357 protein-coding genes and 4 pseudogenes are annotated in these 378,315 nt (G+C 69.6%); 175 read left to right on the forward strand and 186 right to left on the reverse strand.

From position 1 onward, the window contains the following. Nucleotides 1-892: 892 nt before the first annotated feature. Nucleotides 893-2,395, reverse strand: coding sequence for an MFS transporter (locus tag EBN03_RS17370; RefSeq protein ID WP_122189111.1), 1,503 nt, complete (start codon nt 2,393-2,395; stop codon nt 893-895). Between the two features lie 90 nt (nt 2,396-2,485). Here EBN03_RS17370 and EBN03_RS17375 point away from each other — a divergent pair, with 90 nt between their 5' ends. From EBN03_RS17375 to EBN03_RS17390, 4 genes are all read left to right on the forward strand, one after another. After that, nucleotides 2,486-3,136, forward strand: a complete 651-nt coding sequence (locus EBN03_RS17375; RefSeq protein WP_122189112.1) for a TetR/AcrR family transcriptional regulator — start codon at nt 2,486-2,488, stop codon at nt 3,134-3,136. A 203-nt stretch (nt 3,137-3,339) separates the two neighbouring features. Next, nucleotides 3,340-3,774 carry a nuclear transport factor 2 family protein gene (locus EBN03_RS17380; RefSeq protein ID WP_122189113.1) on the forward strand — a complete coding sequence of 145 codons (435 nt, stop codon included), beginning with the start codon at nt 3,340-3,342 and terminating at the stop codon, nt 3,772-3,774. 122 nt (nt 3,775-3,896) lie between these two features. Beyond that, entirely contained in the window at nt 3,897-4,262 is a 366-nt protein-coding gene (locus tag EBN03_RS17385) for a hypothetical protein (protein WP_122189114.1), read from the forward strand. Continuing rightward, a complete protein-coding gene (locus tag EBN03_RS17390) occupies nt 4,259-4,750 on the forward strand; it encodes an SRPBCC family protein (RefSeq protein ID WP_122189115.1) in 492 nt (163 codons plus the stop codon). Before EBN03_RS17385 ends, EBN03_RS17390 begins: the two co-directional genes overlap by 4 nt. A 50-nt stretch (nt 4,751-4,800) precedes the next feature. Here the strand turns inward: EBN03_RS17390 and EBN03_RS17395 are convergent, their stop codons facing one another. Beyond that, on the reverse strand, nt 4,801-8,046 hold the full coding sequence (locus tag EBN03_RS17395) for a BTAD domain-containing putative transcriptional regulator (protein WP_122189116.1): 3,246 nt from the start codon (nt 8,044-8,046) through the stop codon (nt 4,801-4,803). Nucleotides 8,047-8,253: 207 nt separating this feature from the next. Beyond that, nucleotides 8,254-9,129, reverse strand: a complete 876-nt coding sequence (locus EBN03_RS17400; protein ID WP_122189117.1) for an NAD-dependent epimerase/dehydratase family protein — start codon at nt 9,127-9,129, stop codon at nt 8,254-8,256. A gap of 528 nt (nt 9,130-9,657) precedes the next feature. Between EBN03_RS17400 and EBN03_RS17405 the strand changes: the two genes are divergently transcribed. Continuing rightward, a complete protein-coding gene (locus EBN03_RS17405) occupies nt 9,658-10,890 on the forward strand; it encodes a thiolase family protein (RefSeq protein WP_122189118.1) in 1,233 nt (410 codons plus the stop codon). Between the two features lie 110 nt (nt 10,891-11,000). Here the strand turns inward: EBN03_RS17405 and EBN03_RS17410 are convergent, their stop codons facing one another. From EBN03_RS17410 to EBN03_RS17540, 27 genes are all read right to left on the reverse strand, one after another. Continuing rightward, nucleotides 11,001-11,729, reverse strand: a complete 729-nt coding sequence (locus EBN03_RS17410; RefSeq protein WP_122189119.1) for a hypothetical protein — start codon at nt 11,727-11,729, stop codon at nt 11,001-11,003. A 288-nt stretch (nt 11,730-12,017) separates the two neighbouring features. Then, nucleotides 12,018-13,763, reverse strand: a complete 1,746-nt coding sequence (locus EBN03_RS17415) for a dipeptide ABC transporter ATP-binding protein (protein WP_122189120.1) — start codon at nt 13,761-13,763, stop codon at nt 12,018-12,020. Beyond that, nucleotides 13,760-14,566, reverse strand: coding sequence for an ABC transporter permease (locus tag EBN03_RS17420; protein ID WP_122189121.1), 807 nt, complete (start codon nt 14,564-14,566; stop codon nt 13,760-13,762). Before EBN03_RS17420 ends, EBN03_RS17415 begins: the two co-directional genes overlap by 4 nt. Next, nucleotides 14,566-15,522 (reverse strand): ABC transporter permease, encoded by a 957-nt coding sequence (locus EBN03_RS17425; protein ID WP_122189122.1) that lies wholly within the window; start codon nt 15,520-15,522, stop codon nt 14,566-14,568. The genes EBN03_RS17420 and EBN03_RS17425 overlap by 1 nt, the downstream gene beginning before the upstream one ends. Beyond that, on the reverse strand, nt 15,507-17,195 hold the full coding sequence (locus tag EBN03_RS17430; protein ID WP_158675658.1) for an ABC transporter substrate-binding protein: 1,689 nt from the start codon (nt 17,193-17,195) through the stop codon (nt 15,507-15,509). The genes EBN03_RS17425 and EBN03_RS17430 overlap by 16 nt, the downstream gene beginning before the upstream one ends. Before the next feature lie 79 nt (nt 17,196-17,274). Continuing rightward, nucleotides 17,275-18,120 (reverse strand): SDR family oxidoreductase, encoded by an 846-nt coding sequence (locus EBN03_RS17435; RefSeq protein ID WP_122189124.1) that lies wholly within the window; start codon nt 18,118-18,120, stop codon nt 17,275-17,277. 14 nt (nt 18,121-18,134) lie between these two features. Beyond that, entirely contained in the window at nt 18,135-19,016 is an 882-nt protein-coding gene (gene fabD / locus EBN03_RS17440; RefSeq protein WP_199742852.1) for an ACP S-malonyltransferase, read from the reverse strand. Then, nucleotides 19,013-19,684 carry an antibiotic biosynthesis monooxygenase gene (locus tag EBN03_RS34575; RefSeq protein ID WP_199742853.1) on the reverse strand — a complete coding sequence of 224 codons (672 nt, stop codon included), beginning with the start codon at nt 19,682-19,684 and terminating at the stop codon, nt 19,013-19,015. The genes fabD and EBN03_RS34575 overlap by 4 nt, the downstream gene beginning before the upstream one ends. After that, entirely contained in the window at nt 19,681-20,352 is a 672-nt protein-coding gene (locus tag EBN03_RS17445) for an antibiotic biosynthesis monooxygenase (RefSeq protein WP_199742854.1), read from the reverse strand. Before EBN03_RS17445 ends, EBN03_RS34575 begins: the two co-directional genes overlap by 4 nt. A 15-nt stretch (nt 20,353-20,367) precedes the next feature. Continuing rightward, entirely contained in the window at nt 20,368-20,988 is a 621-nt protein-coding gene (locus EBN03_RS17450; RefSeq protein ID WP_233608444.1) for an NADPH-dependent FMN reductase, read from the reverse strand. Beyond that, entirely contained in the window at nt 20,985-22,214 is a 1,230-nt protein-coding gene (locus EBN03_RS17455; protein WP_199742855.1) for an MFS transporter, read from the reverse strand. Before EBN03_RS17455 ends, EBN03_RS17450 begins: the two co-directional genes overlap by 4 nt. Next, nucleotides 22,207-23,205, reverse strand: coding sequence for an LLM class flavin-dependent oxidoreductase (locus EBN03_RS17460; protein WP_122189417.1), 999 nt, complete (start codon nt 23,203-23,205; stop codon nt 22,207-22,209). The genes EBN03_RS17455 and EBN03_RS17460 overlap by 8 nt, the downstream gene beginning before the upstream one ends. A 14-nt stretch (nt 23,206-23,219) precedes the next feature. Further along, nucleotides 23,220-23,432, reverse strand: a complete 213-nt coding sequence (locus EBN03_RS17465) for an acyl-CoA carboxylase subunit epsilon (RefSeq protein ID WP_122189126.1) — start codon at nt 23,430-23,432, stop codon at nt 23,220-23,222. Next, nucleotides 23,429-25,000: an acyl-CoA carboxylase subunit beta gene (locus EBN03_RS17470; RefSeq protein WP_122189127.1), complete on the reverse strand. Its 1,572-nt coding sequence runs from the start codon at nt 24,998-25,000 to the stop codon at nt 23,429-23,431. The genes EBN03_RS17465 and EBN03_RS17470 overlap by 4 nt, the downstream gene beginning before the upstream one ends. A gap of 29 nt (nt 25,001-25,029) precedes the next feature. Continuing rightward, a complete protein-coding gene (locus EBN03_RS35105) occupies nt 25,030-26,994 on the reverse strand; it encodes an SDR family oxidoreductase (RefSeq protein WP_122189129.1) in 1,965 nt (654 codons plus the stop codon). 3 nt (nt 26,995-26,997) lie between these two features. Next, a complete protein-coding gene (locus tag EBN03_RS17485) occupies nt 26,998-27,942 on the reverse strand; it encodes an aromatase/cyclase (RefSeq protein ID WP_122189130.1) in 945 nt (314 codons plus the stop codon). Nucleotides 27,943-27,991: 49 nt separating this feature from the next. Continuing rightward, nucleotides 27,992-28,774 carry a 3-oxoacyl-ACP reductase FabG gene (fabG, locus tag EBN03_RS17490; protein WP_122189131.1) on the reverse strand — a complete coding sequence of 261 codons (783 nt, stop codon included), beginning with the start codon at nt 28,772-28,774 and terminating at the stop codon, nt 27,992-27,994. 32 nt (nt 28,775-28,806) lie between these two features. Next, a complete protein-coding gene (locus EBN03_RS17495; RefSeq protein ID WP_122189132.1) occupies nt 28,807-29,070 on the reverse strand; it encodes an acyl carrier protein in 264 nt (87 codons plus the stop codon). A 20-nt stretch (nt 29,071-29,090) separates the two neighbouring features. Further along, nucleotides 29,091-30,299: a ketosynthase chain-length factor gene (locus tag EBN03_RS17500; protein WP_122189133.1), complete on the reverse strand. Its 1,209-nt coding sequence runs from the start codon at nt 30,297-30,299 to the stop codon at nt 29,091-29,093. Then, nucleotides 30,296-31,576, reverse strand: coding sequence for a beta-ketoacyl-[acyl-carrier-protein] synthase family protein (locus tag EBN03_RS17505; protein WP_199742856.1), 1,281 nt, complete (start codon nt 31,574-31,576; stop codon nt 30,296-30,298). Before EBN03_RS17505 ends, EBN03_RS17500 begins: the two co-directional genes overlap by 4 nt. Then, nucleotides 31,573-31,899 (reverse strand): TcmI family type II polyketide cyclase, encoded by a 327-nt coding sequence (locus tag EBN03_RS17510; RefSeq protein WP_122189135.1) that lies wholly within the window; start codon nt 31,897-31,899, stop codon nt 31,573-31,575. The genes EBN03_RS17505 and EBN03_RS17510 overlap by 4 nt, the downstream gene beginning before the upstream one ends. A 17-nt stretch (nt 31,900-31,916) precedes the next feature. Next, the gene (locus EBN03_RS17515; RefSeq protein WP_122189418.1) at nt 31,917-33,377 is read right to left on the reverse strand and encodes an FAD-dependent monooxygenase; all 1,461 of its coding nucleotides are present in this window, start codon (nt 33,375-33,377) and stop codon (nt 31,917-31,919) included. Nucleotides 33,378-33,397: 20 nt separating this feature from the next. Further along, a complete protein-coding gene (locus EBN03_RS17520) occupies nt 33,398-35,149 on the reverse strand; it encodes an acetyl/propionyl/methylcrotonyl-CoA carboxylase subunit alpha (RefSeq protein ID WP_122189136.1) in 1,752 nt (583 codons plus the stop codon). 27 nt (nt 35,150-35,176) lie between these two features. Further along, the gene (locus tag EBN03_RS17525; RefSeq protein ID WP_122189137.1) at nt 35,177-36,355 is read right to left on the reverse strand and encodes an acyl-CoA dehydrogenase family protein; all 1,179 of its coding nucleotides are present in this window, start codon (nt 36,353-36,355) and stop codon (nt 35,177-35,179) included. Nucleotides 36,356-36,797: 442 nt separating this feature from the next. After that, nucleotides 36,798-37,832 (reverse strand): helix-turn-helix transcriptional regulator, encoded by a 1,035-nt coding sequence (locus EBN03_RS17530; RefSeq protein ID WP_158675659.1) that lies wholly within the window; start codon nt 37,830-37,832, stop codon nt 36,798-36,800. 626 nt (nt 37,833-38,458) lie between these two features. Beyond that, on the reverse strand, nt 38,459-39,271 hold the full coding sequence (locus EBN03_RS17535) for an SDR family NAD(P)-dependent oxidoreductase (RefSeq protein ID WP_122189139.1): 813 nt from the start codon (nt 39,269-39,271) through the stop codon (nt 38,459-38,461). Continuing rightward, on the reverse strand, nt 39,271-40,719 hold the full coding sequence (locus EBN03_RS17540) for a DHA2 family efflux MFS transporter permease subunit (RefSeq protein ID WP_122189140.1): 1,449 nt from the start codon (nt 40,717-40,719) through the stop codon (nt 39,271-39,273). Before EBN03_RS17540 ends, EBN03_RS17535 begins: the two co-directional genes overlap by 1 nt. 137 nt (nt 40,720-40,856) lie before the next feature. Between EBN03_RS17540 and EBN03_RS17545 the strand changes: the two genes are divergently transcribed. Beyond that, nucleotides 40,857-41,510: a TetR/AcrR family transcriptional regulator gene (locus tag EBN03_RS17545; protein WP_122189141.1), complete on the forward strand. Its 654-nt coding sequence runs from the start codon at nt 40,857-40,859 to the stop codon at nt 41,508-41,510. A 52-nt stretch (nt 41,511-41,562) separates the two neighbouring features. On the opposite strand, the gene EBN03_RS17550 is transcribed toward EBN03_RS17545, so the two are convergent. Beyond that, complete coding sequence (locus EBN03_RS17550) at nt 41,563-42,579, reverse strand: RNA polymerase subunit sigma-70 (RefSeq protein WP_158675660.1); 1,017 nt, start codon at nt 42,577-42,579, stop codon at nt 41,563-41,565. Between the two features lie 231 nt (nt 42,580-42,810). Between EBN03_RS17550 and EBN03_RS17555 the strand changes: the two genes are divergently transcribed. After that, complete coding sequence (locus tag EBN03_RS17555; protein WP_122189143.1) at nt 42,811-43,392, forward strand: dihydrofolate reductase family protein; 582 nt, start codon at nt 42,811-42,813, stop codon at nt 43,390-43,392. A 107-nt stretch (nt 43,393-43,499) separates the two neighbouring features. Here the strand turns inward: EBN03_RS17555 and EBN03_RS17560 are convergent, their stop codons facing one another. The 3 genes from EBN03_RS17560 to EBN03_RS17570 form a co-directional block, all read right to left on the reverse strand. Continuing rightward, complete coding sequence (locus EBN03_RS17560) at nt 43,500-43,964, reverse strand: hypothetical protein (protein WP_122189144.1); 465 nt, start codon at nt 43,962-43,964, stop codon at nt 43,500-43,502. A 191-nt stretch (nt 43,965-44,155) separates the two neighbouring features. Then, on the reverse strand, nt 44,156-44,899 hold the full coding sequence (locus tag EBN03_RS17565) for an ABC transporter permease (RefSeq protein WP_122189145.1): 744 nt from the start codon (nt 44,897-44,899) through the stop codon (nt 44,156-44,158). Between the two features lie 2 nt (nt 44,900-44,901). Then, nucleotides 44,902-45,843, reverse strand: a complete 942-nt coding sequence (locus EBN03_RS17570) for an ABC transporter ATP-binding protein (RefSeq protein ID WP_122189146.1) — start codon at nt 45,841-45,843, stop codon at nt 44,902-44,904. 109 nt (nt 45,844-45,952) lie between these two features. Here EBN03_RS17570 and EBN03_RS17575 point away from each other — a divergent pair, with 109 nt between their 5' ends. Continuing rightward, complete coding sequence (locus EBN03_RS17575) at nt 45,953-47,122, forward strand: sensor histidine kinase (RefSeq protein ID WP_122189147.1); 1,170 nt, start codon at nt 45,953-45,955, stop codon at nt 47,120-47,122. Then, nucleotides 47,119-47,766 (forward strand): response regulator, encoded by a 648-nt coding sequence (locus EBN03_RS17580; RefSeq protein WP_122189148.1) that lies wholly within the window; start codon nt 47,119-47,121, stop codon nt 47,764-47,766. The genes EBN03_RS17575 and EBN03_RS17580 overlap by 4 nt, the downstream gene beginning before the upstream one ends. A 114-nt stretch (nt 47,767-47,880) precedes the next feature. Here the strand turns inward: EBN03_RS17580 and EBN03_RS17585 are convergent, their stop codons facing one another. After that, entirely contained in the window at nt 47,881-48,249 is a 369-nt protein-coding gene (locus EBN03_RS17585) for a winged helix-turn-helix transcriptional regulator (RefSeq protein WP_122189149.1), read from the reverse strand. 56 nt (nt 48,250-48,305) lie between these two features. Between EBN03_RS17585 and EBN03_RS17590 the strand changes: the two genes are divergently transcribed. Further along, nucleotides 48,306-49,034 (forward strand): NAD(P)-dependent oxidoreductase, encoded by a 729-nt coding sequence (locus EBN03_RS17590; RefSeq protein WP_122189150.1) that lies wholly within the window; start codon nt 48,306-48,308, stop codon nt 49,032-49,034. A 399-nt stretch (nt 49,035-49,433) separates the two neighbouring features. Then, entirely contained in the window at nt 49,434-50,741 is a 1,308-nt protein-coding gene (locus EBN03_RS17595; RefSeq protein ID WP_122189151.1) for an FAD-binding oxidoreductase, read from the forward strand. A 144-nt stretch (nt 50,742-50,885) separates the two neighbouring features. On the opposite strand, the gene EBN03_RS17600 is transcribed toward EBN03_RS17595, so the two are convergent. Further along, nucleotides 50,886-51,452: a PadR family transcriptional regulator gene (locus EBN03_RS17600; RefSeq protein ID WP_122189419.1), complete on the reverse strand. Its 567-nt coding sequence runs from the start codon at nt 51,450-51,452 to the stop codon at nt 50,886-50,888. Nucleotides 51,453-51,575: 123 nt separating this feature from the next. On the opposite strand from EBN03_RS17600, the gene EBN03_RS17605 reads away from it, so the two are divergent. The 4 genes from EBN03_RS17605 to gabT all read left to right on the forward strand — a co-directional run bounded on the left by EBN03_RS17605 (nt 51,576) and on the right by gabT (nt 54,996). Then, on the forward strand, nt 51,576-51,992 hold the full coding sequence (locus EBN03_RS17605; protein WP_122189152.1) for a nuclear transport factor 2 family protein: 417 nt from the start codon (nt 51,576-51,578) through the stop codon (nt 51,990-51,992). Then, the gene (locus EBN03_RS17610; RefSeq protein ID WP_122189153.1) at nt 51,989-52,786 is read left to right on the forward strand and encodes an SGNH/GDSL hydrolase family protein; all 798 of its coding nucleotides are present in this window, start codon (nt 51,989-51,991) and stop codon (nt 52,784-52,786) included. Before EBN03_RS17605 ends, EBN03_RS17610 begins: the two co-directional genes overlap by 4 nt. 180 nt (nt 52,787-52,966) lie before the next feature. Further along, nucleotides 52,967-53,341 (forward strand): PLD nuclease N-terminal domain-containing protein, encoded by a 375-nt coding sequence (locus EBN03_RS17615; protein WP_122189154.1) that lies wholly within the window; start codon nt 52,967-52,969, stop codon nt 53,339-53,341. 311 nt (nt 53,342-53,652) lie between these two features. Then, nucleotides 53,653-54,996, forward strand: coding sequence for a 4-aminobutyrate--2-oxoglutarate transaminase (gene gabT, locus EBN03_RS17620; protein ID WP_122189155.1), 1,344 nt, complete (start codon nt 53,653-53,655; stop codon nt 54,994-54,996). A gap of 27 nt (nt 54,997-55,023) precedes the next feature. On the opposite strand, the gene EBN03_RS17625 is transcribed toward gabT, so the two are convergent. Further along, complete coding sequence (locus EBN03_RS17625) at nt 55,024-55,863, reverse strand: SigB/SigF/SigG family RNA polymerase sigma factor (RefSeq protein ID WP_122189156.1); 840 nt, start codon at nt 55,861-55,863, stop codon at nt 55,024-55,026. A 353-nt stretch (nt 55,864-56,216) separates the two neighbouring features. Here EBN03_RS17625 and EBN03_RS34590 point away from each other — a divergent pair, with 353 nt between their 5' ends. Beyond that, nucleotides 56,217-56,372 carry a hypothetical protein gene (locus EBN03_RS34590; protein WP_199742857.1) on the forward strand — a complete coding sequence of 52 codons (156 nt, stop codon included), beginning with the start codon at nt 56,217-56,219 and terminating at the stop codon, nt 56,370-56,372. Nucleotides 56,373-56,411: 39 nt separating this feature from the next. After that, a complete protein-coding gene (locus EBN03_RS17630) occupies nt 56,412-57,125 on the forward strand; it encodes a DoxX family membrane protein (RefSeq protein ID WP_158675661.1) in 714 nt (237 codons plus the stop codon). 220 nt (nt 57,126-57,345) lie between these two features. Here EBN03_RS17630 and EBN03_RS17635 read toward each other — a convergent pair whose 3' ends face one another. Both EBN03_RS17635 and EBN03_RS17640 read right to left on the reverse strand, forming a co-directional pair. After that, the gene (locus tag EBN03_RS17635; RefSeq protein WP_158675662.1) at nt 57,346-58,278 is read right to left on the reverse strand and encodes a nitroreductase/quinone reductase family protein; all 933 of its coding nucleotides are present in this window, start codon (nt 58,276-58,278) and stop codon (nt 57,346-57,348) included. Nucleotides 58,279-58,379: 101 nt separating this feature from the next. Next, nucleotides 58,380-58,622 (reverse strand): nuclear transport factor 2 family protein, encoded by a 243-nt coding sequence (locus EBN03_RS17640; protein ID WP_456093817.1) that lies wholly within the window; start codon nt 58,620-58,622, stop codon nt 58,380-58,382. A 19-nt stretch (nt 58,623-58,641) separates the two neighbouring features. On the opposite strand from EBN03_RS17640, the pseudogene EBN03_RS17645 reads away from it, so the two are divergent. The 3 genes and pseudogenes from EBN03_RS17645 to EBN03_RS17655 form a co-directional block, all read left to right on the forward strand. Beyond that, nucleotides 58,642-59,115: pseudogene (locus EBN03_RS17645) on the forward strand (phosphoketolase family protein); the annotation flags it as partial. Nucleotides 59,116-59,466: 351 nt separating this feature from the next. Beyond that, nucleotides 59,467-60,678, forward strand: coding sequence for a serine hydrolase domain-containing protein (locus EBN03_RS17650; protein WP_122189160.1), 1,212 nt, complete (start codon nt 59,467-59,469; stop codon nt 60,676-60,678). Between the two features lie 47 nt (nt 60,679-60,725). Next, the gene (locus EBN03_RS17655) at nt 60,726-61,895 is read left to right on the forward strand and encodes a serine hydrolase domain-containing protein (protein WP_158675663.1); all 1,170 of its coding nucleotides are present in this window, start codon (nt 60,726-60,728) and stop codon (nt 61,893-61,895) included. Between the two features lie 21 nt (nt 61,896-61,916). Here EBN03_RS17655 and EBN03_RS17660 read toward each other — a convergent pair whose 3' ends face one another. Together EBN03_RS17660 and EBN03_RS17665 are read right to left on the reverse strand one after the other, a co-directional pair. After that, a complete protein-coding gene (locus tag EBN03_RS17660; RefSeq protein ID WP_158675664.1) occupies nt 61,917-62,549 on the reverse strand; it encodes a TetR/AcrR family transcriptional regulator in 633 nt (210 codons plus the stop codon). A 151-nt stretch (nt 62,550-62,700) separates the two neighbouring features. After that, nucleotides 62,701-63,405: a hypothetical protein gene (locus EBN03_RS17665; RefSeq protein WP_147471621.1), complete on the reverse strand. Its 705-nt coding sequence runs from the start codon at nt 63,403-63,405 to the stop codon at nt 62,701-62,703. 93 nt (nt 63,406-63,498) lie between these two features. On the opposite strand from EBN03_RS17665, the gene EBN03_RS34210 reads away from it, so the two are divergent. From EBN03_RS34210 to EBN03_RS17690, 6 genes and pseudogenes are all read left to right on the forward strand, one after another. Beyond that, on the forward strand, nt 63,499-63,666 hold the full coding sequence (locus EBN03_RS34210; protein WP_158675665.1) for a hypothetical protein: 168 nt from the start codon (nt 63,499-63,501) through the stop codon (nt 63,664-63,666). 142 nt (nt 63,667-63,808) lie between these two features. Beyond that, the gene (locus EBN03_RS17670; protein ID WP_122189164.1) at nt 63,809-65,137 is read left to right on the forward strand and encodes a magnesium transporter MgtE N-terminal domain-containing protein; all 1,329 of its coding nucleotides are present in this window, start codon (nt 63,809-63,811) and stop codon (nt 65,135-65,137) included. Between the two features lie 203 nt (nt 65,138-65,340). Next, nucleotides 65,341-66,936, forward strand: coding sequence for an NRAMP family divalent metal transporter (locus EBN03_RS17675; protein WP_199742875.1), 1,596 nt, complete (start codon nt 65,341-65,343; stop codon nt 66,934-66,936). Nucleotides 66,937-66,966: 30 nt separating this feature from the next. Continuing rightward, complete coding sequence (locus tag EBN03_RS17680; protein WP_122189165.1) at nt 66,967-67,680, forward strand: MgtC/SapB family protein; 714 nt, start codon at nt 66,967-66,969, stop codon at nt 67,678-67,680. Nucleotides 67,681-67,894: 214 nt separating this feature from the next. Then, nucleotides 67,895-68,014, forward strand: a pseudogene (locus tag EBN03_RS17685) (sulfurtransferase); the annotation flags it as partial. 73 nt (nt 68,015-68,087) lie between these two features. Then, complete coding sequence (locus EBN03_RS17690; RefSeq protein ID WP_122189166.1) at nt 68,088-68,570, forward strand: cupin domain-containing protein; 483 nt, start codon at nt 68,088-68,090, stop codon at nt 68,568-68,570. 60 nt (nt 68,571-68,630) lie between these two features. Here the strand turns inward: EBN03_RS17690 and EBN03_RS17695 are convergent, their stop codons facing one another. Genes EBN03_RS17695 through EBN03_RS17710 form a run of 4 tightly spaced genes read right to left on the reverse strand, consistent with a single transcriptional unit; the run spans nt 68,631 to nt 73,534 of the window. Next, nucleotides 68,631-69,473 carry an ABC transporter permease gene (locus EBN03_RS17695; RefSeq protein WP_122189167.1) on the reverse strand — a complete coding sequence of 281 codons (843 nt, stop codon included), beginning with the start codon at nt 69,471-69,473 and terminating at the stop codon, nt 68,631-68,633. After that, a complete protein-coding gene (locus EBN03_RS17700) occupies nt 69,463-70,218 on the reverse strand; it encodes an ABC transporter ATP-binding protein (protein ID WP_122189168.1) in 756 nt (251 codons plus the stop codon). The genes EBN03_RS17695 and EBN03_RS17700 overlap by 11 nt, the downstream gene beginning before the upstream one ends. Next, nucleotides 70,215-72,512 carry a hypothetical protein gene (locus tag EBN03_RS17705; protein WP_233608446.1) on the reverse strand — a complete coding sequence of 766 codons (2,298 nt, stop codon included), beginning with the start codon at nt 72,510-72,512 and terminating at the stop codon, nt 70,215-70,217. The genes EBN03_RS17700 and EBN03_RS17705 overlap by 4 nt, the downstream gene beginning before the upstream one ends. After that, nucleotides 72,509-73,534, reverse strand: a complete 1,026-nt coding sequence (locus EBN03_RS17710; RefSeq protein ID WP_158675666.1) for an ABC transporter substrate-binding protein — start codon at nt 73,532-73,534, stop codon at nt 72,509-72,511. Before EBN03_RS17710 ends, EBN03_RS17705 begins: the two co-directional genes overlap by 4 nt. 135 nt (nt 73,535-73,669) lie before the next feature. On the opposite strand from EBN03_RS17710, the gene EBN03_RS17715 reads away from it, so the two are divergent. Next, complete coding sequence (locus EBN03_RS17715) at nt 73,670-74,587, forward strand: LysR family transcriptional regulator (protein WP_122189170.1); 918 nt, start codon at nt 73,670-73,672, stop codon at nt 74,585-74,587. 17 nt (nt 74,588-74,604) lie between these two features. Here EBN03_RS17715 and EBN03_RS17720 read toward each other — a convergent pair whose 3' ends face one another. Next, on the reverse strand, nt 74,605-75,057 hold the full coding sequence (locus tag EBN03_RS17720; protein WP_122189171.1) for a nuclear transport factor 2 family protein: 453 nt from the start codon (nt 75,055-75,057) through the stop codon (nt 74,605-74,607). A 68-nt stretch (nt 75,058-75,125) separates the two neighbouring features. Between EBN03_RS17720 and EBN03_RS17725 the strand changes: the two genes are divergently transcribed. Beyond that, a complete protein-coding gene (locus EBN03_RS17725) occupies nt 75,126-75,509 on the forward strand; it encodes a winged helix-turn-helix transcriptional regulator (RefSeq protein WP_122189172.1) in 384 nt (127 codons plus the stop codon). A 142-nt stretch (nt 75,510-75,651) separates the two neighbouring features. Here EBN03_RS17725 and EBN03_RS17730 read toward each other — a convergent pair whose 3' ends face one another. After that, nucleotides 75,652-76,164: a beta/alpha barrel domain-containing protein gene (locus tag EBN03_RS17730; RefSeq protein WP_233608447.1), complete on the reverse strand. Its 513-nt coding sequence runs from the start codon at nt 76,162-76,164 to the stop codon at nt 75,652-75,654. Nucleotides 76,165-76,237: 73 nt separating this feature from the next. Between EBN03_RS17730 and EBN03_RS35850 the strand changes: the two are divergent. Beyond that, a pseudogene (locus EBN03_RS35850) lies at nt 76,238-76,339 on the forward strand (oxidoreductase); the annotation flags it as partial. Here the strand turns inward: EBN03_RS35850 and EBN03_RS17740 are convergent. Further along, nucleotides 76,298-76,963: an oxidoreductase gene (locus EBN03_RS17740; RefSeq protein WP_407671175.1), complete on the reverse strand. Its 666-nt coding sequence runs from the start codon at nt 76,961-76,963 to the stop codon at nt 76,298-76,300. The pseudogene EBN03_RS35850 and the gene EBN03_RS17740 sit on opposite strands and share 42 nt — an antisense overlap. A 237-nt stretch (nt 76,964-77,200) precedes the next feature. Between EBN03_RS17740 and EBN03_RS17745 the strand changes: the two genes are divergently transcribed. The 6 genes from EBN03_RS17745 to EBN03_RS17775 all read left to right on the forward strand — a co-directional run bounded on the left by EBN03_RS17745 (nt 77,201) and on the right by EBN03_RS17775 (nt 84,185). Then, a complete protein-coding gene (locus tag EBN03_RS17745) occupies nt 77,201-78,163 on the forward strand; it encodes an acetoacetate decarboxylase family protein (protein WP_122189174.1) in 963 nt (320 codons plus the stop codon). Further along, nucleotides 78,160-79,752, forward strand: a complete 1,593-nt coding sequence (locus EBN03_RS17750) for a succinic semialdehyde dehydrogenase (protein WP_122189175.1) — start codon at nt 78,160-78,162, stop codon at nt 79,750-79,752. Before EBN03_RS17745 ends, EBN03_RS17750 begins: the two co-directional genes overlap by 4 nt. Before the next feature lie 69 nt (nt 79,753-79,821). Next, nucleotides 79,822-80,505, forward strand: a complete 684-nt coding sequence (locus EBN03_RS17755) for a type 1 glutamine amidotransferase domain-containing protein (protein WP_122189176.1) — start codon at nt 79,822-79,824, stop codon at nt 80,503-80,505. A gap of 124 nt (nt 80,506-80,629) precedes the next feature. After that, nucleotides 80,630-81,244 carry a TetR/AcrR family transcriptional regulator gene (locus EBN03_RS17760; protein WP_122189177.1) on the forward strand — a complete coding sequence of 205 codons (615 nt, stop codon included), beginning with the start codon at nt 80,630-80,632 and terminating at the stop codon, nt 81,242-81,244. 288 nt (nt 81,245-81,532) lie between these two features. Then, on the forward strand, nt 81,533-82,486 hold the full coding sequence (locus tag EBN03_RS17765) for an alpha/beta hydrolase (RefSeq protein WP_122189178.1): 954 nt from the start codon (nt 81,533-81,535) through the stop codon (nt 82,484-82,486). Nucleotides 82,487-83,033: 547 nt separating this feature from the next. Then, a complete protein-coding gene (locus EBN03_RS17775; protein ID WP_122189179.1) occupies nt 83,034-84,185 on the forward strand; it encodes a cytochrome P450 in 1,152 nt (383 codons plus the stop codon). A 54-nt stretch (nt 84,186-84,239) separates the two neighbouring features. Here the strand turns inward: EBN03_RS17775 and EBN03_RS17780 are convergent, their stop codons facing one another. Both EBN03_RS17780 and EBN03_RS17785 read right to left on the reverse strand, forming a co-directional pair. After that, entirely contained in the window at nt 84,240-84,800 is a 561-nt protein-coding gene (locus tag EBN03_RS17780; RefSeq protein WP_122189180.1) for a DUF6630 family protein, read from the reverse strand. A 39-nt stretch (nt 84,801-84,839) separates the two neighbouring features. Beyond that, nucleotides 84,840-86,081, reverse strand: coding sequence for an FAD-dependent monooxygenase (locus EBN03_RS17785; protein ID WP_233608448.1), 1,242 nt, complete (start codon nt 86,079-86,081; stop codon nt 84,840-84,842). 149 nt (nt 86,082-86,230) lie between these two features. Here EBN03_RS17785 and EBN03_RS17790 point away from each other — a divergent pair, with 149 nt between their 5' ends. Further along, nucleotides 86,231-86,488 (forward strand): hypothetical protein, encoded by a 258-nt coding sequence (locus EBN03_RS17790; protein ID WP_122189181.1) that lies wholly within the window; start codon nt 86,231-86,233, stop codon nt 86,486-86,488. A 167-nt stretch (nt 86,489-86,655) separates the two neighbouring features. Here the strand turns inward: EBN03_RS17790 and EBN03_RS17795 are convergent, their stop codons facing one another. The 3 genes from EBN03_RS17795 to EBN03_RS17805 all read right to left on the reverse strand — a co-directional run bounded on the left by EBN03_RS17795 (nt 86,656) and on the right by EBN03_RS17805 (nt 88,696). After that, a complete protein-coding gene (locus EBN03_RS17795; protein WP_233608449.1) occupies nt 86,656-87,276 on the reverse strand; it encodes a PAS and ANTAR domain-containing protein in 621 nt (206 codons plus the stop codon). 384 nt (nt 87,277-87,660) lie between these two features. Then, on the reverse strand, nt 87,661-88,098 hold the full coding sequence (locus tag EBN03_RS17800; RefSeq protein WP_122189183.1) for an STAS domain-containing protein: 438 nt from the start codon (nt 88,096-88,098) through the stop codon (nt 87,661-87,663). 142 nt (nt 88,099-88,240) lie between these two features. Continuing rightward, nucleotides 88,241-88,696, reverse strand: a complete 456-nt coding sequence (locus EBN03_RS17805) for a MerR family transcriptional regulator (protein WP_122189184.1) — start codon at nt 88,694-88,696, stop codon at nt 88,241-88,243. A 146-nt stretch (nt 88,697-88,842) separates the two neighbouring features. Here EBN03_RS17805 and EBN03_RS17810 point away from each other — a divergent pair, with 146 nt between their 5' ends. Continuing rightward, nucleotides 88,843-89,262 (forward strand): Hsp20/alpha crystallin family protein, encoded by a 420-nt coding sequence (locus EBN03_RS17810; RefSeq protein WP_122189424.1) that lies wholly within the window; start codon nt 88,843-88,845, stop codon nt 89,260-89,262. A gap of 373 nt (nt 89,263-89,635) precedes the next feature. Continuing rightward, nucleotides 89,636-89,875 carry a hypothetical protein gene (locus tag EBN03_RS17820; protein ID WP_122189185.1) on the forward strand — a complete coding sequence of 80 codons (240 nt, stop codon included), beginning with the start codon at nt 89,636-89,638 and terminating at the stop codon, nt 89,873-89,875. A gap of 61 nt (nt 89,876-89,936) precedes the next feature. Here EBN03_RS17820 and EBN03_RS33775 read toward each other — a convergent pair whose 3' ends face one another. Together EBN03_RS33775 and EBN03_RS17830 are read right to left on the reverse strand one after the other, a co-directional pair. Then, nucleotides 89,937-90,554 (reverse strand): glycosyltransferase, encoded by a 618-nt coding sequence (locus EBN03_RS33775; protein ID WP_147471623.1) that lies wholly within the window; start codon nt 90,552-90,554, stop codon nt 89,937-89,939. A gap of 166 nt (nt 90,555-90,720) precedes the next feature. Beyond that, nucleotides 90,721-91,449, reverse strand: a complete 729-nt coding sequence (locus EBN03_RS17830; RefSeq protein WP_122189187.1) for an MBL fold metallo-hydrolase — start codon at nt 91,447-91,449, stop codon at nt 90,721-90,723. Between the two features lie 92 nt (nt 91,450-91,541). Here EBN03_RS17830 and EBN03_RS17835 point away from each other — a divergent pair, with 92 nt between their 5' ends. The 3 genes from EBN03_RS17835 (at nt 91,542) to EBN03_RS17845 (ending at nt 94,044) form a co-directional block, all read left to right on the forward strand. Beyond that, on the forward strand, nt 91,542-92,528 hold the full coding sequence (locus EBN03_RS17835) for an AraC family transcriptional regulator (RefSeq protein WP_158675667.1): 987 nt from the start codon (nt 91,542-91,544) through the stop codon (nt 92,526-92,528). A gap of 124 nt (nt 92,529-92,652) precedes the next feature. After that, nucleotides 92,653-93,516 (forward strand): SDR family NAD(P)-dependent oxidoreductase, encoded by an 864-nt coding sequence (locus EBN03_RS17840; protein WP_122189189.1) that lies wholly within the window; start codon nt 92,653-92,655, stop codon nt 93,514-93,516. Nucleotides 93,517-93,543: 27 nt separating this feature from the next. Beyond that, nucleotides 93,544-94,044, forward strand: coding sequence for a nuclear transport factor 2 family protein (locus tag EBN03_RS17845; protein WP_122189190.1), 501 nt, complete (start codon nt 93,544-93,546; stop codon nt 94,042-94,044). A gap of 6 nt (nt 94,045-94,050) precedes the next feature. Here EBN03_RS17845 and EBN03_RS17850 read toward each other — a convergent pair whose 3' ends face one another. The 4 genes from EBN03_RS17850 to EBN03_RS17865 are packed head-to-tail and all read right to left on the reverse strand — an operon-like array spanning nt 94,051 to nt 98,559. Next, entirely contained in the window at nt 94,051-95,538 is a 1,488-nt protein-coding gene (locus tag EBN03_RS17850; protein ID WP_122189191.1) for a long-chain-fatty-acid--CoA ligase, read from the reverse strand. Next, entirely contained in the window at nt 95,535-96,260 is a 726-nt protein-coding gene (locus EBN03_RS17855) for an SDR family oxidoreductase (protein ID WP_122189192.1), read from the reverse strand. The genes EBN03_RS17850 and EBN03_RS17855 overlap by 4 nt, the downstream gene beginning before the upstream one ends. Beyond that, nucleotides 96,257-97,417 (reverse strand): thiolase family protein, encoded by a 1,161-nt coding sequence (locus tag EBN03_RS17860; protein WP_122189193.1) that lies wholly within the window; start codon nt 97,415-97,417, stop codon nt 96,257-96,259. The genes EBN03_RS17855 and EBN03_RS17860 overlap by 4 nt, the downstream gene beginning before the upstream one ends. Further along, nucleotides 97,417-98,559 carry an acyl-CoA dehydrogenase family protein gene (locus EBN03_RS17865; RefSeq protein WP_122189194.1) on the reverse strand — a complete coding sequence of 381 codons (1,143 nt, stop codon included), beginning with the start codon at nt 98,557-98,559 and terminating at the stop codon, nt 97,417-97,419. The genes EBN03_RS17860 and EBN03_RS17865 overlap by 1 nt, the downstream gene beginning before the upstream one ends. Before the next feature lie 93 nt (nt 98,560-98,652). On the opposite strand from EBN03_RS17865, the gene EBN03_RS17870 reads away from it, so the two are divergent. After that, on the forward strand, nt 98,653-99,300 hold the full coding sequence (locus EBN03_RS17870) for a TetR/AcrR family transcriptional regulator (RefSeq protein WP_122189195.1): 648 nt from the start codon (nt 98,653-98,655) through the stop codon (nt 99,298-99,300). Nucleotides 99,301-99,426: 126 nt separating this feature from the next. After that, a complete protein-coding gene (locus EBN03_RS17875; protein ID WP_122189196.1) occupies nt 99,427-100,179 on the forward strand; it encodes a class I SAM-dependent methyltransferase in 753 nt (250 codons plus the stop codon). Nucleotides 100,180-100,245: 66 nt separating this feature from the next. Here the strand turns inward: EBN03_RS17875 and EBN03_RS17880 are convergent, their stop codons facing one another. Continuing rightward, nucleotides 100,246-100,512 (reverse strand): hypothetical protein, encoded by a 267-nt coding sequence (locus tag EBN03_RS17880; protein WP_122189197.1) that lies wholly within the window; start codon nt 100,510-100,512, stop codon nt 100,246-100,248. A 164-nt stretch (nt 100,513-100,676) separates the two neighbouring features. On the opposite strand from EBN03_RS17880, the gene EBN03_RS17885 reads away from it, so the two are divergent. The 5 genes from EBN03_RS17885 to EBN03_RS17905 all read left to right on the forward strand — a co-directional run bounded on the left by EBN03_RS17885 (nt 100,677) and on the right by EBN03_RS17905 (nt 105,184). Further along, complete coding sequence (locus EBN03_RS17885) at nt 100,677-101,339, forward strand: NADPH-dependent F420 reductase (protein WP_147471624.1); 663 nt, start codon at nt 100,677-100,679, stop codon at nt 101,337-101,339. Between the two features lie 76 nt (nt 101,340-101,415). Continuing rightward, nucleotides 101,416-102,342, forward strand: a complete 927-nt coding sequence (locus EBN03_RS17890) for a LysR family transcriptional regulator (RefSeq protein ID WP_147471625.1) — start codon at nt 101,416-101,418, stop codon at nt 102,340-102,342. A gap of 143 nt (nt 102,343-102,485) precedes the next feature. Continuing rightward, the gene (locus EBN03_RS17895; protein WP_122189199.1) at nt 102,486-103,472 is read left to right on the forward strand and encodes an AraC family transcriptional regulator ligand-binding domain-containing protein; all 987 of its coding nucleotides are present in this window, start codon (nt 102,486-102,488) and stop codon (nt 103,470-103,472) included. Between the two features lie 325 nt (nt 103,473-103,797). Further along, complete coding sequence (locus EBN03_RS17900) at nt 103,798-104,694, forward strand: SPOR domain-containing protein (protein WP_158675668.1); 897 nt, start codon at nt 103,798-103,800, stop codon at nt 104,692-104,694. 73 nt (nt 104,695-104,767) lie between these two features. Then, the gene (locus EBN03_RS17905; protein WP_122189201.1) at nt 104,768-105,184 is read left to right on the forward strand and encodes a PaaI family thioesterase; all 417 of its coding nucleotides are present in this window, start codon (nt 104,768-104,770) and stop codon (nt 105,182-105,184) included. A gap of 135 nt (nt 105,185-105,319) precedes the next feature. Here EBN03_RS17905 and EBN03_RS17910 read toward each other — a convergent pair whose 3' ends face one another. Genes EBN03_RS17910 through EBN03_RS17920 form a run of 3 tightly spaced genes read right to left on the reverse strand, consistent with a single transcriptional unit; the run spans nt 105,320 to nt 108,610 of the window. After that, on the reverse strand, nt 105,320-106,963 hold the full coding sequence (locus EBN03_RS17910) for an AMP-binding protein (protein ID WP_122189202.1): 1,644 nt from the start codon (nt 106,961-106,963) through the stop codon (nt 105,320-105,322). Further along, nucleotides 106,950-107,930 (reverse strand): SDR family NAD(P)-dependent oxidoreductase, encoded by a 981-nt coding sequence (locus EBN03_RS17915; protein ID WP_122189203.1) that lies wholly within the window; start codon nt 107,928-107,930, stop codon nt 106,950-106,952. Before EBN03_RS17915 ends, EBN03_RS17910 begins: the two co-directional genes overlap by 14 nt. Next, nucleotides 107,930-108,610 carry a TetR/AcrR family transcriptional regulator gene (locus EBN03_RS17920; RefSeq protein ID WP_122189204.1) on the reverse strand — a complete coding sequence of 227 codons (681 nt, stop codon included), beginning with the start codon at nt 108,608-108,610 and terminating at the stop codon, nt 107,930-107,932. Before EBN03_RS17920 ends, EBN03_RS17915 begins: the two co-directional genes overlap by 1 nt. A gap of 145 nt (nt 108,611-108,755) precedes the next feature. Here EBN03_RS17920 and EBN03_RS17925 point away from each other — a divergent pair, with 145 nt between their 5' ends. The 4 genes from EBN03_RS17925 (at nt 108,756) to EBN03_RS17940 (ending at nt 114,685) form a co-directional block, all read left to right on the forward strand. After that, nucleotides 108,756-111,986, forward strand: coding sequence for an AfsR/SARP family transcriptional regulator (locus tag EBN03_RS17925; RefSeq protein WP_122189205.1), 3,231 nt, complete (start codon nt 108,756-108,758; stop codon nt 111,984-111,986). A 199-nt stretch (nt 111,987-112,185) separates the two neighbouring features. Continuing rightward, entirely contained in the window at nt 112,186-112,638 is a 453-nt protein-coding gene (locus EBN03_RS17930; protein WP_122189206.1) for a DUF2871 domain-containing protein, read from the forward strand. Then, complete coding sequence (locus EBN03_RS17935) at nt 112,635-114,080, forward strand: amidase (RefSeq protein WP_158675669.1); 1,446 nt, start codon at nt 112,635-112,637, stop codon at nt 114,078-114,080. The genes EBN03_RS17930 and EBN03_RS17935 overlap by 4 nt, the downstream gene beginning before the upstream one ends. A gap of 131 nt (nt 114,081-114,211) precedes the next feature. Then, complete coding sequence (locus tag EBN03_RS17940; RefSeq protein WP_199742858.1) at nt 114,212-114,685, forward strand: nitroreductase/quinone reductase family protein; 474 nt, start codon at nt 114,212-114,214, stop codon at nt 114,683-114,685. A gap of 27 nt (nt 114,686-114,712) precedes the next feature. Here the strand turns inward: EBN03_RS17940 and EBN03_RS17945 are convergent, their stop codons facing one another. Continuing rightward, nucleotides 114,713-115,552, reverse strand: a complete 840-nt coding sequence (locus EBN03_RS17945; RefSeq protein ID WP_122189208.1) for a glucose 1-dehydrogenase — start codon at nt 115,550-115,552, stop codon at nt 114,713-114,715. 648 nt (nt 115,553-116,200) lie between these two features. Here EBN03_RS17945 and EBN03_RS34215 point away from each other — a divergent pair. Together EBN03_RS34215 and EBN03_RS17950 are read left to right on the forward strand one after the other, a co-directional pair. Beyond that, nucleotides 116,201-116,371 (forward strand): hypothetical protein, encoded by a 171-nt coding sequence (locus tag EBN03_RS34215; protein ID WP_158675670.1) that lies wholly within the window; start codon nt 116,201-116,203, stop codon nt 116,369-116,371. Between the two features lie 66 nt (nt 116,372-116,437). Further along, entirely contained in the window at nt 116,438-117,412 is a 975-nt protein-coding gene (locus EBN03_RS17950) for a SigB/SigF/SigG family RNA polymerase sigma factor (protein WP_233608450.1), read from the forward strand. A gap of 30 nt (nt 117,413-117,442) precedes the next feature. On the opposite strand, the gene EBN03_RS17955 is transcribed toward EBN03_RS17950, so the two are convergent. Together EBN03_RS17955 and EBN03_RS17960 are read right to left on the reverse strand one after the other, a co-directional pair. Next, nucleotides 117,443-118,897, reverse strand: a complete 1,455-nt coding sequence (locus EBN03_RS17955) for an aminotransferase class I/II-fold pyridoxal phosphate-dependent enzyme (RefSeq protein WP_122189209.1) — start codon at nt 118,895-118,897, stop codon at nt 117,443-117,445. 49 nt (nt 118,898-118,946) lie between these two features. After that, the gene (locus tag EBN03_RS17960) at nt 118,947-119,558 is read right to left on the reverse strand and encodes a UdgX family uracil-DNA binding protein (RefSeq protein WP_122189210.1); all 612 of its coding nucleotides are present in this window, start codon (nt 119,556-119,558) and stop codon (nt 118,947-118,949) included. Nucleotides 119,559-119,780: 222 nt separating this feature from the next. Between EBN03_RS17960 and mbp1 the strand changes: the two genes are divergently transcribed. After that, the gene (gene mbp1, locus EBN03_RS17965) at nt 119,781-120,026 is read left to right on the forward strand and encodes a microaggregate-binding protein 1 (RefSeq protein ID WP_122189211.1); all 246 of its coding nucleotides are present in this window, start codon (nt 119,781-119,783) and stop codon (nt 120,024-120,026) included. A gap of 82 nt (nt 120,027-120,108) precedes the next feature. Continuing rightward, entirely contained in the window at nt 120,109-122,436 is a 2,328-nt protein-coding gene (locus EBN03_RS17970; protein WP_122189212.1) for a molybdopterin oxidoreductase family protein, read from the forward strand. Between the two features lie 18 nt (nt 122,437-122,454). On the opposite strand, the gene EBN03_RS17975 is transcribed toward EBN03_RS17970, so the two are convergent. After that, complete coding sequence (locus EBN03_RS17975) at nt 122,455-124,017, reverse strand: hypothetical protein (RefSeq protein ID WP_122189213.1); 1,563 nt, start codon at nt 124,015-124,017, stop codon at nt 122,455-122,457. Nucleotides 124,018-124,286: 269 nt separating this feature from the next. Between EBN03_RS17975 and EBN03_RS17980 the strand changes: the two genes are divergently transcribed. From EBN03_RS17980 to EBN03_RS17995, 4 genes are all read left to right on the forward strand, one after another. Next, nucleotides 124,287-124,853: a type 1 glutamine amidotransferase domain-containing protein gene (locus tag EBN03_RS17980; protein WP_122189214.1), complete on the forward strand. Its 567-nt coding sequence runs from the start codon at nt 124,287-124,289 to the stop codon at nt 124,851-124,853. Between the two features lie 203 nt (nt 124,854-125,056). Then, the gene (locus EBN03_RS17985; RefSeq protein WP_199742859.1) at nt 125,057-125,908 is read left to right on the forward strand and encodes an alkaline phosphatase family protein; all 852 of its coding nucleotides are present in this window, start codon (nt 125,057-125,059) and stop codon (nt 125,906-125,908) included. A 406-nt stretch (nt 125,909-126,314) separates the two neighbouring features. Next, nucleotides 126,315-127,424, forward strand: coding sequence for an MFS transporter (locus tag EBN03_RS17990; protein ID WP_233608451.1), 1,110 nt, complete (start codon nt 126,315-126,317; stop codon nt 127,422-127,424). Nucleotides 127,425-127,739: 315 nt separating this feature from the next. Continuing rightward, nucleotides 127,740-128,111: a TolB family protein gene (locus tag EBN03_RS17995; RefSeq protein WP_122189216.1), complete on the forward strand. Its 372-nt coding sequence runs from the start codon at nt 127,740-127,742 to the stop codon at nt 128,109-128,111. A 108-nt stretch (nt 128,112-128,219) separates the two neighbouring features. Here the strand turns inward: EBN03_RS17995 and EBN03_RS34220 are convergent, their stop codons facing one another. Next, entirely contained in the window at nt 128,220-128,492 is a 273-nt protein-coding gene (locus tag EBN03_RS34220; RefSeq protein WP_158675671.1) for a lipase family protein, read from the reverse strand. 183 nt (nt 128,493-128,675) lie between these two features. On the opposite strand from EBN03_RS34220, the gene EBN03_RS34225 reads away from it, so the two are divergent. Continuing rightward, nucleotides 128,676-128,945 carry a hypothetical protein gene (locus tag EBN03_RS34225; protein ID WP_158675672.1) on the forward strand — a complete coding sequence of 90 codons (270 nt, stop codon included), beginning with the start codon at nt 128,676-128,678 and terminating at the stop codon, nt 128,943-128,945. An 18-nt stretch (nt 128,946-128,963) separates the two neighbouring features. On the opposite strand, the gene EBN03_RS18005 is transcribed toward EBN03_RS34225, so the two are convergent. After that, on the reverse strand, nt 128,964-129,695 hold the full coding sequence (locus tag EBN03_RS18005) for a dienelactone hydrolase family protein (RefSeq protein WP_122189218.1): 732 nt from the start codon (nt 129,693-129,695) through the stop codon (nt 128,964-128,966). 86 nt (nt 129,696-129,781) lie between these two features. Continuing rightward, a pseudogene (locus tag EBN03_RS18010) lies at nt 129,782-131,404 on the reverse strand (AMP-binding protein); the annotation flags it as partial. Between the two features lie 234 nt (nt 131,405-131,638). Between EBN03_RS18010 and EBN03_RS18015 the strand changes: the two are divergent. Beyond that, nucleotides 131,639-132,274 carry a hypothetical protein gene (locus tag EBN03_RS18015; RefSeq protein WP_147471626.1) on the forward strand — a complete coding sequence of 212 codons (636 nt, stop codon included), beginning with the start codon at nt 131,639-131,641 and terminating at the stop codon, nt 132,272-132,274. 16 nt (nt 132,275-132,290) lie between these two features. Here EBN03_RS18015 and EBN03_RS18020 read toward each other — a convergent pair whose 3' ends face one another. From EBN03_RS18020 to EBN03_RS18040, 5 genes are all read right to left on the reverse strand, one after another. Further along, nucleotides 132,291-132,722: a hypothetical protein gene (locus tag EBN03_RS18020; protein ID WP_122189220.1), complete on the reverse strand. Its 432-nt coding sequence runs from the start codon at nt 132,720-132,722 to the stop codon at nt 132,291-132,293. 163 nt (nt 132,723-132,885) lie between these two features. Continuing rightward, on the reverse strand, nt 132,886-133,431 hold the full coding sequence (locus EBN03_RS18025) for a DUF4142 domain-containing protein (protein ID WP_147471627.1): 546 nt from the start codon (nt 133,429-133,431) through the stop codon (nt 132,886-132,888). 156 nt (nt 133,432-133,587) lie between these two features. Then, entirely contained in the window at nt 133,588-135,846 is a 2,259-nt protein-coding gene (locus EBN03_RS18030; protein WP_122189222.1) for a heavy metal translocating P-type ATPase, read from the reverse strand. Between the two features lie 39 nt (nt 135,847-135,885). Further along, a complete protein-coding gene (locus EBN03_RS18035) occupies nt 135,886-136,839 on the reverse strand; it encodes a heavy-metal-associated domain-containing protein (RefSeq protein WP_122189429.1) in 954 nt (317 codons plus the stop codon). A gap of 202 nt (nt 136,840-137,041) precedes the next feature. Beyond that, nucleotides 137,042-137,659: a TetR/AcrR family transcriptional regulator gene (locus EBN03_RS18040; RefSeq protein ID WP_122189223.1), complete on the reverse strand. Its 618-nt coding sequence runs from the start codon at nt 137,657-137,659 to the stop codon at nt 137,042-137,044. A gap of 110 nt (nt 137,660-137,769) precedes the next feature. On the opposite strand from EBN03_RS18040, the gene EBN03_RS18045 reads away from it, so the two are divergent. The 4 genes from EBN03_RS18045 to EBN03_RS18060 all read left to right on the forward strand — a co-directional run bounded on the left by EBN03_RS18045 (nt 137,770) and on the right by EBN03_RS18060 (nt 140,879). Then, nucleotides 137,770-138,177 (forward strand): VOC family protein, encoded by a 408-nt coding sequence (locus tag EBN03_RS18045; RefSeq protein WP_122189224.1) that lies wholly within the window; start codon nt 137,770-137,772, stop codon nt 138,175-138,177. A gap of 56 nt (nt 138,178-138,233) precedes the next feature. Next, nucleotides 138,234-138,950, forward strand: coding sequence for an MBL fold metallo-hydrolase (locus EBN03_RS18050; protein ID WP_122189225.1), 717 nt, complete (start codon nt 138,234-138,236; stop codon nt 138,948-138,950). Between the two features lie 103 nt (nt 138,951-139,053). Next, nucleotides 139,054-140,043, forward strand: coding sequence for an ATP-binding cassette domain-containing protein (locus tag EBN03_RS18055; protein ID WP_122189226.1), 990 nt, complete (start codon nt 139,054-139,056; stop codon nt 140,041-140,043). Next, nucleotides 140,040-140,879 (forward strand): ABC transporter permease, encoded by an 840-nt coding sequence (locus EBN03_RS18060; RefSeq protein WP_122189227.1) that lies wholly within the window; start codon nt 140,040-140,042, stop codon nt 140,877-140,879. Before EBN03_RS18055 ends, EBN03_RS18060 begins: the two co-directional genes overlap by 4 nt. A 20-nt stretch (nt 140,880-140,899) precedes the next feature. On the opposite strand, the gene EBN03_RS18065 is transcribed toward EBN03_RS18060, so the two are convergent. Beyond that, on the reverse strand, nt 140,900-141,346 hold the full coding sequence (locus tag EBN03_RS18065) for a YybH family protein (RefSeq protein WP_122189228.1): 447 nt from the start codon (nt 141,344-141,346) through the stop codon (nt 140,900-140,902). Between the two features lie 165 nt (nt 141,347-141,511). On the opposite strand from EBN03_RS18065, the gene sigJ (EBN03_RS18070) reads away from it, so the two are divergent. From sigJ (EBN03_RS18070) to EBN03_RS18080, 3 genes are all read left to right on the forward strand, one after another. Further along, nucleotides 141,512-142,396: an RNA polymerase sigma factor SigJ gene (sigJ, locus tag EBN03_RS18070; RefSeq protein ID WP_122189229.1), complete on the forward strand. Its 885-nt coding sequence runs from the start codon at nt 141,512-141,514 to the stop codon at nt 142,394-142,396. Between the two features lie 161 nt (nt 142,397-142,557). Next, nucleotides 142,558-142,989 carry a YciI family protein gene (locus EBN03_RS18075; protein ID WP_122189230.1) on the forward strand — a complete coding sequence of 144 codons (432 nt, stop codon included), beginning with the start codon at nt 142,558-142,560 and terminating at the stop codon, nt 142,987-142,989. Between the two features lie 41 nt (nt 142,990-143,030). Continuing rightward, complete coding sequence (locus EBN03_RS18080; RefSeq protein ID WP_122189231.1) at nt 143,031-144,266, forward strand: RNA polymerase sigma factor; 1,236 nt, start codon at nt 143,031-143,033, stop codon at nt 144,264-144,266. A 176-nt stretch (nt 144,267-144,442) separates the two neighbouring features. Here the strand turns inward: EBN03_RS18080 and EBN03_RS18085 are convergent, their stop codons facing one another. After that, nucleotides 144,443-145,186 carry an SIR2 family NAD-dependent protein deacylase gene (locus EBN03_RS18085; protein ID WP_199742861.1) on the reverse strand — a complete coding sequence of 248 codons (744 nt, stop codon included), beginning with the start codon at nt 145,184-145,186 and terminating at the stop codon, nt 144,443-144,445. 152 nt (nt 145,187-145,338) lie between these two features. Here EBN03_RS18085 and EBN03_RS18090 point away from each other — a divergent pair, with 152 nt between their 5' ends. Both EBN03_RS18090 and EBN03_RS18095 read left to right on the forward strand, forming a co-directional pair. Next, nucleotides 145,339-146,691: a cytochrome P450 gene (locus EBN03_RS18090; RefSeq protein ID WP_122189232.1), complete on the forward strand. Its 1,353-nt coding sequence runs from the start codon at nt 145,339-145,341 to the stop codon at nt 146,689-146,691. Between the two features lie 9 nt (nt 146,692-146,700). Beyond that, a complete protein-coding gene (locus EBN03_RS18095) occupies nt 146,701-147,315 on the forward strand; it encodes a TetR/AcrR family transcriptional regulator (protein ID WP_233608452.1) in 615 nt (204 codons plus the stop codon). Nucleotides 147,316-147,333: 18 nt separating this feature from the next. Here EBN03_RS18095 and EBN03_RS18100 read toward each other — a convergent pair whose 3' ends face one another. Continuing rightward, nucleotides 147,334-148,179, reverse strand: a complete 846-nt coding sequence (locus EBN03_RS18100) for a glycoside hydrolase family 25 protein (RefSeq protein ID WP_122189233.1) — start codon at nt 148,177-148,179, stop codon at nt 147,334-147,336. 272 nt (nt 148,180-148,451) lie between these two features. Between EBN03_RS18100 and EBN03_RS18105 the strand changes: the two genes are divergently transcribed. The 3 genes from EBN03_RS18105 (at nt 148,452) to EBN03_RS18115 (ending at nt 150,972) form a co-directional block, all read left to right on the forward strand. Further along, nucleotides 148,452-148,994 carry a Clp protease N-terminal domain-containing protein gene (locus EBN03_RS18105; protein WP_158675673.1) on the forward strand — a complete coding sequence of 181 codons (543 nt, stop codon included), beginning with the start codon at nt 148,452-148,454 and terminating at the stop codon, nt 148,992-148,994. 137 nt (nt 148,995-149,131) lie between these two features. Then, nucleotides 149,132-150,451: a magnesium transporter MgtE N-terminal domain-containing protein gene (locus tag EBN03_RS18110; RefSeq protein WP_122189235.1), complete on the forward strand. Its 1,320-nt coding sequence runs from the start codon at nt 149,132-149,134 to the stop codon at nt 150,449-150,451. Beyond that, nucleotides 150,448-150,972 (forward strand): DUF1003 domain-containing protein, encoded by a 525-nt coding sequence (locus tag EBN03_RS18115; protein WP_122189236.1) that lies wholly within the window; start codon nt 150,448-150,450, stop codon nt 150,970-150,972. Before EBN03_RS18110 ends, EBN03_RS18115 begins: the two co-directional genes overlap by 4 nt. 33 nt (nt 150,973-151,005) lie before the next feature. Here the strand turns inward: EBN03_RS18115 and EBN03_RS18120 are convergent, their stop codons facing one another. After that, nucleotides 151,006-151,773 carry an AraC family transcriptional regulator gene (locus tag EBN03_RS18120; RefSeq protein ID WP_199742862.1) on the reverse strand — a complete coding sequence of 256 codons (768 nt, stop codon included), beginning with the start codon at nt 151,771-151,773 and terminating at the stop codon, nt 151,006-151,008. Nucleotides 151,774-151,827: 54 nt separating this feature from the next. On the opposite strand from EBN03_RS18120, the gene EBN03_RS18125 reads away from it, so the two are divergent. Then, nucleotides 151,828-152,403, forward strand: a complete 576-nt coding sequence (locus EBN03_RS18125) for a class I SAM-dependent methyltransferase (RefSeq protein WP_122189237.1) — start codon at nt 151,828-151,830, stop codon at nt 152,401-152,403. A gap of 239 nt (nt 152,404-152,642) precedes the next feature. Continuing rightward, the gene (locus tag EBN03_RS18130; RefSeq protein ID WP_147471628.1) at nt 152,643-153,200 is read left to right on the forward strand and encodes a hypothetical protein; all 558 of its coding nucleotides are present in this window, start codon (nt 152,643-152,645) and stop codon (nt 153,198-153,200) included. On the opposite strand, the gene EBN03_RS18135 is transcribed toward EBN03_RS18130, so the two are convergent. Together EBN03_RS18135 and EBN03_RS18140 are read right to left on the reverse strand one after the other, a co-directional pair. Further along, nucleotides 153,197-153,910, reverse strand: coding sequence for a lysoplasmalogenase (locus tag EBN03_RS18135; RefSeq protein WP_158675674.1), 714 nt, complete (start codon nt 153,908-153,910; stop codon nt 153,197-153,199). The two genes, EBN03_RS18130 and EBN03_RS18135, sit on opposite strands and share 4 nt — an antisense overlap. A gap of 52 nt (nt 153,911-153,962) precedes the next feature. Beyond that, entirely contained in the window at nt 153,963-156,899 is a 2,937-nt protein-coding gene (locus EBN03_RS18140; protein ID WP_122189433.1) for a crotonase/enoyl-CoA hydratase family protein, read from the reverse strand. A gap of 187 nt (nt 156,900-157,086) precedes the next feature. Here EBN03_RS18140 and EBN03_RS18145 point away from each other — a divergent pair, with 187 nt between their 5' ends. Continuing rightward, the gene (locus tag EBN03_RS18145) at nt 157,087-157,743 is read left to right on the forward strand and encodes a TetR/AcrR family transcriptional regulator (RefSeq protein WP_122189240.1); all 657 of its coding nucleotides are present in this window, start codon (nt 157,087-157,089) and stop codon (nt 157,741-157,743) included. 7 nt (nt 157,744-157,750) lie between these two features. Here EBN03_RS18145 and EBN03_RS18150 read toward each other — a convergent pair whose 3' ends face one another. Further along, the gene (locus tag EBN03_RS18150) at nt 157,751-158,299 is read right to left on the reverse strand and encodes a hypothetical protein (RefSeq protein ID WP_122189241.1); all 549 of its coding nucleotides are present in this window, start codon (nt 158,297-158,299) and stop codon (nt 157,751-157,753) included. A gap of 293 nt (nt 158,300-158,592) precedes the next feature. On the opposite strand from EBN03_RS18150, the gene EBN03_RS18155 reads away from it, so the two are divergent. Continuing rightward, nucleotides 158,593-159,768 (forward strand): hypothetical protein, encoded by a 1,176-nt coding sequence (locus EBN03_RS18155; protein ID WP_122189242.1) that lies wholly within the window; start codon nt 158,593-158,595, stop codon nt 159,766-159,768. Then, nucleotides 159,759-161,057 (forward strand): M23 family metallopeptidase, encoded by a 1,299-nt coding sequence (locus tag EBN03_RS35120; RefSeq protein ID WP_233608453.1) that lies wholly within the window; start codon nt 159,759-159,761, stop codon nt 161,055-161,057. Before EBN03_RS18155 ends, EBN03_RS35120 begins: the two co-directional genes overlap by 10 nt. 27 nt (nt 161,058-161,084) lie before the next feature. Here EBN03_RS35120 and EBN03_RS34230 read toward each other — a convergent pair whose 3' ends face one another. Continuing rightward, nucleotides 161,085-161,234: a hypothetical protein gene (locus EBN03_RS34230; RefSeq protein ID WP_158675675.1), complete on the reverse strand. Its 150-nt coding sequence runs from the start codon at nt 161,232-161,234 to the stop codon at nt 161,085-161,087. Between the two features lie 234 nt (nt 161,235-161,468). Between EBN03_RS34230 and EBN03_RS18170 the strand changes: the two genes are divergently transcribed. Next, nucleotides 161,469-162,974: a bifunctional aminoglycoside phosphotransferase/ATP-binding protein gene (locus EBN03_RS18170; RefSeq protein ID WP_233608454.1), complete on the forward strand. Its 1,506-nt coding sequence runs from the start codon at nt 161,469-161,471 to the stop codon at nt 162,972-162,974. A gap of 10 nt (nt 162,975-162,984) precedes the next feature. Here the strand turns inward: EBN03_RS18170 and EBN03_RS18175 are convergent, their stop codons facing one another. The 5 genes from EBN03_RS18175 to EBN03_RS18195 form a co-directional block, all read right to left on the reverse strand. After that, on the reverse strand, nt 162,985-165,225 hold the full coding sequence (locus EBN03_RS18175) for an APC family permease (protein ID WP_122189244.1): 2,241 nt from the start codon (nt 165,223-165,225) through the stop codon (nt 162,985-162,987). A 25-nt stretch (nt 165,226-165,250) separates the two neighbouring features. Continuing rightward, a complete protein-coding gene (locus EBN03_RS18180) occupies nt 165,251-166,048 on the reverse strand; it encodes a slipin family protein (RefSeq protein ID WP_122189245.1) in 798 nt (265 codons plus the stop codon). Between the two features lie 535 nt (nt 166,049-166,583). Beyond that, the gene (locus tag EBN03_RS18185; RefSeq protein WP_122189246.1) at nt 166,584-167,975 is read right to left on the reverse strand and encodes a dihydrolipoyl dehydrogenase family protein; all 1,392 of its coding nucleotides are present in this window, start codon (nt 167,973-167,975) and stop codon (nt 166,584-166,586) included. A gap of 88 nt (nt 167,976-168,063) precedes the next feature. Continuing rightward, nucleotides 168,064-169,878: a thiamine pyrophosphate-requiring protein gene (locus EBN03_RS18190; RefSeq protein WP_122189247.1), complete on the reverse strand. Its 1,815-nt coding sequence runs from the start codon at nt 169,876-169,878 to the stop codon at nt 168,064-168,066. A gap of 110 nt (nt 169,879-169,988) precedes the next feature. Further along, nucleotides 169,989-171,734, reverse strand: a complete 1,746-nt coding sequence (locus EBN03_RS18195; protein ID WP_233608455.1) for a glycoside hydrolase family 15 protein — start codon at nt 171,732-171,734, stop codon at nt 169,989-169,991. 194 nt (nt 171,735-171,928) lie between these two features. On the opposite strand from EBN03_RS18195, the gene EBN03_RS18200 reads away from it, so the two are divergent. Next, complete coding sequence (locus EBN03_RS18200) at nt 171,929-172,432, forward strand: flavin reductase family protein (protein ID WP_122189249.1); 504 nt, start codon at nt 171,929-171,931, stop codon at nt 172,430-172,432. A gap of 36 nt (nt 172,433-172,468) precedes the next feature. Then, nucleotides 172,469-173,080, forward strand: coding sequence for an Rv1733c family protein (locus tag EBN03_RS18205; protein ID WP_456093816.1), 612 nt, complete (start codon nt 172,469-172,471; stop codon nt 173,078-173,080). Here EBN03_RS18205 and EBN03_RS18210 read toward each other — a convergent pair. Then, nucleotides 173,077-173,316 (reverse strand): hypothetical protein, encoded by a 240-nt coding sequence (locus EBN03_RS18210; RefSeq protein ID WP_122189251.1) that lies wholly within the window; start codon nt 173,314-173,316, stop codon nt 173,077-173,079. The two genes, EBN03_RS18205 and EBN03_RS18210, sit on opposite strands and share 4 nt — an antisense overlap. A gap of 422 nt (nt 173,317-173,738) precedes the next feature. Here EBN03_RS18210 and EBN03_RS18215 point away from each other — a divergent pair, with 422 nt between their 5' ends. The 3 genes from EBN03_RS18215 (at nt 173,739) to EBN03_RS18225 (ending at nt 176,237) form a co-directional block, all read left to right on the forward strand. Further along, on the forward strand, nt 173,739-174,587 hold the full coding sequence (locus EBN03_RS18215) for a SigB/SigF/SigG family RNA polymerase sigma factor (protein ID WP_122189435.1): 849 nt from the start codon (nt 173,739-173,741) through the stop codon (nt 174,585-174,587). 70 nt (nt 174,588-174,657) lie between these two features. After that, nucleotides 174,658-175,479: a BON domain-containing protein gene (locus tag EBN03_RS18220; RefSeq protein ID WP_122189252.1), complete on the forward strand. Its 822-nt coding sequence runs from the start codon at nt 174,658-174,660 to the stop codon at nt 175,477-175,479. Beyond that, entirely contained in the window at nt 175,476-176,237 is a 762-nt protein-coding gene (locus tag EBN03_RS18225) for a metallophosphoesterase family protein (RefSeq protein ID WP_122189253.1), read from the forward strand. The genes EBN03_RS18220 and EBN03_RS18225 overlap by 4 nt, the downstream gene beginning before the upstream one ends. On the opposite strand, the gene tal is transcribed toward EBN03_RS18225, so the two are convergent. Together tal and EBN03_RS18235 are read right to left on the reverse strand one after the other, a co-directional pair. Next, on the reverse strand, nt 176,227-177,339 hold the full coding sequence (tal, locus tag EBN03_RS18230; protein WP_122189254.1) for a transaldolase: 1,113 nt from the start codon (nt 177,337-177,339) through the stop codon (nt 176,227-176,229). The genes EBN03_RS18225 and tal overlap by 11 nt on opposite strands. Nucleotides 177,340-177,403: 64 nt before the next feature. Next, nucleotides 177,404-178,108 (reverse strand): EthD domain-containing protein, encoded by a 705-nt coding sequence (locus tag EBN03_RS18235; protein WP_122189255.1) that lies wholly within the window; start codon nt 178,106-178,108, stop codon nt 177,404-177,406. A 93-nt stretch (nt 178,109-178,201) separates the two neighbouring features. On the opposite strand from EBN03_RS18235, the gene EBN03_RS18240 reads away from it, so the two are divergent. Further along, nucleotides 178,202-178,693, forward strand: coding sequence for a MarR family winged helix-turn-helix transcriptional regulator (locus EBN03_RS18240; RefSeq protein ID WP_122189256.1), 492 nt, complete (start codon nt 178,202-178,204; stop codon nt 178,691-178,693). A gap of 29 nt (nt 178,694-178,722) precedes the next feature. Here EBN03_RS18240 and EBN03_RS18245 read toward each other — a convergent pair whose 3' ends face one another. The 3 genes from EBN03_RS18245 to EBN03_RS18255 form a co-directional block, all read right to left on the reverse strand. After that, nucleotides 178,723-179,175 carry a hypothetical protein gene (locus tag EBN03_RS18245; RefSeq protein WP_147471629.1) on the reverse strand — a complete coding sequence of 151 codons (453 nt, stop codon included), beginning with the start codon at nt 179,173-179,175 and terminating at the stop codon, nt 178,723-178,725. 148 nt (nt 179,176-179,323) lie between these two features. Then, nucleotides 179,324-180,046 (reverse strand): hypothetical protein, encoded by a 723-nt coding sequence (locus tag EBN03_RS18250; RefSeq protein ID WP_122189258.1) that lies wholly within the window; start codon nt 180,044-180,046, stop codon nt 179,324-179,326. 14 nt (nt 180,047-180,060) lie between these two features. After that, entirely contained in the window at nt 180,061-180,936 is an 876-nt protein-coding gene (locus EBN03_RS18255) for an ABC transporter ATP-binding protein (protein ID WP_122189259.1), read from the reverse strand. A 141-nt stretch (nt 180,937-181,077) separates the two neighbouring features. Between EBN03_RS18255 and EBN03_RS18260 the strand changes: the two genes are divergently transcribed. Both EBN03_RS18260 and EBN03_RS18265 read left to right on the forward strand, forming a co-directional pair. Further along, on the forward strand, nt 181,078-182,247 hold the full coding sequence (locus EBN03_RS18260; RefSeq protein ID WP_122189260.1) for a sensor histidine kinase: 1,170 nt from the start codon (nt 181,078-181,080) through the stop codon (nt 182,245-182,247). Nucleotides 182,248-182,258: 11 nt separating this feature from the next. Next, nucleotides 182,259-182,903, forward strand: coding sequence for a response regulator transcription factor (locus EBN03_RS18265; RefSeq protein ID WP_325052089.1), 645 nt, complete (start codon nt 182,259-182,261; stop codon nt 182,901-182,903). A gap of 20 nt (nt 182,904-182,923) precedes the next feature. Here the strand turns inward: EBN03_RS18265 and EBN03_RS18270 are convergent, their stop codons facing one another. Further along, nucleotides 182,924-183,457: a VOC family protein gene (locus EBN03_RS18270; protein ID WP_122189262.1), complete on the reverse strand. Its 534-nt coding sequence runs from the start codon at nt 183,455-183,457 to the stop codon at nt 182,924-182,926. Between the two features lie 319 nt (nt 183,458-183,776). Between EBN03_RS18270 and EBN03_RS18275 the strand changes: the two genes are divergently transcribed. The 4 genes from EBN03_RS18275 to EBN03_RS18290 all read left to right on the forward strand — a co-directional run bounded on the left by EBN03_RS18275 (nt 183,777) and on the right by EBN03_RS18290 (nt 186,149). Next, the gene (locus tag EBN03_RS18275; protein WP_122189263.1) at nt 183,777-184,073 is read left to right on the forward strand and encodes a hypothetical protein; all 297 of its coding nucleotides are present in this window, start codon (nt 183,777-183,779) and stop codon (nt 184,071-184,073) included. Between the two features lie 219 nt (nt 184,074-184,292). After that, nucleotides 184,293-184,733, forward strand: a complete 441-nt coding sequence (locus tag EBN03_RS18280) for a hypothetical protein (protein WP_147471630.1) — start codon at nt 184,293-184,295, stop codon at nt 184,731-184,733. A 182-nt stretch (nt 184,734-184,915) separates the two neighbouring features. After that, complete coding sequence (locus tag EBN03_RS18285; protein WP_122189265.1) at nt 184,916-185,233, forward strand: LppU/SCO3897 family protein; 318 nt, start codon at nt 184,916-184,918, stop codon at nt 185,231-185,233. A 40-nt stretch (nt 185,234-185,273) separates the two neighbouring features. Further along, nucleotides 185,274-186,149 carry an oxidoreductase gene (locus EBN03_RS18290; RefSeq protein ID WP_122189266.1) on the forward strand — a complete coding sequence of 292 codons (876 nt, stop codon included), beginning with the start codon at nt 185,274-185,276 and terminating at the stop codon, nt 186,147-186,149. Nucleotides 186,150-186,193: 44 nt separating this feature from the next. On the opposite strand, the gene EBN03_RS18295 is transcribed toward EBN03_RS18290, so the two are convergent. Further along, nucleotides 186,194-187,411 (reverse strand): cytochrome P450, encoded by a 1,218-nt coding sequence (locus EBN03_RS18295; RefSeq protein ID WP_122189267.1) that lies wholly within the window; start codon nt 187,409-187,411, stop codon nt 186,194-186,196. A gap of 86 nt (nt 187,412-187,497) precedes the next feature. On the opposite strand from EBN03_RS18295, the gene EBN03_RS18300 reads away from it, so the two are divergent. The 12 genes from EBN03_RS18300 (at nt 187,498) to EBN03_RS18355 (ending at nt 202,166) form a co-directional block, all read left to right on the forward strand. Continuing rightward, complete coding sequence (locus EBN03_RS18300) at nt 187,498-188,085, forward strand: TetR/AcrR family transcriptional regulator (protein WP_122189268.1); 588 nt, start codon at nt 187,498-187,500, stop codon at nt 188,083-188,085. Between the two features lie 469 nt (nt 188,086-188,554). Then, complete coding sequence (locus tag EBN03_RS18305; RefSeq protein ID WP_158675676.1) at nt 188,555-189,766, forward strand: LCP family protein; 1,212 nt, start codon at nt 188,555-188,557, stop codon at nt 189,764-189,766. A 91-nt stretch (nt 189,767-189,857) separates the two neighbouring features. Next, entirely contained in the window at nt 189,858-191,408 is a 1,551-nt protein-coding gene (locus EBN03_RS18310) for a mucoidy inhibitor MuiA family protein (protein ID WP_199742865.1), read from the forward strand. A gap of 244 nt (nt 191,409-191,652) precedes the next feature. Next, complete coding sequence (locus EBN03_RS18315; protein ID WP_122189270.1) at nt 191,653-192,729, forward strand: LLM class flavin-dependent oxidoreductase; 1,077 nt, start codon at nt 191,653-191,655, stop codon at nt 192,727-192,729. Beyond that, complete coding sequence (locus tag EBN03_RS18320) at nt 192,726-194,327, forward strand: ABC transporter substrate-binding protein (RefSeq protein WP_122189271.1); 1,602 nt, start codon at nt 192,726-192,728, stop codon at nt 194,325-194,327. Before EBN03_RS18315 ends, EBN03_RS18320 begins: the two co-directional genes overlap by 4 nt. A gap of 11 nt (nt 194,328-194,338) precedes the next feature. Then, nucleotides 194,339-195,346, forward strand: coding sequence for an ABC transporter permease (locus EBN03_RS18325; protein ID WP_122189272.1), 1,008 nt, complete (start codon nt 194,339-194,341; stop codon nt 195,344-195,346). After that, nucleotides 195,343-196,152, forward strand: a complete 810-nt coding sequence (locus EBN03_RS18330; RefSeq protein ID WP_122189273.1) for an ABC transporter permease — start codon at nt 195,343-195,345, stop codon at nt 196,150-196,152. Before EBN03_RS18325 ends, EBN03_RS18330 begins: the two co-directional genes overlap by 4 nt. Further along, complete coding sequence (locus tag EBN03_RS18335) at nt 196,149-197,768, forward strand: dipeptide ABC transporter ATP-binding protein (protein ID WP_122189274.1); 1,620 nt, start codon at nt 196,149-196,151, stop codon at nt 197,766-197,768. Before EBN03_RS18330 ends, EBN03_RS18335 begins: the two co-directional genes overlap by 4 nt. Beyond that, nucleotides 197,769-198,848, forward strand: coding sequence for an LLM class flavin-dependent oxidoreductase (locus tag EBN03_RS18340; RefSeq protein ID WP_122189275.1), 1,080 nt, complete (start codon nt 197,769-197,771; stop codon nt 198,846-198,848). A gap of 8 nt (nt 198,849-198,856) precedes the next feature. Then, nucleotides 198,857-200,218: an NtaA/DmoA family FMN-dependent monooxygenase gene (locus tag EBN03_RS18345; protein ID WP_122189276.1), complete on the forward strand. Its 1,362-nt coding sequence runs from the start codon at nt 198,857-198,859 to the stop codon at nt 200,216-200,218. Then, nucleotides 200,215-201,036, forward strand: a complete 822-nt coding sequence (locus EBN03_RS18350) for a DUF1684 domain-containing protein (protein WP_122189277.1) — start codon at nt 200,215-200,217, stop codon at nt 201,034-201,036. The genes EBN03_RS18345 and EBN03_RS18350 overlap by 4 nt, the downstream gene beginning before the upstream one ends. Further along, nucleotides 201,033-202,166, forward strand: a complete 1,134-nt coding sequence (locus tag EBN03_RS18355; RefSeq protein WP_122189278.1) for an LLM class flavin-dependent oxidoreductase — start codon at nt 201,033-201,035, stop codon at nt 202,164-202,166. Before EBN03_RS18350 ends, EBN03_RS18355 begins: the two co-directional genes overlap by 4 nt. A 324-nt stretch (nt 202,167-202,490) precedes the next feature. Here EBN03_RS18355 and EBN03_RS18365 read toward each other — a convergent pair whose 3' ends face one another. After that, on the reverse strand, nt 202,491-203,834 hold the full coding sequence (locus EBN03_RS18365) for an LLM class flavin-dependent oxidoreductase (protein ID WP_267899296.1): 1,344 nt from the start codon (nt 203,832-203,834) through the stop codon (nt 202,491-202,493). Between the two features lie 219 nt (nt 203,835-204,053). On the opposite strand from EBN03_RS18365, the gene EBN03_RS18370 reads away from it, so the two are divergent. From EBN03_RS18370 to EBN03_RS34600, 6 genes are all read left to right on the forward strand, one after another. Beyond that, nucleotides 204,054-205,049: a TauD/TfdA dioxygenase family protein gene (locus EBN03_RS18370; RefSeq protein WP_122189280.1), complete on the forward strand. Its 996-nt coding sequence runs from the start codon at nt 204,054-204,056 to the stop codon at nt 205,047-205,049. Between the two features lie 84 nt (nt 205,050-205,133). Further along, nucleotides 205,134-206,186 (forward strand): ABC transporter substrate-binding protein, encoded by a 1,053-nt coding sequence (locus EBN03_RS18375; RefSeq protein WP_122189438.1) that lies wholly within the window; start codon nt 205,134-205,136, stop codon nt 206,184-206,186. A 2-nt stretch (nt 206,187-206,188) separates the two neighbouring features. Next, entirely contained in the window at nt 206,189-207,043 is an 855-nt protein-coding gene (locus EBN03_RS18380; RefSeq protein ID WP_122189281.1) for an ABC transporter permease, read from the forward strand. Continuing rightward, complete coding sequence (locus EBN03_RS18385; RefSeq protein WP_122189282.1) at nt 207,019-207,774, forward strand: ABC transporter ATP-binding protein; 756 nt, start codon at nt 207,019-207,021, stop codon at nt 207,772-207,774. The genes EBN03_RS18380 and EBN03_RS18385 overlap by 25 nt, the downstream gene beginning before the upstream one ends. A gap of 158 nt (nt 207,775-207,932) precedes the next feature. After that, nucleotides 207,933-208,427, forward strand: coding sequence for a DUF2231 domain-containing protein (locus EBN03_RS18390; RefSeq protein WP_122189283.1), 495 nt, complete (start codon nt 207,933-207,935; stop codon nt 208,425-208,427). Between the two features lie 9 nt (nt 208,428-208,436). Further along, complete coding sequence (locus tag EBN03_RS34600) at nt 208,437-208,601, forward strand: hypothetical protein (protein WP_199742866.1); 165 nt, start codon at nt 208,437-208,439, stop codon at nt 208,599-208,601. A gap of 3 nt (nt 208,602-208,604) precedes the next feature. Here the strand turns inward: EBN03_RS34600 and EBN03_RS18395 are convergent, their stop codons facing one another. Then, the gene (locus tag EBN03_RS18395) at nt 208,605-209,300 is read right to left on the reverse strand and encodes a helix-turn-helix transcriptional regulator (protein ID WP_122189284.1); all 696 of its coding nucleotides are present in this window, start codon (nt 209,298-209,300) and stop codon (nt 208,605-208,607) included. Nucleotides 209,301-209,396: 96 nt separating this feature from the next. Here EBN03_RS18395 and EBN03_RS18400 point away from each other — a divergent pair, with 96 nt between their 5' ends. Next, nucleotides 209,397-209,912, forward strand: a complete 516-nt coding sequence (locus EBN03_RS18400; protein WP_233608456.1) for a DUF2231 domain-containing protein — start codon at nt 209,397-209,399, stop codon at nt 209,910-209,912. A 35-nt stretch (nt 209,913-209,947) separates the two neighbouring features. Then, entirely contained in the window at nt 209,948-210,379 is a 432-nt protein-coding gene (locus EBN03_RS18405) for a hypothetical protein (protein ID WP_122189285.1), read from the forward strand. A gap of 58 nt (nt 210,380-210,437) precedes the next feature. Here EBN03_RS18405 and EBN03_RS18410 read toward each other — a convergent pair whose 3' ends face one another. The 3 genes from EBN03_RS18410 to EBN03_RS18420 are packed head-to-tail and all read right to left on the reverse strand — an operon-like array spanning nt 210,438 to nt 213,232. Beyond that, nucleotides 210,438-211,616, reverse strand: a complete 1,179-nt coding sequence (locus EBN03_RS18410) for a thiolase family protein (RefSeq protein ID WP_122189286.1) — start codon at nt 211,614-211,616, stop codon at nt 210,438-210,440. 58 nt (nt 211,617-211,674) lie between these two features. Next, a complete protein-coding gene (locus tag EBN03_RS18415) occupies nt 211,675-212,445 on the reverse strand; it encodes an enoyl-CoA hydratase-related protein (protein ID WP_122189287.1) in 771 nt (256 codons plus the stop codon). A 28-nt stretch (nt 212,446-212,473) separates the two neighbouring features. After that, the gene (locus tag EBN03_RS18420; protein WP_122189288.1) at nt 212,474-213,232 is read right to left on the reverse strand and encodes a 3-hydroxyacyl-CoA dehydrogenase; all 759 of its coding nucleotides are present in this window, start codon (nt 213,230-213,232) and stop codon (nt 212,474-212,476) included. 99 nt (nt 213,233-213,331) lie between these two features. Here EBN03_RS18420 and EBN03_RS18425 point away from each other — a divergent pair, with 99 nt between their 5' ends. From EBN03_RS18425 to EBN03_RS18435, 3 genes are all read left to right on the forward strand, one after another. Then, nucleotides 213,332-213,961 carry a TetR/AcrR family transcriptional regulator gene (locus tag EBN03_RS18425; RefSeq protein WP_122189289.1) on the forward strand — a complete coding sequence of 210 codons (630 nt, stop codon included), beginning with the start codon at nt 213,332-213,334 and terminating at the stop codon, nt 213,959-213,961. A gap of 311 nt (nt 213,962-214,272) precedes the next feature. Next, the gene (locus tag EBN03_RS18430; RefSeq protein ID WP_122189440.1) at nt 214,273-215,271 is read left to right on the forward strand and encodes a phosphotransferase family protein; all 999 of its coding nucleotides are present in this window, start codon (nt 214,273-214,275) and stop codon (nt 215,269-215,271) included. Continuing rightward, entirely contained in the window at nt 215,268-216,449 is a 1,182-nt protein-coding gene (locus tag EBN03_RS18435; protein WP_122189290.1) for an acyl-CoA dehydrogenase family protein, read from the forward strand. The genes EBN03_RS18430 and EBN03_RS18435 overlap by 4 nt, the downstream gene beginning before the upstream one ends. 10 nt (nt 216,450-216,459) lie before the next feature. Here the strand turns inward: EBN03_RS18435 and pgi are convergent, their stop codons facing one another. Next, nucleotides 216,460-218,031, reverse strand: a complete 1,572-nt coding sequence (pgi, locus tag EBN03_RS18440) for a glucose-6-phosphate isomerase (RefSeq protein WP_122189441.1) — start codon at nt 218,029-218,031, stop codon at nt 216,460-216,462. Between the two features lie 187 nt (nt 218,032-218,218). Here pgi and EBN03_RS18445 point away from each other — a divergent pair, with 187 nt between their 5' ends. Further along, nucleotides 218,219-218,977, forward strand: a complete 759-nt coding sequence (locus EBN03_RS18445) for a DeoR/GlpR family DNA-binding transcription regulator (RefSeq protein WP_122189291.1) — start codon at nt 218,219-218,221, stop codon at nt 218,975-218,977. Nucleotides 218,978-218,986: 9 nt separating this feature from the next. Here EBN03_RS18445 and EBN03_RS18450 read toward each other — a convergent pair whose 3' ends face one another. The 4 genes from EBN03_RS18450 to EBN03_RS18465 are packed head-to-tail and all read right to left on the reverse strand — an operon-like array spanning nt 218,987 to nt 222,357. Beyond that, nucleotides 218,987-219,424: a VOC family protein gene (locus EBN03_RS18450; protein WP_122189292.1), complete on the reverse strand. Its 438-nt coding sequence runs from the start codon at nt 219,422-219,424 to the stop codon at nt 218,987-218,989. 10 nt (nt 219,425-219,434) lie between these two features. Further along, nucleotides 219,435-220,052, reverse strand: a complete 618-nt coding sequence (locus EBN03_RS18455; RefSeq protein WP_122189293.1) for a TetR family transcriptional regulator — start codon at nt 220,050-220,052, stop codon at nt 219,435-219,437. Nucleotides 220,053-220,059: 7 nt separating this feature from the next. Continuing rightward, a complete protein-coding gene (locus EBN03_RS18460; RefSeq protein WP_122189294.1) occupies nt 220,060-221,283 on the reverse strand; it encodes an acyl-CoA dehydrogenase family protein in 1,224 nt (407 codons plus the stop codon). Nucleotides 221,284-221,292: 9 nt separating this feature from the next. Then, entirely contained in the window at nt 221,293-222,357 is a 1,065-nt protein-coding gene (locus tag EBN03_RS18465) for a phosphotransferase family protein (protein WP_122189295.1), read from the reverse strand. A gap of 196 nt (nt 222,358-222,553) precedes the next feature. Between EBN03_RS18465 and EBN03_RS18470 the strand changes: the two genes are divergently transcribed. Beyond that, complete coding sequence (locus EBN03_RS18470; RefSeq protein WP_147471631.1) at nt 222,554-223,018, forward strand: thioesterase family protein; 465 nt, start codon at nt 222,554-222,556, stop codon at nt 223,016-223,018. A 64-nt stretch (nt 223,019-223,082) separates the two neighbouring features. On the opposite strand, the gene EBN03_RS18475 is transcribed toward EBN03_RS18470, so the two are convergent. Together EBN03_RS18475 and EBN03_RS18480 are read right to left on the reverse strand one after the other, a co-directional pair. Beyond that, nucleotides 223,083-223,928, reverse strand: a complete 846-nt coding sequence (locus EBN03_RS18475; protein WP_122189297.1) for an SDR family NAD(P)-dependent oxidoreductase — start codon at nt 223,926-223,928, stop codon at nt 223,083-223,085. Between the two features lie 52 nt (nt 223,929-223,980). Continuing rightward, a complete protein-coding gene (locus tag EBN03_RS18480) occupies nt 223,981-225,522 on the reverse strand; it encodes a flavin-containing monooxygenase (protein WP_122189298.1) in 1,542 nt (513 codons plus the stop codon). Between the two features lie 116 nt (nt 225,523-225,638). Between EBN03_RS18480 and EBN03_RS18485 the strand changes: the two genes are divergently transcribed. The 3 genes from EBN03_RS18485 to EBN03_RS18495 all read left to right on the forward strand — a co-directional run bounded on the left by EBN03_RS18485 (nt 225,639) and on the right by EBN03_RS18495 (nt 228,810). After that, on the forward strand, nt 225,639-226,874 hold the full coding sequence (locus tag EBN03_RS18485) for a PucR family transcriptional regulator (protein ID WP_122189299.1): 1,236 nt from the start codon (nt 225,639-225,641) through the stop codon (nt 226,872-226,874). A 107-nt stretch (nt 226,875-226,981) separates the two neighbouring features. Beyond that, nucleotides 226,982-227,416 (forward strand): RrF2 family transcriptional regulator, encoded by a 435-nt coding sequence (locus EBN03_RS18490; RefSeq protein WP_122189300.1) that lies wholly within the window; start codon nt 226,982-226,984, stop codon nt 227,414-227,416. Nucleotides 227,417-227,574: 158 nt separating this feature from the next. Further along, nucleotides 227,575-228,810 (forward strand): globin domain-containing protein, encoded by a 1,236-nt coding sequence (locus tag EBN03_RS18495; RefSeq protein ID WP_122189301.1) that lies wholly within the window; start codon nt 227,575-227,577, stop codon nt 228,808-228,810. 216 nt (nt 228,811-229,026) lie between these two features. Here EBN03_RS18495 and EBN03_RS18500 read toward each other — a convergent pair whose 3' ends face one another. The 9 genes from EBN03_RS18500 to EBN03_RS18540 form a co-directional block, all read right to left on the reverse strand. Next, complete coding sequence (locus tag EBN03_RS18500; RefSeq protein WP_122189302.1) at nt 229,027-229,929, reverse strand: SGNH/GDSL hydrolase family protein; 903 nt, start codon at nt 229,927-229,929, stop codon at nt 229,027-229,029. Nucleotides 229,930-230,099: 170 nt separating this feature from the next. Further along, on the reverse strand, nt 230,100-231,314 hold the full coding sequence (locus tag EBN03_RS18505) for an oxygenase MpaB family protein (protein WP_122189303.1): 1,215 nt from the start codon (nt 231,312-231,314) through the stop codon (nt 230,100-230,102). 33 nt (nt 231,315-231,347) lie between these two features. After that, nucleotides 231,348-233,498 (reverse strand): 3-hydroxyacyl-CoA dehydrogenase NAD-binding domain-containing protein, encoded by a 2,151-nt coding sequence (locus EBN03_RS18510; RefSeq protein ID WP_122189304.1) that lies wholly within the window; start codon nt 233,496-233,498, stop codon nt 231,348-231,350. A 15-nt stretch (nt 233,499-233,513) separates the two neighbouring features. After that, entirely contained in the window at nt 233,514-234,728 is a 1,215-nt protein-coding gene (locus EBN03_RS18515) for an acetyl-CoA C-acetyltransferase (RefSeq protein ID WP_122189305.1), read from the reverse strand. A 34-nt stretch (nt 234,729-234,762) separates the two neighbouring features. Beyond that, nucleotides 234,763-235,899, reverse strand: coding sequence for an acyl-CoA dehydrogenase family protein (locus EBN03_RS18520; RefSeq protein WP_122189306.1), 1,137 nt, complete (start codon nt 235,897-235,899; stop codon nt 234,763-234,765). Nucleotides 235,900-236,068: 169 nt separating this feature from the next. Next, nucleotides 236,069-236,884 (reverse strand): alpha/beta fold hydrolase, encoded by an 816-nt coding sequence (locus tag EBN03_RS18525; protein ID WP_199742867.1) that lies wholly within the window; start codon nt 236,882-236,884, stop codon nt 236,069-236,071. After that, nucleotides 236,881-238,542: an acyl-CoA synthetase gene (locus EBN03_RS18530; protein ID WP_122189307.1), complete on the reverse strand. Its 1,662-nt coding sequence runs from the start codon at nt 238,540-238,542 to the stop codon at nt 236,881-236,883. Before EBN03_RS18530 ends, EBN03_RS18525 begins: the two co-directional genes overlap by 4 nt. Continuing rightward, on the reverse strand, nt 238,539-240,251 hold the full coding sequence (locus EBN03_RS18535) for a GMC oxidoreductase (protein WP_122189308.1): 1,713 nt from the start codon (nt 240,249-240,251) through the stop codon (nt 238,539-238,541). The genes EBN03_RS18530 and EBN03_RS18535 overlap by 4 nt, the downstream gene beginning before the upstream one ends. 10 nt (nt 240,252-240,261) lie before the next feature. Then, nucleotides 240,262-241,725: a flavin-containing monooxygenase gene (locus EBN03_RS18540; protein ID WP_122189309.1), complete on the reverse strand. Its 1,464-nt coding sequence runs from the start codon at nt 241,723-241,725 to the stop codon at nt 240,262-240,264. 106 nt (nt 241,726-241,831) lie between these two features. Between EBN03_RS18540 and EBN03_RS18545 the strand changes: the two genes are divergently transcribed. Next, nucleotides 241,832-242,887: an AraC family transcriptional regulator gene (locus EBN03_RS18545; RefSeq protein WP_233608458.1), complete on the forward strand. Its 1,056-nt coding sequence runs from the start codon at nt 241,832-241,834 to the stop codon at nt 242,885-242,887. Here the strand turns inward: EBN03_RS18545 and EBN03_RS18550 are convergent. Further along, nucleotides 242,863-244,377 carry an aldehyde dehydrogenase family protein gene (locus EBN03_RS18550; RefSeq protein ID WP_233608459.1) on the reverse strand — a complete coding sequence of 505 codons (1,515 nt, stop codon included), beginning with the start codon at nt 244,375-244,377 and terminating at the stop codon, nt 242,863-242,865. The two genes, EBN03_RS18545 and EBN03_RS18550, sit on opposite strands and share 25 nt — an antisense overlap. Nucleotides 244,378-244,742: 365 nt before the next feature. Between EBN03_RS18550 and EBN03_RS18555 the strand changes: the two genes are divergently transcribed. Further along, the gene (locus EBN03_RS18555) at nt 244,743-245,753 is read left to right on the forward strand and encodes an Rpn family recombination-promoting nuclease/putative transposase (protein ID WP_122189312.1); all 1,011 of its coding nucleotides are present in this window, start codon (nt 244,743-244,745) and stop codon (nt 245,751-245,753) included. Continuing rightward, nucleotides 245,750-245,971, forward strand: a complete 222-nt coding sequence (locus tag EBN03_RS18560; protein WP_147471632.1) for a hypothetical protein — start codon at nt 245,750-245,752, stop codon at nt 245,969-245,971. Before EBN03_RS18555 ends, EBN03_RS18560 begins: the two co-directional genes overlap by 4 nt. 407 nt (nt 245,972-246,378) lie before the next feature. Here EBN03_RS18560 and EBN03_RS18565 read toward each other — a convergent pair whose 3' ends face one another. After that, nucleotides 246,379-247,242 carry a helix-turn-helix transcriptional regulator gene (locus EBN03_RS18565; protein WP_122189314.1) on the reverse strand — a complete coding sequence of 288 codons (864 nt, stop codon included), beginning with the start codon at nt 247,240-247,242 and terminating at the stop codon, nt 246,379-246,381. A 56-nt stretch (nt 247,243-247,298) separates the two neighbouring features. On the opposite strand from EBN03_RS18565, the gene EBN03_RS18570 reads away from it, so the two are divergent. Both EBN03_RS18570 and EBN03_RS18575 read left to right on the forward strand, forming a co-directional pair. Continuing rightward, nucleotides 247,299-248,957 (forward strand): AMP-binding protein, encoded by a 1,659-nt coding sequence (locus EBN03_RS18570; protein ID WP_407671171.1) that lies wholly within the window; start codon nt 247,299-247,301, stop codon nt 248,955-248,957. A gap of 108 nt (nt 248,958-249,065) precedes the next feature. Then, nucleotides 249,066-250,592 (forward strand): aldehyde dehydrogenase family protein, encoded by a 1,527-nt coding sequence (locus EBN03_RS18575; protein WP_122189315.1) that lies wholly within the window; start codon nt 249,066-249,068, stop codon nt 250,590-250,592. A 1-nt stretch (nt 250,593) separates the two neighbouring features. Here the strand turns inward: EBN03_RS18575 and EBN03_RS18580 are convergent, their stop codons facing one another. The 3 genes from EBN03_RS18580 to EBN03_RS18590 all read right to left on the reverse strand — a co-directional run bounded on the left by EBN03_RS18580 (nt 250,594) and on the right by EBN03_RS18590 (nt 253,764). Further along, nucleotides 250,594-251,232: a TetR/AcrR family transcriptional regulator gene (locus EBN03_RS18580; RefSeq protein WP_122189316.1), complete on the reverse strand. Its 639-nt coding sequence runs from the start codon at nt 251,230-251,232 to the stop codon at nt 250,594-250,596. Between the two features lie 77 nt (nt 251,233-251,309). Beyond that, nucleotides 251,310-252,866, reverse strand: a complete 1,557-nt coding sequence (fadD5, locus tag EBN03_RS18585) for a fatty-acid--CoA ligase FadD5 (RefSeq protein ID WP_122189444.1) — start codon at nt 252,864-252,866, stop codon at nt 251,310-251,312. A gap of 31 nt (nt 252,867-252,897) precedes the next feature. Further along, complete coding sequence (locus tag EBN03_RS18590; protein ID WP_122189317.1) at nt 252,898-253,764, reverse strand: oxygenase MpaB family protein; 867 nt, start codon at nt 253,762-253,764, stop codon at nt 252,898-252,900. Nucleotides 253,765-253,964: 200 nt separating this feature from the next. Between EBN03_RS18590 and EBN03_RS18595 the strand changes: the two genes are divergently transcribed. The 3 genes from EBN03_RS18595 to EBN03_RS18605 are packed head-to-tail and all read left to right on the forward strand — an operon-like array spanning nt 253,965 to nt 258,330. Further along, the gene (locus EBN03_RS18595; protein ID WP_122189318.1) at nt 253,965-255,119 is read left to right on the forward strand and encodes an acyl-CoA dehydrogenase family protein; all 1,155 of its coding nucleotides are present in this window, start codon (nt 253,965-253,967) and stop codon (nt 255,117-255,119) included. A 38-nt stretch (nt 255,120-255,157) separates the two neighbouring features. Further along, on the forward strand, nt 255,158-256,618 hold the full coding sequence (locus EBN03_RS18600; RefSeq protein ID WP_122189319.1) for a flavin-containing monooxygenase: 1,461 nt from the start codon (nt 255,158-255,160) through the stop codon (nt 256,616-256,618). Next, entirely contained in the window at nt 256,615-258,330 is a 1,716-nt protein-coding gene (locus tag EBN03_RS18605) for a GMC family oxidoreductase N-terminal domain-containing protein (RefSeq protein ID WP_122189320.1), read from the forward strand. Before EBN03_RS18600 ends, EBN03_RS18605 begins: the two co-directional genes overlap by 4 nt. A 64-nt stretch (nt 258,331-258,394) precedes the next feature. Here the strand turns inward: EBN03_RS18605 and EBN03_RS18610 are convergent, their stop codons facing one another. Then, nucleotides 258,395-258,796: a nuclear transport factor 2 family protein gene (locus EBN03_RS18610; protein WP_122189321.1), complete on the reverse strand. Its 402-nt coding sequence runs from the start codon at nt 258,794-258,796 to the stop codon at nt 258,395-258,397. 86 nt (nt 258,797-258,882) lie between these two features. Here EBN03_RS18610 and EBN03_RS18615 point away from each other — a divergent pair, with 86 nt between their 5' ends. From EBN03_RS18615 to EBN03_RS18625, 3 genes are all read left to right on the forward strand, one after another. After that, a complete protein-coding gene (locus EBN03_RS18615) occupies nt 258,883-259,449 on the forward strand; it encodes a TetR/AcrR family transcriptional regulator (protein ID WP_122189322.1) in 567 nt (188 codons plus the stop codon). Nucleotides 259,450-259,624: 175 nt separating this feature from the next. Beyond that, complete coding sequence (locus EBN03_RS18620) at nt 259,625-260,218, forward strand: TetR/AcrR family transcriptional regulator (protein WP_122189323.1); 594 nt, start codon at nt 259,625-259,627, stop codon at nt 260,216-260,218. After that, on the forward strand, nt 260,215-261,060 hold the full coding sequence (locus EBN03_RS18625) for an alpha/beta fold hydrolase (RefSeq protein WP_122189324.1): 846 nt from the start codon (nt 260,215-260,217) through the stop codon (nt 261,058-261,060). Before EBN03_RS18620 ends, EBN03_RS18625 begins: the two co-directional genes overlap by 4 nt. Before the next feature lies 1 nt (nt 261,061). Here EBN03_RS18625 and EBN03_RS18630 read toward each other — a convergent pair whose 3' ends face one another. Both EBN03_RS18630 and EBN03_RS18635 read right to left on the reverse strand, forming a co-directional pair. Continuing rightward, entirely contained in the window at nt 261,062-261,436 is a 375-nt protein-coding gene (locus EBN03_RS18630) for a hypothetical protein (RefSeq protein WP_122189325.1), read from the reverse strand. Between the two features lie 134 nt (nt 261,437-261,570). Further along, nucleotides 261,571-262,473, reverse strand: coding sequence for a LysR family transcriptional regulator (locus EBN03_RS18635; protein WP_122189326.1), 903 nt, complete (start codon nt 262,471-262,473; stop codon nt 261,571-261,573). Nucleotides 262,474-262,552: 79 nt separating this feature from the next. Here EBN03_RS18635 and EBN03_RS18640 point away from each other — a divergent pair, with 79 nt between their 5' ends. After that, complete coding sequence (locus tag EBN03_RS18640) at nt 262,553-263,209, forward strand: SDR family oxidoreductase (protein WP_122189327.1); 657 nt, start codon at nt 262,553-262,555, stop codon at nt 263,207-263,209. 83 nt (nt 263,210-263,292) lie between these two features. Here EBN03_RS18640 and EBN03_RS18645 read toward each other — a convergent pair whose 3' ends face one another. Then, nucleotides 263,293-263,871: a TetR/AcrR family transcriptional regulator gene (locus EBN03_RS18645; RefSeq protein WP_122189328.1), complete on the reverse strand. Its 579-nt coding sequence runs from the start codon at nt 263,869-263,871 to the stop codon at nt 263,293-263,295. A gap of 87 nt (nt 263,872-263,958) precedes the next feature. On the opposite strand from EBN03_RS18645, the gene EBN03_RS18650 reads away from it, so the two are divergent. Beyond that, nucleotides 263,959-264,360 (forward strand): nitroreductase family deazaflavin-dependent oxidoreductase, encoded by a 402-nt coding sequence (locus EBN03_RS18650; RefSeq protein ID WP_122189329.1) that lies wholly within the window; start codon nt 263,959-263,961, stop codon nt 264,358-264,360. A 107-nt stretch (nt 264,361-264,467) separates the two neighbouring features. Beyond that, the gene (locus EBN03_RS18655) at nt 264,468-264,908 is read left to right on the forward strand and encodes a hypothetical protein (protein ID WP_122189330.1); all 441 of its coding nucleotides are present in this window, start codon (nt 264,468-264,470) and stop codon (nt 264,906-264,908) included. A gap of 176 nt (nt 264,909-265,084) precedes the next feature. On the opposite strand, the gene EBN03_RS18660 is transcribed toward EBN03_RS18655, so the two are convergent. Together EBN03_RS18660 and EBN03_RS18665 are read right to left on the reverse strand one after the other, a co-directional pair. Continuing rightward, a complete protein-coding gene (locus EBN03_RS18660) occupies nt 265,085-265,549 on the reverse strand; it encodes a YiiD C-terminal domain-containing protein (protein WP_122189331.1) in 465 nt (154 codons plus the stop codon). A 27-nt stretch (nt 265,550-265,576) separates the two neighbouring features. After that, nucleotides 265,577-266,440, reverse strand: a complete 864-nt coding sequence (locus EBN03_RS18665; RefSeq protein WP_122189332.1) for an SDR family NAD(P)-dependent oxidoreductase — start codon at nt 266,438-266,440, stop codon at nt 265,577-265,579. Between the two features lie 123 nt (nt 266,441-266,563). Here EBN03_RS18665 and EBN03_RS18670 point away from each other — a divergent pair, with 123 nt between their 5' ends. Then, nucleotides 266,564-267,589: an AraC family transcriptional regulator gene (locus EBN03_RS18670; protein WP_158675677.1), complete on the forward strand. Its 1,026-nt coding sequence runs from the start codon at nt 266,564-266,566 to the stop codon at nt 267,587-267,589. 12 nt (nt 267,590-267,601) lie between these two features. On the opposite strand, the gene EBN03_RS18675 is transcribed toward EBN03_RS18670, so the two are convergent. The 6 genes from EBN03_RS18675 to EBN03_RS18700 are packed head-to-tail and all read right to left on the reverse strand — an operon-like array spanning nt 267,602 to nt 275,144. Continuing rightward, nucleotides 267,602-269,146, reverse strand: a complete 1,545-nt coding sequence (locus tag EBN03_RS18675; protein ID WP_122189334.1) for a long-chain-fatty-acid--CoA ligase — start codon at nt 269,144-269,146, stop codon at nt 267,602-267,604. A 40-nt stretch (nt 269,147-269,186) separates the two neighbouring features. Further along, complete coding sequence (locus tag EBN03_RS18680; RefSeq protein ID WP_122189335.1) at nt 269,187-270,071, reverse strand: short-chain dehydrogenase/reductase; 885 nt, start codon at nt 270,069-270,071, stop codon at nt 269,187-269,189. A 15-nt stretch (nt 270,072-270,086) separates the two neighbouring features. After that, on the reverse strand, nt 270,087-271,142 hold the full coding sequence (locus EBN03_RS18685) for a PDR/VanB family oxidoreductase (RefSeq protein WP_122189336.1): 1,056 nt from the start codon (nt 271,140-271,142) through the stop codon (nt 270,087-270,089). Continuing rightward, complete coding sequence (locus EBN03_RS18690; protein WP_122189337.1) at nt 271,139-272,065, reverse strand: metal-dependent hydrolase; 927 nt, start codon at nt 272,063-272,065, stop codon at nt 271,139-271,141. The genes EBN03_RS18685 and EBN03_RS18690 overlap by 4 nt, the downstream gene beginning before the upstream one ends. Beyond that, entirely contained in the window at nt 272,062-273,600 is a 1,539-nt protein-coding gene (locus tag EBN03_RS18695) for a flavin-containing monooxygenase (protein WP_122189338.1), read from the reverse strand. Before EBN03_RS18695 ends, EBN03_RS18690 begins: the two co-directional genes overlap by 4 nt. A gap of 26 nt (nt 273,601-273,626) precedes the next feature. Then, entirely contained in the window at nt 273,627-275,144 is a 1,518-nt protein-coding gene (locus EBN03_RS18700) for an aldehyde dehydrogenase family protein (RefSeq protein ID WP_122189339.1), read from the reverse strand. A gap of 203 nt (nt 275,145-275,347) precedes the next feature. Between EBN03_RS18700 and EBN03_RS18705 the strand changes: the two genes are divergently transcribed. Beyond that, complete coding sequence (locus EBN03_RS18705; protein ID WP_233608460.1) at nt 275,348-275,962, forward strand: TetR/AcrR family transcriptional regulator; 615 nt, start codon at nt 275,348-275,350, stop codon at nt 275,960-275,962. 112 nt (nt 275,963-276,074) lie between these two features. Here EBN03_RS18705 and EBN03_RS18710 read toward each other — a convergent pair whose 3' ends face one another. The 3 genes from EBN03_RS18710 to EBN03_RS18720 all read right to left on the reverse strand — a co-directional run bounded on the left by EBN03_RS18710 (nt 276,075) and on the right by EBN03_RS18720 (nt 277,799). Beyond that, complete coding sequence (locus tag EBN03_RS18710) at nt 276,075-276,374, reverse strand: transcriptional regulator (RefSeq protein WP_122189341.1); 300 nt, start codon at nt 276,372-276,374, stop codon at nt 276,075-276,077. Beyond that, on the reverse strand, nt 276,371-276,835 hold the full coding sequence (locus EBN03_RS18715) for a hypothetical protein (RefSeq protein ID WP_122189342.1): 465 nt from the start codon (nt 276,833-276,835) through the stop codon (nt 276,371-276,373). Before EBN03_RS18715 ends, EBN03_RS18710 begins: the two co-directional genes overlap by 4 nt. Before the next feature lie 64 nt (nt 276,836-276,899). Then, nucleotides 276,900-277,799 carry an RNA polymerase sigma-70 factor gene (locus EBN03_RS18720; protein ID WP_122189343.1) on the reverse strand — a complete coding sequence of 300 codons (900 nt, stop codon included), beginning with the start codon at nt 277,797-277,799 and terminating at the stop codon, nt 276,900-276,902. A gap of 160 nt (nt 277,800-277,959) precedes the next feature. On the opposite strand from EBN03_RS18720, the gene EBN03_RS18725 reads away from it, so the two are divergent. Then, nucleotides 277,960-278,445: a carboxymuconolactone decarboxylase family protein gene (locus EBN03_RS18725; RefSeq protein ID WP_122189344.1), complete on the forward strand. Its 486-nt coding sequence runs from the start codon at nt 277,960-277,962 to the stop codon at nt 278,443-278,445. Between the two features lie 329 nt (nt 278,446-278,774). Here the strand turns inward: EBN03_RS18725 and EBN03_RS18730 are convergent, their stop codons facing one another. Further along, nucleotides 278,775-279,767, reverse strand: a complete 993-nt coding sequence (locus EBN03_RS18730) for an NAD(P)/FAD-dependent oxidoreductase (RefSeq protein ID WP_122189345.1) — start codon at nt 279,765-279,767, stop codon at nt 278,775-278,777. An 89-nt stretch (nt 279,768-279,856) separates the two neighbouring features. On the opposite strand from EBN03_RS18730, the gene EBN03_RS18735 reads away from it, so the two are divergent. Next, nucleotides 279,857-280,423, forward strand: a complete 567-nt coding sequence (locus EBN03_RS18735) for a helix-turn-helix transcriptional regulator (RefSeq protein WP_122189445.1) — start codon at nt 279,857-279,859, stop codon at nt 280,421-280,423. A 32-nt stretch (nt 280,424-280,455) separates the two neighbouring features. On the opposite strand, the gene EBN03_RS18740 is transcribed toward EBN03_RS18735, so the two are convergent. Next, the gene (locus EBN03_RS18740) at nt 280,456-281,085 is read right to left on the reverse strand and encodes a TetR/AcrR family transcriptional regulator (protein ID WP_122189346.1); all 630 of its coding nucleotides are present in this window, start codon (nt 281,083-281,085) and stop codon (nt 280,456-280,458) included. Between the two features lie 322 nt (nt 281,086-281,407). On the opposite strand from EBN03_RS18740, the gene EBN03_RS18745 reads away from it, so the two are divergent. The 3 genes from EBN03_RS18745 to mmsB are packed head-to-tail and all read left to right on the forward strand — an operon-like array spanning nt 281,408 to nt 284,947. After that, entirely contained in the window at nt 281,408-282,907 is a 1,500-nt protein-coding gene (locus tag EBN03_RS18745; RefSeq protein WP_122189347.1) for a CoA-acylating methylmalonate-semialdehyde dehydrogenase, read from the forward strand. A gap of 4 nt (nt 282,908-282,911) precedes the next feature. Continuing rightward, a complete protein-coding gene (locus EBN03_RS18750) occupies nt 282,912-284,057 on the forward strand; it encodes an acyl-CoA dehydrogenase family protein (protein WP_122189348.1) in 1,146 nt (381 codons plus the stop codon). Continuing rightward, nucleotides 284,054-284,947 (forward strand): 3-hydroxyisobutyrate dehydrogenase, encoded by an 894-nt coding sequence (gene mmsB, locus EBN03_RS18755; protein WP_122189349.1) that lies wholly within the window; start codon nt 284,054-284,056, stop codon nt 284,945-284,947. The genes EBN03_RS18750 and mmsB overlap by 4 nt, the downstream gene beginning before the upstream one ends. A 125-nt stretch (nt 284,948-285,072) precedes the next feature. On the opposite strand, the gene EBN03_RS18760 is transcribed toward mmsB, so the two are convergent. After that, nucleotides 285,073-285,708 carry a TetR/AcrR family transcriptional regulator gene (locus EBN03_RS18760; RefSeq protein WP_122189350.1) on the reverse strand — a complete coding sequence of 212 codons (636 nt, stop codon included), beginning with the start codon at nt 285,706-285,708 and terminating at the stop codon, nt 285,073-285,075. A gap of 149 nt (nt 285,709-285,857) precedes the next feature. Between EBN03_RS18760 and EBN03_RS18765 the strand changes: the two genes are divergently transcribed. From EBN03_RS18765 to EBN03_RS18785, 5 genes are all read left to right on the forward strand, one after another. Further along, entirely contained in the window at nt 285,858-287,219 is a 1,362-nt protein-coding gene (locus tag EBN03_RS18765; RefSeq protein ID WP_122189351.1) for an NAD(P)/FAD-dependent oxidoreductase, read from the forward strand. A gap of 69 nt (nt 287,220-287,288) precedes the next feature. Next, the gene (locus EBN03_RS18770; RefSeq protein ID WP_233608461.1) at nt 287,289-289,058 is read left to right on the forward strand and encodes a hydroxysqualene dehydroxylase; all 1,770 of its coding nucleotides are present in this window, start codon (nt 287,289-287,291) and stop codon (nt 289,056-289,058) included. 27 nt (nt 289,059-289,085) lie between these two features. Continuing rightward, the gene (locus EBN03_RS18775) at nt 289,086-289,883 is read left to right on the forward strand and encodes a DUF4184 family protein (RefSeq protein ID WP_122189352.1); all 798 of its coding nucleotides are present in this window, start codon (nt 289,086-289,088) and stop codon (nt 289,881-289,883) included. A 9-nt stretch (nt 289,884-289,892) separates the two neighbouring features. Further along, the gene (locus EBN03_RS18780; RefSeq protein WP_122189353.1) at nt 289,893-292,064 is read left to right on the forward strand and encodes a molybdopterin-dependent oxidoreductase; all 2,172 of its coding nucleotides are present in this window, start codon (nt 289,893-289,895) and stop codon (nt 292,062-292,064) included. 9 nt (nt 292,065-292,073) lie between these two features. After that, on the forward strand, nt 292,074-292,886 hold the full coding sequence (locus EBN03_RS18785; RefSeq protein WP_122189354.1) for an ABC transporter ATP-binding protein: 813 nt from the start codon (nt 292,074-292,076) through the stop codon (nt 292,884-292,886). 299 nt (nt 292,887-293,185) lie between these two features. On the opposite strand, the gene EBN03_RS18790 is transcribed toward EBN03_RS18785, so the two are convergent. The 7 genes from EBN03_RS18790 to EBN03_RS18820 form a co-directional block, all read right to left on the reverse strand. Continuing rightward, entirely contained in the window at nt 293,186-293,824 is a 639-nt protein-coding gene (locus EBN03_RS18790; protein WP_122189355.1) for an alpha/beta hydrolase, read from the reverse strand. Nucleotides 293,825-293,852: 28 nt separating this feature from the next. After that, nucleotides 293,853-294,476, reverse strand: a complete 624-nt coding sequence (locus EBN03_RS18795) for a class I SAM-dependent methyltransferase (protein WP_233608462.1) — start codon at nt 294,474-294,476, stop codon at nt 293,853-293,855. Between the two features lie 29 nt (nt 294,477-294,505). Next, the gene (locus tag EBN03_RS18800; RefSeq protein ID WP_122189356.1) at nt 294,506-295,687 is read right to left on the reverse strand and encodes a cytochrome P450; all 1,182 of its coding nucleotides are present in this window, start codon (nt 295,685-295,687) and stop codon (nt 294,506-294,508) included. Nucleotides 295,688-295,751: 64 nt separating this feature from the next. Beyond that, on the reverse strand, nt 295,752-296,609 hold the full coding sequence (locus tag EBN03_RS18805) for an acyl-CoA thioesterase domain-containing protein (RefSeq protein ID WP_122189448.1): 858 nt from the start codon (nt 296,607-296,609) through the stop codon (nt 295,752-295,754). Between the two features lie 56 nt (nt 296,610-296,665). Then, nucleotides 296,666-297,121: a nuclear transport factor 2 family protein gene (locus EBN03_RS18810; protein WP_122189357.1), complete on the reverse strand. Its 456-nt coding sequence runs from the start codon at nt 297,119-297,121 to the stop codon at nt 296,666-296,668. 95 nt (nt 297,122-297,216) lie between these two features. After that, the gene (locus tag EBN03_RS18815) at nt 297,217-298,470 is read right to left on the reverse strand and encodes a serine hydrolase domain-containing protein (RefSeq protein WP_122189358.1); all 1,254 of its coding nucleotides are present in this window, start codon (nt 298,468-298,470) and stop codon (nt 297,217-297,219) included. An 87-nt stretch (nt 298,471-298,557) separates the two neighbouring features. Continuing rightward, nucleotides 298,558-299,175: a TetR/AcrR family transcriptional regulator gene (locus EBN03_RS18820; RefSeq protein WP_199742868.1), complete on the reverse strand. Its 618-nt coding sequence runs from the start codon at nt 299,173-299,175 to the stop codon at nt 298,558-298,560. A gap of 104 nt (nt 299,176-299,279) precedes the next feature. On the opposite strand from EBN03_RS18820, the gene EBN03_RS18825 reads away from it, so the two are divergent. Beyond that, nucleotides 299,280-300,317 (forward strand): hypothetical protein, encoded by a 1,038-nt coding sequence (locus EBN03_RS18825; RefSeq protein ID WP_122189359.1) that lies wholly within the window; start codon nt 299,280-299,282, stop codon nt 300,315-300,317. Between the two features lie 11 nt (nt 300,318-300,328). Here EBN03_RS18825 and EBN03_RS18830 read toward each other — a convergent pair whose 3' ends face one another. The 3 genes from EBN03_RS18830 to EBN03_RS18840 form a co-directional block, all read right to left on the reverse strand. Further along, a complete protein-coding gene (locus EBN03_RS18830) occupies nt 300,329-301,528 on the reverse strand; it encodes an ABC transporter permease (protein WP_122189360.1) in 1,200 nt (399 codons plus the stop codon). After that, on the reverse strand, nt 301,528-302,376 hold the full coding sequence (locus EBN03_RS18835; RefSeq protein WP_122189450.1) for an ABC transporter ATP-binding protein: 849 nt from the start codon (nt 302,374-302,376) through the stop codon (nt 301,528-301,530). Before EBN03_RS18835 ends, EBN03_RS18830 begins: the two co-directional genes overlap by 1 nt. Before the next feature lie 127 nt (nt 302,377-302,503). Then, nucleotides 302,504-302,914 (reverse strand): VOC family protein, encoded by a 411-nt coding sequence (locus EBN03_RS18840; RefSeq protein ID WP_122189361.1) that lies wholly within the window; start codon nt 302,912-302,914, stop codon nt 302,504-302,506. 139 nt (nt 302,915-303,053) lie between these two features. On the opposite strand from EBN03_RS18840, the gene EBN03_RS18845 reads away from it, so the two are divergent. Further along, on the forward strand, nt 303,054-304,031 hold the full coding sequence (locus tag EBN03_RS18845; protein ID WP_122189362.1) for a glycosyltransferase family 9 protein: 978 nt from the start codon (nt 303,054-303,056) through the stop codon (nt 304,029-304,031). A 53-nt stretch (nt 304,032-304,084) separates the two neighbouring features. Here EBN03_RS18845 and EBN03_RS18850 read toward each other — a convergent pair whose 3' ends face one another. Continuing rightward, nucleotides 304,085-304,408, reverse strand: a complete 324-nt coding sequence (locus tag EBN03_RS18850) for a hypothetical protein (RefSeq protein WP_122189363.1) — start codon at nt 304,406-304,408, stop codon at nt 304,085-304,087. 171 nt (nt 304,409-304,579) lie between these two features. Here EBN03_RS18850 and EBN03_RS18855 point away from each other — a divergent pair, with 171 nt between their 5' ends. Next, nucleotides 304,580-304,918: an RNA polymerase-binding protein RbpA gene (locus tag EBN03_RS18855; RefSeq protein WP_122189364.1), complete on the forward strand. Its 339-nt coding sequence runs from the start codon at nt 304,580-304,582 to the stop codon at nt 304,916-304,918. Nucleotides 304,919-304,987: 69 nt separating this feature from the next. Here EBN03_RS18855 and EBN03_RS18860 read toward each other — a convergent pair whose 3' ends face one another. The 5 genes from EBN03_RS18860 to EBN03_RS18880 all read right to left on the reverse strand — a co-directional run bounded on the left by EBN03_RS18860 (nt 304,988) and on the right by EBN03_RS18880 (nt 324,395). Next, nucleotides 304,988-305,797 (reverse strand): ABC transporter permease, encoded by an 810-nt coding sequence (locus tag EBN03_RS18860; RefSeq protein WP_407671176.1) that lies wholly within the window; start codon nt 305,795-305,797, stop codon nt 304,988-304,990. A gap of 77 nt (nt 305,798-305,874) precedes the next feature. Next, on the reverse strand, nt 305,875-306,864 hold the full coding sequence (locus EBN03_RS18865; protein WP_122189365.1) for an ATP-binding cassette domain-containing protein: 990 nt from the start codon (nt 306,862-306,864) through the stop codon (nt 305,875-305,877). Then, nucleotides 306,861-320,468, reverse strand: coding sequence for an amino acid adenylation domain-containing protein (locus EBN03_RS18870; protein WP_122189366.1), 13,608 nt, complete (start codon nt 320,466-320,468; stop codon nt 306,861-306,863). Before EBN03_RS18870 ends, EBN03_RS18865 begins: the two co-directional genes overlap by 4 nt. A 418-nt stretch (nt 320,469-320,886) precedes the next feature. Then, nucleotides 320,887-322,569 (reverse strand): apolipoprotein N-acyltransferase, encoded by a 1,683-nt coding sequence (gene lnt / locus EBN03_RS18875; protein WP_122189367.1) that lies wholly within the window; start codon nt 322,567-322,569, stop codon nt 320,887-320,889. 230 nt (nt 322,570-322,799) lie between these two features. Beyond that, nucleotides 322,800-324,395, reverse strand: a complete 1,596-nt coding sequence (locus EBN03_RS18880; protein WP_233608463.1) for an amidohydrolase — start codon at nt 324,393-324,395, stop codon at nt 322,800-322,802. A gap of 105 nt (nt 324,396-324,500) precedes the next feature. On the opposite strand from EBN03_RS18880, the gene EBN03_RS18885 reads away from it, so the two are divergent. Then, a complete protein-coding gene (locus EBN03_RS18885) occupies nt 324,501-324,980 on the forward strand; it encodes an FxsA family protein (RefSeq protein WP_122189368.1) in 480 nt (159 codons plus the stop codon). Nucleotides 324,981-324,982: 2 nt separating this feature from the next. Here the strand turns inward: EBN03_RS18885 and EBN03_RS18890 are convergent, their stop codons facing one another. From EBN03_RS18890 to EBN03_RS18900, 3 genes are read right to left on the reverse strand one after another with little or no spacing between them, the layout of a single operon-like run. Then, the gene (locus EBN03_RS18890) at nt 324,983-325,642 is read right to left on the reverse strand and encodes a response regulator (RefSeq protein WP_122189369.1); all 660 of its coding nucleotides are present in this window, start codon (nt 325,640-325,642) and stop codon (nt 324,983-324,985) included. A gap of 44 nt (nt 325,643-325,686) precedes the next feature. After that, entirely contained in the window at nt 325,687-326,856 is a 1,170-nt protein-coding gene (locus EBN03_RS18895; protein ID WP_233608464.1) for a sensor histidine kinase, read from the reverse strand. Between the two features lie 41 nt (nt 326,857-326,897). Further along, nucleotides 326,898-327,551 carry a TetR/AcrR family transcriptional regulator gene (locus tag EBN03_RS18900; RefSeq protein WP_233608465.1) on the reverse strand — a complete coding sequence of 218 codons (654 nt, stop codon included), beginning with the start codon at nt 327,549-327,551 and terminating at the stop codon, nt 326,898-326,900. A 242-nt stretch (nt 327,552-327,793) separates the two neighbouring features. On the opposite strand from EBN03_RS18900, the gene EBN03_RS18905 reads away from it, so the two are divergent. Then, the gene (locus EBN03_RS18905; protein WP_122189370.1) at nt 327,794-329,317 is read left to right on the forward strand and encodes a TldD/PmbA family protein; all 1,524 of its coding nucleotides are present in this window, start codon (nt 327,794-327,796) and stop codon (nt 329,315-329,317) included. An 8-nt stretch (nt 329,318-329,325) separates the two neighbouring features. Beyond that, a complete protein-coding gene (locus EBN03_RS18910) occupies nt 329,326-330,702 on the forward strand; it encodes a metallopeptidase TldD-related protein (RefSeq protein ID WP_122189455.1) in 1,377 nt (458 codons plus the stop codon). A 95-nt stretch (nt 330,703-330,797) separates the two neighbouring features. Here the strand turns inward: EBN03_RS18910 and EBN03_RS18915 are convergent, their stop codons facing one another. Continuing rightward, nucleotides 330,798-331,175 (reverse strand): hypothetical protein, encoded by a 378-nt coding sequence (locus EBN03_RS18915; RefSeq protein WP_122189371.1) that lies wholly within the window; start codon nt 331,173-331,175, stop codon nt 330,798-330,800. A 344-nt stretch (nt 331,176-331,519) separates the two neighbouring features. Here EBN03_RS18915 and EBN03_RS18920 point away from each other — a divergent pair, with 344 nt between their 5' ends. Then, complete coding sequence (locus tag EBN03_RS18920) at nt 331,520-332,995, forward strand: SDR family oxidoreductase (RefSeq protein ID WP_122189372.1); 1,476 nt, start codon at nt 331,520-331,522, stop codon at nt 332,993-332,995. Nucleotides 332,996-333,063: 68 nt separating this feature from the next. Here EBN03_RS18920 and EBN03_RS18925 read toward each other — a convergent pair whose 3' ends face one another. The 5 genes from EBN03_RS18925 to EBN03_RS18945 all read right to left on the reverse strand — a co-directional run bounded on the left by EBN03_RS18925 (nt 333,064) and on the right by EBN03_RS18945 (nt 337,656). Beyond that, nucleotides 333,064-334,062: an alkaline phosphatase family protein gene (locus EBN03_RS18925; protein ID WP_122189373.1), complete on the reverse strand. Its 999-nt coding sequence runs from the start codon at nt 334,060-334,062 to the stop codon at nt 333,064-333,066. A gap of 182 nt (nt 334,063-334,244) precedes the next feature. After that, nucleotides 334,245-334,991: a pirin family protein gene (locus EBN03_RS18930; RefSeq protein ID WP_199742869.1), complete on the reverse strand. Its 747-nt coding sequence runs from the start codon at nt 334,989-334,991 to the stop codon at nt 334,245-334,247. 88 nt (nt 334,992-335,079) lie between these two features. Continuing rightward, a complete protein-coding gene (locus tag EBN03_RS18935; RefSeq protein WP_122189375.1) occupies nt 335,080-335,427 on the reverse strand; it encodes a GNAT family N-acetyltransferase in 348 nt (115 codons plus the stop codon). Nucleotides 335,428-335,599: 172 nt separating this feature from the next. After that, the gene (locus EBN03_RS18940; protein WP_122189376.1) at nt 335,600-336,805 is read right to left on the reverse strand and encodes an FAD-dependent monooxygenase; all 1,206 of its coding nucleotides are present in this window, start codon (nt 336,803-336,805) and stop codon (nt 335,600-335,602) included. Nucleotides 336,806-337,008: 203 nt separating this feature from the next. Further along, on the reverse strand, nt 337,009-337,656 hold the full coding sequence (locus EBN03_RS18945) for a PadR family transcriptional regulator (protein WP_122189377.1): 648 nt from the start codon (nt 337,654-337,656) through the stop codon (nt 337,009-337,011). A gap of 87 nt (nt 337,657-337,743) precedes the next feature. Between EBN03_RS18945 and EBN03_RS18950 the strand changes: the two genes are divergently transcribed. The 3 genes from EBN03_RS18950 to EBN03_RS18960 all read left to right on the forward strand — a co-directional run bounded on the left by EBN03_RS18950 (nt 337,744) and on the right by EBN03_RS18960 (nt 340,817). After that, nucleotides 337,744-338,124 carry a PPOX class F420-dependent oxidoreductase gene (locus tag EBN03_RS18950; protein WP_122189378.1) on the forward strand — a complete coding sequence of 127 codons (381 nt, stop codon included), beginning with the start codon at nt 337,744-337,746 and terminating at the stop codon, nt 338,122-338,124. Nucleotides 338,125-338,246: 122 nt separating this feature from the next. Further along, on the forward strand, nt 338,247-339,473 hold the full coding sequence (locus EBN03_RS18955; RefSeq protein ID WP_122189379.1) for a lipase family protein: 1,227 nt from the start codon (nt 338,247-338,249) through the stop codon (nt 339,471-339,473). A gap of 129 nt (nt 339,474-339,602) precedes the next feature. Next, nucleotides 339,603-340,817, forward strand: a complete 1,215-nt coding sequence (locus EBN03_RS18960; protein ID WP_122189380.1) for a lipase family protein — start codon at nt 339,603-339,605, stop codon at nt 340,815-340,817. 64 nt (nt 340,818-340,881) lie between these two features. Here EBN03_RS18960 and cobN read toward each other — a convergent pair whose 3' ends face one another. Then, a complete protein-coding gene (cobN, locus tag EBN03_RS18965) occupies nt 340,882-344,496 on the reverse strand; it encodes a cobaltochelatase subunit CobN (protein WP_122189456.1) in 3,615 nt (1,204 codons plus the stop codon). A gap of 504 nt (nt 344,497-345,000) precedes the next feature. Between cobN and EBN03_RS35555 the strand changes: the two genes are divergently transcribed. Further along, a complete protein-coding gene (locus EBN03_RS35555; RefSeq protein WP_267899297.1) occupies nt 345,001-345,123 on the forward strand; it encodes a hypothetical protein in 123 nt (40 codons plus the stop codon). Nucleotides 345,124-345,763: 640 nt separating this feature from the next. Here EBN03_RS35555 and EBN03_RS18975 read toward each other — a convergent pair. Next, nucleotides 345,764-346,306 (reverse strand): hypothetical protein, encoded by a 543-nt coding sequence (locus tag EBN03_RS18975; protein ID WP_122189381.1) that lies wholly within the window; start codon nt 346,304-346,306, stop codon nt 345,764-345,766. A 55-nt stretch (nt 346,307-346,361) separates the two neighbouring features. On the opposite strand from EBN03_RS18975, the gene EBN03_RS18980 reads away from it, so the two are divergent. Next, complete coding sequence (locus EBN03_RS18980; protein ID WP_122189382.1) at nt 346,362-346,871, forward strand: DUF6508 domain-containing protein; 510 nt, start codon at nt 346,362-346,364, stop codon at nt 346,869-346,871. A gap of 413 nt (nt 346,872-347,284) precedes the next feature. After that, the gene (locus EBN03_RS33780; protein WP_147471634.1) at nt 347,285-347,545 is read left to right on the forward strand and encodes a hypothetical protein; all 261 of its coding nucleotides are present in this window, start codon (nt 347,285-347,287) and stop codon (nt 347,543-347,545) included. A gap of 507 nt (nt 347,546-348,052) precedes the next feature. Here the strand turns inward: EBN03_RS33780 and EBN03_RS18995 are convergent. The 7 genes from EBN03_RS18995 to EBN03_RS19025 form a co-directional block, all read right to left on the reverse strand. Continuing rightward, nucleotides 348,053-348,859, reverse strand: a complete 807-nt coding sequence (locus EBN03_RS18995; RefSeq protein WP_233608466.1) for an alpha/beta fold hydrolase — start codon at nt 348,857-348,859, stop codon at nt 348,053-348,055. Further along, complete coding sequence (locus EBN03_RS19000; protein ID WP_122189385.1) at nt 348,859-349,404, reverse strand: dihydrofolate reductase family protein; 546 nt, start codon at nt 349,402-349,404, stop codon at nt 348,859-348,861. Before EBN03_RS19000 ends, EBN03_RS18995 begins: the two co-directional genes overlap by 1 nt. Before the next feature lie 91 nt (nt 349,405-349,495). After that, a complete protein-coding gene (locus tag EBN03_RS19005) occupies nt 349,496-350,221 on the reverse strand; it encodes a DUF998 domain-containing protein (protein WP_122189386.1) in 726 nt (241 codons plus the stop codon). A 129-nt stretch (nt 350,222-350,350) separates the two neighbouring features. Next, a complete protein-coding gene (locus EBN03_RS19010; protein ID WP_199742870.1) occupies nt 350,351-350,971 on the reverse strand; it encodes a PadR family transcriptional regulator in 621 nt (206 codons plus the stop codon). A 525-nt stretch (nt 350,972-351,496) separates the two neighbouring features. Then, complete coding sequence (gene sigJ / locus EBN03_RS19015) at nt 351,497-352,393, reverse strand: RNA polymerase sigma factor SigJ (RefSeq protein WP_122189387.1); 897 nt, start codon at nt 352,391-352,393, stop codon at nt 351,497-351,499. Further along, a complete protein-coding gene (locus tag EBN03_RS19020; protein ID WP_122189388.1) occupies nt 352,390-353,574 on the reverse strand; it encodes an NAD(P)/FAD-dependent oxidoreductase in 1,185 nt (394 codons plus the stop codon). Before EBN03_RS19020 ends, sigJ (EBN03_RS19015) begins: the two co-directional genes overlap by 4 nt. 83 nt (nt 353,575-353,657) lie before the next feature. Further along, entirely contained in the window at nt 353,658-354,080 is a 423-nt protein-coding gene (locus EBN03_RS19025) for a Tn3 family transposase (protein WP_199742883.1), read from the reverse strand. Here EBN03_RS19025 and EBN03_RS19030 point away from each other — a divergent pair. Then, nucleotides 354,070-354,303, forward strand: coding sequence for a hypothetical protein (locus tag EBN03_RS19030; protein ID WP_147471635.1), 234 nt, complete (start codon nt 354,070-354,072; stop codon nt 354,301-354,303). The two genes, EBN03_RS19025 and EBN03_RS19030, sit on opposite strands and share 11 nt — an antisense overlap. A gap of 52 nt (nt 354,304-354,355) precedes the next feature. Beyond that, complete coding sequence (locus tag EBN03_RS19035; protein WP_407671173.1) at nt 354,356-354,565, forward strand: transposase; 210 nt, start codon at nt 354,356-354,358, stop codon at nt 354,563-354,565. 161 nt (nt 354,566-354,726) lie between these two features. Here EBN03_RS19035 and EBN03_RS19040 read toward each other — a convergent pair whose 3' ends face one another. Beyond that, nucleotides 354,727-355,209, reverse strand: a complete 483-nt coding sequence (locus EBN03_RS19040; RefSeq protein ID WP_122189390.1) for a MarR family winged helix-turn-helix transcriptional regulator — start codon at nt 355,207-355,209, stop codon at nt 354,727-354,729. A gap of 91 nt (nt 355,210-355,300) precedes the next feature. Here EBN03_RS19040 and EBN03_RS19045 point away from each other — a divergent pair, with 91 nt between their 5' ends. The 3 genes from EBN03_RS19045 (at nt 355,301) to EBN03_RS33785 (ending at nt 357,635) form a co-directional block, all read left to right on the forward strand. Beyond that, nucleotides 355,301-356,146, forward strand: coding sequence for an NAD(P)H-binding protein (locus tag EBN03_RS19045; RefSeq protein WP_122189391.1), 846 nt, complete (start codon nt 355,301-355,303; stop codon nt 356,144-356,146). A 10-nt stretch (nt 356,147-356,156) separates the two neighbouring features. Beyond that, nucleotides 356,157-356,762: a hemerythrin domain-containing protein gene (locus EBN03_RS19050; RefSeq protein ID WP_122189392.1), complete on the forward strand. Its 606-nt coding sequence runs from the start codon at nt 356,157-356,159 to the stop codon at nt 356,760-356,762. Between the two features lie 570 nt (nt 356,763-357,332). Then, nucleotides 357,333-357,635, forward strand: coding sequence for a hypothetical protein (locus EBN03_RS33785; RefSeq protein ID WP_147471636.1), 303 nt, complete (start codon nt 357,333-357,335; stop codon nt 357,633-357,635). A 26-nt stretch (nt 357,636-357,661) separates the two neighbouring features. Here EBN03_RS33785 and EBN03_RS19060 read toward each other — a convergent pair whose 3' ends face one another. Continuing rightward, nucleotides 357,662-358,708, reverse strand: a complete 1,047-nt coding sequence (locus tag EBN03_RS19060) for a sigma-70 family RNA polymerase sigma factor (protein WP_122189394.1) — start codon at nt 358,706-358,708, stop codon at nt 357,662-357,664. 75 nt (nt 358,709-358,783) lie between these two features. Here EBN03_RS19060 and EBN03_RS19065 point away from each other — a divergent pair, with 75 nt between their 5' ends. The 5 genes from EBN03_RS19065 to EBN03_RS19090 all read left to right on the forward strand — a co-directional run bounded on the left by EBN03_RS19065 (nt 358,784) and on the right by EBN03_RS19090 (nt 364,004). Then, the gene (locus EBN03_RS19065) at nt 358,784-359,146 is read left to right on the forward strand and encodes a VOC family protein (RefSeq protein WP_122189395.1); all 363 of its coding nucleotides are present in this window, start codon (nt 358,784-358,786) and stop codon (nt 359,144-359,146) included. Further along, the gene (locus EBN03_RS19070; RefSeq protein WP_199742871.1) at nt 359,143-360,648 is read left to right on the forward strand and encodes an MFS transporter; all 1,506 of its coding nucleotides are present in this window, start codon (nt 359,143-359,145) and stop codon (nt 360,646-360,648) included. The genes EBN03_RS19065 and EBN03_RS19070 overlap by 4 nt, the downstream gene beginning before the upstream one ends. Before the next feature lie 99 nt (nt 360,649-360,747). Then, nucleotides 360,748-360,969, forward strand: a complete 222-nt coding sequence (locus EBN03_RS19075) for a TetR/AcrR family transcriptional regulator (RefSeq protein WP_122189396.1) — start codon at nt 360,748-360,750, stop codon at nt 360,967-360,969. A 193-nt stretch (nt 360,970-361,162) separates the two neighbouring features. Beyond that, nucleotides 361,163-362,758 carry an ABC-F family ATP-binding cassette domain-containing protein gene (locus tag EBN03_RS19080; protein WP_199742872.1) on the forward strand — a complete coding sequence of 532 codons (1,596 nt, stop codon included), beginning with the start codon at nt 361,163-361,165 and terminating at the stop codon, nt 362,756-362,758. 478 nt (nt 362,759-363,236) lie between these two features. Beyond that, on the forward strand, nt 363,237-364,004 hold the full coding sequence (locus EBN03_RS19090; protein WP_158675678.1) for a sigma 54 modulation/S30EA ribosomal C-terminal domain-containing protein: 768 nt from the start codon (nt 363,237-363,239) through the stop codon (nt 364,002-364,004). Nucleotides 364,005-364,134: 130 nt separating this feature from the next. Here EBN03_RS19090 and EBN03_RS19095 read toward each other — a convergent pair whose 3' ends face one another. After that, entirely contained in the window at nt 364,135-364,242 is a 108-nt protein-coding gene (locus EBN03_RS19095) for an Lsr2 family DNA-binding protein (RefSeq protein ID WP_122189400.1), read from the reverse strand. A gap of 114 nt (nt 364,243-364,356) precedes the next feature. On the opposite strand from EBN03_RS19095, the gene EBN03_RS19100 reads away from it, so the two are divergent. Next, a complete protein-coding gene (locus tag EBN03_RS19100; protein WP_122189401.1) occupies nt 364,357-365,244 on the forward strand; it encodes a tetratricopeptide repeat protein in 888 nt (295 codons plus the stop codon). A 374-nt stretch (nt 365,245-365,618) separates the two neighbouring features. On the opposite strand, the gene EBN03_RS19105 is transcribed toward EBN03_RS19100, so the two are convergent. Beyond that, nucleotides 365,619-366,758, reverse strand: coding sequence for an alpha/beta hydrolase (locus EBN03_RS19105; RefSeq protein WP_122189402.1), 1,140 nt, complete (start codon nt 366,756-366,758; stop codon nt 365,619-365,621). 119 nt (nt 366,759-366,877) lie between these two features. Between EBN03_RS19105 and EBN03_RS19110 the strand changes: the two genes are divergently transcribed. From EBN03_RS19110 to EBN03_RS19125, 4 genes are all read left to right on the forward strand, one after another. Beyond that, nucleotides 366,878-367,516, forward strand: a complete 639-nt coding sequence (locus tag EBN03_RS19110; protein ID WP_122189403.1) for a TetR family transcriptional regulator — start codon at nt 366,878-366,880, stop codon at nt 367,514-367,516. 502 nt (nt 367,517-368,018) lie between these two features. Further along, nucleotides 368,019-368,240 (forward strand): hypothetical protein, encoded by a 222-nt coding sequence (locus EBN03_RS19115; RefSeq protein ID WP_122189404.1) that lies wholly within the window; start codon nt 368,019-368,021, stop codon nt 368,238-368,240. Beyond that, complete coding sequence (locus EBN03_RS19120) at nt 368,237-368,614, forward strand: NAD(P)-binding domain-containing protein (protein WP_122189405.1); 378 nt, start codon at nt 368,237-368,239, stop codon at nt 368,612-368,614. The genes EBN03_RS19115 and EBN03_RS19120 overlap by 4 nt, the downstream gene beginning before the upstream one ends. A gap of 928 nt (nt 368,615-369,542) precedes the next feature. Beyond that, entirely contained in the window at nt 369,543-370,793 is a 1,251-nt protein-coding gene (locus EBN03_RS19125; protein WP_122189406.1) for a glycosyltransferase, read from the forward strand. Nucleotides 370,794-371,172: 379 nt separating this feature from the next. Here the strand turns inward: EBN03_RS19125 and EBN03_RS19130 are convergent, their stop codons facing one another. Both EBN03_RS19130 and EBN03_RS19135 read right to left on the reverse strand, forming a co-directional pair. Then, nucleotides 371,173-372,381 (reverse strand): site-2 protease family protein, encoded by a 1,209-nt coding sequence (locus EBN03_RS19130; protein WP_122189407.1) that lies wholly within the window; start codon nt 372,379-372,381, stop codon nt 371,173-371,175. Between the two features lie 390 nt (nt 372,382-372,771). Further along, on the reverse strand, nt 372,772-373,110 hold the full coding sequence (locus EBN03_RS19135) for a hypothetical protein (protein WP_122189408.1): 339 nt from the start codon (nt 373,108-373,110) through the stop codon (nt 372,772-372,774). Between the two features lie 481 nt (nt 373,111-373,591). Here EBN03_RS19135 and EBN03_RS33790 point away from each other — a divergent pair, with 481 nt between their 5' ends. Further along, entirely contained in the window at nt 373,592-373,870 is a 279-nt protein-coding gene (locus tag EBN03_RS33790; RefSeq protein WP_147471637.1) for a hypothetical protein, read from the forward strand. Nucleotides 373,871-374,604: 734 nt separating this feature from the next. Here the strand turns inward: EBN03_RS33790 and EBN03_RS19145 are convergent. From EBN03_RS19145 to EBN03_RS19170, 6 genes are all read right to left on the reverse strand, one after another. Further along, nucleotides 374,605-376,326, reverse strand: coding sequence for a hypothetical protein (locus tag EBN03_RS19145; protein ID WP_122189409.1), 1,722 nt, complete (start codon nt 376,324-376,326; stop codon nt 374,605-374,607). Continuing rightward, nucleotides 376,323-376,634, reverse strand: coding sequence for a hypothetical protein (locus EBN03_RS19150; protein ID WP_122189410.1), 312 nt, complete (start codon nt 376,632-376,634; stop codon nt 376,323-376,325). Before EBN03_RS19150 ends, EBN03_RS19145 begins: the two co-directional genes overlap by 4 nt. Before the next feature lie 159 nt (nt 376,635-376,793). Further along, nucleotides 376,794-377,252, reverse strand: a complete 459-nt coding sequence (gvpO, locus tag EBN03_RS19155) for a gas vesicle protein GvpO (protein ID WP_122189411.1) — start codon at nt 377,250-377,252, stop codon at nt 376,794-376,796. An 18-nt stretch (nt 377,253-377,270) separates the two neighbouring features. After that, on the reverse strand, nt 377,271-377,510 hold the full coding sequence (locus EBN03_RS19160; protein WP_122189412.1) for a gas vesicle protein GvpG: 240 nt from the start codon (nt 377,508-377,510) through the stop codon (nt 377,271-377,273). Between the two features lie 3 nt (nt 377,511-377,513). Then, nucleotides 377,514-378,047 carry a GvpL/GvpF family gas vesicle protein gene (locus EBN03_RS19165; RefSeq protein ID WP_122189413.1) on the reverse strand — a complete coding sequence of 178 codons (534 nt, stop codon included), beginning with the start codon at nt 378,045-378,047 and terminating at the stop codon, nt 377,514-377,516. 136 nt (nt 378,048-378,183) lie between these two features. Further along, nucleotides 378,184-378,315 (reverse strand): integrase core domain-containing protein (locus EBN03_RS19170; RefSeq protein WP_147471638.1); only part of this gene is annotated, 132 nt, incomplete at its 5' end.

Consider the following 378,315-nt stretch of genomic DNA (forward strand, 5'->3'; position numbering starts at 1 on the left):
CAACTCCCACTGACTGTCGGTCAACACCTGATATCGATCACCCACAACGACCACGGCGACCACCATGACCCAGTCAGACAGTCGCCGCAGCGAGATCACCAACAGCTATTGGGAGACATGACCTAGGCCCGTTCCGTGAAAATACCTGCACACGTGAGGATTCCGCCATGCTCCACATCGCTTCCTGACACATTCTCTACGGCGGAGGTACCGCGTAATTCATCGATATCGGTTGCTGCGCAATACCTTCCATCTACTTTCGTATCACGCAGGAGTGTCGTTCCGTCGTCTGCGCGGATCGGCTCGGTTCCGGCGCCGGAGTTCCCCCGGTCGGGCAAGACGCCGGAGCCGTATCGACGAGAACTTTTCAGACGGCCCGTGGCCGGCGTAGTCGCGGTCCTGTCCGCGAATCGGTCCATCAAGGAAATGGAGAACGTCGCCGCACGACAGTATAGGAACCGTAATGGCGGGCATTCGGCGTGAACTTCGATGCATGATCGACGGCGTGGATATGGATCAGCAGAAAAGGCAATGATCAGTGACGAGTGGTCATCCCTCGCAGCGATGGACCAGCTGCTCGACCTGATCGAACAGTGCGAGCCGCAGGAGCGTCCAGCGGATCGGCCGGCAGCCTGAGGTACGGCAGCGAGCTGGGACATTCGGGCCTGGACGCCTCTCCGCGAAGGGATTTCGTCTACGTCGCGAAGTTGACCCGTCGGCGTAGACGGGGGACCACAGCTGGTCGGCGCAACAAAAACAGGTCAGGCCCGGTACCAAACCGGGCCTGACCTGCATCATTGGGTGACCAGATGCGGTTGGAAGCCGAAATTCCCGGCTACCTGATGTCCGCACCGAAGCAGGCGCCGCAGTTCGCCCGCTCATCCAGGGCCTGTCAGAGACCGGTGGACGCGGTTGCGAATTCGCCGGCGCTCGCCAAGACGATGTCCTCCTCGACCTCGTGCTGGGTCAGGCGACGGCCGGTGCGGCCCAGGCCGAAGGCGGCCAGCAGAGCCGCGACCGCGAAGAAGGCAGCGCCCGTCAGGAAGGCGATCTCGTAGGCGCCCTCAGCGGGCAGGGCCGCGACCGCACCGTTGCGGAGCTTGTGCTCCACGGTGTCACTGGTGAGGATCGTGACCACCAGCGCACTGCCGATCGCGCCGCCGACGGTACGCATGATCGAGTTGATCGAATTGGCGATGCCGGTCTCGTGCGGAGCCACGTTGGCGACGAGAAGCGCAGGCATGGCGGCGTAGGCGATGGCGATCGCGGCATTCGCGACGACCAGCGCGACAACGACTTCCGTGCTGGTCGAGTGCAGCAGTGCCAGCGCGGTCAGCGCGCACAGGCCGATCACACTGGCGATCAGCAGCACGAAGCGGGCGCCGATCCGGCCGACCAGGCGACCGGCGATCGGGCCCATCAGCACCGAGACCACGGCACCCGGCAGCATGAAGGCCACGCTGGTGCGCAGCACCGAAGCGCCGAACCCGAAGCCCGCCAGCGCCGGCGGCGTCGCCACGAAGTAGGTCGCGCCCAGGAACACGCTGAACATAGCGAAACCGACGCAGAAGCTGGCCAGGTTGGTCACCGCGACCGGACGATGTGCCAGCAACGAGGTCGCCACCAGCGGCGAACGCAGCTTCGACTGCAGTACCAGGAATCCGGCCGACACCACGGCCGCGGCGATGAACAGACCGATCACTTTCGCACTGCCCCAACCCCATTCGTGGCCCTGCGAGATCGGCAGCAGCAGGCAGACCAAACCGGTACCGAGCACCGCGGCACCCACGTAATCGACGCGCCCGCCCTGACCTTCGCGGCGCGGCAGGACGAAGAACGCCAGCGCCAGTACCACTACGGTCAGCGCGACACACAGCCAGAAGATGCGACGGTAGTCCGCACCCCCCTGGGTCAGTAGCCCCGTAGCGACCAGCGCCACCCCGCTGCCCACGCCCAGCGTCGACGCGGTGACGGCCAGCGCCCCGGTCAGTCGCTCGGTCGGCAGTTCATGGCGCAGCACGCTGATCGCCAGCGGGAACAAACCGAAACTGGCGCCTTGCAAGGCCCTTCCGAGGATGAGCAGGTCGATGCTGTGCGCCGAGGCCGCGATCAGGCTGCCCACCAGCGTCACCGCCAGCGTCGCCAGGATGACGGGCTTGTGCCCGTAGACGTCGCCGAGGCGGCCGAGCAGCGGCGTGAACGCCGAGGCCGCCAGCATGGTCGCGGTCGTCACCCAGCCGACGGTGGTCGCCGAGACGCCGAGTTGCAGGCCGATCTGGGGAAGCGCGGGCACGGGCAGCGTCTGCGCCATGGCCAGGAGAAACACGGTGCCGGCCATGGTCAGCACGATCGCGGTCGACGACGCGGTACGCCGACGCTCGAACGAAGAGGTCATGGCAGGCACGCTACGCTGGAATCGACACAGTGTCGATTATGATAGACGACACGTCGATAGCAGAATCGAGAATCACTCTAGGGTGAGGTCATGGCGCAGAAGGTCGGACGCGAAGTGAACCGAGACATCACCGAAGATGTCCGCCGGCGCGGCGCGATGTCCAAAGGCGACCAGCGCGAGGCGCAGATCCTCGACGCCACTCGCCGCCTGCTCACCGAGAAGCCGATGGCGAAGCTGACCGTCGACGACATCACCAACGCGACCGGCATCTCGCGCACGAGCTTCTACTTCTACTTCCCTTCCAAACAAGCGGTCCTCGCCCGCCTGATGGAGGACGTCAGCGACCGCTACGCACAAACCCACGTCTGGCTCCCGTCGACCGGCCCGCAGCGTGAACTCCTGCACGCCCAGCTCTCCGGTGCGGCCGAGGTCTGGCATGACAACAGCGCGATCCTGATCTGCTCCCTCGAGGGCTACGACAACAGCTACCCACCCCTGGCGGAATTCATCACCGCTGTCCGAACCCGCTTCGCCAGCGGCCTGGCGGCCAAGATCGACCGCGACCGCGCGGCGGGCCTGGCTCCCGAAGGCATCGACTCCGCCACCCTCGCCACCCTGGTAGCCCTGATGCGCGACGGCCGCCTCTCTCAACTGTCGGCCGCACCCGGGTCGGACGTGGCGCACGGCATCGACGACCTCACCGAGGCGATCCTGCGCCTCATCTACGGCCGCCTGGACTGATCAGGCCGCATCAGACCGCTGCCGAACCGGAGCATCGACACGTCCGAGGCCCGCTCGCGGCGCTGCACCACAGCTGATTCCGGACGACAGGCCCGGATCACCGAGGGTCACTTCAGCGTGTCCGGTGCTGGCAATCGCTGACAGAGTTCTGCCAGCGACCGGTCGCAGGCTGCTGACTGTCCCTCTCCGAAAGGAATCACGTGATGACACAGCAGGACCCGAAGATCGAGGCGATCAGCGACTTCTTCGAGGCGTATGGCCGCTACGACTTGGACGGCATGCGGGCGGTACTGGCAGACGACATCGCATGGACCATTCCCGGGCACCATGCGCTCTCGGGAACCAAACACGGACTCGACGAGGTCCTGGCCTTCTTCGCCCAGCTGGCCAAGGCGGGCATGAAGGCCGAAACGTTCTTCCTCGAAGCCAACGAGGAATACGTCGTCGATATCCACCGCGGCTACTCGACCGCAGGCGAAGGCCAGGTCGACACCCTATGGGCGCTGGTGTGGCACTTCAACTCCGACGGCAAAGTGGACCGCGTCGACAACCTGACCCTGGACCAGCACCAGATGGACACCTACATCTGGAAGAACTTCTCCCTCGCTCCCCTGCCCACCCGCCTCGCCACCGCCTGAGACGCGGTGGAGGCCACGACCGCCGCTGCCCTCGACGCGTACGACCGCTTCACCGAATGGACGCGTGGTCGCGCTGTCACCGCACAGTCGGAGTTATGAAAACGATGTGAGACGAGAAGCAAATGTCGATCGTGATTGCCGTCCTCAACGCACTGGTGGTTGTGGTGTCGGGGGTTTCCTGCCTGGTCGGGCTGCTCCGACCGCATCTGGCCCTGCCCGCGGGCGAGTCCGTCACCCCCGGTGTCACTCTCTTCCTCGGTGGGTATGCCGCCCGTGCCATCCCCCTGAGTGTGGTTGCCCTCGCCGTCCTGGCGACCGGGAACCGCGCCGCCATCATCCCGATCCTCGTGGTCGCAGGGCTGGCCCAGATCGGCGATGCCGCGCTGGGTGCCCGTCTGCACAACTACCCGATGGCCGCTACCTGCGTGGGACTCGGTGCAGTTCACCTGGGTACAGCCATCTGGCTGACGAACGGAGCAAGAATATGACGACATTCGACAAGGCCCAGCAGTATCTGCGGGGCGGCGGGGTGGATCCGAACGCTGCGGTGCACGCCATCGCGCACCGCACCGTGCACGCGACGGCGGATACCCTGTACGACGTGCTGTCCGACCTGGCGAGCTGGCCCGCGCAGGTGCGACCCACCATCAGCGCCATGGCGGTGTCCGGGCCGATCGCCGCCGGGACCCGGTTCGACTGGACCCAGCCGGGCGGGACCGCCCACTCCACCCTCGCGGTGGTCGATCCCGGCCGGGAGGTGTCCTGGCACGGACGGGCTATGTGGTTCACCGTGGTGCACCGCAATGTGATCACGCCCGGACCGGACAGCACCTGCACCATGACCAGCGAGGAGTCCATGGACGGCGTCGGTATCCGGTTGCTCTACCCGCCGGCCAAGCTGGAACGCGAATTACAGGCCTGGCTGGCCGATTTCGCGACCGCCGCCGAGCGTCGCTCCGGTCGCCGCGCCGACTGACCCGGCCGCCGGGATCGGCCGCCGTGCCGGCTGATCCCGGCGGTCCGCGGTCAATCGACCGTGGCCGGCTGCAACAGCCGATCCGGCCGGGCGGTGCCGACTCCGGCGACGTCGATACCGCGCAGCAGATTGGCCACCTGCTCTGCCGTCAGCTGTTCGCCGGCACGGTATGCCCGGTCGAAACGCTTCTGTCCCAACACTTCCCGCGCTCGCCTCGCGGCACGAGGCCGGTCGGGGCAACCGTGAGCCAGACCGGCTCGCAGGCGCAGCGCATCCGCCCCGCCGAGTAGCCGGGCCGCGTGCTCGGCCGCACCGGATGCCAGCGCGATCAGCGCCCCGGCGACGGCCACCTCCGCCACCAGCAGCCCAGAGGTCGCAATCGCGATATCCCGTGCGGTCGCCAGCTCCCGGGCGGCTTGCTCCGGAAACCCCGCACGCAGCAGGGCGACCGCATATCGGCTGCGTTGCTGCACGTCCTGGGCGAACCGGACGAAATCGAATCGCCCGGCCTCCGGGGCGGGGTAGTCGGTCGGCTCCGAGAACACGCGGGCGTACAACTGCACCGCGCGATCGAACCGCTCCTGCCGGAAGGCGAGGTGCCCGCGGACCGAGATCAGGAAACGCCGCAGCCGGTCCGGCAGTTCCGTGGTGCCCGCCAGCTCGCGCGCCCGGTCGAGGAGTGCCTCGGCACCCTCCGCATCCCCACCCAGCGCCAGCTGGTCAGCGGCGATACCCAGCACACCGAGCTGCTCGGTGGGTCCCAGATCCGTCCCGAGCAGGTCCAGGGCCCGGGTGATGACCGGCCGGGCCGCGGCGAGACCGGCACTGTAGATACGTACCTGCGAGAGCATGAACAGCGCCTGCATCAGCGCGCACGGCTCTCCGGAGGTGCTCAGGCACACCACCGCGGCCTCGAGATCCGCGACGGCCCGCGCGGGAGTATCCCCGCCGAGCTCGAACAGGCCGCGGCACATCAGCGCGACGCCACGAATTCCGTCCTCCGCGACGGCGGCACAGTGATCGAGCAACCGGTCGTCACCGTACCGGTGGTCCCGCAGTGCCAGAATGACCACGAATTTCGGATGCGGCGGCTCGGGCTCGGCCATCGCGGCCCGCACCAGCGCATCGAATTCGGCCACATCGCGCTGAATCGAGCCCCACCAGATGGTGGTCTGGTTGGACGGAACCTGTTCGGCGTACCGACACGCGAGGTAGGCGGCAGTACAGCCCTCGGGCGGCCGGTCACCGACCAGGTCCAGCACCCGCCGGCGCCAGTCCGATATGGCCTCGAACCGGCCACACAGCCGCCAGTACCACACGAGCCCGCCGTAGAGCCGCAGCGCGCGCGGCCCGTCCGCGACCCGCACCGCCCAGGCCAGCGCGGATTCGCAGTTGCCGTATTCGGCCGCCAGCCGGCGCAACCACTCGTGCTGGGCCGGTCCGAGCAATCCGGTGGCGGCGGTGGTGACGAACTCGGCACACCAGTCCGCGTGAGCCCGCGACACATGCTCGGTCTCGTCGGCCCGCGCCGATTCCGCTGCGGCATAGGCGCGAATGGTCTCCACCATGCGGTAGCGCTCGCCGTCGAATTCCACCAGTGACTTCGCCACCAGCGCGGTGAGGGTGTCGACCTCGGCGTCGGCGACCGTCTGCAGGACCGCCGAAATCGTCGCACCGCCCGCGAACACCGCGAACCGGCGGGCCAGCCGGACCTCGGCCGGGCTCAACAGTTCCCAGCTCCAGGACACCGCGGCGTGCAGCGTGCGATGCCGGGGAACCGCGTGCCGGGAGCCGTTGGTCAGCAACCGGAACCGATCGGTCAGCCGATCGGCCACCTCGCGAACCGGGAGCACCGCGAGCCGAGCCGCCGCCAGTTCGATGGCCAGCGGATTGCCGTCCAGACCGCGCACGATCGTGCATACGTCCGCGCAATTGTCTTCCGTGAGTGTGAAATCGGGCCGCACCGCGGTAGCCCGGTCCAGGAACAGCTGCACCGCCGGGAATTCGGCGGCCCGGGCGACATCGAGACCGACCGCCGGGGTGACGAGCGCGCCCACCGGGTACAGCCGTTCCCCGTCCAACCCCAGCGGCTCCCGGCTGGTTGCCAGCACGGTCACCGTCGGCAGCCTGCGCAGTAGTGCGTCGACCATCCAGGCGGCCGCCTCGACGATATGTTCGCAATTGTCCAGGATCAGCAGTACCCGCCGCCCGGCCAGCGCGTGGCACGCCACCTCGACCGAGTCGCTGCCCGAACCCTCGCCCAGCCCCAGTGCCGCCAGCAGCGCGCCCCCGAGCGCCGACCAGCCGTCCTGCCCGGCCGCCGGACGCTCCACCGCCGCCAGTTCGATGAACAAGCACCCGTCCGGCCAGGAATCGGCGAACCCGCACGCCGATTCCGTGGCCAGCCGGGTCTTTCCGACCCCGCCCATGCCGATCAAAGTGACCAGCCGGGATTGCCGCAGATTCCGGGCGATCGCGGCGGCGGAGTCGGCCCGGCCCACGAAACTCGTGAAACGCCGGGGCAGCACCGAAGCCGGCAGTGCGGCGGGCCGGGCCGGCTCGGCTGCCGCGATCTCCCTGATCTGCGCGAAGGCCGACTGCAATTCGGCCGACGGGGTCGTGCCCAGCTCGGCGTCCAGCACCATCGCGGCCCGCCGATATACCTCGACCGCCTCGGCCGCGCGACCGGCCGCCGCCAAAGCGATCACCACCCGGGCGATCAGCGATTCGCGCAGCGGCTGCGCGGCCGCCTCGGCGCGCAACTCACGCAGGAGCTCACCGCCGCGCCCGAGCTCGCGGTAGACGTCGGCGCGCAGTTCGATGGCCGCCAACCGCTGCTCACTCAGTCCCGTCGCGGCGGCAGCCAGCCCGGCCGACTCACAGGTGCCGCCCAGCGGTTCACCGGACCACTGGTCCAGCGCCTCGTCCAGGCTGGCCGCCGCCGCGGCCGGCTGCCCGGCCGTGGACTGGGCTCGTCCCCGGGCCAGCGCGTCGGTGAACCGGTGCAGGTCGACCGCCGCCGCATCCAGCGTCAGCCGGTAGCCCGCGCCCACGCGAATCACCGCCTGTGGCGGCAAGGCGGTACGCAGCCGCTTGACCAGAGTGTGCAGCGCATTGCCCGTTTCTACCGGTGGATCCTCGTCCCAGATACCGTCGATCAGCCGGGTGTCCGACACCACGCGACCGATGTCGAGCGCCAGCAAGGCCAGCAAGGTGCGTACCCGAGGTCCGCCGATCCGGACATCCGACCCGTCGGCCGACATCACGGCCACCGTCCCGAGTAGCACTACCCGCATGAATCGCCTGTCATCACAACCGATCTTGCGCCGGGACCTCGACAGCGGTCAAACCACACACCGGCATCCGGCCGAATCCGGCCCGGCGGGTTGCCATCTCAGGCGTTCTCGTGTCGCCGCCGCACCGGTGGGCCGGGCCGATGAGCAGAATTCGCATGGGGTTCTATACCCTTCGAGAAGACTCCGTGATCGCCGGGCCGGGACCCGCTAACGGTAGGAGCCGTCCAGCATTTCGACGACCGGGTTCGGGCCCTCGGGCCGCCAGCCCAATCGGTCCCGCGCCGCCGTACCGCTCACCGACTGGTCCAGCGCCAGCGCCTCGGCGAACGGCGTCCCCAGTTCGGCCGCCGCCTCGTCGACCGGCCACACCACGGGCTCGGTGGTGACACCGGCGACCGCGCCCGCGGCCGCGGCCAGATCCGAGACGGCGACGGCCGGATGCGCGACACCGTGCCAGAGGGTACCGGCCGGCGCCTCGGTGACTACCCGGACGAACAGGTCGGCCAGGTCCTCGATGTAGACCATCGGCCAGCGCACCCCACGGTCGCCGATGATCCGGGGCGCGCCGAATTTGCGGGCCAGATCGACCAGCAGCGCGGGAATGCCGCCACCGTGGCCGTAGATGAGACCCGGGCGAATCACGGTGGCCCGCACCGCCTCGTCGGCCAGAGCCAGCACCTGGCGCTCGATCTCCGGCCGGTAGCCGACGATCGGTATAGCGTTCACCGGCGACTGTTCGTCAGCGGTCCGGTCCGCGGTGGCGCCCAATACCCAGACGCCGCTGGTGTAGACGAATCCGCGACCGGTGTCGACCAGCGGCGCGGTCAACGCGGCGATGGCCGCCGCGTCGGCGGCCCGGTCACCCAGCGGCGTGGCCACATCGATGACCGCATCGATGTCGGGGGTCACGGCGGCGGTCAGCGTCGGCGGGTCGGCCAGATCACCGACGCGGCACTCGCACGCGCCGACCACCTCAGCCGCCTCGGGCCGGATCAAGGCGACCACCTCGTGGCCCAGGCGCAGCAGCCGCTCCGACACGGCCGTGCCCAGATAGCCGCCTGCGCCGATGAGCAGAATTCGCATTGTCGAATCACCTTTCGTCAGAGCCGAATCGATCGGCCGGAAGGACGCCACCGCGAGGTGACGCTCGGGCCGGGCAGGCCGAACAGGGTCACCGGCAGCGTTCGCGAGCACCCGGGTGCCCTGGAAGGCAGCCGTGCGGACAGCGCGGTCCACGACCACGTCCGCACCCCCACCGCTGCGATTTCGCTGTCGATGCTCATGCCCTGAAGCTTCGCGGTCGCCCATGGCAGAACGCTGGCACCGGCTACCAGCGGCCATCACGCCGTAAGGCGCCCGTCTTTCTCTCCGCGCATCGTCGCTGCCACGTCCGTCGAGGTCGTGACTGCCGTCCGACGACACCGGCGCCGCACCGGCAGCCAATGCCAGCCAAGTGCCAGAGCGTCCTTGCAGGATGTAGCACCGTCGGAACTGCAGCGTCGCATTCGGCCGGACGAGCGGCAGCGGTTTTCGGCGCCGGGTCACCGGCTACCGGCCGGTGCGCCTCCGGCCTGCAGCGACTCATCCACAGACAGCACCAGGAGGAAGACGATGTCGGACGCACTGATCATCGGCGGCTGCCGAACTCCCGTCGGCCGTTACGCGGGCGCGCTCTCGGGTATTCGGCCGGACGACCTGCTCGGCAATACAATGAAGGCAGCCTGCGCAAAGGTCGGAGTTCCACTCGAGGCGATCGAGGACATCCACGCGGGTTGTGTGAACGTGGCCCATGAGGGTATGGGCGATATCGCCCGATGGGGAGCGCTGGCCGCCGGTTTCCCCGACTCCGTTCCCGCGATCACGGTCAATCGGTACTGCGCCTCTTCCCTGTCCGCCACGATCTCGATCTCGCACGCGATCCGCAGTGGCGAGCTGTCTGTGGGTATCGCCGCAGGTGTCGAGTCGATGTCCCGATCGGGTTGGGCGTTGATGAAGGGCGACGCTCCGTTCATGCCTCGCGGCCCGCAGTTCATTCTCGACACCATGTGGTCCGGTGCCGGCGGCCCTCCCAACCCGAACCTGCTCGCGCGCAACGCCTACATCGACATGATGATGACGGCGCAGAACGTGGCAGATCTGTACGGACTCACGCGCGCGGACGTCGACGCGTTCGCCTTGCGGTCGCACACCAGGGCCCTGGCTTCCCGCGACTCCGGCCGGTTCGCTCTGGAGATCCATCCCGTCGAGATTCCTGGGACTCGCAAGTCCCCAGCGGTTCTCGTCGAACACGACGAGAGCATCCGCGAGACCTCGGCGGAGAAGCTCGCGGCACTGCCGACCCTTCCCGACACCACGGTGATGACCGCCGGGAACTCCTCGCCGTTGAACGACGGTGCGAGCGCACTCGTTCTCGCGAGCGAGAAGGGCGCCGAGGAACTCGGCGTACAGCCCATGGCGCGCGTTGTCGCGTCCGCGGTGTACGCGCTCGACCCCAAGGTGATGGGAATCGCGCCGGCGTGGGCGATTCCGAAGGCACTGCACCGCGCGGGCCTGCGGCCTGCGGACATCGATATCTGGGAAATCCACGAGGCCTTCTCGGCGCAGGCCCTCGGCGTGTTGCGCGAGCTCCCGAGGCAGCTGGACGGATTCGAAGTGCCGGACGAGAAGCTCAACCTCAACGGTGGCGCCGTGGCGATCGGCCACCCGTTCGGTTCCTCGGGCGGCCGCTACGTACTCACCCTGGCCACCGAACTCCAGCAGCGCGGTGCGCGATATGGAGTAGCTGGAGTATGCGTGGGATCCGGTCAAGGTGTCGCCATCGTGATCGAGAACTTGATGCGCTGACCGGCTGCCCCGATCAGGCTGAGCGGAAGGAATATTCGCGTCGAGCGCACGATCTCCGCACCGCCTCGTGCGGTGGATCCGACGGTCCACCGCACGAGGCGGCGACACGATCACGGCTTGGGGGCCGGGGTGAACGGTGCGTCGATGGTGGTGAAGTACTGGATCGCGGCGGCGACCAGGATCGGTGCGGTGACCAGGACCGCGCCGACCAGGGCACCGAGTGCCCCGGTGGTGGTGGCGCCGACGATGCACGCGGGCAGACCGGTGACGAGGCTCGCGGCGGTGGTGCCGACCGGGCCGACCAGGGTGCCGATGGCGCCGGCCGGGATCCCGGCCACGCCGGCGGCCGCGACGCAGCCGAACAGCGCGCCCACGATGGTCCCGAAGGTGCCGCCGGCCACGGCCGCGACGCCGACGGTGGACGCCAGCCGGTTCCAGGCCGAGACCTCGCGGTCGTAGGGTGTCTGCCACGGCGCCTGCTGCTGGAACGGCAGGTCGATGTCGTGCAGGGTCGCGTGGTCCTGGTCGATCTCCGGGGTCAGGGTGGCGGTGTCGCCGTCGATGGCGACGGCGATCGGGAACGAGAGCTGGTCGACGGCGACGGTCAGCGGTGTACCGGAGACGACGACGCCGTCCGCGTTCTCGATCTCGAGTTTGTTGTCGTCCGCGAGGAAGCTGCCGTTGTGGATCCGGACGGTCAGCGTGCCGTCGGCCACGCCGGCCTGGTACGTGACCGCATCCGGTGCCGCGGCGACCGGATCGGCGTGGACGGTGCCGGCCGCGATTCCTACCGCGACAACGGCGAGTGCCGCAGACACGGCGAGTTTGTTCTTACGCATTACGCTATTCCTTGCTCGATTCGAACGGACCGATAGCGCGGTCGATTCCGCGCTCATCCGGATCGGTTGACGACCGGCGGTTCCGATAATGAGAATCGTTGAATACAGAAATTGCGGTAATGGTTGAAATCAGCTTGCGCCGATCTCCATAGAAGTGAAGTCGTAAATTCATATCGACACCACGAATCATCATGTGTGGCAGTGGTATCCACGAACAAATGGCGCACGTCATCGCGAACAGTGGGGTGAATGAATGCGCATTTCCGGGAAGCGAATTCCCGAGCGGGATCACAGGCGGTGTGATGCGGCGAGCAGAGCTCGCGTGTAATCGTTTCGCGGTTCGTCGAATATTTCGGCCGCCGGCCCGTATTCCACGACCCGCCCCTCGTGCAGGACCGCGAGATGCGTGCACAGTCGGCGCGCCACGGCCAGATCGTGGGTGATGAAGATCAGGGCGGTGCCGGTCTCGATCCGGATCTGTTCGAACAGATCCAGGATCTGCGCTCCGATGGTGACATCGAGCGCCGACACCGGCTCGTCGGCGACGATCAGTTCGGGTTCGACGGCCAGCGCGCGGGCGATCGCGACCCGCTGCCGCTGTCCCCCGGACAGTTCCGCCGGGCGGCGGCTCCGAACCGCCGGTTCGAGCCCTACGGCGGTGAGCAGACCGTCGATCCGGCCCGCGCGCGTCCGCCGCACGGGCAGGGCCTCACCGATGATGTCGGCGACGGCCCAGCGAGGATCGAAGGCGCTGAGCGGGTCCTGATCGATGAGCTGGATCCGGCGCCGTAACGGCCGGCGTTGCCGCTCCCGCAGCGCGCTCCACGGGCCGCCCGCGTAGCCGACGGTCCCGGCATCCGGGATGAGATGGGCGAGTGCGAGGGCCGCGAGTGTGCTCTTCCCGGAACCGGATTCGCCGATGATGCCCAGCGCCTCACCCGGATACACCTGTAGCGAGACCTCGTCGACGGCGGTGCGCGACCGTCCGTTCGGCGCGCGGTATCGGTATGTCACCGAACTGAATTCCAGCAGCGGAGTCTCGCCGTGGGCCGGGGCGAGCGGCACCGGGACCGCGGCCGTGACCGGCTCTCGATGCTCCGCGGGGTGCAGGCAGCGCACGGTTCGCCCGTCCTCGAGTTCGATCGGTGCCGGAAGCGCTTCCCGGCACCGATCCTCGGTGAGCGGGCAGCGGCCGGCGAACGGGCAACCGGTGCTCGCCGGCGCGGACCACGGCCGGGTCCCGGCCCGATGGCGCAGGCCGTCGACCCGGGGCGCGGCGGACAGCAGCTCCGCCGTGTACGGGTGCGCTGGGGCGGCGAGAACCGCTGCCGCGGAACCGTGTTCGACCACCACGCCGGCGTACATGACCGCGACCGTGTCCGCCAGCGTCGCCACCACGGCCAGGTCGTGGCTGATCAGCAGAATCGCGGTGCCCGCGTCCCGGTGGTCGCGCAGCAGATCGAGGATCTGCGCCTGCACGCCGACATCCAACGCGGTGGTCGGTTCATCTGCGATCAGCAGGTCGGGCCGCCCCGCGATGGCCGAGGCGATCAGGGCGCGCTGCCGCAGCCCACCCGACAGCTCGTGCGGGAACTGCAACAGTCGCTCCTCCGGATCCGGAATGCCGACGCGGTCGAGCAGATCCAGCACCGCGTCGTCGAGTTCCTCGGGCCGGACCAGGCGGTGCACCTCCAGCGGCTCGGCGACCTCGTGTCCCACCCGCCGCAGCGGGTCCAGCGACGTCAGCGCGTCCTGGAGTACCAGTGCGATCCGCCGTCCGCGCAGGGCACGCCACTGCCGCCGGGACAGGGTGAGCAGCGCGGTGCCGTCGAGCTCGAGCCGTTGCGCACGCACGGTCGCGCGCGGACCGGCGAGTCCGAGCAGGGCCCGTGCGGTGACGCTCTTGCCGGACCCGGACTCGCCGACCAGGGCCAGGCAGTGGCCGCGGTCGAGCTCGAGGTGCAGGTCCCGGACCGCCGGCGTTCCGGCGAAGTCAACGGCGAGTCCACGGACCCGCAGTAGTGGTTCGGTCATCGAGATCTCCCATCGTCCACGCGGGTGCCCAGCGCCCGCCCGGCCACGCTGATCGATAGCACCGTCGCGGTCACGGCGAGCGCCGGGAACACGGCCGGCGCCCAAGCCACCGACAGGTAGTCGCGCGACTGCGCCAGCATCGAACCCCATTCGGGGGTAGCGGAATCAGGTCCCAGGCCCAGGAAGCTCAGCGAGGCGCCGACGATAATCGCGACGCCGATGTTGGGCACCACGACCCCCATCAGCGGCAGCAGCACGTTCGGCACGATATGCACGAGCGCGACCTGCCAGGTCGGGCGGCCCAGATCGGTGGCCGCCCGCACGTAGGCGAACCGCCGGACCAGGTGCGCGCGGATGCGCACCAGCCGGGCGAAACCCGGCGCGAGGGCGACCGTGACCGCGATCGTCATGTTCCAGCGGCCCGGCCCCAGCGCGGCCACCATCAGCAGCGCCAGCAGCAATGTCGGGAACGACAACAGCACATCGGCTGTCCGCATGGCGAGCTGGTCGGTCACCCGCCCGCCCAGCGCCGCCACCAGCCCCCAGCCCGTCCCCACCAGGGTCGCCAGCACGGTTCCCCCGACGCCCACCAGCAGCGACGCCCGCGTGCCGTACACCACCCGGGCGTAGACGTCGCGCCCGAGCCAGTCGGTGCCGAAAACGTGTACGGCACTGGGACCGTGCAAGGCGGCACCGGGATCGATGCGGTCCGGGGAACCCGCCAGCACACTGGGCGCTACCGCCGCCAGCACCGCGACCACCAGCACCGCGAGCGCCACCGCGGCCGCGGCCCGCGCGGTCATCAGGCCACCTCCCGGATCCGCGGGTCGATGACCCGGTACGTGACGTCGAGCGCGATGCCGATCAGAGAGAACACGGCCGCGGTGAGGACGACGACCCCGGTCACGACCGGATAGTCCCGGGCGCGGACCGCATCGACGAGCAGCTGCCCGAGGCCGGGGCGCGCGAACACGTTCTCCACCACCACGACTCCGCCGAGCAGATTGCCGAGCATCCAGCCGGACAGCGTGAGCACCGGAGCGGCGGTGTGCCGCAACGCGTGCCGGATCCGGACCCGGAGCTCACCGGCGCCGCGGGCGCGGGCGGTGAGGGTGAACGGCTGCGCCAGCGCCTGTTCGATCCCGTCGCGGGCGACCTGCGAGAGCATGGCCGCCGTGGCGAGCGCCAGCGTCACCCACGGCAGGACGAGACCGCGAATTCCGTTGTCCCCGATCACCGGGAACAGGTGCCAGTGGAACGAGAAGAGCGCGAGCAACCCGATCCCGAGCGCGAAGGTCGGGACGGACATCAGCAGGAACTCGGTGGTGCGGGCGACCGCCCGCGGTCGCCGTCGGCCCGAGGTGAGCAAGGCGGTCGTGAGGGCCAGCGCCAGACCGGACGCCAGCCCGCCGATCGCGACTTCCACAGTCGGCCAGAGCCGCTCGGCCACGGCGCTCAGGACGGGCCGGTGCTGCTGGTAGGAGGTGCCGAGGTCGCCGCCGGCCAGTCGCTTCAGGAACCCGGTGTACTGCACCAGGATCGGTCGGTCGAAACCGTACTCGGCGCGGATCTCGGCCAGCACCTGCGGTGAGGTCCGCGCGGCCACCCCGCCCGCGATGGCGCGTGCGGGATCGCCCGGTATCAGATGTAATCCGATGAAGGCCGCCGTGGCGACGCCCCATACGACGACGACGGCTTGCAGGATCCGGCCGGCCAGCCAGCGGAGGCTGCCCGGTCCCTGGGTCAGTTCGCGAGCCATGTGTCGTAGAACCTCGGATAGGTCTGCGCGTCCCAGGTCACACCGCGGATCGAGGTCGAGACACCGTAGGACGCCACCGCGCTGTAGATCGGGACGACGAACGTCTGCTTCAGCACCTCGTGCTGGACGGAGGCGTAGTCCGCGGCGGCCCGGCCGGCGTCGGTGGTCACGTCCGCGTCCGTCAGCCAGCCGTCGATCTGCGGTGAATTCACCAGGGCCATATTCGATCCCGAATGGGCGAAGGTATTCGTCGAGAAGAACGCGAACCGCAGGACGTCCGGGGTGGGGCTGACGGAATTACCGTCGACGATGTCGTAGTCGCCACCGGACAGATAGCGTTCGATATAGGTGCCGGTCTCGGCATCCGGCCGCTGGATCTCGATGCCGACGTCCTTGGCCTGGGCGCGGATACCGTCGGCGACGACCGTGCGCTGGTCGCGTTGACCGTCGATCCAGTTCGGCCACACCAGCGACAGCCGGGCGCCGTTCTTCACCCGGTAGCCGTCGGAGTCCACCTGGTTCCAGCCCGCTTGATCGAGTAGGTGTTTCGCCGCGGCGGGATCGTAGGTGGGCAGTTCGCTGCCGGCGGTCGGGTCGTAGTCGGCGGTGGCACGGCTGATCGGGCTGTCGGCCACCGGGTAGCGGCCGAAATAGATGCTGCCCACCAGTTTCCGGACGTCGATGGCCGCGGCGAGCGCGCGCCGGACGGCGGGATCGCGTAATGGTCCGTGGGTCTGGTTGAGGTAGAGGCTGTAGGTCAGCCCGGGCGACTCGACGTCGTGCAGGGCCAGGCCGGACCGGCCCTGCAGCGAGTTCGCGGAGACGGGCGGCACGCCGTTGATCCCGTGCAGCTCACCGCTGGTGAGCGCGCCGACGCGGGTCGAGTCCTCCCCGATGAAGTCGAATTGGAGTCGGTCGAGGTAGGCCGGGCCGGTGTGCGCGGCGCCGGTGGGTGGCGAGTCGTAGCCGTCGTACCGAACCAGGATCTCGCTGTGCCCCGGATCGTTTCGGTCGAACCGGAACGGACCGGTGCCGACCGGCCGGTAGTCGGCCTCGCCGGCGGCCAGGGCCTTCGGGCTCTGGATGCCCAGGCCGGTGGTGGACAGCGCCGAGAGGAACGGGCGGAACGGCTGTTTCAGCACGACGTCGACGGTGTGGGTGTCCACGATCCGGGTCTCCTGGTAGGCGGCGAGCAGGGACGACGACGAGGTGGACTTCGTCTTGGGGTCGAGGATGTGGTCGAAGGTGGCGACGACGGCGGTGGCGTCGAAGGGGGTGCCGTCGTGGAAGGTGACTCCCTCGCGCAGGGTGAACCGGTAGGTGCGGCCGTCCGGGGACACCGTCCAGCCGGTGGCCAGCCAGGGGCTGAAGGTATCGGGACCGGTCTGCGCGACCAGCGAGTCGAAGATGTTGCGGTCGATGAGATGGGTGACATCGGTGGACGAGCCGGCCGGGTCCAGCGATACCTGGGTGCCGGCGACACCGAAATGGAGGGTGCCGTGGTGGACCGGCGTGGCGGCGGTTCCGCCGGACCGGCCGGTCGATATCGCGGCGTATACCCCGGCCGCCACCGCGATTACGACCACTGCGATGGCGATCCAGCGGCGGCGGGGGCCACGCAACCGGCTTTTCCGGCGACGAGGTTCGGGACCGTTCTCTTGTACATCCGTCATGTTCCAATTCCAGTGCAGCCGAGCTCGTAAATCACCAATTGCGTTCTGCCCGAACATATTTCGTCAATCGAGCGGCCGTTCACGGCGCGAATGCGGGCGCGGACGAACGGGCCCATTCCGCGAATGTCCGTGGCGCACGACCCAGGACCCGCTCCACATCCGGACTCGGTCGCAGTTCTTCGGCCGTGGGATTTCCGAGCAGTTCCAGCACGCCCCGGGCCACCGGCTCGGGCATGGTCTCGGCCATTCCGAACAAGGCTTGCTCATAGGACAATTCGACGAAATCCACCGGTTGCCCGATCGCCGCGCCGATCGCCGCCGCCTGCCGCCGGGGAGAGACCAGTTCCGGGCCGAGCAACAGGTAGGTCTGTCCCAGATGCTCCGAATCGACCAAAGCCCGCGCGGCGACCTCCGCGATATCGGCCGGGTGAATCGTCCGCAGGCCGGTATCCGCGAACGGCGCCGCGACCGTGCGGGTCGCGCGGACCTGGGGTGCCCACGCCAGCGCGTTGGAGTGGAAACCACCAGGCCGCAGGATCGTCCAGTCCAGGTCCGCGTCCCGGACCGCGGCCTCGAAGTCGCGCAACCGCTGATGCGAGATCAGCTCCGGACGGGTGGCGGCCGCCTGGGACGACAGCAGCACGACCCGGCGCACCCCGGCGGTCTTGGCGACGTCGAGCACCTCCTGCGGGTCGACGCCGCCGAAATGCTGGGCGCCCGCGATCATCAGGAACAGCGCGTCGGCGCCGTCGAGAATCTCGCGCAGGGCCGAGCTGTCGGAGAGTTCCGCGGTGCGGTGCGGCACTGCGGGCGGTTCGGCCGGGGTGATCCCCCGGGACACGGCGACCACCTGCTCCCCCGTGGCGACGAGGGCGGGGACCAGGACGCGGCCGACATTGCCGGTGGCTCCGGTGACAACGATCATGATGGTGCTCCTTTTCAGGGTGCGGACACCGCCGCCGAGGCGACATCCGGTGCGATGCGACGGGAGAATCCGGTCAGGACCTGGCCGGGGCCGAGTTCGAGCAGTTCGTCGTAACCGTCCGCGACGGCCCGGCGGACGGTGTCCACCCAGCGCACCGGCGCCAGCAACTGCCCGCGCAGCAGGTCGCGGATCTCGGCGGGGTCGGTGACGTAGTCGGCGGTCACCGCGCTGAGCACGGGAATCGCGGGCGGCCGGAACTCGTAGCGGTCCAGCTCGGCACCGAAGTCGGCGGCGATGTCGGCCATGAGCCGGCTGTGGAACGGTCCGCCGACCTTCAAGCGGACGGTCTTGACCGCGCCGGCGGCCTTGGCGAGCTGTTCCAGCTCACCGACGGCGACCTCGTGCCCGGACACCACGACCTGGGTGGGCTGGTTGTGGTTGGCCACCTCCACGCTGCCGGAATCAACTGTGGCGCAGAGCTTTTCGATGCTCTCCACGTCGAGGCCGAGCACGGCGCTCATCGCGCCGGCGCTGCGCGCGGAAGCCTCGGCCATCAGTTCGCCGCGGCGGCGCACCAGCCGCAGCACCGATTCCTCGTCGAGCACGCCCGCCGCGGCCAGCGCGGTGAACTCGCCGAGACTGTGCCCGGCGACCGCGTCGGGCCGTTGCGTACGTGCCGCCAGCAGGGCCAGACTGGTCGCCACCACCGCCGGCTGGGTGACCTCGGTGGCCCGCAACTCCTCGGCTGTGCCGTCCACGCAGAGCGTGCTCAGCGGCAGCCCGAGAATCTCGTCGGCCCGCCGGAAGACCGCCGCCGCCGCCGGGTGGTCGACGATCCAGGCGGCCATCCCCGGACGTTGCGAACCCTGCCCGGGGAACAGGCCGAGGGTGTTCATCGCGCGTCCACCGTGGCCGTGGCGTAGTGCCGGAAGCGGTCGCCGGTGGCGGGCTTGCCCTGCTCGAGCGCCCGGTGACCGCCCTGGGCCAGCAGTTCCTCCCAGATCTCCTCGATGTGGGCGGTGTGCAACTCCACCGAAACCCATTCCGACAGTACGAAGATGCTCGTGTCGTCGGCACTGACATGCATGTGGGCGGCGATGCCGCCCGGATAGTCGCGGCGCGTGCCGGCCTTGGCCTCCTCCGCCGCCAGCATGGCGTCGATCTTCCCGCGTCCCGATTCCCCCGGTTCCACGGCGAAGAAGGCGACCGGGAAGCAGTACGCGGGCGGCGGCGGCGAGGGCACACCACCGCCGGGAACCGTGCGATACAGGTGGTAGGCGGTCGGCGCCTCGGCCGCGAAGCCCGCGGGCACGAGGACCCCACCGGCGTCGAGCGCCGGCTCCTGGGCCCACTGCGAATAGACGAGCACCGAGCGGCCGTCGATATTGCCGAAGCAGCTGACCGCCGCCAAGGTGTCCGGCCAGTCCAGCCGGTTCCAGTGCGCCACGACGGCGTCGGCGATACGGTCCTGGTCCTCGACGCCGGTGGCCGGGATCTCGATCGAGAGCGCGGCGGCCACGCCGGGCCGGGCGATCAGTGGGCGGGCGTCGAATGCGACGGTCATGGTCGACTCCTTGGTGCCGAAACCGGTTCGGCGGTGAGGGTGCGGAACAGGTGATAGCGGCGGAACCCGATCGGCCGTACCCCGGGCAGCCCGGTCGAGGTGCGCAGGGTGGCCTGCCGGGTCGAGCCGGCCAGGAATTCGATATGGGCCTCGTCGGAGACCCATTCGGCGTAGTTGAGCACACGGGTGCCGTCGAGGCTGGCGTGGAAATTGGCCGACAGCATGCCGGGTGGCGTGGCACCGGCCTCGAGGGTCGCGATGAGCGAATCGATGATGGCCCGCTGCCGGTCCGGCCCGTCCACGTCGAACATCGCGACGATCATGCAGCCGGGATCGCCGGTCTCGGTGGTCACGAGGCTGCGCTGTACCCGATACTCCACGGCCTCCGACCGGGCGGCGCCGGTCAGGCTGTGGACGAACGCGCGATAGTCCGCGGCCGCGGTCGCTCGGGCATAGGTGAGTACCGTGTCCTCTTCGACGCTCAGATAGCCACTGAACGAACGGAATTCGGGCGGCCACGGCGTCCGCTGCCACTGCTCGGTGACTTCGGCGAGCAGGGCGTGACCGTGGGTCACGTCGGGCACGTGGCGATGGCCGACGAACACCGCGGGGGCGTCGGCCCGGCGGATCCGCGGCATGACCTGCGACGGCGTGACGGTGTGGGGCATGGGAATCTCTCCGTCTCAGCGCTCGTAGGGCCGGTCGAGGCGGGCCGCGCGCAGGGTTCGTCCCCACCAGACCAGGCGGTCCAACATGCCCTTGGCAGCCGCGGCACTCCCCTCCCGATCCCGGGGCAGGTCGCCGTCGAACGCCTCCCACACCTGGTGGAAGCTCAGCGATTCGCGGACCGTCACCCCGTGCAGTTCGGCCACGATGTGGCGCAGGTGCTCGACCGCGCGCAGCCCGCCGCTCATGCCGCCGTAGGACACGAACCCGACCGGTTTGGCGGCCCACTCGGCGTACACCCAGTCCACGGTGTTCTTCAGCGCGGCCGGCAGGGTGTGGTTGTACTCGGGGGTCACGATGACGTAGGCGTCGGCGGCGGCGATCCGCGCGGCGAGGGCTTCGTGAATGCGGGTGGTCTCCGGGTCGGCGAACTGCCCGGGCGCCGGAATCACCAGGGGCAGTGGGTAATCGAGCAGATCGATCACGTCCACGTGGAAGCCGCCGTGGGTCCGGGCCTCGTCGGCGAACCAGCGCGCGACGGTCGGGCCGACCCGGCCGTCGCGGACGCTGCCCACGATCACGGCGAGTTCGAGCGGTGCGGACTGCTGTTCGGCCGCAAGGGTTTCGGTGCTGGTCACGGTTGCCTCCAGGATTCGGCGTGGCGCGGGACGAGGCTCGGGGCGAGACCTCCGGACGGATCGGATGTGCGACGGGCGACCAGTTCCGCGGCGGCGACTACCACCCCGGCGACACCGACGACGGCGATGACCGTCGCCGCGGCGCGGTGGGATCCGCTCAGCGCGACGGTGATCGGCAGCAGCAGCGCGGCGCCGAGCTGGACACCGGCCTGATAGAACGGGATCGCGGCAGGCCGCCGCTCGACCGCGAGGGTCGCGGTCGCCTGCATGTTCAGCGCCGCGAACGACAGCACGAAGCCGGCTTCCACCAGCAGCAGGACCGGCAGCACATCCCACAGGTAGGACCCGGATCCGGGCCGGGCCAGGAACCACAGTTCGCCGGTCGCCGCCGCGACCGCACCGGCGAAGATCGGCCGGGCCGTACCGGTCCGGGCCACCAGCCGGCCGGCGAACGGCGTCGCGACCGTCAACGGCAGGCTGGCCGGGAGGAGGGCGAGGGCGATCTGCCACGCCGGGTGGCCGTGATCGGCCAGCCGGGCGGTGATCAGCAGCAGCAGACTGACATACGCCCCGTTGAGGGTCGCGGCGCCGAGCGCCGAGCGGACCAGCGTCGGATTCCGCGGCGGCGACCATACCCACGGTGCGCGGGCGGCCGCGGCGGCGGGAAAGACCCGCCCGCCCAGGACCAGCAGCGCGGCCGCGATCGGCGCCGGAAACAGCAGCACCAGATGCCAGTTCAGCGCCGCGAGTCCGCCGGACAGCAACAGCCCGGTGGTGAACCCGGCCGCGCCGAACAGCGCGTAGATCGAGATCGCCCGCCGCTGTTCGGGGCCGGCCGGGTACTCGGCCATGATCACGGCCAGCCCGGCCGGGGCCGTGGCCGCCGCGGCCGCGCCCTTGAGGACCCGGCACGCGACGAGCAGCCCCACGCTGTCGGTACTTCCGCCCACGACCGAGGCGAGGACGAACAGCCCCATCGCGCCCAGATACACCGGCCGCCGCCCGAACCGCGCGACGACGGCCGGACCCGACACCAGCACCAGCGCGAACCCGAGCGCGAACCCGCTCATCAGCCACTGCGCCGTCCCCAGCGACAGCCCGAGGGCGCGCGCGATGCCGGGCAGCGCCGGCAGCACGATGGACACCTCGATGGCGTCGAGAATCATGTTGCCCGACAACACGATCAGCAGCAGCGGGGACGGCCGGGCGGGCCCGTGGTCAGCCACCGCGCACCGCCTCCACGCCGAACCGCTTCTCCAGCAGCGGCGGCAGCTGCTCGCTGACCAGCTCGATGTTGCGGGTCACCAGGTCGTCCGGCATTCCGGCGATATCGGCCCAGAAGATCAAGTGCCGCAACGGCAGTCCGGCCGTGCGCTGGTGGATGCGCTCGGCGGCCTGTTCCGGGGTGAGGATCTCGAGCAGCCCCCAGGAGCCGTCCGGATTCGCTCGCCGCAGATCCGCCGGTTGCAGGGTGGGCGGGGCCGGCGCGTCGGTGCCCTCGACCGACTTGCGGCGGTAGGAGTTCATCTGGTGGGCCAGGTGCGGGGCGACCCTGGCCCAGGCGGCCTCCGGGTCGTCGGCCAGCAGCACGGGCAGCAGGTCGGACACTCGGGCCGTGTCCGGGTCGTGGCCGCCCTCGATCAGGCCGTCGCGGTAGATCGGGAACAGCTCGTGCGAGATGTGCAGCAGCCCGATGCCGAGCCGCCCGGCCAGGCGGGCGCCGCGGGGTCCGTAGAACCCGCCCCACACCGGAACCGGCTGCTGGACCGGTCCGGGGGTGACACCGCCGGTCTCCCACAACCGCCGCACCTCGGCGATCGTCTCCCCGGTCCGGGCGAAGCGGCGGCCGAATTCGGCGTCGAAGAGCCGGTATTCGGGAACGCGGTAGCCGGCGCCGAGCCCCAGTTCCAGCCGGCCGCCGCTGATCAGGTCGACGATCGCGGCCTCCTCGGCGAGTTGCGCCGGTTTCCGCAATGCCGGGAGCACCACAGCGGTGCCGATGCGGACCCGGCGGGTGCGGGCCGCGGCGGCGGCCGCGAAGGTGAGCGGCTGGGGCAGGTAGCCGTCCTCGAACAGGTGGTGTTCGGTGAACCAGACCCCGCCGGCACCGCGCCGGTCGGCCTCCTCGCACAGTTCGAGGGTGCGGGCGTACCGGTCGGCCCAGGGCCGCTGCCAGGGTTCGGGATTGCGCAGGTCGAAGAGCAGTCCGACATCCATGAGTACTCGTTCCTTCATCGGCGGGCGGCGGAGGTGGTCCACGCCCGGGGATCGGTGAACGCGGGGTGGCGTTCGGGACGGCGCCAGCGCGCGGCGGTGCGTGGCGGCGCGGATTCCGCTGCGCCGGAACGGGTTCTGGCATACAGCAGCGCGGTGAGCACACCGAGTTCCTCGAGGTCCGGGTGGCCCTTCTCGACCCGCAGGAACGGCGGCGTCGCGGCGCTCATTGCGGCGGGTTGCCGTGCTTGCGGCGCGGCAGATCGGTGTCCTTGCCCTGCAACATCGCGAAGGCCCGGATGAGGACGGCCCGGGTGTCGCGCGGGTCGACGACGTCGTCGACCAGGCCCCGTTCCGCGGCGTAGTAGGGGTGCACGAGTTCCCGGCGGTATTCGGCGATCTTCGTGTCCCGCACGGCCGCCGGGTCGGCCGCGCCGGCGATCTCGCGGCGGAACACCACGTCCGCGGCCGCCTCGGCACCCATGACGGCGATCTCGTTGGTCGGCCAGGCCAGCGCGAGGTCGGCGCCGATGGACAGCGAGTCCATCACGATGTACGCGCCGCCGTAGGCCTTGCGCAGGATCAGCGAGACACGCGGCACCGTGGCATTGCAGTAGGCATAGAGCAGTTTCGCGCCGCGCCGGATGATGCCGGCGTGTTCCTGGTCCACCCCGGGCAGGAAGCCCGGTACGTCGACGAGGGTGAGCAGCGGGATGTTGAAGGCGTCGCAGAACTGTACGAACCGGGCGCCCTTCTCGCTGGCGTCGATGTCGAGCACCCCGGCCAGCACCAGCGGCTGGCTGGCCACCACACCCACCACCTGCCCGTCGAGCCGGGCCAGCGCGCACACCAGGTTTCCGGCCCACTGCGCGTGGACTTCCAGATACTCACCGTCGTCGACGGTTTCGGTGATGACGTCACGAATGTCGTAGGGGCGGCCGCCGTCCACCGGCACGGTGTCGAGCAGGGCGTCGGTCGGGCGGTCCGCGGCATCCGTGGTGAAGGCGACCGGAGGCAGGTCCCGGTTGTTCGACGGCAGCAGCGACAGCAGCACCCGGACCTCGGCGAGGCAGGTGTCCTCGTCGTCGTAGACGAAATGCGCTACGCCCGAGGCAGTTCCGTGTACGTCGGCCCCGCCCAGTTCGTTGTGCGTCACCTGGGCGCCGGTCACCGCGCGTACCACGTCGGGCCCGGTGATGAACATCTGCGAGATGTCCCGGACGGCGAACACGAAATCGGTGAGCGCCGGCGAGTAGGCCGCGCCGCCCGCGCACGGGCCCAGCATGACGCTGATCTGCGGGATGACCCCCGAGGCCCGGGTATTGCGGCGGAAGATCCCGCCGTAACCGGCGAGCGCGGCGACACCCTCCTGGATCCGCGCGCCCGCACCGTCGTTCAGCGAGATCAACGGCGCACCGGCGGTGAGCGCCATGTCCATGATCTTGTGGATCTTCTGCGCGTGCGCCTCGCCGAGCGCGCCGCCGAAGATACGGAAGTCGGTGGCGTAGACGAAGACGGTCCGCCCGTCTACCGCGCCCCAGCCGGTGATCACGCCGTCGGTGTAGGGGCGGCGCGTCTCCAGGCCGAACCCGGTGGCGCGGTGCCGGCGCAGTGGTTCGACCTCGACGAAAGTGCCCGGGTCGAGCAGCTTCTCGATGCGCTCGCGCGCGGTGTACTTGCCCTTGTCGTGCTGGCGATCGGTGGCCGTGGGATCGGGTCCGAGTCGCGCGTCGCGTTTGCGTTCGCCGAGTTCGGCCACGCGATCGGCGATGGTGTCGGGTTCGTGCAGGAGGGTCATCGCATATCCTTCCGGTGCCTCGGGGCGGGTCAGCCGAGCAGAGTGCCGCCGGTGGCGTCGACGAAACTGCCGGTGATCCAGCGGGCCTCGTCGGTGGCCAGGAAAGCGACGACATCGGCGACGTCGCCCGCCTCGCCGACTCGTTTGAAGGCCGAGAGCTGCGCCATCTGCTCGACGGCCTCGGGGATGTCGAACAGCGCGCTGCCGTTGTTGGTGATGCCGGGCGCGACGCTGTTGACGGTGATGCCGCGCGGCGCCAGGTAGCGGGCGAAGTGCAGGGTCAGTTGTTCGATCGCGCCCTTGGTCATCGCGTAGGCCGCCTGGTCCGGGTTGGCGAACCGGGTGAGGCCGGACGAGATGTTCACGATCCGCCCGCCGATGGGCAGCAGGGGCAGCGCCCGTTGCACGATGAAGAACGGCGCCTTGGCGTTGACGGCGAAGAGCCGGTCGAAGTCCTCGGGGGTGACGTCCTCGGGCGTGACGCCGTCGGGGGTGGTGGTGCCGGCGTTGTTGACCAGGATGTCGAGCCGGGTGTCGCCGGTGCGCTCCTTGAGCCCCTGTTCGAGGCCGAGGAACAACTGGTGGACCCCGCCCGGCGCGCCGAGCTCGGCTTGGACGGAAAAGGCTCGGCCACCGTCGTTCTCGATGGATTCGACGGTCTCTCGGGCGGCGTCGGCGTTGCCGGCGTAGTGCACGGCGACCAGCGCGCCCTGGGCGGCGAGCCGCTGTGCGATGGCGCGGCCGATGCCGCGACTGGACCCGGTGACCAATGCGGTCTTCGAACTGCCCATGATGTCTGACTCCTCTGTACTGGGGGTGCCGCCGGTTCCCGGTCCGGCAGGCGGGTGGTCTTCGGTGCCGAGACCGGCGATCGTGCGCGCGAGATGCGCACGGACGGAATCGAACTCGAGCAGTTCGGCGAACAGCTCGCGGACGGGTTCGACCTCCGGGCCGCCGAGCAGCAGGACGGTCTGCGCGGCGATATCGCTCAGGGTGCGGGCACCGTCGCGGTGGCGGGCGCGGTGGTAGCCGTCGAGTCCGTCTACGTTCCGCAGGATCCGGGCCACGAGGCGTCCGCCGAGGTCGGCGGCGTCGCGCAGCCCGAGGTTCAGGGCCTGGCCGCCGACCGGCATCTGGCGGTGCGCCGCGTCCCCGGCGAGCAGGACCCGCCCGCGCCGGTACTCGGTGACCTGTCGGTTGGTGTTGTCGAACGCGTTGCGCCACAAGGGCGTTCCGTGTCCGATCGCCTCGCCGGTGACCGCCGCCCAGGCAGCGGCGATCTCGGCGAAGGAGGGTTCGGTGCGGTCCCGCGGGGTGGCGCCGTAGACGTGCACCATGACCCGGGTACTGCCGTCGGGCCAGCGTGCGGCGGTGGCCAGCCCGTGCGGCAGCCGCTCGAATCGCCGTGCCGGAACGTCGATTCCGGCGACGTCCGCGCGCAGCATCTCCTTGGTGGCCGAGCGGCCGGCGAATTCGAAACCGGCCAGGTCCCGGACCGTGCTGCGCTCGCCGTCGCAGCCGACCAGATACGCCGCGGTGAACGTGTGCCGGTGCCGGTGCGGGTCGACGGCCGTCACCCGGACGAGATCGCCGGTGTCCACCAGTTCGGTGACCCGCCGCCCACGCAACAGCAGGGCACCGGCCTGCGCCGCCCGCTCGGCCAGCACCGCTTCCAGCCGGGTCTGCGGGCATTTCCATTGCCCCGCGAACGGATCGGCCGGTGCGGCGGCGGTCAGGTCGAGCCGAAGCCCGCCGAAGTGGCCGGGACCGCCGTCCGGTAGCGGCCCGAGCCGGTCCAGCACGCCGCGGTCGGCGAGCAACCGCATCGTGCGAGTGTGCAGGGTGGAGGCCCGCGACTCGGTCATCGGCGCGATCAGCTGTTCCAGCACGGTGACCCGGACGCCACCGGCCGCGAGATCACCGGCCAGCAGCAACCCGGCCGGACCGGCACCGACGACGATGACGTCGGTGCCGGTGGCGTGCGGGCCCGGCACGACTCACCGCCGTTCTTCGGCGTAGGTCTTGGCGTGTGCCAGCGTGGCGCGGCTGTTGTTGCCCAGCGCGTCCCGGACGAACTGCCGCGCCCGCTCCACATCGGCGTCGGGACCCAGGACCTCGGTGATGCGGTCGGCCGCGATGATCACCGTGTGCTGGGACGAGGCCGTGGTGACACCGTCGGCGTCCTCCTGGATCTCCCAGTACCCGGTGTGCAGGTCCATCAGCGCCGGCAGCGTGGTCTGCTTGTAGGCGATCTTGTTGTGCGGGAAGCAGACTCGCACGGATTCGGTGAGGTGGCTGGAGCCGTCGCGGGTCCGGGTCTCCATCCGCAGCACCTGAAGTCCCGGCGTGTCCTCGGTCAGTTCGACCGCGGCCACGTGCGGTAGGCGCTCGGTCCAGCGGTCCGCCTCGTTGATGAAGTCGAAGACGTCCTTCGCCGCGCCGGCGATCCGCACCGAGTCGACGAACGAGATCGTGAGCTCCGCACGCTGCACGGCGGCTTCGACGGCAGCCTTCAGCCCGGGCAGTTCCGCCCGGCTGTTCTCGTCGACCGCCTGCTCGATCCAGGTCAGGCCCTCCGGGTCGTCGTCGATCGCGCGATAGGTGTGCAGCAACCGCAGCTCGGTCGAGTCCGCGCCGCGCGGTTCGATGATCCACGTGCCGCCCATCTCGGCGACGGGCGGCGCGGACACCTCCTGCCGGAACGTGATCCGCAGGCCCTCGGGATCCAGGACACGGCGCGACACCCAGTTCTTTGCCTCGCCGTTGGCGGTGGCCCAGATGCGGATGCGTTCCTCGTTGCCGATCTGTTCCACCCGATCGACGTAGACCGAGGGCGGGAACAGCCGCGGCCAGTTCTCGACCTCGGCGAGCAGGCGGTACACCTCCGCCGCCGGTGCCGCCACGGTGACGCTGTGTTCGACCTCGCGAGTCGGCGTACTCATATCCACTCCTTGCCGTATGCGATGAGGTGACGGAATGCGGTGCGGGACATCAGAAGTTGCCCAGCCCGCCACAGACGTTGAGCGCCTGCGCGGTGATGGAGGCGGCCAGATCCGAGGCCAGGTAGCCGACCAAGCCGGCCACTTCCTCGGGCGTCGAGTAGCGGCCGAGCGGGATCTTCGCCTGGAACTTCTCCAGGATCGCGTCCTCGCTGGTCTGCCAGGCTTCGGCGTACCCGGCCCGGACCCGTTGCGCCATCGGCGTTTCCACATAGCCGGGGCAGACGGCGTTGACGGTGATCCCGGTCGGGGCCAGCTCGTTGCCGAGGGCCTTGGTGAAGCCGACGACCCCGTGTTTGGACGCCGAGTACGGTGCGCCGAGTACGACGCCCTGCTTGCCGGCGGTGGAGGCGATATTGATGATCCGGCCGCGGTCCTTGGCGTTCATGCCGCCGGTGGTGAGCACTTCGCGGGTCACCAGGAAGACGCTGTGCAGATTGGTGGCGATGACGTCGTACCAGAGGTCGTCGGCGATGTCGGCGGTCACGCCGCCGCCGCTGCGGCCGGCGTTGTTGACCAGCACGTCGATCGGCCCGAACCGCTCCACGACGGTGCGCACCAGCGCCGAGATGTCCTCCCCCGAGCGGACGTCGGCGGTGGCGCCGTCGACGTCGTGGCCTTCGGCGCGCAGGGTATCGACGGTGGCGGTGACGGCGTCCTTGTCACGGGCGCAGAGGAATACGCGGTGTTCCTGCTCGGCGAGGCGGCGCGCGGCGGCCAGGCCGATTCCACTGGTCGAGCCGGTGACCAGGGCCACCCGGTTGGCTGTGGGCATGACAGTTCTCCTTTTCGGTCCGTGGCCGGGGTTCAGGGCGCTTGCGCGTCGGCGAGCAGGGCGGTGTTGACGAGATCGACCAGTTGCTGTGGGGTCGTCGCGGCCACTACGGCGTCGTCGTCGAGGGTGACGCCGAATTCGCGTTTGATCCGGCTGGTGGTCTCCAGCAGCGCGAGCGATTCGTAACCGAGGGTCTCGAATTCGATCTCGGCGAAGTCGCCGTCCAGACCGGCGCTGTCGCCGGATCCCTCGCGCAGGATTCGCCGGAGGTCCTCGAGGGTGAATTGTGTTGCCATGTCGGTCCTTTCGTCGAGTGCTACCGGCCGCGCACGACCAGCGCGGAATTGAATCCGCCGGAGCCGCGGGCCAGGATCAGTGCCGTGCGCACCGGCGCCGGGCGCGCGGCGGTGACCAGGTCGAGCTCGTATTCCGCGGCGAGCGCCGAGCCGATCGTGGGCGGGATGACCTCGTCACGGATCGACAGGAAAGCGGCTGCCACATCGAGCGGCGCGGCGCCCGAATACAGCCGTCCCGTCATGGTTTTGGGCGCGGTGACCGGTACCCCCCGGGGCCCGAACACCCTGGTGATCGCGGTGGCCTCGATCCGGTCGAGTTCGGGATCGCCGGCGGCGTCGGCGAACACCACGTCGACCTCGGCGGCCGTGATACCCGCATCAAGCAGCGCGACCTCGATGGCGCGCCGCAGTCCCGGCTCGCACCCACTGCCCGGCCGCGCGTCGACGGTGGCGGCGTGCCCGACAATCGACCCGTAGATATGTTCCGCGCCACGGGATTCCGCGTGCTCGGCATCCTCGAGCACCAGCAGTGCCCCGCCCTCACCGGGCACGTGCCCGGCCGCGGCGGCGTCGAAGGGCAGGTAGGCGCGCTGTGGATCGTCCGAGGTGCTGAGGCCGCCGCCGGCCAGCTGCGCCACCCAGCCCCACGGACACAGCGAGGCGTCCACCGCGCCGGAGATCACCACCGCGGTCCCCTTGCGGATCTGCCGGCGCGCCTGGGCGACCGCGTCCAGCCCGCCGGCCTCGTCGCTGACGACCACGCTGCTGGGCCCGCGCAGGCCGTTGCGGATCGAGATCTGACCGCTGTTGACCGCGTAGAACCAGGCGAACGACTGGTAGGCGCTGACGAACTCACCGCCCTTGCTCCACAAGGCCTTCAGCTCGTTCTGCCCGAACTCGAACCCACCCGAATGGCTGGCGGTGATCACGCCCGCGGCGTAGTCCGGTAACGCCGCGGGATCGATCCCGGCGTCCGCGAAGGCCCAGTCCGCGCACACCAGGGCGAGCCGAGTCATCCGGTCGGTCTGCGGCAGCAGCCGGCTGGGCAGGTAGTCCTCGGCGACGAACCCGTCGATCTCACCGGCGAGCCGGGACGGGTACGAGGTGGGGTCGAACCGCGTGATCCGGCGGATGCCGGTGCGGCCCGCCAGCGTGGCCGTCCAGTACTCCTCCAGGCCCAGCCCGGTGGGCGCGGCGACGCCCAGGCCGGTGACGACGGTGGCGTTCATCGCCGCCTCCGGAACGGGTCGGCCAGCACCACCGCGCTCTGGAAGCCACCGAACCCGCTGCCCACCGACAGCACGACATCGATCGGGTGATCGCGCGCGTCGATCGGGACGTAGTCCAGATCGCATTCGGGGTCGGGGTTGTGCAGGTTCGCGGTCGGCGGCACCACGTTGTTGGTCAGTGCCAGGGCCGACGCGGCGATCTCGATGGAACCGATGGCGCCGAGCGAATGCCCGACCATCGACTTGATGGAACTCACCGGTGTCCGGTAGGCGTGGTCGCCGAGACTGCGCTTGAAGGCGGCGGTCTCGTGGCGGTCGTTCTGTTTGGTGCCCGAGCCGTGCGCGTTGATGTAGTCGATCTCGTGGCCGTCGATCCGGGCCTCGGCCAGCGCCACCCGGATCGCCTCGGCCATCTCCTTGCCGTCGGGCCGCAGCCCGGTCATGTGGAAGGCATTGGATCGCGTTGCGTGCCCGGCCAATTCGGCGTAGATGGTGGCGCCGCGCCGGAGTGCGCTTTCCAGCTCCTCCAGCACGAAGACCGCGGAACCCTCGCCGAGCACGAACCCGTTGCGGCTGGCGTCGAACGGCCGTGACGCGTGCTCGGGATCGTCGTTGCGTGGTGTGGTGGCCTTGATGGCGTCGAAGCAGGCCACGGTGATCGGGCTGATCGGGGCGTCGCTCGCGCCGGCGATCATCACGTCCGCGCCGCCCTCGCGCAGGATCTCGGCGGCGTAGCCCACCGCGTCCAGACCGGAGGTGCAGCCGGTGGAGACGACGGTGCCCGGGCCCTGCGCGCCCACCGCCCACGCCACCTCGGTGGCGAACGAACCCGGGGTGAAGTAGTTGTACAGATGCGGTACGGCGTAGGTGTGATCGACCAGTTCGAGTCGGCCACCGTCGCTGACCGTGCGGTACTCCTGATCCAGGCCCATGGTCGCGCCGACCGCACTGCCGATCGTCACCCCCATCCGGTACGGATCGATGCCGTCGAACTCCAGCCCGCTGTCGGCCATCGCCTCGCGGGCGCTGACCACAGCCAGCTGCGCCGCCCGGTCCATGCGCCGGATCTCCTGTGGCCGCAGGCCGTGCAATTCGGGGTCGAAGTCGATCTCGGCGGCGACCTGCGACCGGAACGGTGCGGGATCGAAGAACGAGATCCGGCGGGTCGCGGTGCGGCCGTTGGAGATCAGGTCCCAGAAGTTCTTGGTGCCTACACCGCCCGGGGCGGTGACTCCGATGCCGGTGATCACTACCCGGCGCTGCTGCTCGATGGTCACAGCGAACTCCATTCGTAGAACCGGTGCGCCATGGCGTCCGCGGGTGAGCGCCAGGTCTGCGGGTCGTAGGCCTCGATGAACGGCTTCAGGTCGTCGCTGATCCGGACGAAGCGGGGGTCGGTCTTGGCGCTCTCGATGCGGTCGCCGCCGTCGTCGGCGTCGAAGTCCTGCAGGTGGAAGTAGAGGCCGTGGTACCGGAAGAGCTGCCGGCGGCGGGTGCCCATCCGGTGCGGCATCTCGCTGTTGTCGAATTCCCGGAACAGGCCGGCGACGTCGGTGGCGGAGCCCGGCTGCATCCGGGCCACGATCAGTGTGCTGAACATGGTTACCTCTCTCGTTGTCATCGGGCGGGCCCGAACCAGCGGTCCAGGGCCATCGGGAGATCGTGGAAACTGCCCGGCGCGGCCCACGCGATGTGGCCGTCGGGCCGCACCAGCACCGCGGCGGTGCGATACAGGGCGTCGTCAGGTGAAAGGTGTTGCGGCACTGCGGTGATCACGTCGATGCGATCGGTCCACGGGTGCGCGCGGGCGCGCAGGGCCGCGTTGTCGGCGAGGTCCAGCAGCACGCCGCGCCCGGTGCGCAGCAGTTCCGCGCTGGTGACCTCGCGGCCGTCGCGGCGCAACGCGAGCGGGGGCAACCGGGCACCCAGCAGCGGGAAGGTGCCGCCACCGACGTCGTAGCGGATGTCGAGACCGCTGACGCGGCCCGCCAGCAGGCGTTCGACCTCCGCGTACTCGACCAGCTCGCCCAGCAGTTCGCGCAGCGGCGCGACCTCCGCCCCGCCGAGCACGAACAGGCTCTGCGCCCGTGTGTTGGCGAGCAGACGGCGGCCCACCGCGTGCCGTTCGGCGTGGTAGGTGTCCAGCAGGCTCGGTGGCGCCGTCCCGCGCAGCACCGCGCCCAGCTTCCAGCCCAGGTTCACCGAGTCCTGGATGCTGGTGTTCATGCCCTGCCCGCCGGCCGGCAGATGGACGTGCGCGGCATCACCGGCCAGCAGCACCCGGCCGCGCCGATACTCGGTCACCAGCCGCGCGGCATCGCCGAAGGCGCTGACCCACACCGGATCCGCGTGCGAGATGTCGACGCCGGTCAGCCGTTTCCACACGTCCGCCACCTCGGCGAAGGCGGGCGGCTCGGTGCGCCGCCGCGGTGGCACGCCCCGTTCACCGACGATGACGCGGGTGACACCGTCGGGCAGGCGAGCGCACATCACCATGCCGCCGTCGACCTGCTCGCCGATCATCCGCGGCTGCAGGTCCACCCCGCGCAGATCCGCGAGATAGAGCTCGGTCGTGGCGGAGGTCCCGGGGAAGTCGAAGCCGGCCGCCTTGCGGACGAGGCTGCGGCCACCGTCACAACCGACCAGGTAGGCGGCGGTGAGTTCGGTCGAGTCCCCCAGCCGCACAGTGACCCGGTCGCCGAGATCCTCGACGCCGGTCACCTCCTGCCCGCGCCGGATGTCGGCACCGAGGCCGCGTGCCCAGGATTCGAGCACGGTCTCGGTGACCGACTGTGGCACGGTGCGCGCGGAGCGCACGGTGGTTCCGAGCGAGGTCAGATCGAGCGGGATGCCGCCGAAGTGGCCCGCGGTGGCGGTGTCGAGGTCGCCGAACCGCGACAGCAGGCCGCGCTGGTCGAAGACCTCGACGGTGCGGGCGGTCAGGCCGATCCCGCGGGACTCGCCGGTGCGGCTGTCGAGCCGTTCCAGGACCGTGACGTCGATTCCGGCCAGGCGCAGTTCTCCGGCGAGCATGAGGCCGGCCGGCCCCGCGCCCACGACGATCACCGATGCGTTCATGGCATTCTCCTGAATTGTGTTCATGCGACACTGATTTCGGGATCCTCGACGCGGCACACCGTGACGCCCGAGCGGAGCGTGGTGCCGACGTCGGCCGTGAGGTCGCGGACTACCCCGGCTCGGTGGGCGGTCAGCGGCTGCTCCATCTTCATCGCCTCGAGCACCAGGATCAGATCCCCCGCTTCGACCCGTTGTCCCTCGGCCACAGCGACTTTCACGACCGTGCCCTGCATGGGCGCGACCAGCGCCGCCGCGGTGGCCGGCCGTTCGCGGCGCTGCGGTCCGGCGCGCCGGACCGACCGGGGCGAGCGGGCGGCCGGTTGCCCGAGGGTGGGCAGGGACACCTCGAGCCGGCGGCCGCTGATCTCGACCACCACGGTCTCGCGGTCGGCCGGTTCCCCGGCTACCGCGGTGGACGGGTGGGCGGGGATCCGGTTGTCGAATTCCGTTTCGATCCACCGGGTGTGCACGCGAAACGGATCACCGGCGAACGCCGGGTCCGTGACCACCGCGCGATGGAACGGGAGGGTGGTCGGCACTCCCTCGACCTCGAACTCCGCCAGCGCCCGGGCCGCACGACGCAGCGCCTGTTCGCGGGTGGCGCCGGTGACGATCAGCTTGCCCAGCAGGGAGTCCCAGGCCGATCCGAGCACGGTGCCGGTCCGCACGCCGCTGTCCAGGCGCACTCCCGGCCCGGCGGGCGGGTCGAACGCGGTCAACGTCCCTGGGGCGGGCAGGAATTCGAGCCCGGGATCCTCCGCGTTGATGCGGAATTCGATCGAGTGACCGCGCGGCTCGGGGTCGCCGTAGCCGAGCGGTTCACCGCGCGCGATGCGGAACATCTCGCGGACCAGGTCGATCCCGGTCACCTCCTCCGACACCGGGTGCTCGACCTGCAGCCGGGTGTTGACCTCCAGGAAGGAGATGACACCGTCGGCGCCGACGAGGAATTCGCAGGTTCCCGCGCCCACGTATCCGGCCTGCGCGAGGATCGCCTTGGACGCCCGGTACAGTTCCGCGCGCTGGTCCGGGTTCAGGAACGGCGCGGGCGCCTCCTCGACCAGCTTCTGGTGCCGGCGCTGCAGCGAGCAGTCCCGGGTGGATACCACCACGACGTTGCCGAAAGTGTCTGCCAGGCATTGGGTTTCCACGTGCCGGGGCCGGTCGAGGTAGCGCTCGACGAAGCATTCGCCGCGCCCGAACGCCGCGACCGCCTCCCGGACCGCCGAATCGAACAGCTCGGTGATCTCGGCGCGCTCGCGAGCCACTTTCAACCCGCGGCCGCCACCACCGAAGGCGGCTTTGATCGCGATCGGCAGGCCGTACCGGTCGGCGAACTCGGCCGCCTCCGCCGCACCCGAGACGGGTTCGGCGGTGCCGGGCACCAGCGGCGCGCCGACCGCCCGGGCGATGCGCCGGGCGGCGACCTTGTCGCCCAGGTCGCGGATGGCCGCCGGCGGCGGCCCGATCCACACCAGTCCCGCATCGAGCACTGTCTGCGCGAATTCGGCGTTCTCGGAGAGGAATCCGTAGCCCGGGTGCACCGCGTCCGCGCCGGCGAGCGCCGCGATCCGCAGCAGCTTCGCGCTGTCGAGATACGTCGAGGCCGGGGTGTCACCGTGGAGTGCGTAGGCCTCGTCGGCGAGCCGCACGTGCGGGGCGTCCCGGTCCGGGTCGGCGTAGACCGCGACCGAGGTCAGCCCCTCGTCCCGGCAGGCCCGCACGATCCGCACCGCGATCTCGCCGCGATTGGCCACCAATACTGTACGCATGACTTGTTTCCCTTGCCGCGCAGTCGATCACAAGTAGGTCGTATTGGGCTCGAGCCCGCACAGCGTGCGGCCGTAGAGCTCGATGTTGACGGCGGGGGTGATCATGCCGTGCAGCGAGGCGGCGTGGATGTCGCGTTGCAGCCGGGCGATCGGCACGTCGCGGTAGATGGAGGAACCGCCGCTGGCCTGGGCCAGGATCTCCACCGCCTGTTTGGCCTGCTTGGCGATCCAGCCGATCTGCACCCGGGAGGAGACCCGTTCGTCCTGGGTCCACGGTTCGCCGGAGGCGACCTTGGCGTCGACCCGGTCCGCGAAGCGCCGGGCCCGGGCCTCGGCGTCCTCGATCAGCAGCGCCGCCTCACCGACCTGGAGATGGGTGACCGGGGCATCCTGCTGGCTGGTGTAGTCGGTGTAGGTGATCGGCCGTCCGGGCAGTCGCTCCAGGAACCCGCTCAGTGCCTGGCGGGCCGCGCCGACCAGCTGGCCGGTCTGGATTACCGTCGCGGACACCAGCATCGGCACCGTATAGATCGGCTTCGGGCCGTTGACCGCCGACAGCGAGATGTTCTGATAGAAGTCGGCGCCGCTGATCACCCGGTGGTCGGGGACGAAGACGTCCGTGGCGACGGTGGTGACGCTGCCCGAGCCTTCCAGGCCGGTGGTGAACCAGTCGTCGACGATCTCGAGCTCGGTGACCGGCACGACGGCGAAGATCGGGATCTGCTGCGACTCCGGATCGTCCGGCACGGCCGCGGTGATCTTCCAGTGTGCGTGCAGCACACCACTGTTGAACTTCCACCGCCCGTTCAGCCGGTACCCGCCGTCGACGCGGGTCGCGGCGCCGGTGGCCGCGGTCGTGCCCGTGACCCGCACGTTCGGCGTGGCGAATACCTCGTCCAGGGCGGCGTCCGGCCAGAACGCGGTCATCCAGGTCAGCGACGCGTAGATCGACAGGCAGAAGGCCACCGAGGTGTTGCCGCGCGCGATCTCGGCGAGGACGTCGAGGTGGGTACGGAAGTCGGATTCGTAGCCGCCGTATTGGTTCGGCACCTGCAACCGCAGCAGCCCGGACTCCTCGATCGCGGTGATCACGTCTTCCGGTAGCCGGCGGTGCTCGTCGATCCACTGGGCTCGCGAGCGCAGCAGCGGCGCCAGTTTCGCGGCGCGTTCCACGAGTTCGGCCCGGGACGGGGTAGGTGATGACATGAACGATTCCTCTCGCGACAGACGTGTCCCGCGAATGTGTTGTCGGGGAGTGGCTCCGAAGCCGGGCGACGGTGCGCGGCGGGCCGTTGTGATGTCGGCTGCCCGGCGAGTCGATCGCCCGGCGAAAACGACTCTGGCACCGATCGGAGTGGTCGTTCAAGATCGTGGGCGTAATACTACGGTCGGCCCGTAGCATTGCGACCGGAAAGTCCTGGGGCGCCCGTAGGATTCGGGTCCGCGACCACAGTTCAACTGTGGGAAGAGTTTCCCGCCGGGCGTGTGGTAGAAATCGGAACAGTACTGGAACACGGGTCGATCCACGAGACGCGTCGCGGAATCGAGACTTTACTGCCGCATGTTCGGGATCCGGTGTGCGGGTGCCGTATACGGAAAAGAGATCGGCTCGGTCCGCAGTGCGGACCGAGCCGATAGGCAGGATTCGTTACGCGCATTCCGCGGGTGAGATCGCATCACGCAACTCGCTGCGCCCCGATATCCCGAGCTTTCTATACACGTTCGAGAGATGGAATTCCACGGTTCGGATCGTCAGGAACATCGTCTCGGCGATGTCCTTGTTGGCGAGCCCCTCGAGCGCCAGCCGGGTGATCTTCTGCTCCTGTCTGGTCAGCTTCGGTGACTTCCGCCGTTCGGAGACCAGTGGCAGCAGGGCGTTCGCCTGTTCCAGCCAGGCCCGGTTGCCGCTGGCGACCGCGTACTCGATCGCGGTCACCAGCACGGTCCGGGCGCGGATCGGTTCGGCGTTCTCGACGTGCAGGCGCGCCAGGTCGCAGAGGGCCGGCACCAGTTCGTACCGGGCGTCGGCCAGCTGCAGCAGCTCCACCGCGCGCTCCAGCACGTGTGTGGAGTGGCTGTCGCGCCGGGCCAGGCCGAGGGCACGCAGGGCCGCGCCCACCGCGCCGGGCGCACCCCAGCGGCGGGCGATGGCCAGTTCGTCCTCGGCGAGGGCGAGGGCCAGTTCGGTGCGGCCGATGGTGACCGCGGCCAGCGCCGCCCGCGAGCGCCACGCGACGATCGCCGAGTTCGCCACCCGCAGGTCGGCCAGGATGCGGCCGGCGGTCAGGTATTCGGCGAGGCTCTGCTCGTACCGGCCGTCGGCCCATTGCACCGCACCCCGGGCAGCGTGGATGTGCGCCTGGTCGGGCAGCTCGTCGATGGGGCCGAACCGGTCGCCGAGCAGCAGCTGGTTGGCTTGCTGGGTCTCCCCCGCACCGGCCAGCGCCTCGAGCAGCCAGGCGACCGCGACGCCCCGCAGTCCGGCGGGCAGTCCGCCGTCGAGCAGATCCTGCAGTTCGGCGGCGGCGTCGAGGCAGTGGCCGCGCAGGGCGCGCGCCCGGGCCCGGACCAGCCCCGCGATCTGCACCGACCGCCGGGGCAGTGCACGGCCGCCGGTCCGCAGGATCCGTTCGCAGTGCAGTGTCACCTCGGCGAACTTGTCGCTGTAGAGCAATACCGACAACGAGAGCCACAGGCATTCCGGATCGGGTACTCGCGTACCCGAGGCCAGCGCGGACTCGGCCTGCTGAATAACGGCCGGCCGATTGACAGCACAGTAGATGAATAGCAGGCTCTGAATTCCCCCGCACGTGGCGGGGGAATCCCGGGAGTGGAATCTGGTCGCGGTATCCGGGTCGATGCCCGGAACGTAGGGCACGAGGTCGGGCAGTGCGTGGTCGCGGCGGGCACACCAGGAATTATCGTTCGGCGCACAATGATTCGAACATACCGGCGGCGCGGCCCCGTGGCGCTCGGATAACCGTTTCGTGTTGATCACACGATCGGACACAGGCCTCACCTCGAACCGCGATCTGTCATCCCCTGGGCACGCAGCATTCGAGCTCACGCAAACCCGTGCCACACTTGTGATTTCAAGTCTGCAACCGTCGAGGCAGCACCCGCAAGTCGAATACGGTGATGTGCGACACACGATTTCCCGGGTGAATGACGAAATTCTTTATCGACACCTCGATTCGAACCCTTGCCGTAAGCCGTGTTTTCGGAATCGAATTGCTCACGGCGCGGCATGTCCTACCCTGTACCGCCGGCCCCGGTGCGCGGCCCGCGGCCCGCGCACCGGGCGCCCGGTCAGAGCCCGGCCAGCAGGTTCCGGGTGAACTGGTCGAGCCGTCGTGCGGCCGCCGGGTCGAACGGCTTGCCCTCCACCGGGATTCGCCGGCCCTCGACGAAGGCCGACAGGGGTTCGGCCGGTGGGGCGTCGATGAGGTCGATGATCGGCTCCGCTGCGGCCGCGATCGGCTTCCCATGCCGGCGCAGGTTCTTCACCATGAGCAGTGTGCTGGGGTCGTAGTCCCCGGCCTGACTGGTCGCGGTGATCCCCGGATGGACGAGAACGTAGCGCGTCCGGCCCTGCGGATACCGCTCCGCGAACGACACACCCAGCAGATCGTTCAACTTGCCGCCCTGCCCGAGCGCACCGCCACCGCTGTAGTGGTAGGTGAACTCGAGGTCGTCCCAGTTCACCGCCGACAGACCGGCGCCCGGCCCGGCGACGTTCACGAGCACCGGCCGTTCCGCTCGCTCCAGTGCCGCCCGCAGGTCGTGGGTGAACAGGTAGCGGCTGAGGTAGAAGTGGGCGAGCGTGCTCTCGATGCCCTCGGGCGTCTGCGCGCGGTAGGAGCGATAGAACCGAGCGCACAGGACCAGCGCGTCGATCACCGGATAGTCGGCGAGCAGCCCGGCGATGACGGCGCGGTTGCTCGCGAGGAGATCGAGGTCGGCCTGCACGAAGACACCGTTCCCGCCGGCCGATTCGACGAAGGCGTTGCCCTTCTCGGCGCTGCGGCCGATCACCACCACCCGGTCGCCACGCTTGACGTAGCTGTCGGCGAGGTAGCGGCCGATGCCGTCGGTGCCGCCCGTGATCACGATCGTCTTCATCAGGCCTCCTGGGATACCGGGGCCGGTGCCCCGTCGATGGGTGCCGCGGACGCGGCGGGCGCGGCCACAGCCTTGCCGGGCAGGAACACGGTGGCCGCGAGACCGATCGCCAGGATCGCCACGATGCAGTAGTAGGCGTGGTGGAAACCGGCCAGCGGGGTGGCGGCGGTCTGAATGAGCAAGGCTGCCACCGCGACTCCGAACGAGCCGCCGAGCTGGTTCAGCATGTACAGCACCGAGCTGCCCTGGGGAACCTGTTCCGGGGGCAGGGTGCGATACAGCGAGCCCTGGGTCGGAGCGCCGGTCGCGCCCATGCCGACACCGATGAAGAAGCCGGCCACGATGATCCAGAGCCGGCTGGTATCGGCGCCGAGCAGGCTGAATCCGACGGCGCTCGCGACGGTGACGACGCTGCCGGCGAAGGCCAGTTCGCGCGAGCCGACCCGATCGGAGAAGCGGCCCGTGATGGGCATCGCGATCGCGGCCCCGACACCGAGCGGCGCCAGCAGCAGACCCGACTCCAGGACGTCGTAGCCGCGGACCTGTTCCAGGTAGAGCGGGATGGCGAAGATGCTCGCGAAGGTGGCCACACCGACGAAGGCACCGACCACGACGCTCGCGCTGAAGCTGCGGCGGGTGAACAGGCGCAGGTCGATCAGCGGCGGTGTGGTGCGGCGGCGCAGCGCGTGCCGGCCGTAGCCCGCGAGCAGGGCGGCTCCCGCGAGCAGCGGCACGACGACCTGCCAGGTGGCGAAGGTGCCGTGTTCGGCGGCCTGGGTCATGGCCAGGACGCCCGCCGCGAATCCGGGGCCGAGCAGTGCGACGCCGAAGGCGTCCAACCGGAATCCGCCCGGCTGCGGTGCCGCCAGGTCGGTGGGCAGGACGCGCAGCGAGAGTACGAAGGCCACGATCACGACCGGCACGCTGACCAGGAACATCCAGCGCCAATCCCATTGGCGCAGAATGATTCCGCCGAGGATCGGGCCGAGGATCGGGCCACTGGAGCCGACGATCCCCATGACGCCCATCACGCGGCCCGCGCGGCTCGGACCGGCGGCGAAGGCCAGCAGCATCAGCATGAGCGGGTCCACGATCCCGGCGCCGATACCCTGCAGTGCCCGGAATCCGATGAGTGTCCCGATGTTCGGCGACAGACCCGCGCCGAGCGAGCCCACGAGGAACAGGCCGAGCCCGAACAGCCACAGCCGCCGTCCGCCGACCCGCTGGACGGCCCACGCGGTCACCGGGATCGTGACGGTCAGGGCCAGCAGATAGCCGGTGGACGCCCAGCCGACCGCGCTGAGCGAGGCGTGCAGCGTGCGCGAGAGGGTGTCGGTCGCGATGGCGACCATCGACCCACTGAGGATCCCCATCAGCCCGCCGAGCAGGAGGACGGCGATCAGGCGCCGCAGGGCCGGATCCAGTCGATCGTCGAATGTTGTTGTCATGTCCGTGTTCTCCCGCTTCCCGGAACGCAAATTGAACTCACTGGTTCAATGTAACGTCCTAGTCGGTATAGGACAACGGGTGCGGAAAATTGAACCCATTGGTTCAAAACAGGGACCGGTCGGGCTAGACTGTCGGGGTGAGTGGACGTGCGGCGCCGCGAGGGCGAATCGACAAGCGGCAGGCAATCCTCGACGCGGCGTTCACCGTCTTCGCGCGGCGCGGCTACGCCCAGACCTGCATGCAGGAGATCGCGGAAGTGGCCGGCGCGGCCAAGCCGACCGTATACAACCACTTCGCCGACAAGGAGGCGCTGTTCCTGGCCGCGATGGCCGCCGTCAGTGACGCGGTGACGACCCGAAACCTGGCGATCGTCAACGAGATCCGGCTCCCCGTAGCCGATCTCGACGCCGTCCTGCACCGCACCGCCTACCGGCTCGCCCAGTCCTGCTGCGAGGAACGGTCGCGCGCGCTACGCCGGCTCGTGTGCTCGGAGGTCAACCACTTCCCCGACCTGCTCGAGACGGTGTACGGACACACCGCCGAGCAACTCACGGCCGCACTGGCCGGGAAACTCGCGCAGCTCTCGCTGTCCGGCCAGCTGCGACCGTGCGATCCCGCGGCCGCCGCGGAACAGTTCCTCGCGCTGCTGACCGCACCGATGGACAACCGCTCCCGCCTCGGCACCAGGAAAGTGCCCACCGCCGAGATCCGAGCGGTAGCGAGCGGCGCCGTGGACACCTTCCTGCGCGCCTACGCGACGGAGGCGCCCGACCACACCGCCGCCGCGTAGGTGGTTCCGAAGGTCGGGCGGACGGACCGGATCAGGGCCTCCGGCTCACCGGTCATGCCGCCGCGGGCAGGTCGAACAGGTCGAACAGTGCCGGGTTCAGCATGAACACCGCGATCTCGTGAATGCCCGCGGTGTCGAGGGTGAGGACACCGATGCCGAACGGTTCGTAGCGGGTGTGGTCGGCCGATCGGAGGTACAAGCCGAAGGCGGGCTGGTTGTTCGCCGCGGTCGGCAGGAGTCGGATGTGGCTGCCCACCTTGGCTCGGGCCAAGGAGTCGTCGGGCATGGGGCTGGCCAAGAAGGTGGCGATGGCGGCCGGTCCTCGGTACCACGTCCGATAGGGCGGCATGACCAGCCGGGCATCGTCGGCGAGCAGGCTTGCCAATGCGTCCATATCGGCGGCCTCCCACGCCTGCACCAACTTCTGCAATGTCGTGCGGTCGGTGTCTGTCGAGGAGGTGAGCGTGTCGGCGCGGTCGGGTATGTGTGCGGCCAAGGTGGCTTGGGCGCGGTGCAGGGCCGAGTACACGGCGGTGGGGGTCATATCCAAAGCGGTTGCTGCTTGTTTGGCGGGCCAGGACAGGACATCGCACAACAGGAGCACGGCACGTTGGCGGGGCGGAAGTTGTTGGATGGCGGTGAGGAATGCCAACTGGATCCGCTCCCTGGCCAGGACCGAGTCCTCGGCCGAGCAGGCTTGCCCGAGCAAGGAGTCCGGGTAGGGCTGCAGCCAGGGGATGTCGGTAGGCGCGCCGGGCGGCACGGTTCCGGCTTCGGCTGCCTCGGATATATGGGTGGGCCACAGTCGGCGCTTGCGGCGACGCAGCGCATCCAGACACGCGTTGGTCGCGACCGCGTACAACCAGGCACGGAACGTGCTCGTGCCCGCATATTGCCCGATCCGGGTCCAGGCGCGCAGCAGTGTCTCCTGGACAGCGTCTTCGGCGTCCTCCGCGGAACCGAGCATGCGGTAGCAGTGCACATGTAGTTCGGGCCGGTGCGGTGACACCAGCTCCTCGAATGCCCGCTCCGACCCTGCCCGGGCGTGCTCGACCAGCAGCTCACTCATGTCTGTATGACGTCCTTCCGGTCGAGGATTCGTCGGTCCCCCCGCACGTTTCTCGCGCCGGTCGCAGCGGGCCGAGTCCGTCCGACCAAATGAGTCCGCGGTCGGCGTCATATGAGTGACACCACCAGGAGATGGAGGCACTCACATCGACACAAACCAAAGACGAACCGCAGCAGGACATAGGAATCGGCGGTCTTGTCGGGCCGCTTACCCGAACAGGAGACAACAACCATGCGTAAGGTGATCGCGGCTTTCAAGATCTCGGCCGATGGGAAATACGGTGGGCCGGATGGATACGCGGACTGGGTCGAGAGCTGGCCTGAGGACTTCGGTTCGTGGCTGACGACGCAGATCGATGCGTGTGTGCTCGGTGCGGAGTTCTATCCGCTGTACGAGCAGTACTGGTCGCAGGTGGAGGCCGCGCCGGATGAGATTCACCCGTTCAGCGGACGAATGCCGACGGCGGAAGATGTCGAGTGGTCCGGGTTCGCGGCGAAGACCCCGCACTACGTGGTGTCGAAGACGCTGAAGTCGGTGACGTGGCCGAACACCCGGATACTGCCGGACCTGGACGCGGTGGCGGCGATGAAGCGGGAACCCGGCAAAGACATCTACCTGATCGGCGGCCCGTCGATCGCAGGCGCCGCCATCGACGCGGGTCTGGTGGACGAGCTGCGCCTCATCGTCTATCCGCTGATCGTAGGGGACGGCAAACCGTTGTTCTCGTCGGCGGCGCGGCACGCCATGCAGCTACACACAATCGAGCAGCTGCCGGAGGGCCGGTTGAGCATGGTGTACGGGATCGGGCAGTAACCACTTTCGACAGCGAGCCGGGCGCGGAGTCCCGAGCTGGTCGGCGGGTGGTGGGTGCGTCTCCCGCGCACCTACCACCCGCACAGCCCAGGTGGTCACGGAACCGGTCAGCCGCAGTGCGACGGGCCACCACCAGCAGAGCCGCCGTTGTTGGCGCCGCCGAATGAGCCATACCAGTAGATGCACGTGTGCGGGGCGTACCAGTAGACAGGGCCTGCATAGTACGAGTACGAGCCCGCGTCGATGTCCATATTGTTGCTCACGCCGTGGAACGGAAACCCGGGCAGGCCGGAACCGAGACCCCCGGTACCCACCGCTGCCACCAGCGCTGTCGGCGTCCCGATCTGTGCCGTCTTCCAGGTGACAACGCAATCGGTGGAACCGTTGTACATCAACCAGACGGTCGCATTCGCTTCGATGTTCCCGTGGTCGATCGCGTAATATCCGGCGCCGCAAGCCGCTTCGGGCGAAGAGGCCGCCGCCGCGGGTCCGCCCGCCACTACCGACGCGACAAAGAACACAGCGGCCGCGAACCCCACGGCCAGCCGTGCCCGTAGCTTCAGAATTTTCATAGGTACTCCCTTGTCCCGCAACACATCCGCCGAGCGCTTGCCGCGCCGAGTGTGACACTCCCGCACGACATTCCCCCGAACTGGGAAGGTCCGCGACCGATGCGTACACCCACGACATCCACTGGGAGCGGTCCCCGGCAACGCGCCTCGACGGAACAGCATGATCCGGGTGCGAGATCCGGCCGTACCGCTCAGGAGTCCCTGCGGCGCAAGGTTTCCCATCCGGCCCAAATCGCCGCCGCAGCCCAGACGCCGGTGACCGCGAGGCCGGTCCAGGGGCCGAGTGTTCCCGATGGGGCATGGACGAGAACCTGACGGCCGGCCCGGTCGGGAAGAAACTGGATCAGGCCGCTGTGGCGAGTGACATCGCCGAGCGTGAACGACAGCAACAGTACGACGGGAACGAGAACGCCCATGGCGGCCGCGGCGTTGCGGAACATGGTGGCAAGACCGGCGGCGAACAGGGCGATCAGCGCCAAGTAGATCGCGCATCCGACGATCGCGCGCCACGCCGCCGGATCGTCGGCCCGGACCCGGTATTGCCCGAGCAGTGGCTGCCCGGCGAAGAAGCACAGCGCTGCGGTGGGTAGCCCGGCCAGCAGTGTGCTCGCGCCGATCACTACGAGATTGGCCGAGTACACCAGGCCCCGACGTGGTACCGCGGCGAACCAGATGCGTGTGCCGTCGTGCCGGAACTGGGCCGCGGCGCAGACGGCTCCGACGCAGATGGCGGCGAGCTGACCGAAATTGACGCCGTAGAAGGAGACCGACAGCGCATCGAAACCTGGCTTGCCGGCGTCGTGCTTTCCGAGACCGGCAGTCCCGGCCAGCGAGAACCCCACGGTGGCCGCGACCATCAGTGCGACCAGGCCGCTCGATACCGGCAGGGATCGGGCCTTGATCCACTCGGAGTGCAATACAGCTGTGAAAGACATTGTCACATCACCTTTTCCGGTGCGGTTCGAGAAGAAGTGGCGGGCGTGAACTCGACGGCGTCGGCGGTCAGAGCGAGGTATGCCTGTTCGAGGGTTCCTGCCTCGTCGGCTAGTTCGAGGACCGGTACCGCGGCCCGGACCAGCACCGGACCGACCGTGTCGACCCGGGCGCCCGGGACGTACCAGCACCCTGGCTCGCCGGGGAAAGGATCGAAGCCCGCGCCGGCGAGGACGGTGAGCAACGGTTCGGGTGCGTCGGTGCGGATCCGGACACGCGGCTGGGCGTAGTGATCGATGAACTCACCGACGCTGGTGTCGGCGAGGATCCTGCCGCGTCCCAGCACCACCAGATGATCGGCGAAGGAAGCGGTTTCGGTCATCAGATGGCTGGAGACGAACACTGTCCGCCCTTCGGCTGCCAGGCCGCGCAGGGTGGTGCGCAGCCAGATGATGCCTTCGGGATCGAGCCCGTTGGACGGCTCGTCGAGCATCAGGACCGGCGGATCGCCCAGCAGTGCCGCGGCGATGCCGAGTCGCTGACGCATGCCCAGCGAGAACGTTTTGATCCGTTTGCGGGCCACCGCTTCGAGACCGACTTGCCCCAGTACTTCGTCCACCCGTCGGCGGGGAATTCGGTCGACGGCGGCGAGAGCCGACAGGTGCCCGAGCGCGGTCCGGCTCGGATGGATGGCGAACGGGTCGAGCAGGGCGCCGACCACCTGCTGCGGATGGCGTTCGGTGGTGAACGGGCGGCCGCCCACGGTCGCGCGGCCGGATGTCGGCCGGTCCAACCCCAGGACGAGCCGCATCGTCGTGGATTTTCCAGCGCCGTTGGGGCCGAGGAATCCCGTCACCCGTCCGGACCGGACCGAGCACGTGATCCGGTCCACTACCCGTTTCGGCCCGTAGTCCTTGGTCAGTTCGTGAAGGTCGATGGTGGTCATGAACCTCAGCCTGGTCGGGCGCTGTGGCGGTGTCTTCCCGCTGTCGGGTGAACGATCTCCCCCATTCAGGTGAGCCGCGGTCGCGGGGGCCGCTGGCAGGATGAGGTCCATGATCAGTTCGGTGGCGGCGCGCCTGTCGAACCCGGTGACGTATTCGCGCGGGCTGCATCTCGCGCTGCCGCTCGCCGTCGTCGCGGTGTGGCTGTTCATCGACCGCAACCACTGGTATGTGCCGGCACTGCTCGCGGTGCCGGTCGGGCTCATCCCGGCAACCCGGACAGCGGAAGGCCTACAGGCACAACTGTTCTTGGGCCGCCACGAACACGATTCGATCACCGCGGCTCGTTCGGCGGACCGATCGGACCGCTGGCGGACCGTGCTGTGGCTGGAGGTCCGCCTCGGGTTGAGCGCGATCCTGCTGGCGACGTGTGTGCCGGCGGTGTTGCTGGTCCGTGACCTGGTGCGCGCGACGGCCGGGCGTCCACCCGCCCACGACGCGATAGCCCGAATTCCACACCCGCACTGGTGGTATGCGCTTCTGGTTCCACCGATCGTCGTTCTGGTCGGTGGAATCATCGTAGGCCTCGGTGATCTCGTCACGGCCGCGGCGCGCACTCTGCTCGCTCCGTCCGCGGCGCAACGGTTACGGGCCCTGGAGGAGTCCGCGGAGCAGTTGCTGGAGCACAACCGGATCGCGCGCGAACTGCACGACTCGATCGGCCACGCCCTCACCGCCGCCGTCCTGCAGGCCGCGGCCGCCCGAGCCACCGGCGACGCCGAGTTCACCGAACGCGCGCTCACCGCTATCGAGGACACCGGCCGGGCCGCACTCGAGGATCTGGACCGGGTCCTGCTCGTGCTGCGCGAGCCGCATCGGCCGACCCGGGAAAGACCGGCACTGACCGACGCCGAGCGCCTGTTCGAAGCGGCCCGGTCCGCGGGGGCGGCGGTCGACGCGACCGTCGTGGGCCCGCTACAGCTGGTTCCGGGCCCGATCTCCAGGGAGGGCTACCGCATTCTTCAGGAGGCCGTCACCAACGCGATGCGACATGCCGGACGGGTGCCGATCACGGTCCGGGTCCGAGCCGAGCCGGACCGCCTCGATCTCGATGTCGCCAACGAACTGATCGGCCCGGTATCCGCTGGGCCGGGCACCGGGCTACGCGGCATTCGCGAACGTGCCGAACTGCTCGGCGGAAAGGCACGATTCGGCGTCGACGGCGACAACTGGCGCGTGCGGGTCGAGCTGCCGATACAGGTCCGGGGGGTGACCGGATGACGGTAACGGTCCTGCTCGTCGACGACGAGCCGCTCGCGCGGGCAGGCCTGCGCGCGATCCTCGACGCCCAACCGGACATCGATGTGGTCGGCGAGGCCGCCGACGGCGTGGCGGTCATCCCGCTGCTCAAACAGCTGAATCCCGACGTGATCGCCATGGATGTGCGGATGCCGTTGATGGACGGGATCGAAACGACCCGCGCGATCCTGCGGTCCAGCGCCCGCCCGCCGAAGATCTTGGTGATCACCACCTACGAGAACGACGATTACGTCTATGCCGCGTTGCGTGCCGGTGCCGACGGATTCCTCCTCAAGCGCGCCCGCCCGGTCGAGATCGCCAACGCGGTGCGGACAGTAGCGGCCGGCGACTCACTGTTGTACCCGGCCGCGGTGCGCTCGCTGGCTGCCGGGCGCGGGAACCACCGTGCGCGTGAGCGGCTCGTTCGGGCCGCTCTCACCGACCGGGAGGAAACCGTGCTCCTGCTGATGACCCGTGGACTGTCCAACCGGGAAATTGCCGGTGAACTCCGAATCGGACCGGAAACCGTCAAGACTCATGTCAGTGGAATCCTCACCAAGCTCGGCACGCGGGACCGCACCCAGGCGGTGATCCTCGCCTACGAGTCCGGCTTCATCGACCGCTGACCCGTAGATTTCGGGTGGCTCGCCCCCCACCCACCGCACAGGCGAGTCCGCACAACGACTTTCGCGCTCCGATCGAGAACTACCGGTACCCGCGTGCCCTCCGGACGGCGTCGTTCACCCGGTTGTGCTCCGGCGGCGGTGCGCCAGGAGCTCGGCGAGATGGCGATCGCTCCATTCGCGCATGGAGTCGATCAGCGGCACCAGACTGCGCCCGAGCTCGGTCAGCTCGTACTCGACGTGCGGCGGGTTCGTCCGGTGATCGAGCCGGGTGACGAGACCGTCGCGGGTCATGTCACGCAGGGTCTCCGTCAACACTTTCGCCGTCACCGTACCGAGCACCTGCCGCAGGTCACCGAAGCGCTGCGGTCCGTCCAGCAAACTGACCACGACCATCCCCGTCCACTTGCCGCCGACCTGGAACGGGAACGCGGCCATCGGACAGGCCGGATCGATCCGCTCGCCGGCCCGGGGTTCCGTGGTCATGTCCGAGCCTCCGGTTTCGTTGAAGTAACCAGCTTCTCGACGATACCGTCGCCCGCATGTCACCTGACCAGCACAGCGGAACGATCGTCGTCTTCGGTGCCGGCGGCCGCGCGGGCCGAGCGATCCTCGACGAGGCGCTGCGTCGAAAGCACCACGTAACAGCCGTCGTTCGCAACCCGGACCGCCACCGCGGCCTCGCCGCGCGCGGCGCGGGAGTCACTGTCGTAGCCGGCGATCTCACCGACTCCGCCAGCGTCGCTTCCGTATCGACCCACCTGTCGCCACGACGAGTCACCGCAGTGGTGAACGCCGTGACACCCTTCAGCGCCCCACCCGAGTCGTTCGCCGATTTCGACCCCGACTACTACGTGCACGCGGTCGAGAACCTCATCCGCGCAGTGCCGTTCACACAATGCCGGGTGATCGAAATCGGCCTCTCCGCCACCCTGCGGACGACCGAAGGCCGACTGTTCGAGAATCCCACCGCATTCCCGAACCACCTGCGCCCCTTCGCCGAAGCGCGACTGCGCGGACTCCGCGCCTGGCAAAACCAGGCCACCGACGTCGACTGGCTCGTCCTCACCCCACCTCCGGCCCTGTCACCGCAGGCACCGTCGACCGGCTGCTACCACTTGGCCGACGACCGACTCGACCCCACCGCAGCAACAACTCCACTCTCCTACCCCGACCTGGCTGTCGCAGTCCTCGACCAGATCGACACCCCCACCGCCCACCACCGCCAAGTGACCGCCTACGGCCTACCCCGATCTGCGCCGATCCCCTAGTTGGGGACCACCACAGACTGCAATTGATCGGCTGAAGCCTTGGAATGTCGGGGGGAGTTTCCAGGTCTTGCCGAACTGGGGCTGCCGCGTACCGCGCGCTGACAGCGGCTGTCAGCGCACAGTACGCGCCGCGCTGGATCCTCGGGACACACATCCCACCGATCCAGGAGTGCACATGCCCCTTCCATCGAGCACGGAACCCGTTGTTTCCGTGCGTAATTCCCGTCGGCGCCGCGGCACGGCAGGCGCAGTACTCGGCGCCGGGTCCATCAGGTCGGTCGGCGGCCATCTGCTCGCCCCGCAGCGCACGGCACCGGGCTTCGGCCTCCCCTACCGGCCGCGCGGCGAAGCCGAGGCCGCTGGCACGTCGTGGTGAATACCTCAGCGAAGGGAATACTCATGTCACACACCACATTGCGATCCGCGGTACGCGGGCGAGTGCTGCTGCCGGGCGACGCGGAGTTCGACAGCGCACGCACGCCGTGGAATCTGACTGTCGACCAGCCGGTCGCGGCGGTCGTACAGGTCGAGGACACGGATGATGTTGCCGCCGTTGTCCGCTACGCCCGCGACGCGGGCCTGTCGGTGACCACGCAGCCCAGCGGCCACGGCGCTTCCGGCAATGCCGCGGGCACGGTCCTGGTGCGCACCCGCCGCCTCGATCGGGTCGAGGTGGACCCGGTGCGGCGACTGGCCCGCGTCGGCGCGGGCGCCGACTGGGGTCAGGTGCAAGCGGCGGCCGGTGCGCACGGTTTGACCGGCCTGGCCGGAAGCTCCCCGGTGGTCAGTGTCGTCGGCTACACCCTCGGCGGCGGATTGTCGTGGTTCGGCCGCACATACGGTTGGGCGGCCGACAGCGTCCGAGCCTTCGAGATCGTCGATGCCGACGGGCAGCACACCCTTGTCACCGCGGAATCCGACCCGGAACTGTTCTGGGCATTGTGTGGCGGCGGTGGGGATTTCGCGCTGGTGACGGCGATGGAGTTCGACCTGTTTGCGGCGCCGGACCTCTACGGTGGCTTGATCGCTTGGCCGGCCGCGCGGACCGAAGCGGTCCGCGACGCCTTCCTCGACATCACCGCGCACGCACCCGCCGAGCTCACGGTCTGGCTCAACCGCCTCGAACTGCCGCAGGCACCCCCGATGATCGCGATCGCCGCCGCTTATCTCGGCGAACCGGCGCGCGGTCGGGAACTACTGCACCGGCTCGACACGATCGACGGCCCGCTCGCGGACTCGCGCCGGGAGTTGTCCCCCGCCGACGTGGGTGCCATCGTCACCGAGCCGACCGCTCCGGCCCCCGGACTGCTCCGCACCGAACTGCTCACGACACTCGACGAGTCCGCCGCCGAGATTCTGCTGCGCGCGCCCATCGATCCGATGTTCGGCATCCAGCTTCGGCACCTGGGCGGCGCGCTCGCCGAGCCCACTCGGGGCGCGGTGCCGCCGTTCGCGGAGCCGTATGCCGTGGCGCTGCAGGCCGTCGGCTCGGACCCCGGCACCGTGGCCGCGGTCGAGACCACGCAGAAACGCATCATCACCGACCTGGGCGCGCGGGTCAGCGGACGCAAACCGTATACCGCCCTGTCCCCCGGCGACACTGTCACGGAGGTGTTCGATGCCGAGACCTTGAATCGGCTGCGCGAGGTCAAGCGGGTCCGCGACCCGCACGGCGTATTCCGGGCCAACTTCCCGATTCCCCACTGAGCGTTCGGTTTCGAGCCCGCGGGCGGTGCCGTCCCCATTTCTCGGCCGTACAGGTAGGGCGACACAGGTCGTCCTACCTGTACGGCGCAACGGGATTGCAGATCGAGCGCCACACAGCGGAAATCGGGCCCGGGGGTGCGGGATTCACTCCACCGGGGCGGAAATCCTGCGGTCGAGCACCGACAGGGCGAACTCTGCCCAGCGGACGTTCTCCTGCTCGAAGGCGATGCCCCGCAACAACGTCAGATACGGGCCCACCCGCTCGGCTTCCTCCAGGTAGGCCGGTTCGCTGCGGCCGTTCAGCAACCGCGTCCGAAGGCGTTCGTAGCGAGCGAGTTTCGCCTTCGCCCACGCGAGCTTCTCGGCCACGGCGGCCCGCACCGTCGGCTCGTCGTCGGCCTCCATGCCCTGGACCTTGACCATCAGCTCGTCCCGGATCGCGGTCGGTTTGACCGGATCCGCGACGAACTCGCGCAGTGCCGCGCGGCCGGCCGGCGTGATCGTGTGCAGTCGCTTGTTGGGCCGCCGCTCCTGCAGCACGACCCGGGTTTCGATCAGGCCCGCGGCCGCCATCCGCTCGAGCTCCTTGTACAGCTGCTGCGGGGTGGCCATCCAGAAGTTGGCGACCGAGGCGTCGAAACCCTTGGCGAGGTCGTAACCCGACGCCTCGCCCTCCAGCAGCGCGGCCAGTACCGCGTTCCGTAGCGCCACGCGCACAGCCTATCACCAGAAGTGACTATTCAACTTGATTACCTCCTCGGCATAGACAACGTGGTTCTACGCAGATAGCCTGCAGCAGAAGTAGACAAATAGTTGACTATGAAAAGGTGAGGCATGCATCCCTTCCGGGCAGCCGTAGAAGCGCGCGACGAGTCGGCCGTCGAGGCCCAGCTGGCCGACAATGTCGTGTTCACCAGCCCGGTGGCGTTCGCGCCCTACCCGGGCAAGGCCATCACCGCGGCCATCCTGCGCGGCGTGCTGCGCGTGGTCGAGAACTTCCACTACGTCCGGGAGATCGCCGACGCGAACGGGCGCGATCACGCCTTGGTCTTCGAGGCCACCGTCGCCGGCAAGCAGATCACCGGGTGCGACTTCCTGCATTTCGACGAGGACGGCAAAATCGACGACTTCATGGTCATGGTGCGCCCACTGTCGGCAGCTCAGGCCCTCGCCGCGGGCATGGCCGCGGAGTTCGAGCGCATCAAGGCCGAAGCCACCGCCGAGCTCGAGCGCGTGGCGGCCCAGGCGTGAGCGCGCCGCGATTCCGCCGCTACGTCGCCCTGGGCGACAGTCACACCGAAGGCGTCGGCGACGGTGACGACCACACCGGAGTACGCGGTTGGGCCGACCGGCTCGCCGACCACCTCGCGGGCGTCGAACCGGAGCTGACCTACGCCAACCTGGCCGTCCGCGGCCGGCTCGCCGGCCAGGTCCGCGCCGAGCAGCTCGACGCCGCGCTCGCGCTGCGCCCGGACCTCGCCACCGTGCTCGCCGGAGTCAACGATCTGCTGCGCGGCGAGTTCGACGCCGATGCGGTCGGGGCACACCTGGACGCGATGTTCACCGCGCTCATCGCGCAAGGGGCGACAGTCGTCACGTTCACCGTCCCGGACATCACCAGGGTCATCCCCGCCGCGCGCCCGCTCGGCGGCCGAATCGTCGCACTCAACCGGCACCTTCGAGCCGCCACGCGGCACGGCGTCGTCGTCGCGGACATCGCGAGCCACGGCGTCGTCACCGACCCGCGCCTCTGGAGCACAGACCGCCTGCACTGCTCACCACTCGGCCACGAGCGGATCGCCGCCGCGCTCGCCGAAGCGCTGAATGTTCCCGGCGTGGACAGCAGTTGGAGCGATCCGCTGCAACCCCCGCTCCCCCGCCGCACCGCCCTCGCCACCGTCGGAGGCGAACTTCGCTGGGCCACAGCGTTTCTCGCCCCCTGGCTCGGGCGCCGGATCACCGGCAGGTCCTCCGGCGACGGACGCAGCGCGAAACGCCCTCAGCTACAGCCGGTTCGGCCAGCGCTGCCGTTCGAGGCACGGTGATCCGGTCCCGCTGTGGAGCCGCCGGGTTCGGCCGCGCTGTGGCGGTAGCGCCCGGGCCCGCAGCGGCAACACGGCTCAATCCGGTTGTCCCATCCGGATTCTGCGGACTAAGGTCTGCGTGTCGCGATCTGGGGCGCACTGCCGATACGGTCGAACGACGGCGAAGACGGAGGGGAATCAGTGCCATACGAAGTAGCGGGCCTGGTCACGTTGGCACTGTGGGTGTTCTGCCTGATCGACATCATCACCTGTGACGAGGTGGGCATCCGTCACCTCCCCAAGGGGTTGTGGCTGTTGATCGTCATCCTGATCCCGACCATCGGCGGCCTGCTGTGGCTGATCCTCGGCCGGCCACAGTTCGACAGCCGCCGGCCGCGGTCCACGACCCGGTACGCCGAGTACGACCGCCCCGGCCGCTACGTCGCCACCGACCCCGCCGCCGATGAGGAATTCCTGCGCGGACTGCGCGAACGGGCCGAATCCCAACGCGCCGAAGCGCGCCGGCAGGAAGCCGAGCGTCAACGGAAGGCCCAGGAAGCCGGCGAACAGGGCTAGACCGAGCTTCGGCGGCGCGGAGTTCGCAACCCGAACGGCGTCGGCGCCACGGCTCGATGAGCGCGGACACCGTCATCGGCTGATCCGACCGTGCCGGTCGGCGCGCCGCCGGCGAGCACCAGAAGGCGGCCGAGACTGCGCCAGTCAACTGGGGAAGAGTCGCCGCGGCGGCCGGTTATCGGTTCGACCTGCTCCGTTCAGCCCAGCGCGCGCGAGTAGAGTCGGGGCGAGCTCGCCTCCGGCCGGGCGCTGGTGTGCGCAGCTGTGGACACACGTGGTACAGCGACCGCCCACGATCGAGGGAGCGCACCATGACCGAGGCCGTCTTCCGGCTGTCGCAACAGCGCAGGGTCGTCACCGAACTGCCCGGACCACGCTCGGCAGCGCTTGCCGCACGCCGCGCCGCCGCGGTGCCGGCGGCGGTCGCTTCCTCGGCGCCGGTGTACGTCGCCGACGCCGACGGCGGTGTGATCGTGGACGTCGACGGCAACTCACTGATCGACCTCGGTTCGGGTATCGCGGTGACCGGTGTGGGCGCATCGAATCCGGCAGTCGTGGCCGCCGTCGCCGAGCAGGCCGCCCACTTCACGCACACCTGCTTCATGGTCACCCCTTACGAGGGTTATGTGCGAGTCGCCGAGGGCCTGGCCGCGCTCACCCCCGGCACCCACACCAAACGCACCGCGCTGTTCAACTCCGGTGCCGAAGCGGTGGAGAACGCGGTGAAGGTCGCACGCCTGGCGACCGGCCGCACGATGGTCGTAGCGTTCGATCACGCCTACCACGGCCGCACCAATCTGACGATGGCCCTGACCGCGAAGAACATGCCGTACAAGCAGAACTTCGGGCCGTTCGCGCCCGCGATATACCGCATGCCGATGTCCTACCCGTACCGCGACCACCTCCCCGGTCCCGAAGCGGCGCAGCGTGCGATCGAGCAGATCGAGCGGCAGCTCGGCGCCGGTTCGGTAGCCACGATCGTCATCGAACCGATCCAGGGTGAGGGCGGATTCATCGTGCCCGCCCCCGGATTCCTTCCGGCGCTCGCGAGGTGGGCCACCGCGCAGGGGGTGGTGTTCATCGCGGACGAGGTGCAGACCGGTTTCGCTCGCACCGGGACCTGGTTCGCGTGCGAGGACGAGGGCATTGTGCCCGACATCATCGCGATGGCGAAGGGGATCGCCGGCGGGATGCCGCTGGCGGCGATCACCGGCCGCGCCGAGCTGATGGACGCGGTGCACACCGGAGGGCTCGGCGGCACCTTCGGCGGCAACCCGGTGGCCTGCGCCGCCGCCCTGGCCGCGATCGAGGTGATGCGGAGCCTCGATCTCCCCGCCCGGGCTCGGGAGATCGAGGCCCTGGTGCTGGATCGGCTCGAGACCTGGGCCGCCGAACTCGACGTGGTCGGTGACATCCGTGGCCGGGGCGCGATGCTGGCGGTGGAGCTGGTGCGGCCGGGCAGCGCGGACCCTGCCCCGGAAGTCGCGAATGCTGTTGCCGCTCAGGCGCTTTCCGAAGGTGTCATCGTTCTGACCTGCGGCAGTTACGGCAACGTCCTGCGGTTGCTGCCACCGCTGGTGATCACCGACGAGCTCCTCACGGACGGACTCGATGTGCTCGAACGCGCGCTGCGCGCCTACGGCTCGCGTGACTGACGACGCTGTACCGGCCGAGAACGGCCTTCACGCGGCCCGCAAGGCTTCCGGTGGCTGGGCGTGATCGCGAAGTTCGGTGAGCGTGCGTGACAGCAGGCGCGAGACATGCATCTGCGAGACGCCGATTTCCTGGGCGATCTCGGCCTGGGTCTTGTTCTCGCCGAAACGCAGGACGAGGATCCGGCGCTGACGTTCGGGCAGTGCGGTGAGCAGCGGGCCGGCGGTCAAGGATTCCTCGACGAGGGAGTAGCCCGGGTCTTCGACGGACAAGCGGTCCAGACGAGACGAGGTCTGCTCGCTGTCGCCACCGAGGACGCGGCCGCCGGTGTCGAGCGAATCGGTGGTGTAGCAGTTGTTCGCGATCAGCGCCTGGGTCACCTCGGCCAGGTCGACATTCAGATGCGCTGCCAGTTCCCGCGCGGTCGGCGCATGTCCGAGCCGCTGCGACAGTTCGGAGATCGCGGCGGCCAGGTGCTGCTGCACTTCCTTGACCCGGCGTGGCACGCGCACAGCCCAGGTACTGTCACGGAAGTACCGTTTGACCTCGCCCATGATCGTCGGGACGGCGAACGACAGGAACGTCGAGCCGTTGGCCGGATCGAACCGGTCCACCGACAAGATCACGCCGACGGCCGCGATCTGGGTCAGATCGTCGACCTCGACGCCGCGGCCGCTGTAGCGCCGGGCGATGTGCTCACCCAGCGGCAGGCATCTTTCGATGATCTCATCACGCAACCGCCCGTGTTCGATTCCGCCTTCCGGCAGCGACGCCAGCTTCCGCAGGCAAGGCTCGATATTGTCGTACGAATTACCTTCGTCCGTGTCGTCGAACGAAGTACCGGACTGAGCTGCATATTCAGTTGACATATCCAATACCTCACTGTGGGATCCGAGGATTCCGGGGTGTATCTGATTCGTTATATACCCCCTTCCATCCTCCGGAAACGTCACAGCGGTGCGGACCGGTGCGGGACACGGCTGCGCACAGGGCCACAATCCGCACGAATTCCGTTGCCGACCTGCGGATTCCGCGCCAGCGTCCGGGAGCGACGCCGAGCCGGATTCATCTGGGACTACAGCGATCGGATCGGCATCGAGCGCGGCGGGGAGGACCCCCAACGAGCACAGCAGAACCACCCGAAATCCGGTCGAGCGGGTTTGGTCAGCGCGGAGCCGGGAACTGCCGGGAGGTCACAATCGCCCACTACCAAGGAATTCCCATGATCACTCTCGGGCTCGCATTGCTCATTGTCGGCATCCTGCTCGGCATACCACTTTTGACCACTATCGGAAGCATCGCGTTGATCGCGGGCGTGGCCTTGGCGCTGCTCGGCGCGGCCGGCCGGTCGGTCGGCGGGCGCACCCACTACTACTGATCCGACCGTCCCGGAAAGGACTTCATGATGCTTCGACGATTGGCCCGACAACTGCTCGCCGGGGCGTTCATCGCCGGCGCGATCGACACCGTGATCGCGCCGCGCACCCGCATCGAATCCGCGCGCGAACTGATGGATCGCGGCGTGCCCCTGCTCCCCGACCGCCTGTCCCCAGTGCGGTCGCCCGATCCGGCACAGGTGGTGCGCATCACGGCGGCGGCGCGGGTCGGCGGCGCGATGATGCTGGCGACGGGGCGGGCGCCACGGTTGGCAGCGCTGATCTTGGCCGCCGCGACCGTACCCGCGGCGCTCACCGAACAGGATTTCTGGAACGAGGACGACCCGGATCGCCGCTCCGCCAAGCGCATCGCGTTCTGGAAGGACGCGGGCCTGCTCGGCGGCACGCTCATCGCCGCCGCCGATTCCGGCCCCGCACCTTCCCTGGGATGGCGGGCCCGCCGCAGAGCGGACGCACTGCTGCACAGCGGTTCCGACCGTGACGAGAGCCGCGTCTCGCGGCTGGCCGAGGCGGTCGCCCAGCAGGCTCCAGCCGTCTGGGAAATCGCGCGCGACAAGGGTGAACACGCCGCCGGCGTGACGCGCGAGAAGGGCGAGCTACTGGCCGCTGTCGCCCACGACAAGGGCGGGCAACTGGCCGAAATCGCCCGCCGCAGAGGCGAACAGTTCGGGCACGTGGCCCGCGACACGGGCGGTCGACTCGCCGCCACCTACGGCGGCCACGCGATCGCTTAGTCCGCAGCCGTTTCGGCAACCCGTGTTCGCACCGCTCGATGGCGGTCGTGCCGACGACCGACACGCAAACCTGCCGACAGAACTGTGTGCAGCGCAGCCAGACCGGTGCCTGGGCCCGGCACGCCTCTCGCGGTGCCGGGCCCCCCTGGATCCTGCACCAGTCCCTTGCGTCATGGAAGGTGGCTGCAGCCGCAGTCGAGCGCGGCGCCCTGTGGCCTGACTACTGTTTGTCGTCGAGTTGCAGGATCATGCTGCGCATGGTGGTGTAGCGGACCAGGTTCTCGGTGACATCCTCGGCTGTCTGCTTGCCGATGTCGGATCCGAATGCCGCGCCGAGGGCGTCGAGATCATCCCAGTCGAGCATGGCGACGAGGTAGTACGGTTCGCCGATCACCGGTGTCATGTTGTGGCTGGTCGTGTATCGCCGCAGCCCGGGAAGTTGCCGGGCCAGGGGGATGTGGACCTCGCGATAGTGGCGTTCGAATGCCTCGATGTCGGAGGGCGTGTCGTACATGACTACGAATCGCGCGATCTGTTCGGTGGTCTGTCGGGGTTCCGCGGTTGTGCTCACGTGTTCGACTCCTGTGGTGTCGGCGGGAACGGCCGCCCGGCGTGTTCGGTCGGCTCGATACACCGACGAATGACCGACGACGGTATCGACAACTGTCGTGGAGTCGGTGCTGTCCGGTTCGATGCGGCGCAGCACGATCATCGGAATCCGTCGGCGGGTGACCTGCTGGTACTGCGATGCTGCCGGGTTGAGCTGAGCCATCAGCTCGAACAACCGGTCCCGTTCGCCGCCTTCGGTATCGATTGCCCGGACCTGGAACGATTCCGACCCCACCTGCACTTCGGCGGTCCCGGCCGCCATCAGATTGTGGTACCACCCCGGATTGACCGGGGCACCGGACTTGGAAGCCATCACCACGTAGTCCTGGCCGTCACGCAGGAAGGTGAGCGGCGTTGTCCGGACTCGGCCGGTCCTCGCGCCGACGGTGGTGAGCAGCAGTATCGGCACGTGCTCGAACAGTCCTGTCAGCCGGCCGTTGTCAGCCAGGTACTGCGCGATCAACAGTCGATTGAACTCCTCCATGGCTACGGGGTCGGTTCGCGCCAAGTGCGGTGAAATGTCGGGAAGTATGTCGCTGGACATGGGGATCGCTCCTGCCGTCATCGGGATCCGATGCTGTCCCGACGTCCGGCGACCGCGCCGATCGACATCCCGGCAACAAAATTTTCGTGCCGGCGAGGCGGTCACCACGCGTCGACCGAGCTGGATGGGGTACGAGTACCGCTGAGGAACAACTCGCCGTCGGGGAGCCCGCGCCAGACGTGCTGGGCGTGGAAATAGCAGACGTGCCTCGCCAGTTCCCCGTCGACAGCGACGACATGATTTCCCAGCAGGTGCTGGGTAGCGTCGAGCCGATCGATACCGCTGCCGACGCGAGCCACGATGGCAGCGCGACCGACCACATCGTCGCCGGCCTGTGGATACACCCAATGCGCGTCCTCGGTGAACAACGCCGCCTCCCATCAAGACCCCGGCTTCATCGACCACGTGCTCAGCAAACGACCCGAAGTGGCCCGTGTCTACCTGCCCCCGGACGCCAATCCACACGGAATTCCGGATATCGAGTACGTGGCGATGTTCGGCCCCGCCCCGGTGGTGTTCGCCTTCCACGGGTATCCCTGGCTGATCCACCAGCTCACCTACCGGCGGCACGGCCACCACCTGCTGCACGTGCACGGGTTCCGGGACAACGGCACCACCACCACACCGTCCGACATGTGCGCCCTCAACGGCATCGACCGCTACCAGCTCGCCATGACCGCGGTCGAACACGTCCCCCGGCTCAGCGGCCGCGCCGGGACTCTGCTGGCGATGCTGGCCGAAAAGCTCGATGCGGCACTGGCATACACCCGGCAGACCGGCGAGGACCTCCCCGAGATGAGCGACTGGAGGTGGCCGGGTGGCACCGCGGAACGCTGACCGGGAGACCCGCAACCGTTGCGCGGCAGCCGACCACACCGACAGCCACACGTCCTGACGCTCGAACCCGAGGCACAGCACCGCGCGCACGAAACGCCGATTGCGAAGGGGCCCGAAGGTCGATTGCGGCCAGCGCGCGAACTGGCCTGTCGGCGGGGACCGACCACGCCGGCGCTGTCGTCCCGGCGCGGAACTGGTTGAAGTGACCGCAGCGGTACCCGCACTCGCGGGCACCATCGTGGATCCTCTCGCACACCCCCTGTGATCGTGATCACCGCAACGACTGTCTCCATATGTAGTCTACGAATGTAGATTACCCTGACAGCTCACGCTGACCGATCGGAGAACCTCATGCGAACCTTCCCCCGCACCGGAACCGTCGCTCGACCTCTGCTGGCGGTCGCGCTGGCCGGATCCCTGTCGGCCGCGGTGGCATGCGGCGACCGAGACGTGTCCGGAGCCACGCAGTCCGCCCGCATCGACACGACCGAACTTCAACGAGACGCCGACGCGATTCGCGATATCGGGGTGACCGGCGTGCAGGTCCGGCTGGTGAATGCCGACGGTGGCAACGCGGTGGTGACCAGCGGGGTCGCCGATATCGCGGGCCGGACTCCGGTTCCGGGCGAGGGTTACTTCCGGATGGCCAGTGTCACAAAGACTTTCACTGCCGCAGTGGTGTTGCAGCTGGTCGGTGACGGCAAGCTGGCGCTGGACGACACGGTCGAGAAATGGTTACCGGGCACGATCCGGGGCAACGGCAACGACGGCACGAAAATCACTGTCCGCCAATTGCTCAACCACACCAGCGGGCTGCCCGACGCCCTCGACATGGGTTCGCGGCTGCCGACCCGCGACGCCTACCGGCAGCACGCCGACGATGTCGAGGCGCCCGAGGATCTGGTGGCCGCGGCGATACGGAGGGAACCGGACTTCGCCCCGGGGACCGGCTGGAACTACGACAACACCGGCTATCTGTTGCTCGGCATGATCATCCACAAGGTCACCGGCAGACAATGGTACGAGGAGGTCGAGAGCCGAATCATCGAGCCGCTCGGGTTGAAGGGCACCAGCTATCCGGGCGGGACAACCACGATCCCCACCCCGCACGCCGACGCGTACATCCAATGGCCGACGGGCGGGCTGACCGACACTACCGAGAACCGGCTCGCCGAACTGGTCGGACCCGCAGGCGCATTGACCACCACGACCGCCGACCTGAACACGTTCTTCCGGGCGCTGCTGGGCGGCAAACTACTGCGGGCCGAACAACTGGCCGAGATGAAGCAAACCGTCGACACCTCCGACGCGATCCGAGCGGTCTGGCCCGGCGCGCGCTACGGCCTGGGCCTGTTCTCGGTCGAATTGTCCTGCGGCGGACGGTATTGGATGCACGGCGGCGACAACGCCGGCTACAAGACCCGCGACGGCGTCACCGACGACGGAACCCGCAGCGTCGTGGTCTCCATGTCGACGATGTTCCTGGACGATACGCGACGTCCCGCCGACCAGGAGCGGGCCGCACTGGCGCTGGTCGACCACGCACTGTGCGGCAACAAATGAACTCATCAGTGCGGCCCTGTCACGTTCCAATCGAGAGGAATGCAGCAATGCGACAGCTTCGTCGCGGTCTGTGCGCGCTGCTGGTCACCGGCGCGGCCGCTGTGTCGAGCGGGTGCCAGGAAACGACCACAGCGCCGGTACCACCGCCGGCCGGCCGCGCCGCCCTGCAACAGGCTCTGGCGGACATCGTGCGGGCCGGCGCGGTCGGCGTGCAGTTGCGGGTACACGACGACGCCGGTGACTGGACGGCGAGCACGGGGGTGTCCGAACTCGGTAAGTCGGAACCGCCATCCACCGACGGTCGATTCCGGATCGGCAGCATCACGAAGACTTTCGTGTCCACGGTGATCCTGCAACTGGTCGCCGAGGGCAGAGTGGGACTCGACGATCCGGTGGACGACTACCTTCCCGCCTACAATATCGACCGGCGGATCACCGTGCGAATGCTGTTGCAGCACACCAGCGGACTGTTCGACTACACGGGCGACCACGACGCCGACGGCGGTTTCGAGGCCGGAATCCCATTGCACGGAGCCGAATTCGTCGACGCGAGGATGCGCGGGTACACCCTCGACGAGCTCGCGCGGACGGCGTTGTCCGAACCTGCCCGGTTCGCGCCCGGCGAGCGCTGGCAGTACTCCAACACCAACTATGTGCTCGCTGGGCTGCTCGTCGAAAAACTCTCCGGCACAACGTATGCCACGCAGATCCGGACGCGGCTGCTCGAGCCGCTCGGGATGTCGGATACGTCGCTGCCCGGCGCCGAGCCCGAGATCGCCGGTCCGCACGCGCACGGCTACCTCGAATATCAGCGCGACGGGCGAACCGAGCTGGCCGACATCACCGAGCTGAATCCGTCGTGGGCCGGTCCGGCGGGGGAAATCATCTCCACCACAGCCGATCTCGACAAATTCCTGAGCGCGCTACTCGGCGGCCGGCTGCTCCCACCACAACTGCTGGAGGTCATGCGCACACCGTTTCCGGTACCGGATCGGCCGGGCGGGTTCGGTCTGGGGCTGGTCGATCGCCGGGTCGGCCCGGACTGCGACCTCTTCGGACACAGCGGCGGAATACACGGTTACCTGTCACAGCTCTACGGTTCGAAGGACGGCACCCGCCGCGTGGCGATGTCGATCACGCTCAACCAGGACCCGGATTCACAAGCCGACGCGTTCGTTCCCGGTGCGATGTCGATCCTGAGCACCTTGTGCCGATGATGCGGCGCACGATACTTCGGGTCAGCGGAAGCTGCCGAGGGTCACCTCGAACCAGCTCTCCAGCACATCCTCCTGACTGAAGACCGGCGCCTCTCCGATCGCCGCCCACAGTGCCGGGTAGCGAGCGGGGTCTGCGGCGAGCAATGCCTTGCCCTGCGCCCAGAACTCGGCACTGCCCTCCCAGTCGCCGGGCTGTCGTTGCATCGCCGCACACCCGATCAGGAACCGGTTGACGTTGCCGACCAATGCCACCGCGGTCCGCACCGGCAGCCCGGCCTCGGCGAGAAACGCCAGCATGCGATCCATGATCGCCAGACTCCGATCGGTCGAGACCCTCAGTGTGGGATCCAGTAACCCCGGCCGATCGATCACGAACACCCGATACAGGCCGCGCACGAGCTGCTGGAACCCTTCGATTCCACCGGCCTCCGGCATCGGAACCTGCTCGTACGCGTCCTCGACCGACGCCGCCAGCAGGTCGGCCTTGTTGCCGAAATGCCGGTACAGCGCCATCGGATCCACCCCGAGCCTGGTCGCGACCAGGCGCATGGTCATCGCCTCCGCGCCCTGCTCCGCGATCACCGCCGCCGCGGCGGCGAGGATCATCGGCTTGTTCAGTGTCCCGCGCGGTGTCCGCCGCCTGGTCTGCTCCACCACGCGTACCTCCTGGACGGGCTACCGATGATCGACAATGGTCGACTACAACAGTAGACGCGGGTCGGACGCGACAGCGCGGTGCCGGGCAGCCCGCACCCGCGGCGTCGTGGCTGTGCCGCCGCATGGGCGGCGGCACAGCCACTTGCGGCTACTTGCCCGCGTCGCCGCCCGCCTGGGCGGCCGGGTCGGCGCCCTGCGAAGCGCCAGGGTCGGTGCCCTGGTTTGCGGCGTCGGCGGACGGAGCGTTGATCGTGTCGAAGAACCGGGCGGCGGCGCCGATACCGGCGGGAACGCCCAGAGCTGCCGTGCCCGAGGCGGTGCCGAGTGCGAGGCCGGCGATCGCGCCGGCAATGCAGCCGCCGACCGCACCGGGCAGGAAGGCCGGGGGCATCAGCGCTGCACCGGCCGCAGAGCCGGCGGCACATCCGACCGGAGCCGCGACCAGGGTGCCCGAGAGGGAGCCGACGCCGGTGGCGAGGCCGAATTCGTTCGCGGCATTGCCCAGAGCGTTGTCGAAATCGGCTTGCGCGTCGATGGATTCGGCAACCGGGGCCGGAGTGAGCGGTACCGGGTCGGCTCCGGCAACGGCAGCCTGGGTGACGACAGCGGCGAACGACAGCACCGCGGCGATGCCGTAGGCATTGATCTTCTTCATCAGGGTCTCTCTGTCTGGTGGTCGGGATCTGGGCGCGAGCGGGTGCCTGAGGCGCATCCCACCGCCTTGTTGAAAACCGTTTTCGACAACGGTCGATCCGGACTGTACTCTCTGACCGGAATAAGTGAAAATGATTGTCGTCACCGTTTGGATCCGGAGACGGTCGTCAGCACCGACCTGATAGAGATGGACCACCATGGCTCGTAGGCATTTCCACACCCGCGCACAGTTGCGCCCAGGGCGGAGCAGCACCCCAGGAGCTCCCGTGAATACGCGGTAGGCTGTGCGGGCATGGGACGCGGAATCGGAGGTGTCCAGCGGTTCGCTACCGCCCTGGCGAGTCCGGGCACCGGGCATCGCCCGGCCTACACCTCCCACGAAGTGCTGATCGGCTCCGTGGTGCTACTGGCGATTCTGGCCGTCATTCTGGTCGCCGTTTGGTGGTCGAGCCGCCGCTGACTTCTGCATTCTCGGGTGTCCGAAACCGAATGCGACGGATTGTGCGATGCCCGCAATTGCGTGATCATTCCTGTGTCGGCACCGATCACGGTGCAGGTCGGCACTGATCGTCGGGACGCAGAGACACCGGGACAGGAGCACGATGACCGAACCGAAAGCGCAACCGCCGGTGGTGACGACCCTGCATCTGTCGCAGCTGCTGAAGTCCCCCGTGATCGCGGGATCCGGGGAGACGATCGGCCGGGTGGACGACCTGATCGTGCGGTTGCCCGGCGGTGACGCCTACCCACCGGTCTCCGGGGTCGTCGTCGGCATCAGCGGCCGGCAGGTGTTCGTGTCCGGCGAACACATCGCGGAGTTGGCGGCCGACCGAATCACCTTGTCGGTCAACAAGGTCGACCTGCGGTCGTTCGAGCGCCGGGAAGGCGAGGTGCTGTTGAAGGCCGATATCCTCGGCCACCGGCTCATCGACGTCGCGGCCGCCGAACTGGTCCGTGCCTACGACGTCGAACTGGACCACACCCGCAGCGGCTGGGTGCTGGCCCGCCTCGACACCCGCCCGCCGGCCCGCTTCTTCGGGCTGGTCAAGTCCTCCGGCGGGGACGCCGCGCGGGATTGGAAAGCGTTCGAACCGCTGATCGGGCACAACCCGACGCGCACGGCCCGCGGTCTGGGCGGCCGGGTGCGCGGGATGCGGCCCGCCGAACTCGCCGACCTGCTCGAAGAAGCCGACAAGAACGAGCGCGGCGAGATCCTGGACCGGGTGCACGGGGACCCGGAACTGGAGGCCGACGTGTTCGAGGAACTCGACTCGGACAAGGCCGGCAAGCTGCTGGACACCATGCCCGACGAGGAGGTCGCAGCCCTGTTCGGCCGCATGCGCGCCGACGATGCGGCCGACTCGATCCTGGAGTTGCGGCAGTCGCGCCGCCGCCGGGTCCTGGACCTGATGCCGGCCGGTCAGCGGGTCAAGGTCATCACGCTGATGGGGTTCAATCCGGACAGCGCCGGCGGCCTGATGAATGTCGACTTCGTGTCGTGCGCTGTGAATTCCACTGCGACACAGGCCTTGTCGACGGTCGCCGGGGCGGCGGGACTGCAACCGGAGGCGCTACTGAAGGTGCACGTCCTGCAGGACCGGCAGCTGGTCGGGGTGGTGTCGGTGATCGCACTGCTTCAGGCTCAGCCGGACGACACGGTCGGTGACCTGATGGACTCGGACCCGGTCCGAGTGGCCCCCGATGCCGATCTGACCGATATCGCGTTGCTGATGGCGGACTTCAACCTGTACATGGTTCCCGTGGTCGACGACCAGGACCGCATGTTGGGCGTCGTCACCGTCGACGATGTGCTCGAGGACATCATTCCCGAGGACTGGCGCCGGCGTGAGCCCGCGCCCCGGCCGGTCCGAGAACCGACCACCGTCCCCGACATCACCACCTCGCACCCGGACGGGCCTGCGGCACAATGACGGAGACCGGCGACGACCACACGCCGGTCGTCCCTGACGCCGAGGTGGCGGAGGGGCCCGGCAAGCCGCGCGCTGTCGAGCCCGGCGAGCACCCGGTTGTGCCCGCGCAGCAGGAGGCCGCGGCCGGGCAACCGGCGGTGGACGCTGGACGCCCGCGGATCGAGCCCGGCAGGCAGCCCAACTCCCCCGGCCGGCAATCGGCGGTGCTCGACTCGGCACACCTCGGCGATATCGAAGGCGCGCTCGGGCGGATCAAGCTCACCGACACCGACCAGCCCCGGACCCTGAAGATCCGGCTGTTGACGCTGCTGGCGATCGTCGGCCCGGGCCTGATCGTCATGGTCGGGGACAACGACGCGGGTGGGGTCGCCACCTATGCCCAGGCCGGGCAGAACTACGGATACAGCCTGCTGTGGGTGTTGTTGCTGCTGATCCCGGTCCTGATCGTCAACCAGGAGATGGTCGTCCGGCTCGGCGCGGTGACCGGGGTCGGTCACGCGCGGCTGATCAACGAACGGTTCGGCCGGGGCTGGGGCTGGTTCTCCGTCGGCGACCTGTTCGTGCTGAACTTCCTCACCATCGTCACCGAGTTCATCGGAATCAGCCTCGCCGCAGCCTATTTCGGTATTTCCAAGTACATCGTGGTGCCGCTGGCGTCGGTTGCGCTGGTCGCCATCATGGCGTCGGGCAGTTTCCGCCGCTGGGAACGCGCCATGTTCGTGTTCATCGCCGTCACGCTGTTGCAGATCCCGATGCTGCTGCTCTCGCACCCCGACTGGGGCCGCGCCGCCCAGAGTTTCGTGGTCCCCGGCGTCACGGGTGGGTTCACCTCCGACGCGGTGCTGCTGATCATCGCCCTGGTCGGCACGACAGTCGCGCCCTGGCAGCTGTTCTTCCAGCAGTCGAACATCGTCGACAAGCGAATCACCCCGCGCTTCATCGGCTACGAACGCGCCGACACCGCACTCGGCGCTGTCGTCGTGGTCGTCGGCGCCGCAGCGCTCACCATGACCGCCTCCTTCGCCGCGCATGCCACCGATTCGGTCGGGAAATTCGTCGACGCCGGCGAAATCGCCCATCTCCTCGGCCAGGCTCACCAGCCGTTGGGGTCGATCTTCGCCGTCGTCCTGCTGGACGCGTCGATCATCGGCGCCGCCGCGGTCACCTTGGCCACCAGTTACGCGTTCGGCGATGTGTTCGGGATCAAGCACTCGCTGCACCGCGGCTTCCGGGACGCGAAGCAGTTCTACCTGTCCTATATCGCGATGGTGGTCGTGGCCGCGGTGATCGTGCTCGTCCCGGGGGCGCCGCTGGGTCTGATCACCACCGCCGTGCAGGCCCTGGCCGGGCTACTGCTGCCGTCGGCCTCGGTGTTCCTGCTGTTGTTGTGCAACGACCCGCAGGTCCTCGGCCCCTGGGTCAACAAGACCTGGCTCAACGTCGTCGCCGGCGTCATCGTCGGAATCCTGCTGTTGCTGTCAGGAATCCTGATGGCCACCACACTGTTCCCCGACCTCGACGTCGTCACCACCACCGGTGCACTCGCGGTCGTGCTCGTTGTGCTCGCCGTCCTCACCGGCATCGTGCTGCGCGTCCTGCAACGCCGTGCACCCGCGCCGCCGCCGGGTCCGGTGTTCGATACCGCGCAGCGGGATCACTGGCGGATGCCGCCGCTGGCCCTGCTCGAACCGGTGCGGTGGTCGGCCGGGACGAAGCTCGGCATGCTCGCCCTGCGCGGCTACCTGGTCCTCGGCGCGATCTTATTGGTGGTCAAGGCAATCCAGCTCGGCCGCGGCTGAGCGGTCGGAGCGATCTCCGGAAGGGAAGTCATGTCGACGTGGGAGATGCTGCTGCGGCTCGGCACGGGCGCAGGCCTCGGCATGGTCATCGGCATCGAACGCCAGTATCGGGCGCGCATGGCGGGCCTGCGCACCAACGCCCTGGTAGCGACGGGTGCCACACTGTTCGTGCTGTTGTCCGCCAACGGTTTCCACGGCGGGTCCGCCGACCCGACCCGGGTCGCCGCGCAGATCGTGTCGGGCATCGGCTTCCTGGGCGCCGGTGTGATCATGCGCGAGGGGCTGAGCGTGCGTGGCCTGAACACCGCCGCCACCCTGTGGTGCTCGGCCGCGATCGGTGCGCTGGCCGGTGCCGGAATGTACGCCACCGCGGCAGCGGGCACCGCCGCGATCGTCGCCGTGAACACCGCACTGCGGTCGATGGGCCGGGTCATCGACCGGGTTCCCGAAGCAGGTACCGAACAGGCCAGCACCTACATTTTCGCCGCGACCACCGACGACGCCGGCGAGGCCCAGGTACGAGCCTTGCTCGTGCAAGCGTTGACTCGCACCGATTTCCGGCTCGTGTCCATCGCCAGCCGGAACGCCGATACACCAGGGCAAGTCGAGATCCGCGCCGAACTGATCGGCGAGCACCGAGACGACCGCCAGATGGAATCCGCGGTCAGCCGACTCAGCTTGGAGCCCTCGGTCACCAGCGTCGGCTGGCAAGTCACCGAACGCACAGACTCGGACAGCCACTGACGACCGTCCGCGTCCCGGTTTTCGGCTGGTGGGTTCGCACGTGACATCGCCGGTCCGGACTGTCGAGGTCGCGAGCGGCCACCGAGTGGCGATTCGTATCGCGGCTCCCGCCGGACCGCCATCGTTGGACTCTTTGTGAATGGCTTGCTTCCGTCCAGCATCACCGCGACTACTATCGACCGTGCCACGCGGCCGCTGCGCCGTCCACACCGCCACCGAAACCGACAGCATCACCGCACTCCGGATCGCGGGCATCGATGCGGCGCTCTTTCCGGGATCATGGTCGCAGTGGAGCGCCGACCCGGCTCGCCCGGTCGCGACCGGACCGGCATGACACCGCCGGTGATCGCGCGGCCCGCACCCGACTTCGCCGGACGCCCACACCATCGACGCAGAGGAGCCCACCGGTGACAACGCAACCGAATCCCGCGACCGGCGACAACTGGCGGCACCACGGGGTACGAGTCGTCAAAGCAGACCAGCTCGATTCGAATACCGCGCAAACGCCCGGAATGAACCGGGCGGCAGCGATCGACGCCGCCCGCGTCGGCGCACAACAGATCTGGGCGGGCACGGTCACGATCCATCCCGACGCGAAAACCGGAGCCCACCATCACGGCGCGCTGGAGAGCGTCATCTATGTGGTCCGGGGCCGAGCCCGGATGCGCTGGGGCGAGCACCTGGAATTCGTCGCCGAGGCCGAGCCGGGCGATTTCATCTTCGTGCCACCGTACGTACCCCACCAGGAGATCAACGCCAGCACCGACGAACCGCTCGAATGCGTACTGGTCCGCAGCGACAGCGAAGCGGTCGTGGTCAACCTCGACATCGAGCCGGTCGAACCGCCCGAGGCCGTCTATTGGGTCGACCCGATCCACCCGCACCCTTGAAACGCGCCCACCGGCACCGCGCCCGGTCGGCACAGACCACGGCACGCCGACCGGCGGCTGTCAGCCGGTCAGCCCGCGCCGGGCTCGCACCACGTGGTCGGCCAGGGTGAACAGACCGTCGACCACGATGCCGATCAGCATGATCACGATCATGGTGGCCAGGATCTCGGTCGAATCGCTGAGCTGGCGGGCGAATTCGAGCCGCACACCCAGTGACGGGCTGTGGCCGATCACCACCAGCAGCTCCCCGGCCATCAAGCTGCGCCAGGCGAAGGCCCAGCCCTGTTTGAGTCCGGTCACGAACGCCGGCAGGGCGGCGGGCAGCAGAACGTAGCGGTACCAACCGAATCCGCGCACGCCCAGCACCCGGGCCGCCCGCAGCAACGCCGGCGGAGTGTGGTCGATGCCGCTGATCAGCCCGCTGGCGACCGACGGTGCCGCGCCCAGCACGACCACGAACAGGATCGCCTGCTCGCTGAGCTGGAACAGCAGGATCGCCAGCGGGAACCAGGCGATGGACGGCATCGTCTGCAGCCCGGTGATCAAGGTGCTCAGCGCGATCCGCAGCGGCCGCGGCCGGGTGGCCAGTACCGCTGCCGCCACGCCGATGCCGACGGCGAGCCCGAAACCGGCCACCGCCCGCCGCATGGTCAGCCCCAGCCCGCTCCAGAACCGCGGATCGCCCAGATCGTGCCACAGCCGGGGCAGCACCTCGCCGGGGCCGGGCAGCACCCACGGATCCTTCCAGCCGCTGAGCACCACCAGTTCCCACAATCCGACCGCCAACGCCAGCGCGCCCAGCACCGGCCAGACGGTGCTCCAGATCCGTTGCGCCACACCGATCCGCGCGGGAACCGCGGTATCGAGCGCGTCCAGCGCGCGCAACTGCCGGTCAGTGTCCATGTCGCCCTACCTCTTCCCGCAGCCGATCGGTGATCTTCCCGGCCGGCTCGGCCACTTCCGGAGACTCGATGCGCCGCGGCCGGTGCAACGGCACCGGGTACTCCTGCACGACCCGGCCCGGACGACTGGACAGCAGCACCACCCGGTCACCGAGCCGCACCGCTTCGCGCACATTGTGAGTCACGAACAACACGGTCAATTCGCGCTCGCGCCAGATTCTTTCCAGCTCGTCGTGCAGCAGGTCACGGGTCATGGCGTCCAGTGCGGCGAACGGTTCGTCCAGCAACAGGATGTCGGTGTCCTGGGCCAGTGCGCGGGCGATGGCGGCCCGCTGCCGCATGCCGCCCGACAGCTGATGCGGCCGCCGGTCACCGGCACCGTCCAGCCGCACCACCGCCAGCAGTTCGGCTATCCGGCCGGGCCACAACCGCTTCGGCACGCCGGCCGCCCGCAGCGCGATCCCGATATTGCCGGCGACGGTCAGCCACGGGAACAGCGCGGGATCCTGGAACACCATGCCCACCCGGGCGCCGCCGGTGGCGACGGTCCCGCTGGTCGGTGCGTCCAGCCCCGCGATCAGCGCCAGCAACGTGCTCTTCCCGCAGCCGGAAGCGCCGAGCAGGCAGACGAATTCGCCGCGCGCGACGTCGAGCGAGACCCCGTCCAGGGCGAGCACGGCCCCGCGACCGGACCCATACACCTTCGAGACCGCATCGATCAGCACGGCCGGTTCGGTGGTGTTCATGCGGTGGTGAAGAACAGCGGGCTGGTCCACACCTCGTGGCCGTCGGACTGGCGAGCGTGCAGGTACAGCGCGCTGTCCGCGTCCGGGAGCCGCACCGGCAGTTCCCCGGTCAACGTGACCGGCAGGGCCGCCGCGGACAGCCGTTCGACGGTGACGTGCAGCCCGGCGCCACCGAAGTCGCGGCGCACCGGCCCGGCCGCCAATTCACCTGCGGTGACGGTGAATTCCCCGGTGTGCGCGTCCTCGGCGATCGTGGTCGCGATCCGGAACTCGGTGGCGTCACCGTCGGTGCGCAATACGACACCGGTGTCGTTGCCGAATGTGGCCGCGGCCCAGTCGATCCGATTGCCGTCGCGGTCGATCCGCTGTTCCTGATGCGATGCAGCCCACGGTTCCGCTGCGATCAGGTCCGCGCCGGCGATCTCGATCCGCCCGGTCCACGTCGCCCACCGGTACCGATCGCGGTGCCGGGCGCCGCCCCAGCGGACCCGGACCAGGCCGGGGGCGTAGCCCGCCTCGGCGTGCAGATCCCGGTGCAGCACCGGGCCTTCGGTGTCGTAGACGGTCACCTGCTCCCACTCGGCATCGGCGTACAGCGCGTACGACACCACGAGTTCGGTTCCGGCGCGGGCCCGCTCGTCGCCCATCCACTGGTCCCCGGACCGCAACAGCGCGACCGCGCGGGTACCGGTCGTCGCCCACGTCCGCCGGGCGCGCAGCGTGGAACCGACGGCGGCCCGGGTCAATTCGGGTGCGAGCACCCCGGTCAGGCCGCCGCCGCGGCCACCGAAGATAGTGGCGCCGGGCGCACCGCTGCCGGGCCGGCCGCGGTGCTCGTCGCTGTTGGCGCTGACCCCGACACGGTAGCCGCGCTGCATCGCCTCCCGGAGGAACCAGTTGCCGGTCCCCCAGGCCGAATGCACTTCGATGAGCCGTTCCAGTTGAGGGTGATGCCAGTCCAGGATCGCCCGGCGGCCGCCCAGATGCGGCATGAGCAGATAGTCGTCCGGGCGGGCGGCGTAGGCGGCATAGAGCTCGGTGATCGGCCAGTGCTCGGCGACCGGCACCCGGCTGGTCATCCCGTCGTGCCACTGCAGCGACCTGGCCAGCCCGGTGTCCGCACCGAGGTAGATGACGTTGTGGTCACCACCCACCGCCGAATTGCCACACCACTCCACCCCAGGCAGGCAGACGAACCGGCCCTCTTCGGTCACCTCCCGGCACAGTGCCACCGTCGCCGCCCAGGCCGCGTCGGTGACCTGGAAATCGTTGGCGGTGTAGCCGAGGACGTCCAGGCCGCCGACCCGGCGCCCGTAGGCGAAGTTGTAGGCGCTGTCCTGGGTGCCGACCGTGTCGTCGGAGTGCACGTGCAGATCGGCGAAATACGCCCGCTCCCCGGGGAGTTCGGCGACCACGTCGACCGGGCACGAGCCGGTGAGCACCCGCCCGTCCGGCAGGGTCGCCGTCACCGCCGCCCGGTAGGCGCCGGTCGGCGCGGCCGGCAGCTCGAATTCGCCTGCCGCCCAGCTTGTTCCGGGCAGCTCACCGAATTCCGGCTCGCCTCCGACGGACAGCCGCAGGGCCGCCGGACTGTCGACGGCCGCGTTGCCCCAGCTGTCCTCCAGGTGCACCCGCAGCGGGGCGACGGCACCGGCCCGGACGACCCGCGGCCCGGCCACCACCAGCCGCGCGGCCGGGCCGGGCCGCACATCCAGCGCGACGTCGCCGGCATGCCCCATCCGCGAAGTGCCGAGTACGTCCGCGTAGAGCCGGAAGACGAACCCGTCCTCGACGAAGGTTTGCACCCGGGTGCCGGGCCCGCCGAATCGCCGGTCGCCCAGCCGGATCACGATCTCGTCGCCGGGACGCAGGAACCCGTCCTCCAGATGGATCAGCAGCGCCTTCTGGAACGGCCGTTCCCCGCCCTTGACGTCGTAGCGGGTGCGCAGGTGCCCGACGGTGGCCAGGCTGTCCGGCCCGGCACCGCCGCGGTCGCTGCGATGCACGAGTTCCGCAGTGGCGTAATCCCGTTCGCCGGGCGCGGTCGTCTGCAGATCCCAGTCCGAGTAGTACTTGAAGCAGAGTTTGAGCCAGCCGCTGTCGGCGATGCCGGAACTGCCCACGGTGTAGCGCAGTACCACTTCGGTGAGTTCGCCGGCCACCAGCTGCGCCGTGGTCGTGGTCAGGGTGCCGAGGAAGGGCAGCTCCCGCACGGACGCGGTGAGCGGCGCGGTGACCGCGGGATCGGTGCAATCGTGGAAGCGGTGACCGGACACCGCGCGCGGGGTGATCATTCGGCCACCGCCGGACGTCCTTCGGCGCGCAGCGCGTCGTTCAGCGGACCCAGGTCGGCCAGGCCGGTGAGGTCACCGGCGGGCAGGACGCCGACGGTGGCACCGCGGCGCGCGTATTCGCGGACGGTGCTCAGCAGCGGGTCCACGGTGAAGGTCAGCTGCGACCACGCGCCGGCCAGATCGGCATCGGCCAGCCGGGTGCCGTTGATTCCGGCGATCACCGTATTCGCCTGTGCCCGTGCGGCATCAGGGTCGACGCCCACCTGGGACGTCTGCTGCACCAGCCCGCGCAGCAGGGCGACGACAGTCTCGCGGTGCGCCTTCAGGTAGGACGAGCGCACCACCAGTTCGGTGGTGGCGAACCGGCCCTGCGGCCACAGCTCGCGTTCGTCGACGAGGACGTGCGCGCCCTTGCCGACCAGCTGGGCAGCATAGGGCTGCGGCACCCAGGCGCCGTCGATGGCGCCTGCCGCGAACGCGGCGGCGATCTGCGCGTTGTCCTGCGGCGCCACATGGACATCACCGTCCCCGGCGGTCCCGACCTGAAACCCCTGCTGCTGCAACCAGTACCGCAACGAGACGTCCTGGGCGCCGCCCAGCGCCGGGTCGGCCACAGTGCGGCCGCGCAGTTGCTGCGGGGTGTCGATCCCCGCCCGCACCACCAGTTCGGCGCCGCCCGACGTGGCGCCCGCGACGATCACCGCGTTGCCCTTGGTCTTCAGGTAGGCGTTGACCGCCGGAGTGGCACCGATGAACACCGCGTCGACCGCGTCGGAGAGCAGCGCTGTGACCGCGGGCGGCCCGGAAGTGAACTGCGAAGTCCGCAGTTCCACGCCGGGACCGAGGGCGCGGCCGAAGGTGCCGTTCGCCACGCCGAGCAGCGCGGTGGCGTGAGTGAGATTGGGAAAGTAGCCGAGCCGGAGCCGGTTGCCGGCCGCGGCACCGGAGCCGCTCGAGCAACCACTCAGCGCGGCGGCGACTATTGCGACGCATGCGGCGAAGCGCAGTGCAGGACGGAACAATTCGATACTTCTTTCGCCGTCCGGCGGGTTGCCTGCGCCGGGTGTTTCTGTCAGTCCCGTCGACTGTCCCACGCCGAGATTCATGCGTCCAGGACATAGAAGTGATGACAGTTATCACTGTGATTGAATAATTGGATGGAGCTCCGACAGCTGCGCTACTTCACGGCGATCGCCCGCACCGGCAGTTTCAGCACCGCGGCGGCCGGGGAGTTCGTGGTCCAATCGGCGCTGTCCCAACAACTGCGCAAGCTCGAGGACGAGCTCGGAGTGCGACTGTTCGACCGGACCACCCGGTCGGTGCGGCTCACCCAGGCCGGGGCACAACTACTGCCGTTCGCCGAACGGGTGCTGTCCGATGTGGGACTGCTGGCCGCCGAGGCCGACGCGCTGCGCGGCGTGGTACGCGGCAATATCGCGGTCGGCATGATGGAGTGCCCGCCCCTGACACTCGATATGGCGGTGCTGCTGCGGGACTTCCACGCGCAGCACCCCGGGGTCGAGGTCGCGCTGCGCAGCGGTGGCAGTGACCGCATGCTCGACGAGGTCCGCACCGCCCGGCTCGAATTGGCCATCCTGGGTCTGCCACCGAAACCGTTGCCCGCCAAACTGTTCGCTCATCATCTGCTCAGTGAGGACCTGGTCGGGCTGGTGCACCGCCACGACGACCTGCCGGCCCGGGTGGCGGCCGCGGAACTGGCGGATGCGACGTTCATCGACTTCCCGCCCGGCTACGGACTCCGCGAACAGGTCGACCATTGTTTCGCCGGAGCCGGGGTGAGCCGCCGGGTCGCGTTCGAGGTGGTGCGGGTCGAGGAGATGGTGCGTTTCGCCGCACTGGGTTTGGGCTTGGCGATCCTGCCGCGGTCCATCGCGCAGGCGGCGGCCGGCCGCGACGACGGCCCGCGCATGCTGGAGATCACCGGCGCCGATCTCCGCCGTTCGGTGGCCCTGGTCCACCGCCACGACGGTCCGGCCGCCCCCGCCGCCCGCGCCTTCTTCGATTTCGTCATGGCACTGCCGCAAGCCGCCGGATCCAGTAGCGCCCCAACGTGATCCGATCGGCCGCGTGCTCAGTGTCGAACCACGGCGCTGTTGCCTTCGTGCCACACGCTGACGATCGTGCGGCGAGACAACCGCCACCCCTGCGCCGTGCGGCGCAGCTGGTCCTCGTAACGCCCACCGCCGAGGAACAACTCGCCGTCGGGGAGCCCGCGCAAGACGTGCTGGGCGTGGAAATAGCAGACGTGCCTCGCCAGTTCCCCGTCGACAGCGACGACATGATTTCCCAGCAGGTGCTGGGTAGCGTCGAGCCGATCGATACCACTGCCGACGCGGGCCACGATGGCAGCGTGACCGACCACATCCTCGCCGGCCTGTGGATACACCCAATGCGCGTCCTCGGTGAACAACGCCGCCAGGCTTGTCCAGTCCCGGGTGTCCACCGCGGTGGCGTATCCGACGACGACGTCCACGATCGCGGCGCGATCGACCAGTTCCATGTTCACGGGTGTCTCCAGATCCATTGCGGTGCACGATTTGTCACTGAGTGCATGATCGGTAACCCTGAAGGTCTGCGGAAGAAGGCACTTTCATGTCACACAGTCACATCGATGTATCGGTCCTGGCAGACCAGGCATGCACCGTCGCGGAAGTCCTCGACCACGTATCCGGAAAGTGGAGCGTCGGCATACTCGTCGCCGCCGCCCAAGGCCCGGTCCGATTCACCGAGCTCGAGCGCGCGGTCACCGGCATCAGCCGCCGGATGCTCACCCTGAACCTGCGTAAGCTGGAACGCGACGGCCTGCTGATCCGCACCGTCTACCCCACCGTCCCACCCAAAGTGGAGTACACCCTCACCCCGATCGCCCGAGAACTCCACGCAACGCTGCTGACCCTGACCGAATGGGCGAAGCGACATCGAGCCACGATCGCCGCCGCACAAGCCGACTACGATCGGGCCAACGAGAGCCCGTGAGCCGTGAACAGCGGGCGCACAGCGCTGAGCCGCCTGGCGCCGAACAATCCCGTGCGCCCCAGGGCCGCACGGGTGCGGCCCGCACCGCGGTTTGTGCAGATCGCCCGGCGGGCGAAGTGCGGCGCCCTTCACGCGGTGCGGATCACACCGCGCGGCCGTCCAGCCATGTGCGGTAGCGGCGTAGCGCACGACGCTGCAGAAGCAGCTCCGTCACCAGGGCGATCACCGGGTTGATCCCGGGACGAGTCCGCCGGCCCGCGCCTATCCGTCGCAGTTGTCGACGCACGCGGGCCATGCTCGCCGCGGACGCTACCGCCTTGTCCTTCATCCGCACTGGTGCGAGTACAACTTTCGGCTCCGCGTCCTGCCGCCACTTGGCGGGCAGGTCGGGGTCTACTGCCAGCGCGGTGCCCATGCCCACCAGATCGATGCCGCTCGCGAGGACCTCCTCCGCGACCGGGCGGCGTACGACCCCGCCGGTGACCATCAGCGGCAACGGGCTGGTCGCCGCCAGTTCCTCGGCCAGCGCGAGAAAGTAGGCTTCGCGCGAGCGGGTCCGCTGGTCGCCGGCCTGGCCGGTCATCGCCGGCGCCTCGTAGCTGCCGCCGGACAGCTCGACGACGTCGACGCCGAGGGGAGCCAGCATCGCGATCACTCGCGCAGCGTCTCGAGCGTCGAATCCGCCGCGCTGGAAGTCCGCCGAGTTGAGCTTGACCGCCACCGCGAAGGTGGGTTTCGACGGGGTCGAGATCCACGCCGCGCACGGCTACCTGCTGTCGCAGTTCCTGTCACCGTTGGCCAATCGGCGCACCGATCAGTGGGGCGGCAGTCTGGATCAGCGAGCCAGGTTCCTGCGTGACATCGTCCGCGCCGTGCGGTCGGTCGTCGCTCCCGGCGTCCTCGGCCAGGCGAGCGGTCTCGACGAAACGGTCGACGGTTTCCGCGATCTGTCGCGCGGTCATCGCGACCGGCTCGGCGAACCGCTTGCTGTTCTTGCCGATGTCGACCCGAACCTCGGACGGTCCCCACGCGACACCGGGCATGTCCGCGCCGACCTGACGACCGGGGTGGTTGATCTGCATCCACACCTGCGCGCCACCGCTCTTTGCCGCGGTAGCCCATTCGCGGAACGGTTGCAGCGGCGAGTGCGCGTCGAGGACGACACCGGCCGGACCGGTGAGCGCCTCGGCGTGAACCATGACGTTTCCGGTGATGATCAGGCCGACCCCACCTCGACTCCACCGCCGGTACAGCTCGAACAAGGGTGCGTCGGGCAGTTGCCCGCGGCCGGCCATGTTCTCTTCCATTGCGGCCTTGACGAGCCGGTTCGGGATGACGGTGCCGTTCGGAAGGGTGAACGGCGTGAAGATCGCCGAGGTTTCCGCTGAACCGCCGGGCTTTGTCGATGTGGGGATCGGTCGCATCAATACTCCTCGGAGGGGGTATGTTGACATTGATTACATCAGAGTAGGAATCATAGTTAGCAGCGTCAACATCGAGCGGGCGTGGCTGCCGTCGCGGCGAGGGCCGACCGTGCACGGCCAGGCACGATCCCGACCGGGAGTACCGCGGAGCCGACCCGCGATGCCACATCCCGGTAACGCTCGATGACAGCGCCGATTGTTGACACCGATTACATATGCGCTTACGCTCCCCGATGTAAGCGACGTAAACATAGCGGAAGGCGCGCCATGCCGTCCACCGAACAGCACACGGTCACCGTCGATCTGGGAGGTCGCTCGGTCGACGTTCCCGAAGGCGGGTTGTACGACCGCTACCGAATGAACCCCGACCTGGACGAGATCGCCCGCGACCCGCGAGTCAGCAGTGTCGACTTCTTTCGGCAGCTGCCGAAGACGAAGGTCGACTCACCGATCGGGCCGACCTTCACACCGAACTTCTACTACCGCATCTCGACCGCACGGCTGACGATGCTCGCACCGTACCGCGCGATCCGCTCCCGCCTCCCGGAGGAGCTGACTCCGCTCCCGTTCGCGCCCGGGCTCGGCATCGTCTCGGTCATGTTCTTCCGCTACGACATCTGCGATATCGACTTCTATACCGAGGCCGCGGTCGGCATCGCCGTCCAGCCCGCACGGCACGGGCGGGGCGGATTCGTCGACTTGCTCACCGATCTGAAGAACAACCACCTCCACTCCTATGTCCTGTCGCTCCCGGTCAGCAGCGACATCGCCCAGGTACGCGGCCATGACGGTTACGGATTCCCGAAGTGGGTCACAGACCTCGATGTGCACATCGACAACGAGCGCGCCACCGCGCACGTTGCCAACAGCACCGGCGGCACCGACGTAGCGTTCTCTGCCCGCACTCCGCGCCAGGAGGTGCACGCCTCGGGCGATCAGGTCGCGAGCCTGAGCTCGTACACCACGATCAACGGCGTGTGGCACTCGACCTTCAGCCAGACCAACATCCTCTCGGCCGGCACCGAGCAGCTGCCGCGCAGCATCGACCTGCGGCTCGGAAGCGGACGGGTTTCCGACGATATTCGCTCGCTGCGGCCGATCCGGACCATCCAGCTCGACGTCATGACCGAGGGGCAGAACGCCCTGCACATGCCGGTGCCGACGTCGGTTCACCGACATCGGCGAAACCTGTTCCAGCAACCGATCACCTGTCCGGGAGCCCGCTCATGACCATCGATCACACCGCCGCCACCGCTCACGCCCTGAGCCTGCCCGCCACCCTGACACGGCCACGGGTCAGCCGCCTGACCGCGCAGCTGGCCGCGGCTCCGACCGCGAACTACACGACCACCTGCGCGCCGTACACCGGCGAACCCCTCGCCGACCTTCCCGTCTCGACACCGGCCGACGTCGAGGACGTCTTCGCCCGCGCGCGCCGGGCTCAGGCCCGGTGGGCCCTGGTCTCGCTCGAGGAGCGCCGGCGAATCCTGTTGCGCTTCCACGACCTCGTGCTCGAACGCCAGGACGAAGGACTCGACCTGATGCAGGCCGAGAACGGCAAAACGCGCCGCGACGCCTTCCTCGAAATCACCGACATCGCGATCACCGCACGCTATTACGCACGCACCGCCGCCGCGCTGCTCGCGCCCAAGCGCCGCCGGGGCGCGATCCCGGTGCTGACACACACCACCGAACTGCGCCACCCGAAGGGGGTCGTCACGGTCATCTCACCGTGGAACTACCCCCTGAGCATGGCAGCCGGCGACGCGATCCCCGCGCTGATGGCCGGCAACGCCGTGGTGCAGAAACCGGACACCCAAACCGCTTTGACCGCCCTGTGGGCGCTGGAGCTGATGCGCGAGGCCGGACTGCCGAAAGACCTGTGGCAGATGGTGATCGGCCGCGGCAGCTCGATCGGCGACGCTCTCATGGCCGGTGCCGACTACATGATGTTCACCGGGTCCACCGCCAGCGGCCGCCGGATCGCCGCCGGCGCCGGTGAGCGACTGATCGGGGCCTCCCTCGAGCTCGGCGGGAAGAACGCCATGGTCGTGCTCGAAGACGCCGACATCGACAAGGCCGCCGCCGGTGCCGTCGCGGCATGCTTCCCCTCGGCGGGCCAGCTGTGTGTGTCCATCGAGCGGCTCTACGTCGCCGAGGAGATCCGTGACGAGTTCGTCGCGGCCTTCGTCGAGCGCACGCGAAAGCTGCGTCTGGGTGCTGCCTACGACTTCTCGGTCGACGTCGGATCGCTGACCAACTCCGCACAGCTCGAGACGGTGACCGCGCACATCGCCGATGCCGTCGCCAAGGGCGCGACCGTCCTGGCCGGCGGTCACGCACGTCCCGACCTGGGACCGCTGTTCCACGAGCCGACGATCCTCACCGATGTCACGCCCGAGATGACGTTGTTCGCGCACGAGACCTTCGGGCCGGTGGTGTCGATCTACCCGTACCGCGACGTCGAGGAGGCGATCGCGATGGCCAACGCCACTCCGTACGGGCTCAATGCCAGTGTCTGGTCCCGTAACGGCGCCCGCGGCCGGTCGGTCGCTGCCCGGTTGCACGCCGGAACGGTCAATGTCAACGACGCCTTCGCCGCCGCGTGGGGCAGCATCGACGCCCCGATGGGCGGCATGGGCGACTCCGGCCTCGGCCGCAGGCACGGCGCCGACGGGCTCCTCGAGTACACGGAGGTCCAAACCGTCGCCCACCAACGCCTCCAAGGCTTCGCACCGCCGCGCGGTGTGAGCTACGAACGCTGGTCCCGCATCCTCACCTTGGCGCTGCGGGCCCTGCGACGCCTCGGCACACACTGACCTCCGCGTGCGACGGACGAGTCACCACACACGAACCTGTAAACCGACCACACCTGAGGACTTTCGGAGATGACCAAGCGGATCTTGCACGTTGTGACGAACGTCGGCCACTACGGCGATGCCTCGCATCCCACCGGACTCTGGTTGTCCGAGCTCACTCATGCCTGGAAGGTGTTCGAGGACCACGGGTTCGAACAATCCTTGGTCAGTCCCCGAGGCGGGCCTTCGCCCCTCGAGCCGCGATCGTTGAAGTTCCCCAACTACGACAGATCCGCGAAGCAATGGCATGCCGACCCGGCGCGCATGGCGCTGCTGGAGAACACCGCCGACCCCGATCGGATCGAGTCGGCGGACTACGACGCGATCTACTTCACCGGCGGCCACGGCGTCATGTACGACTTCCCCGACAGCGCCGGGCTGCAACAGATCTCGCGGGAGATCTTCGAACGCGGCGGCATCGTGGCCACGGTCTGCCATGGCTACTGTGGCCTGTTGAACACCAAGCTGTCCGACGGTTCCTACCTTGTCGCCGACCGTCAGGTCACCGGGTTCGCCTGGCGGGAGGAAGTGCTCGCCGGCGTGGCCAAGCTCGTGCCGTACAACGTCGAGGCCGAGATGAAAAAGCGTGGTGCCCGCTACGAGAAGGCGCTACTGCCGTTCGTTCCGTATGCGGTCGTCGACGGCACTCTCGTCACCGGCCAGAACCCCGCTTCGGCCACAGTGACCGCCAAGCAGGTCGCGGCTCTGCTGTGAGCCTCTCGGCGGAAACGAAGCGCCGTGGGGGTCCACGGGAACCTCGAACATCATCGGACACTCGGCACGAGCGAGTCGACCGACCGGCAATGTTTACGGCATAAACAATTGATAGATTGGAAGCATGCCAACGTCGAACGCCCGGTACCACCACGGTGACCTCCCCGCCGCGCTGGTCCGCGCGGCTGTCGAGCTCCTGGAAGAGGAGGGCGCCGCCGAGCTCTCCTTGCGAGCAGCCGCGCGGCGCGCCGGAGTGTCCGCCGCGGCGCCGTACCGGCACTTCGCCGACCGTGACGCCCTGCTCTCCGCCGTCGCCGCGGTGGGTTACCGCGACCTCGCAGCCGATCTCGTCGCCGCGAGCGCGGCGCCGAAGACCACCGAGGACTTCACCGCGATCGCGATCGCCTACATACGGTTCGCGCTGAATCGCCCCGGGCTCTTCCGGGCGATGTTCTCCGAACCGTGCGACCCGAACAGCCCGGAGCGGCTCGCGGCAACCACGGCTATTCACGAGTACGTGCGAACGATTGTGCGCCAGGCATTCCCGGAAGCGGACGAGGAAGCGCTCGCTACGGCGCTGTGGTCGATGGTGCACGGCCTGGCCTTCCTGTACCTACACGGAAAGTTCGACGCCAGCGAACCGGGCGAACTGGACAATCGAGTGCGTGCCGCGACCCGCGCCGTGCTCGGGTTGACCGAGCACCCATCGACGCAGGCCCCCGCGAGCGGCGGGGTTTGATACTCAGCGAGGATTTCCGCCCTGGCTGCGCCAGCAAGCCAGGGCCGATCCCCGCCGGTTACCCGGGATTGTGCCCATACCGACGTTCATCCCTTCACGCACCCGGGCAAACCGGCTTCGAAAACACTCCAGTGCAAGGGAATTCATACTGTGTTGACAGTGTTGACATTGCAGGACTAGCCTGACTTCCGGCACCGCACATATGGACTCTTCTCGACAAACGGCGCAGAGCCTGCGCCCGATCCAGAACCGACCCCGTACGCCACCCGCATCGGAAGGTTGACCGCGATGACCGAGATCAAGCCCGTGCTCGAGCCCGAAGCCGCCGATTTCTGCAAGGCGACCGACACCCCGCCGTTCCTGTACCAGCTCCCACCGGAGGAAGGCCGCAAAGCGGTCGACGAGGTCCAATCCGGCGATATCGAGATGCCGGCGATCGATGAGGAATGGGTCACCGTCGAGGGCGGACCGACCGGCAGCGTGCGTGTGCGCATCGTCAAACCGGCGGGCACGACCGGCCCCCTGCCCGTACTGTTCTACATCCACGGCGCCGGATGGGTATTCGGAAACGCGCACACCCACGACCGCCTGGTACGAGAACTCGCCGTGGGCGCCGGCGCCGCCGCGGTATTCCCCGAGTACACATTGTCGCCGGAGGCCAAATACCCGACCGCGATCGAACAGAATTACGCTGCCGCGCAATGGGTCTTCGCCCACGGCGCCGAGAAGGGGCTCGATACTTCACGTTTCGCCGTCGCCGGGGACTCGGTGGGCGGCAACATGAGCATCGTGTTCACCCTGATGGCCAAGGACCGCGGCGACATCCGCGTCGACCAGCAGGTACTGCTCTACCCGGTGACCAACGCCGACTTCGACACCGCCTCCTACCACCAGTTCGCCGAGCACTACTTCCTCACCCGCGAAGGCATGAAATGGTTCTGGGACCAATACACCGAGAACGACGCCCAGCGCGCGGAGATCTACGCTTCACCGCTGCGCGCGTCGATCGAACAATTGCGCGGCTTGCCGCCCGCCCTCGTGATCACCGGTGAGGCCGACGTCCTGCGCGACGAAGGCGAGGCGTACGCGGCCAAGCTCCGCGAAGCCGGCGTGCCCGTCACACACGTGCGATTCGGGGGAATCATCCACGACTTCATGATGATCAACTCGATGCGCCCCACCCATGCCGCCACCACGGCCATCGCGCTGGCGCAGGACACACTCCGCAAAGCTCTGCACTGATCCGACGCCGGTAGCCGTTCCGCGGGAGGCAGCGAACGACGGCAGTGGATCAGCACGGTACCGGGATTCCCGCACCTCGACACGACTCCGCGTAGCCGAAGGCAGAATTCCGCTCCCGATCCAGATCGCCTTCGGCGCACCGATCGAAGCCGCCATCAACTAGTACACTACGAACCTGATCAACCGTCTCCACGATCTGGATATCCCGGTGACCGTGGACGACCGGCCGGTCGGCACCACTCCTGGGGTTACTGGGAGGACGACCTCCACACCTCCTGGCCCTTCCTCGCCCGATCCATGGGCATCGCGGAGTGACCGGCCGACGCGAGGACCGGATAGCGAGGACCGCATATTGCCCATCGGGCCGCGATCGGCAACCTCGGCGTAAACCGTTCCGCCTCAACCTAATACGACCAACGCAGACGGGCCCTCGGTGAGCGGGAGCAACGACTCACCGGGTCGATTCGACACGGTCAGCTCCTCCGAGTCCGGCCCGATCTCCTTCTGCACCAGGCATACTCACCTGCCACATTGTCATAATTGCGATATGGCGACCGTTTTCGACGACGACTTCGCACGCGACCCGTGGCCCGTGTTGCGGGCCCTGCGTGACGACGGCGGCGTGCATCGGATCATTACTCCGGACGGCCCGCCCGCATGGCTGGTGACCCGGTACGACGGCGTACGCGGCGGCCTGCTCGACGACCGGCTGTCGACCAATCTCCGGTACGCGGACGGGCCCGACTACCGAGGGTTCGCCGTTCCGGCGCCGCTGGGCGTCTTCCAGACCAGCGAGCCAGGTGACCTCGCCCGGTTGCGGCGACCGGTGATCACCGAGTTGCGCGGTGTCGGCGAGTGGTCCGGCCGGATACCCGACCTCGTCGACCAGTTGCTGCGGCGGCTCGATCCCACCGCCGAACTCGACCTCGTCGAACAGGTAGCGGTGCCGCTGCCGGCGGCCGTGCTCGCGCAGTTGCTCGGGCTGCCGGCCGACCTGCGTGATCGGCTGCTCGGCTGGGCGAATTCGACATTGCGCCCGCATGCGGCCCCGCGCGCCCGCGACACCCTGGCGGCCATGCAGGAGATCCTCGCCGCGACGCTCGCCGTCGGGCGCCGGGTAGGCCCCGAATCGACGCTCGGCAGGCTGACCGGTTCGAGCGCACTGAATTCCGGGGAAACCGTCGGACTGCTGTTCTACCTGTTGTTCGTCTGGTACGAGGTGCTGGCCGACGCGATCTCCGGTGCGGTGCTCGCGCTTTCGAGCCGACCCGACCAGCTCGACTTCCTGCGGTCGGAACCGGACCGGGCCACCGCCGGCGACGAACTGCTGCGCTATGTGTCACCACAGGTGCTGGCAGGCCCGCGATTCGCGACCGAGGATCTCGACATCGGCGGTCAGCGGATCTCGGCCGGCCAGACCGTGCTGTTGTGTCTGGCTTCCGCCAATCACGACGAGGCGGTTTTCCGTCGCCCGGACGAGCTGGACCTGTCCAGAAATCCCAACCCGCACTTGAGCTTCGGCCACGGAAGCCACGCCTGCGTCAGCACCGGCCTGGTCCGCCCGATGCTGGCGGAGATCCTGGTCGCGATCTATACCCGCTGGCCCGGCCTGCGCGTGACCGGGTGCGAACCCGAGATCGCGTGGCGTTCCGGTTTCCGCCATCGCGGCCCCGTCAGCCTGCCGGTGAAACCGACATAAGGAGAGGGCCGAGCTTCCAACCTGTGCCGTAAACCAGCCGGCTCGTGAACCTCCTCAGCGGACCGGCTCCACGACCATGGGCACGATCGGGGTGCCGGCGGGATCGAACAAGTCTCGACCACACGAGTCGCATTCGCCCTCAGCAGGTTTCGCTTCCGTCTCGGGGAGCTGCCACACGTTCGTGCCACCGCACGGACAGTCGATGATGTAGAGCGATTCGGACGAAGGCCGGTCCAGACCCCATGCCGAACTCGAGGCCGCGGTGCGACGCATGACGCCCACCCGATACGTGTCGTCGCCGGACCGCAGTGCGCCGAGCGCCAATCCCGCACTCGCCAGGGCTTCGTCGACCGCACGCAGGACCGCCGGCACGTGTTCACCACGCTCGAGGTCAGCCTCGGCCGCTTGCGTGGCTGCGGACTCGACGGCAGCGACAACCGCGCGGCCCTTCCCGAAGGCCGCGACCCGGCCCGCCACGAACTGCGCTATCTGTCCGGTCCGCTCCTCACCGGACCAGTCGACCGGCAAGAGAACCCCTTGCCGGATCAGGGAATCCACCACATCGTCCGCATCGAGTGGGAACCCCTGCTCAGCGCCCGCAAGGAAATACGCCATATCGCTCACGTCGCCAGCATACGAACGAGCATCCGACGGCTACGAGTTCGGAACCCCTGCGTAGTCGGGTAGTTCGACACCGTTGATCGCACGCTCGAGCAGTTCGGTGAACCATTCGCCGGCGAAATCGGGGCTCGGCTCGGCGTCCGGCCCGGGGATGTCGCGGCTGCGTGCGTTCAACCGGCCGATCTCCTGGTTGGCCTCGACGTACGACCGCATCCGCGCCTCGTAGCGGTCGAACCCGGCCTCGGGGTTCCAGTCGGCGGCGGCCAGTTCCCCCGCCAGCAGATAGGCACCGACCAGGGCCAGCCCGGTGCCCTGCCCGGACATCGGCGACGAGCAGAACGCCGCGTCCCCGAGCAGCCCTACCCGTCCGCTCGACCAACGGTCCATCACTACCTGGGCGACCTGGTCGAGGTAGAAGTCGGGGGTGTCGTGCAGGTGCGCGAGGATATCCGAGGTCAACCAACCGCAACCGGCCATCCGCGCACGCAGCAGGCGTTTCTGGGCCACGATGTCGCGGTAGTCGACATCGAAGTCGGCCGAGGTGAAGTAGAACATCGCCATCGCTCGGGTCGCGTCCTGGATGGGGCGCAGCAGGGCGGAGCGCCCGGACTCCTGATACTCGAGCAGCCAGCGGTCCAGCCCGAACTCGTTCGGCACGCTGTAGAAGGCCAGCACGTGCCCGAGGTGGCGGACGAACCGCTCGTGCGGCCCGAACACCATCGCTCGCAGTGGCGAATGCAGCCCGTCCGCACCGACCACCAGGTCGAAGCGCCGCCGGTCGCCGCCCGCGAAGGACACGTCGACCCCGTCCGCGTCCTGGGCGAGTTCGGCGATCCGGTCACCGAAGACATACGCGACACTGTCGCGGGTGTTGTCATAGAGCACCCGGGACAAATCCCCGCGCAGGATCTCGATATCCGCGATGAACCCGTCGCCACCGTCGTCATCGGCGGAAAAGGTCTCCAGCACTTTCCCGTTCGCGTCCACCGTGTACGCGCCGGCGGTATCGGTGCAGGCCGCGCGCACCGCCGTGTCCAGCCCCATGCGCTCGATGACCTCCTTGGCCACCCCGCGCGCGTCCACCGCCTGCCCACCCGGCCGCAGCTCGGGAGCCCGCTCCACCACGGTCACCTCGGCACCCCGCCGACGCAGCCAGTAGGCCAGCGCCGGTCCCGCGATGCTCGCCCCGGCCACCAACACCCTGGGACCGGTCACCTGCGGCCGCCGCTCACCCGTCCGGGTCGTGCGCTCCTGTTCGGCGTGGCCACCACTCATCACTGCCTCCTACGTTTCCTCCGCGCTGAACCGGTCCAGCACGGGCCGACGCTGTCTGCGTATCCGGCTGTACCGACTACGGATCCACCCGAAATTCATCGGTACCGCCGAAATCGCCGCCCTCGCTACACCGCCGATACGATGCGATCGTGTGGAGCGAAGCGGCTGATCTGGAACTGCTGATGGATCGGCTGGCTGCGGCAGGTGTCGCCATGCTGCTCAGGGTCGACGTGGAACGCTTCGATGCGGGCAGGCCGCACTGGACGGTCTTGCTGTCTGGACCGGCGCTGTACCCGGACAACACCATTCGCGTGGACGCGCATGGTCTCGGGACCGGGATCACCCGGGGTCTACAACGGCTGCGGGAACACGACGGGGATTGGGAGTGGCTGGATGATTGGGTCTGAGAGCGTCATCCAGCGGATTGCGGACCATTCCCCCCCGGCCGAGGGCACGGTGTATTCGGCCGGCGACCGCACCGACGAGCGAACACAACTACGCAGCCCGAATCGATGCACGCACAGCGCATACCGAAATGCGCAGTGCCGCAACATATCTCACGGCGGGCCGTTGATCAGCTGTTCTTGCCGACCCGTTCGTGAGCGGTCAGCAGGATGTGATCGAACCCGGAGACCGTTCCCGAATCGGGCGCCGGTAACTCCACGGCGTCCTCGACGAGCTGGGCCGCCAGGTCTCGCAGCTTGGTGTTGGTCTCCTGCGACCGCCACACCAGAATCTTGAACGCCTGGTCGGCGTCGATCCGGTAGTTCCGCATCAGCAGGCCTTTGGCCTGCTCGATCACGGCGCGAGATTCCACGACACCCGCGAGCGTGCTCTGCAACGCGTCCTGCGCCGTCTCGGCCAGGGTGGCGGTGAGGTCCACGTAGTATCCGGCCGTGCCGACGATGGTGCCGGCGTCGTTGTGGATGCTGTCGGCGACCACGATCACGCAGTGCTCGGTGCCGTCGGTGTCGAAGAACCGGTGCCGGCTCGAGAACGGTGTGCTGTCGGTGACCGAGCGGGCGATCAGCTCGGCGACCTCGCCGCGGTCGTCGGGATGCTTGTGGGCGAGGATCAATTCGGTTGTGGGTTCGACCGCACCCGGCTCGTAGCCGTGCATGCGGTACACCTCGTCCGACCACACCCACCGCCGCTCGGAGAACCAGAATTCGAAGCTCCCCGTCCTCGGCTGCACGTCGGGGCACCCTTTTTCCAGCGGGCGTTCACTGCCTCGGGGTTCAACCGACATCGGGACCGCTCCTTCGTCGGGTTCGGAATTCCGGTGACCTGCTCCGGCCACAGACTGCTACATGTCGACAGCGCGGTCGGCGTCCTCGCCGCCCGATCGACCCGGCCACGACAGACGGCCGCATGATCGAATCATCGCGGAGCGGGATGTTGCTGTCGCGGCGGAACACATCCAGATTACGTCCGTCGGAGATCACCAGACAGGTGTTGCCCTGCGCCGACGGTCCCCAAACCCCGCGGTCCAGAGGTAGCGAACTGCGGCGAATGGTCACCACGATCGAACCGGTCGGCCGGATGGGCGTGCTCAGCGAACACACCCGGCGGGTCGCCGTCACCCCGAGCATACGGTCCCGGAGTCGGCCCCTACTGCCTGGGGTACGACCCCGTCGGCGGCCAGCGCGCTCGGGTACACATCCAGATCGAGCTGCGACACATCGAGGATCCGCTGGACCCGCGGCACGCAACCGATCAGACAGATCCGCACACCGCGGTCGCGGCAACGCTCGTTCTCCTCGGCGATCGCCTCGAAGCCCCGGCAGGACACGAAACTCACCCCGCGCATGTCGATCACCAGTGGGCCCGCGGACAATGCCGTCTCGGCCGCATCGCGGATGTGCTGCTGCCAATACCCGATGGTGCTGGCGTCGATTGAACCTCGGGCTACCAGCCAGATCGTGTTCGCGAACAGGCATCGCTGCACAGACAGACTCGGCTCGACAGCGGGATACGGTCGAGCCGGGACGACGCGGTCGGCGGAGGGGCTCTGCATTGCGCACTCGATTCACTACGGGCGTGGGGTACGCCGCGGGGTCGAGGTGCCCTGGCGGTATCAAGACTGACCTGCCGATATCCTCCCACCGCCGCGCTCGCTACGCGACCATATCGGGCGAACTGCCGAACCAGCGGGCCGATCAGTCGGCGCGTTCGATCTTGACGTGGCGGACCTCGCCGGTGCCGTCGCCGAGACCGAGTTTCGGCGTGCGGCTTCCGACCGCGGGCTGCTGTTTCTGCTCGGTGTGCTGCTCGCGCAGCAGGTCACGTTCGGCGGCCAGGGCCGCATTGCGGTCGCGCAGGGCGGTGTTGTCGTCTTCGAGGGTGAGGATGCGTGCGATCGCGGCAAGGTTGATCCCCTGCTCGGTCAGGGCCGCGATCCGCGCCAACCGCCGTAGATCGTCGTCGCTGTAGCGACGGCTGCCGCCGGCGCTTCGGGCCGGGACCAGCAACCCGTGCTGCTCGTAGAGGCGCAGGGTGTGCGTCCCGATCCCGGCCAGCTCAGCGGCCACCGAGATCCCGTACACCGCCTGCCCGGGGTGCGGCCGGTGGCTGCCGCCGGCCGTCGGCCGGTGACCGTCCGGTTTCGAGGCCATACCGCTCCCTCCTTCGTCGAGTGTTTGCAGATTATCTTGCCGAACCTCTTGCACTATCCTACCTAAAGTGATAGAACAAAGTTGAGTCGATTGACTCAACTTTACTCAGCGAAGTAGAGAGATCGGAGTGTTTGGAGGTGGCGACCATGCTGATGCGCACCGACCCGTTCCGGGATCTGGACCGCTGGACTCAGCAGGTCTTCGGTACACCGGCCCGCCCCGCGGTGATGCCGATGGACGCCTGGCGCGAGGGTGACGAGTTCTTCGCCGAACTCGACCTCCCCGGCATCGACCCGGAATCCATCGACCTCGACGTCGAACGCAACGTGGTGACCGTTCACGCCTCACGCCCGGAGCTGGACTCCGAGAAGTCGATGATCGCCGCGGAACGTACCCGCGGAGTGTTCAGCCGCCAGTTGTTCCTGGGTGAGAACCTCGACACCGACGCGATCCGCGCGGACTACCACAACGGGGTCCTGCGTCTGGTGATCCCGGTCGCGGAGAAGGCCAAGCCCCGCAAGATCGAGATCACCCGGCACGAGGAACGTCAGGCGATCAACGCCTGACCGGGTACCCGGAAACCGCCGGACCGTTCCGGGTTTCCCGATCCGGATGGAGTCGAGGGAGGTGATGCCGTACCTGATTACGACATGTTCCAGCGCGGAAACGTTCTCGGACATCACCGGCGACCGCACGCCCGGCTCGCCTGCACAACGGCACCCGTGCGCCAGGAGATCTCTCCCCTCCGGCGCGTGCACAGCCGCCGTTCGCGGCACGAGGCAGCCCGGCACCTGGTCGCGGCGATGCCCGAGAGCCCGAAGAACCGACAACCTAAGACTCGTTCCGTCCACGGGTGGGCCCGGCCGGCGATGACCGACCGGGCCCACCCGGCCCCTTCCCGGCCCCTCGGATGGCCGCCGTCGTGAGAGGAGACACGCCATGACCGCCTTCAGCCGCACCATTGCCGCAGACAGCGACTTCGCCCGCGCCGATCAACGCGCCTTCGTCCGCGACGCCGGTCTCGACCTCACCACGGTGCGCCCCTCCGACGACCGGATGCGGACCGCGATCGAAGCCGCCGAAATCTCCGACCGGATCGGCCAAGCCTGGATCACCCCCCTCGACCTCGACGACGACTACGACTACGACCCCGCCCGGCTGACCGCCGCCGCGCGGTAGCACGCCCCAGCCACGGACGATCGACCGATCACGGTCGGTTCCCCCAGGTGCGTGCGGGGGCTCAGTCGGTGCTCCCCGGGCACCCGGGTGTGGTGGCGCAGATCGACTCGAGGAGCGACAGCACCGTCTTGCCCGGCGTCGGGTCGCGGTCGGCAATGTATGTCTCGAAGGCGCGCTGCCCCATGGTTTTCCAGTCGTGACGGCCGGCCCAGGCCCGCTCCAGCGCGGCGGCCAGTGCGTGGGGGCGGTCGCCTGTGGCCACGTAGCCGTTGACGCCGTCGGTGATCAGGCGGGCGTTGTCGCCGACGTCGGTCACCAGGCACGGGCGCGCGCAGAACATCGGCCGGTCTGCCCGGAATCGGCCACGGCGTCGTCGATCGGCGGATAGTGATTGAACCGCAGCACGCTGTTCGGGGGTGAGAGTTCTTCGTCGTACAACGACGGCTCGACACCCAGATAGCGAAACATGGAGTGCACGAGCGCGCAGCGCCACTTCGAATCGCTCGTCCGGCCAGAAGGTGAGCGCCTTTTCCGCGTCTTCTCCCGGAATACGGAAGGCCGTCTTGTCCAGTTCCCACGCTTCTACCGAGTTCGGTAGCGAAGCCGTACTCTCCTGGAGCGGAATGTATCCCATCAGCAGCGGCTCACCGAAGGTGCAGTCCGGCGCGACGTACCGCATCTTCTGTTTCGAGCCGGTGGTCTGGATCTCGGTCGCGGGCCGGCGACCCGCCGCACAGCCTCCGATTCGCACACCGTCCGTCCGTTCCAGCAATCATGCCCACGGGCCGAACGGTGGCGTCGGCGGAGGCGCCCGCGACCGCAAGCCGACCGGCCACCGGAACCGCCTACCCCGGGCTCGTGATGCCGCGAGTGACCAGTCGGTGTTGTTCTCGACGTGCCCAACGACGCACCCGCGCCGCGTCCAGCGCCGCACCGTGACCCACGTACAGCGTGGTCGGGTCGCGGTCGAGCATGGCGTTCAGGCTGGCCAGGTTTCGAGCCGGGTCGTCGTGGAACGGCGGATCGGCCGGTGCGGCGAGCAGACCGAGGAAGCGGCCCGCGATCAGGTCTCCGGCGATCAGCGCACCGGCGTCGGTCAGCACCGAGATCGATCCCGGGGTGTGCCCGGGGGTGGGCAGGATCTGGGCGGCGACTCCGTAGTCGTGCAGCGCCGCAGGGGCGTCGAGGACGACGTGCGGGACGAACGGCTGGGTGTGCGCGTGCGGCAACGGAGTCTTGCGGAACAGCCACCCGAACGGACCGGTCGGCGGCAGCGGCCCGGTGACTCGGCCCTGCGCGTAGGTTTCGAGGTCTCCGGCGTGCGCGATGATCGGCGCCTTCGTGGCCTCGTGCAGGAAGGCCGCCGAACCGAAGTGGTCGATGTGACCGTGCGTGACAACGATCGCCGCCAGGTCGCGGGGCCGCAGGCCCTGCGCTTCGATCCGCGCCAGAATTTTCGGACCGCTACCGGGAGTGCCGGTGTCGACCAGGACCGTGCGCTCACCGCACAGCAGGAAGGTATTGACGTTCCGCCTGCCCAGAACGGGCAGGGGAATCACGGTGACGCTCTGCATGCTTCGACGGTATGTCCGATCACTCGAGACGAACATGCCTGCCGGTTCCATATTCATGTGCGTTCGTCTCATCCGGCCGGTACCGTTGCAGCATGGACGTTCTGGCAGACGTGCTGTCCGCGACGAAGATGGGCGGTACGGTCGCCGCGGTCGTCCGGGCGAGCGGACCGTGGGGAATCAGCTTCCCCGACCTTCCGATCGCCGCCTTCCACTACGTCGCCGAAGGTGAATGCTGGCTGCGGCGAGCCGGATACGAGCCGCTGCGGCTCGGTGCGGGCGATCTCGTGCTGTTACCCGCAGGAGCCGGACATGTCATGGCCGGCGAATCCAGTGGTCCCACGGTCGAATTCGATGAACTCGCGCGGGCGTTCGGTGAAACGCCGGCTGTCGTCGTGGATCTACCCGGCTCCGGGCCGGCGGCTCGGATCCTATGCGGCGGATTCCGGTTCGATGCACACTCGACCCATCCGATGGTGCGACTCCCGCCGCTACTGTGGCTGAAAGACATTGCGGCACAGGGCCCCGACGTCGCCGCAGTGCTCCGGATGCTCACCACCGAACTGTGCGGCCCGCAACCGGGTACCGCGACCGTCGCCGATCGCTTGGTCGACGTGTTGTTCGTTCACATCCTCCGGCACTGGGCCACCGGGCACGGTGTGCCGGTGGGCGGTAGCACCTGGCTGCGCGCACTCGACGACGCACCGGTATCGGCGGCGGTGAGCCTGATGCACCGCTGTCCCGAACGAGCATGGACCGTAGCGCTACTCGCGAAGGAGACCGGCGTATCCCGCGCGACGCTGTATCGGCGCTTCACCCGCCTGGTCGGTGAACCACCTCTGGCCTACCTCACGCGATGGCGCATGGAAATCACCGCGCGCAGACTCCGAGAAACCGACGACACCATCGCCATCATCACCGAAACCGTCGGCTACACATCGGAATTCGCCCTCTCCAAGGCCTTTCGGCGCCACCACGGCGTCTCCCCCAGCCGATACCGGGCCACACATCGTCGAACCGGATCCGCAGTGGCCGGACCGACTCCAGACCCGCAGGCCGGGGCACCCGTCGGATCGCGGTAATCCACCGGGCCACAGAACTGTTCCCGTTCAGTGGGCGATTCCCTTCCACGGCCGCCCGTGGGCGAGTTCGCTGTGCGATGCGGGTCACCGCGCGGAGTGATCCCGGAGCGGGACGGAGTAGTGGATGGGCCTGGGTTCTGATCGGGTCGTCGTCGTGACCGGTGCCAGTCGGGGCGCCGGGAAAGGCATCGCCACGGCGCTGGGCGAGACCGGGGCGACGGTGTACGTCACCGGGCGGACGCGCCACGAAGGGGACGCGCCGCTGCCCGGCACGGTGTACGCCACAGCGGAGGAGATCACCCGCCGCGGCGGCAACGGTGTCCCGGTGGTGCTGGATCATGGTGACGACGAACAGGTGCGGGGACTGTTCGACCGGGTGAGCGCCGACCACGGCCGGTTGGACATCCTGGTCAACAATGCGTTGGCCCTGCCGGACGGGCTGACCGACAAGGGACCGTTCTGGGCGAAGCCGCTGTCGCTGCTGAGCCTGCTGGACGTCGGAATGCGGTCGAGCTATGTCTCGACGTATTACGCGGCGCCGCTGCTGATCTCGGGCGGCGGCGGACTGGTGGTGAACACCTCGTCGTTCGGTGGGACCTGCTATATGCACGGTCCGGCCTACGGTATGGGAAAGGCGGCGGTGGACAAGATGGCCCATGACATGGCAGTGGACTTCCGGTCGTCGAATGTCGCGGTCGTATCGCTGTGGATGGGCCTGCTCGAGACCGAACGCACTCGCGCCGCGTTCGCCGCCGACCCGGCCGCATACGACGGCCTGGCCGCGACCGCCGAATCACCGGAATTCGTCGGGCGCGTCATCGATGCGCTCGCCCGCGACCCGAAGCTCATGCAACGCAGCGGCCGGGTGCTCATCGGCGCGGAGCTCGCCGCGGAGTTCGGGGTGACCGACACCGGTGGTCGCCGTCCCCCGTCCCACCGACCGTTCCTCGGCGACCCACCGGCGTTCTCCGACGCCGTCATCGACTGACCTACCCCGCACCCCAGGAGTGACACCGTGGACCTCGCACAACGTATCGATGCCCTCGAGCAGATCCGGGCGATCGAACAACTGAAGTACCGCTATTGGCGTGCGTGCGACGCCAAGGATCCGGCGGCGTTCCGCGACTGCTTCGTCCGCTCCGGCGCCCGCATCGACTACGGGCCGCTCGGGGCGTTCGACGATGTCGAGCCGATGGTGGCGATCTTCACCCGGATCGCGCTGCACACGGTGGACGGCCGGCACCAGATTCTCGATATGCACCATGGGATGCACCCCGAGATCACCCTGACCGGTGAGTACACCGCGACCGGCCGATGGACGTTGCGGTTCCGCCAGATCAACCTCGTCGAGCAGACCGAAACACTCTCGACCGGCGAGTACGACGACGAGTATCGGATCGAGGACGGACTCTGGCGGATGTCGACGTGTCACTACACCCCGACCTGGTCGGTGACCCGCCCGCTGCCGACGGGCACCGTGATCACCGAGGGCGCCTTCGCCGACCCGGCCCGGTGAACTCGATCAGGTGAATCGCTGCCGCAGTTCGCGTTTCAGCACCTTGAACGACGGTCCCAGCGGTAACTCGGTGACGAATTCGACGCGCCGCGGATACTTGTGCTTGGCCAGATGCTCCCGCCCGAACTCGATGACCTCCGCGGCGGTCAGCTCCCCGGCGGGGATCACGACGGCGCAGACTTCCTCGCCGTGCGTCTCGTGCGGCACGCCGATCACCGCGACCTGGGCGATCCTCGGGTGCCGCTGTAGTGCGGCCTCCACCTCGGTCGGGTACACGTTGAACCCGCCGCGCAGGATGAGGTCCTTGGTGCGGTCCACGATCGTGACGTATCCGCGGGCGTCCTTGGTGCCGAGGTCGCCGGTGCGGAACCAGCCGTCGACGACGGCGGCGGCCGTCGCCTCCGGATTGCCGGTGTAGCCGTTGAATACGTTGTGCCCGCGCACCACGATCTCCCCGACGGCCCCGGTCGGCAGCAGTGAGATCTCCTGCTGCGCTTCGGGATCGGCGATCTCCACGTCCACACCCCAGATCGGGTGCCCGACCGTGCCGGCCCGGGCGCCGAAATGCGGCTGGTTCACCGCGGCGGTCGGCGAGGTCTCCGACAGGCCGTACCCCTCGAGGATCGTCGTCGCGAACACCCGCTCGAACTCCTCGAGCACCGCGACCGGCAGGGCCGCCCCGCCGGAGATGCAATGATGCAGCGCCGGAAGGGCTTTCGCTTCGGCCGCGGCCGACAGCAACCCGATGTACATGGTCGGCACGCCGTGGAACGCGTCCACACCGTGCTCCACCATCAGGTCGATGGCGGCGGCCGCGTCGAAGCGCGGCTGCAGCACCACTGTGGCGCCGACCCGCCAGGACGAGTTCAGCGACACCGTCTGACCGAAGATGTGGAACAGCGGCAGCGCCGCCAGCAGGACACCGTCCGGGCGGATCTCGTTGGCGTCGAACGCGTTCACCGTGGCGCTCAGCACCAGGTTGAGGTGGCTGAGTTCGGCGCCCTTGGGCTTGCCGGTGGTGCCGCTGGTGTAGAACACCACCGCGACATCGTCCGGCCGCCGGCTCGTGAAGTGTGTGATCGGTTCGCCGGTGAGCGCGTCCGGCGCCACCGTCGGCACACCGGCCGCCGCCGCGGCCGCCGACCCGGTCGCGGCGAACAGCTCGTGGCAGATGAGCAGCCGAACATCGCTGTCGCGCAACACATATTCGACCTCGGGCGCGGTGAGCAGCAGGTGCACCGGCACCACCGTCGCACCGGCGGCGAGGATCGCGTAGTAGGCGAGCGGGAATTCCGCGGTGTTCGGGCACATCAACGCGACCCGGTCACCGGGCCCGATACCCCGCGCGATCAGCGCACCGGCCTGCTCGCGCGCGGTGTCCCACAACTGCCCGAAGGTCAGGCGCCGCTCGCCCTGGACGAGACCGACCTTGTCCGGCCGGCGGCGCGCCTGTTCGGCGAGCACGCTCGCCAGCGACAGCGTGGCGTTGCTCATCGCGCGCCACCGTTGATGTAGAGGGTCTGCCCGCTGACGTAGGAGGCGTCCTCGCTGGCCAGGAACGCGACCACGGAGGCCACTTCCTCGGGCTGCCCGACTCGGCCCAGCGGGGTACGTTCGGCGGCGAGGCGCTGGTGCTCGGCGACGTCGGCGCCGACCCGCGCGGCGGTCGCCGCGGTCATCGCGGTCGCGATATAGCCGGGGGCTACGGCGTTGACGTTGATGTTGTAGGGCCCCAACTCGATTGCCACGGTCGCGGTCAACGCCTGGATGCCGGCCTTCGCCGCCGAATAGTTGGCCTGGCCGCGGGCACCGAGCGCACTGCGGCTCGACAGGCTGACGATCTTGCCGTACCGGCGGGGCACCATGATCCGCTGCGCGGCCTGGATGCAGTGGAAGGCTCCGGTGAGGTTGACGTCGATGACCGAATCCCAGTCGGACTTCGACATCTTGAACAGCAGGTTGTCGCGGGTGATGCCGGCGTTGTTCACCAGCACGTCCACCCGGTCCAGTCCGGCGAAGAAGGCGTCCACCGCCTCCTGGTCGGTGATGTCGCAGACCACCGACGTGCCGCCGACCTCGGCCGCGGTGGCCTCGGCGCCGTTGCGGTCCAGGCACACGACCTGGGCGCCCTCGGCGGCGAGGCGGCGCGCGGTGGCGGCGCCGATGCCCTGCGCCGCCCCGGTCACGACCGCGATCCGGCCCTCGAATCTCGTCATTTCCCTACTCCTTCGATGAGTACCGCGGCGCCTTGCCCGACGCCGACGCACATGGTGGCCAGGCCGCGCCGGGCGCCGGTACGGCGCATCCGGTGCAGCAGGGTGGTGAGGATACGGGCCCCGGAGGCGCCGAGCGGGTGGCCGATGGCGATGGCGCCGCCGTCGGGGTTGACCCGTTCGGGGTCGATACCGAGCCGGTCCACACAGGCCAGCGCCTGCGCGGCGAAAGCCTCGTTCAATTCCACGGTGTCGATGTCGTCTATGCCGATACTGTTGCGCTGCAACAGTTTCCGAGTAGCGGGCACCGGCCCGACGCCCATCACGTCGGGATGCACGCCGGCCGACGCACCACCGACGTATCGGCCCAGCGACACCAAACCCAGGTCGTTCAAGGCGGTTTCGCTGACCAGCAGCAGACCGGCCGCACCGTCGTTCATGGGCGAGGAGTTACCGGCGGTCACGGTGCCGCCCGCCCGGAACACCGGTTTCAGCCCGGCGAGCCGGTCCAGCGAGGTATCCGGCCGCACCGATTCGTCGCGGGCCGCCTCGGGCAGCGCGATGATCTCGTCGTCGAATCGGCCCTCGTCCCAGGCACGCGCGGCATTGCGATGGCTGCGCAGCGCGAACTCGTCCTGGCGCTCGCGGGCGACGGCGTAACGGGTGGCGACCTCCTCGGCTGTCTCCCCCATCGCCAGCACGGCGTGCAGCTCCCGCATCCTCGGGTTGACCAGACGCCAGCCCAGCCGGGTGTCGTGCAGTTCCCGGCGGTCCCCGGTGCCACGCGGCAGCACGTGCGGTGCCCGCGTCATGGATTCCGAGCCACCCGCGATCACCACGTCGGCTTCGCCCGACGCGACCGTCCGCGCGGCCACGGTCACCGCTTCGAGCCCCGAGGCGCAGAGCCGGTTCACGGTCGCGCCGGGAACGGACTCGGGCAGTCCGGCCAGCAGGGCCGCCATCCGGGCCACGTTGCGGTTGTCCTCGCCGGACTGATTGGCCGCACCCCAGTACACGTCGTCCACGACCTGCGGGTCCAACCCGGTCACGAGGTCCGCGATGACGGTCGCGGCCAGGTCGTCGGGCCGGACGCCGGCCAGGGCCCCGTGCAACCGGCCGACCGGGGTGCGCCGGGCGCGAGCGAAATGGACCGCCCGCATCAGAACGCGCTCACGCCGGTCAGCGCCCGGCCGATGATCAGCTGCTGAATCTGGCTGGTGCCCTCGTACAGGGTCATCACCCGCGCGTCGCGCAGCAGCTTGCCGACCGGGTAATCGTCGATATAGCCGTACCCGCCGAAGACCTGTACCGCGTTGTCGGCGGCGCGGAAGGCGGCCTCGCTGGCGAACAGCTTCGCCATCGACGATTCGGTGGCGAAGGGCTGGCCGCGGTCGATGAGATCGGCGACCCGCCAGGTGAGCAACCGAGCGGCGTCCACGTCGACCACGATCTGCGAGATCAGTTGCTGCACCAGCTGATGCGCGGCGATCTGCTTGCCGAACTGGGTCCGTTGCGTGGCGTAGCCGACGGCGGCTTCCAGGGCGGCGCGGCCGATGCCGACACAGCCCGCGGCCACCGACATCCGGCCCTTGGCCAGCGCCGCCATCGCGATCGCGAAGCCCGTGCCCTCCGCTCCGAGGCGGCAACTGTCGGGCACCCGCACCCGGTCGAAGACCAGTTCCGCGGTGGCCTGGCCGCGCAGCCCGAGCTTGCCGTGGATCTCGGTGCGCCCGATCAGCTCCGTGGGTACCAGGAACGCGCTGATCCCGCGCGGACCGGGGCCGCCGGTGCGCGCGAAGACCAGGGCCACGTCGGCCCACGTGCCGTTGGTGATGAACACCTTCGTGCCGCTGATCACCCAATCATCGCCGTCCCGAACGGCTTTCGTGACCAGGTTGCCGGCGTCGGAGCCGGTGCCGGGTTCGGTGAGCGCGAAGCACGCCAGGGCGGTGCCCGCGGTCAGTCCCGGCAGCCACTGCCGCTTCTGGTCCTCGGTGCCGTAGGTGGCGATCGACTTCGCGACCAGGCCCAGCGATACCGAGACGATGCCGCGCACAGCGGAATCCCCGCGGCCGAGTTCCTCCAGCACCAGGCAGTACGCCAGATGGTCGCCGCCGCTGCCGCCGTACTCCTCGGGGATGGTCAGCCCCAGGAAGCCGAGATCACCGAGCCGGCGCACGATGCCGGTGTCCACCGATTCGGCACGGTCCCACGCCGTGGTGTGCGGCGCGACGTCCCGATCGACGAAGTCGGCGGCCAGTTGCCGGACCGCGAGGTGCTCGGCGGAGAGTGCCAGATCCATCCCATCTCCAAAACTAGCTATGCAAGTTTGTACCGGAGCCAGGCTAGCAACCGTCGCACTTGCAGCGCTAGTTTTTCGGTAGGATCGCCAGCTGTGCCCCGCCCCCACAAGCCGCTGTTGAGCCGCGAACGCATCATCGACGCCGCACTCGATCTGGTCGACCGCGACGGACTCGACGCGCTGTCCACCCGCCGTCTCGCTGCCGCACTCGGCGTGCAGGGCCCCTCCCTGTACAACCACGTCGGGACGATGGAGGAGTTGCGCGACGCGGTGCTGGACAAGGTCCTCGAGGCGGTGGACACCAGCATGTTCGCCGGTTTGGGTCCCGACGATCGGGATTGGCGCACCGCGATCGAGGCCTGGGCTCGCTCCTATCGCGCGGCGGTCGCCGCCCATCCGGCCGTCGCGCCCGCGCTCGCGGTCGGTCCGGGCCTGCGGCCCAACGCCCTGCGCATCGCCGATGCCGTGTTCGGCGGCCTGGTCGCCGCCGGCTGGTCACGCCGGGAAGCCACCACCGTCGGCGCCCTCATGCGCTTCTTCGTCATCGGCTCGGCCCTCGGCTCGTTCGCCGCCGGCTTCCCCGCCGACGCCGCGGTCTACGCCGCCGACTATCCGCACCTCACCGAAGCGCACCTGCTCGCCGACCGCCAGCAACGCATCGACCGCCGAGCATTCGACACCGGCCTGACCGCCCTGCTCGACGGCCTAGAAACCCGCTACCAGCGCACGGTTCACGACTGATGGGACACTGGGATACGCACGGTCGCGCACCGGCGGCCGGGCACCCGACCACGTCACAGCTATCTCTGAGCAACCAGTAACCGATAGACTCTGTCGCAGACGATCGACTCCACCGACGGGAGCGAGATGGTCACCGACTACGACAGCGATCGCGTCGCCGAACAATACAAGCTGGCCAAACAGCAGCCTTGGCGATCGCGGATCGAGACCTATTCCATGTTCCGCCTGCTCGGTGACCCGAGTCGCCAGAAGGTCATCGATATCGCCTGCGGCGAAGGATATTTCACCCGCCAGCTGCGGCGGAAGGGTGCGGCGAAGGTGCTCGGCATCGACATCTCCGAACGAATGATCGAGCTGGCTCGCGCGCAAGAAGCAGCCGATCCGCTCGGCATCGAATACCAGGTCGCCGATGCCCGCACGAGCGAGCCACAGCAGGATTTCGACCTGGCGGTATCGGCCTGGCTGCTGGTGTACGCCCGTGATCGTGCGGAGCTGACGCGCATGTGCCGGGGCGTGGCATGCCGGCTTCGTCCCGGCGGCCGCTTCGTCACCGTGATCACGAATCCCGATCTGTATTCCTTCAGCCCGTGCCCGGACTATCGAAAGTACGGCTTCCGGATAACCCTGGCGGACCAGGTCTACGAAGGTGCTCCGATCCTGTGGACCATCGAACTGAGCGACTCGGAACTGGAGATCGAAAACTACTACCTGCCCATCGTCGCGTACCAGTCGGCGTACGCGGAGGCGGGTTTCGACGATTTCACGGTCCACCCGCTCGAGCTCGAACCCGCCCCCCGAACCGGGCGCGACGACAGCGGTTACTGGGCCGACTTCCTCGACCGGCCGGCCGCGACATTGCTGACCGGCGTGAAGACCTGAGCGGACGGGCACCGGCAGGCGAGGAGAACGCGCTCGCGCACCGGTCCGTCCCGGAGGCCCGGACGGTCAGCGGTCGGCGCGACCGGACAAGCGCTGCGCGAAGCTGTCGATCCAGGCAGCCGACTCCGTCACCTCGGGGCAATCGGCTGCCGGCCGGTCCGTCACCGAGCCACCGACCGCACGCTTCGCCGCACCCGGCTGTGATTGCAACGCCAGCAGGCGAACCCCCCAGCGGACGTAGTCCGGCACGCTCATCCCCGCGCACTCGGCAGCACGATCGAGCACCAGCCAGTCCTGCTCCCCCACGGTCACCACGATGTCCCTGCTCGCCATCCGACCAGGCTAGACCTGCCGGACCTGGCTCGATCAGCCACGCTGATCGAAACCGCCCGAAACAGTCCTTGATCACATCCGGCCGGGACGGTGATCATCAGCCTGTGCAGGTACCGATCGATCGGATCGGATACCCGCGGTGCGGCATCGGACAGGAGAGACAGATGAGAATCGGCATCATCGGCACGGGCCACATCGGCGGGAACGTGGCCCGGCAAGCGGTGCGAGCCGGGCACGAGGTGATCCTGAGCTTCTCCCGGCACCCGGAATCGTTGCGGGACACGGCCACCGCACTCGGACCGGCCGCGATCGCCGGTTCCCCCGCCGATGCGGTCACCGAGACCGACCTGACCGTGCTGGCCGTTCCTTGGAGCGCGATCGACGAGGCGCTCGACCAGGCGGGCGTCCTGTCCGGCAGGATCGTCGTCGACACCACCAACCGGTTCGGCGCGGGCCCGGGTCCCGCGGCCGGGCAGACCGCGGCCGAGTACAACGCGGCCCGGATGCCCGGGGCACGCTACACCAAGTCCTTCAATACCCTCACCGCCCGGTTCCAGGCCGAGGTGGCCGACCGGGAGCCGGAAACCCGTGTCGTGCAATGGCTCTGCGGTGACGACGCGGACGCCAAGCAGACGGTGGCCGCCTTCGTCGACAGCCTCGGCTACCTGGCGATCGATCTCGGCGGTATCGCCGACTGCGCCGTCATGGAGTCCCCGCGGCGGCCGGGCGCGGTCTACGGGGAGGAATACCGTCGCGCCGACGCCGAAGCGGTGGTGGCGGCGGTGCGCGCGGGCCGGCCTGTTCCACCGCTGCCCAGCTACTACTGATCCGGTGACCGCGCGGGGCCGAGGTTGGCACAAACGGTCCTGGGCAGTGCGCCGACGGCGCGGTAGTTCTCGAATCGTGAACGAATCGGCGAGCTTTCCCGCGGTGGACCTCGGCGCACTGCGCGTATTCGTGGTCCTGGCCGAGGAACTGAACTTCAGCCGGACCGCCAACCGATTGCTGCTGTCCCAGCCGCGGGTGAGCCAGATCGTGCGCGAACTCGAACGCGCGGTCGGCGGGCCGCTGTTCCTCCGATCCAGTCGGCGCGTCGAACCGACCCCGCTCGGCCGGGAGCTGCTGGCCGGCGTCACACCAGCGCTGCGCGACATCGATCGGGCGGTGCTGACCGCCCGGTCCGCCGCCCGCGGACTGCGCATCGGCTTCCTCGGCCCGTTCGCCAGCACCTTGGACGAACCGATCGCAGCGCTCCGCCACAGCCGGCCCGAGATGACGGTTCAGCTGGTCCAGGCGCCCTGGGTCGACTCGTTCGCGGGTCTCTACAACGGTGAACTCGATCTGCTGCTCTACCTGTCGCCGGTCGTCGAGCCCGATCTGGTGACCGGCCCCACGGTGCGCACCTACCCTCGGATGGTGGCCGTCGCCCGCAACCATCCGCTTGCCGCGCGAACCGAATTGACCGTGGAGGATCTCGGCGACACCGGCGTCGTCGGACCACCGGACAGGGCGCCCGAGGCCACGGTCCGTGCCTATTGGCCGCCGGAGCGGACACCGTCGGGACGGCCCATCCGCCGCATCGGCTCGGCGCGCACCGAAGCCGAAATGCTCAGTGCCGTGGCCCGCGGCGACGGGGTGTACGTGACATCGACGGCGATGCCCGCACATTTCGCGCATCCGGCCGTCGACTACCTGCCGATCACCGGACTGCCACCGGCCCGCGCGGTGCTGGTCTGGCACCGCAACAATGCCTGTGACCGGGTGCACCGGTTCGCGTCGCTGGCCCAGGATCGTGATGCCGGCCGAAAGTACAGTGCCCCAGCGCGATAGAGCCCTGTGAATCCGTTTCCGGACCTGATTTCGCCGGTCGCGGACCCGGTTGCCGACCGGTCGGTCCGCCGACGATGATCTGCATGGCGGAAAGGATGCGGCGGGTCCGGTGACGTCGCACTCCGCGGGCGGTGAGGTGCGGCATGAGACTCGACGCGGTGGACAACGTTCATCTGACCAGATATGTCCTCGACACGGTGGGTGTCGCCGCTGCCGTGCGCGCGAAAATCATCGCTCAGTCCGATCTTCCGGCGTGGGTGCTGTCCACGAGACATTCGGCACTGTCGAGCCTGCATTATCTGCGGCTGTGGGAACTGGTCGAACACGAACTCGACGACCGACTGATCGCGGTGCGAACCGCTGCCGACTATGAGCCCGGCCAGCTCGGCTTGCACGACCACCTGATGCTGACCGCCCCGTCCCTCGGTGCGGGCCTGGCTCTCACCGATCGGTTCGTCACCTTGTGCTCGACCAACCATGTCCACACCGTCCACTCCGACAGCGACCCTGCCGGATACACCACCGTGGACTTCGAGCTGATCCGCGGCGAAGGCAGAGGGGGCGAGCTGGCCATGCAGACCGCGCTGTGCGGGTCCCTCGTCAAGATGCGCAAGGCCACCGGGCAGCCGGTGACACCGCTCGCGGTGCACTTCCGGCAATCGGCGCCGGCCGACCGAACGGAATTCATCGACCTGTTCGGCACCGACCGGATCGACTTCGGCATGCCTAGCGACCGGATCGTGCTCCGCAGCGCCGACGCGGCGCTGCCGATGCGGCGTGCGAACGCGGCCCGCAACCGCCTCCTGCAGCAACGCGCGCTGCGGCTCGGGCAGCTCGAACTGGTTTCCTGGGCCGGGCAGGTGCAGCAAGAACTGGCGATCATGCTGACCGACGAGCCGGTGTCGATCGATGCCGTGGCCCGCCGCCTGCTGACCAGCCGGCGCACCCTGCAACGACACCTGGCGTCCGAAGGAACGTCCTGGCGGCAGGAAGTGGAGCGAGCGCGTCGCCATCGAGCCGCGGTCGCGCCGCGCGGCATCACCGCCGACGAACGGGCCCGCCGGGCCGGCTATTCGGACTCCCGATCACTGCGCCGGGCCGCGGCCCGCTGGCGCGAGTCCGCCAAGTAGCCCGCTGGTCGATTCGCCCGAATCGCCTGTGCGCGTTCGAGAGATCCGCGGCGGCCCGGTACACTCGCGCCCTGTTCAGTGCTTGCAAGGCATATATACATGCTTGTCACGGTGGCAGCGGTACCACGCTGCGCCGGCCGCGTACCTGATGAAGACGCAGTGCAGCTGTCGGGCGGACCGCTCGCCGAATTCGCCCGAACACCGCTCCCGGCCGACACCGCACGCGCGACGACCGCTTCCGAAGTGTCCGAACCGAAGGCTGATCCGAAATCAGCACGACGAACACCGAACGCCCGTCACCGAATACGAACAGGGGAACGAACAGATGAGTGCCCCCCGCGCGGACACCGCGGACGAACACCTCACGGACTGGTTCGAAGCAGTCCCCGGCACCCGCGCCTACCCCGCGCCCGAGACCGTCGCAGCGGTAGCCGAGCCGCAGCCGCAGCCGCGGCGGCACGCGAAGCCACCTACCCGGCCGCTACCGCGAGCGGACGTCCGGCCACGGGCGACGACGAACACTCCTCCGGGTGCGGTCGCGTTCTACATCGTGTCGGTCATGTCGCTGATGGTGTCGCTGGATACGTCGTGGCTGTTCTTCCGGGACCACCTGCACATCGACAACGTGTGGATCCGGACCGGCATGTTCACCGTGCTGGAGGTCGCGCTGATCGCGTGCGGGATCGGCATGGCGGCCGGGGTGCGGCGGCACGACAGACCCGGATCGGCGCAGCTGAGCGCCTGGGCGTTGTGCGGGCTGTCGGGGTATATGGCGGTCGTGGAGGCCGGCCCGATCGACGGAGCCGCCCGGGTTCTGCTGGGCCCGGCACTGGGCATGGTGATGTTCCACCACGCGTTGGGCATCGAGAAGCGGGCCCGCCGCGAACGCACCGGGATGTGGGCGCGGATCGGCCGCGAGATACGCGAACGGGTGCTGAGCCGCCTCGGACTGTCCGACGACGAACGCGACGCCGCCCGCCGCACTCGCGACCGCGCGGCACGACGGGTCGCGGCCCTGTCGCTGGGGCGGCGGGTGTGGTTCCGGGAGAGCCGGCTGGCCCGCGCGCTGTCGGCGGCGAACGTCGCCCACGACGACACCATGCGATCGGTGATGCTCGCCGAGCTGGCGACGCGACGGCACGCCGGCGAGCTCGCCGCCCTCGATCAGCCCTCCCCCTGGACCGAACCGCGCGGCGAACACCACCGCCGGATCGCGCGCTGACCGCGTACCGAACCGGGCTTCCCGGCGGTGGGGGCAATAGCCCCGCGGCTGGATGTCGGGCAGAGTCGTGTGCATGACCGACACGCAGATCACCCCCGATCCGGTGGGCACGCAGTTGTTCGCCACCATGCCGTTCGCGGCGGAACTCGGCATCGAGGTCCTCGACTGCGGCCCGGAACTGGTGCGCAGCCGCCTGCAGTGGCGCGAGAACCTGTGCACGCTGGGCGGTTCCATGCACGGCGGCGCGCTCATGTCGCTGGCCGACGCGACCGCCGCGGTCTGCGCCTTCCTGAATCTGCCGGCAGGCAAACAGGGCACCACGACGGTCGAGTCCAAGACGAACTTCGTGCGCGCCCTGCGCTCGGGTCACGCCACCGCGACCGCGACACCCCTGCATCCGGGCCGGAGCTTCATCGTGGTGGAGACCGAAATCCGGGACGACGCAGGCAAACTCGTCGCCAAGGTAACCCAAACCCAGGCCGTGCTGTAGTTCGGTCGAGCGGCTCCCCGGCCGCTCATCTCGGCGGCGAGGACATAGTCGGCGCCCACCCAAGCACTCCGCCGTGTCCGGGATCCGGCCGGGGAGGTTCGGTCGTGATTCGCGGTGCGGCACCGGGTCTTCGGTTCAGGATTCGTTGTGCGCCTGTAGTTTCGATCGGACGACCTTGCCGCTGGGGTTGCGGGGGATGCGGTCGATCCGAGTGAACCGTTTCGGCACCTTGTAGCGTTCCAGGCCGGCTTTGACGTGGCGTTTGAGCTCGTCGTCGGTCGGGTCCGCGCCGGGGGCGAGCACCACGAATGCGTGCAGTACCTGACCGAATTCGGTGTCGGCGACCCCGATCACCACCGCGTCGGTCACGTCGGGGTGTGCCACGAGGCGGTCCTCGACCTCGCCGGGGAAGACGTTCTCGCCGCCGGAGACGATCATGTCGTCGGAGCGGCCGTCGATGTACAGCCGGCCCTGCGCGTCGAGGAAGCCCATGTCCCCGGTGTCGACGTAGCCGTCGACGATCTCCTTGGCGCGCGGGCGGGCGACCCGGTCCGGGGTGTAGCCGTCGTAGCCCAATCCCCCACGGACGAAGATCCTTCCGGTCTCCCCGACGCGCGCGAGGGACCAGTCCGGGCGCAGGATCCGGATCGATACACCGAGCGCGGGCCGGCCCAGCGTGGACGGCGCTTCGGCCAGGTCGCGCTGGGTGGCGATGGCGACCAGGCCCGCCTCGGTCGAGCCGTAGCCGTTGACCAGGATCGGGCCGAAGGTGTCGATCACCGCGGTGATCGTGGTCGGAGAGATCGGCGCGGCGCCGGTGACGACGAGCCGCAACGACGTCAGATCGGCACCGGCGGTTCCCACTTCGAGCAGTCGCTGCAGCATGACCGGCACGGCCATGAGGACCGTGACCCGATGGCGGGCGATGTCGTCGAGCACCTGTGCGGCGTCGTAGCGGCGATGGCAGATCAGCGTTCCGCCCAGCACGAGCGGCCCCAGGAGAGCGGCCAGTCCGTAGGCGTGGAAGAACGGGGGCGCCACCAGCGCCGTGTCCCGCGACCGCAGGCGCAGGGTGGTCATCGCGGTCGCGGACAGTTCGGCGATCGCCTTCATCGGCACCGCGCGCGGCACACCCTTGGCGACCCCGGTGGTGCCGGAGGTCAGCAGCGTCACCTTCACCGCTTTGCGGACCGGCGGCGGGGCCGGATGACGCTGCTGCGCGAGAACATCCAGCGTCGGAAGGTCGTCGGTGCCGGTGAGCTGTTCGTGCCAGGCCAGTACCCGCAGTCCGCGGAACTGTGAATCCGCCACGGCCGCAGCGTATTCCTCGTCGTAGATCAGGACGTCGGGGTCGTGGCGCTCCAGGATCGCTTGCAGCTGTTGTTGCGGTAGTTCGGTATTGACGAAGATGAGCTCCGCGCCCAGCCGGGCTCCGGCGCCCATGGCGACGACGAAACCGCGGTGGTTGCGGCACAGGATGCCCACCGAGGCCGGCCGCCGCGGCGCGAGCGCGGCGATCGCGGCGGCCACGGCCTCGAACTGCTCGCGCAACCGGCCGTAGGTCAGCGCGCCGTCGTCGTCGACGATCGCCACACGGTCCGGGTAGCGGATCGCACTGGCGGTCAACAACATCGCCGGGGTCGGCCCCAGCAGCCACAAGCTGCGAGCCAGATCGGCCACTGCGCGGGGGCCGACCGGGCGCAGCGCGCCGGAGGCGAGGATCGGTGGCACGGCCCGCGCCCATCGCGGCGCCTGGCCGGCGAATTCAGCGCACACCATGGCCGGCCTCCGCTTCCTCGATCCCGCTGGGGGCCTGCGGATTCCGCCCGCCGACCACGCTGGCCAGCGAGGCGCTCGTGTCGCCGAGGAACCGGTAGACGAAGCCGATGAGCACCTCGAGCGGCAGGCGCAGCACGGGCACCAGGATCGCCGACGGGTGCCCGTACAGCGGTGTCAGCGTGCGCGGTTTGTCCACCACCGCGCGGGCGATGACCCGGGCCGCGTCCTGCGGAGTCTGCCCGGGCAGCAAGCGCATCCAGGCGCTGGGCGCGCTCATGCGGGTGTGCATGAGGCCGGCGTAGAAGGTGGTCAGGGTGACCCCGTCCGCGCGGGCCTCCATCCCGACCGCGCGCATCCACCAGTCGAACGCCGCCTTCGACGACAGGTAGAAACCCCATTTGGGCATGACCGGGAACATGACGCCGACGGTCGACACGTTCACGATGTGGCCGCTGCCGCGCTCGCGCATCGACGGCAGCAGGGCAAGGGTGAGCCGCATCGGCCCGACATAGTTCGCGCCGTTGGTCGAGGCGATGTCCTTGGGCCGGTCGTAGGACAGGTGCACCGAGCGGCGCAACGACTTGCCCGCGTTGTGGATCAGCACGTCGACCCCGCCGAAGTCGGCAAGGACCGCGTCGGCGAACTCGGCCACCGACTCCTCGCTGGTCAGATCCAGCCGGTAGGCCGCGGCTGTGCCGCCCGCGGCGGTGATCCGATCGGCGAGCTCCTGCAACCGGTCCAGCGAGCGCGCGGCCAGCACCACGGTCGCGCCGGATCGGGCGAACAGTTCGGCGGTCGCCGCGCCGACGCCGAACGAGGCACCGGTGACGACCACGACCTTGCCTTCGACCTCGCGGCGTAGCCGGCTGGTGCGGCGCAGGCCACGTGGCCCGATCGCCGCGGCCACGGCCCGGGCCACCGGATGGTGCACGAACCGGGCCGGGCCCGGTGTGACGCTGTAGACCATTACTTCTCTGCCACTTTCTCGACCTCGTTCGTCGGCTGGAATCCGATGAACGCCAACAATTTCGGGTCCGACACCAACGCGTCGACGACACGCTGGGACATGACGATGTCCGGGTCCACCCGCACGGCTCCCAGGACGGTGCCGAAGAAGTTCGCGACGATCAGGTCCCGGACCTGTTCGCGCGTGAGCGTCTGCGAGCGCAGCCAGTGCACGGCGATCCCCTCGACGAACGACAGCCAGCCGAGGACGGCCGCGCGCAGCACCGCGCTGGTGTCGGTATCGGTGAGTTCCACCGCCAATGCCCGGGCGAACCGTTCCCGGTGCTCGTCGCGAATCCGCCGCACCTGCGCGTCGGCGGTGTCGGCCAGCAGGGCCTCGAACGAACCCGGTTCCGCGTGCGCCTGATTCAGCAGGCGGTCGATGCCGCGGTTCAACCGCTCGAGCGCCGGCCCGCGCATCGCGTGCATCTCGCCCCAGAAATCCTCGGCGGCCTGCTCCAGCACCGCCAGGTAGAACCCGCGCTTGCCGCCGAAGTGGTAGCTGATGGACCCCGCCGCCACCCCGATCGAGCGGGCCAGGTCCACGATCGAGACCTCTTCGTACCGCCCGCGGCTGAACGCGGCCCGCCCCGCCTCGAGCAGCACCGCACGCGAGGTGTCGCCTCGTCGATTGCCGGCCACCCCGCCTCCTTTTCTGAATCGAATTCAAAAAGGACGGTAGTGGCACGAACCGGGGAGGTCAAGAAGAAGTTGAATCCGATTCAGACTCGGCTCGGTTGACGAGCGGCCCGGCGCCACGCAGGATCGATCGCGAGATGGGTGTTGCATGCTGGTAGGGCTATTGGGTCCGGTGGTGGTGGAGAGCGCGGACGGACCGGGGTCGGTCGGGGGGCCGCGGGTGCGGGCGTTGCTGGGGTTGCTGGCGCTCGAGGCGGGGCGGGTGGTGCCGGTGGCGCGGCTCGTGGACGGAGTGTGGGGCGAGGATCCGCCGGCCGGGACCGGAAACGCGTTGCAGACCTTGGCCAGCCGGTTGCGCACGGCCTTGCCGGGGGCGGTACGCAGCGACGGGGGCGGCTATGTGCTCGACCTGGCACCCGACGAGATCGACGTGCACCGGTTCACCCGCGCGGTCGAGGCGGGCCGGGAACTGCTCGCCGCCGGGGAGGCGGAACGAGCCGTCGAATGCTTCGATACCGCGCTCGCGCTGTGGCGCGGCGAGCCATTGCTCGACATGGGTGAATCGGAGGTATTACGCGCCGCGGCACTGCGATTGACCGAACAGCGGCTCGAAGCGGTCGAACTGCGCGCGGACGCCCTGGGTTCCCTCGGCCGCGCCGGCGAGGTCGTGCGGGAACTGCGCGCCGAGGCGGCGGCACATCCGTTCCGGGAGACGCTGGCCGCACGACTGGTGCGGGCACTCGCGGCGGCCGGACGACCGTCCGAGGCGATCCAGCAGTTCGAGGCCACCGAGGCCCTGTTGCGCGCGGAACTCGGCACCGCGCCCGCCGCGGTCCTTCGTGCGGCACTGGCCGACATCCACACGAGCGCAACAACTCCCGCCGAACCAGACATCCAACCGAGGCGCGAATCGAACCGAACCGAGGTCGCGGCGGAGCCCGCGCGCGCGCCGCAGCCGCCCCAGCGGCGCACCAGTTTCGTCGGACGCGGCCGCGACGTGGCGGGCGTGCGGCAGGCGTTGCGCGAAGCCCGGCTGGTGACCCTGTCCGGCGCCGGAGGCATGGGAAAGACCCGGTTGGCCACCGAGACGGTCGGCGCCCACGCCGCGGACTGGGCAGACGGTGTCACCTTCGTCGAATTGGCCGCGCTCGAGCGGGAACGGGCCGACCGGCCCGCCGTGCCGGCGGTCGGGGTGGCGATCGCCAACGCGCTCACCCAGTTCCAGCGACCCGACGAACAGCGCACGGAGTGGGCCGACGTCCTGGAACGAATGCTGTCCGGCCGCCGCATGCTGCTGGTCCTCGACAACTGCGAGCACGTCGTGGCGGCGACCGCGCACCTGATCGACGATCTGTTGCAGCGGCTGCCGTTGCTGCGGGTGCTCACCACGAGCCGAGAACCGATCGGCGTGGACGGCGAGCGACTGTATCCGGTCCGAACCCTCGACCTGCCCGCGGCCGAGGCGGATGTCACGGCGGTCGCCGCGTCGCCCGCCGTCCGGCTGTTCCTGGATCGTGCCACCGCTGCGATTCCGGATTTCACGCTGTCGGAACACAATTCGTCCGATATCGGTGCCGTTGTGCGCAGCTTGGACGGCATGCCGCTGGCCATCGAGCTGGCCGCCGCCCGCCTGCGGAGCCTGCCGCTGCCCGAGCTCAGCACCCGGCTCACCGATCGCTTCCGGTTGCTCACCACCAGCACTCGCCACGCCGTCCCCCGCCATCGCACCTTGCATGCGGCCGTGGCCTGGAGCTGGGAACTGCTCACCGAGGCGGAAGCCGCTGCGGCACGGCGCTTTTCGATCTTCGCGGGCTGCGCGAACTGGGACAGCGCCACCTGGGTGTGCGGTCCGGACGCCATCGACACGGTCGCCTCCCTGGTGGCGAAGTCGCTGGTGGACTTCGACGGACGGCGCTATCGGATGGCCGAGACGATCCGGGCCTACGCGGCCGCGGAACTGACCGCCGCCGGCGAGGCGGACGAGGTCGCTCGCGTCCATGCCGACTGCTTCCTGGAATTCACCGACGCCGCCGCACCCGGATTACGTACTGCCGCACAGTCCGATTGGCTCGCCCGGCTCATCGCCGAGCACGCCAATTGCGACGCCGCACTCCAGTGGGCCCTGGATGCCGGCGACGGCGAGCGCGCGGTTCGCCTGTACGCGAATCTGGTCTGGTACTGGCTGCTGCGCGGATTGCACAGCGACATCGCCGAACGCCGCCGCGCGGTCCTGGCCCTGGTCGGCGACACCCCGCCGCCGGGGTGCACCGGGGCCTATCTGGCGTGCCGGTACGCCGAGGAGCTGCCGGCCTACTTCACCAACATCTGGTGGGGCCAGATCCGGGATGACACCGGACAATTCGAACGGCTGACCCGTACGGCCCTCACCGAGGCGCGACCCCCGCACCCGATCTTCGTGCTCATCCTGGCGCTGCGCGACCTGCTCGGCGACGACGACCGCCTGCTCACCGCGTGCACCACCGCCGATGATCCCTGGCTGCGCGGAAACGCCCTGCTGGCAAGGGGTTTCGACGAACTGGGTGGCGACCACCCGGCTCGCGCCCTGCCCACCCTGGAGGCGGCGGTCGCCTGCCTGGCCACGCACGGTGACGCCCGGTCGCACAGTCGCGCCCTGATCTCGCTGGCCAGCTACCGGACCCGGATGCTCGGCCTGGACACCGCCCGTCCGCTCATCGCCGACGCGCTGAACCTGCTGAGCCCGGATCTGGGTGCCGTCGAACGGCTGGGCGTGCACCTGTTCGCGGCAGAGCTGCACCTCGCCGACGGCGATACCGACAGCGCGGCAGTCTATCTCGACCGGGCTGCGGCACTGGTCACCCCGCACATGATTCCCGCACCCGGGCGCTTCCTGGCCGCCGCGCAGGCGCAGCTGGCGCACCTGCGCGGCGACGACGACCGCGCGATGGAACTGTACAAGCGGATGGCCGAGCAGCCGCTCCCCGCCGCCCCGCCGCCCGCCGGACGCCACGACACCGCCCGCTTCGTGACCACGGTCTTCATGAGCACAGCGCACGCGGCAGCCCTCGTGTCGGCGGGCAAACCGGACGACGCACTGGGCGTGCTGGCGGTGCCCCGCGATCTGGCCGCCCAGATGTCGGCGGCGCTGCTGGCCGAGGTCGGGATCGGTTACGCCCTGGTGGCGCTGGCCAAGGGCGCCCCGGGGCAGGCGGCCCGGATCCTCGGTGCCACCGACCGGATCAACCGCAGGGCCGGGGTGATCCGCATCGGCCCGTTCCGGCGGCGGGCGCTCGACCGAGCGGAGGCGGCGCTCGGGCCGGCGCGGCTGGGCACGGAATTCCTGGCCGGCGCCCGGCTCCCGGACGACGCGGTGCTGGAACTGCTGCGTACCGTGCGCTGACAACGACTGTCAGCGAACGGTACGCGCCGCACCGGATCCTCGGGGCACACACGTCCCACCGATCCAGGAGAGTTCATGTCAGTCCCCTCGACCACGCGATCACGTGTTCGCGTGCCCCTGAGTGTGCGGGGTCGCACCGCCGCCCCGGTGGCCGCCACCGGCACGCTGGTGCTGTGCCGGGAAGGCCGGTGAGTGCCCGATGAAGCTGCTGCTCAACACCGCTCACCTCTACATGATCGTCGGCCTGATCGCCGGGCTCTACTACCGGGAGCTCACCAAGGCCCGGCACTTCACCGGCCAGTCGGAGCTGGGGGTCGTGCACACGCACGTGCTGGCGCTGGGGATGCTGTTCTTCCTCATCGTGCTGGCCGTGGAGAAGCAGTTCGCGCTCAGTGCCCAGCGGAGCCTGTTCACCTGGTTCTTCTGGATGTACAACACCGGTCTCGCCGTGACCGTCATAGTCATGACGCTGCACGGCACGCTCACCGTGCTGGGCAAGAGCAGTGGTGAGGGGATCGCGCTCGTCGCCGGTGTGGGCCACATCCTGCTGACGGTCGGGCTGGTCCTGTTCTTCATCACCGCCGGCAAAGCGCTCGACGCCGGCCGGACACCCAGCACCGCAACGGCATTCGCCGCACAGGAGGCATCGTGAACGCCAGCCGGGACAGTGCGCTGTGGACGCGGGACGCGGTCTCGCTCGCGGCGCTGATCGCCGAGGGCACCGTCACCGCCAGCGAGGTGGTCGAGGCGCATCTCGATCGCATCGAGCGGGTGGATCCCGAAATCGGCGCGCTCACCACAGTATTCACCGAGACCGCCCGTGCGGCGGCGGCCGCCGCCGACCGTGGCCGCCCGGCCGGGCCGCTGCACGGGGTTCCGGTCACCGTCAAGAACAACCTCGATGTCGCGGGCAGCCCCACCACCTGGGGCGTGGCGGCCCTCGGGCAGGCCGTCGCGACAGCCGACGCACCCGCGGTGGCGGCACTGCGCCGCGCCGGGGCGATCGTCATCGGGCGAACGAACATGCCCGACTTCGCCACCCGCTGGCACACCGACAACGACGCGGCGGGCCCGACCGTGAATCCTTGGTACCCGACGCGCAGCCCGGGCGGTTCCAGCGGTGGTGACGCCGCCGCCGTGGCGGTCGGCATGACCCCCCTCGGCCTGGGCACCGACTTCGGTGGCTCGCTGCGCGTTCCCGCCGCGTTCTGCGGTGTCGCCTCGTTGGGCACCACACCCGGCCGGGTGGCGGTGGCCTCGAGCCTGCCCGGGCCCGCACCCGCGCCGACGAACCAATTGTTCGCGGCGCCAGGGCCGTTGGCGCGGACCGTGCGTGATCTGACCACCGCGTACGAAGTGCTGTGCGACAGCGCCGATCGGCGCGACCCCGCCTGGATCCCGGCGCGGGACACGGCCGATACCGTCCGGCCCGCGGTCGCCGTCGCGCTCGGAGCCGATATCGATCCGCAGGTGCGGGCCGCGCTGCTCCGCTGCGCCGATGCCCTGGACCGCGCGGGATATCCGGTGGCCGAACTGGATCCGCCGCAACTGGGCGAGGTGGCGGCGGACTACGGCCGGCTGGTCTCCACCGAGGTGGTGGTCCAGCGCCGCGACGCCATGCGGCAGGTCGGCAGCGCCGGACTGAACACCTTCGTGGACGCGGCGATCGAGCTGTTCCCGCCACTGGATCTGGCGGGTTACATGTCCGCGCTGGGCGAGCGCCGCACCCGCCGCGCGGCCTGGTCGGAGTTTCTCGCCGAGTATCCGATCGTGCTCGGCCCGGTGTCGGACGAACTGCCCTGGCCGGTCGGCTACGACCTGGGCGGCATCGCGCAGGTCGCGACCATGTACGCGGCGCACCGTCTCACGATCGCCGCCAACTACCTGGGCCTGCCCGCGGTCACGGTCCCGGCGGGCATCTCGGCCGAGGGTCTGCCGATCGGGGTCCAGCTGATCACCGCCCCGTTCGCCGAGCGCCGCGCACTCACCGCGGCCGCGCGGATCGAAGCGGCCTGCCCGATGCCCACGCCCATCTCCCCGGCAGCCGATCCGGCGCGTCGCACTCGAGCTGAACCTACTTCCAGCAGTAGATGATTCGGCGCCGAGCCGTCGCACGCCACCGCCCGGCCGGAGCCACCGCACGCCACTGCCCCGCCCGATCCGGCGGGGCAGTGGCGTGCGATCAGCGGGGTGCCCGCCGGACCGCCGGCGCCTACAGTGGGGAGATGACTCCGAACAGTGTGCGGCAGCCCGGGCAGGCGCAGACGATGCGGATACAGCGCGCGGCGAACTGGGTGGTGACCCGGTTGCTACGGTCACCGTTGGCCGGCGGTCCGGGCCGCAGCCTGATCCTGCTGCACGTCGTCGGCCGCAAGTCCGGCAAGAAGTACGACGTGCCGGTCGCGTACGTCCGCGACGGCGACGAGCTGGTGATCGGCAGCCCCTTCGGGTGGATGCGCAACCTGCGCACCGGCGAACCACTGGCGGTGCACTACCTGGGCCGCCCGCACACCGCCGACGTGGTCGTGCACACCGCGGCCGATGCCGTCGCCGCCGACTACACCGTGATCTGTCGCGGCAACAAACAATTCGCGAGCTTCAACAACATTCGCCTCGACGCGACCGGAAATCCGGACACCGGGGACCTGCGGGCGGCCTGGGAACTGGGTGCGCGTTCGGCTCGGCTCCGTATCCGCTAGCACGGGAGCCGAGCCGGCCGCGGCGAGCTACAGGATCGGGCGGCCGCCGGTGACGGCGAGCCGCGCGCCGGAGATGTAGCTGCCGTCGTCGCCGGCGAGCAGGACGTAGGCGGCCGCGAGTTCGGCGGGTTGGCCCGCACGACCCAAGGGTGTGTCGTCGCCGAAGTGCGCGACCTTCTTCGGCGGCATGGTGGACGGGATCAGCGGCGTCCAGATCGGCCCCGGCGCCACGCTGTTCACTCGAATCCCCTTGGGGCCCAGCAACTGTGCCAGGCTGGCGGACAGGTTCGCGATGGCGGATTTGGTTGCCGCGTACGGTGCCAGGGTCGGGGAGGGCATATCGGAATTCACCGAGGAGCTGCCGATGATCGAGGAGCCACGCGGCATATGCGGCACCGCGGCCTTGACCAGCGTGAAGTACGCGCCCACATTCGTGCGGAAGGTGTAGTCGAATTCCTCGTCGGTGATCTCGTCCAGGCTCTCGTGGGTCATCTGGTAGGCGGCATTGCTGACCAGCACGTCGACTCTGCCGAATTCCGTTATCGCCCGGTCGATCACGGCCCGGCAGTGTGCGGGGTCGGACAGATCGCCCGGCACGAGCACCGCCCGGCGGCCGTCGGCGCGGACGAGGTCGGCGACCTCTTGCGCGTCGTCGTGCTCATCGAGATAGGACAACAGCACATCGGCACCCTCGCGGGCGAAAGCGATCGCCACCGCTCGCCCGATACCGCTGTCGGCACCGGTGATCACCGCGACCTTGCCGGTCAGTTTGCCGGACCCGCGGTAGCTGTCCTCGCCGCAGTCGGGGCGGGGAACCATCTGTGACTGCGTTCCCGGGGCCTGTTGCTGCTGTTCGGGAAATCCCATGGCGCACTGCTCCTCTCGTCGACCGGGCCCGCGACGTCGGTCGCAGCCGGGCGAACCTCGTCCGGTTCGGAAGCGCTCCCGCGCGACCGAGCGAATTCCCGTAGCTCCGTCAGGCGAACCAGCTCGGCCGGTGCCGGCGAGCACGACCGCCGTGTACGGCCCATGCGCGTCCGCCCACGGCAGGGACCGCCCGTGGTGGCGACAGTTCGGGATCCGTCCGGACCGGCGGTTCCGCGGGGCCGCTCGGGCACTGGGAATCCGCCCGGTGAGCGGATCGAGGTGCACGGGTGGGCTGGGTGCCCGGTTCCGCGGCCGGTTCGCTGATCGGAGCGTGCTCGGGATCCGGTGTGGGATCGTCGTAGATGTCCATGGTCGGCGACTACCCACAATCTCACCCGATACCCGGCATCGAGCCCCGACCGCGGCGGTCCCACCCGGCGGCAAGCCGTCGAATCCGATGGTCACGGCATGTTTAAACCGCACGACGACGGGAATACTTCCTGAAGGTTGAAAACCACAGCCGGTCCATCAGGGATGCCCGAGCACACATCGCGACGGAGGTTCGCGGCAGCGCCAGGTCCGCATGCGCGGGCCGCGGCAGAACTGCATTCTCGGGCACCTACGGCCTTCGGTTTCGGCAGGCGCCGCGTGCGCAGCGTCGAGCCGGCCGCTCTGGAGAATCGTGAGCACGCCGCACGGTCGCGTATCGAGAGCAACCGTTCGACCGCGCTGCACCTCGGATTCATCGCCATCGGCAATCCAGCGCGGGAACCGACCGGGAAGCTGATTTCCCGGCGCGAAGGTCGTTTGTCCAGGTGACTTGCAGGTCGCAACGAGGCGTATCGATGCAGGCCCGTTCATCGACTACCTTAGGCGGGATCCGCTATGGTCCTGATTCAGCAGCTAGATCGATCGCCGAGCACCCGGCCGGCGTCCACAATCGTGCCGGTCGCCGACTCGCACGAACACCGCATCACGATGCGGACGCCGGACCGGCCACCGCGGCTGGTGACGCGTTCGCTCGACAGCGCCGGACCGGCGCCGGACCGGCGCGGGCGGCAATATCGCGGCACCGACAGCTACGACGACGTGGAACCCCACCTGGCCGCGCTGGCGGCCATGGATCCCGACCATCCCGGCCGGGAAGTGTTGCGGAAGAACATCATCGCCCAATGCGTCCCGCTGGCCGACCACATCGCCCGCCGCTACAGCGGGCGCGGGGAATGGGACGACGACCTCATGCAGGTCGCCCGGATCGGCGTCATCCACGCGGTGGATCGCTTCGATCCCACGCGCGGCTCGTCGTTCGTGGCGTTCGCGGTCCCGACCGTGATGGGTGAGGTACGCCGGCACTTCCGCGACAAGACCTGGGCCGTGCGAGTACCGCGGCGCACCAAGGAAATTCAGCTCATGATCGGTGACACGGTCGAACGGCTGGCCCAGCGCAACGGGCGGATGCCCAAGTCCCGCGAGATCGCGGCGGAGCTGACGCTGCCCGTCGAGGAGGTCGTCCAGGCGCTGGTCGCCGCCAACGGCTATCAAACGACCCCGATGTCCACCCTGCCGGGAACCGACAGCGAGGAGAACACCGCCACCGCCCTGGCCGAACGCGTCGGCGTCGAGGAACCCCGATACGAACAGGTGGAACAGTTCCTGGCCGTCCAGCCGCTCGTCCAGCAGCTCCCCGAACGGGAGCGGCGGGTACTGGGCATGCGGTTCTTCGAGTACCGGACCCAGACCCAGATCGCGCAAGAGCTGGGCATCTCGCAGATGCAGGTGTCGCGGATCCTGTCGCGCACGCTCGACCGGCTCCGGGAACAGGTGTACGCCGAGGTCGGGGACACCGCCCCGGCCGCCTGACCCGGTCTGTCGACAGCCGAGCTCTCCGGGTCAGCGGGCGACGACCCGGAGGGTCTCGGCGGACGGATCCGAGGTGTCGGGCACGTTCATGCCGGCGGCCAGCCCGGACCGCAGATATTCGACGACCCCGCGGTCGATCAGCTCACCGGGCACGATCACCGGGATTCCGGGCGGATACGGCGTGACCTGTTCCGCGGCGATCCGGCCCGGGGCTTCGGTGAGCGGCACTCGATCGCACGGACCGAAGAACGCGTCCCGCGGCAACCGGATCGAGGTCAACTCCAGCTCACGGGGGTCGGGCAGGTACATCCACGGCGCCCGGGAACCCGCGGCGCCGACCCGCCACGCGGTGAGCGCGTCCACCAGGGTGTCCACGGTGGTGTCGTCGTCGGCGATCGACAGCGTGGCCAGCACCCGGCGGTGGTCGCTGTGCCCGAGGTCGATCCTGCGGTTCTCGCGCAGCCAATCCACCAGCTGGTAGCCGGAGGCGCCGGTGGCGGAGACGTCGAGCAGGACCTGCAACCGGTCCAGGTCGTGCGATGCTTCGACGCCGAGCAGTTCGTCGTCCATGACCGAGATTCCGGGCAGGCGGCCGAGCTCGTCGCGCGCCCGTTTCGCGAGTTGCAGTGCGTTGCCGAGCAATTCGTGACCGGCCTGCACCATCTGGCGGCGCCAGCCGTCGATTGCCGCGTACAGCAGCACATTCGGGCTCGTCGTCATCAACAGGTCCGCGCACAGTTTCAGCCGGGCGCGGTCGATCAACTCGCCCTGCACATGGAACACCGAGCCCTGCTCGAACCCGGCGCCCATCTTGTGGACACTGACCAGGCACATGTCGGCGCCGGCGTCCATCGCCCAGGTCGGCAGCTCGGGGTGGAAGGGCAGGTGGGCTCCCCACGCCTCGTCGACGATCAGTGGCTTGCCGCGCTCGTGACAGGCCGCGGCGATACCCGCGATGTCCGCGCAGGTGCCGTACGGGCTGGGGCTGACGATGAGCGCGCCGGCCGCGTCCGGATGCCGCTCCCACGCCTCGCGCACCTGCCGCGGCGACGGCGGATGGGAGAAGTGGCGTTCGGCGTCCCAGCGCGGCGCGATCCAGTGCGGCCGTACACCGGAGAAGATGAGACCCGCGACGATCGACTTGTGGCTGTCGCGGCCCAGGATCAGGCCGTGGTCGCAGCCGGCCACCGCCAGCATGGCCGCCTTCACCGACAGCGAGCTGCCGCAGGTCGAGAAGAACGTTTCGTCGGCCCCGACCGCGTCGGCCATCAACTCCTCGGCGGATTCGAGGAAATGCCCGCTCGCCATCCGGTCGTCGAGGCCGCCCGAGGCGAGGACGTCGCAGGCCAGCGCGTCGCCCAGGACCGCCCGCACGCGGGCATCGGCGCCTCTGCCCTGCCGGTGCCCGGGCGGGCAGAAACCGTAGCGACCGGCCCGGTCGTAGTCGGCCAGCGCCTCCAGGACAGGTGCTCGACTATGGTCCACGCCGGACGCATACCCGATCCCATGGCCGGTACACAGTTGCCGGTGATCGTCAGCCTGTGGCGGTGGCTATCCGGCGCAGGTCGGCGACGAAGTCGGCGTAGGCCTTGCCGCGGTCGCGCGATCGCAGTACCGAGGACGGGTGCACCGTCGTCAGCACCTGGTAGTCGGGCATCGTGAAGAGCTGTCCGCGGTGTTCGGTGACCCGGAACGACTGTCCGAGTAGGGCTTTGGCCGCGATGCTGCCCAGGCACACCACCAGCCGCGGGCGGACGACGGCGAGTTCGGCGTCGAACCACGGCGCGCACGCGACGATCTCGGTGCGCCCCGGCGGCTGGTGGATGCGCCGTTTCCCGCGCTCGGCGAACTTGAAGTGTTTGACCGCGTTGGTCAAATAGACTGTGTCCCGGTCGATTCCGATCTGGTCGAGCGCTCGGTCCAGCAGCCGGCCGGCCGGGCCGACGAACGGATGACCCTGCAGGTCCTCCCGGTCGCCGGGCTGCTCGCCGACCAGCACGATCTCGGCCGACGCCGGTCCTTCGCCGAAGACGGTCTGGGTGGCGTGCCGGTACAGATCACAGCCGTGGCACCGTTTCGACGCTGCCTCCAGCTGGGTGAGGTCAGCATCGGGCGGGACGTATGCCGCCGCACCTGTTGCCGTCATCGTGACCTCCCGTGCTCCCGGACGATTACCGCATCCGCGGCCACCGGATACCCCGGCGCCGGCGCACCAATCGGCGGCTCGGCTCCACCACCCACCGATCGCCGGCACCGGCGCCGGTTCCGGCAGCCGGTGAATAGCCGGCAGCCGACCGGGTAGTGCGGGACTGTGGCCGCATCCGGCGGCCACCGGACAACATCCCGACGAGAATTCTCCGGAGGAATCGTGAACGAATCCCACAGTGGACCGCGGGACGCGGCCGAAGGCGTCGTCGAGGACGTGAAGGGCAAGGTCAAGGACGCGGCCGGAACCCTCACCGGGAACGAGGAATTGAAGCGGGAAGGCCAGGCCCAGCAGGACCGGGCCGCAGCCCAGCGGGAAGCGGCCGGCAAGGAGGCCGAGGCACAGCGGGCCCGCGGCGAAGCCGAAGTGCACCGCGCCCGCCAAGCTGGGCACGCCGAGCAGAAGTAGGCCGTCGGTCCGGCGGGCCCACACGGGCCCGCCGGACCGCGCGAGAAGCGAGCACATCGTGGACGCTCCCGCGTTGAGCAGGGTGGCCGATGACCGGTTGCGGCACCCGTGGGGCGCGCGGACCCCCTACGGTCCCGGCGAACAGTGGCCGGAGCGGGTGGACATCGCGCTGGCCGACAGTGTGTCCGAGGCCGATGTGCAGCGCTGGGTGCCCTCGGCGTCGGTACTGCACTCCAACGGTGACGCGTTCGACATCGCGGTCGTGGACGACCGGATCGTCGGCGTCCGCGGCCGGGCCGGTGACCGGATCAACCGCGGTCGCCTCGACATCAAGGACCTGTGCGCGTGGCAGGCCGTCGCGGCACGAGACCGGTTGACCACGCCCATGATCCGCGTCGACGGCGAACTGCGGGCCTGCGACTGGGACACCGCGCTGGACCGCGTCGCCGCCGCCACCCGGGACCGGTGCGACGCACACGGCCCGGATGCCATCGGGTTCTACACCAGCGGGCAACTGTTCCTCGAGGAGTACTTCGCCCTCACGACCCTCGCCCGCGCCGGCCTCGGGACCAACCACCTCGACGGCAACACCCGCCTGTGCACCGCCACTGCAGGCGAGAGCCTGAAACAGTCGTTCGGCTGCGACGGCCAGCCCGGCACCTACACCGATATCGACAGCGCAGACGTCATCGCCCTCTACGGCCACAATGTCGCCGAGACGCAGAGCGTGCTGTGGTCGCGGATCCTCGACCGCCTGGCCGGGCCGCAACCACCGGCGGTGCTGTGCGTGGACCCGCGCGACACGCCGGTCGCCCGGCACGCCAGCGTGCATCTGGCGCCCGTCCCGTCGACGAACGTGGCACTGCTCGACGCGCTGCTGCGCGAGATCATCGTCCGGGAATGGATCGATCCGACGTATCTGGCCGACTGCACGGTGGGTTTCGACCGGCTGCGGGAGACGGTCGCGGAATGGACCCCGGAGCGGGCGGCGGAGGTCTGCGGCGTGGACGCGGACGAGATCCGGCGCGCCGCCGCCCTGCTGGGCACCGCGCGCCGACTGGTGTCCACGGTGCTGCAGGGCTTCTATCAGGCCCATCAGGCCACGGCGGCCGCGGTGCAGGTCAACAACATTCATCTCGTGCGCGGCATGTTGGGCCGGCCCGGCTGCGGGGTGCTGCAGATGAACGGCCAGCCCACCGCCCAGAACACGCGGGAGTGCGGGGCGAACGGCGACCTGCCCGGCTTCCGGAACTGGGCCAATCCCGACCACATCGACGAACTGGCGCGGTTGTGGAACGTCGACCCGCGCCGGCTCGCGCACGACGCTCCCCCGACCGACATCATGCAGATGATGCGGTTGGCCGAGTCCGGTGACCTGCGCATGCTGTGGGTGTCGGCGACCAATCCCGCCGTGTCCCTGCCGGAATTGGCCCGGATCCGGCGAATCCTCGCCCAGGACAGCCTGTTCCTCGTGGTCCAGGACATCTTCCCCACCGAGACAACCGAACTCGCCGACGTGGTGTTGCCCGCGGCGGGCTGGGGTGAGAAGACCGGCACGTTCACCAACGCCGACCGCACGGTGCACCTGTCGGAGCAGGCGGTGCCACCGCCCGGGGATGCCCGATCCGACCTGTGGATCTTCCTGGACGTCGCCCGGCGTCTCGGTCTGCGCGATCGCGACGGTGCCCCGCTGCTCGCGTGGCAATCCCCCGAACAGGTCTTCCGGGCCTGGTGCCGCTGCAGCGCGGGCCGGCCCTGCGACTACTCCGCGATCACCTACGACCGGCTGCGCGCGACGAGCATCCAATGGCCTTGTACCGCCGAGCATCCCGACGGCGTCGAACGGCTCTACGGGGACGGCCGCTTCTTCGCCGATCCCGATACCTGCGAGACCTACGGCAAGAACCTGCTGACCGGTGAACCGCGCGGTGCGATCGACTATCGCGCCGTCAATCCCGACGGCAAGGCGATGCTCGAGCCCGCGCCGTACGTGCCGCCGACCGAGGCGCCGTCCCCGGAGTATCCGTTCGCGCTGATCACCGGCCGCACCCTGTACCACTTCCACACCCGGACGAAAACCGCGCGCACCCCCGAATTGAACGCCGCGGCACCGGATGTCTGGGTCGAGCTCTGCGCCGCCGACGCCTGCCGGCACCGGATCGCGGCCGGCGACCTGGTCGAGATCACCACCGCACGCTCCTCGATCACCGCCCGGGCCCGGATCACCGGCATCCGGCCCGGTGTGGTGTTCGTGCCGTTCCACTACGGCTACTGGGACATCGGCGGCGACGGCCGAATGCGGCGCGCGGCCAACGAACTCACCCTGACGGTGACCGATCCGGCCTCCAAGCAGCCGCTGTTCAAATCCGCGGCCGCCCGCATCCGCCGGTGCCCGCAGCAGCCGAGCTAGCGGCTGTTCGCCGTCGGGCTACTCGGACAGCTTCGATACCTCCAGGGTCAGCCGGCAGGCCGCCTCGGCGGCGGCGACCGGGCCGGGCGCGGCGACGGCGATCATCGCCCACTGTCCGGGAATACAGGCGATCGCCGTGGCCGGCAGGTCGGTGTGGCCGTCCAGGAGCCGCTGCAGGTCGGCGGTGGTCATATTCTGTGGCGGCACAACCACTTTGGTGGCCGCCGAGCGGAGTCCGGATTCGCGCGTGCGGTCGCGGAACGCGCGCAGCAGGTCGGCGCCGCAGGCGGACAGATTCAGATCCTGCAGGCCGGTCAGCGCGCTGCGGCCGAACCGGCCGCCGACCCGCGCGACCGCGAAATCGATACCGCCGGTGACCAATCCGAGTTCGTGCAGCGCGGAGTGCAGGTCGATCAGCGCCGCGCGGATGCGATCGTAGACCGGTACCGGAACGCCGGCGGCTTCACAGCTGTCGCGGTCGAAGTACACATTGCCCTGCCAGAAGGTGTCCGACAGGAATTGCAGCGTCATACCGTCGGCCGGTGTCCCGCGGCGCAGGTGCACCGACGGCGCGAGCTGGAACAGATGGCCGGTGACCGGGAGCCGGCAGTATTCGGCCTGGGCTTCCAGCACCCATTCGCCGCACGCCGGCCCGGGCGGGCCCGGCAGCTCCGCGGCCAGGTCGATGTCGGTCCGAATACCTTGTCCCGAACTGGATTTCGCTGCCTTGAGACAGCCGCGGGTGATGCCGAAACGGTCGCGCAGCAACGTGGCGGCCGCGCGGAAGGCGCCGTCGAAGGACAGATCCGCCGGCAGCGTGTAGCCCGGCAGGCGCGGCACCCGTATCCCGAGCTCGCGCGCCAGCGGCGTCAGGGCGGTCTCCGCCGCGAGTGTGTGCCGGGGGTCCGGGCCGACCCGCAGCGCCGCGGCCTCGTCCACCCGCGGATGCAGTACCGCCTTGTGGCTCCAGGCCTCGAAGACGGCGGGATGGTTGGCCTCGACGTTCAGGGTCGCGACGCCCGCTCGGCGGCGCAACCACAGCAGGAAGGCCAGCGTGGGTTCGTCGGCGGCGTACACCCGGATCGAACCTTCCGGGTTGCGGCGGATGTGCCCGACGATCGGGTCCAGGCTGGGATCGTCGCGGGCTGCCAGCACGAGCAGGGAATGCAGGAAATAGTAGTGGCCGGTGTCCGGGACGACGGCGGTCAGCCGGTTACCGGCGGCGGCGCGCCACGGTGCCGACCGGCCGACATGGAGGTCGCCGGGCTGGGCGAGCAGTACCGACCGCGCCTCGATGATGGTCGGCCAGTCGACCGGCGGCCGCCCGGCCGCCACCTCCGCCAGCGCCGCGCCGAGGGTGTCCTTGGCCGGTGTCGAGGTGTACAGCAACACCCCGGGAATGCCGGGATCACCGGTGCCGAAACGCAATTCGCGCTCGACCGCATCCCGTAGCCGTTCCGGTCGCAATCCCAGCAGCCGCCGGGTCAACGCGGCGAACTCCCCGGAGGTCAGGGCGGCCGGCCCGACGTACATGCCCGGCCACGACGAGTCCCGCGCACACCCCTGGGTGTCCGTGCTCATTCGCTTCCTCCATCGTCCGGCGGGGCCGGATGTGGCACTCCGGCGAACGGAACGCGCGGCGACTACCCGATCCGCGAGGCCGCCAAACACATCCTGCGCTCTCCGCGGCGCCGCCGAGGTCACAGTTCGGCACACTTCCGGCGACTGCGCCGCGACGGCGCGGTGTGCTCGCTGCCGTCCGCGCTCGTCCGATGCCGCTCGGTAGCTGATTGGCCTCGGCCGGGCCGGGTACGTCGCGCACAGCAGCGGTGAACCGAACGGAGGAGACCATGACCGCACAGATCGAAGGCGCGCGAGTTCTGATCATCACATCCAATACCGGAGTCGAGCACGACGAGTTGACCGTGCCCCGCGATCGGCTGCGTGAGCTGGGCGCGGTCGTGACGCACGCGGCGATCGAGAACGAACCGGTGCACACCTTCCGCCACGACCTGCAGCCCGACGAAACCGTCGAGCCGGACGGCACGATCGCGGCGGTCGATCCCGCCGATCCGGACCTGCTCGTGGTCCCCGGCGGCACGGTCAACGCGGACCAGCTTCGCGTGCACGAACCGGCTCGAGAGCTGGTGCGCGCGCTGTCGGCCGCCGGGACCCCGGTCGCCGCCATCTGTCACGGACCCTGGCTCCTGGTGGACGCGGAAGTGTTGCCGGGCACCACGGTGACGTCCTACCCTTCCCTGCGGGCCGATCTGGAGAACGCGGGCGCGAGCTGGGTGGACGAGCCGGTGGTGCGGTGCGAGCAGGACACCTGGCACCTGATCACCTCGCGGCGTCCGGGAGATATCCCCGATTTCGTCGAGGCGATCGCCGGCCTGCTGCCGGCCCATCGCGCCTGACGGGATCCGCGCGGGCGGTTACCACCCGTGCGACTCGCCGCGGCGCCAGTTCGCTTCCTGGACAAAGGTTTTCAACTCCGAACTGTTCACTCCGACACCACGCGACGGTCGCGGGACGTTCGGAAGCGAGCCCGGACGGACTCCTACGCTCGTGCGACCCCGGCCCGCGGGGCCGGGGTCCGGCACCACATTCAGGAGGGTTCGTGTTCAGGCAGCGCATCGCTTCCGCCGTCATGGCGGCCGCGGCTTTCATCGGTATGACCACCACCGCCGTCGTCAACTCGTCCGACGCGCAGGCGGCGACGACCGTCCCCGTGTTCGACCACATCGTGCTCGTGATGTTCGAGAACCACGCCTACTCCCAGATCAACGGCAGCTCCAGCGCCCCCTACTTCAACAACCTGGCCGGCCAGGGCGCGAAGTTCACCCAGTCCTTCGCGGTCACCCACCCCAGCGAGCCCAACTACCTGGCGATGTTCTCCGGCTCCACCCAGGGCATCACCGACGACAGCTGCCCGCACACCTTCACGGGCAACAACATCGCCAACCAGCTCATCACCGCGGGCAAGTCCTTCGACAGCTACTCCGAGTCCATGCCGTCGGACGGTTACACCGGTTGCACCAGCGGTCAGTACGCGCGCAAGCACAACGCGGCGCCGTTCTTCAGCAACGTTCCAGCGACGAGCAACCTGCGGTACACCGACTTCCCCTCCTCGGCGAACTACGCGAACCTGCCGACCGTGTCCTACATCGACCCGAACCTGTGCAACGACATGCACGACTGCTCGATCAGCACGGGTGACACCTGGCTGAAGAACAACCTGGACGCCTACGCCCAGTGGGCCAAGACGCACAACAGCCTGCTCATCGTCACCTTCGACGAGGACAACGGCAGCTCCTCCAACCACATCTTCACCACCTTCGTGGGCGCGCACACCCAGGTCGGCACCTTCTCCAACCAGATCAGCCACTACAACATCCTGAGCACCATCGAGAGCGCCTACAGCCTGTCCCACCTCAACTCCGCCGCCGAGATCACCAACGTGTGGAAATGACGGTTCACCGCAAGCAGGTAACCCCGCTCGCGGGTGCGCCGTCCGGCGTGCCCGCGAGCGGTCACAGCGACTCACGGAGGTGGCCCCGTGTATCTGTCCACGATCGACAATCCGCACGCCGAAGACACCCCGGAACCGGCGCGCCGCAACGCGTTGTTCCTGTTGAGCGGCAACGTCTTCGCGCTGGGCGCGGTCAGCCTGGTGACCGACGTCTCCGCGGAGATGACGACCGCGATCCTGCCGGTCTACCTGGTGGTCGGGCTACACCTGAGTCCCGCCGCCTACGGCGTCGTGGACGGCACCTACACCGGCGCGACCGCGCTGCTGCGCCTGGTTGGCGCCTACCTCGCCGACGTGACGCGCCGCCGGAAGTTCGTCGCCGGCCTGGGCTTACGGCCTGTCCGCGGTGGCGAAGCTCGGCATGCTCGCCGCCGGCAGCGCGATCGGCGCGATCGGGGCGGTGATCGCGATCGACCGCACCGGGAAGGGACTGCGTACCGCGCCGCGGGACGCGCTCATCACCCTGTCCACGCCGCCGCGCCTCTACGGGCGCGCGTTCGGTGTCCACCGCACGATGGACACGGTCGGCGCGTTCGCCGGCCCCCTGGTCGCCATCGCCGTCCTCGCCGCGACCGCCCGCAGCTACGACGCGGTGTTCGTGGCCAGTTTCTGTATCGCGGCGTTCGGTGTCCTGCTGCTGGTGCTGTTCGTCCGGGATCATCGCGACGAACAGCCCGCGCAGGGCGCGGTGTCGCCCGGTGCCCTCGACCGTCTGGTCCGCCTGGCCCCGGTGCGGCGGCTGGTCGCCGCCGCGTGCCTGGCCGGGACCGTGACCATCGGCGACGGCTTCGTCTACCTGCTGCTGCAGGAGCGGGAACGGACCGGTATCGGCTGGTTCCCGTTGCTGGCGGTCGGCACGAACCTGTCGTATCTGCTGCTGGCCACACCGCTGGGCCTGGTGGCCGACCGGGTCGGCCGTCGGCCGGTGGTGCTCGGCGGGTACCTCGCGCTCGTGCTGGTGTACGGGCTGCTGTTCGGGCCGTTCGGGGGCACCGGGCTGCTGGTGGCGGTGCTCGCCCTCTACGGGGTGTTCTACGCCGCGACCGACGGCGTCCTCATGGCGCTGGCCGGCACGGTTCTGCCGGTTCCCTTGCGCACCACCGGGTTCGCGCTGATCCAGACCGGTCAGGCGCTGTCGTATCTGGTCTCGTCGGTCGGGTTCGGGCTGGCCTGGACGCTGTGGGGACCGGTGATCGCGAGCCGCGGGGCCGCGGCGCTGACCCTGGCCGCCGTGGTCGTCCTGGGCCTGCTGTTGCGCGGCCGTTACCACCACCGGCACCGTGAGTCTGGCGCCCGGGCCGCGAATCCTGTTCCGCAGCACGGCTTCCGACAGCAAGGGTCGGCTGGCGACGGTCGACGCCGCCGATCCCGGCGGACCGCGTGCGGTGTCCGCGCTGGACTGCCTGCGGGTCTACGCCGCGGCCGGCACCGGTACCTGCCTGCGTCAGGACGGTGACCTGGCGACCTTCCAGATCGCTTTCCTGGACCGGGATCTCGCGGTCACCAAGACGATTCCCCTGGTCGGCGTGCCCAACCGGGCCCGGGTGTCGGCCGACGGCCGGCTCGCGGCCTGGACGGTGTTCGTGGCCGGGGACTCCTACAACAACGGCCGGTTCTCCACCCGCGCGGGGCTGATCGACCTGTCCACCATGGACATGATCGACTCCCTCGAGTTCCTCACGGTGACCGTGGACGGCCGTCCGTATACCGCACCGGACCTGAACTCTGGGGTGTCACCTTCGCCGCCGACGACAACACCTTCTACGCCACCATGTCCACCGCCGGACGGCGCTATCTGGTCCAGGGCGACATCGCCGCGAAAACCGTTCGCACCGTGGCCCGGAACGTCGAATGCCCGGCACTGTCGCCCGACGGGAAACGGATCGCGTTCAAATCCGCGGTCGACGACGACCCCGCCCGCGGCTGGCGCCTGTCCGTCCTGGACCTGGCCTCGGGCAACCGGATCCCGCTCGCCGAGACCCGCAGCGTCGACGACCAGGCCGCCTGGCTCACCGGCGACACCATCGGCTACGCCCTGCCCCGCGGCACCGGCGACGCGGACGTGTGGGCCGTGCCCGCCGACGGCTCGGGCGCACCGCGCCTGCTGGTCCCGCACGCGGAATCCCCGGCTGCGCTGGGCTGAACCGACTGGGCCGGAACAGGATTCGGCGACAGCTCCCGGCCCCGCACGGCTGTGGCCGCCACCGGTCAGGTGACGGCCACAGCTGTGTCGATATCGGTGGTGCCTGGGTCAGGGCGCGCAGTTGACCGGTGCGGGAATGCCCGCGAGCCGATCGGTGATCCACTGATTCGAGGCGACCAGTGCCGGGAAGAACGACAGGACATGGGTGCCGATCGGTCCGGAGATCAGCGGAATCTCACCGTTCGATTCCAGCTCGACCGCTGTCCCACGACCGCACCAACCACCCGCCACCGCCCGCACGGCCGCGAACGGCGCTCCCTCGTCGTGCTCGGCCGAGGCCAGGAAGACGGGCACCGACGGGGTGACATAGCCGTATTGCACGATTTCCGGCCGAGCCGTTCTCGCGCGCGGCGTGTCGGGAGAAACGGGCGCTGAAGGTTGCCTGAGGACCGGGCCGTGGGTCTTTCGTGCCGTACCGCCGCGGTGGTCGACTGAGAACTGCGGTAGCGCTGGACCTTTCGGCGCGGCCGCCGGTTCGATCTCGACTTCTCGAAAGGAATTGACATGAGTCCCAACCGCATTCGAGTGCGCCGGACAGTGCTGGGCGCAGCCCTGGCGCTGGCCGCGGCCGCCCCCGTGCTGGGCGCGACGACCGCGTCCGCGGCGCCGCTCGCCCGGCCGGTCGCCGCCGATGTCACGCCCGCGACGACATTCCACGCCGCCGATTACGACGACTGGTTCTACTGGCACTGCCGGGTCGGCGGGCAGTGGTGGCGGCCGCGCTGCCATCCGGAGTGGGGCGGCAGCGTCTTCGTCCTGCCCGACAGCGCGTAGCCGGCCGCGCCGAGAAGGTCAGCGCTCGCCCGAATAGCCGACCGGGACCGGAACCCGCAGCCCGTCGGGTGTGCCGAAGGCCTCGGCGATCAGCGGGTCGAACGACGCGTCGTTCAGTACGTCCAGCACGAATTTCGCAGTCAACGACCAGAAGTCGCCGGCGCGGGGCAGCAGCAGATGTCCGGCGCCGGCCACTTCGAAGCGGCACACCCGGTGTCCCGCCGCGCGCGCCCGCAGCGCGTAGTCCAGCGATTTACCCGCGCCGGCGCTGCTGTGGTCCCGGTCGCCGTGCACGATCAACAGCCGACGGCCGGCCAACTGCTCGACCGGCACCTCGGCGGGGATCCAGGGCGCCACCCCGGCGACGCCGGTGACGTTCGGATGCCCGGCCGCCTCGACCGCGGCCCGCCCGCCCAGCGAGTTGCCGACCAGGCACACCGGCACCGGTCCGTACCGCCGGGCCAGCTCGTCCAGCGCCCACCGGGTGTCGGCCAGGGTGTCGGCCGCCGCGCCGTTCCAGCCGCGAAAGCGATAGTGCAGCAGGTGCACCGCGATCCCGGCGGAGCCGGTCGACTCGACCAGGCGGCGGCGGAGGTCGCCGAGCGCCCACGCGGCGATCCGCGACGGTCCGCGGTGGCCGCGCACCGAACCGCCCGGCAGCAGCAGCGCGACGGCGCGAACCGGCTCCGTCTCCGGCCGGTCGCTCAGGCGAGCGTGCCGGTCGGCGCGGCGGGAATACATCTGCTTCATCCGGCCCGATCCTAGGCCGACACCGCGGGGCCGGCCGGAGCGCTGTCGCCGCAGCTGGGAAGCGCAGGCATCGGTTGCCCCAGGGTGAGCAGGTGCGCGCGGCCGTGGCTCGCGAATTCGCTTGCCAGTGTTCGTTTGCCGGCTGCGGTCAGGGGCACGTAGCGGACCGGAGCCCGCCCCGCCCACTCGTAGACGAGTTCGGCGGTGTCCCAGCGTTGTTGTTGCAGCGCACGTTTGACGATCTTGTTCGATGCGGTGGCGGGCAGGCGCGCCGAAACCCGCAGCAGCCGGGGAATCCCCTTGCTGCCCAGATCGTCCTGCGTGCTCAGGTAGCCGGCCAGGGCGGCGACGTCGAACCGATCGGGGTCGGCGACTTCGACCGCCGCCATCAGCCGATCACCCGAGCGGGGATCGGGCACTCCGTAGGCGGCGGCAGCGAGGACGCCCGGGAATCGGCGCAGCACCCGTTCGGTGACCAGCGTGGAGGTGTTCTCGCCGTCGACCCGTACCCAATCACCGTGCCGCCCGGCGAAATACAGGAACCCGTCGGTATCGAGATAGCCGAGGTCACCGGACCAGTACCAGCCGTTGCGCAGACGCTGCGCGTCGGCGTCGTCGTTGTGGTAGTAGCCCTCGAAACTCGGGGATCCGGTCGTATCGACGATCTCACCCACCGCCTCCTCGGCATTGGTGACGTGCCCGTGGGCGTCGAGCACCGCGGCCGGGCAGCGCTGCAGGGTCTCCGCGTCGATCACCGCCACCCCGTCGTGCGCCGGGCGGCCCAGCGCGCCTGGCGGGGCCGCGGGGTCAGGCCGCACGACCGCGCCGCCCTCGCTCGAACCGTAGCCCTCGGCCAGGACCGCACCGAAGCGGCGCTGGAACCGGGCCCGGTCCTCCGGTGACGCCTCGGTGCCGAACCCGCGGGTGAGCCGATTGTCGGCGTCGGCGGGATCCGGCGGCGTCGCCAGGATGTAGGCGACCGCCTTGCCGACATAGGTGAAGTAGGTGGCCCCGAAGTAGCGGATGTCGGAAACGAACTGGGAGGCAGAGAATTTCGGCGTCAGGCACACGGTCGCGCCGACGGCCAGCGCGGGCGCCCACAACGCCATCAACGCGTTGCCGTGGAACAGCGGCATACAGCAGTAGTCGACGTCCGCGCGCTCGTGCCCGAACTTGCCGACCGCGGTGTAGGCGATCCGGCTGAGCCGCCCCTGCGTGCACCGCACGGCTTTCGACGCGCCGGTCGTTCCGGACGTGAACAGCAGCAGCATCAGGGCGTCGGCGAGCGGGACCGGCTCGGGCAGCGCGGCAGAGCAGGACGCGAGCAGCTCGCGGTACCGCGCGGAGTCGATCTCGAGGATTTGGTCGTCGTCCACCCCGAGGTCCAGGCGCCGCAGCCGGGCTGCGCCCGCGGCGTCGGTGACGATCATTCGGCAATCGGTATGGCGAACCTCGCCGGCGAGGGTGTCGTCGTCGCGGGTGGGGTTGATGCCGACGAGCGTCGCGCCGCCCAGCGCGGCACCACCGAGCCAGAACACGAATTCGGGCACATTGCTCAACAGCACCCCGATGTGCGGTGGACCGGGCCGGAGCAGCCGGGCCGCCAGCGCGGCGCGCCGGGCGGATTCCTCGACCACCTGAGCCCAGGTCCAGTCCTGATCACGGGTGCGCAGCCCGGGGTGGGCGTCCCCGGCCCGGGCCCGCAGCATCGAGGCGATGTCGGGCGCGTTCACCTCGGCTCCCGCTGCGGCTGATCGGTCATGTGCTGTCCTCGGGTCGACGCGAATCCGGCCGCGGATCGGGGAAACCCGCGCGCGGCCGGACGGATTCGATTAGAACAAGTTCTAGCACCCCCGCGGGCGTCGCGCGGGCCCCTACTACCATCGGCGACGGTGTTCCTGCTGAAGCAGTGGCAGCAGAATTGTTGGATGGAAGGACCCCCGATGACCACCGAAGGCACCCCGCAGGCGGAGACCCCGCCGGTGCAGATGACCCGAGCCGACCAGATGCGGGCGGTGGTGACGCTGATCAAATCGGGTGGCCTCAAACCGCTGGCCGGCTATGTGTACGGCCAGCAGAAGGCGGCCGCGAAGCAGGCCGCGTACACCTACCTCGGCAAGGGCGTCGTGGCCGGGACCGCCGCGCTGCACCGCGCACTCCTGCCGGCGGTGACCGCGCCCGCTGCCGGGCCGTTCCGCGACCGGCTGATCGAGCTGCTCGACCGGCAGGCGGCGGTCATCAGCACGGCCCCGGTACGCAAGGTGGCGCTGACCTGGCTCGCGGCCGGCGCCCCAGCCGAGACCAGCGCGGAGTTGAGCAAGGCCGACATGTTCCGGATGGGACTGCACTGGCACTACCGGCAGCCGTTCGAGGAACTGTTCGCCACCGACGAGGGCCGCACGGCACTCGGCGCGGACACCGTGCCCGCCGCGGTCGCGCAGCTGGTCGGACCGATCGCGTACGGCCGGCTGATCGGCGCCACCCGCACCACGCACAGCGACCACGTCCGCATCGTCGACGAGTTCCTCGCCGCCCACCGGCAGTCCGAGCCCGCAGCCGAACCCGCCGTGGAGTCCTGACCCCGGGAATCCGCGATCAGGTGTGGCCGGCTCGCCGCCCGCCCCACAGGTGCCATCCGTGCTCGGCGCGGGCGGGCCGGACCGCGGCGGGCGCGGGTGCCCGGTCGTCGACGGCCGCGCGTGGCCGGTCGTCGACAGCCGCGACATCGCCGCGGGCGTGGCGGGCCGCGTCGGCGTCACGTCGTGCCAGGTCGCGTTCGGCGCGCACCGCCTGGGCGCGGCGGGTGCTGTGACGCACCCCGGCCAGTAGCAGCGCGAGTCCCGCTACGCCGACCGCGCCGACGACGATGCCGGACACGTAGACGGCCGCGGTGGACCCGGTCACGTGGTAGCCGAGCACGGTGAAGTCGTTGAGCAGCGGGTGCGCGGACCCGTCGTTGTTCAGGATTCCCACCACCCCGACGATCACGGCCGCGACCACGAGGATCAGTCCCAAGATCACAATCATCACAACTCCCAATCGATTGCGGGCGGTTGCGCGGCCGAACCCGCCAGGCCGTCCGGGCGGTAGCGGTGCGATCCACCGGGGAACGCGCCGCGCAACCTGTTCGCGACCTACCCGCGCAACCGTCGGCCAAACTCGCGCCTTCGGCTCGCGAGTACGGCGCAGGTCATGCCGAGCAGTTCGGCGCGGCGGCTTCGACCATCTCGATGTGGTGCCGGATCACCGGTTCCAGCTTGGCGGCCAGGGCGACGACCGCCTGATCGGTGCCGGTCGCGATTTCCCGCTGGGTAGCGGCGAGTGCGTCGGTGTGGAAGCCCAGTTCCATGGTGATCCAGGCATGATCGAAGTCGGTTCCGGTCTTCGTCCCGGTCGCCAGCTCCTGGTCGATCTGGCTCTGGCCGGGTGCGGCCGGCAACACCAGCACCTTGCTCGCGGCCACGGTGGTGGTGTCCCGTTCGGCGGCGGAATGGTCGTCGAACAGCTCGGGCGACATGGCTGGAATGTCCGGGCAGACACCCTGATGGGTCGCCTCCCCGCGCGTGGCGGCCACCAGTTCGGCGAGGTTGCCCTGATCCAGCGCGACGAGATAGTCCTGGTCGGGTGAGCCCGCCGCCGGGGATGCGGCCGCCGGGCCGGCGATCACCGTCCCCAGCGCTACCGCCGCCAGCATCGAACACGCGAGCCCAGGTGATCCGCGGTGGGATTCGTTCACGATTCCTCCCGGAGAATTCTCGTAGGGATCCCGTGACCGTCGAAGCCGGCCACGATTCCGCACTACCCGGTCGGCGGCGAGCTATGCGCCGGAGACGCCGAGAGAAGCGGCCATCTCGACCGCTTCTCTCGGCGGTGGTTCACCGCTGCGACCGCTTCACTGCGCGGTGACGCTGCGGAACTTGCGCAGGCGCAGGCTGTTTCCGACCACGAAGACACTGGAGAATGCCATCGCGGCACCCGCGAGCATCGGGTTCAGCATGCCCAGCGCCGCGACCGGAACGGCTCCCACGTTGTAGGCGAAGGCCCAGAACAGGTTTCCCTTGATCGTGCCGAGGGTCTTGCGGGACAGGCGGATCGCGTCGACCGCCGCCCGCAGGTCGCCGCGGACCAGCGTGATGTCGGCGGCCTCGATCGCGACGTCGGTCCCGGTACCCATCGCGAGACCGAGGTCGGCGCGGGCCAGCGCGGGAGCGTCGTTGACGCCGTCGCCGATCATGGCGACCACCTTGCCTTCCCGCTGCAGCCGGGCGACGACGTCGACCTTCTCCGTGGGAAGCACCTCGGCGACGACCTGGTCGATCCCGACCTCCGCCGCGATCCGGCGCGCGACCGCCGCGTTGTCACCGGTGAGCAGAACCGGTGTCAGCCCGAGCGCCTTCAATCCCGAAATCGCTTCGGCGCTGGTCGGTTTCACGGTGTCGGCGACCACGAGAATGCCGCGCGCCACACCGTCCCAGCCGACCGCGACGACGGTCTTGCCCTCACCCTCGGCCCGGGCCTTCGCGGCGGCGACCGCGGGCGACAGGTGCTGCGACCAGTCGGCGAGCAGCGCTTCCCGGCCCACGACGACCGCATGCCCGTCGACGATCCCCTGCACGCCACGGCCTTCGATGTTCTCGAAACCCTCGGGCACCGCGAGCGCACCGACCTCCTGGGTCGCGCCCTGGGCGACGGCCTGCGCGATCGGGTGCTCGGAGGCGTCCTCGAGCGCGCCCGCCAGGCGCAGGATCTCCGCCCGGTCGGTGCCCGGCTCGGCGACGACATCGACCAGTGTCATCTTGCCGGTGGTGACGGTTCCGGTCTTGTCGAGAACCACGGTGTCGACCGTGCGGGTCGACTCCAGCACCTCGGGACCCTTGATCAGAATGCCTAGCTGCGCGCCGCGCCCGGTACCGACCAGCAAGGCCGTCGGAGTCGCGAGTCCCAGGGCGCACGGGCAGGCGATGACCAGCACGGCGACCGCCGCGGTGAACGCCGCCGACACCGGGAATCCGGCACCGAGCCAGGCACCCAGCACCCCGGCCGCGACGGCGATCACGATCGGCACGAAGACTCCGGAGATCGTGTCCGCCAGCCGCTGCACCTCGGCTTTGCCGGTCTGTGCGTCCTCGACCAGCTTCGCCATCTGCGCGAGCTGGGTGTCGGCTCCGATTCTGGTGGCGCGCACGACGAGCCGGCCGCCCGCGTTCACGGTGGCGCCGGTGACCGCGTCGCCCACGCCGACCTCGACCGGAACCGATTCACCGGTCAGCATCGAGGCGTCGACCGCGGAGGTTCCCGCGACCACGACACCGTCGGTGGCGATCTTCTCCCCCGGCCGCACCACGAATTCGTCGCCGGCCCGCAGCTCGTCGATGCCGATCTTCACCTCGGCACCGTCGCGAAGCACCGCAACGTCTTTCGCACCGAGTTCCAGCAGCGCGCGCAGCGCGGCGCCGGCCTGCCGCTTCGACTTCTTCTCGAAGTAGCGGCCGGCGAGGATGAACATCGTGACGCCGGAAGCGGCTTCGAGGTAGATGTTCGCCGCGCCGTCGGACGGGGCGAGCGTGAATTCGAACGGGTGCTTCATGCCCGGCCGGCCCGCGGTCCCCAGGAACAGCGCGTACAGCGACCAGAGGAACGCCGCGCCGGTGCCCATCGAGATGAGCGTGTCCATGGTCGCGGTGCCGTGCTTCAGATTGGTCCACGCCGCCCGGTGGAAAGGCCATGCCGCCCACACGATTACGGGTGCCGCGAGGGTCAGCGAGGCCCACTGCCAGTTGGTGAACTGGAAGGCCGGGACCATGGCCGTCGCGATCACCGGGACGGTGAGCGCGACGGCGCCGATCAGCCGCTGCCGCAACGAGGTGAGTTCGGAGTCCGGCTCGTCGCCGGACGGGCCGGCGGCGGCCGGCGGACCCGCAGGCTTCGGCACGGCGGCGGTGTAGCCGGTCTTCTCGACCTCGGCGATCAGCAGCGCGGGGTCGTAACCGTCGGGAACGGTGACCTTCGCCTTCTCGGTGGCGTAGTTGACGGTCGCCTCGACGCCGTCGAGCTTGTTCAGCTTCCGCTCGATGCGGTTCGCGCAGGAGGCGCAGGTCATCCCGCCGATCTCCAATTCGATCCCGATGGTGGCCGGTGCCGGTGCGCTCATCGTCGTTCCCTCTCTCTCGGTTCGGGGCCTCGTCGCGGGTCAGTGCGCGTGGGCCGGCGCCGGGGCAGGCTCCCCGGGTGCGTGGCTGGTGCCGGGTGCGTGGGTGGTGCCGGGTGCCGCGTCGAGGACGAAGGTCGCGGTGTGCACGACACCGTCGACCTGGAAGTCCAGGTACAGCAGGTACTTTCCGGCCGTGGGCACCTCGGTCGCGAACGAGATGCGGGGGCCGCCGGTCGCGCCGGCGCCGGGCTCGGCACCGTCGGGGTGCACGTGCAGGAACGCGAGGTCGCCCTGCCGCAACGCGACCAGGTGCCCGAACGCGCCCAGGTACGGCTGCAGGGTCGTGACCGGCCGGCCGTCCCGCTCGACGCTGAACGTCAGCTCGCTCGCGGTGCCCGCGGCAACCTCGCCACGCAGCGTCACCGTATATCCGTCGATCGTCGAGACGCGGGTGGGTTCGGGGACGACCGGCCGGTAGTCACCGGCCACCTCGACCGTGCGGCTGAGGGTGACCCCCCTGCCCTGTCCCGGGGTGAAGTCGGCGTAGACCCGGTAGGTTCCGGCCTGGTTCCACGTCCACGGCAACGACCAGGTGCCGGTCCGCGGATCCAGCGCGGGGTGCACGTGCCGGAAGTTGCTGCCGTCGGACCGGACGACGATCAGGTGCATGTCCCGGTCGTGCGTGGTGGTGAAGCTGGTGAGTGGCGCGCCGGACGTGTCCTCGATCCGGTAGGCCAGCGTGCCCGGCGTTCCGGTCGCGGTGGGCGCCTGCACCGGTGTCAGGACGAGGCCGTCGGCGCTGGACGAGACGCCCTGGACGGTGTCCGTCGCCGCTCCCGTGTCGTGGTTCTCGTGTCCTTGCATCTGACTGCTCCTGTCTGTCCATGCGGTGACGACGTCGGCCGGGACGACGGCTTTCGCGACGCCGAAGGCCCCGCCGAACGCCACGGCCAGTCCGACGCCGTAGAGGGCGAGCCGGGTTCCGGCGTTCATCGGGTTCATCGCATTTCCTCTCGTCGAGTACCCCTGGGGGGTATATAAGGAACATATACCCCCCACTGGTATCTAGCAACCCGAGCCGCTACAGCACAGGCGCCACATGGCGGGTCACGACGAGTCGGCGATCCGATGCAGACCGCCCGTCAACCATCGACCGAGCTCTGTATTCGATTGCAGCGCAGGAAAATTCGCCGAATCAGCGGCGAGCGAAGTCGCCGAGGCTGGCGTCCAGGCGATCGAAGACCTCGGTGGCGGCCCGGCCCAGATGGCCGGCGAGTTCGTCGGCACCGATCCCGTCCCGGCTGCGAAGGAGTGCTTCACCGAACAGCAGGCGGTAGGTTCCGACGATCCACGCCGCGGCGGCGCGAGCCGCGAAGGCGTCGCCACCCTCCGCGATGAGCACCTCCGCCAGCCGATCCTCCTGCTCCTGCTGCAACTCGCGCACCCGGCCCAGCAGGACCGGGCTGCCGAGCAGGAGGCGGGCGAACCCCGGCCGGGCGATGCCGAGCGAGTACGAGCGTTGCGCCAGTGCCTCGAAGTAGAACCGGCGCAGCGCTGCCAGGGCGGACTCACCGGGCGGCCGCGTGGCGACCGCGCCGGCCAAAGCCGCCGTGAACTCCTCGTGGGTGTCCAGCACCAGATCTTCCTTGCGCGGAAAGTAGTTGGTGACAGTCATTTTCGATACTCCGGCGGCGGCCGCGATTTCGGCGATGGTCACCCGGTCGAAGCCGCGCTGGATGAACAACCGAGTTGCCGTGTCCGAGATGGCCTGCCGGGTCTCCCGCTTCTTGCGGTCGCGAAGTCCTGCGCTCATGGCCCCAGCGTAGCAAGAATTTATGTCGGACCAAAGATTTGCCTTGACATGTTGTTAGGTTCGTCCTAAATTTATGTCGAACCTAGTCGTACGCGAGAAAGTGATCCATCATGAGCCACCCCAAGGGATTCGCCAACGTCGTCTACCCCGCCACCGACCTCGCCGCGAGCATCGCCGCCTTCACCGCCGTACTCGGCACGGGCCCGACGTTCCAAGGCCCGGACTTCGCCATGTTCGACGGCGGCATCTCCGTGTCGACCAAGCCGTGGGTGAACCACCCGCTGGTCTTCTGGACCGTCGACGACATCGCCGACACGCACGCGACCCTGGTCGCCGCCGGCGCGACCGCGCTGGGTGAGATCGCCGACGGATCCCTGGCCGAGATCGGCACCGCCGAGATCACCCACGGCGACCCGGCCACCGGCATCGTCGACATGCCCGGCAGCCGCCTCGCCGTTCTGCGCGCCGCCGACGGCAACCTCATCGCCCTGAACCAGCCGGTCGCCATGAGCTGGTGAGCAATTCGGCCGCCGCCGGTACCGGTCACCGGCGGCAGGCGGGCTAGCATCGCCGGGTGGGACCGGACTGGGCGTCGGCGGGGTGGGAAGAGCTGACTCCGCGCGTCGGCCGGGTCCGGCTGCCGGGCTGGGACTGCACCACCGGCCTGGTCGTCGGGTCCCGGGCTGCTCTGCTGATCGATACGGGATCCTCGCTGCGCGAAGGTGCGCGGCTGCGCGCGGACGCGCGGGCACTCGGCGCGAACGTGGCGCATATCGCGCTCACCCATCCGCATTTCGACCACGTCTTCGGCACCGCCGCGTTCCCGGCGGCCACCGTGTACGGGGCGGCGGGGGTCGAGCAGGTGTTCGCGACCGGAGCCGACGAGCTGCGGGCTGACGCGGTGCGGTACGGACTGGACCCCGACGACGCGGCCGAGGCAGCCGAAACACTGGTCACCCCAACGGAATCGGTGCTCGGATCGCGGACCGTCGACCTGGGCGGGATCGCGGTCCGGCTGACGAACGTGGGCCCTGGGCACACCGCCCAGTCGCTGGCGGTGCTCGTGCCGGGCACTCCCGCGATCGTCTTCTGCGGTGATCTCGTCGAGGAGTCAGACGAACCGCAGGCGGGCCCGGACGCGGTGCCGCGGCAGTGGCCCGCCGCGCTGGATCGCCTCCTGGAACTCGGTGGCGCGCACGCGCGTTACGTCCCGGGGCACGGTGCCGTGGTCGACGCGGCATTCGTCCGCGCGCAACGAACCACACTGGCGACCCGATTCGGCGTGCCGTAGCGCCGCGGGACCCTAGGTTGTCGTACCCCACCGCAATACTGGTTGTCGTCCCACCGGGTTGCCGCCCTGGCGGCCGGCCCGAAGCACAACCGAGGGGAGAATCATGCCCGACGCAATCGTCGCCGAGGGTCTGGTCAAACGGTACGGCCGGCTGGTGGCGCTCGACGGACTCGACCTCACGGTTCCCGAGGGCACGGTCACGGCGCTGCTCGGGCCCAACGGCGCCGGCAAGACGACCACCGTACGGGTGTTGACCACACTGCTGATTCCCGATGCGGGCCACGCGACCGTCGCCGGGATCGACGTGCTGCGCGATCCGCAGGCGCTGCGCTCGCGAATCGGCACCTCCGGCCAGTATGCGGCGGTCGACGAGTACCTGACCGGGTTCGAGAATCTCGAGATGGTCGGCCGGCTCTACCACCTGGGCGTGCAGCGCAGTAAGGAGCGAGCCCGCGAACTGCTGGACCGGTTCCGGCTCACCGACGCGGGCAACCGGCCGGTCCGGGGCTACTCCGGGGGTATGCGGCGGCGACTCGACCTGGCCGGTGCGCTGGTGGCGAATCCGCCGGTGCTGTTCCTCGACGAACCGACCACCGGACTGGATCCCCGCGCCCGGCTCGACCTGTGGGATGTGCTCGAGGAACTGGTCGCCGGCGGCACCACGCTGCTGCTGACCACCCAGTACATGGAGGAGGCCGACCGGCTCGCCGACGCCATCGCGGTGATCGATCACGGCAAGGTGATCGCCCGCGGCACCGCCGACGAGCTCAAGACGCTGGTCGGCGGCGACCGGATCGAGCTCACCGTCGACCACCCCGACAGCCTGCCGGTCGCCCGGGACGCGCTGCAGAGCCTGGCCGACGGCGAGATCCACTTCGAGCCCGGGCTGCACCGGATCGTCGTGCCCGTCGCGGACGGCTCGCAGGCGCTGGTGGCGGCCATCGGGCGGCTGGGCGAGCACGCGGTGAAGATCCAGGACGTCGCCCTGCGCCGCCCCTCGCTCGACGACGTGTTCCTGACGCTCACCGGACACGAGGCGCAGGAACCGGGCGACGGCGACCGGACCGACGAGACGGAAGGACAGCACCGATGACCACTGCGGCAGCGAAACCCGGACTCGGGCAACGACTCTCGATCGTCGTGAGCGACAGCCTCACGATCGCCAAACGCAATGTCATCAAGATCAAGCGGGTGCCCGACGTCCTGATCTTCTCGACGCTGTCACCGATCATGTTCGTGCTGCTGTTCGCCTATATCTTCGGCGCGGCGATCAAGGTGCCCGGCGTGGGCGGCGGCTATCGCGAATTCCTCATCGCCGGCATCTTCGCCCAAACCGTCGTGTTCGGTGCCACCTTCACCGGCGCCGGGCTCGCGGAGGACATGCAGAAGGGCATCATCGACCGCTTCCGGTCGTTGCCGATGGCGCCGTCGGCGGTGCTGGTCGGGCGCACGATCAGCGATGTGGTGATCAATGTGGTGAGCCTGATCGTGATGTCGCTGACCGGCCTGGTCGTCGGCTGGCGGATCCGGGGTTCGTTCCTGGACGCGGTGTTGGCCTACGTCCTGCTGCTGCTGTTCGCCTACGCGGTGTCGTGGATCATGGCGGTGGTCGGGCTGCTGGTCCGCGCGCCGGAGGTGTTCAACAACGCCAGCTTCATGGTGATCTTCCCGCTCACCTTCCTGGCCAACACCTTCGTGCCGATGCAGGAATTGCCCGCGGTGCTGAGGGTTTTCGCCGAATGGAACCCGGTGTCGGCGGTCACCGAGGCCACCCGGCAGCTGTTCGGCAACACCAGCCCCCTGGCACCGCCGCCGGACGCGTGGTCGATGCGGCATCCGGTGATCACCACCCTCGCCTGGGTGGTGGTGATCCTGGCGGTGTTCGTGCCGCTGGCCCTGCGCCAGTACCGCAAGGCCGTCAGCCGCTGACGGTTCGGGCATGACCGCGCTCAAGGCTGGAGATCGACCACACCTCGGCCGGACCGCACATCCAGCGGCACCGAGACCTGGTCGTGGGCGATCAGCCAGGTGCCGTGGATCTTGCGCATGCCGTAGGTCACCCGGACCCACATGCCCGCGGCCGGCGCCCCGTTCTTCAGGGTGCCGGTCAGGCGCGCGAAGGCGTGCGCGAACGCGACCTCACCACCGGCGGCGACGGTGAAGTCGCGGACCTCGTAGTCGACGGTCTCGAAGATCTCGAACACGCGAGCCCAGTTCGCGAGTTTGGCGGCGACACCGACGTGCTGCAGCGGCGGCTCGACGTCGAACGAGACCACATCGGCGGTGTAGAGCCGCCGCAGGGCTTCGGGGTCCTTGGCCCGGAGTCCGGCGATCACCTGGTCGATCCGGTCGCGGATGGCGGCGGCATCGGTCTGGAAGTCGTTGGCTGCGTTCATGATCGGCTCCTCGGGAACTGACGCGAGTGGGTTCCGGCACAGCTGCCGGCTGAGATCGTCTCGTCACCTCCGACGACGCGGCCGCGCGGAATGTCAGGCGGCGTCACACCTCGGGCCGCTACGTCGTCGATCAGAGTAAGTACGCGCAGACCCGAGGAGCCGACCGTGACCGACCCGCAGCTGTCCACCGTGATCGGTGAACGCCGCCAGCTGATCCATCTCGCCTACCGGCTGCTCGGCTCGCTCGCCGAGGCCGAGGACGTGGTGCAGGAGACCTATGTGCGCTGGTACGCACTGTCGGACCGGCAGCGGGAGGAGGTGGTGCGGCCCGGCGCGTGGCTGACGACGGTGGCCGGGCGGATCTGCCTCGACCTGCTCGGCTCGGCGCGCGCTCGACGGGAACGCTATGTGGGCGAATGGATTCCGGAGCCGGTACCCGGTTCCGCCTGGCTGGACGGATCCGCGGCGCTCGATCCCGCCGACCGTGTCACCCTCGACGAGTCGATCAGCATGGCCTTCCTGGTCGTGCTGGATTCCATGACCCCGGCCGAGCGCGTGTCCTTTGTCCTGCACGACGTGTTCCGCTACTCGTTCGCCGAGGTCGCCGCCGTCGTCGGCCGCACACCGGCGGCCTGTCGCCAGCTTGCCTCCAGCGCACGCCGTCGCATCGACACCTCGCGCGGCCCGTCGGACGGCGAGCGCGCCGAGGTGGTGCGGGACTTCAAGCGGGCGTGGGAGACCCAAGACATCGAGGCGTTGATCGGCCTGCTCGATCCGCGCGCCACCGCGACCGCCGACGGCGGCGGCCTGGCACCGGCCTTCCTCGACCCGATCACCGGCGCCGCGGCCATCGCAAGCACCTGGTTGGTCATCGCCGGCCGCAATCCGGGGTTCACGCTGCGCGAGCGCACGGTGAACGGCCAGCCGGGCCTGGTCGCGGAGGTGGACGGGGTCGTCGTCTCGGTCTACGCCTTCCAGATCGCCGACGGCCGGATCACACGGATCTGGGTGATCCGGAATCCGGAGAAACTGCGGTCCTGGACGGCGTGAACCGGTGTCGACCGGCTGCACCCCGAGCGTCGCGGCGGTGCGCGAAAATATTTCCCGGACGATGTCGAATCGGGGGCTCGGCGTTCGACGCACTGGTGAGCGCGGGTTCGGACCGGTCGTCACGAGCGGGGCCCGGGCAGACGAGAGCAGAGGAACAGACGATGCGATTCATGGTGATGGTCAAGGCAACCGAGGGCACCGAGGCCGGGGAACTGCCCAAGACCGAGGACTTCGCGGCGATGCTCGCCTTCAACGAGGAACTGGTGAAGGCAGGCATCCTGCTCACCGCCGACGGCCTCAAGCCGAGTTCGGCCGGGGCCCGGGTGCGGTTCTCGGGCAACGAGCGGACGGTGATCGACGGTCCGTTCACCGAGACCAAGGAGCTGGTGGCCGGCTACTGGATCATCGAGGTCGGTTCGAAGGAGGAGGCGATCGAGTGGTTCAAGCGCTGCCCGAACCCGGCGCCCGGGCAGGAAACCGAGATCGAGATCCGGCCCTTCCACGAGCCCGAGGACTTCGGTGACGCCTACACCCCCGAGCTGCAGGCGGTGGCGGACCGGCTGGAGGCCACGGTGGCCGAACAGCGCGGCTAGCCGGTTGCGCGGACGGGCGGCGGTGCGGTTTCCTCGATGACGTGACCAGCACCGCCGCCCATCGCGCTGTCGAGGCGGTCTGGCGGATCGAGGCGGCCCGCCTGATCGCCGGACTGGCCCGGCTCGTCCACGACGTCGGACGGGCCGAGGACCTCGCCCAGGACGCCCTGGTGGCAGCCCTCGAACAGTGGCCCGCCGCAGGCATTCCCGACCGGCCGGGGGCGTGGCTGATGACGGTCGCCAAACGCCGGGCGGTCGACGAGATCCGCCGCGACGTCACCTTGGCCGCCAAGGTCGAGCTGCTCGGCCGGGAGCTGCCCGAGGCCGACGGGCTGGAGCTGCCCGAGCCGGTCGAGGACGACGTGCTGCGGCTGATGTTCACGACCTGCCATCCGGTGCTCACCCCGGAAGCGCAGGCCGCGCTCACGTTGAAGATGCTGGCCGGGCTCACCACCGACGAGATCGCGCGCGCGTTCCTCGTTCCCACGAAAACCATGGCGCAGCGCATCGTTCGGGCCAAACGCACCCTGACCGAGGCGCGGGTCGGCTTCGAGTCGCCGGGTGCCGACGAGCTGGGACCCCGGCTGGCCACGGTCCTCGCCGTCGTCTACCTGGTGTTCAACGAGGGCTATTCGGCCAGTGCCGGTGCGGATCACGTGCGGCCCGCGCTGTGTGAGGAGGCGATGCGGCTGGGCCGCATCCTGGCCGCGCTGGTCCCGGGCGAATCCGAAGTCCACGCGCTGCTCGCCCTGATGGAGCTGCAGGCCTCGCGGCTGCGGGCCCGCACCGGCCCGGACGGCGCCATCGTCACCCTGCTCGACCAGGACCGCGCCCTCTGGGACCGCCTGCTCATCCACCGCGGCCTGGCCGGCCTGGCCCGCGCCGAGCAGTTGGGTGGCGGCGCCGAGCCCTACGCCGTCCAGGCCGCGATCGCGGCCGTCCACGCTCGCGCCCGCACGGCCACCGACACCGATTGGCCCCGGATCGCCGCCCTCTACGCGGTGCTGGCCCGCGTGGCTCCCTCCCCGGTCGTCGACCTGAACCGCGCGGTCGCCGTCTCCATGGCCGACGGCCCGGCCGCCGCCATCGCCCTGCTCGACGGCCTGGAAACCCGGCTCTCCGGCTACTACCTGCTCCCGAGTGTCCGCGGCGACCTGCTGGTCAAACTGGGCCGTTCCGCCGAGGCCCGAACCGAATTCGAGCGGGCCGCCGGTCTCACCGCAAACGAACGCGAACGCGACCTGCTGCTCGCCCGAGCCCGCGATTGCGTTGCCTGACAAGCCGTTCGGCCGAGCACGACCCCACCCGACCGCATGTTGCCGACGATCCGCCGTGACACCCTGCGGCTCGGTCGAACACGTCGTCGCGCTGCCTGCCAACCGATTCGGCGCGCTCGCCGAATCCGCGCTGCCGGGCGAGAATTCGTTGCGCGACGGTCGCTAGGCCGATCGGCCTAGCGGGCCGTCAATGCCGCGCAGATGCGCGGTAGTGCGGTACCGATCGGCTCCCGGATCACGGCGGTGGCGACCGCGTCGTAGGGAGTCGGGTCCCGGTTGACGACGACCAGCCGCGCACCGGTCTCGACCGCGATCGCGCACAGCGACGCGGCGGGTTCCACCAGCAGCGTCGTGCCGACCGCGAGCAGCAGGTCACTGGCACCCGCCATGGTCTGCGCCTGGCCGATGACCTGCGGATCCAGGTGCTGCCCGAACATCACGACATCGGGTTTCAGGATCCCGCCGCATTCCGCGCACGCCGGATCGGATTCACCACCGTGCACCCGTTCGAGCACCGCCGCGGTGGCCAGCCCGGTCCCGCAGTCGAGACACGAGGAGGTCCACATCGAGCCGTGCAGTTCCAGCACCTTGCGCCGGTCCAGCCCGGCCCGCTGCTGCAACCCGTCGATGTTCTGCGTCAGCACCCGCACCGCCCGGGTGCGCGCCAGCTCGGCCAGTGCCCGATGCGCCGCATTCGGATTCGCTTGCCACACCGGACTGTTCGCGTACCCCGCCCACAGCCGCCGGCGTCGGTCCGGCAGCTGCAGAAACGACTCGATGGTCACCACGTCGGCCCCGTCCGGGTCGGCGGTCCACACCCCGCTCGGTCCGCGATAGTCGGGAATGCCGGAGTCGGTCGAGATGCCGGCCCCGCTCAGCACGGCGATCCGCCGCACTCCCTGGGTCCATGAGGTGTCCATGGCGGCCGAGGATAGGTGGGCGGCCGATCGAGGGCGACAGGTTTTCTCGCCGTATGGGGTTCACGGTCGGAGTGGGCGGCGAGTCTGACCTTGTAAGCGGCGGTACATCGGCGTACCATCGGGTGGTACGTCGATGTACCACGGAGGTGCGCATGTCCACGACCACGTTGCCCGATGGACCGGCGACTCCGGAATTCGTGCAGGGAGTGCAGTTGCTGTTCCGGCGTACGCATACCGTGCGGCGATTGCATGAGCGATACGGATCGGCGGTCACGGTGCGGCATCCGCGGTTCGGTCGCTCGGTCGTGCTGTCCGACCCGGCCGAGGTGCGGGCGCTGTTCACCGCCGGGCCCGATCAGGTCGACAACATCGCGGTCAATCTCGGTGAATTCCTCGGTCCCGGTTCGCTGTTCGCATTACGCGGGAAGGAGCATCGCGCCGAGCGCAAACTCCTGACGCCGCCGTTCCACGGGCGGCGCCTGGCGGTGTACGAGGATCTGATCGAACAAGAGGCGGTGGCGGAGATGGCGAGCTGGCCGCAGGGCCGGGAATTCGCCACGATGCCGTCGATGATGCGCATCACCCTGAACGTGATCCTGCGCGCGGTGTTCGGCGCCGAAGGTGCCGAATTCGACGAATTGCGTACGCTGCTCCCGAAACTCGTACTGGTCGGCTCGGCGCTGGCCTCGATCCCGGTCCCCCACTCCCTCGGCGGGCGGTACGGCCCGTGGGCGCGGTTCCAGGGCTACCGCGCACGATACGACACCATCGTCGCCCGGCTCATCGATCGCGCCGCCGCCACCGACCTCGCCGGGCGCGACGACGTCCTGGCCATGCTGCTGCAGGCCCGCTACGAGGACGGTTCGGCCATGACCCGCGCCGAGATCGCCGACGAACTGCTGACCCTGCTGTCGGCCGGACACGAAACCACCGCAACGACTTTGGCCTGGACGGTCGAGCGGCTGCGCCGCCATTCCGAGATCCTGCGCCGGCTCGTCGCGGAAGCCGACGCCGGTGGCTCCGAACTCCGCGAGGCCACGCTGCTGGAAGTACAGCGGGTACGCCCGGTCATCGACATCGTCGGCCGCACGGTCCTCGCCGAATCGCTGCCGCTGGGCCGCTGGGACCTGCCGCGCGGCCAGAACGTGATGGTGAGCATCCGGCTCATGCACGAGAACCCCGACCTGTTCCCCGACCCGCTCGCCTTCGACCCGGACCGGTTCGTCGGCACCCGCGCGGGCACGTTCACCTGGATCCCCTTCGGCGGCGGCACCCGCCGGTGCATCGGCGCGGCCTTCGCCACCACCGAGATGAACGTCGTACTGCGGACCCTGCTGCGCGACTTCACGCTGGAACCGACCGCCGCGCGCGCGGAACGAGCGCATTTCCGCGGCGTGGCCACCGTGCCGGCCGGTAAGGGCCGCGCGGTCGTGTACCGCCGCAGCGCCCATCCCGCCCGTACCGGAGCGCAGCGGCACGACGACCGCGCCGGGGCCGGGCGATAACCTGACCGGGTGACGCATGCCCAGCCTGCCGCCGGCGAGCGCGCCGCGGATCCCGGTTTCCGCCGCCGCATCCTCGACGCGATGGGCGACGCCGTGCGCGCCCACGGCTACCGGGAGGCGACGGTCGCCGATGTGGTGCGCTTGGCTCGCACCTCCCGCCGCACCTTCTACGAGCACTTCAGCAGCAAACAGGACTGCTACATCGCGTTGCTGGCCGAACGTAACCATCTGACCGTCGCGACCATTCAGGCCGCGGTCGACGTGGACGCGCCCTGGCGCAGCCAGGTCCGGCAGGCCGTGGAGGCGTGGATCGACGTCCAGACCGCCGATCCGGTGCTCACGCACAGCTGGATCCGCGACGTGCCGGCGATGGGTGAGGCGTCCCACGCGCTGCAACGCGACACCAGCGCCGAATTCGTCTCCCTGGTGCGGGCGCTCGCCGACACCGAGCGTTTCCGCGCGGCCGGGCTGCGCCCGCCCACCCGCGACGGCGCGGTGATGCTGCTCGGCGGCTTCCGCGAACTCATCGCGACCGCCGTCGAGGACGGGCGCGACATCACCGACATCGTCGACGTCGCCGTCGACAGCGCCATCGCGCTGCTGCTCGGACCGCAGCGCGGCTGACCCGGCCGACTGTGCTTGTCAGGCAGTCAGTTTCGCCTTGATGGCGGCGATCTCCGCGGCGAGTGTGGCCAGGTCGGCCCGCATGGCGGCGACCGCGTCGACCAGGGTGAGGTTCTGGCCGGCCGCGTCGACTCCGAGCTGCGGCCAGCCCGCGTTGCCCGGACCCCGCAGCTGGGTGTCGATATCGCCGACCTGTGCGAGCAGTTCGGCCTGCTGGGCGTCGTCGAGTGCCATGAAAACTCCTTGCGGTCCGGTGAGCAGTGCGGCGAGTTGGTCTCGGGTGCCGCGGAAGGCGTCGGCGTCCACCGAATGTCCGGCGACGATGGCGCTGTCGGTGAACTGCAGCAGATCCGGTGTGCGGCCGCCGAACGGCCGCCACCCGGCCGCGTCGTCGCCGGGATACAACTCCGACGCGTACCCACTGCCCCCGACGTAGGCGGACTGGATCAGGCCGGGAACCGCGGACAGGTCACCCCCGCCGATCTGCTGCCAGTACCAGTGCGGAATGTAGGAGAGCGCCACTCTGGTGCCGCGGGCGTCGACCGCGTTCACGAATGCCCAGAAGGTGTCCAGGCCGCCGCTACCGGCCTCGAAGTCGACCATGGCCGCGATACCGGGCCCGAGGTTCGACACGAACGTGTCGGCCTGGGCCTCGACCGAGGAACCCGACCGCAGATAGTGGTAGCCGGCCAACAACAGACCGGCCGCCTGCGCGGCGTCGCGATAGCCGGGCCAGGTGGCGTCGACGAAATCGACCCCCTCGGACACCTTGCAGAAGACGAAGTCGAACCCTTCGGCCCGGACCTCCGCCAGATCGATACCCGATCCGTTGTTGTTGCTGATGTCGATGCCGTACAGCGTCATTCGTCGCCCTCCTGTGCCCGTGGCGGGCGCGCGGGGCGGACCCCGGGAACACCGTGCCGACTTGTCGCGAGGGAAATCACCTTCGAATTCCAGTGTGCCAGCGCATTCGCCGCAGACGCAAGTTTCGTTCGGCAAGTACACTTTCCGAACCTTTCGTGAAACGACTGTGCGGTACGCGATTTCGCCCGACAAACGGCAAACCGGATATTTCCAGCGCGGCGTGAATACGTCGGGCGACCCGAACCTGCTGTGGCCCTTCGTTATCCTGGACCGTGTCCGTCGGCAGAAAATTCGTTTCGAGCCTCACCCAGCAGGCCGCCCGCGATCTCGGGTGTCGGCGCTGGCCCACCGGCGTGCTCCTCGCGGCGATCCTGCAGACCTGCCGACGCGACGCGCTGACCCTGCCGGCCGCGGCCCGATTCGCGGCCGATCGGGCGGCGCTGGCCGGCGAGCTCGCCGAACTCCGAGATCTGGTGCGGCGGGCCGGGATCGATCCCGACCGTGCGGTGGCCGAGGGCGAACGGATCTGGCGCGCGGACGGATCGGCGCCCTGGAGCGAGGGCGAACCACGCATCGGCCCGCACTCCCAGGCGACGCTGGTCCTGGGCGCCGCGCTCGACCTCGCCCGGGCCGACCCCCGAGCCGCCGGGGCCGACGGGGAGCCGGATTCCCGTGTCGAACACCTGTTCCTGGCCGTGCTCCACCACCCGGACGGTGCCGTGCACCAGGTGCTGCGCGCCCTCGGCACCGACGTGGTAGCAGCCCGGACGCCACGCGGCCGAGAACCGGACGCCGCGGCCGCTGTCACCCGATGAGCGACCCGACGACAGCCGCGCCGATGCCCGCGACGGCGACGGCGGAGTGACCCGGCGGCAAACGACGACGAAACGACACCGATCTCACAGTCGGTCCTTTTGGTAGCCGATACCGGCAGTGGCTAGCCTTGGCACTCATGGCAGCGCGGAGAGTGTTCGCCGCCCGGCTGGCGGGCTTGGTGGTGTTGGGGCCGGACGGCGAGTCCATCGGCCGGGTCCGTGACATCGTCGTCTCCATGCGGTACGACCGCCAGCAGCCCCGGGTGATCGGGATCCTGGTCGAATTGGTGACCCGCAAACGGATTTTCGTGCCGATTTTGCGAGTGCATTCGATCGAGCCGGGATCGGTGACCCTGATCACCGGCACCATCAGTGTGCGCCGCTTCGAACAGCGGGCCGGCGAGATGCTCGCCATCGCCCAGATCCTCGACTCCACCGTGCAGGTCGTCGACCCGGAACTACCCCAGCTGGCCGGTGTCGATGTAGCGGTGGTCGACCTGGGAATCGAACAGACCCGCAGCCGGGACTGGTCGGTCTCGCGGGTCGCGGTGCGCGAGCGCCGCCGCGTCGGCTTCGGGCGCCGCGGTGCCATGCACGTCGTGGACTGGGCGCAGATCCGCGGCCTCACCCAGACCGAACTGAACCTTCCCGGTCAGGATGTGACGCAGCTGCTGGGACAGTTCGAGGGCATGCGGCCCGCCGACGTCGCGCACCTGCTGCGCGAACTGCCGCGCAAACGCCGCATCGAGGTGGCGGCCGCGTTCGACGACGAACGGCTCGCCGACGTCGTACAGGAGCTGCCGGAGAACGACCAGGTCGAACTGCTCGAGCAGCTCGGTGCCGACCGCGGCGCCGACCTGCTCGAGGCCATGGACCCCGACGACGCCGCCGACCTGCTGGGCGAACTGCCCGCCGCCGAAGCCGAGTCGCTGCTGGCCCTGATGGACCCGATCGAATCCGAGCCCGTCCGCCGGCTGCTCGAGCACGCGCCCTACACCGCCGGTGGTCTGATGACCACCGACCTGGTCGTCGTCACCGCCGCCACCACCGTCGCGGAGGCGCTGGCCCGCATCCGGGACCCGGAGCTCACACCGGCACTGGCGTCCATGGCGTTCGTGGTGCGGCCGCCGACCGCCACCCCCACCGGCCGCTACCTCGGCTGCGTGCATTTCCAGCAGCTGCTGCGCGAACCGCCCGCGAACCTGGTCGGCGGCATCGTGGACGCCGACCTGGCTCAACTACGGCCAGAGGCCCCGCTCGCGGCGGTCACCCGCTATTTCGCCACCTACAACCTGGTGTGCGGGCCGGTGGTGGACGCGGAGAACCATCTACTGGGCGCGGTCACCGTCGACGACGTGCTGGACCATCTGCTGCCCGAGGACTGGCGTGAGCAGGACGAAGATCATCACGACGTCCACGGCAAGCCCGTGATCGAGGGATCCGGAGGCTACGCATGACCGATCGCAAGGACAAGGTCACCGCCCGGCCGCGGCTGGAAACCCCGCTCGCGAGCCGGTTCCGCGGCTTCGACCTGGACTCCGAGGCGATGGCCCGGTCCAGCGAGAACGTGGCGCGCTTCCTGGGCACCGGCCGCTACCTGGCGATCCAGACCCTGGTCGTGGCCGTGTGGATCATCCTCAACGTCTTCGCGGTCAGCCTGCGCTGGGACCCGTACCCGTTCATCCTGCTGAACCTGGCGTTCTCCACCCAGGCCGCCTACGCCGCGCCGCTGATCCTGCTGGCCCAGAACCGGCAGGACAACCGGGACCGAATCTCGTTGGAGGAGGACCGGACCCGCGCCGCCCAGACCAAGGCGGACACCGAATTCCTGGCGCGCGAACTCGCCTCGCTGCGCCTGGCCATCGGCGAGGTCACCACCCGCGATTATCTGCGCCGCGAACTCGACGACATCCGGGAGTCGTTGACGCGACTGGAGAAACTCGCCGCGAAGCCGGACGTGCCCGGGGAACTCGCGTAACCCGCAGCGCCGCAACAGGTCAGGGTTCGGCGGTCAGCGGGTGAAGTACCGGCCCGGTGAGATGCCTACCGTGCGGCGGAAGGCGGCCACGTAGGCGCTGGGGCCGGCGTAGCCGACTCTGGGCGCGATGCGGGCGACGGGCAGGCCGTCCGCCAGCAGCGGGAGCGAGGCGGCGAGCCGGATCTGGGTGCGCCATTGGGCGAAGGTCGAACCGGTGTCGGTGCGGAACGCGCGGGCCAGGGTGCGGGCGCTGGAAGCGGTGGCCGTGGCGAACTCGGCCAGGGTGCGGGCGTCGGCCGGGTTCGCCAGCAGTGCCTCGGCGACCGCGCGGGCCCGCGGGTCGGTGGGCAGCGGCGCGCCGAGCGGGACGACGTCCACCGGTTCCAGCAGGTCGAAGACCACCGCCTCGGCGCGCCGGCGGTGGTCGTCGGGCAGGGGCTCGGACGTCATGTGGTCGAACAGTTCGCGCAGCAGCGGTGTCACCCGCAGGAGGGTGAGCCGGGCGAACGCCGCCGGGCAGCGGGCGGGTTCGAGGAAGATTCCGCGCAGGTCGGCGCCCGCGGCGGATCCGGTGCGGTGCGCGATACCGCCGGGGATCCACAGCGCGCGGGTCGGCGGCAGCACCCAGTGCCCCGCCCCACTGTCGACGGCGACGACACCCCTTGCGGCCCAAGTGATCTGATGCTGGGGGTGTCGATGTTCGTCGAACCAGTAGCCGGGCGGGAGGACTCCCGCGCCGAACACCATGGCGGTCGGCCCGGTCGCCGCGACCAGAACCGGGGCGTGTCCGTCCTGCGACATGAACCGGCAGCGTAGCGCCTTCCGGCCGGTAGCGTGCCCCCCTAGCGTCGAATCATGACGATGAACTGTTGGCACCGCCTGCTCTGCCGATCGACCGTCTGGGAGCGGGTGAGCGGAACCCGGATCGTGCCGTGGGCGCTCGCGGGCACCGACCTCGGCGACCGCACCCTCGAGATCGGTCCCGGTTACGGCGCGAACATCGCCGCACTGCACCGCCACACCACCGACCTCACCGGCCTGGAGATCGACCCCGACCTCGCGGACCGGCTCCGCACCCGCCACCCCGGGCGGCTGCGGGTGATCGACGGCGACGGCACCGCGATGCCGTTGCCGGACAGCACATTCGGATCCGTCGTCTGCTTCACGATGCTGCACCATGTGCCGTCACCCGCCCAGCAGGACACCCTGTTCGCCGAAGCGCTCCGAGTGGTCCGCCCCGGCGGCGTCTTCGCCGGCGCCGACGGCCTCGACACCCGCCTGTTCCGCTTCCAGCACCTCGGCGACACCTGTGTCCCCGTCCCGCCCGACACCCTCCCCGCCCGCCTCACCGCAGCCGGCTTCACCGACATCCGCGTCGACCCCGGCACGGCCATGTTCCGTTTCAGCGCGCGCCGGCCCGCCGGGAGCTGACGCGGCAGACCCCGCCGATCGGAGTACCCGCCGAGATCGATGTCACTGCTAACTCCCGGTTACTTGCCGCCACCGGGCAGGTACAGTCTCTCGGGCAAGCGAGGGTGGACCCGCGCACCGGCCGCCCGGCTCGCCCGCCCGGTTCCCGGCGCGTCGGGCGTGAGCCGTCGCGAAGCCCCGACGACAGTCGGTGCCCGGTCGCGGGCTGAATTCCCGGCAAGTAGCAGTGAAGAGATGTCATGGATAGTCAACCGGCCCGGCCGTGGATCATCCGGGGGGTCGCGATGATCCTGCTCGGTATCGTCTGCGCGATCGTTCTGGGCACCGACCTGATCTTTCCCGCGGACCACCTTCGGCATCTGGAATGGAACGGCCGGGCCGAACAGTCGACGGTGCAGATCGATTCAACCGGCCGGTACACGCTGGTGCTGGACTATCCCGATCGCCCGGATCACCGGCCGCCGGCCGATGCCGAGATCAGCGTGACCGCACCCGACGGTTCCGCGGTTCGCCTCGAACCGGGGACGGCGGGTACGAACGGGATCACGGTGGCCGGGGTCCGGACCGGCACGCGCGACTCCGGAGAAGCGCACTCGTACTTGACCTTCCGCGCCGATCGGACCGGCGGGTACCAGGTGGCCGCCGACCGCTACGACGCCGGCGCGGTCGCCGCCGTGAACCGGGCCCCCCTCCAACTGTCGGTCCTGGAACGGATCGGCTGCGCCGGGCTGCTGGCGGCCGGAATGGCACTGATCGCCATCGGTGTCGTCCGGCGCTTCCCCCACCCGGCCGGCTAGGGCACGCTCGTACTCCGGTCGATTCCGGAGTCCGGTCGGGACCGCGACACGAGCGGCCGGACCTTGCCGAAGCCGCCGAGCCAGGCCAGGGCGAGCAGGAACTGGGCTGCCACATAGGTCGGCATCACCACCGCGCTCTGATGCGGAAACAGGTGGACGCCGGCCAGGCCGAGGGCGATGAAACCGTCCGATACGACGAAGAGCGCGCCGCCCGCCGCGCCGGGAGCGGGGAGGCCGGAGGCGCCGATCGCCATCGCGACGAGCAGGAGGCTGTAGGCGATCACCGGGATCAGCAGGCCGCCGACACCGGACCAGATCGTGGCGACCAGGGCAAGCCAGATCACGGCGTAAGCGGCGACCGTCGCGCGGCGCACGTGAGTGAACGCGCCACGGCGGCGCATGGCGGTCAGGTAGCAACAGTGGCCGGCGGCGAAGCAGGCCATGCCGGCGATGAACCACAATCCGCTGCCGCTCAGTGCGGCGTCGCCCGCGCCGCCGAGCAGGATCCCGGCGATCGGCAACCGCAAATCCGGACGGTCGCCGGTGCCCGACCGCGCCGTCACCCACACGAACAGTGCGAGGGCCGGCATCAGCAGGGGTTTGGTGATCCACTCGCCGACGCGGACGCCGGTGTCACCCAGGACGATGTTCGCCACGGACAGCGCGGCGTACCCGGCGGCCGCACGCCGCGCTGTGCTGGTGAACGTCATGGTCGGCGATCGTACTGGTCGGTTGTCCATCGCGGGAGGGTCCGGACCGATCTCAGCGCCCCCGCCACACCGGCGACCGGTGTTCGGCGAAGGCGGCGACACCCTCTCGCGCGTCGTCGGAGAACACCGCCCGGCCCGCGAGTTCGGTCTGCCGGATGAACTCCTCCTCCCGGCTCCAGTCCGGTGCCTGCGCGATGATCTCCTTGCTGACCGCGACCGACAGCGGGGCATTGCCCGCGATCTGCTCGGCGAGCGCGATCGCGGCGTCGAGGACCGTGCCGGGCGCGGCGAGGCGGTTCACCAGGCCCAGCTCGGCCAGCCGGGGCGCGGGCATCGGATCACCGGTGAGCGCCAGTTCCATGGCGACATTGCGCGGCAGGCGCTGACTCAGCCGCAGCACGCCGCCGGCGGCGGCGACCAGGCCGCGCTTACATTCCGGGATACCGAACTCGGATTCGGTGGACGCGACGATCAGATCCGCGACCAGCGCCAGCTCACAGCCGCCGGCCAGAGCGTGCCCCTCGACAGCGGCGATGATCGGCTTCGTGATCGGCAGGCCGGCGATGCCCAATGGGCCCCGCCGCTCGGTGATCGCGAACCGGCCCCGCGCCGCTGCCTTGAGATCCATTCCGGCACAAAAGGTTCCGTCGGCGCCGGTGAGCACCGCGATGCGGGCCGTGTCGTCGGCCTCGAAGGCGTCGACGATCCGTTCCAGCAGCTGCGCGGTGGCGTGGTCGATGGCATTGCGGACTTCGGGCCGGTTCAGGGTGATGATCCGGATCGGGCCGCGGTTCTCGACCAGCACCGTCGGCGGCGGGCAGGCCGGTACCGGCCGCCGGTCCCGGCCGACCACCGTCACACGGCGGTCGGCGATCTCCACCGGCCAGCCCAGCGGGTCTTCGCTCGCGAACTCGGTGCCGAGTTCGATGTTCTTGTCGCGCACCAGGACTCGCGCCCCGGCGGGCGTGATCGCGCTGACGATGGTCGCCTGCGGCGCACCCTCGCGGTCGTACTGGACGGTGTAGGCCTCGACCACGCCCGGACCGGTGTATTCGGTCAGCGCGGGGCGCGTGGGCGCCGGGTCGACCATCGGGGTCAGCGATCGGTACAGCCGGGCCGGCGGCTGTGCCGAGTAGATGCCCAGCGCGTGCTTGGTGAGATACCAGCCGAGCGAGGTGGACAGGCCGAATTCCTCCGGCTCCTGCCGCAGCCGCTCGACCAGCGTCGCGACCGCGTGCCCGCCGTAGTTGTTGCCCGGTCCACCCGCGAAAGTCAGTCCGCCGGTGAGCGATAGCGGGCGGTCCGGGTCGCCGATCGGCAGATCCAGTTCGCGGGCGGCGATCTGCACCGCGGCCGGGAAGCACGAGTACAGGTCGATATGGCGGATCCGGTCGATCTCGAGGCCCGCCTCAGCCAACGCTGCTCGCCCGATGGTGCGGATCGCCGGGGACGCCGCCAGCTCACCACGTTCGGAGACGAACCATTCGTCGTTGGCGGCCGCGCCGGCGTGCAGGAAGACCCAGCGATCCTGTGGGACACCGGCCGCGGTCGCGGCGGCGACGCTGGTGACGATCAGCCCGCTGGCCAGGTCGACCTGAAGGTTGGCGCACAACAGTTTCGAATAGGGTGCGGACACCGGCCGGTTGCCGGCATCGGTGTGGGCCAGCTCGGCAGCGGTGAATGCCTTAGGCAGCCAAGCGAATTCGTTCTTCGCCGCCTGCTCGGACAGGCTCGCCCACAGCGCGGTGACGGTTTCGCGGTGCGCGGCGAGCGACTCACCGGTGCGGGCGCGGATCGCGGATTCCAGCAGCGCGTAGGTGTAGACCGGTGCGCCCAGTCCGGCCGCGGCCTCGGCCTGGTTGTTCGCCTCACGCTCGCTGCCCAGGATCCGGGACGGCGACACGTCGGCGGCCTGTTCCGGCCAGGCGACGGTGCGGCCGTTCTTCTGCGCGGCGGCCAGGGTCGCGCCGGCCTCGGCACCGCAGACCAGCACGATCGACGCCGTGCCGTCGGCCACGGCTTGGCCGGCCGCGTTGATCAGCGCCTGCCCGCCGTCGCCGCCGAAGCGCGCGGACTGGACCGTCTCGGCCGGATGCGCGCCGAGCCGTTCGGCGACCAGCGCGGCCTGGTCTCGGTAGGTCCAGGAGGTGCTGGCCACCGCGTAGACGGCGTCGGCGCGGGCCGCCAGCTCGGGTACGCCGGCGTCGCGGGCCGCCGCGCGCAGCGCCTCGACGGCGAGGGCCGCCGGGTCGCGATCCGGGTTCGGTACGCGCTGCACCACCTGCCCGGCGCCCACGATGACCGGCGTGCGCGGGTCGAGCAACCGGCCCGAGCGCTCGTGCCGGATCGGGGCGGCGACGGTCTCGGAATCGCCGCTGTCCCGGGCGATTTCGGCGAAGGCGGCCAGCGATTCGTCGAGCGCCTGCTGCAGACTGGTGGCGAGCGAGCCACCCATCGGCCCGCGCACCGGATCGCCGCTCATGCCGCAGTCGAGCACGACCCGGACACCGTCCGCCGTCTCGTCGATGCCGAAGCAGAGGACCAGGCCCAGGCCCATCGGCCCGCGGCCGGTGAGCAGCACCTCGGTGGCGTCGGCGCGGTCGACCCGCCAGGCCAGCTCGGCCGGGATCCCCATGAGCTTCACCTGCTCGGTGAACTCCACACCGGCCGCGAGACCCGCGGGCGGCGTGCCACGCCAGCCCGCGTGCATGCGCATCCATTCGGGGAACCGGCTCGCGTCGCCGAGCAGGTCGCGTACGCGCCCGGCGGTGACGTCGACCGGCACTCCGGCGCGCACCGCGCGGTCGTGTGCCGCAACCACGTCGGGAACCGGCCGGGTGGTATCCGTGACGATCCGCGGCGTAGGCGTAGGCGCGGGCCGGCGCAGCAGCCCGCGCGCGAGCTCGCCCACCTGTGCGGGGTTGCGCACCGCCCACGACACCAGATTCCGGACCGTCGTCCACTGTTTGCGTACTACACCGGAAGTCATCAGCACCTTCTCGACTCGTCATAAACAGTTGCTTCGTACTGTTTTCGATTGCAGCACGGCCCCCGGCGACCGTCAAGACGTGACGGCTCTTCGCCCGACAGCCGCATAGACAGCATCGCCGAAGCAGCCATCGAGGCCCCGTCATGTGCGGTAGCCGCACTTACCGTCATGACGTACGATAAGTCGGGTGACGACGCAACGCCCACGCCGCACCCAGGCCGAGCGCAGCGCGGCAACCCGGACGCTGATCCTGGACAGCACCGCGGAATGCCTGCTCGAACGCGGCTACCCGGCCACCACCATCACCGAGGTGCAGGAACGCACCGGCCTGGCCCGGGGCACCGTGCAACACCACTTCCCCACCCGCGCCGACCTGCTCGTCGCCGCCACGACCCACGTGGTGGAAGCGCGCCTGCGGCGTTTCCGGCACGAAGCCGAACTCGTTCCGCCGGAACTGGATCGACTGCAGGCCCTGGTCGACCTGGCGTGGCGGGATCTCAACAGCCCCGCCTTCTTCACCGCACTCGAACTGTGGGTGGCGGCGCGCACCGAACCGGACCTGCGCGCGAAACTGATGCAGGAGGAACGGCGCGTCTTCGACGAGATGCGAACGGTATACCTGGACGTGCTCGGCGAGCCCTACGGCACGGACCCCCGCGCCGCGACCCTCGTCGAATTCACTCTCGACATCCTGACCGGCCTCTCGATGACCACGATGCTGAACGGTCATCTCGGCGAACGCGAAGCGGCCCTGCGCCGGTGGAAGCGCGCCCTCGCCGTTCTCGCCGGCACCCTGCCGGCCCACGAACTGCTGGCCGGCCGTCCCCCGGCCCGGCGCCGCTGAGCAGCGGCTAACCGGAGAGGGAGAAGGGGAACGGACGGGTTGCCGTGGTGGGGGCCGTCGCGGGTGGAGTGGTCGTGGTGGGAGGCACCGAGCTGGTCGGGACCGGCGAGGTCGGCACGGGCGAGGTCGGGACCGCGCACGGTTGCCCGCCGGCGGGGGCTACGGTGACCGTCAGGGTGGGGAGGTTGTAGGAGGTCAGGTCGCTGGTGACAACGGTCGCCCCGAGGATGTGCGGGCCGGCGACCATGGGAGTCCAGGTGGTGAAGGGACTGGCCGAGGACAGGTTGTCGCCGGTGGTGAGGTCGTGGACGCTGACCCACGCATAGGGTCCGTAGACCTGGGCCTGGATGTACACCGTGCAGCCGACGGCGAGGGTGCCGGAGGTCAGGATCACCCCGGTGGGATTCGCGGCTGTCGTTGTGGCGGAGGTGGTTCCGGCTGCCGACGTGGTGGTGTCGGCGCCGGCGGCGCCGGTGAGTACGAGACCGGTGACTACGGCGGCGGCCGCGGCCGCACCGGCGGTCCGTGCCGTCCGGGTCGAAGTCCATGCGTTCACGGGTGCCTGCTCCCTCTGTGCGCGGCCGGTGGGTGTCGGGGTCAGACTAGGTGTGAAACGTACAAACTTCAGACGATCGGCGAAAGTTCGCCCGCCACCGCCCACCCGGAAATGCCAGGTGGTGCCGGAAGACGTTGGCGCAGAGGAGAGTTTGTTCGGTCCGAGTCCGGCGTTCAGTCCCCTACCTGTAGTTCAATTGCTAGCGTCCGGGTTACCGAACACTGAGAACGGGCGGGTCGCGATCCGGTCCACCCTTCCCGCGGGCCGCGGGGCACCGAGAGGATAGAGGCGTCGTGCGCCGAACGAACAATCAGCAACCCGACCACGACGACACCCAGGAACTGCCCCGGATCGGCGCGGACGGCCCCGTCCGGGACGGATTCATCGGATTCGAATCCGCTCCTGCCCCAACCGGATCCGGGCCCGCGACCCACGCCGCCGGTCCGGACGGCCGAGCCGGCGCCGCCCGCCGGCCGCGGGAGATCCTGGGTGCGTTCGCTGGCCGCGTCGCCGCGCAGGCCTCGGCGCTCGAGCTCCGCAAGCACCTGCCGCACGCCACTACGGCGGCCGCGCTGGTGATCGCCGCGATCGCCGTCGTCATCGCGATCAGCGCCGAACACGATCGCACCGTCGGCACCACCGCCAGCGGCGCAACGGAATCCAACGGTGCCACACCGGCGGCCATGAACCCGGTCACCGTGACCACCGACAGTGCCACGGTCACCGTGCCGACGTCGGTGGCACCGACGGAATTCGGTATGCCCGAGGGCCCGGTGCCCCCGAGTGATGTTCCCCCGCCGGGAGCCGTCGGTGCCCCGTACACGGCGCAGCCGATCGACCAGGCCTACGCCGGCCCGGCCCCCGCACCGGTCCCGGACCCCGGAACCGTCACGGACACACCGGCGGACACCGGCACCGTGCCGACCGCCGACACTGCGGTGGTCACGCCGGACCCCGGCACCACGGTGTATCAGACACCGACCACGACGCTGCCGTACACCTATGTGGCACAGCCGACCGCACCGGTTTATCCGGGCACCGGCTACAACCCGCAGTACCCCGGCACCGTCTACAACCCTGGGCAGCCGTACCCCGGCACCGGCTGCACCATCGTGCAGCAATACCTGAACGCCGCCGGCTGCAACACCGTCCCGCAATACCCGGGATACCCCGGCTACAACCCGGCGCCGCAGTACCCGGGCACCGTGTACGTGACCGCGCCGCAGGGCCCAGTGACGATCTACAGCCCGGCACCCCCGTCCCCTTCGACGGTCTACGTCACCGCGACACCGAGCACGATCACCACCGTGACCACCGTGACCGTCGTCGCCCCGCCGACCAGCAGCCCGGTGGTCACCACCACCGTCCCGACGGTCACCACGACCGTGACCCGCCCGCCGGTGACCACCACACGCACCGCGCCGGTCACCACGACCACTGCGGTCCGCGGCGCGACGGCATGGCACTGACCGTTCCCGACGAGGACGATGTCACCCGCGGCCGCGCGGGTGACACATCCGGCGTGCCCGCGGAACCGCACCGGATCAACAGTGTCGCCGGAGGTACGGCGCTACTGCTCTCGGTAGTGGCGCTGGGTATCACCGTCCACGCGGCCACCGGCACGCCGCCAGCCCGAACATCCACGCCCGCGCCCACTTTGATGGCCGCGCCGGGACCCGGGGAACCTCTGCCCGCCGCCGCACCCGCCCCGGGCACGCAGAATCCCGCCGACCGGAACGCCGCCCAGAGTGCACCCGGCAGCCAGAGCGCCCCCGACCCACTCGTGGCCTGGGCTCGGCAACGCGCGGCCGTCTACGACATCCCCGAACAAGCCCTCTACGCCTACGGTCACGCCACCACCGCACTGCAAGCCACCCAACCGAATTGCCACCTCGGCTGGACCACCCTCGCCGCCATCGCCGCCACCGAGAGCAACCACGCCCGCTACGGCGGCGCCTCGATCGCCCCCAACGGCCAAGTCGGCCCGCCGATCCGCGGTGTCCCCCTCGACGGCACCCACGGCAACGCGAACATCACCGCACCCGGCGCGAACGGGCGACCGGCCTATGTCCGCGCCGAGGGCCCCTTCCAGTTCCTGCCCGATACCTGGAAACGCTGGGGCCTCGCCGCCGGCACCCCCAACCCGCAACTGACCACCGCGCTCACCACCGGCAGCCAGGCCACCGGCGCCGCGAACGGCAACCCCGACAACATCAACGACGCCGCATTGGCCGCCGCCCGCTACCTCTGCGCCGACAACCACGACCTCGCCACCCCCGCCGGCTGGACCTCGGCGATCCTGGCCTACAACCACTCCGGCGCCTATCTCGACCGGATCCATTCGACCGCGATCCGATACACCGGCGGCTACGCCAAACCGGTCACCGCGGTCCTGACCTCCGGCTTCGGATCCCGCTGGGGCACCTTCCACAACGGCATCGACCTCGCCGCCCCGATCGGCACACCGATCTTCGCCGTCACCGACGCCACCGTCGTCGACGCCGGACCCGCCCAGGGCTTCGGCCTCTGGATCCGCCTGCGCCACCCCGACGGCACAGTCACCGTCTACGGCCACGTGAACACCATGAACGTGACTGTCGGACAGCATGTTTCCGCCGGCCAGCAGATCGCCACGGTCGGGAACCGCGGTGATTCCACCGGCCCCCACCTGCATTTCGAGGTCCACCCCAACGGTGGCGGCGCCGTCGACCCACAGCCCTGGCTGGCCGCGCGCGCGATCACCTACGCCGCGAACTGACCATCGGGTGCGGCACGGCGGCCGGGCTCAGCCGTCCAGGGCTCGGTGCAGCGCTGCGGGAAAGTCCGGGTACGCGGCGGCGACCTCGCCGGGATAGCCGAGCGGCTCGCCACCGGTCGCGACGCGAACCCGATATTCGTGGTCGACGACATGCTCGACGTGGATCCGGATCGCCATCACTCCGTCGTGGGCGATCCGCGGTCCCGGTGCCCCGACCGGGTGTCGGTCGGTGTGGCCCGCGGCCCGTTTGCCACGGTGTCGGACGGGTAGCCGCCGCACGTCCGACCGCAGACCGAGCTGTACCTCGCGGCAGGCCGATCGTGGCGCTGCGCGGGAACGAGGAGGACCGATGCGTCACGCGGAATTCATCGAGCGGGTGCGATCCTCGGCCCGGCGCGGGTGGTGGGCGCCGTGACGGCCACCCGTACCGAATCGGCGGTGCCGAATCCGCCGGCCGACCTACGCCGCGACGAGGCCGAGCCGTTCGCCGAGCTGCACGAGACCCACACCGGTGTCGTCGTGCTCTACGGCGACCGCGCATACAAGACCAAACGACCGGTCGTCACCGATTTTCTGGACTTCGGCACCGTCGAACGCCGGCGTCTGGCGCTGTCTCGCGAACTCGAACTCAACCGGCGGCTCGCCCCCGATGTCTATCTCGGGGTGGGATCGCTGGACCAGCCCGGCGGCGACGCCGAGCCGGTCCTGGTGATGCGCCGCCTCCCCGAGCACGCCCGGCTGACCCGGCAGCTGGCCGATCCGGCCGCAGCGGGGTCGATGTTGACCAGACTCGTGCACCGGCTCACCGACTTCCACGACCACGCCGACCGCAACCGCGCGGTGAATGCCGCGGCGACCGTCGCGGCGGTGCGTGCCCGCTGGCAGTCGGTGCTGGCGGGGCTCACCGACCCGCCGCTGGGCGCCGCGGAGGTGGCGGTGGTGCGCCGGCTCGCCGAGCGCTATCTGGACGGCCGCGAGGCACTGTTCGACCAGCGCATCGCCACCGGCCGGATCGTGGACGGTCACGGTGATCTGCGCGCCGACGACATCTTCGTGCTGCCGGACGGTTTCCGGATCATCGACTGCCTGGAATTCGACGACGGGTTGCGCTATGTCGACCGGGTCGACGATATCGCCTTCCTGGTCATGGATCTCGAATTCCACGGCGCGCCCTGGGTGGCCGTCCACGTGCTGGAGCGCTATCTGACCTGCGCGGGCGATCCGGCGCCGATGTCGTTGTGCCACCACTACATCGCCTATCGCGCGCTGGTTCGGGCCAAGGTGCAGTGTGTGCGGCACGGGCAGGGCGACCCGGATGCCGAGCCGAACGCACGGCGGCACCTCGATATCTGCCGACGGCACCTGGAGTCCGGTGCGGTGCGGGTCGGTATCGTCGGCGGCCTGCCGGGAACCGGCACGTCGACGGTTGCCGCCGGGCTGGCGGCCGGTACCGGGGCGGTCCTGCTGTCCAGCGACCGGGTGCGCGCCGAGCTGCGCGCGACCGGGGTGATCACCGGCGACAGCGGCGAATTCGGCGCGGGCGCCTATGCCGCATCCGCCGTCGACCGGGTGTACGCGGAATTGGCGGATCGCGCGCACGAGCATCTCGTCCACGGCAGGTCGGTGGTGCTCGACGCCACGTGGACCGCCGCCCACCATCGTGAGCAGATCCTGCGGCTGGCCGCGCGCACGTCCGCCGTCCCGATCGAACTGTGTTGCCGCGCACCCCAGGTGGTGTCGCAGGCGCGGATCACCGAACGGCGCGCGGGTGTTTCGGAGGCGACGCCCGAGATCGCCGATGCGCTGGCCGCACAGGCGGATCCGTGGCCGGCGGCGCGGAGCCTGGACACCACCGAACCGCCGAGCATGACGGTCGCGCGCGCCCTGGCGGAATGGGGTGTCGCCGACTGCTGGTAGCGGTGCCGAGTCAGCGCCGGGGCAGATGGAACGGGACCGAGGTGACCACCGTCCGGGGAATCGGGCGCAGCAGCCGCCGCAGATGGGTCGCGGTCCGGTTGTGCAGGAAATGCTGCCACCAACGGGTGGCGACCAGCTCCGGCACGATGACGGTGACCGTCAGATCGGAACGCTGACGCTGGAGCAGCTGGATGTAGTGCACGATCGGGCCGGTGATCGCCCGATGCTGGGACACGATCACCTGCAGCGGCAGGTGATCGCCCCACGTACGCCAGTAACAGCGGAAGCGTTCGGCCTCGTGCTCGGTCGGACTGATGTGCAAGGCCAGGACTGGCTGCCGCAGCGACGCCGCATAGGCCAGCGCGCGCAACCCGGCGAGATCGAGCCCGGACAGCGGAACGATCGTCAGATGCCGGATCTCGACGGGTGTCTCCTCCCGTTCGCGATCCGGTTCTCCCGGCTGCGCCCGGTGTTCCCGGTCGGGCGATCCCGCCGCGGGCGCCGGTGTGAACGCGTGATGCGGCAATTCGACCGAGTCCGGATGCAGGGCCAGCGCCCGCTCCGCGTGCAGGTAGTGCCGGTGCACGGCGACCGCGCCGGCAATCAGCACGGTGACGACCACGATCGCCAGCCACGCACCCTCGAGGAACTTCGTGATCCCCGCGGTGACGAACACGATCGCCGACAGTGCACCCCCGACCGCGTTGAACACCAGGCTTTTTCGCCAATGCTGGTCCCGGTGCCGCCACCAGTGGACCACCATGCCCGCCTGCGACATCGTGAAGGCCAGGAACACCCCGACCGCATAGAGCGGGATCAAAGCCTCGGTGCGGCCACCGAATCCGACGAAGATCGCACCGGCCAGCACGGACAGCGCCACGATCCCGTTACTGAACGACAAGCGGTCCCCGATCCGCAGGAACGGCCGCGGCGCGTAGGAATCCTTGGCCAGCAGATACAGCAGACGGGGAAAATCGTTGTACGCGGTGTTCGCCGCCAGCAGCAGCACCGCCGTCGTCGCGGCCTGCACGCCGATGTACGGCCATCCCGAGCCGAGGTGGGTGCGAGCCAGCTGCGACAACACCGTTTCGTTCGGCCGCGGCACCACCCCGTCCACATGGACCAGGACGATGGTGCCGACGAACATGACGATCAGCAACGCGGCCATCCAGGTCAGGGTGGTGCGGGCGTTACGCCACTCCACCGGGCGGAAGGACGGAATCGCGTTGGAGGTGGCCTCGATTCCGGTCATGGCGGTCGCGCCGGAGGAGAACGCCCGCAGGATCAGCAGGACACTCACGCCCGCGACCGGCGCCCCCGGTGGCGGGGCCTGCGCGTGGAACCCGTGCCCGCTGTCCTGCGTGAGGCCGACACCGATCAGCACCGCCATGGCGACCAGAAAGGCGTAGGTGGGTATCGCGAAGACCGCACCGGCCTGCCGGACGCCCCGCAGGTTGCCGGCGAGCAGGACAACGATGACGGCGACGCCGATCAGCACACTGTCGCCGGCCAGCCGCGGGACCGCCGAGGTCATGGCCGCCACCCCGGAGGACACCGAGACCGCCACCGTGAGTACGTAATCGGTAGCCAGGCCCGCCGCGGCCAGCAGCCCGGCCGTCGGCCCCAGATTGTCCGAGGCGACGATGTAGGACCCGCCGCCGTGCGGATAGGCGCGCATCGTCTGGCGATAGGACACCGCGACCGCGAGCATCAGGAACGCGATCACCGCCGAGATCCACGGCGCGTACCCGAGCCCGGCCGCACCGGCGGCGACCAGCACGGTCAGCATCGCCTCCGGGCCGTAGGCCACCGACGAGAGAGCGTCGGCGGACAATACCGGCAGGGCGATGAGCTTGCGCATCCGTTCCACGGCCAGACCGCTCGCCGCCAGCGGCGGGCCGATCAGCACTCGGCGCACCTGCTGTCCGGCCCGGCCCCACCAGGACGGCGCGGCCTCCCCCGCACCGGTCACGCGCAACGGCGGCGGACGTCCGTTCAACCGGACCACCCGACCGAACCGGTTGGGGGTCAGCTCCGCCAGGAATACCCCGCCGTCCGGGGCGGGATCGACCGGCAACGCGGCCCGCCACCGCCCGGGCCGGTCACAGACCTTGCCCCACGCGCGCCCGATCTGACGGAGTACCCGTAGCTGGCGATCGTCGAGCTCGGGCAGGGTCGCCTCGGGATCCGGGGCGCCGGCGGACTTGTCGCCGCTGTCGTCCCCGGATTCGTTTCTGTGCTCGTCGGCCATGGCGTCACATCCTCCGGCGAACCCGTCACCCGTCGTCGCGTCGACCGTGTGCCGCGCCCGCCTCCCGGGCGATGAAGGTGCCGACATCGGTGATCGAACTCAGCAGCGGGGCCGGGAACACGACGGTCGTGTTGCGGTCCACACCCAGCTCGAGCAGGGTCTGCAGGTTGCGCAGCTGCAGGGCCAGCGGATGCGCCATCATGGTGTCCGAGGCGTCGCCGAGTGCGGCGGCGGCCAGCGATTCACCTTCGGCGGCAATGATTTTCGCGCGCTTCTCCCGTTCTGCCTCGGCTTGCCGGGCCATCGCGCGCTGCATGGCGTTCGGTAGCTGGATGTCCTTGAGCTCGACCAGCGTCACCTCGACACCCCATTCCAGTGTGGTCTCGTCGAGGATCGCGCGGATATCGGCATTGAGGTCGTCGGTCTCGGACAGCGCCTGGTCGAGCGTGTGCCGGCCGACCACCTTGCGCAATGTGGTCTGCGCGATCTGGCCGATGGCGGCGTACACGTTCTCGATGGCCACCACCGACTTGCGGGCGTCGACGACCCGATAGTAGGCGACCGCGGAGATGTCGACGCTGACGTTGTCGCTGGTGATGATCCCTTGCGACTGGATCGGTAGCGTGACGATCCGCATCGACACCCGCCGCAACCGGTCGACCACCGGAACGATGAGGTTCAGCCCCGGATTCCGCACCGCCACGACCCGGCCGAGCCGGAACAGCACACCGCGCTCGTACTGGGTGACGATCCGGATCGACAGGCCCAGCACGAGCAGTACGACCACCACCAGCACGATCACGACCGCCCAGATCGTCTGCATCGCTCGCTCCTCTCACCTGCCCGGCGCGGGGTGATTCGCGGTAATCCGCGCGGGTAGTCGCCGGTCATGCGAACCCATATCCCGCACTCCTGCCCGGCCGTGGTGGCGACGGTTCCGGAACCGCCACCCCGCCCCGGACCGATCGGCCCCGATCCGGATGTCCCGCCGCTCGATCCGCCCGACCCGTTCGGCCCGCCCGGACCGTTCGAACCGCCGGACCCGTTCCGGCCGCCCGGGCCGCCCCCGACGCCGCCGGGTGATCCGCCGGTGACTGGAGGTCGTCAGCTGCCGGCGGGCGGGGCTTCCCGGGGTCCGCGGCGGGCCGGGCGAGCCGCGAACATGACCTGCTTCCACCAGGAGGACAGTGGGCTCGGGTCGGGCCAGACCACTTCGATGTGCTCGGTTCGGCGGATTCGCTTTCGGTTCTGCATGATGCCCCGCGATTCGGTCGGTTGGATGCGCCTTCGTCGGTTCGCGACTACCCGGGCGCGGTCGGTCCAATCGCCGGATCCGGCGGCAATTCGAGTGGGACGGATCACATATCGGCTTTTTCGAGGTCGCGCAGCGCCGCGGCGATCGCGCCCTGGAAGGTCGGATACGGGTAGATCAGCGACCGGAGTTGCTCCAGCGGCACCCGGGCGTGCACGGCCAGCGCCAGCGCGCTGAGTACCTCGCCGCCGGCCGGGCCGACCGATGTCGCGCCGATCAGTTGCTCGTCGAACCGGTCGGCGATCAGCTTGATCAGCCCCTCGTTGCCGGCCCGGTGGATCCAGCCGCGCGCGGAGGACGCGACCGAGCTGCATCCGATCAGGATCGGCGTTCCGGCGTCGCGGGCCTGCGCCTCGGTGACCCCGACCGCGCCGACCTCCGGATCGGTGAAGATCACCCGCGGCACCGCGCGATAGTCGGCGCGTTCGCCGTCGTACCCGAGGATGTCGTGTACCGCGATTCGCGACTGGTACAGCGCCACATGGGTATACGCGCCGTGACCGGTGACGTCACCGACTGCCCACACCCGGTCCGCGGCGCGCATCCGGTCGTCGACCGGGACGGTGGCGGCCCGGTCGTCGAGCCCGATCGCGCCGACACCGAGCGCGGCCAGGTCCGGCCGGCGGCCGGTCGCCAGCAGCAGGCGCTCGGCGCGGACGGCGTCGCCGTCGCTGAGCAGCAGCGTGACGCCGTGCTCGCTGTGGTCGGCTCGCACGGCGGACACTCCGGTCCGCACCCGGATCCCCTCGTCGGCGAACACCTCGGCCAGCACCGCCCCGGCCTCGGGCTCCTCCCGGGACAGCAGCCGGGACCGGACCAGCATCGTCACCGCGCAGCCGAATCTGGCGAAGATCTGGGCGAATTCGCACGCGACGGGCCCGCCGCCGAGGATCAGCAGCGAGGCCGGCAGCTCGGTCGCGGCCGCCGCGTCGCGGCTGGTCCAGTACCCGGCGCGGGCCAGACCGGGGATGCGCGGGACCACCGGGTCGGCGCCGGGGCCGAGCACGATCGCGGACTCGGCGACGAATCGGGTGCCGCCGTTACCGGTGTCCACGGTGACCTCGCCGGGCCCGGTGAGCCGCCCCCAGCCGCGGACCACCCGGGCACCGGACTCGGTCAGGCGCCGCACCGCGGCCGTGTCGTGCCAGTCGTGGGTGGCGTCGTCGCGGATTCGGGCCGCGACCTTCCCCCACTCCGGGTGGACGGTCGCCGTGCCGGCCAGTAGCGGGATCCGCCGCGCTTCGGCGAGCGTGTTCGCGGCGCGGATCATCATCTTGGTCGGCACGCAGGCGTAGAACGGGCACTCCCCGCCGACCAGGTGGCCTTCCACGCCGATCACGGTCCGGCCGGCGCGCGCGAGCTTGTTGGCGGCGGCCTCACCGCCCGGCCCGAGGCCGATCACCACCGTGTCGACGACCTCGGTGGGAACCGTGGTCATCGCGGTCCGGTCCGGCCGAGCAACAGTCGCAGCCAGCGCACGATCATGTCGACGACGACATCGACGCGACGGCCGGGGTCGACGACGATCACTGCGCACTCCCCTCGTCGCGGCCCGACCGGGACGGCACGAATTCCTGCGCCTTGGTCTTGGCGCCCTGCACCATGAGATGCCACGCGTCGGGGTCGCCGCGCAGGATCGCCGCCGTCAACGACTTGATCTCGTCCCATTCGGCGTGCGGCGGGATCGGTGGCACCTCGGGGTCGCAGTGCACGTCGAGCACGACCGGCCCGGGATGGTTGAGCGCGCGCTCCCACGCGTGGGCCAGCTCGCCGGGATCGTCCACGCTGATCCCGGTGCAGCCGAGCATGGCAGCCGTGTCGGCGTAGGAGATGTCCGGAAGGCTCTGGGATTCCTCGAATTTCGGTGCGCCGCCCATGGCACGCAGCTCCCAGGTCACCTGGTTGAGGTCGTTGTTGTGGAAGACGCAGACCACGAAACAGGTGTTGCTCCATTGGGTTCGGTAGCGCATCGCGGTCAGCAGTTCGGCGAGCCCGTTCATCTGCATGGCGCCGTCGCCGACGAGCGCGATGACCGGCCGTTCCGGGTGCGCGAACTTGGCGCCGATGGCGTACGGCACGCCGGCGCCCATGGTCGCGAGCGTCCCGGACAGCGAACTGCGCATGCCTTCGCGCAGCCGCAGGCAGCGGGCGTACCAGTTGGTCGAGGATCCGGAGTCGGCGGTGACGATGGCCTGGTCGGGCAACTGTTTCGACAGTTCCCATACCACGCGCATCGGGTTGACCGGGTCCGCGTCGAGCATGGCCTGACGTTCCATCGTCTCCCACCAACGGGCGACCTTCGCTTCGATCGAGTCCCGCCAGCTCCGGTCCTTGGCCCGGGTGACCAGCGGAATCAATTCGGCGAGCGTCTGCTGCGCGTCGCCGATCAGGCTCACCTCGACCGGGTAGCGCATGCCCAACATGGTCGCGTCGCAGTCGATCTGGATCGCTCGCGCCTGCCCGAACTCCGGAAGGAACTGGGAATACGGGAAATTGGAGCCGACGATGAGCAATGTGTCGCAGTCGCGCATCATCTCGTAGCTCGGCCGGGTGCCGAGCAATCCGATCGAGCCGGTCACCCACGGCAGGTCGTCGGGCAGTACGTCCTTGCCCAGCAACGCTTTCGCCACGCCGGCGCCGGTGATGTCGGCCAGCTGCATCAGTTCGGCTCGCGCGTCGCGCGCACCCTGACCGGCGAGGATCGCCACCCGCTGACCGGCCGAGAGGATCTCCGCCGCGGCCTGCAGTTCGGATTTCGCCGGTGTGGTCGCGCTGTGCGGGTCCGCCGGCGGACTGGACGGCACCTGTTTGAACTCGTGTTCGGGCGCGGTGTAGGTCTCCTCCTGCAGATCGGACGGGATGATGACCACGGTCGGCGAACGCCGGGCTCGGGCGATGCGGATCGCACGGTCGAGGGCGTTGGGCAGTTGTTCGGCGACGTTCACTTCCGCCAGATACTCGTTGGCGACATCTTTGAACAGGCTCTGCAGATCCACTTCCTGCTGGTAGCTGCCGCCCATCGCGCTGCGCGCGGTCTGGCCGACGATCGCCACCACCGGCACGTGATCGAGTTTGGCGTCGTACAGGCCGTTGAGCAGATGGATCGCGCCGGGCCCGGAGGTCGCCGTGCAGACCCCGACCTCACCGGAGAACTTGGCGAACGCGGTGGCCTCGAACGCCGCCATCTCCTCGTGCCGGGCCTGGACGAACTCGGGACGGTTGCCCGCCCGGCCGAACGCGGCGACCAGGCCGTTGATGCCGTCACCGGGATAACCGAACACGTGCTCGACACCCCATTCGCGCAGGCGCTGCAGCACATAGTCGCCGACCTGTTGTGCCATGACATGTCCTTTCCGAGCCTGTGGGTACGGCGGGCCCCGGCGGCCCGCATACTCCACGCGTACCCGGTCGGGTCGGCGGCAATCGGCTCGCCGACGCCGACCGACCCGCGTCACTCGCAGTCGGCCAGCCGGACGGCGGCCTCGAACAGCAGGGCGTGCACGAACGCCTGCGGCATGTTGCCGCGCAACTGCCGCTGGGTGACGTCGAATTCCTCGGCGAACAGCGCCGGCGTCCCGCACGCGGCCCGGTTGGCCTCGAAGAACCGCATGGCGGTCACCGGCCGGCCCAGCTGCTGGTAGGCGATCGCCATGGCGAAGCCGCACAGCAGGAACGCGCCCTCCACGGTTTCCAGCGGGCGTCCGTCGTGGCGGTATCGGTACACCGACAGGTCGGTGGTGAGTTCGCGGTGGATCGCCTGGACGGTGGCGGCGTAGCGCGGATCGCCGACCGGGACCGCGCCGCGGAGCAGCGGCAGTGCCAGCGACGCGTCGACACCCGGATACCGGGGCGAGCGCTGCCAGCGGCCGCTGGCGTGCAGTCCGGTCCGGGTGGTCTCGGCCAGGATCGTGTCGGCGAGCCCACTACAGACGGCCTGGTCGGCGCCGGTTGCCGGGCAGGCGGCGACCGCGCGCAAGCCCGCGACGCAGATCAGCCGCGAGTGGGTCCACAGGTCGTCGTCGAGTTCCCAGATCCCGGCGTCGGGGCGGTCGAACCGATCCGCGATCGCGGCGATCGCCTGCGCGGCGGCCCGGCGATCGTGTTCGGCCAGCCGGTCTCGCCGGGCGGCCGCGGCGTACAGCAGCAGTGCCTCACCGAAGATGTCCAGCTGGAACTGATCTCGCACGACATTGCCGGTGACCGGGGTGCCGCCCGGGTAGCCGGGCAGCGGGATCGGCCGGACCCGGGGTATCCGGGTACCGGCGGTGGTGTACGCCGGGGCGAGGTCCGGGCCGTCGGCCAGCAAACGTTCGGTGATGAATCCGACCGCGCTGTCCAGCAGCGGATGCGCACCGTCCGCGGCCACGGCTTGGCCGGCGATGCACTGGTCACGGATCCACACATAGCGGTAGTCGTAGTTCTCGCCCTGGTCGGCCAGTTCCGGGATGCTCGTGGTGGCCGCGGCGACCGTGCCGCCGGTGTCGGCGGTCATCCCGCGCAGGACCGCGTAGGCGTGTGCCGCGTCGCGGGGCGCGGCGGTGTAGCCCAGGGCGGGCGATTCCCGCTGCCACGCGGATTCCGTTGCCTGCCAAGCGGTATCGGGGTCCACGGGGTCGGGCAGGGCGCCGGGGGACAGTTCGAGGACCAGGTCGTGGTGGGCGTTGGCGGGGACGTGGACGTCCGCGGTCCATTCGTGCCGGGTGGAGTTCCATCGTGCGGCCCGTGCGCCGGTCCAGCGCAGCCGCAGCGGCCCGGTGCGCGCAGTCCAGCCGTCCGGGCCGTGGTGTGCCCGGGTGGCCGGGTGGGTGCCGAACCCGGCCGCGGGACGCAGCCGGACCCGGACGTCGGCGCTTCCGTGCCGGGCGAGGATCCGGCGCAGCAGCACGACCCGGTTCCGTTCCCCCGGAAAGGCCAGTGCCTCCCGGCATTCCACCACGGTGTCGCCGCACACCCAGTGCGAATGCCAGATCAGCGACCCGGTCTCGTAGTAGCCGCCCCACACGAACCGGCCCGCCGGGGTGATCAGGTACTCGGCGCTGCCGCCGAGCAGGATGTCGAAGACCGATTCGTCGTCCCAGCCGGGGGCGCACAGCCACGCGACCTCGCCGCGGGGGCCGACGAGGGCGCCGCGCTGTCCGTCGGCGAGCAACGCGTACTCCCGCAGTACGGTCGGACCGGATACTTGATCACTGTTCACATCCGGCGGATACCGCACGACCGGGCGGGGTAACCGGCGCCCGGGTGCGGCGGTACGGGTTGCGGCCGCGATGCGCCGAACAGCTAATAGACAGCTACAATTGTGAGTCGGGTTCGGCAGTTCGTACTGCGGACGGGGGCAGGATGTCGATGGCATTCCACGGTGCCGGCGAGCGCCGGGTCGAGGAGGTTCGGATGCGGCCGAACGACCGCCGATCGAGTGCGTTCGACGCCCTGATGGCCTTGGGCGACACCCCGATGTGGGTCGTCACCACCGCCGACGGTGTCCGCCGTGCCGGATGCCTGGTCGGATTCGCGACCCAGATCTCCATCGAGCCGCGCCGGTTCCTGGTCGGGCTGTCCAAAGCCAACTACACCTACACCGTCGCCCAGCATTCCGAGCATCTCGCCGTCCATCTCCTCGCGCCCGAGGGCGTGGCGCTGGCCCAGCTGTTCGGCTCGGAGACCGGGCACGCGATCGACAAGTTCGGGCACTGCGAATGGCATACCGGCCCGAATTCGATGCCGATCCTGGTCGGAGCGGCCGGCTGGTTCGTCGGCCGGATCGTCGGCAGCCACGATCTCGGTGATCACGTGGGATTCCTGCTGGCCGTCACCGCGGCCGCGGGACCGGACGACGGCGCGCGGGCGTTGCGGTATCACGACGTCGCCATGCTGCAGGCCGGCACCGCACCCTGAGCGCCGCGGCCGCGATTGGCCCCGCGACCGGTGGGTATGACGCCAACGACAGCGCGAAAGGAGAGGACGGTGTCTCGGCAGAGCCGGCTCCGGCGCTTCGCGCGGTGTGCGCCGTGGAGCCGAAATCCGTTGATGCGCAAGACCGATCGCATCGACAGCGGGCTGCGCGCGCTGGCCGCCGCGATCGCCGTGGCCACGATTCCGGTGGCCGTGCTGGCCGGGACCACGGCCCGCGACGATGCCGTCGCGCAGAACCACGCCGAACTGGGCACCCGGTTCGCGGTCACGGCCACGGTGCTCGATCCCCCTGCGATGCCGCCGATGTCGGGCGGGCTGATCCCGCGGCAGGCGACCGCGCGCGCGGTGTGGGGCCCGTGCCCGCTGTGCGGCAGCGGCCCGATCGAGGTCGGCTGGCTGTCGCGGCCCGGTGACAAGGTACAGGTGTGGGTCGGGCCGGACGGGCGGCCGGCTGCCCCACCCGCGCATCGCAGTCCGGACGCGGAAGGGGTCGACTACGCGTTCGGCGTGCTGAGCGCCGGCTGGTGGGGTGCGGTGGTGCTCGCGCTCGGCGGGCACTGGCTGGTGGACCGCCGCCGGTACGCCGCGCTGGACGTGGAGTGGCGGCGCTTGGGCCAGCACACCTGTTAGGGCTCGAGGTCCGGTTCTTCCGCCGCCAGACGCTGCTCGATGCGCGGGCCACGCCGTAGCCGCGCGGGTGACTGAGCGTAACGGATCGCACCCTCCCAGTGCTCGGGCGGGTCCATACCCTCCTCGACCGGGTCCGCGCCCAGTTCGTCCTCGTCCAGTTGCTCGGCCGTCGGCGCGATCTCCTCGGGTGGCACGTCCACCGGATCGAGGTCGGCCTCCCGGTGCGCATGGTTCATGACGGGCCTCTCGAAATTCGTCTCCTATTGTTCGGGTGCCCGAGTGGTCCGGACCCAAACCGGATGAGCTCCGCGCATTTCCGCACTGAACCCGGAAATCGCGGCATGTGCCCGAACCTGCGATTTTCTCTGGACCGCGCCTTCCGGCACGGAAAATACGCCGGCGAATTCCTGTTCCGGCGTAAATTCAGGTTTCGCGCCCTTCTCGGGGGGTATACCAGCCGGAGAACGCAGAAATCCTGCGATACGCAGTGCGGCGTATCCCGGTCCTGTTCCGATCGATCCTCACGGCGGTTTCCGATCATGAACCTGTCCCGTCAGCCCAGGTACGCGCCGCTATCGCCCGATACGGGCAGTAACCGCGCGGCCCCGCCGTGCGGCACGGGTAGCCGCCGTGACCGGCTGGTCCCGAGGTGGGATCGATGACCGACCGGCGCGGTAGGCAATTTCGCGGCACGGACAGCTACGACGATATCGAACCCGATCTGGCCGTCCTCGCGGGAATGAATCCGGCCGATCACGACCGGGAAATGCTCCGGCAGAAAATAATTGCCAGGTGCGTACCGCTGGCCGACCACATCGCCCGCCGATTCGGCGGCCGGGGCGAACTCGCCGACGATATCGCGCAGGTGGCCCGGATCGGCGTCATCCACGCGGTCGACCGATTCGATCCGGCGCGCGGATCGTCGTTCGTGGCATTCGCGGTGCCGACGGTGATGGGTGAGGTACGCCGGCATTTCCGCGACAATACCTGGGCGGTCCGGGTACCCCGCCGCACCAAGGAAATTCAGCTGATGATCGGTGACGCGGTGGAACGCTTGGCGCAACGGTTCGGGCGGATGCCACGCACCAGGGAGATCGCCGCCGAACTGGCGGTGGACATCGAGGAGGTCACCCGGGCGCTGGTCGCCGCCAACGGCTACCAGACCACGCCGATGACGCCGGTCAATGCCGAGGACGGTGACGAGACCGCGACCGCGGTGTCGGCGCTGTTCGGGCTCGAGGAGCCCAGATACGAACAGGTGGAACAGTTCCTGGCCGTCCAGCCGCTCATCCAGCGGCTCCCCGAACGGGAGCGGCGGATACTGGGCATGCGGTTCTTCGAGTACCGGACCCAGACCCAGATCGCGCAGGCACTGGGCATCTCACAGATGCAGGTGTCCCGGATCCTGTCGCGCACCCTGACCGTCCTGCGCGACCAGGTCTTCGCCGAGCCACCGCCACCGCACGCACCGCGCACAGTGCTCGCCGCCGCGTGGTCGCACGCCTGACCGGCCCGGCGCACTCCGGACCGCGAAACCGCCGGCGATTGGAACCGGCCCGCACGGGTAGGACGCGAACATGACCGATACCGAAACGATGCTGGGCACCGCGGTGCGGACCGCCCGCACGCTCACCGACGCGGGGATCCCGTTCGCCCTGGCCGGTGGCTGGGCCTTCTACGCGCGCGGCGGCCCGCCCTCCGAGCACGATGTCGACGTCTACGTGAAGCCGGTCGACGTCGCCGCCACCGTGTCGGCGCTGGAGGGCGCCGGCATGCAACCGGCACCGAGCCCCGACCGCGACGACTGGATCGCGAAACTCACCGACGGGCCCGTGTCGGTGGACGTGATCTACCGGCCCGGCCGGCGCGCGGTCGACGAGCAGCTGCTGGCCCGCGCCGACCGGCTGCGCCTGGGACCCGGTTCCGCGCCGGTGATCGCCGCCACCGATCTGCTGATCGACAAACTGATGGTGCTCGACCACGACCGGCTCGATTTCACCGCCATGCTGCGGATCGCCCGCGAACTGCGCCACCAGATCGACTGGCGGCGGGTGCGGGCCGAAACCTCCGGCTCGCCGTACGCGCAGGCCTTTCTGGGCCTGGTCGACGATCTCGGCATCAGCGACGGGGAACCGGAAGCCGACCGCAGAGCGGCCGCGACCGATCACCTGATCGCTACGCTGCGCCGCGCGCTGGCCGAGGATCCGCGGACCGCGGAGCTCGGTGTCCGGATCTCGGTGTACCGCGACACGATCGTGTTGAACGGCGAGGTGTCGAGCCTCGACCAGCGCACGCTCATCGAGGAGGTCGTCGGCGAGACGGTCCCCGCCTCCAAGCTGCACAACGGAATCCGGATCTGTGTCCTGGACACCCCGGCCGACACGGAGGAGCTGGGATGACCGCGGCGCCGGCGGTCCGCGTCGCGGCGGTCGGAGACGTCCATCTGGGCGCCGATTCCGGGGGTCAGCTGCGCCTGGCACTGCGCGAACTGCCCGACCACGCGGACGTGCTGCTGCTGGCCGGTGACCTCACCCGGACCGGCGCGATCGAGGAAGCCCGGGTCGCCGCACAGGAATTCGGCGCGGTAGAGGTGCCGGTGATCGCCGTGCTGGGCAATCACGAATATCACCGGGACGCGCCCGCGCGGATCGCGGATCTGCTCACCGCCTACGGCATCACGGTGCTGGAAGGTACCGGCACCCAGTTCCGGGTGGGTGAGCACACGGTGGGCGTGGCCGGCACGATCGGTTTCGGCGGCGGTTTCCGCGATCGCTGCGCCAGCGCGTTCGGGGAGCGGGTGATGCGGGAATTCGCCGGTCGCGCCATCGATCTCGCCGAATCCCTGGACGAGGCGCTGGCCGCGCTGGACACCGATGTCAAGATCGCACTGACGCACTACTCGCCCGCCGAGGAGACCCTGGCCGGTGAGCCGCGTGAGATCTACCCGTTCCTCGGCTCCTATCTGCTCGGCGCGGCGATCGACGCGAACGAGGTCGATCTCGCCGTCCACGGTCACGCCCACGCGGGCCGCGAACACGGCAGCACCCCCGGTGGCGTGCCGGTCCGCAATGTCGCTCAGCCGGTGACGGGTGCCGCCTACACCGTCTACGCGGTGCCCGCCCGCGATCGGGACCGGGTCCTCGACGTCAGCGGGTGATCGGCACGGCCGTCGAATGTGCCACGGCCGTGCGCAGTTCCTTCCAGCTCGCGTCGAACTTCTCGACGCCCTCACGTTCGAGGACGGCCACGACATCGTCGTAGTCCACGCCGACGGCGGCGAGGTCGTCCAGGACGCCGCGGGCGGACTCGTAGGTGCCGTGGATGGTGTCGGGGTGGATCGCACCGTGTTCGGCGACGGCGTTCAGCGTCTGCTCCGGCATGGTGTTGACCACGCCGGGGGCCACCAGGTCCACCACGTAGCGGGTGTCGTCGTAGCGTGGATCCTTCACTCCGGTCGACGCCCACAGTGGCCGCTGCGGCCGGGCTCCCGCGGCCGAGAGCGCGTACCACCGCGGCGCGTACAGCGACCTTTCGTGGATCTGAAATGCCAAGCGGGCGTTCGCAATAGCCGCCTTCCCGCGCAGCGCGGCGGCCGCTTCGGTGCCGATCCGGTCGAGTCGCCGGTCGATCTCGGTGTCCACGCGCGAGACGAAGAACGATGCGACGGAGGCGATCGCGGACAGGTCCCGGTGCCGTTCGTGCGCCCGCTCCATCCCGGACACGAACGCGTCGATGACCTGCCGGTACCGGTCCAGGGAGAACATCAGGGTGACATTGATCGGGATCCCGTCCGCCAGGCACGCGGTGATCGCCGGAATACCTTGGGCGACAGCGGGAATCTTGACGAACAGGTTCGGCCGGTCCACCAGCCACCACAGCGCGTGTGCCTCGGCGACGGTGCGGTCGGTGTCGTAGGCCAGCCGCGGATCGACCTCGATCGACACTCGGCCGTCGACCCCGCTCGTCTCGTCGTAGACCGGGCGCAGCACGTCGCACGCGGAGCGCACGTCGGCGGCGGCCAGCTCGCGCAGCGCGGCATCGGCGTCGACGTCCCGCAGCGCGAGGTTGTGCAGTTGCCGGTCGTAGTCGTCGCTGCCGGTGATCGCCTTCGCGAAGATGGTGGGGTTGGTGGTCACGCCGCAGACGTGCCGGTGCCGGACCAGGTCGGCGAGGCTGCCGTCGGCCAGCCGGCGGCGGCTCAGGTCGTCCAGCCAGATCGACACGCCGGCCGTCGTGAGTTCGGACAGCGGGTCGGACATGGCGCTCCCTTCCGTCGATCGGACGGAGGGCGACTACCCGGCCGCGTCGGCCTCAAACGCCGTGCTACCGGGCCGAGAACGGGCTGCTGAGGTGGTAGCGGCTGGTGGGGACCGTGTCCAGGTCGCGGTTCGCGCCGAAGGAGGAGACGCATTCGATCATGCGGCGGACCCGGTCGGTGAGTTCGGTCTGGTCGGTGGCGCCGTACCAGGCCATGGGGTCGGTGAGCGCGGCGGCCGGGAACTGTTCCTCGACGATGGCGTCGATCACCGGGGCGTCGGGGGTGACCGGGCGGACCACCAGGTTCTGGGTGTAGCCGAAGGTCGCCTGGGTCTCGATCGCGACGCCGGTGTGGTGGCTCTGCCAGCGGTCGCGCCAGGCGTCGGGGGTCAGGTCGGCGGGGCGGCGGAGGAAGGCGATGTTGCCGAATCCCTCGGTGCGGCCGATGGTTTCGGGCAGCCGCAGCGGCACCGATTCGGTCACCAGATAGCCGTGCACCAGGGGCGCCTCGGCCCGCAGCAACTCGGCGACCGCCGTGACCACCGGGCCGTAGGACTGTTCGACCCAGATGCCGACCACGGCCGTGATCGGCGGGTCGATCGTGGTCAGCCGCATGAGGGCCGCCTGCATCGGCTGGTCGCGGACGTACACGGTCAGCCCGGCCACCCCGGCGTCGGTCACCTCCTTGGCGACCTCGGTCCGCAACCGCTCACACCACTGCTCGTCGACCTCGTTGTCGGCCCGGCGCAGCGCGAAGATGACTTTCTCCATAGCTCAAACTAGAACACGTTGCACCGTTCGGTGTCCGCTTCGGGAAACCGCCACACCATCGATGGTCGCGCCAATCATCTCTAGAATCGGATCGTGGGTAACGACGAGCACTCCGTACCGGCCAAGCTGCGCGCGCTGCCGAGCCGTTCGGTCAATCAGGTGGCCATCGCGGCCAATCGGCTCGTGGACCGGGCACTGTCCGGCGCCGGCTCGCACCGGTACCGGTACGCGATGCTGGCGACGCTGGAGGAGTTCGGGCCGTCGAGCCAGGCGAATCTGGGGCGCTGCACCGGAATCGACCGCAGCGACGTCGTCGCGGCGGTCAATGCCCTGGTGGCGGCGGGATACGCCGACCGCAGCCCCGACCCGTCGGACGGCCGCCGCAACATCGTCACCATCACGCCCGCGGGCGTGCGGCACCTGCGCGAACTCGGCGACGTGCTGGCCGAGGTGCAGGACGAGTTGCTGCGTTCGCTGTCCGCGGCCGAGCGCGAGGTGCTGGTCGAACTACTGAACCGGATCGCCGACGACCGCGACGTGCTCGGCGCGGCACGACGCGGTGCGGCCCGAGACGGACAGGGCTGATCGGGCACTGTCCGTCACCGGCCTATGTCCTACATCCCGGCGGCGAGCAGCTTCGACGCCTCGTCGACGACGACCCGCAGGGTGCGCACGGTGGTATCGAGATCCTCGGCGTCCAACCCCAGCAGCAGCTGCGCGGTGGGGCTGTCCGCCACGTACTCACGCAGGTCGAGCAGCAGTGTCCGGCCAGTCTCGGTGAGTTCGATCTCGTTGTCGCCGTCGATGATTCCTTCCCGCTCCAGCCGGGCGAGCAGTGCGCGCACCGACTCGGCGTCCATACCGGGCGACCCTTCGAGGTCGCGGGTGAGCGCGGTGCGGGCGGTAGCGGTCTCGCGCTGACCGAGCAGCTTCACCGCGTACCAGAGTTGGGGCGAGACACCGCGCTCGGCGAGGTACGCGGTCAGCACCTCCGACATGGTCCGTTCCGCGAACGCGAGCACTTGACCGAAACCGGCCGCGCCCGAAAGTCCCTGTGGCATCGTCATTTTCCTGCTCCCTTTTGATTGGTCAGGCCAACATTTACCCTGCCGACGATACGCTCAATTGTTGGCCGCGCCAACAAATAATTCGGGCGGGCAGCCGCGCCCCGACCGTCGCCGGCGCCGAATGCCCGCCCGGATCAATGCCTGGGAGCTACCGGATATCGCGCCGCGCGCCGAGCGTCAGCCCGTAGGCGAGCGGAACGACGATCCAGATCGCGGTGACCGAGATGATCTGCGGCACATGACCGTTCCATTCCCCCGACAGCACCCAGCCGTAGGTCTGCCCGGTATTGATCCACTCCCCCACCGACTTCAGCGAACCGATCGAGAACAGATTCATCAGCGCACCGAGCGCGAAGAACGCCACGATCGCGGCCGCGGTGTGGTGCAGCAGGGCGCCGAACGCCGAACCGACCAGCCCGATCAGGACCACGAAGACGACGAAGCCGATCACCTGCGGCCAGTCCCAGGCATACGAGATCTGTCGTCCGCCGGCGTCGGCCACCAGCATCGCCGCCGTCGCGGCCACGAACCCGACCGTGGCCGCGGCCAGGCTCAGCAACACCCCGACCACCACCTTCGCGGCCAGCACCCGAGAGCGGCGCACCTGCTGGGTGAAGGTGATCAGCCCGGTGCGCCGGGTCCACTCGGCGGTCATGGTGAGGATCATGACCATGGGCAGCAACCGGGTCAGCCCGAGCCCGGAATAGGTGAGATATCCCGCCCGGGTCTGCTCGACGGCGTGCGGGAACACCGCCGGAATCGCGACCGCCCCGGCGGTCAGTGCGGCCGAACCGGCCAGCAGCCACCGATTGGCGCGCGTCGCAACGGTTTTGCGCCACTCGGCGAGCAGCAACGTGGAGAAATCGGACATCTGAGGTGGTCCCTTCAGGCGGTGCGGTCGGTGGTCAGGGCGAGGAACAGGTCCTCGAGGTCGGCGGCGGGCCGCAGTTCGGTGATGACGACCCCGCCCGCCGCCGCGAGACCGGCCAACTCGGCGGCGTCGAGGCCGGTCCGCAGGGCCCCGGAGGCGTCGGTGGTCGCACTCGCGCCGTGCCGGGCCAGCAGCCGGGCCAGCGCCTGCTGGTCGGTGGCGCGAACCAGCAGGCCCCCGCCACCCAGCAGCGTCGCGGTGTCGCCGTCGGCGACCACCTGCCCGGACCGGATGATGACCAGATGATCTGCGACAGCCTGGATTTCGCTGAGCAGGTGACTCGACAGCAATACGGTGCCGCCGCGGCGGGCGAAGTCCCGCAGGAAGGTTCGCGTCCACGCGATCCCCTCCGGGTCCAGGCCGTTGGACGGCTCGTCGAGGATCAGCACCGACGGGTCGCCGACCAGCGCCTGGGCCAGGCCGAGCCGCTGCCGCATGCCCAGCGAGTAGGTGCCGACCCGACGGTCGGCGGCCGCGGTCAGCCCGGTCTCGTCGAGCAGCGCGTCGGTCCGGTCGGGCCGGACCCCGATCATGGTCGCCGCGATCCGCAGCGTGTCCCGCCCGGTCCAGCCCGGGTGCAGTGCGGCGGCGTCGAGCATGACGCCGGCGACCCGTGCCGGGTGCGGCAATTCGGTGAACGGCATTCCGCCGACGCGGGTTTCGCCCGCGTCCGGCCGGCTGAGCCCGGTGAGCGTGCGCAGCACCGAGGACTTGCCCGCGCCGTTCGGCCCGAGGAAGCCGGTGACCGTGCCCGGCCGGCAGTGGAACGAGACGTCGTCGACGGCGAGCAGGCGCCGATAGCGTTTGGTGAGGTCGGTGACGGTGATCATGCGCTTCAGCGTGCCGAACGCGACCCGGTCGCCACATCGGCGTGACGTTCATGCCGCGCCGCCGCGACCCCCTACTTTCGTCGCGGTCCGCGCCGCCGACCGGACCTACCGGACCCACGGCGCACTACCTACAGTCCCTGTATGGACAGCAGCCGCAACGAACGGATCGTGGACGCGGGACTGGTCGCGCTCGCGATGCTCGGCGGACTCTACGTCCTGATCGCCCGGCCGGGCGACCTGCGCGGCGACAGCTGGGTGCCCGGCCACGAAAACGTCCGGATCGGTGTCGATCTGGCGCTCGGCGCGCTCGCGGGGGTGCTGGTGTGGCTGCGCCGCCGGTGGCCGACGGCCGTGGCGCTGGGCAGTGCGCCGCTGCTCGCGCTGTCGCTGTCGGCGGGGGTCGCGGCGTTCGTCACCCTGCACGGTGTGGCCGCCCGCCGCCCGGCCGCGGTCGTGTTCTCGGTCGCCGCGGTCCATCAGCTCGCGATCATCGGGTATGTGGCGATCTGGCAGCCGGGCTATCCGATCTGGGCGGTGTGGCTGGTGGTGTTGCTCGAGCAGACCGCGCTGCTGACCGCCGGCATGTCGGCGCGGGCGCGCCGGCTCGACGCGGAGGGGCTGCGGGAACGGCTTGCCGCGGCCGAGACCGAGCGGCGGCTCAGCGCGGAGCGGGCCCGGCTGGCCGAGCGGACGCGGATCGCGCAGGAGATGCACGACGTACTGGCACACCGGATTTCGTTGATCGCGCTGCACGCGGGCGCGCTGGAGGTCCGCACCGATCTGCCCGCCGAGCAGGTGGGTGCGAGCGCCGGGCTGATCCGCGGCGCCGCCCATCAGGCGCTGCAGGAGCTGCGGTCGGTCATCGGCGTGCTCTACGACGGCGGGCCGGCGCCGCACGCTCCGCAGCCGACCCTGGCCGATATCGCCGAGTTGGTCGCGGAGTCCCGGCAGGCCGGGATGGCCGTGGAACTGGAGCTGCGGGTGCCGGCGCTGGAGGAGGTGCCCGCCGGGCTGGGCCGCGACGGTTACCGGATCGTGCGGGAGGCGCTGACCAATGTGCGCAAGCACGCGCCGGGATGCGCTGCGACGGTGGAACTTTCGGGCAGCCCCGGCGCAGGTCTGGCGGTGCGGGTGGCGAATCCGCTGCCGCGGCGGTCCGGGACCGTGCCGGGCTCCGGGACGATGCCGGGCTCCGGGACCGGCCTGGCCGCGCTGACCGAGCGGGTGGAGCTGGCCGGCGGCCGGATCCGGCACGGCGTCCGAGACGGCGGCGAATTCGTGGTCGAGGCCGAATTACGTTGGGAGCGTTGATGGTACGGGTAATGCTGGTGGACGATGATCCGCTGGTCCGCGCGGGGCTGGGCCTGATCCTGGCCTCCTCGCCGGAGCTGGAGGTCGTGGCCGAGGCCGGGGACGGCGCGGCCGCCGTCACCGAGGTGACGGCCCGCCGGCTCGACATCGTGCTGATGGACGTCCGGATGCCCAAGCTGGACGGCATCGCCGCCACCGCCCGGATCTGCGCCCTGCCCGACCCGCCGAAAGTGCTGGTGCTGACCACTTTTCACCTGGACGAGTACGTCTTCGGCGCGCTGCGGGCCGGGGCCAGCGGCTTCCTGCTCAAGGACACGCCACCGGGCGAGATCGTGAAGGCGGTCCAGTTGGTCGCCGCCGGTGGCGCGATGCTGTCGCCCGCCGTCACCCGCACGCTCATCGACCACTTCGGCGCCGACCCGGCGGCCGGCCGGCGCGACCGGGCCCGGGCGGCCCTGCACGCCTTGAGCACCCGGGAGTACGAGGTGGCTCGTGAAGTGGCCGAAGGATATTCGAACGCCGAGATCGCGGCACTGCTGCACATGAGCGAGGCGACCGTGAAGGCGCACGTCTCCCGGGTGCTCACGAAACTGAACGCCGCCAACCGCGTCCAGATCGCCATCCTGTTCCGCGAGGCGGATCACCCGCGCGGGTGACCGCACCCGGTGGCCGCCGCTCAGTCGCGTCCGGCGAACACCCGCGCCCACACCTCGTGGTCGGTGCGCGGCCCGCCGGGCGTGTCCGCGCCGTATTTCGCGATGAGGCCCGGCAGGTCCAGTGGAATGCTCGGCGCGGTCATGGCGGCCAGTTCGGCTTCCACCGCCGCGTCCGGCACCAGCCAGCACACCTCGAATTCGATGCCGTCCGGGTCGGCGGCGTAGAGGGCCTTGGTCGAGGCGTGGTCGGAGGCCCCGGTCAGCGCGCCCGCCGCGATCAGGGCATCGCGCACCCGCTGCAACTCGGCCAGGGTGTCCACCTCCCAGGCGAGGTGGTAGAGGCCGACCCGGCCGGTCCGGTGCGCGACCGCGGGATCGGGCGACTGGAACAGGCCCAGGTCATGGTCGTTCGCCGACCCGGCCGCCTGCAGGAACGCCCCACCGGGGAAGCCTCCCGGCAGTCGCCGGAAACCGAGTACCGCACTGTAGAACGCGACCGAGCGCTCCAGATCGGACACGAACAGGACAGCGTGGTTGAGACGCTGGATCGGCATGGGGCGACTCCGTTTCGCCGGGCGGGTGAAGGTTTCAGCCGACCATGCGGCGGTACCACTGCACAAGTCACGGTTCCCGCGCACCGGGCGGCCGGGCGGGATTCGTCGCGTTCGTAGGTGTGATCGCCGCGGTTGCGGGTAACCAGGACGGGACGAGGGTGGTGCGGTCGGCCACCGGCGACTGTCGGGGCCTTCCAGCCCGCGGCCTACTCGTCGGATCGGTTCGGCATCGAAGGCGAACCGGCAACCTGGGGCGGAGCCCCGAATCTCGGCGCGTCCCGATTTCTCCGTGCACCACGTCGATGGAAGGACCAGACAGATGTTGAAGCTCACGAATACCGCCGTCGAAGCCGTCCGAACGATCACCGCCAGGGAGGACACCCCGCCCGATGCCGGGCTGCGGATCTACACGGTCGACGGCTCCGGCACCTTGCAACTGGCCGTGGCGGCCGAGCCGGCCGACCAGGACCAGGTCGTGCTGACCGACGGTTCCCGGGTGTTCCTGGACGAACAGGCCGCCGCCCTGCTGGACGACAAGGTCCTGGACACGGCCCTGGACGCGAACGGCCGCGGCACCTTCTTCCTCGCCGACCAGGACCGCCTGGCCGGTGACTGAATTCCGCTAGTTTCCGGCAGGGATCGGTGACGCACCTCGGATCGGCCGTCGGCCGATCCGAGGTCTTCGCCGCTCCGGGGCCAGGGCGGACAATTACGTCGGCGAGACATCGGGCAGGTGAACATCACGGATCGGTTTCGGATCGGTATCGGCGGGTAGCCGACAGGGGTGGCGGCAATTACTTCGGTGCCGCGACCCGATCCGAAGGACGCGATACCCATGCCATATTCCCGCCGAAGAACAGGCGTGCCGGCCGTCCGGCTGGCATGTGTCGCGGCCGGCACGATGCTGGCCGTCGCGGTCGCCGAATCGACCGGTACCGAACCGGCGATCCGGCCCGCAGCACAGACCGCGGTGCTACCGGAGGTGACTCCCGTTGCGGCGCAACGATTGTGCTCCACGCTCGAGTCGTACCTCACCAAATGGCTGGCGGAGGACACGCGCTCGGCCATGTCGTCGGTGGAAACCGTGGTCGAGGAGTGGGCGCTGGCCGACCTCGGCGCCAACGGCGCTGTGCTGCGCGATCTCTCGGTGATCGACACCGCCACCACCCGAGCGTGCCCGCACGTGCACGCCGCCGCGGTGACCGCGCTGCGCCTGCCGAATCTGGCGTCGGCGATCCAGCGGATCCCGCCCGCGGCCCGGCCGGACCGGCCGTAGCCCGGCCCCGCCCGAACCATGCGCTGACGGGCCGAAACCCGACCCCGTTCGACATCGTGGCTGGTCGGGCCGATAATCGAGGGAGTTTCGGCCACCGTTGCGCCGCAGCAGCCGCAACGGAATGCGCCACAGACGCGCGCCGGCCGACCGGAATCCACACCGCCCGCGGGAAGGAAGTTCCGATGAAGTCGAGATCGATCCGGGCCGGCACGATCGTGACCGGGGCCGTGGCGGCCGCGCTGTTCGGGATGCCCGCGGCCCACGCCGACGGCGGCGCGGCCGACGATGCCGAGGTCGGCACCTGCTTGCACGCCGAGGGACTGCCCGGACCGGGCCGCACCGGGCGGATGACCGTGTACCCCGCTACCTGCGGCGACCCGGCCGCGAACATGGTCATCACCGCCGTGGTCGGGTCCAAGACGGAGTGCCCGGTCGGCTCGGCCGACCTGGGCTGGATGCAGGACTCGACCGGGCGTGTCCTGTGCTACCGGCTGACCTGATGCGCGCGCGAGCCCGGCACCGACCGCTAGGGTCGTCGCTATGACCGAATGGAGATCGAGCGGCCTGCCGTCCTTCACCGGACGCACCGTTGTCGTCACCGGCGCGAACAGCGGGCTGGGTGAGGTCACCGCCCGCGAACTGGCGCGGGTCGGCGCCGATGTGATTCTGGCGGTACGGGATACCGCCAAGGGCGACGCCGCTCGCGCGCGCATGAGCGGCTCGGTCGAGGTGCGCGAACTCGATCTGGCGTCCCTGGCGTCGGTGCGAGCGTTCGCCACCGGACTCGACCGGGTCGACGTGCTGATCAACAACGCCGGAATCATGGCCACGCCCTACCGCGAGACCACCGACGGCTTCGAGAGCCAGATCGGCGTCAACCACCTCGGGCATTTCGCGCTCACCAACCTGCTCCTGCCTAAGCTCACCGACCGGGTCGTCACGGTGTCCTCGGCCATGCATCGGCTGGGCCGGATCGATCTCGGCGATCTGAACTGGAAGTCGCGCAGGTACTCGCCGTGGCGGGCGTACGGCCAGTCGAAGCTGGCCAACCTGCTGTTCACCGCGGAGTTGCAACGCCGTCTCTCGCAGGTGAATTCACCACTGCTCGCGCTCGCCGCCCACCCCGGATACTCGGCGACCAACCTGCAGGGCCACACCGGCCGCTCGATCGAGGACCGGCTCGCCGGCCTGGCCAATTTGGTCCTCGCGACGCCGCCCGAGTTCGGTGCCCGCCAGACCCTGTACGCGGCGTCGCAGGACCTGCCCGGCAATACCTTCGTCGGGCCGCGGTTCGGCACCCGCGGACCCACCGGCTCGGTCGGCCGCAGCCGGGCCGCGCGCGACACGAAAACCGCCGCGGCTCTGTGGGAGCTGTCCGAGCAGCTGACCGGAGTCGGCTTCCCGCACCTGCCCTGATCGGCTCGGCTCCGCGGTCGCAGCGCGGGGCCGAGCCGTCGCGCTCACAGCATGAACGGCACCGTGGTGGGGCGGCGCACGTAGTAGCCCGGTGCGTAACGCACCGCGTCGATGTCGACGTCGAAATCCGGGCAGCGGGACAGGAGTTCGGTGAGGGCGACGCGCGCCTGCAGGCGCGCGGCCGCCGCCCCGAGGCAGTGGTGCGCGCCGTGGGCGAAGGTGAGGATCTGCTTGGGGTCGCGCAGCACGTTCAATTCGTCTGCGTCGGGCCCGAATTCGCGGTCGTCCCGGTTGGCCGAACCGTAGAGCAGCAGGGTCTTGCGACCGGCCGGGATGACGGTGCCGTCCAGGTCCACATCGCGAGTCGTGGTGCGGCACAAGCCCTGTACGGGCGAGGTCAGCCGGGCGAACTCCTCCACCGCGGCGGGAATGCGGGACGGGTCCGCGGTGAGCAGGGCGCGCTGCTCCGGCTGCCGGGCGAGCATCTGGATCGCCCCGCCCAGCAGGCCGGTGGTGGTGTCGTTGCCGCCGGCGACCATGGTGAAGGCGAAACCCAGGATCTCGATGATGCCGGCGTAATCGTCTGCGGCGACGCCGGTTCCGGCCGCGAGCAGGTGCGAGATGGTGTCGTCGGCGGGCTCGCGGCGGCGCCGGTCGATCAGCTCGGTGAAGTAGACCATCATCTCGGCGATCGCCTGCTGCGCGTGCAGCGGGTTGCCGTTGGCACTGGCCTCCACGACCAGGTCGGTCCAGACGTCGAAGCGGTCCCGGTCGCTCTCGGGCACACCCAGGTAGTGGGCGACGACCATGGTCGGCAGCGGCTTGAACAGCTGGGTGACGATGTCACCGCCGCCCTCGGCGCGCAGCCGCTCGATCCGCTCGACGACGAACCGCCGGACCTCCGGCTCGACGTCGGCCACCTGACGCGGGGTGAACCCGCGCGAGACCGAGCGGCGGAACGCGGTGTGCTGTGGCGGATCCTGCATGACCATCGGCGGGTTGTCGGCCAGGCCGGCGGCCTCGAGCTCGTCGTAGCGGATGGTGAGGCCGTTGGCCGAGGAGAACGTCTCGTGATCGCGGACCGCGTCGTAGACGTGGGTGTACCGGGACAGCACCCAGTAGTCCTCCGCCGGGTCGTCGTGGCGTACCCGGTGCACCGGATCGTGGTCGCGGAGCGCGCGGTACATGGGCCACGGCGCGCGCCAGGACTCCTCGGTGCAGGGGACGAAGGCCGGCGGGACGACTGACATTGTCGAGCTCATATCCAGACAGTGAGACATTTGGGTGTAAATGTCAATGGCACGAGAACTCATCTAGACTTGTCTCGCCGAACGATGGGAGGACGACGATGAGCCACGACCGCTGGCTCGGCACGGCATACAGCGACCTCGCCGCACAGCGCATCCTGGATGTCGCCGCGGCCCTGTTCGCCGAACGCGGGGTCGCCGCGGTCGGCATGGCCGAGGTGGCCCGGGCCGCCGGGTGCTCGCGCGCCACCCTGTACCGGCACTTCGCCGACCGCAACCAGTTGCGCCTGGCCTACGTCCAGCGCGAAGCCCTGCGGGTGGGGACCCAGGTCGCCGCCGAGGTCGGCGCGCTCACCGACCCGAGCGAACGCCTCGTCGCCGGCATCCAGTCCGCGCTGCGCCGGGTCCGCGCCGACGCCACCATGTCGGCCTGGCTCACCCCCGACGGCGGCGGCATCGCGGCCGCCGTCGCCGACCGCTCCCCCGTGGTCGCGCATCTCGTCGCAGCCTTCCTCGGCGACCCCGACGACCCCGAGACCACTTGGCGCGCAGGCTGGCTCGTGCGCTGCGTGCTGTCGCTACTGATCACGCCCGCCGAGACCGAGGAGCAGGAACACCGGCTCCTGGAACAGTTCGTCGCGCCGGTCATCGTCGCGCCGGTGCCCGCGGCGAAAGGGCTGGGGCACTAGCGAATCGGCGGGCAGCGTCCGATCGCCTCCCCGGCCTGTCCCGTCGTGAGTCCTCGACCGGCAGCTGTCGCGCCGGTGCGGCGCTACGGACTTCGAGCACCCGGCGCACTCCCGTCCCGAATGTCGCCTATACGTCGCACCGCTCGCCGAACGGCGAGTTGTCCTGCCGCACTGCGCGGGTAAGGTCGGCGACACTGTCCCGACTTCGCCTGCGAATCCGGTCGCTGGGTATTTTCGATCCGCCGGAGCCGGAACGTCTTGTGGCTGACCGACGATATTCGGGCGAGCATCGAGCACAGCTGGAGGATTCATGCAGGGCGACGGGCCGAGACCGGCCGGGAACGGACGCCGGCCGGGCGGTTCGCAGCCGCGGTGGACAGGCGCGCCGCAGGACCGAAGGTCCCCCGGACCGCAGGGGCAGCGGCCGCCGCTCCGGCGATCCCAGATCCAGCCGGGCCCGGGTTACGGTGTGCCACACCGAGAACCGGACCTCGCACCGGCGCGGCGGCCGCGCCGCTGGTGGCGGATCACCCGGCTCGTCCTGCTGGTCCTGGTCGTGGCACTGGTCGCGCTGTTCGGGTACTCGGCCCAGCGCTTCGCCGACATGTCCGGCACCATGGCGTCCTCGCACGCGCTCGACGGAGCGCCGAGTTCGGCCGGCGGCACGAACATTCTGCTGATGGGCCTCGACACCCGCAAGGACCAGGACGGGCAGCAGCTGCCGGCCGACATCCTCGACCAACTGCACGCCGGCGACGGGCAGGAGGGTGGCTACAACACCAATACCCTGATCCTGATTCACCTTCCGGCCGTCGGCGGGAAGGCGCAGGCCTTCTCCATCCCCCGTGACGACGCCGTCCAGGTGCACGGATACGGCATGCTGAAGATCAAGGAGGCGTACGGAAACGCCAAGGCCACCGCCGAATCCGCCGCGGTACAGCAGGGCATCACCGACAAGCACCAGCTCGAGACCATCGGCCGCGAAGCCGGGCGCAAACTCGAACTGCAGACCGTCAGCGAGCTGACCGGGGTGGCGATCGACCACTTCGCCGAGGTCAGTCTCGCCGGGTTCTACGACCTGGCCGCCGCTCTGGGCGGCGTGAAGGTGTGCTTGAACAATCCGGTCGACGACTCCGACTACTCCGGGGCGGTGTTCCCGGCGGGCGTGCAGACCCTCGACGGCGCGCAGTCGCTGGCCTTCGTCCGCCAGCGACACGGCCTGCCCAACGGCGACCTGGACCGCACCCACCGCCAGCAGGCGTTCCTGTCGTCGGCGTCGCATTCCATCCGCAGTCTCGGCACTCTCGGCAACCCGGCCAAGACCGGCGACATCATGGCCGCGGCCAAACGCGACATCGTCATCGACAGCCGGTGGAACGCCCTGTCGATGGCCATGCAGTTGCGCTCGCTCACCGGCGGCAACACGGTCTTCCAGACTCTGCCGATCGAGGGCTTCTACACCGTGAACGGCGAGAGCGCCAACCGCATCGACCCCGACGCGATCAAGGCCATCGTCAAGGCCACCTTCGCCGGCACCGCGACCGACGGCGGAACCGGCACGCCCACCGGCACTTCCGCGGGCAGCATCTCCGACGCGGGCACCGGCGGCGCGCCGGGCGACGGGCCCAGTGGCCCACCGGTGCAGGCGGATTCGAACGACGGAGTGCCCTGTGTGAACTGAGCGAGACGGCCGGGTCCGGCGGATCGACGCCCGACCGGGCCACGACACCGGCTAACAGCCGGTTGTCCTGGGCCCCAGGTACTCTCGCGGCGTGACAACTGTGGAAGCGCCGATCGTGGCCGTGACCGTGTTCCCGGATGGGGCGCGGGTGACCCGGCGGGTGACGGTGACACCGGCGCCCGGCGATCAGCGGGTGGCGATCGGCGGGCTGCCGCTGGAGCTGGACCGGGACTCGGTACGGGTCGACGTGCGCGGGGCGACGCAGGTGCTGTGGGTGGAGGTGGCCGCGGAACGGCATTCGCAGTCACCCGATCCCGCCGTCCGAGATCTGCAGCGAGCCGCCGAGGAGACCCGGCAGCTCCTGGCGGAACTGGCCGACCGCACGGCCGTCGCCGACACCCGCGCGGACCTGCTGACCGGCGTGAACCGGCGAGCCGCGAGCGCGTTCGCGAAAGCGCTAACCGCCGGCGAGATCGAACCCGATCGTATTGCGGCACTGAGTGATTCGCTGTCGGAGCAGTTGACCACCGTCCTGGCCGGCAAGCGCGAGCTGCGCACCCGGACGCAGGAGGGTGACGAACGGTTGCGCGCGCTGGAACGCGAACTCGCCGAGCGGCGCGCACAGCGCGAACCGGACCGGCAGGTCGTGCTCGTCGGCCTCGACGGCGACACCGACGGCGATATCGAGCTCGAACTGTCCTACGTCGTGGACAACGCCCAGTGGACGTCGAGCTACGACCTGCGCCTCACCGGCGACCGGCTCACCCTCACCTGGCACGCCGAGATCACCCAGAGCACCGGCGAGGACTGGCCGGACTGCGCACTGGCGCTGTCCACCGCCCGTCCCGCCCGCACCGCGCGGCTGCCCGAGACGACACCGTGGTTCCTGGACCGGGTCCGCCCGCCGATGCCGGTGGCGCCGGCCGCCTTCGGCGCCCCGGCCGGTGCCCCGATGCCATCGGGTGTTCCCGACGGTGTCCGCGCCCGCTCGGCACGCGCCTACACCCCCGCCGTGGAACACGGCGATACCGCGACCACCTACCGGCCCGCGCACACCGTGGCCGTCCCCACGGACGGCACCGCCCACCGCACCACGGTCGCCGTGGTCGACCTGGCGACGGTCCTGGACCACATCACGTTCCCGGCGCAGGGCACCGAGGCGTTCCTGCGCGCGACCGCCACCAACACCTCCGAGCACACCCTGCGCCCGGGCCGCGCGTCGGTCTTCCACGATTCCGAGTTCGTCGGGACCACCTCCCTCGACACCTGGGCGCCGGGTGAGGAGGTGGAACTGAATCTCGGTGTCGACGACCGGATCCGGGTGGACCGCGAGCTGGTCCGCCGCACCGCCGGCAAGGCCGTCATCGGCACGTCGCGCCGCCGCGAGGTCCGCTACCGGATCACCGTCGGCAACCACGGCCGCCGGCCTACGACCGTCACTGTCCTGGAACGCATTCCGGTCTCCCGCGACGAGGACATCGTCGTCAAGGACGTCACCTGCCAGCCCACCCCACAGGACCGTACCGACCTCGGTGAGCTGACCTGGCGGATCCCGCTCGCCGAGGGCGCGGCCACCGACGTCACGGTGGGCTTCCGCGTCGACACCGCCCGCGGCGTCGAGATCGCCGGCTGGCGGGACTGAGAGCCGTCGGGCGTCCGGCGAGCCACTCGCAGACAGCTGCCGCCGGGGTGGGCGGTGGTGGCCGCCGGGAATGCGGCTGCGCCATTTGGATTCAGGCTGATCGTGACCCGCGACGTCGGGGCGCCGGGACCGTAGCGTCGACGACACCATCCAGAGCGGTTCGGAGACCTGGCTCGTAGACCGCAGCAACCCCCCGATGTCGGGCAGGGTGCTTCCGCCAGGACCGATGGAGGCGCGAAACCCGATGAAGCTGTTGCTGTTCAGTCTGATCACCCATCTGCCGGATCCGGTGACCGGGGCCACCGAGACGGCCGCGCAGCGGCTGGGGCGAGTGGTCGACAGTGCGCGGCTGGCCGAGGAACTGGGCTACGACGGCTTCGCTGTCGGTGAGCGGCACGAGGACCCGTTCATCTCGGCGGCACCGCCGGTGGTGCTCAGCCATATCGCGGCGGTCACCTCCCGGATCGCCCTGTTCACCGGGGTGACGACGCTGAGCCTGCTCGATCCGGTGCGGGCGTTCGAGGACTACTCGACGCTGGACAACCTGTCCGCCGGGCGGCTCGAACTGATCATCGGCAAGGGCAACGGGACCGCACAGGCCGAGCTGTTCGATGTCACCGCCGCGGATCAGTGGGCGCGGTTGCGCTCCGGCTACGAGCTGTTGCGGCAACTGTGGGAGAGCGAGAGCGTCACCTGGTCCGGCGACTTCCGGCCGCCGCTGCGCGCGGCGAAGGCGCTCCCCCGGCCGCTGCAACCCCGCCTGCGCATCTGGCACGGCAGCGCCACCAGCCGGGAATCGGTGGAATACGCCGCGCGCCACGGTGATCCGATCTTCTCCGCGAACGTGACCAATCCGGTCGAGCCGTACGCCGAACTCGTCGCGCACTACCGCGAGCAGTGGGCCGCGCACGGCCGCGACCCGGCCGACGCGCTGGTCGGCGCCGGCACCGCGGGACTGTACGTCACGAAGAACTCCCAGGACGCCGTCGAGGCGTACCGCCCGCTGTTCGCGGCCCGGCAGGCCGCCATGGTCCGCGCGCAACGCTCGGACATCATCTTTCCCACCCTCGAGGACTTCGTCGAGCGTAGCTCCGCGCTGATCGGCAGCCCGCAGCAGATCCTGGACAAGCTCGGCCGCTACCACGAGGCGCTCGGGCACGAGGTGATCACGTTGCCGGCGGATCGCGACGGTTTCACCGCCGCGCAGCATCGCGACAGTCTCGAACTCTTCCAAGCCGAGGTCGCGCCGGAGCTACGCCGCCGCGTCCCGAGCCGGCCGATCGGCGCCGAGCGCGCCACATCCGAAGGAATCCACGCATGAAACGAGCTCTGGCACTGGCCGCTGTGGCCGCCCTCACCACGGCCCTCGCGGCCTGTGGCGGCAACACCGGCGAGACCACCGGTGGCACACCGCATCCCGGCGGCACCCTGCGCTACGGGCTGTCCCAGGCCCCGACCTGCCCGGATCCGGCGCAGGCCGGTACCAACCAGACCATCTATGTGGACCGGCAGGTCGTGGATTCGCTGACCGACCAGGACCCGGCGAGCGGCCAACCGAAGCCGTGGCTGGCCGACAGCTGGCAGATCGGCACGGACGCACGCAGTTTCACCTTTCACCTGCGCGACGGTGTCACCTTCGGCGACGGCACGCCGCTGACCGCGGACAGCGTGGGCCGGACCTTCGACTCGATCGTGCGGCTCGGCGGCGCCAAGGCACCGCTCGGCGCGAGCTACCTGGCCGGTTACACGGGATCGACGGTGATCGATCCGCACACCGTGCGCGTCGACTTCGACCGGCCGAACAGCCAATTCCTGCAGGCCACCTCGACCCCGCAACTCGGTATCCTCGCGGACGCGACCACTTCGAAATCGGCCGAGGACCGCTGCGCGGCCGGCGCGGTCGTCGGCAGCGGTCCGTTCACCTTCGCCGACTGGAAGCAGGGCGCCTCGGCGACCCTGGCCAAGCGGGCCGGATATGCCTGGGGCTCCGCGGTTTTCGCTACCACCGGCGAGCCCTATCTCGATCGGATCCAGTTCACGGTGATCCCCGAGTCGGGCGTGCGGGTCGGCAGCGTGTCGTCGGGGCAGCTCGACGCCGCCAGTGACGTCCTGCCCCAGGACGCGGCCCAGGTCGAGAGCGCGGGCGGCCGCGTCCTGAACTTCACGAATCCGGGCATCCCGTTCGGGTTGCAGCCCAACGTGACTCGGGGCCCGCTGCGGGATCCGCAGGTGCGCAAGGCACTGCAGACCGCGATCGACCGCAAGGAACTCGTCGACACCGTGCTCGGCCCGCAGTTCAAGACGGCCACCAGCGCGCTGGCGTCCCGCACCCCCGGCTACGTCGATCACGCGGCGGACCTGACCTTCGACCGGGCGCGCACAACGCAGACCCTGGACGCGGCCGGATGGGCACCCGGGCCTGACGGGATCCGTGTGAAAGACGGTCAGCGGCTGAGCTTCTCGGTGCTGTACGCCTCGGTCTTCGCCGGCAATCAGGCCATCCTCGAACTGGTGCAGCAGCAGCTGAAGAAGTCCGGCATCGAGCTGCGCCTGGATCAGCAGGCGGCCGCCGAGTACACCGCGCGGCAGAACCGCAAGGACTACGACGCCCTCTACTACAACACCACCCGCGCCGACGGCGACATCCTGCGCACCACATTCGGTCTCGACCAGCAGAACTTCAACGCCCGCGGGCCGATCCCCGATCTCGACCAGGTGCTCGGCGCCGAGCTCGCCACCACCGATGCGGCGCAGCGTGCCGGATTGATCGCTCGCGCACAGCAATCGGTACTCGACAACGGGCTGTGGATTCCGACGATCGAACTGTCGCAGGCCATCGGCACCGCCGGTTCCGTCGCGGATCTGAAGTTCGAGGCCTCGGGGCGGCTGCAGTTCCACGACGCCTGGCTACGGCAGTAGGAGGCGGAATCGTGCTGCGCTACCTCGTTTCCCGTGTCCTGCAAGCAGCCGGTGTGCTGTGGGCGGCGTTCACGGTCAGTTTCGTCGTGCTCTACCTGATCCCGGGTGATCCGGTGGCGCAGGCGGCCAGTGTCCCGGGCGTGCCCCTGGACGCGGCGGCGGTCGCCGAACTCCACGCCCGCTACGGCCTGGACCGGCCGCTGTGGGCCCAGTACCTGACCGCGCTCGAGCACGCGGTGACGCTGGATCTGGGTCGCTCGCTGGAGACCGGGCAGCCGGTCACCCAGGCCATTGCGCAGGTCCTGCCCGCGACCCTCGAGCTGGCCGGATCCGCGCTGGTGCTGGGCACCCTCTTCGGCGGCGGGCTCGCCGTCGCCGCCGCCTACACCCGGTCGCGGTGGCTGCGCGGCCTGCTCACCGCGCTACCGTCCGCCGGTTCGGCGGCACCGACGTTCTGGACGGGTCTGCTTCTGCTGCAACTGTTCTCGTTCCGTCTGCGGTTGGTACCGGCCTTCGGCGGGCACGGTGTCGCGGGCACGATCCTGCCCGCGATCACCCTGGCGATCCCGGTCGGCTCCGGTATCGGGCAGGTGCTCTACAGCAGCCTCGCGCAGACCTGGCGGCAGCCGTTCGTCGCGATCGCGTTCGCCAAGGGCGGCTCCCGCTGGTGGGTGCAGCTGCGGCACGTGCTGCGGCCGGCCGCGGTGCCCGCCCTGGCCGTCACCGGTGTCTGGGTGGGTGTGGTGCTGTCCGGTTCGGTGGTGGTCGAGACCGTGTTCTCCCGGCCCGGGATCGGCCGGCTCACCCAGGACGCGGTGGAGCACCACGACATTCCCGTCGTCCTGGGCGTGGTGATGTTGACCGCGTCGGCGTTCGTGCTCGCCGGGCTCGCGGTGGATCTGCTGCTGCCGGTGGTGGATCCGCGCGCCCGGCGGGTGGTGCGGCGCCGGGCCGAGCGGCCGGTGGACGCCGCGGCCACCCCGATCCGGCCGCTGCACCCGGAGCAGGTGGCGGCATGACGAAAACTGTTCGCGCCCACGCCTTCCTGATCCTGTCCGGGGTGGTCGTGCTGCTGGTCGCCGGGTGGGTCGTCGTTCCCGGATGGTTCGCACCCGGTGATCCGCTGACCGGTGTGCCGGCCGCCAAGTTGAGCGCGCCGAGCGCGGCCCACTGGTTCGGCACCGACAACCTCGGCCGCGACACCTACACCCGGGTCGTGCACGGGGCCGGGCTGTCGATCACCGCGACCCTGGCCGCCGTCGCGATCGGGCTGGTGGCGGGGACCCTGATCGGCTCGATCGCCGGAACCGCCGGTGGAGTGACGGATTCGGCGCTCATGCGGGCGGTCGACGTGCTGCTGGCCGTCCCGGAACTGCTGTCGGCACTGGCGTTGATCGCCGTGCTGGGCCCGGGCACCCGCAATGTGGCCGTCGCGGTGGGCATCGCACTGGTCGCCCGCTTCGCGCGGGTCATGCGGTCGGAGGTGGTGCGGGTGCGCCGGGCCCCCTACGTGGAGGCGGCCTTCGCGGCGGGCGTGCGGTGGCCGGTGGTCCTGGTCCGGCACGTACTGCGCAACACCTACCCGCCCGTGCTCGCCCTCACCGCCGTCGAGTTCGGCAACGCCGTGCTCGTGATCGCCTCGCTGAGTTTCCTCGGTTACGGATCGAAACCGCCCGCCCCCGAATGGGGTTCGCTGATCTCCGAGGGCCGCAATTTCCTCGCCACCGCCTGGTGGACCACCACCCTGCCGGGCCTGGTGATCGTGGTGCTCGTCCTGTCCGCGCAGCGGATCGGGCGCGCGCTGTCACGGGACGGGCTGCGATGAGCACCGACACCGCCCCGCGCACCGGGGCCACCAAGTCCGGGTCCGTGCCGCTGCTGCGGATCGAGGGGTTGCGCGTCGCCTACGGTAACCGGGTCGCACTCGACGGTGCCTCGCTCACGGTCGCGGCGGGCGAAACCGTCGCGCTGGTCGGCGAATCCGGCTCCGGCAAGTCCACTCTCGCGCACGCGGTGATCGGGCTGCTCGACGGCGGCCGGATCACCGCCGGCCGCATCGACTTCGGCGGTACGCGCGTCGACGACGCCTCCGAGTCCGCACTGCGCCGGCTGCGCGGTGCGCGGATCGGCCTGGTGCCGCAGGACCCGGGTACCGCGCTCAACCCGGTACTGCGGGTCGGTGATCAGGTGGCCGAGGCCCTGCTCGTCCACGGTCGCGCGTCCCGCACGCTCGCCCGGTCGCTGGCGATCGAGCTGCTCATCCAGGCCGGGCTCGACCGACCCGAACTGCGGGCCCGCCAGTTTCCGCAGGATCTCTCGGGTGGGCAGCGGCAGCGGGTCCTGATCGCGATCGCGCTGGCCTGTGCCCCCGAGCTGGTGATCGCCGACGAGCCGACCAGCGCCCTCGACGTGACGGTGCAGCGCCGCGTCCTCGACCACCTGGCCGCCCGTGCCGCCGCATCGGGGACCGCCGTACTGCTCATCACCCACGATCTCGGGGTGGCGGCCGAGCGGGCCGACCGGATCGTGGTGTTGCGTGACGGCGAGGTCGTCGAAACCGGCCGCACCACAACGGTTCTCGCCAGTCCACGCCACGAGTACACCCGGCAGCTGCTCGCCGCCGCGCCGAGCCTGGATACCGTTATCCGGCCGCCCCGCCCGGCCGCCCCGGTGCTGCTGGCCGCGACCGGCCTGCGCAAGTCCTTCCCCGTCGCCGGCACCACGCTGACCGCCGTCGACGACGTGACGCTGCAGGTCGAACAGGGCGAAACCCTGGCCGTGGTCGGCGAATCGGGCTCGGGCAAGACCACCACCGCCCGGCTGCTGAGCCGGCTCGAGGATGCCGACGCGGGCACGATCACGCTCGGCGGAACGGATATCACCCGGTTGCGGGGTGACCGGCTGCGCGCGCTCCGCCGCCGGATCCAGGTCGTGTACCAGAACCCTTACGCCGCACTGAATCCCAAGCTCACCATCGGCGACTCGATCGCGGAACCGCTGCGGGCGTTCGGGATCGGCGATCGGACCGCCCGCCGGGCTCGGGTCGCCGAGCTGCTCGACCGGGTGGCACTGCCCGCCGACACGCACACGCGCCTGCCCGCCGAACTGTCCGGCGGACAACGGCAGCGGGTGGCGATCGCCCGGGCGCTGGCGCCCGCCCCGGAGCTGGTGGTGCTCGACGAACCGGTGTCCGCCCTGGACGTCTCGGTGCAGGCCCGGATCCTGGACCTGCTCGAGGAACTCCAGGCCGACCTCGGTATCGCCTACCTGTTCATCACCCATGACCTGGCCGTGGTGCGCCGGATCGCCGACCGGGTGGCCGTCATGCGGGCCGGGCGGATCGTCGAAACAGCCACCACCGCAGATCTGTTCGTCACCCCGAGCCACGAATACAGCCGCGAACTACTCGCGGCGATCCCCGGATCCGAGAGGAAGGCCTGAATGAGTCCCTCGACACCACTGCTGCTGGGAATCGAACTGTCCAGCACCGGAATCCATCCCGCCTCCTGGCGTCGGCCCGACTCCCGCGCCGAGGACGTGTTCACCGGCGACTACTGGACCGGCGCCCTGGCCGCCGCCGACGAGGCGGGCCTGCACCTGGCCTTCCTGCCGGACTCGCTCGATCTGCAGGCCGCCGGCGCGATCGGGTGGCTGGAAGCCGTCGGGATCGCCGCGCGGGCCGCCGCGGCCACCCGCCGCATCGGCCTGATCCCGCAGGGCCCGGTCACCCACAGCGAGCCGTTCCATCTGTCCAAGGCACTGGCCTCCCTGGATTTCGCCACCCGGGGCCGGGCCGGCTGGGAGGTGACGGTCTCGCCCGGATCGGCGAACCTGTTCGGCCGCAAGCAGGAACAGGACGCGGCGTCGCTGTGGCAGGAAGCCGACGAGGCGGTCGAGGTCGTCACCCGGTTGTGGGACAGCTGGGAAGACGACGCCGAGATCCGCGACCTGGCGACCGGCCGGTTCGTCGACCGCGACAAATTGCACTACATCGATTTCACCGGCGAGCACTTCGCGGTGAGAGGCCCGTCGATCACGCCCCGGCCGCCGCAGGGACAGCCGCTCGTGGCGATCCGCGCCGCCGATCCGCACAGCACGGAGCTCGCGGTCCGGCGGGCGGATCTGATCCGTTGCACCGCAACCGATCTCGCGGACGCCCGTGCGCTGCGCTCGGCGTTGCGCTCCGCCGTCGGGCGGGCCGGGCGCGATCCGGACCGAGTGCGGATCCTGCTCGACCTGGACGTACACGTGGCCGACACCGCCGACTCGGCGCGCGCCGACGTCGCCCAGCTCGAGGCATGGACCCCTACCGATGAGCCGAAACTGTTGCGGCACATCGGTTCGCCGGAGACGTTGCGGGAACTGCTGGCCGACATCCACGACGGCTGCGCGGCGGACGGGGTAGTGCTGCGGCCGCTCGCGCTGGCCACCTTCGTCACGCGCCTGCCCGACCTGGTCCCCACCCTCCGTTCCCGCCTCGGGCTGCCCCGCCCGGGCAACCGCTACGCCGCGACCGTCTGAGGAGTGCCGTGCCGCAACATCGGATACCCAAGCAGATCCACCTCGCCGCGCACTTCCCCGGCGTGAACAACACCACGGTCTGGAGCGACCCCCGCTCGGGGAGCCAGATCGACTTCGCCTCGTTCGTCCACCTGGCGCGGACCGCGGAACGCGGCCTGTTCGACTTCTTCTTCCTCGCCGAAGGGCTGCGGCTGCGCGAACATCGCGGCCGCATCCACGACCTGGACGTGGTCGGCCGCCCGGACACCTTCACCGTGCTCAACGCGCTCGCGGGCGTCACCTCCCGCCTGGGCCTGGCCGGCACCATCAACACCACCTACAACGAGCCGTTCGAGCTGGCCAAACAGTTCGCCACCCTCGATCACCTGTCGGGTGGGCGGGCGGCCTGGAACGCGGTCACCTCCTCGGACGCGTTCACCGGCGAGAACTTCCGACGCGGCGGCTATCTCGAGCATGCCAAGCGGTACACCCGGGCCGCCGAGATGGTCGACGCCACCCGCGCGCTCTGGGACAGCTGGCCGGCCGGCCCGGTGGTCGACCGGGCGCGCGGCGTCTTCGCGCCGACGCCGCCGCGGGTCCGGTTCGACAGCGACCAGTTCGCCGTCGAGGGCAGATTCGTGCTGCCCCGCGGCCCGCAGGGTTATCCGGTGCAGTTGCAGGCGGGCGACTCCGACGAGGGCCGCGAATTCGCGGCGGCCAAGGCCGACGCCGTGTTCACCGTCCACGGCACCCTCGAGGCCGGGCAGGCGTTCTACACCGACGTCAAGAACCGGCTCGCGAAATACGGTCGCGACCGAGCGGATCTGAAGATCCTGCCCGCTGCCACCTTCGTCCTCGGCGACACCGCGGAGGCCGCGCGGGAGCGGGCCCGCCACATCCGCCACCAGCAGGTCGGCCCGCAGACGGCGATCGCCTTCCTGGAACAGATCTGGGGCCGCGACCTGTCCGGATACGACGCGGACGGGCCGCTCCCGGACATCGATCCGGTCGACAATCCGGACATCACCCGGGGCCGGGTCCGGCACGCGAAGGACCCGCGGGCCGTCGCGGCGGCGTGGCGGGCGCGAGCCGAGGGCGAGGGCCTCAGCATTCGCGAACTCGTCATCGCGGAGACCGCTCGACCGCAGTTCGTGGGCACGCCGCGCGCGGTGGCCGCCGAGATCGATCGGTATGTCCAGAGCGATGCCTGTGACGGTTTCATTCTCGTCCCGCACCTGACCCCCGCGGGCCTCGACGAGTTCGTCGACCGGGTCGTCCCGGAACTGCAGGAGCTGGGCAGTTTCCGCACCGCGTACACCGGCACCACGCTGCGGGACCATCTGGGCCTGCCGCATCCGCACGCCCACACCGAAGGAGCGCGAGCATCATGACCGCAGTCGGCACCGACTTCGAACGGCATTGGCAGGCATGGCACGACCAGCGTGAGACCCGGCTGCGGGATCCGCTCGGGGTGCTGAGCTGGATCGGATTGCACTGGCTCGACACGGACGAGCAGCCGGTTCCCGGGGTGCCCGGCCGCTGGCGGGCAGACGGTGACACCGTGGTGGTCACCGTCGACCGGCTCGGTGAGCTGGCCCGCGACGGCCGTCCGCTCGCCGACAGCACGGTGCTGCGCCCGGCCGAAGGCGCGCCAGGGCTGGAACTCACGGCGGGCACCCGGATCGCGGAGGTGGTGCGCCGCACCGGGAAATTCGCAGTGCGCGTGCATGATCCGGCGGCGCCGGCGCTCGCGCACTTCGCCGGTATCCCGGCGTACCGGCCGGACCCGCGCTGGGCCGTGCTGGGCTTCTTCGAGCCGTACGAGCGGTCCCGCACGATCACGACCGCGGCGGTCCTCGACGGTCTCGAGCATCGGCACGCGGCGGCCGGCACGGTGGTGTTCCGGCTCGACGGCGCCGAGTACCGGCTGATCGCGTTCGGCCGCCCCGAGACCGGGCTGTCGGTGCTGTTCACCGACGCGACCAGCGGTGTGACGACCTACCCGGCCGCGCGGCGGCTGGAACTGGGCACACCCGCGGTGGACGGTGGTCTCACCGTCGATTTCAACCGGGCGCTGAACCTGCCGTGCGCCTTCACCGACCACGCGACCTGCCCGCTCGCACCCGCCGAGAACCGGCTGCCGGTCGCGATCGAGGCCGGGGAACAGAACCCGCGCACCCGGGCCGCGCGAACGGAGTACAGCCGATGAGTGTCCCCCTGTCCGTCCTGGACCTGTCGCCGGTCAGCGCGGGATCCACACCGCAGCAAGCGATCCGGAACACGATCGACCTGGCCCGGCACGCCGAGACCTGGGGGTACCGCAGGTTCTGGGTGGCCGAGCATCATTTCGTGGATGTGGCGAGTTCCTCTCCCGCCACGCTGATCGCGTTGATCGCGGCCGCGACCCGCACGATCCGGGTGGGCTCGGCCGCGGTACAACTCGGCCACCACACCTCGGCGTCGGTGGTCGAGGCCTTCGGCACCATCGACGCGCTGTATCCGGGCCGGCTGGACCTGGGCCTGGGCCGCAGCAACCATCGCCGGGCCCAATTCCGGGCCGCGGCAGGACAATCCGCGCGCACCGAGCACCGCCCGACCGTCGTCCGCGACGGTGTGGTGATCCCGCCGCCGTTCGATCCCGCTCGGATCCAGGATCTTTCGCGGGTCGCGGCCACCTTCGAGGCGCTACTGCTGCCGGGCGCCGAGTCGAAGGACTACACCGAGCAGGTCGCGGAGATCCGGGCCCTGCTGGCCGGCCACTATCGCGGCGCGGACGGTGTCGCGCTGCACGCGGTTCCGGGCGAGGGCGCCCAGGTGGACCTGTGGCTGCTGGGCAGCAGCGGCGGGGAGAGCGCACAGCTGGCCGGGCGGCTCGGTCTGCCGTTCGTGGCGAACTATCACGTCGCGCCCGGCACCATCCTGGAAACCGTTGCCGCCTACAAGGATTCGTTCCGCCCCTCGGCCCGGTACCCGGAGCCGTATCTGGTGGTCTCGGCGGACGTGGTGGTCGCCGAGGACGACGACCGCGCCGGGTGGCTGGCCCGCAGCTACGGCCACTGGGTCTACAGCATCCGCAGCGGAGCCGGGGCCACGCGCTATCTCGACCCCGACACCGCGCCGCCGCTGACCGATCAGCAACAGCAGCTGGTCGCCGACCGCGTCACCACCCAGTTCGTGGGCTCCCCGGCCACCGTGGCCGGGCGCCTGTCCGCCCTGCAGCACCTGACCGGCGCCGACGAACTGGTGATCACCAGCGTGACGCACCGCCACGAGGACCGCCTGAACTCCCACCGCCTGCTCGCGGCGGAATGGGGCCTGGGCCACGTCCGCGCCGCCTGATCCGGGGAGCGGGAACGTCGATCCCGCACCGAGGTTCCCGCTCCCCGGATCGCGCTCGGCTTCGCCGGCCTCGACGGCGGCACGCAGGCGGGCCTCGAAGCCGAAGCGCAGGGCGTCGATGCGCTCGGCGACGGATTCGTCGACGAGCGAGGGGGGTGTCGCCGACCGAGCACAGGTGCCGGGCCAGCATCGGATGGTCCAGCAGCAGGCGCAGACAGGCTTCGCCCGCCCGCCGGACCTGGTCCAGCGGGCGGCCTTCGCTGGCGTACGCGCCGAGCAGCGCCGACATCGACATGTCGAGCAGGCGCTGGGGGCGAGCCCGGTCTACGCCGGTACCGCTACCTGCGCGAGCCGGTTCGCCGGGCGGTCCAGGCCGTAGTGGCCGCGCAGGGTGGTCGCGGTGTACTCGGTGCGAAACAGATTGCGCTGCTGAAGAATCGGCACGACCTCGGTCACGAAGCGCTCCAGGCCGGACGGGAGCACGGCCGGCATGATGTTGAATCCGTCCGCGGCGCCACCGGTGAACCACTCCTCGATCGCGTCGGCCACCTCGACAGCGGTGCCGGCGAAGGTCCGGTGACCGCGACCGCCGCCGAGGCGGGCGATCAGCTGTCGCAGCGTGAGGTGTTCGCGCCGAGCGAGATTCACGATCAGGGTGTAGCGGCTCTTGGCGCCCTCGATGCTGTCCTCGCCGGGCAGGTCGTCGGGCAGCTCGGAATCCAGATCCAGGTCCGCGACCGGCAGCCCGAACACGCGGGCGAGCTGGCCGACCGCGTACTCCGGTGAGATGAGCTGTTCCAGTCGATCTTCCAGCTCCCGCGCGTGTTCCGGTGTGTCACCGATGATCGGCACGATGCCCGGCAGGATCTTGATCGCGTCCGGGTCCCGGCCGAGTTCGGCGGCCCGCCGCTTCAGATCGGTGTAGAACTCGCGGGCGTCGACGAGGGTCTGCTGCGCGGTGAACACCGCTTCGGCGTACTGCGCGGCGAAGTTCTTGCCGTCCTCCGACGACCCCGCCTGCACCAGCACCGGATATCCCTGCGGTGAGCGCGGCACGTTCAACGCCCCCGCCACCCGGAAGAATTCGCCGTCGTGCCCGATCGGCCGCACCTTCGACGAGTCGGTGTGGATGCCGAGTTCCTTGTCGGCGACGATCGAATCGTCCTGCCAGCTGTCCCACAATTTGGTGGAGACCTCGACGAATTCCGCGGCCTTCGCGTACCGGCGGTGGTGTTCAGGTGCCGCGTCCAGCCCGAAATTGCGGGCGGCGTCGTCACCGGCCGTGGTGACGATGTTCCACCCGGCCCGGCCGTTGCTGACCCAGTCCACCGACGCGAACCGGCGGGCCAGGTTGTAGGGCTCGTTGTAGCTGGTGGAGGCGGTGGCGATCAGCCCGATCCGGCTGGTCTGCACGGCCACCGCGGTCAGGACCACGGTCGGCTCGAGCGTGCCGGACGGCCGCCGGCCCGGGTCGCCGAACAGCGCCGGGGCGTCGGCGAAGAAGATCGAATCGAGTTTCCCGCGTTCGGCCAGCTGCGCGAGGCGGACGAAGTAATCGATGTCGACGTGCGCGTACGGGTCGCTCTCCGGCAGCCGCCAGGCCGCCTCGTGATGGCCCGCCGGCATCAGGAAGGCGTTCAAGTGCAATTGCTTTCGGGATTCGGGCACGGCGCTGCTCCTCGGGTACGGCCAGGGGAATTACGAATTAGCGCATCGACGCTAAACGACCGGAGACAAACGGAGAATATTTGCGCGCACCGAGATTCGGAATCACTGAGCGACAGCATATTCGGCGATTTTCGCACTGTGAGAATAATTCTTGTCCGGAATTCCGCGGTGCCCCATCATCGACGCCAGCACTTCCGATCGAAGCGAAAGGCCGGGACCATGACCGCCGTAGTCACCGCCGAATCCGTCACCGAAAACGATCTCCCGCAGGGTATTACCGTCCGCCGCGTCGCCGGCCACATCGGCGCCGAGATCGGCGGTGTCGACCTCGCCGCCGAGCTGGACGACACCGTGATCGCCGCCGTGCGCCGGGAACTGTTGCGGCACAAGGTGATCTTCTTCCGGGACCAGAACATCGGCCACGCCGAACAGATCGCCTTCGCCCGCCGTTTCGGCGAACTTACCCACGCCCACCCGCACGAGGACGCCCCACCGGCCGAGTTCCCGGAGATCCTCACCATCGACCCGGTCCGCTACGAGCAGAAGTACGGCAAGGCCTTCCGCGACGAATACCGCAAGCGCCAGTACACCTACTACTCGGGCTGGCACACCGATGTCACCGCCGCGGTGAACCCGCCGGCCGCCTCGCTGCTGCGCGCCGAGGTGGTCCCCGAGTTCGGTGGCGACACCACCTGGTCCAACCAGGTCGCCGCCTACGCGGGGCTGTCGGAACCGTTGCGCGCCTTCGTCGACGGCCTACGCGCCGAGCACCGCTTCCTGGCCGGCCAGGAGGCCGGCGACGAGAGCGACGAACTGTCGCGGCGGATCAAGGCGAACCTGCTGGTGTCGGTGCACCCCGTGGTGCGGGTGCACCCGGAGACCGAGGAGAAGGCGCTGTTCGTGAATCCCGGTTTCACCCACCGCATCGTCGACGTCTCGTCGGTGGAGAGCCGCAAGCTGCTGGACCTGCTGTTCGAGCATCTGACCCAGCCGGAGTACACGGTCCGATTCCGTTGGCAGCCCGGCAGTGTGGCGTTCTGGGACAACCGGGCCACCACTCACCTGGGCCCGCAGGACCTCGGTCACCTGGACGTACAACGCACCCTGCACCGGGTGACCCTGATCGGCGACCGGCCGGTCGGACCCGACGGGTTCACCTCCGAGATCGTCGCGGGCCAGGAGTTCCGCGCCACCGCCGACGTCAAGACCAACTGATCACCCCGGTGCGGGCGGCGACCGGGCCGCCCGCACCTCCCGGCGTCGCGCGTGTGCGCGACCGGATTCACCGAAGGATTCCCGATGACCCGCACCCGCCCCGCGCGCCGGACCGTCACCGCGCTCGCCGCCGCCGCAGTCGCTGTCGTGCTCGCCGCGTGCTCGTCCGGCTCGCACGGACCGACGCTGGCCGCGGACGCGCCGCTGCCGACCACCGTGCCGCCGGGCACCTCGCTGGCGCTGGCCTCCGCGCAGGGGACCCAGGACCTGCAGTTGAAGCTCTCGGGTCAGGCGGCGTCGCTGCCGTTCACCGTCTCGTCGTGGGCGAACCTCGCGCAGGGACCCGACATCATCAACGCGTTCCGTTCGCATTCGCTCGATCTGGCCATCAATGCCGGCATCCCGCCCATCCAGTCCCACTTCCAGGGTGAGGACGCCAAGATCGTCGCGGTGAACCTGACCCGCAAGCCGAGCTACGTGTTCGCGACCAAGCCGCACAGCGACATTCGCACGCTCGCCGACTTCAAGGGCAAGAAGCTGGCCTTCTCGCAGGGGCAGGCCCAGGGTGTGGTGCTGCTGCGCGCGTTGAAAGAGGCGGGCCTGGATCCGAAGAAGGACGTGACGCTGGTGCCGCTGACCGGCGGGCAGTTCCTCACCGCGCTGCAGGCCGGTCAGGTCGACATCGCGCCGCTGGCGATCAGCCAGGTGCCCAGCTACCTCGGCCAGTACGGCAAGGACGGCGCGCACACCATCGACACGGACGTGGTCGACCTGCTCAACGTGCTGTGGGCGCCGGCCGCGGTACTCGCCGACCCGGCCAAGGCCGCCGCGATCGCCGCCTACATCCCCGCCTGGGCCAAGGCCACCACCTGGCAGTACGAGCACCCCGACCAGTGGAACGACGAGTACTACGTGAAATCCCAAGGGCTGACCGCGGATCAGGGCCGGGGGATCATCGCGTTGAGCAACAAGCCGCTGCTGCCGTCGTCCTGGGCCGAGGCGATCAAGTGGGAGCAGGAGACCGTCGATCTGCTCGCCGCGGGCGGTTTCGTCACCGGGTTCAAGGCCGACGACCTGTTCGACCACCGGTTCGAGCCGCTCGCCGCGGCCGCCGTCACCGACGAGTATCGGAGCTGACCATGACTCTCGCTCTTCCCCGTCCGGTCCTACCGCTCGCGGCACGCCGCGGCGTCGAGGAGCAAGCGCAGGCTCCCCGCGCCCGCCGGCTCGGCCCGGGCCGGCGCATTCCCGGCAGCAATCTGCTGGGCCCGGTGACCGTGGTGGCGATCTGGTCGATCGCCTCGGCCACCGGCGCATTGGACCCGCGGATCCTGCCGAGCCCGTGGGCGGTGCTGCAGACCGCGGGGCATCTGTGGTCCGACGGCACCCTGGCCACCGATATCCAATCCTCGCTGTGGCGAGCCGGGCAGGGCCTGGCGCTCGGCCTGGCCCTGGGTGTGGTGCTCGCGCTGCTGGCCGGATTGTCGCGCTGGGGTGAGGCTTTCATCGACGGGACCGTGCAGCTGTACCGGTCGATCCCGCCGCTGGGGCTGATTCCGCTGTTCATCCTGTGGCTGGGGATCGGCGAGGACTTCAAGATCGCGATCATCGCGCTGGTGGTCTACATCCCGATCTATCTGAACCTGCAGTCCGCGCTCACCGGAATCGATTCGCGCTTCGTCGAATTGGCCGAGGTACTGGGTCAGAACCGGTGGCAGTTCATCCGGCACGTGGTGTTGCCGGGCGCGCTGCCCGGGTTCTTCGTCGGGCTGCGGCTCGCGGTCACCGCCTCCTGGCTGGGTCTCGTCGTGCTCGAACAGATCAACGCCACCAGCGGCCTGGGGTACATGATGTTCCAGGCCCAGAACTACGGCCGCACCGACGTCATCGCGGTCGGCCTGCTCATCTACGGCACCTTCGGCTTCGTCTCCGATCTCGTGGTGCGCCTGATCGAACGGAGGGCCCTCGCATGGCGACGCTCACTGAGCAACTGACCACCCCGCAGCAGTCCGGTGCCGCGGTGCGGATCGAGAACCTCACCCGCTCCTACGGTTCCCGCGTCGTCCTCGACGACCTGACCCTCGACATCGCGGCCGGACAGTTCGTGGCGCTGTTGGGCCGCAGCGGATCCGGCAAGAGCACCCTGCTGCGTGCGCTGGCCGGACTCGACCACGACGTGCGCGGCGACGGCCGGCTCTCCGTGCCGGCCCGCGTCTCGGTGGCCTTCCAGGACTCGCGGCTGCTGCCGTGGAAACGCTTGGCCGACAACGTGATCCTGGGTTCACCGGGCGGCGCGGACGCGAAGCGCCGGGCGAGCGAGGTGATCGCCGAGGTGGGGCTCGGCGGCCGGGAACGGGCCTGGCCCAACCAGTTGTCCGGTGGCGAACAGCAGCGCGCGGCCCTGGCCCGCGCCCTGGTCAACGAACCCGAACTGCTGCTGGCCGACGAACCGTTCGGCGCGCTGGACGCGCTGACCCGGATCCGGATGCACGAGCTGCTGCGCGATCTGGTGCAGCGGCATCGGCCCGCGGTGCTGCTGGTCACCCACGACGTCGACGAGGCGATCGTGCTCGCCGACCGGGTGGTGGTGCTCGACAGCGGCGTGATCAGCCAGGACGTCACCATCGACCTGCCGCATCCGCGCGCGTACGGCGACCCGCAGCTGGCCGGCTACCGGCAGCGCCTGCTCGCCGCGCTGGGCGTGCGGCCCGGAACGCGGGAGTAACCGCACAGCGATCTCACAGCCGGCCCGAAGCACATCCACCCGAAAGCGCCAGGTGAGGCGCTCTAGGATCGGGGTGCTGCTCCTCCGCGGAGCAGAGCTTCGGGCCGGATCCGATTCGTCGTCGACCTCCCGATATCGCCCGACCGTCGAGGAGACCGATGACCACGTTCAACACCCTGCCGGCCCACATTCTGCTGGTGCATCTCATCGTGGTCCTCGCGCCGCTGACCGCTGTCCTCGCGATCGTGTGCGCCCTGTGGCCCGCCGCCCGCAAGGGACACCTGGTGTGGCTCACCTTGATTCTCGCGGTGCTCACCACTGTGCTGACCCCGATCACCACCCACGCCGGCGAATGGCTGTACAACCTGCGGCGCAGCGTCACCCCGATCCTGCGCGAGCACGCCGACCGCGGCGACACGATGATCTGGTTCTCCCTCGCGCTGCTGGTTGTGGCCGCCGCCCTCGCCGGGCTGAACGTCGCCGAACGCCGCGGCAAGGCTCTGCACCGGCTGGTGCCGATCGCGGTGGCCGTGCTCGCCGTGGTGGTCGGCGTGGCCTCGATCGTGCAGGTGTACCGCATCGGAGACAGTGGCGCACAGTCGGTCTGGGGCAACGAGATCTCGCACCTGCAGAACCCGCAACCGCACAACTAGGGACGGATCATGACCCGGCAGATGGTGCTCGTGTGCTGTGTGATCGCGATGATCGCCGTCATCGTCGGTGTGGACGCGGCGTTCTTCCGTCAGCACTTCTGGGAGCGGCTGATGGTGAACATCGGCATCGTCCTGGTGGTCGGTGCGTTCGTCCTGCGCTTCGTGCGCAAGTGAGCTTCAACGCTGCGGCTGGACGGAGATCTCGACGCAGCACTCGCCCGGGACGGGCACCAGCTCGGCGTGGATCGCGTCGGCGTCCAGACCGTGCACCAGACCGGCCACATAGGCGTAGTTGAGCCCGCACACCAGTTCCGGTGCCTGCGTGGCCAGCGGGTGGAACGGGCAGTTGCGCAGCCGAAGACAGGTGTCGTCGGTCTTGGCGGGCTCGAACCCCTGCTGGTCGAGTGTGTTCGCCACGATGCTGAGGGCGCGTTCGGCGCCGACCCGGTCGGTGTGCAGTTGCTCGCGCAGTTCCCGCCCGGTGCGGATGCCCTCGTCGGCGGCCACCCGGACCGTGGCGTCGCGGGCGTTCTCGTCACCCGATTCGGTGAGTACCGCCTGCATGAGGATCCGGGCCAGCAGGTCGTGGCGGCGTTCGGGCAGGCTCACCTGCACCTCGGTGTCGGTGGGCTCGTACACCCGGGAGGCGGGCCCGACCGGCCGGAGACCGACGTGCTCGTAGCGGGCCTGCAGCAGACCGGCTTCGACCAGACGGTCGAGATGGAAGGCGGCGAGCTCGAGGGAGATCCCGGCGTACTCGGCGACCTCGTCCCGAGTCATGGGACGGGCGAGCCGGCGGGCGAATCGGTACATGCCACGTCGTAGCTCGTTGCCGAGCGCGGCGACAGCGCTGATGGCCGCATCATCGGTCACAGATCCACAATAACGCCGTTTGTGTCGTTCGGAAGCGAACGGGTAATCCGGAGGTGTGCCGATATTCGACCGACCGGTCACGCGGCGGTGGTCGTCGTGACCGATGCGATGCGTCCGGCCAAACACCCGGTCAGCGCGGCTTTGGCCGGGCCGTACGGCCATCCGTTCCATCCGATCCTGGTGACCGTGCCGATCGGGGCGTGGGTGGCGAGTGTGGTGTTCGACCTCGCCTCGCACGTGGCCGGCGACGACGCCGCGTACCTCGCCCACGGCGCGCAATGGCTGATCGCCATCGGAGTGCTCGGGGCGCTCGCGGCGGCGACGGTCGGGTTCCTCGACCTGTTCACCATCCCGGCGGGTACGCCCGCATTCCGGACCGGGCTGGTCCACATGACGTTGAACCTGGCCGTCACCGTGGCGTTCGCCCTCGATTTCTGGTGGCGAGCCGCGGGGACCGATACCGGGCGCGCGGTCCCGGCCGGCCCGCTGGTTCTGTCGATCGTCGCGTTGGCGGTGCTGGGGGTCTCGGGTTATCTCGGCGGCAAACTCGCGTACCGGTACGGCGTGCGGGTCGCGGACGAGACCACCCAGGCCACCGGCTTCCGTCGCTGAATTCCCTTTCTCCCCTTCCTCATTCAGGAGTCATCATGGGCATCGCGGCTCTCGTCCTCTGGTTGCTCACCGCAGTCGGCGGATTCGTCCTGCTCGGTACCTGGATCGCCAAAGGCGGCGCGCACCAGCCCACCAACAGCCATCTGCCGCCCGCGGTGGTGTTCGGGCACTTCCTGCTGGCGGTGGTCGGGCTGATCCTGTGGATCATCTACCTCGCGGTCGACACGCGGGCCCTGGCGTGGATCTCGTTCGTCCTGCTCCTGCTGGTCGCGGTGCTCGGGCTGGGGATGTTCGTGCGCTGGCTGCCGGTCTACCGCGCCCGGGTCGAGGTCGACAGCGGCCCGCTGACCGCGACCTCACCTCCGGCCGAACGGAACTTCCCGGTCATGATCGTCGCCGGTCACGGCGTCTTCGCGGTCACCACAGTCGTGCTCGTCTTCCTCGCCGCGCTCGGCGTCGGGAGCTGAGTGGGAGCTGGGCTCTCGAATCCGCAGGGGTGCACACGGATTCGAGAGCCGTGGCCGGTCAGATTCGTTCGATGACGGTGGCGTTGGCCATGCCCGCGCCCTCGCACATGGTCTGCAGGCCGTAGCGGCCACCGGTCTGCTCCAGGTGGTTGACCAGCGTCGCCATCAGGCGGGTGCCCGACGCGCCGAGCGCGTGGCCCAGTGCGATCGCCCCGCCGCGCGGGTTCAGCGCGGCGGGGTCGACATCGAACTCGCGCGCCCAGGCCAGCGGCACCGGCGCGAACGCCTCGTTGACCTCGAAGGCGTCGATCTCGGCGATGCTCAGGCCGGAACGCTGCAGCACCTTGTGCGTGGCGGGGATCGGCCCGGTGAGCATGATCTCCGGGTCCGAGCCGACCACCGCGAAGCTGTGCAGCCGCGCCCGCGGCGTGAGGCCGAGAGCGGCGGCCTTCTCCTCGCTCATGATCAGGGCACCGGAGGCACCGTCGGTCAGCGGCGAGGAGTTGCCCGGCGTGATCACCCAGTCGATCTCGGGGTAGCGCGCGGAGAACTCGTCGGTGCGGAACGCCGCGTTCAGGCCGCCGAGTTTCGCCGCGGTGGTCGCGGCACGCACGGTCTCGTCGACGGTGTGCACCCGGCCGTCGGGCAGTGCGACCGGAATGATCTCCCGGTCGAAGCCGCCGGCGGCCGCGGTCGCCGCCGCGCGCTCGTGCGAGAGCGCGGAGAACTCGTCGAGCTGTTCGCGATCGAATTTCCAACGCGCGGCGATCAATTCGGCGCCGATGCCCTGGTGCGGCAGGCTGGCGAACCGCGCGGCCAGCGGCCCGTGCGGGTCACCGCCGGCGGCGGTGGCGGTACCCATCGGCACCCGGCTCATCGACTCCACGCCGCACGCGATCGCGATGTCGTAGGCACCGGCGATGACCCCCTGCGCCGCGAAATGCACGGCCTGCTGGCTGGATCCGCACTGGCGGTCGATGGTGGTGGCCGGAACCGATACCGGGAAACCGGCTTTCAGCAGCGCGGTGCGGCCGATATTGAGGGCTTGGTCGCCGGCCTGCCCGACACAGCCGGCGATCACGTCGTCGACCAGAGCCGGGTCGATGCCGGTGCGTTCGACGAGGGTGGACAGCACCGTCGCGAGCAGGTCGGCGGGGTGCACGCCGGACAGCGCGCCGCCCGGCTTCCCCTTGCCGGACGCGGTCCGGACGATGTCGACGATGACGGCGTTCGTCATATCGGTTGCCTTTCGGTGAGCGATGAGCGGTGTTCGCGCTCAACGGTTTCGGAGCGATTCACGACCCGGACGCGGGTCGCCTGCGTTCGAGGAAGGCGGTCACACCTTCGCGGTAGTCGGCGGAGGAGAGCAGCGGGAGCTGCTCGCGGGTCTCCCGCGCCAGGGCCGCGTCCAGGCCGGGCACGGTGGCCGCGTTGATCGCGGCCTTCGTCGCGGCCTGGGCCGCGCGCGGACCGGCCGCCAGCGCCGCGGCCCACTCCGCGACGGTCCGGTCGGTCTCGTCGGACACCTCGGCGATCAGCCCGACCGCCAACGCCTCCGTGGCGGGCAGCCGTTCGCCGCGCAACGCCAGGCGCATGGCCCGTGCCCGGCCCGCCGCGGCCGCGACGGTGAGGGTGGCGCCCCCGTCGGGCAACAGCCCGATGCCGGTGAACGGCAACAGGAAGAACGCCGTCCGCGCGGCGACCACCAGGTCGCAGGCGAACGCGATCGACGCGCCCACCCCGGCCGCGGCGCCCTCGACCGCCGCCAGCACGGGTACGGGGGCGTGCACGATGCCGCGGATGACGCGGTCGACGGCGGCCATCATGGCGGCGTCGCCGTTCGGATCGCTGCCGACCGGCACGTCGGGGTCGAGATCCGCACCGGCACAGAATGCTCCGCCGGCCCCGCTGATCACCACCGCGCCCACCGCCGGATCCGTGGTGACCCGGTGTAGGGCGTCGGCGAGCCGGCGCATCGCCGCGAGATCGAGTGCGTTGCGCCGCTGCGGGCCGTCGAGCCGCACGTGTGCCACCGGACCGTCCATGCGGGTCGTGACGGTGGTCATGACACCGCCACCACGCGGGTGCGCGGACTCATCGCGGCGCCATCCGGATCGCGCCGTCGAGCCGGATGGTCTCGCCGTTGAGCATGGGGTTGCGCACGATGGCGGCCACCAGGTCGGCGTATTCGGCGGGGTCGCCGAGCCGGCTCGGGTGCGGCACCTGGGCGCCGAGCGACTCTTGCGCCTTCTCCGGCAGCGAGCCCAGCAGCGGGGTCTTGAACAGGCCGGGGGCGATGGTGTTGACCCGGATGCGCAGCGACGCGAGGTCGCGGGCGATCGGCAGCGTCATGCCGACGACGCCGCCCTTGGACGCGGAGTAGGCGGCCTGCCCGATCTGGCCGTCGAACGCGGCGACCGACGCTGTGTTGACGATGACGCCGCGCTCCTCGCCGTCGGGGTCGTTGCCGGCCATGGCGGCCGCGGCGAGCCGGATGACGTTGAAGGTGCCGATCAGGTTCACCGAGATGATCTTCGAGAAGTCGGGCAGCGGGAACGGGCCGTTCTTGCCGACGGTCTTGACGGCGTTGCCGATTCCGGCGCAGTTGACCGCGACCGCCAGGGTGCCGGTCTCGTTCGCCAGCTCGACCGCCGCGCCGACGGCCACCTCGTCGGTGACATCGGCACCGGCGAAACGTACTGCGGTGCCGAGGGATTCGAGCGCGGTGCGGTCGGCGCCGGGCAGGTCGAGCGCGACCACCTCGGCACCCTCGGCGGCGAGCCGGGCGACCGTGGCGAGGCCGAGTCCGGACGCACCGCCGGTGACGAGCGCGGTTTTTCCGTGCAGCTGCATGATGTTCCTTTCCTGGCGCGGGTTCGCGCACGTTTCACTGAGCGCTCGCTAAGTAGGTACGCTGTGGAGCGTCCAATCACTGCGAGCAGAGGGGTCGAGTTGACGGAGGCGGTAGCGGCGACGACGGCCGGCGGGTCCGATTGGCGGAACTACCCGCCCTTGGCACTGCCGCCGATCCTGCGAGTGACGCTCGCCCACATCGTCGAGCACGGGTACGACTCGACGACCGTGCGCACCATCGCGCGCGAGGTCGGGGTCACGGTCCCGGCGCTCTACTACCACTTCGAGAACAAGCAGGCGATCCTGGTCGCCCTGTTCGACCACGCCGTGTCGATCATCACCTCGCACATCGACGCGGCGCTCGCCGAGGCCGGCGACGACCCGGTCCGGCGCTTCAGCCTCATGGTGGAGGCGCTCGCGCTGTACATGGCGCTGCACCGCGATCTGGCGTTCATCGACTCCGAGCGGCGGGCACTGTCCCCGGACAACCTGAAAAGCTATGTCCAGCACCGGGACCGGGTCGAGCAGCAGCTGCGGGAGAGTATCGAGGCCGGCGTGGCGGCGGGCGAGTTCCGCACGGGCGACCCGGAGGGCTGCGGCCGCGCGATCCTGTCCATGTGCCAGGGCATCGCCGGCTGGTTCCGCGCCGACGGCCCCGACGCCGCGGAGGACGTCGCCCGCCGGTACGTCGCGATCGCCTTGGCGACGGTCCAGTACACGGGCGCCTGACCGCGGGGCGGTGCCACCGCTGGCGGGGCGCGGTCCGGGCGTCATCGCCCGGCGCCGATGATTCGGCTGAACTCGACCACGGCCACCTCCGCACAACCCACTTAGCGAGCGCTCAGTCAATATAGATCGAGCTCCCGAGCCGACGCAACCACGGGCGTCGGTGGAATATCTAGCGCTCGCTAAGTAGCTTCTGGTAAGAACATCTCGAGTGCGCCAGATCGAGCCGAGGAGCCGAAACACCCGTGCACACCGAGAAGGACCGGCCTCCCGCCGGTATCACCGACCGGCAACTACAGGCGGTCGAAGCGTGGATGACCGGCCAGGGGCTGGGCTCCGGCCCGATCACCGGGGTGCGCCCCCTCGGCGGCGGAACCCAGAACATCATGGCCACCTTCGAACGCGAAGGACGCCGCTACGTGCTGCGGCGCGGCCCGCGCCACCTGCGCCCGCGCAGCAACGACGCCATCCTGCGCGAGACCCGCATCCTGGGCGCCCTGCGCGACACCGCCGTCCCCCACCCGCGCCTGATCTCCTGCTGCACGGACCCCGGCCTGCTCGACGGTGCCGTCTTCTACCTCATGGACCCGGTGGCCGGCTTCAACCCGAGCCTCGAACTACCGGCGCTGCACGCGGGCGATCCCGGCGTCCGCGCCGAAATGGCGCTGAGCATCGTCGATTCCCTGGCACTGCTGGGCACCGTCGACTATCGGCAGGTCGGCCTGGAGGGCTACGGCAAGCCGGACGGATTCCTGGAACGTCAAGTGCCCCGGTGGATGTCGGAGCTGGAGTCCTACCGGCAGTTCGAGGGCTACGGCGACCGGACCGTTCCCGGTGTCGAACGGGTCGCGCGGTGGCTGACCCGGAACCGGCCCACGGCCTGGCAGCCCGGAATCATGCACGGCGACTTCCACTTCGCCAACGTCATGTTCGAGCGGACCTCGCCGCGGGTCGCCGCGATCGTCGACTGGGAGATGTCCACCATCGGCGACCCGCTGCTCGACCTGGGCTGGCTGCTGGCCACCTGGGAACTACCCGACGCCCCAGGCATTTTCGGCGGCGCCTTCATGAAATCCGGTGGCCTGCCCGAACCCGGCGCCCTGGTCCGCCGCTACGCCGAACAGTCGGCCCGCGACCTGACCGCGATCGACTGGTACGTGGTGCTCGCCTGTTTCAAGCTCGGAATCGTGTTGGAGGGCAGCCACGCCCGCGCGATCGCCGGTCTGGCCTCCCCCGAGACCGGCGCCGAACTGCACACCGCCACCCTGCGCCTCTTCGAACGCGCCCTGCGAACAATGGACGGAAACCCATGATCGATTTCAGTATCCCGTCGGACACCGCCGCCCTGCGCGACGAGATCCGGTCCTTCGTCATCGACGAGATCGTCCCCTTCGAGACCGATCCGCGGCTCACCCAGCACGGACCCACCGACGAATTGCGTTCGGAACTCGTCGAACTCGCGCGCAAGCGGGGCCTGCTCACCTTCCAGGCGCCGGCCCGGTTCGGTGGCCGGGAGCCCTCGCACCTGGACCAGGCGGTGCTGTACGAGGCGGCCGGCTGGTCGACGCTGGGACCGATCGCGCTGAACTGCGCGGCGCCCGACGAAGGCAACATGTATCTGCTCGGCAAGGTCGCGACCGAGGAACAGGCCGAGGAGTACCTGCGCCCGGTGATCGACGGACGGCAGCGGTCGGTGTTCGCCATGACCGAACCCTTCGGTGCCGGTTCGGATCCCGGCCAGCTGGCCACCACGGCGGTCTTCGACGGCGAGAACTACACGATCACCGGCACCAAGTGGCTCATCACCGGGGCGACCGGGGCGAAGACGTGGATCATCATGGCCGACGTGCAGGCCAACCCGCACGGTCCCGCCGGGCCCACCCTGTTCCTGTGCGACGGCGACCATCCGGGCATCGTGATCGAGCGGGTCATGAACACCATGGACCGTAACTACGTCGAGGGCCACGGCGTCGTCGCGCTGGAGGGCGTGGTGCTGCCGCCGGCCGCGGTGCTCGGCGAGGTGGGGCAGGCGCTGCGGTACGCGCAGCTGCGGCTGGCACCCGCGCGGCTCACCCACTGCATGCGCTGGCTCGGCGCGGCCGAACGCGCGCACTCGATCGCGGTCGACTACGCGCGCACCCGGACCGCGTTCGGCAAGCCGATCGGCGAACACCAGGGCGTGTCGTTCATGTTGGCGGACAACGAGATCGCGCTGCAGCAGTCTCGCCTCGCGATCTGGTGGGCGTGCTGGCACCTGGACCAGGGGGCCAAGGGCCGGCACGAGAGTTCCATGGTCAAGGCCGTCGTGTCCGAGGACCTGTTCCAGGTCGCGGACCGCTGCGTCCAGATCCTCGGTGGCATGGGCATTTCCGACGAGACCCCGGTCGCCATGATCTTCCGCGACATCCGCGCCTTCCGGCTCTACGACGGGCCCACCGAGGTGCACAAGTACGCGATCGGCCGGCAGGCGCTGCGCGGACGCGGCGCGTAGCCGATAGGTGTTACTGCCGGGCGCGGCGGTACCGCTCGATGAGCGCGTTGGTCGAACTGTCATGGCCCAGTTGCTGTTCGGTGTTCAGTTCGGCGACGATCCGCGTCGCCAGCGACTTGCCCAGTTCGACGCCCCACTGGTCGAACGAGTTGATGTTCCAGATCCAGCCCTGGGTGAACACCTTGTGCTCGTAGAGGGCGATCAGCCGGCCCAGCGCATACGGCGTGAGGTCGGCCAGCAGCAGGGTGTTGCTCGGCCGGTTGCCGGGGAAATCGCGGTGCGTCCCCGCGCCGGCCGCAGGCCGGCCGATGGCCAGGGCCTCGGTCTGGGCGAACAGGTTGGCCATCAGCAGATCGTGGTGGCCGGGTAGATCGTGGTGCGGCCGCAGCACGCCGATGAAGTCGGACGGCACGAAAACGGTTCCCTGATGCAGCAATTGGAAGAACGCGTGCTGGCCGTTGGTGCCGGGCTCGCCCCACACGATCGGGGCGGTGCCCACCGCGACCGGGGTGCCGTCGCGGCGGGCCGACTTGCCGTTGCTCTCCATCTCCAGCTGCTGCAGGTAGGCGGGAAACCGCGACAACCGCTGGTCGTACGGCAGCACCGCGTGGGTCTGCGCGTCCCAGAAGTTGCGGTACCAGATGCCGAGCAGGCCGAGCAGTACCGGCATGTTGCGATCCAGTGGCGCGGTGCGGAAATGCCGGTCCATGGCGTGCGCGCCGGCGAGCAGCTGCCGGAAGTTGTCGGGCCCGATCGCGATCATCACCGACAGCCCGATCGCCGACCACAGCGAATACCGGCCGCCGACCCAGTCCCAGAATTCGAACTTGTGCGCCGGATCGATCCCGAACGCGGCGACCGCGCGGTCGTCGGCCGAGACCGCCACGAAATGCTGTGCCACCGCGTCGGAATCGTCGACGAAGTCGAGCAGCCACTCGCGCGCCGCATAGGCGTTGGTCAGTGTCTCCACGGTCGTGAAGGTCTTCGACGACACCACGAACAGGGTGGTCTCGGGGTCGAGTTCGTCGAGTACCCGCGTCAGGTCGTGGCCGTCGACATTGGAGACGAAGCGCAGATCGATGGTGGGCGTGGCGAATTCGCGCAGCGCCTGGTAGGCCATGGCCGGGCCCAGATCCGAGCCGCCGATCCCGATGTTGACCACGGCGCGGATCGGTTTCCCGGTCGCCCCGAGCCGGGCGCCCGAGCGCACCGCGGTGGCGAACGCGCTCATCCGGGCCAGCACCGCCTCGACGGCCGCGGACTGCGGCAGCCCGGCGCCGGCGGGGGCGCGCAGCGCGGTGTGCAGTGCGGCGCGATCCTCGGTCACGTTGACGTGGTCGCCGGCGAACATCGCCTCGATGCCCGTGCTCAGCTGCCGCTGTTCGGCGAGCCGCACGAGCAGCTCCAGTGTCCGTGCGGTGACGAGGTTCTTCGAATAGTCGAGGACCAGACCGTCGTCCTCGATCGTCAGCTCGGGCCCGCGCCGCGGGTCGGCGGCGAACAGGTCGGCGATCCGGGTGCCGGTCAGATCGTGTCGGTGGGAGTGCAGTTCGGCCCACGCGGGCAACGCGGTCGCGGTCATGCCGGGACCGCCGCGCCGCATGCTTGCGCGGAAACGCGCAGTAATCTGGTGGCCGATCTGCTCGAAATCAGGCAAAGCATGCGCGAAATCATGCAGATTTACTCGCTAGTAGTCAATGCCTGCACGGATTCGAGTACGCTCGGGCACCTAGACTCGTGGTGCTGTCCAACGCTGCAGGGAGGTAACCGTGCTCGCCAGCGCCCGTCGGCGGGTGATTCTCGACCGGCTGATCGCCGACGGCTACGTCGAGGCCAAGGACCTGGCCCGGGTACTGGGCGTCGATGCCTCCACCGTCCGCCGCGACCTCGACGCGCTGGCGCGGGACGGGCAGATCCAGCGGACCCACGGTGGCGCCCGTCCGATGCCGGGCGTCACCACCGACCTGCCCTACGAGGTGAAGCGGATGTCGCACGCGGCGGAGAAGACCGCCGTCGCCCGCGCGGTCGCGGCGCGGGTGCGCGACGGGGACAGCGTCGTACTCGACAGCGGCTCGACCACCTATCAGGTCGCGGTGGCACTGCGCAACCACACCGGCCTGACCGTCATCACCAACGACCTGCGGATCGCCGAATACGTTGCGGGACTGAACCGTTTCCGCCTGCTGGTGACCGGCGGCGAACTGCTCGGCTCGGTCTACACCCTCGCCGGCGACCGGACCGTGGATTTCCTGCGCGGCTACGCCGCGACCTGGGCCGTGCTCGGCGCCGACGCCGTCGACGCGACCGCCGGCATCACCAACACCAACACCCTCGAGGTCCCGGTCAAACAGGCCATGATCGCTGCGGCCGCAACGACATTCGTCGTCGCCGACAGCTCCAAGTTCGGCCACCGCGCGCTGGCCAAGGTCGCCGATATCGACGAGATCGACACCCTGGTCACCGACGCCGGGCTCGGCGCCGAGCACGCGGAACCGTTCGGCGCCCGCCTGCTCCGCGTCGGCGACTGACGCCCGCCGTCAGTTCCGCTGCAGCTCCTGGGCGAGCATCACGAGAATGCCGCTGGGACCACGGACATAGGTGAGCTTGTAGATGTCCTGGTAGTTCGCCACACCGCGCAGCGGGTGACAGCCGTGCTTCGCGGCGATCGCGAGTGCCGCGTCGATGTCGTCGACCGAGAACGCGACCCGGTGCATGCCGATCTCGTTGGGCAGCGTCGGTTCGGTCTCGATCGCCGCGGGATGGATGTATTCGAAGAGCTCCAACCGCCCCTGACCGTCCGGGGTCTGCAGCATCGCGATCTTCGCGTGGTTGCCGTCGAGACCGACTGCGGTGTCGGTCCATTCGCCGCTGACGGTGTCACGGCCGACGACCGTGAGACCGAGGTCGGTGAAGAAGGCGATCGCCGCGTCGAGGTCGCGGACGGCGATGGCGACGTTCTCGAGTTTGATGGCCATGCGCTACAGGCTACCGACCGGCCTGCGGGTCGGGCCGGGCGCCGACGATGCGCAGGGCGAGGTCGACGTAGTAGTCGCCGATCTGTTCCGGCGTCCACGCACCGTCGTCGCGATACCAGCGGGCCAGATCGATGCCCAGCGAGAGCAGGGCCGCGGCGGCCATGTGCGAGTTCGGATTGTCGAAATCGCCGGTGGCGATGCCGCGCTCGAGCAGCGCCCGCAGCTCGCCGTCGATCCGCTGCCGGATCTCCCGGATCTCCTCGCGATGCTGCGGACCGAGCGCCGCGAGTTCGTAGTTGATCACCCGGGCGACAGTGTGTTCGCGGGCGTGATGGATCGCGAAATCGCGCATCACCGCGATCAATTGGCCGGTCGGGTCGTCCGCACTGGCCACGGCGGCGCGGACCTGGGCCAACGACTCCAGATGACCGGTCCGCGAAATCTGGTACAGCAGCTCCTCTTTGGAGCGATGGTGGACGTAGATCGCGGCCGAGCTCAGCCCGGCGACGGACGTGATGTCCCGGGTCGTGGAGCCGTGGAAGCCGCGCTCGGCGAACGCGGTCACGGCCGCCTGCAGCAGCCGTGCCCGGGTGTCGTCCGCGCGCGAGCGGTCTCCGGTGTCGGTCACGGCTCGGTCAGCCCTTGCGACCCCAGGACGGGTCCCGGCGGCGCAGCTCCAACTGCGCGATGGTGCGCTTGTGCACCTCGTCGGGTCCGTCGGCCAGCCGCAGCGTGCGCAGGTGCGCGTACATGCTCGCGAGCGGGAAGTCGTCGCTGACCCCACCGCCGCCGTGCACCTGGATCGCCCGGTCCACCACCTTCAGCGCCACCTGCGGCGCGGCCACCTTGATCGCCGCGATCTCCGTGCGGGCGGCCTTGTTGCCGACGGTGTCCATGAGATGCGCGGCCTTCAGGGTCAGCAGCCGGGCCATGTCGATCTCGATCCGCGACTCGGCGATCCAGTCCTGGATATTGGCCCGATCCGCAAGCGGCGCACCGAACGTCGTGCGGGCCTGCGCCCGGTCGATCATGAGATCGAGGGCGCGTTCGGCTATGCCGATCGCGCGCATGCAGTGGTGGATGCGGCCGGGCCCGAGGCGGGACTGGGCGATCAGGAATCCGGCGCCCTCCCCGGCGAGGACCGCGCTGCTCGGCACCCGCACGTCCTCGAAGACGACCTCCGCGTGGCCCTCCCGGTCCTGGTAGCCGAAGACCGGCAGGTTGCGGACCACCGTGATACCCGGGGTGTCCATCGGGACGACCAGCATCGACTGCTGCCGGTGTACCGGCGCATCCGGGTCGGTCTTGCCCATCACGATCAGGACCCGGCAGTTGGCGTGCAAGGCGTTGGAGGTCCACCACTTCCGGCCGTTGAGGACGTAGTGGTCGCCGTCGCGTTCCATCCGCAGCTCGATGTTCGTGGCATCGGAACTGGCGACCGCCGGTTCGGTCATGGCGAACGCGGAGCGGATGGTGCCCTCCAGCAAGGGCTGCAACCACTCCCGCTGCTGCTCTTCGGATCCGAACAGGGTGAGGACTTCCATGTTCCCGGTGTCGGGCGCATTGCAGTTGGTGGCCTCGGGCGCGAGTTCCGCACTGCGGCCCATGATCTCGGCCAGCGGCGCGTACTCGCTGTTGGTCAGGCCCGGCCCCCACTGCGGGTGCGGATGGAACAGATTCCACAGGCCGCGCTCGCGCGCGGCCGCCTTGAGTTCCTCCAGGACGGGCGGATGGAAGTGCGGGTCGCCGGCGGCCGCCATCTGCTCGTGGTAGACCCGCTCGGCCGGGTAGACGTGCTCGTCCATGAAGGTGAGCAAGTCGTCGCGGTAGCGGGCGGCGCGGTCGGAGAGCTCGAACATCGTTGTCCCTCAATTCTCGTCGGTCAGGGCCGCGATCCCGGCCCGTAGCAGCGGGTCGACCATCGCGCCGATGGTTTCGAAGCCGTCACCCACGGTCTTGCCCTGCAGGTGCCGGTAGTGGATGCCTTCGGCGATCACGGCGAGCTTGAACGAGGCCAGCGCGATGTAGAACCCGATCCGGCTCAGGTCGCGCCCGGAGCGGCGCGCGTACCGGTCCAGGACTTCGGCTTCGGGCAGGATGCCCGGCGCGGTGGTGGCGTCGTTGGCGCCGGGCATGCCGAGGTCGCCCGCTCGCTGATAGACCACCATCAGGCCGAGGTCGGTCAGCGGATCGCCGAGGGTGCTCATCTCCCAGTCGATCACGGCGGTGATCCGGTCCGCGTCGTCGACGAGCACGTTGTCGAGCCGGTAGTCGCCGTGCACGATCCCCGTCGGCGACTGCGGCGGTTGATGTTTCGCGAGCAACGCGTGCAGTTCGTCGGCGGCGGGCAGGTCGCGGGACCGGGAGGCGTCGAGTTGCTTGCGCCAGCGCCTGACCTGACGTTCCAGGAATCCGTCGGGCCGCCCGAATTCACCGAGACCCACTGCCTGCGGGTCGACCCGGTGCAGCGCGGCGAGCGTGTCGACCACCTCGGCCGAGATCGCCGCGGTGCGGTCGGGTCCCAGCGGGACGAGTTCGGCCGCGGCCCGGTACGGGATGCCGGGCACGAGTTCCATGACATAGAAAGGCGCACCGAGGATTTCGGGGTCCTCGCACAGCGCGTAGGTCGCCGGGACGGGCACCTCGGTATCGCGCAGGGCGGTCATGACCCGGTACTCGCGGCCCATATCGTGCGCGGTGGCCAGGACGTGCCCCAGCGGCGGCCGCCGCACGATCCAGGCCGATTTGCCGTCGGTGACCTCGAAGGTGAGATTGGATCGCCCGCCGGCGATGAGCTGCCCGCGCAGCGGCCCGGCCACGAGTCCCGGCCGCGCCTCGGCCAGCCAGGTGGCGAGGCGGTCCGGATCCAGCCCCGGTGTTGCGTCCACAGCGCGGTCCTTTCGGCGGTGTGCGGCGGAAGTCTCACACCCCATAGGCTACTAAGCGCTTGATAACCTACCCCGGGCCGCCTGCCCAAGCGGCCCGGTTGCGCGAATTCGACCCCTCGACGACGGTCGCGGGCGGTTCCCAGAGGTATACCAAGCAAGCGCTTGGTTGTATGGTCGGGTGCGTGACCGTCACCCGGTGCACCACCGGGACCCACGACGGTGAGTGCAGGAGGTGCCGGAGATGCGAACCCTCGAATGTGATGTCGACGAGGCGTGGATCGACGTCAACGACCACATGAACGCCCAGTACTACGGAATCCTGGTGTACCGCGCACACGCCGCGTTCACCGAGATGATCGGGCTGGGCGACGACTACGTACACACGACCGGCTTCGGGAAGATGGTCGTCCAGGGCGCGATGACCTACGAACGTGAGGTGCGCCGCGGGGCGCGGCTGGCCGTCGACTCCTGGCTGCTGGGCCTGGACGCCAAGCGACTGCACTTCTTCCACGAGCTGCGCGTGCTCGAGACCGGTGTGCGGGCCGCGGCATTCGAACAGCTGGACCTGCACGTCGACCTCGGCACCCGCCGGACCGCGCCGATGCCCCCGGAGGTCGTCGCACGGCTCGAACACTTCTCCGCGCAACAGTGTGCGGCCGGCCGGCCCGACGGTGTGGGCCGCACGATCCAGCTGCCGCGGAACTGACTGCCCACGCGAGAACCCCTGGGCCGAAGGCTGATTCGCGGGCCGGGGTTCTCGCGCTCGCGGCTCAGGCGCCGAACACCCGGCGTTCGACCCGGGCGACGACCCTCGGGTAGAGCTTCGGGAACAGCCGCACGAACAGGTCGACGGTCTTCGCGTCGCGGCCGACGCGGATGCGCGGGGACCCCGCCGCGACGCCGTCGAGAATGACGGTGGCCGCGGTGGCGGCCGGCATCCGCAGCAGCTTCTGGTTGTAGATATCGGAGCGGCGGCGCTGGGCCGCGGTCGGTTCGATCCCGTTCTGCTCGGCGATGGCGGCGTTCGACGCGATATTGGTCTTGACGCCGCCGGGGTGGACGGTGGTCACCCGGACCGGGTGGCGGCCCGCCAGCATCTCGGTACGCAGCGATTCGGTGAAACCGCGGACACCGAACTTACTGGCGCAGTACGCACTCAGCGTCGGCTGGCCCAGATAGCCGTTGAGGCTGGAGATATTGACCACGTGGCCGTCGCCGGATGCGATCAGGTGCGGCAGGAACGCCTTGGTCCCGTTGATCACGCCGAACAGGTTCACCCCGAGAACCCGGTCGTAGACCTCGAAGTCGTTGTCCAGCACGCAGAGTCCGTCGCCGGAGATCCCGGCGTTGTTGTACACCTGGTGGACGACACCGAAATGGGCGCGGACGTCGTCGGCGTAGCCGAGGACCGCGTCCCGGTCGGTGACATTCAGTGTCGCGCTGTGGATCTCGGCACCCAGCGCCCGCACCTGCTCGGCTGTCCCGGCCAGGCCCTCGGTGTCGACGTCGGAGGCCGCGATCCGAGCGCCGCGGCGCGCGAGCTCGAGGGCCAGGGCGCGCCCGATGCCGGATCCGGCTCCGGTGACGACAGCGACTTTCCCGGTGAACGAGGTCATGGACGAACTCCTACGGATCGAGCGAAAGGTGTTGTGCGCCGGAGAGTACCGGTCACGCGTGGGCCGACTCGGCCTGCCGCGCCGGGCGGGCGTCCGGCATGCGGTCGAAGTGCAGTTCGGGGTCGAGGACGTCGGCCGCCCGCAGGATGCGGACGTCGTCCTGGTAGTTCATCGAGGTCCGCCACGGCATCCGGTCGCCCTGGCTGGGCAGGGACCGGACCGCGCGCTGAATGTATCCCGCCGCGAAGTCCAGGAACGGGCGCTTCGGCATCGCCGGGTCCGCGGGCTCCGCGCGGACCACCCGGTAACCGTGTGCGTCCATGTGCGCGATCAGCCGGCACAGGTGCTCGCACAGCAGCCCGATCTTGAGCGTCCACGACGAGTTGGTGTAGCCGATGGCGTAGGCGAAGTTGGGGACGCCGGAGAGCATGAGCCCCTTGAACGCCACCGTCTCCGACAGCTGGACCGCCCGGCCGTCGACCGTCAACTCGACGCCGCCGAAAGTCTGCACGTTCAGGCCGGTCGCGGTGACGATGATGTCGGCCTCGAGGTGGCGGCCCGACTCCAGCAGGATGCCGGTCTCGGTGAAGGTGACGATCCGGTCGGTGACCACCGACGCCGTACCCTGCCGGATGGCCCGGAACAGATCCCCGTTCGGGACCGTGCACAGCCGCTGCTCCCACGGGTTGTACGGCGGGTTGAAGTGCTCGTCGACCGGATACCCGGCGGGCAGCCGATCGGCGTTGAGCTTGCGGATGACGCGCCGTGCCGCCCGCGGATATTTCTGGCAGAAGCGCCACACCAGCGCCTGCTGGGCGATGTTCTTGCGGCGGGCCCACGCGTAGCCGCGCTCGTCGCCGAGCAACTGCCGCAACCGGTTCGCGATCGGGTCCCGCTTCGGGATCGGCAGGACGTAGGTCGGGGTCCGCTGCAGCATGGTGACGTGCCCGGCGGTGTCCGCCATCGCCGGAACCATGGTCACCGCGGTGGCGCCGCTGCCGATGATCACCACGCGCTGCCCGGTGTAATCGAGATCGGCGGGCCAGTGCTGCGGGTGGACGACGGTGCCGCGGAAGCGATCCCGGCCGGGGAACTCCGGGGTGTAGCCCTCGTCGTAGCGGTAGTAGCCGCCGGCGCAGAACAGCCAGCCGGCGGTCAGGTCGAACCGCGCACCGGTGTCGGCCCGTTCGACGGTGACCGTCCAGCGTGCCTCGGCCGACGACCACGCCGCCCCGACGACCCGGTGGTGGTAGCGGATGTGACCGTCGATCCCGTTCTCGGTGGCGGTCTCGCGCAGATACGCGAGGATACGGTCGCCGTCGGCGATCGACTCCTCGTCCCGCCACGGCTTGAACTCGTAACCGAAGGTGTGCAGGTCGGAGTCGGAGCGAATTCCCGGGTACCGGAACAGATCCCAGGTGCCGCCCAGGCCCGCGCGGGCCTCGAGGATCGTGAAACTCTTGTGCGGCAGCATGGTTCGCAGATAGCGGGCCGCGCCGATTCCGGAGATGCCGGCGCCGACGATCAGGACGTCGACGTGTTCGACGGACTCCGCGCCGGCGGACGACCGGTCGGTGGGCTGAGTGGTCTGCATGGGGGCTCTCCTCGGATCCGACTCCGCGTCTTTGGGCAGCGACGCGACCTGTGACTCGAGTCTCGGCCATCGAGGCAGGCCTGTACTACAGCAAACAGAACCAGGATCATCGAAGCATGGTGCAAGATGCTGCACGGCCGGTGAGCTGGCCCACTCCCGGACCCGACGTCCTCGCCCTGCTCCGGCAGGCGGCCGAGCTGGTGCTGGCAGCGCCCGCGCAATGGCTCGAGCAACTGCACGAAGCCTCCTTCGCCGGGGAACGGATGCGCCCGGTCGCCGAGGATCCCGCGCTCGCAGCGGCGGTCCGGCGCGTGAACGAGGCCAACGTGCGGCACTGGGCGAACGCCAACGTGAGCGACCCCGGCCGCCGGGTGCCGCCCAATGTCGGCCCCGAGGCGCTCTCGGCGGCCCGGGACCTGGTGCGCCGGGGCCTGGACGAGAGCTCACTGGACGCCTACCGCACCAGCTACACCGTGGTGTGGAAATACCTCATGGACATCTGTTTCACGCTCACCGACGATCACCGGCAGCTGCGCGAACTGCTCGAACTGGCGGCCCTGTCGGTCTCCACCTTCATCGAGGACACCGTCTCGGCCGTCACGGCGCGCATGCAGACCGAACGAGCGGACCTCGTCGGCGGCACCCACGCCGAACGCCGGGCCACCGTGTCGCTGCTGCTGGAGGGCGCGCCGATCCGGCGCTCCCAAGCCGAGTCCCAGCTCGGCTATCGCCTGACCGGCCCGCACACCGCCGCCGTGGTGTGGGCGCCGACCCCCAGCGCCGCCGGGAACCTGGAGACGGCGGCCGAACTGCTGATGGAGGCCGGCGGCGCGGTGCACCGGCTCACGATCGTGGCCAGTGCCGCGGCGTTGTGGCTGTGGCTGCCGGTCGACGCCGCGATCGACCCGGAACCGGTGACGGCTGGTCTCGCCGCGATCCCCGGCGTCCAGGTCGCGGTGGGCCGGCCCGGCGTGGACCTCGACGGGTTCCGGCGCAGCCACCTCGACGCGCTGGAGACCCAGCGCATGCTCGCCCGCATCCCGGCCCGGCGCCTGGCCCGGTACGAGGACATCCAGTTGGTGTCGGTACTGGCCGCCGATCCGATTCGCGCCCGCGAATTCGTCGCCGACACCCTGGGTGCGCTGGCGCAGGCCGAGCCCGAAGTGATCGAGGCGGTCACCGTGTATCTGGAGACACAGTGCAGCACCACCCGCACCGCCGCCCGGCTCTACACCCACCGCAATACGGTGGTGCGCCGCCTGACCCGGGCCGACGAACTGCTGCCGCGCCCGTTGGCGGCCAACGTGATCGCGGTCGGCGCGGCCCTCGAGGCGCTGCGCTGGTTCCGCTGACCCGACTCCGGCTGTGACCGGCTGCACATAATCCGCACGCGAGCGCGTATTCAAGCCCACAGCGACAAAATGCGCGCCCGGGAGGTGGAATTAAGTACCGTGGCGGCATGCAACTCTCCCGGTTCTCCGATCTCGGCCTGCGTGCGATGATGCGGCTGGCGGTCAGTAGCAGCGCCGAGGAGCGGGTCACCACGAAAATCATTGCTCGCCAAGTGAACGCGTCCGAACATTACGTGGCGAAGGCGGTCTCCAAGCTGGTCGACCTCGGTCTGGTCGATTCGCATCGCGGGCGCAGCGGCGGCATATTCCTCACCACGCGCGGCCGGTCGGCCACCGTCGGTGAGATCGTTCGGGGCTTGGAGGGCGCGGCCGAGGTCGTGGAATGCGATGGTGACCATCCGTGTCCGTTGTCGGCCGCGTGCCGGCTGCGGCGGGTTCTCGACCAGGCCCAGGAGGAGTTCTATCGCCATCTGGACGGGTACTCGCTGGACGATCTGGTGAATCCGCAGCTGCGGAAGATACTGCATCTGTCCGCGCGATGAACCATTACCGCCCGGGGTGACCCAGGCGGTAAAAACCGCAAATTCTCGCGTAATATAAACCACGGCTGTGGAATTGGATTACCGGCGACGGAAATAGTTACGGTGGAATTCGTTCGGCGCCCGGCGCCGGAGATTTCTTTGCTCGTGAGGAGACCACCATGACAACGATGTCGACCCCCGCACCCGCCGTCGCGGAACTCGAAGAACACCATGCGGAGATCGTGCGCGCCACCCTGCCGCTCGTGGCGGCCGGCATCGGCGAGATCACCGCGGAGTTCTATCGCCGGCTGTTCGCTGCGCACCCGGAGTTGTTGCGGGACAAGTTCAATCGCGGCAATCAGGCGCAGGGCGAGCAGCAGCGGGCACTGGCCGCGTCGATCGCCACCTACGCCGCGCACCTGGTCGATCCCGCCCTGCCGCATCCGCGGGAACTGCTGTCCCGGATCGGGCACAAGCACGCGTCGCTGGGGGTGGTGCCGCAGGAGTATCCGATCGTGCACGAGCACCTGTTCGGGGCGATCGTCGCGGTGCTCGGCGCCGATGTGGTGACCGCGGAGGTCGCGGCGGCCTGGGACCGGGTGTACTGGCTGCTCGCCGACACCCTGATCGGCTTCGAGCGCGAACTGTACGACGCGGCCGGTGTGGCGCCCGGCGACGTGTTCCGCGAGGTGGTGGTGGTCGAGCGGATCGACGACCCCTCCGATGTGGTCACCTTCGTGGTGGAGTCCGCCGATCCGGCCCGTCCGCTGCCGGAAGGGGTTGCAGGACAGTACATCTCGGTCGGCGCCGAGCTGGCCGACGGTGCCCGGCAGCTGCGGCAGTACAGCCTGGTCGACGCGCGCGGCCCCGGCCGCCAAGCGTTCGCGGTGCGGCACGTGCCTGCCGACGGCGAGCGGCCGCCCGGCGCGGTGTCGACCTGGCTGCACCTCGAGGTCCACGTCGGCGACCGGCTGCAGGTCACACTTCCGTTCGGCGACCTCACCGTCGACCCGGACGCCGCCGGACCGCTGGTCCTGATCTCGGCGGGCATCGGCATCACCCCGATGCTGGGCATTCTCGGCCACCTGCACCGGTCCGGGTCCAACCGCGCGGTCACCGTCCTGCACGCCGACCGCTCGCAGCGCGCGCACCCGCTGCGCCGCGAGCAGCGCGCCCTGGTCGCCGCGCTCCCCCATGCCGAGCTGTCGGTCTGGTACGAGCAGCCCGCGGCAGGCGCGCACACCGGCACGATCACCATGCACGCCCTGGGTCTGCCCGCCGATGCCGACTACTACCTGTGCGGCGGTACCGGATTCCTGCAGGCGATGCGCGCCCAGTGCGACGCGGCAGGCGTTCCCCGCGACCGGGTGCACTACGAGCTGTTCGCCCCGAACGACTGGCTGCTCGACCACTGATCCGGCGCGACCCGCAGGCGGCGGCGACCGGGTTCGCTGCCGCCTACGCCCGCGACACGCATCGGTCGGTCCGGCCCGACGGTTATCCAGGTTTCGTCGGCCACCCAGCGGCCGCCGATGTCACCGCCGCGCTCCGCAGGGTGTTCGATGCGTGACGAACGACCCGCGAGCAGCCTCGAAAGTGCCTGCGCGACGGCAGTATTGCCAGGTGCCGATCTAGCCGGTGACCCGGCTCGCCAGCGCCTCGGCGACCGCGGTGTTCCCCGCCGGCAACGGGTGCAGTGTGATCGGCTGCCCGATGTCGGGCGGGTTCACGTCGGCGACCCACGGTTCCGGCGCACACAATCCGTGCCCGGCGGTCAGCGCGCGCACGTCGAGGAACTCGGCGCCCAGTAGTCCGGCGGCCTCGCGCTGGGCCTTGTCGAGCCAGTCGAGGTAGCCGGTCATCGGGGCGTAGGGCACGGGGATCGAGACCGGGCCGACCTTCTGGCACAGGGTGGTGGTGCCCGGCGCCTGCTCCTCGGGGTAGCCGACCAGCACGATGCGAGCGTTCGGCGCGTAGTAGCGGATGTAGTCGACGACCTTGCGCATGCGGTCCGCGAACGCGGTCCCGGTGATGCCGTGGTCGTCGGTCACCCAGGTCTGGTCGGTGTCCAGGCACGACAGGTCGAAGCCGTCGCACGCGGTCATCTTCGAGTAGGGACCGTCGACGGTACCGTTGCGCCAGGAGTCCTTCATGCCGAGCTGGACCGCGACCAGCTTGGTGTCCGGCCCGAAGGCGCCGGCCTGCGCGGCGAGGCGGGCCTGCACGGTGAGGGTGTAGCCGGTGCCGGTGTCGATCGACCCGCCCGAGCAGGATTCGTCGACGAACTTGCCGGTGCCGGTGAGCCCGGTCAGCGCCTTCAGCTGGTTGGGCCACGAGGTGGCGCTGCGCACACAGTCGTCGACGGCCTCGTGCGAGACCAGGGGCTCGTCGGAGGCGAACGAGTCACCGAACACCACGACGTCGGCGCCGGTACTCGAGTCGGCGGCGGGGGCGGCCTGGGCCACGACCTGGGAACCGGCGGGGACTACCGCGGCGACGGCGGCAGCCAGCAGCCAACGACCGTACGTGCTCATTGCCTACCTTTCGGAAACATGCATGAGTCACAGAGGTTACAGTTTTCGGCCTGAACCATCGTCCAATTAGCGAAATATGCTCTGCTTGTTCCGATCCGGAGGGTTCATCCGGAGCTCGGCGGCCGGTGCCGGTCCGATCTCCCCCCGACGGGAGATCGGGGCCGAACCGCTCAGGCCGTCCGCGCCAGGTGCTCGGCGGCACCGCCGATCGTGGCGGGCCCACTGGTCATGACGCGCAGGAACGCCTCGTTCTCCCGCTCACCGCGGGCGGCGGCACGCGCCATCGCCTCGGGCCCGGTGTGCGCGGCGATCGACCGGGCCAGATTGACCGGGAACCGGAGCGCCGGATACCACGGCAGCACGTAGGGCACACCCAGTGTCCGCAGGGTGCGCGGGCCGAGGAACGCGCCCGTGATCGACAGGTGCGCCGACCGCGCCACCCGCCGGCGCAGCCGCGGGAGCCGGTCGTAGTTCCAGCCCAGCGGGTCGTCCACCATCGGCGCCGCCAGCTGCCGGGTGGTCTCGTCAGGCGTCGCCAGCGCGGTCAGCGTGTGGTAGAGGATGCGCACCCCGTCGCGGAACGACTTCGGCAGGAACTCGTCCCGGACACCCATCAGCCAGCCCGTGTACCGCGCGACGTGCGCGACCGCCTCCAGGTCGGACTTCGTCACCAGCAGACCGATCCCGAAACCGCCTGCCGCAGGGGCGATCAGCGAGCCCACCATGGTGGCAGCCATATCGGTCTGATTGATCGGCAGCCCCCAGGCGTCCGCCCGCCAGTCCGGCAGCGCCGCCACGTGCCGGCGCACCATCGCGTGGATCATCCGGACCCGCAGCGTGGACCGGTAGCCCACACCGAACGGGCCCAGGCCGCCGTCGGTGACGATGTCCATCGCCCACCGCATCGTCTCCGCGAAGCGGGTGTTCGATCCCTTCTCCAATGCGCCGGTGCGCAACAGGGTTTGGTTGAACCCGGCGAACTGGTATCCGCCCAGCAGGGAGATGTCACGGCCCAGGGACATACCGTCCGATCCGCCGAGCCGCAGCACCTGCGCGCCCCGGATCAGGGTGTCCGGATCGACCCAGTCGGGGGTGGCCTCGGCGTGAGCGAAGAACTCCCGCAACGGTTCCGGCGGCGACATCAGACTCTCGATGCCGCCGGCCAGCGCCTGTTCGAACAGCGGGCGGGCGTTCTTCATCCCGGCCGAGTACATCCATTCGACCAGCCGGTCCATCGGTTCGTCGCCCACGGTGAGGCATTCGCCCATCCGCCGGAATTCCGCGGCGGTCGGTTTGCGGATCCCCAGCGCGAGCGCGAACGCGCGCACCATGCCCGGCACGGGTTTCGGTCCCGCGGGATGACGCGACGGTATGACCTGGGACATGACAACTCCTCGTCGAGTTGGGTTTTCGGTGGATCAGGCGTACGCGTCGCCGGCGCCGGCGACCGCCCGCAAGCCCTCGGGCACCTCGAACTGGCGCCCGTAGCGGTCGCGGAGCTGGTCCGCCCGGGCCACGAAACCGGCTGTGCCACCGGCATACTGGTCGATGAACTGCAGCGCGCCGCCGGTCCAGGCCGGGTAGCCGATGCCCATGATCGAACCGATATTGGCGTCGGCCGCCGATCCGACGATGTCGGCCTCGTAACAGCGGGCCGCCTCGACCGCGCCCGCGAACAGCAGCCGTTCCTTCATGTCCTCGAACGGGATCTCGACCTCGGGCCGGTAGTACTCGGTGAACAGCCCGTCCCACAGCGCGAGCCGGGTGCCGTCCGCGGCGTAGTCGTAGAAACCCTTGCCGTGCAAGCGACCCGGGCGATCGAACTCCTCGACCATGCGGTCCTGCACCGGGCCGCCGAGCGAGTCGACGAAACCGTCCAGCTCCTGCCAGCCGCGCCGGATCTTCAGCGTGGTCTTCATGTTGACCTCGTCCATCAGGGTCAGGGCGCCGACCGGGAACCCGGCCTGGGTGGCGGCCTGCTCGATGCTGGCCGGGTGGCCGCCCTCGGCGACCATGGACAGCGCCTCGTCGGCGTACGCGCCGATCACCCGGTTGGCATAGAACGCGTAGACGTCCTGCACCACGATCGGGGTCTTGCGGATCCGGAACGCGAAATCCATGGCGCGGGCCAGGGTCTCATCGCTGGTGGTCTCGGCGGAGATGATCTCGAGCAACGGCATCTTGTCCACCGGCGAGAAGAAGTGCAGCCCGATCAGGTCCTTGGGGCGGCTCACCGAACCGACGAGGCGCTCGAGCGGCAGCGCCGAGGTATTCGTGGCGATCACCGCGTCCGCCGCGGCGTACTGCTCGATCTCGGCGATGACCTTCTTCTTCAGTTCCAGGTCCTCGAAGACGGCCTCGATCACCAGATCCGCGCCTCGTGTGTCGGCGATCTCGCCGGTGGCGAGGATCCGCCCGAGGATCTCGTCGCGCTTCTCGGCGGTCATGCGGCCCTTGGCCACCGATTTGTCGAGGATCTTGCGCGAGTAGTCCTTTCCGCGCTCGGCGGCCTCGACCGTCACGTCGCGCAGCACGACCGGCAGGCCCGCGACGGCACTCACGTACGCGATCGCGGCGCCCATCATGCCCGCACCCAGGATCGCGACCTTCTGCGCTTGCCGCTCCGGGATCCCCGCCGGGCGGGAGGCGCCCTTGTTGATCGCGTTGAGGTCGAAGAACAGCGCCTTGATCATGTTGGTGCTGACCTGACCGCAGATCAGGTTGGCGCAGTACCGGGTCTCGATCGCGAACGCGGTGTCCAGGTCGACCTGGGAGCCTTCGACCGCGGCGGCCAGCACGGCGGCCGGGGCGGGCATCGGCGCGCCCTTGAGCTGCTTGCGCACGTTCGCCGGGAACGCGGGCAGGTTCGCCGCGAAGGCCGGCGAGGCCGGGGTGCCGCCGGGGATCTTGTAGCCCTGCACATCCCACGGCTGGGCCGCGTCCGGGTTGGCGGCGATCCAGGCACGCGCCTGCGCGAACATCTCGTCCGCGGTGGCGGCCACCGCGTGAATGATGCCGACCTGCAACGCCTTCGCGGGCTTCATCCGCTGGCCCTGGCCGACCACGTTCAGCACGGCGGGCACGACCCCGATCAGCCGCACCACGCGGGTCACCCCGCCGGCGCCGGGCAGCACCCCCAGGGTGACCTCGGGCAGCCCGAGCTGAGAACCCTTCTTGTCCAAGGCGATCCGGTGGTGGCAGGCCAGCGCGACCTCGAAGCCGCCGCCGAGCGCGGTGCCGTTGATCGCCGCGACCACAGGCTTGCCGAGGGTTTCGAGCCGCCGGAACGACGCCTTGTAGGCGTCGAGTCCGGCCGACACCATGGCCACGTCGTCGGGTCCGGCGTTCATGAGCAGTTCCAGGTCACCGCCGGCGAAGAAGGTGTCCTTGGCGGAGGTCAGGATGACCCCGTCGAAGGTGTCGCGTTCGGCCTCGAGCCGGTCGACGGTCTCGCGCAGTGACCGCTCGAACGCCTCGGTCATGGTGTTGGCGGACTTGCCGGGGTCGTCCATGGTGAGCACGACGATCCGGTCTGCGCCGAGGTTCCAGTGAATCATGTTGTCGGTCATGTGAATTGTTGTCTCTCAGACGCGTTCGATGATGGTGGCGATGCCCATGCCGCCGCCGATGCAGAGGGTGATCAGGGCGCGGCGGGCGCCGCGGCGCTCCAGCTCGTCGACCATGGTTCCGGTGATCATGGCGCCGGTGGCCCCGAGCGGGTGGCCCATGGCGATGGCGCCACCGTTGACGTTCAACTTCTCGTCCGGGATACCGAGCTTCTTCTGATAGTTCAGCACCACCGACGCGAACGCCTCGTTCAGTTCGAACAGATCGATGTCGTCGAGGGTCAAACCCGCTGTGGCCAAGACTTTTTCGGTGGCGGGCACCGGACCGGTCAGCATGATGGTGGAGTCGGCGCCACTGACCGCGGAGGCGACGACCCGCGCCCGCGGCGTCAGCCCGGCGCGCTCACCGGCCTGGTCGCTGCCGATGAGCACCAGCCCGGCGCCGTCGACGATGCCGGAACTGTTGCCCGCGTGGTGGACGTGATCGATCTTCTGCACCCGGTGGTACTTCTGCAGCGCGACCGCGTCGAAGCCACCCATCTCACCCATGGCCGCGAAGGACGGTTTCAGTCCGGCGAGATCGGCGACGGTGGTCTCCGGGCGCATCAGCTCGTCGTGATCGAGCAGCACCGTGCCGTTCAGGTCCTTCACGGGCACAACGGATTTGGTGAAGTAGCCGCCCGACCAGGCGGCGGCCGCCCGCTGCTGCGAGCGGACCGCGTAGCGGTCGACATCCTCGCGGGTGAACCCCTCGATCGTGGCGATCAGGTCGGCGGACACACCCTGCGGCACGAAATAGGTGCGGTAGTTGGTCATCGGATCCAGCGCCCACGGCCCGCCGTCGGCGCCCAGCGGCACCCGCGACATGCACTCGACGCCACCGGCCACCACGAGCTGCTCCCAGCCCGACCGCACCTTCTGCGCGGCGGTATTGACCGCCTCCAGACCGGAACCACAGAACCGGTTGAGCTGCACACCGGCGACGGTGTCGGGCAGTCCGGCCGCGAGCGCGACCGTCTTGGCGATATCGGCGCCCTGGTCGCCGACCGGGCTGACCACGCCGAGCACGATGTCGTCGATGTCGGCCGGGTCGAGGCCGGGATGGCGGTGGCGCAGTTCGTCGATCAGGCCGGTCATGAGGTCGACGGGCTTCACGCTGTGCAGGGAGCCGGTGTTCTTACCGCGCCCACGCGGGGTGCGGATGGCTTCGTAGATGAATGCTTCGGTCATCACAGTCTTTCGGGTTCAGCTGTGTGCTTCGGATGGGTCACAGGAAGCGGGCGATGAGGTCCTTCATGACCTCGTTGGCGCCGGCGTAGATGCGGGCGATGCGGCCGTCGGTCCACATGCGGGCGATGGGGAATTCCTCCATGTACCCGTAGCCGCCGTGCAGCTGCAGACAGCGGTCGACGACCTCGTTCTGGCGGTCGGTGGTCCAGTACTTCACCATCGCGGCGGTTTTCACGTCGAGCTCACCGCGCAGGTGCTTGGCCAGCGCGTCATCGACGAACGTGCGCACCACCGCGGCGATGGTGGCGCATTCGGCGAGTTCCATGCGGGTGTTCTGCAGCGCGAACAGCGGTTTGCCGAACGCCGTGCGGGACTTGGTGTATTCGATGGTGGTCTCGACGGCGTTCTCGATCACTGCCGCCGCCCCGACGCCGGTGATCAGCCGCTCCTGCGGGAGCTGCTGCATCAGCTGGAAAAAGCCCTGCCCCTCGGCGTCGCCCAGCAGGTTCGCCACCGGGACGCGCAGGCCGTCGAAGAACAGTTCGGTGGTGTCCTGGCCCTTCTGGCCGACCTTCTTCAGGATCCGGCCGCGCTCGAAACCCGGTGTGTCGTCGGCGACTTCGGCTACCAGCAGCGAGACGCCCCGCGCACCCTGGGTCGGGTCGGTCTTGACCGCGATGATCAGCAGGTCGCAGTTGCGACCGTTGGAGATGAACGTCTTGGCGCCCGAGACGACGTACTCGTCGCCCTCACGGATCGCCTTGGTGGTGATGTTCTGCAGGTCGGATCCGGTGCCGGGCTCGGTCATGGCGATCGCGCCGATCCACTCCCCCGACGCGAGTTTCGGCAGCCAGCGGTGCTTGTTCTCCTCCGAGGCGTAGGCCAGCAGGTAGTGCGGCACGATCCCGGTGTGCACCGGCAGCTGCATGCAGGTGTCGCCGGCCTTGACCTGCTCGGTGATCAGGACCGCCTCGTGCGCGAAAGTGCCTCCGCCACCGCCGTATTCCTCGGGGATCGACATGCACAGCAGGCCGAGTTCACCGGCACGGCGATAGACGTCGCGGGAGGGGCGGCCCTGCGCGATGAACTCCTCGCGGCGCGGCACGACCTCCTCGGTGAAGAAGGCGCGGGCGAGCTTGCTGAGTTCGGTGAGTTCACCGGGGTCGGCGGTCATGGTTACTCCTCATGGTCGGCGTTGTTCCCGTCGATCGCGGGTGTGCGCGGCCCGCACGCCACTGCGGTGCCGTCGTTCTTACCACAGCTACTTAGCGAGCGATAGGTAACGGCCGACTCGCCGGTATCGGCGGACCCGGCGACCGGCGGCATTCGGTCTCCTTTCACCGTCATCGCAGGTCCCGCCGTCGCACCTGGTCCTGCAGGACCAGGGCGGCACACGCCGCGGGATCGTCGTTGAAGGGCAGATGGCCGCAGTGCCGGAGGGCCACGTGCCGCGCGAACGGCAGCACCGCCCGCGCCCGCCGGCTCTGCGTCGGATAGGTGAGCACCGCATCCCGCGTACCCCAGGCAACGGTGACCGGAATGCGCCGCAGCGCACCGGGATCGTCGCCGAGCGCCAGGCGATAGCCACCGAAACTGTCCCGGGCCGCCACGAACGAGGCGGCGGCCACCAGCGCGGCCACGTCGGCGCGCGCCGAATCCGCCGGCACCCGACCGGGCCGGCCGAACAACGCGCTCAACAGAACCGCCTTGCCGGCCGGGTGGTCGAGAGCGGCGGATACCAGCGGACCGGTCGCCCCGCCCGCGGCCCGCAGGGCGGTGAGCAGTCCCTGCACCCACCACAGCCCGGGCCGGCCGTAGCAGCCGATCGGCGCGAAAGCGGTGACCGCGCAGGCGATTCCGGCCCGGCCCAGTTCCAGTGCCACCCCGCCGCCCATGGAACTGCCCACCACGTGCGGCCGCTCGATACCGATCCGGTCCAGCCAGCCGGTCAGCCAGCGCGCGTACCCGCGCGCGCCGGGCTCGACCCCGGCGATCGGCGGCGTCCGCCCGAACCCGGGCAGGTCCACCGCGATCACCTCGTGCTCGGCCGCCAGCCGGTCGAGGATCGGCTCGAAACACTGCCAGCGGCTACCCAATCCGTGCACCAGCACGATCGGCGACCCGGAGCCGCGGCGTTCACAGGACACCTGGGTGGTCACTGCGCACGCTCCGTCGCGTCGAGCTCCTGCAGTGCGCGGCGCACGACCTTTCCGGTCGGATTGCGGGGCAACTCGGGCACGAACAACACGTCACGCGGCACCTTGTACCGGGCGAGATTGGCCCGCACGTGCTGCCGGACCGCGTCGGCGTCGAGCTCGGCGCCCGGTTCCCGCACCACCACCGCCCGCAGGCGCTGCCCGAACTCCGGGTCCGGCACGCCGACGACGGCGACCTCGTCCACGCCGTCGAGCGCGGTGAGCAGGTTCTCCACCTCCAGCGGGTAGACGTTCTCGGCGCCGGAGACGATCATGTCGTCGTCGCGGCCGTCGATGAACAGCAGTCCGTCCGCGTCGAAGTGGCCCATGTCGCCGGTGGACATGAAACCGTCGACGATCTGCTTGTGCCGGCCGTCGGTGTAGCCCTCGAACGGGGCGCCGCTGCGGACGAACACCCGCCCGCGCACCCCCGCACCGGATACGCGCCGATCCGCGGCGTCGAACAGCGCGACCTCGGCGGTGACCGGCGCCCGTCCCACCGTGCCGGGTGCGCGGCGCAGTTCGGCGGGCTGGGCGACCGCGGCGATCGCCACCTCGGTGGACCCGTACAGGTTGTAGAGCACCTCACCGAAGATGTCCTGCACCCTTTGCGCGAGGTCCGGAGACAGTGCGGACCCAGCGACCACGATCGCCCGCAGCGCCGAAAGGTCGTAGCGGGCAATGACATCGGCCGGCAGGGCGACCATCCGGTTGAGCATGGTCGGCACCGCGACCAGCATCTCGGCGCGATGCTCGGCCAGCAGCCGCAGGGTCTGCTCGGCGTCGAAGCGCCGCACCAGGATGGTCTGCGCGGCGGTGGCCGTGGCCGCGGTCCACATGCCGAATCCGGTGGCGTGGAACAGCGGCGAGACGATCATGACCCGGCCCTGGCGCGGGAACGGGATCCGGTCCACGAACAGCGCGCTGACCAGCGGGCTCACCGTGGTGCGCGGTGCGCCCTTGGGCAGGCCGGTGGTGCCGCTGGTCAGGATGATGAATCCCCCGGCCTGTGCCGGTGCCGGCGGTGGGGTGCGGTCGCCGGACGCGATCAGCTCGTCGATCGTGCGCACGCCGTCCGCCACGGTGTCGCCGTCGTCGAGCCAGGTCAGGACCCGGGGCAGCTCGGGCGGCAGGGCGGCGAGCAGACCGTGGAACTCACTGTCGTGCAATACCGCTCGCACCTGTTCGCGGGCACAGACCTCCGCGAACTGCGGTTCGGCGAACCCGGTGTTCAGCATGGCGAGCCGGAACCCGGCCCGGCCCGCGGCGCACACCGTCAGCAGCAGGCCGCGGTGGTCCCGCGCCAGGACGCCGACCACCGAACCCGGGGTCAGACCCAGGTCGAGCAGGGCGTTCGCGAGCGCGTCGGCCTGCTCGTCGAGTTCGCGGTAGGTCAGCACACCCCGCTCGTCGGCGAGCGCGGGAGCGTCCGGATGGTCCTGGGCGGCGTTGCGGATCAGGGTGGCCTGCGGGCCGAACACCTTGCCGCCCTGGGCCGTTCGCAGCAGGCGCAGCGGCCGGGTCAGGTCGATGACCCCGGAATTGTGCAGGGTGGCCACGGCCCGGACCGTCTCGACGGTGTGACCGACCGTACGGACAGCTTCGCGGAGAACGGATTTCATAGCTCGGTCGCTCCTCCGGTGATCTCGACGATGGGCAGGCGCAGCGCGGCCGGCGCGCTCGCCGGGACCACCGGATGCGCGGGGGCGACGGGTGCGATCCGCAGGTAGGGCGCGCCCGGCGCGGGGCGCGGGTCGGCGTGACCTCGGTTGGGCCACAACGACATCGCCCGCTCGGCGAGCGCGGTGATGGTGAGCGACGGGTTCACGCCCAGGTTCGCGGAGATGGTCGAGCCGTCGACGACGTGCAGGCCGGGGTAGCCGTACATCCGGTGGTACGGGTCGACGACCCCGGTCTCGGCGCTGTCGCCGATGGCGCAGCCGCCGATGAAGTGGCCGGTCATGGGGATGTTGAAGATGCTGCTGCTGACCGCGGCGGTCGGGACACCGTCGATCTTCTCGGCCACCCGGCGGGCGACCTCGTGCCCGGCCGGGATCCAGTCCGGGTTCGGTTGTCCCTCACCCTGTTTGGTGGTCATGTGACGACCGAACAGACCGCGCTTGGTGTAGGTGGTCAGCGAGTTGTCGGTGGACTGCATGACCAGCAGGCCCAGCATCTGTTCCGACCAGCGGTGCGGATTGTGGATGCGGGCCAGGTCGCTGCGGTGGCGGACGAGCTCGCGGAGCCAGCCGCGCCAGCGTGGGCCGTCCCCGCTGACCATGACGGTGGTCATCGCGGACATGGCATTGCTGCCCTTGCCGTAGCGCGCCGGCTCGATATGGGTGTGGGCGTCCGGATGGATGGACGAGGTGATCGCGACGCCCTTGGTGAAGTCGCTGTCCCGGTTGCGGCTGCGCACCGACAGCAGCTCTTCGGAATTCGTGCGGGACAGCCGGCCGAGCCGCGCCGAGATGCCCGGCAGCGACCCGCGATCGCGCAGCCGGTGCAGTAGCCGCTGGGTGCCCAGCGCGGCCGCGGCGAACACCACCTGCTCGGCGGTGAACCGCTGCTTGCGGCCCGGCCGCGGACCGGTGCGGACCGCGGTGACCTCGTACCCACCACCCGGCAACGGCCGGACGTCGGTGACCGTGGTCAGCGGATGCACTGTGGCACCAGCCTTTTCGGCCAGGTACAGGTAGTTCTTCACCAGGGTGTTCTTGGCGTTGTGCCGGCAGCCGGTCATGCATTCGCCGCAGTGGGTGCAGGTCCGCCGCTGTGGCCCCGCGCCGCCGAAGAACGGGTCGGGCACGTCGTCACCGGGCCGGCGCCCGGGTCCGCCGAAGAACACACCGACCGGCGTGCTCCGGTAGGTGTCCGCGATACCCATGTCACCGGCGACCTCGGCGAGGACCCGGTCGGCCGGGGTGGTCGCCGGATTCGTGGTGACGCCCAGCATGCGCTGCGCCTGGTCGTAGTGCGCCGCCAGCTCGGCCTTCCAGTCGGTGATGTGACCCCACTGCCGGTCGGCGTAGAACTCGTCCGGTGGCTGATACAGCGTGTTCGCGTACACCAGGGAGCCACCGCCCACCCCGGCGCCCGCGAGCACGAAGGTGTTCTTCAGCAGGGTCATGCGCTGAATCCCGTACCAGCCCAGGGCCGGTGCCCACAGGTAGCGCCGCATGCGCCACGAGGTCTGCGGGAACTCGTCGTCGGCGAACCGGCGCCCGGCCTCGAAAACGCCTACCCGGTAACCCTTCTCGGTCAACCGCAGTGCGCTGACGCTGCCGCCGAAGCCGGATCCGATGACGATGACGTCGTAGTCGTGGCTCATATCGTCCTTTCTAGGCCCGGGTCAGCCGGTAGTCGGTGAGGTCGAGCCGGTCGGTCTCGCGGCGGTAGGCGGTGACCGTGCCGGGCCAGTTGTTGGTGATCCGGCCGGCGGCGTCGCGGTACCAGCTGGTGCAGAAGCTCCACACCGAGCGGTTCAGCCGGGCCTGGATGCGCGCGTCGTAGGCGGCCTGGGCGGCGGGCAGCACCTCGAGCGCCGAACCCGGTTGCGCCGCGATCACTTCGACCGCACGGCGGATGTAGCGGGCCTGGGATTCGATGACGTGCACGATCGAGCCCGCCCCCAGGTTGGTGTTCGGGCCGTAGACCAGGAAGAAGTTCGGGAACCCGCTCACCGTGATGCCCTTGTACGCCTGTGCGCCCGTGGACCATTCGTCGTGCAGCTTGCGGCCCGCGGCGCCGGTCACGGTCATCGGCCAGAGGAATTCGGTGCCCTTGAAACCGGTTCCGTAGACGATGACGTCCGCGCGGTGCAGGGTTCCGTCGCGGCCGCGCACACCGGCGGGCGTGATCTCGGCGATGCCGCCGGTCTCGAGCCGCACGGTGGGCCGGTCCAGGGCGGGAAACCAGTCGTTGGAGAACAGGGCCCGTTTGCAGCCGGGTGGCGCGTCCGGGGCCAGCGCGGCACGCAGGCGCTCGTCGGTGACCTGCCGGCGCAGGTGGAAGCGGCCGATTCCTGCGATGATCGGCCGCAGCCGCGGCACGTCGACGATGGTCGCCGACACCGCCTCGCACAGCGCCAGCCAGCCCAGCCGGGCCGCGCGTTGCGTGGCCGGGAACCGGCGGAACCTGCCGCGCGCCCGCGGACCGTAGTCGGTGGTCGGCTTGGGCATGATCCACGTGGCCGACCGCTGGAAGACGGTCAGCTGCGCGACCCGCGGCGCGATCTCGGGCACGAACTGGATTGCGCTGGCACCGGTTCCGATCACCGCGACCCGCTTACCGGCCAGATCGACACTGTGGTCCCATTCGGCGGAATGGAAGGCCGCGCCCGCGAAGGTCTCGATGCCCGGGATATCGGGGAAGGCGGGTCGCGACAACTGCCCGACCGCCGAGATCACCACGTCCGCTTCGTGGACCGTCCCGTCCGCGGTGCGGACCGTCCACCCGGCGGTGGCGTCGTCGTACTCGGCGGCGGTGACCTCGCTGCCGAACCGGATCCGTTCCAGCAGACCATATTTCGACGCGAGATCGCGCAGGTAGCGCTGGATCTCGGCCTGGGGCGCGAAGCGGGTGGACCAGTCCGGATTCGGCTCGTAGGAGAACGAGTACAGCGGCGAGGGCACATCGCAGGCCGCGCCCGGGTAGGTATTGGCCAGCCACACACCCCCGACGTCGTGGCCCCGCTCGAGCAGGGTGACCCGCTCGTATCCGGCGCGGCGCAGCTCCATGGCCGCGCCCAGGCCACCGAAACCGGTGCCGATGATCACGATCCTGGGATCGCTCCGACCAGTCATGGACGCCCTTTCTGTCGACTTCGACACACTCACGGTAGGTCCACCGGAGTCGTTGTCTCGAGACACTGACGGTCAGAATTTCCACATTTTCGGCCATAATGGTCGGGTGGATACCGTGCACCAACCCGACGTCACGACCTGGCACTTCGCCCGCGGCACCGCCAGCGTGGCCACCATGGTCGGTTTCGCGGTCGAGCACGGCGTACCGGTGGACCGAATGCTCGCGGGCACCGGCCTTTCCGCCGCCGGCCTGGCCGATCCCGACGCACAGATCACGGCCGAGACCGAACTGACCGTGGTGCGCACCCTGCTGCGCGAGGTCGGCGCAGTGCCGGCGCTCGGCGCCGAGGTCGGCCGCCGCTACCGGATCAGCACCTTCGGGATCTTCGGCTACGCCTGCATCACCAGCCCGAACCTGGGTGAGGCGATCGCGTTGGCGCTGCGCTACTACCGGCTCGGGTTCGCGTTCTGCATACCGGTGGTGGAGGTCGGCGACAGCGGTGTGGTGGCGCGGATCCACAACGACACGGTGCCGGCGGACGTCCGAGAGTTCCTCACCGACCGCGACGTGGTGGCCATGTACCAGGTGACCAGTGACCTGCTGGGCGGCCCGCTCGACCTCACCCGGGTCGAATTCGACCACCCGGCCGGCGACCGGGCGGACCGGATGGCCGAGATCTTCGGTGTCCGACCGCAATTCGATGCGCGGTACACCTCGTTCGCGCTGGACCGGGCCCAGCTCGCGCAGCCGCTCCCCCAGTCGAATCCGGCGACCTGGGCGGCGTGTATCGCCCAGTGCCAGGACCTGATCCGTAAACGCAGTACCCGCACCGGGATCGCCGCCGAGGTGCGCGACCGGCTGCTGCCCACCTCGGGCGCCGCGGGTTTCGCGGTCCCGCCGACCTTCGACAGGCTCGCGCACGACCTCAATGTCAGCCCGCGCACGCTACGCCGCCACCTCGACGCGGCGGGCACCAGCTACCGCGCGCTGCTCGACGAGGTCCGGCACACCTTGGCCGAGGAGATGCTGTCCGGTACCTCGCTGAGCGTAGACGACGTCGCCGTCCGCCTCGGCTATGCGGAGGCGACGCCGTTCATCCACGCCTTCAAGCGCTGGACCGGGACGACCCCGGCCGCCTACCGCCGGGGTGCGCGGCCGTAGAGCATCCGCACCGCGCGCCGGGCCATGGCCATGGCGGCGGGTGTGCGATCCAGGGCGAGCAGTGCCATGCCGGGAATCGCGAAGCGCTGCCGGGCGATCGAATGCGGCCGGACGAATTCGCGCAGGCCCTCTTCGCCGTGGATGCGGCCGATCCCGGACTCCCCGACGCCACCGAACGGCAGCGCGGAGATCGCGCCGAACGCGATGACCGAGTTGATCGAGGTGGCACCCGCGCGCAGCTGCCGCGCGATCTCCACGCCGTGCCGTGCCGAGTACACCGAGGAGGCCAGGCCGTAGCGGGTGCCGTTGGCGAGGGCGATCGCCTCGTCGAGGCTGTCCACCGACCGGACCGTCACCGTCGGGCCGAACGTCTCCTCTTGCACCGCAAGCGAATCCTCGTCGACGTCGACCAGCACTACCGGGTCGATGAAGGGGGCCCGCACGGAGTCGGGGCCGCCGACGAGCGCGGTGCCGCCGTGCTTCAGCGCGTCCTCGATGTGCTCGCGCACGACCGCGACCTGGCTGGGCATGGTCATCGGCCCGTAGTGCGCGCCCGGCTCGCTGCCGGCGCGGACCTGGGCGAGGTTCTTGCGCAGCTCGTCGAGGAACCGTTCCCGCACCGACGCCAGCACGTACACCCGCTCGATGCCGACACAGGTCTGGCCGCTGTTGGCCGCCGCACCCCAGGCGATGTCGCGGGCGGCGGCTGCCACGTCCGCGTCCGCGGCGACGATGGCGGCGTCCTTGCCGCCGCATTCGAGCAGGATCGGCGTGAGTGTTTCGGCGGCGGCGGCCATGATCCGTTTGCCGGTGGCCGTGGAGCCGGTGAACGCGATCTTGTCGACCCCGGCGGTGACGAGCGCGGCGCCCGTCGCGCCGTATCCGTTGACTGTGCGCAGAATATGCTGCGGCAGTTCGGGATTCGCCTTCGAGAAGGATTCGGCGTAATAGTTGCCGATGGTGGTGGTGTATTCGCTGGGCTTGAACACCACCGTGTTGCCCGCGGCCAGCGCGTAGGCGATGGACCCGTTCGGCGTGTAGGTCGGGTAGTTCCACGGGCCGATCACGCCGACGACACCGAGCGGGCGGTACTCCACCGACGCGGCGAAGTTGGCCATGAGCGCTCCGGGCCGCACGGTCCGGGTGCGCAGCGTCTTCTCGGCGTGCTTGGCCGCCCAGTCGATGTGCCCGACGGTCAGCGACAGCTCGAGGAAAGCGTCGTCGAGCGGCTTGCCGTTCTCCTGGTGCATCAGCGCGGAGAACTCGTCGGCGTGCCCGGTCAGATACGCGGCCCACCGCTGCAGCGCCCGCTTGCGCTCGGCGAACGACATGCCCGCCCAGGTCCGGGCCGCGACCCGCGCGTCGGCGACCGCGGCCCGCACCGCGTCGGCATCGTCCACCCGATGTTCGGCGATCACCTCACCCGAACTCGGATCGACCGACACCAGAACCGAGTCGTCGGCGGATCGGCTATCGGTAGTGCTGCTCAATGTCGCTCCCGAAATAGACGGCGGAGAACTCCACGGTAGGCCGGTCGCCCCCTCACGCACAGACACTTGCGGACAATCGATCGACATTTCCGGTCAATCTCGACCCCATCCCACCCCATCCGCGCCGAACAACCAGGTGCCGGCCGGGACCGGTGGATCCGGGCGTGCACTCGTACGCATCAGTCCGCCGGAAGCCACCAGCCGCCCCGAGCGCACCCACCCAGATCCGATGCGGACCGCATCCGAACACTCCGACTCACGACACCTGTCGAGACCGAAGACGAACAATGCGAGCGAGATCCCCCGGATCCGTCTAGCTGACTCTGCACGAAAACCCTTGCCACAGGCCGTTATAGCCTCTGCCCATGATCGAAACCGTGCAGCATCCCCACGATGGCTTGTTCCGCGAGATCATGACCCGAAAGGAGGAAATGGTCAGCGAATTGCGTTCCGTGCTACCGGATTCGATGGTGCTGCACATCGATTGGGACAGCGTGGAACTGTTGTCTGCCGCGTTCGTCGACAAGCTCCGCGCGACCAGCGCCGACGTCGTGATGCGGGCCCGCATGGCCGGCGTCGAAGGCTACCTGCACCTCATGGTCGAGCATCAGTCCAAGCCGGATTGGACCATGCCGCTGCGCATCTCCGAATACCGAAACCTGCTCTGTCGTCGACACCTGGCGGAGAACCCGGCGGCAAGGTCACTACCGCCTATCGTGTCGCTTGTGGTGCACACCGGCCACGAGGGCAAGCCCTGGACCGTGCCGGTGGACTACCTCGACCTGGTGGATCTGCCGGCCGAGCTTCGCACAGAGTGGGCGCCGTACCTGACGACCCGATACCTGCTCGACGACATCACCCAGGTCGGCGAGGACGAACTGCGCCGCCGCGCCCTGACCCCGGCAGCCCTGGCCACGTTGCTCCTGGAAAAGATCAGCGCTCTCGGCCCGGACCCGGTCACGACGGGCCGCAGGGTCTCCGATGTGCTCCGCGCGGTGGCAGCGAGCCCGAACGCCGTCGCTGACCTGCAAGCTCTGCTGCGTTACATTGTCATCGTCGGGAGTACACGCGGCAGGACTGTGGCGATGGCTGAGTGGGAATCTCTCATCGAGGAACTGGGACCCGAGGCGAAGGAGGCGTACGTGACGATCGCTGACCTTTTGGAAGCACGGGGAGAGGCGCGCGGTGAAGCCCGCGGTGAAGCCCGCGGCGAGTTTGTGGGTCGCGCTGAAATGTTGCTCGACCAAATCGCAATCCGTTTTCCCGAGGCCGTGGACTGGGTTCCGGACCGGGTGCGCGGCGCGACGCTGGAGCAGCTTCGCGAGTGGGGTAAGCGCCTGGTCGACGCACCGTCCGCCGAGGCCATCTTCGAATGACGATCGCTGACCTTTTGGAAGCACGCGGCGAGGCACGCGGCGAAGCCCGCGGTGAGATCGTGGGCCGCGCTGACATGCTGCTCGAGCAGATCGCAGTCCGATTCATCGTGGTTCCGGCCTGGGTCCGGGAACGGGTGCGGAGCGGGAGCCTCGAGGAGCTCCAGCGCTGGGGCCGACGAGTGGTCAGCGCCGAGTCCGCGGCGGCTGTCTTCGGCTGACGATCACCGCCGGTATCCCCCGGCATACCTGTGGTGCCGGGGGATACCGGAACAGTCGGTCCGTCCTGGCCGACACGGCGGAAATCTGCGCTCACAATTGCCGTGGCCGGCTTCGCGTGCACCGTCGCACTCGGCTCGGGCACCGCTGCCGCGGACACGATGTCGGCGGGACCGGCCTCCGGGTCGTCGGGGCTGGCGCTGTCGTCCGACGGACAGACCCTGGCTTCCAACGGTTCGTCGGCGCAGACCGCTGCCATCCTGTACCCGCAGTTCCCGTTCGGCCCGCTCTCGGCGGATCTCGCCTGCCAGTTCTCCTCTCCGCAGCAGACCGGTTCGCAGGAGTACAACCCGAACCCGAACGGGGGCGGAGGCTGCTACGTCTTTTCCGCGGATGATCGAGTAGCCACTCAGGGCAGCAGCCCCAGGCGGCGGGCGCGGACCACTGCTTCGTGGCGGGTGTGGGCGCCGAGGCGGGTCATGGCGCTGCGGAGGTAGCTCTTCACGGTTTCCGGGCGGAGCGAGAGGCGGGCCGCCGCTTCGGAATTCGTGCAGCCGAGGGCGATCTGGGCGAGGACGTCGAGTTCGCGGGGCGCGAGGTCGATCGGCTCGCCGGGTGCGGGGGTGCCGGAGACCAGGGCGGCGAGGCGGTCGGTGGCGGCGCGGAGGCGGTCGCGGGCACCGGCGGGCAGGGACTGGGCGATGCCGCGGAGTTCGGCGTGGAGGTCCCGAAGTTGTTCGGACAGGCGGGAATTCGTGTCCGGGGTGCCCGCGAGGGCGGCGCGGGCGGCCAGTAGCCGCAGGCGGCGGTCGACCTCGTCGCGGACGGCGAGTTCGGCGGCGAGGCGGCGGCTCGCGGCCAGCATGGTGTCGGCGACGCGGCCGGCGATCGGGCCGCGCTCGCGGTCGCCCGCGTACAGCACCGCGCGGGCCCGCCCGGACACCACCACCGGCACCGCGAGCACGGCGTGCAGGCCCTCGCCCAGCACGGCGGCGTCGTAGTGGTGGGTGATGCTCGACGACGCGGTGTAGTCGGCGACCGAGCGCGGCACCCCGGTCGCGATCGCGGCGCCACCGAGTCCGGCGCTGCTGGCGACCACGAGGCCGCGCATCGCGTTGGTGCGGGCGCCCACCAGTTCGTCGATGACCAGCGCGTCCCCGTGGACCTGCCCGCCGAACACCACCGAGGTCGCGGTCAGCGCCGCCGTGGCGCGCAGTTCGGCCCGCACGGCGTCGTCGTCCGGCGGACGCAGCAGGTCGGCGGCGGAGGACATCGGATACCCCTTTCCGGGGGTAGCGGTACGGCAGGTGTGACTTGGATCCTAGTCGGGTGAGTACGAGTACGGGCCGGGGTCGGCCGGACAGCTGTTCCATCGGGCCGGGGGACGTTCCCCTGCTGGAGGAGACCATCGGGGCGAATCTGCGGCGCACGGCGGCCCGGTTCCCCGACCGCGACGCGCTGATCGACCAGCACGGTCGCGTCCGCCTGACCTACCGGGAGTTCGCCGCCGAGGTGGACGCGCTGGCGCAGGGCCTGCTGAGCGCCGGGATCGGCAAGGGCGACCGGGTGGGCATCTGGGCGCCCAACTGCCCGCAGTGGACGTTGACCCAGTACGCGACCGCCGCGATCGGCGCGATCCTGGTCACGATCAACCCGGCCTACCGGGCGCACGAACTGCGATATGTGTTGCAGCAGGCCGGAATCCGGCTGCTGGTGGCGGCGAGTTCGTTCAAGACCTCCGACTACGCGGCCATGATCGAGCAGGTGCGGCCCGAGTGCCCCGACCTCGATCAGGTTCTGCTGCTGGACACCCCGCAGTGGGACGGCCTGCTCGACTCCGGCCGCGGCGCCTCGCCCGAACGGTTGGCGCAGGCGGCCGCGCGGCTCTCCCCCGACGACCCGATCAACATCCAGTACACCTCGGGCACAACGGGTTTCCCCAAGGGCGCCACCCTCAGCCACCGCAACATCCTGAACAACGGCTATTTCGTCGGCGAGCTGTGCGGCTACACCGAGCGGGACCGGATCTGCATCCCGGTGCCCTTCTATCACTGCTTCGGCATGGTCATGGGCAATCTGGCCGCCACGAGTCACGGCGCCGCCATGGTCATCCCGGGCCCGGCGTTCGAGCCGCGCGCGACGCTGGAAGCCGTTGCGGCGGAAGCCTGTACCTCGCTGTATGGGGTACCGACCATGTTCATCGCCGAGCTGGCGGTGCCCGAGTTCGCCACCTACGATCTGTCCTCGCTGCGGACCGGGATCATGGCCGGTTCGCCGTGCCCGGTGGAGGTCATGAAGCAGGTGATCGAGCGGATGGGCATGCGCGAGGTCAGCATCTGCTACGGCATGACCGAGACCAGCCCGGTGTCCACCCAGACCCGCCGCGACGACACTCTGGTGCAGCGCACCGCGACCGTCGGCCGGGCCGGTCCCCACCTGGAGATCAAGATCGTGGACCCGGCGACCGGTGCGACAGTTCCCCGCGGTGAGCAGGGTGAACTGTGCACGCGGGGTTATTCGGTCATGCTCGGTTACTGGAACGATCCGGCGAAGACCGCCGAGGCGATCGACGTCGAACGCTGGATGCACACCGGCGACCTGGCCACCATGGACGACGACGGCTATGTCGCCATCACGGGCCGGATCAAGGACATGGTCATCCGCGGCGGCGAGAACATCTATCCGCGCGAGATCGAGGAGTTCCTCTACACGCATCCGGACGTGCTCGACGCGCAGGTGATCGGCGTGCCCGACGACCGGTACGGCGAGGAGCTCATGGCGTGGATCCGCTTGTCCGAGGGCGCATCCGAGCTGACCGCGGAGTCGTTGCGCGAGTTCTGCGCCGGCAAGCTGGCCAAGTACAAGATCCCGCGCTACGTGCACGTCGTGGACGAGTTCCCGATGACGGTGACCGGCAAGATCCGCAAGGTGGAGATGCGCGAGATCGCCATCGGCCTGCTCGCCGGGGAGGCCGGAAAGCAGCCGTAGGACGGCGCACGGAATCGGTCGCCGAGATGTTGAGAAGGATATGGTCGAAACTTCTCAGCGTGTCTATAGTGAGGGCAATCAGGAGATCTCCGCCACACGGGAGTAGACGTGACCGATTCCGCCAACACCACCCTCGATCCCGCCGAACTCGAGGTCCGCAACCCAGCGACCGGCGAGCCCGTGGGCACCGTCGCGGTCACCACACCGGACGAGGTGACCGCCACCGTGCGGTCGCTGCGGACCGCGCAGAAGCGCTGGGAGAGCCTCGGCCCCGCCGGACGCAAGGACTGGTTGCTGAAGCTGCAGGACTGGGTGCTCGACCACGCCGACGAACTGGCCGACAGCATCCAGGCCGAATCGGCCAAGCCGCGCGTCGAGGCCGAAGTGGAGATCGCCTTCACCGTCGACCTGCTCGGCTACTTCGCCCGCAATGCCGGCAAGTTCCTCGCCGACACCCACGTGTCGCCGCACTCGCCGCTGATGCGGGTCAAGAAGCTGACCACGGCCTACAAGCCGTTCCCGGTGGTCGGCATCATCACGCCCTGGAACTTCCCGCTCGGCATGCCCGCCGCCGACCTGATCCCGGCGCTGGCCGCCGGCGCCGCGGTGGTGCTCAAGCCCTCGGAGGTCACGCCGCTGACCCCGCTCGTGCTGGCGCGCGGCTGGCAGGAGATCGGCGCGCCCGCGGTGTTCGCGGTCGTGTCCGGTGGCGGAGACACCGGGGCCGCGGTCGTCGCCGAATCCGATTACATCCAGTTCACCGGCTCGGGCCGCACCGGCCGCCGGATCGCGGTGGCCTGCGCGGAACGAATGATCCCCTACAGCCTCGAAATGGGCGGTAAGGACCCGGCCATCGTGCTCGCCGACGCCGATCTGGATCGGGCTGCCTACGGCATCGCGTTCGGCGCGCTGTGCAATGCGGGCCAGCTGTGCGTCTCGGTCGAGCGGGTGTACGTGGAAGCCGCTGTGTACGACCGCTTCCTGGAGAAGCTGGTCGCGCACGTGCGGGAGCTGCGGGTGGGTCGCGACGACCGGACCGGCAGCTTCGACATCGGCCCCCTGGCCAACGAGGCGCAACTCGCGATCGTGTCCCGGCACGTCGACGAGGCGCTCGCCGCGGGCGCGCAGGCGCTCACCGGCGGCAAGCCGACCGGAACCGGCACCTTCTACGAACCGACCGTGCTCGTCGGTGTCGACCACACCATGTCCTGCATCACCGAGGAGACCTTCGGCCCGACGATCCCGGTGATCAAGGTGACCGACGAGAACGAGGCGATCAAGCTCGCCAACGACTCGATCTACGGCCTGTCGGCCTCGGTGTGGACAGGCAGTGTCTCGCGCGGGCAGCGGATCGCCCGGCACCTGGACGCCGGCGCGGTGAACATCAACGACGCCACCATCAATCTGTTCAATTTCGCACTGCCGCACGGTGGTTGGGGTCAGTCCGGCACCGGGTACCGCTGGGGTGGCGCGGACGGCGTGCGTAAGTACTGCCGCAAGCAGGCGATCACCGCGCCCGCGCTGCCCACGCAGAAGAAGGAAATGCTCTGGTTCCCCTACGACATGAAGAAGTTCGGCTTCATGCGCGGGGCCATGCGGGCCATGTCGGCCCGCGGTAGCCGCCGCTTCAAGTAGGTCACACCGCGAACGGGCGGAACGAGGGCACGATGTGGTCGCGCGCGAACCGGCGCGCGGCCGCTTCGTCGTCCAGCGGCACCAGCGTCGGCTTGGTCAGCACGAACGACAGCGAGGTCCGGGCCACCATCTCGGCCACCGGTAGCGGGTCGTAGGCGGGCAGCTTGCCCTCGCGCTGCAGCCGGAAGATGAACTCCGCCAGGTAATCCCGGCCGGTCTCGATGACTCCGGAGCCGTGGACGGTCAGGTACGGCAGGACCGTCTCGGCATCGGTCTCGATGATCCGGTCCAGCAGCCGGTTCTCCCGCAGTCCCGCCGTGAACGCCACGAACAGTTCGACGATCTGATCCGGCGCGGGCGCACCGGATTCGACCAGCGGGCGGACGGCCGCGTCGGCGCGATCCAGGAATTCCCTGGCCTGCGCGAGGAATACCGCCAGCACCAGTTCGGATTTGCCGGCGAAGCGCCGGTACAGCGTCGCCAGCGAGACCCGGCCGCGGCGCGCGACCTCGGCCATGCTGGTGCGCTTGATCCCGAAGTCGAGAAACGCCTGCAGTGCCGCGTCGAGCACCTCGGACTGGTCCCCGCCGACGGGTGCCCCGTCGCGGACCATCGGCAGCAGCTTCGCCGGACCGGCCATGCGTTCCTCCTCGATCTCGGGCGCCGGAGCGGCTGTGCGCCGCTCCGGCGTCGTAGGTTCTCGCCCGCGTGGCGTGATCAGTGCGAGAAGTCCTCGCGCAGCTTATGTTTGAGCACCTTGCCACTGGCATTGCGGGGCAGCACGTCGACGACCACGACGTCCTTGGGCTGCTTGTACCGCGCCAGGTAGGTGTTCAGGTGCGCCTCGAGGTCGGTCAGGGTGAGCTGGGCCTGCGCGTCGTGCAGCGCCACGACCGCCACCGGGATCTCGCCCCACTTCTCGTCGGGCCGCCCGATCACCGCCGCCTCCCGGATCGCCGGATGATCGAACAGGACGTTCTCCACTTCGGCGCAGTAGATGTTCTCGCCACCGGAGATGATCATGTCCTTCTTGCGGTCCACGACCCAGATGAACCCCTCCTCGTCCTGGCGGACCAGGTCGCCGGAGTGGAACCAGCCGCCGGCAAAGGCTTCGGCGGTGGCCTCGGGCTTGTTCCAGTAGCCCTGCATCATGGTCGGGCCGCGGTAGACGATCTCGCCGATCTCGCCGGGTGCCACGTCGTTCATCTCGTCGTCGACGATGCGGGCGGTGACGGTCGGGATGACCCGGCCGACCGAGCCGAGCTTGCGCAGGGCGTCGCGGCCCTCGAGCACGCAGGTGATCGGGGACATCTCGGTCTGCCCGAACACCGCGACATTGTCGGCCTGCGGGAAGCATTCGGCCATCGCGCGCAGCACCGTGTCCGAGGCCGGGGCGGCACCCCAGCTGAGCTTGCGTAGCGCCAGCTTGCGTTGCCGCACAGTCGGTTCGGCGCAGATGAGCTGCCACTGGGCGGGCACACAGAAGGCGATGGTGGCCTGTTCGGCCTCCACCGCGTCGAGGAACTCGGTGGCGTCGAAGGCGCCCAGCGGGTGCAGCACGGTGGCGGCGCCGAGCTGGAATGCCGGTGCGAGACTGCCCAATCCGGCGATGTGGAACAGCGGCGAGGTGCAGAAGCCGATCGATTCCGGGGTCATCTCCATGGCCCGGATACAGGTCAGGGCCTGCGCGTTCATGTTCGCGTAGGACAGCACCGCACCCTTGGGGGAACCGGTGGTGCCGGAGGTGTACATGATCAGGCACGGGGTGTCCTCGGGCAGGTCCACCGGCGGGTGCGCCGGACTCTGCTCGGCGATCAGATCGTCGTAGCCGAGGGTGCCCTCGGTGGTCTCGCCGCCGATCACGATGCAGGTCTCGAGCGCCGGATGTTGTTGCCGCGCAGCCTGAGCCAAGGGGAGCAGCACGGTGTCGGTGACGATCACGGTCGCCCCGGAGTCACCCACGATGTACCCGAGTTCGGGGACGGTGAGCCGGAAGTTGACCGGGACCGCGATGGCGCCGAGCGCGTTGATCGCGAACACCGTCTCCAGGTACGCCGGGTGGTTGAACGCCAGCACGAGCACTCGGTCGCCGAAGCCGACCCCGCGCCGGCTCAGCGCGTCGGCGAGCTTCTCGAAGCGATCGTGGAGCTGCCGCCAGGTGGTGTCGTTTCCGCGGTAGCGGACGGCGAGACCGTCGGGGCGCATGGTGGCGTGGGTGGCGATCTGGTTGATCCAGTTGTTGCGCCGGATCGACTGCAGCGGGTCGGGAGTCATCGGTTCCTGTCCAGGGTGAGAGGTGGGGCGGTCAGACGAGCGGGCGGCCGCCGCGGTGGCGGCGGCGGACATCGCGCAGGAGCAGCTGATACGGGAACAGCCGGGCCTGGGCGGGCAGCCGGCGCTGCACACCGCCGAGGCCGCGCAGCAGCCGGCGGTGGCGGCGTTCCTGGCGCGGGGTCCAGGTCAGGTCGAGGCCTTCGCGCATGGACGCGGGCAGCAGACCGGTCACGATGAAGCGGTGCAGCGGCGCGAACACGGCCAGGCGCGGGACGTTGCGCAGATCGACGAGGTCCTCGAGGTAGCCGGCCACCAGTTCGTCGGGGACGTGCCGCTTCAGGCCGTCCTGCCAGTACTCGTCGAATTCCTCGAGGGTGTGGAACCACATGTCGGGCTTCATCTGCAGCGTGGTGCCGAGCCGGGCGGCGTACTGCAGGAAGACTTCCCGGGTGGCGCGATCGTCGGGGCCGTACAGGCGCTCGCGCAGGTCCACGATGCCGAAGTACAGGCAGGCCGCGACCCATTTCTGCAGTTCCGGGTCGAAGGCGTTGTAGCGGACCTCGGCGCCGGGTTCGGAGCGGACCATGCGGTGCGAGCCGTTGACGGCCGTGCGGAAGATCTGCCGGTCGTGTTCGTTGCCGAGCAGGGCGACGGCCAGGTAGGTGACGGTGGTGCGCAGGCGTTTCCACGGGCGCAGGTCGGCGCGGCCGGAGTAGACGGCGCTGTGCGCGACGCCGTGCCCGATCGGCACGTTGGACAGTTGCATGATCACGTTCGCCCCGCCGCCCAGCAGGACGTTCGCGCCGTCGAGGTAGCTGTCGATGTCGAAGTTGTCGACCGTGCCGTACCGGCAGGTCCGGGCTGGTTCGGGGTCGGACCTGCGTAGGGGTGTGGTCATGGCGTCGCTGCCTCCCTGGTCTTGCGGTCGCGCCCGGTCGTGCGGTTTCCACCGGTCTTGCGGTTTCCACCGAGTCAATGAGACGATCGCACTATCTTCTTCTCATCGAGTCTAGGTACGGCGGTTCCGGAAAGCTAGAGCGGCTGAGAAGGTTCTCGTACAAACATCTCACCCCGATGGTGCCAGGAAAGGCCGGAAATTTGAGGCGAACGTTGTATACCGACGACCACGAGGCCTACCGGACGGTCGTCCGCGAATACCTGCAGCGCGAAGTGGTCCCCCACATGGAGACCTGGGACGAGCAGCACCTCGTCGACCGCGCCGCCATCCGGTCGGCGGCCCGCAACGGCGTCTTCGCGCTCTGGGTCCCCGAAGAGTACGGCGGCTCGGGCGAGACCGACTACCGCTACCAGCTCGTCGTCAAGGAGGAGATCGCGCGGACCCGCGCCACGTCCTTCGGCTTCACCATCGGCATGCAGGACGACATCATCCTGCACTACCTGCTGGCCCTGGCCACCGACGAGCAGAAGCGACGCTGGTTACCCGGCTTCGCGACCGGCGACATCATCGGCGCGATCGCCATGACCGAACCCGGCACCGGCAGCGACCTGCAGGGCATCAAGACCACGGCCGTCCGCGCCGGCGACAGCTGGATCATCAACGGACAGAAGACATTCATCTCCTGCGGGACCAGCGCCGACATCGTCGTGGTCGCCGCCCGCACCGACGCCGAGGCCGGCTCGCGCGGCTTCAGCCTGTTCGTCGTCGAACGCGGCACTCCCGGCTTCCGCAGCGGAAGTCCGCTGCGGAAGCTGGGCCTGCAGGGGCAGGACACCTCGGAGCTGTTCTTCGACGACGTCGTGGTCCCGGCCGCGAACCTGCTCGGCACCGAAGGGCAGGGCCTGATCCACCTGATGGCGAACCTGGTGCCCGAACGACTGGGTGTCATCGCCGGCGCCTACTCCGATGCGCGCGCGATCTTCGACCAGACCGTGGCATATGTGAAGGAGCGCAAGGCGTTCGGCAAGCCGCTGGGCGGGTTCCAGAACACCCGGTTCGTGCTGGCCGAGCTGGCCACCGAGCTCGACGTCGCGGAAGCCTACGTGGACAACGTGATCCGCGCCTACAACGCCGGCGAACTCACCCCCATCGACGCCGCCAAGGGCAAGTGGTACCTGTCGGATCTGCAGAACCGGGTCATCGACCGCTGCCTGCAGTTGCACGGCGGGTACGGCTTCATGATGGAGTACCCGGTCGCACGGGCCTATGCGGATGCGCGGATCCAGTCGATCTACGCCGGCACCAACGAGATCATGAAGGAGATCATCGGCCGCGAGCTGACCGGGTCGCGCTGATCCGGTCCCTCCCCCGTCGACGAAAGCAGGTGAACCACATGGCCCCGAAAGTTCTGATCGTCGGTACCGGATTCGGCGGTCTGGCGCTGGCGCTGGAGCTCAAACGTGCCGGGTACCAGGATTTCGTGCTGCTCGAGCAGGCCGACGAGGTCGGCGGGGTGTGGCGCGACAACACCTATCCCGGGGCCGGCTGCGATATCCCGTCGCCCTACTACTCGTATTCGTTCGCGCCGAACCGGTCCTGGCCGGCGCGGTTCGCACGGCAGCGCGACATCCTGGCCTACATCCGGCGCATCGTCGACGAGTACGACCTGCGGCGGCACATCCATTTCGGGGTCGAGGTCACCGCGGCGGCCTTCGACGAGCGCCGGGCGGTGTGGCAGATCGACACCGAGGACGGCGATCTGTACGAGGCCGACGTGTTCGTGCCGGCCGTCGGGCAGCTGTCGCGGCCGTCGATTCCGGCGATCCCGGGCCGGGATCGGTTCGGCGGCAAGGCCTTCCATTCGGCGCGCTGGAACCACGGCATCGATCTGTCGGGTAAGCGGGTCGCGGTCATCGGGACGGGAGCCAGCGCGATCCAGTTCGTGCCCGAGATCGCGCCGAAGGCCTTGCAGCTCACCGTGTTCCAGCGGTCGGCGCCGTGGGTCACCAACCGGCCCGACGCGCGTTACGGTGTGCTGCACCGGCTGCTGGCGCCGGCGCTGCAGCGGGTGGAACGGTTCGGGTGGTGGGCCTTCTTCGAGTACTCGACGTTGGGGCTGCTCGGTAACCAGGCGGTGGTGCGGTCGCTGGTCGGCCTGCCGAAGTGGCAGTTGCGCCGCCAGGTGCCGGATCCGGTATTGCGCGCCAAGCTGACTCCCACCGACTCCCCCGGCTGCCGGCGCGCACTGTTCTCCGACGACTGGTATCCGGCGCTCGGGCGGGCGAACGTGCACGTCGAGACCGAGCGGATCACCGAGTTCACCCGCTCCGGTATCCGCACCGCCGACGGCGTCGAGCACCGCTTCGACGTGGTGATCTACGCGACCGGATTCGCGGCGCAGGATTTCCTCGGCCCGATCGAGGTCACCGGGTCCGGTGGCGCGGACCTGCGGGAGTTCTGGGCCGAGGGAGCCCGCGCGTATCTGGGCCTGGCCGTACCGGATTTCCCGAACATGTTCCTGATGTACGGGCCCAACACCAATCTCGGCGCTGGATCCATCATCTTCATGCACGAATGTCAGGCACGCTATATCCGTGGCGTCGTCGAGCATCTCGGCGCGCATCCGGGGACCGCGCTCGCGGTCCGGCCCGCGGCCGAGCAGCGCTACGACGCCGAGATCCAGCGGCGGCTGGCGAAGAGTGTCTGGATCACCTGCGACAGCTGGTATCGGGCCGCCAGCGGCCGGGTGTCCACCAACTGGCCGGGTCTGGTGTCGGAGTACCGCCGCCGCACCCGGCGGGTCGACCTTGCCGACTACCGGACCGTGACCGCCACGAGCAGCGAGAAGGCATGATGGGCAACGACTTCGACTACGACGTGCTGGTGATCGGCTCCGGTTTCGGCGGCAGTGTCACCGCGTTGCGGCTGACCGAGAAGGGCTATCGGGTGGGTGTGGTCGAGGCGGGCCGCCGCTGGACGGCCGCCGACCTGCCGTCCTCGAACTGGAACCTGCGCAAGTCGATCTGGGCGCCGCGGCTGGGATTGACCGGGACGCAACGGATCAGTCTGCTGGGCAAGGTGACGCTGTTCAGCGCGGCCGGGGTGGGCGGCGGTTCACTGATCTACGGCAACACGCTGTACCGGCCGCTGCCGAAGTTCTACCGCGATCCGTCCTGGTCGCACGTCACCGACTGGGAGGCCGAACTCGCGCCGTACTACAACCAGGCCGAACGCATGCTGGGCGTGGCGCCGAATCCGAAACTGAGCCCGGCCGACGAGGTGCTGCGCGACGTCGCGGCCGAACTCGGCGTGGCCGACACGTTCCATCCCACGAATGTCGGCGTGTTCTTCGGTGAGCCCGGAAAGACCGTGCCGGACCCGTATTTCGGTGGCGCCGGTCCCGAGCGCACCGGGTGCGTGCACTGCGCGAACTGTATGACCGGGTGTCCGCACGGCGCCAAGAACACCACCGTCACCAACTATCTGTATCTCGCGGAACAGGCCGGGGCGCAGGTGCATTCGCAGGCGACGGTGACCGATGTGCAGCCACTGACCGAGGGCGGGTACCGGGTCACCGCGCAGCGCTCGGGCGGGTTGCCGCGCCGGGAGCGCCGGGAGTTCACCGCCGAACAGGTGGTGTTCGCCGCGGCCGCCCGCGGCACCCACCAGTTGCTGCACCAACTGCGCGCCACCGGCCGGTTGCCCGCGCTGTCCCCGCGCATGGGTGAGCTGACCCGGACCAACTCCGAGGCGGTGCTCACCGCGACCAGCCGCACTCGCACCGATTTCGCGCAGGGCGTGGCGATCACGTCGTCGATCCATCCCGAACCGGACACCCACATCGAGGTGTGCCACTACGGCAAGGGCCAGAACGGCCTGTTCCCGCTCACCGTGCCGATGATCGACGGCGGCCCGCTGCGTTTCCTGCGCTTCCTGCTGTTGTTGCTCACCCATCCGCTGGTGTTCCTGCGCTCGCAGAACGTGCGCCGCGCCTCGGAACGCTCGGTGATCCTGCTCGTCATGCAGTCCCTGGACAATTCACTCACCTCGTTCGGCAAGCGCGGCCTGTTCGGCTATCGCCTGTCCACCCGCCAGGGTGAGGGCCGGCCGAACCCGACCTGGATTCCCATCGGCCACAAGGCGAACCGCCTGTTCGCCGACCGGATCGGCGGCGACGCGCTCGGCATGATCATGGACGTCTTCGACATCCCCTCCACCGCCCACTACATCGGCGGCTGCCCCATGGGCGGCACCGCCGCCGAGGGCGTCATCGACCCCTACCACCGCATCCACAACTACCCCGGCCTCCACGTCATCGACGGCTCCGCCGTCTCCGCCAATCTCGGCGTCAACCCCTCGCTCACCATCACCGCCATGTCCGAACGCGCCTGCGCCTTCTGGCCCAACCGGGGTGAACCCGATCCCCGGCCGGCACTGGGGGCGGGGTACCAGCAGGTCGTTCCGGTGCCGCCGAACCGGCCGGCGGTCCCGCCGACCGCCCCGGGCGTGCTCCGGCTGCCGCTCACAGTTGTTCGGCCCGAAGCGGAACCCGAAGGGGTGCAATAGGATCGGCCGTCGGTGCGGCTCCGGACAGATTGCCGCAATCATATTTGCCTCGACGAGAAACCGGTCAGGGCTTTCTCCGTGCCACGACGCGGCGGTAGTAGATGCGCCAACCTTGGTCGGCGCGACGCAGTCGGTCCTCGTAGACAGCGGTGCCGGTCGTGCCGTCGGCGTTGACGGCGAGCGCCTTGGCGCGGGTCTGTGCCTGGTCACCGTGGGCGCCGACCACGACGATGTTGGTGACATGGTGGCCCAGTGGCTGGCCTTCGTCGTCCTGGCTGCCCTCGGCCAGTGCGCGCAGCGCGGCCAGTCCGCGCAGCGTGCCGTAGCCGAAGTCCTCCAGGTCGAAGATCACGTCCTCGGCGAAGACCTCGGCGAGGCGGTCCCAGGCGCGGTCGTCGGCCAGATGGCCGTGCAGCGCGATGATTTCGTGGATCGCGAGCCGGTCCGCGGTGGTGATGTCGAGCATTCGAAACCCTTCACAAAAGTGGGGAGCTCCCCGTTTGAACCTCGGGCTAGACTAAACGGGGAATTCCCCACTTGGCAAGGAGCGGGATGAGCGACCGTCCGAAACGCGCCGACGCGCGCCGCAACTACGAGGCTGTCCTGGCCGCCGCCAAAGCGGTGTTCCAGGCCGACGGTGTCGCCGCACCGCTCGACGAGATCGCCCGCCGCGCCGGCGTCGGCAACGCCACCATGTACCGCCACTTCCCCACCCGCCGCGAACTCGTCATCGCCGTCTACGCCGACGAGGTCGACGCCCTCTGCGACCTCGGCGAATCGCTCGCCACCGACCCGAACCCCGAACCCGCCCTGTTCACCTGGCTCCGCGCCTTCGTCACCCACGTGGCCACCAAACGCGAACTGCCACTTGCCATCCCCGACGACTCGACCGGCCACCGCACGACCCTCTACCGGGATTGGCACGACCGGATGCGTACCTGCGCCACCACGCTGCTCATCCGCGCCCAGGACGCGGGCGCCGTCCGCGACGACCTCGAGGTGGCGGATCTCCTCGCCGCCGCCAGCGGCATCGGGCATGCGGCCGGTGACGAGGAGCAGGCCGAACGGCTCCTACAGATCGTCCGCGACGGAGTCTCCGTACCGGCCGAGCGCAGGTAAGCGCTGTCGGCTGCGGCTGGGGGCCGACGAGCGCGAGCAGGCGCCGGATCCACGACGCAGCACACGAACCACTGCGGCGCCGACCGCAACCCTGAACGAGCCGCGTCGATTTCGGTTGCCAACTCTAACCTATATGTATTAGGTTTAACCCTAAGCAAGATAGGAAGGAGCGGAAATGTCTCCCCGTGCGGGCCTGACCACGGAACGGGTGGTGCGTGCCGCGGCGGAACTCGCCGACGAGATCGGGTTCGACAAACTCACCCTGTCGGCGGTCGCACGGCACTTCGGGGTGAAGGACCCGAGCCTGTATGCGCACGTGCGGAATCTGCACGATCTGCGCGTGCGGGTGGCGCTGCTGGCGAGCGCCGAGCTGAACGACCGGATCGGCACGGCGGTCGCGGGGCGGTCCGGTAAGGACGCGCTGGTCGCGTTCGCCGGCGCGTATCGGGCCTACGTCCTCGAACATCCGCAGCGCTATGCGGCCACGCAGATCCGGATCGACCCGGCCGAGGTGGCCGACGAGCCCGCGCTGCTGCGCAGCATCGAGTTGACCATGTCGATGCTGCGCGGATACGGGCTGGGCGAGCAGGAGACCCTGGACGCGGCCCGCCTGCTGCGCAGCACCTTTCACGGATTCGCCACCCTCGAAGCCGCCGGCGGCTTCGCGCACGCGCAATCCACCGACGATTCCTGGCCACGCATTCTCGACGCCCTGCACTACACGCTGTCGAACTGGCCGACGTACCCGAAAGAGGACATCGCCCGATGAGATCGGATACCCTGCGCGTCCCCGGCGCGACCCTGTACTACGAAATGCGCGGGAAAGGCCCTGTGCTGCTGGTGATTCCGGGCGGCGGCGGCGACGCCAACGCCGCCGACGGCATGGCCGAGGTGCTGCGGGAGCATTTCACGGTCGTCGCGTTCGACGCCCGCGGCTACTCGCGCAGCGCCCTGGACCCCGGCGCGCCACAGGACCAGCACGTCGCGGTGCAGAGCGACGACGCCTTCCGGCTGCTCACCCACCTGACCGACGATCCCGCCTTCGTGTACGGCGGCAGTCACGGCGCCATCGTCGGACTCGACCTGCTCGCCCGGCACCCCGACCGGGTACGCGCTCTGGTCGCGCACGAGCCGCCGTGTTTCGCGGTCCTTCCCGACGCCGCCGAGCACCGCGCCATGATCGACGAGGTGCACCGCCTGTTCCACACCGAAGGCCTCCTCGCCGCCGCGGGCCGTTTCCTCGCGGCGATCGACGGCGCGATCAAGCCGGGCCCCGAACCGGCCGAGCTGTCTGTCCGCGAGGAGCAACGCCGCGCCCGCAGCGCCGCCAACGCGCCGATCATGATGGAGCACGAACTGCGCGAATTCACCTCCTACATACCGGACTACGCGGCATTGGCCTCCGTCGCCGATCGCCTGATCCTGGCCGTCGGCCGGGAAACTCGCGGCTGCCTGCCCTATCGCCCCGCCGTCGAGATCGCCGGCCACCTCGGCCTGACCGTCACCGAATTCCCGGGCGCGCACAACGGAACCCTCACGCACGCACAGGAAGTCGCCACCCAGCTCATCCGGGTGCTGACATCGGCGCCGAGTTCGACCCCCGCCCTATGAGCTACTCGCTCCGGGCAGGTCCCACAGCATGTCCGGCTGCCCGCTGCAGTACGGCGATCGCGTCGTCGAGCCCGTTGACGACGAACAACTCGACGGTCCCGTCACGCAGCTGAATTCGAAGTCTGGTTCGCAGCCCGCCGTCGAATGCCCCACCGGTGGGCAACTGCGAACCGACCGACGCCACCCACTCGAGCGGCGCCGACCACGACTGCCCACCGGTGAGCGCGTCCACATGGCTGGGCTCGAACAGCACCCGCGCACCGGTCAGGTACAGGCGTCCACCGACGGCGCGATTCCCCTGCGTACGGTTCGCAAACCGCCGCCAGCTGACCGTTTCACCGTCGGCCAGCTTCGGTGACCGAATCCAAATCCCCACCGCGGCAGTGTATCCGAAGCCACATGGGCAGCCGCCAACACAGTCGAGCGGCAGCACGCGTCGACGACGCCGACAAGCGGTCGACGTAACCCTCGGACGACGCTCGAAGGCGGCATGCGACGACCGAGGGGCGGTCAGCCGAGTTTCGCTCTGATCGACGGGTGTACGGGTACGCCGCGGGCGGTGAGGTCGGCGGCGAAGCGGCGGACCAGCGGGTCGGTGGGGGCGCCGAGGAGACAGAGCAGTTCTCGGGTCAGGGCGGGCTCGAAGTGTTTCAGGTCTGCGGGTACGGCTGTGCCGAGGGCGGTGGTGGGGACCAAGGCGATGCCGAGTCCGGCGGCGGCGAGCTGGGCGGCGGTGGCGGCCTGGCGGGTGCGCATGATCGCGGTGAGGGTGACGCCGTGGCGCGCGGCTTCGGAGTCGAGCCAGCCGGACAGGCCGTTGTCGCGGTGGTAGTGCACGATCGGCTGGTCGCGCAGGTCGTCGAAAGCGAGCCGATCATGTCGGGACAGTGGATGATCGGCGGGCAAGACGGCCACGACCTCCTCGAGGCCGATAGCGGCGGATGCTCCCGTCCAGCGGGTCGGCTGCGGACCGACCGCGAGATCCGCCTGCCCGGATTCCACGGCGTGGGCCAGCGCGTCGGCGCTGGTGGCTTCCGCCACCAGCACCTCGATGTGCGGAGCGCGCCGCCGCCAGGCTCGCAAGACCGGGGCGAGCAGGCTCACGGTCAGACTCTCCGCGCAGGCCAGGCGGATCCGTCCGGCCTCGCCGCGCGCCGCGGCGCGCCCGGCACCGACCATGCGGGTGACGGCGTCCAGGGCCGCGCGTGCGTCTGCCTCCACCGCCCGGCCGATTGTGGTCGCCCGGACCCCACGCGGCAGGCGCTCCAGCAGCGGCGCCCCGATCTCGCGTTCCAGTGCCGCGAGCTGATGCGACAGTGCCGGCTGTGACATGTGCAGGACCACCGCGGCGTCGGTGATCGACCCGGCGTCCAGGACCGCGACCAGGCATTCCAGCGCCCGCAGGGTAGGCATTCGCATATTCTATGGCAAGCATCGAATACATTCGGGTCGCGAGGGGATGATCTGTCGGATGCGCAACGCTGCAGCAAGCATGACAACACTGCAGAACAAGAAACTGGTCGTGGTCGGCGCCGGATCGGGTATCGGCCGGCGAATCGCCGTGGACGCGACAGCCCAAGGTGCACAGGTTATTTCGGTCGGGCGACCGGAGCTCGACTTGACCGACGAGGCGACGATCCGCGCCTTCGCCGAGCGGGTCGGCGACCTGGACTACCTGGTGTCACTCGCCGCCGACCACGCCAACGGACCGGTGACCGAGTTGGACCGAGACGCCGTGCATCGCGCCTTCGACGCCAAGGTGATCGGGCCGATCCTGCTGGCCAAACACCTCGCACCGCACTTCCGCCCCGGCGGCGCGATCCTGCTGTTCTCCGGTGTGGCGGCCTGGCGCCCGGCGCCCGGCCGTGTGGTGATGGCCGCGACCAACGCGGCGGCCGCCGCGGCCGCCGCCGCCCTGGCCGTCGAACTCGCGCCGCTGCGCGTCAACGCGCTGTCCCCCGGCATCGTCGACTCGGGCGTCTGGGACGGACCCGGCAAGGACTCCTTCCTCACCGCTGTCGCCGAACGCAATCCGGCCCGCCGCGTCGGCACCCCCGCCGATATTTCCGCCGCGGCGCTACTCGCCCTCACCAACCCGTTCCTCACCGGCACGACCCTGCATGTCGACGGCGGTGGACGTTTGGTGTGAGGCAACCGGCGGGTCCGCGATGCGGTGGTAGCGTCGCGGGCCGCGCCGACGACCCGGCTGGGCGCGTGCATCCGAGAATTCGGTCAGCCTATGAGGTGGCTGGTGATTGTCGGGGCGACCCGGGTCGCGAGGTTGTCGATCGATTCCGAGGCGATCGGTTCGACCCGAAGGATGTAGCGCAGGTAGGCGATGCCGAGCAGTTGTGCCATGGCCAGGTCGATGCGGAGTTCGGGGTCTGGTCCGGGTAGGGCGGCGGCGACCAGCTGATACAGCTGGTCCTGGATGAATTGCCTTGCGAGGGTGGCGGATTCCTCGTGGGTGGCCGCGCCGCGCAGGATGGCCTCGAGGCGGCCGCGCGATTCGGGCTGGTCCCAGAGTGCGAGGAAGACCCGGGCCAGTCGCTCTCCGATACCTTCCAGGTCACCGTCGACGATGCGCGCGGCGAGTTCCGCCGGGTCGAAGGGCCAGCCCATGGTGGCGCGGAAGAGCCCGTCCTTGTTGCCGAAGTAGTGGCGGATCAGCGCGGGATCCACTCCCGCGGCCGTGGCGATGTCCCGCACGGAGGTGCGGTCGTATCCGTTGTCGGCGAAGAGTTTTCGCGCGGTGTCGAGCAGGATGGCGCGAGTGTCGGCGCTGCCGGGTCGGCGTCCAATCGGTGGCATGGTGCCAAAACTCTACACCCGTTGACTTTCCGGGTGCGACAGGGCTACCGTCGAGGTAGATAATTCCACAACTGAGGAGTTTCTCCGATGCCCATGCCACGGTGGCTCGCCCACGCCAACAAGTACGGCCTCAACCAGCTCACCCGTTTCCTCGCGCCCTGGCTGCCGGGCTGGGCCCTGGTCGTGCATCGCGGCCGCAAGTCCGGCCGCACCTTCCACACTCCCCTGTGGGCCTTCCGCCGTGGTGACGACTTCGTCATCGCACTGACCTACGGCAGCCGCTCCGACTGGGTGCGCAATGTCGAGGCCGCGGGGTCGTTCGAGCTCGTGCACCTCGGCCGCCACCACCACCTCGCGAACCCGAATGTCTACCGCGACCCGAAGGCCGCGGAGATGCCCCTGCCGATCCGGCTCATGCTGCGGTACGTCCTGGCCGCCCCCGAATTCCTGCGGGCCACGATCGCGCCCGCCGATCCGAAGGCGGCGTGAGCGGGCGGCGGCCGCAGTCGATTCGGCTCCGCGCCCCGCGTTGATCCGCGGGCCGTTGCGATCGGTGCGGGGGACGCGAAAGCCTCAGGCATGCTTATGCTCTCGCCGTGACGTATGCACTGTATGCCTGGGGCAACTTCCTCGACGAAGTCGGTTCGGACCGCGATCCCGGCTGGCTCGACGACGCGCTGCTGCGGGGCGAGCGGGACGTCGTCAGCGAGGAGTTGATGATCGGCGACACCGAGACACTGCGGGTGGACGGACCGGGAACGATCTTCACCGTCGACGGGGAGCGGATCAACGGCCGCGACCTGGTGGGGCGCGACCTGAGCAGCGCGGACTGGCAGGTCGCGCGGATCTCGGTCGCCACCGATGGCACCCGCGAAGATGCGCTGCGGTTCCTGGCGACGCTCGAGGAGGACGGCGAGTACACCACCGATACGGCGCCACAGCACAATCCGGTCGGAGTCGGTGAGATCGTCACCGTGTGGTCCGACGAGCACGGCCAGTGGGAGCTGGCCCTGGTCCGCCGCGCTGTCACGAACTGACACCTCCACCCGAGCCGGTGTCGGTGCCGACGTGATGCCCGCGGCGACCAGCGCCTCGCCGCCATCACGACGACACGCCCGCCGCGGTCGATCCCGAACGGCCGCAACCGATTCCCGGCGCAGTGCCACCCCCTTCGCAAGCGCCGACTGCCCGGTTGAACAACAGCAGCCGACGACTACCGGCCGAGCGCCCGGATCTGGTACGTGCCAACGGTTTCCGCGACCAGAACCCCGTCGGCGTCGTGGACGGTGGCCCTCAGCTGGAAGTCGGCCTTGCCGTTGGCGGCGGCTTCGGCCGTGACGCGCTGGATCTCGTCGTCGGAGAGGAAGGCTTCCGAGCGGAGGTCGGTCTTGGCGGGTTTGCGGAAGAAGATCTGGAGGTCTTTGACCAGGGGGTAGTAGGCGGTGGTGTCGAAGCTGGCGAGGGAGATCGCGCCACCGAGCATCTCGCCGACGGTGAACAGCACGCCGGCGTAGATCGCGCCGAAGTGGTTGCTGTTGCCCTCGGCGGGGACGGTCAGGACGGCGTGGCCGGGTTCGGCGAGTTCGGCCCGCACACCCATTCTGTGGGCCACCGGGATGGTGAATTCCAGTGCGGCGTTGATGATTTCCGCGTCGGACCGGGTTTCTCCGGAGGTCATGGGTGTCCTTTCGTGCGGTGCGGTGGGTTACCGCTGGTCCGGGGTGGTCTCGGTGCGCGCCCGGTAGGCCGCGCGGACGGCCGGGTCGAAGTTCGAGGTGGCGGCCTGCAGGCCGAGCGAGTTCGACAGCGCGTTGCGCACGTTCTCCGGCAGCGGCATGAGGGTGCGCACGATATTGCCGCCGAGCGCGGGCACCACGCGCACGCCGGCGCGCCGGCGGTCGATCGCGCGGGCGATGGCCGCGGCGACGGTCTCCGGTTCGATCAGCCCTAGTTTGCGGGTGAGCCAGTTCGGGGTCATCCCGGCGATGAGTTCGGTGTTGACGAAGCTGGGTGCGACGGTGGTGACCACGACTCCGTGCGGCTCGAGTTCCTGGCGTAGCGCCGAGCCCAGCCCGACCACGGCGTGTTTGGTGGCGCAGTAGACGGCCACGCCGGGGAAGGCGCTGATCCCCGCCATCGAGGCGATATTCACGATCTGGCCCGCGCCACGGTCGACGAACCGACGTCCGGCGAGCTTGGACCCCAGGACGACACCGCGGATGTTGATGTCGATCTGCCGGTCGGTGACGGCGTCGGACTCGTCGAGGAAGGCGCCGGTCGGCATGATGCCGGCATTGTTGATCAGCACGTCGAGCGGGCCCAGCCCGGCCTCGGCGGTGGCGAGGAACGCCTCGAACGAGTCACGATCGGTCACATCGAGTTTCAGCGCCTCGGCGGTGCCGCCCGCCTCGGCGATCGCGGCGGCGGTGCCGGCCGCGAGGTCGGCGTCGAGGTCGCCGATCGAGATCCGGGCGCCGCACCCGGCGAGGGCGCGGGCGGTGGCGGCACCGATGCCGCGGGCACCTCCGGTGATCGCGACGTGCTTTCCGGTGAGGTCGGGTCCACTCATTGGCAGTCCTCGGGGTCGGCGGCGAACGGCTTCGGTCAGATTAGGAGCGCCGGCTGCGGCGCAGCCATCGGATGCTCGGCCATGGAATTGCGAATCGGGGCCAAAATTGCCCACACTGGGCGGATGATCGATCCGATGGCGCGCCTGCGTCCGGTGACCAGCGCCGCGCTGCTGACCGGATACGGCACCGAGCACGGTGTGCCGCTGAACCGATTGCTGCGGAACACCGGTGTCGGCGCGCCGCAGTTGACCGACCCGGCCGGCGAGATCACCGCCGGGCAGGAGCTGGCGATCATGCGCAATCTGGTCGCCGAACTCGGCGACGCGCCGGGCCTGGGGCTGGAACTGGGCGCGCGCTATCACGCGAGCACGCACGGGGCGTTCGGGTTCGCGGTGCTGACCAGTTCGACCCTCGGCGAAGCGCTCGGGGTCGGCCTGGCCTTTCTCGAACTGTCGTTCTCCTTCGCCCGGATCACCCTCGCCCAAGACGGCCCGCACCCGTCGATCGTGTTGGACGACAGCACGATTCCGCCCGCGATCCGCCGCTTCCACATCGAACGCGACCTGCAGGCCCTGGTCACGGTCCAACAGGACATCATTCCGGTCGACCTGCCGATCCGGCGCGTCGAGATCCCGTTCCCGGCCGACCCCGTCTACGACCGCGTCCTGTGCCACGCGCCCGGTGCCGAACCGGTCTTCGGCGCGCCGCGGGCCGCCCTCACCCTCGATCGCGCGGCACTGGATATGCCGCTGCCGCAAGCGAATCCGCAGATCGCCGCCATGTACGTCCAGCAGTGCGCACAATTGCTCGAACAGCGCCGGCAGCGCGGTGGCGTGAGTGCCGCGGTCCGCGCCGCTCTGCTCCGCCGCGGCAAGGTCACCACGCAACCCGAGATCGCCGCCGACCTGCACCTCAGCGTCCGCACGCTGCGCCGCCGGCTCGCGGAGGAGGACACCACCTTCCGCGATATCGGCGAGGAGACCTTCGGCCTGCTCGCCGAGGAGCTCCTCGACGCCGGACTCACCGTCGACCACGTCGCGCACCGCCTCGGCTATTCGAGCGCCTCGGCGTTCAGCTATGCGTTCAAGGCGTGGAAGCGGATGACGCCGGGCCGCTACTCCCGCCTGCGCCGCCGGCGAAGCGGCTGAGTTCCCGCCCGGTCAGTTCACCTGCCGGGTGGTGTCGGTCCAGTACTGTTCGCGCAGTTGGCGTTTGAGGATCTTGCCCGCGCCGGAGACCGGCAGTGCGGCGACCACGTCGAGGCTGCGCGGCGCCTTGTAGCCGGCGATCAGCGACTTGGTGTGCGCGCGAACGTCTTCCAGGGTGAGTTCGCAACCGGGGCGGCAGACGAGGACGGCGTGCACCCGCTCGCCCCATTCCGGGTCCGGTACCCCGATCACCGCGCAGGCCGCCACATCCGGATGCTCGGCGATCGCGTTCTCCACCTCGGCGGAATACACGTTCTCCCCGCCGCTGACGATCATGTCCTTGATCCGGTCGACGATGTAGAGGTAGCCGTCCGCATCGAGGTAGCCGCCGTCACCGGTGTGCATCCAGCCGTCGCGCACCGCGGCGGCGGTGTCGTCGGGCCGGTTCCAGTAGCCGAGCATGGCGTGACCGCCGCGAACCACGACCTCGCCGACCGTGCCGGGGTCGGCCACGCGGCCGTCCGCGTCGACCACCCGGACCTCACTGTGCGGTGCTGCACGACCCGCCGACCGCAGCCGCCCCGCCCGGTGGTCCCGCGGGCCGAGCAGGGTCGCGATGGGCGCCACCTCGGTCATGCCGTAGGCCTGGGTGAAACCGGCACCTTCGAAGACCGTCAGGGCCCGGGCCAGCAGCGCCTCGGAAATGGGTGCGGCGCCGTAGAGGATGCCGCGCACACAGGACAGGTCGTACTCGCCGACGGCGGGGTGGTCGAGCAGCAGCTGCACCATCACCGGCACCAGCAGCATGTCGGTGACCCGGTGGGTGTCGATCGCCTGGAGTACGGCGACCGGGTCGAAGGCGGGCACGAAGACGTGGGTGCCGCCGACCATGAGCTGCGCGTACCAGGTGGCGAAGTCGGCCAGATGGAACATGGGCGCAGCGTGCAGCGACACGCTGTCCTCGTCCATCAGATAGCCGGTGGCCAGCGAACCCAGCACCGAGACAGTGAGATTCGCGTGGCTGAGCATGACGCCCTTGGGGAATCCGGTGGTGCCGCCGGTGTAGAAGATGCCGGCCAGGTCGTCGCCGCCGCGGCGGGCGTCCTCGAGCGGGAGGTCGAGAGCGATGAGATCCTCGAAGCCGACCATCCCGTCCGGGATGTGTTCCTCACCGCAGTACACGACGGTGGCGAGGTCCGGCGCACCCGCGCGGATCGCGGGCAGCAGCGGGGCGAACGCGTCGTCGACCAACAGCACGGTGGTGCCTGAGTCGACCAGCGAGTAGCTGATCTCCTGTGGACTCCACCGGATGTTCACCGGGTTCAGGACCGCGTCGGCCCACGGCACCGCCAGCAGGTATTCGCTGTAGCGGTCGGAGTTCAGCGCGAGCATGGCGACCCGGTCGCCGCGCTGGACGCCGAGCTGCCGCAGTCCGCCCGCGAGGCGGGCCACCCGCTCGGCCACCGTGGCGAACGTTCTTTTGCGCGAACCGCAGACGGTCATCACGCGGTCCGGCCAGCTCGCGAGCGCTCGGTGCAGGCCCTGGGTCATGTACATGTGCGAGAACTCCTGGGACGGTGAAATGGGTTGTGCCGGATCAGATGTCGTGGACTCGAGACGTCCGCGCCTCCAGCGAGCGGACCAGCGTCCGCAACCGGGGGTCGCGAACCAGGACGTCGTCGCCGAGCGCGGCGACCTCGCCGCGCAGCACCGACCACACCTGCCACAGTCGCGGCGCCACGGTGGCGCCGGCCCGGCGCGCGATGCCGTCGGCCACCACCGCGGCCGCCTCGTCGGCGGAGATGCGGCGCCGCAACGGTTTCGGCAGCAGCCGTTCCAGGTCCCGGCCGGCGGGGTCGTCGTCCAGGGTGGCGCGGGCGAGCCGGGTGTCGACCAGCCCGAAATAGGCGATTCCGGCGCTGGCGCCGCAGGCGGCCAGTTCGATCCGCAGGGCGCGGCCGAGCTGTTCGACCGCGGCCTTGCTGATCATGTAGGCCGCGCCTCCGGGGCCGGGCGCGAACGCCGCGCACGAGGACACCACCACGATGTGGCCGCGCCGGGCGATCACCTGGTCGGCGGTGGCCTGCACGGTGTTGAACACGCCGGTGAGATTGATGTCGATCACCCGGTCGAAGGCCTCGGGGTCGATCTGCCGCAGCGTGGCCGGGGGCGGCGTGACGCCGGCGTTGGCGACCACCACGTCGATGCGGCCGGTCTGCCCGGCGATGTGCGCGACCGCGTCGTCGAGGGCGTCCCGGTCGCGAACATCGGTGCGGCGCACGATGGTCGGGGTGTCGAAGGTCGCCGCGGCGCGGGTGAGGGCGTCGCCGTCGATGTCGAGCAGGGCGACGGTCGCGCCGCGCCGGGCCAGCTGCCGGCCCAGTGCCAGTCCGATCCCGTCGGCGCCGCCGGTGATCACGCAGGTCCGGCCGCGCACGTCCAATGCGGGTGTGCGGCCGCGCTTTCCCGGTTCGGTGGTCATGGCTTGCTCCTCGCGTTACAGATCGAGTGTGAGGTCGGAACCGGCGGCGCGGGAGACACAGATCAGCATCGAATGCTCGCGGTCGGCCGCGGGCAGCAGGGCGTCGCGATGCTCGACCTCGCCGGCCAGCACGGTCGCCTTGCAGGTCCCGCAGAACCCCTGTCGGCAGGAGTACGGCACGCCCGGCACCGCTCGGCGCACGGCTTGTAGCGCACTCTCGTCGGCGGCCACGTCGACGGTGGTCCCGGTGCGCCGCAGGTGAATTCTGAACGGGCGCCCGTTACGGACGGGAGGCGCCGAGAAGCGTTCGGTGTGCAGCGACGCGGTGGGCGCCACGACCGGCAGCAGGCGGCGCGCGGCCGTCATCATGGGGTCCGGGCCACAGCAGTAGATCGCGGCGCCCGGTCCGGCCGCCGCCAGCGCGGTACCGAGATCCGGTGGGCCGCACTCGTCGTCGGCGTGGACCCGCACGACCCCGCCGCGGATGCGGTCCAGTTCGGCGTGGAACGGCAGGTGCGCGCGGGTGCGGCCGAAGTAGTCCAGGCGCCACGGTACGCCGCGGTCGGCGGCCGACCGGACCATGGGCAGGATCGGCGTGATCCCGATCCCGCCGGCCAGGAACAGGTACGAGGGTGCGTCGATCTGCCGGAAGGCGTTGCGAGGCCCGCGAATTCGCAGCGGCGTGCCGGGTGCCAGCTCGTGCATTTCGCGCGACCCCCCGCCCCCGTCGGCGAGGCGCCGCACGGCGATCCGGTAGGCGTCCCGCTCGGCCGGGTCACCGCACAGCGAGTACTGCCGCTGTTTGCCCGACGGCAGGAATACGTCGAGATGCGATCCGGGATGCCACCGCGGCAGCGCCCCACCGTCCGGGGCCGTGAGTACCAGCGACACCACGTCCGCGGCCTCCGCACGCACCTCCCGCACGCTCAGCTCCAACTCGAAACCGGTCCAGCGCACCGGTTTCGGCCTCGACAACAGGTCCGCGGCGCGGCTCTCGGCGAAGATCCGCCGGTAGGCGGTGCCGATCGAATCGAAGGCCCGCATCGCCCGGGTGGGTTCCATGACGCTCATGCCTTCCCCGCCGCGTGCGCGGTGGCCGCCGGTGACGTCGCCAGATAACGGATCGCCGCGTCCATACTGCCGAGCTGCGACGGATGGAACGAGGGATTCAGGTACTTCGGGATCTCGGTGACGAAGATCGCGGCACTCGGGATGACCCCGCGCCGAGAGGCACTCAGCAGTTCGGTGAGCCACCACCGGCGGGGGCGCTGCGGATCGTTCACGTAGAGATACCGTGCGGCACCGGCGAATACGAGCAGCAGCGTCACACTGGCCAGCAGCGCCGTGCGCACCCGGCGGGCGTAACTACCGTCGACGTACATGAAGGCGTCGAACGCCACGTTACGGTGCTCGACCTCCTCGGCGCCGTGCCAGCGGATCAGGTCGAGCATGGTCGGGTCCATGCCCTTCTCCTCCAGCACGGTCTGCGTCAGCAGCCACTCCCCGATCACCGCCGTGTAGTGCTCCATGGCGGCGAACAGCGCGAGCCGCTCACAGAGCCAGGCGTGCCGGGCCCGCCCGGTCAGGCCGTGGTCGCCGAGAACGTGGTGGACCAGCCATTCCATCTTGCGCGCCATCGGTTCCACGTCCAGGCCGCTGCGGCGCAAATGGTCACGAGCACCGGCGTGTGAGGCGGCGTGGATCGCCTCCTGGCCGATGAATCCGACGACCTCCTCGTGCAGTCGCTCGTCGTCGATGAACGGCAACGACTCCGAGAGCGCCTTCGACATGGCGTACTCGCCGTCGGGCAGTACCAGGTGCATGACGTCGATGACGTGGGTGGCCATCACCTCGCCCGGGATGTAGTGCAAAGGGACTCCGCCCCAATGGAATTCGACGTCGCGGGCGGCGATGACATGGCCCTCCTCGCGGTAGCTGCGAGCGCCGGCGGGGTCGACGACGGGACGGCGGCCGAGCTGTTTCAACGGGTTCATCGTGGGGTCCTCACTGCTTCCGGTACGTCGTTGTCCGGGGTCGGGACACGGTGGGTGTCGAAGTCCGCCAGGTTCGCCCGCCGCAGGCGGGCCTTGAACTGGCGGCTGAAGCCGGGATAGAAGACGAAATTGCGCCCGGCGTCGTTCACGTAGTAACTGCGGCAGCCGCCGGCGTTCCACACCGAGGACCGCAGCCCGGTATCCATCTCCTCGATGAAGGCGCGTTGCACCTCGGGTCGGACATCGATGCTGGTGAGACCCGCGGCCGCCATTCGGCTCAGCGCGCTGACGATGTAGTTCAGTTGGGCCTCGATGGTCACTACCTGCGAGGTGTAGGTGACCGAGTTCGGTCCCAGGATCAGGAACAGATTCGGGAAACCGCTGACCATGGTGCCCAGGTAGGCGCGGGCGTCGCCGTGCCACACCTGGGCCAGCCGCCGCCCGCCGCTGCCGCGCAGCCGTTCGAAGATCGGGTGGTCGGTCAGCCGGAAACCGGTGCCCAGCACGATCGAATCCACCTGGTGCACAACACCGTCCGCGGTGCGGATGCCGTCGGGGACGATCTCGGTGATCCGCGCGGTGACCAGGTCACAGTTCGGTGCGGTGAGTGCCGGATAGAATGCGTTGGAGAAGGTGGGGCGCTTGCAGCCGAAGGCGTACCGCGGGGTGAGCGCGGCCCGCAGGGCGGGATCGGCGACCTGACGGCGAAGATGGTTGCGGGCCAGGCGTTGCGCGCCGCCCAGCAGCGCGGGCTGCCAGACCAGGCCGGGAACCAGCGACTCCTGCACCAGGTCGAGGCCGGTCCGCAACGCACGTTGCAGTGCGGGTGCCGATTCGAACATCCGCCGCACCCGGCCGGCCAGCGGTCGGTCGGGGTGCGGCATGATCCAGGTCGGCGTCCGCTGGAACACGCTCAGCCGGGACACGATCGGCTGCAACCGCGGCACGACCTGCACGGCGGAGGCGCCCGTGCCGATCACTGCGACCCGCTCGCCGGCGAGGTCGTGCTCGTGGTTCCACTCCGCGGTGTGGAACACCGCGCCGCGAAAGTCGTTCAGCCCGGGGATATCCGGGGTCGCGGGCGCGCTGAACGGGCCGAACGCGCCGATCAGGGCGGTCGCCTCGAGCACCCCGCGATCGGTGGCGATCCGCCACACCTGGGCCTGCCCGTCCCAGGCGGCGTCGAGGACGTCGTGTTCGAGGCGCAGCCGGTCGGCGATGCCGAACCGGTCCACGCAGTCGCGCAGGTACCGCTGGATCTCGGGCTGCAACGGATACAGCCGGGTCCAGTTCGGGTTGGGCGCGAACGAGAACGAATACAGCATCGACGGAATGTCGCACTGCGCACCGGGATACGTGTTGGCCTGCCAGGTGCCGCCGACGTCGGTGGCGCGTTCGAGCACTACGAAGTCGTCGATTCCGGCCTGGCGCAATCGGATCGCGGCGCCGAGCCCGCCGAATCCGGCACCGATGATCGCTACCCGGACCCGACCGAGGTCGGCTCGGCCGCCGGGAAACGTCGTTGTTCTCCCCATCGCATCTCTCCTGGATCGTGCTGTGGTCAGGCGCGGCCGTGCAGCAGGCCGATCAGCCTGCCGACCAGAGCGTCGGTGCGCGGTCCGCGCGTGAAGGTGGTCAGTGGTAGCGGCGAGCGGAAGCGCTGCCGGGTCACCGCGTGCGGGTAGGTGAATTCGCGCAGGCCGTCGGCGCCGTGCACCCGGCCGAAACCGGACTCGCGGATTCCGCCGAGCGGCAGCGACGGGATGGTCGCGAAGGCCACGAAGGCGTTGATCGCGACGTTCCCGGTGCGGATCCGGCGGGCGATGTCGGGGCCGTGCCGGCGGGAGAACACGCTCGCGCCCAGGCCGTATGCACTGGCGTTGACCAGGTCGATCGCCTCGTCCATGCTGTCGACGCGGGTGACGGTGAGCGTCGGGCCGAAGGTCTCCTCGGTGACGGCCGTGCTGTCCTCGGGGACGTCGATCAGGATCGTGGGCTGTACGTAGCGGCCGTCGATCGCATCCGATCCGCCGAGCAGGGCGCGGCCGCCGCGGGCGAGCGCGTCGGCGATGTGGGCGCGGATGATCTCGACCTGGCGGGGCATGGTGATCGGGCCGATCGCGCCGCCGGGGCCCGCCTGTACACTGCGCGCGAGAGTCACTGCGCGCGAGACGAATTCGTCGTACACGTCGCGGTGCACGTAGACCCGTTCGACGCCGAGGCAGGTCTGCCCGGCGTTCGACAGTCCGCCCCACACCGCCGCATCGGCCGCCGCCGCCACATCGGCGTCCGGGGCGACCACCAGGGCGTCCTTGCCGCCGCATTCCATCAGTACCGGGGTGAGCGTCTCGGCACAGGCCGCCATGACCTTGCGGCCGGTGGCGGTCGAGCCGGTGAACCCGATCTTGCCGACCCCGGCCCGGCACAGCGCCGCGCCGGTCGCACCGAGCCCGGTGATCGTCTGCAGCACAGGGCGTTCGGGGACCACCCGATCGAAAGCCTGTTTCAGCCAGAGCCCGACGCCGGGGGTGAACTCACTGGGCTTGAACACCACCGTGTTCCCAGCCGCCAAGGCGAACGACAGCGAGCCGAGCGGGGTGAAGATCGGGTAGTTCCACGGGCCGATGACGCCGACCACACCGTAGGGCAGATATTCGACGGTGGCGGCGTGGTTGATCGTGAGCAGGCCGGCCGGCACCGATCGCGGGCCGAGTACCCGCTCGGCATTGCGCGCAGCCCAGCGCAGGTGTTCGGCGGCCATGGCGATCTCGAGCTGCGCGTCCGCGCGGGGCTTGCCCATTTCGGCTCGGACCAGTGCGGCGAGTTCGCTCGCGCCACGCGCGATTTCGCCGCGCCACCGGTCGAGGCGGCGAGCCCGTTCGGCGAAGCCGAGTTGCTGCCACCAGTCGCTCGCGGCCCGGGCGCGGGCGACGGCGGCGTCCACCTCGGCGGCGGTGTGGTTCGGATAGGTCCCGACCAGCGCGCCGGTGGCGGGATCGCGCACGTCGAACGTACGAGGACCCGCCGCGGCGGGCCGCTCCTCGGGCGCGGCGACGGTGGTGGGCAGAGCTTCGGCCATGGATTTCGCAAGTCCCTTCGAACGACCGAGTACGCGGGTCGAGTGGGCGGACAGCGCCGGATCGGGAGTCCGCGATGCCGGCTTCCTCAACGTACAGTGCAACAGATAGCATTGCAATGTTGCACAAAGAATTGCCCGCCGAACGGCGACATCCGAGACCGTCTTGTTGCAGCGGAGCCAGGAAGATCAATACCGTGGTGGACGTGAAACCTGCCCTGTCCCGCGCGGCCGACCGCGCCGGCGCCCCGGACGACCTCGTGGAACGCATCCTCGACGGCGCGTTCGCCCAGTTCGAACAGGTCGGGGTCAAGAAGACCACCATCGAGGACATCGCGCAGCGAGCCGGCGTCGACCGGGTCACCGTCTACCGGCGGGTCGGCTCCCGCGACGACGTGGTGCAAGCCGTGGTGGGCCGTGAGATCGCCGCGGTGCTCACCGAGCTGGCCGCGATCCCCGACCGGCACGACACCCTCGACGATGTCGTCGCCGACATGTTCGTCACCGTGATCACCCGGTGGCGCACCAACCCGCTGGTCGCCCGGTTGCTGACCGTCGAGCCCTTTCGGGTGATCGGGAAACTGACCGTCGAGGGTGAGACGTCCTTCGGCATGGCGGTCGCGGCCACGGCGGCCGCGATCGAACGCTGCGCCGACCGCGGCCTACTCTCCCTACCCGACGATCTGCTGATTCGCGCGGAAGTGGTGTGCCGCGTGGTGCATTCGTGGGTGCTCGCACCGTACGGTGCGGTAGCGGCCGGAAATGCCGAGGAGCTCGCTGATTTCGCCCGTAAGTTCCTCGTGCCTGTTGTGCGTCCGTAGGCGCGCCGCCTGTCTGCTGGAGTGGAATCCGGCCTCAGCGCACAATGTTTCACATTTCCCGGCAGGAATTGCCGTCTGCGCCTGGAGATTGTGCGCTCAGGCCGGGCGTAATTCAGGTGGCAGCCGGGCCGGCCACGATCGCCTGTAGTGCGGCGACGTGACCGTTGAAAGCATTGCGCCCGGCATCGGTGAGCTTCGCTCGGACCCTGCGGCGGCTGCCTTCGAGCCGCCGCTCGGTCTCGACGTAGCCGGCTTCCTCGAGGATCGCCAGTTGCTTCGACAGCGCCGAATCCGACAGTGCGAGGCGGTCTTTGAGGTACGCGAACTCGGCCCAGTCGGCGGCGGCGAGCGTCGCGACCAGCGTGAGCCGAGTGCTCGGGTGGATCAGCTCGTCGAATTGCGGTGTGGTCATGCCCGGGCCCAGCCGCGCAGGACGCGCAGGATCTCGGGTCCACCGAATCCGACGATCGCCGCGACCAGGACCGCGGCGCCGACGCCGGGATGCCGCGCACCGTCGGCACCCAGTGCGAATGCCGCGGCGACCGTGAGTGCCACCAGTACGAGCAGCATCCCGATCACCACGATCGGGATACGGGTGCCGGCGACCTCGGCGCTGACCTGCAGTTGCGAGGTGCGGCGGCGGCCGTTGAGCAGCTTGGACGCGATATACGAGTGGACGGCGCCGAAGACGAGGGTGGCGATCGCCGTCAGCCACGCGAGTCCGAATACGCCGATGAGTCCGATGCCGATCCAGCCCACCGCGAGTACCCACCAGTACCAGCGGGGCAGGCCGACTTCACCGGCGACGCCGGCTCGGGCTCGCTCGACAGCGTCGAGCGCGGCGCGGGCGTCTTCGGGTGCGATGTGATCCATGACGACTCCTCACTTTCCTGCTTGGAAAGTAGGGTTCCACTTTCCAAGCAGGAAAGTCAAGGGTCTAGCGATGTAGTGCGGTTTCCTGTTCCAGGCGGACCAGTTTGTCGGGATTACGGACGGAGTAGAGCCCGGTCACGAGCCCGTCGTCGACGCGCAGGGCCAGCACGGTGTCGATGCGGCCGTCCAGGCGCAGCAGCAGCGCGGGGTGGCCGTTGATCTCGGCGGGTTCCCGCGAGCACGCGGCCAGATTGCCCAGGCCGACGGTGAGGACCGCCGCGACTGCGGCGGCACCGACGATCGGGACCAGCGCCGCGCGGGCGATGCCACCGCCGTCGCCGAGGAAGACGACATCGGGGGCGAGGATGTCGAGCAGGTGTTGCAGGTCGCCGGTGTCGACCGCGCGCTGGAAAGCCGCCAGGGCCGTACGGGTCTCGGTGGCGGACGCGGTACCGCGCGGGCGGCGAGCGGCGACGTGGGCGCGGGCCCGGTAGGCGAGCTGGCGGACCGCGGTCGGCGATCGGTCCACGGCCCCGGCGATCTCGTCGTAGTCCAGGTCGAAGACCTCACGCAGGACGAAGACCGCCCGCTCGATCGGGGTCAGCGTCTCGAGCACCAGAAGCATTGCCAGCGAAAGATGTTCGGCCAGTTCGACGTCGTCGGCGACATCCGGTCCGGTCAGCAGCGGTTCGGGGAGCCACGGGCCCACATAGGACTCCCGGCGCCGGCCGAGGGTCCGCAGCCGGTCGATCGCGCAGCGGGTGGTGATCCGGACGAGGTACGCGCGATGGTCCTGCACGGAGCCGAGGTCGACGCCGGTCCAGCGCAACCAGGTCTCCTGCAGGACGTCCTCGGCGTCGGCGGCCGAGCCGAGCATCTCGTAGGCGACGGTGAACAGCAGGTTGCGCTGCGCGACGAACGCCTCGGTGGCGGGGTCGGGTACCCCGGGTGCGGTTTCGGGCATGACTCCTGCTTTCTCCGGGCCTCCCCTCCAGACGCCGGCCACCACCGTTTCGTAACACGCGGCCGACGTGGTTCACCTCACACCTGGTCCCCCGTTACGCCGGGCGGTGGGCCGCCGTCTTGTGGTCGTTCAATCCACAACTGCGAGTGAGGATCACCCCATGGAACCCCGTTTCGACCTGAACGCCAACCCGGTCGGCGCCGAGATCGGCAAGCGTTTCGCCCGGGCCAGCGCGGCGATCGTGCAGTCGACGCTGCCGAAATCCCTGATCGAACTCGTCGAGCTGCGCGTCAGCCAGATCAACGGCTGCGGATTCTGCGTCGACGCCCACGCCAAGGAGCTGGCCGCCGCCGGCGAGCCCGCCGTGCGGATCAACCTGGTCGCCGCCTGGCGCGAGTCCACGGTGTTCACCGCGGCCGAACAGGCCGCCCTGGCCTTCGCCGAGGAGGGCACCCGCCTGGCCGACAGCGGTCACGGCGTCTCCGACGACACCTGGGCGCTGGTGCGCGAGCACTTCGACGACGATCAGCTCGCGGCCTTGGTCTACACGGTCGCCCTGATCAACGCCGCCAACCGGATGCTGGTCATCACCAAGACGAAGGGCGGCTCGTACGAGGCGGGCACATTCGCGGCGATGGCGTCCTGATCCCGGCCTGAGCGCACAATGTTCGGCTGTTTCGGGCAGAAATTGCCGCGAACCGGCCGACATTGTGCGCTCAGGCCGACTCGGTCACCGCGACAACGGCTTTCGTATCGACGGCGGCCGACACGGCATCGTGCCGCACCGGCCGGCATCGCGCACTCAGGCCGACTCAGTCACGGCTACAGCGGTATGCGAATCGACGGCGGCCCAGCACGCATCGCGCCGCACCGGCCGGCATCGCGCACTCAGGCCGACTCAGTCACGGCTACAGCGGTATGCGTATCGACGGCGGCCCAGCACGGCATCGCGCCGCACCGGCCGGCATCGCGCACTCAGGCCGCCTCGGTCACGGCTACAGCGGCATCCGTGTCGGCGGTGACCAGCATGGCGTTGATGTGTGCGCCGGCCAGGGCGCCCGCCGCTCCCGCCGCACCGACCTGGGCGGTGAGGTCGGTGGCATTACCGGCCACCCACACGCCCGTGACCTCGGTAACGCCGGCCATGCCCGAGGTGAAGCGGCGGCCCATGTTGTCGGGCAGGTCTTCCATCGGCAGGTTCAGCCCGTCGAGTCCGTCGGTGCGGGCCTGCATCCGGCTCGCGACGGCCAGGATGCGCCGGGCCTCGACTGTGCCGTCGCTCGATCGAACTCCGGCAATACCGCCGTCCTCGGCCGCGACGACCTCCACCACCGGGGTGTCGACGATACGGATGTTGCGGGCGGACAGGCGCATTCGCGTGTCCGCGTCGAGTTCCAGGCCACGGGTGAAGTAGACGAGGTCGTCGCTCAGCTGGCGGAACAACAATGCGTGATGAACCGAGGCCGGTCCGGTGGCCAGGATGCCGATCGGTTCGTCGCGCACCTCCCAGCCGTGGCAGTAGGGGCAGTGGACTACGCCGCGACCCCAGTGCTCGGCCAGGCCGGGGATGTCCGGCAGTTCGTCGCGCAAGCCCGTGGCGACCAGGATGCGCCGGGCGGCCACCGTCGCGCCGCCGGACAGCGTGACCGTGAACCGGAGTTCCGCGTCGTCCGACCGTTCGGTGGCGATCACCTCGCCGAAGACGATCCGGCCGCCGTACCCGCGCACCTGCTCGCGGCCGGTGCGCAGGATCTCCGCCGGCGGCATGCCGTCCAGGACCAGGAAGCCGTGCATGGCCGCGGCGGGCGCGTTGCGCGGGGTGCCACCGTCGATCACGACCACCGAGCGACGTGAACGGGCCAACATGAGCGCGCCGTTCAGCCCGGCCGCGCCGCCGCCGATCACCACCACGTCGACGATCTCGGTGGGCAGTGGATCGCTCACGTCGTGGGGAGTCCGCACCGTCATTACGCATCCTTTCGTCACCCGTGGCCTCGATCCGGGCCACTGCGCACGACGATAGGAGCGCTTTGCATAAAAGGCATATGCTCTTGCCTATGGCGCAAGAAGATGACGATCTGGACGGCCTCGTGCGCAAACGCATCCGGGCGCTGCGCGTCGCCCAGGGCCTGTCGCTGGACGAGCTGGCGGCCCGGGCGAATCTCAGTCAGTCGTCGCTGAGCCGGATCGAGAACGGCCGCCGCCGGCTCGCACTGGATCAGCTGGTCACCCTGGCCCGCGCACTGGACACCAGCCTCGACCAGCTCGTGGAAACGGCCTCCGACGATGTCGTCAGCAACCCGATCGTCGACAGCGCGCGAAATATGCTGCGCTGGTCGGTCAAGAGTGATCCCGGTGTCACCGTCGTCCGGCAGCGGATGACCGAGCCGCCGCCGGACAATCCGGCGCGCATGCGCGCCCATCCCGGCCGGGAGTGGTTCGTCGTGCTGTCCGGCACCGCGGTCCTCATGCTGGGCCATCGCCGCTTCCGCATCGAGACCGATCAGGCCGCCGAGTTCCCGACCATGCTGCCGCACGCCATCGGCGCCGAGGCCGGCCGGCCCTGCGAGATCCTGGGCATCTTCGACCGCGACGCCCGCAGGGGCCACCGGCCCGAGGACTAGATCGACCGTGTGCGTGTCCGGCCGGAACTCCGCTAGTCCTGCGGTTCGAACGGGATCGAGGCCAGGCCGCCCCAGCAGAGCGCGAAGGTCGTGTCGATCGCGTCCTGCTTGGGAACGGCCCGGCCGGTGGCCAGCCAGTGCCGGGCCCCGAACTGGGCGATACCCACCAATCCGGTTGCGGCACAGCGGGCTCGGTCGGGATCCATGCCGGTCTCCGCGGTGACGCAGCCGACCAACTCCTGGATGCAGGTCCGCACCGCCATGTCGATGTGCCAGCGAATGGAGGGCTCGCTGGTCACCTCGGAGTCGAAGATGAGCCGGAAGCCGACGGGGGCGCGGTCGATGAAGTCGAAGTACGCCTGCACGGTGGCGCGCACGCGCTGCCGGCTGCCGGGGGTGGCGAGCGCCTGCCGGTGGCCCTCGACGAGTTCGTCGAGGTAGCGGCGGAGTACCGCGAGATACAGGTCGAGCTTGCCCGAGAAGTAGTCGTACAGAATCGGTTTGCTGATACCGGCGCGCTTGGTGATGGCCTCCACCTTCGCGTCGGTGTAGCCGTACGTGCCGAACACCTCGACCGCGGCGTCCAGCACCTCGTGATATCGCACGCTGCGGGCGGTGGGATGCCGCACCGTAGCCGTGTCGTCGACGAATGCCTCGGTCATCACAGGTCTTTCGGGTCGTTCAGCAGAAGCGGGTGCGGCAGGCGCGGGCGAGGGTGCTCGGCGCGGCAAGTTCACCGATGTCGACGGTCATGACTACTCCTCAGGGTCGGCGCGCGGCCCCGTCGAGCGATGTGCGGCCGGGGTGGGGCGCACAGGGTGCGCGGTCGTTCTTACCACAACCACTTAGCGAACGATAGGTAGTGGTGTGACCGAATCGACCGATTCGCCGCAAGCTATGGCCATTTTACTAGGATGTCCAATAGTATGACGACCACATACCGCCCGGTTCGGGCGGTGGGACCTCTCGAGAACAGGAAGCGCCTTGGTTCGCGAACTCACTCACTTCATCGGCGGGCAGCACGTGACCGGCACCTCCGGTGCGTTCGGTGACGTCTACGACCCCAGCCTCGGGCAGGTGCAGGCGCGGGTGCCGCTGGCGAACGCGGAGGAGGTCGGCGCGGCCATCGCGAACGCGGCCGCCGCGCAGCCGGGCTGGGCCGCCCAGAACCCGCAGAAACGGGCACGCGTGCTGATGAAGTTCCTGACCCTGGTGCAGGACGAGATGGACGAGCTGGCCGCCCTGCTGTCCAGCGAGCACGGCAAGACCCTCGCCGACGCACGCGGCGACATCCAGCGCGGCCTCGAGGTGATCGAGTTCGCCACCGGCATCCCGCACCTGCTCAAGGGCGAGTACACCGAGAGCGCCGGCACCGGCATCGACGTGTACTCGATGCGGCAGCCGCTGGGTGTGGTCGCCGCCATCACCCCGTTCAACTTCCCGGCCATGATCCCGCTGTGGAAGCTGGGCCCCGCGCTGGCGTGCGGTAATGCCGTGGTGCTCAAGCCGTCCGAGCGCGACCCGTCGGTACCGCTGCGCCTGGCCGAGCTGTTCGCAGCGGCCGGGCTGCCGCCGGGCGTGCTGAACGTGGTCCACGGTGACAAGGTCGCCGTCGACACCCTGTTGCGCGACAACCGGATCCAGGCCGTCGGCTTCGTCGGCTCGACGCCGATCGCGCAGTACATCTACGAGACCGCGACCGCGCACGGCAAGCGGGCGCAGTGCTTCGGTGGCGCCAAGAACCACGCGATCGTCATGCCCGACGCCGACCTCGACGACGTGGCCGACCAGCTGATCGGCGCCGGCTACGGCTCGGCCGGGGAACGCTGCATGGCGATCTCGGTGGCGGTGCCGGTCGGCGCCGAGACCGCGGATCGCTTGGTGGCGAAGCTGATCGAGCGGATCGGCAAGCTGAACGTCGGCCGTTCCGACGACCCGGCCGCCGACTTCGGGCCCATGGTCAACCGGGCCGGCGTGGACCGGGTGCGCGACTACATCCAGCTCGGCGTCGAGGAGGGTGCCGAACTGCTGGTCGACGGCCGCGGACTGACCGTCGAAGGCGCCGAGGACGGATTCTTCATCGGCGCGACACTGTTCGACAAGGTCACCCCCGACATGCGGATCTACCGCGAGGAGATCTTCGGCCCGGTGCTGTCGATCGTGCGAGCCGACGACTACGAGGCCGCGCTGCGTCTGCCGTCGGACCACGAATTCGGCAACGGCGTAGCCATCTTCACTCGCGACGGCGACACCGCCCGCGACTTCGCGGCCCGCGTCCAGGTCGGGATGGTCGGCATCAACGTGCCGATCCCGGTGCCGATCGCCTACCACACCTTCGGTGGCTGGAAGGCGTCCGGTTTCGGGGACCTGAACCAGCACGGACCCGACTCGATCCGCTTCTACACCAAGACCAAGACGGTCACCCAGCGCTGGCCCTCCGGCCTGAAGGAGAGCAACGCGTTCGTCATCCCGACCATGGACTGAGCGAATGTTCGTGCTGGACAACGAGGAACAGGCGATCCGCGCTACCGCGCGGGACTTCGCCGACGAGTTCCTCGCCCCCAACGCGCTGGACTGGGACGAGCGCAAGCACTTCCCCCGCGATGTGCTGCGCAAGGCCGGCGACCTCGGCCTCGGTGGCATCTACACCAGCGAGGAGATGGGCGGCTCCGGGCTGCGGCGGCTGGACGCGGTGCGGATCTTCGAGCAGCTGGCCACCGGCTGCCCGGCCGTCGCCGCCTACATCTCCATCCACAACATGGCGACCTGGATGATCGACGCCTACGGGGACGCGGCCCAGCGCCGCCGGTGGCTGCCGGGGCTGACGTCGATGGAATCGCTCGCCGGTTACGCCCTCACCGAGCCGGGTGTCGGGTCGGATGCCGCCGGATTGTCCACGCGCGCAGTGCGTGACGGGGACGACTACGTCCTCGACGGCACCAAACAGTTCATCTCCGGCGCGGGCGCCAACGACGTGTACGTCATGATGGTCCGCACCGCCGAGAGCGGTGCGCGCGGTATCTCGGCCCTGATCGTGCCCGCCGATACCCCCGGCCTCACGGTGGGTCCGAACGAGAAGAAGATGGGCTGGAACGCCCAGCCCACCCGGCAGGTAATGCTCAGTGGCGCAAGGGTTCCGGTGGCCAATCGGCTCGGCGCCGAGGGCGACGGCTTCCGGATCGCCATGCACGGGCTCAACGGCGGACGGCTCAATATCGCCGCCTGCTCGGTCGGCGGCGCCCAGGCCGCGCTGGACCGGACCGTGCCGTATCTGGCGCAGCGCAACGCCTTCGGCCGACCACTGCTGGACAACCAGGCGCTGCAGTTCGATCTGGCGGACATGGGCACCCAGCTGGAGGCGGCGCGCACCCTGCTGTGGCGCGCCGCCGCCGCGCTCGACGCCGACGCCCCCGACAAGGTCGAATTGTGCGCCATGGCAAAGCGATTCGGCACCGATGCCGGATTCGAGGTCGCCAACAAGGCCTTGCAGCTGCACGGCGGCTACGGCTACCTGGCCGAGTACGGCATCGAGAAGATCGTCCGGGATCTGCGCGTCCACCAGATCCTCGAGGGCACCAACGAGATCATGCGGGTGGTCGTCGCCCGCTCCCTACTTCAGGAGTCACACGTATGACCAGGATCGGCTTTCTGGGCCTCGGCAACATGGGTGCGCCCATGGCCGCCAATCTCGTTCGCGCCGGGCACGAGGTGATCGCGTTCGACCTGTCCCCCGCCGCGCGGGCGCAGGCCGGTGCGGCCGGCGCCGCGCTCGCCGAATCGGCGGTGGCGGCCGTCGCCGGGGCCGAGGTCGTGATCACCATGCTGCCCAACGGCGCGATCGTGCTGGATGTCTACCGCGAGGTGCTCCCGGCCGCGCGTCCCGGCACCCTGTTCGTGGACTGCTCCACCGTCGACGTCGCCGACGCCAAGCGGGCCGCGGAACTCGCTGTGGCAGCGGGACATCGGGCCGTCGACGCCCCGGTGTCGGGTGGGGTCGCCGGTGCCACGGCGGGCACGCTCACCTTCATGGCCGGCGGCACCGACGACGATGTCGCCGCCGCGTGGCCGTTGCTGGAGGTGATGGGCGGCAAGATCGTGCACTGCGGCGGATCAGGCGTCGGTCAGGCCGCCAAGATCTGCAACAACATGCTGCTCGGGATCTCGATGATCGGCTTGTCCGAGGCGATCGTGCTGGGCGAGCAGCTCGGTCTGTCGCACGACAAGTTCTTCGACGTGGTGTCCACGGCTTCCGGCCAGAGCTGGGCGCTGACCTCCTACTGCCCGGTCCCCGGCCCGGTCCCCGCCAGCCCCGCGAACAAGGACTACGCCCCGGGCTTCGCCACCGCCCTGATGGCCAAGGATCTCGGCCTGGCCGCGAACGCCTTGGCGGCCAACCATATCGACGGACAGGTGGGCGCGCTCGCGGCCCAGGTGTACGAGCGGTTCAACCGGACCGGCGCGGGGCTGGACTTCTCGGCGATCATCACCGACATCCGGGAGCGGTCGGGTCGGCCGGCGGACTGACCGACAGCCGAGGCCGTTCGGCCGGACGGCGCGGGCGGTAGTGAGGTGACGAGGTCGAGTTTGGATTCGCCGCGCGTGTACCCGGCGACCACGAGTTGGTGCTGCCGCCCGGCGGCGAAGGGCGGCTACGCGTCCCCGGCGGTGCCGTAGACGATGAGCCAGACGGCGCGGCCCAGGGACCGTGCCATCTGTTCGTCGGCCACGTCGTCGCTGCCGAGGGCGAAGTCGATCGAGCGTTCCACCATGCAGGTGAGAACGATTGCGGTGGAAGGGATGTCGACGCCGTCGGGGATGCGGCCGGCGGCGCGGTCGGCCTGTAGCCGGGCGCAGACCAGGGCGACGAAGGTTTCGATGCGGCCGCGCCAGTAGGTGCCGACGTCGGGGTCGTAGGCGGCGACCTCGGCGAGGGCGCGCAGCAGGTGGGCGTGGGCGCGGGAGCCGGCGATCATGGCGCGCATGGCGGCGACCACACCCGCCTCGCCGTCGGAATGGCTGCTCGCCCACCAGTGTTCGGCGGCGCGGAATTGTTCGCCGGTGGCCAGTTCGGCCATGCGGATCAGCAGCCGGCTCTTGTCCGGGAAGTAGCGGTAGAAGGTCGAGCGCGCGATCCGGGCTTCGGTGGCGATGCGCTGCACCGCGAGTTCGGTGAATGTCGAGCCACCGGCCAGCAATTCGTCGACCGCGGTCAGCACCTTGAGTTCGACCGCCTCCCGGTGCCGGTCACGCTCGGGACGGCCGGCGGTGCGCGTCAGCGACGGCATGGGTGCTCCTCGACCATGGGGCCATTGTGCCGCACCCGGATCCGTGCCGAGAATTACGCGGAATCCATTGACAAGAGACGGATTTCATCTCATTCTCTCAGACAGGACACGGTGTTCGGACACAGTGTCCGGCGAACTGGGGGGTACCGATGCGCAGTGAATCCGCCGACGTCGTCGTGGTCGGGAGCCGATGCGCGGGTGCCGCCGCCGCGATCGAGTTCGCCCGGCACGGTCGGCGGGTGATCGCGCTCGACAGCGCCCGCTTCCCCTCCGACACCCTGTCCACCCATCTGCTCTGGCCCACCGGCGTCGCCGAACTGGAGACCCTCGGCGCGCTGCCGCGCGTACTGAAAGCCGGTGCGCCGCAATTGCGTACCGCGCTGGCCGGTGGATCCGGCCATACCGTGCGCACCGATTTCGCGGCGGTGCCCGGCATCGGCTACGCGATGTGTGTCCGCCGGATCGCGCTCGACGCGGCGCTCGTCGACACCGCGCGCGAGAGCGGCGCGCAACTGCGGGAGGGCGCGCTGGTGACCGAGCTGGTGGCCGACGCGGGCCGGATCACCGGCGTTCGCTACCGCGACCGCTCCGGCGCGACGGCCGAAGTGCTGGCCCCACTGGTGGTCGGCGCCGACGGCCGCCGCAGCACCGTCGCCCGGCTGGTCGGCGCGGACATCCCCTACCGCAGCGCCGACAGCGGCCGGGCCTGCTACTTCGCCTACTGGGCCGACGCCTACCCCGCCTGGCGGACGACCGCGGCGCAGTGGCGCGCCGGCGAACTGCTCGGCACCGCCTTCCCCTGCGACGACGGCCTGGTGCTGTGCCTGATCCAGCCGCCGGTGGCGCGGGCCGAGCGCGGGCAGAGCGCGGCCGCGCGGCTGTACCGCGAGTTCATCGCCGAGATCCCGGAACTGGCCGCGCGCCTGCGGGATTGCACCCAGATCGGCCGGGTCCGCACCGCGGCCGACCTGACCTCCTACTTCCGCCGCTCGGCCGGCCCCGGCTGGGCGCTGCCCGGCGACGCGGGCCATTTCAAGGACCCGGTCACCGCGCAGGGAATCCGGGACGCACTGCGCTACGGCCGGCTGCTCGCCGCGGCCGCCGCCCCGGTACTCGACGATCCGCGGGCGCTCGATCGCGCCCTGCGGGACTGGGAACTCGAGCGCGAACGCGACTGCCTCCCGGTGTATCAGTGGACGAACCGCCTGGCCCGGGGTGAACCGATGACCGCGCTGGAAACCGAGTTGTACCGCGCCGCGGCGTCCGATCCCGAACTCGCCGCGCGGGTGCTCGAAGTGATGACGCGGGTGCGCCCGCCCGGCCGGATGCTCGCGCCCGGCACGGCGGTCGCGCTGGCCGCCCGGGCCGCTTGGCGCGGGCGCACGACCCCGATCACGGTGGCGGACACCCTCTTCCGCGAGGCCCGCGACACCGTGCGCGATCGCCACGAACTGTGGACGGCCCGCCGCCGCGGCCTGCCACCGCTACCGGCCACCGTCGCCGTCGACTGACGCGGTCCGTCCGGACCCGCCCCGGTCGTCCGTACCCGGCGGCCGTCCCTCCCGCTCGAGGAGTTATCAGTGAACCGTCCCGTCTCCGCACCGTCCCACCCGTTCCCCCGGCGAACCCTGTTGCGCGGCAGCCTCGCCGCCGCGGCGACCGCGGGCGTGGCCGCCACGCTGCCGCGCCCGGCCCGAGCCGGGGCGGCCCCCGCCGGCCGCCGCGTCGCCGTCTTCGGGGGCGGCGTCTCCGGGCTCACCGCCGCGCACGAATTGATCGAGCGTGGTTACGACGTCACCGTGTACGAACCGGTCGCGCTGGGCGGCAAGGCCCGCAGCATGAGCGTGCCCGGTACCGCCGCCGGCGGCCGGCTCGATCTGCCCGGCGAGCACGGATTCCGCTTCTTTCCCGGCTGCTACCAGCACATTCCGGACACGATGAGCCGAATCCCGTTCCCCGGCAATCCACACGGCGTCGCGGACAACCTGATCCGGGTGCAGTCGGCGGCCGTCGGCTTCCGCGACCTGCCACCTGCGGTGCTGCCGGTGGAACTCGGCGGCCTCCCCCAGATCGACCCGGCCACACTGCGCACCACCCTCGCCGCCATGGTCGGATTCGTCCCCGAACTGCCGCCGCAGGAGCTCGCCGTATTCACCGGACAGTTGCTGCGCTGGTTCACCAGCAGCACCGAACGACGCTTCGGCGAATACGAGTACCGGTCCTGGGCCGACGTCGTGCAGGCGAACGGCAAATCCGCGGCGTACCGCGACTACCTGGTGAGCGCGCTGACCCGGATCACCGTGGCCGCCAAGCCCTATCGCAGCTCGGCCCGCACCATCGGCACCATCGGGGAGGCGCTGGTGCTCGCCGGGACCGGCATGGTGCCCGGCTATCAGGGTGGCGTGGACCGCATCCTGAACCGGCCCACCAACGAGGCCTGGATCGACCCGTGGGTCGACCATCTGCGCGGGCTGGGCGTGCGGTTCGAGCTGGGCGCCGGCGCGACCGGGCTGCGGCTCGACGGCGGCCGGATCATCTCCGCCCGGCTCAGCGACGGCCGCGACGTCGACGCCGACTACTTCGTCAGCGCCATGCCCGTGGACCGCGCGGTGGGACTGCTCAGCAACGATCTCGTCGACGCCGACCCCCGGCTGGCGGGCATGCGACAGCTGGAGGTCGACTGGATGGTCGGCATCCAGTACTACCTGACCCGGTCCACCGAACTGCCCGAGGGCCACATCGCGGCGCTGGGCACCCCGTGGGCGCTCACCGGGCTACGGCAGGCCCCCATGTGGGCGGTGGACTTCCCGTCCCGCTACGGCGACGGCTCGGTCGTCGAATGTCTGTCCGTCGACATCTCCGACTGGGACAGTCCCGGCATCCTGTACGGCAAGACCGCCAAACAGTGCACTCGGGACGAGGTCGCCGAGGAAGTGTGGGCGCAACTGACGGCCTGGCTGAACAACGGCACGGACTGGCTGCGCAAGCAGGACATCCACTCCTGGTTCCTGGATCCCGGAGTGCGTTTCGACGCCGACGGGACCACCGGCAACGACACCCCGCTGCTGGTCAACACGATCGGGTCCTGGGACAACCGGCCCGAGGCCACCTGTGCGGTACCGAATCTGTTCTTCGCCGGCGACCACGTGCGCACCCATATCGACCTGGCGACCATGGAGGGCGCCAACGAGTCCGGTCGCGCCGCCGCCAACGGGGTGCTCGACGCGGCCGGTGATTCCGCTACGCGCGCAACGATTTTCCCGCTCTTCGCGCCTCCGGTGTTCGACCCGCTCAAGCAGCTGGACGCCGACCGCTACCGGGCGGGGCTGCCGCATCTGCTCGACGGCTGAGCCCGGGGGCGCGGCTAGGCTGGGCCGATGCCGCTGACCTTTCCCTCCCATGCCCTGGCGGTACTCCCGCTGAAGATCCGCTGGCCGCGCCGGCTCGACGGGGTGGCGCTGGTGGTGGGGTCGGCGGTACCCGACGCGGCGTACCCGGTGGCGGGCATGTTCTCGATGTGGGAGACCCATTCGCTGGTGGCGCTGCTGTGGTGGTGCCTGCCCGTCGGCTTCGCGGGGACGGCCGTGATCCGTTGGGCCGCACCGCAGATCGCCGCGCAGCTGCCGCGGCTGGGCGGGTTCGACCTGCCCGCCTACGGGGTGCTGGGCGCGGTGCGGCACCGCTGGTACGTCACCGGTTACTCGATTCTGCTCGGCGCGCTCACCCACGACTTCTGGGACGGGTTCACCCACGATCCGGGCGGTGGCCACGGCTGGGCGGTGGCGCGGCTGCCCGCCCTGGTGCGGCCGAGTCCGCTGGGCAAGCCGTGGTGGTACCTGCTGCAGCAGCTGTCCAGCTTCGGTGGCGGGGCGCTCGCGCTCGGGGCGTTCTACTACCTCGGACGGCGCGGGCTGCTGCGCGCCTGGCACGGAACCCCGCCGGCGGTTCCGGTCGCACCGCGGCGGTTCTGGGTGCCCGCCGGCGCGGTCGCCGCGCTGCTGCTGGCGGCGCTTCCGTTGCTGCCGTTGCCTTTCCAGCCGTATGTGCTCGGTGTGCGGCTGCTGTACGTGGTGGCGGTGGCCCTGGTGGCGGGCGCGGTGTCGATCCGGCTGCTGCCCGCGCCGATGTCCGAAATGTCGACCGACCGGCCCTCCCGAACGGGTGATCGCGCGTAGCGTGGGGCCATGGGCTCGAAGACCGTACGCCGGCAGTGCACCCTGTGCGAAGCACACTGCGGAATCATCGTGACCGTCGAGAACACACAGGTCACCCGCATCGAAGGCAATCCCGACGACGTGCTGTCGAAGGGATACATCTGCCCGAAGGCCACCGCCATGGGCGGCCTGCACCACGACCCGGACCGGCTGCGCACCCCCATGCGCCGGGTCGGTGACCGGTTCGAACCGGTGGGCTGGGACGAGGCACTGCGCGAGATCGGTATCCGGCTGCGGCGGGTGCGGGCCGAGCACGGGCCGCACGCCATCGCCATGTACCTGGGAAACCCTGCGGCGCACAGCACTTCGGTGCTCTACGCGCTGCTGCTGCGGGCAGTGCTGCGCACCCGGAACTTCTTCTCGGCCTCCTCGATCGACCAGTTCCCGCAGGAGTTCGTGGCCTGGCGGATGTTCGGCTCCAACGTGCTCATGCCGATCGCCGATATCGACCGCACCGACCGGCTGGTGATCCTGGGCGCGAACCCGGCGGTGTCGAACGGGTCGGTGACCACGATGCCGGGCGCCCGGGACCGGATCCGCGCGATCCGGGCACGCGGCGGTTCGGTGGTCGTGATCGACCCGCGGCGCACCGAGACCGCCCGGCTGGCCGACGAACACGTCGCCATCGAGCCCGGCGGTGACCCGTATCTGCTGCTGGCCATGCTGCACGTGCTGGTCACCGAGCAGCTGTGCGACGAGCGACGGATCCGCGCGACCTGCACCGGCTGGGACGAATTGCGGGCGCTGGTCACGGGTTTCACCCCCGAGGACGCCGCACCGCTCACCGGGATCGACCCGGACACGATCCGGCGGCTGGCCCGCGAGCACGCCGCCGCCGGCTCGGCGGTGCTGTACGCCCGGATCGGGGTGTGCCAGCAGACGACCGGGACGCTGACCCACTGGCTGGTGAACACGCTCAACGCCGTCACCGGCAACCTGGACCGGCCCGGCGGGCAGATGTTCGCGACCCCGCCCATCGACATCGCGCGGTTCACCAAGTATCTGCCGATGGGGTACGGCTCGTGGACCGATCGGTCCGGGGCGCACAAGTCGTTCCGGTCCGAGCTGCCGGTGGGTGTGCTGGCCGACGAAATCCTCACCCCGGGCGAGGGGCAGATCCGCGCCATGATCACCTACGCCGGCAATCCGGTGCTGTCCACGCCACAGCGCGGCGCCCTGGACAAGGCGCTCGACACACTGGATTTCTCGGTGGCCCTGGACATGTACATCACCGAAACCAGCCGCCACGCGGATTTCGTGCTGCCGCCGATCTCCCCGCTCGAACGCGAGGAACTCGATGTGCTGTTCCCGGTGTTCAGCGTGCGCAACAACATTCGCTACGACGCCCGCGTCTTCGACCCGCCCGCCGACGGATTGGAGGACTGGCAGATCCTGGCCCGCCTGATCACCGAGATGCTGCCGGTCCGCGGTCTCGCCGGGCGGATCACCAACGCCGTCTTCGCGCAGCTCAGCCCGCTGCGGCTGATCTCGGTGGGCGTGCTGACCGGTCCGCACGGCCCGCTGCGGCGCGGAATCCGGGGCGTGACCGCCGGCAAGACGCGCCGGTCCCCCGGCGGAATCGACCTGGGCCCGTTGCAGCCACGGCTGCGCACCCTGCTGGGCACCGAGGATCGGCGAGTGCAGCTGGCGCCCACGGACTTCCGCGCCGCGGCCGTGGCGCTGATCGCCGACGCGCGCGGTGGCGTCGCCGCGACGATCGCGCCGGACGGCTACGACCTGAAGCTGATCGGCCGCCGCCACCTGCGCAGCAACAACTCCTGGCTGCACAACATCCCCACCATGGTGAAGGGCCGCGACCGCTGCACCGCGCTCATGCATCCCGCCGACGCCGCCGCCCGCGGGCTCATCGACGGCGAACCGGTCACCGTGTCGTCCGAGGTCGGCGCCATCGAGGTGCCGCTGGAGATCAGCGACGAGATCCGGCCGGGCACGATCTCCGTGCCGCACGGCTACGGGCACCGGGAAGCGGGCGTCGGATGGTCGGTGGCGGCGGAGCTGCCGGGCGCGAATGTGAACCTGCTGCACGACAACTCGCTCACCGACCCGTTCACCGGGACCGCCGCGGTGAACAGCACCTGGGTGAGCGTGAGCGCGGCGGTCGCGGCCGCGGGCGCTCGATAGATTGGCGGCATGAAACCTGTCTTCGTGCAGCCCGATCCGGCCGGGCCCGCGATCGAACTGACCGACGTCACCGTGCGCGCCGACCGCACGCCGCTGATCCAGCACGTGAACTGGCGGGTCGACTACGGGCAGCACTGGGTGGTGCTGGGCCGCAACGGCGCCGGTAAGACCACGACCATGTCGGTGGCTGCGGCGCAACGGTTTCCGAGCTCCGGCACCGCGGTCGTCCTGGGCCGCCGGATGGGCACGGTCGACCTGCGCGACCTGCGCACCTACATCGGGCTGGTCGGTGCGGCGCAACGACTTCCGGACGAGACCGGCCACACCGCGCACACCGTGGTGCTGACCGGGCACAGCGGCAGTGTGCTGCCGCTGTGGGAGCGCTACGACGATACGATCCGCGATCGCGCCGCGAAACTGCTGGAACTGGTCGGCTGCGCGAACCTGGCCGAGCGGCCGGTCCGGGTGCTCTCGCAGGGCGAGCGGGCCCGGGTCCGGCTGGCGCGCGCCCTCATGGCCGACCCGATGCTGCTCATCCTCGACGAACCGTTCGCCGGCCTCGACCTGCCCGCCCGGGAGGATATGCTGGCCGCGCTGCACACCCTCGCGGCCGCCCAGCCGAAGCTGGCCACGGTCACCGTCACCCACCATCTCGAGGAGATCCCGGTGACCACGTCGCATCTGTTGATGCTGCGCGCGGGCACGGTGCTCGCCGCGGGTCCGATCGCGGATACGCTCACCGACGCCGATCTGTCCGACTGCTTCGACCGGGATCTGGCGGTGCACCGGATCGGCGAGCGCTGGGCGGCGCACGCTCGCTGAGGGAACCGGCGTTCGACCGCAGCGTGCGGGAGTCCCAGCATCGGGTACCGCAGGCGTACCGGCCGTTCGATCCGTTGGGCAACGTAAATCGCGGCCGGTCACCGACATCGACCGATACTGCCGTCCAGCCGCTCATCGAATACACCCGGCCCCAGCAACGGCCTTCCAGGTGTCGAACCGATCCTCGTCGAGACCGGCCGTGTCCAGAGTGGTCTGACGCGCGACGATGAGAACGCGGTCCGGGCCAGGCCGGTTGGCGATGACGGCGTCAGCCGGTCGTGCGGCAGGTTGTGTCGCGCTCAGCGGCGGGTCCCACGCGGGCTCGTCGCGGCGGCGTCGACGAGCTGGCGGATCCACTCGGCGATCGCGTCGGTGACCTGCGGGTACACCGGCTCGTGCAGGAGGTCGTGGCCGGCGTCGGGGTATTCGATCAACCGCACCGAGGCCCGGCGCGCGGCCCAGTCCCGCACGGCGTCCACCGGCGCGCGGCGGTCGTCGCAGCCGTGCAGGGCGAGGATCGGCAGGTCCGGCGGAAGTGCGGGATGGGCGGCGAGCGCGGTGGCGGGAGTGCCGGTCAGCACCAGGGCTGTGCACGACGGCAGCAGCTGCAGTGCGGTGCGGGCACCCAGTGAGTGGCCGGCGACGATGAGCGGCGCAGCGGGCCCCTCGGCGCGCACGAGCTCGACGAATCGTCGCGCGTCACCGCCGATCCGGGTGGCGTCCCGCGCCGCGTCGGCATCGCCTTCGCTGAGGCCCTGACCGGCGGTGTCGAGCCCCCAGGTTTCGATGCCGCAGGCCGCCAGCCGGCGGGCGAAGCGGTGGTAGTGGCCGCTGTGCTGGCCCATGCCCGGCAGCCAGGCCAGGACAGCCGCCGGTGTGCCGGGAGCCGGCCACCGGCGATAGTGCAGGCGGCCGCCGGTTCCGTCGAAAAACGGCATGCGCCGGGCCTTTCCGTTCGATGCGGGGTCACACGGTGGGATGTGCGACCAGACGCTCGACGATACCGAGGGCGAACCGTTCGACCGTGTCCACGGTGAATCCGGCCGCCGGCAGCCGCAGCAGCGGGCGGCGACGGAAGTGTTCCTCGCTCAACGGCACCGTGACCCGCTCCAGCAGCCACTGCACGCCGCGCACCGGCGCGGGCGCGGCCTCGACGTGGTCGGCGAGCAGCAGCCGGCCGTCGGGCCGCAGCACGCGGCGCATCTCGCGCAGCGCGGCGTCGACATCGAGGATCGAGCACAGGCCGAAGGTGCACACCACGGTGTCGAACGCGGCGTCGTCGAACGGCATGGCCGTGGCGTCCCCGGGAACCAGGGTGACCGGCCGGCCGGATTCATCGGCCCGGGCCCGCGCCCGCGCCATCATCTCGGGGCTGAAGTCGAGGCCGGTGAGCCGCACGTCCGCCGGGTAGAGCGGCAGGTTCATGCCGGTCCCGATCGCGACCTCGAGGGTGTCGCCGGTCGCCCGGGAGCACACCCACTCCCGGGTGTCGCCGAACAGGTGGCGGTCGAAGAACCGCATCTGCGGCTCGTACCACCGCACCTGCTTGTCCCAGGCCCGGGCGAGCTTCTGGCTGCGCGCTGAATCCACGGCTACCTCCTCGCCCCGATCCTAAGGCGCTACCCCCGGTCCCACTGCACGTGCAGGGCGGTCGGGCCGTGCATCGCCGAACCGAGGGCGCCGAGGACGAACGGGTGCTCCGAGCCGGGGACCAGGCGGAGGCCGGGCAGCTCGTCGAGCAGCCGCGACACCAGGGTGCGGGCCTCCAGCCGGGCCAGCGGGGCGCCCAGGCAGTAGTGCGGCCCGGCCGCGAACAGTAGGTGCTCGGGTTTGCGGTGGATATCGAAAACCTCTGGCGCGGTGAAGTATTCGTCGTCGTAATGGGCGGAGGCCTGACACAGGACGACATCAGCGCCGGCGGGGATGGTGACACCGCTCAACGTCACCGCGCGCGTGGTCGAGCGCAGCACACCGACGAACGACGGGGTCCAGCGCATCGACTCTTCCAAGGCGGCCGGGAGCAGGGAGCGGTCGCGCCGCACCTCGTCGAGCGCCGCCGGGTGCAGGAGCAGGGCGCCGAGCGCGCACGCGGTCATCCAGGTGGTGGTCTCGAAGCCGCCGATCACCAAGCCGACCGCGAAGATCAGCATCTGGTCGAAGTCGAAGACGCCGGCGTCCTGGTAGGCGCGGACCACCCGGCCCAGCAGATTGTCCTGTGGCGCGGCCGCCTGCCGCTCGACGATATCGCGAACATGTTCGCGCACCGCGTCGTACGCGGTGCGGCCCACCGCACCCACCGCCGGATCCTTGCGGTACATGTTCCACGCCACCAGCTGGTTGACCCACAACCGGCACGGTTCCAGATACTCGGCGGTCAGGCCGAGCAGCGGGGCGATCACCTCCACCGGCAGCGGCAGGCACAGCTCGGCCACCAGTTCGGCGGTGTCCCGGTCGCGCAGGCCCGCGACCAGGCGCTCGACGACCGGTTCGACCACGGCGACCCGGTACTCGGCGACCGCACGCGGGCCGAACGCGGGCGCGAAAAGGCGCCGATGGTGGGCGTGCGCGGCGCCGTCCATGGCGGAGAAGGTGCCCAGCAGGGCCGCGTGGTCGTAGATCTCGTTGCTGAACAGCTGCGGATTGCGCAGGGCCCAGTCGACATCCGCGTACCGCATGACCACCCAGGCCTGCCGGACCTCGTCCCAGTACACCGGCATTTCGCGGCGCACGGCGGCCATGGCCTTGCCGAGATCGACCGGTGAGTCGGAGGCGAACAGGTAGGGGTCGTCGAGAATGTCCATGCGCCGCAATCCTTTCCGACCGGATCAGATTAAGCGGCACGACGGCCGAGTGTGCGGGAACGCCTCAGCCGTGCCGGCCGACCCACTCCGCGGTGCCGCGATTGGGGATGAACTCGTCGATGACCGCGCCGCTGATCTGACGCCGTTCGTTGGCCAGCGCCGACACCGTGCACAGCGCGAACGGGCCCTGCTCGTCGTAGAGGACCGCGCCACCGGCGGCGATACCGTCCGCGCTGAAGTGTTGTGCCGCTTCGATACCCATCTCCGCGGCCACCGGCTGGCGCGAGAAGTTCACCGACACATCGGCATTGATGAAGCCGATTCCTTCGGTGCCCCAATTGGTCACCAGGCTGGCCTGTTCGGCGGCCATCACGGCGTAGCAGAACGGGGAACTCTCGCAGCCCGCCACCACCGGGATATTGCGCACCCACTTGCGTTTACGCGAGGTGTTCTGATGGCCGGACATGGCCACCGACCAGCCGGCGTCGCTGCCGAACAGGTGCGTCGGCGGTGTCACCTCGTCGAGCAGCCGCCGCGGCGGCAGCGGCGGTTCGGTGTCGCTGCGCCACAGCTCCCCCGGCGGCTGGATGGACCGCTTGAGCAGGGTGGCGGTGGCGCGGGCCACGGGTTCGCCGTCGGCGTGCAGGACAGCGGTGACCGCGCGGATCCGGTTGCCGTCCCGGGTCAGCTCGCAGGTGACGGAGACCGGCACCGCCGGTACCGGCTGGTGCAGATCGACGGTGTACCGAGCCGGCGCGAATCCCTCTGTCAGGTAACGGCTTTCGATCTCCCGGGCCAGCAGACCGCACACCGGCGGACCGGACAGGATGCCCGGCGCCCACAGGCTCCGCGACCACGCGGTCGGGGTGTACACCTGCCCGTCCGCGGTGAAGTACCCGTGCTGGCTGTCCTGACCGCTCATGCCCTCACGGTAGATCACGGCCGCCGGGCTACCTCCGGGCACCCGGTGCGGGCCGGTCAGCTCGTGGCGCCGCCCGGGGTCGCGTCGGGGGCGACGAACATGTAGCTCTTCTCCTCCACCCGCTGCCGGATCTTCCACGTGCCGTCCACCCGCGCGAACGTGTCCAGGTACCACAGCCCGCACAGCATGAGGTGGCGCGAGCCGTCGGCGCCGTCGACCAGCATGGGGTTGTGGCACATGGTGCGCGCGGTGGCGGTATCACCGTCGACCCGGATCGAGGAGTTGCTGATCAGATGCTGGAAGGCCGCGAAGTTCGGCATGACGGTTTCCAGGAACTTCTTGGTGGAAGCCAGGTCGCCGGCCGGCCCGCCCATCGCGGTGTAGTCGATGTGCGCGTCCGCGGTGAACACCTCGTCGAGCAGGTCCCACTGGCGGGTGTCCACCGCATGCGAATACCGAACCATCAGGTCCTCGATCTCCATGCGGTCCGAGATCTCCTGCAGCGACAGCATCGGCCGGCCTCCCTATCGACGGCAACGTTCCGGTCAAGTGACCAGGGTAGGCCGGGACCACCGTGTGTACGCCCGATTCCGAAACCGGCTCCCGATCACCGGGTAGGCGCCGGGGCCGGTTCGACCGCCGGATCACCACCGGGGACCGCGTCACCCGGATAGAACACCGGGAGCACGGCTTTCAACAGGGTGAGGGCCGATCCTTCGCCGGACGGGACCGTCGCCAGGTTGGTGGCGATCACGATGGTGAGGTCCGTGGCCGGGTCGTAGCCCATGAAGGTCATGTAGCCGGGGAGCTGGCCGTCGTGACCGTAGAGGTGTTTGCCGAAGCGGACCAGGCCGAGGCCGTAACCGGCGTTGTCCGGGGCGGCCGGGTCGATGGGCCGGACGCTGTCCATCCGCAGCTGTTGGGTTTTCGCGTCCAGCAGGCCGCCGCCGACCAGAGCCTTCACATAGGTGGCCAGGTCGCCGACCGTGGAGATCCCGGCCCCGGCCGTCCAGGTCCACGACGGGTTGTCGTCGGTCCGGTCGGCCGGTTTCACGGTGCCGGCCCGGGCCGCGGCCTGCTGGTCGGGCGGCAGGGCGAAGGTGGCGATGGTGGCGATGGTGGAAACGTAGGTGCCGAAGGCGTAGCCCCGCGGATGCGGTTGCGGGATCGAGTTGTCGGTGGGCGCGGGGAACGAGGTGTGCCGCAGGCCGAGCGGCTCGTCGATGCCGGCGCGGAAGATGTCCGCGATCGACTCACCGGTCAGCTTCTCGATGATCAGGCCCAGCAGGATCGTATTGGTGTTGCTGTACTCGAACCGCTCGCCGGGCTGGAAGTCCACCGGGTGCGCGAACGCGATCGCGAGCAGTTGCTGGGGCGTCCACACCCGCTGCGGGTCCGCGTCGAGCGCGGTACTCAGGCCGAGGTCGTCACTGTAGTTGTAGAGCCCGCTGCGCATCTCGGCGAGCTGCGCGACGGTGATGCGGTCCCCGCCCGGCACATCCGGGACGTAGTTCGCGACCGGGTCGTCGAGCCGCAGCCTGCCCTGCTGCACGAGCTGCAGGATCACCGTCACCGTCATGGTCTTGGTGTTGCTGCCGATCCGGAAGTGGTCGTCGACCCCGATCGGGTCGTTCCGGTCCAATGTCCCAGTGCCGAAGGACTCGGTCCAGTCGCCGAGTTTCGGTGACCGGACCAGGACCACGGCGCCGGGAATCACGTTGTCCCGCATCACCTCGGTGAGCACCGGCCGCAGCGTCGTGGCGTAGGCGGGCTCGGATCGCGGATGCGACGGGTTCGAGGTGCCGCAGGCCGCGGCGAGCAACCCGGCACCGACCACGACCGTCGCGATTCTCGTACCCATGGCTCACATCCGGTGCTCGTCGGGAGAAGCTGCGGTGACGACAGCTACCCTACGGCAAATACCGTGCGGCGGCGCCCGATCCGGACGTCACCGCCCCGCCGCGTCGAGCGCCGGGACGAGCGGCGCCAGCGCGGCGCGGAGCAGGCCGGGCAGCGAGCCGGACGTGACGACGAAACCCGAACCGGCAGCCGGCTGTAGCCAATGCCCCAGTGCGACACGGATCGCGGCGGCCACCGACCCGGCGAGCACGTCGGCGGTGAGTTCGTCGCGGGCATCGAGACGGTCCGCGATCGCTGCGGCCAGCGGCTCGGACAGCGCGCCGGTCGTGTCGAGGAACGCCGCGCGCAGCGCCGGGTGCGTGGTGATCAGCAGCAGCGCGTCGCGATGCCGCTCGCCCGGGTCGGTGTAGCGGGCGACGACCGCGTCGACGACCGCGTCGGCGAGTGGCACCTCCGCGGGCCGAGCAGCGACGGCGGCCGCGATCTGCCCCTCGCGCTCGGCGGTGACGGCCGCGACGATCGCGTGCTCACGGCTGGGGAAGTAGTTGTTGTAGGTCCGCGGTGAGACGCCCGCCGCCGCGGCGATGTCCTCGACGCGCACGTTGTCCGGCCCGCGTTCCAGGGCCAAGCGCAGCGCGGCGTCCCGCAGCGCCGCGCGTGTGGCCTGCTTCTTGCGCTCCCGCAATCCCGTCGGTCCGATCGTCACGGCCCGATCCTGCCAGAAAAATCTGCGCACACGAAATATTGCGTGCACGCACTTTTATCCCTAGTCTGGCGTCGACCCACCGATCGACCCGAAGGACTGCGCCCATGCGAGGCAACGGCATCACCTACGACACCGGATTCGTGCGAAACGGCCGGACCTCCCGGCCGGAATTCGAGCCCGAGACCGTCCGCCGCGAGTTGGAGATCATTCGAAACGACCTGCGGTGCACCGCCGTCCAGGTCGTCGGCGGCGACCCCGAGCGCCTGGAACTCGCGGCCCGCTACGCCGCCGAACTGGGCCTCGAGGTGTGGTTCTCGCCCTACCCGCTGGAACTGACCGACACCGAGATCGTCGCGCTGTTCGCCGACTGCGCGCGCCGGGCCGAACAGCTCCGGCAGACCGGGGCCGAGATCGTGTTCGTCACCGGCGTCGAACTGAGCCTGATGAACCGGGAATTCCTGCCCGGTGACAGCGTGTGGGAACGGCTCGAGTTCCTGTTGGACGACCCCGATACCCGCGGCGAGCGGCTGGGGCAGCTGATCGGGCGCCTCGACCGCTTCCTCGCGGCGGCGGTCGAGGTTGTCCGCGAACACTTTCGGGGCAAGCTCACCTACTGCGCGATCCCGTTCGAACAGATCGACTGGTCACCGTTCGACATCGTGTCGATCGAGCTCATCCGATCCGCCGAAGTCGCCGACCGGTTCCGGGCGGGCGTGCGCGAGCTGGTGGCACAGGGAAAACCGTTGGCCGTCACCGGTTTCGGCGCGGCAACCTGGCGCGGCGCGGCCGACGTGGCACCGCGCAGCAACGAGATCGTCGAATACGACGCGGCCGGCGACCCGGTCCGGCTGAACGGCCACTACGACCGGGACGAGGACGGGCAGGCCGCATACCTCACCGAACTGCTGGAGATCTTCGACAGCGAAGGCGTGGACAGCGCGTTCGTCTTCCTGTTCGCCCTGCACAGTCACCCGCACCGTCCCGACGGCGACCCACGCGACGACCTCGACCTGGCGAGCCTCGGAATCGTCAAGGTGCTCGAGAATCGCCGCGGCACAACCTATCCGGACATGGCGTGGGAACCCAAGGCGTCCTTCACGGCCGTCGCCGACTTCTATCGGGAGCGGCCCGCGAAGCGGTGACGGTGGCGGCGTCAGCGGCGCAGGACCGACCCCAACCGCACCCGGCCGCCGGTCTGCAGGATCGACCGCGAGTAGATCCGGCCGGCCACCCGCGCGGTCACGGCGATGGTCACCAGCATCAGCGCCACTGCCACCGCCTCCTGCCACAGCGGCACCCCGTAGGCGGCCCGCATCGGCATCAGGACCGGGGCCGACAGCGGAATCATCGACAGCACGGTCGACGCCATATTGTCCGGGTGACCCGGTAGCACGAACTGCCCGATCAGATAGCTGGCCACCACCAGCATCACCACCGGGGTCGCCACGCCCTGCAGATCCTCCTGCCGCGACACCAGCGAGGCCGCCGCCGCGATCAGCATGGCGAACAGCAGATAGCCCAGCAGGTACCACAGCACCGCCCAGCCCGCCGCGCCGCCGACCACCGAACCGGACACGTGCAGCGCACCGGTGGCCGTTGCCGTCCCGGCACCCACCGCCGTGATCACCGCGACCTGCAGCACCGTCACCACGCCGATGCCGATCACCTTGCCCACCAACAGTTCCCACGGCCGGATCGCCGACAACAGCAGCTCGACGATGCGGTTGGACTTCTCCTCGACCACGCCCTGACCCGTGAGCTGAATGCTCATCACCAGCATCACGTACATGAGCACGCCCACCACACTGGAGATTCCGATGCGCTCGTTGCGGTGCGGGTCGGCGGGCGCGAGCCGGTCGACGGCCACCGTGGCGCCCGCCATTGCCCGGCCGACCACCGCCGGATCACCGTGCAGGGCGGTCACCTGCTGGTTCAACGCGAGCTGGCGGGCAGTCAGCGTGAAGACCGTGTCCAGGCCGCCGTTCAGGTCGCTCTTGACCGAGACCCGCAGCGTGCCGTCGGTGACATCGGTGATCAGCGCGTCCAGCGATCCGGATCGGATGCGGTCCGCACCGGCGGCCGGATCGACCACAGAGGTCGCCACGCGCTGCTCCGCGGCCTGCGCCGACGCCGCGACGAGCGGTTCCAGCTGCGCGGACGCGGTGGTCAGGCCCACATGCTGGACCGCGGGCGGTTTGTTGCCCAAAAAATGCGACAGCAGCAGCGCGCCCGCGATCAGCGCCGACAGGACCAGGGTCATGACGAGGAAGGCCCGCGACCGCAGCCGGGCGTCGATCTCCCGGCCGGCCACCAGGCCGATCGCACGAGGGACGGGCAGTTCACCGGTTGCCATCAGGACTCCTCCTCGGTTCCGCTGACCACGCCCCGGAACAGATCGGTGAGACCGGGCCGCACCCGGGCGAACTCGCGCACGGGACCGGTGCGCAGGGCGGCGGCCAACACCGCCTGATCGTCGGCGCCGCCGTCGAGCTGCACCACCCACCGGGTGCCGGTGTGTTCGTGCACCGAGACCCCGGGCAGGTCGTCGGCCCAGCCGGAGGTGGCCGCGGGCAACTCCAGGGCTACCCGCACCGGACCGGCGTCGCGCAGCTCGTCGACCGTGCCGCAGGCGACCATCGTGCCGTCGCGCACGATGCCGACCCGGTCACAGATCCGTTCGACCAGATCCAGCTGATGGGAGGAGAACATGACCGGGCTGTTCCGTTCCACGCTGCGTTCCCGCAGCACCCGGCTCATCACCTCGACCGCCACCGGGTCCAGGCCGGAGAACGGCTCGTCGAGCACCAACAGGTCCGGGTCGTGCACGAGGGCGGCCGCCAGCTGGACCCGCTGCTGATTGCCCAGGCTCAGCTTCTGGACGTCGTCCTGCTCGCGGTGCGCGATGCTCAGCCGGTCCATCCAGGTGCGGGCGGCGGTATCCGCCTCGGCCGCCGAAAGACCGTGCAGCCGTGCGAAATAGCGCAACTGCGTGCCCACCTTCATCCGCGGGTACAGCCCACGCTCCTCGGGCATGTAGCCGATCCGTCGCCGGGTGGCCAGATCGATCGGCCGGTCGTCGAACCGGACCTCCCCCGCATCGGCGTTCAGCACGCCCATGACGATCCGCATGGTGGTGGTCTTGCCGGCGCCGTTCGACCCGACGAACCCGAACAGTTCTCCCCGGCGGACCTGAAAGGTCATGTCCGCCAGCGCTGTCACATCCCCGTACCGCTTGCGCAGACCACTGATCTCGAGCACCCGTCGACCGTATCCGACACCCGGCTATTGCACCGTTTGCCCGGATGATGTGTCGCGGAACCGCGAGCGGTCAGCCGTTCGCGGAGATGTTCACCATCCAGGTGATGCCGAACCGGTCCACGCACATGCCGAACACATCGCCCCACATCTGCTTCTCCAGCGGAACCGTGGCGGTGCCGCCGCTGCTCAGCGCCTCCCACCACCCGCGCAGCCTGGCATCCTCGTCGCCGCTCAGACTGATCGAAATGCTGCTGCCCGGTGTGTATTCCATCCCGGGCGGGGTGTCGGCTGCCATCAGGGTGAAGCCCGACTCGGTCTCCAGCAGACCGTGCATGATCAGATTCGCCCCTGGCGCACCCGGGTCGCCGAAGTCGCCGAACGTCGACAGCGTGAGCGTGCCGCCGAACACCTGCTGATAGAACTCGAGCGCCGCCCGCGCGGTGTCGGAGAAGCTGATGTAGGGGTTGAGGCGGGTCGTCATGCTTCCGCAGACTAGTCGCGCCGACCGCTCCCGCGAGGGTTCGTACCGTGGCATGCGCGTTTCGGGGCTCGCTGTGCCGGGTAGTCCATCTGAGGCGGCTCCCCCAGCGTGGTCGCCGTCGGACTGGCGAGGAGACAAGGTGGCGGTGGTACTCGTACTACGTGCCCGCGGACTGGGCGACCTGCTGGCCGCGGTCCCCGCGCTGCGGGCGCTGCGCCGGGCCCGCCCACGCGATCATCTGGTCCTCGCGGCGCCGTACCGGCTGAAACCGATCGTCGATCTGATCGCCGCCGTCGACGAGATGATCCCCGCCTCCGACGTGGCGGACCTGCGCTGGGATCGTGGCGCGCCCGACCTCGCGGTGAACCTGCAGGGCCGATCCGCCGGCGCCATCGCGGAACTGATCGCCACCGACGCCCAGCACATCCTGACCTTCCGCAACCCCGCCTTCCCCGAGCTGCGCGGCCCGGACTGGCAGCCGGAACTACACGAGATCGACCGGTGGTGCCACCTGCTCGAATCGGCCGGTATCGGCGCCGACGCACGCAATCTCGGCCTGATGCCGCCGGTGACGACCGGCAGCCACCGCGACTGCGTGGTCGTGCACGTCGGCGCGGGCGCGGCGGCCCGCCGCTGGCCGCCGGAACGCTTCGCCGCCGTGGTCCGCCACCTGCTGGTGCAGGGCCGCGAGGTGGTACTGACCGGCGACGAGTACGAGCGCGAGATCGCGCTGGCGGTGGCGGCCCGGGCCGGGCTGCCGGTGCGGCAGGTCCTCGCCGGGCAGCAGAACCTGCTCGAGGTCGCGGCCACCATGGCCGAGGCGGCGCTGGTGGTGTGCGGCGACACCGGACCGGCCGCGCTGGCCACCGCGTTCGGCACCCGCACGGTGCTGTTGTTCGGGCCGACATCACCCGAATTGACCGGTCCCCCAGTGCATTTGCGCGGCCGGCACATCGTGCTGTGGGCCGGGCGCAGCGGCGACCGCTACGGCACCCACCCCGATCCGGGCCTGCTGGAGATCACCGTCGAGCAGGTGATCGAGGCCGCGAACCGGCAACTGCGCACCCGATCGGGGTCGGGCGCGCTGTCCGGCCCGGACGTCCGCCGGGTCGGCTGAATCCGCATGCGAGCGGCCGAGATCCGGCCCAGCGGCACCACCACCGGCGACGGTCAGCGCAGGCGCTCGGCGTCCTTGGTGAGGGCCACCAGGGTCGCGGTGAGCGCGGCGAGTTCCGCCGGTTCGGCGCCCTCGGCGACCGCCGTGGCGACATCCTCGGCCGCGCATCGGGCGGCGAACCAGCGATCGGCCACCGCGGCCGCCTCCTGGGCGGTCAGCACCACCGAATCCTCCGGGATCCCGGTGCCCTCGAGTCCCCGGCGATGCTCGTACGCCCGCTGGCGGCACGATTGGCGGCAATACCGGCGGCGGCGTCCCGCCTCCGATTCGGCGATTTCCCGTCCGCACCACAGACAGGACAACGGTCGGCGCGACATGACCCGAGACAGTAGCGTCCGCCTCCCGGCCGCCGACCGCGCACGGCCACCCGGCGCGAATTGACAATCCCACTAGAATTGCAGGGTTGACCGTCGCCGGGAACCGATTCCGGCGCGCATGCGTTGTTCAGAGCAGAAGACCGCTGACAGCCGTAGAGAGGACCGCACACCATGGCAGATCGCGTACTCCGAGGTAGCCGGCTCGGAGCGGTGAGCTACGAGACCGACCGCGACCACGACCTGGCACCCCGTCGGATGGCGCGGTACCGCACCGAGAACAACGAAGAGTTCGACGTGCCCTTCGCCGACGACGCCGAGATCCCGCCGACCTGGCTGTGCCGTAACGGCCAGGAGGGCGTCCTGATCGAGGGCACCACGGTGGAGGCCAAGAAGGTGAAGCCGCCGCGCACCCACTGGGACATGCTGCTGGAGCGCCGCTCCAAGGAAGAGCTCGAGGAGCTCCTGCAGGAGCGCATGGACCTGCTCAAGACCCGCCGCGGACGCGCGTAGCGACCATACGAAGATGGGGCCGACCTTGTGGGTCGGTCCCATCTTCGCCTTCGGGCGGTATGCCCTTTCTCAGTGACTGGCGACCTTGCGGTACTGCATCAGGGCCAAGGGGATGACTACCGCCAGGATCACCAGCGAACAGGTGGTGGAGTAGAGCAAGCCGTGCTCGGCGACCCAGCCGTGGGACTTCGCGAACGTGCCCGGCGCGGCGTTGCCGAACAGGTTGCGGGTCGTCGCGGACAGCGCCGTGATCGGATTCCATTCGGCCATCGTCTTCAGCGGGCCGGGCAGGCTGGCCGCCGGGATGAAGGCCGAGGAGATGAACGTGACCGGGAACAGCCAGATCAGGCCCGCGGACTGCGCCACCTCCACGCTCGGCGACAGCAGACCGGTCAGCGCGCCCACCCACGACATGGCGAACGCGAACAGCAGGATCAGCGCGTACGCCAGCGCCGCGTCGCCGACGCTGCCGTTGATGTGCCAGCCGACGATATAGCCGCACACCGACATCACGACCAGGGCCAGCACGTTCACCACCGTGTCCGACAGCGTGCGGCCCATCAGCACCGCCAGCCGCGACATCGGCAGTGTGCGCATCCGATCGATGATGCCCTTCTGCAGGTCGTTGGCCAGGCCGACCGTGGTGAACGCCGAGTTGAAGGCCACCGTCTGCACGAAGATGCCCGCCAGCAGGAACTCTCGGTACTTCGGGCCACCCAGCGACGCACCGAAGATGTAGGCGAACAGGAACACGAACATCAGCGGCTGGACGGTCGCCGTCACCAGCAGCGTCGGGACCCGCAGGATGGTGAGCAGATTGCGGTGGGCGACGATCGCGCTGTCCCGGAACGCCCGCAGCGGTATCGGCAGCCTGGTCAGCGCCGGTGCTTCCCCGGCGTCCGCAGTGGTTGCGTCTCCCGCGGGCGCGGCGTCCGCCGCCGCGAGTTCGATGCTCTTCAAAGCGAGATCTCCTCTGCCACGTCATCAGGTTGGGACTCGGCTACGGCGGCGAGATCGGTGCCGGTCAGCGACAGGAACACCTCGTCGAGGGTGGGCCGGTGCACGTTCGCGTCGACCACACAGACCCCGGCGTCGTCGAGGCGCCGCAGGGCCTCGACCATCGACCGTGACCCGTCACCGACCACCACCGACACCAGGTCGGTGCCGGCCTCGTGGGCCGGCTCCCCGATCCCGACACCGGCCAGCACCCGCAGCGCCGGCTGCGGGTCGTGCCCGGCGGCGAGCGTGACGGTGAGCCGGTCGCCGCCGATGGACTGCTTCAGCTCGTCGGCGGAACCGCGGGCGATCACGGTGCCCTTGTCGATCACGCAGATCCGGTCCGCCAGCTGGTCGGCCTCCTCCAGATACTGGGTGGTGAGCAGCACGGTCGTGCCGTCCACCACCAGATCGCCGATCACCTGCCACATGTCCAGGCGCCCACGGGGATCCAGGCCGGTGGTGGGCTCGTCGAGCACCACCACCGCCGGCCGCGACACCAGCGCGCCGGCCAGGTCGAGCCGACGGGCCATACCACCGGAGTAGGTGCCCGCCCGCCTTCCCGCCGCGTGGACCAGCCCGAGCGCCGACAGCAGTTCGTCGGCGCGGGCGGCGGCCTGCCGCGAACTCATGCCGTACAGCCGGGCCACCATCTTCAGGTTCTCGTAGCCGGTGAGGTTGGCGTCGACCGCCGCGTACTGACCGGACAGGCCGATCCGGGTGCGGGCGCGGGCCGGATTCTTCAGCACGTCCACCCCCGCGACCCGCACACTGCCCGCCGTGGGTTTCAGCAGCGTGGTGACGATCCGGACCGTCGTGGTCTTGCCGGCGCCGTTGGGGCCGAGCAGTCCCATCACCGTGCCGGCGGGGATGGCCAGGTCGATGCCCGCGAGCACCTCGACCTTGCCGTAGTTCTTGACCAGACCGCAGACCTCCACGGCAAGGCTCATGGTCGCTCCTGTTCCGTTCGGGACGGGGTGTGATCGGCACCGGAAGCGTTGTCGCCCAGGTGCTCCCGCAGCACCGGACCGATCACCGCCAGGGCTTCCGGTGTGGTCATCGCCGCGTGCCGCAGCGGCAGCGAATGCTCGTGCACGGTCCCGGTGACGTGCGGCTGCCACGCCGCCGCGCACCGCTGCGGATCCGCGCGGTTGATCTCGTCGTCGGCGGCCGCGAAGAACACCAGATCGCCGTCGAACACACCCGGACGGAACCCGTGGGCCATCGCGGCCCCCGCGGTGTATCCGGTGTGCAGTGCCCGCAACTGGTCCAGCGTGAGCGCCGCGAACGGGCCCGGCAGACCGGCCAGCACCTCCGCCGCCTGCTCCAGGGTCGGGTTCTCCGGCAGGGCGCCGGCCGGCAGCTCAGGGCCGAATTCGCCGAGAATGTCGGCGATCGAGGGCACTGCCCGGTCGGCCCACCGGTCCGACAGTTCGTAGCTGTCCAGCAGGGCCAGCAGCGCGACCCGCTCGCCCGCCTCCCGCAGCTGCACCGCCATCTCGTGCGCGATCAGCCCGCCCAGCGACCAGCCCAGCAGGTGGTACGGGCCGTCCGGCTGGACCTCGCGCAGCTGGGTCACGTACGCGGCGGCGGCCTCGGCGATCGAGGTGTGCGAGGCGGCGCCGGCGACGTGCGGCGCCTGCAGGCCGTACACCGGGCGGTCCGCCGGCAGCTGCGCGAGCAGGCCGGAGTAGCACCAGGACAGGCCGATCGCCGGGTGGACGCAGAACAGCGGTTCCCGGCTGTCCGGCCGGGCCGCCCGCAGGGCGAGCAGCGGGCGCACCGCCTGGGCGAGCCCGTCACCGTCGGCCAGGCCGCGGGCGATCCCCGCCGGAGTCGACTCGCCGAACATGAGCTGCACCGGAAGGTCGTACCCGGCGGCCCGCATCCGGGCCACCACCTTGGTGGCGAGCAGCGAGTTGCCGCCCAGTTCGAAGAAGCCGTCGTCGGCGCCCACGACCGGGACCTCCAGCACCTCGGCGAAGGCCGCGCACAACGCGGTCTCGGCCGGCGTGGACGGCGCCCGGTAGCCGCGCGCGCCACCGAACACCGGTTCCGGCAACGCGTTTCGATCCAGCTTGCCGGTCGGCGACAGCGGCACCGAGTCGATCAGCATGATCGACTGCGGCACCATGTAATCGGGCACCAGCGCCCGCAGGTGGGCGGTCAGTTCGCCGAAGCTCGGCGAATGGCCCGGCCTCGGCTTCACGTAGGCCACCAACGCCGTCGCCCCGGCGGGCGTGCGCGCGCCGTAGGTCACCGACATCTCGACCGCCGCGTGCCGGGCCAGCGCCGCATCGATCTCGCCCAGCTCGATCCGGAAACCGCGGATCTTCACCTGCAGGTCGCCGCGACCGACGTATTCGACGGCGCGGCGGCCGTCGCGATCGATCCAGCGAGCCAGGTCGCCGGTGCGGTACATGCGCGTGCCGGGCTTACCGAACGGGTCGGCCACGAACCGCACCGCCGACAGGCCGGCCCGGTTCCGGTACCCGCGGGCCAGGGCCGGACCGGCGAGATACAGCTCGCCGGTGACCCCGTCGGGAACCGGGTGCAGTCGCGCGTCGAGCACCATCGCCGCCACACCGCGGATCGGTCCACCGATGGTGATCGTCTCCCCGGGTTCCGCCGGCTCCGAGATCATCGTGACGATCGTGGTCTCGGTCGGCCCGTACACGTTGTGCAACCGCGGCGCCCACCGCGCCGCCAGTTCCGGCGGCAGTGCCTCACCGCCGGCCATCAGCGCCTGCAGCGAATCGATTCCGGCGGGATCGACCGTGCCCAGGGCGGAGGTGGTGATGAACGCGTGGGTGATCTCCTCGTCGGCGAAGACCGCCGCCAGTTCCGCGCCGCCGTAGACGCCGGGCGGGGTGATCACCAGGGTCGCCGCGCCACCGAGCGCGAGCAGGATGTCCAGCATCGCCGCGTCGAAACTCGGGGACGCGAAGTGCAGCACCCGCGACCGCGGCCCGACCTGGAAACGGTCCGCGGTCTCGGCGGCGAAGTTGGACAGGCCGCCGTGGGTGACGACCACGCCCTTCGGCAGGCCGGTCGATCCGGAGGTGTAGATGACGTACGCCGGATTGCTCAGCCGCAGCGGGCGAATCCGCTCGCCGGTTCGGATCGGCGCGTCCGACGTGTACATCACCCGCTGCCGGAATTCCCGGCTGTCGAGCACCGACCAGGCCACGTCGTCGGGCATGGCGGCCCGGTGCTCGGCCAGCGTGAGCCCCGTGGTGACACCGGAGTCGGTCAGCATGTGGGTGATCCGGTGTGCCGGATAGTGCGGGTCGATCGGCACGAAGGCCGCACCGGCCTTCGAGATCGCCAGCATCACGCCGACCGCTTCGACCGAACGCGGAATACCCATGGCCACCAACGATTCCGGTCCGACACCGAGCCCGATCAGCACCCGGGCCAGCCGGTTGGTCCACCGGTCCAGCGCCTGGTAGGTGACCCGGGAACCGCCGCTGCGCAGCGCCACCCCGTGCGGGTTCACCGCGACCGCACGGCCGAACACCTCCGGGAAGGTGAGCGGCGCGCCGCCCGCCCGGCCGGGAACCGGTGCCAAGCAAGACCATTCGTTGCCGTCGAGCAGGTCCAGGTCACCGATCGAGGTGGCCGGGCCCACCGCGGCGGCGGTGAGCAACCGGCTGAACCGGGTCCCGAAGGCCGCGGCGGTGTCGTCGTCGAACAGGTCCCGGGCGAAGTTCACCGAGACGGTCAGTCCGGCCGGCTGCCGCTGTTCGGTCCACTGCTCGGTGACCGTGAACTGCAGATCGAACTTCGCGATCCCGGCGTCGGTGTCGACCGCCTCGATCCGCAGGCCGGGCAGGTCCACATCGCGGACCGGCTCGTTGCGCACCGACAGCATGATCTGGAACAGCGGGTGATGCGCCTGGGAGCGAGCCGGGTCGACCACCTCGACGAGCCGCTCGAACGGCACGTCCGCGTGGGCGAAGGCGTCCAGGTCGACCTCGCGCACCTGATCGAGCAGATCGGCGAAGGTGGTGCCGGCGTCGATCGGCGTCCGCAGCACCAGGGTGTTGACGAACATGCCGACCATCGGGTCCAGCTCGGGCCGGCCGCGCCCGGCGATCGGGGTACCGATCACGATGTCGCTCGCACCGGCCATGCGATGCAGCAGCGTCGCCAGTGCGGCGTGCAGCACCATGAACATGGTGGCGCCCCGTGCCGCCGCGACCGCGTGCAGTCCCTGATGGGTCTCCGCGTCGACCACGCAGTCGACGGTGCCGCCCCGGTAGCTCAGCGCCGGCGGCCGCGGCCGGTCGGCGGGCAGCGTCAGCAGTTCGGGGATCCCGTCGAGCGCCGTGCGCCAATGCTCGAGCTGGGCGCCGATCCGCGACTGCGGGTCGTTCTCCTCCCCGAGCCGATCCCGCTGCCACAGCGTGTAATCGGCGTACTGCACGCTCAGCGGGGACCAGCCGGGGTCGGTGCCGGCCCGGTGCGCGGTGTAGGCCGTCGCCACGTCGGCGGCGAACGGCTGCAGCGACGCGCCGTCCATCGCGATGTGGTGCGCGACCACCAGCAGCAGGTGCTCGTCGGCGCCCAGGCGCAGCAGGTGCGCCCGCAGCGGCGGTTCGACGGCCAGGTCGAAGCCGGGCTCGGCGAGCGCGAGCACCGTCGCGGTCGGATCACCGTCGGTCACCTCGACGACCGGTAGCGTGATCGCGGCCTGCTCGGGCGGGAGAATCCGCTGGTACGGCTCACCGTCGGCTTCACCGAACACGGTCCGCAGGCTCTCGTGCCGGGCCTGCACCGCCACCAGGGCCGCCTCGAGCGCGGCGGCGTCCAGCTCACCCTCGAGCCGCAACACCATCGGCACGTTGTACAGGCCGCTGGCGGTGCCGTTCGCGGTGCGGTTGAACTGCTCCAGGAACCACAGCCGGCGTTGCGCCGCCGACAGCGGGATCCGCTCGGGCCGCGGCCCGGCCAGCAGCGCCGGCCCGTCGTCACCGGCGTCGTCGGCCGGCGCGTCGAGCAGGGCGGCCAGACCCGCGACCGTCGCGGTGGCGAACACCGCGCGCACCGCGAGCCGGTTCCCGGTGACGGCGGCGAGCCGGGCCACCAGCTGCGTGGCGAGCAGCGAGTTGCCGCCGAGTTCGAAGAAGTTGTCGTCGGCGCCGACCTGGTCGGCACCCAGCAGTTCCGCCATCACCCGGGCCACAATCCGCTCGGTGTCGGTGCGCGGGGCACGGACACCGACTGCCGCGTGGACCGTCGGCTCGGGCAGCGCCGCCAGGTCGAGCTTGCCGACCGGGGTCAGCGGGACCTCGTCGATGACGGTGAAGCTGCTGGGCATCATGTGCGCCGGCAGCCGTTCGGCGCAGTACGCGCGCAACGCCTCGAGGTCGAGCGGGTCCTCGGCCGCCGCGGGGCGCAGATAGGACACGATCCGCCGGGTGCCGGCGAGCTCACGAACCTGGGTGTGCGCGAAGGCGACTCGCGGGTGACTGTCGAGCACACCGGAGATCTCGTCCAGCTCGATCCGGAAGCCGCGCAGTTTCACCTGGTGGTCGACGCGGCCCAGGATGTCGAGCGTGCCACGGGTGCTCCAACGGGCGACGTCGCCGGTGCGGTACACGCGGCTTCCGGGCGGGCCGAGCGGATCGGCGACGAACCGCTCGGCGGTCATCCCCGGCCGGTCCAGGTAGCCGCGTGCCGGTCCCAGGCCGCCGATGTACGCCTCACCGGGTACACCGGCCGGAACCGGGCGCAGCCGCTCGTCGAGGACCATGATGCGAGCGCCACGGACCGGGGTACCGACGGTGATCGGTCCCCCGGGCACCAGCCGATCGGAGAACGTGACCACGATGGTGGTCTCGGTGGGGCCGTACACGTTGAGCATCGTCCGGCCGGATGCCCAGCGCGCCACCAGGTCCGGGCGCACCGCCTCGCCGCCGACGAGCAGCATCCGCAGGTCGGGCAGCGGCCAGCGGCCGGTGTCGATGGTCGACACGGCGGCGGTGGTGATGAAGGCGTGCGTGATCCGCTCGCGGTCGAGCAGTTCGGCGAGTTCGTCGCCGCCGTACACGTCCGGCGGGGCGATGACCATGGTCGCGCCGTTGGACAAGCCCAGCAGCAGGTCCAGCATCGACCCGTCGAAGCTGGGGGTCGCGAAGTTCAGGGTGCGGGAGGTCTCGTCGACGCCGGTCCGGTCGCGTACTTCGTCGGCGAAGTTCGACAGTCCGGTGTGGGTGACCGCCACGCCCTTGGGCCGCCCGGTGGAGCCGGATGTGTAGACGATGTAGGCCAGCTCGGAGGTCCGCAGCGCGGCGACTCGGTCCCGGTCGGTCACCTCGGTGCCGGGTTGCCGGGCGATCTCGGCCTGCAGCCGGTCGTCGTCGAGCAGCAACCACTCGGTGGGCCGGTCGGGGTCGCCGGCCGCGCGCAGCGACCGGGCCGGTTCGCTCACGGTGAGGCCGATCCGGCAGCCGGAGTCGGTGAGCATGTGCCGCAATCGTTCCGGCGGATAGTTCGGGTCGACCGGGACGAAGGTCGCACCGGCCTTGCTGACCGCCAGTACCGCGACGGTCGCCTCGATCGAGCGGATCAGACCCAGTGCCACCCGGTCGCCGGGACCGATCCCCCGGGCGGCCAGGGTTCGGGCGAGCCGGTTGGCCCGGGCCTCGAGCTCACCGTAGGTGATCTCGATCCCGTTGCAGCGCAATGCGATCCGGTCGGTGTGCGCGCGGGCGGACAGGGTCAGCCAGCGGCCCAGGGTGAGCGGCGGGGCCGGAATGGGTCCGTAGGCCGGGGACAGTTCCGCGCGCTCGGAGTCGGTGCGGGCATCGATGTTGCGGACCAGGATTCGCGGGTCGGCCCCGATCGCGGCCAGCACCCGTACCAGCCGCTGCCCGAGAACCTGGATCGTCGGCTCGTCGAACAGGTCTGCGGCGTAGACGAATTCGAAGCAGCGGGCCGGCTCACCGGTCTGCCCGGCGGCCCGCGGCAGCACCCGCAGCTCCAGATCGAACTTGGCGGCCGCGATGTCGAGCTCCTCGGCCCGCAGGGTCAGCCCCGGCAGTTCCAGGGCCGGTACGGGCGCTTCGGGTACCGACAGCGCGACCTGGACCTGTGGGCGCTGACCGCCCTCGGCCAGCTCCTCGACCACCCGCTCGAACGGCACCTGCGCGTTCTCCACCGCGGCCAGCTGCCCGTCGCGGTCGCGCAACAGCAGTTCGGCGAAGCTGAGATCGGGGTCGACGTCGGAACGCAGCAGCAGCGTGTTGACGAACATGCCGACCAGATCGTCGAGCGCCATATCGGTGCGCCCCGCGATCGGGGTGCCGATCACCACGTCCCGGCCGCCGGTCACCGCCCGCAGCAGCACCGCCAGCGCGGACCGCAACACCATGAACAGGCTGACGTCGTGCGCCCGCGCGACTTCGGCGAGCCGGTCGGCGAGAGCGTCGGCGACCTCGACCCGGACCGTACCGGCGCGGCCGGTCGGCTCGGCCGGGCGCGGCCGGTCGAACGGCAACGGCATCTCGACCGGGAGCTCCGCCAGTGTGTCCCGCCAGAACCGCAGCTGCGCGGCCGCCGGGCTGTCGGTGTCGGAGTCGGCGCCGAGCAGTTCTCGTTGCCACAGACTGAAATCGGCGTACTGCACCGGCAGCGGCTCCCATACCGGCGCGCCGCCGGCGTGCCGGGCCACGTACGCCAGGGCCAGATCCCGGACCAGCGGTACCAGCGACCAGCCGTCGGCGGCGATGTGGTGCAGGACCACGCCGAGCCGGTAGCTGTCGGCGCCGGTGCGCAGCAGCACGGCGCGTACCGGCCGGTCGACGCCGAGGTCGAAGCCGCGGCGGGCCAGGGCGCCCAGCGTCGCGTCGGCGCCGGCGGCGTCGGTGTCGACCGGATCCAGTTGCGGCAGTTCGGCATCAGCGGGCAGCAGCTCCTGCCACGGCCCGTGCTCGTCGTGCGGGAAGACGGTGCGCAGTACCTCGTGCCGGTCGACCAGGTCGGCCAGCGCCAGCCGCAACGCGGTGGTGTCCAGCGCGCCGTCGATACCGATCACGAAGGCGATGTTGTAGGCGCTGGATTCGGGGGCCAGCTGGTTCACCAGCCACATCCGCTGCTGCGGCAGCGACAGCGGAATCCGCTGTGGCCGTGGCGAGTACACCGTCAGCGCCGGACGCTCGGCGCGCGGTTCGGCGACGGCCAGCCGGGCCGCGACGGCGGCCACGGTCGGCGCCTCGAAGATCGCCCGCACCGGCAGTTCGATGCGGAACTCGTCGTAGAGCACGGCCGAGAGCCGGGTCGCGAGCAGCGAGTTGCCGCCGATGTCGAAGAAATTGTCGTCGGCCCCGGGCACCGGTCGGTCCAGGACCCGGGCGAACACCGCCGCGACCCGCCGTTCCAGCTCGGTCTCGGCGGCCCGGGACGCGACCTCGGCCGCGAAGACCGGTTCCGGCAACGCCTTCCGGTTCACCTTGCCGGCCGGGGTCAGCGGCACCGCGTCCAGCACGGTCACCGCGGCCGGAACCATATAGCCCGGCAGTGCGCGTCGCGCCGTCTCCAGGACCTCCGACACCGTCACCGGTTCGTCGGCCGCGATATAGGACGCCAGGCGCGCGGCACCGGACGCGGAGGTGTGGACGACGGTCAGCGCGAACGTGACACCCGGGTGGCTGCGCAGCACCTGATCGATCTCGCGCAGTTCGATCCGGAAGCCGCGCATCTTCACCTGGTCGTCGATCCGGCCCAGGAAGCGCAGCTCCCCGGACTGCTCGACGACCACCAGGTCACCGGTCCGGTACATGCGTTCACCGCGCCGGCCCAGCGGGTTCGCGAGGAACCTGGCCGCGGTCAGATCGGGGCGGCCCTGGTAGCCCCGCGACAGGGCCGGTCCGGACAGATACAGCTCGCCGGGGACGCCCTGCGGCACCGGGTGCAAGCGACTGTCGAGCACGTACAGGCGCATGCCGCGCACCGGCAGGCCGATGGTGACCGGCCGGTCGGCGCGGACCGGGCCGGTGATATTGGAGGCCACCGTCGCCTCGGTCGGGCCGTACATGTTGTGGAAGCGGCGGGTGCTGCCCGCGGTCCAGGCGCGCACCAGCTCCGGCGGGCAGGCGTCGCCGCCGACACCGACCATCTCCAGCTCGGGCAGGTCGTCCGGCGGCACGGTGGCCAGCGCGGCCGGGGTCACGAACGCGTGCGTGATCCGCTCGGTGCGCAGGAACCTGGCCAGCTCCACGCCGCCGTACATGCCTGCCGGCGCGGCCACCATGGTGGCGCCGGCGGCGTAGCACAGCAGCAGTTCCAGCACCGACGCGTCGAACGACGGCGTCGAGAAGGCAAGGGTGCGAGCGGAATCGGTGACCCCGAACAGGTGCCGCATCTCGTGGGCGAGCGACGCCAGACCACCGTGGGTGACCACAACCGCCTTCGGCAGCCCGGTCGACCCCGAGGTGTAGATCAGATAGGCGGGGTGGGCAACCCGCAGCGGGTGCCGGCGGTCGGCGTCCGTGACCGGCACGGTCGACCAGGTCTCGAGCTCCGCGACGAACTCCGGACTGTCCAGCAGCAGCCAGTCCACCGACCGGCGCCGGTGCCGTCCACCCGACGCGGCCGGATCCGGTAGTGCCGCTTGGCTTTCCAGGTCGGTCAGGCCGACCAGGGCGCCGGAATCGGTGAGCATGTGCAGGATCCGGTCGTCGGGATAGGCCGGGTCGACGGGAACATACGCGGCACCGGTCTTGGCGACGGCCCACACCGCGGTGATCGCCCGCAGCCCGCGCGGCAGCGCGATCGCGACCACGGCCTCCGGCCCGGCGCCGCGGGCGATCAGCGCACGGGCCAGGCTGCTGGACTCCTCGTCCAGTTCGCGGTAAGTGACATCGCGTCCGTCACCGCGGAACGCGACGGAGTTCGGCACCCGCTCGGCGGTCTCACACAGCAAACGCGCCAGGGTGATCGCCGGTTCGCCCGGTGCCACGGGCAGCGGGACCAGCCGGCTCAGCTCCCGCGGCTCCAGAATGCCCAGGTCGCCGATCGGCACCGTCGGGCCGGCGACCGCGGCGTCGAGCAGGCGGACGAAACGGGTCGCGATGGCGGCGACCGTCGCGTCGTCGAAGATGTCGGTGGCGTAGCCGAACGAGGCCGGCAACGGCCCCTCCTTCGCGCCGAGCCCCGGCTCCGAAACCGTCAGCTGCAGATCGAATTTGGCGACATCGGCCGGGGTCGGCAGCACCCGCGCCCCGACTCCGGGGAGCTCGACACGCAGTTCGGGCGCCCGGTCGTAGGACAGCATCACCTGGAACAGCGGGTGCCGGGCGGCGTCGCGGACCGGGTTGACGGCCTCGACGAGCCGCTCGAACGGGACGTCGGCGTTGGCGAAGGCGTCCAGGTCGACTTCGCGGGCGTGGTCGAGCATGCGGTCGAATCCGGCCGCCGGGTCGACCTGGGTGCGCAGCACCAGCGTGTTGACGAACATGCCGACCAGGTCGTCGAGGGCCGGGTCGGACCGGCCCGCGATCGGGGTGCCGATCGGGATATCGGTGGCGGCGCACAACCGAGCCAGCAGCGCGGCCAGCGCGGCGTGCAGCACCATGAAGGTGCTCACTCCCCGTTTGGCGGCCAGAGCGGTCATCGCCGCCCGGGTAGTGGCCGGGATCTCGAAGTCGACCCGGCCGCCGGCGACATCGCGCTGCAACGGACGTGGCCGGTCCAGCGGCAGGTCGAGCTGGTCGGGCAGGTCGGCCAGCTGAGTCTGCCAATAGCCGAGCTGGCGGGCCAGCGAGCTGGACGGATCGGACTCGTCGCCGAGCAACCGCAGCTGCCACAGCGCGAAGTCGGCGTACTGGACGGGCAGCGGGGTCCAGGCCGGCGGGTGCCCGGCGGCGCGGGCCGCCACCGCGACCATCAGGTCCCGGGCCAGCGGGCCGACCGACCATCCGTCGCCGCTGATGTGATGCAGCACGATGACCAGCAGGTGCGTGTCCGGCCCGGTTCGGTACAGCGCCACCCGAATCGGTGTCTCGGTGCGCAGATCGAATCCGCGGGAAGCGAATTCGCGGGCCAGCACCTCGATGTCCGCGCCGGGCGCCGGAATCGGTGTCAGCTCCGGCGCGACCTCGGCGGCGGGGTGCACCACCTGCTGCGGACCCGCCGGGGAATCCGGGAAGGTGGTCCGCAGGCTCTCGTGCCGGTCGAGCACGTCGGCGAGGCCGGCGCGCAACACCGGAAGGTCCAGCGGGCCGGTGAGTTCCACCGCGAGCGGCATGTTGTACACCGCGGCGTGCTCGGCGAACCGGTTGAGGATCCACAGCCGCTGCTGGGCCAGCGACAGCGGGATCCGGTCCGGGCGGGCGCCGGCCACCAGGCGCGGCGACGCGGCGTCGGCGTGGGTGTTGCCGAACCGGGCTGCCAGGTCGCCGATGGTGGCGCACTCGAACAGGTCCCGGATGGTGAGCCCGGCGGCCAGCGTGGAGTTGACCCGGCCGACCACCCGGGCCGCGGTCAGCGAGTTGCCGCCCAGGTCGAAGAAGCTGTCGGTGACACCGATGTCGGGGACTCCCAGGACATCACTGAAAATCCCCGCCAGCTGCCGTTCGACCTCGTTGCGCGGGGCGACAGCGTCCTCACGGCTCGGCTCGACGGTCGGCCGGGGCAGGGCCTTGCGGTCCACCTTGCCGTTGGGGCCCAGCGGCAGCTCGGGCAGTACCACCAGATGGGCGGGAATCATGTAGCCGGGCAACAGTTGTCGCAGTCCGGCGGTGACCGCCGGGACGTCCACGATCGCGCCGGGGACCGCCACCACGTATCCGACCAGGTCCTGCCCGCCCGCGCCGGTCTGGGCGACACAGACGGCGCGCGCGACCGCCGGATCGGCGGTCAGCGCGGCCTCGACCTCCCCGAGTTCGATCCGCAGACCACGGATCTTGACCTGGAAGTCGCTGCGGCCCAGGTATTCCAGGACACCGGTGGTCTCGTCACCGGCCCGCCAGCGCACCAGGTCACCGGTCCGGTACAGCCGGGCACCACGGGTGAAGGGGTTGGCCACGAACCGGTCGGCGGTCAAGGCCGGGCGCCCCAGGTAGCCGCGGGCCAGCTGGACCCCGGCCAGGTACAGCTCGCCCACCACACCGGGTGCGACCGGGCGCAGCCGCTCGTCGAGCACGTAGACCTGGGTGTTCCAGACCGGCATGCCGATCGGGACGGTGTCGGTGTCGGTGGCGCAGGGCCAGTAGGTGACGTCGACGGCGGCCTCGGTGGGGCCGTACAGATTGTGCAGCTCCGGGCCCGCGTGACCGAGCGCCGCGCGGAAGTCCCGCACGGTCGCGGCGGGCAGGGCCTCACCGCTGCAGAAGACCCGGCGCAGGCTCGTGCAGCCTCGGATGTCGGTGTCCGTGACGAACACCGACAGCATGGACGGGACGAAATGTGCGGTGGTCACCCCTCGTTCGGCGATCAAGCCGGCCAGATAGGCCGGGTCCCGATGACCGTCGGGCGCCGCGATCACCAGCCGCGCGCCGATCTGCAAGGGCCAGAAGAACTCCCACACCGACACGTCGAAGGTTGACGGGGTCTTCTGCAGCACCACGTCGGTCGCGTCGAGCGGGTACTCGTGCTGCATCCACCGCAGCCGGTTGACGATCGAGGCGTGGGATACGCCGACGCCCTTGGGCTTTCCGGTGGATCCGGAGGTGAAGATCACATAGGCCAGGTGATCGGGCCGCAGCGGCGAGCGGCGGTCGGCGTCGGTGACCGGTCCGCCGTGCACCCCGGACAGGTCGGCGACGTCGATGTCGAATCGCTCGACGGCCACGCTGTCCGGCAGAGTCAGCAGATCGCGCCGGGCGGTCAGCACGCACAGCGGCCGGGCGGCCTCGAGGATGTGGGCGATCCGGTCGGCGGGGTTGTCCGGGTCGAGCGGCAGATAGGCGGCGCCCGCCTTGATCACGGCGTACATGCCGACCAGCAGGTCCATGCTGCGCCGCAGGCCGAGCCCGACGATCGAGTCGGGTCCCGCGCCGCTGGCGATCAGTACTCGCGCCAGCCGGTTGGCGCGGTCGTCGAGCTCGGCGTAGGTCATCGTGTCGGGGCCGAACTCCAGCGCTACCGCGTCCGGGGTGGCGCGCACCTGAGCGTCGAACAGGCCGGCCAGGGTGCCGCCGGCGTGTGCGGCCGCGGTCTCGTTCCAGGTGTGCAGCACGCGGGTGCGCTCGGCGGCGGTGACGATCGGGATCTCCGCAACCGCGGTGCCCGGGTCCGCCGCGTACAACCGGTCCAGGAAGTCCAGGAAGCGGGCGTGGTGGGCGGACAGCTCGGCCTCGGCGTACAGCTGCGGGTGCGCCTCGAAGTCGATGTGGGTGCGGTTGCCGTCCCCGTTGTAGAGGTTGACCGACAGATCCTCCACCGGGCCGGTGGACAGCACGTGCAAGGTGCCGGTGAGCGGGCCGAACCGCAGCTCGCTGTGGAACAGCATGATGTTCACCATCGGCCCGAAGAAGCCACGCGTGTCGCGCGAGTAGCCGCATTCGCGCCGGATGTCGTCGCTGCGGTACCGCTGGTGCCGCAGTGCGCCCGTGATCTGCAGGTCCACCGCCTTCACCGCGTCGGCGACGGTGGTGCCGGCGTCGAAACGCACCCGGATCGGCACCACGTTGGACACCACGCCACCGGAACGGCGCAACGCGACCGTGGTGCGGGCCGAGACGGGCAGGCTCAGCACGACGTCGTCGTGTCCGGTCGCCCAGCGCACGTAGCACGCCAGAGCGGCCGCGAAGAGGGTCGCGTTGCCCGAACCCAGTGCGGCCGCGGCGGCTTCGATCCGCGCCTCCGACTCCGGCTCCAGCACCGCGGCGGCCAGCAGCCGGTCGGCGGCGGCATCGGCGGGAATGCCCGAGGCCGACAGGCTGACCGGGGCGCCGACCCCGTCGAGCTGCTGACTCCAGTAGTCGCGGTCGGACAGGAAGCGCGCGCTGTCGCGGTAGCTGATCTCGCCGGCGTAGATGTCGGCCAGCCGGGTGGCCCGCGAGTCACCGGGGTCGCAGCGGTCCTCGAGGACGGTGTAGATCTCGGCGGTCCGGGTGACCGCGTTCATGGCGGCGTAACCGTCGATGACGATGTGGTGGGCACGGGTGTACCAGAGGTACTGCTCGTCGCCGATCCGCAGCACGGCCGTGATGGTCAGCCGGTCCCGCTCGAGGTCCATCGGCCGCGCCGAGTTCTCCGTCATCCAGCGCATGGCGGCCGCGCGGGGGTCGGGCTCACCGCGGAAGTCGAGGGTCAGCGACTCCGGGCGCCCCTGCGGGTCGAGGTACTGCATCGGTACCCCGTCGATTTCGGCCAGCCGCAGGAAGGACATCTCGGACTCGACGCCGAACCGTTCCACCGCGTACAGCAGCCGCCCGACATCGAGGTTGCCGCGGATCTCCACGTACTGGGCGATCGTCATCGGCACCTCGGGGCGCAGCCGCTGGGCGTACCAGAGCGCCGTCTGCCCGGGTGAGAGGGCGAAGGGTTGTGCTGATGATTCGCCAGAAGCGCATTGGTCGACACGATCGGTGGCCAATGAACTCATCAAACACTCCGTTTCTGCTGCTGCCGACGCCGATCCCCGAACACGTCCCCTCCGAGCGCACGCCTATTCACGCGTGGGACGTCATTCACGACTTATGATTCGGAGCCTGCATGCGAGCGGATCGGTTGGACCCCAGACTTTTCCGAGTGAACCTCATTGGCGCAGAGCGCATTTAGCTAGCCAATTCATCGCAAACCTCCCGGATTGGGCTAAACGCCGCCCAAGTCTGGCTGAATCTTTGATCAGTACTCCAGTGGAGCGCTGAGGGCTACCTGATAGCAATACCCCGAAGATCACGAATTCAACATGCCCGAAGGTCGAAAACTGCACGCGACCTGCAAGATTCCCCCTTGTTGGGGGAAAGAACCGACCAGAGGTCGGGAATCCGCACCGCCACAAGGACAATGCGAGCAGCGGATTACCCCGCTGTAGTTCGCCTGCGAATAGCTGCAGCTCCGATGGCAATTCCGGCCACCCCACACAGCAGCCACTCGGGCCACGGACCGAGGTCGGTGGCGACGGTGTCGGCGTGGCGCAACGCCACTTGGTCAACCAGGGCCGCAGGGGTGAATTTTCCGGTCTGCTGCCGGACGGTCCCGTCGGGGCCGATGATCGCGCTCACGCCCGTCGTGGCCGCCACCACCACCGATCGGCCGTGCTCGACCGCCCGCACCCGCGACATCGCCAGCTGCTGATAGGTCATATCGCTGTTACCGAAGGTGGCGTTGTTGGTGGGCACCGCCAGCAATTCGGCGCCGGACCGGACCGACTCCTCGAACGCCCGGTCGAACGCGACCTCGTAACAGGTGGCGACACCGACCGCGACCGGCTCACCACCCTGCCAGGATGTGGCGTGCACCACACCGTTGCCGTGACCCGGCACGAAGTAGCCGGCCCGGTCGGCGTAGGAGGAGAACAGCCGGAAGAACCCGCGCAGCGGCAGATACTCGCCGAACGGCTGGATGATCTTCTTGTCGTGCCGCTCCTGCGGCCCGGCGGCGCCGTTCCACACGATCACCGAGTTCGTGTCCGTGGGCACGCCCGAATCCGAGAGCTCCCGGTTCACCAGGACCGCCCCGACCAGGATCGGCGCGCCGATCGCCCGGGACGCGGTGGTCAGCTCGTCGGCGGCGTCGGCGTTGCGCAACGGGTCGATGTCGGAGGAGTTCTCCGGCCAGATCACGATGTCGGGCTGCTTCGCGCGCCCGGCCCGGACGTCGTCGGCCAGCTGCAGCGTGCGGCGGACGTGGTTGTCGAGCACCGCGCGGCGCTGGGCGTTGAAGTCCAGGCCCAGGCGCGGCACGCTGCCCTGGATCGCGGCCACGGTGATCGTGCGGTCACCGTCACCGGCGGCGGGCAGGGTGGATCCGAGCAGCAGCCCGGTGATCGGCAACACGGCGACCAGCGTGACGGCGACGGCCACGCCTCGGGCCCGATCCCGCCACCACGAGCGGTCCGGCCGCGCCCGCTGCCCGTCCGGGCCGCGCAGCCGCAGCACGAGCGCCGCGAGCAGGGTGCCGGTCGAGGCCACGGCGAAGCTGACGCCGGGTGCGCCCACGATCGCCGCCAGCGGCAGATACCAGCCGTCGGCCTGACCGAATGCCAGCCGCCCCCAAGGGAATCCACCGAACGGGAAGACCGACCGCCCCCATTCGGTGAGCGACCAGACCGCCGCCACCCACAGCGGCCAGCCCGGCAGCGCGCCCACGAACCGGGCCAGCAACCCGAACAGCCCCACATACACCGCGCAGGCCAGCGACAACGCCAGCCACGGCGCCGGACCCACATAGATCCCGGTCCACGGCAACAGCGGCAGGAAGAACCCGAGTCCCGCCAGCAAGCCGTATCCGAACGCCGCCCGCAACCGCCGCGCGCCACGCACCACCAGCGTCAGCAGCGCGATCCCGATCGGCGCGACATACCAGCAGGTGTGCGGCGGAAAGCTCAGGTAGAGCAGCGAACCCGCGAGGATCGCGCCGACGCTCCGCAGCACCGCGGGCTTACGCGCCGCAGCCACGAGCCGCGCGCCGAGCCCGCGCGCCGGCTCCACGCCGGCCGCCGGTGCCGTCGTCTCGATCGCCACGGCACGCTCCTCGGTCATCGACTCCCGGCTCCCGGTCCTCGCCGGGGCCCGATCCCCCGCGCTGTCACACGCGCCCGTCTACCCGGCTGTGCGGCACCGATGCTACGGAACCGGGCCGGTTGCCGCCTGCCCGGGGGTTCGCGGCACGAACCACTGCGTGGGTGTCTGCGGTTCAGTGCGTTCCGCCGGGCGGACGACATCGTTGGGCGATGGTGCGCGACATCGACGCAACGCCCGAGGGCGGCCCGCTACGCCGAGTAGATCTCGTTGCCGCGGTGCACAGTTCGCAGGCAGCGCGGCAGTTCGGCGCCGGGGACCAGGGGCGGCAGGCCGGGGACGCGGGAACGCGGGTCGGTGGACCAGCGCTGGACCTTGTCGGAGGCGGCGGCCACCACGAGGTCGTCGGCGTCCCAGACGGCGTAGGAGGCGGGCGCGCCGGGGACCAGGGTGCCCGCCACGCCGTCGCGGACGCCGCCGGCGCGCCAGTTGCCGCGGGTGGCGGCCGCGAACGCGGCGCGCGGGGAGATCTGGTGGCCGGGGGTGCGATGGTGGGCGGCGGCGCGGATCGACTGCCAGGGGTTCAGGTCGGTGACCGGGGCGTCGGAGCCGATCGCCAGCGAGACCCCGGCGGCGGCCATGGCCGCGAACGGGTTCAGGCGAGCCGCGCGCTCGGCGCCCAGGCGGGCGGCGTACATCCCGTCCGGGCCACCCCAGGCGGCGTCGAAACCCGGTTGCACACAAGCGATCACACCGAAGTCGGCGAACACTTTCAGCTGGTCGGCGTCGATCAGCTCGGCGTGCTCCACCCGGTGGCCGCGCGCGGCCACCGCGGGCCCGCCCAGCTCGGCGGCGACCCGGGCGAAGCCCTCGGTCACGGCGTCGAGGGCGGCGTCGCCGATGGCGTGGAAGCCGGCCTGGACGCCGGCCTCGGTGCAGGCGCGGACGTGCGCGGCGACCGCGTCGGCGTCCAGGTACGCGGTACCGCGGGTGTCGCGGTCGGCGTAGGGCTCGCGCAGGTGCGCGGTGTGCGAGCCGAGCGAGCCGTCGGCGAACAGGTCGCCGGCGAGACCGTGCACCCCGAGGTCGGCGACCAGCGCGCGTGCCTCGTCGGCGGAGGTGACCGCCTGCCCCCAGTAGGCCCGCACCTGCACCCCGTGGTCGAGGGCGAGCAGTTCCCGCACGTCGTCGGCGCCGGAGATGTGCGGTCCGGCGCATTCGTGCACCGCCACGATGCCCACGGCGGCGGCCGCGTCCAGGGCGGCCCGGCGGGCCCGGTCCCGGTCGGCCGGGCCGAGCGCGGCGAGCACGGCGTCACGGACCGCGTGATGGGCCTGTCCGCGGACCGGCTCACCCGGCGTGTATCCCGGCAAGGACCGCACCGCGGGCACGGCGTCGAGCAGGGCCGTCGACACCGCGGCCGAGTGCGCGTCGATCCGGACCAGGTACACCTGCCGTCCGGGTCCGGCGGCGGCGTCCAGTTCGGCGGCGGTGGGTGCGCGGCGATCGGCCCAGCGGGTCTCGTCCCAGCCGTGCCCGAGCACCGGCCCGGGCTGCTCGGCGGCGTGCTTGCGCAGCAGGGCCAGGCATTCGTCCAGCGAGTCGGCGGCACTCAGGTCCAGGCCGGTCAGCCGCAGGCCCAGGTCGGTGACGTGCACGTGCGAGTCCACGAACGCGGGCGCCACGAACGCGCCGCCGAGGTCGATCACCTCGGCGTCGGGGTGCAGCGCCCGGCCGGTGCGGTCGGCGCCCACCCACACCACGTCACCGCCGCTGACGGCCATGGCCGTCGCGTCCGGATGGCTCGAACTGTAGATGCGACCGCCGACCAGCAACTGTGTACTCACGGCCAGACAGTCTGCTCCCCCGTCCGCCGGGCGTCCGGGGCGGGGCCGGGAGCAAAAGCGATCCGTCGTTCGTTGAGCGGGTAACGGTAAGCGGAAAGGATCGTCATGGCGGGCCGTTTGTTCCTGGTGTATGTGGTGGTCGAGATCGCCGCGCTGGTGGCCGTGGGCCACTTCATCGGCGCGGTGCCCACGATCTTGTTGCTCATCGCGTGCAGCGCGCTGGGCATGGTCGCGGTGCGCGGGCAGGGCCGCAAGGTGTTCCAGCAGTTCCGGCGGGCCGCCGACGGCGAGATCCCGCCCGGAACGGCGGTGGCCGACGGTCTGCTGGTCGGGCTCGGCGCGGTGTTGATGCTGGTGCCCGGCCTGGTGACCACGGTGCTCGGCCTGCTGCTGGTACTGCCGACGCGGGCGCTGGCCCGGCCGGTGGTGGCGGCGGTCGCGACCCGCAAGATCGATCGGGCGACCATGGCCGCCGGCTATTACGGCACGGTCGTCGACCCGTCCGGCGACGTCGTCGACGCGACCGTGGTCGACACCTACTACGACGACGGTCAGGGTTCGGGCCGGCCGACGCTGGAGCGCTGAGCTCAGCTGCCGGGCCGCACCAGCCCGGTCTCGTAGGCCAGCACCACCGCCTGGACCCGGTCGCGCAGGCCCAGTTTGGTCAGTACCCGGCCGACGTGCGTCTTGACCGTCGCCTCCGAAAGAAACAGCGCCGCGGCGATTTCCGCATTCGACCGACCGGCCGCGATCTGCTCGAGCACCTGGCTCTCGCGCGCGGTCAGCACCGACAGGATCGCCGGGTCGGGCCCGGTGGCGGGCGGGTCGGCGATCAGCCGGTCGAGCAGGCGGCGGGTGACCTTCGGTGACACCACGGCATCCCCGGCGTGCACGCTGCGGATCGCGGAGATCAGATCCTCGGGCGGGGTGTCCTTGAGCAGGAACCCACTGGCCCCGGCGCGCAGCGCGGCGAGCGCGTGTTCGTCGGCGTCGAACGTGGTCATCACCAATACCTTGCTGCCGCAAGCAGATTCGAGGATCCGCCCGGTGGCGGTGACCCCGTCGACAACCGGCATCCGGACGTCCATGAGCACCACGTCGGGCCGCAACTCCTTGGCCGCGGCGACCGCGGTAGCCCCGTTGTCGGCCTCCCCCACCACCTCGACCTCGGGATGCGCGCCGAGCACCATCCGCAGGCCGGCGCGCATCAACTCCTGATCGTCGACGACGACAACGGTGATCGGCACACGTTCAGCCTACGGGCGCACCGGTTGTGGGGACTGCCGCGGTCTCACCGCCCGTCGCGGTCGACCGGGATGGTGGCGGCGACCCGCCAGCCGCTGCCGTGCGGGCCGGCCGACAGCGTGCCGCCGAGCACCGCGACCCGCTCCCGCATGCCGACCAGGCCCAGACCGCTGCCGGTGATCGCCGGGCGCGGTCCGGGCCGATCGTGGCTGCCCGGCAGATCGGTGACCTCGAGCTGGATCTCCCCGCCGCGGCGGTGCACCTTCACCCAGGCACGGGCACCGCTGCCGGCGTGCCGGACGGTATTGGTCAGCGACTCCTGCACGATCCGGTGCACGCCCAGGCTGATCTCCGGCGGCACGTCGTCCAATTCGCCGCTGAGCTCGAGTTCCACGGCCGGTCCGGCGCCGCGGGTCATGCCCACCACGCTCGCCAGTCCCGCGGTGCCGTGCTGGGGCAACAGTTCGGGCGCGTGTTCGGTGCGCAGGAGTTCGACGGTGCGGCGCAGTTCGCGCAGCGCTTCGCGGCCGGTACCGGCGATGGTGGCCAGGGCCTGTTCGGTGGTGTCGGGGTCGGTGCGCAGGGCGTAGCGGGCGCCGTCGGCCTGCACGATCATCACGCTGACCGCGTGCGCGACCACGTCGTGCAGTTCGCGGGCGATGCGGGTGCGTTCCCGGGCGACCGCCTCGTGCGCGCTGCGGTCGCGGTCGTAGTCGGCGACCGCGAGCCGGCCCGCGACCTCGGCGTCGTAGGCCAGCCGGGCACCGTTGAACTCGGCCAGCGACCAGCACAGCGCGTAGTAGGCGGCGCTGAAGCTCAGGCTCTCGCTCAACGGCTGATGCCCCAGCCGGACCGCCAGCAACAGGTCGGCGACCAGGAATCCGAGGTAGATCGCGCCCGGCCGACGGCCCTGGTAGGCGACCAGCGTGTACAGCTGGATCCCGAGCGCGAGCAGCGCGGGATGACCCTGTACCTGGCCGGTGACCGCGGCGATCAGGGTATCGGTGAACGCGAGCACCAGCAGTGCCGCGGCCGCCGTGCGCGGATACACCCGGCGCACCACGACGGGCAGCGGGATGAGCACCGACATGACCAGGTAGACGGCCGGATTCGGGTGGTGCCGCACCGCGGGCACGTCGAGCGCCAGCAGCAGCGCCGCCAGCATCGCGTCGGCGATGAGCGGTTCGGTTCGCAACCACAGGCTGAAACGACGCACGCGCTGAGCCTAGGCGCAGCGCCGGTCGGGGGCCCGACGGGTCAGCCGGCCTGCATCACGGTCGGGCGGTCGGCGGTCAGGAAGGGGGCCAGCACCCTGGTGGTGGTCTCCTGGATGCGGTGGTGCAGCCGTTCGGCGTCCTCGACCGGCGGGCGGCCCTGGAACAGCACGGTGAGCGCGCCGGAGACGGCCCCGACGACCGCGCCGACCAGGGCGGCGGCGCCCACCTCGTCCAGCTCGTCGGGGAACGCGGCCCGCAACTGGCGCGCTATCTCCTGCTGGGCGGCGAGCTGGGCGTGTGCGGCGCGGCCCGAGACGGCGGGCACGGTCCGCGACACCTGGGCGCGCAGCACCGCGATGCGGGCGGTCAGGTCGTCGCCGAGCGTATTGCCCGGGTCGTTGTCACCGGCGGCGCGCAGGGCGCGCAACAGCACCTCGACCGGCCGTTCGTCGGGGCGGCGGGTGGCGATGGCGTGGACGGCCGCGGTGACCCGTTCGTCGGGTTGCGGGAAGAGCAGTTCCTCTTTGCTCTCGAAGTAGTTGAAGAAGGTGCGGGTGCCCACTTCGGCGGCGGCGGCGATGTCGGACACCGTCGCGGCGTCGTAGCCGCGTGCCTCGAAGAGATCGACGGCGGCCTCGAGCAGGGCACGGCGGGTGCGTTCGCGTTTGCGGTCACGCAGAGCGGAGGGCGGCACGCGGGCAGAGGCTACGCCATCGCCGCCGGGTCGTCGCACACCTCTCGGCGTTTCCGGTGCGCCGCCTGCCGTTTCCGGTGCGCGCGTGCCCGTTTCGCGATGGTTGCCCCGGATTTCGCTGCGCCCGCTGCAGATCTGCGATCGATGCCGGTGTGCGGCTGTTGCCGGATTTCCGCGGTCCGACCGGGGCTCGGCTGCGGGCCGGTTGAATTCGCAACCGGGCGCGGATTAGCGTGGGACCGGTGACCACCGCAACCCGGTTAGTGGACGAGGAGTTCCGCGCGCTGCCCCTGGCAGCGCTCGCCGAAGCCGCGCTGTCCGCGGCACGCGCCGCCGGCGCCGACCATGCCGATCTGCGCGTGCACCGGCTGCAGACCCAGTCCATCCGGCTGCGCGACGGGCGAGTCGAGGGCATCGAGAACTCCACCGACCTGGGCTTCGCGGTGCGGGTGATCGTGGACGGCACCTGGGGCTTCGCCTCGCACGCGCAACTGTCCACCGCCACCGCCGCCGAGACGGCCCGCCGGGCCGTGGCAGTCGCTGCCGCCTTGCGCGGACTGAATCGCGAGCATGTCCAGCTCGCGGTCGAACCGGTGTATCCCGACGCGCAGTGGGTGTCGCAGTACGAGGTCGACCCGTTCACGGTGCCCACCGCCGACAAAGTGGCACTGCTGCAGGACTATTCGGGCCGGCTCGCGGCCGCCGACGGCGTCGATCACGTGACGGCATCGGTGCTGCAGGTCAAGGAGCAGACCTACTACGCCGACACCGCGGGGTCGGCTATCACCCAGCAGCGGGTGCGGCTGCATCCGCAACTGGAGGCGATCACCGTCGACTCCGCGGCGGGCAGTTTCGAGACCATGCGCACCCTGGCCGCACCGGCGGGCCGCGGGTGGGAGTACGTGACCGGCGCCGACGGCCAGTGGGACTGGACCGGTGAACTGGCCGCGATCCCCGAGTGGCTGGCGGAGAAGGTGAAGGCGCCCTCGGTCACCCCGGGCCCCACCGATCTGGTGATCGACCCGACGAACCTGTGGCTCACCATCCACGAGTCGATCGGCCACGCCACCGAGTACGACCGCGCGATCGGCTACGAATCCGCCTATGCGGGAACCTCTTTCGCCACTCCCGACCAGCTGGGCACACTGCGCTACGGCACTCCGATCATGCACGTCACCGGTGACCGCACCGAACCGTTCGGCCTGGCCACCACCGGCTTCGACGACGACGGTGTCGCCGGTCAGCGCTGGGATCTGGTGCGTGACGGCACCCTGGTGGGCTATCAGCTGGACCGGGTGTTCGCGCCCCGGCTCGGCCTGGACCGGTCCAACGGCTGCTCATATGCCGACTCCCCGCACCACGTTCCGATCCAGCGGATGGCCAATGTGTCGCTGCAACCGGATCCGTCGCGCGACACCACCACCGCGGAGCTGATCTCGCGGGTGGACGACGGCCTGTACATCGTGGGCGACAAGTCGTGGTCGATCGATATGCAGCGCTACAACTTCCAGTTCACCGGCCAGCGCTTCTTCCGGATCCGCAACGGGCGGCTCGACGGTCAGGTGCGCGACGTCGCCTACCAGGCCACAACCACCGATTTCTGGGGTGCGATGGAAGCGGTCGGCGGACCGTCCACCCGGGTGCTGGGTGGCGCGTTCAACTGCGGTAAGGCCCAGCCGGGCCAGGTCGCCGCGGTCAGCCACGGCTGCCCGTCTGTGCTGGTGCGCGGCATCAACGTCCTCAACACCCGGCAGGAGGGCCAGTGAACGAGCAGATGCCGGCCGGCGGCGAACTGGTCGAGCGCGTCCTGGCGGCGGCCCGGGCCGCCGACACCGTCGTGCTGGTCACCGACAAGCACGAGGCCTCGCTGCGGTGGGCCGGTAATTCCATGACCACCAACGGTTCCTCGATCTCGCGTGAGTGGTCGGTGGTGTCGATCCTGCGCGACGGCGCGGCCGCGCGGGTCGGCAGCGTCACCTCCAGCAGCGTCGACCCGGACGACATCGTCGCGGTGGTGCGGGCGGCGGAGGAGGCCGCGCGGACCGCGCAGCCCGCTGCCGACGCCATGCCTCTGCTCGAGCCCGCTCCGGCCGCCGATCAGCCGTGGACGGCCGCGGCGGCGACCACGGGGATCGAGGTGTTCGCCGACCTGGCCCGCGATCTGTCGGCCGGTTTCGACGGCGCCGACCGGCTCTACGGGTTCGCTCACCACGAGGTGCACACCCAGTGGCTGGGTACGTCCACCGGCGTGCGGCGGCGCTGGACGCAGCCGACCGGCTCGGTGGAGATCAACGGGAAGCGGGACGCCGGCGGCGATCCGGCCAGCGCCTGGGTCGGTGCGGGCACCACCGATTTCTCCGATGTCGCGGTGCCCGCGCTGCTGGGCGAGCTGGACCGGCGGCTGGGCTGGCACACTCGCCGGGTGCAGTTGCCGGCCGGCCGTTACGACACCGTGCTGCCGCCGTCGGCGGTGGCCGACCTGCTGATCTACCTGGTGTGGACGATGACCGGGCGCGGCGCCCAGGAGGGCCACACCGCGCTGTCGGCGCCCGGCGGTACCCGGGTCGGTGAGCGCCTCACCGACCTGCCGTTGACGCTGTACTCCGATCCGGGCGCGAAGGGCCTCGAGTACCGGCCGTTCGTGGCGGCGACCGCCTCGTCGGAGTCGGTGTCGGTGTTCGACAACGGCCTGCCCGCCGCGCGCACCGACTGGGTGCGCGAGGGCGTGATCGAGAACCTGGTCTATCCGCGGGCCACGGCCGCGGAGTTCGGCGCCCCGGTCACCACGCCCGGCGATAATCTGCTGCTCGACGGCGGTTCCGAGGCCTCGATCGACGATCTGGTCGCCGGCACCGAGCGCGGACTGCTGCTCACCTGCCTCTGGTATATCCGGGAGGTCGATCCCGCGACGCTACTGCTCACCGGGCTCACCCGCGACGGGGTCTACCTGATCGAGGACGGCGCGGTCACCGCGGCGGTCAACAACTTCCGGTTCAACGAGAGCCCGCTGGATCTGCTGCGCCGCGTCACGCACGCGGGTGCCACCGAGCACACGCTCCCGCGGGAATGGAAGGACTGGTTCACCCGCGCGGCGATGCCACCGATCCGGATCCCGGACTTCCACATGAGTTCGGTCAGCCAGGCGACCTGACCACTCGCGGGCCGACTGTCGGCGGTCTCGGTGTCACCGCCTGCCCGCGCACGCCCACACGGTGCGTGCGGTTGTCGGCAACGGCGTTCGCCGATCTAGGCCCCGGCTAGCGGCAACTCGATATAGGCGAGCGACGATGCGCTTGCCTGGTAGAAGGCGCCCGCGTCGGCGACCCCGGGACCGCCTCCGGTCTCGTCATGGTTGCCGCACTCGTCCACGGGCGCGTTGGCGTCGTTGCAGTCGGTACCGGCGCTGTTGTCGTCACTGCAGCTGTCGTTGTCGCAGTGCGGCGGGACCGGCACCGGCGGTGGCACGGCGGCGTGACCGGTCTGCGCCCAGATCCCGGCCTGTGACACTCCGGGTGTCGCGCTACCCGCAGCGGCCACCGTCGCGGGAATCGCCAGCACGAGACCGGCCAGGACCGCCGCCGTACCCAGGCGGCGAGCATTACTCGGATGAATCGCGTCAGTCACCGTCTATGCCTTTCCGGCGAGAACAATGAATCGATCGCATCTCCCGAAACTTCGTCCAGGACATACCGCGCGGAATCACTACACAACGAATCCTACCGGCGTAACAACGGGCGGAGTCGGTGCTCCCGCCCAGTGCAACCAGAACGTGCCTTCTCGTCGGCCGCACAGGATCCGGGCCGAACAGCCGATATGATCCACTACCTGGGACAGCCGCCGCTGCAGTGCGGCCGACTCCGCAGCGCCCGGGCCGCCGAGGCCGGAGACACTCGATCGGTGAGCGGCGATACCGAGTTCGTTGTGGACGATCGTCACGAGTTCTGCCGAGCGCGAAGGAACCGCAGCCCATGAAATGTGTGGTGTTCGGAGCCACGGGCTATATCGGCGGGCGTCTGGTGCCCGCCCTGTTGGCGGCGGGCCACGAGGTGCGCGTACTGGCCCGTACCCCCGACAAACTGGACGAAGTCCCGTGGCGGAGTGAAATCGAGGTGCTCGTCGGTGACGTCACCGACGAGAGCAGCGTCGCGGCGGCGGTCGCGGGCCGGCAAGTGCTCTATTACCTGGTGCATTCGCTGACCCGACGCGATTTCACGCAGATCGACCAGCAGGCTGCCGCGACAGTAGCGGCCGCCGCGCGGGCCGCGGGGGTGTCGCGGATCGTGTATCTCGGCGGCATCGTTCCCGAGCGGCAGCTGCTCTCGAAGCACCTGGCCTCCAGGGCGGAAGTGGGCGAAATATTCCGCAGCTCGGGAGTGCCGACGGCCGAGCTGCGGGCCGCGGTGATCATCGGCTCGGGCTCGGCCAGCTTCGAGATGCTGCGCTATCTCTCCGAGCGGCTGCCGGCGATGGTCACACCCCGCTGGGTGCAGAACCGCATCCAGCCGATCGCGGTGCGTGACGTCCTCCACTATCTGGTGCGGGCGGCGGAGCTGCCGCGGGAAGTCAACCGCGCGTTCGATATCGGCGGGCCGGATGTGTTCACGTACCTGACGATGATGCACAGGTACGCGGCCGTCGCCGGACTTCCGCGCCGGCTGATGTTTCCGGTGCCGGTGCTGACCCCGTGGCTGTCCGCGCAATGGGTCGACCTGGTGACGCCGGTCCCGCGCGCCCTTGCGGTCCCGTTGATCGAGTCCCTGGTCAACGAGGTCGTCTGCCACGACCACGACATAGCCGGCTACATCGACGACCCGGACGGCGGACTCACCCCCTATGAGCGGTCGGTCGAACTCGCGTTGAGCCGCATCCGCAATTCGGAGGTGTCCACCCGCTGGTCGGACGCAAGCCACGGCGTCGCGCCGTCCGATCCGCTACCCACCGACCCGGACTGGTCGGGCGGCTCGCTCTACGAGGATCATCGAGAGCGTCACACCCATGCCGCCCCGGAGACCGTGTGGCGCATCATCGAGGCCATCGGCGGCGAGAACGGCTGGTACTCGTTCCCGCTCGCGTGGTCGGTGCGCGGCTGGATCGACCGGCTCTCCGGCGGCGTCGGGTTGCGCCGGGGGCGCAAGGACACCCACCGCCTCCACCCGGGCGAGGCCCTGGACTGGTGGCGGGTCGAACATATCGACCGGCCGCGCCTGCTGCGGCTGCGCGCCGAGATGCGGTTGCCCGGCCTGGCTTGGCTGGAACTGGCCGTCGAACCCGACGGCGACGGTGGCGCCACCTACCGCCAGCGCGCGATCTTCCAGCCCCGGGGGCTGGCCGGACACATCTACTGGAAGGCCATATCCCCGTTCCACGACATCGTTTTCGGTGGCATGGTCAGAAACATCACCGGAACCGCCGAGCGCGATGAACAGGTGCCTTCGAACCGCTGACGACCGGCTGGTGCTGTAGTGACGGACACAGCCCAGCCGCCGTTTCCCCGGACGATGCGAGACCGGCGTCAGCAGGCGCTCAGGACGCAGGGCAACGCACCGCTGCCGGAGCCGGTGGTGGTCGGCGTGGTCGTGGGGCCCGGTCCGGCGCCGAACGCGTCGGTGATCGGGGTCGCGGCGGCAGCGGAACCGTTGTGCGGCAGGCCGTACATGTCCTCGAGGGTGCGCAGCACCGAGAAGTGGTTGATCCGCTCGGGGTAGTTGCCGGTGGTGACGCCGGCGCCGTAGAAGATCGTCGGGATCTGGTTGGCCGCGCTGATGTCGTCCTCGTCGAATGTCACGATCAGCAGGCTGTTGTGGGTCTTGGCCCACTGGGCGTACGCGTCGAGGTGGTTCTTGGCCCAGGTGTCACCGGTCGAGACGCTGCAGTCGTGCATGTCGTTGCAGATGTCGGGCACCACGAACGACACGGTCGGCAGGGTGGTGAAATCCGCGGCGGGCCCCTGCGGGAACGCGGCGAACGTCCGGTTCGACGCGGCGGGGACATTGTCGAAATTCACCCAGGGATTGTGCTTGCGGTAGTAGGTGCCGCTGGAGCAGCCGGTGTACCCGTCCGACGGCATCGCCTCGGAATATCCGGTGAACGTCTTCCCGGCGCCGATGAGGTCGGAACCCAGGTTCGCCACACCGGTGAAACTCTGTGGGCAATTGTCGCTGGTGACACCTTGATTCGATCCCGAGAACAGGTCGAGATAGTTCGGCTGGCTCGGATGCTCGATCGCGAACGATTGCGTGAAATTCGCCCCGGCGGCGGCGAGACCGCTCAGATACGGCGCGGCCGCCGCACCGCCCGATCCGGAGATCGGCACGGCGGATCCGGTGGCCGAACCGCCGACGACCTCGGAGTAGCTGTGGTTCTCGAAGACGGCGACCACGACGTGGTCGTAGGCGGGCGGGGTGACGGCCGCCGCTTTCTCGGTCGCCCCCAGGCCGAGCAGGGCGCCGGCGGCGAGCGCCACGGAGGCGGCGCACACCGCCGCCCGCCGCGCGAACGTGGTCGAATTCATGAGCTGTCCTCGCCGATCGGTGAAAGTCGGTCGCAAATCGTGCAATACGATAAGCACCGTTCACTCACCCCGGCCGTCGATCGGGACAATTCGACCTACAGTTCCTCGTTGTCACCCGTCCGCGAACGAAAGTTTCGCCCGATCAGGTTGCGCCGGAACCTATTTCGCCTACCGGATACCGGTCACCGAGTGGCGGCGTGCATCTCCCAGATCAGGACCTCGGCCGGCGCGGTCGCGGTGATCCGCTGCCCGCCGATTCCGGTGAGCCGCACCGCGTCGCCCTGCGCCAGCGCGCCCTGCCCTTCGAAGTCGACGCTGCCGGTCGCCACGTAGACGTGCCCGTACGGCGCGTCCGGGACGGTGACCGAGCGGCCCGGATCCAGCCGTGCCACGTGCAGTGCCGCGAACCGGTTGCCGATCGTGACGGCCGCGTCGTCGCGATCCCGGGGCATACCGGAAGCCACCGTCACCAGCGCGTTGCCGGCCAGTGGGGTGCTGATGTCGAGATCCTGGTAGCTGGGCGCCACCCCGGTCTCGTCCGGAGGTATCCACATCTGGACGACCCGCAGCCGCTGGGTCTCGCGGCGCCCGGCGCCGTTGCGCTCGGAGTGCAGGATGCCGGTGCCCGCGCTCATCCGTTGGGCCAGACCGGGATACACGACACCGGAGTGACCTTCGGAGTCCTTGTGCACCACGGATCCCTCGAGCACCCAGGTCACGATCTCCATGTCCCGGTGCTGGTGACTGTCGAACCCCTCCCCCGGGTCGACGATGTCGTCGTTGTGCACCAGCAGCAGCCCGTGCGCGTGCGCGGCCAGGTCGAAGTTGCCGGTGAACGGGAACGACTGCCGCGAGTCCAGCCACTCGTTGCGCCAGTCGTACCGCTGGTCGCCGCGGATCACCCGCACCTGCGCCGCAAGCTGTGCCACGATTCGCTCCCTCGACTGTCCGATCATGTATACGAACAGGGTGGGCGCGCCGGTATTCCCGGCCGTGCGTTCGGCTGGGCGGCGCCGGTCAGGCTTTCTTCCGGCGCACCAGATCCTTGGCGTCCGGCGTGACGGGATCGACGATGTCGTCGAAGTCGTGGTGCTTGTCGAGATAGCCGTGCACGAACGGGCAGATCGGCACGATGCGCTTCCCGGCGGCTGCCGTCTCGCGCAATGCCGCCTCGACGAGCCGCCCGGCCAGCCCACGTCCGGCGAATCGCTGATCGACCTCGGTGTGGTAGAAGATCCGCTGCACGCCGGCGTCGAGGTATTCGGTGAATCCGGCCTGCTCGCCGTCGACCCGGATCTCGAAGCGACCGGCGGCGACGGCGTTCACGACCGTGATCGTCGGCTCGGGGGCAGCGGAATCGTTCATCGGTGCGTTCTCCTGATTCGGGTCCGAAAGGCCGGGGCTCCGATGCTATCCGGCGAACCTGCCGTCGTCGTCCACCGTGCGCTGCGCTGTTCCGTGTGCCGCTGGGGCTCCCGTGGGTAACGGCGACCACCGAACGGAACCCGCTGATCGTGCGGGTTCCGTTCGGATGCGGTCAGATTCGCGCGAGTTCGAGCGCCGGGTTCACCGGGGCGTCGAAATCGACGGTGTAGCACTGTTCCCGGGTCATCGTCTCCTCGAGCTTCATCAGTTTGGCGAACGCCGGCATCATGACCGGCATCACCCGGCGCAGCACCGGGCCCATCGTCTTGGTGCTGTTGATCTTGGCGCCGCGGGCGGCGATCCGCTCCACTCGCGGGCGCCGGATGGCCTCGTAGGTGGCGAACGCGGTGCCGAGGTCGTCGAAGTCGCGCAGGCAGCGGGCAAGTTGCAGGGCGGATTCGATGGCCAGCGACGCACCCTGGCCGGTGCTGTTGGACGGCGCGTGGACCGCGTCGCCGACCAGCACCAGCCGGTCGCGATACCAGTGCGGGACCGGCGGCATGATGTGGATCGCACCCACGACTTCCAGGTCCGCAGGAGTGGTGTTGCGAGCCAGTTCCCCGCCCGGGGTGTCCGGGCCGTAGACGTCGCGGAGGGTGGCCAGCCACTGCTCGTTCGGCACCGCGCGGGCGTCCGCCAGCGACAGATACTCCTTGCTCGGCAGGTTGGCGCCCCAGCCGACGCGCCCGTCGGGCATCGACCAGTACAGGTAGTAGGCGTTGCGGCCGTACGCGAACACCATCGTCTCGGCCGGAACCGGCACCGAGACGGTGGTGTACGCGCCGAAACCGAGCATGCCGGTGTAGCCGGCGGGCGGGGCCTCGGGGTCGATGAGGGTGCGCACCAGCGACTTGATGCCGTCGGCGCCGATCAGCACGTCGCCGTCGGCGGTGCTGCCGTCGGCGAAGCGCGCGGTGACGCCGCTGGGATGCTCATCGACGCCGACCAGCCGTTTGCCGTAGGTGAACTCGACTCCGGCGGAGACGGCGTGGTCGTGCAGGGCGAGGTGCAGATCGCTGCGGTCGACCTGTTGCAGCGGTTCCACACCGGGCAGGCTGGGCAGCGGAACATCCTTGTGGCCCAAGGCCATCACGGTGTGGCGCATCGGGTTGGCGACTCGGCGCACGGCGTCACCGGCGCCGATGACGTCGAGTGCGGCCAGGCCGTTGGGCGCGAAGCCGAGGGTGGATCCGATGCCGGAGGCGGGGCCGGGATAGGCCTCGAAGACGCGGGCGTCGATTCCCACCTTGCGCAGGGCGGTGGCGGCCACCGGGCCGGCGATGCCGCCGCCGACGACCAGAGCGGTACGAATGGACATGGGTGACTCCTGACGGGTCGGTTCGGAACCGAACCGGCCCACCCGCAGTGCGCCCGGTTATCCTCGAGTTGCCACGCTCGGTCCGGGTTCGCCTGCCGGCGGATGCGGTTCGGGAGGTGAATCATCGGGCTCGGCGCGGTGTTGCCGCACCCGCCGAGTCCGGTGGTGGTTTCGGGCCCGATCACTGCGGGCCCCGTCGCGGTTCAGGCCTGCAGATCCCCTCCTTCGATGTGGGCGGCCACGGCCGCCGGGTCGAATCCGGCCGCGTGCATGGCGCGCCAGAGGTCGACGCCGGGGAAGGTGCCGTCCACCAGTTCCGCGCGCAGGGCACGGGTCCAGCGGGCTTCCGCCTCGAGCATGGCCACCCGGAATTCGGACTCGATCAGGAACAGCCGCGGCACCGAGGCGCCCACGACGCGGAGTTCGGTACGGCCGCTGTCGATTTCGCGTTCCAGCTGCTCGATCCGGGTGCCGAGCAGCGCGATCACCTCGTCGGGCGGCAGCAGGCCCAGGACGGACAGCCCGGCCACGAAGCGGTGGTGTTCGGGTTCGGTGTTCGCGATCAGCTCGCGGGTCCAGTCGGTGAGCTCGGCCCGGCCCGGGTCGGTGATCCGATAGATGGTGCGTTCGGGCCGGGCCCCGTCGCGCTCGCTGCCGACGATCTCGAGAAATCCGTGTTTCTCGAGGTTCTGCACCACGGTGTACAGCGATCCCCATTTGATGTCCATGTCGCGGTCCTTGCCGCGCTCGCGCAGCGTGGACGCGATCTCGTACCGGTGCATCGGCCGCTCGTACAGCGTCGCCAGCACGGCAAGGGCCAGGAGATTGCCGACCTTCCGCTTCTTCGCCACCGCCCGCCTCCTTACTCGTCTACGAATATACGCCCACGAGTATTTGTCGCCAAGCGGTCGGCTCGGTCCCCCGGTTAAGCTCTGGCCGTGGACAATCCCTTCGGCGCGGCCGGGACAGCTGAGTTCGTACTCCTCACCACCTACAAGAAGGACGGGACGGGTGTCGGCACGCCGCTGTGGGCGGTGCTCGACGGCGGCAAGCTCTACGCCTGGACGCCGACCGACAGCTGGAAGGTCAAGCGGCTGCGGCGCAATCCGGCCGTCACCGTGCAGCCCTGCGACCGGTCGGGCAAGCCGCTGGCCGGGGACGTGGTCAGCGGGACCGCACAGGTCATGGACGGGCCGGGCACCGAGCGCGTGCGCGGGCTGATCCGGCGCAAATATCCGATCCTGGGCACGCTGATCGTGCTGGGCAGCAAGATCCGCCGCGGCTCGAGCGGCACGGTGGGCATCGAGATCACCGCCTGAGATGACAATTCCGGCCACAGGGGTGATTCCCGGGGGCCGGCCGCGCGCCCCGGCGACAGCACCCGCCGCGATCGCTTGGATGACAGGGCATCTGTCCGACGAGCTTTCGGGAGATCTTGGGTATGGCATCGACACGCGCAGTGGTTCACGGACTCGCCGGAGCGTTCGGCGGGCTGGCCCTGGTTCTGCAGCCGATCGGACCCGCGACGGCCTCGGCCGACGCGACCGACGTGGCCTACGCGGCACCGGATCCGGACCCGTTCTACAGCACCCCCGGCAATATCGGGGACTACGAGCCCGGTGACGTGATCGACTCCCGTCCCATGCCCGCGGTGGTCTCGCTGCCGGGCATCGCGGCGACCCTGGTGAAGTTCCGGTCCAACGACTCGCACGGCAACCCGATCGCCGCCACCACCACGGTCCTCACCCCGCCCAACCACACGGCGGGCGCACCGCTGATCTCCTACCAGGCGTTCATCAATTCCCTGGGCGCCCAGTGCGCGATCTCGCACTCGATCTACAACGGCGACCCGGCCAACGGGGTCCGCGAACTGCCCACCTTCAACGTGTGGCTGCAGCGCGGCTTCACCGTCGCGCTGCCCGATCACCTCGGCCCCGACCTCGCCTACGGCGCCGCGCGGCTGGGTGGCCAGATCACCCTGGACGGCATCCGGGCCGTCCAGCGACTCCCGCAGCTCGGCCTGGCCGGCAGCCCGACGGTGATGGCCGGCTACTCCGGTGGCGGCATGACCACCGCCTGGGCCGCGGCCATGCAGCCCACCTACGCCCCCGAGCTGCACCTGGCCGGCGCGGCGATCGGTGGCGCGCCGGAGAACATGGAGGAGATGCTGCGCGGCATCGGCACCGGCCCGAACGAGGCACTCGGGCTCGCCATGGCCGCCGCGGTCGGGCTCGACCGCGAATACCCCGACCGCATGCACCTGGCCAGCGTCCTCAACCCGAACGGCCGCAGCGCCATGTCCGAGATGGCGAACGCGTGCATGGGCCAGCTGATCGCGCTGGGCGCCTGGCACAGCATCCCCGAGTACACCAGCTCCTCCCTGATCGACGACCAGGACGTGATCGGCGTGCTGCGGGACAACAGTCTCGACTTCTACGACGGGATCCCGTCCACCCCGATCTTCGAATGGCACTCCCCGTTCGACCCGCTGCTGCCGATCGACGCCATCCAGCGCACCAACGGCCGCTGGTGCGCGGCGGGGAATCCGGTGCTGTCGCTGCAACTTCCGATTCCGGAGCATCTGGTCACCTTCGCGGCCGGCTTCCCGGAGGCGATGGGGTGGATCGAGAGCCGGCTGAACGGCACGCCCGCCCCCTCCAACTGCTGAATCGGACTCCGAACCGGGCCACGTGGGTGATATCGCGCGGGATTTCTGCGCGCCACCCACGGTTTCCGCGTGGCTGTCGCTTGGATGAGCACCGCACCGATCCGCTGAAGACGCTGGGGAGTTCAACGCATGGCATTCAAGCGCACAGTTGTTCACGGTCTGGCCGGGGTGCTGGGCGGTCTCGCCCTCGCCGTGGCGCCGACGACCGTCCCGGCCACCGCCGAGGCGGTGTACCCGGCGCCCGACCCCGACCCGTTCTACTGGACACCGGGCAACATCGGCGACTACGCGCCCGGTGACGTGATCGATTCCCGGGTGCAACCGGGCATCCCGCTGCTGCCCGGTACCACGGTCACGCTGGTGAAGTTCCGCTCCAACGACTCGCACGGCAACCCGATCGCGGCCACCACCACGGTGCTGACCCCGTTCAACCACGCCGCGAACACGCCGCTGATCTCCTACCAGGCGTTCATCAACGGCCTCGGTCCGCAATGCGCGGTCTCCCACACCATCTCCGGCTACGACCCGATCAACGGCGTGCGCGAGATGCCGCTGTTCAACGTGTGGCTGGCCCGTGGCTTCGCCGTCGCGCTGCCCGACCACGAGGGCCCCCAGTTCGCGCTCGGCGCCGGCCGGCTCGGCGGTCAGATCACCCTCGACGGAGTGCGGGCCGTCCACCGGACGGGCTCATTGGGCTTGGGCGGCAGCCCGACCGTGCTGGCCGGCTACTCCGCCGGTGGGCTGGCGACCGCCTGGGCTGCCGCGTTGCAGCCCGCCTACGCACCGGACCTGCAACTGGCGGGCGCGGTGGTCGGCGGGGTTCCGGCCAACCTGGACGAGATGGTCCAGCGAGCCGGGCCCGCCGTCGACGCCGGCTTCGGCATGGCGATGGCCGCGGCGCTCGGCTTGGAACGCGAATACCCGCAGATGAACGTCTCCAGCCGGCTCACCGCGGCCGGCCGGCAGGCGGCGGCGGCGCTGACCAATGCCTGCATCGGCCAGATCCTCGCCTCCGGCCCCGGGCACACCGTGACCGAGTACGCCACCGACACCGGGATCCTCAGCGACCCGGCGATCCGGGGAGTGCTGCAGGACAACAGCGTCGAGCTGTACGGCGGCGCTCCCGCGACACCGATCTTGGAATGGCACGCGCCCAACGACGAGTTCCTGCCCGACGACGCCATCAGCAGGACCGATCAGCACTGGTGCGCGGCGGGCAATCCGGTGCTGTCCGTCCGGCCGGCCATACCGGAACACATCGCGACGTTCATCGCCGGCTTCCCGGGGATGATGGCCTGGATCGAGGCCCGCTTCGACGGTTTGCCGCCGCTGTCGAACTGCTGATCGGCGACGCGGAAACGACTGTGGCGCCCCGGTTTCCGGGGCGCCACAGTCGTGCGGCGCCCAGCTATTCCAGCTCGCCCTCGGTTTCGAGGTACACCTGGCGCAGCCGGTCCAGCGTCTCCTGCTCGGGCCGCTCCCACAGTCGGCGTTCCGCGGCCTCCAGCAGCCGCTCGGCGATGCCGTGCAGCGCCCACGGGTTGGACTGCTCCATGAACTTGCGGTTCACGTCGTCGAACACGTAACTCTCGCAGAGCTTCTCGTACATCCAGTCGGCGACCACATTGGTGGTGGCGTCGTAGCCGAACAGGTAGTCGACCGTCGCGGCCATCTCGAACGCCCCCTTGTACCCGTGCCGGCGCATGGCCTCGAGCCAGCGCGGGTTCACCACCCGCGCCCGGAACACCCGCGCGGTCTCCTCGGACAGCGTGCGGGTGCGCACGGAGTCGGGCCGGGTGGAATCACCGATGTAGGCCTCGGGATTGCGGCCGGTCAGCGCCCGGACCGCGGCCACCATGCCACCGTGGTACTGGAAGTAGTCGTCGGAGTCGGCGATGTCGTGCTCGCGGGTGTCGGTGTTCTTGGCCGCCACCGCGATTCGCCGGTACGCGGTGCGCATGTCGTCGGCGGCGGGCACCCCGTCGAGGTCGCGGCCGTAGGCGTAACCACCCCAGGTGGTGTACACCTGCGCGAGGTCGTCGTCGGTGCGCCAGGAGCGCGAATCGATGAGCTGCAGCAGGCCCGCACCGTAGGTGCCCGGCTTGGAGCCGAAGATGCGGGTGGTGGCGCGGCGCTCGTCCCCGTGCCCGGCCAGATCGCTGCGGCTGTGTGCGCGAACGTAATTCGACTCGTCGGGCTCGTCGAGGCCGGCGACCAGGCGCACCGCGTCGTCGAGCATCGCCAGCACGTGCGGGAAGGCGTCCCGGAAGAATCCGGAAATGCGCACGGTGACATCGACACGCGGGCGGCCCAGTTCGGCGAGCGGGATCGGTTCCAGGGTGGTCACCCGGCGGCTGGCCTCGTCCCAGACCGGCCGAACCCCCAGCAGCGCAAGCACTTCGGCGATATCGTCGCCCGACGTGCGCATCGCCGAGGTGCCCCACACCGACAGCCCCACCGAGCGCGGATACTCGCCGTGATCGGCGCGGTAGCGGTCGAGCAGCGAATCCGCCATCGCCTGACCGGTTTCCCACGCCAGCCGCGACGGCACCGCCTTCGGGTCGACGGAGTAGAAGTTGCGGCCGGTGGGCAGCACGTTGATCAGGCCGCGCAGGGGTGAGCCGCTCGGCCCGGCGGGGATGAACCCGCCGTCGAGGGCGTGCAGCACCCGTTCGATTTCGACCCCGGTCTGCCGCAGCCGCGGCACCACCTCGGTGGCGGCGAAACGCAGGACGGCACCGAGGGTTTCGATCCGGGCACCGTCGGCCACTCCGGCGGCCAGCAAGTCGTCGACCGCGCCGGGCGACCAGTCCGCGGCTTGCAAGGCGGCCAGCAGTCCGCGCGCCTGCTGCTCGACGGCGTCCACCCGTTCCCGCGATTCGGTCCCGGATTCGTCGAGTCCCAGCGCTTCCCGCAGCCCCGGAACCGCGATCTCGCCGCCCCACAGCTGCCGGGCGCGCAGCATGGCCAGCACCAGGTCGAGTTCGGTCTCCCCCGTCGGTGCCTGCCCGAGCACGTGGAGGCCGTCGCGGATCTGCACGTCCTTGATCTCGCACAGCCAGCCGTCGACGTGCAGGAGCATGTCGTCGAAGGACTCCTCGTCCGGGCGCTCGGCCAGGCCGAGGTCGTGGTCCATTTTGGCGGCCCGCATCAGGGTCCAGATCTGCTGGCGGATGGCCGGCAGCTTCGCGGGATCCAGGGTGGAGATATTGGCGTGCTCGTCGAGCAGCTGTTCCAGCCGGGTGATGTCGCCGTAGGTTTCGGCACGGGCCATCGGCGGGATCAGGTGGTCGACCAGGGTGGCGTGCGCGCGGCGCTTGGCCTGGGTGCCTTCGCCCGGGTCGTTGACCAGGAAGGGGTAGATGAGCGGCAGGTCGCCGAGCGCGGCGTCGGTGCCGCAGGCGGCCGACATGCCGAGGGTCTTGCCGGGCAGCCACTCCAGGTTGCCGTGCTTACCCAGGTGGACCAATGCGTCGGCGCCGAATCCGCCGTCGGCGGCGGGGGCGGACAGCCAGCGGTAGGCGGCCAGATAGTGGTGGCTGGGCGGCAGATCCGGATCGTGGTAGATCGCGACCGGGTTCTCACCGAAGCCGCGGGGCGGCTGCACCATCAGCACGATGTTGCCGAAACGCAGTGCGGCGATGACGATCTCACCGGCCGGGTCGGCTGAGCGGTCCACGTACAGCTCACCCGGCGGCGGGCCCCACGCCGCCACCACCGCGTCGCGCAGTTCGGCGGGCAGTGTGGCGAACCAGCTTTCGTAGCGGGCGGCACCGATCCGGATCGGATTGCCTTCCAGCTGTTCGGCACTGAGCCAGTCCGGGTCCTGGCCACCGGCGGCGATCAGGGCATGGATCAGGGCGTCACCGTCGGCCTCCGCCAGCCCGGGAACCTCGCCCGCGGCGCCGAGATCGTAACCGGCCGAACGCATCTCCTGGAGCAGCCGGATCGCGCTGGCCGGTGTGTCCAGGCCCACCGCGTTCCCGATCCGGGCGTGCTTTGTCGGGTACGCGGACAGCATCAGCACGATGCGCCGGTCGGCGGGCGCGATGTGCCGCAGCCGGGCGTGCCGCACGGCGATACCGGCCACGCGCGCCGCCCGCTCCGGGTCGGGGACGTAGGTGGACAGGCCGTCGGCGTCGAATTCCTTGAACGAGAACGGAACCGTGATGATGCGGCCGTCGAATTCCGGCACCGCCACCTGGGTCGCGACGTCGAGCGGGGACAGCCCGTCGTCGGATTCCGCCCACTGGTCGCGGCCGCTGGTCAGGCACAGTCCTTGCAGCACCGGCACATCCAGGTCGGCGAGGGCGCCGATGTCCCAGGACTCGTCGTCGCCACCGGCCGAGGCCGTGGCCGGGCGGGTCCCGCCGGCGGCCAGCACCGTCACCACCAGAGCGTCTGCGCCGCGCAGGGTTTCGATCAGTTCGGGTTCGGCGGCCCGCAGCGACGCGCAGTACAGCGGCAGCGGCCGCGCGCCGGCGGCCTCGATCGCGCCGCACAGCGCGTCGACGTAGGCGGTGTTGCCGGCCAGATGCTGTGCGCGGTAGTACAACACGGCCACCGTCGGTGCCCCGGCGGGCAGCGTGGCGGCGTGCGGGCGGTCCAGTTCACCCCAGTTCGGCAGGTGCACGGGCGGTTCGAAGCCGTGCCCGGTCAACAGCACGGTGTCGGACAGGAAGCGGTGCAGCTGTTCCAGATTGGGCGGACCCCCGGCCGCCAGGTAGTTGTGCGCGTCGGCGGCGACGCCCACCGGCACCGTCGAGCACTCCATCAGTTCGGCGTCGGGCGCCATCTCGCCGCCGACCGCGACCACCGGCACCCCGGCGGCCCGCAGCGTGTCGAGACCGGCCTCCCAGGCGCGCCGACCGCCGAGGATGCGCACCACCACGAGGTCGACGCCGTCGAGCAGGGCGGGCAGATCCTCGGGCAGCAACCGGGCCGGGTTGCCGAGCCGGTACCCGGCGCCGCACGCACGGGCCGACAGCAGATCGGTGTCGGAGGTGGACAGCAGCAGAATCACGAATTCGGCCTTCCTGGGTGGCGCGCCCATCGGAGTCGTCGGTGGCCGGGTGGCCGGGGCTCACCGGAAGGGTCTGACTGTCACAGTGGCGCGACCGGTCCGGAATTGCACCGGATTCCTTCGCAGGTGAGCTCAGCCGGAACCTTACGTGAGCCCGGATGATCACTGGTGACCCGGATACACCTTCTGACCTCGGGTGTACCGGGACATCGGTATCCGGCCCGGTCGGCGGAGTTTCACCTCGGTTGTGTCCGGATCACTGGGGATCACCCTCAAAACTGTCACAAAAACTGTCACAAAGACGGTCCGAGTCAGTCGGCCAGCAAACCTTCAGCAGCCCTGAGTGCACACGCGGCATGTCGACGTAGCGACACATCGAGAAATTCCGGCCGCACCAGCGGACAGCTTTCACTCAGCCAACCAATGGGGTACGCGGCGAAAGGTCGAGGGGCGTACCGGCATCGATCGTCCGGAGTCACCTCAATCGACCACTACATCACCGGGGTGCTGTATCCGCGCAGTGATCTGGAGTTGGTGCGGGTGCTGGTGGTGATCGCGGTCGTGGTGTCGTGGGCTGGGTACTGGTGGCCGGCCCGCCATTCGCACGCCGGGCGGGCCGTCCGTTAGGGGGCTGCGAATTATGTGTTTGTGCAGGCAGAAGCCCTGCTGGGGGGCGATCCCATCACCGCGGTTGCAAGCCCCGACGGGCGTGGTCCGTGGGCCGGGACCACCGCCACAGGACCCGAATTCATGCTGGGGAACCGTCGTCGATCCGTGGCGGAACGGAGGCGGTTCATCCGTCCGGTGCTGCCCTGTCCGGCCGGTTCGGCCCTGTCTTGGCACGCTCTTGGCACAGTGAGATCTGGGTATGAGCCGGGTGAACAAGGACCTCTTGGCACGCTGAGTCGGCACCGGCCGGGCGCCGTGATGCGGTAGAGGTTCCACGTGCACCTCGAGTATCGGCGCGCTTGTCGACCTCGGTCGGGTGCGAGGCCCGCTCAGTCCCAGAGGGAACGGATGGATGCGACTACGACGAGAGTTTTCGGAACCGCCCGTGGCGGCCCAGCCGGTCGCGACAGGCTCGGTGCGAGCTTTGCCGGCGCGAGCCAGCCTCCGCTCGATCGCGGGCGTTGTGCCACCCCGAGTGAAACTCGTCCTCGGGTCCACCGCAGGTCAGAGCTGCGCTCTTGGATCAGATCCAATAAGCCAGGACAAGCCGGAACCGGTTGCGGCGCACAGATGTCAGTCATTGCTCCGGTGGAACCGCTCAGTTGATCACCCTGCGCAAGACCGAGCGGTATTTCTTCTTCGGGCTGGAACTTGGAGGCTCGTGGACATAGGAGAAGAAGCGTGCGTCTACCTGCGGCAGTCGGATCTCGCGCCGAATGGCGAAGATGTAGCTCTCGAACGCTTCCCGCGCTGCAATCCTTTCTCGCTGCCACCCCGACACATCGAAGTGTTGCTCGCAGACGCGGTAGAACAAGCGGGTCATCTCGGCGTCCAAGCTGGACGCCACGGCCACCACGTCGGGCGATCCGTACAGCCAGACTGCGGTGTAGGCGCTGTCCCAGCCCTGATACCCGTTCTGGCGGACGTCGTCGACACGGGCTCCGTATTTCGCGGTGGACGGGTTCGTGAGTGCCATTGCTCGCAGCACTTCGCAGACCAGCTGGAACTGCTCGGCTAGGGCGCGGTAGCCCGCTGCTCGCTGGTCTCGTTTCCAGCGCACCGACTCGACTCGCGTATCCCAGAAGCGGCCGATCACAACCCCGCCGATCGCAGCTGACGCAGCCAGAATCGCTATCCCCATACCTGCCGCGGACCGCCAGGAGCCGACCTGGCACGCGCATCGCTACCATGCCGACGTGGAGCCCAGCGATTCCGACATCGAGCAGCAGATGCTCGGAGCACAGCCCGAGCATTGGCAGCTGCTGTGGTCCGCGGTGGACGATCTGCTCGACGAGCAACCCAGCCCGTGGGAGACCCGCATGACCAATGCCGACGGGTCTCTGTGCATGCCCTACGCGGTCTACAGCGACGCGGTGATGCGCGTCCAGCAGGGATTGTTCCTGGTGAACTCGCTGGTGAAATTCGATTGGCCAAAATGGGAAGGCGTCCGAAACTATCAGGATGGGCGAGCTTTGGCGGGTGCACCGGTTGCGGACGCCTGCCGCATGCTGACCGCGATCACGCGGTGCGAGCGACACCGGGACGGCACGATCGGGCGGGCCCTCGACGACGGCAGGTTCCAGGCCGCGGTCCTCTGCCTCCGCCGGTGGTACGACGACACAGCCGACCTCCGCGACAGGCACGTCTCCGCGCCCTCGGGCCGGTCGCGGTTATCGCGATGGATCGGCAACCTGCGCACGAGATAGAACAGGGTCATCGGTCGGGCCCAGCACCCTTCTGTCGCATCCATCCGGTCATATCCTCCGGACACGCACAGGATTCGATGGCCCTGCAGCACTATTTCGAACCCGAATGGCCGACGTCAGGGTGACAGTTCAGGAGCTGGAACCGGCCACATGACATGCTCACGGCGGTCAGTCGGACGTGCGGGGCTACTCTTCGAAGTCCCAGCGGGGCAAGCGCCCGAGGAGGCCGGCGCTCTTCGTCACCATGGTGGCGTTCACCGGCGACGTCGAACCCCGGAGTGCTCGGCCGCGGCGGCTACCCTGACCACCACGTCACGCGATTTCTCACGCCGTCGCTCTGCCACTCGACCGAATCACTCTGCCCCGCAGGCTAATTCGATGAACAGACCCGAGCCTTCGGTCATAGTGGACACATGGGGGACGTTCAGGAGCACAGGGCCAATGTCGCGATGCCCGAAGCCCGAATCGGCGCAGTACGGATCGGCGCCAAGGATATCTCCGCCAACCCGGAATGGCGCCATCAGGACATCCGCTGCATTGGATGCGATGCCGAGCTCCATCCGGTCAGCCCCAAGCCGACCGAGACCAAGCGGCAGCAGCCAGCCACACTTCCGACGCAACCCACGCCACGACGGAAGCAACAAGCATGGTGGGGCCTGTATATACAACGTTGACGAACGCATCCGAGTCATCGTCCGCGAGGCCGGCGAGGAACTCGAGGCCGACCACCACGGCTCGGGCGAGCGTTACCGTCTGGTCATACCGGAGGCCCACGGCAAGACCGAATCCCGCATCAGTATCGGTGGTGGTGTCCTGGTGGTTGCGACGAAGCTGGGAACTCTGCTCAACACCGCAGCGAAAATCGCTGTCCTAATGCAGAGCTACGCCGACCGAGGCGTCGACCCGAACATCGAGTGGAACGCCTCGTGCCAGGGCGAACCGGTGAAGTGGCTGAACTTCCTCTACGCTCCGGAACGACTTCACACGCTCAGTAAGCGGCTGTCCCTCAACAGCTCCGGACTGAACCACCCCGTGGCGATCGTGTTCCGCCCTCGACGGCCGCAGTCCCGACAGCTACGAACTCACGCTGTCACCAGCAGCAGCCTGAACCACCCTCAGCTCCCTGTCCACCATTCGGGGGCAACCTCATGCCACTGCCGCCACGCTGGGCCGTGCCGTTGTCAGCCGTAGAATTCGATCAGCGCCGGTGCCAGGGCAGCGGCTTTGACCAGGTGGGTTTGGCCGGGCAGGATCCGGTGCTCGGCACCCGGGATCGCCGCGGCCAGTGCTGCGTTGGCATTGCGTATCCAGGCGGGACTTTTGCTGCCTACTATGATGGTGACCGGCAGGTCGAGCCCGGCCCAGCGAGCCGTGGGAAGTTCTCGGCCCCGCTGGAATTCGGCCACGTACTGGATGTCGTAGGCCATGGTAGGGGCCACCGTCTTCAGATGACTCCAGCCGGGGAAGAACGGGAACGCGGCCACCATCAGGGCAGGCAGACGTACGCCCTGCCGCATGAAGTATTTGATCGCGGCACCGCTCTTGCCCTGTGCCAGTAGGGAATTCAGATGCTCGACATAGTCGGCAGGCAGCGGCGGGCGGGTGTCGTCGACCACGAACGGCACCTCGTAAAGGGCGACCTTGCGTGCCGATCGCCCGCTCAACAGCCAGTCCAAGATCAGACCGCCGCCCGACGAAATGCCATACAGCATCACCGGTTCCGCTCCCAGGCCGATGACCGCGTCGAGATCCTCGAATTCGCGCTCGACGTCGACCGGACGGTTGTCGCCGCTGCCGCCCCGTCCGCGCCGGTCGTAGGTGTAGACGGTGTACCGGCTCGAAAGAGCCTCGGCGAGAGCCTTGTTGGGGCCGAATTCCTGGGCGGCGAGCGCACCGTCCACGAGGACGACGGCCGGGCCCGAACCGTATCTGGTGTAGGTGATCGTGGTGCCGTCCTTGGAGTCGACGGTGCCGATGCTGGTCTCCATCAGTTGTCCTTGCTGTAGGTCAGGGATTGGATACTGCTGCCGAAAGTGGTTGCGGCGCGGAGTCGTAAGGGGAGTCTCGGGCCGTTCTCGGGGAACAGGCGCTGCCCGGAACCCACGACGAGGGGGTGCAGCATGAGAACGAGATCATCCAGAAGCCCGTGGTCGAGCAGCGTCCGGACCAATCTGATGCTGCCGTGCACGGCGATCGCGCGGCCTGGCTGTTGCTTGAGCTCGCTGAGCTCCTCGACCAGCCGCTCGGGCGCGAGCACGGTGGTGTTCTTCCACTGCGGATCCCGCAGTGTCGACGACACCACAAGCCGCGGGGTGAAATTGAACCAGTCGGCCATTTCCCCGTCCCGGTCCGGCCAGGTGGCGGCGAAGATATCGTAGGTCTTACGCCCGAGCAGCAGGGTGTCGGCGGCCTGCAGCCCCGCCGTCACCGCCTGCTGGGTCGCGTCGTCGTGATACGGAAAGTGCCAGTTCTCGGGCGCTTCCACCACGCCGTCCAGGGATAGGTAGACGTTGGCGGTGATGCGGCGGCTCATGCCACGTCCGGCCGGACGTAGGTCGAACTCACGGCACCGCAGGCCAGGGGACGGCAGTCGGTGAGCGTGGGGTTGGATGTGCGGATGATATTCATTGCCGTGTCTCCTCGGTGTCGGGATCGACGGCTGTGCGGGTAGCGTGCCAGCCGAGTGCGGCGAAGCATGCGAGGACTTCGGTGACCAGCACGCGCTCGACGATTCCGCTGATACCGTGCTCGGCGGCATCGGGGGTAGCGCGGAAAGTGAGGAAGAACAGAATGATCAGCGCCAGAGTGATCGGCCCGGCGTAGCGAAGACGGCGGCCGAACCGCTGCCACCGCGGCGCTTCGCGCAGATAGCCGCCGGCCACCGGGAATGCGACGACGGGAACGAGGATGCCGAAGGCGAATCCGAGCAGGTGCGGGATCGGCTGGGCGAGAGTGAACAAGCCGTCGATGATCATGCCCACGCCGGTTGCGGACAACAGTGCGATCGACCAGCTGCGCCGCTGGTGATCGGCATGGTCGACGGTGGCGAAGGCCGCCGGCACACCGGCGAGGACGAGTACGCCGGTGACAATGAAGGCGGCGTTCATATAGGGCGCGGTGGCGCCGATGCCGAGCCCGCTGATGGGCTGGCTGATCGCGGAGTAGTGACGGAAGTGGTGGCCGAAGAGTGTGTAGCCCGGGCTCAGCACGCCCAGCACCATCCAGACGGCGGTGAAGCCGACCGGCGCGGCAGCCAGTGCCAGTGCCAGTGACAGCAACCGCGGCCAGCGGGCCACGGCGAAGGACGCGGTGGGCATGGCGACTTCGCGTCCAGCGCGAGATTCGGGCATGGGTACAGCTCCTCGATCAACAGGGCAAACCGGAGGTGGCAACCGGAACTGTCACGTTCCGGCTACGCGAACTGGGCACAGCGCCGTGTTCTCTCCACTGACGATGTCGAGGCCTGGCGCGATCACCGCTCACGGTTCGGACGCGGCAGCGGGGTCGCGGCGGGCGTGGTGCGCGGCCCACTCGGGCCCCCACCCGGTCTCGGGATCGGTGATGTCGGTGATGAAACGCGCCACGAACGCCAGTTCCGCCTCGAGGATGGCCAGCCGGTAGTTCTCCTCGACCTGAAACAGCGGATGCAGCCCCTGCGCCAAGCAGGCCGTAACCGACTCCGTGATCTCGGCACGCTGCTGCTCGAGCGCGGCCTGGCGGCGGCGTAGCAAAGCCACCACCTCGTCCGGATGCAGCGCCCCGATCAACGACAACGCGGCCACGAACTGCGGATACTCGTGCGCGGGTTGCCCGATCAGCTCCCGGAGCCAATCGAACAGCTCGCCACGCCCAGCACCGGTGAGCGCGTAGACGGTGCGCTCGGGACGCTCGCTGTCGCGAATCGTCGCCTGCGCCTCGATCAACCCCGCCCTGACCAGCTGGTTGACCACCATGTACAGCGAGCCACGGTTGTACTTGATGCTCCGCGCGTGATCGCGAGCGACCAACAGCTCACCGATCTCGTATGGATGCATCGGGCGCTCGGTCAGATAACTCAGCACCGCCAGCCCCAACAGGTTCCGCACCGGACGTTTCGCCACCACGACCTCCAATTAGTTGACATCAACTATAAGGGATGTAAATAGTCAGGATCAACTATTGCGGGAATACCGCTTCGTAGTCGTGTTCTTCCCCTCGTCAGTTGGCCTCCCCCGGCTCTCCGGAGTCACGTTGCTAGATTCTTGTGCCACCCCGATCTGAAGGAGTGGTACGGGACGGCGTGGGTACCCGCCGAAGTTTCGGCGCAAGGTCCTGGATTTGGTCGAGGCCGGGCGTCCGGTCGCCGACGTCACGCGTGATCTCGGGATCGGCGATCTACACCTGGCGGTCGACCGCGGCCTGGAGTCGGGGACCCCGGCCGGATACGCTGCAACCTGCATCCACCGATAACCGACTCCCACACGCGGTGGACCGACCGTCACATGCCCTCGCGGGTCAGGTTGGCCTCGAACTCGGCGACCATCGGCTTACGGAACACCCCGACACCGCGGGCATTGCTGCGAGGTTCGGACTCAGGACCACACTTCGGATCGACGGCCTTGCCACAAAGCGCAACGCTCTGTGCCCTACCGGCTGATCCGGCGCGGGACCATCAGCGTGGCGAGTTTGTCCGGGTTGCGGATGGCGTAGAGGTTGGTGATCCTCCCGCCGAAGATCTCGATCAGGAAGACACCTTCGAGCAGGTCGCCACGGTAGGCGACCATCGCGGGCATGTTGCTGTAGTTGACCATCTCTATCCGCATGTCCGACGTAGGCCGCCTGGCGTGGAACAGATTTACCAGGACCGCGGCCACCTTCTCCGCGCCCACCACCGGTCGGCGCGCTGCGGTGGCCTTGCCACCGCTGTCGGCCGTCCAGGTGACCTCGGGAGCGAGGAGCGAGAGCAGCCCGACCGTGTCCCCAGTGGTCGCCGCTGTCATGAACTGTTCGGTGATTCGCGCGACCTCCGCTGCATCGACGGGCTCGAAGCGTTTACGTCGCGCGTGCACGTGGGAGCGCGCACGGTGGGCCACCTGGCGTACCGTCATCACGGATTTGCTAACCGCTGCGGCGATCTCGTCATAGTCGAAGCCGAACACCTCGCGCAGCACGAACACTGCGCGCTCGTGTGGAGTGAGGGTTTCCAGCAGCACGAGCATCGCCATCGACACCGACTCGGCGAGCACCAGATCCGCCGACGCGTCATGCTCGTCGACCAGCAGCGGTTCGGGCAGCCACGGGCCGATGTAGTCCTCACGACGGCGAGTACTGGCGCGCACGGAGTTGAGCGCTTGACGGGTCACCAGCCGCGCCAGATACGACTTGGCGTCACGCACGGTCGTCAGGTCTACCTCTGCCCAGCGCAGGTAGCTGTCTTGCAGCACGTCATCGGATTCGGTTGCCGAGCCGAGGATTTCGTAGACGATCGTGAACAGCAGCGGCCGCAGCAGGGTGAAACGCGCGGCATGCTCGTCGGGCGTCATGCGGACGTGACCAATTGTGCGATGGAGGCCGATTGTTCGGGACGCGGGCCGCCCTTGAGCCAGGCCAGCGAACCCGGTTTGCGGGCCTCCCGGCGGATTTTGGTTACCCCGATCTTGCAGGTCATCTCTTTGATTCTTGCGCCCGCGCGGCCGCCGATGTACAGGTTCATCGCGATGTCGTCTTTGCGCGCGAGCTGTCGGATCCCGGCGCGGCGGCCGAGGCTGACGCAGGTTCCCAACAGGGCCAGGTCGATCGCCGCAGGTTCGGTGCCCGCGATATGGCTCAGCACGGTGTTGGCGGCCTGAGCTCCCAGCGGCCCCGCCCCCTGGCCACTCATCCGCAGCGGCTGGTCCGAGGGCGCGGCGGCGTCGCCGGTCGCCACGATGCGCTCGTCATCGATGCTCGTCAGTGTCTCGTCGGTGAGCAACCGGCCTAGTGCATCGGTGCGCAGCCCACTGTCGGCCGCCAGTTTCGGCACTCCGAAACCTGTCGTCCAGATGGTCAGTGCGCTCGGACGCACCTCACCGCAGGCAAGAACGACCGCATCGGGTCGAACCTCGGTCACCCTGCTGGCCTCGAGCACGCCGACTCCGTGTCGCGACATCCACCTGGCGACGTAACGGCGGCCCGGCGCACTCAGTGCCGGCATCAGGCATCCGCCACACACCAGGGCGACCATGCGACCTTGTTCGGCCAGTTCAGCAGCCGTTTCGATACCGGTTGCCCCGCCGCCGACCACGGTGATCGGAGCATCGAGGGGCAAGTCGGCGAGCCTGGCGTGCAGCCGCTGCGCGGACTCGAATTCAGCGACGGGGAAGGCGAACTCGGCGGCCCCGGGCACCGACGGAATCGCCGCGGTGCTGCCGACTGCGTAGATGACGTGGTCGTAGTCCAGCGCGCCCCCCGACGCCAGCCGCACCGCGCGGGCGGCGGTGTCGATGCGTGTGGCGGTGTCGACCACCAGCTCGATACCCTCCCCGAGCAGCGTGCCGTAATCGACGGTCGCATCGCCGGTACCGGCCACCAACTGGTGCAACCGGACTCGATCGACAAACCTCGGGCGGGGATTCACCAGCGTGATATCGACGTCGGTGCGCAGCCGCAGGTGATTGGCCGCGACGGTGCCGGCATAGCCGCCGCCGATAACGACAACCTTGTGGTGTGTGTTGTGTTCAGTCATGCCCTCAAGACACCGCGAATCACCCAGACATGACACGATGCGACGTGACGTGCGCCACTCGCACTCGATGGAGAGCGTCGGAGTCATCCGCCGAGAGCAAGGCGGGTATTCATGTTGAGTTCGACCTCGCCGTACGGCAGTACATGCGACCAGAACAGCGGGGTCAGGCCGCGCTCGTCCTCGGCGGTAAGTACGCCGTCCCAATCCGGATCGGCGAGGATGTCCTGGATCATGAGCGTGTTGACGTAGACCATGGCGGCCCGACAGATCCTCAGGCACAGCATGCTCATCTCCTGCTCGTCGCGCCGGTTGGATGCCAGCTCGGAGTTCTTGCCGTAGAAGATGATCGAGTTCCCGCGGTTCCATGATTCGATCACGTTCAGCCCGTCGTTGATCTCCCGCTGAAGCCCTCTCGACACCAGATAGCGGGCCATAAACACTGCCTTCTGGGCGCGGCCGAGTTCGATCATCGCCTGGTAGGTGGGGTGGGCGGCGTTGGCCTTCATGAACCGGCGCAGGATCGCCTCCGTGGAGGCGGTGCCGGTGACGGATGCCGCACTGGCGGCCGTTCACGCGGCCGCCTTGGAACTGGGCCGGCAGTTGTTCGGACCGTTTCTGCGCAGTGGGGTCGACCTCGGCGGGCTCACGGCGGAGCAGTTGCAGGCCGCGACCGACCAGCGCGCGAGAGCAATCCTCACCGCTGATCTGTCTGCGCAACAATCGAATTGACGCTGGAGCACCCACATCCAGATCCGCCACCAGAGTTGTGTCCGGCATAGTGGTGTACCAGCATCGCGGATTCCGTGAAATCCTTGGAATCCAAGTCACTTCCGGCGAAGACGGTGGCGGCTGGCTGGCGTTGTTCCGCCACCTGGTCGCCCGCGGCCTGGCCGGGGTCCATCTCGTCACCTGCCACGCTGGCCTGGTCGCCGCGATCGACGCGACCCTGCCGGCGCGTCCTGGCAACACCGCCGCACCGACTACACGGTGATTCTGATATCGAGCTCGTTGCCTCGGTTCGGACGCTGCCGCATTCGGTGTTCGATCGGTAGACTCCGAGCCGCTGGTTGATGACAGCGATGTGGATCGTGGCCTGGTAACGGACGGCGAGAGCATTCGCACAGTCGCTGCACCGCAGCCGAATTCGCTGCATTACCGGGCCAGCGCCGCCGTCGCCATCTGTCCCGCGCGGCCTACCCGCTCGAGGAATCCTGCCAGCAACTCCAGTTCGGCCGGGGAGTATTCGGCACACAACTCGTCCATGGCGTCGTTCATCCCGGCGAACTGACCGTAGATCTCGGCCAGCCGCTCGGGCCGGGTACGGACCGCGACACTGCGGCGGTCGTCCGCCGCACGCTCCCGCACGATCCAGCCGGCGGTCTCCAGGCGATCCAGTATTCCGGTCAGCGTGGCCGGATGGATTCCGGCCCGGCCCGCCAGCTCCTTGGGCGCGATCGGCCCGTGCGCGGCGATCAGGTCCAGGCATTCCAGATCCGCGTCCTTGATGCGCAACCTGGCCCCGACCTGGCGATTGAGCAGACCTAGCTGAGCGTGTACCCGGCGCAGGTCGTCTTTGATGCGCGTCTCCAGCCGACGGCGGTGACGCGGATCACCCCCATTTGATACGGAAGTCATATCTTCTCCAACTCGAACTAGATAGTATGACTTTCGTATTTTACGACAGTCGATGAGTTCGAGGGGCTCGCCGACAACGAGAGGTCCACACATGTTCGTAGTGATCGGAGCGACCGGATGCGTCGGGCGAGCAGCGGTCGACGCCCTGCACACCGCCGGTGCCGCCGTCACCGCCGTGACCCGCAACCCCGGCGCCGCGCAACTGCCCGCGGGAGTCCGCGTGATCAAGGGCGATCCGGGAACCGCCGCACTGCCCGAGGCCACCTGGGACGACGTCGAGGGAGTGTTGCTCGCCTCCCGAGGCGCGATCGCCACGGCTCCCGCGCTGCTGGCGGCCGCCGCCGCACGCGGCGCCCGGCGCGTGGTCGTGATCTCCGCGCTGACCGTCCGATTCCCGGCCGGCGAACCACGATTCGCGGATGGCTTCCGAGCGTTGGAGCACGCCGCGGCCAACTCCGGGATGGCGTGGACCGCACTGCGCTGCGCCGACTTCGCGGCCAACACGCTGGCCTGGGCGGCTCAGCTCCGCGGCGGCGACGTCGTGCGTGGCGCCTACGGAACAGCCGCGACCTCCCCGATCCACGAACGCGACATCGCCGAGATCGCCGCGCTCGCGCTCACGGAGGACACCCACGACGATGCCCGGTATCTGCTCACCGGCCCCCAGTCCCTGAACCAACACGACAAGGCCCGGATCCTGGGCGCGGCCCTGGGCCGGGACCTGTCGTTCACCGAGGTCGCACCGGAGCAGGTGCGGGCCGCCATGCTCGCGCAGGGTCTGCCCGCCGAGATTCCGGCCCGCCTGCTCGGGTCGCTGGCCGACTACGCGCGCGAGCCCGCGCCGACCACCGACCTGGTCGCCACCCTCCTCGGCCGGCCCGCCCGTGACTTCGCTACCTGGGCAAACGACAACATCTCCGCGTTCGACAACCACTGAGGAACGGATCATGAGCATCGACTTCACCGTCATGTACGCCACCCACGACGCGTTCCGCCGCGATTTGAGCCGGCTCGCCGAAGCCGCCGCCGACGGCCGCGCACAGACCGCCGGCGTACGGGCCGGCTGGGCGAACTTCACCCGGCAGCTGCATGTCCACCACACCGTGGAGGACACCGCACTGTGGCCGCGGGTCCTCGCCGCGGTCAGCGACGATCCGGCCGGTCTCGCCCTGATGGCCGAGATGGAGGCCGAGCACGCCGCGCTCGAACCAGCCCTCGCGGCAGTGGATTCCGCGCTCGACCGCGCCGATCCCGGCCTCGGCGATCGGGTCGCGACTCTGACCGGGCTCCTGACCGATCACATGACCCACGAGGAGAACTCGGCGTTACCCCTCATCGATCAGTCACTGACACAACGAGATTGGTCGGCGTTCCGCTCCGCGATGGCGCGCACGCAGGGTCCCGCCGGCGCCGCCGTCTACGTGCCGTGGGTGCTGGACGCGACCACCGAAGACGAACGCCGCCAGTTCCTTTCGGCCACGCCCAGTCCCCTGGCGGTTGCCGACCGCCTGCTGTGGGCCCGCCGCTATCAGCGTAAAGCCCTGTGGCAGTGACCGATCGGCCGCAGTCCGCCTAGAACCTACGCTGAGCCGCTACCCGCCCAACGCCGTTGGGAGATGGCGGCGGCACTTACACCTCGGGTGTCGGCACCCTGGTCAACCTCGGTCGGATGCGAGCCACGATCACAATCGCCAGGACGACGATCACGATCACAATGGTGGTGCTCATCTTCTGGCTCCTCGCACCCTCCCCGTCTACCTGACGCTGCGCGACTACCCCTGAACCGGCAAAATAACCGGTCGGATGTTCAGGTCGCACGGCTCTCGCATCGTTCGCCGGGAATCGCACGGTGAGCCCCCCTTTCCGAGATCACCGTCGGGGTTTGTCGAGTTGGCATAGGTCCGAGAAGTGGGCGGTTGCGGCACGGCGACGCATCGACAGCTCTCGCCCAACTCCGAGAGTGGCGTCAGGCCTAGACATCCAATCCAGACGTCTCCTCGCAGCCTGTGCCCACCTGCACAGGTGCAGCCCCTCCGAAATTGATCCGCGAGACCGGCCACCCGCATCAACTAACGTCCCCGGTCAGTACCCCTAGACCCACCGTGGTGTCCACGGCTGGGCGAGTGATTTCTTCGCCGGCTACATCGCAGATCGGCCGGCCAGCGCTTCGCCTGCGGGCCACCGCCTTCCGGCCACCCAAGACCGGCCGCGCCCATGCCGCACGTGCGCGCTCCCAATGGTTGCGGCACCTGGCGGCGTACGTCATCGCCGCCGGAGTCCTGGTTGTCTTCACCCTGTTGGTCGGAGTCACGGCGCGTGCCGCACCGCTGCGGGTGGTACCGGGTCCGTGGGGTGTCGTCCTTGCCATCGATTTCCTGATGTTGTTCGGCTACACCATTGCTCCACGGCGTGAAAAGTCCAGCTGACGAACTCCCCGCCGCGGACCGCGCCCTCAGTTCAGCGAGGCCGGCAGTCCGAAGGCGACCAGGTGACCGGAGCCGAGGAACGAGGTGATCTCGCAGATGCGCGTGCCTCGCAGGGTCAGCACATTGATCGACCAAGCATGGTAGGCGCTCGCCTCGTCACTCCACCTGTAGGCGGCCACAGCTGCCTGACCGTTGGCGGTGATCGGGATGTGTCGCCAGGAGCCACACCGGCTCAGGGGCACTTGCACAACAAAGTCCGTGACGGCGTCGAGACCCTGATACCAGTGCGGGAGCGGCGGCATCGACCAGGTGACGTCCTCGGTCAGCAACGCGACCAGGGCCTCGGCGTCACCCTGTTCCAATGCGGCACAGTAGGCGGCAACGATCTGTTGCAGCCGCTGATCGCCAATCTGTCGCAGCGTCTGCTGCTGAGTGGGCGAGGGCACCTTCTCGGCGAGGATCCGGCGAGCTCGCGCCAGCGCGGAGTTCACCGACGTGACGGTGGTATCCATCGCGGATGCGACCTCGGCGGCGGAGAAGCCGAGAACGTCGAACAGCAGCAGCGCGGCCCGTTGGTTGCCCGGAAGGTGCTGTAGTGCGGCAACGAACGCGAGCTCGACCGTTTCCCGCAGTTGATAGCGCGCTTCCGGGTCGGCACGTAACTCCGAGTCCGGGTACGGGCCCAACCACGCGACATCGTTCAACGGGTCACGAGTGAGGACGGCCCGGTCGCTGGAGGGCCCCAGGTCGACGGGCAGGGCCCGCTTGCCCCGAGCGCCGATGACGTCCAGGCACGTTCGGGTGGCCACAGCGTAGAGCCATGAGCGCAACGAGCTACGCCCTTCGAACTGCGCGAACGCGCGCCAAGCTCGAATCAGTGCTTCCTGCACGGCATCGTCGGCGTCGTGCGTGGAGCCGAGCATCCGGTAGCACTGCGCATGCAGCTCTCCCCGCAACGGACCCACCAGGCGCGCGAACGCAGCATGGTCCCCGTGTCGGGCGCGGTCCAGCTCCGGTTCACGCTCGCTTTCCGCCGCGGTCTCGGGGGCCGTCGCGGGAAAAAGTTTCCTCACAAGCGACGATTCTGCCCCAGAACCACAGTCATACACTCGCCGGACATTCCCCTCCCCCGGCTGAGGAGGACTCTCATGACATCGGACGGACAGCACCACGCACCCTCGTGGTTCGACATCTCCACGCCCGACTCGCGCCGCACACAACGCTTCTACCAGGAAGTCTTCGGGTGGCCGGTGCACGCCCTCGACGAGACCTACGCACTGGTGGGTGCTCCCGACAGCCTCGCCACCGGCGGGATCGGACAGTCGGGTGCGGACAGCCCGTACACCGGGATCGTCGTCTACTTCCCCGTCGACGACGTCGAACGCGCACTCGAGCGGGCAGAACGCCTCGGCGCTCGCCGCACGATGGAGCCGCGGACCACCCCTATGGGGCAAATCGCGGTGTTCACCGACCTCGACGGCAATCACATCGGCGTGACGAGCCACCGATGACCACCGAAGACACCACCACCGAAAACGCCGGTTCGACTGCTGTCGGCCGCGCCGACCTGACCCAGGCGGATCCCGGACGCTGGTGGGCGCTGGCCCTGCTCTGCGGTCTGCAGTTCATGATCCTGCTCGATATGACCGTCGTGAACGTCGCGCTGCCACGAATCCAGGAAACTCTGGGCTTCACCCCGTCCGGACTGACGTGGGTCGTGAACGGCTATGTACTGATGGCGGGCGGGCTGCTGCTGCTCGGAGGTCGGCTGGGCGACGTATTCGGCCGTCGGCGGCTGCTGCTGATCGGCATCGTCTTGTTCGCGGTGTCCTCGGGCGTGTGCGGTGCGGCCGTCGCCCCGGCGATGATGGTCGCAGGCCGGTTCGGTCAGGGGGTCGCCGAGGCAGTTGCCGCCCCCGCCTCACTCGGGATGATCGCGCTGCTGTTCACCGACCCGAAGGAGCGGAACAAGGCCCTGGGCCTGTGGGGCGGGCTGGTGGCACTGGGAGGAACCCTCGGCTACATCGTCGGCGGCGTCCTGACCGACCTGGCGTCCTGGCGCTGGATCTTCTACATCAATGTTCCTGTCGCCGTGCTGGTCCTGGCTGTTCTGCCCCGCCTCGTCGCCGAGAGCCGGATGGTGCGTGAGCAGGATTTCGGGCTCGATGTCACCGGCGCGATCGCCTCGACCGGCGGCTTGTTCGCCCTCGTCTTCGGGCTGCTGTCGGCGGCTGACCATCCGTGGGGGTCCGTGCAAGTGGTGCTGTCGCTCGTCGCGGGCATCGGCCTGCTCGGTTCGACGGTCCTCATCGAGCATCGAGTACGGAATCCGCTGATTCCGTTGGCGTTCTTCGCCAACCGGACCAGGTCGGTCGTCAACGGCACGTCGTTGTTCTTCATGTCGGCGTTCATCTCCTACACCTTCATGCTGACCCTTTTCGAGCAGAATGTGCTGGGCTACTCGCCGCTGCGGAGTGGATTGGCCTGGCTTCCACTGGGATTCGCGATCGGTATCGGCATCGGCATCGGCACTGCGGCGACGCCGCGCTTCGGTGTCAAGGCGGTGGCCGCCACCGGATTCATCGGCGCGGGCGCCGGCCTGCTGCTGACGAGTGGCATCGACACCGCAACGTCGTATCCCAGCGGGATATTGCCAGGAATGATCGTGTTCGGAATGTTCGCGGGGGCCACGATGCCCGCCGCGACGAACGCCGCGCTGCACGGGGTGACCGCCCAGAACTCGGGGCTGGCTTCGGGAGTACAGAACACTATGCAACAGATCGGTAGCGCGCTCGGCCTCGCTGTTCTGGTGACAGTCGCCGTGCGGTACACCGATCACCAGCTCCGCCTCGGCGTGCCCGCCGAGGCAGCGGTGACGACCGGCTACGCCCTCGCCTTCCGGATCGGGGCAACACTGATGGTGATCGGAGGCCTGCTGATTGTGATGTTGTTCGAACGTGTCGACCCGACAATGCGCAACCCTGTGGCCGAAACGGTCGCGGAGACGCGATGAAACGTGTACAGCCTCCAGTTCCGGCGACTGCGCGAACACGCGGTACCGCATTGGAGATACATTCTTGACCTCTTGGTCCAGAACCGGGTACGTCGGTGCATGGGCAGGCCGAGAGCGTTCGGCGAGGAGGTCGTGGTCGCCCGCGCCATGGAGACCTTCTGGACCCACGGCTATGCGAACAACTCGCCGGCCCAGCTCGCCGAAGCCACCGGCATCGCGAAAGGCAGTCTCTACAACGCGTTCACGAGCGAGCTGTTCGATCGATGCCTCGGTCTGCATCACCACCGGACGATCACCGTCCGAGATCCGCTGGTAGGGTGATTGCGTGCTCATCGAGGAAGTCGACAGACTTTAGCCGCCCAGTCGAAGGCGGCGCTGTCCTCACACATTCACTCGGAGTCCCGTATCGAAAACGGCCCGAGGCCCTTTTCGCGCCTTTCTCGCCTTCGTCTGCTCCCGCAGTCTCCGAAATCACGCGGCCGCTCGTTCGCGAGCAGGAAAGAGTCGACGACCCATGTCCATATCCATGCAATCTGCGATCACCCTGCGCAACCTGTCCTTCGAATGGCCCGACGGAACCGTCGCGCTCGCTCAGCTCGACGGAACCCTCACCACCGGGCGCACCGGGCTGATGGGACGCAATGGCTCCGGCAAATCCACCCTGTTGCGATTGATCGCCGGAAACCTGACACCGACGAACGGACATATCGAAACCACCGGCGAAGTCGGCTACCTGCCCCAGACACTCACCCTCGGCCGCGGTGCCACGATCGCTGAGTTGCTCGGTATCGCGGACAAACTCACGGCCCTGCACTCGATCGAATCAGGTGACACCGAGGACGCGCATTTCGAGACGATCGGTGACGACTGGGACATCGAGGCCCGCACCGAGGAAGCGCTGCACGAGATCGGTTTCGGTGCAGCCGATCTAGACCGGACTGTGGGGGAAGTCTCCGGTGGTGAAGCCGTGCTCATCGCTATCACCGGACTGCGCCTCCGCCGCACGCCGATCACCTTGCTCGATGAGCCGACCAACAACCTCGACCGCGAAACCCGTACCAAGCTGGCGGAATTCGTGGATTCCTGGCCCGGAACCCTGGTGGTGGTGAGTCATGACCTCGAACTGCTCGAGCACATGGACTCCACCGCGGAATTGCACGGCGGGATGTTGGATGTTTTCGGCGGGCCCTATAGCGCTTGGAAACAGCACCTCGAGCAAGAACAGGCCGCGGCTGTGCAAGCTGCGCGCACCGCTGAGCAGGCGTTGAAAGTCGAGAAGCGGCAGCGCATCGAGGCCGAGACCAAGCTCGCCAGACGCGAGCGCACCGCCCGCGCCACGCAGCGCGACGGCGGAATTCCGCGGATTCTCGCGGGCAACCGGGCGAGTAAGGCGCAAGGCTCGGCCGGAGCGATGCGGACTACGCTCGACGCGAAAGTCCGTGCCGCACAGGAAGTACTGGACGCCGCATCCACCCGGGTCCGGCAAGACGAGCACATTCACCTGAACTTGCCGGACCCGAATGTGCCGCGCAGCCGCCGGATCGCAGAACTACGTGATGGCGTCCGCAGCGTCGTTATCCAGGGGCCCGAGCGGGTCGCTCTGGTCGGCCGCAACGGAGCCGGGAAATCGACCTTGATCGAGAATCTGATCAACGGCCGAGCCCCGGATCGCGGAGCGCTGTTCACCGACAGGGTCGGATATTTGCCGCAGCGACTGGATAGCCTGAACGAGCGCGTCGGTGCGCTCGAGAACGTTCACGAGGTGGCCCCGGACACCGCACCGGCGACGATCCGCAATCAGCTGGCTCGGCTCCTGCTCCGTGGTAGCAGTGTCGAACGGCCGGTCTCTTCGCTGTCGGGAGGTGAGCGCTTCCGAGTCTGCCTGGCGCGCTTGCTATTCGCCGATCCGCCAGCGCAACTGCTGATTCTGGACGAGCCGACGAACAACCTCGATATCGGCAGCGTGGACCAACTGGTCGAGGCTCTCACCGACTACCGTGGTGCACTTCTGGTTGTCAGCCACGATTATCCGTTCCTGAAGCGGATCGGCATCGATACGGTCATCGAGCTCGAGCCCGACGGCAGTTTCCAGCAGCGGGGAGCCTTGTAGTCGGCCGACCGCCGGTCCCGGCCACCCGCCGGGACCGGCGGTCATCGAGTGGTCAGAGATGGTCGGCGTCGATGATGGCCTGGGCGAAGGGCTGTGGGGCCTCCTGCGGCACATTGTGCCCGATGCTGGGCTCTCCAGTCAGCTGCTGCGCGACAGTCAGCCGACGCACCCAGCCCGGCCTGAGAACCCGCAGGACCAGCGCTCTGTCCGGAGTCCCCCCCAGAACAGCGAATCCAGCCACGCAACAACAGGACCCGGCCCTGGACTCCCCACCGAGTACTCCGGACAACAAGGCCGTACGGCACGGCACACGCCACGCGCAAGTCCTTCCGTCGCGCTGGGTGTCACTCCACACGAAGTCGATGAGCCTCCCGAGATCGGACCGAATACTGGTGACTTTCGGCCCTGACCGCCAGCCCGCGGCCGGATGACACTGCTATCGAGGAACATCCGACCCTGGCCAAGGAGGCGACCGACAATGCTGACCACGTCTCCCCGATGGGCGATATCGGAGTTCCCCGACATCATCGTCGACACATCCGACGGAGTACAGGAGCTGGAGCGAGAACGAGTCGCCGGGCTCGTCGGCCGAATGCTGGAACGCTACGGAACCCCGGCATCCGCCCGAGTCCGTATGCGGCCGGCCGGGCCCGACGACGGGCCCTTGCTCGTCCAGGTCAACCTGCAGATCTCGGGACGGCCGGTACGGATGCAGACGCTCAGCACCGACCGGCACAACGTCCTCGCCGTGGCCCGCCGGCTCCGCCAGCAGATCAACCAGCGGCCCAGCCGGCCCAGAAACCTACGCACCTGGCCCGACCCGACCCGCGAACCGCTCACCCACACCACTCCAGCGCCGGTAGCTCGCCGCAAGGACTGCGACCTGTCGGTCCTGGCACCGACCGCGGCTGTAATCGTCATGGACGAAATGGACTACGACGTCCACCTTTTCACCGACGCTGACACCGGCGAGGACGCGATCGTGTACCGCGCGGGACCCACCGGCGCGCGCCTGGCCCGTCAACGGCGCGCCGACCCACCCGCGACTGTCGCGCCGGATACGGCGGTAATGACTGTGAATCCCCGAGCGACGCTGACACTTACCGAAACCCAGGCGGTACAGCGACTCTGCGAGTTCGGTCTACCGCACCTGTTCTATACCGATCCCGATACCGGTCGAGGCCATTTGCTGTATCGCCGCTACGACCACGACCTGACGCTGATCACGCCCACCGCACCCGCATAGAACCGCACAGTCTGGGCGCTGCTGGACGGACACGGCGAGGTGCCGCATATATATGGTGTGCCCGGCACACCGCGCATGGATATCGCCGACGGAACCTTGTACCAAACGTGCTGAGAGTGCCGTCGACTGGTCAGTTCGCCGCTTGGTACGCCTTGACGACGTCAGCCTGGATCCGGCCACGGCTCGACACCTGCTGGCCGTTGTGCCCACTCGACGGCAACGCCGAACGCACGCTCATCGGCACGTGCGGACGTTCGATGCAGGATCCGCGCGGAGCGGATGCGTCAAAGCTTGTTCGGCCTCACGATATTTCGGGGCCGGAGAGGCGATCTCTGCCCTATACCCTTGTTGGATGTCTCACGACATCACCTTGGCGAGCGTGCTGGCCCACTGCGGCGGCGATCCAGAACAGGCCGCCCGTCAGTTGTCTCGGGCGATCGCAACCGCGCCGAGCGATCCCACGGTCTACGCGGCCGCGGTCCCGCTACTGCCCGGACTCGGCGAGTTGTCCGCCGCCGACCCGAGCCTCGCGCCGATCCTGGCATTTCGCCACTTCCTCGACGGCCGGATGGACGACGCCGCGCTCATCCTCGGTGCACTCAGCGGCATCAGCCCGCAGATCGCGTGGGCGGATGCGCCCTGGTTCTCCGAGACGTCTTTTCTTTCCGGGGTGAGCACCGAAGCCCTGCGCGAGGCGGTGTATCGACTCTTCGACCACGCGGCCGTGCCCGCCGACACCGCCAGGCCCTGGCTGCGGGCGGTCGAGACGGTCACGTCTCGGGCCGGTCTGGGCCCGGAAGACCTAGCCGGAATGGCGATCTCACTTCGCCTATTGGGCCGGACCGACGAGTCGCTGACTTTGTGTGATCGCGCCGACGCCATGGGCCGAACGGTGCTGGCGGAGGTGGTTCGAGCCGGAACGTGGCGGCTGCTGGGAAACCACGAGGAAGCGGCCGCCGCATTCGGTCGTGCACTCGTCCTGGAACCGACGAACTGGTCACTCCATCTCGACCTGTCCGACCTTTACGCAGAGCGCGGCGACCATCCCGCCGCTCTCGCCGCTGCCCAGGCGGGCCTGCGACACGCCCCACACGAGCCCAAATTACTCGCCGCTCGCGCAGCCCACCATGCTCGACTTGCCGGCACCGCAGAAGCGCTTCACGAATTCGAGCGCCTGGCCTCCGACACCGATCCCGCCTACTGCCGATGGCTCCGCGAACAGGCCACCGGCCCAGCCTGAACGACACCGCCGACACAGAGCCAGGCTCCGCGTGCTCGAACCCATGCACGCTCATCGCCATGAGCGGATGCCAGCGGAGGGCGCACACCACCAGGGACACACTGAGATACAGGATGCACACCCCGCTGGATCGACAGAGCCGGCGGGCTGCTCGGTCGGGATGTTCGCGCACTGCGGGCTTGTGGCCTGACGCTCCACAACGCGAACACCCCGACAGCGGTTGGGCCGCAGATTCAGGTGCAACCGGTCGGCACTCGCGCGGCGAACGCAGCCCTTCACGGGCAAGTCGCCGAGCGGCGGGCTACTGTCGTGCGACTGTGAACAGCCCTCGATCGTCGGTGGCCGAGTAGCTCTGTGCCACTCAGCCTTTCGCGTCAGGAGAACAGTCGCGTCACGAACGGCACGCTGTCGGCGAGTGAGGCGAGCATGGCGCCGCTGTGGTCCTTCCCCGCGTAGACATGCACCTCGGGATGTGTTCCGGCCGCGGCCATGTCGGCGATCAGCTTGGCGGTCAGCGGTGCGGGGACATCGGTGTCATCGGTGCCCTGCCCGATGAACAGCGGCCGGTCGTAGCCGGTCAGCGGGACATCCATGACCGACCGCGCGGTCGGCACGAAATCGCCGTCCGCCAGCGGCCGCGACACCAGCTGGTTCAGTGACACACCGGTAGCGCGATCGGCCATCGGGGTGAAGCACAGGGTCTGGGCGTCGGTCACCAGCTGCTTGCCCAGCGGGGTCAGGTAGCTGTCGAGGTCGAAGTCCGGGCGGGCCGCCTTCAGGCCGTTGAACACGTAGGTGGCGTAGGCGGTGATGTGCGAGGACCCGATGGGTGGGGTGTTCGGCCCGATCAGGGTCGCGGCGTCGACGATATTGGAGGCCGGCCCGGTCGCCACCGCGCCGCGGTAATCCAGTTCGGGCGCATAACGTGTCGCGAGCGAGGCGGTGAATACCGTCGCGCCGCCGCCCTGCGACTGCCCGATCGCCACCCACTTCGAGGCCAGCGAGTCGTCCGCGGAGCGGGCGGCGCGCACCATGTCGATGGCGGCGTGCGCCTCCGCGCGGCCGTCGAGGTAGGCGTGCGCGCCGGGGGTACCCAGGCCGATGTAGTCGGTGGCGACGATGGCGTAGCCCTGCTTCATCCAGGTGGCGAGGAACCCCATGTCGCGGTCGGAGCGACCGGTCACCGAGGGCGCGCAGTCGTCGCCGATACCGACGGTGCCGTGCTCCCAGGACAGCACCGGCCAGCCGCCGGGCGGCGGGCTGCCCGCCGGGGTGAACACCACGCCGGTGGACAGCGCGGGCTGATCGGAGGAGTCGCGGGTCCAGTAGGTGAGCTTGCGAGCCGAGCCGGTGCCGTCGATCCAGAGGTCCTGCGCCAGAGCCTCATTGCCGACGACGGCGCCCGGGGCCGCACCCTCGGCGCGGGCGGGCGGGTCGGCCTGGGCGCTGGCGGCGAGCGGCCCGGTGGCCAGCACGGCCGCCGAGACCAGGGTGATCACGATGCGTCGCGTCATCGGAGGAGTCCTCTCGTATCGTCTCGCTTTGGTGTCACAGTGAGACACTTCGGCCAGACTATCCTGAGAAGTGTCACTTTGAGACACCAGGGTGGATATCAGCGACACGAGAGGGCGGGATGACGGCACCGACCGGGTTGCGGGAACGCGAGAAGGCCAGGGTGCGGCGCGAATTGATCGACGCCGCCCTGCTGCTGTTCGAGCGCCGCGGCTTCGAGCAGACCACCGTGCAGGAGATCGCCGACGCCGCCCAGGTCTCGCGACGTACCTTCCACCGCCACTTCCCCGCCAAGGCGGCCGTGGTCTTCAGCCACGAGCAGGACGTCATGTCCTCCCTGCTGGCCGCCTTGGACCGCCGCCCGCCGCACGAGGCGGTCTTCGTCGCGCTGCGGGCCGCGCTGCGCGAGTTCCTGCTTGACGAGGCCGAGGCCGAGCTGCGGCGCCGCCAGGCCGACACCGCCCGGCGGGCGCGGCTGGTGCTGATCACCAATCCGCAACTGCGCCAGGAGAACTTCACTACCGCGGTCGGCCGCCGGGACGCGCTGGCCCGGAGTTTCGCCCGCCGCGGCGGACTGGACGCGGACGATCTACGGGCTAAACTCGCCGCCGCGACCTGCTTTGCGGCGTTGGGGGTGGGGCTCGACGACTGGGTGGCGAGCCCCGATCCGTCCCTCGCCCGCCTCTACGAGATCCTCGACGGCACAATCGCCGCGCTGCAGCACGGTCTCGAGATCCCCGCGGTGGCAAGTGACGGCTGAGGGCTACGGCAGACCGCGCAGCCTCAGGTCTGTCATGTACACCTAGCATGGTCACCTCTCCGGTTGCTTGTTCGTCCACTCGGTTTCACGCGCGAACGACGATCGGCCCCAACCGATTCGACCGGGTCGCGGTCTGGCCGTATTCGCCACTACGACAGCGCCTTTCGCGCTCGATCCGTCAGGCGGGTTGAGCCGTCAGCGGGGTCGGCACCTCGCGAGGCGCCCGGTTGCCTCTCCACCTGGGACTGACAGATCCGTCGAGGGCGGGATGGCTTCGACGGGCCATACGAGGGGTTGATCCGGCGCGTGTTGCGCATGCGGGAAACGAAGCCGGCGCTGGAGATCGGCCGTCGGGGACGGCGCGCCTGCTGCTCGGCGGCAATGCCAATGCCCGCCGCGCCGGCCGCGACGCAGAAATGGCGGTCAACCTCTACGACAGCGAGCCGGAAGGCAGGCGCATGCTCGGGGAATCGCCCTCGCACGAGTCGATCTCGCGACCACGATGCTGACCACGCGGGACTACGCCGATGCGGCGACCCATCTGGAAGCCGCGCTCGACATCGTCGGCAGCCGCAGCACGGACATCATCAGCGGCCGGCTCGCCGAAATGGGACGCACGCTCACCTCGATCCGCCGCACCCCGGCTACAGCCGACCTGCTCGAGCTGATCGCCGCCGCCACACCCCGCCGGTCGGTGCCTCAGATGGAAGGATCCGGGCCATGACGACCATCGCTCTTTTGCATCCCGGCCGGATGGGCGCACCTGTCGCCGCACACCTCGCTCTCGCCGGCAACGACGTCATCTGGCACCCGCCCGGCCGCAGTGCCGACTCGCAGCGCCGTGCTGACACCGCCGGCCTTCGCCCGGTCACCGACCCCGTCGAGTTGCTGTCCGAGGCCGACATCGTGATCTCGATCTGCCCCTGGGACGCGGCCGACCAGGTTGTGAGCATTCTCGACGATCGCAGGTACGAGCCGAGCACCATCTTCAGGGCGCTGGCCGATCCGACATCCGCGCCCACCGTAGTGCTGGTGAACCCCGCCGCGGCAAACAGGTTACGGAGGCGGGAAGCAGCGGGCTCGGGCCCGGACAGGTAGATCCGGGGCGTCAGATCGTTGCTCGGTGGTGCTCCGGAGATGCTTCCGTCGACCACGGTGGCGCCTGCAGCGGTGAGCCGTTCGGCGATGCGGCACATCCTGTCCGGGCTGATCGCGTTGGCGTCGAGGTAGATTCCGTCGAAGGCATGGTCGGCGACTGTGCCGGGTCATGGCAAGTTCTAGGCAAGGTGGACCGCCGCTCTGTGGACGTGCAGTTTCCGGACGTGAAAGTACCCGGCGCCCCGCACGATCGGAGCGCCCAGCGCAGCAATATCAGGTAAAACCGTCGCCATCGTCTCGCGTGACGCGGTCGATCCAGCACCGACAGTCTGCCTCCACGATCCACACCACGGCCACGGTGCCCCGACACATCGGGCCGAGCTACGAGCTGCTACACCGCCATTGGACGCAACAGTGGCCGGTAATGGTTGGTCGAGTGGTTCCGCGCGCCGCGTCGCTACTCGAAAAGGTATGTCTCCCTTCTCGACACCACCAGCGGTGGTCGTGCTGGACCGACTGGACGCGGCAAGGGGGTACCGGCCATTCGGTGAGGTAGTGATTGGGGTACCCGAAAAGTTGTCGGGCAGCATTTCACACTCGATATTTGCAGAGTGAACCCAACGTGGCCCGAACCTGCGGGGACGCAATCGCGAACCATTCGGATCAGTGGCCCTTCCCGGTTTCTTCGCTGGGATTGTGTCGAGGAAGTCCCGGGGTGGGTGTTCCTTGACACTGGGAACGCTGATCGCCGTCATCGGCGGCCACATGCGGGAGCCTATCAACATCTTCTCGACCGGCTCTTCGGAGTCCGGCACCTGTCGGTGTCCCGTCGGTCCGGCGGGTTCGCGATACCCATGACCTGCCTCGGAGCAGCACCCCGCGGCCAGGAGGTCAAGGCCATCGAAGCACACCTCACCGGAGAACACGCATGAGCAGATTCATCATTGCCCCCATCGGAACCCGAGGCGATTTCGCGCCGCTGCTCGACGTCGGATTGCGCTTGCGCTCAGCAGGACACGAGGTCGTAATGGCCGCACACTGCATCTACAAGCAGATGGTCCTCGACACCGGACTCGAACTGCGAATCATGGGTGGAGACGTCGAACCCGACCCCGACGACCCGAACTTCCTCAACCACGAACGCGCCAAATCGCTGGGGCGACCGGACGGGCTGACCTACCTCGGCGAAGGCATGATCGAGGCTCTCATCGACGAACCCGCGGACGCCATCCTGATCACCCCCATCTCGGAGGCCGCAGGTCACGCGCTCGCGGAGGCCAAAGGCATCCCGGCCATCGGTATGCGGTTGGCGCCCCAGTCGGCGACAGTGGAGTTCCCACCGGCCTTGTGCGGCGGCGGATCATTCGGCCGTCACGGCAACCGACGTGCCGCCGAGTTCGGTGCCTGGATGTATGACACCGTCTTCCGGAACACCATCGCCGACATGCGCCGGATGGTGGGGCTGCCGAAGGTGTCGCCGCGGGAACTGCGTCGACGCCGCGATGCCTCGGAATGGCTGATCCTCAACGGCTATTCGCCCACCGTTTCGCCGCGGCCGCGCGACTGGCGGCGCAACGAGGAGGTCACCGGCTACTGGTGGCCGCCCCGCCCCGCCAACTGGGAGCCGCCCGCGGAACTGGTCGATTTCCTGGACTCCGGGCCGGCGCCGGTCTTCGTCGGGTTCGGCAGCACCACCGCCCGATCCGATAAGCGCGAGGAGATGTCGGAGATCGTCACCGAGGCGCTGCGCCGCTTCGGAGGACGGGCAGTGGTCCAGGACGGCTGGCTGCAGCTCGACATCACCGGCGACGACGTGCTCAATATCGGCAGCGTCCCGTATGACTGGCTGTTCCCGCGCATCTCGGCGGCCATCCACCACGCGGGCGCGGGAACCACCTCCGCCAGCCTGCGTGCGGGTATCCCCGCCGCCGGGGTGCCGGGGCAGGCTGACCAGGGATTCTGGGCGCAGCGGCTGATCGACCACGGTGTCAGCCCCGGGACCATCTCGCTGCGGAAGATGAGCGCCGACAGCCTGGTCGGCACCTTGCGCGCCCTCACCACCGACGGCAGCTACCGTGCCAACGCCGCTCGCTTGGCGGCGGGCATCGCCCAGGAGGACGGTGCCGGCGCGGCAGTCAAAGCAATCGAAGACCACATGGCCGCACTCGGAAAGGTCTGAGCCGCCGGGAACCGCCACCAGCCAACAGTTTCCACGCCGGCATCACCAACGTCCAGGCCTCATAGAGTTAGGCCCACCCGGCAATGCAGGTCCGGCCCGGTTTCATGCCGGGCCTGACCTGCTTTCGATTCGCCGACTCCACGTTACCCACGGTTTCGATTCGATCTCTCATCGAGTCGTGGAGTCGTGCGGTGTGGCCGACCTACGGGTCGTCCCGCCGAACCTCTCCGGCTTCTGAATGTCCTTGAACCCGGGCAGACGCATGACCGAAGTCGTTCCGACGTCGATCCGTTGCAGGCTCTGCAGGTGAGAATTGATCTGGCGCAGTTGTTTCGAGCCCGTCGTGAAACGACTCGGGGGGCGGGCCTTCGGTCCCGCATCAGCGGGACCTTCCGACCAGAGGGCCGGTGGCTGTGGGGCGATCCTCCGATCGGCGGGCGGGACCCGGCGCAGTCGCCGTTCCACCGGGAAGCCCGAGTGCCGAACGATCACAAGCGGTGGCCAGGTCGGTAGCGGTGACGATCCCGGTGACCCGGCCGGCAGCGTCGACCGCAACGATCGCGTCGAGCTTCGGGCGCAACACGACTCGGGCAGCGGCGTCGGCGAGCAGGGTGTCCTCGGTGACGACTGCCCCAGCGGGCAGCGCGCGGCCGACCGCATCCAACGTCGTATCGGACCGCCGAGCCGGCGTGACCCGCGCGAGATCGGCCCACGCGACGACGTCGACAGGACGGCCGGCGTCGTCGACCACGGGAAAGACGCGGTGTCTGCTGTGTGCCACCGTGGAATTCAGCAGGTCGGTGACTGTCCAGCGAGCGGGTACGACCGACACCGGAGTGCTCATCACATCCCGGATCCGGGTGTCGCCCAGCCGGTGTCGCATCCCGGCGATCGCAAGTTCGCCGTCGGCCGAGGTCTGCAGGAACCAGCCCAGCAGCCCCAGCCACAGCCCGCCGAGTTGCCTGGTCGTGACCATCTCCGCGATGCCGAGCAGGATCAGCCCGACACCGAGCGCCCGCCCGGCTCGCGCGGCGGTGGTCGCCGATCGCAATCGGTCTCCGTTACGCCACCACAGCGCCGCGTGCAGCACCCGGCCGCCGTCGAGCGGTGCCCCGGGCAAAAGATTGAACACCGCCAGCGCGGCGTTCATCACGGACAGCCAGAGCAGGGCCGCGACGACGACACTGCCCGGCGCGGCTGACTGCGCGGCCGCCGCGGCGAGAAAGGCCAGGACCGCGATGCCGAGGCTGGTGAGGGGGCCGGCCAACGCTACCTTCAGTTCGGTCCGCGCATCCGGTGGTTCATCGGTGAGCTCGGACATTCCACCGAGCAGCCACAATATGATGCGGTCGACCCGAACTCCGTTGCGGCTAGCCACGATCGAGTGGGCGAGCTCATGGGTGGCGAGGGCGCCGAGCAGCAGGACGGCGGCGGTCGCTGCTGCTGTCCAGACCGCGATCCGGCTACCGTGCCCGTCGAGGTCGGCCGCCAGCACCACCGTGAACAGCGCCAGTGTGACGAGGACCGACCAGTTGAGTCCGACGCGGATTCCGGCAATGCGTCCCAGTGGGATGGTCCCCCGCAACATATCGTGCTCCTGGATTGTCGCCGTGCCGAACCGGCGGCGGTCGGCGGGCGTTGCTAGTGGGTCGGGCGGGGACACAGGCTGCGCCGGGTCCCGCCGATATCATGTGCGGTGGCACCGACCACGAAGGAGAGACCAAAGCCCCCGGTGGCGATGGCCTTCGTAAGCTCTTCCGAGGGAGACTCCGAAGCGACGCTCGACGCCGACGGCGATATCGGTAGGTATCGCGAAGTTGATGTTCTCCGCGGTGGTGAACACGTTTCCGCCCGCAGCGGCAGCGGCCAGGCCGATCACCCGGCAGCGCCCGCCGACCGTCGGTGCCTGATGACGGTAGGCGGGCGTTGCCCCGGGCGCGACAGTGTCGTGCCACCGCGGCCTGGTCACGGTGTTCGGTCAGCTCTCCTTCGTCTGCTCAGCGGTCTTGCCGGCCTCGGCGGTTCGTTCCGCACGCTGCGCTTTGATGTCCGCCTGCCATTTGTCGAAGTCGGCCCGCATCACATCGATCTGATGTTCGAGGGCTTCCCTGGTCTCCGACCACCAACTCTGCGCGGCCTCCCGCAGTTCCGCCGTCGTCATTCCGAACTCGTCCCTCTCTCGCTCGAGGGTCGCGCCCAATTCCTTCTGCTGAGCCCGCAGCGCGGCGCGACTCTCTTCCCTCGCAGCGGCTGACGACTCTTCGAACTGCTTGACTCTGGCCGCGAGATCCATCAGCGATTCCGACAACGGTTTCATACTTCTTGCCCTCCAACTATTCGATCCTCGGGGGATCCTCATCATCAAGCGTGGCTTCCCCGCCCAGCTGAACCAAGGGCAGAACGTCCTCTGGTATACCCCGATCGATGCCGATTTCGGCCCGGTCCCAGATGCCGAAGGGCTCTGCACGGAGATCACGGAATGCACGGACCTGGGCGTTCCGTTTCCTCCCTTGCGGGCCGGGTCGAGTCTTGCTGAGGCCTCCGGTATCGGTGCACACAGATGCCGATCCACAGCAGGCCTTCATCGCAGCCCACAGCGCGGCGACGAGACGTCGTATCCGCCGCTGCGGCCCGATCGTCCGGGAGCCCAAGGTAATCAGGAACGGACCCTCGCTGCCGACCAGGTGGCTACATCCCCTCTGCGAGGGGGCCGGATGGCCCTCCCGATATCAGGTTAGGGCGCAACCCTGGAACTCGCGGGCCGTACACCGGCGGCCCGGGCGCCGAAGGAGACCCCGATGAGCAGCACCACCTCGCACTCCAGCTATCACAACCGGCCTGGCGAGAGCCTGGGCGACATTCTCAGCCTTCCCATCGTGTTGTTGTTCCTGGGCGGCGGTCTGTGCGCAGCGCTGGCCCTGGTCACCGCGGCCGAAAGTGCCTACGGGTGGGCGACGCTGGCCGGCATCGGGGCAGCGGTGGGCCTGTTCGGCTCGTTCGCGGTTACCTACGTCGAACACGAAAAGCTGCGCCGCCGCAGCGAGAACCCGTTCCGGCCGCCGTGGGCGACACGATAGGAAAGCGCGGTATGCGGGCGGGCCGAGCGCGGTCCACGCGGACGGCACGCCCATCCCGCCGGATTCGTACTCACTCGAGTTCCACCGGCCCCGCAGCCGTGCCGGGCTGCGACGAATCCTGTTGAAGGGACTGCGGAACACGTCGGTCTCGCTGATGCTCGCATCAGGGGTCCCGGTCCATATCGTCGCCGCCTGGCATGGCCATGGCCCATCGATCTCACTGTCGACCTACAGCGCGGCCCAGCCCGAGGATCTCGTAGGCGTCTGGGGCACCGGTCTACGATCTAGTGTCCATCCGTTCCCGTCTGTCCAGGTCAGAGGTACTCCCACGTCGGGCCTGTCGTCACTCGTCCAGCCAGTATCATCCTGTCTCGGCAGGTTCTTGGCTGGATGAAAACCGCGGCAGGCCTGGTAAAACGACACATCGGGGGCGAGAGACCACCGGTGATCTCGGACCACAGCGCCGACCCGCGGTCGGAATGATGAACCAGCTGCCCGTCGCGCACGTCACGCGTCCAGACCGCGTACTCCAGCGCGCCCAGCACCAATTCGGTGTCGCACCGGTCCGAGCACGCTGGGCCGAGGACTAACCTCGAGCAGTTGGCCGATCTGCTGACCGTCACCGACCTCGAGGTCCGCGGGCCCTACGCGGCGAGCTCGCTGGACTGCAAGGACGTTCGCGCTCAGCATCACTGGGCCGGCGCGCACCGCCGGTACCTGGCCGGACGGCGGTCCTATTCGGAGCCGGGCACCGCATCCCCCGTCGACGTCTCGAGCTGTGCCTTCAGTTCGGACGGCGCGAACGACGTCCGAAGCGGCTGCGTGGACACGACACGCCGCGACGGCGGTGGACCCGCCGGGTCACCGTGGCGGGGCTTGCCAGGCTGGTGCTGCTTGTGCGCGGGGTGGTGTTTTCCGGCGTTGCCGGTCGGCACCGCGATCCGGGACGTGGCCCGCTCGGACGGAGGCGGCGGTGTCCGGTAGGCGGTGACCGGATGCTCAGGCGCCTTCTTGCCCGTGTGGACCGGTTTCTTGCCCGTATGCGCGGGGTGCTTTCCCGTGTGGGCCGGCGGCTTCGCGGTATGAGTCGGCTTCCCACTGTGCACAGGAGTCTTCGCGGTATGAACGGGCGACTTCCCACTGTGCGGCGACTTCGAATTGTGCGTCGGCGGTTTCGCTTTCGCCGCCGCGGGTACCTGGGTCGGCGGTTTCGGCACGACCGGCGGCTTCGGCGACGCCGGCTGGGCATTCGGATCCGGCGCCGTCGGCAACGGCAAACCGTCGGCCAGTCGGCCGACGTCGTGCTCGTAGTCCCGTACCGACCCGATCACGCTGGCGAGAACGTCATCGAGACGGCGATAGAAGTAGTCCTCGGTGACCTTGGACAGCGTCGGGTCGTAGTCGGTCCACACCCAGTGGGCGGAAACCTTCGGACCGACGGACTCCAGTTCACCCGCCAGTGAGTTCACGGCGGTCTGAATGGCACCGAAGTGGGTGTCGTTCGCCAGCGAAACCTGCCCCGCGGTTGCCTGATAGGTCTTGTCGATCGTCTCCCAGTCAGTAGCCTCCTGGCGTTTGGCGGCCAGGTCGTCCTGGAATGCGGTCTGTGCCGCGCCGCTCAGCCCGCTGGTCAGCCCGGCTTCCAGGTGGGCGTGAATATCGGCCAGGCCCTGGCCTTTCAGCCCGTCCTTGACGAACGGCACGACGAGCGGCTGATTCCGGCCCATCATGTCCACCAAGGTCTGCATCTTCCACGAGGTCGCGGCGATGTATGCCTTCAGCGCATCCGAAGCATTGGCGGGCACGGGCAGGATAGGGGTCCAGGTGCCGCCGCCCGCGTGTTTTGCCGGATCCTCCGGCTTCGCGAGGCCGAAGTCGATGGTGCCGAGGAGATTCTTGCCCGGGTCCCGCTTGTTCCCGTCCGGACTGTCCCAGAACCTGAGGGTGCCATCGTTTCCGAGTTGCACGGCGCGAGGTCGAGCGTCACGGGTGAGAACACCGCCTTTGTGATAGTTCTCGTCGCCGCTGTAATTGGAATTGCTGGACCACACCGCATCGGTACCGTCCGGTTTGTTCGAATTGGTGAAATTAGCGTCTGCGTCGTCCCGAGTCGTGTAGAGAGCCAGATTGCCGTCGCGCTGGAATCTGAGCGTTGCTCCTGTATTGCTCTTTCCGTCGACAACGATCGTGTTTCCGTACAGGATCTTGGTATCGCCCTGCGGCCCGGTGACGATCAGACGGCCGTCGTTCTGGAACGACAACCGGTAGAGACCGTTCTGCGATACCAGAGAGTCACCGGGATGCATATCGCCGATACCGGAATCGGCGTCCGACAACGATTGGGTGTCGTCACTGTTGTGTTCCGTATTGAGCAGCGTGTCACCGAGACTCGGGCTGTACTTGTCGTTCGGCGATACGGAGGTTGCCGAACCATCGCCCTGCGCGGCATCGCTCACGATTCCACCACTGCGCCCGGCATCCCGCCCTGGTCGTCGCCCACGAACGTGACCCCCACATCGAAGCAGTTCCCACCGGCGGTGGCGTGCCGATCGGCCAGATCGCACAAAGCGGGCTGCCGCACGCCGACATAGTATTGATGCACGCGCAGCGCCATGGAATAGGCGGCCTTACCGTACATGGCCTCGAAGTTTCGCAGGAAGTCGGCGGGCGGTGCCGCCCATTCCCGAATACCGGACGCAACCGTGTGGTGGTGTCTGCCCATCTGGTGCCACCATTCCGGATCGACATTCAGCGATTCCATCATCGCCCCCTTCGAAGAATATCGAATCGAGGCATGCAGTCGGCGATGTGACGCGTCCCACAGCCTCGGCTGATGGCGCTAAGGGTACGCCGCGGCGGAATTACCCCGAGGTCCCCCTGTTCCCAATCTCGAGGAGTTCCCAGCCCCGGAGTCGGAATCGGCTCACAGCTTATTCACAGTCAAGTATTCGAAGCATTCGATCGTGCCGCCCTGCTCGGTGTGCGGGTGCCCCCGCATCAGCTCATGGAGGGCCTCGGCATTGTCGGCCTGCATGATCGAGAAGCCGCCGATTCCGGGTTCGGCGCCGGGCGAGGCGGGCACCAGCGGCGAGCCGAGGTCGACGATGGCATGGCCGACGCGGCCCACCCAATCCATCCAGGCCTGCATCGGCGCCAGAATGTCCGCCGACGACGGGATGCGGCGGTCTTCGAGTGTCTCGATCTCCACGAGCCAGCCATCCTCGATGGGTTCCACGCTGGTGACGCCCTGGACGTCCTTCGAAGTCAGACGCACAAGGCGTTCCACCGCTACTGCGGCCGCGCGCTCTGCGGTCAGCGCCGGCTGTTCGTCCGACGCCGGACCAGCGTCTTCGGAATCGTCCGAAACGGTATCGCGCGCCACGTCGTCACTCCTTCCGGTCTATCGCCAGTCTTTCTCGGAGCTGGTCATGCGATCCAAGACAGCTTGCTGCGCTTCCTGGGCCTCTTCCGGGGACAGGTCGCCGGTCGCCGCGGCGCGGTCGATCTCCTCGAGCTCGCTCCGCAGCGCCTGGGGACTACGCAACTGCTGTTCGACCTCATCTTGGATCAGTTCGCTCACCCAGATCACGCCACGAACCGGTGCGATGGGCAAGGAGAATATCCAGGCGAACAGACCCATATCTCACTCCTCGGGGACTCGCTTCGTGACGAAGTCGTAGGCCGCCATCGGGCCGAGCAGGTCCAGTTCCACCCGGCCGTCCCAGTCCGCCATGAGCTGGCGCAATGCTTCTTCCAGCTCATTTCGGCGGGCCGATTCGACCAGCACCGCGAGATGGACGGCGTCCTCCTCATTGCTCGGTTCGCGCTGGTTGACCAGCGCTTCGAGTTTTTCGAGTTCGGAGATCACCGTGGCGGTATCCTGGGCTCGCTTGGCCTCGATAGCCTGATTGATCAGCTCACCCAACGCGATTCGCGCATTGCGGGTGGCATCCTCCGGTTTGCCGTGGATTTCGTCCTTGAGGCGGTCGGCTTCGGCGTTCTCGTCGAGCAGTTCCCGCAAGATCGCGTCCTCGACATAGCGCATCGGCTTCGTAGAAGTGGTTGATGCGCACCACCTTAAGGTCCAAACTTCCGCCACTTCGGTCGAATACCATTGCTTCGCCGATCCTGGGTAGCGGGTCCGGAGCAACGTCGAAGTAGACGCTGCCGACATCATCTACCCAGCCTTCCGTCGGCGATTTCCGTGTCACGTTGAGTGAATACCCCGTTTCCGGGCAATGCGTTCGGTGCTATTCATAATGGGATTCTTCTCCCGTGTGGTCGGTGTGGATTCCGGCGAGCATCGACTCGACCTAGGTGTACTGACCTGAGAGGTTAGGAACGCGGCTGGCTGGCGGGTGTCCACCGAGTGCGGTGTGGCCGCGGTGGTGATTGTAAGTGTGCAGCCACTCGGCGAATGTGGCCCGACGCTCGGCCTCTGACCG

It is taken from the genome of Nocardia stercoris (assembly GCF_003696265.1).
Lineage (GTDB): Bacteria > Actinomycetota > Actinomycetes > Mycobacteriales > Mycobacteriaceae > Nocardia > Nocardia stercoris.

Coding starts and splice junctions, on each gene's coding strand:
- EBN03_RS17370 (WP_122189111.1), bottom strand. CDS start 2,395: ATGACCTCTTCGTTCGAGCGTCGGCGTACCGCGTCGTCGACCGCGATC.
- EBN03_RS17375 (WP_122189112.1), top strand. CDS start 2,486: ATGGCGCAGAAGGTCGGACGCGAAGTGAACCGAGACATCACCGAAGAT.
- EBN03_RS17380 (WP_122189113.1), top strand. CDS start 3,340: ATGACACAGCAGGACCCGAAGATCGAGGCGATCAGCGACTTCTTCGAG.
- EBN03_RS17385 (WP_122189114.1), top strand. CDS start 3,897: ATGTCGATCGTGATTGCCGTCCTCAACGCACTGGTGGTTGTGGTGTCG.
- EBN03_RS17390 (WP_122189115.1), top strand. CDS start 4,259: ATGACGACATTCGACAAGGCCCAGCAGTATCTGCGGGGCGGCGGGGTG.
- EBN03_RS17395 (WP_122189116.1), bottom strand. CDS start 8,046: ATGCGGGTAGTGCTACTCGGGACGGTGGCCGTGATGTCGGCCGACGGG.
- EBN03_RS17400 (WP_122189117.1), bottom strand. CDS start 9,129: ATGCGAATTCTGCTCATCGGCGCAGGCGGCTATCTGGGCACGGCCGTG.
- EBN03_RS17405 (WP_122189118.1), top strand. CDS start 9,658: ATGTCGGACGCACTGATCATCGGCGGCTGCCGAACTCCCGTCGGCCGT.
- EBN03_RS17410 (WP_122189119.1), bottom strand. CDS start 11,729: ATGCGTAAGAACAAACTCGCCGTGTCTGCGGCACTCGCCGTTGTCGCG.
- EBN03_RS17415 (WP_122189120.1), bottom strand. CDS start 13,763: ATGACCGAACCACTACTGCGGGTCCGTGGACTCGCCGTTGACTTCGCC.
- EBN03_RS17420 (WP_122189121.1), bottom strand. CDS start 14,566: ATGACCGCGCGGGCCGCGGCCGCGGTGGCGCTCGCGGTGCTGGTGGTC.
- EBN03_RS17425 (WP_122189122.1), bottom strand. CDS start 15,522: ATGGCTCGCGAACTGACCCAGGGACCGGGCAGCCTCCGCTGGCTGGCC.
- EBN03_RS17430 (WP_158675658.1), bottom strand. CDS start 17,195: ATGACGGATGTACAAGAGAACGGTCCCGAACCTCGTCGCCGGAAAAGC.
- EBN03_RS17435 (WP_122189124.1), bottom strand. CDS start 18,120: ATGATCGTTGTCACCGGAGCCACCGGCAATGTCGGCCGCGTCCTGGTC.
- fabD (WP_199742852.1), bottom strand. CDS start 19,016: ATGAACACCCTCGGCCTGTTCCCCGGGCAGGGTTCGCAACGTCCGGGG.
- EBN03_RS34575 (WP_199742853.1), bottom strand. CDS start 19,684: ATGACCGTCGCATTCGACGCCCGCCCACTGATCGCCCGGCCCGGCGTG.
- EBN03_RS17445 (WP_199742854.1), bottom strand. CDS start 20,352: ATGCCCCACACCGTCACGCCGTCGCAGGTCATGCCGCGGATCCGCCGG.
- EBN03_RS17460 (WP_122189417.1), bottom strand. CDS start 23,205: ATGGATGTCGGACTGCTCTTCGACCTGCGCAATCCCGAACCCTGGCAG.
- EBN03_RS17465 (WP_122189126.1), bottom strand. CDS start 23,432: ATGAGCGCCGCGACGCCGCCGTTCCTGCGGGTCGAGAAGGGCCACCCG.
- EBN03_RS17470 (WP_122189127.1), bottom strand. CDS start 25,000: ATGACCCTCCTGCACGAACCCGACACCATCGCCGATCGCGTGGCCGAA.
- EBN03_RS17485 (WP_122189130.1), bottom strand. CDS start 27,942: ATGAGTACGCCGACTCGCGAGGTCGAACACAGCGTCACCGTGGCGGCA.
- fabG (WP_122189131.1), bottom strand. CDS start 28,774: ATGCCCACAGCCAACCGGGTGGCCCTGGTCACCGGCTCGACCAGTGGA.
- EBN03_RS17495 (WP_122189132.1), bottom strand. CDS start 29,070: ATGGCAACACAATTCACCCTCGAGGACCTCCGGCGAATCCTGCGCGAG.
- EBN03_RS17500 (WP_122189133.1), bottom strand. CDS start 30,299: ATGAACGCCACCGTCGTCACCGGCCTGGGCGTCGCCGCGCCCACCGGG.
- EBN03_RS17510 (WP_122189135.1), bottom strand. CDS start 31,899: ATGTTCAGCACACTGATCGTGGCCCGGATGCAGCCGGGCTCCGCCACC.
- EBN03_RS17515 (WP_122189418.1), bottom strand. CDS start 33,377: ATGAACGCATCGGTGATCGTCGTGGGCGCGGGGCCGGCCGGCCTCATG.
- EBN03_RS17520 (WP_122189136.1), bottom strand. CDS start 35,149: ATGCGTACAGTATTGGTGGCCAATCGCGGCGAGATCGCGGTGCGGATC.
- EBN03_RS17525 (WP_122189137.1), bottom strand. CDS start 36,355: ATGTCATCACCTACCCCGTCCCGGGCCGAACTCGTGGAACGCGCCGCG.
- EBN03_RS17535 (WP_122189139.1), bottom strand. CDS start 39,271: ATGAAGACGATCGTGATCACGGGCGGCACCGACGGCATCGGCCGCTAC.
- EBN03_RS17540 (WP_122189140.1), bottom strand. CDS start 40,719: ATGACAACAACATTCGACGATCGACTGGATCCGGCCCTGCGGCGCCTG.
- EBN03_RS17550 (WP_158675660.1), bottom strand. CDS start 42,579: ATGAGTGAGCTGCTGGTCGAGCACGCCCGGGCAGGGTCGGAGCGGGCA.
- EBN03_RS17555 (WP_122189143.1), top strand. CDS start 42,811: ATGCGTAAGGTGATCGCGGCTTTCAAGATCTCGGCCGATGGGAAATAC.
- EBN03_RS17560 (WP_122189144.1), bottom strand. CDS start 43,964: ATGAAAATTCTGAAGCTACGGGCACGGCTGGCCGTGGGGTTCGCGGCC.
- EBN03_RS17565 (WP_122189145.1), bottom strand. CDS start 44,899: ATGTCTTTCACAGCTGTATTGCACTCCGAGTGGATCAAGGCCCGATCC.
- EBN03_RS17570 (WP_122189146.1), bottom strand. CDS start 45,843: ATGACCACCATCGACCTTCACGAACTGACCAAGGACTACGGGCCGAAA.
- EBN03_RS17575 (WP_122189147.1), top strand. CDS start 45,953: ATGATCAGTTCGGTGGCGGCGCGCCTGTCGAACCCGGTGACGTATTCG.
- EBN03_RS17580 (WP_122189148.1), top strand. CDS start 47,119: ATGACGGTAACGGTCCTGCTCGTCGACGACGAGCCGCTCGCGCGGGCA.
- EBN03_RS17585 (WP_122189149.1), bottom strand. CDS start 48,249: ATGACCACGGAACCCCGGGCCGGCGAGCGGATCGATCCGGCCTGTCCG.
- EBN03_RS17590 (WP_122189150.1), top strand. CDS start 48,306: ATGTCACCTGACCAGCACAGCGGAACGATCGTCGTCTTCGGTGCCGGC.
- EBN03_RS17595 (WP_122189151.1), top strand. CDS start 49,434: ATGTCACACACCACATTGCGATCCGCGGTACGCGGGCGAGTGCTGCTG.
- EBN03_RS17605 (WP_122189152.1), top strand. CDS start 51,576: ATGCATCCCTTCCGGGCAGCCGTAGAAGCGCGCGACGAGTCGGCCGTC.
- gabT (WP_122189155.1), top strand. CDS start 53,653: ATGACCGAGGCCGTCTTCCGGCTGTCGCAACAGCGCAGGGTCGTCACC.
- EBN03_RS17625 (WP_122189156.1), bottom strand. CDS start 55,863: ATGTCAACTGAATATGCAGCTCAGTCCGGTACTTCGTTCGACGACACG.
- EBN03_RS34590 (WP_199742857.1), top strand. CDS start 56,217: ATGATCACTCTCGGGCTCGCATTGCTCATTGTCGGCATCCTGCTCGGC.
- EBN03_RS17635 (WP_158675662.1), bottom strand. CDS start 58,278: ATGTCCAGCGACATACTTCCCGACATTTCACCGCACTTGGCGCGAACC.
- EBN03_RS17650 (WP_122189160.1), top strand. CDS start 59,467: ATGCGAACCTTCCCCCGCACCGGAACCGTCGCTCGACCTCTGCTGGCG.
- EBN03_RS17655 (WP_158675663.1), top strand. CDS start 60,726: ATGCGACAGCTTCGTCGCGGTCTGTGCGCGCTGCTGGTCACCGGCGCG.
- EBN03_RS17665 (WP_147471621.1), bottom strand. CDS start 63,405: ATGGTGGTCCATCTCTATCAGGTCGGTGCTGACGACCGTCTCCGGATC.
- EBN03_RS34210 (WP_158675665.1), top strand. CDS start 63,499: ATGGGACGCGGAATCGGAGGTGTCCAGCGGTTCGCTACCGCCCTGGCG.
- EBN03_RS17670 (WP_122189164.1), top strand. CDS start 63,809: ATGACCGAACCGAAAGCGCAACCGCCGGTGGTGACGACCCTGCATCTG.
- EBN03_RS17680 (WP_122189165.1), top strand. CDS start 66,967: ATGTCGACGTGGGAGATGCTGCTGCGGCTCGGCACGGGCGCAGGCCTC.
- EBN03_RS17695 (WP_122189167.1), bottom strand. CDS start 69,473: ATGGACACTGACCGGCAGTTGCGCGCGCTGGACGCGCTCGATACCGCG.
- EBN03_RS17700 (WP_122189168.1), bottom strand. CDS start 70,218: ATGAACACCACCGAACCGGCCGTGCTGATCGATGCGGTCTCGAAGGTG.
- EBN03_RS17705 (WP_233608446.1), bottom strand. CDS start 72,512: ATGATCACCCCGCGCGCGGTGTCCGGTCACCGCTTCCACGATTGCACC.
- EBN03_RS17715 (WP_122189170.1), top strand. CDS start 73,670: ATGGAGCTCCGACAGCTGCGCTACTTCACGGCGATCGCCCGCACCGGC.
- EBN03_RS17720 (WP_122189171.1), bottom strand. CDS start 75,057: ATGGATCTGGAGACACCCGTGAACATGGAACTGGTCGATCGCGCCGCG.
- EBN03_RS17725 (WP_122189172.1), top strand. CDS start 75,126: ATGTCACACAGTCACATCGATGTATCGGTCCTGGCAGACCAGGCATGC.
- EBN03_RS17740 (WP_407671175.1), bottom strand. CDS start 76,963: ATGTCAACATACCCCCTCCGAGGAGTATTGATGCGACCGATCCCCACA.
- EBN03_RS17745 (WP_122189174.1), top strand. CDS start 77,201: ATGCCGTCCACCGAACAGCACACGGTCACCGTCGATCTGGGAGGTCGC.
- EBN03_RS17750 (WP_122189175.1), top strand. CDS start 78,160: ATGACCATCGATCACACCGCCGCCACCGCTCACGCCCTGAGCCTGCCC.
- EBN03_RS17755 (WP_122189176.1), top strand. CDS start 79,822: ATGACCAAGCGGATCTTGCACGTTGTGACGAACGTCGGCCACTACGGC.
- EBN03_RS17760 (WP_122189177.1), top strand. CDS start 80,630: ATGCCAACGTCGAACGCCCGGTACCACCACGGTGACCTCCCCGCCGCG.
- EBN03_RS17765 (WP_122189178.1), top strand. CDS start 81,533: ATGACCGAGATCAAGCCCGTGCTCGAGCCCGAAGCCGCCGATTTCTGC.
- EBN03_RS17775 (WP_122189179.1), top strand. CDS start 83,034: ATGGCGACCGTTTTCGACGACGACTTCGCACGCGACCCGTGGCCCGTG.
- EBN03_RS17780 (WP_122189180.1), bottom strand. CDS start 84,800: ATGGCGTATTTCCTTGCGGGCGCTGAGCAGGGGTTCCCACTCGATGCG.
- EBN03_RS17785 (WP_233608448.1), bottom strand. CDS start 86,081: ATGAGTGGTGGCCACGCCGAACAGGAGCGCACGACCCGGACGGGTGAG.
- EBN03_RS17800 (WP_122189183.1), bottom strand. CDS start 88,098: ATGCAGAGCCCCTCCGCCGACCGCGTCGTCCCGGCTCGACCGTATCCC.
- EBN03_RS17805 (WP_122189184.1), bottom strand. CDS start 88,696: ATGGCCTCGAAACCGGACGGTCACCGGCCGACGGCCGGCGGCAGCCAC.
- EBN03_RS17810 (WP_122189424.1), top strand. CDS start 88,843: ATGCTGATGCGCACCGACCCGTTCCGGGATCTGGACCGCTGGACTCAG.
- EBN03_RS17820 (WP_122189185.1), top strand. CDS start 89,636: ATGACCGCCTTCAGCCGCACCATTGCCGCAGACAGCGACTTCGCCCGC.
- EBN03_RS33775 (WP_147471623.1), bottom strand. CDS start 90,554: ATGCGGTACGTCGCGCCGGACTGCACCTTCGGTGAGCCGCTGCTGATG.
- EBN03_RS17830 (WP_122189187.1), bottom strand. CDS start 91,449: ATGCAGAGCGTCACCGTGATTCCCCTGCCCGTTCTGGGCAGGCGGAAC.
- EBN03_RS17835 (WP_158675667.1), top strand. CDS start 91,542: ATGGACGTTCTGGCAGACGTGCTGTCCGCGACGAAGATGGGCGGTACG.
- EBN03_RS17840 (WP_122189189.1), top strand. CDS start 92,653: ATGGGCCTGGGTTCTGATCGGGTCGTCGTCGTGACCGGTGCCAGTCGG.
- EBN03_RS17850 (WP_122189191.1), bottom strand. CDS start 95,538: ATGAGCAACGCCACGCTGTCGCTGGCGAGCGTGCTCGCCGAACAGGCG.
- EBN03_RS17855 (WP_122189192.1), bottom strand. CDS start 96,260: ATGACGAGATTCGAGGGCCGGATCGCGGTCGTGACCGGGGCGGCGCAG.
- EBN03_RS17860 (WP_122189193.1), bottom strand. CDS start 97,417: ATGCGGGCGGTCCATTTCGCTCGCGCCCGGCGCACCCCGGTCGGCCGG.
- EBN03_RS17865 (WP_122189194.1), bottom strand. CDS start 98,559: ATGGATCTGGCACTCTCCGCCGAGCACCTCGCGGTCCGGCAACTGGCC.
- EBN03_RS17875 (WP_122189196.1), top strand. CDS start 99,427: ATGGTCACCGACTACGACAGCGATCGCGTCGCCGAACAATACAAGCTG.
- EBN03_RS17880 (WP_122189197.1), bottom strand. CDS start 100,512: ATGGCGAGCAGGGACATCGTGGTGACCGTGGGGGAGCAGGACTGGCTG.
- EBN03_RS17885 (WP_147471624.1), top strand. CDS start 100,677: ATGAGAATCGGCATCATCGGCACGGGCCACATCGGCGGGAACGTGGCC.
- EBN03_RS17895 (WP_122189199.1), top strand. CDS start 102,486: ATGAGACTCGACGCGGTGGACAACGTTCATCTGACCAGATATGTCCTC.
- EBN03_RS17900 (WP_158675668.1), top strand. CDS start 103,798: ATGAGTGCCCCCCGCGCGGACACCGCGGACGAACACCTCACGGACTGG.
- EBN03_RS17905 (WP_122189201.1), top strand. CDS start 104,768: ATGACCGACACGCAGATCACCCCCGATCCGGTGGGCACGCAGTTGTTC.
- EBN03_RS17910 (WP_122189202.1), bottom strand. CDS start 106,963: ATGGTGTGCGCTGAATTCGCCGGCCAGGCGCCGCGATGGGCGCGGGCC.
- EBN03_RS17915 (WP_122189203.1), bottom strand. CDS start 107,930: ATGGTCTACAGCGTCACACCGGGCCCGGCCCGGTTCGTGCACCATCCG.
- EBN03_RS17925 (WP_122189205.1), top strand. CDS start 108,756: ATGCTGGTAGGGCTATTGGGTCCGGTGGTGGTGGAGAGCGCGGACGGA.
- EBN03_RS17930 (WP_122189206.1), top strand. CDS start 112,186: ATGAAGCTGCTGCTCAACACCGCTCACCTCTACATGATCGTCGGCCTG.
- EBN03_RS17940 (WP_199742858.1), top strand. CDS start 114,212: ATGACTCCGAACAGTGTGCGGCAGCCCGGGCAGGCGCAGACGATGCGG.
- EBN03_RS17945 (WP_122189208.1), bottom strand. CDS start 115,552: ATGGGATTTCCCGAACAGCAGCAACAGGCCCCGGGAACGCAGTCACAG.
- EBN03_RS17950 (WP_233608450.1), top strand. CDS start 116,438: ATGGTCCTGATTCAGCAGCTAGATCGATCGCCGAGCACCCGGCCGGCG.
- EBN03_RS17960 (WP_122189210.1), bottom strand. CDS start 119,558: ATGACGGCAACAGGTGCGGCGGCATACGTCCCGCCCGATGCTGACCTC.
- EBN03_RS17975 (WP_122189213.1), bottom strand. CDS start 124,017: ATGAGCACGGACACCCAGGGGTGTGCGCGGGACTCGTCGTGGCCGGGC.
- EBN03_RS17980 (WP_122189214.1), top strand. CDS start 124,287: ATGACCGCACAGATCGAAGGCGCGCGAGTTCTGATCATCACATCCAAT.
- EBN03_RS17995 (WP_122189216.1), top strand. CDS start 127,740: ATGTCCACCGCCGGACGGCGCTATCTGGTCCAGGGCGACATCGCCGCG.
- EBN03_RS34225 (WP_158675672.1), top strand. CDS start 128,676: ATGAGTCCCAACCGCATTCGAGTGCGCCGGACAGTGCTGGGCGCAGCC.
- EBN03_RS18005 (WP_122189218.1), bottom strand. CDS start 129,695: ATGAAGCAGATGTATTCCCGCCGCGCCGACCGGCACGCTCGCCTGAGC.
- EBN03_RS18015 (WP_147471626.1), top strand. CDS start 131,639: ATGACCACCGAAGGCACCCCGCAGGCGGAGACCCCGCCGGTGCAGATG.
- EBN03_RS18020 (WP_122189220.1), bottom strand. CDS start 132,722: ATGATTGTGATCTTGGGACTGATCCTCGTGGTCGCGGCCGTGATCGTC.
- EBN03_RS18030 (WP_122189222.1), bottom strand. CDS start 135,846: ATGAGCGCACCGGCACCGGCCACCATCGGGATCGAATTGGAGATCGGC.
- EBN03_RS18035 (WP_122189429.1), bottom strand. CDS start 136,839: ATGAACGCCGGAACCCGGCTCGCCCTCTACGGCGTCGGACTGGCCGTG.
- EBN03_RS18040 (WP_122189223.1), bottom strand. CDS start 137,659: ATGAGCGCAGGACTTCGCGACCGCAAGAAGCGGGAGACCCGGCAGGCC.
- EBN03_RS18045 (WP_122189224.1), top strand. CDS start 137,770: ATGAGCCACCCCAAGGGATTCGCCAACGTCGTCTACCCCGCCACCGAC.
- EBN03_RS18055 (WP_122189226.1), top strand. CDS start 139,054: ATGCCCGACGCAATCGTCGCCGAGGGTCTGGTCAAACGGTACGGCCGG.
- EBN03_RS18060 (WP_122189227.1), top strand. CDS start 140,040: ATGACCACTGCGGCAGCGAAACCCGGACTCGGGCAACGACTCTCGATC.
- EBN03_RS18065 (WP_122189228.1), bottom strand. CDS start 141,346: ATGAACGCAGCCAACGACTTCCAGACCGATGCCGCCGCCATCCGCGAC.
- EBN03_RS18075 (WP_122189230.1), top strand. CDS start 142,558: ATGCGATTCATGGTGATGGTCAAGGCAACCGAGGGCACCGAGGCCGGG.
- EBN03_RS18085 (WP_199742861.1), bottom strand. CDS start 145,186: ATGGACACCTCATGGACCCAGGGAGTGCGGCGGATCGCCGTGCTGAGC.
- EBN03_RS18090 (WP_122189232.1), top strand. CDS start 145,339: ATGTCCACGACCACGTTGCCCGATGGACCGGCGACTCCGGAATTCGTG.
- EBN03_RS18100 (WP_122189233.1), bottom strand. CDS start 148,179: ATGACGCTGTACGGCATCGACATCAGCAACAACAACGGATCGGGTATC.
- EBN03_RS18110 (WP_122189235.1), top strand. CDS start 149,132: ATGGCAGCGCGGAGAGTGTTCGCCGCCCGGCTGGCGGGCTTGGTGGTG.
- EBN03_RS18115 (WP_122189236.1), top strand. CDS start 150,448: ATGACCGATCGCAAGGACAAGGTCACCGCCCGGCCGCGGCTGGAAACC.
- EBN03_RS18120 (WP_199742862.1), bottom strand. CDS start 151,773: ATGTCGCAGGACGGACACGCCCCGGTTCTGGTCGCGGCGACCGGGCCG.
- EBN03_RS18125 (WP_122189237.1), top strand. CDS start 151,828: ATGACGATGAACTGTTGGCACCGCCTGCTCTGCCGATCGACCGTCTGG.
- EBN03_RS18130 (WP_147471628.1), top strand. CDS start 152,643: ATGGATAGTCAACCGGCCCGGCCGTGGATCATCCGGGGGGTCGCGATG.
- EBN03_RS18135 (WP_158675674.1), bottom strand. CDS start 153,910: ATGACGTTCACCAGCACAGCGCGGCGTGCGGCCGCCGGGTACGCCGCG.
- EBN03_RS18140 (WP_122189433.1), bottom strand. CDS start 156,899: ATGACTTCCGGTGTAGTACGCAAACAGTGGACGACGGTCCGGAATCTG.
- EBN03_RS35120 (WP_233608453.1), top strand. CDS start 159,759: ATGGCACTGACCGTTCCCGACGAGGACGATGTCACCCGCGGCCGCGCG.
- EBN03_RS34230 (WP_158675675.1), bottom strand. CDS start 161,234: ATGGCGATCCGGATCCACGTCGAGCATGTCGTCGACCACGAATATCGG.
- EBN03_RS18175 (WP_122189244.1), bottom strand. CDS start 165,225: ATGGCCGACGAGCACAGAAACGAATCCGGGGACGACAGCGGCGACAAG.
- EBN03_RS18180 (WP_122189245.1), bottom strand. CDS start 166,048: ATGCAGACGATCTGGGCGGTCGTGATCGTGCTGGTGGTGGTCGTACTG.
- EBN03_RS18185 (WP_122189246.1), bottom strand. CDS start 167,975: ATGACCACGGTTCCCACCGAGGTCGTCGACACGGTGGTGATCGGCCTC.
- EBN03_RS18190 (WP_122189247.1), bottom strand. CDS start 169,878: ATGGCACAACAGGTCGGCGACTATGTGCTGCAGCGCCTGCGCGAATGG.
- EBN03_RS18200 (WP_122189249.1), top strand. CDS start 171,929: ATGCGGCCGAACGACCGCCGATCGAGTGCGTTCGACGCCCTGATGGCC.
- EBN03_RS18205 (WP_456093816.1), top strand. CDS start 172,469: ATGACGCCAACGACAGCGCGAAAGGAGAGGACGGTGTCTCGGCAGAGC.
- EBN03_RS18210 (WP_122189251.1), bottom strand. CDS start 173,316: ATGAACCATGCGCACCGGGAGGCCGACCTCGATCCGGTGGACGTGCCA.
- EBN03_RS18215 (WP_122189435.1), top strand. CDS start 173,739: ATGACCGACCGGCGCGGTAGGCAATTTCGCGGCACGGACAGCTACGAC.
- EBN03_RS18220 (WP_122189252.1), top strand. CDS start 174,658: ATGACCGATACCGAAACGATGCTGGGCACCGCGGTGCGGACCGCCCGC.
- EBN03_RS18225 (WP_122189253.1), top strand. CDS start 175,476: ATGACCGCGGCGCCGGCGGTCCGCGTCGCGGCGGTCGGAGACGTCCAT.
- tal (WP_122189254.1), bottom strand. CDS start 177,339: ATGTCCGACCCGCTGTCCGAACTCACGACGGCCGGCGTGTCGATCTGG.
- EBN03_RS18235 (WP_122189255.1), bottom strand. CDS start 178,108: ATGGAGAAAGTCATCTTCGCGCTGCGCCGGGCCGACAACGAGGTCGAC.
- EBN03_RS18245 (WP_147471629.1), bottom strand. CDS start 179,175: ATGACGATGCCACAGGGACTTTCGGGCGCGGCCGGTTTCGGTCAAGTG.
- EBN03_RS18250 (WP_122189258.1), bottom strand. CDS start 180,046: ATGTCCGATTTCTCCACGTTGCTGCTCGCCGAGTGGCGCAAAACCGTT.
- EBN03_RS18255 (WP_122189259.1), bottom strand. CDS start 180,936: ATGATCACCGTCACCGACCTCACCAAACGCTATCGGCGCCTGCTCGCC.
- EBN03_RS18260 (WP_122189260.1), top strand. CDS start 181,078: ATGGACAGCAGCCGCAACGAACGGATCGTGGACGCGGGACTGGTCGCG.
- EBN03_RS18265 (WP_325052089.1), top strand. CDS start 182,259: ATGCTGGTGGACGATGATCCGCTGGTCCGCGCGGGGCTGGGCCTGATC.
- EBN03_RS18270 (WP_122189262.1), bottom strand. CDS start 183,457: ATGCCGATCCAGCGTCTCAACCACGCTGTCCTGTTCGTGTCCGATCTG.
- EBN03_RS18275 (WP_122189263.1), top strand. CDS start 183,777: ATGTTGAAGCTCACGAATACCGCCGTCGAAGCCGTCCGAACGATCACC.
- EBN03_RS18280 (WP_147471630.1), top strand. CDS start 184,293: ATGCCATATTCCCGCCGAAGAACAGGCGTGCCGGCCGTCCGGCTGGCA.
- EBN03_RS18285 (WP_122189265.1), top strand. CDS start 184,916: ATGAAGTCGAGATCGATCCGGGCCGGCACGATCGTGACCGGGGCCGTG.
- EBN03_RS18290 (WP_122189266.1), top strand. CDS start 185,274: ATGACCGAATGGAGATCGAGCGGCCTGCCGTCCTTCACCGGACGCACC.
- EBN03_RS18295 (WP_122189267.1), bottom strand. CDS start 187,411: ATGAGCTCGACAATGTCAGTCGTCCCGCCGGCCTTCGTCCCCTGCACC.
- EBN03_RS18300 (WP_122189268.1), top strand. CDS start 187,498: ATGAGCCACGACCGCTGGCTCGGCACGGCATACAGCGACCTCGCCGCA.
- EBN03_RS18315 (WP_122189270.1), top strand. CDS start 191,653: ATGAAGCTGTTGCTGTTCAGTCTGATCACCCATCTGCCGGATCCGGTG.
- EBN03_RS18320 (WP_122189271.1), top strand. CDS start 192,726: ATGAAACGAGCTCTGGCACTGGCCGCTGTGGCCGCCCTCACCACGGCC.
- EBN03_RS18330 (WP_122189273.1), top strand. CDS start 195,343: ATGACGAAAACTGTTCGCGCCCACGCCTTCCTGATCCTGTCCGGGGTG.
- EBN03_RS18335 (WP_122189274.1), top strand. CDS start 196,149: ATGAGCACCGACACCGCCCCGCGCACCGGGGCCACCAAGTCCGGGTCC.
- EBN03_RS18340 (WP_122189275.1), top strand. CDS start 197,769: ATGAGTCCCTCGACACCACTGCTGCTGGGAATCGAACTGTCCAGCACC.
- EBN03_RS18350 (WP_122189277.1), top strand. CDS start 200,215: ATGACCGCAGTCGGCACCGACTTCGAACGGCATTGGCAGGCATGGCAC.
- EBN03_RS18355 (WP_122189278.1), top strand. CDS start 201,033: ATGAGTGTCCCCCTGTCCGTCCTGGACCTGTCGCCGGTCAGCGCGGGA.
- EBN03_RS18370 (WP_122189280.1), top strand. CDS start 204,054: ATGACCGCCGTAGTCACCGCCGAATCCGTCACCGAAAACGATCTCCCG.
- EBN03_RS18375 (WP_122189438.1), top strand. CDS start 205,134: ATGACCCGCACCCGCCCCGCGCGCCGGACCGTCACCGCGCTCGCCGCC.
- EBN03_RS18380 (WP_122189281.1), top strand. CDS start 206,189: ATGACTCTCGCTCTTCCCCGTCCGGTCCTACCGCTCGCGGCACGCCGC.
- EBN03_RS18385 (WP_122189282.1), top strand. CDS start 207,019: ATGGCGACGCTCACTGAGCAACTGACCACCCCGCAGCAGTCCGGTGCC.
- EBN03_RS18390 (WP_122189283.1), top strand. CDS start 207,933: ATGACCACGTTCAACACCCTGCCGGCCCACATTCTGCTGGTGCATCTC.
- EBN03_RS34600 (WP_199742866.1), top strand. CDS start 208,437: ATGACCCGGCAGATGGTGCTCGTGTGCTGTGTGATCGCGATGATCGCC.
- EBN03_RS18405 (WP_122189285.1), top strand. CDS start 209,948: ATGGGCATCGCGGCTCTCGTCCTCTGGTTGCTCACCGCAGTCGGCGGA.
- EBN03_RS18410 (WP_122189286.1), bottom strand. CDS start 211,616: ATGACGAACGCCGTCATCGTCGACATCGTCCGGACCGCGTCCGGCAAG.
- EBN03_RS18415 (WP_122189287.1), bottom strand. CDS start 212,445: ATGACCACCGTCACGACCCGCATGGACGGTCCGGTGGCACACGTGCGG.
- EBN03_RS18420 (WP_122189288.1), bottom strand. CDS start 213,232: ATGCAGCTGCACGGAAAAACCGCGCTCGTCACCGGCGGTGCGTCCGGA.
- EBN03_RS18430 (WP_122189440.1), top strand. CDS start 214,273: ATGACCGGCCAGGGGCTGGGCTCCGGCCCGATCACCGGGGTGCGCCCC.
- EBN03_RS18435 (WP_122189290.1), top strand. CDS start 215,268: ATGATCGATTTCAGTATCCCGTCGGACACCGCCGCCCTGCGCGACGAG.
- pgi (WP_122189441.1), bottom strand. CDS start 218,031: ATGACCGCGACCGCGTTGCCCGCGTGGGCCGAACTGCACTCCCACCGA.
- EBN03_RS18450 (WP_122189292.1), bottom strand. CDS start 219,424: ATGGCCATCAAACTCGAGAACGTCGCCATCGCCGTCCGCGACCTCGAC.
- EBN03_RS18460 (WP_122189294.1), bottom strand. CDS start 221,283: ATGTTCGAGCTCTCCGACCGCGCCGCCCGCTACCGCGACGACTTGCTC.
- EBN03_RS18465 (WP_122189295.1), bottom strand. CDS start 222,357: ATGGGGTGTGAGACTTCCGCCGCACACCGCCGAAAGGACCGCGCTGTG.
- EBN03_RS18470 (WP_147471631.1), top strand. CDS start 222,554: ATGCGAACCCTCGAATGTGATGTCGACGAGGCGTGGATCGACGTCAAC.
- EBN03_RS18475 (WP_122189297.1), bottom strand. CDS start 223,928: ATGACCTCGTTCACCGGGAAAGTCGCTGTCGTCACCGGAGCCGGATCC.
- EBN03_RS18480 (WP_122189298.1), bottom strand. CDS start 225,522: ATGCAGACCACTCAGCCCACCGACCGGTCGTCCGCCGGCGCGGAGTCC.
- EBN03_RS18485 (WP_122189299.1), top strand. CDS start 225,639: ATGGTGCAAGATGCTGCACGGCCGGTGAGCTGGCCCACTCCCGGACCC.
- EBN03_RS18490 (WP_122189300.1), top strand. CDS start 226,982: ATGCAACTCTCCCGGTTCTCCGATCTCGGCCTGCGTGCGATGATGCGG.
- EBN03_RS18495 (WP_122189301.1), top strand. CDS start 227,575: ATGACAACGATGTCGACCCCCGCACCCGCCGTCGCGGAACTCGAAGAA.
- EBN03_RS18500 (WP_122189302.1), bottom strand. CDS start 229,929: ATGAGCACGTACGGTCGTTGGCTGCTGGCTGCCGCCGTCGCCGCGGTA.
- EBN03_RS18505 (WP_122189303.1), bottom strand. CDS start 231,314: ATGTCCCAGGTCATACCGTCGCGTCATCCCGCGGGACCGAAACCCGTG.
- EBN03_RS18510 (WP_122189304.1), bottom strand. CDS start 233,498: ATGACCGACAACATGATTCACTGGAACCTCGGCGCAGACCGGATCGTC.
- EBN03_RS18520 (WP_122189306.1), bottom strand. CDS start 235,899: ATGACCGCCGACCCCGGTGAACTCACCGAACTCAGCAAGCTCGCCCGC.
- EBN03_RS18530 (WP_122189307.1), bottom strand. CDS start 238,542: ATGAAATCCGTTCTCCGCGAAGCTGTCCGTACGGTCGGTCACACCGTC.
- EBN03_RS18535 (WP_122189308.1), bottom strand. CDS start 240,251: ATGAGCCACGACTACGACGTCATCGTCATCGGATCCGGCTTCGGCGGC.
- EBN03_RS18540 (WP_122189309.1), bottom strand. CDS start 241,725: ATGACTGGTCGGAGCGATCCCAGGATCGTGATCATCGGCACCGGTTTC.
- EBN03_RS18555 (WP_122189312.1), top strand. CDS start 244,743: ATGATCGAAACCGTGCAGCATCCCCACGATGGCTTGTTCCGCGAGATC.
- EBN03_RS18560 (WP_147471632.1), top strand. CDS start 245,750: ATGACGATCGCTGACCTTTTGGAAGCACGCGGCGAGGCACGCGGCGAA.
- EBN03_RS18565 (WP_122189314.1), bottom strand. CDS start 247,242: ATGTCCTCCGCCGCCGACCTGCTGCGTCCGCCGGACGACGACGCCGTG.
- EBN03_RS18580 (WP_122189316.1), bottom strand. CDS start 251,232: ATGGCCGGTCCGGCGAAGCTGCTGCCGATGGTCCGCGACGGGGCACCC.
- fadD5 (WP_122189444.1), bottom strand. CDS start 252,866: ATGACTCCCGACCCGCTGCAGTCGATCCGGCGCAACAACTGGATCAAC.
- EBN03_RS18590 (WP_122189317.1), bottom strand. CDS start 253,764: ATGACCACACCCCTACGCAGGTCCGACCCCGAACCAGCCCGGACCTGC.
- EBN03_RS18600 (WP_122189319.1), top strand. CDS start 255,158: ATGGCCCCGAAAGTTCTGATCGTCGGTACCGGATTCGGCGGTCTGGCG.
- EBN03_RS18605 (WP_122189320.1), top strand. CDS start 256,615: ATGATGGGCAACGACTTCGACTACGACGTGCTGGTGATCGGCTCCGGT.
- EBN03_RS18610 (WP_122189321.1), bottom strand. CDS start 258,796: ATGCTCGACATCACCACCGCGGACCGGCTCGCGATCCACGAAATCATC.
- EBN03_RS18615 (WP_122189322.1), top strand. CDS start 258,883: ATGAGCGACCGTCCGAAACGCGCCGACGCGCGCCGCAACTACGAGGCT.
- EBN03_RS18620 (WP_122189323.1), top strand. CDS start 259,625: ATGTCTCCCCGTGCGGGCCTGACCACGGAACGGGTGGTGCGTGCCGCG.
- EBN03_RS18625 (WP_122189324.1), top strand. CDS start 260,215: ATGAGATCGGATACCCTGCGCGTCCCCGGCGCGACCCTGTACTACGAA.
- EBN03_RS18635 (WP_122189326.1), bottom strand. CDS start 262,473: ATGCCTACCCTGCGGGCGCTGGAATGCCTGGTCGCGGTCCTGGACGCC.
- EBN03_RS18640 (WP_122189327.1), top strand. CDS start 262,553: ATGACAACACTGCAGAACAAGAAACTGGTCGTGGTCGGCGCCGGATCG.
- EBN03_RS18645 (WP_122189328.1), bottom strand. CDS start 263,871: ATGCCACCGATTGGACGCCGACCCGGCAGCGCCGACACTCGCGCCATC.
- EBN03_RS18650 (WP_122189329.1), top strand. CDS start 263,959: ATGCCCATGCCACGGTGGCTCGCCCACGCCAACAAGTACGGCCTCAAC.
- EBN03_RS18660 (WP_122189331.1), bottom strand. CDS start 265,549: ATGACCTCCGGAGAAACCCGGTCCGACGCGGAAATCATCAACGCCGCA.
- EBN03_RS18665 (WP_122189332.1), bottom strand. CDS start 266,440: ATGAGTGGACCCGACCTCACCGGAAAGCACGTCGCGATCACCGGAGGT.
- EBN03_RS18670 (WP_158675677.1), top strand. CDS start 266,564: ATGATCGATCCGATGGCGCGCCTGCGTCCGGTGACCAGCGCCGCGCTG.
- EBN03_RS18675 (WP_122189334.1), bottom strand. CDS start 269,146: ATGTACATGACCCAGGGCCTGCACCGAGCGCTCGCGAGCTGGCCGGAC.
- EBN03_RS18680 (WP_122189335.1), bottom strand. CDS start 270,071: ATGACCACCGAACCGGGAAAGCGCGGCCGCACACCCGCATTGGACGTG.
- EBN03_RS18685 (WP_122189336.1), bottom strand. CDS start 271,142: ATGAGCGTCATGGAACCCACCCGGGCGATGCGGGCCTTCGATTCGATC.
- EBN03_RS18690 (WP_122189337.1), bottom strand. CDS start 272,065: ATGAACCCGTTGAAACAGCTCGGCCGCCGTCCCGTCGTCGACCCCGCC.
- EBN03_RS18695 (WP_122189338.1), bottom strand. CDS start 273,600: ATGGGGAGAACAACGACGTTTCCCGGCGGCCGAGCCGACCTCGGTCGG.
- EBN03_RS18700 (WP_122189339.1), bottom strand. CDS start 275,144: ATGGCCGAAGCTCTGCCCACCACCGTCGCCGCGCCCGAGGAGCGGCCC.
- EBN03_RS18710 (WP_122189341.1), bottom strand. CDS start 276,374: ATGACCACACCGCAATTCGACGAGCTGATCCACCCGAGCACTCGGCTC.
- EBN03_RS18715 (WP_122189342.1), bottom strand. CDS start 276,835: ATGGATCACATCGCACCCGAAGACGCCCGCGCCGCGCTCGACGCTGTC.
- EBN03_RS18720 (WP_122189343.1), bottom strand. CDS start 277,799: ATGCCCGAAACCGCACCCGGGGTACCCGACCCCGCCACCGAGGCGTTC.
- EBN03_RS18725 (WP_122189344.1), top strand. CDS start 277,960: ATGGAACCCCGTTTCGACCTGAACGCCAACCCGGTCGGCGCCGAGATC.
- EBN03_RS18730 (WP_122189345.1), bottom strand. CDS start 279,767: ATGACGGTGCGGACTCCCCACGACGTGAGCGATCCACTGCCCACCGAG.
- EBN03_RS18735 (WP_122189445.1), top strand. CDS start 279,857: ATGGCGCAAGAAGATGACGATCTGGACGGCCTCGTGCGCAAACGCATC.
- EBN03_RS18740 (WP_122189346.1), bottom strand. CDS start 281,085: ATGACCGAGGCATTCGTCGACGACACGGCTACGGTGCGGCATCCCACC.
- EBN03_RS18750 (WP_122189348.1), top strand. CDS start 282,912: ATGTTCGTGCTGGACAACGAGGAACAGGCGATCCGCGCTACCGCGCGG.
- mmsB (WP_122189349.1), top strand. CDS start 284,054: ATGACCAGGATCGGCTTTCTGGGCCTCGGCAACATGGGTGCGCCCATG.
- EBN03_RS18760 (WP_122189350.1), bottom strand. CDS start 285,708: ATGCCGTCGCTGACGCGCACCGCCGGCCGTCCCGAGCGTGACCGGCAC.
- EBN03_RS18765 (WP_122189351.1), top strand. CDS start 285,858: ATGCGCAGTGAATCCGCCGACGTCGTCGTGGTCGGGAGCCGATGCGCG.
- EBN03_RS18775 (WP_122189352.1), top strand. CDS start 289,086: ATGCCGCTGACCTTTCCCTCCCATGCCCTGGCGGTACTCCCGCTGAAG.
- EBN03_RS18780 (WP_122189353.1), top strand. CDS start 289,893: ATGGGCTCGAAGACCGTACGCCGGCAGTGCACCCTGTGCGAAGCACAC.
- EBN03_RS18785 (WP_122189354.1), top strand. CDS start 292,074: ATGAAACCTGTCTTCGTGCAGCCCGATCCGGCCGGGCCCGCGATCGAA.
- EBN03_RS18790 (WP_122189355.1), bottom strand. CDS start 293,824: ATGCCGTTTTTCGACGGAACCGGCGGCCGCCTGCACTATCGCCGGTGG.
- EBN03_RS18800 (WP_122189356.1), bottom strand. CDS start 295,687: ATGGACATTCTCGACGACCCCTACCTGTTCGCCTCCGACTCACCGGTC.
- EBN03_RS18805 (WP_122189448.1), bottom strand. CDS start 296,609: ATGAGCGGTCAGGACAGCCAGCACGGGTACTTCACCGCGGACGGGCAG.
- EBN03_RS18810 (WP_122189357.1), bottom strand. CDS start 297,121: ATGCTGTCGCTGCAGGAGATCTCGGACCGCATGGAGATCGAGGACCTG.
- EBN03_RS18815 (WP_122189358.1), bottom strand. CDS start 298,470: ATGGGTACGAGAATCGCGACGGTCGTGGTCGGTGCCGGGTTGCTCGCC.
- EBN03_RS18825 (WP_122189359.1), top strand. CDS start 299,280: ATGCGAGGCAACGGCATCACCTACGACACCGGATTCGTGCGAAACGGC.
- EBN03_RS18830 (WP_122189360.1), bottom strand. CDS start 301,528: ATGGCAACCGGTGAACTGCCCGTCCCTCGTGCGATCGGCCTGGTGGCC.
- EBN03_RS18835 (WP_122189450.1), bottom strand. CDS start 302,376: ATGACCTTTCAGGTCCGCCGGGGAGAACTGTTCGGGTTCGTCGGGTCG.
- EBN03_RS18840 (WP_122189361.1), bottom strand. CDS start 302,914: ATGACGACCCGCCTCAACCCCTACATCAGCTTCTCCGACACCGCGCGG.
- EBN03_RS18850 (WP_122189363.1), bottom strand. CDS start 304,408: ATGTCGCGCCGACCGTTGTCCTGTCTGTGGTGCGGACGGGAAATCGCC.
- EBN03_RS18855 (WP_122189364.1), top strand. CDS start 304,580: ATGGCAGATCGCGTACTCCGAGGTAGCCGGCTCGGAGCGGTGAGCTAC.
- EBN03_RS18865 (WP_122189365.1), bottom strand. CDS start 306,864: ATGAGCCTTGCCGTGGAGGTCTGCGGTCTGGTCAAGAACTACGGCAAG.
- EBN03_RS18870 (WP_122189366.1), bottom strand. CDS start 320,468: ATGAGTTCATTGGCCACCGATCGTGTCGACCAATGCGCTTCTGGCGAA.
- lnt (WP_122189367.1), bottom strand. CDS start 322,569: ATGACCGAGGAGCGTGCCGTGGCGATCGAGACGACGGCACCGGCGGCC.
- EBN03_RS18885 (WP_122189368.1), top strand. CDS start 324,501: ATGGCGGGCCGTTTGTTCCTGGTGTATGTGGTGGTCGAGATCGCCGCG.
- EBN03_RS18910 (WP_122189455.1), top strand. CDS start 329,326: ATGCCGGCCGGCGGCGAACTGGTCGAGCGCGTCCTGGCGGCGGCCCGG.
- EBN03_RS18920 (WP_122189372.1), top strand. CDS start 331,520: ATGAAATGTGTGGTGTTCGGAGCCACGGGCTATATCGGCGGGCGTCTG.
- EBN03_RS18925 (WP_122189373.1), bottom strand. CDS start 334,062: ATGAATTCGACCACGTTCGCGCGGCGGGCGGCGGTGTGCGCCGCCTCC.
- EBN03_RS18935 (WP_122189375.1), bottom strand. CDS start 335,427: ATGAACGATTCCGCTGCCCCCGAGCCGACGATCACGGTCGTGAACGCC.
- EBN03_RS18940 (WP_122189376.1), bottom strand. CDS start 336,805: ATGTCCATTCGTACCGCTCTGGTCGTCGGCGGCGGCATCGCCGGCCCG.
- EBN03_RS18955 (WP_122189379.1), top strand. CDS start 338,247: ATGGCATCGACACGCGCAGTGGTTCACGGACTCGCCGGAGCGTTCGGC.
- EBN03_RS18960 (WP_122189380.1), top strand. CDS start 339,603: ATGGCATTCAAGCGCACAGTTGTTCACGGTCTGGCCGGGGTGCTGGGC.
- EBN03_RS18975 (WP_122189381.1), bottom strand. CDS start 346,306: ATGGGGATAGCGATTCTGGCTGCGTCAGCTGCGATCGGCGGGGTTGTG.
- EBN03_RS33780 (WP_147471634.1), top strand. CDS start 347,285: ATGGGGGACGTTCAGGAGCACAGGGCCAATGTCGCGATGCCCGAAGCC.
- EBN03_RS18995 (WP_233608466.1), bottom strand. CDS start 348,859: ATGGAGACCAGCATCGGCACCGTCGACTCCAAGGACGGCACCACGATC.
- EBN03_RS19000 (WP_122189385.1), bottom strand. CDS start 349,404: ATGAGCCGCCGCATCACCGCCAACGTCTACCTATCCCTGGACGGCGTG.
- EBN03_RS19005 (WP_122189386.1), bottom strand. CDS start 350,221: ATGCCCGAATCTCGCGCTGGACGCGAAGTCGCCATGCCCACCGCGTCC.
- sigJ (WP_122189387.1), bottom strand. CDS start 352,393: ATGACGCCCGACGAGCATGCCGCGCGTTTCACCCTGCTGCGGCCGCTG.
- EBN03_RS19020 (WP_122189388.1), bottom strand. CDS start 353,574: ATGACTGAACACAACACACACCACAAGGTTGTCGTTATCGGCGGCGGC.
- EBN03_RS19025 (WP_199742883.1), bottom strand. CDS start 354,080: ATGAAGGCCAACGCCGCCCACCCCACCTACCAGGCGATGATCGAACTC.
- EBN03_RS19040 (WP_122189390.1), bottom strand. CDS start 355,209: ATGACTTCCGTATCAAATGGGGGTGATCCGCGTCACCGCCGTCGGCTG.
- EBN03_RS19045 (WP_122189391.1), top strand. CDS start 355,301: ATGTTCGTAGTGATCGGAGCGACCGGATGCGTCGGGCGAGCAGCGGTC.
- EBN03_RS19050 (WP_122189392.1), top strand. CDS start 356,157: ATGAGCATCGACTTCACCGTCATGTACGCCACCCACGACGCGTTCCGC.
- EBN03_RS19065 (WP_122189395.1), top strand. CDS start 358,784: ATGACATCGGACGGACAGCACCACGCACCCTCGTGGTTCGACATCTCC.
- EBN03_RS19070 (WP_199742871.1), top strand. CDS start 359,143: ATGACCACCGAAGACACCACCACCGAAAACGCCGGTTCGACTGCTGTC.
- EBN03_RS19075 (WP_122189396.1), top strand. CDS start 360,748: ATGGGCAGGCCGAGAGCGTTCGGCGAGGAGGTCGTGGTCGCCCGCGCC.
- EBN03_RS19080 (WP_199742872.1), top strand. CDS start 361,163: ATGTCCATATCCATGCAATCTGCGATCACCCTGCGCAACCTGTCCTTC.
- EBN03_RS19090 (WP_158675678.1), top strand. CDS start 363,237: ATGCTGACCACGTCTCCCCGATGGGCGATATCGGAGTTCCCCGACATC.
- EBN03_RS19095 (WP_122189400.1), bottom strand. CDS start 364,242: ATGAGCGTGCGTTCGGCGTTGCCGTCGAGTGGGCACAACGGCCAGCAG.
- EBN03_RS19100 (WP_122189401.1), top strand. CDS start 364,357: ATGTCTCACGACATCACCTTGGCGAGCGTGCTGGCCCACTGCGGCGGC.
- EBN03_RS19105 (WP_122189402.1), bottom strand. CDS start 366,758: ATGACGCGACGCATCGTGATCACCCTGGTCTCGGCGGCCGTGCTGGCC.
- EBN03_RS19110 (WP_122189403.1), top strand. CDS start 366,878: ATGACGGCACCGACCGGGTTGCGGGAACGCGAGAAGGCCAGGGTGCGG.
- EBN03_RS19115 (WP_122189404.1), top strand. CDS start 368,019: ATGCTGACCACGCGGGACTACGCCGATGCGGCGACCCATCTGGAAGCC.
- EBN03_RS19120 (WP_122189405.1), top strand. CDS start 368,237: ATGACGACCATCGCTCTTTTGCATCCCGGCCGGATGGGCGCACCTGTC.
- EBN03_RS19125 (WP_122189406.1), top strand. CDS start 369,543: ATGAGCAGATTCATCATTGCCCCCATCGGAACCCGAGGCGATTTCGCG.
- EBN03_RS19130 (WP_122189407.1), bottom strand. CDS start 372,381: ATGTTGCGGGGGACCATCCCACTGGGACGCATTGCCGGAATCCGCGTC.
- EBN03_RS19135 (WP_122189408.1), bottom strand. CDS start 373,110: ATGAAACCGTTGTCGGAATCGCTGATGGATCTCGCGGCCAGAGTCAAG.
- EBN03_RS33790 (WP_147471637.1), top strand. CDS start 373,592: ATGAGCAGCACCACCTCGCACTCCAGCTATCACAACCGGCCTGGCGAG.
- EBN03_RS19150 (WP_122189410.1), bottom strand. CDS start 376,634: ATGATGGAATCGCTGAATGTCGATCCGGAATGGTGGCACCAGATGGGC.
- EBN03_RS19160 (WP_122189412.1), bottom strand. CDS start 377,510: ATGGGTCTGTTCGCCTGGATATTCTCCTTGCCCATCGCACCGGTTCGT.
- EBN03_RS19165 (WP_122189413.1), bottom strand. CDS start 378,047: ATGATGTCGGCAGCGTCTACTTCGACGTTGCTCCGGACCCGCTACCCA.